This window comes from Erythrobacter sp. (assembly GCA_019739335.1).
Lineage (GTDB): Bacteria > Pseudomonadota > Alphaproteobacteria > Sphingomonadales > Sphingomonadaceae > Alteraurantiacibacter.
The window spans coordinates 1,850,001-2,311,373 of sequence record CP073261.1 but is presented as its reverse complement, the minus strand read 5'-3'; the positions used below and the strand labels follow the sequence as shown (position 1 = coordinate 2,311,373).

General features: G+C 62.9%; 390 protein-coding genes, 9 tRNA genes, 1 other RNA gene, 47 pseudogenes and 1 riboswitch (2 of these 448 running past the window's edge). Of the genes and pseudogenes, 199 read left to right on the top strand and 248 right to left on the bottom strand.

The annotated features are described in order from the left end of the window. Nucleotides 1–589: the 3' portion of a cytochrome b/b6 domain-containing protein gene (locus JY451_11360; protein ID QZH74282.1), read on the top strand. 62 nt of this gene lie to the left of the window's left edge; 589 of the gene's 651 nt are visible here — the last part of the coding sequence; its start codon lies beyond the left edge, outside the window; its stop codon occupies nucleotides 587–589. On the opposite strand, the gene JY451_11355 is transcribed toward JY451_11360, so the two are convergent. After that, nucleotides 483–1,124, bottom strand: a complete 642-nt coding sequence (locus tag JY451_11355) for a c-type cytochrome (protein ID QZH74281.1) — start codon at nucleotides 1,122–1,124, stop codon at nucleotides 483–485. The genes JY451_11360 and JY451_11355 overlap by 107 nt on opposite strands. A gap of 162 nt (nucleotides 1,125–1,286) precedes the next feature. Between JY451_11355 and JY451_11350 the strand changes: the two genes are divergently transcribed. The 4 genes from JY451_11350 to JY451_11335 are packed head-to-tail and all read left to right on the top strand — an operon-like array spanning nucleotide 1,287 to nucleotide 5,545. Continuing rightward, on the top strand, nucleotides 1,287–1,655 hold the full coding sequence (locus JY451_11350; protein ID QZH74280.1) for a c-type cytochrome: 369 nt from the start codon (nucleotides 1,287–1,289) through the stop codon (nucleotides 1,653–1,655). After that, the gene (locus tag JY451_11345; GenBank protein ID QZH74279.1) at nucleotides 1,648–2,673 is read left to right on the top strand and encodes a c-type cytochrome; all 1,026 of its coding nucleotides are present in this window, start codon (nucleotides 1,648–1,650) and stop codon (nucleotides 2,671–2,673) included. The genes JY451_11350 and JY451_11345 overlap by 8 nt, the downstream gene beginning before the upstream one ends. 32 nt (nucleotides 2,674–2,705) lie before the next feature. Continuing rightward, entirely contained in the window at nucleotides 2,706–5,264 is a 2,559-nt protein-coding gene (locus JY451_11340; GenBank protein QZH76696.1) for a cbb3-type cytochrome c oxidase subunit I, read from the top strand. Next, entirely contained in the window at nucleotides 5,261–5,545 is a 285-nt protein-coding gene (locus JY451_11335; protein QZH74278.1) for a hypothetical protein, read from the top strand. The genes JY451_11340 and JY451_11335 overlap by 4 nt, the downstream gene beginning before the upstream one ends. Here the strand turns inward: JY451_11335 and JY451_11330 are convergent. Next, on the bottom strand, nucleotides 5,542–6,165 hold the full coding sequence (locus tag JY451_11330; protein QZH74277.1) for an exopolysaccharide biosynthesis protein: 624 nt from the start codon (nucleotides 6,163–6,165) through the stop codon (nucleotides 5,542–5,544). The two genes, JY451_11335 and JY451_11330, sit on opposite strands and share 4 nt — an antisense overlap. 223 nt (nucleotides 6,166–6,388) lie before the next feature. On the opposite strand from JY451_11330, the gene JY451_11325 reads away from it, so the two are divergent. The 5 genes from JY451_11325 (at nucleotide 6,389) to JY451_11305 (ending at nucleotide 10,134) form a co-directional block, all read left to right on the top strand. Beyond that, the gene (locus tag JY451_11325; GenBank protein QZH76695.1) at nucleotides 6,389–6,784 is read left to right on the top strand and encodes a hypothetical protein; all 396 of its coding nucleotides are present in this window, start codon (nucleotides 6,389–6,391) and stop codon (nucleotides 6,782–6,784) included. Next, nucleotides 6,781–8,121, top strand: a complete 1,341-nt coding sequence (locus JY451_11320; GenBank protein ID QZH74276.1) for a sorbosone dehydrogenase family protein — start codon at nucleotides 6,781–6,783, stop codon at nucleotides 8,119–8,121. The genes JY451_11325 and JY451_11320 overlap by 4 nt, the downstream gene beginning before the upstream one ends. A gap of 4 nt (nucleotides 8,122–8,125) precedes the next feature. Continuing rightward, nucleotides 8,126–9,145 carry an SDR family NAD(P)-dependent oxidoreductase gene (locus tag JY451_11315; GenBank protein QZH74275.1) on the top strand — a complete coding sequence of 340 codons (1,020 nt, stop codon included), beginning with the start codon at nucleotides 8,126–8,128 and terminating at the stop codon, nucleotides 9,143–9,145. Nucleotides 9,146–9,166: 21 nt separating this feature from the next. Next, on the top strand, nucleotides 9,167–9,673 hold the full coding sequence (locus JY451_11310) for a copper chaperone PCu(A)C (protein QZH74274.1): 507 nt from the start codon (nucleotides 9,167–9,169) through the stop codon (nucleotides 9,671–9,673). A 206-nt stretch (nucleotides 9,674–9,879) separates the two neighbouring features. Continuing rightward, a complete protein-coding gene (locus JY451_11305; GenBank protein QZH74273.1) occupies nucleotides 9,880–10,134 on the top strand; it encodes a hypothetical protein in 255 nt (84 codons plus the stop codon). A gap of 129 nt (nucleotides 10,135–10,263) precedes the next feature. Here the strand turns inward: JY451_11305 and JY451_11300 are convergent, their stop codons facing one another. From JY451_11300 to JY451_11230, 15 genes are all read right to left on the bottom strand, one after another. Next, entirely contained in the window at nucleotides 10,264–10,437 is a 174-nt protein-coding gene (locus tag JY451_11300; GenBank protein ID QZH74272.1) for a hypothetical protein, read from the bottom strand. A gap of 16 nt (nucleotides 10,438–10,453) precedes the next feature. Further along, nucleotides 10,454–10,627 carry a hypothetical protein gene (locus tag JY451_11295; GenBank protein QZH74271.1) on the bottom strand — a complete coding sequence of 58 codons (174 nt, stop codon included), beginning with the start codon at nucleotides 10,625–10,627 and terminating at the stop codon, nucleotides 10,454–10,456. A 59-nt stretch (nucleotides 10,628–10,686) separates the two neighbouring features. Beyond that, nucleotides 10,687–11,856, bottom strand: a complete 1,170-nt coding sequence (gene pobA, locus JY451_11290; GenBank protein ID QZH74270.1) for a 4-hydroxybenzoate 3-monooxygenase — start codon at nucleotides 11,854–11,856, stop codon at nucleotides 10,687–10,689. Between the two features lie 21 nt (nucleotides 11,857–11,877). Further along, on the bottom strand, nucleotides 11,878–13,281 hold the full coding sequence (locus tag JY451_11285; protein ID QZH74269.1) for an aldehyde dehydrogenase: 1,404 nt from the start codon (nucleotides 13,279–13,281) through the stop codon (nucleotides 11,878–11,880). A 22-nt stretch (nucleotides 13,282–13,303) separates the two neighbouring features. Beyond that, nucleotides 13,304–14,176 carry a hypothetical protein gene (locus JY451_11280; protein QZH76694.1) on the bottom strand — a complete coding sequence of 291 codons (873 nt, stop codon included), beginning with the start codon at nucleotides 14,174–14,176 and terminating at the stop codon, nucleotides 13,304–13,306. 125 nt (nucleotides 14,177–14,301) lie between these two features. Then, nucleotides 14,302–15,981: a CocE/NonD family hydrolase gene (locus JY451_11275; protein QZH76693.1), complete on the bottom strand. Its 1,680-nt coding sequence runs from the start codon at nucleotides 15,979–15,981 to the stop codon at nucleotides 14,302–14,304. 32 nt (nucleotides 15,982–16,013) lie between these two features. After that, nucleotides 16,014–17,189 (bottom strand): CoA transferase, encoded by a 1,176-nt coding sequence (locus tag JY451_11270; protein ID QZH74268.1) that lies wholly within the window; start codon nucleotides 17,187–17,189, stop codon nucleotides 16,014–16,016. After that, nucleotides 17,186–18,217: a TRAP transporter substrate-binding protein DctP gene (gene dctP, locus JY451_11265; protein ID QZH74267.1), complete on the bottom strand. Its 1,032-nt coding sequence runs from the start codon at nucleotides 18,215–18,217 to the stop codon at nucleotides 17,186–17,188. Before dctP ends, JY451_11270 begins: the two co-directional genes overlap by 4 nt. Beyond that, a complete protein-coding gene (locus JY451_11260; GenBank protein QZH74266.1) occupies nucleotides 18,214–19,500 on the bottom strand; it encodes a 2-hydroxyacyl-CoA dehydratase in 1,287 nt (428 codons plus the stop codon). The genes dctP and JY451_11260 overlap by 4 nt, the downstream gene beginning before the upstream one ends. Next, entirely contained in the window at nucleotides 19,497–21,494 is a 1,998-nt protein-coding gene (locus JY451_11255; GenBank protein QZH76692.1) for a CoA transferase, read from the bottom strand. The genes JY451_11260 and JY451_11255 overlap by 4 nt, the downstream gene beginning before the upstream one ends. A gap of 86 nt (nucleotides 21,495–21,580) precedes the next feature. Next, nucleotides 21,581–22,459 (bottom strand): hypothetical protein, encoded by an 879-nt coding sequence (locus JY451_11250; protein ID QZH74265.1) that lies wholly within the window; start codon nucleotides 22,457–22,459, stop codon nucleotides 21,581–21,583. A 3-nt stretch (nucleotides 22,460–22,462) separates the two neighbouring features. Further along, on the bottom strand, nucleotides 22,463–23,815 hold the full coding sequence (locus tag JY451_11245; protein ID QZH74264.1) for a TRAP transporter large permease: 1,353 nt from the start codon (nucleotides 23,813–23,815) through the stop codon (nucleotides 22,463–22,465). Further along, nucleotides 23,770–24,213: a TRAP transporter small permease subunit gene (locus tag JY451_11240; GenBank protein QZH74263.1), complete on the bottom strand. Its 444-nt coding sequence runs from the start codon at nucleotides 24,211–24,213 to the stop codon at nucleotides 23,770–23,772. Before JY451_11240 ends, JY451_11245 begins: the two co-directional genes overlap by 46 nt. Nucleotide 24,214: 1 nt before the next feature. Then, nucleotides 24,215–25,324 carry a CapA family protein gene (locus tag JY451_11235; GenBank protein QZH76691.1) on the bottom strand — a complete coding sequence of 370 codons (1,110 nt, stop codon included), beginning with the start codon at nucleotides 25,322–25,324 and terminating at the stop codon, nucleotides 24,215–24,217. A 29-nt stretch (nucleotides 25,325–25,353) separates the two neighbouring features. Next, entirely contained in the window at nucleotides 25,354–28,059 is a 2,706-nt protein-coding gene (locus tag JY451_11230) for a TonB-dependent receptor (GenBank protein QZH74262.1), read from the bottom strand. Between the two features lie 136 nt (nucleotides 28,060–28,195). On the opposite strand from JY451_11230, the gene JY451_11225 reads away from it, so the two are divergent. After that, nucleotides 28,196–28,876: a GntR family transcriptional regulator gene (locus tag JY451_11225; protein QZH74261.1), complete on the top strand. Its 681-nt coding sequence runs from the start codon at nucleotides 28,196–28,198 to the stop codon at nucleotides 28,874–28,876. A gap of 267 nt (nucleotides 28,877–29,143) precedes the next feature. Here the strand turns inward: JY451_11225 and JY451_11220 are convergent, their stop codons facing one another. The 3 genes from JY451_11220 to JY451_11210 form a co-directional block, all read right to left on the bottom strand. Beyond that, the gene (locus JY451_11220) at nucleotides 29,144–29,557 is read right to left on the bottom strand and encodes a RidA family protein (protein ID QZH74260.1); all 414 of its coding nucleotides are present in this window, start codon (nucleotides 29,555–29,557) and stop codon (nucleotides 29,144–29,146) included. A 57-nt stretch (nucleotides 29,558–29,614) separates the two neighbouring features. After that, nucleotides 29,615–29,998 carry an N-acetyltransferase gene (locus JY451_11215; GenBank protein ID QZH76690.1) on the bottom strand — a complete coding sequence of 128 codons (384 nt, stop codon included), beginning with the start codon at nucleotides 29,996–29,998 and terminating at the stop codon, nucleotides 29,615–29,617. Between the two features lie 896 nt (nucleotides 29,999–30,894). Then, on the bottom strand, nucleotides 30,895–31,812 hold the full coding sequence (locus tag JY451_11210) for a zinc-binding dehydrogenase (protein ID QZH74259.1): 918 nt from the start codon (nucleotides 31,810–31,812) through the stop codon (nucleotides 30,895–30,897). Nucleotides 31,813–32,389: 577 nt separating this feature from the next. On the opposite strand from JY451_11210, the gene JY451_11205 reads away from it, so the two are divergent. Continuing rightward, nucleotides 32,390–33,220 carry an alpha/beta hydrolase gene (locus JY451_11205; GenBank protein ID QZH74258.1) on the top strand — a complete coding sequence of 277 codons (831 nt, stop codon included), beginning with the start codon at nucleotides 32,390–32,392 and terminating at the stop codon, nucleotides 33,218–33,220. Nucleotides 33,221–33,398: 178 nt separating this feature from the next. Here the strand turns inward: JY451_11205 and JY451_11200 are convergent, their stop codons facing one another. Continuing rightward, nucleotides 33,399–33,737, bottom strand: coding sequence for a DUF4260 family protein (locus JY451_11200; protein ID QZH74257.1), 339 nt, complete (start codon nucleotides 33,735–33,737; stop codon nucleotides 33,399–33,401). Nucleotides 33,738–34,020: 283 nt separating this feature from the next. Here JY451_11200 and JY451_11195 point away from each other — a divergent pair, with 283 nt between their 5' ends. Beyond that, nucleotides 34,021–34,674, top strand: a complete 654-nt coding sequence (locus tag JY451_11195; GenBank protein QZH74256.1) for a hydrolase — start codon at nucleotides 34,021–34,023, stop codon at nucleotides 34,672–34,674. A gap of 147 nt (nucleotides 34,675–34,821) precedes the next feature. Here the strand turns inward: JY451_11195 and JY451_11190 are convergent, their stop codons facing one another. From JY451_11190 to JY451_11175, 4 genes are all read right to left on the bottom strand, one after another. Further along, nucleotides 34,822–35,733, bottom strand: coding sequence for a helix-turn-helix transcriptional regulator (locus JY451_11190; protein QZH74255.1), 912 nt, complete (start codon nucleotides 35,731–35,733; stop codon nucleotides 34,822–34,824). Beyond that, nucleotides 35,730–36,668 (bottom strand): helix-turn-helix transcriptional regulator, encoded by a 939-nt coding sequence (locus tag JY451_11185; GenBank protein ID QZH74254.1) that lies wholly within the window; start codon nucleotides 36,666–36,668, stop codon nucleotides 35,730–35,732. Before JY451_11185 ends, JY451_11190 begins: the two co-directional genes overlap by 4 nt. Nucleotides 36,669–37,210: 542 nt before the next feature. Further along, nucleotides 37,211–38,095 (bottom strand): pirin family protein, encoded by an 885-nt coding sequence (locus JY451_11180; GenBank protein ID QZH74253.1) that lies wholly within the window; start codon nucleotides 38,093–38,095, stop codon nucleotides 37,211–37,213. Nucleotides 38,096–38,199: 104 nt separating this feature from the next. Then, complete coding sequence (locus JY451_11175; GenBank protein QZH74252.1) at nucleotides 38,200–39,063, bottom strand: pirin family protein; 864 nt, start codon at nucleotides 39,061–39,063, stop codon at nucleotides 38,200–38,202. Nucleotides 39,064–39,145: 82 nt separating this feature from the next. Here JY451_11175 and JY451_11170 point away from each other — a divergent pair, with 82 nt between their 5' ends. Together JY451_11170 and JY451_11165 are read left to right on the top strand one after the other, a co-directional pair. Beyond that, on the top strand, nucleotides 39,146–39,526 hold the full coding sequence (locus tag JY451_11170) for a helix-turn-helix transcriptional regulator (protein ID QZH74251.1): 381 nt from the start codon (nucleotides 39,146–39,148) through the stop codon (nucleotides 39,524–39,526). Between the two features lie 36 nt (nucleotides 39,527–39,562). Beyond that, nucleotides 39,563–39,901 (top strand): hypothetical protein, encoded by a 339-nt coding sequence (locus tag JY451_11165; protein QZH74250.1) that lies wholly within the window; start codon nucleotides 39,563–39,565, stop codon nucleotides 39,899–39,901. Here JY451_11165 and JY451_11160 read toward each other — a convergent pair. Genes JY451_11160 through JY451_11125 form a run of 8 tightly spaced genes read right to left on the bottom strand, consistent with a single transcriptional unit; the run spans nucleotide 39,871 to nucleotide 48,021 of the window. After that, entirely contained in the window at nucleotides 39,871–40,338 is a 468-nt protein-coding gene (locus JY451_11160; protein ID QZH74249.1) for a DUF2243 domain-containing protein, read from the bottom strand. The genes JY451_11165 and JY451_11160 overlap by 31 nt on opposite strands. Nucleotides 40,339–40,384: 46 nt before the next feature. Beyond that, nucleotides 40,385–41,470, bottom strand: coding sequence for an SDR family oxidoreductase (locus JY451_11155; GenBank protein QZH74248.1), 1,086 nt, complete (start codon nucleotides 41,468–41,470; stop codon nucleotides 40,385–40,387). After that, entirely contained in the window at nucleotides 41,445–42,542 is a 1,098-nt protein-coding gene (locus JY451_11150; GenBank protein QZH74247.1) for a glycosyltransferase, read from the bottom strand. Before JY451_11150 ends, JY451_11155 begins: the two co-directional genes overlap by 26 nt. Beyond that, nucleotides 42,539–43,630, bottom strand: a complete 1,092-nt coding sequence (locus JY451_11145; GenBank protein ID QZH74246.1) for a glycosyltransferase — start codon at nucleotides 43,628–43,630, stop codon at nucleotides 42,539–42,541. Before JY451_11145 ends, JY451_11150 begins: the two co-directional genes overlap by 4 nt. Next, nucleotides 43,627–44,739: a glycosyltransferase gene (locus JY451_11140; protein ID QZH74245.1), complete on the bottom strand. Its 1,113-nt coding sequence runs from the start codon at nucleotides 44,737–44,739 to the stop codon at nucleotides 43,627–43,629. Before JY451_11140 ends, JY451_11145 begins: the two co-directional genes overlap by 4 nt. Continuing rightward, nucleotides 44,736–45,839: a glycosyltransferase family 4 protein gene (locus JY451_11135; GenBank protein QZH74244.1), complete on the bottom strand. Its 1,104-nt coding sequence runs from the start codon at nucleotides 45,837–45,839 to the stop codon at nucleotides 44,736–44,738. The genes JY451_11140 and JY451_11135 overlap by 4 nt, the downstream gene beginning before the upstream one ends. Further along, nucleotides 45,836–46,912, bottom strand: a complete 1,077-nt coding sequence (locus tag JY451_11130) for an NAD-dependent epimerase/dehydratase family protein (protein QZH74243.1) — start codon at nucleotides 46,910–46,912, stop codon at nucleotides 45,836–45,838. Before JY451_11130 ends, JY451_11135 begins: the two co-directional genes overlap by 4 nt. Continuing rightward, complete coding sequence (locus tag JY451_11125; GenBank protein QZH74242.1) at nucleotides 46,909–48,021, bottom strand: NAD-dependent epimerase/dehydratase family protein; 1,113 nt, start codon at nucleotides 48,019–48,021, stop codon at nucleotides 46,909–46,911. The genes JY451_11130 and JY451_11125 overlap by 4 nt, the downstream gene beginning before the upstream one ends. 256 nt (nucleotides 48,022–48,277) lie before the next feature. On the opposite strand from JY451_11125, the gene JY451_11120 reads away from it, so the two are divergent. The 7 genes from JY451_11120 (at nucleotide 48,278) to JY451_11090 (ending at nucleotide 53,997) form a co-directional block, all read left to right on the top strand. Further along, nucleotides 48,278–48,874 (top strand): histidine phosphatase family protein, encoded by a 597-nt coding sequence (locus JY451_11120; protein QZH74241.1) that lies wholly within the window; start codon nucleotides 48,278–48,280, stop codon nucleotides 48,872–48,874. Next, nucleotides 48,871–49,710 (top strand): TIGR04290 family methyltransferase, encoded by an 840-nt coding sequence (locus JY451_11115; GenBank protein ID QZH74240.1) that lies wholly within the window; start codon nucleotides 48,871–48,873, stop codon nucleotides 49,708–49,710. The genes JY451_11120 and JY451_11115 overlap by 4 nt, the downstream gene beginning before the upstream one ends. Then, entirely contained in the window at nucleotides 49,707–50,642 is a 936-nt protein-coding gene (locus JY451_11110) for a beta-xylosidase (protein QZH74239.1), read from the top strand. Before JY451_11115 ends, JY451_11110 begins: the two co-directional genes overlap by 4 nt. Before the next feature lies 1 nt (nucleotide 50,643). Beyond that, on the top strand, nucleotides 50,644–51,750 hold the full coding sequence (locus tag JY451_11105) for an inositol-3-phosphate synthase (protein QZH74238.1): 1,107 nt from the start codon (nucleotides 50,644–50,646) through the stop codon (nucleotides 51,748–51,750). Between the two features lie 12 nt (nucleotides 51,751–51,762). Beyond that, nucleotides 51,763–52,719 carry a zinc-binding dehydrogenase gene (locus tag JY451_11100; protein ID QZH76689.1) on the top strand — a complete coding sequence of 319 codons (957 nt, stop codon included), beginning with the start codon at nucleotides 51,763–51,765 and terminating at the stop codon, nucleotides 52,717–52,719. Then, nucleotides 52,716–53,705 (top strand): Gfo/Idh/MocA family oxidoreductase, encoded by a 990-nt coding sequence (locus JY451_11095; GenBank protein QZH74237.1) that lies wholly within the window; start codon nucleotides 52,716–52,718, stop codon nucleotides 53,703–53,705. The genes JY451_11100 and JY451_11095 overlap by 4 nt, the downstream gene beginning before the upstream one ends. Before the next feature lie 79 nt (nucleotides 53,706–53,784). Further along, the gene (locus JY451_11090; GenBank protein QZH74236.1) at nucleotides 53,785–53,997 is read left to right on the top strand and encodes a hypothetical protein; all 213 of its coding nucleotides are present in this window, start codon (nucleotides 53,785–53,787) and stop codon (nucleotides 53,995–53,997) included. 306 nt (nucleotides 53,998–54,303) lie between these two features. On the opposite strand, the gene JY451_11085 is transcribed toward JY451_11090, so the two are convergent. Together JY451_11085 and JY451_11080 are read right to left on the bottom strand one after the other, a co-directional pair. Further along, nucleotides 54,304–54,390 (bottom strand) — tRNA-Leu (locus JY451_11085). Between the two features lie 98 nt (nucleotides 54,391–54,488). Next, nucleotides 54,489–55,391, bottom strand: coding sequence for a zinc-ribbon domain-containing protein (locus JY451_11080; protein ID QZH74235.1), 903 nt, complete (start codon nucleotides 55,389–55,391; stop codon nucleotides 54,489–54,491). Between the two features lie 430 nt (nucleotides 55,392–55,821). On the opposite strand from JY451_11080, the gene ftsE reads away from it, so the two are divergent. The 5 genes from ftsE (at nucleotide 55,822) to JY451_11055 (ending at nucleotide 59,842) form a co-directional block, all read left to right on the top strand. Further along, nucleotides 55,822–56,547 (top strand): cell division ATP-binding protein FtsE, encoded by a 726-nt coding sequence (ftsE, locus tag JY451_11075; GenBank protein QZH74234.1) that lies wholly within the window; start codon nucleotides 55,822–55,824, stop codon nucleotides 56,545–56,547. A gap of 7 nt (nucleotides 56,548–56,554) precedes the next feature. After that, nucleotides 56,555–57,475 (top strand): cell division protein, encoded by a 921-nt coding sequence (locus JY451_11070; GenBank protein QZH74233.1) that lies wholly within the window; start codon nucleotides 56,555–56,557, stop codon nucleotides 57,473–57,475. Nucleotides 57,476–57,485: 10 nt separating this feature from the next. Next, a complete protein-coding gene (locus JY451_11065; GenBank protein ID QZH74232.1) occupies nucleotides 57,486–58,013 on the top strand; it encodes a YdcF family protein in 528 nt (175 codons plus the stop codon). Further along, nucleotides 58,010–58,768, top strand: coding sequence for a 1-acyl-sn-glycerol-3-phosphate acyltransferase (locus JY451_11060; protein QZH74231.1), 759 nt, complete (start codon nucleotides 58,010–58,012; stop codon nucleotides 58,766–58,768). Before JY451_11065 ends, JY451_11060 begins: the two co-directional genes overlap by 4 nt. 90 nt (nucleotides 58,769–58,858) lie before the next feature. After that, nucleotides 58,859–59,842, top strand: a complete 984-nt coding sequence (locus JY451_11055) for an asparaginase (protein QZH74230.1) — start codon at nucleotides 58,859–58,861, stop codon at nucleotides 59,840–59,842. Nucleotides 59,843–59,852: 10 nt separating this feature from the next. Here JY451_11055 and JY451_11050 read toward each other — a convergent pair whose 3' ends face one another. The 6 genes from JY451_11050 to JY451_11025 form a co-directional block, all read right to left on the bottom strand. After that, nucleotides 59,853–60,842, bottom strand: a complete 990-nt coding sequence (locus JY451_11050; protein QZH74229.1) for a MarR family transcriptional regulator — start codon at nucleotides 60,840–60,842, stop codon at nucleotides 59,853–59,855. A gap of 78 nt (nucleotides 60,843–60,920) precedes the next feature. Next, nucleotides 60,921–62,210, bottom strand: a complete 1,290-nt coding sequence (locus tag JY451_11045; protein ID QZH74228.1) for an adenylosuccinate synthase — start codon at nucleotides 62,208–62,210, stop codon at nucleotides 60,921–60,923. Between the two features lie 153 nt (nucleotides 62,211–62,363). Beyond that, the gene (locus JY451_11040; GenBank protein ID QZH74227.1) at nucleotides 62,364–62,870 is read right to left on the bottom strand and encodes a hypothetical protein; all 507 of its coding nucleotides are present in this window, start codon (nucleotides 62,868–62,870) and stop codon (nucleotides 62,364–62,366) included. 72 nt (nucleotides 62,871–62,942) lie between these two features. Further along, a complete protein-coding gene (locus JY451_11035) occupies nucleotides 62,943–63,446 on the bottom strand; it encodes a cytochrome c (GenBank protein QZH74226.1) in 504 nt (167 codons plus the stop codon). Next, nucleotides 63,443–63,940, bottom strand: coding sequence for a hypothetical protein (locus tag JY451_11030; GenBank protein QZH74225.1), 498 nt, complete (start codon nucleotides 63,938–63,940; stop codon nucleotides 63,443–63,445). The genes JY451_11035 and JY451_11030 overlap by 4 nt, the downstream gene beginning before the upstream one ends. Continuing rightward, on the bottom strand, nucleotides 63,937–64,401 hold the full coding sequence (locus JY451_11025) for a DUF305 domain-containing protein (protein ID QZH76688.1): 465 nt from the start codon (nucleotides 64,399–64,401) through the stop codon (nucleotides 63,937–63,939). Before JY451_11025 ends, JY451_11030 begins: the two co-directional genes overlap by 4 nt. Before the next feature lie 238 nt (nucleotides 64,402–64,639). On the opposite strand from JY451_11025, the gene JY451_11020 reads away from it, so the two are divergent. Further along, nucleotides 64,640–65,809, top strand: coding sequence for a glycosyltransferase family 1 protein (locus tag JY451_11020; protein QZH74224.1), 1,170 nt, complete (start codon nucleotides 64,640–64,642; stop codon nucleotides 65,807–65,809). Here JY451_11020 and JY451_11015 read toward each other — a convergent pair. Then, a complete protein-coding gene (locus JY451_11015; protein QZH74223.1) occupies nucleotides 65,801–66,259 on the bottom strand; it encodes a hypothetical protein in 459 nt (152 codons plus the stop codon). The two genes, JY451_11020 and JY451_11015, sit on opposite strands and share 9 nt — an antisense overlap. Nucleotides 66,260–66,334: 75 nt before the next feature. Continuing rightward, on the bottom strand, nucleotides 66,335–67,108 hold the full coding sequence (locus tag JY451_11010) for a PadR family transcriptional regulator (GenBank protein ID QZH76687.1): 774 nt from the start codon (nucleotides 67,106–67,108) through the stop codon (nucleotides 66,335–66,337). A 204-nt stretch (nucleotides 67,109–67,312) separates the two neighbouring features. On the opposite strand from JY451_11010, the gene JY451_11005 reads away from it, so the two are divergent. The 4 genes from JY451_11005 to JY451_10990 all read left to right on the top strand — a co-directional run bounded on the left by JY451_11005 (nucleotide 67,313) and on the right by JY451_10990 (nucleotide 70,243). Then, on the top strand, nucleotides 67,313–68,632 hold the full coding sequence (locus JY451_11005) for a replication-associated recombination protein A (GenBank protein QZH74222.1): 1,320 nt from the start codon (nucleotides 67,313–67,315) through the stop codon (nucleotides 68,630–68,632). Then, complete coding sequence (locus JY451_11000) at nucleotides 68,625–69,515, top strand: hypothetical protein (GenBank protein ID QZH74221.1); 891 nt, start codon at nucleotides 68,625–68,627, stop codon at nucleotides 69,513–69,515. Before JY451_11005 ends, JY451_11000 begins: the two co-directional genes overlap by 8 nt. A gap of 34 nt (nucleotides 69,516–69,549) precedes the next feature. Then, nucleotides 69,550–69,625, top strand: a tRNA-Thr gene (locus JY451_10995). A gap of 234 nt (nucleotides 69,626–69,859) precedes the next feature. Then, complete coding sequence (locus tag JY451_10990; protein ID QZH74220.1) at nucleotides 69,860–70,243, top strand: hypothetical protein; 384 nt, start codon at nucleotides 69,860–69,862, stop codon at nucleotides 70,241–70,243. A 94-nt stretch (nucleotides 70,244–70,337) separates the two neighbouring features. Here the strand turns inward: JY451_10990 and JY451_10985 are convergent, their stop codons facing one another. Further along, the gene (locus tag JY451_10985) at nucleotides 70,338–71,648 is read right to left on the bottom strand and encodes an MgtC/SapB family protein (GenBank protein QZH74219.1); all 1,311 of its coding nucleotides are present in this window, start codon (nucleotides 71,646–71,648) and stop codon (nucleotides 70,338–70,340) included. 157 nt (nucleotides 71,649–71,805) lie between these two features. Here JY451_10985 and JY451_10980 point away from each other — a divergent pair, with 157 nt between their 5' ends. Continuing rightward, nucleotides 71,806–73,260: an inorganic triphosphatase gene (locus JY451_10980; GenBank protein ID QZH74218.1), complete on the top strand. Its 1,455-nt coding sequence runs from the start codon at nucleotides 71,806–71,808 to the stop codon at nucleotides 73,258–73,260. 358 nt (nucleotides 73,261–73,618) lie between these two features. Here the strand turns inward: JY451_10980 and JY451_10975 are convergent, their stop codons facing one another. After that, nucleotides 73,619–75,004, bottom strand: coding sequence for a class II fumarate hydratase (locus JY451_10975; GenBank protein QZH74217.1), 1,386 nt, complete (start codon nucleotides 75,002–75,004; stop codon nucleotides 73,619–73,621). A 210-nt stretch (nucleotides 75,005–75,214) separates the two neighbouring features. Here JY451_10975 and JY451_10970 point away from each other — a divergent pair, with 210 nt between their 5' ends. Further along, nucleotides 75,215–76,546, top strand: coding sequence for an NAD(P)/FAD-dependent oxidoreductase (locus tag JY451_10970; protein ID QZH74216.1), 1,332 nt, complete (start codon nucleotides 75,215–75,217; stop codon nucleotides 76,544–76,546). A gap of 55 nt (nucleotides 76,547–76,601) precedes the next feature. Here the strand turns inward: JY451_10970 and JY451_10965 are convergent, their stop codons facing one another. Beyond that, a complete protein-coding gene (locus JY451_10965; protein ID QZH74215.1) occupies nucleotides 76,602–77,351 on the bottom strand; it encodes a Crp/Fnr family transcriptional regulator in 750 nt (249 codons plus the stop codon). A 249-nt stretch (nucleotides 77,352–77,600) separates the two neighbouring features. Here JY451_10965 and JY451_10960 point away from each other — a divergent pair, with 249 nt between their 5' ends. Next, nucleotides 77,601–77,858: a hypothetical protein gene (locus tag JY451_10960; protein ID QZH74214.1), complete on the top strand. Its 258-nt coding sequence runs from the start codon at nucleotides 77,601–77,603 to the stop codon at nucleotides 77,856–77,858. Nucleotides 77,859–77,919: 61 nt separating this feature from the next. Here JY451_10960 and JY451_10955 read toward each other — a convergent pair whose 3' ends face one another. From JY451_10955 to JY451_10760, 40 genes and pseudogenes are all read right to left on the bottom strand, one after another. Further along, nucleotides 77,920–78,474 carry a hemerythrin domain-containing protein gene (locus JY451_10955; GenBank protein ID QZH74213.1) on the bottom strand — a complete coding sequence of 185 codons (555 nt, stop codon included), beginning with the start codon at nucleotides 78,472–78,474 and terminating at the stop codon, nucleotides 77,920–77,922. Between the two features lie 57 nt (nucleotides 78,475–78,531). Then, the gene (locus JY451_10950; GenBank protein ID QZH74212.1) at nucleotides 78,532–79,053 is read right to left on the bottom strand and encodes a DUF4142 domain-containing protein; all 522 of its coding nucleotides are present in this window, start codon (nucleotides 79,051–79,053) and stop codon (nucleotides 78,532–78,534) included. A gap of 3 nt (nucleotides 79,054–79,056) precedes the next feature. Beyond that, a complete protein-coding gene (locus tag JY451_10945) occupies nucleotides 79,057–80,334 on the bottom strand; it encodes a hypothetical protein (protein QZH74211.1) in 1,278 nt (425 codons plus the stop codon). Nucleotides 80,335–80,732: 398 nt separating this feature from the next. Further along, the gene (locus tag JY451_10940) at nucleotides 80,733–82,034 is read right to left on the bottom strand and encodes a hypothetical protein (protein QZH76686.1); all 1,302 of its coding nucleotides are present in this window, start codon (nucleotides 82,032–82,034) and stop codon (nucleotides 80,733–80,735) included. A gap of 858 nt (nucleotides 82,035–82,892) precedes the next feature. Next, a pseudogene (locus JY451_10935) lies at nucleotides 82,893–83,555 on the bottom strand (cadherin-like domain-containing protein). A 180-nt stretch (nucleotides 83,556–83,735) separates the two neighbouring features. Next, nucleotides 83,736–84,245, bottom strand: a pseudogene (locus tag JY451_10930) (tandem-95 repeat protein). A gap of 54 nt (nucleotides 84,246–84,299) precedes the next feature. Then, nucleotides 84,300–85,601 (bottom strand): annotated as a pseudogene (locus JY451_10925) (tandem-95 repeat protein). Between the two features lie 1,401 nt (nucleotides 85,602–87,002). Then, nucleotides 87,003–87,644, bottom strand: a pseudogene (locus tag JY451_10920) (tandem-95 repeat protein). Between the two features lie 93 nt (nucleotides 87,645–87,737). Further along, nucleotides 87,738–88,475 (bottom strand): annotated as a pseudogene (locus tag JY451_10915) (cadherin-like domain-containing protein). Nucleotides 88,476–88,859: 384 nt separating this feature from the next. Further along, a pseudogene (locus JY451_10910) lies at nucleotides 88,860–89,030 on the bottom strand (hypothetical protein). Between the two features lie 303 nt (nucleotides 89,031–89,333). Then, nucleotides 89,334–89,732, bottom strand: a pseudogene (locus tag JY451_10905) (calcium-binding protein). Between the two features lie 558 nt (nucleotides 89,733–90,290). Then, nucleotides 90,291–92,468: pseudogene (locus JY451_10900) on the bottom strand (tandem-95 repeat protein). Then, a pseudogene (locus tag JY451_10895) lies at nucleotides 92,469–92,813 on the bottom strand (hypothetical protein). 297 nt (nucleotides 92,814–93,110) lie between these two features. Further along, nucleotides 93,111–93,227 (bottom strand): annotated as a pseudogene (locus JY451_10890) (calcium-binding protein). Beyond that, nucleotides 93,228–93,653, bottom strand: a pseudogene (locus tag JY451_10885) (hypothetical protein). Between the two features lie 234 nt (nucleotides 93,654–93,887). Continuing rightward, nucleotides 93,888–94,151, bottom strand: a pseudogene (locus JY451_10880) (hypothetical protein). 429 nt (nucleotides 94,152–94,580) lie between these two features. Further along, nucleotides 94,581–94,880: pseudogene (locus JY451_10875) on the bottom strand (hypothetical protein). Between the two features lie 39 nt (nucleotides 94,881–94,919). Beyond that, nucleotides 94,920–95,111 (bottom strand): annotated as a pseudogene (locus tag JY451_10870) (peptidase M10, serralysin-like protein). Nucleotides 95,112–95,519: 408 nt separating this feature from the next. Next, nucleotides 95,520–95,789, bottom strand: a pseudogene (locus JY451_10865) (hypothetical protein). Nucleotides 95,790–95,936: 147 nt separating this feature from the next. Continuing rightward, nucleotides 95,937–96,113, bottom strand: a pseudogene (locus JY451_10860) (hypothetical protein). Between the two features lie 3 nt (nucleotides 96,114–96,116). After that, nucleotides 96,117–96,413, bottom strand: a pseudogene (locus JY451_10855) (hypothetical protein). Between the two features lie 24 nt (nucleotides 96,414–96,437). After that, a pseudogene (locus JY451_10850) lies at nucleotides 96,438–96,590 on the bottom strand (calcium-binding protein). A 12-nt stretch (nucleotides 96,591–96,602) separates the two neighbouring features. After that, a pseudogene (locus tag JY451_10845) lies at nucleotides 96,603–96,926 on the bottom strand (hypothetical protein). A 57-nt stretch (nucleotides 96,927–96,983) separates the two neighbouring features. Then, nucleotides 96,984–97,478, bottom strand: a pseudogene (locus tag JY451_10840) (hypothetical protein). A 24-nt stretch (nucleotides 97,479–97,502) separates the two neighbouring features. Then, nucleotides 97,503–97,619: pseudogene (locus JY451_10835) on the bottom strand (calcium-binding protein). Nucleotides 97,620–97,901: 282 nt separating this feature from the next. Beyond that, nucleotides 97,902–98,375: pseudogene (locus tag JY451_10830) on the bottom strand (hypothetical protein). Then, nucleotides 98,355–98,645, bottom strand: a pseudogene (locus JY451_10825) (hypothetical protein). Before JY451_10825 ends, JY451_10830 begins: the two co-directional pseudogenes overlap by 21 nt. Nucleotides 98,646–99,341: 696 nt before the next feature. Next, nucleotides 99,342–99,596: pseudogene (locus tag JY451_10820) on the bottom strand (hypothetical protein). Continuing rightward, nucleotides 99,597–99,944: pseudogene (locus JY451_10815) on the bottom strand (hypothetical protein). Between the two features lie 582 nt (nucleotides 99,945–100,526). Further along, nucleotides 100,527–100,874, bottom strand: a pseudogene (locus JY451_10810) (hypothetical protein). A gap of 348 nt (nucleotides 100,875–101,222) precedes the next feature. Next, nucleotides 101,223–101,501 (bottom strand): annotated as a pseudogene (locus tag JY451_10805) (hypothetical protein). A 135-nt stretch (nucleotides 101,502–101,636) separates the two neighbouring features. Beyond that, nucleotides 101,637–101,906, bottom strand: a pseudogene (locus JY451_10800) (hypothetical protein). Between the two features lie 141 nt (nucleotides 101,907–102,047). Beyond that, nucleotides 102,048–103,187 (bottom strand): annotated as a pseudogene (locus tag JY451_10795) (hypothetical protein). 141 nt (nucleotides 103,188–103,328) lie between these two features. Next, nucleotides 103,329–103,865 (bottom strand): annotated as a pseudogene (locus tag JY451_10790) (hypothetical protein). A gap of 777 nt (nucleotides 103,866–104,642) precedes the next feature. Further along, a pseudogene (locus JY451_10785) lies at nucleotides 104,643–104,987 on the bottom strand (hypothetical protein). Nucleotides 104,988–105,398: 411 nt separating this feature from the next. Next, nucleotides 105,399–106,088 (bottom strand): annotated as a pseudogene (locus JY451_10780) (hypothetical protein). A gap of 87 nt (nucleotides 106,089–106,175) precedes the next feature. Beyond that, a pseudogene (locus tag JY451_10775) lies at nucleotides 106,176–110,900 on the bottom strand (hypothetical protein). 234 nt (nucleotides 110,901–111,134) lie between these two features. Further along, nucleotides 111,135–112,988, bottom strand: a pseudogene (locus JY451_10770) (hypothetical protein). Between the two features lie 174 nt (nucleotides 112,989–113,162). After that, a pseudogene (locus tag JY451_10765) lies at nucleotides 113,163–113,591 on the bottom strand (DUF11 domain-containing protein). Between the two features lie 312 nt (nucleotides 113,592–113,903). Continuing rightward, nucleotides 113,904–114,425: pseudogene (locus JY451_10760) on the bottom strand (DUF11 domain-containing protein). 516 nt (nucleotides 114,426–114,941) lie between these two features. On the opposite strand from JY451_10760, the gene JY451_10755 reads away from it, so the two are divergent. Next, nucleotides 114,942–115,574, top strand: a complete 633-nt coding sequence (locus JY451_10755) for a toxin-activating lysine-acyltransferase (GenBank protein ID QZH74210.1) — start codon at nucleotides 114,942–114,944, stop codon at nucleotides 115,572–115,574. 8 nt (nucleotides 115,575–115,582) lie between these two features. On the opposite strand, the gene JY451_10750 is transcribed toward JY451_10755, so the two are convergent. Continuing rightward, nucleotides 115,583–117,085, bottom strand: coding sequence for a tryptophan 7-halogenase (locus JY451_10750; GenBank protein ID QZH74209.1), 1,503 nt, complete (start codon nucleotides 117,083–117,085; stop codon nucleotides 115,583–115,585). 83 nt (nucleotides 117,086–117,168) lie between these two features. Between JY451_10750 and JY451_10745 the strand changes: the two genes are divergently transcribed. Further along, nucleotides 117,169–117,891, top strand: coding sequence for a hypothetical protein (locus JY451_10745; GenBank protein QZH74208.1), 723 nt, complete (start codon nucleotides 117,169–117,171; stop codon nucleotides 117,889–117,891). 110 nt (nucleotides 117,892–118,001) lie between these two features. Here JY451_10745 and JY451_10740 read toward each other — a convergent pair. After that, nucleotides 118,002–119,267: pseudogene (locus tag JY451_10740) on the bottom strand (cytochrome b/b6 domain-containing protein). A gap of 136 nt (nucleotides 119,268–119,403) precedes the next feature. Between JY451_10740 and JY451_10735 the strand changes: the two are divergent. The 5 genes from JY451_10735 (at nucleotide 119,404) to JY451_10715 (ending at nucleotide 123,246) form a co-directional block, all read left to right on the top strand. Then, on the top strand, nucleotides 119,404–119,817 hold the full coding sequence (locus JY451_10735) for a holin family protein (protein QZH74207.1): 414 nt from the start codon (nucleotides 119,404–119,406) through the stop codon (nucleotides 119,815–119,817). A gap of 107 nt (nucleotides 119,818–119,924) precedes the next feature. Then, the gene (gene aroQ / locus JY451_10730) at nucleotides 119,925–120,359 is read left to right on the top strand and encodes a type II 3-dehydroquinate dehydratase (GenBank protein QZH74206.1); all 435 of its coding nucleotides are present in this window, start codon (nucleotides 119,925–119,927) and stop codon (nucleotides 120,357–120,359) included. Nucleotides 120,360–120,486: 127 nt separating this feature from the next. After that, a complete protein-coding gene (accB, locus tag JY451_10725) occupies nucleotides 120,487–120,939 on the top strand; it encodes an acetyl-CoA carboxylase biotin carboxyl carrier protein (protein ID QZH76685.1) in 453 nt (150 codons plus the stop codon). An 8-nt stretch (nucleotides 120,940–120,947) separates the two neighbouring features. After that, on the top strand, nucleotides 120,948–122,312 hold the full coding sequence (gene accC / locus JY451_10720) for an acetyl-CoA carboxylase biotin carboxylase subunit (GenBank protein QZH74205.1): 1,365 nt from the start codon (nucleotides 120,948–120,950) through the stop codon (nucleotides 122,310–122,312). After that, the gene (locus JY451_10715; GenBank protein QZH76684.1) at nucleotides 122,305–123,246 is read left to right on the top strand and encodes an NAD(P)H-binding protein; all 942 of its coding nucleotides are present in this window, start codon (nucleotides 122,305–122,307) and stop codon (nucleotides 123,244–123,246) included. Before accC ends, JY451_10715 begins: the two co-directional genes overlap by 8 nt. Here the strand turns inward: JY451_10715 and JY451_10710 are convergent. After that, a complete protein-coding gene (locus JY451_10710) occupies nucleotides 123,243–123,707 on the bottom strand; it encodes an Lrp/AsnC family transcriptional regulator (GenBank protein ID QZH74204.1) in 465 nt (154 codons plus the stop codon). The two genes, JY451_10715 and JY451_10710, sit on opposite strands and share 4 nt — an antisense overlap. 203 nt (nucleotides 123,708–123,910) lie before the next feature. Here JY451_10710 and JY451_10705 point away from each other — a divergent pair, with 203 nt between their 5' ends. Next, complete coding sequence (locus JY451_10705) at nucleotides 123,911–125,563, top strand: HAMP domain-containing histidine kinase (GenBank protein QZH74203.1); 1,653 nt, start codon at nucleotides 123,911–123,913, stop codon at nucleotides 125,561–125,563. A gap of 35 nt (nucleotides 125,564–125,598) precedes the next feature. Then, the gene (locus tag JY451_10700; protein ID QZH74202.1) at nucleotides 125,599–126,591 is read left to right on the top strand and encodes a polysaccharide deacetylase family protein; all 993 of its coding nucleotides are present in this window, start codon (nucleotides 125,599–125,601) and stop codon (nucleotides 126,589–126,591) included. A 6-nt stretch (nucleotides 126,592–126,597) separates the two neighbouring features. On the opposite strand, the gene JY451_10695 is transcribed toward JY451_10700, so the two are convergent. Beyond that, the gene (locus JY451_10695) at nucleotides 126,598–127,806 is read right to left on the bottom strand and encodes an aminotransferase class I/II-fold pyridoxal phosphate-dependent enzyme (protein QZH74201.1); all 1,209 of its coding nucleotides are present in this window, start codon (nucleotides 127,804–127,806) and stop codon (nucleotides 126,598–126,600) included. An 89-nt stretch (nucleotides 127,807–127,895) separates the two neighbouring features. Here JY451_10695 and JY451_10690 point away from each other — a divergent pair, with 89 nt between their 5' ends. Beyond that, nucleotides 127,896–129,170, top strand: coding sequence for a glycosyltransferase family 39 protein (locus JY451_10690; GenBank protein QZH74200.1), 1,275 nt, complete (start codon nucleotides 127,896–127,898; stop codon nucleotides 129,168–129,170). Nucleotides 129,171–129,536: 366 nt separating this feature from the next. On the opposite strand, the gene JY451_10685 is transcribed toward JY451_10690, so the two are convergent. The 6 genes from JY451_10685 to JY451_10660 form a co-directional block, all read right to left on the bottom strand. Continuing rightward, on the bottom strand, nucleotides 129,537–130,631 hold the full coding sequence (locus JY451_10685; GenBank protein ID QZH76683.1) for a glycosyltransferase family 2 protein: 1,095 nt from the start codon (nucleotides 130,629–130,631) through the stop codon (nucleotides 129,537–129,539). 98 nt (nucleotides 130,632–130,729) lie between these two features. After that, nucleotides 130,730–131,788: a 3-isopropylmalate dehydrogenase gene (gene leuB / locus JY451_10680; protein QZH74199.1), complete on the bottom strand. Its 1,059-nt coding sequence runs from the start codon at nucleotides 131,786–131,788 to the stop codon at nucleotides 130,730–130,732. Between the two features lies 1 nt (nucleotide 131,789). Then, nucleotides 131,790–132,389 (bottom strand): DNA repair protein RecO, encoded by a 600-nt coding sequence (gene recO, locus JY451_10675; protein ID QZH74198.1) that lies wholly within the window; start codon nucleotides 132,387–132,389, stop codon nucleotides 131,790–131,792. A gap of 25 nt (nucleotides 132,390–132,414) precedes the next feature. Further along, entirely contained in the window at nucleotides 132,415–132,666 is a 252-nt protein-coding gene (locus JY451_10670; GenBank protein QZH74197.1) for an accessory factor UbiK family protein, read from the bottom strand. 35 nt (nucleotides 132,667–132,701) lie between these two features. Next, nucleotides 132,702–133,253: a tryptophan-rich sensory protein gene (locus tag JY451_10665; protein ID QZH74196.1), complete on the bottom strand. Its 552-nt coding sequence runs from the start codon at nucleotides 133,251–133,253 to the stop codon at nucleotides 132,702–132,704. A 106-nt stretch (nucleotides 133,254–133,359) separates the two neighbouring features. Beyond that, complete coding sequence (locus JY451_10660) at nucleotides 133,360–134,121, bottom strand: TlyA family RNA methyltransferase (protein ID QZH74195.1); 762 nt, start codon at nucleotides 134,119–134,121, stop codon at nucleotides 133,360–133,362. A 196-nt stretch (nucleotides 134,122–134,317) separates the two neighbouring features. On the opposite strand from JY451_10660, the gene JY451_10655 reads away from it, so the two are divergent. The 5 genes from JY451_10655 to JY451_10635 all read left to right on the top strand — a co-directional run bounded on the left by JY451_10655 (nucleotide 134,318) and on the right by JY451_10635 (nucleotide 137,765). Beyond that, nucleotides 134,318–134,743, top strand: a complete 426-nt coding sequence (locus JY451_10655) for a hypothetical protein (GenBank protein ID QZH74194.1) — start codon at nucleotides 134,318–134,320, stop codon at nucleotides 134,741–134,743. Further along, complete coding sequence (locus JY451_10650; protein QZH74193.1) at nucleotides 134,734–135,297, top strand: hypothetical protein; 564 nt, start codon at nucleotides 134,734–134,736, stop codon at nucleotides 135,295–135,297. Before JY451_10655 ends, JY451_10650 begins: the two co-directional genes overlap by 10 nt. A 393-nt stretch (nucleotides 135,298–135,690) precedes the next feature. Further along, complete coding sequence (locus JY451_10645) at nucleotides 135,691–136,767, top strand: branched-chain amino acid aminotransferase (protein ID QZH74192.1); 1,077 nt, start codon at nucleotides 135,691–135,693, stop codon at nucleotides 136,765–136,767. 12 nt (nucleotides 136,768–136,779) lie between these two features. Then, entirely contained in the window at nucleotides 136,780–137,205 is a 426-nt protein-coding gene (locus tag JY451_10640; GenBank protein QZH74191.1) for a response regulator transcription factor, read from the top strand. A 92-nt stretch (nucleotides 137,206–137,297) separates the two neighbouring features. After that, nucleotides 137,298–137,765: a DUF4199 domain-containing protein gene (locus tag JY451_10635; protein ID QZH74190.1), complete on the top strand. Its 468-nt coding sequence runs from the start codon at nucleotides 137,298–137,300 to the stop codon at nucleotides 137,763–137,765. 2 nt (nucleotides 137,766–137,767) lie between these two features. Here JY451_10635 and JY451_10630 read toward each other — a convergent pair whose 3' ends face one another. From JY451_10630 to JY451_10610, 5 genes are all read right to left on the bottom strand, one after another. Beyond that, on the bottom strand, nucleotides 137,768–138,394 hold the full coding sequence (locus JY451_10630) for a glutathione S-transferase (GenBank protein ID QZH74189.1): 627 nt from the start codon (nucleotides 138,392–138,394) through the stop codon (nucleotides 137,768–137,770). Beyond that, a complete protein-coding gene (locus JY451_10625) occupies nucleotides 138,387–139,373 on the bottom strand; it encodes a rhodanese-related sulfurtransferase (protein QZH74188.1) in 987 nt (328 codons plus the stop codon). The genes JY451_10630 and JY451_10625 overlap by 8 nt, the downstream gene beginning before the upstream one ends. A 284-nt stretch (nucleotides 139,374–139,657) precedes the next feature. Beyond that, on the bottom strand, nucleotides 139,658–140,290 hold the full coding sequence (locus tag JY451_10620; GenBank protein QZH74187.1) for a hypothetical protein: 633 nt from the start codon (nucleotides 140,288–140,290) through the stop codon (nucleotides 139,658–139,660). 324 nt (nucleotides 140,291–140,614) lie between these two features. Beyond that, on the bottom strand, nucleotides 140,615–142,288 hold the full coding sequence (locus tag JY451_10615) for a hypothetical protein (protein ID QZH74186.1): 1,674 nt from the start codon (nucleotides 142,286–142,288) through the stop codon (nucleotides 140,615–140,617). A gap of 58 nt (nucleotides 142,289–142,346) precedes the next feature. Further along, a complete protein-coding gene (locus JY451_10610; GenBank protein QZH74185.1) occupies nucleotides 142,347–143,363 on the bottom strand; it encodes a DNA topoisomerase IB in 1,017 nt (338 codons plus the stop codon). Nucleotides 143,364–143,515: 152 nt separating this feature from the next. Between JY451_10610 and yghU the strand changes: the two genes are divergently transcribed. The 5 genes from yghU (at nucleotide 143,516) to JY451_10585 (ending at nucleotide 147,927) form a co-directional block, all read left to right on the top strand. Continuing rightward, nucleotides 143,516–144,385, top strand: a complete 870-nt coding sequence (gene yghU / locus JY451_10605; GenBank protein ID QZH74184.1) for a glutathione-dependent disulfide-bond oxidoreductase — start codon at nucleotides 143,516–143,518, stop codon at nucleotides 144,383–144,385. Nucleotides 144,386–144,455: 70 nt separating this feature from the next. Then, nucleotides 144,456–144,530: transfer RNA gene (locus tag JY451_10600), tRNA-Gln, on the top strand. A 410-nt stretch (nucleotides 144,531–144,940) separates the two neighbouring features. Further along, nucleotides 144,941–145,459 (top strand): hypothetical protein, encoded by a 519-nt coding sequence (locus tag JY451_10595; GenBank protein QZH74183.1) that lies wholly within the window; start codon nucleotides 144,941–144,943, stop codon nucleotides 145,457–145,459. Between the two features lie 156 nt (nucleotides 145,460–145,615). Continuing rightward, entirely contained in the window at nucleotides 145,616–145,924 is a 309-nt protein-coding gene (locus tag JY451_10590) for a BLUF domain-containing protein (protein QZH74182.1), read from the top strand. 452 nt (nucleotides 145,925–146,376) lie between these two features. After that, on the top strand, nucleotides 146,377–147,927 hold the full coding sequence (locus JY451_10585) for an MBL fold metallo-hydrolase (protein QZH76682.1): 1,551 nt from the start codon (nucleotides 146,377–146,379) through the stop codon (nucleotides 147,925–147,927). A gap of 87 nt (nucleotides 147,928–148,014) precedes the next feature. Here the strand turns inward: JY451_10585 and JY451_10580 are convergent, their stop codons facing one another. The 8 genes from JY451_10580 to JY451_10545 form a co-directional block, all read right to left on the bottom strand. Next, nucleotides 148,015–148,917: a hypothetical protein gene (locus tag JY451_10580; protein QZH74181.1), complete on the bottom strand. Its 903-nt coding sequence runs from the start codon at nucleotides 148,915–148,917 to the stop codon at nucleotides 148,015–148,017. A gap of 211 nt (nucleotides 148,918–149,128) precedes the next feature. Next, nucleotides 149,129–149,680 (bottom strand): fasciclin domain-containing protein, encoded by a 552-nt coding sequence (locus JY451_10575; protein ID QZH74180.1) that lies wholly within the window; start codon nucleotides 149,678–149,680, stop codon nucleotides 149,129–149,131. A gap of 95 nt (nucleotides 149,681–149,775) precedes the next feature. After that, complete coding sequence (locus JY451_10570; protein QZH74179.1) at nucleotides 149,776–150,516, bottom strand: anti-sigma factor; 741 nt, start codon at nucleotides 150,514–150,516, stop codon at nucleotides 149,776–149,778. Next, on the bottom strand, nucleotides 150,513–151,124 hold the full coding sequence (locus JY451_10565; protein QZH74178.1) for a sigma-70 family RNA polymerase sigma factor: 612 nt from the start codon (nucleotides 151,122–151,124) through the stop codon (nucleotides 150,513–150,515). The genes JY451_10570 and JY451_10565 overlap by 4 nt, the downstream gene beginning before the upstream one ends. Further along, entirely contained in the window at nucleotides 151,102–152,043 is a 942-nt protein-coding gene (locus JY451_10560; protein ID QZH74177.1) for a cation transporter, read from the bottom strand. Before JY451_10560 ends, JY451_10565 begins: the two co-directional genes overlap by 23 nt. 4 nt (nucleotides 152,044–152,047) lie before the next feature. Then, on the bottom strand, nucleotides 152,048–152,719 hold the full coding sequence (gene mtgA / locus JY451_10555; GenBank protein QZH74176.1) for a monofunctional biosynthetic peptidoglycan transglycosylase: 672 nt from the start codon (nucleotides 152,717–152,719) through the stop codon (nucleotides 152,048–152,050). An 82-nt stretch (nucleotides 152,720–152,801) separates the two neighbouring features. Then, nucleotides 152,802–153,683 carry an RNA polymerase sigma factor RpoH gene (gene rpoH, locus JY451_10550; protein QZH76681.1) on the bottom strand — a complete coding sequence of 294 codons (882 nt, stop codon included), beginning with the start codon at nucleotides 153,681–153,683 and terminating at the stop codon, nucleotides 152,802–152,804. 147 nt (nucleotides 153,684–153,830) lie between these two features. After that, on the bottom strand, nucleotides 153,831–154,796 hold the full coding sequence (locus tag JY451_10545) for an RluA family pseudouridine synthase (protein ID QZH74175.1): 966 nt from the start codon (nucleotides 154,794–154,796) through the stop codon (nucleotides 153,831–153,833). 131 nt (nucleotides 154,797–154,927) lie between these two features. Here JY451_10545 and JY451_10540 point away from each other — a divergent pair, with 131 nt between their 5' ends. From JY451_10540 to rnpB, 5 genes are all read left to right on the top strand, one after another. Then, a complete protein-coding gene (locus tag JY451_10540; protein ID QZH74174.1) occupies nucleotides 154,928–155,581 on the top strand; it encodes a histidine phosphotransferase in 654 nt (217 codons plus the stop codon). 30 nt (nucleotides 155,582–155,611) lie between these two features. Continuing rightward, nucleotides 155,612–156,316: an N-acetylmuramoyl-L-alanine amidase gene (locus JY451_10535; GenBank protein QZH74173.1), complete on the top strand. Its 705-nt coding sequence runs from the start codon at nucleotides 155,612–155,614 to the stop codon at nucleotides 156,314–156,316. A 96-nt stretch (nucleotides 156,317–156,412) separates the two neighbouring features. Further along, nucleotides 156,413–156,778, top strand: coding sequence for a carboxymuconolactone decarboxylase family protein (locus tag JY451_10530; protein QZH74172.1), 366 nt, complete (start codon nucleotides 156,413–156,415; stop codon nucleotides 156,776–156,778). Nucleotides 156,779–156,874: 96 nt separating this feature from the next. Beyond that, a complete protein-coding gene (aqpZ, locus tag JY451_10525) occupies nucleotides 156,875–157,594 on the top strand; it encodes an aquaporin Z (GenBank protein QZH74171.1) in 720 nt (239 codons plus the stop codon). A gap of 44 nt (nucleotides 157,595–157,638) precedes the next feature. Next, nucleotides 157,639–158,053: RNase P RNA component class A (gene rnpB, locus JY451_10520), an RNA gene on the top strand. Nucleotides 158,054–158,083: 30 nt separating this feature from the next. Here rnpB and JY451_10515 read toward each other — a convergent pair. After that, the gene (locus JY451_10515) at nucleotides 158,084–158,899 is read right to left on the bottom strand and encodes a serine/threonine protein phosphatase (protein QZH74170.1); all 816 of its coding nucleotides are present in this window, start codon (nucleotides 158,897–158,899) and stop codon (nucleotides 158,084–158,086) included. Between the two features lie 296 nt (nucleotides 158,900–159,195). Here JY451_10515 and JY451_10510 point away from each other — a divergent pair, with 296 nt between their 5' ends. After that, nucleotides 159,196–159,942, top strand: a complete 747-nt coding sequence (locus tag JY451_10510; GenBank protein ID QZH74169.1) for a hypothetical protein — start codon at nucleotides 159,196–159,198, stop codon at nucleotides 159,940–159,942. Nucleotides 159,943–160,030: 88 nt separating this feature from the next. Here the strand turns inward: JY451_10510 and JY451_10505 are convergent, their stop codons facing one another. Beyond that, nucleotides 160,031–160,783 (bottom strand): SIMPL domain-containing protein, encoded by a 753-nt coding sequence (locus tag JY451_10505; GenBank protein ID QZH74168.1) that lies wholly within the window; start codon nucleotides 160,781–160,783, stop codon nucleotides 160,031–160,033. A gap of 91 nt (nucleotides 160,784–160,874) precedes the next feature. On the opposite strand from JY451_10505, the gene JY451_10500 reads away from it, so the two are divergent. From JY451_10500 to JY451_10485, 4 genes are all read left to right on the top strand, one after another. Then, nucleotides 160,875–161,312 carry a VOC family protein gene (locus JY451_10500; GenBank protein QZH74167.1) on the top strand — a complete coding sequence of 146 codons (438 nt, stop codon included), beginning with the start codon at nucleotides 160,875–160,877 and terminating at the stop codon, nucleotides 161,310–161,312. Between the two features lie 94 nt (nucleotides 161,313–161,406). Further along, a complete protein-coding gene (gene der, locus JY451_10495; GenBank protein ID QZH74166.1) occupies nucleotides 161,407–162,906 on the top strand; it encodes a ribosome biogenesis GTPase Der in 1,500 nt (499 codons plus the stop codon). Continuing rightward, nucleotides 162,906–163,409: a DUF2721 domain-containing protein gene (locus JY451_10490; GenBank protein ID QZH74165.1), complete on the top strand. Its 504-nt coding sequence runs from the start codon at nucleotides 162,906–162,908 to the stop codon at nucleotides 163,407–163,409. The genes der and JY451_10490 overlap by 1 nt, the downstream gene beginning before the upstream one ends. Nucleotides 163,410–163,542: 133 nt before the next feature. Beyond that, the gene (locus JY451_10485; GenBank protein ID QZH74164.1) at nucleotides 163,543–163,743 is read left to right on the top strand and encodes a hypothetical protein; all 201 of its coding nucleotides are present in this window, start codon (nucleotides 163,543–163,545) and stop codon (nucleotides 163,741–163,743) included. Here JY451_10485 and bfr read toward each other — a convergent pair. The 4 genes from bfr to JY451_10465 form a co-directional block, all read right to left on the bottom strand. Next, nucleotides 163,740–164,231 (bottom strand): bacterioferritin, encoded by a 492-nt coding sequence (gene bfr / locus JY451_10480; protein QZH74163.1) that lies wholly within the window; start codon nucleotides 164,229–164,231, stop codon nucleotides 163,740–163,742. The two genes, JY451_10485 and bfr, sit on opposite strands and share 4 nt — an antisense overlap. Nucleotides 164,232–164,373: 142 nt before the next feature. After that, nucleotides 164,374–164,568, bottom strand: a complete 195-nt coding sequence (locus JY451_10475) for a (2Fe-2S)-binding protein (protein ID QZH76680.1) — start codon at nucleotides 164,566–164,568, stop codon at nucleotides 164,374–164,376. Between the two features lie 81 nt (nucleotides 164,569–164,649). Further along, nucleotides 164,650–165,933 carry a DUF418 domain-containing protein gene (locus JY451_10470; GenBank protein ID QZH74162.1) on the bottom strand — a complete coding sequence of 428 codons (1,284 nt, stop codon included), beginning with the start codon at nucleotides 165,931–165,933 and terminating at the stop codon, nucleotides 164,650–164,652. Nucleotides 165,934–166,003: 70 nt separating this feature from the next. Continuing rightward, nucleotides 166,004–167,110, bottom strand: coding sequence for an SPOR domain-containing protein (locus JY451_10465; protein ID QZH74161.1), 1,107 nt, complete (start codon nucleotides 167,108–167,110; stop codon nucleotides 166,004–166,006). 288 nt (nucleotides 167,111–167,398) lie between these two features. Between JY451_10465 and JY451_10460 the strand changes: the two genes are divergently transcribed. From JY451_10460 to JY451_10445, 4 genes are all read left to right on the top strand, one after another. After that, the gene (locus JY451_10460; protein ID QZH74160.1) at nucleotides 167,399–168,121 is read left to right on the top strand and encodes a ParA family protein; all 723 of its coding nucleotides are present in this window, start codon (nucleotides 167,399–167,401) and stop codon (nucleotides 168,119–168,121) included. Beyond that, nucleotides 168,121–168,585, top strand: coding sequence for a hypothetical protein (locus tag JY451_10455; GenBank protein ID QZH74159.1), 465 nt, complete (start codon nucleotides 168,121–168,123; stop codon nucleotides 168,583–168,585). Before JY451_10460 ends, JY451_10455 begins: the two co-directional genes overlap by 1 nt. A gap of 14 nt (nucleotides 168,586–168,599) precedes the next feature. Continuing rightward, a complete protein-coding gene (locus JY451_10450; protein QZH74158.1) occupies nucleotides 168,600–170,057 on the top strand; it encodes an SPOR domain-containing protein in 1,458 nt (485 codons plus the stop codon). Between the two features lie 179 nt (nucleotides 170,058–170,236). Beyond that, entirely contained in the window at nucleotides 170,237–171,043 is an 807-nt protein-coding gene (locus tag JY451_10445; GenBank protein ID QZH74157.1) for a CPBP family intramembrane metalloprotease, read from the top strand. On the opposite strand, the gene JY451_10440 is transcribed toward JY451_10445, so the two are convergent. Genes JY451_10440 through JY451_10430 form a run of 3 tightly spaced genes read right to left on the bottom strand, consistent with a single transcriptional unit; the run spans nucleotide 171,033 to nucleotide 174,044 of the window. Further along, on the bottom strand, nucleotides 171,033–171,797 hold the full coding sequence (locus JY451_10440; GenBank protein QZH74156.1) for an SDR family oxidoreductase: 765 nt from the start codon (nucleotides 171,795–171,797) through the stop codon (nucleotides 171,033–171,035). The two genes, JY451_10445 and JY451_10440, sit on opposite strands and share 11 nt — an antisense overlap. Further along, nucleotides 171,784–173,016: an amidohydrolase family protein gene (locus tag JY451_10435; protein QZH74155.1), complete on the bottom strand. Its 1,233-nt coding sequence runs from the start codon at nucleotides 173,014–173,016 to the stop codon at nucleotides 171,784–171,786. Before JY451_10435 ends, JY451_10440 begins: the two co-directional genes overlap by 14 nt. Then, on the bottom strand, nucleotides 173,013–174,044 hold the full coding sequence (locus tag JY451_10430) for an aspartate carbamoyltransferase catalytic subunit (GenBank protein ID QZH74154.1): 1,032 nt from the start codon (nucleotides 174,042–174,044) through the stop codon (nucleotides 173,013–173,015). Before JY451_10430 ends, JY451_10435 begins: the two co-directional genes overlap by 4 nt. A 112-nt stretch (nucleotides 174,045–174,156) precedes the next feature. Between JY451_10430 and sppA the strand changes: the two genes are divergently transcribed. Continuing rightward, nucleotides 174,157–176,058 carry a signal peptide peptidase SppA gene (gene sppA, locus JY451_10425; protein ID QZH74153.1) on the top strand — a complete coding sequence of 634 codons (1,902 nt, stop codon included), beginning with the start codon at nucleotides 174,157–174,159 and terminating at the stop codon, nucleotides 176,056–176,058. Nucleotides 176,059–176,167: 109 nt separating this feature from the next. Continuing rightward, a tRNA-Val gene (locus tag JY451_10420) sits at nucleotides 176,168–176,242 on the top strand. A gap of 99 nt (nucleotides 176,243–176,341) precedes the next feature. Here the strand turns inward: JY451_10420 and JY451_10415 are convergent. The 8 genes from JY451_10415 to JY451_10380 all read right to left on the bottom strand — a co-directional run bounded on the left by JY451_10415 (nucleotide 176,342) and on the right by JY451_10380 (nucleotide 185,917). Next, complete coding sequence (locus tag JY451_10415) at nucleotides 176,342–179,587, bottom strand: type I restriction endonuclease subunit R (GenBank protein QZH74152.1); 3,246 nt, start codon at nucleotides 179,585–179,587, stop codon at nucleotides 176,342–176,344. Continuing rightward, nucleotides 179,584–180,360: a DUF4935 domain-containing protein gene (locus JY451_10410; GenBank protein ID QZH74151.1), complete on the bottom strand. Its 777-nt coding sequence runs from the start codon at nucleotides 180,358–180,360 to the stop codon at nucleotides 179,584–179,586. The genes JY451_10415 and JY451_10410 overlap by 4 nt, the downstream gene beginning before the upstream one ends. Then, the gene (locus JY451_10405; protein QZH74150.1) at nucleotides 180,353–181,477 is read right to left on the bottom strand and encodes a restriction endonuclease subunit S; all 1,125 of its coding nucleotides are present in this window, start codon (nucleotides 181,475–181,477) and stop codon (nucleotides 180,353–180,355) included. Before JY451_10405 ends, JY451_10410 begins: the two co-directional genes overlap by 8 nt. Then, nucleotides 181,474–183,000: an SAM-dependent DNA methyltransferase gene (locus tag JY451_10400; GenBank protein QZH74149.1), complete on the bottom strand. Its 1,527-nt coding sequence runs from the start codon at nucleotides 182,998–183,000 to the stop codon at nucleotides 181,474–181,476. Before JY451_10400 ends, JY451_10405 begins: the two co-directional genes overlap by 4 nt. An 83-nt stretch (nucleotides 183,001–183,083) precedes the next feature. Then, entirely contained in the window at nucleotides 183,084–184,181 is a 1,098-nt protein-coding gene (locus JY451_10395; GenBank protein ID QZH74148.1) for a tyrosine-type recombinase/integrase, read from the bottom strand. A 3-nt stretch (nucleotides 184,182–184,184) separates the two neighbouring features. Next, the gene (locus JY451_10390) at nucleotides 184,185–184,658 is read right to left on the bottom strand and encodes a helix-turn-helix domain-containing protein (GenBank protein ID QZH74147.1); all 474 of its coding nucleotides are present in this window, start codon (nucleotides 184,656–184,658) and stop codon (nucleotides 184,185–184,187) included. A gap of 10 nt (nucleotides 184,659–184,668) precedes the next feature. Further along, entirely contained in the window at nucleotides 184,669–184,836 is a 168-nt protein-coding gene (locus JY451_10385) for a helix-turn-helix domain-containing protein (GenBank protein QZH74146.1), read from the bottom strand. A 121-nt stretch (nucleotides 184,837–184,957) separates the two neighbouring features. Beyond that, entirely contained in the window at nucleotides 184,958–185,917 is a 960-nt protein-coding gene (locus JY451_10380) for a hypothetical protein (GenBank protein QZH74145.1), read from the bottom strand. A gap of 476 nt (nucleotides 185,918–186,393) precedes the next feature. On the opposite strand from JY451_10380, the gene JY451_10375 reads away from it, so the two are divergent. Both JY451_10375 and JY451_10370 read left to right on the top strand, forming a co-directional pair. Continuing rightward, nucleotides 186,394–187,482 carry a helix-turn-helix transcriptional regulator gene (locus JY451_10375; GenBank protein QZH74144.1) on the top strand — a complete coding sequence of 363 codons (1,089 nt, stop codon included), beginning with the start codon at nucleotides 186,394–186,396 and terminating at the stop codon, nucleotides 187,480–187,482. Nucleotides 187,483–187,642: 160 nt separating this feature from the next. Continuing rightward, nucleotides 187,643–194,632, top strand: coding sequence for a hypothetical protein (locus JY451_10370; GenBank protein QZH74143.1), 6,990 nt, complete (start codon nucleotides 187,643–187,645; stop codon nucleotides 194,630–194,632). Between the two features lie 45 nt (nucleotides 194,633–194,677). Here JY451_10370 and JY451_10365 read toward each other — a convergent pair whose 3' ends face one another. After that, nucleotides 194,678–195,847 carry a tyrosine-type recombinase/integrase gene (locus tag JY451_10365; protein QZH74142.1) on the bottom strand — a complete coding sequence of 390 codons (1,170 nt, stop codon included), beginning with the start codon at nucleotides 195,845–195,847 and terminating at the stop codon, nucleotides 194,678–194,680. Between the two features lie 47 nt (nucleotides 195,848–195,894). Between JY451_10365 and JY451_10360 the strand changes: the two genes are divergently transcribed. The 9 genes from JY451_10360 (at nucleotide 195,895) to JY451_10320 (ending at nucleotide 206,808) form a co-directional block, all read left to right on the top strand. Next, nucleotides 195,895–196,017: transfer RNA gene (locus tag JY451_10360), tRNA-Val, on the top strand. A gap of 246 nt (nucleotides 196,018–196,263) precedes the next feature. Continuing rightward, nucleotides 196,264–198,804, top strand: coding sequence for a hypothetical protein (locus tag JY451_10355; GenBank protein QZH74141.1), 2,541 nt, complete (start codon nucleotides 196,264–196,266; stop codon nucleotides 198,802–198,804). A gap of 291 nt (nucleotides 198,805–199,095) precedes the next feature. Further along, nucleotides 199,096–200,025: a ThuA domain-containing protein gene (locus JY451_10350; GenBank protein QZH74140.1), complete on the top strand. Its 930-nt coding sequence runs from the start codon at nucleotides 199,096–199,098 to the stop codon at nucleotides 200,023–200,025. Nucleotides 200,026–200,030: 5 nt separating this feature from the next. Continuing rightward, nucleotides 200,031–201,161 carry a Gfo/Idh/MocA family oxidoreductase gene (locus JY451_10345; GenBank protein QZH76679.1) on the top strand — a complete coding sequence of 377 codons (1,131 nt, stop codon included), beginning with the start codon at nucleotides 200,031–200,033 and terminating at the stop codon, nucleotides 201,159–201,161. A 9-nt stretch (nucleotides 201,162–201,170) separates the two neighbouring features. After that, complete coding sequence (locus tag JY451_10340) at nucleotides 201,171–202,217, top strand: sugar phosphate isomerase/epimerase (GenBank protein QZH74139.1); 1,047 nt, start codon at nucleotides 201,171–201,173, stop codon at nucleotides 202,215–202,217. A gap of 38 nt (nucleotides 202,218–202,255) precedes the next feature. Beyond that, nucleotides 202,256–203,584 carry an MFS transporter gene (locus tag JY451_10335; GenBank protein QZH74138.1) on the top strand — a complete coding sequence of 443 codons (1,329 nt, stop codon included), beginning with the start codon at nucleotides 202,256–202,258 and terminating at the stop codon, nucleotides 203,582–203,584. After that, on the top strand, nucleotides 203,581–204,438 hold the full coding sequence (locus tag JY451_10330) for a sugar phosphate isomerase/epimerase (GenBank protein ID QZH74137.1): 858 nt from the start codon (nucleotides 203,581–203,583) through the stop codon (nucleotides 204,436–204,438). The genes JY451_10335 and JY451_10330 overlap by 4 nt, the downstream gene beginning before the upstream one ends. Before the next feature lie 37 nt (nucleotides 204,439–204,475). Beyond that, nucleotides 204,476–205,096 carry a gluconate 2-dehydrogenase subunit 3 family protein gene (locus JY451_10325; protein ID QZH74136.1) on the top strand — a complete coding sequence of 207 codons (621 nt, stop codon included), beginning with the start codon at nucleotides 204,476–204,478 and terminating at the stop codon, nucleotides 205,094–205,096. Between the two features lie 20 nt (nucleotides 205,097–205,116). Next, nucleotides 205,117–206,808: a GMC family oxidoreductase gene (locus JY451_10320; GenBank protein ID QZH74135.1), complete on the top strand. Its 1,692-nt coding sequence runs from the start codon at nucleotides 205,117–205,119 to the stop codon at nucleotides 206,806–206,808. Between the two features lie 7 nt (nucleotides 206,809–206,815). Here JY451_10320 and JY451_10315 read toward each other — a convergent pair whose 3' ends face one another. Next, nucleotides 206,816–208,315: a CoA-acylating methylmalonate-semialdehyde dehydrogenase gene (locus JY451_10315; GenBank protein QZH74134.1), complete on the bottom strand. Its 1,500-nt coding sequence runs from the start codon at nucleotides 208,313–208,315 to the stop codon at nucleotides 206,816–206,818. Between JY451_10315 and JY451_10310 the strand changes: the two genes are divergently transcribed. After that, on the top strand, nucleotides 208,298–209,602 hold the full coding sequence (locus JY451_10310) for a CoA transferase (GenBank protein QZH74133.1): 1,305 nt from the start codon (nucleotides 208,298–208,300) through the stop codon (nucleotides 209,600–209,602). The two genes, JY451_10315 and JY451_10310, sit on opposite strands and share 18 nt — an antisense overlap. Nucleotides 209,603–209,609: 7 nt before the next feature. Here the strand turns inward: JY451_10310 and JY451_10305 are convergent, their stop codons facing one another. Further along, nucleotides 209,610–210,734 (bottom strand): ThuA domain-containing protein, encoded by a 1,125-nt coding sequence (locus JY451_10305; GenBank protein QZH74132.1) that lies wholly within the window; start codon nucleotides 210,732–210,734, stop codon nucleotides 209,610–209,612. A gap of 132 nt (nucleotides 210,735–210,866) precedes the next feature. Beyond that, entirely contained in the window at nucleotides 210,867–214,505 is a 3,639-nt protein-coding gene (gene putA, locus JY451_10300) for a trifunctional transcriptional regulator/proline dehydrogenase/L-glutamate gamma-semialdehyde dehydrogenase (protein ID QZH74131.1), read from the bottom strand. A 116-nt stretch (nucleotides 214,506–214,621) separates the two neighbouring features. Between putA and JY451_10295 the strand changes: the two genes are divergently transcribed. Beyond that, the gene (locus JY451_10295) at nucleotides 214,622–215,074 is read left to right on the top strand and encodes an Lrp/AsnC ligand binding domain-containing protein (protein QZH74130.1); all 453 of its coding nucleotides are present in this window, start codon (nucleotides 214,622–214,624) and stop codon (nucleotides 215,072–215,074) included. Between the two features lie 8 nt (nucleotides 215,075–215,082). Here JY451_10295 and JY451_10290 read toward each other — a convergent pair whose 3' ends face one another. After that, nucleotides 215,083–217,071, bottom strand: a complete 1,989-nt coding sequence (locus JY451_10290; protein QZH74129.1) for a hypothetical protein — start codon at nucleotides 217,069–217,071, stop codon at nucleotides 215,083–215,085. A 448-nt stretch (nucleotides 217,072–217,519) separates the two neighbouring features. Here JY451_10290 and JY451_10285 point away from each other — a divergent pair, with 448 nt between their 5' ends. Further along, nucleotides 217,520–221,017 (top strand): M10 family metallopeptidase C-terminal domain-containing protein, encoded by a 3,498-nt coding sequence (locus tag JY451_10285; GenBank protein ID QZH74128.1) that lies wholly within the window; start codon nucleotides 217,520–217,522, stop codon nucleotides 221,015–221,017. Nucleotides 221,018–221,159: 142 nt separating this feature from the next. Next, entirely contained in the window at nucleotides 221,160–222,308 is a 1,149-nt protein-coding gene (locus JY451_10280) for a cupin domain-containing protein (protein QZH74127.1), read from the top strand. 106 nt (nucleotides 222,309–222,414) lie between these two features. On the opposite strand, the pseudogene JY451_10275 reads toward JY451_10280, so the two are convergent. After that, a pseudogene (locus tag JY451_10275) lies at nucleotides 222,415–223,132 on the bottom strand (IS6 family transposase). 149 nt (nucleotides 223,133–223,281) lie between these two features. Here JY451_10275 and JY451_10270 point away from each other — a divergent pair. From JY451_10270 to JY451_10260, 3 genes are all read left to right on the top strand, one after another. After that, nucleotides 223,282–224,211, top strand: a complete 930-nt coding sequence (locus JY451_10270; GenBank protein ID QZH74126.1) for an alpha/beta hydrolase — start codon at nucleotides 223,282–223,284, stop codon at nucleotides 224,209–224,211. Between the two features lie 87 nt (nucleotides 224,212–224,298). Then, on the top strand, nucleotides 224,299–224,949 hold the full coding sequence (locus tag JY451_10265) for a methyltransferase domain-containing protein (GenBank protein QZH76678.1): 651 nt from the start codon (nucleotides 224,299–224,301) through the stop codon (nucleotides 224,947–224,949). A 5-nt stretch (nucleotides 224,950–224,954) separates the two neighbouring features. Further along, nucleotides 224,955–225,584, top strand: a complete 630-nt coding sequence (locus tag JY451_10260; protein QZH74125.1) for a hypothetical protein — start codon at nucleotides 224,955–224,957, stop codon at nucleotides 225,582–225,584. A 14-nt stretch (nucleotides 225,585–225,598) separates the two neighbouring features. Here the strand turns inward: JY451_10260 and JY451_10255 are convergent, their stop codons facing one another. After that, entirely contained in the window at nucleotides 225,599–227,191 is a 1,593-nt protein-coding gene (locus JY451_10255) for an aminotransferase class III-fold pyridoxal phosphate-dependent enzyme (protein ID QZH76677.1), read from the bottom strand. A 98-nt stretch (nucleotides 227,192–227,289) separates the two neighbouring features. On the opposite strand from JY451_10255, the gene psd reads away from it, so the two are divergent. Continuing rightward, nucleotides 227,290–228,156, top strand: a complete 867-nt coding sequence (psd, locus tag JY451_10250) for a phosphatidylserine decarboxylase (protein QZH74124.1) — start codon at nucleotides 227,290–227,292, stop codon at nucleotides 228,154–228,156. A 217-nt stretch (nucleotides 228,157–228,373) separates the two neighbouring features. Here the strand turns inward: psd and JY451_10245 are convergent, their stop codons facing one another. The 3 genes from JY451_10245 to JY451_10235 form a co-directional block, all read right to left on the bottom strand. After that, nucleotides 228,374–230,026, bottom strand: coding sequence for an alkaline phosphatase D family protein (locus JY451_10245; protein QZH74123.1), 1,653 nt, complete (start codon nucleotides 230,024–230,026; stop codon nucleotides 228,374–228,376). Nucleotides 230,027–230,190: 164 nt separating this feature from the next. Next, complete coding sequence (locus tag JY451_10240) at nucleotides 230,191–231,891, bottom strand: alkaline phosphatase D family protein (protein QZH74122.1); 1,701 nt, start codon at nucleotides 231,889–231,891, stop codon at nucleotides 230,191–230,193. 65 nt (nucleotides 231,892–231,956) lie between these two features. Continuing rightward, a complete protein-coding gene (locus JY451_10235; GenBank protein ID QZH74121.1) occupies nucleotides 231,957–234,227 on the bottom strand; it encodes a TonB-dependent receptor in 2,271 nt (756 codons plus the stop codon). 680 nt (nucleotides 234,228–234,907) lie between these two features. Between JY451_10235 and JY451_10230 the strand changes: the two genes are divergently transcribed. Continuing rightward, complete coding sequence (locus tag JY451_10230) at nucleotides 234,908–235,279, top strand: DUF3489 domain-containing protein (GenBank protein QZH74120.1); 372 nt, start codon at nucleotides 234,908–234,910, stop codon at nucleotides 235,277–235,279. A gap of 114 nt (nucleotides 235,280–235,393) precedes the next feature. Here the strand turns inward: JY451_10230 and JY451_10225 are convergent. After that, nucleotides 235,394–236,109 (bottom strand): annotated as a pseudogene (locus tag JY451_10225) (IS6 family transposase). A 236-nt stretch (nucleotides 236,110–236,345) separates the two neighbouring features. Next, nucleotides 236,346–237,941: an alpha/beta fold hydrolase gene (locus JY451_10220; protein ID QZH74119.1), complete on the bottom strand. Its 1,596-nt coding sequence runs from the start codon at nucleotides 237,939–237,941 to the stop codon at nucleotides 236,346–236,348. Nucleotides 237,942–238,271: 330 nt separating this feature from the next. Between JY451_10220 and JY451_10215 the strand changes: the two genes are divergently transcribed. The 13 genes and pseudogenes from JY451_10215 (at nucleotide 238,272) to JY451_10155 (ending at nucleotide 247,458) form a co-directional block, all read left to right on the top strand. Next, nucleotides 238,272–239,183, top strand: coding sequence for a diiron oxygenase (locus JY451_10215; GenBank protein ID QZH74118.1), 912 nt, complete (start codon nucleotides 238,272–238,274; stop codon nucleotides 239,181–239,183). Between the two features lie 27 nt (nucleotides 239,184–239,210). Next, nucleotides 239,211–239,777, top strand: a complete 567-nt coding sequence (locus JY451_10210) for an OsmC family protein (GenBank protein ID QZH74117.1) — start codon at nucleotides 239,211–239,213, stop codon at nucleotides 239,775–239,777. 116 nt (nucleotides 239,778–239,893) lie between these two features. Further along, nucleotides 239,894–240,052, top strand: coding sequence for a hypothetical protein (locus JY451_10205; protein ID QZH74116.1), 159 nt, complete (start codon nucleotides 239,894–239,896; stop codon nucleotides 240,050–240,052). Between the two features lie 545 nt (nucleotides 240,053–240,597). Beyond that, the gene (locus JY451_10200) at nucleotides 240,598–242,454 is read left to right on the top strand and encodes a sodium:proton antiporter (GenBank protein ID QZH74115.1); all 1,857 of its coding nucleotides are present in this window, start codon (nucleotides 240,598–240,600) and stop codon (nucleotides 242,452–242,454) included. Beyond that, nucleotides 242,451–243,077 (top strand): OmpA family protein, encoded by a 627-nt coding sequence (locus JY451_10195; GenBank protein ID QZH74114.1) that lies wholly within the window; start codon nucleotides 242,451–242,453, stop codon nucleotides 243,075–243,077. The genes JY451_10200 and JY451_10195 overlap by 4 nt, the downstream gene beginning before the upstream one ends. A 643-nt stretch (nucleotides 243,078–243,720) precedes the next feature. Continuing rightward, nucleotides 243,721–243,951: pseudogene (locus JY451_10190) on the top strand (hypothetical protein). Continuing rightward, nucleotides 243,946–244,404: pseudogene (locus JY451_10185) on the top strand (hypothetical protein). The pseudogenes JY451_10190 and JY451_10185 overlap by 6 nt, the downstream one beginning before the upstream one ends. 54 nt (nucleotides 244,405–244,458) lie before the next feature. Next, nucleotides 244,459–244,833: pseudogene (locus JY451_10180) on the top strand (hypothetical protein). A gap of 255 nt (nucleotides 244,834–245,088) precedes the next feature. Then, nucleotides 245,089–245,577, top strand: a pseudogene (locus JY451_10175) (hypothetical protein). 90 nt (nucleotides 245,578–245,667) lie between these two features. Beyond that, a pseudogene (locus tag JY451_10170) lies at nucleotides 245,668–245,997 on the top strand (hypothetical protein). 12 nt (nucleotides 245,998–246,009) lie between these two features. After that, nucleotides 246,010–246,276 (top strand): annotated as a pseudogene (locus JY451_10165) (hypothetical protein). Beyond that, a pseudogene (locus tag JY451_10160) lies at nucleotides 246,250–246,585 on the top strand (hypothetical protein). Before JY451_10165 ends, JY451_10160 begins: the two co-directional pseudogenes overlap by 27 nt. Next, nucleotides 246,559–247,458, top strand: coding sequence for a type I secretion C-terminal target domain-containing protein (locus tag JY451_10155; GenBank protein ID QZH76676.1), 900 nt, complete (start codon nucleotides 246,559–246,561; stop codon nucleotides 247,456–247,458). The pseudogene JY451_10160 and the gene JY451_10155 overlap by 27 nt, the downstream one beginning before the upstream one ends. A 773-nt stretch (nucleotides 247,459–248,231) precedes the next feature. Here the strand turns inward: JY451_10155 and JY451_10150 are convergent. The 3 genes from JY451_10150 to JY451_10140 form a co-directional block, all read right to left on the bottom strand. Then, a complete protein-coding gene (locus JY451_10150; protein QZH74113.1) occupies nucleotides 248,232–250,796 on the bottom strand; it encodes a glycoside hydrolase family 9 protein in 2,565 nt (854 codons plus the stop codon). A gap of 271 nt (nucleotides 250,797–251,067) precedes the next feature. Further along, nucleotides 251,068–251,904, bottom strand: coding sequence for a hypothetical protein (locus tag JY451_10145; protein QZH74112.1), 837 nt, complete (start codon nucleotides 251,902–251,904; stop codon nucleotides 251,068–251,070). A gap of 103 nt (nucleotides 251,905–252,007) precedes the next feature. After that, nucleotides 252,008–253,264, bottom strand: coding sequence for a S8 family serine peptidase (locus JY451_10140; protein ID QZH74111.1), 1,257 nt, complete (start codon nucleotides 253,262–253,264; stop codon nucleotides 252,008–252,010). 31 nt (nucleotides 253,265–253,295) lie between these two features. Between JY451_10140 and JY451_10135 the strand changes: the two genes are divergently transcribed. Continuing rightward, the gene (locus JY451_10135; GenBank protein ID QZH74110.1) at nucleotides 253,296–253,835 is read left to right on the top strand and encodes an RNA polymerase sigma factor; all 540 of its coding nucleotides are present in this window, start codon (nucleotides 253,296–253,298) and stop codon (nucleotides 253,833–253,835) included. Continuing rightward, a complete protein-coding gene (locus tag JY451_10130) occupies nucleotides 253,832–254,545 on the top strand; it encodes a hypothetical protein (GenBank protein QZH74109.1) in 714 nt (237 codons plus the stop codon). The genes JY451_10135 and JY451_10130 overlap by 4 nt, the downstream gene beginning before the upstream one ends. 85 nt (nucleotides 254,546–254,630) lie before the next feature. Here JY451_10130 and JY451_10125 read toward each other — a convergent pair whose 3' ends face one another. From JY451_10125 to JY451_10090, 8 genes and pseudogenes are all read right to left on the bottom strand, one after another. After that, complete coding sequence (locus JY451_10125) at nucleotides 254,631–254,972, bottom strand: hypothetical protein (GenBank protein ID QZH74108.1); 342 nt, start codon at nucleotides 254,970–254,972, stop codon at nucleotides 254,631–254,633. A gap of 828 nt (nucleotides 254,973–255,800) precedes the next feature. Then, a complete protein-coding gene (locus JY451_10120) occupies nucleotides 255,801–257,477 on the bottom strand; it encodes a GMC family oxidoreductase (GenBank protein QZH74107.1) in 1,677 nt (558 codons plus the stop codon). Further along, entirely contained in the window at nucleotides 257,477–258,340 is an 864-nt protein-coding gene (locus JY451_10115) for a sugar phosphate isomerase/epimerase (GenBank protein QZH74106.1), read from the bottom strand. Before JY451_10115 ends, JY451_10120 begins: the two co-directional genes overlap by 1 nt. After that, entirely contained in the window at nucleotides 258,337–258,894 is a 558-nt protein-coding gene (locus JY451_10110; protein ID QZH74105.1) for a gluconate 2-dehydrogenase subunit 3 family protein, read from the bottom strand. The genes JY451_10115 and JY451_10110 overlap by 4 nt, the downstream gene beginning before the upstream one ends. After that, on the bottom strand, nucleotides 258,891–259,724 hold the full coding sequence (locus JY451_10105) for a DUF1080 domain-containing protein (protein QZH74104.1): 834 nt from the start codon (nucleotides 259,722–259,724) through the stop codon (nucleotides 258,891–258,893). Before JY451_10105 ends, JY451_10110 begins: the two co-directional genes overlap by 4 nt. After that, nucleotides 259,721–260,638 carry a TIM barrel protein gene (locus JY451_10100; protein QZH74103.1) on the bottom strand — a complete coding sequence of 306 codons (918 nt, stop codon included), beginning with the start codon at nucleotides 260,636–260,638 and terminating at the stop codon, nucleotides 259,721–259,723. The genes JY451_10105 and JY451_10100 overlap by 4 nt, the downstream gene beginning before the upstream one ends. Nucleotides 260,639–260,848: 210 nt before the next feature. After that, nucleotides 260,849–261,570, bottom strand: a pseudogene (locus JY451_10095) (IS6 family transposase). A gap of 159 nt (nucleotides 261,571–261,729) precedes the next feature. Continuing rightward, nucleotides 261,730–261,819 (bottom strand) — tRNA-Ser (locus JY451_10090). 166 nt (nucleotides 261,820–261,985) lie between these two features. Here JY451_10090 and hspQ point away from each other — a divergent pair. Next, nucleotides 261,986–262,366, top strand: a complete 381-nt coding sequence (gene hspQ / locus JY451_10085; protein QZH74102.1) for a heat shock protein HspQ — start codon at nucleotides 261,986–261,988, stop codon at nucleotides 262,364–262,366. 6 nt (nucleotides 262,367–262,372) lie between these two features. Here the strand turns inward: hspQ and JY451_10080 are convergent, their stop codons facing one another. Further along, a complete protein-coding gene (locus tag JY451_10080; GenBank protein ID QZH74101.1) occupies nucleotides 262,373–263,275 on the bottom strand; it encodes an ABC transporter permease in 903 nt (300 codons plus the stop codon). Nucleotides 263,276–263,368: 93 nt separating this feature from the next. On the opposite strand from JY451_10080, the gene JY451_10075 reads away from it, so the two are divergent. Then, the gene (locus JY451_10075; protein ID QZH74100.1) at nucleotides 263,369–264,070 is read left to right on the top strand and encodes a GcrA cell cycle regulator; all 702 of its coding nucleotides are present in this window, start codon (nucleotides 263,369–263,371) and stop codon (nucleotides 264,068–264,070) included. Between the two features lie 350 nt (nucleotides 264,071–264,420). Here the strand turns inward: JY451_10075 and JY451_10070 are convergent, their stop codons facing one another. Then, a complete protein-coding gene (locus JY451_10070; protein QZH74099.1) occupies nucleotides 264,421–265,188 on the bottom strand; it encodes an autoinducer binding domain-containing protein in 768 nt (255 codons plus the stop codon). 170 nt (nucleotides 265,189–265,358) lie between these two features. After that, nucleotides 265,359–266,723 carry an MFS transporter gene (locus JY451_10065; protein ID QZH74098.1) on the bottom strand — a complete coding sequence of 455 codons (1,365 nt, stop codon included), beginning with the start codon at nucleotides 266,721–266,723 and terminating at the stop codon, nucleotides 265,359–265,361. A 135-nt stretch (nucleotides 266,724–266,858) separates the two neighbouring features. Here JY451_10065 and JY451_10060 point away from each other — a divergent pair, with 135 nt between their 5' ends. Then, complete coding sequence (locus tag JY451_10060) at nucleotides 266,859–267,377, top strand: DUF1993 domain-containing protein (protein QZH76675.1); 519 nt, start codon at nucleotides 266,859–266,861, stop codon at nucleotides 267,375–267,377. Here the strand turns inward: JY451_10060 and JY451_10055 are convergent. The 6 genes from JY451_10055 to JY451_10030 all read right to left on the bottom strand — a co-directional run bounded on the left by JY451_10055 (nucleotide 267,374) and on the right by JY451_10030 (nucleotide 273,768). After that, on the bottom strand, nucleotides 267,374–268,438 hold the full coding sequence (locus JY451_10055) for a methyltransferase domain-containing protein (GenBank protein QZH74097.1): 1,065 nt from the start codon (nucleotides 268,436–268,438) through the stop codon (nucleotides 267,374–267,376). The two genes, JY451_10060 and JY451_10055, sit on opposite strands and share 4 nt — an antisense overlap. A 68-nt stretch (nucleotides 268,439–268,506) precedes the next feature. Next, nucleotides 268,507–269,190, bottom strand: coding sequence for a spermidine synthase (locus JY451_10050; GenBank protein QZH74096.1), 684 nt, complete (start codon nucleotides 269,188–269,190; stop codon nucleotides 268,507–268,509). 68 nt (nucleotides 269,191–269,258) lie between these two features. Continuing rightward, nucleotides 269,259–271,589 (bottom strand): polyribonucleotide nucleotidyltransferase, encoded by a 2,331-nt coding sequence (gene pnp, locus JY451_10045; GenBank protein ID QZH74095.1) that lies wholly within the window; start codon nucleotides 271,587–271,589, stop codon nucleotides 269,259–269,261. A 197-nt stretch (nucleotides 271,590–271,786) separates the two neighbouring features. Further along, complete coding sequence (rpsO, locus tag JY451_10040) at nucleotides 271,787–272,056, bottom strand: 30S ribosomal protein S15 (GenBank protein ID QZH74094.1); 270 nt, start codon at nucleotides 272,054–272,056, stop codon at nucleotides 271,787–271,789. A 25-nt stretch (nucleotides 272,057–272,081) separates the two neighbouring features. After that, nucleotides 272,082–273,089 (bottom strand): tRNA pseudouridine(55) synthase TruB, encoded by a 1,008-nt coding sequence (truB, locus tag JY451_10035; GenBank protein ID QZH74093.1) that lies wholly within the window; start codon nucleotides 273,087–273,089, stop codon nucleotides 272,082–272,084. Next, nucleotides 273,082–273,768, bottom strand: coding sequence for a site-2 protease family protein (locus JY451_10030; GenBank protein QZH74092.1), 687 nt, complete (start codon nucleotides 273,766–273,768; stop codon nucleotides 273,082–273,084). The genes truB and JY451_10030 overlap by 8 nt, the downstream gene beginning before the upstream one ends. A gap of 97 nt (nucleotides 273,769–273,865) precedes the next feature. Here JY451_10030 and JY451_10025 point away from each other — a divergent pair, with 97 nt between their 5' ends. Next, on the top strand, nucleotides 273,866–275,482 hold the full coding sequence (locus JY451_10025) for an AbgT family transporter (GenBank protein ID QZH74091.1): 1,617 nt from the start codon (nucleotides 273,866–273,868) through the stop codon (nucleotides 275,480–275,482). Nucleotides 275,483–275,548: 66 nt separating this feature from the next. Continuing rightward, on the top strand, nucleotides 275,549–277,132 hold the full coding sequence (locus JY451_10020) for an AbgT family transporter (GenBank protein ID QZH74090.1): 1,584 nt from the start codon (nucleotides 275,549–275,551) through the stop codon (nucleotides 277,130–277,132). 7 nt (nucleotides 277,133–277,139) lie between these two features. Here the strand turns inward: JY451_10020 and JY451_10015 are convergent, their stop codons facing one another. Next, nucleotides 277,140–277,721, bottom strand: a complete 582-nt coding sequence (locus JY451_10015; protein QZH74089.1) for a thymidine kinase — start codon at nucleotides 277,719–277,721, stop codon at nucleotides 277,140–277,142. 114 nt (nucleotides 277,722–277,835) lie between these two features. Between JY451_10015 and JY451_10010 the strand changes: the two genes are divergently transcribed. Next, nucleotides 277,836–278,285: a DUF4126 domain-containing protein gene (locus JY451_10010; GenBank protein ID QZH74088.1), complete on the top strand. Its 450-nt coding sequence runs from the start codon at nucleotides 277,836–277,838 to the stop codon at nucleotides 278,283–278,285. A 16-nt stretch (nucleotides 278,286–278,301) separates the two neighbouring features. On the opposite strand, the gene rbfA is transcribed toward JY451_10010, so the two are convergent. The 8 genes from rbfA to pspF form a co-directional block, all read right to left on the bottom strand. Further along, nucleotides 278,302–278,697, bottom strand: a complete 396-nt coding sequence (gene rbfA / locus JY451_10005) for a 30S ribosome-binding factor RbfA (protein ID QZH74087.1) — start codon at nucleotides 278,695–278,697, stop codon at nucleotides 278,302–278,304. Further along, on the bottom strand, nucleotides 278,697–279,074 hold the full coding sequence (locus JY451_10000; GenBank protein QZH74086.1) for a PaaI family thioesterase: 378 nt from the start codon (nucleotides 279,072–279,074) through the stop codon (nucleotides 278,697–278,699). The genes rbfA and JY451_10000 overlap by 1 nt, the downstream gene beginning before the upstream one ends. Nucleotides 279,075–279,117: 43 nt before the next feature. Next, nucleotides 279,118–279,282 (bottom strand): hypothetical protein, encoded by a 165-nt coding sequence (locus tag JY451_09995; protein QZH74085.1) that lies wholly within the window; start codon nucleotides 279,280–279,282, stop codon nucleotides 279,118–279,120. Beyond that, a complete protein-coding gene (infB, locus tag JY451_09990) occupies nucleotides 279,279–281,816 on the bottom strand; it encodes a translation initiation factor IF-2 (GenBank protein ID QZH74084.1) in 2,538 nt (845 codons plus the stop codon). Before infB ends, JY451_09995 begins: the two co-directional genes overlap by 4 nt. 31 nt (nucleotides 281,817–281,847) lie before the next feature. Beyond that, nucleotides 281,848–282,591, bottom strand: coding sequence for a DUF448 domain-containing protein (locus tag JY451_09985; protein ID QZH74083.1), 744 nt, complete (start codon nucleotides 282,589–282,591; stop codon nucleotides 281,848–281,850). Then, entirely contained in the window at nucleotides 282,572–284,230 is a 1,659-nt protein-coding gene (gene nusA / locus JY451_09980) for a transcription termination/antitermination protein NusA (protein QZH74082.1), read from the bottom strand. Before nusA ends, JY451_09985 begins: the two co-directional genes overlap by 20 nt. Then, on the bottom strand, nucleotides 284,230–284,790 hold the full coding sequence (gene rimP, locus JY451_09975; protein ID QZH74081.1) for a ribosome maturation protein RimP: 561 nt from the start codon (nucleotides 284,788–284,790) through the stop codon (nucleotides 284,230–284,232). The genes nusA and rimP overlap by 1 nt, the downstream gene beginning before the upstream one ends. Before the next feature lie 160 nt (nucleotides 284,791–284,950). Beyond that, nucleotides 284,951–285,976, bottom strand: a complete 1,026-nt coding sequence (gene pspF / locus JY451_09970; GenBank protein QZH74080.1) for a phage shock protein operon transcriptional activator — start codon at nucleotides 285,974–285,976, stop codon at nucleotides 284,951–284,953. Nucleotides 285,977–286,124: 148 nt separating this feature from the next. Between pspF and JY451_09965 the strand changes: the two genes are divergently transcribed. From JY451_09965 to JY451_09910, 12 genes are all read left to right on the top strand, one after another. Further along, the gene (locus tag JY451_09965) at nucleotides 286,125–286,286 is read left to right on the top strand and encodes a hypothetical protein (protein ID QZH74079.1); all 162 of its coding nucleotides are present in this window, start codon (nucleotides 286,125–286,127) and stop codon (nucleotides 286,284–286,286) included. Further along, nucleotides 286,283–287,122, top strand: a complete 840-nt coding sequence (gene pspA, locus JY451_09960) for a phage shock protein PspA (protein QZH74078.1) — start codon at nucleotides 286,283–286,285, stop codon at nucleotides 287,120–287,122. Before JY451_09965 ends, pspA begins: the two co-directional genes overlap by 4 nt. A gap of 3 nt (nucleotides 287,123–287,125) precedes the next feature. After that, nucleotides 287,126–287,422 carry an envelope stress response membrane protein PspB gene (pspB, locus tag JY451_09955; GenBank protein QZH74077.1) on the top strand — a complete coding sequence of 99 codons (297 nt, stop codon included), beginning with the start codon at nucleotides 287,126–287,128 and terminating at the stop codon, nucleotides 287,420–287,422. After that, a complete protein-coding gene (pspC, locus tag JY451_09950; protein QZH74076.1) occupies nucleotides 287,419–287,799 on the top strand; it encodes an envelope stress response membrane protein PspC in 381 nt (126 codons plus the stop codon). The genes pspB and pspC overlap by 4 nt, the downstream gene beginning before the upstream one ends. 30 nt (nucleotides 287,800–287,829) lie before the next feature. Beyond that, on the top strand, nucleotides 287,830–288,141 hold the full coding sequence (locus JY451_09945; GenBank protein ID QZH74075.1) for a hypothetical protein: 312 nt from the start codon (nucleotides 287,830–287,832) through the stop codon (nucleotides 288,139–288,141). After that, nucleotides 288,141–288,470 carry a hypothetical protein gene (locus JY451_09940; protein QZH74074.1) on the top strand — a complete coding sequence of 110 codons (330 nt, stop codon included), beginning with the start codon at nucleotides 288,141–288,143 and terminating at the stop codon, nucleotides 288,468–288,470. The genes JY451_09945 and JY451_09940 overlap by 1 nt, the downstream gene beginning before the upstream one ends. Beyond that, nucleotides 288,467–288,808 carry a hypothetical protein gene (locus JY451_09935; protein ID QZH74073.1) on the top strand — a complete coding sequence of 114 codons (342 nt, stop codon included), beginning with the start codon at nucleotides 288,467–288,469 and terminating at the stop codon, nucleotides 288,806–288,808. The genes JY451_09940 and JY451_09935 overlap by 4 nt, the downstream gene beginning before the upstream one ends. Beyond that, nucleotides 288,808–289,104, top strand: coding sequence for a hypothetical protein (locus tag JY451_09930; GenBank protein ID QZH74072.1), 297 nt, complete (start codon nucleotides 288,808–288,810; stop codon nucleotides 289,102–289,104). The genes JY451_09935 and JY451_09930 overlap by 1 nt, the downstream gene beginning before the upstream one ends. Beyond that, on the top strand, nucleotides 289,101–289,346 hold the full coding sequence (locus tag JY451_09925; protein ID QZH74071.1) for a hypothetical protein: 246 nt from the start codon (nucleotides 289,101–289,103) through the stop codon (nucleotides 289,344–289,346). The genes JY451_09930 and JY451_09925 overlap by 4 nt, the downstream gene beginning before the upstream one ends. Before the next feature lie 20 nt (nucleotides 289,347–289,366). Beyond that, entirely contained in the window at nucleotides 289,367–289,612 is a 246-nt protein-coding gene (locus JY451_09920; GenBank protein QZH74070.1) for a hypothetical protein, read from the top strand. Between the two features lie 24 nt (nucleotides 289,613–289,636). After that, nucleotides 289,637–290,044, top strand: a complete 408-nt coding sequence (locus JY451_09915; protein QZH74069.1) for a SufE family protein — start codon at nucleotides 289,637–289,639, stop codon at nucleotides 290,042–290,044. A 75-nt stretch (nucleotides 290,045–290,119) separates the two neighbouring features. Beyond that, nucleotides 290,120–291,358, top strand: coding sequence for a DUF3422 domain-containing protein (locus JY451_09910; GenBank protein ID QZH74068.1), 1,239 nt, complete (start codon nucleotides 290,120–290,122; stop codon nucleotides 291,356–291,358). Here JY451_09910 and JY451_09905 read toward each other — a convergent pair. From JY451_09905 to JY451_09895, 3 genes are read right to left on the bottom strand one after another with little or no spacing between them, the layout of a single operon-like run. Next, nucleotides 291,355–291,744 carry a hypothetical protein gene (locus JY451_09905; protein ID QZH74067.1) on the bottom strand — a complete coding sequence of 130 codons (390 nt, stop codon included), beginning with the start codon at nucleotides 291,742–291,744 and terminating at the stop codon, nucleotides 291,355–291,357. The two genes, JY451_09910 and JY451_09905, sit on opposite strands and share 4 nt — an antisense overlap. After that, nucleotides 291,737–292,255, bottom strand: a complete 519-nt coding sequence (locus tag JY451_09900) for a beta-carotene hydroxylase (protein ID QZH74066.1) — start codon at nucleotides 292,253–292,255, stop codon at nucleotides 291,737–291,739. The genes JY451_09905 and JY451_09900 overlap by 8 nt, the downstream gene beginning before the upstream one ends. 43 nt (nucleotides 292,256–292,298) lie before the next feature. Then, nucleotides 292,299–292,724: an acyl-CoA thioesterase gene (locus tag JY451_09895; protein QZH74065.1), complete on the bottom strand. Its 426-nt coding sequence runs from the start codon at nucleotides 292,722–292,724 to the stop codon at nucleotides 292,299–292,301. A 101-nt stretch (nucleotides 292,725–292,825) separates the two neighbouring features. Here JY451_09895 and leuC point away from each other — a divergent pair, with 101 nt between their 5' ends. The 10 genes from leuC to JY451_09845 all read left to right on the top strand — a co-directional run bounded on the left by leuC (nucleotide 292,826) and on the right by JY451_09845 (nucleotide 299,433). Further along, nucleotides 292,826–294,268 (top strand): 3-isopropylmalate dehydratase large subunit, encoded by a 1,443-nt coding sequence (leuC, locus tag JY451_09890; protein ID QZH76674.1) that lies wholly within the window; start codon nucleotides 292,826–292,828, stop codon nucleotides 294,266–294,268. After that, nucleotides 294,255–294,788, top strand: a complete 534-nt coding sequence (locus tag JY451_09885; protein QZH74064.1) for a DNA-deoxyinosine glycosylase — start codon at nucleotides 294,255–294,257, stop codon at nucleotides 294,786–294,788. The genes leuC and JY451_09885 overlap by 14 nt, the downstream gene beginning before the upstream one ends. Continuing rightward, nucleotides 294,785–294,943 carry an isopropylmalate isomerase gene (locus tag JY451_09880; GenBank protein QZH74063.1) on the top strand — a complete coding sequence of 53 codons (159 nt, stop codon included), beginning with the start codon at nucleotides 294,785–294,787 and terminating at the stop codon, nucleotides 294,941–294,943. The genes JY451_09885 and JY451_09880 overlap by 4 nt, the downstream gene beginning before the upstream one ends. Beyond that, nucleotides 294,943–295,548 (top strand): 3-isopropylmalate dehydratase small subunit, encoded by a 606-nt coding sequence (gene leuD, locus JY451_09875; GenBank protein QZH74062.1) that lies wholly within the window; start codon nucleotides 294,943–294,945, stop codon nucleotides 295,546–295,548. The genes JY451_09880 and leuD overlap by 1 nt, the downstream gene beginning before the upstream one ends. Before the next feature lie 47 nt (nucleotides 295,549–295,595). Further along, nucleotides 295,596–295,919 (top strand): DUF1476 domain-containing protein, encoded by a 324-nt coding sequence (locus JY451_09870; GenBank protein ID QZH74061.1) that lies wholly within the window; start codon nucleotides 295,596–295,598, stop codon nucleotides 295,917–295,919. Next, the gene (locus JY451_09865) at nucleotides 295,919–296,152 is read left to right on the top strand and encodes a BolA family transcriptional regulator (GenBank protein QZH74060.1); all 234 of its coding nucleotides are present in this window, start codon (nucleotides 295,919–295,921) and stop codon (nucleotides 296,150–296,152) included. Before JY451_09870 ends, JY451_09865 begins: the two co-directional genes overlap by 1 nt. A gap of 35 nt (nucleotides 296,153–296,187) precedes the next feature. Continuing rightward, the gene (gene grxD, locus JY451_09860; protein QZH74059.1) at nucleotides 296,188–296,532 is read left to right on the top strand and encodes a Grx4 family monothiol glutaredoxin; all 345 of its coding nucleotides are present in this window, start codon (nucleotides 296,188–296,190) and stop codon (nucleotides 296,530–296,532) included. Nucleotides 296,533–296,580: 48 nt separating this feature from the next. Next, nucleotides 296,581–297,435: a hypothetical protein gene (locus tag JY451_09855; GenBank protein QZH74058.1), complete on the top strand. Its 855-nt coding sequence runs from the start codon at nucleotides 296,581–296,583 to the stop codon at nucleotides 297,433–297,435. 10 nt (nucleotides 297,436–297,445) lie between these two features. Further along, nucleotides 297,446–298,063, top strand: coding sequence for an SOS response-associated peptidase family protein (locus JY451_09850; GenBank protein ID QZH74057.1), 618 nt, complete (start codon nucleotides 297,446–297,448; stop codon nucleotides 298,061–298,063). 281 nt (nucleotides 298,064–298,344) lie between these two features. After that, nucleotides 298,345–299,433 (top strand): glycoside hydrolase family 43 protein, encoded by a 1,089-nt coding sequence (locus tag JY451_09845; protein QZH74056.1) that lies wholly within the window; start codon nucleotides 298,345–298,347, stop codon nucleotides 299,431–299,433. 165 nt (nucleotides 299,434–299,598) lie between these two features. Here the strand turns inward: JY451_09845 and JY451_09840 are convergent. Further along, nucleotides 299,599–299,675, bottom strand: a tRNA-Arg gene (locus tag JY451_09840). 57 nt (nucleotides 299,676–299,732) lie between these two features. On the opposite strand from JY451_09840, the gene JY451_09835 reads away from it, so the two are divergent. After that, nucleotides 299,733–300,485, top strand: a complete 753-nt coding sequence (locus JY451_09835) for a queuosine precursor transporter (protein QZH74055.1) — start codon at nucleotides 299,733–299,735, stop codon at nucleotides 300,483–300,485. Between the two features lie 13 nt (nucleotides 300,486–300,498). On the opposite strand, the gene JY451_09830 is transcribed toward JY451_09835, so the two are convergent. Then, nucleotides 300,499–300,708: a PspC domain-containing protein gene (locus JY451_09830; GenBank protein ID QZH74054.1), complete on the bottom strand. Its 210-nt coding sequence runs from the start codon at nucleotides 300,706–300,708 to the stop codon at nucleotides 300,499–300,501. A 507-nt stretch (nucleotides 300,709–301,215) separates the two neighbouring features. Between JY451_09830 and recF the strand changes: the two genes are divergently transcribed. Next, a complete protein-coding gene (gene recF, locus JY451_09825; GenBank protein QZH74053.1) occupies nucleotides 301,216–302,301 on the top strand; it encodes a DNA replication/repair protein RecF in 1,086 nt (361 codons plus the stop codon). On the opposite strand, the gene JY451_09820 is transcribed toward recF, so the two are convergent. Beyond that, the gene (locus JY451_09820; GenBank protein QZH74052.1) at nucleotides 302,298–303,029 is read right to left on the bottom strand and encodes an arylesterase; all 732 of its coding nucleotides are present in this window, start codon (nucleotides 303,027–303,029) and stop codon (nucleotides 302,298–302,300) included. The two genes, recF and JY451_09820, sit on opposite strands and share 4 nt — an antisense overlap. A gap of 27 nt (nucleotides 303,030–303,056) precedes the next feature. Here JY451_09820 and JY451_09815 point away from each other — a divergent pair, with 27 nt between their 5' ends. After that, a complete protein-coding gene (locus JY451_09815) occupies nucleotides 303,057–303,755 on the top strand; it encodes an ABC transporter ATP-binding protein (GenBank protein QZH74051.1) in 699 nt (232 codons plus the stop codon). A gap of 109 nt (nucleotides 303,756–303,864) precedes the next feature. Next, nucleotides 303,865–306,375 carry an ABC transporter permease gene (locus tag JY451_09810; protein ID QZH74050.1) on the top strand — a complete coding sequence of 837 codons (2,511 nt, stop codon included), beginning with the start codon at nucleotides 303,865–303,867 and terminating at the stop codon, nucleotides 306,373–306,375. Nucleotides 306,376–306,378: 3 nt separating this feature from the next. Here JY451_09810 and JY451_09805 read toward each other — a convergent pair whose 3' ends face one another. The 3 genes from JY451_09805 to JY451_09795 form a co-directional block, all read right to left on the bottom strand. Continuing rightward, nucleotides 306,379–306,840, bottom strand: a complete 462-nt coding sequence (locus tag JY451_09805) for a DUF805 domain-containing protein (protein QZH74049.1) — start codon at nucleotides 306,838–306,840, stop codon at nucleotides 306,379–306,381. Between the two features lie 80 nt (nucleotides 306,841–306,920). After that, nucleotides 306,921–307,382, bottom strand: a complete 462-nt coding sequence (locus JY451_09800) for an RDD family protein (GenBank protein QZH74048.1) — start codon at nucleotides 307,380–307,382, stop codon at nucleotides 306,921–306,923. A gap of 129 nt (nucleotides 307,383–307,511) precedes the next feature. Further along, nucleotides 307,512–310,199: a TonB-dependent receptor gene (locus tag JY451_09795; GenBank protein QZH76673.1), complete on the bottom strand. Its 2,688-nt coding sequence runs from the start codon at nucleotides 310,197–310,199 to the stop codon at nucleotides 307,512–307,514. Nucleotides 310,200–310,568: 369 nt separating this feature from the next. Here JY451_09795 and typA point away from each other — a divergent pair, with 369 nt between their 5' ends. Then, nucleotides 310,569–312,386, top strand: a complete 1,818-nt coding sequence (typA, locus tag JY451_09790; protein ID QZH74047.1) for a translational GTPase TypA — start codon at nucleotides 310,569–310,571, stop codon at nucleotides 312,384–312,386. A gap of 134 nt (nucleotides 312,387–312,520) precedes the next feature. Here the strand turns inward: typA and JY451_09785 are convergent, their stop codons facing one another. From JY451_09785 to JY451_09745, 9 genes are all read right to left on the bottom strand, one after another. Beyond that, nucleotides 312,521–314,701: a TonB-dependent receptor gene (locus JY451_09785; protein ID QZH74046.1), complete on the bottom strand. Its 2,181-nt coding sequence runs from the start codon at nucleotides 314,699–314,701 to the stop codon at nucleotides 312,521–312,523. 408 nt (nucleotides 314,702–315,109) lie between these two features. Next, entirely contained in the window at nucleotides 315,110–316,465 is a 1,356-nt protein-coding gene (locus tag JY451_09780; GenBank protein ID QZH74045.1) for a glutamate--tRNA ligase, read from the bottom strand. Nucleotides 316,466–316,526: 61 nt separating this feature from the next. After that, nucleotides 316,527–316,907: a DNA-directed RNA polymerase subunit beta' gene (locus JY451_09775; protein QZH74044.1), complete on the bottom strand. Its 381-nt coding sequence runs from the start codon at nucleotides 316,905–316,907 to the stop codon at nucleotides 316,527–316,529. A gap of 164 nt (nucleotides 316,908–317,071) precedes the next feature. Then, nucleotides 317,072–317,548: a hypothetical protein gene (locus tag JY451_09770; GenBank protein ID QZH74043.1), complete on the bottom strand. Its 477-nt coding sequence runs from the start codon at nucleotides 317,546–317,548 to the stop codon at nucleotides 317,072–317,074. A gap of 111 nt (nucleotides 317,549–317,659) precedes the next feature. Beyond that, complete coding sequence (gene rpoC / locus JY451_09765; protein QZH74042.1) at nucleotides 317,660–322,045, bottom strand: DNA-directed RNA polymerase subunit beta'; 4,386 nt, start codon at nucleotides 322,043–322,045, stop codon at nucleotides 317,660–317,662. Between the two features lie 84 nt (nucleotides 322,046–322,129). After that, nucleotides 322,130–326,320 (bottom strand): DNA-directed RNA polymerase subunit beta, encoded by a 4,191-nt coding sequence (gene rpoB, locus JY451_09760; protein QZH74041.1) that lies wholly within the window; start codon nucleotides 326,318–326,320, stop codon nucleotides 322,130–322,132. A gap of 322 nt (nucleotides 326,321–326,642) precedes the next feature. Further along, entirely contained in the window at nucleotides 326,643–327,038 is a 396-nt protein-coding gene (locus tag JY451_09755; protein QZH74040.1) for a BLUF domain-containing protein, read from the bottom strand. A 78-nt stretch (nucleotides 327,039–327,116) separates the two neighbouring features. After that, on the bottom strand, nucleotides 327,117–327,674 hold the full coding sequence (locus JY451_09750; GenBank protein ID QZH74039.1) for an acyloxyacyl hydrolase: 558 nt from the start codon (nucleotides 327,672–327,674) through the stop codon (nucleotides 327,117–327,119). Nucleotides 327,675–327,737: 63 nt separating this feature from the next. After that, entirely contained in the window at nucleotides 327,738–328,322 is a 585-nt protein-coding gene (locus JY451_09745) for a c-type cytochrome (protein QZH74038.1), read from the bottom strand. A gap of 206 nt (nucleotides 328,323–328,528) precedes the next feature. Between JY451_09745 and JY451_09740 the strand changes: the two genes are divergently transcribed. The 3 genes from JY451_09740 (at nucleotide 328,529) to groL (ending at nucleotide 332,072) form a co-directional block, all read left to right on the top strand. Beyond that, nucleotides 328,529–329,920, top strand: coding sequence for an MATE family efflux transporter (locus JY451_09740; protein ID QZH74037.1), 1,392 nt, complete (start codon nucleotides 328,529–328,531; stop codon nucleotides 329,918–329,920). A gap of 158 nt (nucleotides 329,921–330,078) precedes the next feature. Beyond that, the gene (gene groES / locus JY451_09735) at nucleotides 330,079–330,366 is read left to right on the top strand and encodes a co-chaperone GroES (protein QZH74036.1); all 288 of its coding nucleotides are present in this window, start codon (nucleotides 330,079–330,081) and stop codon (nucleotides 330,364–330,366) included. A gap of 56 nt (nucleotides 330,367–330,422) precedes the next feature. Then, complete coding sequence (groL, locus tag JY451_09730) at nucleotides 330,423–332,072, top strand: chaperonin GroEL (GenBank protein QZH74035.1); 1,650 nt, start codon at nucleotides 330,423–330,425, stop codon at nucleotides 332,070–332,072. An 88-nt stretch (nucleotides 332,073–332,160) separates the two neighbouring features. Here the strand turns inward: groL and JY451_09725 are convergent, their stop codons facing one another. Both JY451_09725 and JY451_09720 read right to left on the bottom strand, forming a co-directional pair. Then, nucleotides 332,161–332,907 (bottom strand): glutaredoxin, encoded by a 747-nt coding sequence (locus tag JY451_09725; GenBank protein ID QZH74034.1) that lies wholly within the window; start codon nucleotides 332,905–332,907, stop codon nucleotides 332,161–332,163. Beyond that, nucleotides 332,904–333,179: a metal-sensitive transcriptional regulator gene (locus JY451_09720; GenBank protein QZH74033.1), complete on the bottom strand. Its 276-nt coding sequence runs from the start codon at nucleotides 333,177–333,179 to the stop codon at nucleotides 332,904–332,906. Before JY451_09720 ends, JY451_09725 begins: the two co-directional genes overlap by 4 nt. A 53-nt stretch (nucleotides 333,180–333,232) precedes the next feature. Between JY451_09720 and JY451_09715 the strand changes: the two genes are divergently transcribed. Further along, entirely contained in the window at nucleotides 333,233–335,038 is a 1,806-nt protein-coding gene (locus JY451_09715) for a copper resistance system multicopper oxidase (GenBank protein QZH74032.1), read from the top strand. Then, on the top strand, nucleotides 335,035–336,033 hold the full coding sequence (locus JY451_09710; GenBank protein ID QZH74031.1) for a copper resistance protein B: 999 nt from the start codon (nucleotides 335,035–335,037) through the stop codon (nucleotides 336,031–336,033). Before JY451_09715 ends, JY451_09710 begins: the two co-directional genes overlap by 4 nt. Nucleotides 336,034–336,120: 87 nt before the next feature. On the opposite strand, the gene JY451_09705 is transcribed toward JY451_09710, so the two are convergent. Further along, nucleotides 336,121–338,397 carry a DUF305 domain-containing protein gene (locus JY451_09705; protein QZH74030.1) on the bottom strand — a complete coding sequence of 759 codons (2,277 nt, stop codon included), beginning with the start codon at nucleotides 338,395–338,397 and terminating at the stop codon, nucleotides 336,121–336,123. Nucleotides 338,398–338,528: 131 nt separating this feature from the next. Between JY451_09705 and JY451_09700 the strand changes: the two genes are divergently transcribed. The 3 genes from JY451_09700 to JY451_09690 all read left to right on the top strand — a co-directional run bounded on the left by JY451_09700 (nucleotide 338,529) and on the right by JY451_09690 (nucleotide 340,986). Continuing rightward, complete coding sequence (locus JY451_09700) at nucleotides 338,529–339,326, top strand: class I SAM-dependent methyltransferase (GenBank protein QZH74029.1); 798 nt, start codon at nucleotides 338,529–338,531, stop codon at nucleotides 339,324–339,326. Nucleotides 339,327–339,405: 79 nt separating this feature from the next. Beyond that, nucleotides 339,406–339,813 (top strand): host attachment protein, encoded by a 408-nt coding sequence (locus JY451_09695; GenBank protein QZH74028.1) that lies wholly within the window; start codon nucleotides 339,406–339,408, stop codon nucleotides 339,811–339,813. A gap of 135 nt (nucleotides 339,814–339,948) precedes the next feature. Continuing rightward, complete coding sequence (locus JY451_09690) at nucleotides 339,949–340,986, top strand: serine hydrolase (GenBank protein QZH74027.1); 1,038 nt, start codon at nucleotides 339,949–339,951, stop codon at nucleotides 340,984–340,986. A 115-nt stretch (nucleotides 340,987–341,101) separates the two neighbouring features. Here the strand turns inward: JY451_09690 and JY451_09685 are convergent, their stop codons facing one another. Next, entirely contained in the window at nucleotides 341,102–341,368 is a 267-nt protein-coding gene (locus tag JY451_09685) for a hypothetical protein (GenBank protein ID QZH74026.1), read from the bottom strand. Nucleotides 341,369–341,593: 225 nt separating this feature from the next. Here JY451_09685 and polA point away from each other — a divergent pair, with 225 nt between their 5' ends. Continuing rightward, complete coding sequence (polA, locus tag JY451_09680) at nucleotides 341,594–344,458, top strand: DNA polymerase I (GenBank protein ID QZH74025.1); 2,865 nt, start codon at nucleotides 341,594–341,596, stop codon at nucleotides 344,456–344,458. Next, entirely contained in the window at nucleotides 344,455–345,558 is a 1,104-nt protein-coding gene (locus JY451_09675) for a mechanosensitive ion channel family protein (GenBank protein ID QZH74024.1), read from the top strand. Before polA ends, JY451_09675 begins: the two co-directional genes overlap by 4 nt. A 21-nt stretch (nucleotides 345,559–345,579) precedes the next feature. Here JY451_09675 and JY451_09670 read toward each other — a convergent pair whose 3' ends face one another. After that, a complete protein-coding gene (locus JY451_09670; protein ID QZH74023.1) occupies nucleotides 345,580–347,886 on the bottom strand; it encodes a CDC48 family AAA ATPase in 2,307 nt (768 codons plus the stop codon). Continuing rightward, nucleotides 347,879–348,295 carry a hypothetical protein gene (locus JY451_09665; protein QZH74022.1) on the bottom strand — a complete coding sequence of 139 codons (417 nt, stop codon included), beginning with the start codon at nucleotides 348,293–348,295 and terminating at the stop codon, nucleotides 347,879–347,881. The genes JY451_09670 and JY451_09665 overlap by 8 nt, the downstream gene beginning before the upstream one ends. Nucleotides 348,296–348,324: 29 nt before the next feature. Between JY451_09665 and JY451_09660 the strand changes: the two genes are divergently transcribed. The 8 genes from JY451_09660 to JY451_09625 all read left to right on the top strand — a co-directional run bounded on the left by JY451_09660 (nucleotide 348,325) and on the right by JY451_09625 (nucleotide 354,540). Continuing rightward, nucleotides 348,325–349,047 (top strand): CoA transferase subunit A, encoded by a 723-nt coding sequence (locus JY451_09660; GenBank protein ID QZH74021.1) that lies wholly within the window; start codon nucleotides 348,325–348,327, stop codon nucleotides 349,045–349,047. 105 nt (nucleotides 349,048–349,152) lie between these two features. Then, on the top strand, nucleotides 349,153–349,875 hold the full coding sequence (locus tag JY451_09655) for a hypothetical protein (protein QZH74020.1): 723 nt from the start codon (nucleotides 349,153–349,155) through the stop codon (nucleotides 349,873–349,875). 13 nt (nucleotides 349,876–349,888) lie between these two features. Continuing rightward, complete coding sequence (locus tag JY451_09650; GenBank protein QZH74019.1) at nucleotides 349,889–350,524, top strand: CoA transferase subunit B; 636 nt, start codon at nucleotides 349,889–349,891, stop codon at nucleotides 350,522–350,524. 4 nt (nucleotides 350,525–350,528) lie between these two features. After that, nucleotides 350,529–351,227, top strand: a complete 699-nt coding sequence (locus JY451_09645) for a glutathione S-transferase family protein (GenBank protein ID QZH74018.1) — start codon at nucleotides 350,529–350,531, stop codon at nucleotides 351,225–351,227. Then, complete coding sequence (locus tag JY451_09640) at nucleotides 351,224–351,838, top strand: class I SAM-dependent methyltransferase (GenBank protein QZH74017.1); 615 nt, start codon at nucleotides 351,224–351,226, stop codon at nucleotides 351,836–351,838. Before JY451_09645 ends, JY451_09640 begins: the two co-directional genes overlap by 4 nt. A 71-nt stretch (nucleotides 351,839–351,909) precedes the next feature. Then, nucleotides 351,910–352,476: a MarR family transcriptional regulator gene (locus JY451_09635; protein ID QZH74016.1), complete on the top strand. Its 567-nt coding sequence runs from the start codon at nucleotides 351,910–351,912 to the stop codon at nucleotides 352,474–352,476. A 236-nt stretch (nucleotides 352,477–352,712) separates the two neighbouring features. Next, nucleotides 352,713–353,096 (top strand): hypothetical protein, encoded by a 384-nt coding sequence (locus JY451_09630; protein ID QZH74015.1) that lies wholly within the window; start codon nucleotides 352,713–352,715, stop codon nucleotides 353,094–353,096. 175 nt (nucleotides 353,097–353,271) lie between these two features. Next, nucleotides 353,272–354,540 carry an MFS transporter gene (locus JY451_09625; protein ID QZH74014.1) on the top strand — a complete coding sequence of 423 codons (1,269 nt, stop codon included), beginning with the start codon at nucleotides 353,272–353,274 and terminating at the stop codon, nucleotides 354,538–354,540. Here the strand turns inward: JY451_09625 and JY451_09620 are convergent. From JY451_09620 to JY451_09590, 7 genes are all read right to left on the bottom strand, one after another. Beyond that, nucleotides 354,527–355,675, bottom strand: coding sequence for a DUF418 domain-containing protein (locus JY451_09620; GenBank protein QZH76672.1), 1,149 nt, complete (start codon nucleotides 355,673–355,675; stop codon nucleotides 354,527–354,529). The two genes, JY451_09625 and JY451_09620, sit on opposite strands and share 14 nt — an antisense overlap. 132 nt (nucleotides 355,676–355,807) lie before the next feature. After that, the gene (locus JY451_09615; protein ID QZH74013.1) at nucleotides 355,808–357,013 is read right to left on the bottom strand and encodes a methionine adenosyltransferase; all 1,206 of its coding nucleotides are present in this window, start codon (nucleotides 357,011–357,013) and stop codon (nucleotides 355,808–355,810) included. Between the two features lie 48 nt (nucleotides 357,014–357,061). Further along, on the bottom strand, nucleotides 357,062–358,666 hold the full coding sequence (lnt, locus tag JY451_09610; protein ID QZH74012.1) for an apolipoprotein N-acyltransferase: 1,605 nt from the start codon (nucleotides 358,664–358,666) through the stop codon (nucleotides 357,062–357,064). A 35-nt stretch (nucleotides 358,667–358,701) separates the two neighbouring features. Then, entirely contained in the window at nucleotides 358,702–359,745 is a 1,044-nt protein-coding gene (locus JY451_09605) for a DUF4167 domain-containing protein (protein QZH74011.1), read from the bottom strand. Nucleotides 359,746–359,773: 28 nt separating this feature from the next. Then, nucleotides 359,774–360,625, bottom strand: a complete 852-nt coding sequence (prmC, locus tag JY451_09600) for a peptide chain release factor N(5)-glutamine methyltransferase (GenBank protein QZH74010.1) — start codon at nucleotides 360,623–360,625, stop codon at nucleotides 359,774–359,776. Beyond that, nucleotides 360,622–361,689 carry a peptide chain release factor 1 gene (gene prfA / locus JY451_09595; protein ID QZH74009.1) on the bottom strand — a complete coding sequence of 356 codons (1,068 nt, stop codon included), beginning with the start codon at nucleotides 361,687–361,689 and terminating at the stop codon, nucleotides 360,622–360,624. The genes prmC and prfA overlap by 4 nt, the downstream gene beginning before the upstream one ends. Then, complete coding sequence (locus JY451_09590; GenBank protein QZH74008.1) at nucleotides 361,686–362,972, bottom strand: histidine--tRNA ligase; 1,287 nt, start codon at nucleotides 362,970–362,972, stop codon at nucleotides 361,686–361,688. The genes prfA and JY451_09590 overlap by 4 nt, the downstream gene beginning before the upstream one ends. A 128-nt stretch (nucleotides 362,973–363,100) precedes the next feature. Here JY451_09590 and ppa point away from each other — a divergent pair, with 128 nt between their 5' ends. Further along, on the top strand, nucleotides 363,101–363,631 hold the full coding sequence (gene ppa, locus JY451_09585) for an inorganic diphosphatase (protein ID QZH74007.1): 531 nt from the start codon (nucleotides 363,101–363,103) through the stop codon (nucleotides 363,629–363,631). Here the strand turns inward: ppa and JY451_09580 are convergent, their stop codons facing one another. Both JY451_09580 and JY451_09575 read right to left on the bottom strand, forming a co-directional pair. Next, the gene (locus JY451_09580; GenBank protein ID QZH76671.1) at nucleotides 363,632–365,002 is read right to left on the bottom strand and encodes a mechanosensitive ion channel; all 1,371 of its coding nucleotides are present in this window, start codon (nucleotides 365,000–365,002) and stop codon (nucleotides 363,632–363,634) included. It abuts the gene before it with no gap. A gap of 17 nt (nucleotides 365,003–365,019) precedes the next feature. After that, the gene (locus JY451_09575) at nucleotides 365,020–365,343 is read right to left on the bottom strand and encodes a hypothetical protein (GenBank protein ID QZH76670.1); all 324 of its coding nucleotides are present in this window, start codon (nucleotides 365,341–365,343) and stop codon (nucleotides 365,020–365,022) included. Between the two features lie 254 nt (nucleotides 365,344–365,597). Here JY451_09575 and lptB point away from each other — a divergent pair, with 254 nt between their 5' ends. Both lptB and rpoN read left to right on the top strand, forming a co-directional pair. Beyond that, complete coding sequence (gene lptB / locus JY451_09570) at nucleotides 365,598–366,413, top strand: LPS export ABC transporter ATP-binding protein (protein QZH74006.1); 816 nt, start codon at nucleotides 365,598–365,600, stop codon at nucleotides 366,411–366,413. A gap of 23 nt (nucleotides 366,414–366,436) precedes the next feature. Beyond that, nucleotides 366,437–367,879, top strand: a complete 1,443-nt coding sequence (gene rpoN, locus JY451_09565; protein QZH74005.1) for an RNA polymerase factor sigma-54 — start codon at nucleotides 366,437–366,439, stop codon at nucleotides 367,877–367,879. Between the two features lie 168 nt (nucleotides 367,880–368,047). Here rpoN and JY451_09560 read toward each other — a convergent pair whose 3' ends face one another. From JY451_09560 to JY451_09550, 3 genes are all read right to left on the bottom strand, one after another. Further along, nucleotides 368,048–368,455, bottom strand: coding sequence for a thermonuclease family protein (locus JY451_09560; protein QZH74004.1), 408 nt, complete (start codon nucleotides 368,453–368,455; stop codon nucleotides 368,048–368,050). Nucleotides 368,456–368,557: 102 nt separating this feature from the next. Next, nucleotides 368,558–369,331, bottom strand: coding sequence for a polyphosphate kinase 2 (gene ppk2 / locus JY451_09555; GenBank protein QZH74003.1), 774 nt, complete (start codon nucleotides 369,329–369,331; stop codon nucleotides 368,558–368,560). A gap of 49 nt (nucleotides 369,332–369,380) precedes the next feature. Continuing rightward, nucleotides 369,381–369,539: a hypothetical protein gene (locus JY451_09550; GenBank protein ID QZH74002.1), complete on the bottom strand. Its 159-nt coding sequence runs from the start codon at nucleotides 369,537–369,539 to the stop codon at nucleotides 369,381–369,383. Between the two features lie 209 nt (nucleotides 369,540–369,748). Here JY451_09550 and argB point away from each other — a divergent pair, with 209 nt between their 5' ends. From argB to JY451_09530, 4 genes are all read left to right on the top strand, one after another. Then, nucleotides 369,749–370,636, top strand: a complete 888-nt coding sequence (argB, locus tag JY451_09545) for an acetylglutamate kinase (protein QZH76669.1) — start codon at nucleotides 369,749–369,751, stop codon at nucleotides 370,634–370,636. 121 nt (nucleotides 370,637–370,757) lie between these two features. Next, nucleotides 370,758–371,009: a YggT family protein gene (locus JY451_09540; protein ID QZH76668.1), complete on the top strand. Its 252-nt coding sequence runs from the start codon at nucleotides 370,758–370,760 to the stop codon at nucleotides 371,007–371,009. 43 nt (nucleotides 371,010–371,052) lie between these two features. Beyond that, the gene (locus tag JY451_09535; protein QZH74001.1) at nucleotides 371,053–371,793 is read left to right on the top strand and encodes a hypothetical protein; all 741 of its coding nucleotides are present in this window, start codon (nucleotides 371,053–371,055) and stop codon (nucleotides 371,791–371,793) included. Nucleotides 371,794–371,796: 3 nt separating this feature from the next. Further along, a complete protein-coding gene (locus JY451_09530; protein QZH74000.1) occupies nucleotides 371,797–372,432 on the top strand; it encodes a MarC family protein in 636 nt (211 codons plus the stop codon). A 2-nt stretch (nucleotides 372,433–372,434) separates the two neighbouring features. Here the strand turns inward: JY451_09530 and JY451_09525 are convergent, their stop codons facing one another. Next, a complete protein-coding gene (locus JY451_09525; GenBank protein QZH73999.1) occupies nucleotides 372,435–373,049 on the bottom strand; it encodes an LON peptidase substrate-binding domain-containing protein in 615 nt (204 codons plus the stop codon). Next, complete coding sequence (locus JY451_09520) at nucleotides 373,046–373,999, bottom strand: tetratricopeptide repeat protein (protein ID QZH76667.1); 954 nt, start codon at nucleotides 373,997–373,999, stop codon at nucleotides 373,046–373,048. Before JY451_09520 ends, JY451_09525 begins: the two co-directional genes overlap by 4 nt. 208 nt (nucleotides 374,000–374,207) lie before the next feature. Here JY451_09520 and JY451_09515 point away from each other — a divergent pair. Next, a tRNA-Gly gene (locus JY451_09515) sits at nucleotides 374,208–374,282 on the top strand. Nucleotides 374,283–374,435: 153 nt separating this feature from the next. Here the strand turns inward: JY451_09515 and JY451_09510 are convergent. From JY451_09510 to JY451_09490, 5 genes are all read right to left on the bottom strand, one after another. Next, a complete protein-coding gene (locus JY451_09510; protein QZH73998.1) occupies nucleotides 374,436–375,377 on the bottom strand; it encodes a hypothetical protein in 942 nt (313 codons plus the stop codon). A gap of 75 nt (nucleotides 375,378–375,452) precedes the next feature. After that, entirely contained in the window at nucleotides 375,453–375,839 is a 387-nt protein-coding gene (locus JY451_09505; GenBank protein ID QZH76666.1) for a type II toxin-antitoxin system death-on-curing family toxin, read from the bottom strand. 133 nt (nucleotides 375,840–375,972) lie between these two features. Further along, nucleotides 375,973–376,200 carry an AbrB/MazE/SpoVT family DNA-binding domain-containing protein gene (locus JY451_09500; protein QZH73997.1) on the bottom strand — a complete coding sequence of 76 codons (228 nt, stop codon included), beginning with the start codon at nucleotides 376,198–376,200 and terminating at the stop codon, nucleotides 375,973–375,975. Nucleotides 376,201–376,279: 79 nt separating this feature from the next. Next, nucleotides 376,280–377,515 (bottom strand): AAA family ATPase, encoded by a 1,236-nt coding sequence (locus JY451_09495; protein QZH73996.1) that lies wholly within the window; start codon nucleotides 377,513–377,515, stop codon nucleotides 376,280–376,282. Next, nucleotides 377,401–378,096, bottom strand: coding sequence for an AAA family ATPase (locus tag JY451_09490; protein QZH73995.1), 696 nt, complete (start codon nucleotides 378,094–378,096; stop codon nucleotides 377,401–377,403). The genes JY451_09495 and JY451_09490 overlap by 115 nt, the downstream gene beginning before the upstream one ends. 199 nt (nucleotides 378,097–378,295) lie before the next feature. Here JY451_09490 and JY451_09485 point away from each other — a divergent pair, with 199 nt between their 5' ends. Then, entirely contained in the window at nucleotides 378,296–378,781 is a 486-nt protein-coding gene (locus tag JY451_09485) for a DUF892 family protein (GenBank protein QZH73994.1), read from the top strand. A 22-nt stretch (nucleotides 378,782–378,803) separates the two neighbouring features. On the opposite strand, the gene thiC is transcribed toward JY451_09485, so the two are convergent. Then, nucleotides 378,804–380,711 (bottom strand): phosphomethylpyrimidine synthase ThiC, encoded by a 1,908-nt coding sequence (thiC, locus tag JY451_09480; protein QZH73993.1) that lies wholly within the window; start codon nucleotides 380,709–380,711, stop codon nucleotides 378,804–378,806. Between the two features lie 31 nt (nucleotides 380,712–380,742). Beyond that, on the bottom strand, nucleotides 380,743–381,141 hold the full coding sequence (locus JY451_09475; protein ID QZH73992.1) for a hypothetical protein: 399 nt from the start codon (nucleotides 381,139–381,141) through the stop codon (nucleotides 380,743–380,745). A 41-nt stretch (nucleotides 381,142–381,182) separates the two neighbouring features. Next, nucleotides 381,183–381,293, bottom strand: a riboswitch (TPP riboswitch). Between the two features lie 107 nt (nucleotides 381,294–381,400). Between JY451_09475 and JY451_09470 the strand changes: the two genes are divergently transcribed. From JY451_09470 to JY451_09455, 4 genes are all read left to right on the top strand, one after another. Then, nucleotides 381,401–381,811, top strand: coding sequence for a hypothetical protein (locus JY451_09470; GenBank protein ID QZH73991.1), 411 nt, complete (start codon nucleotides 381,401–381,403; stop codon nucleotides 381,809–381,811). A 233-nt stretch (nucleotides 381,812–382,044) separates the two neighbouring features. Continuing rightward, nucleotides 382,045–384,843 (top strand): YadA-like family protein, encoded by a 2,799-nt coding sequence (locus JY451_09465; GenBank protein QZH73990.1) that lies wholly within the window; start codon nucleotides 382,045–382,047, stop codon nucleotides 384,841–384,843. A 211-nt stretch (nucleotides 384,844–385,054) separates the two neighbouring features. Continuing rightward, the gene (locus JY451_09460) at nucleotides 385,055–387,196 is read left to right on the top strand and encodes a hypothetical protein (protein QZH73989.1); all 2,142 of its coding nucleotides are present in this window, start codon (nucleotides 385,055–385,057) and stop codon (nucleotides 387,194–387,196) included. Nucleotides 387,197–387,244: 48 nt separating this feature from the next. Then, entirely contained in the window at nucleotides 387,245–387,862 is a 618-nt protein-coding gene (locus JY451_09455; protein QZH73988.1) for an SOS response-associated peptidase family protein, read from the top strand. On the opposite strand, the gene JY451_09450 is transcribed toward JY451_09455, so the two are convergent. Beyond that, nucleotides 387,859–388,437, bottom strand: coding sequence for a hypothetical protein (locus JY451_09450; protein QZH73987.1), 579 nt, complete (start codon nucleotides 388,435–388,437; stop codon nucleotides 387,859–387,861). The genes JY451_09455 and JY451_09450 overlap by 4 nt on opposite strands. A 141-nt stretch (nucleotides 388,438–388,578) precedes the next feature. Between JY451_09450 and JY451_09445 the strand changes: the two genes are divergently transcribed. From JY451_09445 to JY451_09435, 3 genes are all read left to right on the top strand, one after another. Continuing rightward, on the top strand, nucleotides 388,579–390,615 hold the full coding sequence (locus JY451_09445) for a S9 family peptidase (protein QZH73986.1): 2,037 nt from the start codon (nucleotides 388,579–388,581) through the stop codon (nucleotides 390,613–390,615). A 138-nt stretch (nucleotides 390,616–390,753) separates the two neighbouring features. Then, on the top strand, nucleotides 390,754–391,224 hold the full coding sequence (locus JY451_09440) for a hypothetical protein (GenBank protein ID QZH73985.1): 471 nt from the start codon (nucleotides 390,754–390,756) through the stop codon (nucleotides 391,222–391,224). Beyond that, nucleotides 391,221–391,535 carry a transcriptional regulator gene (locus JY451_09435; GenBank protein QZH73984.1) on the top strand — a complete coding sequence of 105 codons (315 nt, stop codon included), beginning with the start codon at nucleotides 391,221–391,223 and terminating at the stop codon, nucleotides 391,533–391,535. The genes JY451_09440 and JY451_09435 overlap by 4 nt, the downstream gene beginning before the upstream one ends. Here JY451_09435 and JY451_09430 read toward each other — a convergent pair. After that, nucleotides 391,523–392,398 (bottom strand): MipA/OmpV family protein, encoded by an 876-nt coding sequence (locus JY451_09430; protein QZH73983.1) that lies wholly within the window; start codon nucleotides 392,396–392,398, stop codon nucleotides 391,523–391,525. The two genes, JY451_09435 and JY451_09430, sit on opposite strands and share 13 nt — an antisense overlap. 74 nt (nucleotides 392,399–392,472) lie before the next feature. Then, the gene (locus JY451_09425; GenBank protein QZH73982.1) at nucleotides 392,473–393,075 is read right to left on the bottom strand and encodes a DUF2585 domain-containing protein; all 603 of its coding nucleotides are present in this window, start codon (nucleotides 393,073–393,075) and stop codon (nucleotides 392,473–392,475) included. A 110-nt stretch (nucleotides 393,076–393,185) separates the two neighbouring features. Here JY451_09425 and crtY point away from each other — a divergent pair, with 110 nt between their 5' ends. The 7 genes from crtY to JY451_09390 all read left to right on the top strand — a co-directional run bounded on the left by crtY (nucleotide 393,186) and on the right by JY451_09390 (nucleotide 400,994). Further along, a complete protein-coding gene (crtY, locus tag JY451_09420; GenBank protein ID QZH73981.1) occupies nucleotides 393,186–394,391 on the top strand; it encodes a lycopene beta-cyclase CrtY in 1,206 nt (401 codons plus the stop codon). Next, on the top strand, nucleotides 394,388–395,899 hold the full coding sequence (locus JY451_09415) for a phytoene desaturase (GenBank protein QZH73980.1): 1,512 nt from the start codon (nucleotides 394,388–394,390) through the stop codon (nucleotides 395,897–395,899). The genes crtY and JY451_09415 overlap by 4 nt, the downstream gene beginning before the upstream one ends. After that, on the top strand, nucleotides 395,896–396,477 hold the full coding sequence (locus JY451_09410; GenBank protein ID QZH73979.1) for a TIGR00730 family Rossman fold protein: 582 nt from the start codon (nucleotides 395,896–395,898) through the stop codon (nucleotides 396,475–396,477). The genes JY451_09415 and JY451_09410 overlap by 4 nt, the downstream gene beginning before the upstream one ends. Before the next feature lie 74 nt (nucleotides 396,478–396,551). Beyond that, nucleotides 396,552–397,574 carry a phytoene/squalene synthase family protein gene (locus JY451_09405; GenBank protein ID QZH76665.1) on the top strand — a complete coding sequence of 341 codons (1,023 nt, stop codon included), beginning with the start codon at nucleotides 396,552–396,554 and terminating at the stop codon, nucleotides 397,572–397,574. A gap of 26 nt (nucleotides 397,575–397,600) precedes the next feature. After that, the gene (locus JY451_09400) at nucleotides 397,601–398,074 is read left to right on the top strand and encodes a nuclear transport factor 2 family protein (protein QZH73978.1); all 474 of its coding nucleotides are present in this window, start codon (nucleotides 397,601–397,603) and stop codon (nucleotides 398,072–398,074) included. Next, nucleotides 398,071–399,984, top strand: coding sequence for an acetyl/propionyl/methylcrotonyl-CoA carboxylase subunit alpha (locus JY451_09395; GenBank protein QZH73977.1), 1,914 nt, complete (start codon nucleotides 398,071–398,073; stop codon nucleotides 399,982–399,984). The genes JY451_09400 and JY451_09395 overlap by 4 nt, the downstream gene beginning before the upstream one ends. Nucleotides 399,985–400,166: 182 nt before the next feature. Next, entirely contained in the window at nucleotides 400,167–400,994 is an 828-nt protein-coding gene (locus JY451_09390; GenBank protein QZH76664.1) for an aldo/keto reductase, read from the top strand. Nucleotides 400,995–401,147: 153 nt separating this feature from the next. On the opposite strand, the gene JY451_09385 is transcribed toward JY451_09390, so the two are convergent. After that, nucleotides 401,148–402,620 carry a glycerol-3-phosphate dehydrogenase gene (locus JY451_09385; GenBank protein ID QZH73976.1) on the bottom strand — a complete coding sequence of 491 codons (1,473 nt, stop codon included), beginning with the start codon at nucleotides 402,618–402,620 and terminating at the stop codon, nucleotides 401,148–401,150. Next, complete coding sequence (locus JY451_09380) at nucleotides 402,617–403,873, bottom strand: multidrug effflux MFS transporter (GenBank protein QZH73975.1); 1,257 nt, start codon at nucleotides 403,871–403,873, stop codon at nucleotides 402,617–402,619. Before JY451_09380 ends, JY451_09385 begins: the two co-directional genes overlap by 4 nt. Nucleotides 403,874–403,963: 90 nt before the next feature. On the opposite strand from JY451_09380, the gene dinB reads away from it, so the two are divergent. Further along, nucleotides 403,964–405,082 (top strand): DNA polymerase IV, encoded by a 1,119-nt coding sequence (gene dinB / locus JY451_09375; GenBank protein QZH73974.1) that lies wholly within the window; start codon nucleotides 403,964–403,966, stop codon nucleotides 405,080–405,082. On the opposite strand, the gene JY451_09370 is transcribed toward dinB, so the two are convergent. The 14 genes from JY451_09370 to JY451_09305 all read right to left on the bottom strand — a co-directional run bounded on the left by JY451_09370 (nucleotide 405,077) and on the right by JY451_09305 (nucleotide 424,211). Then, nucleotides 405,077–405,544, bottom strand: coding sequence for an NUDIX domain-containing protein (locus tag JY451_09370; protein ID QZH73973.1), 468 nt, complete (start codon nucleotides 405,542–405,544; stop codon nucleotides 405,077–405,079). The genes dinB and JY451_09370 overlap by 6 nt on opposite strands. After that, a complete protein-coding gene (locus tag JY451_09365; protein QZH73972.1) occupies nucleotides 405,532–406,152 on the bottom strand; it encodes a 6-phosphogluconolactonase in 621 nt (206 codons plus the stop codon). The genes JY451_09370 and JY451_09365 overlap by 13 nt, the downstream gene beginning before the upstream one ends. A 74-nt stretch (nucleotides 406,153–406,226) precedes the next feature. Then, nucleotides 406,227–406,688, bottom strand: coding sequence for a DNA starvation/stationary phase protection protein (locus JY451_09360; protein QZH73971.1), 462 nt, complete (start codon nucleotides 406,686–406,688; stop codon nucleotides 406,227–406,229). Between the two features lie 91 nt (nucleotides 406,689–406,779). Continuing rightward, nucleotides 406,780–407,340 (bottom strand): hypothetical protein, encoded by a 561-nt coding sequence (locus JY451_09355; GenBank protein QZH73970.1) that lies wholly within the window; start codon nucleotides 407,338–407,340, stop codon nucleotides 406,780–406,782. A gap of 54 nt (nucleotides 407,341–407,394) precedes the next feature. Then, nucleotides 407,395–408,711, bottom strand: coding sequence for a PepSY domain-containing protein (locus JY451_09350; GenBank protein ID QZH73969.1), 1,317 nt, complete (start codon nucleotides 408,709–408,711; stop codon nucleotides 407,395–407,397). Between the two features lie 4 nt (nucleotides 408,712–408,715). After that, nucleotides 408,716–409,285 (bottom strand): hypothetical protein, encoded by a 570-nt coding sequence (locus tag JY451_09345; GenBank protein QZH73968.1) that lies wholly within the window; start codon nucleotides 409,283–409,285, stop codon nucleotides 408,716–408,718. Then, nucleotides 409,285–411,393, bottom strand: a complete 2,109-nt coding sequence (locus JY451_09340; protein ID QZH73967.1) for a TonB-dependent receptor — start codon at nucleotides 411,391–411,393, stop codon at nucleotides 409,285–409,287. The genes JY451_09345 and JY451_09340 overlap by 1 nt, the downstream gene beginning before the upstream one ends. A gap of 570 nt (nucleotides 411,394–411,963) precedes the next feature. Continuing rightward, nucleotides 411,964–412,800 (bottom strand): CPBP family intramembrane metalloprotease, encoded by an 837-nt coding sequence (locus JY451_09335; protein QZH73966.1) that lies wholly within the window; start codon nucleotides 412,798–412,800, stop codon nucleotides 411,964–411,966. A gap of 192 nt (nucleotides 412,801–412,992) precedes the next feature. Then, nucleotides 412,993–415,689, bottom strand: a complete 2,697-nt coding sequence (locus JY451_09330; GenBank protein ID QZH73965.1) for a hypothetical protein — start codon at nucleotides 415,687–415,689, stop codon at nucleotides 412,993–412,995. A 197-nt stretch (nucleotides 415,690–415,886) separates the two neighbouring features. Next, a complete protein-coding gene (locus JY451_09325) occupies nucleotides 415,887–418,211 on the bottom strand; it encodes a YadA-like family protein (GenBank protein ID QZH73964.1) in 2,325 nt (774 codons plus the stop codon). A 213-nt stretch (nucleotides 418,212–418,424) separates the two neighbouring features. Then, on the bottom strand, nucleotides 418,425–421,583 hold the full coding sequence (locus JY451_09320; protein ID QZH73963.1) for a YadA-like family protein: 3,159 nt from the start codon (nucleotides 421,581–421,583) through the stop codon (nucleotides 418,425–418,427). A gap of 549 nt (nucleotides 421,584–422,132) precedes the next feature. Further along, nucleotides 422,133–422,492 (bottom strand): hypothetical protein, encoded by a 360-nt coding sequence (locus JY451_09315; GenBank protein QZH73962.1) that lies wholly within the window; start codon nucleotides 422,490–422,492, stop codon nucleotides 422,133–422,135. A 200-nt stretch (nucleotides 422,493–422,692) separates the two neighbouring features. Beyond that, nucleotides 422,693–423,925 (bottom strand): integrase arm-type DNA-binding domain-containing protein, encoded by a 1,233-nt coding sequence (locus JY451_09310; GenBank protein QZH73961.1) that lies wholly within the window; start codon nucleotides 423,923–423,925, stop codon nucleotides 422,693–422,695. 212 nt (nucleotides 423,926–424,137) lie between these two features. Beyond that, a tRNA-Gly gene (locus JY451_09305) sits at nucleotides 424,138–424,211 on the bottom strand. Nucleotides 424,212–424,647: 436 nt separating this feature from the next. On the opposite strand from JY451_09305, the gene JY451_09300 reads away from it, so the two are divergent. Next, nucleotides 424,648–425,193 carry a hypothetical protein gene (locus tag JY451_09300; GenBank protein QZH73960.1) on the top strand — a complete coding sequence of 182 codons (546 nt, stop codon included), beginning with the start codon at nucleotides 424,648–424,650 and terminating at the stop codon, nucleotides 425,191–425,193. Nucleotides 425,194–425,335: 142 nt separating this feature from the next. Here the strand turns inward: JY451_09300 and JY451_09295 are convergent, their stop codons facing one another. Together JY451_09295 and JY451_09290 are read right to left on the bottom strand one after the other, a co-directional pair. Then, nucleotides 425,336–425,983, bottom strand: coding sequence for a hypothetical protein (locus JY451_09295; protein ID QZH73959.1), 648 nt, complete (start codon nucleotides 425,981–425,983; stop codon nucleotides 425,336–425,338). A 36-nt stretch (nucleotides 425,984–426,019) separates the two neighbouring features. After that, nucleotides 426,020–426,184 carry a hypothetical protein gene (locus tag JY451_09290; GenBank protein QZH73958.1) on the bottom strand — a complete coding sequence of 55 codons (165 nt, stop codon included), beginning with the start codon at nucleotides 426,182–426,184 and terminating at the stop codon, nucleotides 426,020–426,022. 263 nt (nucleotides 426,185–426,447) lie between these two features. Here JY451_09290 and JY451_09285 point away from each other — a divergent pair, with 263 nt between their 5' ends. Beyond that, nucleotides 426,448–427,818, top strand: coding sequence for a hypothetical protein (locus tag JY451_09285; GenBank protein QZH73957.1), 1,371 nt, complete (start codon nucleotides 426,448–426,450; stop codon nucleotides 427,816–427,818). A gap of 17 nt (nucleotides 427,819–427,835) precedes the next feature. Here JY451_09285 and JY451_09280 read toward each other — a convergent pair whose 3' ends face one another. Together JY451_09280 and JY451_09275 are read right to left on the bottom strand one after the other, a co-directional pair. Further along, nucleotides 427,836–428,528, bottom strand: coding sequence for a hypothetical protein (locus JY451_09280; protein QZH73956.1), 693 nt, complete (start codon nucleotides 428,526–428,528; stop codon nucleotides 427,836–427,838). Next, the gene (locus JY451_09275; GenBank protein QZH73955.1) at nucleotides 428,525–430,123 is read right to left on the bottom strand and encodes an adenylosuccinate synthetase; all 1,599 of its coding nucleotides are present in this window, start codon (nucleotides 430,121–430,123) and stop codon (nucleotides 428,525–428,527) included. The genes JY451_09280 and JY451_09275 overlap by 4 nt, the downstream gene beginning before the upstream one ends. An 82-nt stretch (nucleotides 430,124–430,205) precedes the next feature. Between JY451_09275 and JY451_09270 the strand changes: the two genes are divergently transcribed. Next, nucleotides 430,206–430,802 carry a hypothetical protein gene (locus JY451_09270; GenBank protein ID QZH73954.1) on the top strand — a complete coding sequence of 199 codons (597 nt, stop codon included), beginning with the start codon at nucleotides 430,206–430,208 and terminating at the stop codon, nucleotides 430,800–430,802. Nucleotides 430,803–430,959: 157 nt separating this feature from the next. Here JY451_09270 and JY451_09265 read toward each other — a convergent pair whose 3' ends face one another. From JY451_09265 to JY451_09245, 5 genes are all read right to left on the bottom strand, one after another. Continuing rightward, entirely contained in the window at nucleotides 430,960–432,069 is a 1,110-nt protein-coding gene (locus tag JY451_09265) for a tyrosine-type recombinase/integrase (protein ID QZH73953.1), read from the bottom strand. Between the two features lie 202 nt (nucleotides 432,070–432,271). After that, complete coding sequence (locus tag JY451_09260) at nucleotides 432,272–432,871, bottom strand: hypothetical protein (GenBank protein QZH73952.1); 600 nt, start codon at nucleotides 432,869–432,871, stop codon at nucleotides 432,272–432,274. Next, on the bottom strand, nucleotides 432,868–433,410 hold the full coding sequence (locus tag JY451_09255; GenBank protein QZH73951.1) for a hypothetical protein: 543 nt from the start codon (nucleotides 433,408–433,410) through the stop codon (nucleotides 432,868–432,870). Before JY451_09255 ends, JY451_09260 begins: the two co-directional genes overlap by 4 nt. After that, entirely contained in the window at nucleotides 433,407–435,968 is a 2,562-nt protein-coding gene (locus JY451_09250) for a DEAD/DEAH box helicase (protein ID QZH73950.1), read from the bottom strand. Before JY451_09250 ends, JY451_09255 begins: the two co-directional genes overlap by 4 nt. After that, nucleotides 435,965–436,627, bottom strand: coding sequence for a site-specific integrase (locus tag JY451_09245; GenBank protein QZH73949.1), 663 nt, complete (start codon nucleotides 436,625–436,627; stop codon nucleotides 435,965–435,967). Before JY451_09245 ends, JY451_09250 begins: the two co-directional genes overlap by 4 nt. Before the next feature lie 1,146 nt (nucleotides 436,628–437,773). Here JY451_09245 and JY451_09240 point away from each other — a divergent pair. Continuing rightward, nucleotides 437,774–438,259, top strand: a complete 486-nt coding sequence (locus JY451_09240) for a hypothetical protein (GenBank protein QZH73948.1) — start codon at nucleotides 437,774–437,776, stop codon at nucleotides 438,257–438,259. Nucleotides 438,260–438,665: 406 nt separating this feature from the next. Here the strand turns inward: JY451_09240 and JY451_09235 are convergent, their stop codons facing one another. Genes JY451_09235 through JY451_09225 form a run of 3 tightly spaced genes read right to left on the bottom strand, consistent with a single transcriptional unit; the run spans nucleotide 438,666 to nucleotide 443,235 of the window. Next, nucleotides 438,666–439,187 carry a hypothetical protein gene (locus tag JY451_09235; GenBank protein QZH73947.1) on the bottom strand — a complete coding sequence of 174 codons (522 nt, stop codon included), beginning with the start codon at nucleotides 439,185–439,187 and terminating at the stop codon, nucleotides 438,666–438,668. Further along, nucleotides 439,184–440,866, bottom strand: a complete 1,683-nt coding sequence (locus JY451_09230) for a DEAD/DEAH box helicase family protein (protein ID QZH73946.1) — start codon at nucleotides 440,864–440,866, stop codon at nucleotides 439,184–439,186. The genes JY451_09235 and JY451_09230 overlap by 4 nt, the downstream gene beginning before the upstream one ends. Next, a complete protein-coding gene (locus JY451_09225) occupies nucleotides 440,863–443,235 on the bottom strand; it encodes an ATP-binding protein (GenBank protein ID QZH73945.1) in 2,373 nt (790 codons plus the stop codon). The genes JY451_09230 and JY451_09225 overlap by 4 nt, the downstream gene beginning before the upstream one ends. 50 nt (nucleotides 443,236–443,285) lie before the next feature. Here JY451_09225 and JY451_09220 point away from each other — a divergent pair, with 50 nt between their 5' ends. From JY451_09220 to dhaK, 7 genes are all read left to right on the top strand, one after another. Further along, nucleotides 443,286–444,002, top strand: coding sequence for a hypothetical protein (locus JY451_09220; GenBank protein ID QZH73944.1), 717 nt, complete (start codon nucleotides 443,286–443,288; stop codon nucleotides 444,000–444,002). A gap of 995 nt (nucleotides 444,003–444,997) precedes the next feature. Further along, nucleotides 444,998–446,194: a DNA cytosine methyltransferase gene (locus tag JY451_09215; GenBank protein QZH73943.1), complete on the top strand. Its 1,197-nt coding sequence runs from the start codon at nucleotides 444,998–445,000 to the stop codon at nucleotides 446,192–446,194. 532 nt (nucleotides 446,195–446,726) lie between these two features. Next, nucleotides 446,727–448,037, top strand: coding sequence for a chromate efflux transporter (chrA, locus tag JY451_09210; GenBank protein ID QZH73942.1), 1,311 nt, complete (start codon nucleotides 446,727–446,729; stop codon nucleotides 448,035–448,037). A gap of 161 nt (nucleotides 448,038–448,198) precedes the next feature. Beyond that, nucleotides 448,199–449,086: a class II fructose-bisphosphate aldolase gene (locus JY451_09205; GenBank protein QZH73941.1), complete on the top strand. Its 888-nt coding sequence runs from the start codon at nucleotides 448,199–448,201 to the stop codon at nucleotides 449,084–449,086. Then, nucleotides 449,086–449,808, top strand: a complete 723-nt coding sequence (locus JY451_09200) for an HAD-IA family hydrolase (GenBank protein QZH73940.1) — start codon at nucleotides 449,086–449,088, stop codon at nucleotides 449,806–449,808. The genes JY451_09205 and JY451_09200 overlap by 1 nt, the downstream gene beginning before the upstream one ends. A 25-nt stretch (nucleotides 449,809–449,833) precedes the next feature. Beyond that, nucleotides 449,834–450,505 (top strand): dihydroxyacetone kinase subunit L, encoded by a 672-nt coding sequence (gene dhaL, locus JY451_09195; protein QZH73939.1) that lies wholly within the window; start codon nucleotides 449,834–449,836, stop codon nucleotides 450,503–450,505. Between the two features lie 30 nt (nucleotides 450,506–450,535). Continuing rightward, nucleotides 450,536–451,531 (top strand): dihydroxyacetone kinase subunit DhaK, encoded by a 996-nt coding sequence (gene dhaK / locus JY451_09190; GenBank protein ID QZH73938.1) that lies wholly within the window; start codon nucleotides 450,536–450,538, stop codon nucleotides 451,529–451,531. A 402-nt stretch (nucleotides 451,532–451,933) separates the two neighbouring features. Here the strand turns inward: dhaK and JY451_09185 are convergent, their stop codons facing one another. Then, the gene (locus JY451_09185) at nucleotides 451,934–452,893 is read right to left on the bottom strand and encodes a TauD/TfdA family dioxygenase (protein QZH73937.1); all 960 of its coding nucleotides are present in this window, start codon (nucleotides 452,891–452,893) and stop codon (nucleotides 451,934–451,936) included. 126 nt (nucleotides 452,894–453,019) lie between these two features. Between JY451_09185 and JY451_09180 the strand changes: the two genes are divergently transcribed. Genes JY451_09180 through JY451_09150 form a run of 7 tightly spaced genes read left to right on the top strand, consistent with a single transcriptional unit; the run spans nucleotide 453,020 to nucleotide 457,660 of the window. Then, nucleotides 453,020–453,490 carry a hypothetical protein gene (locus JY451_09180; protein ID QZH73936.1) on the top strand — a complete coding sequence of 157 codons (471 nt, stop codon included), beginning with the start codon at nucleotides 453,020–453,022 and terminating at the stop codon, nucleotides 453,488–453,490. 11 nt (nucleotides 453,491–453,501) lie between these two features. Then, entirely contained in the window at nucleotides 453,502–453,801 is a 300-nt protein-coding gene (locus JY451_09175; GenBank protein QZH73935.1) for a hypothetical protein, read from the top strand. Between the two features lie 25 nt (nucleotides 453,802–453,826). Beyond that, a complete protein-coding gene (locus JY451_09170; GenBank protein ID QZH76663.1) occupies nucleotides 453,827–454,201 on the top strand; it encodes a RidA family protein in 375 nt (124 codons plus the stop codon). A 53-nt stretch (nucleotides 454,202–454,254) separates the two neighbouring features. Further along, on the top strand, nucleotides 454,255–454,578 hold the full coding sequence (locus JY451_09165) for a hypothetical protein (protein ID QZH73934.1): 324 nt from the start codon (nucleotides 454,255–454,257) through the stop codon (nucleotides 454,576–454,578). Between the two features lie 54 nt (nucleotides 454,579–454,632). After that, nucleotides 454,633–455,778 carry an acyl-CoA dehydrogenase family protein gene (locus JY451_09160; protein ID QZH73933.1) on the top strand — a complete coding sequence of 382 codons (1,146 nt, stop codon included), beginning with the start codon at nucleotides 454,633–454,635 and terminating at the stop codon, nucleotides 455,776–455,778. Next, nucleotides 455,775–456,815, top strand: coding sequence for an enoyl-CoA hydratase/isomerase family protein (locus tag JY451_09155; protein ID QZH73932.1), 1,041 nt, complete (start codon nucleotides 455,775–455,777; stop codon nucleotides 456,813–456,815). Before JY451_09160 ends, JY451_09155 begins: the two co-directional genes overlap by 4 nt. A gap of 53 nt (nucleotides 456,816–456,868) precedes the next feature. Then, nucleotides 456,869–457,660, top strand: a complete 792-nt coding sequence (locus JY451_09150) for a sulfite exporter TauE/SafE family protein (GenBank protein ID QZH73931.1) — start codon at nucleotides 456,869–456,871, stop codon at nucleotides 457,658–457,660. On the opposite strand, the gene JY451_09145 is transcribed toward JY451_09150, so the two are convergent. The 4 genes from JY451_09145 to JY451_09130 form a co-directional block, all read right to left on the bottom strand. Continuing rightward, nucleotides 457,641–458,117 (bottom strand): low molecular weight phosphotyrosine protein phosphatase, encoded by a 477-nt coding sequence (locus tag JY451_09145; protein QZH73930.1) that lies wholly within the window; start codon nucleotides 458,115–458,117, stop codon nucleotides 457,641–457,643. The two genes, JY451_09150 and JY451_09145, sit on opposite strands and share 20 nt — an antisense overlap. A 10-nt stretch (nucleotides 458,118–458,127) precedes the next feature. After that, nucleotides 458,128–459,438, bottom strand: a complete 1,311-nt coding sequence (locus JY451_09140; protein ID QZH73929.1) for a DUF839 domain-containing protein — start codon at nucleotides 459,436–459,438, stop codon at nucleotides 458,128–458,130. A 71-nt stretch (nucleotides 459,439–459,509) separates the two neighbouring features. Beyond that, nucleotides 459,510–460,523, bottom strand: a complete 1,014-nt coding sequence (locus tag JY451_09135) for a phytase (protein ID QZH73928.1) — start codon at nucleotides 460,521–460,523, stop codon at nucleotides 459,510–459,512. Then, on the bottom strand, nucleotides 460,523–461,373 hold the end of the coding sequence (locus JY451_09130; GenBank protein ID QZH76662.1) for a TonB-dependent receptor. It continues 1,990 nt past the right edge of the window; only the last 851 of its 2,841 coding nucleotides appear in the window; the start codon falls outside the window, past its right edge; its stop codon occupies nucleotides 460,523–460,525. Before JY451_09130 ends, JY451_09135 begins: the two co-directional genes overlap by 1 nt.

The following is a 461,373-nucleotide window of genomic DNA, read 5'->3' as shown; positions in this document are numbered from 1 at the left end:
TACGCCGGTCGGGGTTGCTTTCCACTGGATTATGGCTGCTGTCGTCATATTCCAGCTTGGATCGGGCTGGATGATCCAGCGCTATCTGGTCGGCGCGGACAAGCTGGATGCCTACCAGCTCCATTCCGAGATCGGGCTGACGCTGCTGCTGCTGGGCGCCCTGCGGCTGCTGTGGCGGCTGATCGTTCCCGGCCCGGTCAACGATGCCGACAACCAGGGCTGGCGATCCACAGTCGCACACGCGATCCACGCCGTTTTCTACGCGCTGTTCGTGATCCTCCCGCTGTCGGGATGGATGATGTGGTCCGCCATCCAGCCAGCGCGCGATCTTCACCTCGCGGGGCTTGTGCCCGTCCCCGCCATGCCGCTCCACACGCTTTCGAGCGAATGGCAGTTCCGGGTGCTGGAACTGGCCATCGATGTGCATGTCGCCGCTGTCATCGTTCTCGCCCTGCTCATTCCCGCCCACGCTCTCGCTGCCATCAAGCACCATTTCTGGGATCAGGACGACGTTCTGGAAGGCATGCTTCCGGAGATTCCGAATGCCCGCTCCCACCCCGAAGGTCCGAACTATAGTCAGCCAGGCTAGCCATCTCGCGCGCTGTCAGGAGCTGGCTGATCCGGGTCATCACGCGATCGGGATCACCATAGCGTTCACCCGCCGACCATGCCTGCAACTGCCTCGCCAGATAGTGGGCAGGTTGACCCGCCAGCGGCGGGTTGCCCGGCCCGGTTCCGGTGCCGTCCTCACCGTGGCAGCTCGCGCAGGAGGGCAGGCCGCGATCAGGATCGCCGCGATGGTACAGTTCGGCAGCCGCGCAGGTCGGCAGGGCGGTGTCCTGCGCGGCGTCATCAGGAAAAGGCATTCCGCTGTAATGGACCGCGACTTTCTGCCGGGCAGACCAATCCAGCCTGCCCGCGATCCACGCCATCTGCGGATGTCGCCGCTGCCCTTCGGCAAAGTATTCCATCTGCCGCGCAAAATATCCCGGATCGAGCCCGGCGAGCCGTGGAACGAGATTGCCGTCCCCTTCGCCTTGCAGGCCATGGCAGGTGGCGCAGGCTCCGCGAGCCCCTGCGTCTCCCCCGCCAAGCGCGATAATCTCTCCCGTGGACTCCCACACTTCCGGCCTGGAATGCGCGTCTCCGCATGCCGACAGGAGCAAGCATCCGGCAAGACACCAGGGGAGCGATGGAGAAATGCGCATCCATTTGGGAACCTGCCCGGCTTGCCGGAGGTTCCCGACAAGATGAGGGGAACTCTCGCCAATGGGCCTCGGCGCGTCATGACAGTGGGAACAGTGATCGCGATTTGCGCCGGGCTGAACGCCTGCAAGCCACCGCCGGAATCGCGGTACATTCCCGATCCTGCAAACGCTGAGCGTGGCCGGTTGGCAATCGAGCGAGTTGGCTGCGCGGCCTGTCATGAAATTCCCGGTATCGATTGGCCGCAGGGAAGCACCGGGCCTTCCTTGCAGGGTTTCGACGATTACGGCCCGATTGCCGGCCAGTTGCCGAACACACCCGCAAACCTTGCGGCATTCGTGCGCAATGCGCCGCTCGCCAAGCCTGGCTCGTCGATGCCCGCAATGCCGTTGACAGAAGCGGAAGCGCGCGATGTCGCCGCCTATCTCCACGGGCTTGACGATGACTGAGCCACAAAGCGTCTTCGACGCCTGGTGGGGATGGCCGCCGCCGGTGCTCGATCCGGCGGGGCCTTATGCAGACAGTGTCACGACGCTCGCATGGGTGCTCTTCGGACTAGGTTTTTTCGTCACGGCAATCGTGGTGGCGGCCGTATACCTCGCCATCAGGGGCTCCGCGCGGACGAAGGCCCGACTGGGGGGCGAGCGGGCAGTCTGGATCGGCGGAATTGCCTTTCCGGGGGTGGTGCTGACCGCGCTGCTGGTCTGGGGCCTCTCGCTGACCGCATCGCTGACCAAGGCTCCATCGGGCGAGGAAATGCGGGTCCGGGTAACCGGGCATATGTGGTGGTTCGAGGTCGAATATCTCGACAGCGCAGGCAATGTCGTGCTGCGCGACGCCAATGAACTGCACCTGCCGGTGGGCGAGCGGGTGGTCATCGAGCTTGCCAGTGAAGACGTGATCCACAGCTTCTGGGTGCCTCACCTGTCCGGCAAGGAAGACATGATTCCGGGTCGGGTCAACGAACTGCTGGTGCAGGCTGACCGGGCTGGCCGGTTCGGCGGGATATGCGCCGAATACTGCGGCGGCCCCCACGCGCTGATGGGATTCGTCACCGTCGCTCACGAGCCTGAGGCCTGGCAGGCGTGGCGCGAAGAGCGGACGGCCAGCCTGCCCGCGATCGTGGAGCAGAACGTCCCGGGCGATACGCCGGTACTGGCCGCCAATGCTCCGCGACCGCTCGATAGCAATGCACGGGACGGGCGCGCACTGTTCATGGAAAGTGGGTGTGCCGCTTGCCACCGCGTGGGGGGAACCGAGGCGAACGGCCTTGCCGGGCCGGACCTGACCCATGTCGGCAGCCGTCTTTCGCTCGGAGCGGGAATCCTGCCCAACAATCGCGGCACGATGATGGGCTGGATCGGCAACAGCCAGTCGATCAAGCGGGGCAACCGGATGCCCGATTACGACATGCTGTCTGCCGACGAACTCGAAGCCATCGCCATCTGGCTCGAGCAGCAAAAATGAGCGAGGGCCCGCTGCACGAGACACGCGAGGCGATGGCGGGGCGAAAGTCCGAAACCGGTTTCGATCACGATCTTTACCGGCTGTTCCCGACGCACCACCCGCGCCCTGAAGGCGAAGTGGAAGAGCTCGAACGGATCTGGAAAGCGCCAACGGGATGGGGCGTGTTCAAGGTCGTCAACAACAATTACATCGGATTCTTCCACCTTTCGACGAGCTTCCTGTTCTTCCTCCTCGCCGGGGTGCTGGCCCTGGGAATGCGGGTGCAACTCGCCGCACCGCTGCAGGATTTCCTGCCGGTGGAAACCTACAACCAGTTCTTCACCATGCACGGCACGATGATGATGTTCCTCTTTGCCGTGCCCGCAGTGGAGGCAGCGGGAATGCTGTTGTTGCCGCAGATGCTTGGCGCGCGGGAACTTCCATTTCCGCGTGCAGCCGCGTTCGGCTTCTGGATGTTCCTGGTCGGCGGGCTGTCCTTCTTCGCTTCGATATTCGTGGGCCTTGCACCCGATGGCGGGTGGTTCATGTATCCGCCGCTGACATCCATCGCCTTCAGCCCCGGCATCAACACCGATTTCTACCTCCTCGGGATCGGGTTTATCGAGATCAGCGCGATTATCGGGGCGATCGAGATTATCGTCGGCGTCCTGCGCGCGCGCGCGCCGGGAATGACTCTCGACCGGATGCCGATCTTTGCCTGGGCGATGCTGGTGTTCGCCGTGATGATCATCGTGGCGTTTCCGGCGATCATACTGGCGACAACACTGCTGGAACTGGAACGCGCCTTCAACTGGCCCTTCTTCGATCCCACGCGCGGCGGCGATCCGCTGTTGTGGCAGCACCTGTTCTGGTTCTTCGGCCATCCCGAAGTCTACATCATCTTCATCCCGGCGGCGGGCATGATGAGCATGATGGTGGCCACCATCGCCCGGACCCCGCTGGTTGGATATCGCCTCAACGTGCTGGCGCTTGTCGCCACCGGGTTCATCAGCTTCGGCGTATGGGCGCACCACATGTTCGCTACCGGAATGCCGCGCGTTTCCACCGGCTATTTCAGCGCCGCGAGCATGGCGGTGAGCTTGCCGGCAGGCATCCAGGTGTTCTGCTGGATTGCCACTCTGGCGAGCGGCAAGATCCGCTGGTCTGCGCCCGCCCTGTTCGTCATCGGCAGCCTTGTCACCTTCACGATGGGCGGGCTGACCGGAGTGATGCTGGGCATGGTGCCGTTCGACTGGCAGGTGCACGATACCCATTTCGTGGTGGCGCACCTGCACTATGTCCTGATCGGCGGCATGGTGATGCCGCTGTTCGGCGCATTCTACTACTGGGCCGGGATGACGAGCAAGAACGCGCTGTCCGACCGCATCGGGCGATGGGTGTTCGCGCTGTTTTTCAGCGGGGTCCACATTACTTTCCTGCCGATGCACCTGACGGGTTTCCTCGGCATGCCGCGGCGGGTCTATACATACCTTCCTGGGCGTGACCTCGATCTGGTCAATCTGATTTCCACGATCGGAGCCTTCGTCATCGCGGCCGGGATCGCGCTGTTCCTGTTCGATCTGGCGAAAAACTTCCGCTTCACTGCCGAGAAATCGGCAGGCAACGTCTATGGCGCGGGCACGCTCGAATGGCTGCCTGCGGGGCTTTATTCGAGCCGCTCCCAACCGCTTGTCACCAGCCGTGAGCCACTGTGGGACGATCCGGAACTGGGCGAGGACGTGCAGGCGGGGCGGTATTTCCTGCCCAACAGCGCCACCGGTTGGCGGGAGACGATCATCACCAGCCCCATCAATGCAGAACCCCAGTACCTGCAGCTGATCCCCGGACCTTCACCCTGGCCGGTCGGTGCGTCGTTTGCGACTGCAGCGTTCTTCCTGTCGCTCACCGTTCAGGCCTATTCCTTCGCGATGCTCGGGGGAGTGGTAGCGATCCTGTGCATCCTGCGCTGGGTTTGGGACAATGACCGACCAGTCCCACAACAGACGGTGGATATCGGTGCCGGTATAACGGTGCCGGTCGCTATCGCCGGATCTTCCAGCCACAGCTGGTGGGCATTGAACGCGCTGATGGTGGTTATGGGCATGATCGCCTTCATGGGCCTGTTCAGCTATCTCTATCTGTACGGCATCCATCCCGAGGTGTGGATCGACGCGCCGCCACTTTTGCAAACCGCAGGGATCGCCGCCCTGCTGCTCGGCGCTCTGGCGGCAGCCTGGTTTTCGCGCCGGTCGCTGGCATCCAGGCCGGAGGGCGAGTTTCCTGGCCAGCTTCCTTGGCTGTCCTCCGCTTTTGCCGCAGCACTTTTGGGAACAGCGATCTGGTGGGACTGGAACGGGTGGAGCGGCGCTGGGCTGGTGCCTACCGCCAGTGGGCAAGGTGCAACCGTCTTCGCTCTGCTGTCGATCCAGGCTGTCACCGTCGCCATTGCCACGATCATGGCTCTGTATCTCGGCTTTCGCAGTGGCAGAGGATTGCTGCTTGCACCGCACAGCGTCACGCTGGATGTTGTCGTCCGGTTTATATCCTACGTCGCGGTGCAGGGACTTGCCATTGTCACGGTAGTGCGCCTGTTCCCGGGAGAGGTGGCGTGAGCGGGAACGAATTTCGCAACAGCATCGATCTGCTTACGCCTACGCTCGCGCTTGCTGTCTGGGCTGCGCATTTCTCGCTCCTCTGGGCAGCAAGCAGCATTTTCCCGGGCTTGCCGCTCGCAAGATGGATCGCCGTCTTTGGGACCATTCTCGCAGCGACAGGGCTGGTCTGGCTCTGGAAGCGCGGCGAGGTACATTCGGTCAAGTCGGTTCCCGGCCTCGGGATCGCGATTGCAGCGGCGGGTATCGCATTCGACCTGCTCCCCGCACTCTTTGGCTAGCTTCCGTCGAACAGGCTGCTCGAACTGGCGAAAGAAATTCCGGCAACAAAGGAAGCGAGGCCCAGGCCCACGGCAAGCAGCAACAGCAGGCCATCGCGCACCAGCAGCGCCAGCCCGATCGCCAGAATGGCCGCCATCGGCGCGCTGCTGGCGAAAGGCACGAATTCGAGCGGAGGCACGGTTAGGCACAGCAGCAGGACAATCCCCGCGGCAATGCGCGGCCACGGCTGCTTGACGAAGCGCGGCATTCGCCCGTGAAACCACTTGTCGAGATGCCGCGCGAGCCCGTCGAGCTTATCGGCCGCCTTGTGCAGCTTGCGGCCCGAAACCGAGCGGCGCTGAACAAATTGCGGCAACCACAGGTGATCCTTGCCCCACAGCAGCTGGGCAGCAGTAATCGCAACGATGAGCGCAAGGAAGGTCGGCAGGCCCGGAATCCCGCCGAGCGGACTGATCTCCACCAGCGCGGGCAGCATCAGCGCAGGCCCGTATGACCTGTGGCCGATGGCATCGAGTACATTCCCGATCGAGACCCGGTCCTGCCGGTCTGCAAGGCTGCGCAACGTATTCAGGATGTCGCAAACCGAGTGCGGCGGGTGGTCGGTCGATCTGTCGTTCATTGATATTCTCCCGGCTGAGCCGACAAACGCACAAACCATTCGCTCCCATCCCCATCAAATTCAAGAATGCACCCCCGGCACCGGAGTTTCCCGAATCTCCGATGGAATCCGGAACCTTTGCCGTCTCAGCCGTTGATTACAGCGAAAGGGGGGATTGGACGCGACAGGCAGGAGAGCGGTCATTCAGCACGAAGTTATCACTCCAGCGCCATTCCTTGGCCCGATCCACGGTGTTCTGCTGGCCTTCCCCGTCGCGCTGTTCCCGGCGGCACTGGTCTCAGACATCGCCTATCTGAACACCGCAGAAATCCAGTGGAGCAACTTTTCCTCCTGGCTGATTGCGGGGGCCGATGTTTTCACCGGACTGCTGCTTGCCTGGGCAATTATCAGCCTGTTTTTCGGTCGCCTGCGAAACCGGCGCGGCCGCGGTCTTGTTTACACAGGTCTTGTCGCAGTCTTGTTTGTCGCCGGCGTACTCAACGCCTTTCAGCACGCAAAGGACGGCTGGCATTCGGTGGGCACATTAGGCCTGGCCCTCTCGATCCTTTGCGCGGTGATCGCGTTGCTCATCGGGCTTCTGGGACATTGGCCCGCGCCTCATCGGGAGCATCGCCCATGACGGATTTTCGCGCCACTAGCCTCGTACTTTGCCTGGCCCTCGCAGCCTGCGCCCCTGAAAGCGAGAATCTGGACCAGACCGGTGCCAGCCCCACGCTTCCCGACCAGGCGGATTCGTTTTTGCCGGCGATGAACATCGCGACTCCGGAAGGCTGGGATGGCGATCTGCCTACAGTGCCTGAAGGCTTCACCATCACGGCAATCGCCGAGGATCTCAAGATTCCGCGCCAGACCATCGTCCTGCCCAATGGCGATATCCTGGTTGCCGAAGGTACGGGCGGCAATGCGCCGCAGCTGCGTCCGAAGGACATCATCGCCGGGCTCATCAAGAGTGAAGGGAAAAGTTCAGTCGAAGGCGGAGACCGGATAACCCTGTTGCGCGATGAGGATGGCGACGGGCAGACCGACCTGCAAACCGTGCTCATCGACGGGCTCGACGCGCCCTATGGCCTCGCGCTGATCGGCAGCGATCTTTACGTCGCCAATCAGGGCAACCTGATGCGCTTCCCCTACACCGAGGGCGCGACAAGGATCGATAGTCCCGGCGAGGAAGTCACCGCCCTGCCCGCACGTATCAATCACCACTGGACCAAGGCGATGACCGCGAGTCCGGATGGTTCGCGCCTCTATGTCGGGATCGGCTCGAACAGCAATGTCGGCGAGCGGGGCATGGATGTCGAAGAAGATCGGGCCGTGATCTGGGAAATCGATCCTGAAACCGGAGCGAGCCGCATCTTCGCTTCGGGCCTGCGCAATCCTACCGACCTGGCGTTCAACCCCTGGACCAACGGGCTGTGGGCAGTCGTCAACGAGCGTGACGAACTGGGGCCGGAACTGGTGCCCGATTATCTGACATCGGTGCGGGAGGGCGGTTTCTATGGCTGGCCCTACAGTTACTGGGGCCAGAACATTGATCCGCGCATCCGTCCGCAGCGGCCCGATCTGGTGCGCAGCGCCATTGCCCCCGATTACGCGCTCGGCTCGCATGTCGCCGCGCTTGGCCTGTCGTTTGCAACCGATGGCGGGTTTGGCGGACGCTTTGCCGAAGGCGCATTCGTCGGCCAGCATGGCAGCTGGAACCGTTCCGATCTTGCCGGGTACAATGTCGTCTTCGTGCCGTTCCGCAATGGGCGACCGGCAGGCGATCCGATCGAATTCGTTTCGGGATTCCTGGAGGACGGCCACGCGCGCGGCAGACCTGTCGGAGTAACATTCGACGCAGAGCGCGGCGCGCTGCTGGTTGCCGATGACGTTTCCAACACCGTCTGGCGCATCGCTCCCACCACGCCCCGGCCGACGCCCGCCGGACGCGAAACTGAACCAGAAACCAGTGAGTAGGAATATGAAGAACACCATCCACCTCAAGCCCATCAATGAACAGGTCATTGTCATTACCGGGGCCACCTCGGGCCACGGTCTGTGTACTGCGCAAATGGCCGCTGCCCAAGGGGCCAAAGTCATGCTTGCCGCGCGTGACGAGGCAGCGTTGAAGCAGGTATGCGCGGAAATTCGCACCAAAGGCGGCATTGCGGACTACGTCGTTACCGACGTTGCGCGCGAAGAAGATATGCAGCGGCTGGCCGACGAGACGATATCCCGTTTCGGCGGATTCGACAGTTGGGTCAACAACGCCGGAATCGGCGTTTACGCGCAGGCTCTCGATCTTGACCTGGAAGATCATCGACTTGTGTTTGAAACCAACTACTGGGGCGTTGTCCACGGTTCGACGATCGCCGCGCGCCATCTCAAGGACAGGCAGGGCGGGGGAGCGCTGATCAATGTAGGCTCGATCAATTCGGACCTGCCTGGACCGATCCTTGCCTCATACAACGCATCGAAACACGCGGTGAAAGGATTCACCGATTCCCTGCGCATCGAATTGCAGATGAACCGGGAACCCGTCTCGGTCACGCTGATCCAGCCCAGCGCCATCGGCACCCCGTTCCCGCAGCATGCCCGCAATACAACCGGTTACCAAGCGCGCCTGCCCAAGCCCATCTACGCCCCCGAAGTGGTGGCCCGCGCAATCCTGGATGCCGCGCAGCACCAGCGCCGGAACGTCGTCGTCGGCGGGGCGGGCAAACTCCAGATCTTCGGCCTTCACGCCTTTCCGCGCCTGTTCGACAAGATCGCCGCCAGCATGGCGGACAAGCTGGTGGACAGGGACCGGCGGGTACCCGAGCAAGAAGGCAATCTCGAGGCCCCGCAGGGCAATGACGGATCAGTGGAAGGACGCCAGAAAGGCAGGAATTTCAGCGTCAGCACCATGGCAGGCCGACACACGTGGGCAACATTGGGAGCAGTAGCGACACTGGGAGCAGCCGGGGCATGGGCTTTGGCAGGCACGCGGTCGCGGAGCTAAAGCCTTGGCGGAGTTACTCCCATGAGCAAAAAGGTCATCCTTTCGTTTGCCGCGATAGTCGTAGCGGCCGGGGCGATCATCTTCCTCATTGCGATGGGCACCGAGGGTTTCGATGCCGATGAAGACCTTCGCCCTGTTGCCGAAACAGGCGCCGAGGTGACAGTTTCGAACGCCCGCATCGTCCTGCCACCAGAGGCGGGGCAACCGGCGGCGATCTATTTCGACATCGAAAATCTCGGCCCCAACAGCGTACAGGTCGTCGGGGTGGATGTGGGCAATTCCGTGCGCGCGCGGATGGCCGATATAGATGGCCCTGCAGCGCGGGAGGCCCGGAATGTTGCGGTCGGACCGGGTGAAACCCTAACGTTGGGGCCTGACGCGGAGTTGCTCGTGCTCAGCGAATATGGATCGGAAGTGATTCCTGGTGCAACGATCCCCGTTGTCCTGACATTCGGCAACAGCGATACCATTGCTTTCTCCGCGCCGGTCATGGTGGACGAGGAACTCGCCGCTATGGACGACCGGTAGAAGGGTCGGACAGTCGGAAGCGGGAAGATGCTGGCCGTTGGCGGCAGGATAGCGGAAACTCCTTATCGCTCAGCCACTTCTCGGAAATCCGACTGATCGAGATCAAGTCGATGCGGATAATGGCGTGCGCTTAACCTTTTTTATGGGGCTGGCGACTGCTCGCTGCGATGCTTCTTCCGCACCTCAACGCGAAAGGCGGAAGAAAGATGTTCGAGAAAAGCGGGTCCCGTCAGAAGGTATTGCAACCTGAGCCGTCGCTCCTCCACACTTACCGCCTGAAGTTTTCCGATGACGGCCTGGGTCTCCCAAAGGAAATCGAGTTCGAGGCAGAGGATGCCGCCGGAGCCCTGATCATCGCTCATGGCGAGGCGCGGAACCGCTCCGCAGAGCTTTGGCGCAATGGCGAGAAGGTCTGCACCATTATGCGCACCCGGGACGACATCTGGAAAATCAGCCGCTAAATTCCCGTTTCCGCTCCAAGCGAGCCGCTTGCACGCCTGCGAAACCCGGTTACTCGAAGGTCACAGCTTCGCGATAGCTGACGCGGCCAATTTCGGCCTCTCCTTCATCCTGGACCGAGATATAGTTTGTCAGTTTGGCAGGCCACCGTTCATGATGTCCGCCGCAATCAGCGCACGCACTTCCGGCAGCGATACCGGCCGGCGCGAGATCGCGAGGGCGCGCGCCCCGGCCTGGCTGGCGAGCCGGGTGAGCAGTGCCTTGGCATCGGCGATAGCGAACTCTGCATATGAGCGATTGCTCAAGGAAGCTACCGGTCATTCATGAAAGGGCTTCGCCCCCGGCTGGCTGAAGCAGGCCGCGATCCGGCTTTTCCTGTGGCCGGTGGTGGCGCAGGATCGTGACGCTCTGGCCAAGCAGCACGGAGTGATGCAGCAGTTCGGGCACCCGCAATTCGTGTCCGGACCGGGCGACCTGCTCGGCCAGCGGTTGCATCAATTGTGGAAGGGCGAAAGGCTCCCGGAAGGGCAGGATGAGCCGGTACGGGCCTCGCTTTAGACCGGCAGCCCGACGTAGTTCTCGGCGATGCTGGTCTGGGCGGCGCGGCTGTTGGCGATGTAGTCGAGTTCGGCCACCTGCATCGCGCGCTCGAACGGGCCGTCTTCGGGGAAGCGGTGCATCAGCCGGGTGAGCGACCAGCTGAACCGCTCGGATTTCCACACCCGTGCCAGGGCCCGATCCGAATAGCCTGATATCGCATCGTTATCGTGTGCGCGGAAGAACCGTGTGAGCGCATCGGCGGCGTAGTGCACGTCGCTCGCGGCAAGGTTCAGCCCCTTGGCGCCGGTAGGGGGCACAATGTGCGCAGCATCGCCGCACAAGAGCAGCGAGCCGTGCCGCATCGGCGCAAACACATAGCTGCGCAGCGGCGCGATGCTCTTCTCGATGCTGGGGCCGCGAGTAATCCCTGCCGCCGCTTCGGGACCGAGCCGTGTCGCCAGTTCGTCCCACACCCGTTCGTCGCTCCACTGGTCCACGGTATCGGTCAGCGGAACGTCGACGTAATAACGGCTGCGACTTTCGCTGCGCATCGAGGCGAGCGCGAAACCGCGTTCGTGGTTGGCGTAGATCAGTTCATGGTTGCACGGCGGCACATCGGCGAGGATGCCGAGCCAGCCGAACGGATATTCGCGCAGGTATTCCTTGCCCACGCTGGTGGGAATCGCCTTGCGGCTGGGGCCGTGGAAGCCATCGCACCCGGCGATCAGGCGGCAGTCGATGCGGTGCTCGCTACCGTCCCTGGTGAAGGTGACAAAGGGTGCATCGCTCTCCACATCGTGCAGCGCCGCGCCTTCCGCCCCGTAGATCACTTCCAGCCCGCGATCTTCCGCTGCTTCCATCAGGTCGCGGGTCACTTCAGTCTGGCCGTAGACCACAACCTGCTGCCCGGTCAGTTCCTCGATATCGATGCGGATCAGCCGCTCGCCATCGGCGAGGTTGAACCCGCAGTGCGGCAGCCCCTCCGCTTTCAGCCGCGCATCCAAGCCCAGCCGCTCCATCAGCGAGACGGTCACGTTCTCCAGCACGCCCGCGCGAATGCGCCCGAGCACGTAATCGGGCGCCTGCCGCTCGATCACCACGCAGGCGATCCCCTCGGCGCGCAGCAGATGGCCGAGCAGCAGCCCCGCCGGGCCAGCGCCGATAATGCAGACCTGGGTTTTCATCGGGGTTTTCACTGGCTGTCCTTAGATGGGGTAGTGGCCGGGTTCGGTTTCGAACGTAATCCAGCGGGTTTCGGTGAAGGCATCGATGCCTTGCCGCCCGCCAAACCGGCCATAGCCGCTGGCCTTCATCCCGCCGAAGGGCATCTGCGGTTCGTCCGACACGGTGCTGGCGTTGACATGGCAGATGCCCGCCTGGATCTGCCGCGCCACTTTGAGACCGCGCGCGGTGTCGCGCGTGAACACGGCCGAGGACAGGCCATATTCGGTGTCGTTCGCCAGTTCGATAGCGTGCGCTTCATCCCGCGCGCGGGCAATGCCCACCACCGGGCCGAAGCTCTCGTCGCGGAACAGCTTCATGTCCGGTGTCACCTTGTCGACCAGATGCGCGGGCATGACGACGTTCTGGCTCGTTTCGCCGCCAACGAGGAGTTCGGCACCCTTCGCAGTCGCATCGGCAATCAGGGCGTAGCAATGGTCGACCGTCTTGCGATCCACCACGGCACCCAGCGGGGTGTTGCCCGCAGCCGGATCTCCAGCGGGCATCGCGCGGACCTTCTCGGCGAACTTCGCCGCGAAGGCCTCCGCCACGCTGTCTACCACGATGATCCGCTCGGTCGACATGCAGATCTGGCCCTGGTTCATATAGGCGCCGAAGGCGGCGGCCTTTACCGCCTCGTCAAGATCGGCATCCTCGAGCACGATCATCGGGGCCTTGCCCCCCAGTTCGAGCAGGCAGGGCTTCAGGTGTCCTGCCGCGCGCATCGCAATGATCCGGCCAACAGCCGTCGATCCGGTGAAATTGATCCGCTTCACCTGAGGCGCGTCGATCAGCGCGCCGACCACTTCGGCGGCATCTTCGGGCGCATTGGTCACAACATTGACGACGCCTTCCGGGAAGCCCGCCTCGGCAAAGGCTTCGATAATCAGCGCGTGGGTGCGCGGGCAGGTCTCGCTGGCCTTGAGTATCACCGCGTTGCCGCAGGCGAGCGGCACGGCAATGGCGCGCACACCAAGGATGATCGGGGCATTCCACGGGGCAATGCCCAACAGCACGCCGACCGGCTCCCGCACCGCCATCGCGATCGTGCCTTCGTGATCGCTGGGAATGACTTCGCCGGTGATCTGGGTGGTGATCGCGGCGGCCTCACGCACCATACCCGCTGCCAGCATCATGTTGAACATCGCCCAACCGGCGGTGGCGCCGATTTCTCCCATCATCGCCGCGACGAAGTCATCCTTCCTGGCGACCAGTGCGTCAGCCGCCTTCATCAACACCGCGCGCCGCGCGTTCGGCCCCAGCTTGGACCAAATAGCAAAGCCTTGCTGCGCCCTGGCAGCGATAGCCGGAATGTCCGCCGCCTTCATCGCCGTGGCAGTGGAGGCGACTTCGCCGGTCATCGGATTCAGCCGTTCAAATGCAGTCATTCGCTTGTCCTCTAATGCTATGTCACCAGCCCTTGCGCTGCAGCGTCCATTCGGTTCCGCTGCACAGGCGGCAGTTTTCACCCGTGAAGGTTCTTGCCGCGACTTCGTCTCCGCGCAACTGCCATTCGAGCCAGTCGACCGCGACATGCGCCACCGCACCGCCCATCGGATCGCCGAAGGTGCCGCCGTGGCCCACCGGAAGGTCCGCCAGCATGATCGGCACGTGATCGACCCGCGCGTAGTCATCGGTGCCATTGGGCCAAGCGATGTCCTCCGGCCCGCCCATGATGTAGAGCACCGGCTGGTGGAAATTGCGCAACATATCCTTCGATACGCTCATCGAACGGATCGGGCTGGCTTCGGAATTGTAGATGCCGCTGTTGTGGATCAGCACGGTGTCGATGCGCGGATCGGCGGCCAGCTCTATCGCCTGCAACCCGCCGCAGCTGTGCCCGGCCACCGCCAGGGCATCGGTGTCGATGCGGCCATAGAAGGGACTGGCCGGATCGGCGTCCTGCGCCAGTGCCCAGTCGATCCCGGCGATCACGTCGGCAGATGTGGTGGCGGGAGCGGGCAGGCCGCCGCCCTCCGGCATTTCGCGCACTTCCGTGCCGTGGGTGGCGGATGGTCCGCTGCGCCAATGGCCTGCCGCCACCACGAGATAGCCATAGGAGGCGATCTGGGCGAGGTGGAAACGGTGCGCAGTGCCATCGTCCGCGCAGCCGCCGTTGCCCCAGGCCAGCACCGGCATCGTGCCACCGAAGAAGCCGGAAATGTCCGCCGGCCGATAGATCACGTGGCCGGGCAGGCTGGCGTGTTCCTCGATCACTGCGGGATAGGGACCGTCGCCCGCCGTGTCGGGCAGGCGATTGCGCTCCTCCATCATGCGCCGCATTTCTTCGGGATCGGGCGGAGCCTGCTGCGCCAGCGATGAAGGTGACGCCCCCAGCAGCGCGAGCGCGCCAAGCGTGGCGGCGGCGAAAGTGCGCAGCGTCATGGCTTGCTTCCTTCCCTCAAGTGTCATTGCTCCCCGGCTCCCAGAACCAGCGGCAGTTCGATCCGAGATCCGGCTTCCCAGCCGGTGGCGACGGTGATGACCGGCGGCGGGTCCTGCCGCAATTCGGCCAGATTACGCTGGCGCGGATCGGCTCCCGTCACCACGAAACGCAGCCGCGATCCCGCAGGCACATGGCGCGATGTCGCCAGCATCGGCACGGCAAGCCGCGCCAATTCGCCTTCCACCAGCGGAGCGGCATCGGCGGAAAGGCCGGAGTGCCATGGCAGGCCGAGGTTGTCCCACGGCGCTTCGCTCACCGCGCGCTGCGACGCCTTCAACCGTCCGAAGGACAGCACCTCGACAGTGCCATCGGCCAGCACTTCCTCCAGATAGACGAACAGGTCCACATCCGGCCGATCGGTCGAAAGGGTGACATGGGCAACCGGGGAACCGAGCAGGTCCAGCGGCTCCTCCAGCGGGGCACTGGCGAAGGCCAGGCCGTGATCGGCCAGTGAGCTGGGCCAGAAAGCGAAATACTCATTGTTGGCAACATCGTAATCGACCGCAAAGCTGCTGGCACCCGCCGTGCTCGGCATCCCGGTCAATCCGCTGCGTTCGTCCACCGCATCGAGGTAAAGAGCGAGCCTGCCGCTGTCGGCACCGGGATAGCGGTCGGAGCGGACATAGCGCCCGCCCTCGCCCTCACCATCGGCCCAATAGGTCACGCGCGGTTGCTCTGCGAAACGGTTGTCGACGCCCTTCAGATGGAAGTCGAAATAGCGCACGATTTCCCCGGTGAAGTCGAAATCGCGCGGGGTCTGGCAATGACTGCCCGGCCCGACGAGCAGGCGGCTGCCAAGGTTCTCCGCCGCCACGATCACGTCACTGGTCGGCTCGTCGTTCCAGTTGCTCCACATGTAGGTGGCAATCCCTGCATCGCGGATCGCGGGCGCATATTGCCAGATCGCCACTTCGTCCCAGAAGGCATTGCCGGTGAGCGGGGAAATGCTGTCGCGGTACGACATCGAATACCACAGCCCCGCCATCGGCGTGTTTCCAGCGTGCTGTGCCACCGCTTCGCGCAACAGCGCGCCGTCGGGATCGGCATCCACCGGAACGCTGGCGAGATCGACGGAGAGGGGCTCGTCCGGGCGGGTGTTGAACTGCGCGGCGATGCCGCCCCGGCGCACAAAGGCGTACTTGTCCCAGTCGGTCGCTCCGGCAAAGACTGCGCGCAACGATGGCGGCGCGGTGCTGGCGGTGTGCATCACTGTGCCGCCAAGGTAGCTGCACCCGACCATACCGACATTGCCGCTGGAATAGGGCTGCCGCGCCAGCCATTCGACCAGATCATGCCCGTCGAGCGCTTCGGTCCGGTCCTGAAATCCGCGCCGGGTGCCGAACGAGGCGCCCTTCCCGCGAATGTCCGCTACCGCGACAACATAGCCTGCACGCAGCAGCGAGCGCAACGCCAGCCCGTCCTGCAGCGCCGTTTCCTGCACCTGCCCCTCCTCGTCCACGAAGCGGGCGCGGTAGGGGGTAAAGACGAAAATAACCGGCAGCGGGTCGGTTTCGACGCCGTGCTCGTCTGCCGGGCGATAGACGTTGACCGCCAGCCGGGTGCCATCGCGGACGGGGACGTAGAGCGAGCTGCGTTCGTAATCGGGATAGGGCTGCGCTGCCGCCGTGGTTGCGGTCACCATCGTCAGGATCGCGAATATCCAGCGAAGCAATGTCATCGGCCTTCTCCACTTCCCTCGTCGCTGTCGAGCCATTGCAGGATCGCTTCCCGATCCTGATCGAGGCGCGGAGGCGGCGCATCGGTGCCCGGCCCGCCCGGAGTCATCTGGAACCCGGCATTGGGCACCGCGACCTTGCCGTTCACCGGCGGCCCTTCGATTGCGATATCGAGCAGGCTGCCGGGGCGGCACAGTTGCGCGGCTTCATCCACCCGGCGGATCATGCCGCAGGGGATGCCCGCCTCGCTGAGCAGGGTCTCCCAATCGGCGGCATCGCGGGCGAGGAAGATCGCTTCCAGTTGCGCGTGCATGGCATCGAAATTGGCCCGCCGTGCATCGGCGGTGGCAAAGCGCGGGTCGCTCAGCCAGTCGGCGCGCCCGGCCAGCTCGGCAAAGGCAGCGAACTGGTTGTCCTGCACCACGCCGAGCGACAGGTGCCTGCCATCACGGGCGACGAACACCCCGGCGGTCGGCAATTCGCTATAGCCGGTATTGCCCAGCCGCTTGAGTGTGTTGCCGGTGGTGAGGAAGGGCGTGAGCGCGGACGTCATGAAGGCCATGCTCGCGTCGAGCATCGAGACATCGATGAAAGCGCCCTTGCCGGTGTGCTCGCGTTGCAGCAGGGCGCCGAGGATCGCCACCGCAGCGGTCTGCCCGGTGAGCGTGTCGACAATCGGGAAGCCGATCCGCACCGGTGGATCGCCTTCCGCGCCGCTCAACATCATCATGCCGCTGGTGGCCTGGACGATATTGTCGATCGCCGGCCAGTTGCGCTGCGGCCCGTCCTGACCGTAGCCCGATACCGAGCAGTAGACGATAGCCGGATTGCTCCTGCACACCTCTTCGTAGCTGAAACCCAGCCGTCCGATCACGCCGGGGCGGAAATTTTCCAGCAGCACGTCGCTGCGCGCGACGATCCGGCTGGCTATTTCGCGCTCAGCAGGGTCTTTCAGATCAAGGGCGATGCTCTTCTTGCCGACATTGGCAGCAATGAAGGCGGGGCTCATTCCGTCCAGTTCGCGATTGCTGCCGTAATTGCGGAACTGGTCCCCGCCCTTGCTTTCGATCTTGATGACTTCCGCGCCCATCAGCCCCAGCAGGTGGCTGGCGAACGGCCCGGCCATGACGTGGCTGAAATCGGCCACACGAATTCCGGAAAGCGGCTGCGTCAATTGTTCTCTCCACAATTCACCCGGTCACGCGCGACAAGGCTGTCCCGCGCCACGCGGTAGGCGCGCATTCCGTCGATGCCGAAGCGCGAGAGGCCGCGCGCGTTGGCTTCCCCTTCGCGCAAATACAGTTCGTCGAAGGCTTGCTGTTCGGCTTCGGTAGGAAAGGCATAGTCGATCCGGCCTTCGCCGGTATCGCGCCCGACCTGTTCCGAAGCCCTGATCTCGTCCGCCAGTGCAGCTTCCCATTCATTCGTGCTGCGATCGAGCAGGGCGCGTTGCCACGGGGCCAGCGCGTTCCAGCGCTCCGCCCCCATCGCCCGCGCAGGATAGGCCCCGCGCGGGATCTTGATCTCGTAGAAATGCCCGGCGACTTCGGCGAGGTGCAGCGAGCGGAAGGTATCGGCAGGGGCTACCACGCCGTCGATCACGCCCTTGGCCAGCGCCGAATAGACTTCACCCATCGGCAGGTTTATCGGGTCTGCGCCCAGATCGCGCAGCACCGGGAGCAGCTCGGTCGGGGCACGGATGCGCAGGCCGCGAAGGTCCGCAAGCTCGCGGACCGGGCGGCTCGTCGTCAGGATACCGGGGAGCAGTCCGCCCTGCACCGCCAGCACTTTCAGCCCCTCCAATTCGCGCTCCACCTGCGGCACCTCTGCCTCGAGGCAGCGATAGAGCGCGACCTGCGTTTCAACCGAATCAGCGCCGCTGTAAAAGCCCGTCTGCGTGCGCAGCAGGTGGGTGCCGCCGCGCACGTAGATCGGCGTAATCAGGCCAATGTCGGCAACCCCGTGGCGCAGTTCCTCCATCGACATATCCGCCGACAGCAGCGCACCCGACCAGATCGGCCGGATCACCAGCCGCCCCTGTGATTCCTCCTCGACAAAATCCATCCAGCGCTGGTCCGCGCGGCTGAACGGGTGCGAGGGCGGATAAGGCGTGGCGTAGGTCAGCTCGGTCACACCGGGCGGAATTTCGCGCGCACAGGCGGACAGCAAGAGCATCGCCAGAAGCGAGACGAGCAGCCTCATTCCAGCCCCTCCCGCCGCAGGAAGTCGGCCACCAGTTCCACCATTTCATCGTGGTTCCAGTTCTTTGCATCGACCATGTCCGCATCGATCATCAGCACCGGCACGCCCGCTTCTCGCAGCGCTTCGGCGGTCAGCCGCGTGCCCGATTGCGACAGGCGATTGTCCGGCGGCATCAGCACGACCGCCGCGTCGATCCCGCAGCGCCTGGCTTCGTTCGTCATCCACGAACTCATCCACGGCGGCAGGTGCAGCACTTCGTTCATGCTGGCGATCCGGCTGGCGAGCGCTTCCATCGGGCGGCCCTTCAAATCGCGGATATAGGCGGGTCCGGCGAAGGGCATGTACATCGACCAGACGAACACCGCGCCAAGGCTTTCCTCCAGCGACTGATAGAACCCCGGATCGTGCCACACGCCCGCGCCGATCCACATCAGCCGCAAGCGCTCGTTGCTCGAAGCGCCTTGACCCGAAGCGATCAGCTCGAGCACTTCGTCCCGGAACGACCTGGCATGGGCCACTGCCCAGTCCGAACCGCGGTGCCATTGCGGGATCATGGTGTTGGGCATTTGTTCGGCGATGGAGACCGGGCAGGGCCGCGCCGTGCCGATGGCCTGCGCGGCTTCCCAGATATAGCCTTCCTGCACGTTGATCTGTTCCATCAGGTGCTGGAACTTCGCTTCATCGAACCGGCGACCGGTGCGCGCTTCGAGCAGGGCGATCAGATCGGCCATTTCGCGCACCATGTGGCGGATGCGATCGGGCTGGTAGACCCGTTCCCAATCGCTGCGCGCATGGGTGAACCAGTCGGGATCCTTGTCGGTCCAGGCAGGAGCTTCCATCGGGAAGAACTCGCTGCCCAGCGCCTTCGACCATTGGCCGAACACCTGCTGGATGCAATCGCAGGTCAGCCGCGCCACCAGCACTGTCGGCTTCGGCAAACCGCCCCAAGGAGCGGTCGAAGGATCGTCTGCCAGCGTGCAGGCAAGGCCCAGCGAGCAATACTTGCAACTGTTCGCCGGATAGCCCTTCTCCACCATCGCGTCGAAATAGCGGGTCGAGAGCTGCTTGGCGGAAATGTAGGCGGACCACCACTGGTTGGTGATGATGGGGATATCCATCGCATGGAAAATCTCGTGCGGGGTATCGGCCTGCACGATCGCGTAAGGCTCGCGGTCCTCCACCACGCGGCGGCGCAATTCCTGCCCGAAAGCCTTCTGGTAGGAAGTGGCGGCAGAAGTGCAGGCGAGCGTCTTGCGGCTGCGCTGGCTGGCGGGCGTGTTCATCGGAAAATCCCCAGTTCATCCAACTCGGCAATCCGCTGCGGCGAAATTCCCGCGATGGCTTGCGCCACTTCATGCGCGTGTTCGCCCATTCCCGGCGCGCGATAGGGCTGCAATGTATCGCGCGAGAAGGCGATCGGCGTCGCCGTATGGCCGAACGGGCCGAGCAGCGGATGGTCGAGCATGGCGAGCGCGTGGCGCGCGGCGATCTGTGGGTCCTTTTCCATCAGGTCCTCGCAATCCTGCAAGGCACCGGCGGGAAGGCCTGCTTCCTGCAATTGCGCGGCAATGGCGTGATCCTCGCGGGTGGAAGTCCAGGCGGCGATATCCGCGCCCGTGATCGCCAGCAATCGCTGGTGTTCGTCCGCCGTGAAGGCGCTGATCGCCACCCAGCGGTCCTCACCGGCGGTCGGGAACACGCCCTGGAAATGCACCGCAGGATCGGCATTGCCCAGCCGCTGCGGTCGCTCGCCGCGCCGGGCAAGAGCAAGGAAATCGCGCATTTGCTGCACGCAGATCTCGTACATGCTGGCATCGATGTGGCAGCCCTGCCCTGTCTCGCGCCGGACCTGCAGCGCTGCCGCGACATGGCCCGCCATCACATAGGGGACGATCACATCGCCATAGGGAACCGCGCCGGGAATCACCGGGTCACCATCGGGAAAGCCCGTCAGGAAAGTGCGGCCCGAAAGCGCACCGCCAGTGCCGTCCACCCCCCATTCGCGCGCCAGCGGCCCGGTCTGGCCGTAGACGCTGCCCGATACCATCACGATGCCCGGCTTGCGCGCTTGCAGGCTGTCGAAATCGAGCCCGAGCTTGGCCATCGTGCCGGGGGAGAAATTCTCCACCACCACGTCCGCCCAGTCGATCAGCGGATCGAGCACTTCGCGCGCTTCGGGAGCCTTGAGATTCAAGGTCAACGATTTCTTCGAAGTGTTGAGATGCGCAAACCACGGCTTGTCGTCGAGACTGGTGGTGCTGGAAGCGGTCACCTGCACGTCCAACCGCGCCAGATCGGGGCGGCTGCGGCTTTCGATCTTGACCACTTCGGCGCCCATGTCGCCCAGCGTCTTGGTGGTGATCGATCCGACCAATGCCCAGGCGAAATCGAGCACCTTCACACCCGACAGCGGGCCCGGTCGTTCGCCAGTCTGGACTGCGGGAGCTTGCCTGGCCTGCGTGCCTTCGCGGATGACAGCGAAGCGTTCGGGCAAGCCTGAAGGCGTATCGAGAAAGTGGCGAGCGGCGAGATGCTGGTCCGCCAGCACATCGCCGGGCTCGTTGACAACGCAGGCATTGATCCCGCGCCGCTTGCCTTCGGTGGCAATATCGTGCCGGGTGCGGGTGGCAAAGAAGGCCGCCATTGCGCGTTCCCATTCCAGCCGGATCGCGGGATCGAGCGTCGAGCGGTTGTAGGCCTTCCAGTCCACTCCCGCCAGGGGATTGGGCAGTCCGGCCTCGTCGATCCAGTCGGACAGTGCCTCGTTGGCGGGCGCGCCCAGCATCCCGGTCATCAGCGCGTGGAAACACCAGCCGTCCGCCAGTTTCCAGATCACCTGCACTTTCGCCCGGCCGTAGGCGATGCAGCCGCCGGCGCGATCGAGCTTGCGGCGGTCGAATTGCCAGACCAGCACCCCGTTGACATTGCGGCTCATGGCGACCTGCTGCACCGAGACATCGACGTGCTGGCCCTGCCCGTGGGTGCCGCGCGCATAATGCGCCGCCATCGCTCCTGCGCCTGCAACCATGTCCGCATGGAAAATACAGGCATCGCCCGCTTCCTTGACCGGCATTTCGCCCGGCTCGCCGGTCAGCCGCAGCGCGCCGCCCATGGCCGAGGCGACGAGTTCGCCGCCCTTCCAGTGCGAACGCGGCCCGCCCGAACCGAACGTTGTGACCGATACGTGCACCGCGCTTTCCGGTATGGGCAGCGCCTGCGTCGCTTCCAGCCCGAGATCGTCGATCACGAAGCTGGCCTCGGCGAGCTCGCAGCCCATTTCCGCGCCAAGCGAAGCGAGGTAGCGCGCAAGCGGGCGCTCTGCCATCCCGCCCAGCACCGCGACTTTATGACCTGCCAGCGGCATCATGAGCCGACCTCCCGCAAGAAAGCTGTAATCTCGTCCGCCGCACCGTCCCGCGCCAGCCAGTCGCGGCGGGTGAGGATGAGGTGGGGGATACCGCTTTCGGCCAGCACCACGCGCTCTGCAGGAAGATGCCAGCACTGCGCCTCGTCTTCCTCGATCCGCCACACGACCACGGCGGATGGACGATGACGCTCGATCTTCGCGCGCAGCCGGTCGGCGGGATCGGTAAAGCTGCGCGATCCGGCATCCTGCGTGCTCAGGCGCTGCGCCAGAGCGGCGAAGGGATCGGCCAGATCACCAGCGAAGACTTCATTGCCTGCCATCCAGCTGTCTTCGAGCGTTTCTGCCACCGCCGCAAAGCCAGTCGCGCGTACCGCATCCGCCAGCCGCTGGTCGGGCGCCGGGGAACCGGTGACGAGGCACAGGGGGCCCGAAGGATGCGCGTCCGCACTGCTCTGCTTGCCATTCCCGCGCGCCATCTCCACTGCGAGTGCCGCTTCGTCCACCCCCAGCCGCACCGCCAGTTCGCGCAGCTTTTCGCCGGTGCGCAGCACGCTGCTGGCGCGCGTAATCTTGGCGACATCCAGCATCAGCGGCTCCGGCCCTTTCGCCAGCCCCCGGCGCTGCAATTCGCACAGATAGTAATATAGTCGCTGCGAGGTATCGTCGGCGCGGCTGAACAGCACGGCATCGAAGCGGTCGTAATCGCCGTCCAGCCAGTGCTCCACCACCGGGAAGGCCCAGGGGAAGAACTTGTCCTCCACCCAGCGCCCCGCCCGCTCGCAATGGCGGTCGGCGTCTAATGGCAGCGACCCGCCGTGGCATCCGGCAGCGCGGAGCAGAGCGTGGGGCAGATCGGGTCCGGCTATCGCAATCATCGGTCAGACTCCCAGGACGCCAGGCAGCCACATCACCATGGCCGGGAACAGGATAATCAGCAGCAGGTGGAACACGTCGCTGGCGAGGAACGGCGTCACACCGCGGAAGATCTGCGTGATCGAAACATCCTTTGCCACCCCTTGCATCACGAACAGGTTGATCCCCAGCGGCGGAGTCAGGAACCCCACCTCCATCGCGCGGACCAGGAAAATACCAAACCAGATTGCGCTCATCCCGACACCATCGACAATCGGCAGCAGGATGGGGGTCATCAGCAGCATCATCGCGAGCCCGTCGAGCACGGTGCCCAGCAGCAGGAGCAGGAGGGCGATCAGCACCAGCGTCCAGAATGTCCCCAGGCCCATGCCGGTGATCAGGCTTCCCAGCGTGTCCGGCAAGCCGGTGACCGCGATGAAGGTGCTGAACAGCAGCGCACCGAAGATGATCAGGTAGATCAGGCCGGTGGTTCGCAATGTCTCGCCGAACGCCTGGAAAAGCGCCTCACGATCGAGTTTGCGGCGCATGGCCGCAATCAGCAGCGCGCCCGCAGCGCCGATGGCGGCAGCTTCGGACGGGCTCATCCATCCCATCGCGATCCCGCCGATCACCAGCAGCACCAGCACCGCGATTTCCCAGATGCGTGACAGGGCGCGCAGCCGGTCAGCCCAGGGGGCCCGCTCACCGGCCGGTGCGAGCGCGGGGTTGAGGCGGACGAGGATGAAAATGACGATAGCGTAGAGCAGAGCCTGCGTAATTCCGGGGATGATCGCGGCAGTGAACAGCATCCCGATCGATTGTTCGGCGATGATCCCGAACACGATCAGCGCTCCCGAAGGCGGGATCATCTGCCCCAGCGTCCCGCCTGCGGCTATCGTCGCCGTCGCCAGCCCCTTGTCATAGCCGCGCCGGTGCATTTCCGGGTAGGCGACCAGCCCGACCGTGGCGGTTGTAGCCAGGCTCGATCCGTTGATTGCGCCGAACCCTGCGCAGCCGGCAATCCCGGCGTAGGCGAGCCCGCCGCGCCGATGGCCGAGAAACTTCGCCGCCGCATCAAACAGGTCGCGGCTGGCGTCGATGGAAAAGAAGATGTGCGCCATGAACAGGAACAGCGGCAGCGTTCCCAGTTCGTAACGGGTCATGGTGTCGATCACCACCACGCCGCCCTTGATCAGCGCTGCTTCGGGGCCGAGGATCAGCGCAAGACCGCCCACGCCGACCAGTCCGAGAACTGCGCCGATCCGGCCGCCCGCCAGCAGCAGGGCGAGCAGGATCAGGATGCCGAGGAGGCCGGTGGCAGGGGTCGCCAGGCTCACGTGCGCCTCCGCAGCATGTGCCACACCAGCAGCGCCGCGCATCCGGCAAGGCAGACATTGGCGATGATCCGCAGCACGGCCCAGGGGATGCCGACAATCTCACTTTGCTCGTGCCCGTACCACAAGTCGATCGCCAGCCACACCGAACCGGCCAGCAGGGCGATGACAAAAAGCAGGGAAAGCAGGTCCGATGCGAGATCGGCAAGCCTGCGCCCGCCGGCTCCCAGCCGCTCGACCACCAGCCGCACCCGCGCATGGGAGTCCTCCCAGGTCGCAATCACGATCCCGATGGCTGCGGAAACCAGCACGATGGCCTGCATCAGTTCGATCGATCCGGGCACCGGCAAGCCGACATTCCTGCCGATTACCGCCAGCGTATCGACCAGCGTTGCCGCCAGCAGCGCCAATCCGCCGATCCAGATGACAGTGTTTTTCAGCATGTCATGCCGCCTCGCACAGGCTGAAGTCTGCGCCAATGCGGATTGGGGGCAGGCCAGCGTCCAGCGTGATTTTCTCAATGTAATCGGCAATAGCGCGCGCCTGCGCCCCGGTCGCCAGCACCGGGCGGCCCGGAGCCTCGACATGGACCGGCACAATGCCCGCTTCCAGCCTGCCGTCGGGATGCCGCCGCAAGGTGCCGATGAAGGCATTGACCGCTTCGGGATGGAAGGGCGCGAGATGGTAGGCGGGGTCGGGCTCGAACCCGAACAGTTCACGCCGCCGCTGCGCCCATTCACGACGGGCGGGGTGAGCCTGATCGGGCGACAGCGCCGAGGTGACCACGCAGCCGTTGCCCAGCCCGTGAAACACCGGCCGACCGTGAACCACTTCGATCCCCCGCACGATATGGGCATGATGCGCCATCACTGCATCGGCCCCGCTCTCGATGGCGGCGCGGGCAATGGCACGTTCGTAAGGGGCTAGGCGCGCGGGTGTATGGACAAGGCCCTTGTGCAGCGACACGATCACCATATCGGTTTTGGCGCGCGCCGCAGCGATGTCATCGGCAAGAATTTCCACCGCCAAGGAAAGCACCGTTTCCAGCGGAGCCGTTGGCGAGACTGGCGAGCCGTCGCTGGTGCCGATAGGCAGATAGGCGCATCCCGCCCGCCCCTCAGTCGCCCATGCCGCTTCCGGCCCGACGCAATTGTAGCTCAGCAAGGCAATGCGCACACCCTTGCGCTCGACAATCGCCGGGGCACGCGCTGCCTGCAGGTCGGCTCCGGCCCCGGCGTGGAGCACGCCGGACCGGTCGAGACCGGCAATCGTGTCGGCAATTCCCTCCGCTCCGCAATCGGCAATGTGATTGCCCGCGAGGCTGACCATGCCGATCCCGGCGCGGGCCAGCGCGACGAGGTTTTCGGGCGGGGCACCGGGCGCAGGCACATCCCCCGCCAGTTCCTTGCCCCGCACCGTATGCGGCACTTCGAGATGACCGATAGCCAGATCACTGACCCGCAAATGCGGCGCGATACCGGACAGCCAGTGATCGGCGTCAGGTTCATCCAGAACCAGGTCGCCGACAAGGGCAATATCGATCAGCTTAACCATCATGCGACCCGAATGCGAGGACTGGAGGATTAGAAGCGAACCCTCGCGCCGATGGCAAACATGCGCCCGACAGGATTGGCCGCCGTAGCATCGTATCCCCCGCTGCCGTTGCCGCTTGGTGCCAGATTGACGTACGGCGGATCGACATCGAACATATTGCGCACTTCGGCGGTCAGTTCGAGGCTTTCCATCAGCGGCATATCGAGGCTGTCGGCCACCCGCCAGGTGATCGACAGGTCCACCGGAGTGTAACTGTCGACTTCCTGTTCAGGCGTGACGAGGTTGTTGGTGTAGCCGCCGACATGGGTGGCCATCAGCCGTGCGGTCAGCGGACCATGATCCCAGTTCGCCACGAACCGCGACTTGAAGCGCAATGGCTGGAAGATGATGTTCAGCTGATCACGCAAATCCGCCGCCGGGGCCACTGCCACTTCGTAATCGGTAAGATAGGTTCCGGAAGCGCTCAGTCGCAGCAGGTCGTCAGGACCGAGATCCATTGTGTATGCGATGCTGAAATCGATACCACGGGTGACCGATTTGCCCAAGTTGCGCGAACGACCATCGACGAACACGTCGATATTGCTGAGGCTGCCGCCCGGAAACGCGCCGAGAACTCCGACGCCCTGCCCGATCAGTTCGGTAATGCGATCCCGCGCCGCCTGCCCGCGCAGGATTACACTGGTGCCATCGAACTGGTCCTCCTGTCCGAGGATGGTGAGGTTGGAGAGATTGGCGCTTACCTGATTGTCATAGGCCACGTCGAAATAGGTCAACGACAGCAGCAGATCGTCGATCGGCTCGAAATCCGCGCCGAAGGACCAGGTGGTCGCAGTCTCGGGGCCAAGTTCAAGGTTCGGCCCGGACAGCGCCACGCCCACCAGCGGTGCGCCGCCGGCCGGATTCTGGTAATTCTGCACGAACAGGTTGTTGCTGTTGCCGTAGATTTCCGGAAGCGTTGGCGCGCGGAACGATGTGCCGTAGCTGCCGCGCAGGGTCAGCCGGTCGAACGGCATCCAGTTGATGCCGAACTGGGGATTGGTGGTATCGCCCGCATCGCTGTAGCTGTCGTGGCGGATGGCCGCGACCAGCTCAAGCTCTTCAAACCCCGGCCGGGCATTGCCGCCGCCGAAGATCGGGACCAGCATTTCCGCGTAGAACGAATCCACCTGACGCCCGAACACGCGGGTGACAATCGGATTGGTTGGCGCACCGCGCGCAGAGCCGAGCGCGACTTCGAAGTCCTGCCGCTCATAGCCCACTGCAAGGCGAACCTCGCCACCCGGCAGATCGAACAGCGGCCCACTCGCGCCCACTTCGTAGAAGGTCAGTTCGCCATCGGTGGGTGCGAGGAAAATCTGGTTGAAAATGCCGTCCAGCACCGATTGCTGGGTGCGCCCGCCGCCATAAGGATCAAAGGCGGTGGCGGGATTGCTGCTGGCCAGTGCGGCATTGAGCGCGGCATTGTTGGTGCCATCATAGCTGCCCGAAAAATCGCTGGTTTCTCCGTAAGCGAACAGTCCCTCGATCTCCCAGTCGAACGGCAGTTGCACCCGCAGCCCCGGCGAAATCTGCCAGCTTTCCGCAGAGCCGCCGGACTGGGTGAATGGAACATCGCCCGCGAAGCTGTAGTCGATCTGGTAGCTCGTACCGGTGAAACCCGGCGGACGGACGAAGAAGGCATTGGTTTCGGGGACGGTCAGCCGCGCCGAAGGCTGTGAATTGATGCGGCGGAAATTCCGCTTGGAATAGAAGCCGTCGTAGAACACCTCGAGCCAGTCGGTGATCTCGAAGGTGCCGGTGCTGTTGACCGAATCGTAGCTTTGCTCCGGAATCAGGTCCTGGCCGATCAGCGCGTCACAACGGTTGGCCGTACCCGCCTGAATCGCTCCGGCATTCGCCTGCGTATACTGCGCGGGCAAGGCGTAGGTGACCGTGCCAAGCAGCAGCGTGCCGGGCGAGCAACGGTTCACCCGATAATCGTTGCCGCCGAACGGCGTCTGGTCGGAAACGAAGAAATCGCGATCGTCGCCGCTCAGGTTGGAGCGTTCGACATGCTCGTAGGCGATCATGAACTGGCCACGATCGAACTGGATTCCGGCGGCTGCCCCGGCGGACCACTCGTCAAAGGCCCCGTCCTCGGCACTGCCGTAGCGGGCGAAGGCTTCTACGCCATCGAGATTGCGGCGCGGGATGATGTTCACCACCCCCGCCACTGCGTCCGAACCGTAAATGGCGGAGGCTCCGTTGGCGACGACTTCGACGCGCTCGACACCGAGGGTGGGCAGGACCGAAGGATCGGTCGAGCGGCTGTTGTTGACCACCCGGTGGCCATCGATCAGCACCAGCGTGGAGTAAGGCCCGATGCCGCGCAGGTTCACGCTGTTGCCGTAAGTGATGTTGCCCGAACCGCCCGCCTGGCCGCGGGAATTTTCGGAGACACCCAGATCGAAGACCTGGGGCAGTTCGCGGATGATCCGGTCAATCGTAACATTGCCCGAGGCGGTGATCTCGTCGCGGCCCAGCACTGTTGCTGTCGCGCCGACCGGTGCGCCACCTGTACTGACACGACTGCCTGTCACGACGATGCGCTCGGCCGTCTCATCGTCAGCAGGAGCCGGCACCGCGTCCTGCGCCAGCACAGCCGTGCTGCCCAGGAGGCTGGCTGCGGCAATTGCGAAAACCGATGTCGCCCGCTGCAAAGCGGCACCGCGCTTCAGTTCCGAATTCACCAACATCACTCTCTCCCATTACAAACCCCTCTGCGGGGGCGTTGCCCAACGCCTGCCGTTTTCGCCAGAAGCGCGCGCCATGCAATCGAAACTTCGACAACGAGATTGTTGACAATATTGTTGCGTGTTTTAGGTTGGGGTTATGGAAGACGCTGTTGCAGAACTTGCGCGTAAAGGGCCCACAGGCGCCGAGATCGCTGACTGGATTCGTTCGCAGATCCGCGCGAACCGGCTGGTACCTGGGCAGCGGCTCGTCGAAGTCGATATCATCCGCCAGACCGGGGGCAGCCGGTTCAAGGTCCGCGAAGCCTATCAGCGCCTCGCTGCGGAAGGGCTGCTCGAAATCGAGGAGTACCGAGGTGCCCGCGTTCGGGGTGCCTCGATGAACGAAGTGCGCCAGCTATACCGCGCCCGTGCCGCGCTGGAAGGCCTGTGCGCCGCCGATTTCGCTGAATGCGCTACAGAAGAGGAGCGCGCGCGACTCGAGGAAATCGCGCGCGGCATGGAAGAATGCGTGGAAAGCGAACGGCCGGAAGAGTTCGGTCGGCTGAATTCCGAATGGCACCAGCTCATCATGCGGGGTGCGGGCAATGATGTGATCGAGGAACTGGTCAAGCGGCTGAATACCCCCGTCCACCACCTGCTATTCGGCACTTTTTATCGCGGCGAGCGCCTACGGGAAGCGGCACGCGACCACCGCAGAATCCTCGCCGCGATCCGCTTACACGACGGCGCCGCAGCCGAGCGCGAAATGCGGGCGCATGTCGAAAATGGTCTGTCATTCCTCAGCGAACTCGATCGCGCAATGCACTACAGTGATTGAAAGCGGCGCTGGCCCAGGGCTTAGGCAGTACAGGAATCGTACCGTGTGCATCGAGGCTGTTGAACTCTTGCTCGAGCCCGTCCTCGGCCGGCTTGCGGGTATAGACCGCGCGGCACAAAACCTGTGTGAGCAGCTTTAACGCCGCGCCGTTTCGGAGTCAGCTCTTCATTTATGTTCAAGAAGATCGTAACGCCTTTCATCACCCTCACCTTGCGAATAACGAAGGCGCAGCATGCATTGGAGCTCCGGCAACTTGCGAAGCACCTTTCAAAAATCGAGATGATCAGGGGCTTGCGGAATCCGGGCGATGACCTTGATCTCGAAGTCGAAACCAGCCAGCCAGTTCACGCCGACAGCTGTCCAGTTCGGATAGGGCGGATTGCGGAAATAGCGGCGCTTTACATCCATGATCGTATCAAACTGATGTTCAGGATCGGTGTGAAAAGTGGTTACATCGACAATATCGGTGAGTTCGCACCCTGCAGCGGCAAGGACCGATATCAGGTTGGTGAACGCTCGCTCGACCTGCACTTCAAACTCAGGCTCCGGCGTGCCATCATCGCAGCTGCCGACCTGTCCGGAAACGAAAAGAAGACTGCCGGAGCGGATGGCGGCGGAATAGCCGTGCTTTTCGTACAGTGCGTGCCGATTGGCGGGGAAAATGGCCTGGCTGGTGCGCATGGGAAGTCCCTTTTTGCTTAGTAGAGTTGTGCAGTACGGCCTCGCTGAGTTCCTCAATCAAGGAGTCGACGCAGCTTTCCCCGTCATACCGGCTCGGTGGAGAACATCCTGTAGCTCAGGGTTCCGATCGATCTGCGCCTTTGCAAAGGGGCAGAGCGGAATGATCGCGAACCCTTCGCTGCGTGCATCATTGACGGCCTGTCGGACCATTCTTTCGCCGACCCTGCGCCCGCGCAACGCATCGGGTACATCGGTATGATCGATGATAACGAGCGTTTTGCTGGCACGGCTGTAGGTCATCTCGGCTTCGACGCCGTCGACAATCATATGGTAGCGCCCTTTCGAGGCTCCATCCTCTCGTTGAACAGGCTCGTCGGGTAGTGGTGCCTTGTGCTTTGCCGATAAGGAATCCGCTGGTCGCACGATAGCTGGCCGCCCCATTACACATTCCAGCGTGTCGCGGTCCCAGCGGCCGAGATCTGCTGCGGCTTCATAGGTCGAATTGAGAAAGGCCAGCAGTGTAGCATCGCCATCCTGCGCCGTCTGGACGGCATCGTAGGGCAGAATGAATTCAGACAGTTGCGCATGCCAGAACGCGGCATCGGGCTGCACAGACGCAGCTCCGTAGCCGTTCGGCGCCGGATAGGCATAGGCGTAGAAGGCGGGATAATCGATGCCGCCGCCGCCCGGCCAAAAGCCTGCCGATGAGACCTCGCGGTCATAGGCTTCCTGGGCCACGTCGTCCGGCAAAGCAGGAATGCCGCCGGGGTGGAGCGGCGCGCGCCGCCCCGAAAAGCGGGTGACGGCTAGGTCCAAGGCGCCCCAGAAGAGATGAACGGGACTGGACTTGCCGAGGAACGAAGTCCGGAACCGATTAAAGACCTTGTCGACCGACACGAGTGCCTGATGGTAGCGTCGAACCGCGTCGCGATCGTACGGCCGGTCGCGATGATCTTCCTTGAAGGGCACCGGGTCGGGCACTTCGTTCGGCTGTCCGTTGAAGATGGGCGTGCCGCCGAGCTCCGTAACCAGCTCGATGAAACGGGCGTGGAATGTTGCAACCGTCATTGGCTCGAGCGGGAAAGACGCCTTTCCGCCCTCGCCGCAGGTTCCCGTGACCTCGTGTTCGAGAAGATCGAACACGATTTCGATGCCCGGGCCGTCTGGAATTGGCGAAGACGCCAGGCCGGTGGGCGTGACGTAGAACGTCGCGTTCCATGAATGATTGAGCCACGGGCTGTGCGCCAGCCGGTATTTGCCTGCTATCTGCAGGTAAAGATGAAGCGCAGAACAGGTTTCACGCCAACTGAGGTAGTCCAGACGGGGCCAGTTGTTCGTCATATCGCGTTCTCCATTTGAAATTGGTCACGAGGCGCCGTCGCGGAATCATGCATCAGGCCGCGGCGTTCGACGAGGTTCGTCAGCTCGTCCAGTTTGCCGCGGTTCTGGTGTGTGAAGACGAAGTGACAAGAGGCGTTCCGTCCCCAGGCCTCAACAAGATTTTGCAGCGCCGCAATATCGACGATTGAGACGATGCGCCCGAATGGCGCGAGCACAAGCGGGCTCGTCGTCAGAGTGTCACCGCCGATAGTATCGAACACGACATCGACTCCGCGCCCGCCGGTGAGCGCGCCCACAGCGTCGACATAGTCGGTATGGGAGTAGTCGACCACATCGTCAGCGCCGAGCGAACGGACGAAATCATGATTGTCCGTGCGCGCAGTTGTGATGAACCGTGCTCCGATGGCCTTTGCGATCTGGATCGCGATCATTCCTACGCCGCCCGCTCCGCCATGGATCAGGATCGTTTCGCCGACGCGCAAACCGGCGCGGCTTACGAGGGCCTCCCAGACTGTCCCGCCCACGAGTGTCAGGCTCGCTGCTTCGACGTGCGACAGGTTGCGGGGTTTGCGGCTGACAAGATCGACGTCTGCCGCATGGATCTCGGCGTACGACCCGTCACCACCAAATATCTTCGGCGTGTAGTAAACCTCGTCGCCGGGGACGAACTCCGCGACATCCGTACCGACGGCCTCGGCGACGTCGGAGACATCGTAGCCGATCACTGCCGGCAGCGGCACGTAATCGGCGTAGTCACCCCGGCGAATCTGATGGTCGAGCGGGTTGATCGCAGTAGTGTGGACGCGAACGCGAACCTGCCGGGGACCAACCGAAGGGATGGAAAGGTTCTGCATCTCGAATTCGTCGGGACCGCCGAAGCGGGTCAGGACGACGGCCTTCATTGTGTCGGACATGCTGTCTTCCCTTTCATCGTATCTGAAGAGGCCAGGACATCAAACCCGAAATGGGCGAGTATTCCGTCTGCACTCCCTCTGATCCTGCGAGGGGCGCTGCCGAAAGTTACAAAGCGGTAGCGACCTCGCCAATGGCCACAATTTACCGAATCGCCAAAGAAATGCGGTGCGGCGGCTGCTGTGTAATTGCCGAAATTGCGCCCTTCTCCCGGTATGGCGACCGACCTGGCGGCAGATCGCGAAGATCCGACCAGGAGTTCCATGTTTCATGAACCTCGAAGCAGCCCGCTTCTGTTGGAGCGCTCTGGATGCCTTGGTGCGGACCAGGCAAGTCATGCAGATTTGGTGAAAAGATTGTGCCGCGCCACCCAGTCCCGCAAAATCGGCAACGGAGCCGCAGTTTTAGCGCCGCACGGTGATCCATTGCTTGCTAGCAGCAAAGCGTGGAGACCACCGAGGGCTCGCTGGGAATGGAACCCAAGGAAAGGAATTGCACGACCCGATCCTCGGCATGTCCCGTGAGGGTAGTCTCCGCGCCATACTTGCCTGGACAAGCTCGAACTGAAGGAAATCTATCATGGCCATACTCATCACATCCGATGGTACCGAACTCTTCTACAAGGACTGGGGCCCGAAGGACGCGCAGCCAGTGATGTTTCACCATGGCTGGCCGCTGAGCGCCGACGACTGGGACAGCCAGATGCTGTTCTTCCTGTCCCACGGGTATCGCGTGATCGCCCATGACAGGCGCGGCCATGGCCGCTCTGATCAGACCGACACGGGCAACGAAATGGACACCTACGCCGCGGATGTTGCGGCAATTGTGAAGGCGCTGGATCTGCATGATGTCGTTCATATCGGCCATTCAACCGGCGGTGGCGAGGTTGCACGCTATTCCGCCCGGGCCGAGTCCGGTCGAATCGCCAAGGCTGTGCTGATCGGCGCGGTCCCCCCGGTGATGGTCAAGTCGGACAAGAATCCGGACGGTATTCCGATGGAGGTGTTCGACGAATTTCGCGAGGCGCTCTCGCGGAACCGCGCAGAGTTTTACAAGGGTATTCCGAGCGGCCCGTTCTATGGCTTCAACCGCGAGGGCGCCGAAGTCAGCCAGGGGCTGATCGACAATTGGTGGCGCCAGGGAATGGCCGGCGGCGCAAAGGCCCATTACGACTGCATCAAGGCATTTTCCGAGACCGACTTCACCGAGGATCTGGAGGCGATCTCCGTTCCAGTACTGTTCCTGCACGGCGAGGACGACCAGATCGTTCCGATCGAAAACTCGGCTCACAAGGCAGTCAGGCTGGTGCGGGACGGCACGCTGAAAACCTATCCGGGTCTTTCGCACGGCCTGTTCGCCACGCATCCCAAAGTGGTGAATCCAGACCTGCTGGCTTTCGTTCGCGATTGACGTAGAGGCCCAATTGTGTCTGATCCGCATCAGCAGCCTCGGGGTTTTCCACTTCCCCCGAGGCTGTCCACCAGTGCCGACGCTGAAAAATGGTTTCGCGAATAACACATCGAAGCCGCGGGATCTGGCTGGCGCGCAGCGGGCGCCGCCCCCCGCCCTTCCAAACGCGAGAGCGCGTTCACTTCCCAAGCAGCGGACGGACTATCCCAAGATGCGTGAACCGGAAGCCACTTCTTGATTTGAGGCCATAGCCGAAAAGGCGGTCAAAACCCGAATGGTCCAGCCAGAGTGCACCCAGCATGGCTAATGTTACGGAATCGACCGCCATTCCAAGTGCGAGGACGACTGCGCCAAATCCGTAGATGTGCAAGAGATTGTAGCCAATAGCGCCAATCCTCGATCCGAAGGCATAGGCCGCAATGCTGCCACCGGGAGCAAAGAACGCAGCGAGAGTCACCCACCACGCAAAACCGCCATCCTGCAGTAAGAACATTTTTGCCGGCGGCAGCAAAGACATGCGCGCCCTCGAAGCGCTGCCAGATCACTGTTTCATCGACCAGATTCATCGTGTCGCGTGATTTCATTCAGTCGGCATACCGGAAGCCTCACGAGAAGCTGCAAGTGCCAGTTTACGCTGCGCAAGGGGGCTCCCGGACTTGGGCGAGGTCTACATCACCGCAAGATCGGCACTTTTTTGGCAGCTTCCGCGCCGCGCTCCTCGGCTATGCACTCTAGGTCCAGCTCCCAGAGCTCCGCTCCCCCTAAGAAACAAAGCCCCCTAAGATGCAAAGGATGAAACAATGACCTACCGCAACGGCCTCGATTCGCTTCTTCGTCCCGAAGATTCGGTTCTCGTTCTGATCGACCACCAACCCTATCAGCTCGCGAACCTGAACAGCCATGACCCCCACATGGTGGTGAACAATACGACCGCGCTCGCCAAGTGCGCCAAGGTGTTCGACGTGCCCACCATTCTGACCAGCGTGGTCGCCGCTCGCGGCGGGGTCATCTTCCCGCACGTAACCGAGGTGTTTCCCGAACAGGAGGTAATCGACCGGACGACAATCAACACTTGGGAGGATCCCAGGGTCGTGGACGCGGTCAAGGCGACAGGCCGCAAGCAGTTGGTAATCGCCGGCCTGTGGACCGAAATCTGCGTAGCCATGCCCGCAATCCAGGCGGCGGGCGAAGGTTGGGACGTGACCGTGATCACCGATGCATCGGGCGGCACGTCGGTAGAAGCCCACGAGGTAGCGATACAGCGCATGGTTGCAGCCGGCATCAACATGATGACCTGGCTGGCGCTGGCTTCTGAATGGCAACGCGACTGGGCCCGGGCCGAGACCGCAATGCTGCTCAACGACGCCCTCAGGAACCATCTCGGCGGCAGCGCAATCGCCTATCTCTGGGAGCAGCAATTGCTCAACACGCCGGTGCCGAGCAATTCGGGCTGATCAGTGCGCGGATGACGGGGCGAGCCCGAGGCACGAACGGAAAGGTGCCCGCCCCGTCATCCGCAGATCTTTGGCAAGCGGCAATAGGGAGAACGCGTGGACCGCGCGAAACGGGGCCTTCGGAGCCGGTAGAATCGCTGGCGAAGGTCAATGCAACGCAATGTAGCGCAGCGGATCGCGAACGGCCCGGCGATATTGGGACGGGCTCAAGCGCATGTATTTGAGGAAAACCCGGGCGAGGACCTGGTTCGACGAATACCCGACATCCAGCGCGATCTCCGTGATCGAAAGGTCCGTCCGTTCGAGGAGGTCGCAAGCTTTTTCCATCCTCAGTCGCGTGAGGTAGACCCGCGGCGGCACGCCCAGGCTCTGCTTGAACATGCGGGCGAAATGGAACGGAGAGAGTTGCGCCTCTGCGGCCAGATCGTCGAGGCTGATGTCTTCCGACAGCTTCTCCCGCATCAATTCAAGGCAACGTCGCTTGGTCCAAGGTGCGAGGCCGCCCTTCGCTGGGGCAAACGGCGCGCCCCCCAGGCGGCATAATTCCGCGAGAATCTCACATCCCGCCGCTCTTGCCAACAGACGTGAAGGCGCGCCCTCGTCCGCACTAAGAGACCACAGGTTCCCCAGCGCTGTTCGGATGGCCGGCGTCGCTTGGGTTCCCCGGAAAATACTCAGGTCATCGAACGAAAAACTGCCATCGTTTGCTGCGTCCAGCACCCATTGCCACTGCGCCACTGGAAACGCGAAGGAGCGAAGGTGATGAGGCGTAGCAACCTTGGACCTGAGTGCGAAATCTGGTGCAGCAGGATACACATCGCCTTTTTCGGTCACGCCGCCAAAATCCCCTCCTCCATGGTTTGCATTGAAGCGGGTGCCTCCCAGCAGATCCTCATAGAGGACGAGATCAGGCACGGCTGGGACGGACATGTCCCCGGGCGGTTGGGATGTTTCCAGCATGTTGAGAATCCCGCCGGTGGACTTTAGCGAGCGCAAATAGCGCGCGCGCGGGCCTTTACTATACCATTGAGCGAACGACGGAAATGCAGGCGCGGTCATTGATGCTCTCCCAAGGCGGCTCGCATGGAACCTTGGGTATTACTTGAAGTGCCCCGCACAGCTCTGCGATAATCGGACGGGCTCAAGCGCATGTGCTTGAGGAAAACGCGGGCGAGGACCTGGTTCGAAGAGTATCCGACCTCCAGCGCGATCTCCGTGATCGAAAGCTCGGTTCGTTCGAGGAGGTCGCAAGCTTTCTCCATCCTCAGTCGCGTGAGGTAGACGCGTGGCGGCACGCCAAGGCTCTGCTTGAACATACGGGCGAAGTGGAACGGAGAGAGCTGCGCCTCGGCCGCCAGTTCGTCGAGACTGATATCGTCCGACAGCCGCGCCCGCATCAGTTCCAGGCAGCGCCGCTCCGTCCACGGCGCAAGGCCGCCCTTTGCCGTGGGGAACGGCGCGCCGCCCAATCGGCTCAGTTCGGCAAGGATCTCGCAGCCGGCTGCCCGCGCCAGCAGGCGCGATGGCGCTCCCTCGTCCTCACAAAGAGTCCAAAGGTTCCGGAATGCAGATCGGATCGCCGATGAGTCGAACATCCGGCCATAGATACAGGAACTGTCGAACGAAAACCGACCGTCAGCGGCTTCGTCGAGCACGCCTTCCCACTGCGCCATCGGGAACACCAGGCTGCGAAGCTGATGGCTCTCTTCCATAACTGCTGTTGTGGCAAAGTTCGGCGCGGCGAGGCAAAAGTCGCCCCGCGTACCCTTTATATCGAAGTGTCCCCCTCCCAGGTCGCCGCTGACGCGGCTTCCGCCGAGCAAGTCCTGATAGAGGACGATATCCGGGAGGCCCGGGCGGGACATATCCCCGGCCGGTCGCGCAACCTCGAGCATGTCGAGGACGCCACCAGGGGATTTTTGCGCCCGGAGATAGGACGCCTGCCGACCCCTGCAGTACCAGTCAGAGGATGACAAATAGACCGGTACCGTCATTGTTGTGTCTCCAATGTTTCGGCCGTTAACTTGGTCTGCGCAATCTTGGTCTGCGCCCACATTCCCAAAAGGCGCCCGCCTGAGCTCGTCCGCTCGTCTAACTTGGCGTCAGCCCCACAATCTCTGCAGGTCGAGCAAATGGGAGTATGGCTTTGCGAACTGTTGGCACGAGCAGCGGCATTTGCTTCGTGAGTCCGGCATAATATAGCAATTGGTCAGCGTTCGTAAAAGTCGCCACAGTGTTTATCGCCGCAAGATCGGCACCAATGTGGCAACTTCGGGGCCACGGGCACAAGAACCCTTGTTGAAGTTCAGTCATCGTCACAGATCGCCCAATCATCTTGCGGTCGGTACCGGACGAAAAGCGCTTCACCTTCCACTTGGAAATGAATTCGTGAAGAAGTCTCATGCGGCTTGATGATATCGTCCCAGCACCAGGGCGGTCGGCCACATAGTGAAAGCGCCCGACGAAATTGGCACACCTCCCGGCAAGGCTGGCCAACGATAATTGCTATTGGCGGGACGGCTATTTCGTTGCTCCTTCAGCCGTAATCGCGCCCTTCGGGAAATGGCGTGAATTCTTTGTCGTCGGTATCGGGCAGCTTCATGCGCCCCTGCGTCCAGTCTTGCCTGGCCTGTTCAATTCGGTCTTTCGACGAGCTGACGAAGTTCCAAAGCATGAAGCGCTCGCCAATAGGATCGCCACCCAAGACCATGATGGTAGCCGCTTCCCCGGTCGATACGGAAACGTCCTTGCCAGGCTCAAGCACAGCCATCTGACCAGTTCGCAAGACCTGCCCCGCAACTTCCGCGGTTCCGGCCGCAACGTAGACCGCCCGTTCCCTATACTCCGCTGGAAGCGTGCGGCTTGCGCCTGCATCCATATCCAAGTGCATGTAGAATTGCGGGCTGTGGACCTGGACCGCCGATCGCATTCCCTCGGCACTGCCCGCGATCAGGCGGCCGCGCAGGCCCTTCTCTTCCCAGGTCGGCAATTCGACGGACCCGGCGTGGTGGTAGAATGCAGGATTGGCCTCCTCGTGCTCGACCGGCAGGGCAACCCAGGCCTGGATACCGTGCATGTGCGCCCCGTGCTTGCGAGCGTGATCGAAGCGTTCGGAATGGGTGATGCCGCTGCCGGTCACCATCCAGTTGACTTCGCCCGGCCGGATATCTTGCGTCACACCCAGGCTGTCGCGGTGGGTCAGGGCTCCATCGTAGAGATAAGTGACCGTAGAGATGCCGATATGCGGATGCGGGCGCACGTCCATTTCGCGCGGGAATCCCGGAGCGAGATCTGCCGGTCCCATGTGATCGAAGAAAATATAGGGTCCGACCGTGCGACGGGCGCGGAAGGGAAGCACGCGGCCGACCTCGAACCCGCCACCAAGGTCATGTGTGCGTTTGTCGATTATGCGTTCGATCATTCATGATTTCCTTTCGCAGGCTTTTTGACAGGATGTGAGGACGACAGCGTGACAGTCGCGAGCAAAAGTGCCCGGAGAGATCGCTCCCTCCGGGCACGAACGGCTCAGGCCGGCGCGAGGGCGCCGAACTTGCCTGCGTTGAATTCCGCGATCGCTTCGCGAATTTCGGCTTCTGTGTTCATCACGAAGGGACCGTAACCGAATACCGGTTCGTTGATCGGTTCGCCCGTCATCACCAGTAGCATAGCATCGCCATCAGCCGTGATCGCCGCGCCCTCGCCGTCGGTGGAGAGCCGGGCAATCTCGGCTTCCCGAACGCCCTGGCCATCGATCGTGACGTGACCCGAGAGCACCGCGATCATGGTCGTGTGCCCCTCCGGCAGGGGGAGGGTGATCTGCGCATCGGCCTCGAGCCGAACATCCCACAAATTGATCGGTGTGAAGGTGCTCGCCGGCCCCTCCATCCCTTCGAACTCGCCAGCGATGACCCGTGCGCGACCACTTTCGAAAGTGGCCTCGGGGATCATGTCGCGCGTGATTGCCTGGTACCGCGCCGGGGTCAGCTTGTCCCTTGCGGGCAGATTGACCCACAGTTGTACCATGCGGAAGGGGCCGCCGGTCTTCGAATAGCCGGGCGAATGGAACTCCTCGTGCAGCACGCCGGACCCGGCAGTCATCCACTGGACTTCGCCCGCTCCGATGGTGCCGCCCCCGCCGGTGGAGTCGCGGTGACTGACTTCGCCGTCATAGACGATGGTAACGGTCTCGAAGCCCTTGTGAGGATGCTCGCCCACGCCGCGCGGAGAACCCTTCACGGGATCGAAATTCCACGGCCCGGCATAGTCGAACAACAGGAACGGGCTGATCGCTGCCGTATCGCCGTGGTAGCTGAAGAGCGAGCGAACGGGAAAGCCGTCACCGACCCAATGGGGGGTATCGTTGCGGAGGATGGTGTCGATCGTTTTCATCGCATGACCTTTCGTGGGGCGTATTTCCGCCCCGCCCCGGGGCATTGCTTTCGTGTTGGAGGGAACATATGTTCATGCTGACATGTCAGCAAGTACGCTCCCGAAGGATACCGTGATCGCCGCACCTAACGCGGCTGGGGACGGCTGGCATTGCCCGGCGGAAGCAACGCTGGAGTTTCTCTCGGGCAAGTGGCGGCCCATGATAATCTACTGGCTGATGGATGCGCCGCTCCGCTTCAACGAGTTGCAACGGCGGCTCGGCGCGATCACGCACAGGACGCTCTCGAAGACACTGAAGGAGATGGAGGCAGATGGCCTTGTTCAGCGCAAGGACTATGGTGAGATGCCGCCCCGCGTCGACTATGCGCTAACCGATCGGGGGCGCAGTCTCAGGCCAGTATTGGAGGCGATGGAAGAGTGGGCGCGGATTGAAGCCAGCACAGATCAAGAGGATTTGCAATGAGTGGCAATGCCGACTGACTGTCATTTCCCTTGGGGAGTGAGCTCGATGCAGCGGTCTTCGAGCGGATGGCGCGGCCCCATATCCAAGCGCCTTGACCTGGTGCAGCGCCGTCTCCTGCATTCGGAAACGGATATTGAGCAGCGTGTCGAATGTTCGGCTCAAGCGAGGGTGCGGCTTCCGGACATCCTGCACTCCGTATCCGGTATCGATCAGGACGAGGCCGCGATCGGTCTCGATCAACTGGTCAGCGCAGGAAAGTTTGGCGAAGGGCCCTTTGCTTTTGCCATCGAAGAGGCGACCACCCAGAGGACAATCGGTCCCGCAGTTGAGATAATGGATGCGCATCAGGTTGCGCCCCTGCGACCCATGACGTGACCGAGGACGATAAGGACGACACCTGAAGCCAGATACAGCCAATCGAACATGGAGAGGCCGAGACGTTCAACCACGTGATGCAGGCCAAGCAGGTGGTGGTCGATCAATCCCTCTACGAGGTTGAACCAGCCCCATCCGGCAAGAAGGTAGCCGATGAAGGCCGCGCCGGAGGGGAGCATGGTCTGCCTTCGGTTGAGCGCGCGCCAAAGCAAGGCGACGCCTATCACGGTGGCGAGCCAGGTTCCGATGTGGAACCACCCATCTGCCACCATTCCCTGTGACATGTTCTGCATCGTGTCAGGGGGAACCTTGGCCGAGATCATGTTGTGCAATTGCAGTATCTGGTGGAAGACGATGCCATCGATAAACCCGCCCAGTCCGATGCCCAGCACAATCCCCGCTGGCGCGATCGAGGGTCGATCGGATGCACTTTCCATAACGGTAACTCTCCTTTTCGCAGATTGGTTCCCTTGTAGGCGGGGTTTACATCCTTTGCGGAACTGCGGTTCCGGCAGGCTCCTTTTCGCCCATGGCGGATCGCAAGACGCGCTCGTGGCCATGCCGCTCGACAAGCTGTTGCGGGTGATTGCTCTTCAGTTCCCGCGCAAACCATCCCAGCGTAAGCTCAAGCCCGTCTTCAAGGGAGGTTTGCGGAGTCCAGCCAAGCAGGTCGCGGGCACGATCGATGACCGGGCGGCGTCGTTGCGGGTCATCAGTGGGGAGCGCGCGGAAATTGAGATCGAGCGGATGACCGATAATCCTCGCCAGCGCGCTGACCAGCTGCCTGATGGTGATTTCGTCGGGATTGCCGATGTTGACGGGTTCCATTTCCGCCAAAGGGCATTCCATCAACCTGCGGAGCCCGTCGACCGTATCCGCAACATAGCAGAAGCTGCGCGTCTGGCTGCCATCGCCGTAGACGGTCAGAGGCTCGCCCGAGAGTGCCTGGCAGGCGAGGTTCGATATCACGCGCCCATCGTCGATACGCATGTTGGGGCCGTAGGTATTGAAGATGCGGGCCACGCGGACCTCGGCCCGCCCGGAGCGGGCGTAGTCGAAAGCGAGCGTCTCTGCCGCGCGTTTCCCTTCGTCATAACAAGCGCGAGGCCCGGTGCAATTGACGTGGCCGCGGTAATCTTCGGGCTGGGGATGCACTTCAGGATCGCCGTAGACCTCGCTGGTCGAAGCTAGCAGGAAGCGTGCCCCTGACACTTCCGCCAGACGCAGGAGGCGATTGGTGCCGAGCACACTGGTGAGCATCGTGTGTTCCGGATTCTCCTGATAAAGTACCGGAGAAGCGGCGCAGGCCAGATTGTAGATCCGGGTGATCTGTCCCTCAAGACGAGTGACTTCATCGGGGAGCGGTTCGGTGATGTCGGCCTTGATGAATGTGAAATGCGCATGGTTCTGCAAACCAAGCAGGTTCGACGCGCGCGATGTTTGCAGGTTGTCGATACAGACGACACGATGACCCTCTTCGAGCAAGGCGCGACAGAGGTGCGAGCCGACGAACCCCGCGCCACCGGCAACCAGGGTGAGCCCGTTACGAATATACATGATGCGGCACATTCCTTCTATTTCCCGTAATCGAGACGGCGCTCCTCGCCTGCTCGAGTTCCTTTTCGAGTTGCTCGGCACGTCGCTCGGAACTGTGATTGGCGAGCACTTCCTCACGCGCCGAAGATCCCATTTGCCTGGCGTCGCCGTCGAGCGCTGTGAGGACATCTTCGGGGTGTTCGGCCAACACGATCTGCTTGCCCGGTGCGAACAAGGTATCGATGCCCCTCCACCGGTCGGAAATGATCGGTGTCGCGCAAGCTCCCGCTTCGAACAGCCGTACCGATGGGGACCACCCTGCGGCGATCATGTCCGCCCGCGTGACGTTTAGTGTGAAGCGCGAAGCAGCATAGAACGCGGGATGGTCCGCAGGGGGAATATGCTCGATCCGCTCCACATTTTCCGGCCAGTCGATTTCCTCCGGGTACTTCGGCCCGGCGACGACAAAGCGCAGATCGGGTCGGCGGCGAGCCGGCTCCAGCAACAGCCGTTCGAGCGTCGGCTGCCGGTCCGGACTGTAGGTGCCGAGATACGACAGGTCCCAGCGGAGCGGCACGTCAAGCGGACGGTATCGCGCGGTGTCGACCGAGCAGTAGAGCGGGCGTGCCCGCGGCGCGCCGAACTCCTCTTCCAGCCGGCCAAGCGTGGGGCCGCCGGTGAACGAGAAGTAGATGTCATAGCCGGGGATCAGATCGGGCGACAGATATTCGTGATCGCGGCGCGCGAGCTTGGCCAAGGTCACCGGGGTATCGATGTCATAGAAGCAGGTGGTCCCCTGCGCGGTCTGCTGGACCCATCGTCCGACCGCGACACCGTCGGGCACGTAGGAGCCGACCATCACCGCGTCCGCTGCCTCGACCTGAGCACGCCATTGCTCGAGCCCGCCGAGATCGGCGTAATATTCCAGCCGACAATATTCTGGATCGGTAAGGTCGCGGTTCGCGGCGTACCAGGGTTGCGTCCGTTCGAGGAACAACACCTCGTGACCGCGCGCGGCGAATGCTTCGAGCAGGGCGCGAAAGGTCGTCGCGTGGCCGTTACCCCATGAGGAGGACAGGCTGAGACCCAAAACAACGAGCTTCATGCCACTTCCTCGTGCTTGTGCTCCAGAATTTTGTTGAACGCAGCATCGACTTCGACAGCGCGGAGCGAATAGGTATGCTTCGCCAGAACCCGATCGAGCGCAGCGGCACCGATCCTTTCCGCGCGTTCGCGGCTGAGACCGGCAAGGATTTCGGCAACGTCCTTCCCGTCGCGGGCGATAAGGACTTCCTCACCCGGTTTGAGGAACTGCTCGATCCCTTCCCATGCATCGGTAATCAGGCAGGCTCCGGCGCCGGCCGCTTCGAACACCCGGGTTGCGGGAGAAAAGCCCACACTCGCCATCGAATCACGCGCCACGTTCAGCACTGCGCGCGGCGTGCAATTGAAGGCGTTGTGATCAACGGTACCGACGTGGCCGATGGCGCGGACGTTCGGTGGCAGCGCCTTGTCTTGCCAGCCGTTTCCGCCAAGCATGAACCTGCTCGACGGGCGCAGTTGCGCCGCGCGCAGGAAGAACTCCTCCACCCGCGCTTCGCGATCGGGCAGGCTATTCGCGAGGAAACCCAAATCGCAGGCGAAGCGCGGATCGGGATCGACCGGATGGTGGGTCGATGGATCGAGCGCATTGTAGATCGGCACGCGGCGGCGCGCACCGAATGCGCGATAGGCTTCGATGACCGGAGGTCCGCCGCCGTAAGTGAACACGGCATCGAGATGCGGTAGAGCCGCGCGCACAGGATGTTCAGGATCGCTGCGCATTTCGTCCAGCGTCGCGGCAGCATCGACATCCCAGAAGACGGTCATCCCATCGGGGTTTGCCTCGCGGAGAATGCCTTCGAGCAATTCTCGGTCGAATACTCCGACACCGCTGGCCTTTACGACGATGTCTGCCGCACCGGCTTCCGCCAGCACGGAATGGAGGCCCTCAGTCGTGGCAGGGTAGACAACCGAGCGGACCCAGTCCGGCGGATCGATATCGCGATGCTTCTGCCGGTCGAACGCGTCAGGCTCGTAAAAAGAGATGTCGTGCCCGCGATCGGCGAGCGCGCGCAGGATTCCTCGGTAATAGGTCGCCGCGCCGTTCCAGTAGGCCGACAGCAGGCTGGAGCCGTAGAAGGCGATCTTCATGCGGATTTCCTCAGGCTGGTTTCAGTTTCGAGCGAGGCGGCGATCGCCAGCAACTCGTCCACGCGTTGCGCGCAGGTGTGCCGTTGCAGGATGGTCTCCCGACCGCTGGCAGCGAGCGAGGCCCGCAATCCGGCATCTTCTGCCAGCGCGCGTAGGATTTCCGTCATCTCTTTGCCGCTGCGGGCAACAAGATAATCCTCGCCTGTTCGGAACAGGCTTTCGGCATCGTCCCACGGCGCGCTCACGAGGGGTAAGCCGCAGGCAAGCGCTTCGAAGACCCGGATGGTCGGAATGCCGGGAAGCACCTGCGTATAGTAGCGGCGCGGTACGTGAACCGTGGCCAAGTGCCTCGCGAAAATGTCTGGCGCGAGGGCGTTGGGTGCCCAGCCGCGATACTCGGCGCCGTATCGCGCCAAGGTCTCCTTCGCCTCCGCGGGATAGCGCACGCCATAGATATCGAGATCAAGACCACCCTGCCGGGCGGGGTCTAGCAGGAAAGTGACGAGTTCCTCGCTGCGCTCGCCATCCCCCCAGTTGCCGATCCAGACCAGCCCTTCGCGCTCGCTTTCCTGTGCGGGCGGATGGAACCGGCGGACATCGGCGGCTTCGTGCCAGGTCCACACGCGATTGCCCCAGCCCCAGCCGCGATAGACCTCCGACAGTGCTTCGCCGAAAGCCAGCACTCCGTCGAACCCGGATAGGTCGAAAGCCTGCATGTCCTCGGGTGCGCTCACCGCGCGGTGATGGGTATCATGGAACAGCAGGCGGAAGTTCCCTCTGCGTTTCCGCAATTGTCCGAGTCGAGCAATCAGCTTCGGCTCGTTCCACTCATGCACGATGATCAGGTCACTATCGCCAATCAGTTCCTCCAGATCGGCGTCTGACGGGTATTCGGTCGAACTGAGCCTCGGATAGCGATCGTGCCAGACTGCAAGGCCTTGTAATCCATGATCGCGCAGCAGATTGGCCAGGCTCCAGGCGCCTTGCGGTTCGAAGACCGCAACTTCATGTCCCCGCACAATGAGTTCATCGAGCACGCCGCGCAGGAAGTGGGCATTGCCGTGGTTCCAGCAGGAGGCCAGCGAATGCGTGAAATAGGCCAGCTTCATGCTGCCACCTCCCGCGCAGCCAGCAGCGACTGGTAAATGCCGCACATCGCTTCGACCGTTGCCGCCGGGGAGTAATTCGCGCTGCGCTTCCGGGCGGCTTCACCCAAGTCCTTGCGCCGCGAGGGATCCGCGATGAGGGCGTTGATTTGGCGGGCAAACCCTTCGGCATCGCCACTATCCACGAACAGTGCAGCGCCTTCCCACAGCTCGCGGAAGGTATCGATGTTGGAAAGCACCAGCGCACATCCTGCCGATGCTGCTTCCAGAACTGCCAGCCCGAACGGCTCGAATGTTGCGGCAGAAACGAAGACCGGTTGCAGTCTGAGCAGCCGGTCGATTGCTGCCTCGCTCTGATAGCCAAGGCACTGCAGGTTTTCGGGAGCACAGGTTTCCCCGTGCGGACCGACCAGAGCGCCCGCGGCAAGGAAGCCGATGTCCAGCTGCGCCGCCGCCTGATCGAGGACCGCGACATTCTTCACCGGGTCCCACAATCTCCCGACAGTCAGGGCGACGTTCAGCTGGCCGGCAGAAGCATCGGAGCCGAGCGGGTTGCGGCCGTTGTGAACAACCATGGGTGAGCGCGGCAGACCGTATGTCTGAGCGACTTGGCGAGCGAAGCTGGCGCTAGGTGCCACGATCATGTCGGCAGCCTTCAAGCCTTCCTGCATCAGCGCAGCGTGCCATTGCAGTTCGGGTGCGAGCGGTTCGCGACGCGCAGCCTTCCACCAGGTGGCGATGCATCCGTGAGCGACTGCGATGACCGGCACCGGAAACCTTGCGCCAGCGCAAAGGGCCGGACTGTTGCAATGGATCAGGTCGGCACCGATCCTCCGGGCGAGGTCCGCCAGTTCCCCGGTTGAGTGCTTCACCTGCGCCGGACCATCGGCCAGCCAATCCAGCGGAAGCCCTGTCTCCCGAAGCGAAAGGCCGGGAACGGCCTCCGCTTGCGCGCGCTGCGCAAGATCGGGTGGCGGGCCCAAAACGGCCAGTGTGATACGATGGCCCCGGTTCGCTAATTCGCGCGAAAGAGTGACTGAATACTGCCATACTCCGCCGACCGCGTCTGTCGTCATAAGGACATGCAGGGGATACAGGGTCATGCGTTCGCCCTCGCACTTGGTGCGAGCGCCGGTGCGGCTGCACGGCGCGACTGATGCAGCCAGTCCGCAAGGTTACGAACCCCATCTCGCCACGGAGTCCTCGGCTTCAGCCCAAGCGCCTGATCGATCTTGCGCGTGTCCGCGACAAACCAGCGCTGGTCCCCCGGACGGGTATCGGCAAACTCTATGGCAGGGCGGCGCCCGGTAATCCGGGCGATTTCCTCGATCAGGCCGAGCAGGCTGATCGCATTTTCCGCGCCGCCCCCCCAGTTGAACGCGCGCCCCTGAACCGCATCGATGCGGTCGAGCATGGCAAGGTAGGCATCGCAGGTATCGCGGACGTCGCAAACATCGCGAACCTGCTCTCCGTCTCCGAACAGCGTGATTGTCTCCCCGGCCAGCGCGCGGATCAGGAAATGCGCAACCCAGCCCTGATCTTCGGTGCCCAATTGCCGCTCGCCATAAATGCAGCTCATCCGCAACACGGCCGTGCGCATTCCGAAGCTGCGCCCGTAGTCGAGAACATATTGGTCGGCGGCACCTTTCGAGCAGCCATACGGGGTGTGGAAGCACAGCGGCTGGTCCTCTGGCACCCCGTGTTCGGCAATCTTCGGGTCGGATGCCCGATACCCGCGATCCGTCAGGTAGAGCGGAACTCCCGCAAGGTTGCCGTAAACCTTGTTCGTTGATGCGAATATCAGAGCAGCATGACTGTTCTGCTGGCGAAGCGAATCCAGCAGGTTGAAGGTTCCCACCACGTTCACCGCAAAATCCTCGCGCGGGTCTTCCATACTGGTCGTCACCGCCACTTGCGCCGCGAAGTGGAAAGCTGCTCCAATTCCCCGGGCTGCCTTGGTGACCGTGGCGCGATCCCGGATATCGCCGATGACCGGCTCGATCAGACTGCCATGCGAATGGCACAGCCATTCCAGATTGCTTTCAACCCCCGGTCGGCCCAGGTGATCGAGTACTCGCACCCGATGACCCCGCGCGGCCAGGCGGTCGGCAAGGTTGGAGCCAACGAATCCAGCTCCACCGGTAACCAGTATGGTGCTTTCCGCGCCGACACTCATGCCACAAGTCCGCGGCGTTCAAGTTCGCTCCGCGCCTCGCTGACGCGGTCCTCCGCCTTTTGCTTGGCGACCCATTGCGCGAGATCGGCAAGGCCCGCCTCGAAATCCTCACTTGCCTCGAAGCCGAGCACTTCGCGCGCCAGGGTAGTGTCGCAAAAACAGTGCCTTATGTCTCCGGTGCGCGCCTTACCCACGGTCTCGGCTCCGATGCCTTCGCGTCCCATCGCTATTGCGAGGTCGTTTGCTACGCTCGCGATGGAGCGATCATGCCCTGATCCGATATTGAAGGTGCCGCCGGCAGCATCGGGGTGGAAAAGGGCTTCGGCAAACGCGCGGGCCACGTCGCGCACGTGCACGAAGTCACGGCGTTGTTGACCATCCTCGAAGATCATCGGAGACTGGCCGTTGAGCAGTCGTGATGCGAAGATCGCCAGCACGCCGGTGTAGGGATTGGAGAGAGCCTGTCCCGGCCCGTAGACATTGAACAGTCGCAGGCAGACGCTTTCGACACCATAGGGAGCGCCCATGATGTGGGTGATCTGCTCCTGCACATACTTGTTAAGCGCGTAGATCGAAGCGAGGTTTGGTCTTTTCCATTCGGGTGTGGCGACCGGCGCCAGAGGGCGGCCCTGCTGGTCGACCGGCTCCCAGTTCGCCTGTCCGTCGCGCAGGCTGCTGCGAGATGCATCTTCCACCAGCGCACCGTCGGCGTTCCGATAAAGTCCCTCACCGTAGATGCTCATCGAAGATGCAGTGACTACCCGGCGCACCGGGTGATCGATCAGCCGTTCGAACAGGACGGCTGTGCCGACATCGTTGGTGGAAGTGTATCGCTCCACCTCATACATCGACTGCCCCACGCCGACTTCGGCGGCGAGGTGGATGACACTGTCGATCCCGCGCAGCGCAGCAGCGACGGCATTTCCATCGCGCACATCGGCACGGATAAATTCCACGTCTGACGCGAAGCTCGGTTGGCCGTTCCGACCGTGGACCTGTTCGATCAAACTATCGAGGACGCGAACCTGGTGGCCGCGCTGCAGCAGCTCGCGACTGACAGCTTTACCGATAAAGCCGCCGCCGCCGGTTATCAAAATGCGTTCGGACAAAAGATTTCCTTTCCGGAAGTGGCAAATGATCCGGTTGACGGGAGAATGAAAACTGGTTTTCTATATGCGAGATTCGACAATATAACTTATGTTAAGTACTGCATCCCCTTGACTATCTAAAGACCATTCTCGAAATGTAACTTCTTCTTGTTTGTTCCAGATCATCGAATAAACCTAAGTTAAATCGGGAACCTGATCTGTTGGTTGAGCATTCCGGAGAGAGCTTCTACTTACCTTCCCGGGACCGCTGCTTCGCATGACCGTTACCATCCTCCTGATCAGGCATGCCGCCCATGCAGAGCTTGGCCGGGTCCTGTCCGGTCGAGCCCCCGGAGGCCGATTGAGTTCTTCCGGGCTGCTGCAGGCAGAACGCCTCGCGCGCTGGTCGTCAGCCGAGGGCGTAGCTGCAATCCATACCAGTCCCGTGCTCCGCGCACGTGAGACAGCACAGGCAATCGGCGCATCGCTCGGGATGGCGCCCAGGGTTTCGGACGCCCTCGACGAGATCGATTTCGGTGACTGGACGGGGAAGCACTTCGACCAACTTGCCAGCGATCCGGACTGGCAGCGTTGGAACAACAACCGCGCGCAAGCGCGCGCCCCGCGAGGAGAAACAATGACAGAGGTTCAACAGCGCATGACTGACTTTATGCGGGCAATCGCCGAAACCGCTGCTGGCGCGACAGTCGCTTTCGTCAGCCACTGTGACACCATCCGGGCTGCCATTGCCGGCATTCTGGGATTGTCGCTCGACTATGTGCTTCGCTTCGAGATCGCACCTGCGTCAGTGAGCCGCGTGCAACTCGGCGACTGGGGCGGCCGCGTGCTTTCGCTCAACGAGTACACGGCATGAGCAGGTCAGGATCAGCAGCGCGGATCGTGAAAGACGCCGGCGCATCTCAGCTGCGAAAGCAGGTGGAGGAGCTGCAACCCTGGTTTCAGAATATCGATCTCGGACATGGCATTCGCACAGCGCCGGATCATTTCCTCGGCGACTATCCCTCCTTCAAGTTCGACCGCTTCGCTGACGCAATTCCTGCCGACCTGACCGGAAAGTCAGTGCTCGACATCGGCTGCAATGCGGGCTTCTACGCGATCGAAATGAAGCGGCGCGGCGCCAGCCGGGTGCTCGGCATCGATAGTGACGATCGCTATCTCGAACAGGCGCAGCTGGCTTCCGACACGTTGGGATTTTCCGAGATCGAGTACCGCAACTTGTCGGTTTACGACGTCGGTAGTCTGGGGGAGAAGTTCGATCTCGTCGTGTTTATGGGGGTGCTCTACCATCTGCGGCACCCGCTGCTGGCGCTCGACCTGATCCGCGAACATGTCGCCGGCGACCTGATGCTGTTCCAGACGATGCAGCAGGGCACCGAAGCAGTGTTGCAGGTTCCCGAGGATCACCCGTTCCACAAGCCCGGGACAACCCAGCCGCCCGACTACTTCGACAATCCGGCCTATCCGAAGCTCCACTTCATCGAGCGCGAATTCGCGCAGGACTGGACAAATTGGTGGGCACCGAATGCGGCCTGCAGCCAGGCCATGCTCCGCGCGGCTGGCTTCACCATCGAACAGCAGCCTGAGCCGGAGGTCTACCTCTGCCGGGTAACCGAGGTCCCCTACGCGCAATACGGGCCGGCTGCCGTCTATCCCGCGCGCGCGCAAGTCAAGGCGGGAGACGCGCAATGATCAATTCCGTGATGATCTGGAATGAACCGAACAACAAGAGCCACTGGAACCCCGAACTCGATCCCGACTGGGCCATTTATGCGGACACCGTGCATCGCGCGGGCAGCGCGATCTCGCAGATCAACCCGCAGTTGACGCGAGTGCTCGGCGGAATGTCGCCGATCGATCCGCATTGGGTATCGCGGATGCGTAAACAGGGCGCGCTCGATCATGTTGACGTGGTGGCGGTGCATGGCTTCCCGCTCGACTGGAACCTGTGGCCGATCCACGCCTGGCCGGAAAAGATTGCCGAGATTGAAGCCGTTGTTCCGGACAAGCCGATCTGGGCGACCGAAGTGGGGGTGGGCAGTTTCGGCGCAGAGGAAGTGCAGGTATTCGGCATCGACAAGACTGCCGAACTGCTGCTCGACCGGGTGCCGGAGGTCTATTGGTACTCGCTGTTCGATCTGCCGCGGGAATGGGGTGCGGAAACGCGCCACCGCGAGGCGGAGGGTTCGAGCTATTACCGCCACTTCTACATGGGCCTGATCCGGGAGGACGGCACCCCCAAGCCGGCGCTGGAACACTATCGGCGCTACGCCGACCGCATGGGTCTGATGCAGTGGTTCCATTTCCACGATCCCCGGCTCGGCGATGCGGTCCGGTGGATGAAGGAGCTCGGCGTGACCAAGCTGCGCACAGGACTTTCATGGGCGGACAGTTTCCGGCCGGGAGCACTCGACTGGTTCGACCGGCAGATGGAAGCACTGGCGGACTTCGATGTGCTGGTCACCTTCTGCTTCACTCCGGAGCATCTCGGCGTGGAGGCCCACCACACCTCTTGCGCCAAAGACCCGCAGCAGTTTGCCGACTTCTGCGCCTGGATGGTTGAACGGTACGCCCCTGCAGAAAACATCAAGCGTGCGAGTGATCTGCGCGCGGGGAGGTCCTGAAATGTTGTCCCCTGATTCCCGCGGCATCCGGCTGGCGCTGGTCGGCGTCGGCAATTGCGCCAGTTCGCTGGTGCAAGGTCTCGCGCATTATCGCGGCGGCGCCAACGACCTGACCGGCCTGATGCACGCCGAAGTGGCTGGCTACCGTCCGGAAGATATTCACGTGGTGGCAGCCTGGGATGTCGACGAGCGCAAGGTCGGCCGCGACGTGGCAGAAGCGATCTTCGCGCCGCCCAATTGCACGCAGGTCTTTTGTGAAAGGGTCGAGCCGACGGGAACCACGGTCCGCATGGGACGCGCGCTCGACGGGATCGCCGGGCACATGGCCGGATACCCGGAAGCCCGAACCTTCAAACCCGCCGGGGAGACAGAACCGAACAAGCAGGAAGTGATCGAGGTGCTGCTGGAAAGCGAAGCCGACGTGCTGGTGAATTACCTTCCCGTCGGATCACAACAGGCCACCGAATTCTATGCCGAATGCGCGCTCGAAGCCGGGGTCGCCTTCGTCAACAACATCCCGGTGTTCATTGCCAGCGATGCCGACTGGGCCGAGCGCTTCCGCAAGGCCGGGGTGCCGATCATCGGAGACGATATCAAATCGCAGCTCGGTGCCACGATCGTGCACCGCGTGCTGACCGACCTGTTCAGGAAGCGCGGTGTGAAGCTGGAACGAACCTATCAACTCAACACCGGCGGCAATACCGATTTCCTCAACATGCTTGAACGGAGCCGCCTCGCGTCCAAAAAGCTGTCCAAGACCGAGGCTGTGCAATCGGTGGCGGCATCAAGGCTGGTCGACGAGCATATCCATGTGGGCCCGTCCGATTATGTCGCTTGGCAGAACGACAACAAGGTCGCGTTCATCCGCATGGAAGGGCAATTGTTCGGCGGCGTGCCGATGAACCTCGAACTGCGGCTCTCGGTGGAGGACAGCCCGAATTCCGCTGGGGTCGCGATCGACATGATCCGCTGCGCGAAGCTGGCGCGCGATCGCGGGCTGGCAGGGCCGGTCCATCCCGCCGCCTCCTATTTCTGCAAGCACCCCCCGAAACAGGTCACCGATGACGAAGCCTGGGCTGCGCTCGAACAGTTCATCGGGCAGGATTGAACGATGGGTCGGATGAAATCGGCGGAAGTCATCGCCCCGGGGAGCGTACGAATGGCTGATATCCACGTGCCCGAACCCGGCGAGGGGCAGGTCCGGATTAGGCTGGAGGGCTGCGGCGTCTGCGCTTCAAACCTTGGCCCATGGGCTGGGCCCGATTGGCTCGAATTTCCCCTGCCGCCGGGCGATCTGGGGCACGAAGGGTGGGGCGTGGTGGAGGCCGTGGGGAAGGGGGTTTCCGAGGTCAGGGTGGGTGATCGGGTGGCAGCGCTGAGCTACCGCGCCTACGCCGAGTTCGATCTTGCCGATGCCAAGGCGCTGCTCAAGCTGCCCCCAGAACTGGAGGGCAAGCCCTTCCCCGGCGAACCGCTTGGCTGCGCGTTCAACATTTTCCGCCGCAGCAATATCGCGCCGGGGCAAAACGTCGCCATCATCGGCATCGGTTTTCTGGGGGCTGTGCTTACCCAGCTCGCCAGCGATGCCGGGGCGCGCGTCATCGCGATCTCGCGCCGCCCGGAGTCGCTTGAGCTGGCGAAGCACTATGGCGCGGCAGAAGTGATCCCGATGGACGATCACCAGGCCATCATCGATGCCACGAAGCAACTCACAGACGGCACGATGTGCGAACGGGTAATCGAATGCGTTGGCAAGCAATGGCCGCTCGATCTGGCGGGTGAACTGGTGGCGTTCGGCGGCAGGCTCGTCGTCGCCGGCTATCACCAGGACGGCCCGCGACAGGTCGACATGCAGGGCTGGAACTGGAAGGGGGTCGACGTGATCAACGCCCACGAGCGCGATCTCGCCGTGCAGATGCGCGGGATGCGCGAGGCAGCAGAGGCAGTGGTCAGCGGCAGGCTCGATCCCGCGCCGCTCTACACCCACATCTATCGGCTCGAAGAACTCGGCGAGGCGCTCGATGCCACCCGCGACAAGCCGCCCGGCTTCGTCAAGGCCCTGGTACTCTATCCATGAAGCTGCCGCGCGTGGGCTTTCTCGGCACCGGCTGGATCGGGCGCCACCGGTTGCAGGCGATGGTCGCCAGCGGGGCGGTCAGTGCGACCGCGCTCTGCGATCCTTCCCCGGAATGTCTGGCCGCGGCGCTGGAGATAGCCCCTGATGCGAAGCCGGTCCCCTCGCTGGAAGCCATGCTCGATCTGGACCTCGACGGGCTGGTCATCGCCACGCCCAGCGCGCTGCATGCGCAGCAGGCGATCGCCGCGCTGGAGCGGGGAATCGCGGTGTTCTGCCAGAAGCCGCTTGGCCGCAATGAAGCCGAGGCGCGCAGAGTCATTGCGGCGGCGCAGGCGGCTGACCGCTTGCTCGGGGTGGACCTGTCGTATCGCTACACTGCCGCTACTCAGGCTGTGGCGAAGGAAATTCAGGAGGGCCGAACCGGGCCTGTATTCGCCGCCGACCTGACGTTCCACAATGCCTACGGGCCGGACAAGCCGTGGTTCTACGACCGCTTCCAGTCCGGCGGCGGTTGCGTCATCGACCTCGGCGTTCACCTTGTCGACCTGGCCATGTGGCTGCTCGGCTACCCGGCTGTCGAGCGTGTCACTTCACGGCTCTATGCCAATGGCCGCCCGCTTGAACCCGGTGCAGGCGCTGTCGAAGACTATGCAGTGGCCCACCTCGATCTTGATACCGGTGCCAGCTTCCGGCTTGCCTGTTCGTGGAACCTCCATGCGGGACAGGAAGCCGTGATCGAAGCCGTGTTCCATGGCCCGCAAGCAGCCGCCGGGTTTCGCAACATCGGCGGCAGCTTCTACGATTTCGAAGCCTTCGCGAATAATGGCACCGCACGGACCTGCCTCTCCTCTCCGCCCGATAAATGGGGCGGGCGGGCCGCCGCCCATTGGGCCACATCGCTCGCGAGAAGCACACGCTTCGATCCCGACGTTCACCAGGTCGGAAACGTATCGGCAATTCTCGACCGGATCTACGCGCCCGACTAGCGTCACCACGGGACAGCCGCGAGGACGCTGGTCGCAGCTATGGCTCCACTCAGCGCAAGAGCGGGCCCACTATAAAGATTTGAAGAATAATCTGCAAACAGCGCAGGCCTACTTCGAGGTGGAGGCCGATAAGGATTTCGCTCAGCTTTACGCCCAGGTCGACGCTCATATCGAGGCGCTGGAGGCCACCAGCCCGAGCCAGACGCTACCGGGCGGGACCCGTCGGCGAACAGCAAATCGAAGATCCCCCCAGGTTCGGGCTGATTCGATTTTCGATGACGTCGATGATTGACTGGAGGCGAACATTTGCTGTGCCGTGATTGCGTACGGTTCTTGGCACTCAGTCGCGCATCTGCAGGAAGGCATTCATCTTCGCTCTATGGCTGCGTGGACACTCCCTTCATCCTCATGCACGCTCGGAAAGGGGGTACGCTACTTCCAGGCAGAGACTTAAGCGAATGTTGGCCCCCTTCTTGCCGCGACAGCGGTCTCTCTCGCCCGCGACGCCGCATTTCCGAGCGCCAAAGCCCGCAGAACTGCGCCATTCTGAAGGCGCTCATCGCCCGGAGGCAAAATTAGGTTAGCTTTTTGGACTGTTTGGTGCGGTCGAGAAGACTCGAACTTCCACGGGCTTTCGCCCACAACGACCTCAACGTTGCGCGTCTACCAGTTCCGCCACGACCGCACATCGATGGGACCGGCCAGTGGCCCGCCTCGGTAGGAGCGCGCCACTAGCAAAAGGGTTTGGTGCCTGCAAGCTGCGAATGCAGGACAAGTTTCGATCTATTCGGGCTTCCATCCGAATTGCACTTCGCGGGCCGAGCGGGGAATATCGGTCACCGCTTCGCTCACTGGGACGGTTTCGCCCGGAGCGAGGGTGGCTTGCTGCGGGCGAACCACCCATTCGTACACCTTGCGATCTCGCGAATCGCGGAGCACGATCAGGATCGCGGGCAGGCTGTGCGTTTGCGTACCGATGTTGGTGATCGTGCCGCGCGCGCTGAAATATTCGGTGCCATTGGGCAGCGACTGGCGTTCCTGCTGTTCGCGCGGAAAATCGAGCTGGAGATCCGGATTACCCGGCGCAAAGGTGGGGCGGTCCACCGGAACCCAGTCTGGCAGGCCCCAGTAGGATACCGCAAAGATCAGGCCGGCAGCGACCACCGCGAAAATTCCCGCCGCCCAGCTCCACATCTTGAGCGGATTGCGGCGCGGGCGGAAGGGAGGTTCGTGATCGAACGGCGACTGCGGCGGATCGCCAAAATCGCTCGGCACTTCCCTTTCCCGCGCGCGCGGCGGGCGCACTTCGTCGCGCAGGGACTCGGGCGAAGGCCCGGTCGGTGGCTCCGGCAGGGGCTCGTCCGCGACGGGTGCTTCGAAGGCCGATTGCGCCTCTGCCGCTTCCGGGCGTGGCGCAGGTGCGCTGGCCGAAACCGAGGGTGGAGGTGGAGGTGGAGGTGGAGGTGGAGGTGGAGGTGTAGGTGGAGTTACAGGAGACGGTGGCGGTGGAGTTGCAAGTGAGGGTGGCGTAGGCGCCATATCGCCCGTTTCACTGCCATCCACGCCTGGCCCCTCCTGGAACCAGCTATGGCGGCATTTCGCACAGCGCACGGTTCGCCCATCCCCACCTATCGCGGTATCGGGCACGACATATCGAGTCGTACAGGCGGGGCACTGGATGATCATAGCCTAAAGTCCTGCCTACGCCCGCATATCCCGCGCAACAAGATTACCCTGCCCCGAGAAGGCCCGGTTGCGGCTTTTTTCCACAAGCACCAGCGACTAAAGCTCGTGTGCGGGGTGTTCCCGCCCTTCCCGTCACCTCTACGAGGCCTACGACCCTGCTTCAGGTAGGTGAAACCATCGGCACGGAGCCGAATTTTGTTCAGCGCTAGGAGCGAGGAGGGAGCCATACCGAAGCATAGAGACCCACGAGAGAAGCGGCGCTGAGCAAAATTCGGCCCGCCGAAACGGGGTCGCGTCAGGATGTCCGCTGGCCACGTTGCGCCGCTTGCAGGGGACAGCCAGCCCCTGCTACACGCCGCTCCTGTCCAGCGGACATCCTGACGCGATGACGATGCTTCCACCTACCTGAAACAGGGTCCAGCTACTCCGCATGACTTCGCCGCCAAGCTCCATCGTCCAGTTCGCCAACGTGGGCCTGCGCTACGGGACCGATCGCGAAGTGCTCAGCGACATCTCCTTCACGCTTTACCCCGGCAGTTTCTATTTCCTCACCGGGGCGAGCGGCGCGGGGAAGACCTCGATGCTCAAGCTGCTCTATCTGGCGCAGCGTCCCAGCCGGGGGATGATCTCGATGTTCGGCGAGGACGTGATTACCACGGCGCGCAAGGCACTGCCCGATTTCCGGCGGCGGATCGGAGTAGTGTTCCAGGACTTCCGCCTCGTCCCGCACCTGTCGACATTCGATAACGTCGCCTTGCCGCTGCGGATTTCCGGGATGTCGGAAGAACGCCTCCGCAAACCGGTCGACGATATGCTCGCCTGGGTCGGGCTCGATCACCGCAGCGAGGCTCGACCGGAGACGCTTTCCGGCGGGGAACAGCAGCGCGTCGCCATCGCTCGCGCGGTGATCGCCCGGCCGGAAATCCTCGTAGCCGACGAGCCCACCGGCAACGTCGACCCGGAAATGGCGCTCAAGCTGCTACGGCTGTTCGAGGCTTTGAACCGGCTGGGCACAACGGTGGTGGTAGCCACCCACGATGTCCACCTGCTGCGCAAGGTTCCCGATTCGTTGATCATGCGGCTGGACAAGGGGCAACTCTCGGATCCCACCGGCGCGCTGCGCTATCCGCCCCGGCGCGAGGCCAAGCCCCAATGATGCCCAAATGAAGCCGCCCTACCCAATTCGTCGCCGTTCCCCGCGTTTCGGCGACAGCGCGCGCATCTTGCAGCAAGCGCGGATTGCCGGACCGATGCCGTGGGTGATCGCGATCATGATCGCGCTGACAGTGATGGCGGCCGCCGCTGGCCTCGCACTCAGCAATCTGGCGAGCAATGCGCGTGACGAGATTGCCGGCGGCATCACCATACAGATTGTCGAAGGGGCACCTGCCGAGCGCAACCGACAGGCCGAGCGGGCGGTATCCTATTTCTCCAACCGGGACGATGTCGCCTCGGTCCGCCGCGTCCCCGATGCCGAGCTGGCGGCGCTGCTCGAACCGTGGCTTGGCGAAGTCGTCATGGCGGAAGAAGACGGTGTACCGATCCCGGCACTGGTTGACGTGCGACTGTCCGGCCCGGTCACTTCGGTGCGGCTGCAACAGATGCGTGAGGAATTGCTGGAGCAGGCCCCGGCCGCGCAGATCGATGCGCAGGCGAGCTGGCTTGGCCCTGTGTTCGACGCCATCCGGGCGCTGCAATTTCTCGCCGTGGGCCTGATCGTATTGCTGGCGCTGACCAGCGCCGCAGCGGTATGGCTGGCAGCGCGTAGCGCTTTGGGCTCCAACCGTGACACGATCGAGGTGATCCACCATCTGGGCGGAACCGACGGGCAGATTGCCGGGATTTTCCAGCGCTCGATCGGCCTGGATGCGGCACTGGGCGGCGCGGCGGGGCTGCTGCTGGGGCTGGCGGCAGTATTCGTGCTCGGCCAGCAATTTGCCCAGCTTGGCTCGGGCCTGATTGCGGGTGGCGGTCTGGGTCCGCTCGACTGGATGATGATCGGCGCGATTCCGGTGGCGGGGATCGTGATTGCCATGATAACGGCACGGCTGACTGTGATCGGCGCGTTAAGGCGGATGCTCTAAAGGACTATCGATGATCCGCCGCTTTCTCGCCATCCTGCTCGTCATCTGGGTGCTCGGCTTCGTGCTGTTTGCAGCCACGCTGCCGCAGCCCGCAGGCCAGTTCGAAACCGATGCCATCGTCGTCCCCACCGGGAGTGGCGGGCGCATCCCGCGCGGCCTGGACATGCTGCAAGCCGGCGCGGCGGAGCAGATGCTGGTGACGGGTGTCGATCCAGCTGTCCTGCCGGCGGAGTTCCAGGCCGAATACAATGTGCCGGACAGGGTGATGGACTGTTGCGTGACTCTGGGGTTCTCCGCGCTCGACACCCGCGGTAATGCGCGCGAGACCGCGCAATGGATGACTCAGCGAGGATATACCTCGCTTAGGCTGGTCACGGCGGACTGGCATATGCGCCGCGCAGAGGCCGAACTGGCCAGCCAGTTGCCCGACACGATCCGCATCGAGGGTGATGCCGTGCGATCGCAGGCAAACCTCTCCACCCTGTTTGTCGAATATCACAAATTCGTCGCTGTCTGGCTGCTGAAGGCGCTGGGATGATCTATCTGCGCAATATGGCCTTCTATCTGGCGTTTTATCTAGGTTCGATCTTCTTCGTGCTCGGAGCAATGATCTCCGGCTACGTCTCACCGCCGCGGGTCCGTTGGTTTTGCGAAACATGGTCCCGCTGGCATACGTTCTGCTGCGAGAAGCTGCTCGGGATAAGAATCCGCATCACCGGCACGCGCCCGCATGAGCAGGCATTCTACGCCATCCGGCACGAGAGTTTCTTCGAGGCAATTTCGCTGCCGTGGCTGTTCGAATTTCCTGCCGTGTTCGCCAAGGCCGAACTTTCGGAAATCCCCGGCTGGGGTCATGCCAGCCGCGCCTGGGGGAATATCGAAGTGGCGCGCGATCAGGGTGCGAAGGCGCTGCGCCGGATGCTGCGCGAAATTCGTCCGGCGGTGGAGAGCGGCCGTCCGGTGGTGATTTTTCCTGAAGGCGGGCGGGTGCCGCATGGCAGCGCGCCCCCGCTCCAGGCGGGCTTTGCGGCGCTGTACAAGCTGATGGCACTACCGGTGGTGCCGGTAGCGGTGGATAGCGGGCCACTATATCACCGCAAGTGGAAGCGGCCGGGCATCGTCACCTTGCATTTTGGCGAGGTGATCGAACCGGGCCTGCCACGCGCGGAAATCGAGGCGCGGGTGCACGCGGCTATCAATGCGCTGAACAGCGACCCGGGCCAGCCGGGTGATCACGGGCGAGCCTCATCGCACCCGGCCGGAAGCGCAGTTCAAAGCGCGGCGGAAGAATGACCCCTTCGTACCCCCGAGCATTCGCAGCAATCGTGTGGTCAGGTACTGCCTTGGTGGTCATGCACCGTCAGGCACGCTAACGCTGCGCTGATGAGCGACCAGCGCCGTATCCTTGTCCTCGCCACCGGAGGCACGATTGCCGGACAGGCGGGCTCTGCTACCCGCCGCGACTATCGCCCCGGCCAGATCGATATCGCCGACTTTCTCGCCGAGTTCCGCGCGCTGGGCGTGGCAGCGCAGCTCGACGGGCAGCAGATCGCCGCCATCGATTCGGCCAATATCGGGCCCGCTATCTGGCGCGAACTACACGCGGCCTGCGCCGATGCGCTGGCCGATCCCAATTGTGCCGGTGTGATCGTCACCCACGGCACCGATACCGCCGAGGAGACCGCATTCCTCCTCGACCAGACGCTGCCCACCGGCAAACCGGTGGTGCTGGTGGGGGCAATGCGGCCCGCCGATGCGGTGGGCAGCGACGGGCTTCGCAATTTCGCCAATGCGGTGCAGGTCACCGCGCATCCCGATTCGGGCGGGCGCGGGGTGCTGCTGGTGATGGGCGAGAGCGTGTTTTCGGCGCGAGACGCGCGCAAGGCGAAGACCGGAGGCACCAATGCCTTCGCAGGATTTCCGCGCGGAGCGGTCGCGCTGGCCACTCCGGCTTCGCTCGACTGGCTTTCGCCACCATGGCGCATGGACGAGGCAGCGCGCTTCGCCTTCCCCGACAGTTTCCCGCGAGTGCCGATCCTGCACGCCTTTGCCGGGATGGACGAAAGTTGCGTCAAGCAAGCGATGGAGGGAGGAGCGCGGGGAATCGTGATTGCCGGCTTCGGCGATGGCAATATGCCCGATTCCGTCCGCACCGCGCTTGCCGATGCGGTTCAGCAGGGCGTGGCCGTGGTCCGCGCCACCCGCGTGGACGAAGGACTGGTCGATCGCGAACCGGGCGACGACACACACGGCTTCATCGCCGCCCGCGCGCTCGGCCCGGCCAAGGCGCGGATCCTGCTGCAATTGCTGCTGGCGAACGGGGTAACCGACTGGCGCGAGGCGCAGTCGGCGTTCGATTTGCGCTAGGCTTTTGGCGTCACGCCAGAACGAGCGCATCCTGCCCCACCTGGGCAAAATAGCGCGCCATCGCCTCGGCGGCCTTGTCCGACAGTTCGATAAAGGCGCGGCGGCGGTCGGCATCGTCCTCAACCCGCGCGAACAGTCCCGATTCCACCATCTGCCCGATCCACCGCAGCGCCGTCGTCGGCGGCACGCCTGCGGCAATGCACAAAGAGGTGACCGAGACGCGCGCATGCTCCACCCGCGCGGCGGTGAGATCGAGCAGCATGTCCCACGCCGGATCGGCAAACAGGTCCGCGTCGAGGAACTTGGACCGGGCGCGGCGCTGGCGGATGATCTGCCGCACCAGCCGCGCGTCGGGCAGCGGCGGGCGCGGCTTGCGGATCAATTGCTGTTCGGCCCGGTAGCCCTCGCCCGGACTTTCGAAGCGGAAGGCGCCGCCGCCTGCCCGCTGGCCCCAACCGGTAGCACCCCAGCCCCCGGCAGACCGGTCAAGCTTCTCCAGCCGTTCGGCGATATGGCCAACCTGTTCGGTCAGCCGCAGCAGGGTGAGCCTGTCATCCTCCGACAATTCGCGCAGCCGCAGGCTGGGAACTTCGGCGAGGACCCGGCCCAGCGCGATCACCCGTTCTGCCCGCTGCGGATTGACGAGAATCTGCGGATTGCTTTGCGCGCAACAACCGAACACTGCGTCGAGTGCGCCAAGCGATGTCGAAATTACCAGCCGCGCCCCCGATTTCGCAGCCCGGCTATCCAACCGCGCCAATGTTGCCAGCGCCTGCGCATCGGGGCGCGGGCAATCGACCAGCACCAGTTCCCCCAGTGCCCGCGCATCGCCGGCAAACAACTGGTCAAGGTCACCGCTTTCGCGCAGCTGCAATCCGGCCGCTGCGACATCGCCCACCAGTTCCTCGCGCAAATCGGCGCAATCGGTGAAGATCGAGACGGCAATCGGCAGTCCGACCCCGTCCACCGCCAGTCCATAAGCAAAATCGACCTGCGCCATTCCCGTTGTTCCCCTGAGTCGCGATAGGTGAACAGGAGTAGAACAAAACAGGTTCGTGTCAAGAACTGGCGTTAAGCATCAATCCGCGAACGGATCGCGCACCAGAATCGTGTCCTCGCGCTCCGGGCTGGTCGAGACGCTGGCGACGGGGCAGTCGATCAGTTCCTCGATCCGGCGGATGTACTTGATCGCCTGGGCGGGAAGGTCGGCCCAGCTGCGCGCGCCCACGGTGGTCCCTTCCCAGCCGTCGATCTCCTCGTAGATCGGTTCGACCGCGGCCTGCTCGGCAGCGTGGGCGGGGAGGTAATCGAGCACCCGCTCACCGATCCGGTAGCCGGTGCAGATGCGGATCTTCTCGAATCCGTCGAGCACGTCGATCTTGGTCAGCGCGATGCCGGTGACGCCCGAGAGCGCACAGGTCTGCCGCACCAGCACCGCGTCGAACCAGCCGCAGCGGCGCTTGCGTGCGGTGACGGTGCCGAATTCGTGGCCGCGCTCGCCCAGCGTCTGGCCGACTTCGTCCTCCAGCTCGGTGGGGAACGGGCCGGAGCCGACGCGGGTGGTATAGGCCTTGACGATGCCGAGCACGAAGCCTGCTGCATTGGGGCCAAGCCCGGTGCCGCTCGCCACGGTGCCGCTGACGGTGTTGGAGCTGGTGACGAAGGGATAGGTGCCGTGATCGACATCGAGCAGCACGCCCTGTGCGCCTTCGAACAGGATCTTCCTGCCCGCCTTCTTCAATTCGTTGAGCCGCTTCCACACCGGTTGCGCGAACTGGGCGACGAAAGGCGCGATCTCCGCCAGTTCGGCAAGCAGCGCCTCGCGGTCCACCGGCGGCTGGCCGAAGCCCGCGCGCAGCGCATCGTGATGCGCGCAGAGGCGATCGAGCATCGGCCCGATCTGGTCGAGATGCGCCAGGTCGCAAACGCGGATCGCCCGGCGGCCGACCTTGTCTTCATAGGCGGGCCCAATGCCGCGCCCGGTCGTACCGATCTTGCCCTTGCCTGCCGCGGTTTCGCGCAGGCCATCGAGGTCGCGGTGCAGCGGCAGGATCAGCGGGCAGTTGTCGGCAATGCCGAAATTCTCCGGCGTGATTGCAACGCCCTGCGCCTCTAGCTTGGCAATCTCGCCCTGCAAGGCCCATGGATCGAGCACCACGCCGTTGCCGATCAGGCTGAGCGTGCCGGTGACGATGCCGCTGGGCAGCAGGCTGAGCTTGTAGGTCTTGTCCCCCACCACCAGCGTGTGCCCGGCGTTGTGCCCGCCCTGGAACCGCACGACGACATCGGCGCGGGCGGCGAGCCAGTCGACGATCTTGCCCTTGCCCTCATCGCCCCATTGGGCGCCGATCACCGTGACATTGGCCAAGCTGCACATCCTTTACCGTAGGGGATAACCGCGACGCCCTAGGGAAAGGCAATGCCAAGGGCAACACGCGCGGGGCCACAATCCGGGCAATTTTGCGACTGGACAGCCCGCCTGCTCCCCGACGATGCCATACCCCCCCTGGAGCCTGCTTTTTCAGACACGCGGGCAACGGACCAGGCCGATACGCGGTTCGTTGTCATACCGCACCCGCATCGCGTCCGCCCCATCCAGCGCCATGTAGAAGACATAGACCGCGGGCGAATCGTCGGCATACTGTTCGGACAGGGTGGCGGCGGCATAGTCGCCCTGCGCGCGCACCTGCTGCACTTCGCCCACGCTTTCGAAGAACCCGACCTGCGCCGCCTCGATATGATACTGCTGGTGATTGCGACCGCCGCAGGCCGCCGCACTTTCGGCCCAGCGCCCGTGGAACCGCGCCGGAATGCTATCCTGCACCGCGCCTGCCTGTGCGAGAGCCTCCTCCTGCCCGATGCCGGCCTCGCCTTCCGGATCGGCGGTACCGACCGGCGGCTGAGCGACGACCCCGCCACCTGCCTGTGTCGGGACATCGGGCGGCTCGGCAGGACTGTCCGGCACCGGATCGTAGCAGGCGGCCAACGCAAGGGTGAGCACGGCCAGGGCGGAGGCGGGATGTTTCATCCTGGGCCTACGCTTGGCGACTGGGCGCGGTTCCTGCCGACCAGATGGGGGATACCCTTGCGAACGGCGGTCCTAGTAAGCGGCGTACTGAGCTTCGGTCATATTCGGCATCGCCTTTACGAAGGCGACAATGTTCCAGATCGCCTCCTCTTCGTGGGTCGGGCCGAAGGCGGGCATTCCAGTCATCTTGGCTCCGTGCGTTACCAGCCAGTAAATTTCGGCAGGACTCCATTCCTGCGCTGCATGAGCGAGGGCGGGTGGCATGGGGCGCATTCCCTGGGCCCAGTCGGCGCGACCCTCGCCCACCCCTCCGTGGCAATGGGCACACATGGACTTGTAGTCGGAAGCGCCTGCCGCAACCATGGCGCGAGTCATTTCCGGCGCTTCGATATCTCCGGCCTGGCGCTGCACCGAGTTGCTGAAATTGGTATCGAGCGCCCAGGCCCCTACGGTGGTATGCCTTTGCGTTGCGGCGACATTGTAACCGCCAGTGAGGACCACCAGCAGGCCAAACAGCAACAGCAAGGCAAGGGTGCCGAGAGCGCCGAGAATCGCGCCTTTGAATTTCGAGGTCATTGTCCTTCTCCGAGGCTGCAGTCGACGAAACCCGCATATCCCAGTTCATCTTCGCTACCCGGCAACACGAGGACCATGTCCATTCCTGACAGCCCAGCATCGCCAACATCGCTCGTCGGGCTGAGCGTCACGGTGAGATTGTCCTCCCCGAACTGATTGCTGCCGATTGCAGGAAGAGGGATGATCTTCCCGTTGAGCTTGATCGCACCGCTGGCGCCGGCCTCGAAGACAAACGAGGGATGGGCCACTTCGGTAAGCCTTATCGCGCACTTGCCCTCCAGCCCGCCGAGCGCTGCGATATCGGCCGTGGACATTGTTTCCGGCTTGATTACCGGGTTGGCGACATTTTCGAGCGCGGCAGCAGCACCGACCACCGGAGCAGGCGTGGGGGCCGGATCGAGCTGAGCCTCGCGGTCGTTTCCGAGAGCACTGTTCTGGTTGCAGGCCGCCAAGGGCAGGCACAGCGCGGAAATCAAGGCAGCCAGCCACTTCATGGCTGCGCTCCTTCAGGAACGCGCTCGGTCATCCGGACCCCGTTTTCCTCGATGTCCGCAATGAGATAGCGCATTTCCGCGATCTCGCGCCGCTGGGCAAGAATGATGTCATGCGCCAGCCTGCGCACCCGTGGATCGCGGATATGGGCCCGCTCGCTCGTCATTATGGCGATGGAGTGATGAGGGATCATCGCCGACATATATTCGGTGTCGGATATGGTAGTCTGGCTTCGCACCAGCCACAGGGCCACGGCAAAAACTGCTACTGCAATCCCCAGTATCGTGAAGTTCTTGGCGCGGCTCTCGTACATCCCCCACATAAACAGCAGCATGATCACCATCATTGCCGCCCCCATCACGAAAGCCATCCAGAACCGCGTCTCGCTCCAGAAAACATGATCTATGTTATATGTATTCACGTACATCAGCAGAAACATGACGATAGTGCTAGTGGCGATCATCGCCATGAATCGGACATACATGTTCATGCCGCACCTGCTTTCATGATCCGCCTTTTCTCTCGCATGCATTCAAACCATCTTCATGAACTACAGTTAGCAATGACCGAGGGTGAGAAATGTTTCCCGGACGCGCGCGCTGCCCACTCAAGGTTGCCAGGCCTCGCCTGCCGAACATCGTGGCCTGGCCAACGTTCGCACCCTCTCGCAATCGTCCGCTCGCTCGCCTAAGGCTCGCGGCATGAATATGTCGGACCTTCGCGTTGCGCTGTTCAGCGGGAACTACAACTACGTCCGCGACGGGGCGAACCAGGCGTTGAACCGGCTGGTGGAGTACCTGTTGCGGCAGGGTGCGCAGGTGCGCGTCTATTCGCCTACGGTGGCAAAGCCCGCATTCGCACCGCAGGGCGATCTGGTCGGAGTGCCCAGTCTGGCGATCCCGGGGCGCGGCGAATACCGGGTGCCAATGGGCTTTAATGCGGCTGTGAAGGCGGATCTTGCAGCCTTCGCGCCCAATGTAATCCACGTCGCCTCGCCCGACCCCACCGGACACGCGGCGGTGCGCTGGGCGCGGGCGCGGGGGCTGCCGATATTGGCTTCGGTGCACACGCGGTTCGAGACCTATCCGCGCTATTACGGGCTGGCCTTCCTTGAGCCGGCACTGGTGGCGATCCTGCGGCGGTTCTACAATCGCTGCGATGCGCTGGTCGCTCCGTCGGAGAGCATGGCGGCGGTACTGCGCGAACAGGGAATGGGGCAGGACGTCTCAATCTGGGCGCGCGGGGTGGACCGCGGGATCTTCGCGCCCGAACGCCGGGACTCGGCGTGGCGGCGCGCACACGGCATCGGCGATGACGAGGTGGCGGTCGGCTTCCTCGGGCGGCTGGTGCTGGAAAAGGGACTGGACGTGTTCACCGAAACGGTGGCGCTGCTGCGGGAACGCGGCGTGGCGCACCGGGTGCTGGTGGTGGGGGAAGGCCCGGCGCGAGACTTCTTCGCGCGCGAGTGTCCGGAGGCGGTGTTCGTCGGCTTCCAGGGCGGCGCAGACCTTGGCCGGGCCGTGGCGAGCATGGACCTGCTGCTCAACCCCTCGATCACCGAGACTTTCGGCAATGTCACGCTGGAAGCGATGGCGAGTGGCATTCCGGTGGTGGCGGCGCGGGCAACCGGCTCGACCAGCCTGGTGCAGGACGGGGTGACTGGAAGGTTGGTCCAACCGGGCGACGCGGCAGGCTTTGCCGACGCGGTGGAAGCCTATGTCCGCGATGTCGCCCTGCGCGAGGCGCACGGCCGTGCGGGGTATGCGCGCAGCCGCGACTACAGCTGGGATGCGATCAACGCAGCGGTCGCCTCCGCCTACCTCCGTCTGTTGTCCGAACGCGGCGGAGCGGAAGCGCTGGCCTCAGCCTAACACCCCGCGCGCCGCCATCGCCCGCGCATAGAGCGTAAGGCCGAGCATGACGGAAAAGACCACAGCGGTAGCGATGTAGGTCGGCGTCGGATCGTTGATCCCCGGGATCGGATTCGCGAAGCCATAGACATTGGTGGCGATAAAGGCGGCGAGGGACAGGACAAATATCGGATAGGCCATTCGCTTGCGCAAGAGCAGCAGCACCGCCCCTAGCACCGCGCCCCAGACGCCGACCGCCCAGAGGAAATCCAGCCACAGCGGGAAGCTGGAGAAATAGTCCACCGCCGCGTCGACAGGGATGCCCATGCCGCCCACCGCCGCCTCGATATAGGCGCGGTCTCCCAGCTGCGACATTGTGTAATCGTAACCGCCAAACGCGGTGAACAGCAGCGCGATTACGCCGACCACCCACAGGTGCCAAGGCGCTGCGCCAGATGCAGTCGAATCCATAAAAAAACTCCTCCCCCGAGAAATCCCGGAGGAGGAGTATCATGGTTTCGGCAGACCGCCAAACTCAGGCCGAAGTCACATCCGCTCGATCTTGCGGGCCAGTTCGTCGATCAGGTCGATCACCTGGTCCTTGTCCATCGTCACCCCGCCGCTGGCAGCCTTGTTGGTGATGACCGAGGCGAGGTTGCCCAGCGCGCGGAACATCGCCGATTGCCCGCCAGAGCGCTCCCGCTCGGCACGCTTCTCGAACCGGCGACCGAGTCGGTGCCACAGCTCTTCCAGCTCGTCCTTGCGATCGAGCAGTTCGGCAGTGCCGGCATCGGTGGCGCGGTAGAGCTTGCGCGCGTCCTCGCTCTCCTGTTCGGCAATCACGCCTTCGTCGGCGAGCATCTGCAAAGTCGGGTAGATGGTGCCCGGACTGGGCGAATAGGCCCCGTCGGTCAGCTCCTCCAGCGCCTTGATCAGCTCGTATCCGTGGCGCGGTTCCTCGGCCAGCATGGCGAGCAACACCAGTCGCAATTCGCCGGAGCCGAACATCCGCTGCCGACGCTGGCGGGGGCCACCGTGCATCTCGCCGCGATGCCGGCCACCACGTCCGCCGCCGCCCATCATGCCGCCCTTGCCGAACAGTCCGCCCGGTCCGAACACGCCCTGAAGCGCGAAGGGTCCGGCTGCTCCGAAGGGGCCGCCGGGGCCGAACAGATTGTCGCTATTGAACTCGCGGCGGAACTGACTCTTGAACTCGCTGCGACGGCGGCGGCGGCGCTCGTCGCGGTCCTCGCCCTCATCGTCGCCATCGGCGCCGATCTCGATGGAGAACTCGTCTTCCTCGTCCTCCACCGGTTCCATATCCTCCGGCTCGAACACATCCTCGGGCGGACGCGGTGCCTTTGGCGGCTTGGGGGGCTTCGGCGGCTTGGGCCTTCCCGGCCCCTTGTCGTTCTTGTTGCTCATGGCGCAAACTCCTGTCTCGTCCCGATCTTAAGATATATCTTAGACCTATCGTAACAAGAGGCGGTGCAAAATTTTTGCGGCCCCGCTAGAAGCTCGGCAATGGCCGACCTTTTCGCCGATGACCTCCCGCAATTCAGCGGCCCCGATGCGCCCGCCGCCGACGCGCCGCTGGCCGACCGCCTGCGCCCGCGCGATCTTTCCGAGATCATCGGGCAGGAACACCTCACCGGCCCCGAAGGCGCGATCGGACGCATGGTGGCAGCCGGGCGGCTCTCCAGCTCGATCCTTTGGGGCCCGCCCGGCACCGGCAAGACCAGCATCGCCCGCCTGCTCGCCGACGCGGTGGGGATGCGCTACGAAGCGGTGAGCGCGGTGTTCAGCGGAGTGGCAGACCTCAAAAAGGCCTTTGCCGCTGCCGAGACAGCGCAGAAGATGGGCCAGCGCACGCTGCTGTTCGTGGACGAGATCCACCGCTTCAACCGCGCGCAACAGGATGGCTTCCTGCCTTTCGTCGAGCGGGGCGTAGTGACGCTGGTGGGCGCGACTACCGAGAACCCCAGTTTCGAACTCAACGCGGCGCTGCTCAGCCGCGCACAGGTGCTGATCCTGCACCGGCTCGACGCGGCGGCGCTGGAGCGATTGCTCGCCCGCGCCGAGGAGCTCGAAGGCCCCCTTCCCCTAACGCCCGCAGCGCGCGATGCACTGGTGGCCTCCGCCGATGGTGACGGGAGGTTCCTGCTCAACCAGGCCGAAACGCTCTACAGCGCAAAGATCGCGGAACCGCTCGATCCCGCCGCCCTGGGCGCGTTCCTGCAACGCCGGGTGGCGGTCTACGACAAGGACCGCGAGGGGCATTACAATCTCATTTCCGCGTTGCACAAGGCGGTGCGCGGGTCCGATCCGCAGGCGGCGCTCTATTATCTAGCGCGGATGCTGACGGCGGGAGAGGAACCGCTGTTCCTCGCCCGGCGGCTGGTGCGGATGGCGGTGGAGGACATCGGCATGGCCGATCCCGCCGCGCTCACCCAGTGCATGGCGGCGAAGGACGCCTACCAGTTCCTCGGCAGCCCGGAAGGCGAACTGGCGCTGGCACAGGCCTGCGTCTACCTCGCCACCGCGCCCAAATCGAACGCCGTTTACAAGGCGCAGAAGGCCGCGTGGAAGAGTGCGCGCGAGACCGGCAGCCTGATGCCGCCAATGAACATCGTCAACGCGCCGACCAAACTGATGAAGGACGTCGGCTACGGCAAGGGCTACACCTACGATCACGACGCGGATGAGGGCTTTTCGGGCGACAATTACTGGCCCGAGGAAATGGCCCCGCAGGAATTCTACCAGCCGGTCGAACGCGGGTTCGAACGAAAGGTGCGCGAACGGCTCGACTATTGGGAGAAGCTGCGCGGGGAGCGGCGTGGCTAGGGTTCGCGAGTTCGAACATTTCGTCGCCATCGACTGGTCCGGCGCGCAGGGTGCGCGGCACAAGTCGATTGCGGTGGCGGTTGCCCGCGCGGATGGCGGGCCGCCGGTGCTGGCGACGATGAAAGGCGGCTGGGCGCGGGGGGAGATCGTCGAGGTTCTGCGCCATGCCCTGCCCGCCAATTCACTGGTCGGGCTCGATCTCGGCATTTCGCTGCCCTTCGCGGACAAGGGCGCGTTCTTTCCCGGTTGGGCGGAGAGCCCGGCGGATGCCAAGGCACTGTGGGCGCTGATCGAGCGCACTTGCGAGGCCGATAAGCATTTCGCCGCCGCCAGCTTCGTCGATCATCCGCAGGCGAGCGCCTATTTCCGCCGGCATGGCGGGCGCGAGGGAGAGTACTTTAGCGCCAATGGAAAGCCGGGGGGCCAAGGCCGTTTCCGCGTCACCGAACGGGCGCAATCTCTGGCGGGGTGCAAGCCCTACTCCAACTTCAACCTTGTCGGCGCGGCGCAGGTGGGCAAGTCCAGTCTCACCGGTATGCGCGTGCTCCACGCCCTGCGCGGGGCGCTCCCCGTCTGGCCGGTGGACCCGCTGCCGCACGAGGGATCTGTGCTGGTGGAAATCTACACCGCGCTGGCGGCGATGGCGGCGGGCCGTACCGCGTCGCGCAGCAAGATCCGCAGCCGCGAGGAACTCGACAAGGCGCTGGCCGCGCTCGGCAGCCCCACGCTGGGAGGCAGTGGCGTTATGGACGATCACTCCGCCGACGCATTGGTCACAGCCGCATGGCTGCGCACAGTAGCGGGCAATGCAGCGCTGTGGTCCCCAACCGGGATGACCCGCGAAATCGCGCAAACCGAGGGCTGGACCTTCGGCGTGCGCTGAGGCATGGGGCGAGCCCAGCCCACCCGTGTGGCACGCCGGCTTAGCTCAGTTGGTAGAGCAGTTGATTTGTAATCATCAGGCCAGGGGTTCGAATCCTCTAGCCGGCACCACACAGTCCCAAAATCTCCGGTTCTCCGGAGAGCCTGCCCGGAAGGCCTTTTGATCCCCGCATTTCCGCGTAAAAGCGAAGGGGTCATCGCCGAAGGCACCCAGCTCATGTCCATCGGCAATCCGCAATCAATCGAGGTCGTCGTCGATCTCCTCTCCCGCGAGCCGTTCGTGCCGGACCAGGGAGCCCGGTGGAGATTACCTAGTGGAGCGGCCCCGATCCGCTGGCTGGAACGGTGCTGCGGAACGAGCCGTTCGGGCGGCTGGAGGTTTCCGCGCTGGGCATCGAGGAGCAGCGCGTCAACGTGATCATTGGCTTTACCGGAGCGGCAGCGACGGCTGCCGCACGCCTTGGACACGGCTACCAGCTCGCTGCCACGATTTTCCTGTGGCAGTCGGACGACATGCTGCGCGTGCCGATCGGCGCACTGTTCCGTGGCGGCGATGGAGGCTGGCGCGTGTTTGTCGAGAAAGGCGGCCGTGCGCGGGAAATCGCCGGGAACATCGGCCATCTGAATGACGAGTTCGCTAAGGTGACAGACGGGCTGGAGGCGGGCGACCAAGTCGTCCTCAATCCGGCCAATTCCTTGCACGCTGGAGACAGGATTCGCGCGCGGTAGGGGAGAATTGGGCCCAGCTGTGTCCGGCAAGTCGCTCAAGGCCGACCTCGATGGCCGTGCTTGATCAACTGGATTGCCTTCAGTCGGGCGACATTCAGCCGAACAGGTTGAAAGCGCGCAGCGCTATTGTCACCACCAGCACGCCGCAGCTGGCAAGCAGCGAATAGCCGGCTGCAGCGCCCAGCCTGGCACCTGCATTCGTGAAGACAATCGCCGTCTTGAAAGCCATGTTGATCACCACCGTTCCGGCGAGTGCGAGTGCGGCAACAGCTACGGGGAGCACATCGCGTGGCAAGGTTGAATAGGCGACCAGTGCTGCATCAACATCGAAACTTCCTGCGATAAACAGGGAAATCGCCGCGCCTGCTTCGCCAAATTCGACTTGCGCCCATTGAACCAGAAGCGATGCGGCCGCTACTGCTGCCAGAAAGCCAAAGGCCGGAAGCAGTTCAAATGGCTTGGCTGAAAGGGCGGCTTTCGCACCGGTTCCGGCCTTTTCGCGCTTCCACACCAGGCGCGCCAGCACGAAAGCCGCGAAGGCTGCCGGGCCAAGCAGCCACAGGAGCGAAATTGCCACCGCCGGTGCCAGGACAGCCGCCAGCAACAACACCCGCAGATACATGACCGCGCTGGCCAGGGCGATTCCGGTGGCGAACGGACCCGCTTCCTCGGCTTTCAGCTTGCTGGAAAATGCCGCCGTGACCGCGGTCGAGGAGTAGGCTCCGCCGATGAGCGCCGTGGCGATGGTGCCCCGGTTCTGTCCGACTATGCGGTTGAACACATAGGCCAGTATCGAGAAGCCGGTGACGAGCAGGACAACAAGCCACAGCCGGAACGGATTCCAGGCGTCGTAAGGCCCGTAGTTCGCGTCGGGGAGAAAGGGGAGCACTGCCACCGCAATCACCGCATACCTGGCGATGGCCCGTATTTCCTGCTCCGAAAGTGATTTGAGCAAACCGTGCATCTGCTTGCGGAGGGCGAGGACCAGCGTGGTCACAGCCGCACCGGCCAGGGCGATGGCTGCAAGGCCCCCGCCAGCCAGGAGCCCCAGGCCGAGGGTTGCCATCGCGGATACCATGGTGGTGGCATCGCGGCCGGTGTCTGCGGATCGTGGCTTCAGGAATGCGCCGACGAGCAGAGTGACCAGGCCTGCCAGGAGGATTGCCGCCAGCAGAGGGGAGAATTGCACCGCAAGGGTGGAAATCAGGCCACCGCAACCGCCGATAAGTGTGAAGGTTCGCACCCCGGCCACACGGGAGCCCTCCGCTTCGTCCCGCTGGTGCCACCCGCGCTCGATCCCCACCAGCAGTCCAGCGGCAAGCGCGGCCAGCAGATGAAACGCGAGATCGACCTGCGCTGCCCAATCGGTGCCTGCAAACATGGGAACTACATAGGGCGGTGCCACGATCTGCGATACATGTTCTTACCACGGACCGTGGCAAAGCGGGACGCGACCAGCAAGCCATGCAAGGAAACTCGCCCGATCTGGCATTGCACAAGCGAGGGCGGCGTTCGTTGAATGCTGCCGTATATCGGAACGGCATCTGACGAGGACTGCAGAAATGACTTCTGGCGCACTCGAAGAAGTTGAATTCAAGCTTGAACTGAGCAGCGAAGCGGCAGAGGCTCTTGACGCAGCCAGGCTCTTCGGTGCCGCCCAGGGTACCGTTCGCCAGCACACGATCTACTTTGACACGCCGGAACACGAACTTGCCGAGGAGGGGCTTTCCTTACGCATACGGCGCGTTGGCAGGAAGCGCGTGCAAACGGTCAAATTCGATGTCGGCACCGCAGCGGGTCTCTTCAGGCGTCAGGAGTGGGAGTGTGGTGTCAAGGACGATCACCCCTTCCTCGACGGCTCGAACCCGATCGTGGCCTTACTCAAAAATCGCGTCACCGATCTCGTCCCGGTTTTTACCGTAGAGAACGAGCGGCGGATCTGGCGATTGGACGGGATCGAGATCACTGTCGATCGCGGGCGCATCATTGCAGGCGGCCGCGAGTCATTCTTTTGCGAGGCGGAGCTCGAACAGAAGTCGGGGGACTTTGGCACTCTGATCGCTCTTTCGCGGCGGATTGCGAAGGTCGCGCCGGTGCGGCTTGGTGTGCTGAGCAAGGCGGAGCGTGGCTACCGCCTGCTTGGCCCTCTGCCCGGGGCTGCCAAGGCCGAGCCGATTGTGCTGGTTCCGGACATGGCTGCTGCCGATGCATTCCAGGTGGTCGTCCGTTCCTGCATCAGGCAGTTTCGGCTCAATGAACCGTTGATCCTTGAGAACCAGACTCCCGAGGCCGTGCATCAGGCCCGCGTGGCCCTGCGCCGTCTGCGCTCGGCCTTCTCGATCCACCGTGACATGCTGACAGATGAAAGGTCTGCTGCTCTGGTTGACGAGGTGCGCTGGCTGGCGAGCGTCCTGGGGGAGGCGCGCGATCTTGATGTGCTGGTCGAGCGTTCCTGCAAAGGATCGCTGCGCGAGCGGCTGATTGAAGAGAGGGCAAATGCCTATACCAGGGCAGTCCACTCGCTATCGACTGCCCGGTCGAGGAAGCTCATGCTCGATCTTGCCGATTGGCTTGCCATCGGGGAATGGCGCGTGCGACCTGAACCGCGCAGCCGTGCTCTGCCCGCCCGCGAGGTCGCGTCAGGAGCGCTCGAGCGTTACCGACGCAAGGTCAGGAAGAGGGGGCGCACCCTTGAACAAATGGACGACCCGACACGGCACGAGGTTCGCAAGGCGGCCAAGAAGCTGCACTATGCAGCGGATTTCTTCGCTTCACTTTTCGTCCAAAAGCACGAGCTGCACCGCCACCGGAGGTTCATGCAGGCGCTGAAGGATTTTGAGGATCAGCTCGGTGCCCTAAATGATCTTGCCACCGGCTCGGCGTTGTTGGCGCGGCTCGACCTGGCAGATCACCCGCAAGTTCCTGCCCTTTTCCGGAAAAAGGACAAGCAGCGCCTTCTTGCTGCAGCCGCCAAATCCCATGACGTGTTGATCGATGTGAAACGATTTTGGCGGTGAGTAAAGTGACTGCGATCGGTGACAATCTAGCTTCGCTCATGCGAACACCAATGCTCACTTCTTGGCGCAAGTCGAATGGAATGTCGGCTTTTGGGTCCAATCTATTCGAAAAAATCCTTTCTCTGCGGGAAGGTAGAGATTCAATGTCTCTGCAGGCAAGCGGATTCAGGCTGGTGATGGGCTAGGAGAAGGTATTGGAGGAGGCACTGGTCTACAGCTTCCGCATTGAAGATCATTTGCCAGAGGATCACCTGCTGCGCTCGATCGAGCGGATCGCCGATCCAATAGGTTGCTAAACGAGTATCAAGCTGCGCCACTCGGATCGCCTCAATCGAAGCAATGCTGACACAAGTGATTGCTAGACCATGTTTTGGGGCTGCACGAGGCGGTCGAAGGTCTCGGCATCGACCAGGCCGAGTTCCAGTCCAGCTTCCTTCAGGGTCAGATTGTTCTCCAGCGCGTGCTTCGCGATTCCCGCGGCATTGTCGTAGCCGATTTCGGGCATCAGTGCGGTCACCAGCATCAGTGATCGTTCAACCAGCTCGGCGATCCTTTCCTCATTTGCCTCGAGCCCCTCGATGCAGCGGCTTGCGAAGCTGACCATGCCAATGGCCAGCAGTTCGATCGAATGAAGCACATCGGACCCGATCAACGGCATGAATGTGTTCAATTCAAACTGGCCTTGCATGCCCCCGATCGTGCACGCGTGATGATTGCCGATCACCTGCGCCGCGACCATCGTCAGCATTTCGACCTGGGTGGGATTGACCTTGCCCGGCATGATCGAACTCCCCGGCTCGTTTGCCGGAAGCGACAATTCGCCGAGACCTGATCGTGGTCCCGAGGCCAGCAGGCGGATATCGTTAGCGATTTTGTTCAGCGCCACAGCCAGCGTGTTGAGCGCTCCCGAAAGGGAAACGAGTCCGTCCCGGGCGGCGAGCTGCTCGAACGCGTTGCCTGCCGGTCGAAATGTCACGCCTGTGATATCGGACAGCGCTGCGATCATATCATTTCGCCAGCCTTCGGGCGCATTCAGACCCGTTCCTACCGCCGTCCCGCCTATGGCGAGCACCCCCAAGTCACGATCGAGCGAGTCCTCGATCCGCTGAACGCAGCTGGCGATCTGCGCAGCGTATCCTGAAAACTCCTGTCCCAGCGTGAGCGGCGTCGCATCCTGGGTGTGGGTGCGCCCGATCTTGACGATGTCGGCGAACGACTTCGCCTTGTTGTCGAGAGCCGAGTGGAGCTTCTCCGCTGCGGGGAGCAGCCTTTGCCGTGAAATGAGGACGGCCGCGATATGCAGCGCAGTCGGGAAACTGTCGTTCGAGCTCTGCGATCTGTTCACATGGTCATTGGGGTGCACCGGATCCTTGCCGCCGCGAAAGCCAGTAAGAGTTTCGTTAGCGATTCCGGCGATCACCTCATTCACGTTCATGTTCGTCTGCGTGCCGCTGCCCGTCTGGAAAATGGTGAGGGGAAACTGGTCGTCGTGATAGCCGGCGCCCACCGCCTTGGCTGCTGCTTCGATGGCATCGGCCAGCGTCGCATCCAGACCATGCCGCCGGTTTACCCGTGCTGCGGCCTGCTTCACTGCGGCTAGCGCGTGAACTATCGGAAGCGGCATCCGCTGATGTGCGGGAAAGGGAAAATTCAGCAGACTCCGCTGGGTCTGTGCTCCCCAATATGCTGCTGCTGGAACCTCGATCGGGCCAAGGGAATCGGTTTCGGTACGCATGTCTTCCATGGGTTCTCCATAATCAACTTGGGTGGAGGATACGATTGCCGTTCGCCCGAATGTCGTCGGGTGGCCCTGCGACTTGAGCTAAAGGCTGGGTCCGAACTTTGGCGGACACACGGTGGAACCTCGGCCGCGCTCAATCGCTAAAGATCGGCTGGTGACCGCCTCTCGAGATCACTCTTTCGACGTCTGAAATGCCAACTATCGAGACAGCAAATGGGTTCAACCAATCAGAAAGATCACGATCTTGGCCCCGCAGCGGCGGACACCCGCCCGCACGTTGTCATCGTTGGTGCGGGGTTCGGCGGCTTGGCCTGCGCCAAGGCAATGGGAGGACGTAACGTACGGGTCACGATCATCGATCGGCACAATTATCACCTCTTCGTTCCGCTGCTCTACCAGGTCGCGACCGCGGCCCTGTCACCGGCCGATATCGCCGAACCTATCCGCAGGATCCTGCGCAAGCACACCAATATCGATGTGATCATGGCGGAGGTTATCGGTGTTGACCTTGCCAATCGCCGCGTCCAGCTGGAGCAGGGACGTCTTGTTCCCTACGACCGGCTGGTTCTCGCCACCGGATCGAGCTACAACTACTTCGGCAATGACCACTGGGCTGCCTACGCGCCTGGTCTTAAAACTGTGTCCGATGCCAGACAAATCCGCGCCAAGGTATTGCTCGGCTTCGAGCGGGCAGAGACAAGCAGGGACCCGGCAGAACAGGCGGCGTTGATGACGTCGGTTATTGTGGGTGGCGGACCGACCGGTGTGGAAATGGCTGGCGCGATCGCGGAGCTCGCGCGTTGGAGTCTGCGGCGCGACTTTCGCAATATCGATCCAGGATCGGCGCGGGTAATCCTCGTAGAAGCGGGTTCAAGGATACTCGCCCCGTTTCCTGAAAAGCTCGCCGGCTACGCTCATAGGGCGCTCGAGCGCATGGGGGTGGAGATACGCATCGGTCAGGCTGTTGGCGACGTTCGAGCCGATGGCGTGCTGATCGGCGAAGAGTTCATAAAGGCAAGCACGGTCGTCTGGGGCGCCGGAATCGCGGCTTCACCCGCGGCACGATGGCTGCGCATCGAGACCGACCGCAGCGGCCGCATTCCGGTTCGGGACGATCTGTCTGTGAAAGGCGTGGATGATGTCTTCGCTATCGGCGACACAGCACTAATGCTCGACCTGGAGGACAGGCCGCTTCCCGGACTTGCCCAAGTCGCGAAGCAGCAAGGTCAACATCTTGGCAACTCGCTTGCCGCTCATCTCGAAAGGGGCACCCCGCTCGCTCCATTCCGCTTCCGCAATCGCGGGAACACCGCCGTGGTCGGTCGAAGCGCGGCAATTTTCGATTTTGGCAAGCGGCAACTGAAGGGTTGGTTCGCGTGGGTGATGTGGGCGGTGATCCACGTGTACCTGCTGGTCGCTTTCGAGCAACGCCTGCTGGTAAGCGTGCAATGGTTCTGGCGGTGGATCACATATCAAAACGGGGCGAGACTAATATCCTACGATCGGCTGGAGCAGGGAGACTCCGCTCAGCGGGAAAACGAATAGCGGATCTACTGGCAAGCCGGTTAGCCCGATTGGCTGTCGCGAGCTGCGCGCTGCCTCAGCCCGCTGCTTGCTTGTATTGCTGAACTCCCAGATGGAGATAGCGTTCATTGAAATCGGCGGCGTCACGCACTTTTCGCCAGTCGGGGAAGCTGATGCTGCGCCGGTCGCGTACGATCAGCCCGGCAGCGGCAAGGATCTTGAGCGTGCGGTTGACGTGCACCGGGGTAAGCCCTGCCGCATCGCCCAGTTCCTCCTGCGTCATCGGCAGGGTATACCCGTATCCCTCGGCCAGCCCCATCGCATCGAGGCGGCAGCCGAGTTCGCACAGGATATGGGCGATCCGTTCGGGCGCTTGCCGCCGCCCGACATTGACCACCCATTCGCGAAAAATCGCGGCTTCCACCAGCGTCTTCACGAAAATGGCTTCGCCGATCTGCGGGCTGGAGCGCGTCAGGTCCCGCAGCGCGTCGCGCGGGACGAGCGCGACTTCGCCACGGGTGAGCATCTGTACGCTGTGATCGGCGGTATCGAGCAGGAGGTTCTGGAAATCGACCGCGTCGCCGGGGATATGGATGGCGATGATCTGCCGGGTTCCGGCGCGGGTGATCTTCTGGCGATAGGCGTAGCCGGAAACGAGGACCCCGCAATGGGTGGGCGGCTCGCCTTCACGGACGAGGTAGCTTGAAGATTCCAGCGTGCGCAGATTATGGGGAAGAGCCAGCAACGCCTGGCGGTCATCCTCCGAGAAAGGTGATCTCAGCTCAAGGCTGCGAACGAGCAATTCGAGTGGGTGGCGCGTAGCCATAGTTTTCTCCCGACGCGTGGGCGGGAGCACAAATCAACTCTCAGTCGCCGGAGACCCTGATAGACGTTCTGGCGATAGAGCTTCTATAACATAGGAAATCACGAAACGGACTAACATTTGTTATGTTATTCGATGCAATGATAGCTATTTGCCTGAGATCGTGCAAGATGGGCAAATCGTCGGATTGGCAAGGGCTCTGGCGGCTGGGAGATGATCGCGCTCCCGCCCTCCAAAGCTTGGAAATCCGCAATGGCCAGATATTTTTTCCACTTACGTGACGGGCAGGATCTGCTCCTCGATCCGGATGGCCGGGAGCTTCCGGACATGGAGGCAGTCGCCGCAGCCACCTTGCGGGAAGCGCGGGAGATCATCAGCCACGACGCGCGCGAAGGGCGGATCAAGCTGGATTATCATCTCGACGTGCAGGATACTGGCGGCCAACTCGTCCATCGCCTCGACTTCGAGGACGCGGTTGTGGTCACGCGCTGTGCCACCAAGGCTGCATGAGTTTTGAGGCGGCGTTCGCCGGGTCACTGCGAGGAGGCAGCAATCCGGCGTGAACGACCCATCATGCGACCGTGGGAACCGATCCGGTCCCGCAGTAGCGTTCATATTCTTCTGCATAGCGGCGGTTGAGCAGCGCCCGTTTTTCGGGTGACGAATTCTGCACCACATCCGGCAGCCAGCTATCCTCCTCCTGGTAGATGTGCTGCTGAACGGCACCGCGGATGTGCTCCAGCTTCTCTTCCCATTCGGCGCTCATGGGATCGATCTGCTCCAGCTTGGCGAGCTGGATTTTCGTCATCGCGTGCTCTTCGTAGGCCATACCCGCATGGGTCTTGCCGCTGTCTTCGGAAACAATCGGATAGACCACTGCCTCTTCAGCCGTTGCGTGGCCGGTCAGTTCGGTAGCCAGTTGCTTGACGGTGCGTTCGCGGCTGGCGACGTCGGTGGCCGATCTCGCCTGTTCGAACAGCGACTCGATCTTGCGGTGCTGCTCCACGATCATGCCCAGCCAGGGTTCACCCACGGCAAGTTCGTCGACCCGGCGCCGGGCCTCGGCGCGCTGTTCATCGGACGCCGCAGGGGTGACGGCGGCGGCGACTCTATCCAGAAATGACATTCACATTCTCCTCGAAATGGCGGTGCTGCAAAAGCCTCCGCCGGTTGGACGGGTGATTCAGAACTGCTTTCGAACGATCTGCACATGGTTGAGATGGCGTTCGACAACCGGGAGCGCCCCAAGCGCAACCGAGCGCAATTGCGCATTGTCCCCGCCCTCGGCGTAGCTGCGGAACAGCGAGACTGTTTCCTCGTGAGCGAGGAGCTGCTGGTCTATGTAGGTCTTGTCGAAGGCGTCATCCGGCGCCTCCGCCAAGTGATCGAGCATCGTCTGGCGACGAGAATCCAGACTGTGCGGTGGAGAGGCCACGCCTTCGGCTTCGTTCATCTCCAGCGCGGCTTGCAGGTGGTGGGTGCTGGTGGTGTGATCGGCAATCATCTTTCGGGCGACACTCCGGACCGTCTCGTTGCCCGAGCGCGCAAGTGCGATCCGGGCGGCCTCGATCTCGTACCGGTCACCGATGGCCGCGTTCTCGACGAAGCTATCGGCTCCGGTGGTGCTTGCGGCGCTCAACTTGCCCGCAGTGCCGCCAAGACTATCCGTCAGCTTGTTCACGGTGTTCCTGATTTCTCCGGCCATTGTTCATGCCTCCTGGAGTTCGGCGGCGCGCGCGTCCGCACGGTGATAGTCGAGTTCGTCGTGCTGACCGTCCTCGCGCAGCGAAGCAACCGGGTGCGGGCCTTCGCTGGCGGAACGGTATTCATGCCCGTTTTCCGCACGCATCCGCTCGATGACCTGCTCGGTGGGAACGCCGCCCGCATTCACCTTTTGCTGGTAATCGAAATAGCGGTGACCGGGAGGCAGCTCGCCCACGGGGACGAACTGCGCATCGTAGGATGTCCAGGCGATCGTATCTTCGAGAACCTTCCGGACATACTCCTTGTTCGGTTCGAACTTCAGCGGATCGGGCATTCCGCTTTCCGGCAGGAAGCTTTCGGGATCGATCCCGTCGATTTCCTTCAGCATTTCGCAGGCCAGGCGCAGGTGTTCGATCTCCATGTTGAGATGCAGTTCCCACAGTGCCCGGATACGGTTGTCATCCTCGGTCACCATGCAGGACCAGTAGAGCCAGCATTCGTTGTATTCGTGGAGCACCAGATTGGTGAGCCAGCCAAGCGTGGGATCGAGGATGGATTCGTAATGCGTTACGTGCTCCTCCTCGATCTGCGCGATCTCGAGATAGAGCGCGCGGGCCAGCGGATTTTCGGGAATGTTGCCCGAATTCATGTAGAAATTCATGGTCTGCTGTTCGGCAGAAACGATGGTGATCGCATTCATCACCGACTGGGTATCGGCCGCCTTCAGGGTCATCGGCCGGCGCAATTCGTCATGCGGGTGGCGGTGCTGGAAAATGGTCGGTCGGCCCGGAAGGATCTCGGTCAATTCACCGGTGATATCCTCGGCTTTCCGTCGCTCGCCCAGCAGATCCATCAGGTTGGCGTAGCGATAGAGGTGGTCGAAATCCTCGAGCAGGGCGAAGTCATAGACCTTCTTCAGATACGGATCGGGTTCGTGCCGGGCGAGCCACGAAGTCAGATCGACGGCCACCTGCTCATAGCCGATCGTACGTTCAAGCGTGGTTTCGTCGCTCGGTAACAGCCAGTTGATTGCCTTCTGCTGCTGCTGTTCGATCCGGCGGACCATGGCAAGGTTCTGCTTGATGCCGGTGTCCGCAGTGTGCCGGGCGAACTGATGCGAGTTGATGATGGCTTCAACCTCGATGCCGTTCATCGCAATTACGCGGCAGCGGGTGTAGGGATCTACCGCCCTGGTATCGTAAGGAGCAGTGTTCAGCTCAGACCAGTTTCGTAGCTGCCGGTCGATCGGAATTCCACTCTCTTTCAAGGGGTTGAAGCTCATTTTACTCTCCTGCGGGGATACCCTTCTGTAATGTCCCATTAAGGAGTTCGTTCCGTTAACCTTGGTTAGTCGGCAATCCAACCTGACCAACTGTCTTACCTGTTTGTCCTTCTTTTCCAGAGAGTTGAATGCGAAAGCTGAAGTGCAACTCAGCGCCCAGAATAAGGAGACCGACGCGCTGAACGGAGGCTAGCGTGAGACGAAGCAAAGGGAGGCTCGCATTTGACGAAAGCACCTATCCCGAAGCTGGATCGGAGCGCGGGTCGGCCCACTTTGGTTTGGTGGAGGAAAGCCCGGATTTCGCCAAAATGTGCGGGGCGAAATTGCCTCCAAGACGGCTCACGGCGACCGCGCGCAAAGTGCCGGGCATCCGGTCCAGCCGCAGCACGATCAGTCGATCAGCCGAAGCTATCGTCCCGCCACAGTTGCAACACTTCGTGTGCGAACGGATCGGAGAGCGGGTTGTGTCGCCCGAGTGCATCGAGCCAGTCGCGTCCCCCCACGCTAATACCATAGTCGAGCCATTCCCCGCGCGAATCTCCTTCGAGAACACTCCGGCCTAACTGTTGCTCCTGATTGCCCTGAATGCCGAGCCATTCCGATGTCTGACCAGCGCCCAGTGCAACCGCGTTACCTCCACCCACGCGCTGGCTGGAGGCGAAGGTTGGCACATACGCCAGAGCAGCGTCATAGAAGGTGGCGCTGGTGCCATCGGTAAAGGTGAAACTGCCCTGCTGAACTATGGTCACTCCATCGATACCATTGTTGGCATCCGGTAAAGTGGCGGAAAGTCCGATCGCAGCAATTCCGGCAGCGACCAGTGACGAGACTTCGTCTTCGTCCACGACCCCATCGCTATCGGCATCCTGCCAGACACCGAATGCACCGAATCCATGGTCTGCAGTGTCGAGCACGCCATCACCGCTGCTGTCAAAACTCCGCAAACCGGCAAGATCGGTCAGCGCGCCCGGACTATCGGCGAGGAAGCTCAGCTCGCCCGCGTCGCTCACGGTCCCGTCCCCGTCGCGATCGATGAACAGGAAGGCATCGCCAGCGCCAATCCAGGCAGTCCGATCGGCTCTTCCATCGCCGTCGAAATCGAACGCAGCCGTGGTCGTCGAGGTTGTCGAGGTCACGATGCCGTTGCGATCAAGATCGAGCACTATCGGTGCAGCGAGGGAAATGGTCACGTTATCCGCTGCGAAATAAAGACGCTCAATGCCGATCAGCCAATCCTGACCGTCGTTGCCATAACTATCCGGCCGATTGTCCCTGATGATCGGCTGATTGCGGGTCAGATCAAGTACGTAATCCGTCGAGAACCCGGAATAGTGCGCGGTATCGATACCGAGCCCGCCGTAGAGGAAGTCATTTCCTTCGTTGCCCCAGAGTTCATCGTCGCCCCCGCGGCCTTGAAGCGCGTCGTCGCCACGCCCCCCGACAAGCCTGTCGACCTCACCACCGCCAACGACCAGGTCGTCCCCGCCCAATGCGTTTATCAGGTTGGCAGAGTACAGGTCGCCCCTCAGCTCGTCGTCGGACTCGGTGCCTTCCACGAACCCCGAATAGGGTGAATCTATGAAGGCGAGGGAGATAGTGGCGGTATCGGTGAAGGTGCCGTCGGATAGCGTATAGGTGATGGTGTCGCTGCCAAGGAAACCTGGAGCCGACGTGACCTCGATGAGATCGCCATTGATCACTGCAGTTACGTTCGCACCGCCCGAGACGGCCGATACGAACAGCACATCGCGGTTTTCATCAATGTCGTTGGCAAGCACATCGGCAATCGGGATCAGCAATCGTCCGTCATATCCGATGAACGGCCCGTCATCGGTTGCGACTGGGGCCACCGGGACTGGATAGATAGTCAGCCGGAACAGATCCTGGGCCCGATAGGCACTGGTGCCGTCACTGGCATAAATGCGGATATCGTAAAATCCATCAAGGCCGGTGGGGGGCATGCCGCTGAAGGTGGTTCCGTCAAACGTCAGCCAACTCGGCCAGCGTTGGCCCACGGCGATCGCTGTCAATGTGAGGGTGTCGCCGTTCAGATCGGTGAACATTCCGGTCGGGATGGTGAAGGAAACCGGCTGGTTCTCTGGTACCTGGATGTCCGCCATAGGCACAGCCAGCACAGGTCTTGCCGGGAACAGCGAAAGAGCTTCGATCACCGTGCCATCACCGAAGACAAGGAATTCGACGCCCAGCAGCGTGTCCGTTCCTTCATCTCCCGCGTCGGTAGCGTCGAGATCAGTCACCACCACAAAACCGGGCTGTGTTATTGTGATGTCAAAATCGGCGAAATTGCCATCGAAATAGGCGGTATCGGTGCCGTCATCGCCGAAAATGCGATCATCGCCCTGGAGGCCCCAGAACGAATCATTGCCGCCGCGCCCTCGCAGGACATCATTGCCTTCGGCCCCGGCCAACCGATCATCAAGCGCTCCACCGCGCACTCCATCGTCGCCACCACGGCCGTAATAGCTGAAGCTCTGCGTATCGTTTCCGCTTACCGCGTCACTGCCGTCGGTGCCCTCGGCAAACCCGCCGAAACGGTTGGTGATGTTTGCACTGACCGTTGCGGTATCGGTCAGGAAGCCATCGCTTATGGTGTAAGTGAATGTCGCGTTCCCAGCGAATGTAATGATCCGATCCAGCACGACGAAGCCATCGGTATCGATGAATACCGTTCCCGCGTTGCTCCCCTGCACCGAGATGATCGCAAAGTTGTCGTTGTCCGGATCGCTGTCATTGGCCAACAGCCATACGGGATCAATTCGCAGCCGGTCACCCGTGCCGGTCAGCGGGCCATCATCAATGGCTACCGGATTCAAGTTGAGATCGATGGCTGTGATTACGAAAACCTCGGTTTGCGTCAGCACCCCATCGTCGGCGGTCAGCTCGATTTCGTAAGTAGCGGAAAGATTGTTTGGCAGCGTGCCTGTAAACGCATTGCCGTCAAAGCTTAACCAGCCGGGTAGCGGATCCCCACCCACGAGCCTTGCCGTAATGGTAAGCAGATCGCCTTCGGCATCGGTAAATGTGAGCGGCTGCACGACCAGGCTTACGCTTTCACCCGTGGCTACCTCGAAATCAGCGATCGGAGCAGTTACGCTCGGTGCATCGTTCACCGGAGCAAAACTCAGAACCACCTGCTTCAAAGTTTCGACTTCGCCGTCGAAAGCCGCGAATTCGAGCGTCACATCACCGTTGAAGTTCAGCGGCGGCGTGCCGGTGATCGCTCCGGTCAGCGAATTGTAGGCGATCCACGCAGGCAGCGCGCCGCCGCCGGGGCTGCGCAGTTCGAGCACCAGCGCATCGCCATCGGCATCGGTGACAAGCGAGCGCGGCAAGGTGAAGGCGAACGGAGTGTCCTCGGTCCCCTCGAACGCCGGGATCGCCCCGATTTGCGGCGCATCGTTGCGCGCGGCGATGGTGAGGTTCACCCGCGCCACGTCGGTCGCGCCGCTGCTGTCGCGGATCTCGTATTCGAACCAGGCCGGGCCGATCGCGTTGGCTCCCGGCGTGATGACCAACTGGCCAATGCCGTTGTCCACTACGCTCACGCCGCTGCTGCCGAGCAGGCGGCTGATGGTGAAGGCCTGCCGGTCGACATCGAAATCGTTTTCGAGCAGCGCCGTGGTAAAAATCGTCAACGGGGTGTCTTCAACCAGGCTGAAGGTATCGTCGGTCGCCACCGGATTGTCCGGCGCGCCCAGCACTTCGATGGTCACCGTGGTCGGGATGGCGAAGCCGCTCTCGTTGGTAATCGCATAGGTCAGCGTCAGCGTGCCGAAGAAATCCGCCAGCGGGGTGACGCGATAGAGCCCGTTGTCGAGCAGCGTGACCCCCGGTCCGGCGAGGCCGAGGAAAGTCGGGATCGTGTCTTCGGGAACGTAATCGTTGGCCATCAGGAAGGCGGGATCGATATCGATGAAGGTATCTTCCAGCACTTCGAACCCGGCATCGGAGACCGCAATTGGCAGCTCGAATTCGGGCAGAACGATGATCTCGACAAAGCCGATGGAGGTCGCGCCGAATTCGTCGGTGACACGGTAATGGAAGCCGCCATCGCCGAAATAGCCCTCGCGGCCGAGGAACACGGCGGTATCGCCGACCTGCTGGACCGTGCCGTTGTCACCGTCGAACACTTCGACGAGGGTGAAGGCATCGCCTTCCACATCGCGATCATTGGCGATCAGTTCGGCCAGATCGATCACCAGCGGCGTGTCCTGATCGGCGAAATAGATGCCGTCCTGATTGGCGATCGGCGCGTCGTTGACGGCGGCAATATCGAATTCGATCAAGCCGTTGACCGTCCGCCGACCGTCGCTGATCGTGTAGCGGAAGGTCTGCAAGCCGGTGACGTTTTCCTCCGGCACGAATTGCCAGCGCCCGTCGGGCAGTTCCTGCAATCGGCTTTCCGCGCCAACCTTGTTCAGCGATACGAAGCTGAAGGTGTCGCCATCGGGATCGAAATCGTTGCCGAGCAGGTCGGCAATGGTGAATTCGAACGGCGTGTCCTCCACCGTGTCGAAGTGATCGAGCACCGCCACCGGCGCGCGGCTGGTGCTGACCACGTTGACTTCCACCAGCCCGACGCTGGTGCCGTGGACACTGTCCGTAACCAGATACTCGAAAGTCGCTGTCCCTTGCGTGTTCGGCGTCGGGTTGAACAAGATGTTCGTGCCATCGAAGAACACCGTCCCGCCCACGGGATTGCGCACGTCGATGAAGGTGATGGTATCGCCATCGTAATCGATATCGTTCGCCAGCAGCGTGGCGGGATCGATCACCAGAGCCGTGTCTTCCAGCCCGTTGACCCGGTCGAGATTGGCGACCGGCGGATCGAACAGCGGCTGGACGTTGAAGGCGATCTGCCCGGTCGAACTGCCCTGGCGGTCATCGGTGACGGTGTAGGTGACGCTGTCGACGCCCGAATAGGCGCTGTCGGGCGTGTAGGTGACGGTTGCCCCGTCGTTGCCGTCGAGTGCCCAGTTCGTGGTGGCCGTATTGCTCAGCGTGCCGTCCGAATGGGTGATCTCGATGGCGAAGCTCGCCAGCGTAGCCAGCGGGACCGTGGCGGTAATCAGGCCGGTGGCGGGATCGATCGCCATCCAGTCCGGCAGCGCTGCGCCGCCGACCAGCCGCGCCGAATAGCTGCCACCAGCAACTTCTGTCACCAGAGCAGCGCCGTCCAGCGTTACCACCGCTTCGTTGATGACCAATGCGCCGTTGGCGGCATCGGCAATCGCGATCACCCGCATCGCGTCACCGTCGTCGTCGCGGTCGTTGGCGAGCAGTTCCACCACGTCGAAAGTGATCGTGCCCTCTTCGAACAGGTCGAAGGCGTCGTTGCGCGGATCGGGCCGTTCGGCGGCCGGGCGGGTGTTGAAGACGATGAAGGCATCGTCCTCCGAAATCCCGCCCTTTTCGTCTTCCGCGCCGTAGCGGATCACGATGGCACCGTTGTAATCCTCCGGCGTGCTCAGTTCGATGCGTTCGCCATCGTCGCTGCCGCCGAGCAGGTTGTTCTCCACCACGGTGAAGGTCGGGTCGACCACCACTTCGGTGATGATCGACATGGTCGGCAGGCTGGAGCCGTTGCCGCCGACATCGATCCGCACCGGCACCGCGCCGACATATTCGCTGGCAGGAGTGCCGGAATAGCCGAAAGTCTCGCCGTCGAAATCGAGCCACGAATTGAGCGGCGCACCGCTTTCGCGGGTGGAATCGAGGCTGGTCGCCCCGCCCAGGTCGAGCGCGAACAGCCCCTGTTCGGCAAAGAACGGCAGGTTCTGCAACAGCGCATTGATTGCCGGATCGATGGGGTCGTCCGGATTGAGCACGAATTCCAGCGTGAAGCCGCGCGTGGTGGAAAGCCAGGTGTCCTCGTCAACCTGCTGCTCCCTGTCGGGAACCCAGGTGATCTGCACGCGGGCAACCGGCGCATCCTCATCGGGTTCGAAGCCTGATTTCGCCAGCGTCATCGTGGCATAGTCGAATTCCAGCCAGTCGGGCAGGTCGCGGCTGCTTGCGAGCGAGACCTTCCACTCGCCCGCACCCAGATCGAACAGGGCAATGTCGCTGTTGTAGGCGACCCCTGCGGCGACAGTGGCTGGATCGATGGAGAGAGTTTCCTCGAACGTCACCGGGCCACCCGCGCCGGGGGTGGTGAAGGTCAGTTCGACATCGAACGGATCGGTCACGTCCAACGGCGGTGTGCCGCTGAAGCTGAGCGTGGCGGCATCGAACACCAGCCAGGTTGGCAGTGGCGAGCCATCGGCCAGCGTGGCCTCCACGGTGACATCGTCGCCCAGCGTATCCGCGCCGAATTCGAAGCTCGTGGCGAAGGGTTCGCGGACGCTGAATCCGCCGAGCACGTCTTCTTCGACCGAGAACCCGGTGGCCAACTCGTCCACCACATCCTGATCGGTCGGGTCGAAGGCGAAGCGGAACGGATGCGTTGCCCCGTTGGACGGATCGCGGAGGAACACCACCACTTCGACCGGCGCGGTCAGGCCGTCCGGCACTACGCCGACGAAAGTGAGCGTGGCTTCGTCGAAGGCCAGCCAGCCCGGCAGTTCGCCGTTATTGTCGCTTCGAGCTTCCACGCTGTAATCGGGCGAGAGGAAGCGGAATTCCAGTTCGCCCAGCACTTCGGTGAAATTGTAGAAGATCACGTCGCCATCGCGGTCGAGATCGTTGCCGAAGGCTTCGGCGGGGATGATGTAGGTGGAGAAATCCTCGATCCCCGCCGCCACGTCATCGCGCACCACGGGCGCATCGTTGCGCGGCAGGATGGTGATGTGGACGGTGGCGCTGTCGGTCGCCCCGAAAGCATCGGTGATGGTATATTCGAAGCTGGCCGGACCGTTGAAGCTGTCGCGCGGGCTGAATTCGATCATCCCGTCCTCGTTCAACCGCACCTTCCCGTTCACCGCGAAGCGCGAAATGCTCTCGAAGGAGAGCACGTCGCCATTTTCGTCGGTATCGTTGAGCAGCAGCGTGGCCGGATCGATCAGCAACACGGTGTCTTCGAGCGTGCGCAGGCCGTAATCGTCCATCGCCTTTGGCGGATCGTTGAGCGGGCGCACCCTGATATTGTATTGCAGAACGGCGGAAAGGCCGCGCGCATCGATCACTTCGAATTCGATCACCGAGGCGCCGAGACGGGCCGGCGTGTAGTCGATCACGCCGGTCGCTTCGTCGAAGGTCAGCGAGCCGTTGGAGGTGGGATTTTCGTCCGCCCCGCCGACAAGGCCCACGAACTCGAAATCATCGCCTTCGATATCATACACATGGCGCATGATGTCATCGATGGTGATCGTGGTAGTCTGCTCCAGCCGGACGCTCTTCTCGTGCCGGCCGATGCGCGGAGCATCGTTGACCGGGGAGAAGTAGATTTCGACATCGGCGGTCGATTGCGCGCCCGAATTGTCTTCCAGCACATAGCGGAATCCGGCGAAGCCGAAGTAATCGGGGCGCGGGATGAACTCGATGTAATCGCCGTCCAGCTTGGCCGAGACGTGCGTGGCGGTGAAGCTGTAATCGTTGTTCTTGTACGGATCGATCGGATCACCGGCCAGATTGGTCAGCGGCAGGATCTCGACGATGCGCAGGCCTTCCTGCTCGGCATCGCCATCGACATCGTAATCGTTCGCCAGCAGGTTCTCGACCCGGATACGCAGCGGAATGTCTTCCACGCCATATTGCAGCGGATCGTCCACCGCCACCGGGGCATCGTTGACCGGGGCAAGGTTGACCTCGACCCGCGCGGTGGAGCGGCGGCCGAATTCGTCTTCCACAGTGTAGTTGAAGAAGGCGTCGCCGTTGTGATCCTGCACGCCCTGAAACACGATCATGCCATCGGCATTCACCGACACCGTGCCGAATTTGGGCGCAGAGACTCCGACGAAGGTGATGTTGGTAATATCAGCGGCGTCGTTTTCGATCAGGTCTGCCGGATCGATCAGGACCGGCTGGTCCTCGGTCGCAATGCGGACGATATCGTCCTGTGCGTTGAAGCGGCCGGGGCGCAGGTTGGCGGCGATGAAGGCCGCATCCCACACGGTGCCGTCGGCGAACACGATCTCCTCGATCCCGTTCGCCGCGCCGAGGAAGTGATCGGTGACGGTGATCGTATCGATCAGGAATCCGTCATCGCGCTCCAGTTCGATGAACAGGTCGTCGCCGAAGCGGATCAGCGAGACCCCGCTGGTGAGCACTTCGGCATCGAAGACCACCCGGTCGATATCGGCGGCATTGCCGAGCTCGGTGATGGTATCCTCGGCGCTGTCGAGCCCGAACAGGTAAATGTCCGAACCCAGCCCGCCCATCAGCAGGTCGTTGCCGAACATCCCGTCAAAAGTGTCGCCCAGATCGCTGCCGACGAAGGTATCGATCCAGCTGGAGCCGACCAGCTTCTCGATCCCGAACAGCGTATCGCCCAGCGCTTCGCCCGCCGAACCAGTGCCGGTGGAGAGATCGACCACCACGCCATTGTCCGCGCCCGAATAGTCGGCGGTATCGAACCCGCCACGGCCATCGATAATGTCCGCACCCAGGTTGCCGCGGATGATGTTGTCCTGGTCGTCGCCGCGAATCGTGTCGTTCTGGTTGGAACCGATGACGATCTCGATCGAGGAGAAGGTGTCGCCCTCGGCGTCGCCCGAACTGGCGCTGCCGTCGACCATGTCGATCACGATTCCGAGGTTCGAGAGCGAGTAGTCGGCGGTGTCCACGCCTTCGCCGCCGAGCAGCTGGTCCGCTCCGCGACCGCCGATCAGCACGTCATCGCCGTCAAGGCCGATCAGAATGTCGTCGCCCCGCCCGCCGTCGAGCAGGTTGTCGCCGTCATCGCCGGTGAGGCTGTCGGCGTGTTCGGTACCGATCAGGTTTTCGATGCTGTCGAGTTCGTCACCCTCGGCCCAGCCGCCGCTCGCCGTATCGTCGATCAGCGACACGGTGACGCCGGCATCGGAGAAGAAATAGCTCGCCGTGTCGGAGCCGAGGCCGCCGTCGAGCACGTCTCCGCCGGTGCCGCCGTCGAGCGTGTCGTCACCCTCGCCGCCGAGCAGCAGGTCGATTCCGCCGCGCCCTTCGAGCAGGTCATTGCCTTCGAGACTTGAGAGCGTATTCGCTTCCCCGTCGCCGCCCAAGATATCAGCGAAGCGGGTGCCCGAAAGCGCCTCGATCCCGATATAGGTATCGCCCTGCGCAAAGCCGCCCTGGCCCACGCGCGATTCAAGGTCGGCACGCACGCCGATGTTCGACCCGGCAAAGCTGACCGTATCGAAGCCCGCGCCGCCGGTGATGTGATCGCCGCCGTCGCCGCCGTCGATCCAGTCGTCACCATTGCCGGCATCGACAACGTCGTTGCCGTCGGCAGCGTAGATAACGTCGTTGCCGTCCTTGCCGAGGATCAGGTCGTCACGGCGATAGCCCCAGATCGTTTCATCCAGCGCATTGCCTTCGAGGTAATCGATGAACGGCGTGCCCGCCAGCTCGCCCGAGTAGACCGGTGCCACGTGCGCGGAAGCGAAGCCGACATCGAGCAGGCCTTCCTCGTCGCGGATCAGGTATTCGATCACGATCTCGCCGCTGAATCCCGGATCGAACCGGGCGACGAGGAACTGCTCGCCACGGAACGGCACGATCTCGAAAGTGCCGACCTGCACCCGGTTGCCCTGCGCCAGTTCGACCGGATCGAGCACCGCCAGCACGGCGACGAATTCGGGCCGCGCGCGATCGGGATCGTCCAGATCATCGTCGATGATCCCGTCACCGTCGTGGTCGGCCTGCTCGATATCGAAATCGTTGAACAGCAGATCGGCAACATTGATCGCCAGCGGAATGTCGAACGGGGTGACGAAGCCGCTGTCGTAAACCACCGTCGGATCGTCGTTCGACGGGATGATGACGATATCGACAAAGCCCTCTGATGAGCCTTCGATATTGTCGGTTACGCCGTAAACGAAGCCCGAAGAGAAGGTGGCATCGCGGTTCGGCGTGAACAGCAGGTTGCCGTCCACATCGTATTCAAGCGTGCCATTGAGCGGGCCTGCCGCTTCGCCGCCGAATGTGAACACGTCGCCGAGCCCGTTGAGTGGACGCCAGCCGAGGAAGGTCAGCGGATCGCGATCGACATCGACATCGTTCGCGAGCAGCACGTGGATCGGAATGGTGGTGGGAATGTCTTCGAAAACCCAGACCTCGTCCGCCACCGCTTCCGGCGGGGCATCGCTGACATTGTCGAAATAAAGCGTGACCCGGCCACCCGCCACCAGCCCTTCGGGATCGATGATGGTATAGGCAAAGCTCGCTTCGCCCCAGAAATCGGGATCGGGCGTGAAGGTAAGGGTGTCGCCGTCCAACGTCACATCACCGTTCACCGCCGAACCGAAATTCTCGAAGAAGACCGCAAAGCCCTCGACGTCGAAATCATTATTCAGCAATTCGATGATCGGGATATCGATGGCGAGATCTTCCGGCCCGCGCAGGAAAGTGAGCTGATCGCTGGTGTAGCTGTCGTCGCGCGCCACCGGATTGTCGTTCACCGCAGTATAGGCCAGCGTCGCCTTGGCCCAGGCGAAACCGCCCTGCCCGTCGCTGGCGAGATATTCGAAGCTCGCCTCGCCGTTGAAATTGGCGTTCGGGGTGAACAGCACCGTCTGGTTGTCGAGCAGTTGCGCGCGCCCGCCAACGGCATTGCGCACGCCCGCCAGCGTCAGGTCATCGCCATCCTGGTCGGGATCGTTGGCGAACAGCTGGGTGGCGTTGATGACGATCGGATTGTCTTCGAGGATCGGTCCACCTGCCTGAGTCTGGTCGATGTAGTCGTCGGTCGCCTCGGGCACCTGGTTGACCGGCTCGACATAGACATTGACCGTGGCGGTGCTCTGCGCGCCGCTCGGATCGGCAATCGTATAGGTGAAGCTTGCATTGCCCCAGAAATAGGGATCGATTGGCTCGACCTGCACCGTGCCGCCCGGCAGCAGTGAAACTTGCAGGGTGGCTGATGACTGCACCGAAACGATGGTCAGCGCGTCGCCATCGATATCGCTGTCGTTCCCCAGCAGCGAGCCCGGCAAGATCTGGAAGCCCTGCCCTTCCAGCGTGGTGAATCCGGAATTGTTGCGCGCAATCGGCGCATCGTTGACCGGGGTGACGGTCATGAACACTGTCGCCTCGGCGCGCCCGCCTTCGGGCGTGTTGGCGGCATAGGTGAACTGCGCCGGGCCATTGTAATTGGCGGTGGGAGTAAAGCTGACCGTGCCGTCGCTGGCGATGGAAACAGAGCCGTTCACCGCGTTCAGCACCTGGCCGATGATCATCCGGTCCCCATCGATATCGTTCGACAGTAGGCGGCTGGCGTCGATGGTGAGGAAGGCATCTTCCGCCACGGTGAAGCCGGTATCGTCCAGCGCGCGTGCAATCGGGCGGACGTTGATGTTGACCTCCGCCTCAGCGAAGGCGTTGTTGCCGTCGCCAATGCGGTAGGTGATCGTGGTCGGCCCGGTGAACCCTGCCGTCGGCGTGAACAGCACGTTGCCCAGCCCGTCGAGCACCGCCGTGCCCGCCGCGCCGCCATCGACCGAAACCACGGTGAGCGGATCTTCGTCGGCATCGAAGTCGTTGGCCAGCAGCGCGCTGAGCGAAATGGTCAGCGTATTGCCGGTGATGACCGAGTAATAGCCATCCTCCGTGGCTACGGGGGCATTGTTTGCCAGTAGCGTGCGGATGATCTCGCGATCCCACACCGTGCCATCGCCGAACACGTAGCTCTCGATCCCGCGTCCGTCGGGTGCCAATGCATCGATCAGCGTCAGGCTGTCGCCATCGTTGCCCACGAAGGTCAGCTCGATACTGTCGCTGCCCCGGAACAACCGCGAAACCGCAACGTCAGCGGCATCGAAATCAAGCAGGTAGAGCGTATCGATATCGGTGGTGGAGGTGCTGGCATCGTCGATGGTGTCGTGGCCGTCACCCAGCCCGAAGGTATAGCTGTCCGATCCGCCCTTGCCGGTCAGGACATCGTCGCCCGCCTTGTGGATGAAAACATCGGCGGTGTCGAAACCTTCGACGTTGTCGTCCCCGGCGGTGTCGATGTCCTGGAGCGCACGGGCGCGCATCTCGGCGCGGGTCCAGATCGTGTTGTCGGCAAAGCGGATCGTCAGGCTATTGCCGCCCGTGCCGTTCGCGCTGCCGAGCACCTTGGTCAGCACCAGCCGGTCGGTGCTGTCCTTGAAGGTAATGACCAGATCGTCGCTGTTCGGCCCGCCGCGCACCGCGCTTTCGATATCCGCGACATTGTAGTCGGGCAGTTCGAGCACATCGACACCGGTACCGAAGGCGTTGATGCGATCGTCGCCATCGCCTTCGCGGAAGAGGTAACGATCGTTGCCGCCCAGCCCTTCGATCAGGTCGTCGCCCTTGCTGGCTTCGATCACGTCGTTGCCATTGGTGCCGACGATCACTTCACCCCGGTCGCTGCTCTGGATATCGAGGATGATCTCGGCGATATCCGCGATCGTATAGGTCGTGCCATCGTCGAGCACGATTGTTTCGATCCCGCGATTGGCCGGATCGAGCAGGTCGACAACGATTATCTCGTCATCGCTGCTGGTGAAGCGGATCGCCACGTCCTCGCTGGTGCTGCCCAGCCGCACGAAACGCAGTTCGCCCGGCAGATAGCCGTGCAGTTCCAGCCGGTCGGCAGTCGATTGCGCTTCATCGTTGATGAGATCGCGCCCGTCGCCGCGCGTGAAGACATATGTATCGTTGCCAAGCCGCCCGTACAGACGATCACTGCCGACGCCGCCTTCGAGGGTGTTGGCGAATTCATCGCCGAACAGCCGGTCATCCAGCCCGGTGGGCAACATGGCGAGCATCTGTGCGACGTCCCATTGCGTGCCGTCGTCGAACCGCACCGTCTCGATCCGCCCGGTGGTGAGCGCATTCTCGATCCGCACTCGATCACTGGTCCCGGCGATCTTGAGGATCAGCGCCGAACCGTCGCTCGATTGCTGAACGGTGACATCGTCAGGGTCGATCCCCGCGCCCAGTTGCAGCACGTCCGCCGCGCCGCCGCTGTCGAGAATGCGATCCTGCCCGTCACCCAGATTGAAGCGATAGGTATCGTCACCCAGCCCGCCTTCGAGCAGGTCCACCCCGCCCCCGCCCGCCAGATCGTCGTTCCCGCCACGAGTGATGATCCGGTCGTCGCCGCCCAGCCCGGCCACCACTTCGGCCAGATCGTCGGTTCCGTAAACAAGATCGTCACCCGCCGTGGTCGCCCGCGCGAGCGCATCGAGCATGGCAGCATCCCAGACGGTGCCGTCATCGAACTGCACGCGGAAATGGCTCGCCGAAGCGGTGCCGACTGCGAGGTCCACCCGGCTACCGAAGGTGTCGAACAGCAACGAAAGGCTGTCCGCGTCGCGGATAACGCGGACATTGGCGGGGTCCTGCCCCGCCCCGAGTAGCACGGTATTGATCCCGTCGCTGTCCTCGATCCGGTCCTGCCCGCTGCCGGGTCCGTCGATCACATAGGTATCGTCACCCAGCCCGCCGCGCAGCAGATCGTCCCCCGCGCCCCCGGTCAGTGTATCGTCGGTAAAGGCTCCGGTCAGGGTGTCATTGCCCGCCCCGCCGCTGACGGCATAGGTGGAGGCAGAAAGCGGATCGGCAATGGACCTGAGCGAGACATCGTCGAGCCCGAAGCCGTCGCCATCGCCCGTCACTGCGCCGAGCGAAACGAAGCGCAGCACATTGTCGCCGTCCTGCGCCGCCACCACCAGGTCGGCGTAGCGCATATCGAGATGCCGCTCGCTCGACGCGAAGACCAGCGCGCCGTTCCAGTACACCTCGAACGCCCCGTTGGCGCCGGGATTGGAACGGTTGGCATAGGCGAACGAAAGCGTGAACTCGTCCCCGGCGGTGAGGCCGGACACGACCTGCGAAATGTCGTTGTTGCCTTCGTAGCCTTCGCCGTCGAACCACAAGGCCCCATCAGCGGGCGAAACGCCTTCGACCGCGGCCGGGTTGAGCTGGAATTCCCGACCGTTGGCATCGGTCCAGCCGGGAATCGTATCCGAACGAACGATGCCGTCGGCGATCGGTGCCAGGGGATCGTATTGTTCGAAGCTGCCGTTCAGCAGCAGGTTCGGCCCCAGCAATTGCTGCGCGGTGACAACCCGCAGGTCGTCGTCCCTGGCTCCGCCCGCCTGCGAGGCGAGCAGCAGGTCGGCGAAAGTCCAGACGGTACCATCGTCGAAGGTGACGAATTCCACCTCTGACAGCCCGTCACGCCCGAGCGCACCCGCCAGCGTGATCCGGGTAGTTCCGCCATCGACGCGCAGTTCGAGATCGTCGCCGTTCTGCACCACGCGCACATCGCCCGGTGCCACGCTGGCATCGAAGACGATGGAATCGTCGCCACCCAGATCGGTCAACACATCGCGATCATCGTTCGCGCCGAAGTGATAGGTATCGTTGTTGATACCGCCGTTCAGGCTGTCATCTCCCGCGCCGCCCTTGAACACGTCGTTGCCCGACGCAGTGATGCCCGCGCCGCCGCCGATCAGCACGTCATCGCCGGTGCCCCCGGCCAGGATATCGTCACCCAGCCCGCCGAGCAGCGTATCGCTGCCCTGGTCGCCTGCGATCAGATCGTTGCCGATGCCGCCGTCGATGATGTCGCCGCCGCTGCCACCTGCCAGCGCATCGTTCCCGGCGAGACCGGAAATCGTATCCGCGCCGCCGTTGCCGAAGATCGTGTCGTCAAGCGTAGAGCCCGCCAGCACATTGCCGAGATCGCTGTCGGAAATGTTGATCGCGTTGTCGAGATCGAAGGGCTGACCGCCGAAGTTGAACGCCGTCAACTGTGTCGCATCGACATTCTGCAACCGCAGGATCGCGCGATCGAAGCCGCCCGGATCGGCGAGCAGCACCAGCACGTCCGCGCCCGATTGTACCACCTTGAGCACAGCGGCATCGAACGGATTGGGATTGTTGCTCGCCAGCCGGATCACGTCTCCCGCGTCGCCAGCCGTAAAATCGGTGATCACGTCGGTAGCAATCGCCGCCGCGCTGACAGCGGAGGGGAGGAAGCGGAAGGTGTCGCGCCCGCTGCCGCCGGTGTAGGTATCGACCGCATCGTCGCTGGCCACATCGCCAAAGATGTCGTCGCCCAGCCCGCCGTCGAGCACATCCGCACCCGCGCCACCTTCGATATAGTCGTCGCCGTCGCCGCCGGTCAGCGTATTGTCCGCGCCGTCGCCGATCAGGTAAGCGCCGGTGACATCGGCATCGCGGGTCAAGGCGGCCAGCACGTCGGCATGAGTCAGCGTGACGCCATCGGCGAGCACCTCGATCGCCTCGATCGCCCCGGTTCCGGCGGCATCGAAACCGTTACGGATAACAATCACATCGGTGCTGTCATTGAAGCGGATTGTCAGGTCGCGCCCGCCCTCGCCGGTGCGGCTGAAGCGCATGTCGGCGAGCGCGTGGCCTTCGATCCGCAGTGTGTCGACCACGCCCGATCCGGCATCGCCGAGATCGTCGATCACATCCGCGCCGTCGCCTGCGCTGAAGAGGTAGGTATCGCCGCCCACCCCGCCGCTGAGGTAATCCGCGCCCGTACCGCCGTCGAGCGTATCCGCGCCGCCGAGGCCGGTGAGCCGATCATCACCGGCCTTGCCGCCCAGCCGGTCATCCGCCGTGGTGCCGGTGGTGACATCGTTCTCCGGCGTGCCTGCACGGGCGAGATCGAACATCCCCGCCCAGTCCAGCACGGTGCCGTCATAGAATTCGAAACTCTCGATCCGGTTCGAGACCGAATTGACCGAGCTGACGATCTTGATTGCATCGCCGGTGCTGCCGATCTCGATCAGCAGCGCGCCGCCGCTGTCGACGGTCCGCACCAGCAGATCATCCACCGAAATACCGGGGCCGAAGACGAAACGATCCAGCCCGCCGAAATCGTAAACCTCGTCGCGCCCGTCACCCAGTTCGAAACGATAGGTATCGTCGCCCGACTGGCCCTCCAGCCGGTCGTTACCGGTGCCGCCAGTGATGTCGTCATTGCCGTTGTCGGCGAAGATCCTGTCGTCGCCAGCGTCGCCGCGCAGCACATCGTCGCCATTTTCGGCATTGATGGTATCATCGCCATCGCCGCCGGAGATAGTGTCAGGCTCGGTTGTCGAATTGAGACCGAACAGGAAATCGCCGCCCGCCGTCCCGGTCAACGCCATCGTGTTGATGGAGGCATTGGTCCAGACAGTGCCGTCATCGAATTCGATCTGCGCGATCGGTCCAGGCGTGCCCAGGAACCAACCGGTGTAGGTGATCCGTTCCTCACCCTCACCCAGTATGCGGATGACGAGATCATTCGACTGGTTGAGCGAAATCGTAACATCTGTCGGATCGATCCCGGCGGCGAAGCGGATGATATTCGCGCCCGAAGTGTCGCTGACCGTGTCCTGACCATCTCCGCGCGCGAACAGGTAGGTGTCATTGCCCAAACTGCCGTTCAGCAGATCATCTCCGGCGCCGCCTTCGATCAGATCGTCGCCCGAACCGCCCTGCACTTCGTCATCCCCGGCATCGCCGAAGAAGCGGTTGGCAGTAGAGCTGCCGATCGCAGTGAGATAGTCGTCCCCGTCGCCGCCGTTGACTGTGTTGCTTCCTGCCCTGGCATCGATCCGGTCGTCACCCGCCAAGCCATCGATCACATCGTCGCCTGAGGTGCCACGCAAGACATCGTCCCCGGCGGTCGCTGTGTTGGGTAGCAGAGCCAGCAATTGTGCAGTGGTCCACACCGTCCCGTCGGCAAAGCGCACTTCATCGGGAGCATCATCGGCTCGCGGTTCGATATCGCTGAACAGGCCATTGGTGAAAGTGATCCGGTCTCCCACGACACCGGTGGTGAGGATCAGATCGTTGCCATCTCGGGTAACGCCGATATCGCCGGGGGCGATACCTGCGCCGAATTCCAGCACTTCGAAATCGATCCGCTCGGCCAAGATCGTGTCCTGCCCATCACCCGGATTGAACACATAGGTGTCGTTCCCGGCCCCACCTTGGAGATCATCAAGCCCGGTGCCGCCCCGCAGCACATCGTCGCCAGCACCTCCGCGCAGTACGTCATTGTCCGCGCCGCCCGCAATGTCGTCGTCGCCCGCTCCGCCGTCGACGGTATCGTCCCCGGCTGCGGCATCGATAACATCATCGCCTGCCGTGCCGACAAGATTTTGGCTGGCGGCTGTACCGCCAAGCGCCATCGTTACAAGCTGCGCCCCCGTCCAGCTGCTGCCATCATCGAACTGCACCGCCTCGATGCTGTAATTGCTGTCCGCGAAGCCGCGCTTGATGGTGATGCGATCGCCCGAAGTGCCGACCAGCAGGACGATGTCCGCCGGATCGAGCCCCTGACGTACCGTGACGTCAGCAGGCAGAATTCCCGCTGCGAGACTGATCGTATCGCTGCCGTCGCTGTCGGTGATCGTCAGGCTGCCGTCACCCGGCGCGAACAGATAGGTATCGTTCCCGCGCGCGTCGAAAGCCTGGTCGATCCCCGGTCCGGCATTAAAAGTATCGTTACCACTGCCGCCGGTCAGGACATCGTTCCCGGCCAGCCCGATCAGCGTATCGTTGCCCTGTTCGCCGTTGAGCGTATCGGCCAGCGCAGTCCCGGTCAGCACATCATCGCTGGCGGGTGAGGAAACGATTTCGGAATAGGGCAGAACCGAGCGGGCAAGAATTTCCGCCTGGTTCCATTCGGTCCCGTCAGCAAAGCGGATGAAGCTCAGCGCTTCAAACCCGGCGCCGTTAAGGTAGGTGATCCGATCTTCTGTCCCGATGACGCGGATGACGATATCGGATGAAGCAGCCGCATCATATTCGATACGGATATCGGCAGGCGCAATTGTGGCGTCGAATTCGATCACGTTGCCGGAAACAGCCCAGCCGGAATCGTCGATGATATCCTGCCCGAAGCCGAGGCCGAAGACGTAGCTATCATCCCGGTCATCGCCCATCAGCAGATCATCGCCAGTGCCGCCGATGATGCGATCGTCCGAATAGCTGCCGGTAATGATGTCGTTGCCAGCGAAACCCTGCATCAGCGATGCGCCGGTGAACGATGTCAGCACATCGTCTCCCGCCCCGCCGGTGAAGTCGTAAGACGCTTCGAAGTATCCGTATTCGGAATAGACGGTCGCCATCGCCAGCACGATGCTGTGCGTCCATATTGTGCCGTCGGCGAAGCGAACCTCATCGACGCCCCAGTCAGAACCGAGGCTGGCCATGCTGTAGATGTAGATGGTGTCGCCAGTGGCAGTCAGCGTCAGAATGATGTTTTCACCATCGTCCTGCACCACCGAAATATCGGCAGGGGCAATTGTCGCTTCGAAGATGATCGAGGTGGCAAGCGGACCATTGCGCTCGGCATCAATCCAGTCGTGACCGAACCCGATGGAGAAGTGGAACTCGGCCCCACCGCCGTAGTCGGCCAGATAGTCGGTGCCGCTGCCGCCGGTGATGATATCAAAGCCATCGCCGCCTTCGAGGTAGTCGATCCCGCCGCCGCCGGAGATGATGTTATTGCCGGTAATGGCGAAGAACTGGTCGTCCCCGTCGGTGCCGGTGAACACTTCGCCCGGTCCGGTATCGGCGCCGTCGACGTCATTGGAATAGGTCGGGACAATCAGCGGTAGCACATCGGCAAAGGTCAGCCCGGGCTGACCGTCGGCGAACGTAATGGCGGAAAATGGCGGAACATCGTTCAGCGTGATCTCGCCGGTGCCAGCGTCCAGCGTAGCGGAGAGCCGAGTGTACAGCCCGTCATTCGGCCCGGCGAGGACTAGCAGGTAATTCCGGTATTGGCCGTCCTGCTTCCATTCGAAACGCAAGTCTTCCGGCGCGATGCCGGGGCCGAAATGGAGAATGTTGTCCGAACCACCGGACTCCCCACCCGAATAGGCCTGGTAGAAGTAATCGAGTCCATCGCCCAGTTCGAGGACGATGGTGTTGGTCCCTTCATCACCATAAAGGTAATCGAAGCCGCGCCCGCCGTGGAGCAGATCATCGCCATCTCCGCCGACCAGATAGTCATCGCCACCCAGGCCATAGAGCTCGTCGTTACCTTCATTGCCGTAGAGGTCTTCACGGCCCTCGGTGCCGGTCAGGACATCGTCGATAATCGTCGGCTCGGTTACCGTGACCCCGTCCTGATTGAACGGTACGGCATCGGCAATCATCTGCGCCTTGGTGATGATCGTGCCATCGGCAAAATAGAGTTCGTTGATCGCCGCACTTGCGCTTTCGCCTTCCTGTGCGCCGCCCACGATGGTCAGCCGGTCATTAGCACCGGCGAAGGACAGGATCAGGTTGTCGCCGTCCAGCTCGATGACCAGGTCGGTCGCCAGCAGGCCCGCAGTGAATACCACCACGTTAAAGCCGACATCGTCGCTGATGACGTCCTGCCCGAAACCGGGAGCAAAGCGGTAGGCATCATTGCCGGCACCGCCTTGCAGGTCATCGTTGCCAGTGCCGCCATCCAGAATGTCGTGGCCGTCCTGTCCCAGCAGGAGATCGTTGCCTGCCAGACCTTGCAACTCGCCGTCGACAACTGGGCCTGTGATCGTGTCATCGCCGTCAGAACCGAAATGGAGATTGCCGGTCCCGCCGCCGCCGTTCAAACTGGCGCCCAGCGTTTCGGGCACGGCCAGCGCGATGATCTGCGCCGCCGTATAGATCAGCCCGCTTTCGGCAAAGACGACCTGCTCGATGTAATTGTTCGTGCTGAGCAGCATGTCGCGGATGGTGATCCGCTCGTCGCTGCCGGTGAAGGTGAGGATGATATCGGCACCGTTGGCCGCGCGCAGCACCACCAGATCGCTGGAGCGGTAGCTGGCGTCGAACTCGATGCGGTCGGCATTGCTCGAATGCGACCAGCCGGAATCGGTGATGATGTCCTGCCCGAAGCCGGGCGCATATCGATAGGTATCGCGGTCTGAACTACCGGTGATCAGATCGTTGCCCGCCCCGCCCTCGATCACATTGAGCGAGTTCGACCAGCCACTGGCATCGATGATATCGTCACCGGCGCCACCGAACACAAAATGGCCGATGCTGTCACCGACATTTATGTAATCGTCGCTGTCGTTTTCGATCAGGCGGGCAATGGCTTCCGCGTTGAGCACCGTGCCATCAGCGAACAGCAGCCGCTCGATGCTGCCGCTGGAATCCGAATAGTTGCGGATCAGGATGCGGTCGCTCGTCCCTGCGATCCGGATCGACAAGTCGGCGGTGCCAACCCGTTCGACGATCAGGTCGGTCGATGCGATCCCCGCACCGAACGAAATCGCATCGCCCAGCGTATTGGTGCTCGATCCATCGTAGATCGTGTCCTGCCCGTCACCCAGGTTGAAGACATAGGTATCGTCACCTGCGTCACCCTGGAGGTAATCGGCACCCAGTCCGCCAGTAATGGAATCATCGCTGGAGTTGCCATAGATTGTGTCGTTGCCCGCCAGCCCATCCAAGGTATCGACGTTGAGCGAGCCGTAGATGATGTCATCGCCCGCAGTTCCGCCTGCCGCGATCAGGCCGCTGACAATCGCTGTCAGGTCAAGCGTCGAACCGTCTGAAAAGCGGATCGTTTCGATCTGGTAGCTGGTGCTGTTGCGCTGGTTGACGATGGTGATGGCATCGTCAGTACCAGCCACGCGGATAACCAGATCCCAGCTGCCGGACAGTTCGAATTCGAGATCGCCTGCCGCAATTCCTGCGCCGAACTCGATGACATCGCCCAGCGAATTGCCGAAGTCGGTGATCCGGTCCCTGCCGAAGCCGGGAGCAAAGAAATAGGTGTCGCCGTCCGATCCGCCCTGCAGTTCGTCGTTGCCGCTGCCGCCGGTCAGCAGGTCGGAACCGGCATTGCCGACCAGTCGGTCGTTGCCTGCACCGCCGCTCAACACATCGGCTTCAAAGCTGCCGCTGAAATCGTCGTCGCCATCGGTGGCTACCAAGGCCAGCGCGATCAGCTGCTGCTGGGTGAACACCGTGCCATCGGCAAAGGTGACGAATTCGATGCGATAGCTTGTGGATGAGAGCGTGTTTTCGAGGATCAGCCGGTCGCTGCTGCCGACGAAAGAAAGCACCAGGCTGGAACCCTCCTGCTCCACAATCAGATCAGCGGGATCGATTGTCGCATCAAAGACCACCGTGTCACCGAGGGTATTGGTGCTGCTGGCGTCGGAAATCCTGTCGAGCCCAAACCCCGCGCTGAAGCGATAGGTATCGTCTCCGGTCGATCCGCTCAGATAGTCGTCCCCGGTCCCGCCGGTTATATCGTCATTGCCACTGCTGGCGAAAATTGTATCGTTGCCAGCGCGGCCGTCGAACACTTCGCCATTGGCGGTGCCGTTGAAAGTCTCGTCCGCGCCGGTGCCGATGAACTGGGTGACCAGCGCCATGTCGCGCATCTGCAACCGGGTCCACGCCGTGCCGTCGGCAAAGCGCACTTCCTCGATCTGGTCGGAAACAGCGTTCAGCGTGTTGACCATCGTCAGCCGGTCGCCGGTATCGACGATGGTCAGGATCAGGCTGTTGCCGCTGATGGTAACGCGCACATCGCCGGGCAGCACCCCTGCGCCCATTTCCACGAAATCGAAGCCGCCGCCGTTGTCTTCCAGGCTGTCCACCCCGGACCCACGCCCGAAATGATAGATATCGTCGTTGTTGCCGCCGAACATCGTATCATTTCCGGGGCCGCCGTCGAGCACATCGTTGCCGTTGGCGCCGCTCAGGGTGTCGTTGCCCCAGCCGCCCGTCAACGTGTTGGCATTGGCATCGCCGGTCAGTGTCCGGTTGGTGGCGATTTCGAGCGCCGAGCCATTGAGGTTGACCAGCGTGAGCTGCGTCGGCGCGACACCGATCAGCTTGGCCAGCGGGCGCAGGCCCGGCAGGCCGGGAGCATCGGCGGGAGAGAAATAGACGATGGTATCGCTGCCGCTGGACAGCGCCACAAGCGTTCCGGTCAGTCCTTCGCCCAGCCGCACATCGATAATGTCGCCGCTGTCGCCGGGCGTGAAATCGGTAATGACCGGATAGCCCGCCGCATCGTCCAGCACCGACACGAATAGCCGCCAGGTGTCGGTGGCGCCAATGGTGCCGGTAACGACTTCCGCGCCCAGATCGGCGGGGCCGCTTGAGGTGGGCGTGGGGGTGGGCGTAGGCGTGCCGCCGCCGCTGAAAACGGGATCGGCAAAGGGATTGGCAGAACTGCCCGAAGGATCGAGCAGCGCCTGCGCTTCATCCTCGGAAATAATCTGCGCTGCTAGCGTGCCTGCGTTCCACAGGGTGGTATCAGCGAACAGCACCGAATCGATGCGCGCGTGCCCGCTGGCGAGCTGGCCGACGATCCGCAACTGGGCATCGTCTCCGATGATGCGGATGATCAGATCGCTGCCATCGGCGGTGATGACGAGATCGGTCGAAAGCACTCCCGCGGCCAGTTCCAGCCGGTCTATCGAAACACTGAACGAACCTTCGACAATCGTGTCGCGCCCTGAACCGCGTCCGAAGCGATAGGTCGTATCGCCCAGCCCGCCCGCCAGCCTGTCATCGCCCGCCGTGGCGGCGAAATTGACCGGAGTATCGAGCGTGGTGCCAAAATCGATCGCATCGTCACCCGCACTGCCAGCCGCAATTTCAGCGAGAATGGCCGCGTAATTCCACTCCGTCGCATCGGCGAACAGGAACTGTTCGATCCCGCGATCAGGGGAGGTGGCGACAAAGAAATCGACAATCCGAACGCGGTCCTCGGTCCCGGCAATTCCGATCACCAGATCAGCAGGACCGGTTTCGAGGAACAGGATATCCGCAGGCACGATCCCGGCGGCAAAGCGCAGCGTGTCCACATCCGCGCCGGTATCGGTGTCGCGGTCGATGATGGTGTCCTGCCCATCGCCACGCGCGAAGACATAGGTATCGGCCCCGTCATGCCCGGTCAGCAGATCATTGCCCGAGCCACCGTCGAACACGTCATCACCGCGCCCACCTTCGAGCAGGTCGTCGCCCGCTTCGCCGAACAGGTTCTGGCCAGACCCACCTCCGGCGTTGAGCTCGGGCGTCGGCACCTTGATGATGTCGTCGCCGGTGCTCGGCAGCAGCGCAGCCGCCAGCGCGGCGATGGACTGCGTGGTGCCGTCAGCAAAGCGCAGCGTGCCCAGCGGCGCATCGGGATCGATCGCGGAATCGAACAGCAGCGTAATGCGATCACCACCACTGCCCACCAGCAGCACCAGGTTGCCATCGACATCAAACCTGGCGGTAAGGTCGGCGGGCGCAATGGCGGCGTCAAACACGATCTCGCCGAACCCGTCTGCCGCAGAGCGCGCGCCGATCCGGTCCTGCCCGTCGCCCAGCGCGAAGCGGTAGGTGTCTGCCCCTTCGCCATCAAGGATCAGATCGTTGCCCGGTCCGCCATCGATCACCTGCGCGCCGGTGCTGCCGGTCAGCAGGTCATCGCCGTCACCGGCATTAAGGTCCGCCAGTGCCAGCAGCGCGGTAGCGGTGATCGAACTGCCGTCGGCGAATTCGATGGTCTCGATCACGTTGGCACGGATGATGATCGAATCGTCGCCGGTGGCAAAGGTGATGCGCAGATCGGTGCTGCCGCTGGTCAGCCGTTCGACCCGCAGGTCCTCGGCACGATAGCCAGTCAGCACCAGCCGGTCCGCGCCGCCGCTGTCCTCGATCACGTCGTTGCCATCACCAAGGGTGAAGAAATAACCGTCGTTGCCCAGTCCGCCGAGCAGCAGGTCATCTCCACGCCCACCAGCCATCTCGTCCGCCAGGTCGCTGCCGCGCACACGGTCATCCTGCGCACTCTGCTGGCTCAAGATCGAGGCCTGGATCAGCTCGGTCTTGCCCCACACCTGGCCGTCAGCGAAATAGAACGTCGGCATTACGCCGGTCCCGGCAGCGCCGCGCACTAGCAACTGATCTCCGGTATTAAAGGTGAAGATTAGGTCGTTGCTGTCCGTCGCCGACTGACGCACGCGCACGAAATTGGAAACCAGGCCTTCGAAAATGACCGTGGCAGCAGTGACCCCCGCGCCCATTTCGAGCGTGTCGAGTCCGTCCCCCGGGCGCAGCAACACCACCCGGTCCTGCCCCATGATGACCCGATCGAACCCGGTCCCCGGTTCGAGCTGCACGCCTGCTTCGAAATTGCGGGTGTCGAGCAGGTCCTGCCCGGTGTTGGAAAGATTGGCCCGGATGATCGTGCGCACCTGCTCGATTGTCAACACGCTGCCATCGGCGAACTGGAAGCTCTCTACCGGGCTTGTGAGATAGCCGCCCAGCACCACCAGCCTGTCAGCCTGCCCGTCGATCTTGATCAGCAGATCGCCATCGACATTGAGGAAGGTGACATTTTCCGGTGCCAGCGCTGTGCCGAAAACGATGGAATCTATCCCGCCACTGTCACTGATCAGATCGTCGCCATCGCCGACGCCAAAATGGTAGGTATCATTGCCCAAGCCGCCGGCCATCGCGTCCGAACCAGAGCTGGAGAGGAAGGTATCGTTGCGGTTGTCGAGGCCGAGCAGATTGTCGTCCCCGGCGGTGCCCGCCAGCATGATGTCGATCAACTGGTCGAAGGTCAGCACAGAGCCGTCGGCGAAGTGGAATTCCTCCACGCTGGTGCCGGTGAACGCGCCGACCACCGTAATCACGTCATTGCCACTGCCCAGATCGATCAGCAGATCGTTGCCGTTGCGGGTAATCACCAGATCGTCGCGCCGCACCGAGGCGCCGAACACGATCCGGTCGATTACCGCAGGATTGTCGGGGCGCTCGACAATGCTGTCGAAATCATACTCCGCGCTGAAAGCATAGGTATCGGCCAGATTGCCGCCTGTCAGCGTATCGTTGCCCTGCCGTCCGTCGAGCGTGTTTTCAGCATCAATGATGCCGGTGATGATGTTGTCACCGCGATTGCCGCCGACGATGGCGAGCAGCTCCTCGACATCGGAAATCGTCAGGAAATCACCGCTGGCGGTGAATTCGAAGCGCTCCACTCCGTTGTCCGAATTGAGGAACTGGTTGCGCACCCGCAGCGTGTCGCTTGCGCCGATGACCGAGATCACCAGATCGTCGCCGTCCTTGGTGAAGACGACGTTGTCGAGCCTGATATCGTCACCGAACTTTATGATATCGCGCACAGGCACGTTGAAGCCGCGGCGGTCGTTCCAGTGCGCCCGTACACGGGTATCGGTGATGGTATCGTTGCCGTAACCGACATCGAACAGATAGGTATCGCCGCCATCGCCGCCGATCAGCATATCGTTGCCGCCGCGGCTGTCGATGGTCTCGGCAAAGTTGGACCCGATGATCGTTTCATCGGCATTGGTGCCGACCAGATCGATATCTTCGGGATTGAAATTGGTGAAATCCAGCGTCTGATCGGTGAAGACGAAGGATTCAATGGCAAAGGCCTGCTGGCCGTCGCGAACATACTGGTTTTCCAGAATGATCCGTTCGCCAGTCGCCACCACCGTGATGATGAGATCGAGCGCGGTGCGCGTGAATTCGACCTCGTCCGAAGCAAAACCGACGAATTCGATCTGATCGTTGCCGCCTTCGTCGAACGCAGTATCGGTACCGTAGCTCGCGCCCAGGACGTAGATATCGTTGCCCGACAGGCCTTCCAGCCGGTCATTGCCGAAGCCGCCGTCCATCCGGTCCGAAACCAGTTCGAAACCGTAGATGTGATCGTCGCCATCTGTCTTGGCGATTTCGACATAATGCTGGAGCAGCTTGATCCACGACCACTCGGTGCCGTCACCGAATTCGATGAATTCGACCAGGTTGGTATAGCCGATCAGGAACACATATTCGAGGTAGTCGGTCAGGATCAGCTGGTCGGTCGTGCCCTTGACCTGCAAGCGCAGCGTATCCTCGCGCCCGCTGCGCAGGAAATCGAAGTCGGTCCAGCGCAGATCGTCCTTGAATGTGAGGTAGTCGTCCTTTGGCGGGGCAAATAGTGCGGCGGAGAAATCCGCGTCGAGCACAACATCCTGCCCGTAATTCCGCCCGTAGATATAGGTATCGACGCCTGCGCGACCGGATAGGAAATCGTCCCCTGCCCCGCCATTGAGCGAATTGTCGTTGAGCATACCGTAGATGGCATCGTCGTTCTCGGTCTTGGCGCTGTCGATAACGCGCTGGACCACGGTTTCGAAATCGAGCGTCGCACCCTTCTCGAACACGATCCTTTCGATCAGGTTCGGGGCGATGTAATCCAGCCCCTCGTCGCTGCCGAGCAGCTCGCCGAACAGGCCAAGCCCCAGTCGCACGCCGCCGAACTGGCCGACAATTGTAATGCTGTCCCCGGTGACATCGCCATTGGCATCGAGGACGGTGATGAGCAGATCATCGCTCTCGCCATCGCGGCTCAATCGCAGGCGGTCCTCGGTAATGTCCCCGCGGAACATCAGGAAATCCGGAGCTGCCGTAATCGGACCAAAGGAGAAATTGCCATCATCGTCGATCACGTCGTGACCGTCACCCTCGCGGTAGATGTAGGTGTCGCCGCCCGCGCCGCCGCTGAGGAAATCGTTGCCCTTGCCGCCGAACAGAATATCGCCTGAGCCGGAACCGATATAGGGATCGGATTCATCCAGTTCCGCCCGCTCGAAATCGACCACGGCAAAGGACATCCGATAGCGGTCCCACACCGTGCCGTCGGCGAAAATGATGGCGTCTACCCCCGTCTGCAATTGCTGGCCGTTGCCAAGGAACTGGTTCAATTCGCCGAGGAACTGATCCTCAAGCCGGATGAAATTGGCACCGTCGTTGTAGAAGAGGATCATGTCCTCCCCATCCCGCACGGCCTTCACATCTGCAGGCGTCAGGTGGGCAAAACGCAGATGGTCATCAGCACCGAGATCGGCATCATAAATGACGTCATTGCCCGGAGTGCGCCCGACGAAATAGAAATCGCTGCCTTGCAGGCCCGGATCGAATTCCATCGCATTGCGTTCATAGCCACCGACGACATCCTGGTCGCCTTCGCCGAGGACAAAGAAATCCACCCCGGTGGAGCCGCGCGTAGACGTGCTGAGCGGGTCCTGCTCAACGATCCGCGTTTCATCCACCGCCAACGCATTGGCTATGGCGTAGATATCCAGATCGATCGGGACATTCTCGTATGCGGCCAGAATCATCTGGAACACAAAAGCCTGATCCAGCTCCAATCCCGGATCGAAGAAATACTGCTTTTCGCCAGTTTTGTAATCGGGATAGAATTGAGAAAGAACATCCTGCCAATTGATCAGGTAATCATAGACTGCGTCATCGAAGTTTGACGCAGGCGCACCAGCAAAAATTGCTTCGAATAGGGGCACCAGTTCGCGTTCGGTAGTCGGACGGAATTTGTCGTCTTCAAGATTGTATTCGACTCCGTCGAAAAAGTCCGAAAGCCCGCCTTGCATCGCTATGCGCACACTCATCCGCATTGCGGTAAGCACGTATTGCGCCACCGAAGTGCTGACCAGTTCGATCATGGGCTTCACAACGGATTGATATTCGCTTTGCGACAGCGAATAGGAGCCGCCTTCGGCAACCTTGTAGTCGATAAGCCCGGTCGAATTGTCGAGCGTTGCGGTCAGCATTTCCTGCTGGAAATCGTAGCCCGAAAGCGCAGTAGCGAACTGGAACTGTCCGGGCGTCAGCAATTCGACGCGATAGGTGCTGTCTTCGCGCGAATTAACCTCGTCCAGATTTGCGAAATCGACTTCGAAATTGCGCAGGTTGAATTCGCGCGAATCGCCGGTCTTGAACTGCAATTCCAGCGCCCGATCGAGATTCCTGGCCCAGACATAGAACTCACCGTCCTGGTCGGTCACCCGCACGGTGTAATCCGTCACGATCCCGTCCGTGAAACGCACCCCGATATGCTCGACATCAATATTGGCGTTCGGATTGAAACCGATGGTCTCCGTGCGCCATTCCTGCGCAGGTTCCTTCGACTGCGCCAAGATATCCGCGCGCGTCGGGGCCGCAATCAGATCACCCGCGCTGTCCAGAACCGGACGGCCCGAAGCGAGCCGCCAGCTTCCGTCGGGGTTCTGGATGCCGTAATCGACGACCACGAAGCGGCCGTCGATCAGTTCTCCGAGATAGGGAGCTTCGTCGCGGAAATTCGGCGTTTCACCGCGATCCGCAGGAGACCACGCCTGTTCAACCTGCCACGTCTGACCGGCGGCAGTGCCCATATCCATGACGTCTTCCAGCGTCGGGCGTGCGATAATGTTGCCGACCGGGTCGAGCACCGGATCGCCGCTCGCCAGCGTCCAGTATCCGCCTGTGGTATCCTCGACATAGATGCCGCGATCAATCAGGCTGATATTGCCCGCACCGTCATCCTGCAACAGGACCGGCATCAGTTCCTTCGTCAGGACCTGCGTCTGGCCCCAATAGCTCAGAATGGCACCAACCTGTTGCCGCAAGACCAGCAAGTCCGGCGTGGTCATCGCAGCGGCTGTATCGTTGACAATCTCGAGCAGATTGACGTCGTTCGACGCTGCAACCCCGAGATTGGTCAGCGACCCGTAGCCCCTGCTCTCGATTTCGGTCCCGTTCTGCCACGGCGCCAGGCCGGCCTCACCGCCGTAGATCGTCCGCGAATCGAAGTATTCGAACACCGCTTCGAACATCCGACGGATCGTCCCGTCGGCCAGTTCGACGTCTCCGAACGCAAGCAGGTCGGTGCCTTGCGGCGTGGTAATATCGAGCGGAGAAGATGCAAGGCTGAGCGAAACGATCCCCAATTCGTCCAGCGTCAGCAATTCGCCAGCGTCGGTAAACGTATCGCTGTCCCGGTCGCGCCAGACCTGCAAGCTGCCCCAGGTCGCATCGTCGGCGGTGATCCGGCCGTCACCATTACCGCCATTCTCGACAAGGTCGTATACGGCCAGGTCCGCATAACCGCTGGTCTCGGTGCTGCCGAACATTTCGGAAATGTTCTCGATCCGGCCATTGTCATTGCGATCGAACACCAGAAATCCGTCATCCCGGCCAAGCCAGCCGGTCGCTTCCTTGAACTGGTCGTTGTCCCAATCGAAGAACCGGCTATCGTTGAAGGCACTGATCGATTCCAGACCGTCCCCATCAAGGTCGATAACAAGAGGATCGCCCCCTGCTGCCCAGGTCAGGTTTTTGGCTTGGCGGATGCTCGCACTCGCCAGCCAGAGGGCCTGATCAGCCAAGCCATAGGCCTTGAGCGCTTCAAGCCAGATACCGGCGGAAGGCGTCGCCTTGATGATCTGGGTGGCAAACGCACCGATCCCGCCGAGAATAAGCGAAAGCGCATTCGGAAAGCTGAACAAGGTGCCGAAATCGCCAGTCTCGTTGATGACGGATTGATTGAAAGATTGTTGCCCGCTCGCAAAGCCAAACAGGTTGCCAAAAATGTTGTCGCCGAAAATGCTATCGGCAAAGCGGATTTCCATTCCGACAATGCCTTGATAGCCGGTGAAATCGGCTTCACCGTCGCCAATCTGCAGAACATCGTTCACGATCACGCCGGCAGCGATCTGGAATAAGACGTCCGTCATATTGACGAGGACGACATTTGCCTTCTCATCTGCGTCCGAACTAAAGACGGTCGATTTGGACGGCGCAGTCCAGGCCATGAATGGCAGGTAGGTGTCGTAGAATACCCTTCCGAGCCCGATCGCGTTTGTGGTGAAGGCAGCAAAGGCGGTCGCATCAGCTACTGCACCAAGGACATCGATGCTCTTGGTCATCGCACCGATAGACCAGGCGACCGATGTGGCACCCGCATCGCCTCCGCTCAGCGGAATGCCATAGAAGCTCAGGATATCATCGCGCTGCGGATCGTGGATGGTGGTATTCGGTGCGAACCAGAAATGGTCGGCGTTGGAACTGTCTTCGACTACCGAGATCGGATTGCCGTCCGCATCTACAGCCTGGCCGGTAATGACATCGCCGAACAGGTCGCCGCCGACCGAGAAATTGATGACCAGGTCGCGACCCAGGCCGCCTGCGCTCGTTATCGGGTTCAGCCCGCCGACAATGATGATATCGTCACCTTCGCCCGCATCGATGGTGAAATCGCCCGCCGGAAGGCCGGACAGGGGTGAGACGTAAAAGACATCGTCCCCGCCCAAGCCCAGAATCTCGCCGCTCCCGGAAAAACTCCCCTCATCGAAACCGTCGATGACGAAGCGGTCATCGTCTTGCGTCAACGTGACATTGTCGATGCCGGTAAAGCGGATGTTGTCGCTCAGCCACAGCAGGTCTTCGGCCAGCAGCAGCGTGTAAACCGCTGCGGGCTGGGTAAGTCCAAGGCCTATTACATTGAGAAGGTTCGTTGCCGAATAAACACCCGAATTAAACACCGCTTCCTGCGCGTAGCCATTGCGGAAATAGACGCCCGAAGGGCCGAAGATCGTGTCGCGGGTGTCGAATATGAGCTGGTCACCATCACTGCCTGTTCCGGACGGATCGCCCATGTCGATTACCATCTGGTCGCGCAGGAAATCGAACACCTGGTCTGCGCCGACGGTTACGACATCGCGGAACTGGGTCAGGGTGACTTCTTCGATGCCGAACAGCACGTCGTCGACGACATCGCCTTCGCCGTTGGTGCCTTCGACGTGCAACTGCACCAGATAATCGAAAACACCTTCGATCCCGGGCACATCGTCGGGGGCGACAGTCAGGGTAAAAACAACCCCTGTGGTGCCCCTCTTGTACTCGACCGTATCCTCGCCGTCGCCGCCCAGAAAGCGGTTTGCCCCTTCGCCGCCGTCAAGGATATCGTCGCCCGGTCCACCGGCAAGAAGGTCATCGCCCAGTCCGCCGCGCAGGATATCGTTGCCGTCACCGCCAAGGATCGCATCCTCGTCATCGGTTCCGGTTACCTCTTCGTCTTCGCTGCTGCCGACGAACACATCGACCTCAACGTTCCCAAGGCTGCCAAATTCGCGCGTGTCGAGAACATAGGCGCCACCCTCGTCAGTGGTCGCCATGTGGAAGCGGTTGAAAATTTCCTGGTCAGCAACGTTCCAGCCGATCAACGCCATATCTTCGGCATCGCCGAAGCCAAGCCAGCGGGCGACCGTCTGAAAGATGTTCGAATCCGATTGAGCGAACACGGCGTCGCGGAATTCGGCAATGTTGATCGGATCGATATCGGCGCCGATGCCATCCACCCAGTAGAAATCCGACGCATCGAATATCAGTGTGCGCTCGTCCTCGCTGACGGCAAGAATGCCTTCCTTCGCAACTGGGTCGGTGACAGCATAGATTGCCAGTGCGCCTGCATATTGCGTGGCAAATCGCGCCAGCGCAGACCTCACGTCCAGAGTAAATGGCAGGCCAGTGAAGTTCTGGCCGCTGAAGTTCATCTGGACGAAGGAATCGAAGAAGGCGCTGTAATTGGGATTGTCGAGCACGCCGCCCAGATCGCCCCAGTCGCCAAACATGGCGCGCACGCCGGTGTCGCCGAACGGACGCTCGCCGCTATCGAAAATTGAATAGGCAATGGCATTGGCCATCGCATCGGCAAAGCTGCCCTTGTCGACTTTTACGCCTGAAAGCGCCGTATCCGCATCCGCCTCTGCCGCCAGCGAATTGTCGAACAGGGCCCACAAGGCGGGGTTGGGTACATCGCCCAGTTTCCACTTGCCGAAATCGGCGTCCGCCGCCTCCTGCTGTTCGGCCCAGATCAACATTGCCAGCAAGGCCATGCTGTGCCGATCGATCGGGTTGATGTTGGTCCACCCGGGGGTATCGAAAATCTTCTGCTCGATATTGGATTCGGCTTCAATCTGCCCGTCGGCAATTGCATCGCCCAGGAGGCCGATAATGGTGCCGAGAGTGGGAGAAACGACCGAAAGCAGGGCGTCACCCACGGCTCCAAGGGTCGCAGCGATCACGCCGTTGCGAAGCCCCGCATTCACTTCAATTTCGAGCGAAACACCGCGGAAATCGTCATAGCTCGGCTGGTGCATCCCCAGCCGCAGCAGCAAGTCTTCCGTAATCTCGTAATCGGCAGGAATCTGGTTGTCTTCGTTGTCCGGGTCGGCATTGAATTCATTGACCCGCTTGGTCACCTCGCCATGAAACGCAACCAGCGCAGCAGCCCCGAACGGCATGTGATCATAGCCGATGCTGGCCGATCCCGAGAGAAAGGCGGCATAGCCTGCGAGGCCACCGCCAAGGCTGTGTCCGGTCGTTATCGGCTTCGCGCCGCCAAGATCGTAGATGGACTGTCCGGCAACCGCTTCCCAGAATTCCACGGTTTTCGCTGCCTGGCTGGCCGCATTGCCCGCGAATGGAATCTCCGCAAGCGCAAGGCCGTATTCCCCGGCGCCGATAGTCCAACCGGTGTAGACGTCGCTGGCCGAACTGAAATCAAGAACATCTGTTCCACGATAAGAAATTATCGTCTCGCCATCGTAAGCATAGGAAATGGCGTAAAATCCCTGCGACTGACCGCCGCCAGTGAGCAATTGTTCGCTGTCTGCGCCAATCACGATATCGCCGATTGCGATACCTACCCCCGGAACATCGAGGCCAGGATCGTAGCCACGGTTGTAGGCATCCATCGCCAGCAGCGCGAGGATCAACTCCCAGTTATCATCGAGGTCGGAAGCGGGAGGATCGGGTTGCGGCAGAGGCTGGACGTTGACCGTTTCTTCAAGATCGTCCCCCGCCTGCTCGGGATCGGCCTGATCGGTAGTCGGCGTCGCCGTGAGGGTGATCGGCTGACCGTCATAACCTTCCTCTACAGCGACGGTTATTTCGAGCGTGACGCTGGCACCCTTGTCCAACGTGTCGATCCTCCATTCACCGGTGCCAAAATTGTAGAAGCCCTGGCTGGCGGTATCGAGAATATAGGTCAGACCCGGAGGCAGTTCGGCGGTAACGCTGAGGTTGCGCGCCTGTGCCGCGCCATTGTTGGTTACCTCGATCTGGAACACCAGCGTGTCGAGGATTTCGGGGTTGGGATCGCCCTCGAGGAGGATGAGCGTAGTGACAAGATCGGCATTGTTGTCGATCTCGATCTCCTCGCCGCCATCATCCCCGTCGGTGCCAGGATCTTCCTGATCGGCGGTCGGCGGATCAATATCGATATTGATCGTCTCGCCTGCCTGCCCCGGTTCGACCTCGGCGGTAACGTCGAGCGTGATCACCGCCCCGCTTTCGATCTCGTTGACCGACCAGCTTCCCGTCGCCTCGTCATAGGTTCCGGCTGACGCAGTGGCGGAAACGAATATCAGCCCTTCAGGCAGTACCTGCGAAAGCGCAACATTGGTCGCCAGGGCGGGGCCGGCATTGGTAATCTCGATGCGGAGAGTGATCTCATCGCCTTCCTTGGGCGGTTCCGCGTCGTTGAGACGGGTAACCCTCGTTACGAGGTCCGTCTCGTTCAGTACCGTCACGGAATCGCTCAGGGTGTCGTTGGCGAAGGCATCGGCTTGGCTGCCGCTGGCCGCCGTGGTGGAGAAAGTGAGCGTATCCGCCGAAGTGCCCGGCCTGACCCGCGCAATGATGTCGAGTACGGCCCCGGCACCGACTCCGAGGGAACCAATCGACCAGAAACCGCTACCGCTGAAATAGACGCCGCCCGATGCGCTGAAGGAGAGGAGTTCCAGTCCGGCGGGCAACTCCGTATCGAGGCTGACCCCGGTGCCATCGACGTTGCCGGTGTTGAGGACGGTAACACGGAAAGTGACCTCGTCCCCTTCGGCTGGACGGCTATTGCCGCTGATCAGCGAAACATTGGTGCTGAGATCGAAGACCGACGGAGGTGGTTCGTCACCGCCGCCGCCGCCACCGCCGTCGCCACCGGTTGTAATCTGCACTTCGACTGACTCGCTTGTATCATTCCCGCTGGCAGCGGGATCGATCACGTCCGATGTTGCGACGCTGGTATTGAAGGTCAGCGTCTGCCCGGCAAAGCCGGATTCGACGAATGCGCTGATGACCAGAGTAGTACTGCCCCCGCTCGACAGAGATCCGACAGACCAGCGCCCGGTCATGGCGTTGTAGGTCCCGGTGGCGGCATCGAAGGAGATCAGCGACAGGCCGTCCGGCAACAGGCCGGTCAGGACCACATTGGTGGCGGTATCCGGGCCATCGTTGGTGATGGTGACGGTGAATTCCACCACCTCCCCGACCACGGGCATATTGTTGCCGCTGGAGAGCGAAACCTCGGTGACGAGATCGGCTTCTTCATCCATGACTGTAGTCCCCTGTCAGCGGGAAAGCAGCGCGAATTGCAATTGTCGTAACGGTCACGATTGCCAGCCCCCTCTGTCGATTGCCCGCTAGCCCCACTTGGCGCGGCATAATCCGACAGGAGGAAAGCAAAGAACCATGACAGTATCAAGGGCGTGGCAGCGGCAAATGACAGTATGGCACGCATTACGGACGAATAAATTGTCTTTTCGGCCAAAATTATTGATGAACCCACGCAGGCGCTATAGTAGTCGATTGTTATCTGAATGTAATTTTGTCGCATTTCTACAAGTATTTTACAAACCGAGGGGATTTCGATGGCCGACAGCAAACCGAGTCGCAAAGCCGCCAAGAGCGCGCAGAGCGAGGCTACCACGGCCCGCAACGACACAGCGGATATGCCCGATCAGAAGGTGCCGAAAGAGTTCGTCGCCCAGATCGAGGCGCTGCGGGCGAGCGTGCGGGAGAACTTCGGCAAGGCGGCAATGGCGATGATGATGTTGCCGCGCTATCGCAATCAGACCATCGGCGATTTGCAGCACCTCGTACTCGAACCGCTGATGCGCGACCGGCTGGCGATGGCCTATCCCAAGCCCGCCGAAGGGGACGCGCCCAAGGCCCCGCGCGAGATGATCGGCTTTGCCATCTGGGCCACGGTTTCGGACGAAGTAGACCAGCGCATTGCCGAACAGATCCGGACCGGCACTTTCCCCGTCCGCCTAAAGCCTGAAGAATGGAACAGCGGGGACAACAAGTGGCTGCTCGACGTGGTTGCACCGACTCAGGAGGCGACCATCAGCGTGCTCACCAATTTCCGCCAAGTGGCAAAGGAAGGTATGTTGAAGCTGCACCCGCTGATCGCCCGCCTGCTGCCGCCCGAAACGCTCGAAAAGCTGGGCGCGGCCAAGTTGACCGATCAGGCGCCGGCAGCGGACGACACGATCAATTAGGCCTGAACTCAGTTAGGAACGGTGCAGGTGGCGGCGATATGATCGCTATGTGCGGGCAGGCCCGCCACCTCCGCTTCGACGTTTCGCGCGGTATCGGCAATAAACCGCGCGAGCTCGGCATCTGAAACCGCGTCGGCCATCGGGTGCCACGCGGCGGGCTCCAGCCCTTGCCCCAGCATCACCTGCACCCAGCTCGGCACGTCGAACAGTTCGGTGTTGAAGCGGTGGGCCATGCCGTTCTCGGCGAACAGCGCCAGCTTCTGCGTAAGGCTGTCGGGCAGCGGCATTTCCCTCAGATAGCGCCAGAACGCGCCCTCGCGGCGGTTGAGCCGGTAATGCAGCACGAGGAAATCGCGCAGCGCGGCATATTCGAAATCGGTCTGGGCGTTGTATTCGGCGATCGCGGCAGGGGCGAAATCGCGGCGCGGGAAGTTGTCGACCAGCCGCGCAATCGCCGACTGGATCATGTGGATCGAAGTCGATTCGAGCGGTTCGAGAAAGCCCCCCGCCAGTCCCAGCGAGACACAGTTTCCGACCCAGCCCTGCGCGCGCTTGCCGGTGGTGAAGCGGATCATCCGTGGCTCGGCCAGCGGCTTCCCGGAAAGGTTCGCCAGCAGCGTTTCGCGCGCTGAATCCTCGCTCCAGTAGTCTGCGCTGAACACCAGCCCGTTACCGGTGCGATGCTGCAAGGGGATGTGCCACTGCCATCCTGCCTCGCGCGCAGTGGAGCGGGTGAAGGGATCGGGCGGCCCCGCGCTTGCAGTGGGCACGGCAAAGGCACGATTGCACGGCAGCCAGTGCGACCAGTCCTCGTAGGCACTTCCCATCGTCTCGCCGATCAGCAGGGCGCGAAAGCCGGTGCAGTCGAGGAACAGCTCGCCTCCGATTTCCCGCCCGCCATCGAGGCACAGCGCGCGGATATGGCCGCTTTCCGAATGCTGGCGAACCGCGCGGATTTTCCCCTCCACACGCCGCACTCCGCGCGTTTCGGCATGGCGGCGGAGGAAAGCGGCATAAAGCCCGGCGTCGAAGTGATAGGCGTGCGCGAGCGTGCTGCGACTGGCGGTGCCCCTCGCAGGGCGTCCAAACTTCCCCGCCTGCGCAGCCATCAGGTTGGCGCTGAAGGCATCGAGCGCGAGCGGCCCGCCTTCAGCCCGGTAGCGCAGCCAGTACTGGTGGAACGGCAGCTTGCCGATCTGCCGCCCGATCCCGCCGAAGCCGTGGATGTAGGCGTGCCCCGGCTCCAGCCAGTCCTCGAACCGGATACCCAGCTTGAAGGTGGCGGCGGTGGCGCGGACGAAGGCATCCTCGTCGAACCCGAGCAGGCGGTTGAACAGGTGGATCTGCGGGATCGTCGCCTCGCCCACGCCGACGGTGCCGATCTCCTCACTTTCGACGAGCGTGATCTGCAATTGCTCGCCGAACCAGGCGGAAAGCGCGGCGGCGGCCATCCAGCCTGCGGTGCCGCCGCCTGCGATCACCACTTCGCGTATCGGTTCCACCCCCTTCATGCGCGGGAGCCTAGCGCACAAGCGCGGGCCACTTCACGTTTTTTCTTTGCGCCCGCGCTGTGCCTTGCGCGATAGTGATCGGCATGGGGGATTTCACGCTCGCCGACAGTTTCGAGGTGCAGGAGGTGCCAATCGGCAGCGCGTTCGAAAAGGTCGCGGTGATCGACGGGGTGCTGCGCGACTGGCAGGCCCTGCGCGCTGTGGCGGCGGGCGCGAAATTCAGCGATGTTGGCCAGAACGGCGGCTTCCCCGGCCTCCGCGCACCGCTACCCGCTACTTATGTGAAGGCGCTGCTGCAACGGCTGGACCCGCTTATCGGAGAACTGTTCTTCCCCGGCAGGGCGATGAAGCTCACCCGCTTCGACTGCAATTTCTCGCTGGTTACTTACCCGCCCGCACGGCTGCACCCACGCCAGAAATTGCCGCATGTCGATGTGGCGGACGGCGACCGGATCGCGCTCCTGCATTACCTGTGCCCGGCGCATTTCGGCGGCACTGCCTTCTATCGCCATCTGGCCAGCGGGATGGAGTGCGTGGACTTGGCGGATCGCGAGGCCTGGCTTGCCGTGATACGCGAAACCATAGCGGGCGATTTGCACGGCTATCCGGACGATGCGACGCCGGGTTTTACCCGCATCGCCAGCTTCTCAGCGCGGCCGAACCGGCTGCTCGCCTATCGCAGCCACAACCTGCATAGCGGGGTTATCGATCGACCTGACCTGCTGAGCGAGGAGCCAATGGTTGGCAGGCTGACGGCGAATTTCTTTCTCGAATACGCCCCACTCGACCCACCCCGCTCATCCTGAGCCTGTCGAAGGATAGCCACCATGCTCCCCGGCTGGGCCGATACTGTGGCTGTGCTTCGACAAGCTCAGCATGAGCGGGCAAGGAATGGATGGCGTCACCCAAATGCGCGTCACCGACTCGCCGAAAAGGCGAAGTTCACGCTGACATTCGCGCCCAGCCCCGCCGCATTCTCGCCCGTACCGACGCCAAAGGCATTGCGATCGATCGTCGCGCTCCCCGTCACCTGCCGCTGCGCGCCTTCGCCCTCCAGCGTGAAGCGGATCGCCTGTGGACGGCTTGCGCCCTTGAGCGACAGCGTTCCCTGCGCCTCGTACCGCCCGCCGCCGAGCGAACGGACCGAAGTGCTGCGCCATGTCGCCGTGGGATTGCTCCCCGCAGCGAGGAACTCCGCGCCGCGCAGCATGGTGTCCTGCGTGGCGTCGCCCATGCTGGCGCTGGCAAGGTCGATATCGATGGCGATGCGCGCGGTCTGCGGATTGTCGGGATCCATCACGATGTTGCCACTCCAGCGCGCGAAACTGCCGTTCATCGCGCTGCCGGCGTTGTCGACCGAGAAGCGCAGGGTACCGCCGGGGCGGATGGTCCATGCAGGCGGGGGACCGGCGGCGGCAGCGCTCGCTTCGGCTTCAGTTTCGGCTTCGGCTTCAGGCGCGTCCTCCACAACCTCCGCCTCAGCGGTCGCTCCGCTTTCAGGTTCTGCGCCTTCGGCTTCACCATCAGCTATCCGCGCCAGGTCGCTGGACGGCGTAGCGGCCACCGGCGCGGCTGGCTGCTCCGCCCGTTCGCTGCCGACATTCATCAGCACCACCAGACCGAGCACCACCACCACCCCGCCCATCAGCAGGGCAAACCCGCCGCCGCCACTCGGCGACATCCGCGCCAGCAGCCGGTCCTTCATCAGGAACTGGTGCCGCAACGCCCCAACCACGTGGAGCACGAACAAGGCGATCCCGCCCCATGCCAGCAGCTCGTGGCTCTCCTCGAACAGCTCGCCCAGACCGTCGGGCAGCGGCAGGTGCGGCAGCGGCACCACGCCGAACAGAACGGTTGGCACCTTGATTTCGGCAGTCGAAACCAACGCCCAGCCGGTCAGCGGCAGAGCGATCATCACCACGTAGAATCCCGCGTGGACCGCGCTCGCCAGCCAGCCGGTGAAGCCGCGTTCGGCAGGCGGCGGGCGCGTGCCGCCCATACGCCAGCGCCACCCCAGCCGCAGCACGCTCAGCGCGAGAATGGTGACGCCGATTGACTTGTGCAGCTGGTACAGCTCGAACCCGCTGGCATCCTTCGGCATGGCAAAGCCCAGTGCCATCTGCCCGGCCAGCGCGAGCGCAATCAGCCAGTGCAGCAGGATCGCTCCACCCGAATAGCGTTGCTGCGCCTCGTCCACCGCTTGCTCCCTGTCCAGCAGCGCCACGATATCCGGCAAAGGCGCAGGAGCAAGCCCCTTTCCTACACTAACCGTTTTGGTTCACATATATAAGGTTTACAACCGCAAAGGAACCCTGCCCATGCCCCTCATCGAATCGCTCATCGGCCCTATCGCCTCCATCATCGACAAGATCATTCCCGACAAGGAAGCACGCGACCGGGCCAAGCTCGAACTCATCCGGCTCGAAGGCACGCAGGAAATGGAGCAGGTCGAACAGCGCCTCTCCGCGATCATCGCCGAAGCGCAAAGCACCGATCCGTGGACCAGCCGCGCGCGCCCCAGCTTCCTCTATGTCATGTACGCGATGATCCTGTTCGCCATGCCGATGGGCGTGCTCGCCGGGTTCAATCCGCAGATGGCTGGGGATATCGGCGCGGGCATGAACGCCTATCTCGCGGGCCTGCCCGAACCGCTCTACGCGTTGTTCGGCACCGGCTATCTCGGCTACACCGCCGCGCGCCAGTGGGGGAAGGTGAAGGGGGTGGACAAATAGCTTCCTGAACCCTGTAACATCCGGTCCAAGTCTCACGTGCGCACGCCTGTGGACGCCGACATGCTTTGTCCTTGGCCCCTCCGGCAAGGAGGGGCTAAGGGCATGGCATGACCCAGACCGTTCTCGTCCTCAACGGACCCAACCTGAACCTGCTCGGCACGCGCGAACCGGAAATCTACGGCGCGGAGACGCTGGACGATGTCGCCGCGCGGCTGGAGGACAAGGCGCTGGCGCTCGGCCTCACCGTCGATGTGCGCCAGTCGAACCACGAGGGCCACCTGATCGACTGGCTGCACGAAGCGCAGGCCGACGGGGCCAAGGCGGTGATCCTCAACGCGGGCGCGCTCACCCACACCAGCCTGGCGCTCTACGATGCGATCAGGGCGATCCGCACGCCGGTGATCGAAGTGCATATCTCCAACCCCGCCGCGCGCGAGGCCTATCGCCATCACAGCTATGTCGGCATGGCGGCCTTGGGTTCGATCTGCGGGTTCGGGGTCTACGGCTACGAACTGGCGCTGGAAGCCGCAGCCCGCCTGTAGCGCGCCGCACTTGCCCCACACACTTGCCTTACGGCGCGAGTGGTTCTAGCCCCGCCCGCAATCTGATTACCTACGCATTGGGGATTGCATGTCCGACAAAACTGGACCCACCACCCGCCGTGGCGGCATGAACGTCGATCCGGCACTGGTTCGCGAACTGGCCGATATGCTGGCCGAAACCGGGCTGACCGAAATCGAGGTTGAGGAAGGCGACCGGCGCATTCGCGTCTCACGCGCCGCTCCCGCCGCAGTGGCTGCGCCGCTGGTGGCAAGCGTGGCCGCCGCTCCGGCATCCGCAGCTGCGCCTGCGCCCGCTGCGCCTGCCGCGGAAGCCAAGCCGGACAACGCCAACGCGGTGAAATCGCCGATGGTTGGTACGGCTTACCTCACGCCCGAACCCGGTGCTGCGAACTTCGTCGCCGTGGGGGATCAGGTGAAGAAGGGCGATACGCTGCTGATCGTCGAAGCGATGAAAGTGATGAACCCGATCACCGCCCCGGCGGACGGATCGGTGCAGGCGATCCTGATCGACAACGGCGCGCCGGTCGAATTCGGCCAGCCGCTGGTCGTGGTCGCCTGAGGCGCGGCATGGGCATTTCGCGTATCCTGATCGCCAATCGCGGCGAAATCGCGCTGCGCATCCACCGCGCCGCGCATGAAATGGGGATCGAGACGGTAGCGGTCCATTCCACCGCCGACGCCGATGCCATGCATGTCCGGCTGGCGGACCGTGCGGTGTGCATCGGGCCGCCTGCGGCGAAGGACAGCTATCTCAACACTGCGGCGATCATCTCGGCGGCAGAAATCACCGATGCCGACGCGATCCATCCCGGCTACGGCTTCCTTTCCGAAAACGCCCAGTTCGCCGACATTGTCGAAGCGCACGGCATCAAGTGGATCGGCCCCAAGCCCGAACACATCCGCACCATGGGCGACAAGGTGGCGGCCAAGAAGACCGCCGGCGCGCTCGGCCTGCCGCTGGTACCCGGCAGCAATGGCGCGGTGTCGGACTTCGACGAAATGCGCCGGGTCGCCAAGGAGATCGGCTATCCGGTGCTGGCCAAGGCCGCAGCCGGCGGCGGCGGGCGCGGGATGAAAGTCATTCCTGACGAAGCCCAGCTCGAAGCGCTGGTGAAGCAGGCGATGAGCGAGGCCAAGGCTGCCTTCGGCGACGACACCATGTACCTCGAAAAGTACCTCGGCAATCCGCGCCACATCGAATTCCAGGTGTTCGGCGATGGCGAGGGCAATGCAATCCATCTGGGGGAACGCGACTGCTCACTGCAACGCCGCCACCAGAAGGTCTTCGAGGAAGCCCCCTCCCCCGTCATCACCCCCGAAGAGCGGGACCGGATGGGCGGCATCGTGGCCAAGGCGATGGCCGACATGGGCTATCGCGGTGCGGGGACGATCGAATTCCTGTGGGAAAATGGGGAGTTCTTCTTCATCGAGATGAACACCCGGCTGCAGGTGGAACACCCTGTCACCGAAGCGATCACCGGGATGGACCTGGTGCGCGAACAGATCCGCATCGCCGATGGCAAGCCCCTGTCGGTTACGCAGGAAGACCTGCGCTTCACCGGCCACGCCATCGAATGCCGGATCAACGCGGAAGACCCGTTCACTTTCGCCCCCAGCCCCGGCAAGGTCAGCTATTACCACGCGGCGGGCGGGATGCACGTGCGCGTCGATAGCGGACTCTACGCGGGCTACACGATCCCGCCCTACTACGATTCGATGATCGCCAAGCTGATCGTCTACGGCCGCACTCGCGAAGGCTGCCTGATGCGCCTGCGCCGGGCGCTGGAGGAAATGGTGGTGGAAGGCGTGAAAACCTCGATCCCGCTGCACCAGGAACTGATCCGCCAGCCCGACGTGATCAGCGGCGACTACACGATCAAGTGGCTGGAAGAATGGCTGGAAAAGCGCGCGGCGGAGGCTGGCGATAGCTGAACCGGCAGAGGTGGGCCGCAAGCGCGTCCTGCTGTTCGGCGCCAGCGGGACGATCGGGCTTGCAACGGCGAAGGCGCTGCTGGCGGATGGTCATGCGGCTACGTGTGTGTTGCGCGGTTCGGCTTCGGGCTTGGCGGTGCGGGAGGAGCTTGAAGCAGCCGGGGCGCAATGTCGCATCGGTGAACCCGACAGCGATCTGGCCGGAGAGCTTTTCGACTGCGTAATCTCCTGCCTCGCCTCGCGTAGCGGGGAACCAGCCGATGCTTGGGCGGTGGACTACCAAGCCAATGCCGACACCCTCGCGGCGGCCAAAGCGGCGAGTGTGCCGCACATGATCCTGCTCTCGGCGATCTGCGTCCAAAAGCCATTGCTGGCGTTCCAACACGCCAAGCTCGCCTTCGAGCGCGAGCTGGTGGAGTCAGGCCTGACGTGGAGCATCGTCCGCCCCACCGCCTTCTTCAAATCGCTGTCCGGACAGGTCGAACGAGCGCGGCGCGGCAAGCCTTTCCTGCTGTTCGGCAACGGCGAACTCACAAGTTGCAAGCCGATCAGCGATGGCGACCTCGGCCGTTACCTCAGCCGCGCAGTGACGGACGCGGCGATGCACAACAAGGTGCTCCCCATCGGCGGCCCCGGCCCGGCGATCACGCCAAAGCAGCAGGGCGAGAAGCTATTCGAACTGCTGGGCCGAGAACCGCGCTTCCGCCACGTTCCGGTTGCCATGATGGACGCGATTATCGCGTTACTCAGCGTGGCAGGCCAAATCTCCCGCCGCGCCAAGGCCAAGGCCGAATATGCTCGCATCGGGCGCTATTACGCCACCGAGTCGATGCTGGTGTTCGATCCGCTGACTGGCGAATATCGCGCCGATCTAACGCCCGAAACCGGTAGCGAAACTCTGTTTAGTCACTACGCGGAACTGCTGCACCCCTAATCCAGCGGCACGCCCGGCTGGTGTTTGGCAGTACGGATCGTCAGCGAAGTCTTGACGCTCGCAACATTGGGCGCGGGTGTCAGGCGGCTGGTGAGGAATTCCTGGAAGCTTTGCAGGTCGCGGCTGACGATCTTGAGGATGAAGTCGATCTCGCCGTTGAGCATGTGGCATTCGCGCACTTCGGGAAGGGTCTTCACGTGCTCTTCGAACGCGCGCAGGTCTTCCTCGGCCTGGCTGCGCAGCGAAACCATGGCGAACACGGTGATTGCAAAGCCCAGCTTCGAGGCATCGAGATCGGCGTGATAGCCCTTGATCACCCCCGCCTCTTCCAGCGAACGGACCCGGCGCAGACACGGCGGCGCGGTGAGGCCGACACGGCGCGCGAGATCGACATTGGTCACCCGCCCTTCGGCCTGCAATTCCGCCAGCAGCCTGCGATCAATCGTATCGAGCGTAGCCATCGCCCTCGTCCCCTGTGGTTCGCGCAAGCCTGTGTGCGCTTCGTGTAACATCCCGCACGAAATGGAGCGCCGGACAATATGATTATTCTGTATGCCCGCAATTGTCCCTTTTTGCAACGCACCCCGCAGCGTGCATGTGCGCGGGCGCAGCACGGTCTATTGGCGAAGCAGGAAAGTGTTAACCTTTGCCAGACCGGAGCCCAATGCAGTTCGACGATCGCCTCGCCACGGTGCTGCGCACGCGCGCCCAGAGCGATGCGGTGCTGCGCACGCAATACCGGCAGTTGCTCGACCTGCTGGGTACGGCGACCGAGGCTAGCGAACCGCAACTGCGCGGAGAAGCCTTCGCCAAGCTGGATGAACTGGCAAAGTCCCTGCCGCAGGAAGACCAGTCGCGAATCCTGCGCGAACCCGGCCTACGGCTTCGCAATCCCGAACTGGTGCGTTTTCTCGCTGTCGGAGAAGCGAAGCCTGCTGCGTCGGCAATGGCCACCGCGCGGCTGACTGAAAAAGAGTGGCTGGAAACAATCCCGCAGCTGCCCGTAACCGCGCGCGGCTTCCTGCGCCATCGACGCGATCTTTCGCCACGGGTGAAAGATTTGCTGGTGCAGTTGGGCGTCGGCGATCTGGTCCTGCCGGAACCAGACCACGCCCGCATCGCACGGATCGCGACGGTCGAGGCAGGGCCGGCCCCCGCCCGTTCGCTTGCGCCTGCGGCCAGCGAGGGCATCGGAACACTGCTGCGACGGATCGAGGCGTTTCGCGAGCAACGGCGAAACCAGCCAAACGCCCCGCGCCTGCCGCTTGACCAGCAGGCAGAAGCTCGCGAGCTCACCACGGTCGAATTCGCCAGCGATGCTGAAGGTATCGTGATCTGGGCCAGCGAGGAAGTAGCGCCGCTGATGGTCGGGATGCAGCTGACTTCGCCGCATTCCGGGCAGCTCGCCATTCTTGATAACCGTATTTCTACCGCCTTGGCCGCGCATCAGCCCCTCCACGCGGTACCGCTCACTATCGATGCAGCGCCGGAGATTTCCGGCGAATGGCGGCTGGATGCCGCGCCGCTGTTCGAGTCGCTGCGCGGCAGCTTTATGGGCTATCGCGGCTGCCTGCGCCGCCCCGTCATCAGCGACGCAGCCCCACAGGATAGCGAAGCCGACCGGATGCGGCAGGTATTGCACGAATTGCGCACCCCTGTGAACGCCATCCAGGGATTTGCCGAGATCATCCAGCAGCAGATTTTCGGCCCCGCCCCACATCAGTATCGCGCCCATGCCGCTGCGATTGCCGTAGATGCGGCAAAGCTTCTCGCCGGGTTTGATGAGGTTGACAGGCTGGTCAAGCTGGAAGGCCGCGCGATGGCACTGGAGCCGGGCACCAGCGATCTGCGCGCCTCCATCGAAGAAACCTTGGAGCGGCTGCAACCAGCCTTGCGCTCACGCAATGCCGAATTCTCGTTGAAGGTCAAAGGCCACGGCCCTTTCACGATTGCGCTGGACCGGAGCGAAGCACTGGTGTTGTGCTGGCGCTTGCTGGCCACGGCAGCCGGAGCGCTGGCTCCCGGCGATCACGCGCGACTGGTCCTCAGTTCCGACGGTTCGCTGATCCGGCTGCGCCTGAAGGCACCCCGACCGCTGTTTGCGGACACGAGCGCCCAGATCGGCGAAGTCCGGCGGCAGCGTGCTGTGAACGCGGGCATGTTCGGCCCCGCCTTCGCGTTCCGCCTCGCCCAGGCCGAAGCGACGGCGGCGGGCGGTCAACTAATTTGTAAAACAAATCGCGTAACGCTCGTCGTTCCCGCCTTGACCGCCTCCAGCGGCGAACCTAGCGCGGACACGGGACGCATCGGCGGGTAATTGTCCGCCATCGATTTTGGAGAAGTGTTTTGGCGATGCGGAGTCTGCTCGATCCGCCGCTGGCGATCAGTCGCGCCCGATTCCGGGACCGGATTCCGCGTTTTCTCCTGACCGTCGATACCGAAGAGGAGTTCGACTGGGACAAGCCGCTCACCCGCGATACCCACGGCATCGAGCATGTCGGGAGGCTCTCCAAGTTCCAGGAATTCTGCGAGCACGAGAAAGTCGTGCCGATCTATCTGGTCGACTGGCCCATCGCGAATGCGCCGATGGCGGCGGAAATCCTGGGCGATCCGCTGGCCGATGGTCGCGCCGAAATCGGTGTGCAGTTGCACCCGTGGGTAAACCCTCCGTTCGATGAAGAAGTGACGCAGGCCAATTCCTTCGCCGGAAATCTGCCGCACACCCTCGAGAGAGCCAAGCTTTCGCGGCTGCGCAACGCTATCGAGGCAAACTTCGGCATCGCCCCGCTAATCTATCGCGCCGGTCGCTACGGGGTCGGGTCGAATACCGCCGAACTGCTGGTGGAAAACGGCATTGCCGTAGACACCTCGGTGCGGGCCAAATTCGATTACTCGGCAGCGGGCGGCCCGGATTTTCGTCGGCACCCCGTCCATCCGTACTGGGTTGACGACGAACGGACGCTATTGGAACTGCCGCTGACCACTGCGTTCTGGGGAATGCTGCGGAAGCAGGGCGATTACATTTACCCACGGCTTTGGCGCGCTCCCTCACTGCGCGGGATTTTGGCGCGGCTCGGCATCCTCGAACGCGTGCCGCTGACGCCCGAGGGCGTGAGTGTCGAGGAAGCCATTCGCGGGATCGACATGGCGCTCGACGATGGGGTGCCACTGCTGGTGTTCTCGTTCCACAGCCCTTCGCTACGCCCCGGCGACACGCCCTATGTCCGTAGCGAACAGGATCTCGACAGCCTGTATGACTGGTGGCGGCGCGTGTTCCGTTACCTCGAACAGCGCGGGGTCAAGCCGTCAAGCGTCAAGGACGTCATGAACGCGGTGGAGCGGTAAGGGACTCTACAATCCCACGCGTCCCAGTGCCTGATCCAGATCCTCGATCAGGTCGGCCACATCCTCCAGTCCCACGTTCAGTCGCAGCATCCCGTCTTCGATCCCTGCCAAGGCGCGGCCTTCGGCGCCCATGTTGTAATGCGTCGTGCTCGCGGGATGGCACATCAGCGATTTGGCGTCGCCGATGTTATTGGAGATGTCGATCAGCTCCAGCGCATTGCACAGCGCCATCGCCTGTTCCTGCCCTTGCGGCGCGAACAGCGCGAAGATCGGTCCGGCGGCGACCATCTGCCGCTGGCACAGGTCATGCTGCGGATGGCTCGGCAAGCCGGGGTGAAGCACCCGCAGCCCGCGATCCTCAAGGAACTGCGCCACCTGTAGCGCACTGGCACTCTGCGCCTGCGCCCGCAGCGGCAGCGTTTCCAATCCTTTCAGCACCACCCAGGCGTTGAACGGCGCGCAGATCGGGCCGGTGTTGCGCTGGAACGGGCTGAGCTTCTCGTCGATCCACTCGCGGCTGGCGCAGACCGCGCCTGCCATCACCCGCCCCTGCCCGTCCATCAGCTTGGTGGCCGAATAGGCGACAACGTCCGCGCCGTAATCGAGCGGGCGCTGGAGCACCGGGGTGGCGAAGGCATTGTCCACCACGCTGGTGATGCCCCTTGACCGGGCGAGGCTGCAGACAAATTCCAGATCGACCAGGTCCATCGTGGGATTGGCAGGGGTTTCGAAAAAGAACGCCCTGGTGTTCGGCTGCACCGCAGCTTCCCACGCGGCATTGTCGGTCCCGTCGATGGCGGTGTGGGTGATGCCAAAGCGATTGAGCACGTTGTCGAGAATCCAGCGGCATGATCCAAAGGCCGCGCGGCCCGCCACCACGTGATCGCCCGCGCTGAGCATGCACAGCAAGGAGGAGGTCATCGCCGCCATCCCGCTTGCCTGCACCAGGCACGCCTCGGCCCCTTCCATCGCGGCGATGCGCTGCTGGAGCATTTCGACCGTCGGGTTCTTGAATCGGGAGTACTGCATCCCGCTCGCCTCGCCCGCGAACCGCGCGGCGACTTCCTCCGCCGAATCGTAGGAGAAGCCGCTGGTGAGATAGAGCGCCTCGCTCGTCTCGCCGTGTTCGCTGCGCATGGTACCCGCGCGCACGGCCTGCGTTGCGGGGCGCCATTTGGCGGTAATCGCGGGATCGGTTCCGGTGGTCTTTTTCATATCGGCTGGCGGTTTAGGGGGGCGAGGGGCGTTTGCCAATTGCCCTTGCCATTGCGCTCGTCATTGCGCTTGCCTATCGCTGACCCGGCATGAGCGATGCGCCGACCCATCCCCGCGATCCGCTTGTCTGGAACGGCCTGATCGCGCTGGCGTTTGGCGCATTGGCGCTGGTGCGGATCGGCATTCCGACCGCGCCCTATTTCGACGAAGTGCATTACCTGCCCGCCGCCAATGCGGTGCTCGATCTGACCTTTGCCACCAATGTGGAACACCCGCCACTGGCCAAGCAGCTGATCGCGCTGGGCATAGTGTTGTTCGGCGACAATGCCACCGGCTGGCGGCTACCGAGCGTGCTGTTCGGCACGCTGGCGCTGTTCGCGGCGATGCGCGCGGCGTGGTTTTCCAGCCAGACCCGCGCGGCCAGCCTGCTGACCGGGCTGTTCGTCGCGACCAATTTCCTGCTGTTCGTCCACGCCCGCATCGCCATGCTCGATGTGTTCATGGTCGCCTTCCTGATGGTGGCGCTGTGGATGTTTGCCGGCGCGGTGCGCGAGAACGAGACCGGGCGCTGGCGGCTGATCGTCTGCGGGGTGGCGCTCGGCTGCGCTATGGCGAGCAAGTGGAACGCCATTCCCGTCGCGGTGCTGCCGGGGCTGGCGTTCTTCTTTGGCAGGCTGGCGGCGGGGCGACGGCGGTTCCTGATGTCGGCGCGCGGCTGGCCTGTGGCGGGGATTCCGCTGTGGGAAGCAGGGCTGTGGCTGGGGCTGCTGCCCTTGGCGGTCTATGCGCTGACCTTCTGGCCATTCCTGTTCTGGACGGTGCCATCGGGCGATCCCACCGGGCTGATCGACCTGCACCGCCAGATGCTGGCGCTGCAAACGCAGGTGCCCGAACCGCATCCGTACCAGAGTGTGTGGTGGCAGTGGATCGGCAACAGCCGGGTGATCTGGTATCTCTACGAACCCATCGACGGGGCGCAGCGCGGGGTGATGCTGATCGGCAATCCGGTGACCATGTGGTTCGGCCTGATCGCGCTCGGCTGGTGCGGCTGGGCGGGCTGGCGCGAGAAGCGGCGCGACCTGCTGGCGCTGGTGCTGCTCTATGCGGTCAGCATGGCGCTATGGGTGATCGCCCCCAAGCCGGTGCAATTCTACTTCCACTATTTCCTCCCCGCGATGTTCCTTTCGGGCGCGCTGGCGCTGGCGGTGGAACGGCTGTGGCAGCGCGGCGAGCGCTTGGTGCCCTGGGCGATGGTGCTGGGAGCGCTGGGGTTCTTCGTGTTCTGGTTCCCGATCCTGACCGCCGCGCCGCTGGATGGGGAGCAGGGGTTTCTGACCTGGGCTTGGACGGCGGGGTGGCGGTGATGTTGAGGCAGGCATTCTTTTTATTGCTTGCTGTGGCATTGCCCGCATCAGCTATTTCGCAGACCGCCGAGAGTCTCTTTGATTTAGGTGAATGTCCGCAGATCACTCCCGCTGAACTTCCGGGGACAGAAGATTGGCATCCGGCTCATCATTTTGAAATGGATATACCCGATCCTTTCGTGGTCGCGGTTCGGTGTTCAGTAGGTGAAGGAGGTCGCTTACAGAATTGTGAGGCACGCACCGAGATGCGGCATTCGCTACGTGACCTGCAATTCATCGAACGGTTTGTGATGCGAACAAGAGTGTCCGATGCGCCACGACCCTGCGGAAGGACAGCGCTAACGCTGAACACACCAGCGTCTGACCCTACCTGAACCGCCCCCACACGAACTTGCTCGACAGCGCGTAATTCCACACGCTCGCGATCACCACGCCCACCAGCGCGGCCACCCACCAGAGCACGCCCTGATCGTTGAGCACCGTCGCCACTGCCACGTTCGCGAAGGCGCCAACCGAGCAGGCGCCGCAGAATTTCAGCCAGCCCCAGAACAGCCCGTCGGCCCCACCCAGCTTCTTGTCGCGATAGGTGAGCAGGTTGTTGAGCCAGAAGTTGAAGGTCATCGCCACCATCGTCGCGATGGCCTGCGCCCAGCCGAAGCCGATGGAATCGGGCCAGTAGATCGCCGCCAGCACCGCCATGTGGACGAACACGCCTAGCCCGCCGACCATCCCGAACAGCACGAACCGCGTCGGCACCCAGCGGCCGAAATAGCGTTCGGCGAGGCCCGCAACGAAATCGAGCACCACTCCGTGATCGAGCTTGCTTTCTCCGGCCATGCGTTCGGCGAATTTCAACGGGAATTCCTTCACTCTCAGGCGCGGCTCGGCGGTCGCGAGGATGTCGAGCATGATCTTGAACCCTATGCCCGAAAGGTTGCCAGCTTGCTTACGCAGCTGCTCGGTGCGGAGCAGGAAGAAGCCACTCATGGCGTCGGTCAATTCGGTGCCGGTGAGCTTGCGGGCGAGAGCATTGGCAACGCGGCTGCCCTTCTCGCGGCCCTTGGAGGAGAGGCCATCGGCATTGCCGCCTTCGGCAAAGCGGCTGGCATAGGCGAGGTCCGCCTCGCCCGATTTCACCGCCTTGAGCATATCGACCAGCAGCGCCGGATCGTGCTGGTGATCGGCATCCATCACCGCCACGAAAGGCGCGGCGGTAGCGCACATGCCCTCGATCGCGGCGCTGGCGAGCCCGCGGCGGCCGATGCGCTGGATTACCCGGATGCGGCTGTCGGTGCGGCCAATGCGGCGCGCTTCCTCGGCAGTGCCATCGTGCGAATTGTCATCGACGAACACCGCTTCCCAACCGGTCGGGCCAAGTGCTGCTTCCAGCCGCGCGACCATCGGCGCGATGTTGGCGCGCTCGTTCAACGTGGGCAGCACGACCGCGAGTTCGAGCGGCATGGCGGCGGCTTCGGCCTGGGCGTGGAGGTGGTTAAGGCTCATGTCCATGCAGCCGCGTTACGGGGAAATGTTAACCATAAGGTTACTGGGTGCGGCACCTAGAGCCTTTCGAGCACCGCATCGCCGATCTCGGCCGTCCCCGCATCCCCCCCAAGATCGGCGCCCAGGACCTTGTCCGCCAGCGCCGCCGAAACCGCCGTCTCGATCCGCACTGCCTCGGCCTCGCGCCCCAGCGAGTATCGCAGCAGCATCGCCAGCGAGAGAATCATCGCCATCGGATTGGCAATACCCTTCCCGGCTATGTCCGGCGCGGACCCGTGGATCGGTTCGTAGAGACCGAAAGTGCCGTATGCGGTCTGCCGCTCTCCAAGCGCGGCACTGGCGAGCAGTCCGATCGAGCCGACGCACATGCTTGCCTGATCGGAGAGGATATCGCCGAACAGGTTGCCCGTCACCACCACGTCGAACTGGCCCGGATCGCGCACCAGCTGCATCGCCGCATTGTCCACATACATATGGGTGAGCGTCACATCGGGGTATTCCGCATGCGTCTCGATCACAACATCGCGCCACAACTGGCTGGTTTCGAGGACATTTGCCTTGTCCACGCTGCATAACAACCGCTTGCGGCCCTGCGCCGCACGGAAAGCGACATGGGCGATGCGGCGCACTTCGTCCTCGGCATAGGACATGAAATCGTAGCCCTGCCGCCGCCCGTCATCGAGCACGCGGCAGGCTTTCTCGCCGAAATAGACATCACCGTTCAGTTCGCGCACAATCAGCAGGTCGATCATGCCGGCAATTTCGGGCTTCAGCGCCGACATGCTCTCCAGCCCGGAGAACATCTTCGCCGGGCGCAGGTTGGCGAACAGGTTCAATGCGCTGCGCAGGCCGAGGATCGCCTGCTCCGGCCGCAGGTGTCGTTCGAGCCCGTCACAGCCCGGATCGCCCACCGCGCCGAACAATACGGCATCGGCGGCCCGCGCCATCTCCAGCGTTTCCGGCGGCAACGGGTGCCCGTGGCGGCGATAGGCAATGCCGCCGACATCGCCTTCGAACAGTACCAGTCCCGGCAGTTCAAGCGCCGCCAGCACGCGTCGCGCCTCCGCCATGATTTCGGGGCCGATCCCGTCTCCGGGCAGTAATGCGATTTTCATGTCAGGCGATCCGTCCCAGCAATTCCCTCAGGCGTTGGCGCGCGGCCATAACGTCTCCGCGCCGGTCGGCAAGCAGGTAGTGATCGAGCGGACCCGCCAGCGCGTCCATCGCTTCGAGCACCTGCACCAGTCCGCCTTCGGGCCGCGAGTCCGCGCCGCCATAACCCAGTTCGCGCAGCAACAGCACTTCATAGCCCACCAGCGCTTCCGCCCAGCCGCGCGCGGAAGGGGCCTGGCAGATCGCATCGAGCGCGCCGCCCAATGCCTGGTAAAGCGAGGGATAGGGCTGGCGTTCAGGCAGCGCGGTGGCGGTAAGCGCGGTCACCCAACCGATGGCGGCAGCGGCCAGCGGCTCGCCCAGCCACGGCCCGCGACTAGCAACCAGTTCGACCTTGGCGAAGGGCAGCTGGCTTTCGGAGCGGGCGGACAATTGCAGGTCCACCGCATTGCCGGGAATCACCACCGGTCGCAAATTCCGCCCGCGCCCGCCCGCGACATAGCCCGCAACCAGCCCATAGTCCTCGGTCAGGAGCCGCGCGATGACGGCGGTTTCGCCGTGCTGGCGGGCAGCAACAAGAATTGCAGGAGCGCGGACGTGCATCTCGCCGTCCTAGCGCAAGCGAAGCCTACTTGTCGGCCAGTTTCGCCTCCAGCACGGCAAGCTTCGATTCGAGAATGTCCACCTTCTCGCGCGCCATGCTGGCCATGTCCTTCACCGCGTCAAACTCCTCGCGGCTGACGAAATCGAGCCCGCCCATCGCTTCGCGCATCCGGCTGCGGGCATTGTCCCGCGCTTCGCGCCCCATCCCCGCCAGCGTACCGGCAGCGGAATTGGCGATCTTGACGAAATCGGCGATGATCGGGTTTTCGCTTTGCATGGTCTCTATCTGGGAACGTGCGCCCCCTCCGTCAATCAAAACTCGTACGATTGCACTGCACCTTCGCCCTCAATCTCCACCGGATCGGGATTGAGCTGGAGGAACTGCCAGTTGAGCAGCGTCGCGAACAGGATCCAGGCGATGTAGGGCAACATCAGGATTCCGGCCCATTTGCGTACCTGGAAGAAAAGCACGGTGGTGATGATGGCTGCAGCGTCCAGCGCAATGATCACATAGAGGGCCAGCGTAATGTCCTGCTGCCCGAAGAAGCTGGGTGACCAGCACAGGTTGATCGCGAAGTGGACCAGAAAGGCAATGATCGCCCAGCGCCGCAGCTTCGATCCCCAAGCCGCACAGACCAGCGCAAAGGCAAAGCCCATCATCGCGTAAAGGATCGTCCAGACGATGCCGAACGTCGCAGGCGGCGGGAAAGTGGCGGGCTTGTCGAGCGACTGGAACCACACGCTGTCCGCCGTGCCGCCCAGTTGCCCGGCGAGGAAGCCGAGCAGCATCACGGCGGGAACGATGAACAAGGCCCAGCGGATCAGGCTGGCGCGCAATTGTCCGGGCGAGGCGAGGCGATTCATGCAATCTCCGATTCGGGTCCGGCACAGTCTTGGCCATCACGCAGGGTAAGGGCAAGCATGGCCGCGCAGCCTGTCCGGTTGCGGGGCGGTGCTGCTTCGCCCGTCATTAGCCGCGCACCGCATGGACCAGGAATTCGACATTGCCCTCGGTCCCGGTGATCGGGCTTTCGATCAGTCCTTCGATGCGCCAGCCGCTCGCGACCAGCCAGTCGGTCACTTCATTGCACACGCGCTGGTGCAGCGCCGGATCGCGGACGATCCCGCCCTTGCCGACTTCTCCCTTGGCGACTTCGAATTGCGGCTTGATCAGCGCCACTACCCGCGCCGTGGGAGCGGCAAGTTGCAGCGGCACTTCAAGCACCTTGGCCAGCCCGATAAAGCTGGCATCGCAGACCACCCAGTCGCACGGCTGGGTGATAATTTGCGGCGTCAGTGCGCGGGCATTGGTCTGTTCGAGCACCGTCACGCGCGGGTCTTGCCGCAATTGCCAGGCGAGCTGGTTGGTGCCGACATCCACCGCGAAAACGTGCGCCGCGCCGTGATGCAGCAGGACTTGCGTGAAGCCACCGGTCGAACTGCCGATATCCATCGCCACCGCGCCGGTGGAATCAAGCCCAAACTCGCGGATCGCATGATCGAGCTTCATTCCGCCGCGCCCGACCCATGGATGATCGCGCCCGCGCACTTCGATTGCCCAGTCTTCAGCCACTTGCTGCCCGGACTTGCCCATCTTTTCGAGCTTTCCGGGAGGCCCGGCGTAGACCAGTCCCGCCATCACCAGCGCCTGCGCACGGGTGCGGCTTTCCGCCTCACCGCGCTCGACGAGCAACTGGTCGATCCGGGTGCGTGAACTCTTGCGCTCGGCCATGCGCGCAGCGATAGGGGGGCACAATCGGCAGGGCCAGTGGTTCTTGCCATGATTGCGGGTTTTTCCGGTGATTTCGAAGGGTTCGATTGCCATGCAAAAAGGTCTACTCTTGTTTGTCGCTCTCCCGGCTTTGCTCCTTGCGGCCTGCAATTCCAGCGAAGAGGCTGCGCCAACGACTGAAGAAGTCGCCCAACCGGTGCCCGTTCTGACCCCTGCTGCGGTCGCCACCGCTGCGCCCGACGGCTCTGCACTTGAATCGGGCGAATGGATCGTAACCGAAGACGCCAACGGTGCCCGCGCAATGTTTGGCGAACCGGGCACCGAGCCGTTGCTCTCGCTTGCCTGTTCGCCTTCCACCCGCTCTCTGCAACTTTTCCTCGCTTCCGGGGCGACCACTGGAGAAGCCTGGCGGCTCGATGCGGGTGGTGAAGCGGCGCGGATCGACATGCAGCCCACCGATGGGCAGATCCCGGAACTGGTCGCCACGGTGGAGCAGGGTCTGCCGATCATCCAGGCAATGGGGGTGCAGGGACAGGTGTTCACGCTCACCTCGCCGCAGGGTCAGCCGCGCCAGTTCCCTGCCCATCCGGGCCTGCGAAGGGTAATCGATTCATGCAGTTGAACCTTATCCGCGTTGCGACAGGAGCGCTCGTAATCGGCAGCGCCCTGGCCCTCACCGCTTGCATTCCCCCCGCGCCGGAACCTACCCCGGCGCCCTCCCCCGCCCCTGCGCCAACTCAGGCGGCGGAGCCGAGCCAGGCTCCCCCGCAAGTCATCACACCCACCTATGACAACTGGATGGACGCGCCGCAGACCCCGGGCGACTGGCGCTATGCTGCGCAAACCGGCGCGCCTGCCGCGACGTTTGGGCCGACTGGAACCGGTTCCCTGTTTGCGCTGCATTGCGACCGCGCGAACCGCAGCGTCGCTCTGCAACGGCAGAGCAGCGTGCAGGCAGCGCGAACGATGCGCATCCGCACCGAGACATTGGACCGCGAATTGCGCGCCGAACCGGGCGCAGGCGGTCTCATCGCGTCGGTGCCAGCTACTGACAGTTTCCTCGACGCGATGGCCTTTTCCAAGGGCCGCTTTGCAGTGGAAATCGCTGGCGAACCAACGCTCTACGTCCCCGCATGGCCCGAAGTCACGCGGGTGATCGAGGAATGCCGCAGGTAGGTTGGGAAGTCCGCAGCCGGCGCGCTTGCGGAACGCACAATACTGACTGTGAAAAAGATAATTACAAGGCTTGTTTTCGCGCGCGCGCCGATTCACATTGCACAGCAAGACCGGCGGCCCACGCAGGTCTTGGGCCCCGGTGAAATGGCGGTCCTGGCTCTTACAGCGCGAAAGGAGGTGATCCGATGTCTCATGGTTCAGCAGGGAGGTCGGTGACGATCCACGCGGAGCATATTCGGTAATTCTCAATTCGCCGAGTGAGGCTTCGTGGGCGGTCGCATTGACCGCTGACCATGCGGAGGGCGGTTCCTGTTTCGGCAGGGCCGCCCTTCTCATTTGTGCCGCGCAACCTGCCCTCTTGCCTCTCTCCATCGCCCCGCCTAATCGGCGCGGATGCAGTTCGAACGCCTTCCCCACCCGTCCCCGGTTCCCTCCGCCGCACGCGATCAGGCCATTGCCGATCCCGGGTTCGGCAAGGTGTTCACCGATCACATGGTCTCGATCGACTATGACGCAGCAGAAGGCTGGCACACCGCCACGCTCGGACCGCTCCAGCCCATCCCTCTGCATCCGGCATCCAGCGTGCTGCACTATGCGCAGGAAATCTTCGAGGGGATGAAGGCCTACCGGCTGGCCGACGGCACGATGGCGCTGTTCCGCCCCGATGCCAATGCCCGCCGCTTCAACGCCAGCGCCCAGCGCCTCGCCATGCCCGAACTGCCCGAGGACGTGTTCGTTGAAGCGGTGCGGCAGGCGGTGTTGGCCGACGCCGACTGGTTTCCCAAGGTCGATGGCGGCTCGCTCTACATCCGCCCGTTCATGTTCGCCAACGAGCATTTCCTCGGCGTGCGTCCGGCGACGAAGTACAAGTTCCTCGTCATCCTCTCCCCCGCGGGCAACTACTTCAAGTCCGGCGCCCCGGCGGTTTCCGTCTGGGTGAGCGACTACACCCGCGCCGCGCCCGGCGGCACGGGTGAGGCCAAGTGCGGCGGCAATTACGCCGCCAGTCTGGTGCCGACCAAGGAAGCCTTCGCCAAGGACCACGATCAGGTCGTCTTCCTCGACGCGGCGGAGCATTGCTGGATCGAGGAACTGGGCGGCATGAACCTGTTCTTCGTGTTCGACGACGGCAGCATGATCACTCCTCCCTTGGGCGGCACGATCTTGCCCGGCATCACCCGCGACAGCCTGTTGACGCTTGCCCGCGAACAGGGGCTGGACGTGCGCGAGGAACGCTATTCGCTCGACCAATGGCGCAATGACGCCGCTTCAGGCCGCCTTGTCGAAACCTTCGCCTGCGGCACTGCGGCGGTGGTGACGGCGGTGGGCAAGGTGGCGGGGCGCGATGGCGAATTCAGCATCGGCGGCGGCGGGCCGGGACAGATGACCACTCGCCTGCGCGACGAACTGGTGGGCATCCAGCGCGGCCTGGTGGAAGACCGCCACGGCTGGGTGATGCGGCTCGACTGAGGCGCGCGGGCCATGAACCGGGCCATGCTGCGGATCGCCTTTGCCTATGGCGCGATGATCGCAGTATTCGCCCTGTTGCTGGCCTGGCTGGACTGGCGGCACCTCTCGCGCCAGTGGTCGACCGAGCTCTACGTTCTGGCCATCGCCCTCCTTTTCGCCGGGTTCGGAGTGTGGCTGGGCAATCGCCTGACCCCGCGCGTACGGCCTGCCGGTTTCACCCGCAACGAAGCGGCGCTCGCCAGCCTCGGCATCTCCCAGCGCGAATGCGAAGTGCTGGAGCATCTGGCCAAGGGATCGGCGAACAAGGTGATCGCCCGGCAGCTCGGCATCTCTCCCAACACCGTCAAAACGCACCTCGCCCGCCTGTTCGAGAAGCTCGAAGCGAGCAACCGCACCGAAGCCATTGCCCGCGCACGCGAACTGCGGCTGTTGCCGTAAATCCGGGCGATTTTGCCTAAATCACCCGTTTGGGCGATGGTGTCCGACACAAGGCTGGTGCCATGAACATGACACCAACAGGGAGACCTTGCATGACCCAGACCCGCACCATTCTCACCTACGGCACGCTTTCCGGAGCGCTGCTCTCCGTGCTGTTCCTCACCACCCTCCACTTCGGCGACATGGACAATGCGATGGGGATGGCCGTCGGCTTCCTCACCATGTTCATTGCCCTGAGCCTGATCTTCGTCGGGGTGAAGCGCTACCGCGACCATGAACTGGGCGGCGTGATCGGGTTCCTGACCGCGCTCAAGCTGGGGATCGGCATGGCGCTGATCGCCGCCGCCTTCTACGTTGTGGGCTGGGAAGCCTATCTCTTCTTCACCGACTATGCCTACGTCGATGCCATCATCGGCATGGGCTATCCCGGCTACGGCGACCCGCTCTACCGGATGCCGATCACCTTTACCGAGATCTTGCCAGTGGCGCTTATCGTGCCACTGGTGAGCGCGGCACTGCTGCGCAATCCGCGCTTCATGCCGCTGGAGGCGAAGGACTGAAGTCACAGCGCCATAGCCACTGGGGCGGCACCGGGAGACCACGGCTGCTCGCGCTGCATAATCGTCTGGAACAGTGGCGACTCGACATGCCCGGCCAGCCACGGTTTGAGATTCGGCAGGTCCACCCCGGCAAACCACTCCCGGTCCACCGCCGCGAACTGGCGTACGAAGGGGAACACGGCCGCATCGGCGAGGCCCCGCGCCGATCCGCACAACTGTCCCTGCCCCGCCAGACGACCATCGAGTTCGCGCAGGAAGGCCAGCCCGCATTTCCGGTGAACCAGCGGATCGCTGTCGTGCCGCTCGGGGTACTTGTAGCGGTCGAGGTCGTGCTTGAAGCGCCCGTCATTGGCGGCAATCAGCGCCGCGTCATCGCGCGCCAGCCAGCCCTCGGGATCGTTCCGATCCAACGCCCAGCGCATGATCGCCAGGCTCTCGTCGATCACCGTGCCGTCCGCCAGTACCAGCACCGGAACCGTGCCCTTGGGCGACAGGTTGAGCATCGCCTGCGGCTTGGCCGAGAGCTTCACCTCGCGCAGTTCGCAGGCGGTCCCGCTCACCACCAGCGCCAGCCGCGCGCGCATCGCGTAGGGGCAGCGGCGAAAGCTGTAGAGGACCGGCTCAGCCATCGCCCGCATCGGGGCCGTCGCTGTCCCGCACCGCGCCGACATGGGCATAACCGCGCTGTGCCGCGAGCAGTTCCTGCCGCTGGCGTTCGCGATAGCTGGCGCGCTGTTCCTCGGTCCGCTCTGCATGGCAGGCGGGGCAGCTTACGCCTTCCTCGTAGAGCGGGGAGGCGGCATCGGCCTCGTTCACCGGGCGGCGGCAGGCGTGGCAGAGCAGGTGGGTGCCCGGCACCAGCCCGTGGCCGACGCTCACCCGCTGGTCGAACACGAAGCATTCGCCGCGCCACTGGCTGAGTTCTGCGGGCACTTCCTCAAGGTACTTCAGGATGCCGCCCTTGAGGTGATAGACCTCCGCCACCCCCTCGGCAGCGAGGAAGGCGGTCGATTTCTCGCAGCGGATGCCGCCGGTGCAGTACATCGCCACCCTGGGCGGCTGGCCGTTGTTCGCCGCCAGCAGCCGCTCGCGGTGCTGGCGGAACCATGCGGGAAAATCGGCAAAGCTGGGGGTTTGCGGGTCTATCGCGCCTTCGAACTGGCCCACTGCCACTTCGTAGTCGTTGCGGGTGTCGATCACGATCGTGCCCGGATCGGCGATCAGCGCGTTCCAGTCCTGCGGCTCGACATAGACCCCCGCCCGTTCGCGCGGATCGAGCCCCGGCTGCCCCATCGTCACGATCTCGCGCTTCACCCGCACTTTCATGCGGTGGAACGGCATCGTGGCTGCGCCGGAGAACTTGACCTCGATCGCGGCGCAATCGGGCAGGCTGCGGATGTGATCGAGCACGGCCGTAATGCCCTCGGGCGATCCGGCAATCGTGCCGTTGATCCCCTCCTGCGCCAGCAGCAGCGTGCCCTTGACGCCGTGCGCCTTGCACAGCTCCGCCAGCGGGCCGCGCAAGGCCTGCGGATCGTCGAACCGCGCAAACCGATAGAGCGCGGCGACCTGGATCGGTCCTTCGATGGCAGGGGTGCTCAGGGACATGACGGGGGCTTTAGCTTCTGTCGGGCGGCGGGGCCAGTGGGGCGGTTTTCAGATGGGCGGGGGAATTATGGAGCAGATGGAACACTGTTCAGAGGCAAAAAGCGCGGATGTGTGGCTTTGCGGGGGGATTGTGTGACCCTGTCGCGGGGAAGCGTCAGCTTCGTGCGGCGAGGTGTCACCTTGGCACGCGAGCGGCAGGCGGACTGGAGCGGGCGAAGCAAATGGTTGGGTCATGCCCGCCAGCAGAGCCTGTTTTTGGCCGAGTAGGAAAGCGATCTAATCGTTTAACTCGACCAAGGCGGCGACCCAACTTTCTCGCTCCATAAATGATCTGACCAACCAGAATAACGGCCTATCTGATCCTTAGCTCGAATTGGCTCGTCCCAACCAAAAAACACATAGCATGAACTTCCGCTATTCGCTTTAAACTCGATCAACTTAGCATGCAAACCATTAAATGCTGATACATTTCCACGAAATAGACGGATTAGACAATAAAGATTTCTGAATCCAAAATGTGCGCCTATTACCTTACTTTTATCCCGTAAGGTGTTGAAATATGAAAACGCGCCGTCCTTATATTGCGCCTGCGCCATACCAAACGACAAGCCACACTCTTTCGCCGGCTCTTCCCAGCCTAAGAGCCAATCAGAAAGTCTTTTTCTACCAACAGTATTTATGTCTATGTCTTCTTTGAGAATTTTGGAAAACATAAATGACATGGATGATTTCAAAATAGCGCTTTCAAAAAGAAAGCCATCTATAAAATAAATTCTATCTTCTGTTAGATTTCCATTTAATAAACAATTGCCGATTTCGACTAAAACTGAATCGATTTTTTCGAAGTAAGCGTCAAGAGGACTTAATCCGTTATTGTGCCTTTCGCACAGTATCTTCGCCGTAAATCCGTCACTCATCGTCTTATTGGAAAGATGCAGTAGCTTATCCGAGGCAAGCCCGATGCCGCTGGCAAATTTTTTTACTATGGATCTTGGAAGTATATGCTCTCTAGAAATCTTCTCTGAACAATCTATTGAGGAGTTTAAATAACACTTAGGGTGCGAATATCCAGTCCTATCCCATGGGTTCCCAAATGAAAATCTGCGGCCAATTGGAAATTGAGAATCTAAGCTTTTGTGGCAATCTGCATAACGGACATTACCCCCGCAAGGGCACAAATCATCGTTGCCGTACGGCCATTGCAGATTCATGGATAGTTTTCGCTCCTCCTATTTGGAGTCTCAAATACTGTCCGGATAGACTGGCCGGATATCCACCGGGATGCCGTCCATTCCCGCGATCACCGCTTCGGCGTGTTCGTCAAGCACCGCGTAGCGCTCGAAGAACGCCTGCGTCCCCGCGTAATCGCCGCGCGCCTGGAGCATCAGTTCGGTGCGCAGCAATTCGGTCAGCCCGGCTTCAAGCTTGGCCTCGTCGATCACGAACACCTCGGCTTCCTCGTCCCAGGCGAAAGCGCCGTATTCGAGGAGAAATCCATATTGCGCCGCCGCGCCTTTGCCGTGGGCTTCCTCGATCCCGAACCGCATCGAACGGAACAGGCCGGCGAAATAGGTGGCCAGCAATTCGCTCTTTTCTGCCGTCGGCAGTTCACCGCGTTCCATCATGTAGAGCAGGTTGTACACGCCCATCACGTCGGCCTTGCTTTCCTCCAGCGCCGAATACTGCTCGCGCAGCGCCTCGTTCACGGTCGTCTGGCGGCCATCGACGGTGATCGTGCCCGGCCCGAGCGAGTGGCTGAGTTCGTGGAACAGGGTGAACAACTGCATGTAGCGGCGGCTGACGAGCGCGGCCTGATCGGGGGCCAGCACCACGTCGGCGATCGGATCGAGGATCATGTCGAACTTCGCGCCGAGCACGTTGGAGAGGATCACCTTCTTCGCGCCCTTGGCTTCGCGCACCCGTTCGTCATTGGGCAGGTTGAAGGCGATGGTCTGCACGCCGGGCACATTGTCGCCGCCGCCGTGGACCTGCTCGGCCACGGCCAGCGGGCTTTCGAAGCCGCGGGCGAAATTGTGGTATTGCGCGTCGATCGGCAGGTTGCCTTCCATGTCGCGCAGGTAGCCGACATAGCGATCGAGCGCGGCGCTTTCCTCCGGATTGCGCAGGGTGACGAAGCTCTCGAACGCGGTCTTGGTGCCGTAGAGCCGGTCGGTATAGACTTCGTAAGGGCCGATGGCGACTTCGATGGGGGTTCCGCTCAGGTCCATCCACGCCATCTCGCTTTCGAAATAGTCGTCGGTAAGGAAGCTGTCGGCGCGCAGGGTGAGGAACCGCTTGAGGCTAGCGTTGGTGGTGATTTCCGCCGCTTCGCGCAGCAGTTCGGCGGCGGGCTGGAGGAATTCGGCATATTCCTCGGAATAGGGCACGGCGACGAAGCCATCGGACCCGTCTTCGTTTTGGGCGCGCTTCACCACCGTGTAGGGGCTCATAAGTTCGTCGCGCTGGTCGGGGTTGGCTTCGAGATAGGCGTCGAATTCCTCGCGGGTCAGGTCCGCCGGGTAGAAGCCCGCGCCTTCGGGCCATTCAGTTTCGCCGAAGAAGGGCCGGTTCTCGTCCACCGCGTCCCACGGGCCGAAGTTGCGGTCGAACATCGCCAGCATCTCGGCATCGCCGCTGGCTTCGATCTCGGCGCGCATGGCGGGCAGTTCCGCGCCGCGCTGGCGGAGGTAGATCTGGTCCATGTAGCCGCTCGCCTCGATCAGCAGGTTGACCACCCGCCGCTCCTCCTCGGTGAGGTAGGAGGTGTCGGGCATCATTGCGACATCGGGCACGCTGGCGCGGCTGGCGGCCATGTCATAACCGCCCTCGCCCGCCTGCTCGGTGGCGGCGGTGCAGGCAGCGAGCAGCGCCAGCGGCGCTGTGGCGAGCGAGAGGGCGATAAGGGCGCGGCGCATGGGCGAATTCCTCGGGCTGATTACAGGTGCAACGATCTAGCCGGTCGCCGTGCCCATGTCACGCGGCGGCCAGAAGTTCCTCTGCGCCGGGCGATTCCTCCAGCAGTTCGAGCAGACCCCGTTCCCAGCGGTTGGCATAGGCGGTGCTGCGCGGGAGGCGGAGGCGCGCGCGCCATTCCTCCTGCCCCTCGACCAGCGCAAGCACGGCGGGATGGATGTAGCTCTTGCGGGTGACGGCGGGGGTGTTGCCGAGATGCTCGGCCACCTTTTCGAGCACCGTCTTGAGCGAGAGCTTCTCGGTCGCCTCCCCCAGCAGGCGGAAGGCCATCACGCTGGCATGCCAGGTGCGGAAGTTCTTGGCGGTAAAGGGTTCCCCCATCGTGTCCGCCAGCCAGGCATTGACGTCGCCCGAAGTGACCTGATGCGGTTCGCCCTCGCCGTCGATCCATTGGAAAAGGTGTTGGCCGGGCAGGTCCTGCATCCGCCGCACGCAGCGGGCCAGCGCGGCGTCGGACAGCACCATCTCGCGCTGCTTGCCGCCCTTCGCGGTGAACCTGAGCCTGAGCGTGCGGCCGGTCACCTGTGCATGGCGGCAGCGCAAGGTGGTCGCGCCGAAGCTGCGGTTGGCCTTGGCATATTGCGTATTGCCGACGCGGATCGCACCGAGATCGAGCAGCCGCACGACGCTCGCCACCGCGCGATCCTTGTGCCGCCGGGGGCTGCGCATGTCCGCCTCCACCCGCTTGCGCACCAGCGGCAGCAGCTTGCCGAAAGTGAGACAGCCATCAAACTTCTCGCTTTCGCGCGCGGTGCGGAATTCAGGGTGATAACGATACTGCTTACGCCCCTTGGCATCGACCCCGGTGGCAAGGATGTGGCCGTTGGGCGCGGGGCAGAACCATGCCGCGCCATAGGCAGGCGGCAGGGCGATCGCGTTTAGGCGCTTCTTCTCCGCCGGATCGCGGATCAGCGCGCCCTTGGCATCATAATAGGCCCACCCCTTGCCCACGCGCTTGCGGGTGATGCCGGGGAGGCTGTCATCGACGTAGATCAGCTTGGTGGGGGAAGTGGCCATGATGGCTGCAAACTCGCGGCAAGCCACTGAAGTTCCGTTGAAAGAACGCGGACGATAGACGATCTAGGCTAGGGCCAAGTTTTCCCGCCCTTGCCCTTCACCCGGCCGCTGGCCATCTGGGCGCGACACGATCCATTTGCAGGAGCCGCCCGATGTCCGACCCGACCTACACCCCGCCCGCCGTCTGGGAGCCCACGGAAAGCGGCGGTGCCTTCGCTTCGATCAACCGGCCCACGGCCGGACCGCGGTTCGACAGGGACTTGCCGCTGGGCGAGCATCCGTTCCAGCTCCATTCGCTCGGCACCCCCAACGGGGTGAAGGTGACGATCATGTTCGAGGAACTGCTCGAAGCCGGGTTCGCCGAAGCCGAATACGATGCCTGGAAGATCGACATTTCGGCAGGCGACCAGTTCGGCTCGGGCTTCACCGCGCTCAATCCCAATTCCAAGATCCCCGCGCTGCTCGACCGCTCAGGGCCGGAGCACTTCCGGGTGTTCGAAAGCGGGGCCATCCTGCTGCATCTGGCAGAGAAGTTCGATTTCCTGTTGCCCCGCGCCAATCCCGCGCGCGCCGAAGTCTTGAGCTGGCTCAACTGGCAAATGGGAACCGCGCCGTTCATCGGCGGCGGGTTCGGGCATTTCTACGAATATGCCCCTGAGAAATACCGCTACCCGATCGATCGCTATGCGATGGAAACCAAGCGCATTTTCTCGGTGGCGGACCGGCGGCTGGCGGAAAGCGAATTCCTGGGCGGCGACTATTCGATCGCCGATCTGGCCGCCTATCCGTGGCTCGGCGCGCTCTGGCACGGGGCCTACAGCAATGCCTACAGGTTCCTCCGCCTGCACGAGGAATACGAACATGTGGGGCGATGGGTGCGAGCCATCGATGCGCGGCCCGGAGCCATTCGCGGGCGGCTGGTGAACACCAAGGCCTTGCCGGAACGCCATTCGGCAGCGGACTTCGATGCCGTGGAGGATCGCACTCTGTTCGATCCGGTGCGCACACGCGCGGATGATTGATTAGACCTTCGCACCGGGTTGCGTCCCGGGTTGCGTCTCAAGTGGGGACCGCTATATGAGCGCCACTTGCTGGGGCGTCGCCAAGCGGTAAGGCACCGGCTTTTGATGCCGGCATTCGCAGGTTCGATCCCTGCCGCCCCAGCCAGCATTTCCGGTCAGCCTGAGATCATGTGAACAAGCCCTGCGTAAAGAAACGCCGTGCCTTCCGGCTTGGAACCCTGCCTTGGCCACTATTGGTCACCACCAGACGGTATGGTTCGGACGGATTCCAAGTGCAGGAACTGCGCGGGCGGAATCCACGGTGGCTGTCTGTTGCGGACCTGACGATCGCAACCATTCGCTTGGGCTGAACGGCCCCTGTTCGGCATCGTTCATGGAATGAGGGGCATGTTCAACCTCGGATAATTACGGATGCCGCACCCTCCTATGCGTCGATTATAAGCAATGGCCGTGCTGGGAAAGAGTTCTGCTGCTCCCGCGGGGCTCCGCACCGGGCGATCAGCCTTATCCTGTGAGGGGACCTCTATGATGAGAATTCGCGTCGTCATTGGCATCGTGGCGATCGTGATCGCCTTGAATGGCTGCCAGCAAGCAGCCGATACACCCTCGAGGGAAACGGCGGCAGCGAATGCCGACGATCTGACGCTGCCAGTGAGCCTCAATGCAGCGATGGTGGGCATGATAGACCATTCGGCAGATTACATCTTCGCAATTGGGAATGGCGACCTCCCGCGCAACGACAACGATTGGCACCTCGTCAGCAATTCAGCCTATGAAATAGCGCTCGGAGGGACGGTGATCCAAATTCCCGGCACCGGAAGCTTCGACCAGCAATGGGTGGAAGAACCGGAGTGGATCAGACTTTCGCAGGAGCTGACGGGCATTGGCGAGGATGCCGTAGAGCTGGCGGAGATCCAGTCAACGGAAGTGGAAGCCTGGCGGGCGGTCGGCGACCGATTGATCGAGAACTGCCTCGCCTGCCACCAGCGGTTCAAGCCCGAAATTCCGAGCGATGGCATCCTGCGGGGCTCGACAGAACGCCAGTCGCGCGGAATCAGTATCTTCGGCTCCTGAGGCTTGTTCGGTCGATTGGCTGGCGAACGGACGTTGGACAGGCTCGTCGGCGTCGAGCCGAACCGATCCACACAGATTGTTCAGGTGCTCCTTGGTTACGGGCATCACAGGGCACCATTGCGCAAGTGAGCAACACACGCGAATTGCGTTACTGAAATGCTGACTGGTTCCTACGTGAGTCGTCCGACGATACCATTCTTGCTCCGACCTGGAGTGCTCGATGACATTCGCGCAGTGTCGATAGCACGCAATTCTCAACTCGACGTAACCGGCTTGCTCATTGTCACGGTGTTGTATTTTGCCCAGGTGCTGGAAGGCCCTGAAGATGCCGTCGACGAGGTAATGAGAAGTATTGCGGCTGACCCCAGACACCATGAGATCGTTGTGGTGCGTCGCAACGTTTTGAAGAGGCTGCAATTTCCCTTGTGGCGAATGGCGCGGTTCGAGCACGAGACATTCGAATGATCGATGGCTGACTCCGCCTCACTCTACCACGAGCAGGAGCCCGGCGTGCGATTCCATGCTATTGCAACCGAAATGGGCCGGGATCGACCTGTTGCAAAAGGTTGGCGCGCGAGATCGCAGCGGCGAGGCGCTCTACCGAATCCGTGCCGATCCGCAGCCGGGGCTGGATTTCACCCCGCCCGCCAATTGCATACGGCCGGAGCCGTACGGGCGGATGCCATCGCCACGCATTGCCTGGCTTTGTCGGATGACCTCGCGCGTTTGTACGCGGCAAGTATCGCGTCGGTCAGGGCCACCGATACCGGTGCCGGTCCTTGTGCCGACATCGCCATCGCCGGGCTTCTGGTAGAAACAATCACTGCAAGCGGCTGGACCGGAAACGAGGAACGATGACCCATACAAAGCTGACGCTCAAATTCCACGGCGCGGCGCAGACCGTGACCGGATCCTGCATGGAATTCCGGCTGGGAGACCGTGCCGTGCTGGTGGACTGCGGCATGTTCCAAGGCTCACGTACGCTCGAACACTTGAACGTCGAGCCCTTCGCTTTCAACCCGGAAGCCATCGACGCGGTAATTCTGACCCATGCCCACATCGACCATAGCGGCATGGTGCCCAAGCTGGTGAGCCAGGGCTTCAAGGGCGAAATCTGGTGCACCGGAGAAACGGTGGACCTGCTGAAACATATGCTGGCCGATTCCGGTCGCATCCAGGAGTTCGAGGCCGAACGACGCAACCGCAGGCGGGACCGGGCGGGCGATGCGCCATTCTCCCCCGTCTATACCGCAGACGACGCCTTGCGGGCGTGGCAGCAATGCCGCGCGGTGCCGCTGGAAGACTGGTTCGAACCGGTGCCGGGTTTCCGCGCCCGGTTGTGGAACGCCGGGCATATCCTCGGCGCCGCTTCCGTCGAGCTGGAAGCAGGTGGCGCGCGAGTAATGTGTTCGGGCGATCTCGGGCCGGACAACAAGGCCTTCTATCACGATCCTGATGGACCGGTCGGGTTCGATCACGTGATTTGCGAGGCAACCTATGGCAATCGCGAACGCGAACGCGTGACCATCGCCGAGCGGCGACAGGTGCTGGAGGCCGAAGTGCTGGCGGCGAAGGCTCGCGGCGGCAATCTCATCATCCCGATCTTCGCCCTGGAACGGACTCAGGAACTGCTTCTGGACCTTGGCGCACTGATCGACAGTGGACGGATTCCGCACACCCAAATCTTCGTGGACTCGCCCTTGGCTAACCGCATTACCGATGTATTCGAACGCTATGCCCACGGGTTGGAAGACACGGGTGGCCACAATGTGTTCGACCATCCGGCGTTCAGCTTCGTCGATGACGTGGCCGAATCGATCCGCCTCAATTCGATCAGCGGCGCTGTGATCATGGCGGCGTCTGGCATGTGCGAAGCCGGGCGCATCCGCCATCACCTGATCCATAATCTCTACCGCAGGGATGCCACCGTGCTGTTCGTCGGCTTCCAGGCCCAGGGATCGCTGGGACGGGTCATTCTGGAAGGCGCAAAGGCGGTGCGGATCTCCGGACAGGAGGTTCGGGTGCGGGCACAGATTCGCCAGATCGACAGCTATTCCGCCCACGCCGACCAGTCCGAACTGGTCGCATGGATCAGCGGACGCATGCCGATTGTCGGCAGCCTGTTCCTCGACCATGGCGAACCCGAGGCGGTCGAGACATTGCGCCGCGTCCTCCAGCGCGAAATACCCGGTCTCGGGGTTCGCCTGCCCCAAATCGGGGAGCGCTTCGAACTTCCCGCAGGCAGGCATGCGAAGCGGATCGAGACCGGCCGCGCCGACCTTGCCCATGTGACCGGACGGGACTGGCAGAACGCCTATGCCGACCTGTCCACCACGCTCAAGGCCCGTCTCGCCCGGATGAAGGACGACAGGGAGCGCGAGAAGGCCATGGCCAAGATGCGCGCCGTGCTCGATTCCTACGATGAAGCCATGTCCAGGCGTCATTCGGCCAGCCATCCGAAACGCTGAGGGGCGGAAGCGTCAGGAGCCAACACGCATGGAGGTCCTTCAGCACCTGCCGAACGCCGCCAGCAGCCGATGAGGCTCGACTGGCGCTCAGCCCCAAGCCACCTTTACTGCCAGCCCGCAGTGATCGGTAACAGTAAGCCCTGTGCCCGAAGGCGAGAGGTAGATCGGCCCCTTCTCCACCCGCACGAACTGTTCGTTATAAACCGCTACATCGAACATCTGGCTTTGCGTGGAATTGGTGCCGCCAAAGGTCGCTCCCGCCCCGTCGAAAGGTACGAACGACGATCCATTCATGGCATTGGCAAAGAAGCTGCACGTTTTGGCCCCGAGCGCGGAACTTGTCCGGCCCAGGGTGCTCTGGTTGGTGTCTCCGATCACCATGTCGATGCGCAATTGCTGTTCGCGCAGGATTCGCTGGTTGATATCCGAATACCAGTCGGCAAGATCACTGGCGTCGTTGCAGAAACTGTTGGGTACGTGGACGAATAGCGTGACGACGCGGCCCACGGCATAGGCGACCCAGCCCGTCCCCTGGCCGAGAAACTTGAGCATCCCCGAATTGGCTGACGGCACAATGGCCGTGAACGATTGGCAATGCATGACATCGGAGAACGGCACGAGGCTGAAATCGCTGCCCGAAACAAAGCTCGACAGCTCCGGGTGCGAGGCGTCGATTTCTCCGCAGACCATGATGTCGGGCATGGCGCCCATGGCGCGGTAAACGTTCTGCCACAGCGTTGCGACATGCCCGCCAAGCGGCTGCGCGGTCCTGAAATTGTTGTCATCGTGCACACCGACCGGCCTTCGGTGCACCGGCCCCTGGACGGGTTCGCCAAGAGTATCGGTCGCATAGGGGGCCACATCCACCATCTGCCCCAGCCCGGTTGCGTGAGTATTGGCCAGCTTGGTGAAGTGCTGCGCTGTAGCAGAGCCCAGCGAATGGGTCGTGCTCGCGTTCGAATTGAACGACTGATAGGCAATAATCGGCACGGTCCCGCCCTCCTGAGGCTGTTCAGCCAGGTTTCTGCGACCGCGAATCTGTGTTCTGCTCGGTAGAGTTTCGGCGGAACTGCGTCCCGCGTCAATCGCCTTGCGCATCCGCCCCGAAAGCAGAAACCCCGCCCGGTGTTCTACCGGACGGGGTCTTGCCGCGCTGCCAGAGGAGGGGGATGGCAACGCGAGGAGAAAATTGTCGCGGCGATCAGGCGGGGAGCAGTACCCGGTCAAGCACGTGGATTACGCCGTTCGAGGTGGCGATATCGGCGGCAGTCACCAGCACCTGGCGATCGGCACCGTCGGTCAGCACGATCTGGCCGTTGCTGATCCGTGCCACCAGTGTTTCGCCCGCCAGCGTTTCGATCCTTGCATGGCCGTTGCCGTCGCGGATCAGGCGGGTGAGATCGGCGGCAGTCACGCGCCCGGCGACAACGTGGTAGGTGAGGACATTGGTCAGCGTGGCCCTGTTCTCCGGGCGCAGCAGGGTCTGCACCGTCCCGGCGGGGAGCGCATCGAAAGCGGTGTCGGTCGGCGCGAAGACGGTGAACGGGCCATCGCCCGAAAGCGCGCCTGCCAGATCGGCAGCCTGAACGGCGGCAACCAGTGTTTCGAAATCGGCGTTGCCGGCAGCGGTCTCGACGATGTTGGACATCGCGCCATGATCGTGGTTGTGGTTGTGCGCCAGCGCCGGGGGGGCGAGCGCCAGCCCGGAAGCGGCGGCAAGCAGGGTGGCGAGGCGAGCGGTGGTCTTGAACATCGGCAAATCTCCTGTTGGGCAAGTCCCGTCCGGCCTTGCTCTGAGGAGTTACGGAGGGACCTGAGCAAAGGTCGCAGGTTTTTTTCGGGAGCCTGCTAGATTGCCGTGAATTGCCCCTCGGCCACCACCGGACCGGCTGCCGCATCGGCAGGCTTGCCGCCCAGCGGCTCGCGGGTGAGGACCAGCCGCGTGCCGTCCCCGAATTCGTCCGCCAGGTCGGGAGCAACCGCGAAGCGCGCCTCGGCCCCTGGTACGATCACCCCGAGTGAGTGGAGGCCGCCCTGCCGGTCCACCAGCCACAGCTCGTGATCGTGCACCCCGTCAGGCTCCAGTCCGGCGGAGGAGACGCTGAGTTCGTCGCGCCCGGGCACGTAGGTGAGCGCCAGCCGCAGCGGGGTTTCGCCTATGGGAATGTTGGCCGCCAGCAGCGGAGCATCGACAGCGGAAGGCGCCGGAACGACTTCCTGCATCGCCGGGCCGGTCAGCACGACCAGCGCGAGAACGGCCGCTGCAGCGATCCCCAGCCCGCCCGCCAGGCGCCAGCGGTCGCGGCTCTTGCGCAGGGCGGCGATGTCGGTGGGCTGCGTGAGCGGCGCTCCCTCGGCAATGCGCGTTGCCGCGTCGATCCGCTCCCACAGCGCAGGCGGCGGCACGTGCTCTTCCCACTGGTCGAGCAGCGGCGCGAAATGCTCCTCCCACCGCGCCACTTCTCCGGCGAAGTCCGGATCGCGCGCCAGCATCCCGCGTGCCCGCAGCAGGTCCTCGCCCGTCAGCAGGCCAAGCACGAATTCGGCAGCGAGCGTTTCACGCGGGGTCAGGGCGGCTTCGTCGGTCATGGTCTTTCGAGACACTTCTTCAGCAGGGCGAGCCCGCGATGGACCCGCGATTTCACCGTACTCAGCGACACGTCATCCTCCCCGGCAAGCTGGAGATAGGTTGCCCCGCCCAGAAACGCGCGGCGGATGGCGCTCTGCTGCCGCGCTTCCAGCTTGCCGAGGCAATGGTGGATGCGCGCATCGCGTTCGTCCAGTTCCATCAGGGCGTCGGCAGGCATGGCATCATCGGCCACGTCCATCGCGGCCTCCTCGGGCACGGCGGAACTACGCACCTTGCCGCCTGCGCGCAGCCGGTCGATCGCCCGATTGCGCGCCATGCAGGCGAGCCAACTGATCGGGCTGGCCCGCGCAGGATCATAGCGGTCCGCGCGTTTCCACAGCTCGATATAGACTTCCTGCACCGCATCTTGCGCTTCGCTTTCATCCCCCAAGATACGCAAGGCGATGCCGAAAAGTTTTGCCGAAGTGGCGCGATAGATCGATTCGAGCGCCGCACGGTCCCCCGCCGCCAGCCGGGCGATATCGGCGCGCAGGGCTTCACGCGCGGCATCGGCGGCAGCGTCACTCAAGCTTGCAGCCCCACGATCAGCGGCAACACTTCGCCACATCCTTCCCGTCAGTCTCGATCTGGATGGTAACATGACCGATGGCATGATGATGCTCAAGCTCCTCGGCGGCTTCGCGCAGGAATGCATCGCCGGGATGGCCCGCGGGCATTACCAGATGCGCGGTCAGCGCCGTTTCGGTGGTGCTCATCGGCCAGATATGGAGATCGTGTACCGAGGCAACGCCGGGGAGACTGGCGAGGAAACCGCGCACCGCGCCCTCGTCGATCCGTTCGGGAACGGCCAGCAGGCCCATCGTCACACTGTCGCGTAGCAGACCCCAGGTGCCCCAGCCGATAACTGCAACGATCACCAGGCTGACCACCGGATCGATCAGCACCCAGCCGGTCAGCAGGATCACCACGCCCGCCAGCACCACGCCCACGCTCACCAGCGCATCAGCGGCCATGTGCAGGAAGGCACCGCGAATGTTGAGATCGTGCTTGCGCCCGCGCATGAACATCAGTGCAGTGGCGGTGTTGATGGCGATGCCCACGCCCGCCACCCAGATCATCGTCCAGCCCTGCGGTTCGACCGGATCGATGAAGCGGTTCACTGTCTCGAACAGGATCGCCCCGATCGCCAGCAGCAGCAGCATGGCGTTGGCAAAGGCGGCAAGGATGGTGGAACTCTTGAGGCCATAGGTGAACCGCGCCGAGGCAGGCTTTTTCGCTGCCACGCTGGCCCCCCAGGCGATGATCAGGCCGAGCACGTCCGAGAGATTGTGGCCCGCGTCGGCAACCAGCGCCATCGAGCCGGAGATAAAGCCGAAGGTCGCCTCGACCACGACGAAAGCGGCGTTGAGCGCGATGCCGATGGCAAAGGCGCGACCGAAGTCGACGGGCGCATGGGCGTGAGTATGCCCATGTCCGTGAGCGTGGTCCTGCCCGTCGCCATGCGTGTGAGAGTGTCCCGAACCCATTCGGCTATTCGTAGACGCAGGCATCCAGCCCGTCACGCTGGACCACGCTGATCCGCGCTTCGATGGTGTTTCCATAGCGGCGAGTGAAGCCGCCCGGACTGACCGCCTCGCGCGTTTTCGGGCTGGGAAGCACGGCGGCGATCCGGCTGGCTTCGTCCGCAGTCAATCGCGCGGCAGAATGGCCGAAATAGCGCTGTGATCCGGCTTCTACGCCATATGTGCCCAGGCCGGCTTCGGCGACATTGAGATAGACTTCCATGATCCGCCGCTTGGTCCACAGGTTTTCGATCAGGAAGGTGAAATAGGCTTCCAGCCCCTTGCGGAACCAGCCGCCGCCTTGCCAGAGGAACACGTTCTTGGCGGTCTGCTGGCTGATCGTGCTCGCCCCCCGCTCCCGCTCCCCGCGGGCGCGTTCCTCAAGGGCCTGCTCGATGGCCTCGACATCGAAGCCGTCATGCGAACAGAACTTGCCATCCTCCGCCGCGATCACTGCGCTCACCATGTTTCGGTCAATTCGGCTGAGCGGCTCCCAGTCGCGAGTTACGCTGCGCTCGTCCATCAGCATGGTGGCGGTGTATGTGACCGGCACGAACCGCAGCACCAGCACCAAGGCGACGCTGACGAGCAGGAACCCCAGGATGAATTTGGCGAGGAAGCGAAAAATGCGGAGAACCATGTTGCGCTTCTAGGGTGACCTTCGCTCAAACGAAAGGGCCGGACGTTGCCGCCCGGCCCTCTCCTGTGCGTTTATCGCCAGCTTACGCGGCAGTCGGCATCAGCCGGTCACCCGCGATCCGCTGCATTGCCTTTTGCAGCTTCTCGAACGCGCGCACCTCGATCTGGCGGATGCGCTCGCGGCTGACGTCGTATACCTGCGACAGTTCTTCCAGCGTCTGCGGATCGTCGGTCAGGCGGCGTTCGGTGAGGATGTGCTTCTCGCGCTCGTTGAGCGAGCCCATTGCCTCTAGCAGCATGTCGTGGCGGACATCGGCTTCCTCGGCCTCGGCCACGGTCTCGTCCTGCAAGGGGCGATCGTCGGTCAGCCAGTCCTGCCATTCGCCAGAACCTTCTTCGCCATTGCGCATCGGCGTGTTGAGCGAGCCGTCGCCGCCCATCATCATCCGGCGGTTCATGTTGACGACTTCCTGCTCGGGCACGCCGAGATCGGTGGCGATCTTGGTCACGTCCACAGGATGCAGGTCCGAATCCTCGTAGGCTTCAAGCTGCTTCTTCATCCGGCGCAGGTTGAAGAACAGCTTCTTCTGCGCCGCTGTGGTGCCCATTTTCACCAGGCTCCACGAACGCAGGATATATTCCTGGATGCTCGCCTTGATCCACCACATGGCATAGGTGGCGAGGCGGAACCCGCGCTCCGGCTCGAACTTCTTGACGCCCTGCATCAGCCCGACATTGCCTTCGGAAATGAGATCAGACACCGGCAGGCCGTAGCCGCGATAGCCCATGGCGATCTTGGCCACGAGGCGCAGGTGGCTCGTCACCAGCTGCGCGGCGGCTTCGCTGTCCTCATGTTCCGCATAGCGCTTGGCGAGCATGTATTCCTGCTCTGCCGTCAGCACGGGGAACTTCTTGATTTCCGAAAGATAGCGGTTGAGGCTCTGCTCTCCGCTGAGTGCCGGCATACCGGCCCTTTTAGTGCTCACTTTGTCCCAAACCTTTCTAGCGTCAACCGCGAGTTCCGGGCCCCTGCTGGGCGCCCGATTTTGCGGCCACCTTTGGTGCGTTTGTTTCGCTGTTATACACGCACACCGCGATAAATAGTGTGCAATTCATCGATTGGAATGACCCATTTGGTCGATAAGTTCCCGCATATCCGCCGGGATTTCGCTGGAAAACGACAGGCGGTTACCGGTGACCGGATGAACGAAGCCGAGAGTGGCCGCATGCAGCGCTTGCCGACGGAAATCGAGTTCCTTGAGCAAGTGCCGAAGTTTTGCCGGGTCACGTCCATATACAGGATCTCCCAATAGCGGATGACCGATTGATGCAAGGTGAACCCGGACCTGGTGGGTTCTCCCGGTTTCCAGTCGACATTCGATCAGCGCACCGTGATCGAGGGTCTGGATCACCTTATAATGCGTAACCGCGCGTTTGCCGCGCGAGGAATCCTTGGGCAGCACCGCCATTTTCTTTCGATCATGGTCGGAACGCCCCAGCTTCGCGTCGATTGTCCCCGCCGCCGGGCGCGGATGACCGCTGCACACGGCGAAATAGGCGCGTTCGAGCGAGTGATCGGCGAACTGGCGGGCCAGCCCTTCGTGCGCCGCGTCAGACTTGGCGACCACCAGCAGGCCCGAGGTATCCTTGTCGATTCTGTGAACGATCCCTGGCCGCGCGACACCGCCGATGCCGCTGAGAGAACCCTTACCGTCTTTGGCGCAATGGTGGAGCAGCGCATTCACCAGCGTGCCATCGGCATTGCCCGCCGCGGGGTGCACCACCATCCCGGCAGGCTTGTCCACCACGATCAGGTGCGCGTCCTCGTAGACGACCACGACGGGGATATCCTGTGGAAGAGCCTGTGGATTATCGGGGGGTGGGATGTGGATAGAAAAGCTCAACCCCGCTTGAACTTTGACCGAGGGGCTGGTGGCGGGCGTTCCGCCAATAAGGACCCTTCCTTCTGCAATCAGTGCCTTCACCCGCTCGCGCGAAAGCGACGTCGCCTCGGCCAGCGCCTTGTCTAGCCTGCCGCCTCCGCCGAGTGTTCCGCACAGTATTTGCTTGTCGCTCATCGGCAATGCTCTTGCCCCAGCAGTCCGCCGCTCACAAGCGCGCGATCGCGCAGACCAAGGGTTCGCGCCTTGCGACGAAAGGCATCGCGGCACCGCTTCCCCTTGCCCGAATCGATGGCTAAGGAGGCGGCATGACTTCCCAGACCGATCTTGCCGCACTGCTCTGTTCGCGCCTTTGCCATGACATGCTCAGCCCGGTGGGCGCGCTCAACAACGGGCTGGAACTGCTCGCGGACGAGAAGGACCCGGAGATGCGCCAGCGCTGCTTCGAACTGCTCGAACAAAGCGCGCGCACCTCGGCAAGCAAGCTCAAGTTCTTCCGCCTCGCCTATGGCGCTGCCGGAGGCTTTGGCGAGATGGTCCCCGCCGAGGAGCCGCGTGAACTGCTCACCGCGCTGACCGCGAATGACGAGCGGGTGACACTGGCCTGGAGCGTCACCGAATCAACGCTGGCCAAACCGGCGGTGAAGGTGCTGCTCAACCTGGCAGCAATGGGCCTCGATTCGCTGGTGCGCGGCGGGACGCTGGAAGTCGGCGCGGAACGCACCGGCGGGGCGACCGAAATCGCGATCCGTGCTTCCGGGCCGCGCGTTGCCTTCGATCCGGTGATCGGCAAGGCGCTGTCAGGAGAGCTGGCAGACAGCGAACTTTCCGGCCGCACCGCGCCCGCGCACATGATTCAATTGCTGGCCAGCGAGCAGGGCGGCGGCGTCCAGTTTGCCCATTCCGCGGAAGCGCTGGTTCTGGGTGCGGTACTGCCCGATCCGGACGGCATGATCGGCTGATGCCCCTTCGGCAGGCTCGGGGCGGTTGGCATGGATGAGCTGGTCCATCGCGAGCAGCTCTCGCCCAATTGCAACGATCGGGCGCTGCCGATCACGATGGTGGTGCTGCATTACACCGAGATGAAGCCGGTCGACACCGCGCTGGCGCGGATGTGCGACCCGGAAGCGCAGGTCAGTGCGCATTACTGCATCACTGAAGAAGGCGAAGTGATCAGGCTGGTGCCGGAGGAAAAGCGCGCCTGGCACGCCGGGCAATCGTACTGGCGGGGTTTGCGCGACGTGAACTCGGCCAGCATCGGGATCGAGCTCGATCATCCCGGCCACGCGCTCGGCTATCGCCCCTTTGCCGAAGCGCAGATCGACGCGCTGGTGCCGCTGCTGCACCGGATCGTGCAGACCTACGACATTCCGCGCGCCAATGTGGTCGGCCATTCGGATGTGGCTCCGGCGCGCAAGATCGATCCGGGCGAGCTGTTCCCCTGGGCGCGGCTGGCGGAATACCGGCTCTGCCTGCCCCGCCCCACGAAACTCGAACGCGGCGACGTGTTCGACAACGACGCCGCATTCTACCTCGCTCTCGAACGCTTCGGCTATGACATTACCGACGGTTTCAAGGCGGTCGGGGCATTCCAGCGGCGCTGGCGGCCCGAACTGATCGACGGGCTGATCTGCGGCGAACTGCGGGCGATCCTGTTCCAGCTGCTGCTCGATCGGGATCGCGGCCTGACGCGCTAAGCCCATCATTTTCCCGCGATTTGATGCAGCGCAAGGCCAGTGCCGGCATTCCTCGCGAGAGCGGCTGCAACATCAGCAAACGGAAAGCACTCCATCATGACAGCGACGCAATTCAAGGACTGGCCCGGCATGGCCAGCGCGCTCCTTCCCGCCATCAGGAACCTGCACAAGGCGCAGCCCGAGGTGATGAAGGCGTTTCGCGAAATGGGCGCCGCCGCGCACGGCGATGGCGTGCTGGATGCCAAGACCAAGGAATTGCTGGCAGTGGCCATCTCGGTCGCGATCCGCTGCGATCCGTGCGTCACCTATCATGTCGAGGGCGCCCGCAAGCATGGCGCGACCCGCGATGAAATTGCCGAGACAATGGGGCTGGCGGTCTACATGGGGGCCGGGCCAAGCGCGATGTATGCGGCGCAGGCGCTTGAAGCCTATGACCAGCACAGCGAAGCGGCGGCGGGCTGAGCACAAAGGCTTCACAACCCGGCGGAGATTTTACATCGTCTGCGGTGAAATTGGGTTATTCTCCCCTCGTCTTTTGGACAGGGGAGATTTCGCATCATGGCACGCAAATTGTTCGCCGAGCTTTTCGGCACGTTCTGGCTGGTGTTCGGGGGCTGCGGATCGGCCGTTCTGGCCGCAGGCTTTCCCGAACTCGGGATCGGCTTTGCCGGGGTCTCGCTGGCTTTCGGGCTGACCGTGCTGACGATGGCCTATGCCGTGGGCGGAATATCCGGCGGGCATTTCAATCCCGCCGTCTCGCTGGGCCTCGCAATTGGCGGGCGCTTTTCATGGAGTGAGCTGCCCGGATACTGGGCAGCGCAGCTCGGCGGTGCGTTCTGCGCGGCGGGCACGCTGTTCCTGATTGCTTCGGGGCAGGCCGGCTGGAGCGCCGGTGGTTTTGCCTCCAACGGCTTTGGCGAGCTGTCGCCCGGCGGCTATTCGATGCACGCCGCACTGCTGATCGAGATCGTGCTGACGGCAGGCTTCCTCCTCGTGATTCTCGGCTCGACTTCGAAGAAAGTGCCCGGCGGGTTCGCCCCCATTTCGATTGGCCTGGCGCTGACGCTGATCCACCTGATCTCGATCCCGGTGACCAACACCTCGGTCAATCCGGCGCGTTCGACGGCAGTCGCCTTCTATGCCGAGAACGGCGCGGTATCGCAGCTGTGGCTGTTCTGGCTGGCCCCGCTGGTTGGTGCTGCGATCGGGGCGGCGATCTGGCGCTACCTGCTGGCACCAGACGAATCGCTCGAAAACATCGGCGGCGACGGCGAATAGGCTCCGGCTTCCCAACCTCTCGCGCCTGGCCTATATGGCGGGTGCCGGGGGGCCGGGCAGCCGCGTGATCGCAAGATCACGAGGAAAGTCCGGGCTCCACGAAACAAGGGTGGCGGGTAACGCCCGCCGCGGGCAACCGTAGGGAAAGTGCCACAGAGAGCAGACCGCCGATGGCCCCGGACTCGTTCCGGGGCACAGGCAAGGGTGAAAGGGTGCGGCAAGAGCGCACCGGGGGCCTGGTAACAGGCTCTGCATGGCAAACCCCACCCGGAGCAAGACCAAATAGGGGTCTCGCGCTGACCTTCGGGAAGGCAGGAGCGTTTCGCTCCAAGAGATCCGGGTTGGTCGCTGGAGCGTTGGGAGCAATCCCGCGCGTAAGACGAATGGCTGCCCCCGCGGCGCTGATGTGCAAGCATATCGGCTGCGGGACAGAACCCGGCTTACAGGCCCCCCGGCATCATTCGGGCCTATCCAGTACGAATTGGTAACTCAGGCCGGGATTTTCGCCCCTTCGATCCGTATGCCGCCATGCTTGTCATCGACGGCGGTAAGGTACCGCCTGCTGCTGCCTTCGAGCACCAGAGCCGTCAGTCGACCGCTATTGTAGGCGCCCGTATCGATGCCGATCCGGTTGCCAGCATCCACCACATCTTCGGTAATCGTGTGGCCGTGAACCACCACCAGCCCGTGCGATTTGGGATAGCTGAGGAAAGGCTCACGGATCCAGCGCATGGTGCGGGTCTTCTGCTCTTCCATCGGCACACCGGGTTCGATCCCCGCATGGACAAACAGATAGTCGCCCAGCTGCACAAGATCCTCGAACTCCCCGATGAACTTCCGGTGCTTCGGGGGCACGTGCGCTTCCATCAGTTCCTGCACTTCGGCAAGGCTGGCCTTGGTCAGCATCTTGCGATCGATGCCGTAACTTTGCAGGGTCTCGCGTCCGCCGTGGCGCAGGAAATGGCGCAGCGTATCCTTGTGGGAAAAGCTTTCGAGGAACATCTCCTCATGATTGCCGCACAAGATATGGATGGGGCGCAGGCTCTTCCACTTTCGCGCCAATTCGACCACCCCGGCACTATCCGGCCCACGATCGACGAGATCGCCGAGCAGGATAACCTGCGACTGCAGCCCCGCCTGCTCGCCATCGAGGATGTCCTGCTCGATCGCCTCGATCAGTGACATGAACAAGTGACTGCACCCGTGGATATCGCCCACCGCATAGGCGCGCTGACCTGACGGCAGGCAGGGGGCCTCCGGCTTGGGCTTCGCACCAGCAAACATGGTTTTGAAATATTCGAGCATGGTTTCTTGTCTAGGCGGTCACATAGGTGAAACGCATGAGTTAGCAAAGCGGGCGCGGGCTGATGACAGGCATCTGGCCCTGTGGCAAATTTCCTGTCCCTACGCTGAATGTGATGCATAATTCCCACAGTCCCAACTCCGTTAATTCAATCCGCGCAATAAATCTTGTGCGGTGCAGCACGATTGTGCATCTTCATTGCGCAATCGCGTCAATCGACACATCCAACAGATGTCGAACCCGCGACGGCGCAGGTGGGACGAGGCATAGTTCACCACAGCAATTGAGGAAATTGCCCATGCTTACGTCCGTCCGCAGCCTTCTGGCTGCTTCTGTTATTGCCACTGCCGCCCTTTCGGCTCCCGCCTTTGCGCAGGACGAAGAAGGCGGCGTTGGTATCGAGCTTTCCGCAAACGTCGCTCTTGTCAGCGAATACAAGTTCCGGGGCGTCAACCTCTCCGATGGCGATATCGCCATTCAGGGGGGGGTCGATGTCGGCCTGCCCGCAGGTTTCTACGTGGGCACCTGGGCCTCGTCGATCGACGAGGATACGGTCGGCTTCGGCCACACCGAACTTGATATCTACGCTGGTTGGGCCGGGGAATTCGGCAACATTTCCACCGATATCGGCGTTATCAACTACATCTATCCCAATGCCGGCGCCGGTGATTTCGACTATGTCGAATTCTACGGTTCGGTCGGTGCGGGCATTGGCCCGGCATCGCTGACCGTCGGCGTTGCCTATGCGCCGGAGCAGAACTCGCTCGGCGGGACCGACAACTTCTACCTCTATTCCGATGTCGGTGTCGGCATTCCGGGAACTCCTGTCAGCGTTGCCGCCCACCTGGGCTACACAGACGGGTTCCTGACCTTCACCAACGACAGCAAGGCGTTCGATTATTCGATCGGCCTGACCGCCGAAATCCCCGGTTCGCCGGTTTCTGTCGGCGTTGCCTATGTCGGTGTTGAAGGCGATGGGCTCGTCGATCCGACCGGTACTTTCACCGATGACTCGGTGGTGTTTACCATTTCAGCAAGCATCTGAGGCAATAGCCACACCAGCTTCGCAATAAGCGAGGAACGGGAGGGCTCGTACCGGCGACGGTGCGAGCCCTTTCCCATTGTTGGGAAGCTCATTCGAGCATGAAATCCACCGTGGTGACTACCCGCACCTTCTTGAACGGGGTTTCCGCAACGCCCCAGCCGCCGCCGTCGCCGTCGCGCGAGGTGATTTCGAAATAGCCCTGCGTCGCCTGGCGGATGCTGCCCACCTCGGCGCCCGAATCCTCGGCAAACTGCTCGGCTGATGCTCGCGCGTCACGGGTGGCTTCGGCGACCATTTCGGGCTTGATCGCATTCAGTCCGGTAAAGGTGAAGCTCATCCCCGATCCTTCCTCAAGCAGCACGCCCCGGCGGACGAGCTCGAACTGCCGCCGCACCGCTGATTGTGCGCGCTCGATATCTTCGCTGCGCAGACTCATGCGCTGGCGCACGGTAAACTGCGGCACGCCATCCTGGGTATAACTGGAGACATTGACGCCGACGGTTTGCAGTGCCTCTGCCGGAAAGCCGAGTTCGGCGAACCATTCGGTAAGCTGCTCGGTATCGCGATCGACACTGTCTTGCGCTGAAGCCAGATTGGTTTCTGTGGCCGAGTAGGAAATGGTCCAGGTGGCCAGATCGGCAGTAACGTCGCGCTCCGCGAGGCCGCGCACAGTAACCGAGCGGTCCGCCATCTTGGCGCGCAGGAGCCCGTCACCAAGCAGGTATCCCCCCGCGATCATGCCGGTAGCGAGAATGCCCGCAGACAGGAGGAATGTGGCCGAACGGGGGTTCTTCCAGAAAGCGGTGGCGGGGGGCGTGCTGTCGTCGCTATGATCGTTCATCGAGGCTCTCCGGGAGTGGCGTGATGCCGTATGACGAATTGCGCTTCCTGCGATGAACTGTTCTTGAATAGCGACGAATGGAGTTATTGTTGTGACCAAATACCTGCACACCATGATCCGCGTGGCCGATCCCGATGCCACGGTGGCCTTCTTCAAGCTGATCGGGCTGGAGGAAACGCGCCGGATGGAAAGCGAGAAGGGTCGCTTCACGCTGATCTTCATGGCCGCGCCGGGTCAGGAAGGCGTGGCCGAAGTGGAATTGACCTACAACTGGCCGCCCGCCGACGGCAGTCCGGCCGAGGAATATACCGGCGGCCGTAATTTCGGCCACCTCGCCTACCGGGTGGAGAATATCTACGAGACCTGCCAGCGGCTGATGGACGCAGGGGTGACAATCAACCGCCCTCCCCGCGATGGCCACATGGCTTTCGTCCGTTCGCCCGATGGCATTTCGATCGAGCTGTTGCAGGAAGGCTACCTTGAACAAACCGAACCCTGGGCGAGCATGGAGAACACGGGAAGCTGGTGAGCCGCAGGACTGGACCGCCCCCGGCCCCTCCCGATTCGCGGGAGGGGAGTTTCCCTTGCCATTCTGACAACAAGTCGCCACCTGCGCCCTCATCATGGCTGCACGCAGAATCCCCCAGGTCGTCATCATCGGCCGCCCCAATGTGGGCAAGTCCACGCTGTTCAACCGGCTGGTGGGCAAGCGGGTGGCGCTGGTCGATGACCAGCCGGGCGTAACCCGCGACCGCCGGATGGGCGTGGCCGGGCTGGCCGGGTTCGAATTCGAAGCCGTCGACACCGCCGGATGGGAAGACGAGGACGAGGCCACCTTGCCCGGCCGGATGCGCGCACAGACGCAGGTTTCGCTGAAAGGCGCCGATGCTGCGCTGTTCGTGTTCGACAGCCGCGCCGGGATTACGCCGCTGGACGAGGAAATCGCCCGCTGGCTCCGCGGGCAGGGACTGCCGGTCGTGCTGATCGCCAACAAGGCGGAAGGCAATTCGGGCCAGTCGGGCATTCTGGAAGCCTATTCGCTGGGCATGGGCGAGCCGATCCCGGTGAGCGCCGAACACGGCGAGGGCGTGGCCGATCTCTATTCCGCGCTGTTCCCGCTCATCAGCGAACGCGCCACGCGGCTGGAAATTGATGCCGAGCACGATGCCGCGATTGCCGCCGACCGCGCCCGCGCTGCCTTGGAAGCGGGCGAGGATCCGGAGGAAAATGATCCCTCTGCGCCGCTCAGTCTCGCCATCGTCGGGCGGCCCAATGCGGGCAAATCCACGCTCATCAACAGGCTGCTGGGCGAAGACCGCCTGCTGACCGGTCCCGAAGCGGGCATCACCCGCGATTCGATTGCGGTGGACTGGGACTGGACTGACCCGAAGTCGGGCGAAACCCGCGTCATCAAGCTGATCGACACCGCCGGAATGCGCAAGCGCGCAAAGGTGGTCGACAAGCTGGAGAAGCTCTCAGTGTTCGACGGCCTGCGCGCGGTCGATTACGCCGAGGTCGTGGTCCTGCTGCTCGATGCAACGCGCGGGCTGGAAGTGCAGGATCTCAAGATCGCCAGCAAAGTGATCGAGGAAGGCCGCGCGCTGATGGTGGCGGTGAACAAGTGGGACATCGCCGGTCAGGGCGGGGCCGAGGGGCCAAGTGCACTGTTCAACGGCATCCGTGCCGCACTGGAAGAAGGCCTGTCGCAATTGCGCGGTGTGCCGCTGTTCGCGGTTTCGGCGATGACCGGCAAGGGGCTCGACACCATGCTCGGCGCCGCGTTCGAACTGCGCGAACAGTGGAGCCGCCGCGTGCCTACTGCAGGGCTGAACCGCTGGTTCGACGATGCGCTTTCCGCCAATCCGCCGCCCGCTCCCGGTGGCCGCCGGATCAAGCTGCGCTACATCACCCAGGTCGGCACCCGTCCGCCGCGCTTCGTGATCTTCGGTTCACGGCTGGAAAACCTGCCCACCAGCTATGAACGCTACCTGCTCAACGGCATCCGTAAGGAGCTTGGATTCGGCGCGGTGCCGGTACGGCTGACGCTGAAGAGTTCGAAAAACCCCTACGATTCGAACCGCGGCGGCGGTGGCAAGTTCAGCGGCGGCCAAGGGCGGGATTGATGGACACACTCTCCCTTACCGGAGAGCTGATTGCGCGCACTTCCAGCACGGTGCGGGTGCAAGAGATTGTGCAGCTGAGCCTGGCGCCGGTGTTCCTGCTGGCCGCCATCGGGGCGATGCTGAATGTCATGAACATGCGGCTGACCTGGCTGATCGATCGCATCGACTTTGTTGAACGGCGCGTGGCCAAAGGCATCGGCAACCGGGAGGGCGAGGAACTGCCCGCACTGCGCCAACGGCAGTCTTACACCCAGATGGCGGTCAACCTTTCCACCTCGGCGGCGCTCACAATCTGCCTCGTCATCGCAATCCTGTTTGTCAGTGCCTTTATCGAGCCGCGCATCGGCACGCTGGTGGCCGTGTTTTGGATTGCGACCATGCTCCAGCTTTCGATCGCGCTGCTATTGTTCCTGCGAGAAACCCGGCTCGCGACGGCCAGCGCCCGCGAACGGCGCAAGCGCAGCCGCGAGATCATTGCCCGAAAAGGCGATCAGGACACCTGATTGCCCGCTGCCCGCATAAATGCACGCATAACCCGCCGAATTGAAACGCTTTTGTGACGAAAAGCGCGGATACATCGCATTGCTGACGCATTCTTGTGCGACAAAGACGATGTTCTCGTGGGAGAGAGTTTCGATGCAGCGCTATACCCTGACATTCGGACCAGCCGGGGAAGCTGCAAGGCACAGCCTGGACGTTCCCGATCTGCCCACCGCGCTGGTTGTGGCGGATATCAACCTCGATCAGGGCAGGGCCGAAATTCGCGAGGGCGAACGCCTGCTTGCCACGCTGGAAAAGCAGGGACGCAATGCCGCACCTTACTGGCGCGTGAGTTAGCCGTCCCCGCCCTCTCCCGCGGCCTTGCTATTGAGCTGGACATAGTTTTGCAGGCCCATCCGCTCGATCATCGCAAACTGGGTTTCGAGGAAATCGACATGCTCTTCCTCTGAGGCGAGAATCTTCTCGAACAGCTGGCCGGATGTGAAATCCTTGACCTGCTGGCAATAGTCCGCCGCTTCTTTCAGCAGCGGGATCGCCTCATGCTCCAGCGCCAGATCGGCCTTGAGCACTTCCTCAACCGTTTCACCGACTTTCAGTTTGTGGATAGCCTGGAAGTTGGGCAACCCGTCGAGGAACAGGATGCGGTCTGCCAGCCAGTCGGCGTGTTTCATCTCGTCGATTGATTCGTGCCGTTCGTATTCGGCCAGTTTGTGGACACCCCAGTTCGCTAGTACCCGGTAGTGCAGCCAGTACTGGTTGATCGCGGTCAGCTCATTCGTGAGCGCCTGATTGAGATAGTCTATGACCTTCGGGTCGCCCTGCATTGCACTGCCTTTCACTGGAACTCTTGCGGCCATTTTGCGCATTGGCAGGTGCGCTTGGCAAGCGAAACTGCCCAATCAAGAGGTCAAGAACCGCAGAAATCCGTGCTAATGCGAATAGGAGTCAGGAGAGGCGGCGTATGCCTCAGGCAGCGGTAGCGGGTTCCATCAGCGCTTCCCGCTCCTCCCGGATCACCTCCTCCGCTTCATCGAGGCACTGGCCGCAATTGGGGCGCTTTCCCAGTTTGGCATAGACGCTCTCCGCGCCGCCGGTGCGGTACTGCCGCGCAGCCTTGCGCAGATCGCATTCGCGGATGGCATTGCAGACGCAGGTGTACATGGGCGGCGAATCTCCGTGTCTCACCACCTTGTTAATGCGAGTCGCTTGCAAGAGCAAGGCAATTGCGAGTTGTTCGCAGTTTCAGCGCCGGAGCGGGAACATCCGCCAGTATGTCAGGCAACGCCACAGCCATTCGAGCGGGCCATAACGGAAGTGCTCCAGCCACGGCTTGGACCACGCAAGCATCACTGCCCAGCCCAACAGCACCACCAGATAAAGTTCGGGACGCGAAAGTTCCCCCCACAGCCCGCCGGCCCAAGGATGGAAGATCAGCATCATCAATACCGAGGTGCCGAGGTAATTGGTGAAGGCCGCGCGCCCGGCAGCGGACAGCCGTTCCGCCAGCCAGCCGCTCGCGTGACTGCCCCACAGCGCCAGCAGCGCCGCAAGCCCCATCACGGCCGGCAGACGCGGCAGGTGCGAGAAGCCGGTAAAGCTGGCGAGTGTGCCCCAGTAAGTCAGCCCTTCTCCAACGATCCACAGCGCCAGCAGCAGCGTGACCGCCGATCCGCTCAGCAAACCTATCCAGCCCCACAGTCGCTGCTTGCGCTCCGAAAGCCCGCCATTGAACATGCCCGCGCGATAAAGCCCCATGCCGATCAGCATCAGCGGCAGCGTTTCGAACAGGAAGATCACCAGATTGCTCAGCGGATCGCTCGAGTGTTCGGACAGGTTGTGGCGCACGAAATCGAGATAAGTGCCGTCCTGCATGAAGGCGGTTTCGGCGACATCGTCCGCCATAGCGGCCTGTTGCGCCACCACCAGCCCTTCGCGCGCTTCGGCCATTTCGGGAATGTCCCCCATCGCTGTATCGGCGATGAAATAGGGTATGCCCATGGTCGCGGTGTAGATTAGACCGCCCATCACGTATCCGAGCAAGCCGATCACCAGCAGGTTCCGCGCCGACCAGCGCAGGAATGCCACCGCGATGAAGCCGGACACCGAGTAAAGGATCAGGATGTCGCCGCGCCAGATCAGGAAGAAATGAATCAGGCCGAACACCAGCAACCAGAACAGTCGCCGCAATTGCAGCGCCCGGCTCGCGCCGCGTTCCCATGCCTTGTCCATGAACAGCGCCAGCCCCGCGCCGAACAGCAGCGTGAACAGCCCGCGCATCTTGCCGTCAATCAGAACGAACTGCGCAATCCACATCCAGTTGTCCGGATCGCCGGTGGGGACGAGGAAAGCCTCGGGCCACATATAGGCTCCGAACGGCTGGCCGAAGGCGACGATGTTTGCAGCCAGAATGCCAAGCACGGCGAAACCGCGGATCAGATCGAGGCTGGCGATCCGTTCGCCTGCCTTGGCGGGAACGGGCGCTGCGCCTTGATCCGCGCCGTCCGGCGTTGTCAGTGTGTCAGTCATCGAAATTCCCTGTCCGTCCCGGCTAAAACTTTAGCCGAGCGGAAGGATTTGGGAAGCAGTGATCTCCGCGTCAGTCACGGGAAACGATACAATCGTGCCCGGCGCGGCGCAGCGAATTGCACGCGCTCTGCGCTTCGTTCCGCGAGGCATAGCCGCCCGCCAGCAGCCTGGTGACGCGGCCAGAGGGAACCAGTAGCCGCTCGCGTCCCGCCACTTCGGGGCGTGACGAAAGCTGGGTCCACAGCCGCTCGGCATTGCCTGCCACGCCAAAGGCACCAAGCTGCAAACGCCACGGTCCGTTTATGCGGGCGGCGGCGGGTGCTGCCGTAGCGGCGACCTGTCGCAGTGGCGCCGGAGTTGGCGTGGGGACTGCGCTGGGAGCCTCGGCGCGGGCGAAGGTCGCACCTGCATCGGCGGGGCTGGCCGTGCCGGTCGCTTCGGTCGCCTGCCGCACCGCGTCACGCGCGGCAGCAACCGAAGGTGACACGGCGACGCTGGGATTCGGGCGCGGCGCGCCGGACGCTTGCGCAGCGGCGCGTACCGGCGGGCCATCCTGCGCAGAAAGGTCCGCAGCCGCGAGTTCGACGGCACGAGCCTGCACGGCCTCCGCCTCCAGCTGACGCGCCAGCCCGGCGGCGTTCTGCCGCTGTTCGATCGGGATATGTTCGTCCATTTGCGCCAGCGCCGGTCCGGCTTGCGGCAACCCGGCACCATTGGCGAGCGTCAGCAAGGCATAGGCGCGCTCCCAATCCTGCGCGACCAGATCGCCGTTGAAATGGGCGATGCCGAGCAGGTATTGCGCACGCGGATCGCCGCGCCGCGCGGCATCTTGGACATAGGGCAGCGCCGCTTCGCGCCGCCCGTCCTGGAACAGCATCAAGCCGAAGGTGTCGGCTGCCTGTACATGTCCTGCCTGCGCCGCGCGGGCATAGAGTTCTTCCGCCCGCGCCACATCCTGCGGCACCCCGCGCCCAAGCCGGTAGGCCTGGCCAAGATTGAACATCGCGTCGGGATCGCCCGCCTCGGCCGGTCCGCGCCATTCGGCAACGGCGGTGGTATAGTCCCCCCGGCTCCACGCCTCCACTCCATCCCGCACGGTGGCGGATAACGGCGCGGCGAAGGTGACGGTGGCGAAAAGGGCAGCTCCGACAAGCCAGCCGGATTTCATTTGCGACATTGCTGATGCTTCCTGTTCGGATCGAGCGCGTGGTTTAGCCTGCCATAGTAAATGCCCCATTAGCAAAGCGTTTATGTGCGCCAGCTAATCGTATTGCAGTGCAAGTAGGAGGAACCCAGCGCATCTGTCACGAGCCCGGTTCGGCCAGAATTCGGCCAATGACGCTGTCGATTTTCCTGACATTCTCAATGCCCTGATTAACCCAAAATAAACGGTATCCTGCGAAGTCGGTGGCGGAAGGCCCGTGGACCATACCGGTCAGGGCCAGTGACTGTAGGGGGAATCGCCTTGCGCGTTCTAGCATTGGCATCGCAGAAGGGTGGATCGGGCAAGACCACCCTCGCAGGGCACCTGGCGGTGCAGGCACAGCGTGCCGGCGCCGGGCCGGTCGTGCTCATCGATATCGACCCGCAGGGTTCGCTCGCCGACTGGTGGAACGAGCGTGAGGCGGAGTTCCCTGCCTTCGCACAGACCACCGTCGCCCGGCTGGCGAACGATCTGGCGATCCTGCGCCAGCAGGGCTTCAAGCTGGCGGTTATCGACACCCCGCCCGCGATAACCATGGCGATCCAGTCGGTAATTTCGGTTGCCGAACTGATGGTCGTCCCGACCCGCCCCAGCCCGCACGATCTGCGCGCCGTGGGTGCCACAGTCGATCTGTGCGAACGGGCGGGCAAGCCGCTGATCTTCGTGGTCAACGCCGCCACTCCCAAGGCGCGGATCACCTCGGAAGCCGCTGTCGCGCTGTCGCAGCACGGCACCGTTGCCCCGATCACCGTCCACCACCGCACCGATTTCGCCGCTTCTATGATCGACGGTCGTACGGTAATGGAAGTCGATCCCGAAGGCCGCTCCGCGCAGGAAGTCACCGCGCTGTGGCTTTACGTCGCAGATCGCCTCGAAAAGAACTTCCGCCGCACCGTGTTTGCCGCTCCGGGCAGCAAGATGGCGCAGGCCAATGGCGCGTCGCGCGCCGCACAGGGCGGTTTCGGCCGCCGGGTGGCGCAGTGATGGCGAGCTCCGCAGCCAGCGAAAGCAAGAGCTTCGCCTCGCTCGGGCCGATGCTGCTCGCCCGCAAGGGCACGGCCAAGCCCGCCATGCGCGTGCAGCTCGAACAGTCCGACCGGGTGGCAACGCTCGGCGACGATTTCGATATGCTCGCCAGCAGCCAGGATGCGCTGGGCTGGAACGATATGGGTGACCATGACAGCGACGATCACGTTGTCGCCCTGCCGGTGGCAAACAAGCGCCAGCAGCTCGCCCAGAAGGCGCAGACTGTTGCGGGCGATACCCGCCGCGCTGCCTTCACCCTGCGGCTGGATGCTGAACGCCACCTCAAGCTGCGGCTCGCCAGCACCCTGCAGGATCGCAGCGCGCAGAAGCTCGTCACAGAAGCGCTCGACAGCTTCCTTTCCGCCATTCCCGAACTCGATGCCATTGCCGCGCGTGTGCGGCGGACGACCAAGAACTCCTGAGGGGGACAAGAGCGATGAACGCGATGCAGAAGCGAAATCCGATGCTGGGCCTGGGTGTCACCACCGCGATGGCAGCGATAATGCTGAGCGGTTGCGCGACCGGTTCGGCGCCAACAGCTGCAGTTTCAGCGGCACAGGCGCAGCAGGCTCTGGCAACGGGCCAACATGGTGCGGCGGTGCAGGCGGCGGAAGCTGCCGTTCAGGCCGATCCGCGCAATGCTGCCCACCGCATGATGCTGGGCAATGCCTATCTTGAAGCCGGACGCTTCGCTTCCGCCTCGACCAGTTTCGAGGACGCGATGGCGCTCGGTGACAATAGCCCCCGTGCCGCGCTCAGCCTCGCGCTGGCGCTCACCGGGCAGGCGCGTTACGCCGAAGCCTCCTCGTTGCTGTCCGACTGGGAAGGCGAAATCGCTGCTTCCGATCTCGGCCTCGCGCTCGCGCTGGCCGGACAGCCGGAGCGCGGCATCCACATTCTCACCAATGCGATCCGTGGCGGTGACAACACCGTCAAATCGCGCCAGAACCTTGCCTATGCCTATGCCGTCGCAGGCCGCTGGCGCGAGGCACGGATGATGGTAGCGCAGGACGTGCCCGCGCACGAAGTGGGCGACCGGATGGAAGAGTGGGCGCAGATGACCCATTCCGAAGCCTACCAGCTCCGCGTGGCCAGCCTGCTCGGCGCGCCGGCCAACGTGCGCGATGCCGGTCAGCCTGTGCATCTGGCCTTGGTCAATTATCCCGACGCCCCGCAACTGGCAGCCGAAGCGACGCAGCCGTCGCTCGTCCCGCCACCTCCCCCGCTTGCCGCGCTCGACGCCGAGCGGATGAGCATTCCAGCCAGCGGTGGCGAACTGCCGTCGGTCGGCGCCGCTGCTCCGCGTCAGGCGGAAGTGGGTCTGGACACCTATGCCCCGCCCCGCGCAGCAGCACCCGCTAATTTCGCCGAGGCCTTCGTGGCAGAACCACCGGTCGCAAGCGGATCGCTCGCTGCTGCGGCGACCGAAACGCTGCGGATGGTCAGTGTTCCGGCAGCCCAGCCCGCATCGGCGCTGCAGCCTGCCGCTGCGGCTCCTGCAGCACCTCGCGCTTCTGCTGCTTCCGCCCCGCGCGGCACTGTCACTGCGGCCACCCCGGCGATTGCTCGCCCGGTCCTCGCGGCAGCCCCGGCGAGCGGCTCCTCTCATCTGGTGCAACTGGGCAGCTTCTCCAGCGAGGCCAGCGCCCGCCGCGCCTGGGGCATTTACCAGTCGCGCCATGCCGAACTGGCAGACCGTGAACTGGTCATCACCCAGGCCGTGGTGAACGGTCGCAATTACTGGCGCGTTTCGGCAGGTGGTTTCGACCGCAACGGCAGCCGCGACATGTGCAGCCGGGTGCAGTCCTCCAGCGCGGACGGCTGCATCAGCTGGGCCGCCAACAGCCCGCTGCCTGGTGCCATCGACACCGGCGTGCGGATGGCCCGCCGCTAGTCACCTTCTCCTGAAGTATACCACCCCGGAACCCCTCCCCTCACCGGGAGGGGTTTTTCGTTCTGGTGGCTGCCCTTTGCGCAGATCGCCAGCGCTACCCATGGGCCATACCCTGCCTACCCGCGATTGGACCACCTTGCCCAAGCCAGGTCCACTGCTATAGTGCAGCAACACACCTAGTGGAGGATCAGGATTTGCGCGCCCATTGGCGGATCGTACTGGCCACTTTCGCTGGTCTGGCAGTTACGCAATTTACTGCGGACCTCGCGAAGCTTGTTCCGCTACCCCAGTCACTGGACTCGATCGCTTACTTGCGAAGCGGGATTTCCTACCTCTTCGACATCGCTTTGATGGTCCTGCTGCTGCGAATGCTGGGCGGAGTCTCGTTTGCGCGGCAATGGACGGCGACCGGCCTTGGTCAGCCGGCTCGTCCGGCACTGCTGATGGGACTCTGCCTGTTTGTTCCACTGGTCCTCTCAGGATTGGTGTTGGGTCGGCTATCAGACGAAGAAAGTCCCTCCTCGCTACTGTTTCTGGGCCTGATTGCCCCCTTTGCCGAGGAAGTCACCTATCGCGGACTCGCAGCCGGAGGACTGATGCTGTTGGCAGGTTGGCGGTTCTGGCCAGCGGCCCTCTCCCCGGCAATCCTGTTCGGGTTGATCCACCTGTCGCAGGGTGAGGGCCTGGTCGAGATAGCCAGCGTGGTCGCCATTACCGCCGTCGGTGGGCTATTCTTTGCCTGGCTGTACGTCCGCTTCGGCAATAATCTCTGGCCCGCGGTTGTCATGCATGTCGGAATAAACAGCCTGTGGAATCTGTTCGACCTGGGTGACAATGCGATAGGAAGCGCAATCGGCAATGTTCTGCGCGTAGCAACGGTGCTGGGTGCGCTTGCCTTTGCAATCTGGGGACAACCCTGGCTGGAGCGGGTCAGCGCAACTCGCAAAACCAGTCATGAATTTGTGCCCCTAGAGCCTAAAGGCTGAACCCGCCGTCGCTCACCAGTGTCGTTCCGGTGATCGTGGCAGCGGCATCGGAGAGCAGGAACAGCACCTGCGCGGCGACCTCATCAGCCGAGGCAAAGCGGCCCAGCGGGGTCGCCTGCGCCGCCATTGCCGCAATCGCGGCCGCACGATCGCCCTGATGCTGCGCTACCAGATCGTCGAAGAACGGCACCCCGTCCCAGATCGCGGTGTCCACCCCGCCCGGAGCGATGGCGTTGACGCGGATACCGCGCGAAACCCCTTCCTTCGCCGCCACCTTGGTCAATTGCATCACTGCGGCCTTGGACGCGGCATAGGCGGCGATACCCTTCTCCGCCTTTAGCGCGGTGACCGAGGCGGTGAGCACAATCGCGCTGCCTTCCCCCGCCAGCCGCATAGCTGTGCGCAGCGAGAGGAAAGCGCCGTCGAGATTGACGCTCATAACCTTGCGCCAGTCGGCAAATGCCATTTTCACAACCGGAGCTGCCTCGCCCGATATACCGGCGTTGAGCACAGCGGCGTGGAGCACGCTTTCGCTTGCCTCGATCCGGTCCCACAGCGCCTCGTCTGCCACATCGCCCGCTTGCATTGCTACTTCGCAGGGCAGATCGAGCGCAGCCAAGGCGTCGACATTCAGATCGACGAGGACCAGCTTCGCCGCCCCCGCAGCGGCCAGCGCCCGCGCGCAGGCCGCACCGATCCCGGATGCCGCGCCCGTCACCAGCACGGTCTTGCCCGCAAAACTATTTGCCAACACGAACGCCTCCCTTGAACAGTCCCCTGACCCGGCCCTGCGTCGGTTGCCCGTCAAACGGTGTATTCCCCGCTTGCGCTTCCATCCGCCGCGAATCCACCACCCAAGGTGCTTCAGGATCGATGATCGCGATGTCTGCTTCCATGCCCTCCGCCAGCGCGCCCGCGTTCACGCCCAGCAGGCGCGCCGGGTTGTGCGCGAGCAAGTCGAACATGCGCGGCAGTTCGATCACTTCGTCGCGCACCAGCGTCAGCGTCATTGCCAGCAGGGTTTCGGCCCCGGCCATTCCCGGCGCGGCATCGGCGAAGGGGAGGTTCTTGTCCTCCGGCCCGCGCGGATCGTGGCCGCTGGCGATCACGTCTATCGTCCCGTCAGCAATGGCTTCGATCACCGCCTGCCTGTCATCCTCGCAACGCAGCGGCGGCGAAAGGCGGGCAAAAGTGCGGAAGTCCGCCAGCGCCAGATCGGAGAGCATGAAATGCGCCGGAGTAACACCCGCCGTCACCGCCACGCCGCGCGCCTTTGCGCTGCGCACCAGCGCCAGCCCGCCGCGCGTTGTCACCTGCCGCAGATGCAGCCGCGCGCCGCTCGCTTCGGCCAGGGCAATATCGCGCGCCACGGCCAACGTCTCGGCCTCGATCGGGGCGCTCGGCAGGCCCAGCCGGGTTGCCATCTCGCCTGCCGTAGCAACGGCGTGCCCCGCCAGCCCGGCGTCCTCGGAGTGAGTGACCACCACCATGTCCAGCATCGCCGCATATTGCAGCAGCCGCAGCATCACGCCGCTGTCCCCGATCCAGCACCGCCCGGTTGCCACCGCCCTGGCACCGGCATCGCGCATCAGCGCGATTTCGGCGAGGTGCGCCCCCGCCAGCCCCGGCGTCGCGGCGGCGAGCGGGTGGACCCAGAAATCGGGCTTGCCGCTCTGCGCCGCAAAACGCACCCGCGCCGGATGATCGAGCGGCGGCGACTGGTCGGGCATCAAGGCGGCGCGGGTGATCCCGCCGAAATGGAACGCGGGCTTGTCGATGGCGAACACACCAAGATCGACGAGACCGGGGGCGACGATCTTGCCCTTTGCATCAATCACTTCGTCGCCATCGTACCAGCCGCCATCGCCAAGCGAAACGATCAGCCCGCCTTCGCAGCGCACCGCCCCTTCGACGACGCCCGAAGGCGTGACGACCCGGCCATTGGTGATCGTGAGCGGGCGCAGCTGCTTCATGCCCATTCTCCCTCTCCCCAACCCGGCACACCGCGCGCCTTGCGCGTCAGCACGTCGAGGCAGGCCATCCGGATCGCAACACCCATTTCCACCTGCGCGGTGATGATCGAGCGGCCCGGAAGATCAGCCACGTCGCTGTCGATTTCCACCCCTCGGTTCATCGGGCCGGGGTGCATTACAAAAGCATCGGGCGCGGCCAGTGCCAGCCGTTCCCTGGTCAGCCCGTAAAGGTGGCGATATTCGCGCGGGGAGGGAATGAACTGCCCGTCCATCCGCTCGTTCTGCAACCGCAACATCATCACCACATCCGCGCCCGCCAGCGCATCGTCGAACCGGTGATGCGCTTCCACCCCCATTCGCTCGACCCCCTGCGGCATCAGCGAGGGCGGGGCGCAGACCCGCACTGTCGCGCCAAGGGCTTGCAAGCACAGTATGTTCGATCGCGCGACCCGGCTGTGCAGCACGTCGCCGCAGATCGTCACTACCAGCCCGGTGAAATCCTCGGCATCGTGTCCGCGTTCGCGCAGCTTCATCCGCAGGGTCAGCGCATCGAGCAGTGCCTGCGTCGGGTGTTCGTGCTGGCCGTCCCCGGCATTGAGCACCGGGCAATCGACCTTGCCCGCGATCAGCCCCACCGCCCCGCTCGATCCATGCCGGATCACGATGGCATCGGCGCGCATCGCGTTCAGCGTCATCGCTGTGTCGATCAGCGTTTCGCCTTTCTTCACAGACGATTGCGCCGCGTGCATGTTGACCACGTCGGCACCCAGCCGCTTACCCGCAATCTCGAAACTCAGCAGCGTGCGGGTGGAGTTCTCGAAGAAGGCATTGATGATCGTGAGGCCCGCCAGCTTCTCCGAATGCTTGCTCGTCTGGCGGTTGAACGCGACATATTGTTCGGCCTCCGCCAGCAGGTAGAGGATCTCGTGCCGCTCCAGCGGGCCGATGGCGATCAGGTTGCGATGCGGGAAAGCACGGCCACCCGCAGGAAAGCGGGAGCTTGGCGGATTGGGGAGCGGCGATGTCATTAAAGCAAAGTCCCTAGTCGAGAGGTATCGGCGGCTCAAGCGGTTAGTGCTGGCACTGGCGCGGCCCCGTGCCTACATCGGACCGCACAACTGGTTCAATCGGGGCAAAAGTATGAGTTTCGCACGCAAGGTCTGGCGGCTGCTGGTCGGGATCAAGGATGGATTGGCGCTGCTGTTCCTGCTGCTGTTCTTTGGCCTACTGTTCGCGGCCTTGAGCGCGCGGCCCAATCCGGGCGTGGTGCGCGATGGCGCGCTGCTGCTCGATCTGGATGGCGTGCTGGTGGAAGAGGTTGCTCCGGTCGATCCATTCCAGGCGCTGCTGTCCCAGTCGCTGCCGGTGCGCGAATACGCGGCGCGCGATCTGGCCCGTGCTATTGACGCGGCGGCGGGTGACGAGCGGATCGAAGCGTTGGCGCTCGACCTGACCGGTTTCCTCGGCGGCGGAGCGGTGCATTTGCAGGAAGTCGCGGGCGCGCTGGAACGGTTCCGGGCGGCGGAAAAGCCGATCTACACCTATGGCGTGGCCTACAGCGATGACTCCATGCTGCTCGCCTCGCACGCCAGCGAGATATGGGTCGATCCGCTGGGCGGGATCGCCATCACCGGGCCGGGCGGAGAGAACCTCTACTACGCCGCCGCACTCGATCGCTTCAATGTCACTGCCAATGTCTACCGCGTCGGTACCTACAAGAGCGCGGTGGAGCCCTATACCCAAAGCGGCATGTCCCCCGAAGCGCGCGAGAACCTTACCCAACTGGTCTCGACCCTGTGGCAGGAATGGCAGGCGCATGTGCGCGCGGCGCGGCCAGATGCCGACATTGCGCGGGTGACGGGCGATGTCGCGGGCTGGCTCGCGGCATCGAACAACGATCTGGCCGAAGCAGCCGTCGCCGCCGGCCTCGCAGACCGCGTCGGCACCCGCGTCGAATGGGGCGAGATGATCGCGCAGCAGGTCGGTTCGGACAGCTGGGACAAGACGCCCGGCGCCTTCGCCATGACCGAATACGATCCGTGGCTCGCCGATGTCGATGCCGGGCTGGACCTTGGCGGGGGCAGCAAGATCGGCGTCATCACCATCGCTGGCGAAATTTCCGACGGCGATGCCGGACCGGGTTCGGCAGGGGCGGAACGGATCAGCCGCCTGCTCGACGATGCGCTGGACGACGATCTGAAAGCCCTTGTCGTCCGCGTGGACTCGCCCGGCGGCACGGTCACGGGCTCCGAAACGATCCGCCGCGCGATCATGCGCCACCGCGATGCGGGGATTCCGATCGCGGTGTCGATGGGCAATTACGCGGCGAGCGGCGGCTACTGGGTCGCCACACCGGGCCAGCGCATCTTTGCCGAGCCTGAAACGCTCACCGGTTCGATCGGCGTCTTCGCGGTGTTCCCCAGTTTCGAGGAGCTGCTCACCGAATACGGGGTGAATTCGGACGGCGTGCGCACGACCGGCCTATCGGGCCAGCCGGACCTGCTCGCAGGGCTGACGCCCGAAGTCGATGCGGTGCTGCAAGGCTCGGTCGAGAACACCTACGCCCGCTTCCTTTCGCTGGTGGCCGAGGCGCGCGGGATCAGCGTCGCGCGGGCAGACGAGCTGGGCCAGGGCCGGGTGTGGGACGGCGGCGCGGCGCGGCAGCTCGGCTTGATCGACCAGTTCGGCGGCCTCGACGATGCCGTGGCATGGGCCGCAGAGCGCGCGGAACTGGCGGAAGGCGACTACGAAGTGCGCTATCTGGGTGACGGCGCCGACCAGTACGGTTCGCTGATTGCGCAAATGATGGCTCCGGATTCAGCCCGCAAAGCGCGCGGCCACGATCTCGCCGCCACATTCGCGCGGCGCGAAATGGGGCGGCTGGCGCGGGTGCTCGGCGACCTCGACGGACTGATGGCAAGCGAGGGTGTGCAGGTGCGCTGCATGGAATGCACTATCCTGCCCTCTGCAAGCGCGCAGGCCACGGTAGCACTGCCGCGCAACGGCTGGCTCGCCACGCTGGCACGGCTGGTGGAAAGCTGAACCAAAAGCTCCCCCGCACCCACCAGCCTGCGCCCTCTTGCCTTGGGGGCGTCCCCGTGGCAAAGGCCCGCCCCTGCCGTGAATCGCTGCTTGCAGCGAGCAGTCCGGCGGGCGCGTAGCTCAGTGGTAGAGCACACCCTTCACACGGGTGGGGTCGCAGGTTCAATCCCTGCCGCGCCCACCATCTTTTCAATGACTTAGGAGAGATGGCTGGCGTTTCCATGAAAAAACCATGGAAAAGGGGGTGTGCGCGAGCTTCAGTCCACTCGGTCGCTGCGCAGTCCTACTGTCCTGAAATTTCTTTCGCGATTAGCTTTGCTTGCTCAAGAACCGTCTCGGTTGCCAATAGCTGCATATCAGGGGGATACCCGAACTGGCGCAGGGTGCGCTTGATTATGACCTTAAGCTTGGCGCGCACGCTTTCCTTGATCGTCCAGTCGATGGAAGCATTTTCTCTCACTTTCTCGAATAGCACGATCGCCAGCTCGCGAAGCTTGTCTTTCTCCATCAGTTCGCGTGCGCTATCGTTATTGGCAACAGCAGTGTAGAATGCATATTCCTCGCGGCTCAATCCCAGTTCCTGCGGCTCCTTGTCAAGATTGCGGATATGCTTGGCGTGGCCAATAAGCTCTTCCATGAACTCGGCAGCAGTAATTATCTTCGCATGGTAACGCTTGATGGAGTACTGGAGCATTTCCATAAAGGACCGGCTTTGCACCAGATTACTCCTGGTGCGCGCCTTGATCTCTCCGTCCAAGAGCCGTTTGAGTAATTCCAGCCCAAGGTTCTTGCGCTTGTAATTTCTCACATCAGCCAAAAACTCATCGGACAAAATTGAGATGTCAGGCTTCTTGATCCCGGCCGCGTCGAAAATGTCGATGACCTGTTCGCTGACAAGCGCTTGGTCGATTGTCTGACGAATGGCCGTTTCCAGTTCCTCATCAGTGCGATCGCCGCCACTAGAATCAAACTTCGCTAGCCGCGCCTTCACCGCCTGGAAGAATGCCACTTCATCTTTCGCATCCATTGCCTGCTCGTGCGGGATCGCGATTGAGAATGCGCCAGACAGGGCCGCGACTTCATTCACGAATCTGGTCTTACCGTTTTCCAAGCCAAGAATGTGGTCCTCTGCTTCGAGGATCAGCGAAAGCTTGCGACCGGTATCAGCCGTGAAATACTCTTCGTACGCGAAGCCATGAAACATCTGCGAGACGACTTCGAGCTTCTCCAGCATTGCGGCAACTGCCTGTCCCTGTACGACCGCCGGATCACCCTTGCCTCCACCCTCAGTATAGAAGCTCAGTGCTTTTTTCAGGTCTTGCGCAATGCCGAGGTAATCGACAACCAGCCCGCCTTCCTTGTCGCCATAGACCCGGTTCACGCGGGCAATGGCTTGCATCAGATTATGCCCCTTCATCGGCTTATCGATGTAGAGGGTGTGCATTGAAGGCGCATCAAAGCCCGTCAGCCACATGTCACGTACGATCACCAGTTCGAGTGGATCGTTCGGATTGCGCATCCTTTCGGCGAGATCGCGGCGCTGGCCCTTGGTCGTGTGGTGCTTAGCAATCTCCGGCCCGTCCGACGAGGCGGCTGTCATCACGATCTTGATCTTGCCCCTGGCCGGATCGTCATGGTGCCAGTCCGGACGCAGAGCGACGATGGCTGCGAACAGATCGGCGGCAATGCGGCGCGACATCGCGACCACCATCCCCTTGCCGCCGTTGTTGACCTCCTGACGCAAGGTAAAATGCTCGACGATGTCAGCCGCTACCCGCTTGATCCGGTCTTCTGCCCCAATCAGCGCCTCTAGCTGCGTCCATTTGGCCAAAGTCTTCTGATTGTCGGTCAGGTCTTCCTGTGCAAGCTCGTCGTCCAGCGCCTTGACCAGTTCCTGCCCCTCTTCGCTCAAGCGAATTTTGGCCAGGCGGCTCTCATAATAGATTTTGACCGTCGCCCCGTCCTCGACAGCCTGCGCAATGTCGTAGACATCGACGTAATCCCCAAAGACCTGCGCGGTATTGGCATCGGTGCTTTCGACCGGTGTTCCGGTGAAGCCCAGATAGGTCGCGTGCGGCAGAGCGTCGCGCATATATTTGGCGAAGCCATAGACCGTCCTTTTCCCGATGACGTTCCCGGCATCGTCCTTCTCGTCGACGGTCCTCGCGCGGAAGCCATATTGCGTCCGGTGTGCCTCGTCTGCCAGCACGATGATGTTTTCGCGCGTCGAGAGCGTCTCGTAGACGTTGCCATCTTCCGGTTGAAATTTCTGGATGGTGGTGAAGACGATCCCACCAGAACTGACCGACAGCAATTCCTTCAGCTGCGCCTGACTTTCGGCCTGCACCGGATCTTGCCGCAAAAGTTGGCGCGAGCTGGCAAACGTATCAAACAGCTGATCGTCGAGATCATTGCGGTCGGTGAGGACTACAATTGTCGGGTTGTCCATCGCCAGCACTATCTTGCCCGCATAGAACACCATCGACAGCGATTTGCCCGATCCTTGCGTGTGCCACACCACCCCGCCCTTGCGGTCGCTGGCGGGCTTTCCGCTGGTTGTCGGGAGACCATACTTCAGCGGGTCCTCATGAAAACGCCCAGCTTTCGGCTGGCCATGCACGTCGAGGAACCCGGCCGCGCGCAAGGTAGACTTCACCGCTTTATTGACTGCGTAGTATTGGTGATAGGAAGCCAGTTTCTTGACCGTCTGAATGTTCACCAGCCCGGTCTTGGGGTCTTTCTTCTCGGCAGTTTCGAAGACGTTGAAATGCCGGATCAGGTCAAGGAACGTCGCCTTGTTCAGCATCCCGGCGATCATGGTTTCCAACTGGCCGACCAGCGGGTTGGCCTCGGTCAGTCCGTCAGCTGTCTTCCAACGCATGTAGCGCGTAAAGCCAGCAGAGATTGACCCGACCTTGGCGTCCAGCCCGTCAGAGATCATGCACAAGCCGTTGTAGGCAAACAGCGAGGGGATGACCGCCTTGTAGGTTTCGATCTGCCGGTACGCTGATTTGACTGTCGCCTGCGCGTCGCCTGCATTTTTCAGCTCAATCATGCCCAGCGGCAAGCCGTTAACAAACAGGATGATGTCGGGCCGCTTCTGGACCCGCTCCTCGATCACGGTGAACTGATTGGCGGCGAGGAACTCGTTGTTCTCAGGCGTGTCGAAATCGACCAGCCACACCAGATCGCCACGCTCGTTCCCGCTTTCGTTGCGGGTGACCTTGACCCCTTCGGTCAGCAGGCGGTGGAAAGCCTGGTTGTTGGCGATCAGGTCTGTGGCACCGGTCAGTTGCGCGCAGCGCAGGGCTTGCCGGACCGCGTCTTCGCGCTGGTCATGAGCAATACCGGGATTGATCCGCGCCACCGCCGCTCGCAGCCGCGCTTCCAGCACCACATCCGAGAAGCTGGTGCGCTCTGGATGGTCAGCATCGGGCGCGATGTCGGGCGCATAGAGGTACGAATAGCCCTGCCGTTCCAGCAACGAGAGCGCAAAGGTCTCGATTTCGGATTCGGTGAGCTTCGTCATACGTTCCGAAACTCGATCACCTCACGGGAGTAGAAATCAACGACTGCAACGAAGTTCACCGCTTCGCTCTGCACCGCGATTATCCATTCATCGTCCTCATTCATATCGACGGATTTTATGTCTTGTGCGATCAGCGCGATGTTGACCGCATCTTCCTGATATTCTTCGTTGAACGCACCTGACAATCGCTGAAGGAAATAATCCTCTCTGAAATAGCTACTGCGAATGTCGAAAAACGCTTCTGCGTTTTTGAGGACATGAACACGTGCATTTTCAGAGAAAGCCTCGCCTAATCTGCCATCGTTAGACAGGAGGAAAACTTCATCGTCAGTTGTCTCAAGAAACTTACAGATAGTGAGATAGATGCAGGCATCCTTAAATCCTTTGTCACCGCTCAGATCGAAAGGAGCAAGCTTCTGCAGAGAGAGGTCTTGCAAGTGAGGTAGGTGAAGGATGTCCTCAACCAAAGGACACTCAATGAACTCGATCTCAGCCGCCGCTGCTTGATAAAGTTCTTCGATACGCTCTTCGATATGTGCTTCCATCGCATCTGCATCAGCTTGTACATGCTGGAAAAAATAGTTGGATTTGAACTTGGCCAAATCTGTCTTCATCTTGCGGCGCTTTTGCCACTTGATCTCTTCGATCACGATTGCAGGGATATGCAGATCGGCCACGCGCGCTAGCTGCTCCAGTGCAGCAACATTGCCAAAGAAACCTTCGGCTCCTTCGCGTCGTAACTGATTGGTATCGACGAACACTGCGTCAGGCATCGGTAAGCTCCAAAGACACGCGCAACTCACCGCTCATCAGCTTTGGCAGCAGTGCATCTAGCTTCTCTTTGAGGGTCGCAATCTGCCTGTTGTTGGTGATTATCTTGGTATGCAGCGGCGCGAAGACCGGCTCCATTTTCACAAGCGTTGCCCTGTCAGGTATTTTGACCATCGCTTCGGCCAGGTCAGTTCGCTTGATATGCCCCATTGTCGTCGCCTTCGTCTCTGCGATGGCGATGAACCGTTCCATATGATGCTTCGTCCATTGGTATACGAACCAATTAGGAAAGAGAGCGGAAGTGACCTTGAACAGGTGCTGGTTCAACACACAGGTTGGACCATCCCAGAGCTTGACCAAAAGGCTTGCCGACCATGAGAAAATGATGTCCCCATTCTCGACAATATATTCGGCTGGTACCTTCGATGTCGCCCAATCGGAAGACTCGGACAGGCCGCCCTTCAGGTCTTTGATCTTGAGCACCGGAAGACGCTCGACCGGGTTCTTCGCGGGGTACTTCTGACAGGCCAAACCATTTAAGTACTCTGCTACCTTGTCGAGTGGGGCTTCACCCCAATCATCCTCCGCCTCTTCGATGAAATACTGGCGGAAGAGGGTTTCGGCGAGCGCCTCCAGCGTGGCGTTTTGGCGCTGGAGCAGATCGATCTTGTCATCCAGCGATGACAGCACCTCGGCAATGGCCTTTTGTTCGTCCTTGCTATCAGGAAATGCGATTTCCTTCTTTGACAAGTCTTTTGCCGTGATCTGAGGTTGGGCTGACCCAGAAATCACATCTTCGAAAGAGGAGGATAGAGCCCAATAGTAGATAAAATCGTTGAGGATTTCGTTCTCGGCTTCGATAGCCATACAGATGTTGGAAACGCTCGCTTTCTCTTCGGTCAAGAAAGCCAAGCCACAGTTCGATCCCCGACAGGTGATGAACGGTTGCCGGTGCTCGTAGTCGTAGAAATCGACGTATCCGCGAATGCTGCTGCCGCCGTAGAAAGAAAACACCTTCACGCCTGATGGTTCATCAGCAAATAGCTCTGCCTTGACAAACTTGCCCTGTCGCAGCTTAGCCACGTCGCCCAGCGGTTTCTCTTCCCACCCCTCAGTCACGGCAGTTGCACCTTCGCCAAGTTCTCTGCGATCCGCGTATTCAACTGGGCCTCTTCCTCCAGCTGCGCCTCGAACTCCGCTTTCAGGCTGGCGAAGCGTTCGGCGAAATCGAAATCAACCTCTTCGTCGGCCAGCCCGACATAGCGCCCCGGTGTCAGCACATGGTCCAATTCGCGCACCCGATCGAGCGTGGCGGAATTGCAGAAGCCCTTTACGTCCTCATACTGCCCCGCATCGCCCTTCTGCCATTCGCGATAGGTGCCGGTGATCTGTTCGATGTCCCCGTCCGAGAACTCCAGCGTGCGGCGATTGACCAGATGGCCCAGATTGCGCGCATCGATGAAAAGGATTTCGCCCTGCCGGTAGGTCTTGCCCCGGCTGAGGAACCACAGGCTCGCCGGAATCTGGGTGTTGAGGAACAGCTTGGCCGGCAGGTTGACGATGCAATCGACCAGCCCCGCCTCCACCAGGGCTTTGCGAATTTCCCCTTCGCCCGATGACTTGGTGGTGAGCGCCCCCTTGGACAGGACAAACCCTGCCTTCCCGCCCGGTGCCAGGTGATAGAGGAAGTGCTGTATCCAGCCGTAATTGGCATTGCCCGCTGGCGGCGTTCCCAATTTCCAGCGCGCATCATCGCGCAGCAGATCACCGCCCCAGTCGCTATCGTTGAACGGCGGATTGGCGATGACGAAATCGGCCTTCAGATCGGGATGAGCGTTGTTGAGGAACGAGCCTTCGTTGTTCCATTTGACCTGACTGCTATCGATCCCGCGAATGGCGAGATTCATCTTGGCCAGCCGCCAGGTGGTCTGGTTGCTTTCCTGCCCATAGATCGAGATGTCGTTGACCTTGCCCTGGTGCGCCTTGACGAATTTCTCCGACTGCACGAACAGCCCGCCCGATCCGCAACACGGATCGAACACGCGCCCCTTGTAAGGCTCCAGCATCTCGACCAGCACGCGCACCACGCTTTCGGGCGTGTAGAACTGGCCGCCCTTCTTGCCCTCCGCCAGCGCGAAGTGGCCGAGGAAATATTCGAAGGTCTGGCCAAGGAAATCGGCGCTGCCTTCCTTGCCGTGCTGGCTTTCGGCATTGCTGATGAGATCGATCAGCCCGCCCAGATTGGTCGGGTCCAGATTGCCGCGCGCAAAGACCTTGGGCAGCACCCCGCGCAGGCTGGGGTTCTCGCGCTCGATCGCATCCATCGCGTCGTCAACGGTCTTGCCGATCGTCGGCTGCTTGGCGTGACTACGAAGGAACTTCCAGCGCGCGGATGGGGGGACGAAGAAGACATTCTCAGCCTTGTATTCGTCCACGTCCTCGGGATCCGCCCCCGCGTAGTCGCCCTCACCCGCAACCAGCTTGGCATAGAGCTCGTCGAAGGCATCGGAGATGTATTTCAGGAAGATCAGGCCGAGAACGACGTGCTTGTATTCCGCCGCATCGATGTTCTTGCGCAGCTTGTCTGCCGCCGCCCACATGGCAGTTTCGATGGTTTCTTGATTCTTGCCGGATTTTGCCATGATTTCCCTCGGTTGCGGAAACGCTAATCTGGCAAAGCCTCTTTCGGGTCAACAATTCTCGGAAACCCTGATCGAATGGGCGATCAAATCGGGCACTGCATCTGACGCATGGTCGCGGCGACAATTGCGGCAATGCGGTCTTCTTCACTGGAACGATGGTCCTCCCCCATGCCCCTCATCAGTTCCGCCTGCCGCGCTGCTGGCACGTGGCCATATCCAGTCAGCGTGGTGAGCACCTTGTCATGGCCGATATTTTGCGAGAACGCCTTGAATTGCTCAGGCGTGGTGCAAATCCGCTCGGCTACCTGCGTCAGCGTGTTGCGGAAACAGTGCGGGTTGAAATAGGGCAGACCAGCCGCCGTGAAGGCTTCCTTGTAAATGTTGCGGATTGGCCCCGTGCCCGTCCAATGCTCGCGGGCAAGTCCGATGGCCTGAAAGCCGCCTTGCGCACTCAGTCCAATCTGCGTCTTGGGGAAAAGCGGATCATCATCGCCCCATTGCAACTGTGCGCGCAGGTGATCGCACCAGTCCGTTGCAATTTGAAGCGCGCTGCCTCCCACCGGGCAAAACCAGGTGGTGAACGTTTTCCGGCGCTTGGTCTTCACTTCCCGCGCATCCTGAAACACGCTGCCTTGCGCCAGATCGATATGCTTCAGCTTCAGGCTGGACAGCGCCGCGCCGCGTGCCCCTGTTAGCAGTGCAACGGCAATCAGCGCCCGGTTGCGTTTCTCGATATCCGTACCGGTTGGCAGGGTGGCGAGCACGTGGTGTACCTGCTCCAGCGTCGGCACCGGCTTTTCGCGCTGCGCCTTGGCAATCCGCACGTCGTTTTCGGAGAGGTTGAAATAGTCGGCATCGGCATAGGCAATCCGGCTCTTGTAGCCCGGCTGGCCTGCCAGCCAGACGAAGAATGCCCGCAAAGCGGACAGGGTGGAATGCACCGTTGCCCGCGCCAGCGGTTTGCCGGTGCGCGCGTTCTTTTCGCTGTCCATGCGCCGCTTGAACGCGACCGCCTGCTGCCGGTGAAATCGCTTGAAATCCTTGTGCCCGCTCGCCTCTTCGAAGCGCGCAATCGCCTTCGCCGCCTGATCGATCGATGCTTCGTCCCGGCGCATCGCCTCCTTCAAATATTCGAAATATTCGCGCTTGATCCGGGTGTTGTTTGCGTTGTGCTTTGCCATGGTTCAGGCTCCAGTCGAATTGTCACAGTTTGGGGAGGGACTCGCAGACGCAACTATGCGTGAAGGTGCAGGCGTGCGCTGCACGTCCATTCCGGGCATTCTGGTGGCAATATCGACCAGTCGGGTGCGCCGGTGCATCATCGTTCCACACGTCTCGCACATGGCTTTCAGGTTGCCCGTGGCGGCATTAGTGGGGGCATATTCGACCATATCCAGCGCGGGCGCTTTGGGCTGGCGGCACTTAAAGCAATAGAGCTGTCCCGGCTGGCACGGGCGCTTCGATGCTTTGCGCCGCTTGCCCCACCACACCTGAAATTCGCTGCCAAGGAACAAGAGCGGCTTCGCCCCGTCAATCGGCGGCAGGCCATCCCTAAGCCAGCCGCGCACCGTGTGCTTGTGCACGCCCAACACATCGGCCAGTTCGACAACGCTATAGGAGCGATGCAGCTTGGCGAGACGCGGGTTGATCCGCTTCATCGCTATGCCCTCAGCCCTGCTCTTCGACCAGCCGCCGGATCGACGCGGCAGTGATCAGCCGCCGCCGCCCCATCTTGCGGGTTTCCAGCTTCCCTTCGCTGATCAGGCCATAGATTGACGTGCGGCCAAGGTTCAGCACCCTGCCGGTTTCATTGATAGAGACGAGTAGTGCTTCCATGGTTCAGGCTCCTTAGGTGCACTGGCGTATGCCAGCGGACTGGAGCGTTGAATCGCAGGTTGCCGCAGGATTGTCGGACGATAAGGCCAAAAATAGGCCTGCAATTCATTCGCAGGGAATTTCAGGCCTTCGAATATTCTTCCCAAATCCGGCTGGCATAGGGGCGCACCGTGCTTTCGGACGGCTCCTTTTCGCCTTTCCGCAAGAGAGCCTGAAATGCGACTTCGATTTGCGCCTGATTTTGAGGGATCAGTTCGCCGCGATTTATCTTTCCCCAGATGGCGTTGTTTGCGGCTGGCCAATCATATTCGGGCTTGCGGCCCCGCTTGGAAGCGGGTGACGCATCATCGGGTAGCGTATCGGCCAATCCCAGATTTATCAGGCCGGATTTGTGGAAATGCACGCCTTGAAGCTGGATGAAATCGCGCCCGTTCGGCCCGTTCCCGCGCCCTTTAACCGTGCCCAATTGCCAATCGCAGTTGGAGGATGCGCTATCGGTGAAGGAACGCCAAAACCAGAGCGGAATATCCCATTCCATGGCCGTCCAGCCATTGCTCTTGTTACCGTAGTGATCAGGCTTACCCTCTCCCACTGCACGCATTGCCCGGCCCGCAACCGATCCAAGACGACAGGCTTCAAGCAACTCCGCTGATTGCCTGACGCTTCTTTGGCTCGCATACATCAGCTGCAAAAGTTCGCGGGAGCTGATCCAGTTTTCTTCGCCCAGCACACTAATTGCCCGCAACGCAATCGCCTGCCGGTCTGCCGGGATAAGTTCGCTCAAAGCCAAGAAATCAAAGCTAACGCCAAAGGCCTTCACTTCTATCTTTTCATCGATCCAGGTCGAGAAATCCCCGGCATCCCAATCCTGCTCCAGCGCCTCATGCCCTTCGGCCCACCAGAAATTCTTGGGGAGCAATCGGTCGCGTTCTACTTGGCCCTGCCAGATCACAACTTCGGCTTTGGCTGCAATCAGTCCAGCGTGTGCCCGCTCACAAATCCGCTTCCGGGAATCGTAATCGAAAGGTCCGTCGGCAACGTAATGCGAGGCCAGCGGTGCTTTGATCCATTCGTGAGCCATGCCCGAATGCTAGGGCGCAACTAGCGCATAGCGCAAGCGCGGGCGCAGGCCTTCAACTGCTAAATTATTATGCTCGCCACAGCGTCTTCAGCATCATCGTGCACCAAGTGGCCACTTTGCCATTCGATCATGGCAACGCTGGTGCAAGGTAACTGCGCACGATTAGGATTGCGCTGTCAAACTAACCCCGCTTTGATTCGTGGTCGGCAAAATCTTCGACGACCATCAACTCTAGCCTCGTGCCAATAGGAATAGCTACGGTTCATGAGCGAACGGAGTACAATTGCTGTAGCCAAAGCGGGACTTAACCGAATTGGAAATGCGGTGCATTTTCTCTGACAAAGCCCTTCGTATACTTTGATAGGGCCAAAAAAAATGTATTGCGCCTGACAAGGTTTGGATTGAGTGTTGCAGCTCCAAAATTTGCCCCTAAACCGTGCCCGGGGGGATTTTGCTTGAAATCTCAAGGGGGTTCGATGGGTGCCAAGGCTTCTTCAAATTACGATTTATGCACAACGGCTGCCTTGGACCCGTCGTCATGGAACGCCGTTCTGACTTCTCTCTGCGATGATACGGGCAGCGATTTTGCCCAACTCATCGGCTTTGGACCCACCCTGGAAATCGATTTTAACTGGATGGTCGGCAATCGCCCCGGTGAAGCGATGGAGGCCGAAGTCCTGGCTTTGCCGAGCGATATTAATTATCGCGTTGTTGCGCATTCTTCCTTTCCGGGCGAGGCAATTTTGTACGAGCGGCACTATTCGCACGTGATCCCGTCCTTGCCCTCCGCGACCTATATCGAAGCTTGCCGAAAATACGGGATTCAACACGGCTGCCAAACCGATCTCTACGAGGGGCCCGAAGGCTTCATTGGGATGGCAGTGCTGCGCTCTGCCAAAAACGGTCCTACGACACTGGATAATAGGCGTGTCTTTGATGCCTGGCGGCGGCATGCCGGAGCTGCCGTATCATTCCAGATCGCGCTTGAGCGAGAAGGTTTCCGGGTGATCGCGGGTGCGTTCGAAGCGATGAAGGCGGCAGCTTTTGTGCTTGATCGCCAGTTGCGCGTGCGCGCGATGACTCCTCGGGCCGATGAGGCGCTGTCTGCGGGAGCGATAAAGCTATCCGACCATCGTCTTGCAGCTTGCGATCCACGCGAACAGTTGCCGCTTGACGGGCTTTTGTCTTCGCTGGGAACCGGGCAACTGGACGCAGGCCGACTGCCGATGCGCCTGCCCGATGGGCAAATATTCTCGCTACTGGTGAACCGTCTTCCGCAGCGCGAGTGGGAATTCGGTTTCGCGCCTTTTGCCATCGCAGTCGCGACAATGCCGCAGATGGAATGTGAGGATGCGACCGAAAGAGTGCGCACCACCTTTGACCTCACCCGGACCGAAGCAGAGATTGCATTGCTCGCCTCGAAAGGGGCGGACCGGCCCACCATGTGCCAACAGCGAGGCATTTCAAAGGAGACGCTTCGCAGTCATATGCGCGCGATCTATGCCAAGGTGGGCGTGAGGCGGGAAGCGGAACTGGTGCGCCTGATCGGCGAGCTACTGCGATGAAAAATCATTATTTCTAACCCTTTTGGGGGATGCACCACAACTCGCAGTATCTCATAGAGTGCGAGTGGTGGCACGGGGGGCGTGCCGCCTCTTGCCCGTCAATACGACACGCAATGCGGGGCATTTGTCGCACGATTTGTACCGGGCCAGTTCGAGCCCGATGATTGATAATAGGGGGTCGCACATGGCAGACATTCAGGGCACCATAAACAGTGACACGCTCGACGGCACGGAGAATGCGGACGTCATCCGGGGCGATCTCGGCGATGATACGCTCAACGGCCTCGGCGGAAACGACACCCTCTACGGTGATGGGGGCAACGACACCCTGAACGGCGGGGACGGCAACGATTCGCTAGATGGCGGCGCCGGGGCCGATGTCATGAACGGCGGAGCGGGCGACGATACGTTCTACGTATCGGCTGGCGATACTGCTGACGGTGGCACGCACACAATTGGCGGATACGACTTTGTCTATCTCGATCTTACCGCGCTGGCTGTAGCTTCAACGGTCACCTTGTCGTCGGGCGGGTCGGCGAACTTTGCCGGGTCGACATCCATCACGAACATCGAACGGGGCACGATCCGGCTGGGAAGCGGCAACGATTCGGTCACGGTCGGAGGCGGAGTGTGGACACTCTATCTCGGCTTCGGCAACGATTTTGCGCAAGGTAGCGCACTAACCGACTTTATCTACGGCGAAGCCGGAGACGATACGCTGTACGGGGGCGAAGGCAACGACCAGCTCGATGGCGGCGACGGCAACAACTTCCTGTACGGAGAGAACGGCGACGACACGCTGACCACCGGCGTCGGCAACGATTACATATCGGGAGGCTCAGGCAACGACACCATTTCCGCAGGTGAAGGTTCCGACACGATTGTTGGCGGTGACGGCAATGACGTGATTGCCGGCGGCCTCGGAGCCGACACGATGACCGGCGGCGCCGGGAACGATACCTACACCTTCGGCTTTGGCATCCCCCGCTCCGAGAGTTCGCCGTCTACAGTCGATGTGATCACCGACTTCGAGGGTGCCGGGGTAGCCGGTGGGGATCTGATCAATCTGCCCAGTCTCAATGGTAACCTTCCGCTCGTATTCAATCTTGCTGCCCAGAGCTTCACCGTCGGCGCCACGGGCGTGCAGATGCCGTCGGAATTCGTGGGCGATGGGCTCGTTGACGTCGTCTGGCAGTACAATGCTGCTCAATCCCGGGTCGAGGTCTGGGTCGATGCCAACGACGATGGCCAGTTGTCCGAAGTCGACATGGTGATTTACCTCAACGGGATCAGCAGTCTCACGCAGGATGATTTCGTCAACAACTTCCTCGTCTGGCGCGGCACTGCAGGAAATGATGTCTACGTCGGCAATGCTGGCAACAACATCGCTTATGGCATTTCGGGAGATGACCAGCTGAGCGGCGGGGATGGTAATGACACTCTCTACGGCGGTGCTGGTGTCGATGGCCTGACCGGTGGGACGGGCAACGACGTGCTCCATGGCGAGGCGGGCGGGGACACGCTGATCGGCGGGGTCGGGACCGACACGCTGTATGGCGGGGCGGACAACGACACGCTCGATGGCGGCGACGATGCCGACTCTGTCTTCGGCCAGGAGGGCAACGATACGGTATCGGGCGGGTTCGGCAACGACCGTGTCGAGGGCGGCGCGGGCGACGACGTGCTCTACGGCGGTGCCGACGACGACACGCTGATCGAGGGTTACTTTGCCTTCACCGGCGGTGGCGGCAACAACACCTTCTACGGCGAGGACGGCAACGACTCGCTGAGCATCCTCTATGCCGAGGCGACCGCAACCAACACCTTCTATGGCGGTGCCGGCAACGACACCATGTACATCCACGGCGGCGGCGGCACGCTCGAGGGCGGGATCGGCAACGACTCCATCAGCGGCGGCGGCACCGCAGGGCGCACCTTCACCCTGTTGGGCGGTGACGGCGACGATCTGGTCGAACTGCACTCGACCTACTTCAAGGACACCACCGGCACCCAGGTGGCCACCGGCGGCGCGGGCGCCGACCGCTTCCAGATCAACCTTGCCAGCACCTCTGCCCAGAACGACCGGATCACCGACTTCAACGAAGCCGACGGCGACCGGATCGAGATCTACAATGTCCCCGGCGGGCGCCTGCCCGAGTTCCCGCTCTACCCCTCGCTGATCTTCCGCGGGGCGATGGACCCCTCGCTGTTCGTGATCGGCGCTACCCTGCCCGGGGCCGACCTCGGCAGCGAAGTGGCCCAGTTCTGGACCGTCCAGTCGGGCGGCAACACCTACCTCATCGGCGATACCGACCGCGACAACGTCTACGACGAGACCGACATGGTCATCCGCTTCGATGGCCTCCTTACCCTCTCCACCTCCAGCTTCGCGCCAGGCATATTCGTCGCCATCGCCGGCACCAGCGGCAACGATACCCTCAATGGGACCAGCGGCGACGATCAGATTTATGCCGTAGCCGGCGATGACACGATCAACGGCCTCGAAGGCAACGATGCTATCTACGCCGGCGATGGCGACGATACTGTCGATGCCGGCGCGGGCAACGATACCGTCTACGGCGGTGCTGGTGTCGATGGCCTGACCGGTGGGACGGGCAACGACGTGCTCCATGGCGAGGCGGGCGGGGACACGCTGATCGGCGGGGTCGGGACCGACACGCTGTATGGCGGGGCGGACAACGACACGCTCGATGGCGGCGACGATGCCGACTCTGTCTTCGGCCAGGAGGGCAACGATACGGTATCGGGCGGGTTCGGCAACGACCGTGTCGAGGGCGGCGCGGGCGACGACGTGCTCTACGGCGGTGCCGACGACGACACGCTGATCGAGGGTTACTTTGCCTTCACCGGCGGTGGCGGCAACAACACCTTCTACGGCGAGGACGGCAACGACTCGCTGAGCATCCTCTATGCCGAGGCGACCGCAACCAACACCTTCTATGGCGGTGCCGGCAACGACACCATGTACATCCACGGCGGCGGCGGCACGCTCGAGGGCGGGATCGGCAACGACTCCATCAGCGGCGGCGGCACCGCAGGGCGCACCTTCACCCTGTTGGGCGGTGACGGCGACGATCTGGTCGAACTGCACTCGACCTACTTCAAGGACACCACCGGCACCCAGGTGGCCACCGGCGGCGCGGGCGCCGACCGCTTCCAGATCAACCTTGCCAGCACCTCTGCCCAGAACGACCGGATCACCGACTTCAACGAAGCCGACGGCGACCGGATCGAGATCTACAATGTCCCCGGCGGGCGCCTGCCCGAGTTCCCGCTCTACCCCTCGCTGATCTTCCGCGGGGCGATGGACCCCTCGCTGTTCGTGATCGGCGCTACCCTGCCCGGGGCCGACCTCGGCAGCGAAGTGGCCCAGTTCTGGACCGTCCAGTCGGGCGGCAACACCTACCTCATCGGCGATACCGACCGCGACAACGTCTACGACGAGACCGACATGGTCATCCGCTTCGATGGCCTCCTTACCCTCTCCACCTCCAGCTTCGCGCCAGGCATATTCGTCGCCATCGCCGGCACCAGCGGTAACGATACCCTCAATGGGACCAGCGGCGACGATCAGATTTATGCCGTAGCCGGCGATGACACGATCAACGGCCTCGAAGGCAACGATGCTATCTACGCCGGCGATGGCGACGATACTGTCGATGCCGGCGCGGGCAACGATACCGTCTACGGCGGTGCTGGTGTCGATGGCCTGACCGGTGGGACGGGCAACGACGTGCTCCATGGCGAGGCGGGCGGGGACACGCTGATCGGCGGGGTCGGGACCGACACGCTGTATGGCGGGGCGGACAACGACACGCTCGATGGCGGCGACGATGCCGACTCTGTCTTCGGCCAGGAGGGCAACGATACGGTATCGGGCGGGTTCGGCAACGACCGTGTCGAGGGCGGCGCGGGCGACGACGTGCTCTACGGCGGTGCCGACGACGACACGCTGATCGAGGGTTACTTTGCCTTCACCGGCGGTGGCGGCAACAACACCTTCTACGGCGAGGACGGCAACGACTCGCTGAGCATCCTCTATGCCGAGGCGACCGCAACCAACACCTTCTATGGCGGTGCCGGCAACGACACCATGTACATCCACGGCGGCGGCGGCACGCTCGAGGGCGGGATCGGCAACGACTCCATCAGCGGCGGCGGCACCGCAGGGCGCACCTTCACCCTGTTGGGCGGTGACGGCGACGATCTGGTCGAACTGCACTCGACCTACTTCAAGGACACCACCGGCACCCAGGTGGCCACCGGCGGCGCGGGCGCCGACCGCTTCCAGATCAACCTTGCCAGCACCTCTGCCCAGAACGACCGGATCACCGACTTCAACGAAGCCGACGGCGACCGGATCGAGATCTACAATGTCCCCGGCGGGCGCCTGCCCGAGTTCCCGCTCTACCCCTCGCTGATCTTCCGCGGGGCGATGGACCCCTCGCTGTTCGTGATCGGCGCTACCCTGCCCGGGGCCGACCTCGGCAGCGAAGTGGCCCAGTTCTGGACCGTCCAGTCGGGCGGCAACACCTACCTCATCGGCGATACCGACCGCGACAACGTCTACGACGAGACCGACATGGTCATCCGCTTCGATGGCCTCCTTACCCTCTCCACCTCCAGCTTCGCGCCAGGCATATTCGTCGCCATCGCCGGCACCAGCGGCAACGATACCCTCAATGGGACCAGCGGCAACGATCAGATTTATGCCGTAGCCGGCGATGACACGATCAACGGCCTCGAAGGCAACGATGCTATCTACGCCGGCGATGGCGACGATACTGTCGATGCCGGCGCGGGCAACGATACCGTCTACGGCGGTGCTGGTGTCGATGGCCTGACCGGTGGGACGGGCAACGACGTGCTCCATGGCGAGGCGGGCGGGGACACGCTGATCGGCGGGGTCGGGACCGACACGCTGTATGGCGGGGCGGACAACGACACGCTCGATGGCGGCGACGATGCCGACTCTGTCTTCGGCCAGGAGGGCAACGATACGGTATCGGGCGGGTTCGGCAACGACCGTGTCGAGGGCGGCGCGGGCGACGACGTGCTCTACGGCGGTGCCGACGACGACACGCTGATCGAGGGTTACTTTGCCTTCACCGGCGGTGGCGGCAACAACACCTTCTACGGCGAGGACGGCAACGACTCGCTGAGCATCCTCTATGCCGAGGCGACCGCAACCAACACCTTCTATGGCGGTGCCGGCAACGACACCATGTACATCCACGGCGGCGGCGGCACGCTCGAGGGCGGGATCGGCAACGACTCCATCAGCGGCGGCGGCACCGCAGGGCGCACCTTCACCCTGTTGGGCGGTGACGGCGACGATCTGGTCGAACTGCACTCGACCTACTTCAAGGACACCACCGGCACCCAGGTGGCCACCGGCGGCGCGGGCGCCGACCGCTTCCAGATCAACCTTGCCAGCACCTCTGCCCAGAACGACCGGATCACCGACTTCAACGAAGCCGACGGCGACCGGATCGAGATCTACAATGTCCCCGGCGGGCGCCTGCCCGAGTTCCCGCTCTACCCCTCGCTGATCTTCCGCGGGGCGATGGACCCCTCGCTGTTCGTGATCGGCGCTACCCTGCCCGGGGCCGACCTCGGCAGCGAAGTGGCCCAGTTCTGGACCGTCCAGTCGGGCGGCAACACCTACCTCATCGGCGATACCGACCGCGACAACGTCTACGACGAGACCGACATGGTCATCCGCTTCGATGGCCTCCTTACCCTCTCCACCTCCAGCTTCGCGCCAGGCATATTCGTCGCCATCGCCGGCACCAGCGGTAACGATACCCTCAATGGGACCGATGTAGTCGACGACCTCATCTTCGGCTTGATTGGCGATGATCAACTGACCGGTGGCCAAGGCAACGACACACTCGACGGCGGCACCGGCAGTGACACGATGGTGGGTGGCCTGGGCAACGACACCTTCTCCATCGACAGCATCGGTGACGTCGTAACCGAGCTGGAGAACGAGGGGTTCGACCGGATCATCAGCTCGATCGATTTCTCCGCGAACCCTTCTCGATATGGCAACATCGAAGCGTTCGGCCTCGCCGGTTCGGCCTCCCAGTTGCGCGGCAACCAACTGGCCAACGAACTTGTCGCCAATGCCACGCTCGGCAGCCTGCTCAACGCTCTTGGCGGCGATGACCTGCTTTTGGGCGGGGCCGGAAACGATCTCCTGAACGGCGGATCGGGTAATGACGAGATGCGCGGCGGCGGCGGGGACGACAGCTATTTCGTCTACGAAGCAGGTGACGTGATTGCCGAACTGGCGGGCGAAGGGATCGATTACGTCCGCTCGGGCGTCAACTACACCCTTGGCGCCAACCTGGAGGACCTGCGGCTGGCCGGAGCCCTGGCCACGGTGGGCACCGGCAATGCGCTGGCCAACCGGATCTACGGCGGGAGTGCCGGCGCGACGCTCTCGGGGCTCGATGGCGATGATACGATCTATGGCAGCAACACGGCCGACACCATCCTTGGCGGCAACGGCGTCGACCGGCTGCTTGGCAATGGCGGCGAGGACAGCATCCACGGTGGCGACGGTAACGACATCATCAATGGCGGCACCAATATCGATACCCTCTACGGCGATGGCGGTGATGACCTGATCCTGGGCGGGATCGGCAATGACATTCTCTACGGCGGCACCGGCAACGATACGCTGCGCGGCGAGGCCAACAGCGATGTGCTGCACGGCGAGGACGGGGCCGACATCCTTGATGGCGGCGACGGGGTGGACCGGTTGATCGGCGGGGCGGACCGCGATGTGATGACCGGCGGCCTCCGCGCAGACGTGTTTGCGTTCGATGACGGCGACTTTGCCGGGTTGGCGGCCAACACCGCCGACCGGATCATCGACTTCACCGTGGCGCAGGGCGACAGGATCGATCTGTCCGCCGTCGATGCGATCCTGGGCGGCACAGACGATGCCTTCGATTACATCGGCAGCGATGCCTTCTCGGGCACGGCGGGCGAACTGCGCTGGGCGCACGTCGGCAGCAACACGATGATCTACATGGACGTCGACGGCGATGCGCTCGCCGACTACGCCATTCGGCTGGACGGCACGATCAACCTCGCGGAGGCTAGTTTTATCCTGTGAAGGCAGTCTAGGCCAAACAGAAAGCCTGCGTTGAGTGAGAGCGCTCTATATCGCGATGCTTGCCAGCGCATCTTCGGCATCATCGCGCACCAGATGGCCATAGTGTCGTTCAATCATGGCAACGCTGGTGCCCGATAGCTGCGCCACTGTAAGGATTGGCAGGCGGGCGCGGATCAGGTCGGTGATGACGCTATGGCGCAGGGTGTAGGCTGAAACAGCTCCTGGAAGGCCAGCCGCTGTCACCGCATCCTTGACCGGGTATTTCCAAGCATCCTTGTTCCACGCATCGCCGCTGGCCCGTGCAAAAATCGGCGCGGCTGGCAGCTTGCCCTTGACCTGCGCAGTGAAAAAATCGGCGATGGCTTGCGGCATGGTCATCTGGCGTGGGTTGCCGCTCTTGTCCTTGCCGATGGTGAGCGTGCGGGTGCGCTTGTCGAAGTCGCGCACTGTCAGCCCTGCCAGCGCGCCGGGGCGCAGCGGCAACAGGCAAAGGCTTCTGATGAACGGCTGTGCATCATCGCCGCTGGCATCAATCAGGCGAGTGCGTTCAGCCCGGTCGAGATACAGTTCCCGGCGCTTGTCAGCACCTTTAAACGGGCGCAGCGCCTCTTGCCATGCTGCATCGGTATTCGGCGCACCGGGTTTGAGCACCTGCCCAAGAGCAGCGCGCAGCGGCACCATATCGCGATTGACGGTGGATTTTGACCGTTCCTTGGTGCGTTTGTCGCCATCCTTGTTGCGGGTGATCAGCGCCGGGGCTTGCTCCAGCCGCTTGCGCCAACTGCGCAGATGGTGCCGCCGCAACTTGTCCAGTTTTAACTTGGCGATAGGATCGGCATACACGTGCCGCCGGAACACGCCCTCGGCAATCGATCCGGGCTTTTCTTTCAGATAGGCTTCGCAGGCATCGGCAACGGTCACCAGTTCACGGGCACGCACGCCGCCGCTTTCGACCGTCTCGGCCCACGCTTCGGCATCGATCTTGGCCTGTGTAAAAACCTCATGACCGGACAGCGAACCATAGTCGCCAAGCGGCTTGCGCGAATAGCGGTTGGTATCCGGATCATAGGCGCGGGCAAACCACTTGCCGGTGCTGCCTTTCTTGGACGGGCGGAAGCCGACGTAGCAACCCTGCCGCAACCGCTGCCAGTGCGGCTCGTCCCCAGCCCTTGGCTTCAGCTTTTCGCGTTCTCCAATCCGACTCAAATTCGGCATTCCACCCCCGCTACAAAATCCATGAAAAAAACATGAAAAACATATGCGGGCATTGGCGGACACTGGCAACTGTTTAATAAGGGTTTTCAATACGTCTATGTCCGCCAAAGGCCGTTTTCCCACCCTTCACACGGGTGGGGTCGCAGGTTCAATCCCTGCCGCGCCCACCATCTTTTCAATGACTTGGAAGAGATGGCCCGCGCTTCCATGGAAGGGACATGGAGATGAGCCGTAAGTGCGTGGATCTTCTCGCATCCGGCCAGCTTAGCTCGATCTCCATTGGCCAATAACCCCCTCTCATTTACCCAGCCTCTTTAGAATAACCTGCCCATGGGCGAGCAGGTTGTGCTTTCGCCGTTCGTTCCGCTATAATGCGCATCGGCAAACCACTGGCACCGTTCGAGGGGGAACAAGCAATGATTACGCCGACAACCTGGTTGCAGGAATCCATCACCAATCCCGTCACCACCAATGCGCAGGCCGATCCGCGCGTGGTCGCGCTGGCGAACGGCAATTTTCTGGTGGTCTGGGAAGATGACAACGATGTGGTAGCCAACGGGACTGGCACCGATATTGTCGGGGTGATTTTCAATGCGCTGGGGCAGCCGATCACCGGATCGCTGTTCCTGAACAATTTTTTCGGGTTTTCGCGGCAGGAAGTCCTCAACTCCGTCGCCGCGACACCCGATGGCGGGTTCGTGATGGTCTACACTTTCGCGAATGCTGATGACACCGATCTGATCTTCGGCATTTACGATGCAGCCGGTACGCGAACCGGTCAGGACTTTGCCGTCTCCGATTCCGCGGGCAATGGCTTCACCTACTCCAATCCCAGCGTCGCGGTGCAATCGGACGGCAGCTTCTTCGTCACTTACGAGCGGGACGACGGCACCAATCAGGATCTTGCCGGTCGGAAATTCACTGCGACCGGCACACAAGTAGGTGGCGAAGTGGTGCTGCGGGAAGACGGGTTTGCAGTCATTAACGATAACGAAAACATTGCGGAGCCGCGCACCGTCGCGCTCAACAACGGCGGCTTTGCGACGGTCTATGTCGAGAGCGATACCTTTGGCGGTGTGGCCGAACGCACTATCGAATTGCGGCTGAGCAACGCCAATGGCAGCAACGGCGTGCTGATCAACGGCATCTCCGTGCCCGATGGCGCTGACGACAGCGGTCCGCGCATCGTGCAACTGGCGGATAACCGCCTGCTGATCGCCTGGGTGGAAAGCGGCGACATTCGCGGACGCATCCTGAACGAGGATGGCACCAGTTCGGTGCCTGAGTTCATTATCACCAATAATGCCTCGCTCAATTTCAGCACGATGGAACTGGTCGCGCTGGAGGATGGTGGCTATTACACCGTGTTCCGCGACGATACCGTGGGCCGCCTGCTCGGCGTGCGCGGCAATAACGGTGGCCAGGTCGGCGTCACTATTATCATCAGCAACGATGCAGACGGCGCTGGCGGCAATATCGGCGATTTCTCCGCCAGCCTGACCACGGACGGGCGCATTCTGGTGAGCTGGGAAAACGGCGAGATTTACACCGAAATCCTCGACCCGCGCGAATTGAACACCCCGATCAATGCGGACCCGGGCGATGGCCAGATCACCGATCGTCTGGCGACCAGCAACACCATCAACGGCGCAGCAACCGATGATATCATTTACGGGCTGGACGGCAACGATACGCTGTTCGGCAATGACGGCGACGACACGCTCGACGGTGGAACTGGCGACGATACTTTGGTGGGCGGCCTGGGCGACGATACCTATCTGATCGACAGTGCCGGTGACGTTGCAGCCGAGTTTGCAGGTGAGGGCTTCGACCGGATCATCAGTTCGCTGAATTTCTTCGCCAGTGCCGCGCTATATTCCCATTTCGAGGCCTTCGAACTGGCCGGGACCGCCACTGAACTGCGCGGCAACCAGCAGGCCAACGAACTGGTCGCCAACGCCGCGCTCGGCAGCGTGCTGACCGGACTGGGCGGGGGTGACCTGCTGGTCGGCGGGGCGGGCGACGACTTCCTCAATGGCGGGCTCGGCAATGATGTCATGCGCGGCGGCGCGGGTGACGATACCTATTTCGTGTTCGAGGCCGGCGATTTGGTTGCCGAACTGGAAGGCGAAGGCATCGACATCGTCCGCTCGGCAGTGAACTACGCGCTAGGCCTCCATGTCGAGGATCTAAGGCTGGCCGGAGCTGCCGCCACCGTCGGCACCGGCAATTCACTCGCCAACCGGATATTCGGCGGAAGTGCTGGCGCAACGCTTTCCGGGCTCGGTGGAGACGATACCATCTCGGGCAGTAACACGGCCGACATTATCGATGGCGGCAACGGCGCGGACCGGCTGCTCGGCAACGGGGGCGAAGACACCATCCACGGCGGCGAAGGCGACGACATCATCAATGGCGGCACCAACATTGATACTCTCCACGGCGATGGCGGCAATGACCTGATCCTCGGTGGTATCGGCAATGACATCCTGTTTGGGGGTGCCGGCAGCGATACACTGCGCGGGGAGGCCAACAGTGATACGCTGCACGGCGAGGACGGGGCCGACATCCTTGATGGCGGCGACGGGGTGGACCTGCTGATCGGCGGTGCCAATCGCGATGTAATGACCGGCGGCCTGCGGGCAGACGTGTTCGCTTTCGATGACGGCGACTTTGCCGGACTGGCTGCCAACACTGCGGACCGGATCACCGACTTCAGCAGGGCGGAAGGGGACAAGATCGATCTCTCTGCCGTCGATGCGATCCTCGGCGGCGCGGACGATGCCTTCGATTACATCGGCAGCGATGCCTTTTCGGGCACCGCAGGGGAGCTGCGCTGGGAGCATGTCGGGAGCAACACGATGATCTTTATGGACGTCGATGGCGATGCTTTGGCCGACTACGCCATCCGCCTTGACGGCACGATCAACCTGGCGGAGACGAGTTTCATCCTGTGAAGGCCAGCACTCCCGATCGGGTAGGCGCAGGGGCACGCTTTAGCCGATTGCGCCCGGCGACGCATTGATGCCGCTCTCGGTTCGTTCAGGTTCCGCCCGCCGCAAACGCCGCTGTTTTGTCCAACTGTAAATCTATTCTTGCATCGCGGTAGCGCTATCATCGATAGAGAGCATCCGGATTCGTCGAGGTCCTTGCCGCTGTTGCGGTAAGTTGGCACTAGAACCGGGCAGGATGACCGGCGTTTCGCATGGGGTGGAGCAGACCGGGCACAGGCGGGAGGATTTCAGCAGGTGACACGCAGATTCGGCTGGAAGCGGGTGCTCCTGATATTCGTGTTGCTGGCGCTGGCAGTCTTCGCCGTCGGCCTGCCGCGTACTGCTGACGCATCATCGCGACCATTGCTTCAGGAAGCGCAGGACCACGATACCGAGGCTCCTGTTCTGCCAGATGAGCTCCCTCGCCCCGCAATCCTCGTATTCTCCAAGACCAATGCCTATCGCCATGTTGATGCGATCCCGGCTGCCAATGCGCTTTTCGAGCGGCTGGCGGCGGACAACGGCTGGGGCTATTTCCACACCGAGAACGGCGCAGCCTTCTCGCCCGAAATTCTCAGCCAGTTCGACGCGGTGGTGTTCAACAATGTCAGCGGCGATGTGTTCACGCCCGACCAGCGCGCGGCGTTCCAGAGCTTTCTCGAAAGCGGCGGCGGCTATGTCGGCGTCCATGCGGCGGGCGACAATTCGCACGAGGCGTGGAGCTGGTACATGACCGACATCATCGGCACCACTTTCACCGGCCATCCGATGGACCCCCAATTCCAGCAGGCCACCGTGCGGATCGAGGACCGGATGCATCCGGCCACCGATCATCTCGAAGCCGAGTGGGTGCGGACCGACGAATGGTATTCATTCGACCGCTCGCCGCGCGACGTGCCGGGGGTCTCCGCGCTGGCGACGCTGGACGAGAGCACTTATGATCCGGGCAGTTTCTTCGGCACCGAGCTGGCGATGGGTGCGGATCATCCGATTATCTGGTGGCGCTGTGCGGGCTCAGGGCGGGTGCTCTATTCGGCACTGGGGCACACGCCGCAAAGCTTTGCCGAGCCGGAGTATGTCACGCTGTTGCAGGACGCGCTGCGCTGGTCGATGAAGCTGGAAGGCGAGGCCTGTGGCACCGCGCCGGTCGTTGCCGAGGCAGCGGCAGAGGAAGCGGCGCAATGAACAAGATTCGTTATGGCATGATCGGCGGCGGTCAGGGCGCTTTTATCGGCGGGGTGCACCGCATCGCCGCGCGGATCGCGGGCAACTGGGATCTGGTCGCGGGTGCGTTGTCCTCCACGCCGGAGAAAGCGCGGGCTTCGGGCGCGGAACTGGGGCTGGCGGCAGACCGGACCTATGGATCGTGGCAGGAAATGCTCGAGCGCGAAGCCGCCCTGCCCGCCGATGTGCGGATCGAGGCGGTCTCCATTGTCACCCCCAACCACATGCACGCAGCGCCCGCGATCAGCGCGCTGGAGGCAGGATTCGATGTCATCATCGACAAGCCCTTGGCGGATAGTCTGGAAAACGCGCGGGCTATCGCCGATGCCGCAGCGCGCACGGGGCGCAGGGTGGCAGTGACGCATACCTATACCGGCTATCCGCTGGTCAAGCAGGCGCGGCGGATGGTGGCATCGGGCCAGTTCGGCAAGGTCCGGCGGGTCTCGGTCAAGTACACGCAGGACTGGCTCAGCCGCGCGTCGGATCTCGAAGGCAACAAGCAGGCCGCGTGGCGCGTCGATCCGGCGCAGTCGGGCGCAGCGGGCGCGTTCGGCGACATCGGCACCCATGCGGCAAATCTTGCCGAATTCATCACTGGCGAGCGGATCACCCGGATCGCTGCCGAGCTGACCATGCTCGACGGGCGGCAGATCGACGATGACGGCGCGGCGCTGTTCCACCTTTCGGGCGGCGGCAAGGGCACGCTGGTGGCGAGCCAGGTGCTGGTCGGCGACATCAACGATCTCGCCATCTCTGTGTACTGCGAAGAAGCCGGGCTGCATTGGCGGCAGGAAGAGCCGAACACGATGCGCGTCGGCTATCGCGACCGGCCCACCGAGATCTGGAATGCAGGCGGCAACCGCGCCTATCTGGCGGAGGATGTGCTGGCGATCCAGCGCACCCCGGCGGGGCATCCGGAGGGCTATCTGGAAGCCTTCGCCAATATCTACGCCGCTTTCGGCAAGGCCCTGCGCGGCGAAGTGCCTGCGGGCGATGAACCGGGCTATGCCACAGTGGAAGACACGCTGGCGGGGATGCGCTTCATTTCTGCCGCCATCGAATCGAGCCGCAACAACGCGGCATGGACGAACATCTGAGAGGACCCGATGATCAAAGGCCCCGCCATCTTTCTCGCCCAGTTCGCCGGTGACACCGCGCCGTTCAACTCGCTCGACGCGATCACCAGGTATATGGGCGATCTCGGCTACAAGGGGGTGCAGATCCCGACATGGGACGGGCGGCTGTTCGATCTGGAAAAGGCTGCCGAAAGCCAGGACTATGTCGATGAGGTGAAGGGCATTTGCGCGCAGAACGGCGTCGAAGTGACCGAGCTTTCGACCCATTTGCAAGGCCAGCTGGTCGCCAGCCACCCGGCCTACGACCGATTATTCGATGGGTTCGCTCCGACGCAGGTGCACGGCAATGTCGAAGCGCGCACCGCCTGGGCGGTGGAGCAGATGGGCTTGGCGGCACGGGCCAGCCGCCGGTTCGGCTGCACCAGCCACGCGACCTTCTCCGGCGCGCTGATGTGGCACCTGGTCTATCCGTGGCCGCAGCGCCCCGCCGGGCTGGTGGATGAAGCCTTTGCCGAACTGGGGCGGCGGTGGAAGCCGGTCCTCGACCAGTTCGAGGAGAACGGCGTCAACGCCTGTTACGAGTTGCATCCGGGCGAAGACCTCCACGACGGGGTGACATTCGAGCGGTTCCTCGCTGCAGTGGACGATCACCCGCGCGCCAATATCCTCTACGATCCCAGCCACTTCGTGCTGCAGCAGCTCGATTACCTGGCTTTCATCGACATCTATCACGAACGCATCAAGGCCTTCCACGTCAAGGATGCCGAGTTCAATCCGACCGGGCGTTCGGGCGTTTACGGCGGTTACCAGTCGTGGGAAGACCGCCCCGGCCGGTTCCGCTCGCTGGGCGACGGGCAGGTGGATTTCACCGGCATTTTCAGCAAGCTGACGCAGTACGGATACGCTGGCTGGGCAGTGCTCGAATGGGAATGCGCACTCAAGCATCCCGAACAGGGCGCTGCCGAGGGCGCGCCGTTCATTGCCAAGCACCTGATCCGCAAGGCCGAAAGCGCCTTCGACGATTTCGCCGGGGGCGGTTCGGACCCGGATCTGATCCGGCAAGTGCTGGCAATCTAGAACTATAACAATCCGGGCACCGGAGGGGAGTACAAGCGATGGCAACAAAGGCGGGGGCGGTTTTCAACCGCTCGGCAATCTACTGGATCTGCGTACTGGCGCTGTTCACCGCCGCGCTTTCCAACTCGGTGCGCGTGGGCGTATCCGGGGCGATGAAAGCGGCGCTGCTCGATCCGCTCGATCCGGGTCGATCTGGCGAAATGCTCGGCACGGTGCTGGGCAGTTCGTTCCTCGGCTTTGCTCTCAGCCTGCTGGTGATCAGTCCGCTGCTCGACAAGATCGGTGCGCGCAAGATCGTGCTGTTCGCCGCCACCTGCTTCGTGATCGGGCCGGTGCTGGTATTGCTGGCGGGCAATGCCGGCAGTTCGGTTTACCTGCTGCTCAACGTGGCGATGGTGATCTGGGGCTTCGGCTGGGGTGCGACCGAAGCGTCCATCAACCCTGTCACTGCCACGCTCTATCCCGATGACAAGACCGGGCGGTTGAACAGCCTGCATGCCTGGTGGCCTGCCGGGCTGATCGTTGGCGGATTGCTCAGCGTGTTCCTGTTCAACCAGTCGGGCGTGGCCTGGGAAGTGCTGATTGCCCTGCCCATCGTGCCGGGCGTCCTGTGCGGCCTCTGGGCGCTGCGGCATCCGTTCCCGCAAACCGAAAGCACCGCGCGCGGTGTCAGCTTCGGCAACATGATCAAGGAGCCGTTCAAGCGCCCGACGTTCTGGGTGTTCTTCCTGCTGATGTTCCTTACCGCTTCTGCCGAACTGGCTCCGGGTGCCTGGGTCGATGTCACCTTGTCCAACACGGCGGGAATGCCCGGCGTGCTGGTGCTGGTCTATGTCTCTGCGATCATGTTCGTGATGCGACATTTTGCTGGCGCGCTCGACCGGAAGTTCTCAGACATGGGGCTGCTGTGGATGTGCACGGTACCCGCGGGGATCGGACTCTACCTGCTCAGCACGGCCAATTCGCCCTTCACCGCACTCGTCGCAGCAACGCTATGGGCATTCGGGGTGTGCTTCATGTGGCCGACGATGATGGCGGCGGTTTCGCGTCGTTACCCGGACAGCGGACCATGGGGCATCGGCCTGATCGGCTTTGCCGGGGCGCTGGCGATCTATTTCGTGCTGCCGCAACTGGGCGCGATCTACGACAAGGCCAAGCTGGAGCGTGCGGGAGGTGAAACGGCCTTCAATGCGATGGCTGCCGGCACTCCGGAAATGCAGGACGTGCTCGGTTACGCTTCCGAGGTCTCGTTCCAGACCATCGCGATTATCCCGGCGATCCTGTTCGTGATTTTCGGGGCAGTGTGGTACCTCGAACGCCGCCGCGGTGCACTGGGTAGTCCTTCGACAGCAGTCCCTGCGGAGTGAAAATCGGCATCAACATGCTGCTGTGGACTGGGCACGTCGGCGAAGAGCTGGTGCCCGTTTTGCAGGCACTGAAAGCGACCGGATTCGACGGGGTGGAAGTGCCGATGTTCGACGCCGAAGTGCCCGGTCATTACCGCTGGCTGGGGGGCGTGCTCGACGATCTGGGGCTGGAGCGCACGGCTTCTGTCGTTATTCCCGATGGTGCGCATAATCCGGCCTCGCCCGATGCGGCGCACCGGCAGGGCGCGGTCGACCACCTCAGCCGCGCCATCGACTGCTGCCACGCCTTGGGCGCGCAAGCGATGGTCGGCCCCTATTTCCAGCCGCTGGGAGAATTCACCGGAGACCGCCCGCAGCCCGAAGAGCTGGAGCGCTGCGCCGAAGTCCACCGCATTGTCGCCCCGCTGGCGCGCGCGGCGGGCGTGACCTGTGCGCTGGAAAATCTCAACCGCTTCGAAGCCTACCTGCTCAACACTTCCGAGCAGACCGTGGCCCATTGCCGCAATGTGGACGCGCCCGGCTTCGGCATTCTCTACGATACCTTCCACGCGCATATCGAGGAGAAGGACCCGCTGGCAGCGCTGCGCCAGGTCCACGCGGCGGGCTATCTGGCGCATGTGCACATCTCGGAGAACGACCGGGGCACTCCCGGCAGCGGCCACGCCAAAATCCGCGAGGCCATCGCGGTGCTCAGGGAACTGCAATACGACGGCTGGCTGACCATCGAAGCCTTCGGGCGCGGCGTCCCCGCACTCGCCGCCGCCACCAAGGTCTGGCGCGATTTCTTCGCCAGTCCGGAAGAAGTGTACACGCAAGGCTACCGCTACATTCGCGAATGCTGGGACAACAGTTGAACGCCCGCCAAGGGGCGAAGGGAAGAGGACAAGAGCGATGTCGATAGAAAGCATGGCGAACATGAACCGCCGCAGCCTGATGGGCCGCGCGTTGCTGCTGCTCGGCGCCAGCGCCGCCGCCAGCGCCTGCCAAAGCATGGATGCCTTCGCGCTCCAGCCCGAACCTGTCGGCACCGGCCCGCTCACCGCGCAGCAGATGGCGGTGCTGACCGCGATGGCCGGGCAGATCATCCCGCAAACCGATACGCCCGGAGCCGTCGAAGCCGGAGTTCCGGAGCGACTGGAAGGGATGCTCTCGACCTGGGCCTCGCCCGAGACGCGCGCCGGTTTCGAGCGGGTGCTGGCCGATGTCGATGCGCTGCCGGAGGACGGGCGCTCCTTCGCCGCGGTCTCGCCGCAGGAGCAGGAACGCCTGCTGCGCGCGCACGATGCGCAGGCGATGCAGCCGAGCGGGCCGGTACGCTACAACTACACCACCCCCGTCTCCACCCCGACCGATCCGGTCTACGGCCGGCTCAAGGATCTGATCGTCACGCTCTACTACCTGTCGGAAGCGGCGATGACGCAGGAGATCATCTACACCCACGTGCCCGGCGCATGGCAACCGTCCACCCCCGTCACTCCTGACACCCGGCCGCTGGCCGGCGCCTCGCTCTGAAGCCGAAGGAACAATCGACCATGTTTGATGCAATCGTCATCGGTTCGGGCATGAGCGGCGGGATCGCCGCCAAGGAATTGTGCGAACGCGGGCTGAAAGTGCTGGTGCTGGAACGCGGCAACGAGGTGCGCCACCGCGCCGACTACAAGGACAGCGTCATGCCGTGGGCCGCCGAGAACGCCATGCGGGTGCCCGAAGTGGAGCTCGCCACCGACTACGCGGTGCAACGCGAATGCTATGCGGTGAACAACCTGACCAAACAGTTCTTCGTCAAGGATTCGGATCACCCCTACACCACCCCCGCCGACAAGCCGTTCAGCTGGATTCGCGGCTATCACACCGGCGGCCGCTCGCTGATGTGGGGCCGCCAGACCTACCGCCTTTCGGCGATGGATTTCGAAGCCAATGCGCGCGACGGGCACGGCTCCGACTGGCCGATCCGCTACGAAGACCTCGCGCCGTGGTACAGCCATGTCGAAAGTTTCATCGGCGTTTCGGGTTCGCAGGAAGGGCTGGCCCAATTGCCCGATGGCGAATTCCTGCCGCCGTTCGCCTTGAACGATGCCGAAGTGCAGGTGAAGGAACGGATCGAAGCCAGTTTCGACGGGCGCCGCAAGGTCATCCCCGCGCGAGTCGCCAACCTGAGCGACCCCACCCCCGAACAGCGGGCGCAGGGACGCGCACCGTGCCAGAACCGCTCGATCTGCGAGCGCGGGTGCAGCTTCGGTGCCTATCACTCCAGCCTCTCGACTTCGCTGCCCGCCGCGCAGGCGACCGGCAATCTCACCATCGTCCACGATGCGATTGTCGATTCGATCGTCCACGATCCGGTCACCAACCGCGTCACCGGGGTCCGGGTGATCGATCGCAACACCAAGGTAGGGACGACCTACGAAGCGAAGATCGTGTTCAGCTGCGCCTCCACCATCGGCACGGCGTCGATCCTGCTCAATTCGACATCGGAGATGTTCCCGCGCGGGCTGGCCAACTCGTCAGACCAGGTCGGGCGCAATCTCATGGATCATCTCTACGCGCTCGGTACGGTGGGCATCCTGCCCAACGGGCCGAACAGCTATTACTTCGGGCGACGACCGGGCGGCATCTATATCCCGCGGTTCCGCAATGTCGGTGCGCAGGAAGAGGAATTCGTCCGCGGTTACGGCTACCAGGGTGGTGCCCAGCGTACCGGCGGGCCGGGCGCTGCCATCGGCCAGATCGGCATCGGTGCCGAACTGAAACAGCGCGCACGCGAACTGGGGCCGTGGATCGTGGTCTTTGCGGGGTTCGGCGAAGTGCTGCCTTACGAGACCAATCGCGTCACCCTCTCGGCGACCGAGAAGGACCAGTGGGGGATGCCGATCCCGCATATCGACGCCGAATTCGGGGCCAACGAATACAAGATGGCGGACAAGATCCTCGAAGACGGGCGGGCGATGATGGAAGCGGCGGGCGGCACGGTGCTCAGCCAGTCGCAGGGACCGGGCAAGTTCGGGCTCGGCATCCACGAAATGGGTACCGCGCGGATGGGCACCGATCCGTCGAACTCGGTGCTCGGCAAGTGGAACCAGGCGCACGATGTGCCCAACCTGTTCGTCACCGACGGCGCGGCCATGGCCAGCAGCGGCTGCCAGAACCCCTCGCTCACCTACATGGCGCTGAGCGCGCGCGCTGCCGATGCGGCGGCCAGCATGCTGGCCGAAGGCGCGCTTTAAAGGCCGCCTACCCCATCGTCGGAATGAGGAACGCGTTCGATCCGTCGCCGCCGCCATCGGGCCAGCGCTGGGTGACCTTCTTGGCCTTGGTCCAGAACCGCAGGCCTTCCATGCCGTACTGGTCGGCATCGCCGAAGCCCGAGCGCTTCCAGCCGCCGAAGCTGTGGTAGCTCACCGGCACCGGGATCGGCACGTTGATGCCGACCATTCCGACGTTCACCCGGTGCGCGAACTCGCGCGCGGCGTGGCCGTTGCGGGTGAAGATCGCGACGCCGTTGCCGTACTGGTGCTCGCTGGGGAGCCGCAGCGCGTGCTCGAAGTCCCTCGCGCGGACGATCTGGAGGACGGGGCCGAAGATCTCTTCCCTGTAGCTTTCCATGTCGGTGGTGACGTGATCGATCAGCGTCGGCCCGACGAAGAAGCCCTTCTCGAAACCTTGCAGGCTGAACCCGCGCCCGTCGACGACGATCTCGCCGCCTTCGGCCTCGGCAGTGTCGATCCACTTCTCCACCCGCGCCTTGTGTTCGGGGGTGACGACCGGGCCGTAATGCGCCTGCGGATCGCTCGACACGCCCACCCGCAGCGCGTGGATCGCCGGGACCAGCTTGGCGCGCAGCCGCTCCGCCGTCTCCTCGCCCACCGGCACCACCACCGGCAGCGCCATGCAGCGCTCGCCTGCTGAGCCAAAGGCCGCGCCCATCAGGTCGTTCACTGCCTGGTCGAGATCGGCATCGGGCATGATGACGCCGTGGTTCTTCGCCCCGCCCATCGCCTGCACCCGCTTGCCCGCCGCCACGCCGCGACTGTAAACGTACTGGGCGATGTCGGACGAGCCGACGAAGCTGACCGCGGCAATATCGCGATGATCGAGGATCGCATCGACCATTTCCTTGTCGCCGTGCACAACCTGCAACAGGCCTTCGGGCGCTCCGGCTTCGAGGAACAGCTGCGCCAATCGCACCGGCACGCTCGGATCGCGTTCGCTCGGCTTCAATATGAAGGCATTGCCCGCCGCAATCGCCATGCCGAACATCCACATCGGGATCATCGCCGGGAAGTTGAACGGAGTAATCCCCGCGCCGATGCCCAGCGGCTGGCGCATCGAATAGACATCGATCCCCGGCCCGGCGCTGTTGGAATACTCGCCCTTCAGCGCCTGCGGGATGCCGCAGGCGAACTCGATCACTTCCAGTCCGCGCTGGATGTCGCCCTTGGCATCGTCGACCACCTTGCCGTGTTCGCTGGCGAGCAGTTCGGCGAGGTCCTGCATGTTCTCCTCGAGCAGGCGCTTGAAATTGAACATCACCCGCGCGCGGCGCTGCGGATTGGTCGCCGCCCAGGCGGGCTGCACTTCCTTCGCCTTCGCCACCGCCAGATCGAGCAGCGCCGCATCGCCCAGCACCACCTCCGCCTGCACTTCACCCGTCGAGGGGTTCCACACCTTGTGCGTCCGGCCCGTTCCGCCTGAACCTGCCCCACCGGCGATGAAATGATCGATCTGGCGCATGACAAAAAATCCGTTGCAACTGAAACTTGTTGCCAGGCTATAGACATTCCAGCCCGATCAACACAAGCGAAGAGCACGCCATCCTATCATGCCCGAGCGACAAGCTACCCTGCCAATGCTTACCTACGTGTCCGCCCCGTGAGACTCACTGCCTTCGGCCCGCTTGCCGGCATCAAGGTCGTCGATCTCACGTCGATGGTGTTCGGCCCCTATGCCACTCAAGTCATGGCCGATCTGGGTGCGGAGGTCATCAAGATCGAAGCGCCCGGCGGCGATGCCACGCGCTATATCAACGTCGGACCGAGCGAGGACCTCGGCGGGGTGTTCACCAATATCAATCGCGGCAAGAAGAGCGTCGAACTGGACCTGCGTAACGAGGCGCACAAGCACGCCCTGCGCGGCCTGATCGCCGAGGCCGACGTGTTCATCCACTCGATGCGCGGCAAGGCGATTGCCAAGCTGGGCTTCGATTACGCCAAGGTCAGCGCGATCAAGCCCGATATCGTCTATACCAATTGCTACGGCTATTCGCGGCGCGGCCCCGATGGCGACAAGCCTGCCTATGACGATACCATCCAGGCCGAATGCGGCATCCCGCACGTGCAGGGGCTGATGAACGGCGAACCCGGCTTCGCCGCGACGATCATGGCGGACAAGATCGCCGGTCTGCACGGGCTCTACGCCACGCTGGCGGCGTTGTTCCACCGCGCCCGCACCGGCGAAGGGCAGGAAGTCGAAATCGGCATGTTCGAAGCGATGTCGAGCTTCATGCTGGTGGAACACGCCAGCGGGATGCTGTTCGATCCACCACTCGGCCCGGCGCATTATCACCGCGCGGTTTCCCCCATGCGCCGCCCGTACAAGACGCGGGACGGATATCTCGCCGCACTGGTCTATAACGACAAGCACTGGGACGCCTTCATGGCGGCGATCCAGCCCGAGTGGCAGAGCGACGAATTCGACACGCTGAAGAAGCGCGCGAAGCATATCGACCGGATCTACGCGCTGCTGGCGGAAACCTTCGCCACGCGGACCACGCAGGAATGGCTCGATCTGCTCACCCCGCTGCAAATCCCCTGCGCGCGGGTGAAATCGACCGACGAGCTGTTCGACGATCCGCATCTCAACGCCATCGGCTTTTTCGAGGAGGTGGAGAGCGATGTCGGCACGATCCGCTATCCGGGCGTGCCGACATGGTTCTCGAAAACGCCGGGCAAGGTGGCCGGGCCGACGCCGCATCTGGGGGCGGACAATGCGGCCCTGCTGGGCAACGAGAGGTCGGACTGAGGCGACCTCAGTTGCTGTCGCAGGCACAATCTCCCTCGCCCACGGCCCAGGCGATGACATCTTCCAGCATCGCCACATAGGTCGGGTGCGAATAGGTTTCGGGCATATGGCCGATGGCGGAATAGAACATCCGCCCTTGCCCGATGATCCGCGACCAGGCGATCGGGTGATCGTCACCCATGCGCAGGTTCGGCATGCCGCCCGCAGTAGGCTCGTAGGTGCTCTCGTCCAGGGTGGCGATGATCCGCGAGCCGGAGTCGCGCGGATTGCTGCGGAACGAATACCATTCGTCACGCATAACCCATTCGGCGGGCAGGCTTGCCGCTGCCGGATGGCCCGGGTCATCGACCACCACGCGGGCATCCTGGAACTGCGGATCGCGCGGGTGCCCGGCAAAGCGCGCGCCAATCAGCGTGTCCGCATACCAGTCCCAGAAATAGACCGGATCGCCCGCCGTGCCGTGAACGCCGACAAATGCCCCGCCCTCCTCGATATAGTCGCGGAAGGCCTGCCGCTGCGACAGGGTGAGCACGTCACCGCTGATGTTGTTCCAGATCACCGCATCAAACTGCGCCAGCGTCTCGGCATTGAACGCGCCGCCGCTCTGGGTCACGACCATTTGCCAGCCCTCGCGCTCGGCCATCGCCAGCAGCGCGGCGTGAGCGGCATCGACCGAGGGGCCGTCGCGGAAGCCGTTGATCTTCTCGAACATCAGGATGCGCGGGCCGTTACCGGTGAAGGTAAAGGTGGGCACATCGTCGTCATAACGGGCGCAGCGCGCCGCGCGGTCGGCATCGGTCACTTCGACGGCGGAGATACCGGCAACGATCCGGTCCACCACATCCTGCCCCACCCCGCCCCAACCGGCGAACTCACGCACCGTAAGGATTGCGCCGAAACTGGGCGGATCGGTGCGGCGGACGATTTCGGGCATCTGGTCGAAGCCTTCGCCGAACTCAGCCCGCAGCACGCCGCGCGCCTGTTCGTTGAGCATAATGTCGATCACCGGGGTGCTGGCCGAGAACGGCGCATCGCGCAGTGGACAGTCTATGACCGGCGCAGACTGCGCAGCCGCCGGGAGTGCGAGGCAGGCAGCGAGCAACGCCCCGGTGACAGTTGGCACGAATTTCATGGCGATCCCCTCTCGATCCTCAAAGAAGGGTGTTAGCAAGCGGGCTCCCACAAGGCCAAGCCCGTTGTTCCGATGGAAGGGTATTCACCCCGGCGATGCAGGGGCGCTAGCCGGGTGGGACCGGCATTTGCATCAAGCCAGCGCCATCAGGCTGGCGTTGCCGCCCGCAGCCGTCGTGTTGGTGGAGATGGAGACTTCCTCGACCAGCAGTTCGGGCTGGTAGGCCAGCGGGTCCAGCATGGCACCTGTCGGCGCCGCCTGCGCGGGTATGACCTTCCCACTGGCGCTGGCGAGACCGGAGAGGGTTGCCAGCAGTCCCTCGCCCTCGCCTTCCAGCAGCGCGGAGGCGATTGCGGCTGTCTCCGGCACCATCCTCTGCAGCACTTCGGCAGGCATCTCAGCAATCTGCGCAGCAAAGGCCGAGTGGGCTGCGTCTGTCAGCGCGAAATGATTGCCTGCCGCGAGGGCAGCGGAGATCTGGTGGAACAGGCCAGCTTGGCTGAACGGTGCCAGCAGGATCGTGCCGCGCGGGTGGAGTGCATACTGGTTGCGCTCGCCAACAGGTCCGGCGAATTCGCAGATCTGCCCCAGCGGGGAGGCCGCCTGCAATTGCCGGGCAAGGCGCGAGAGATCGTGCTCGCCCTGGCTGTCGAGCCACTGTGCAAAGACCGTAAGCGCGGCATCGGCCTGATGCCCCGCCATTGCCGGGCGCGGTGCCGGATCGGTCACCAGCCGCCGCAGATAGAGCGGCCCGCCCGCCTTGGGCCCGGTGCCCGACAGGCCCCGCCCGCCGAACGGCTGCACCCCGACCACCGCGCCGATGGTGTTGCGGTTGATGTAGATATTGCCGACCGCGATCCTGCTGCTGACGTGGGCAATCGTCTCCTCCAGCCGCGTATGCAGCCCGAAGGTGAGGCCGTAGCCGGTAGCGTTGATCTCGTCGATCAGGTGCTCCAGCCCCTCGCGGGCAAAGCGCACCACGTGCAGCACCGGGCCGAACACTTCGCGCGAGAGGTCGGCGATGCTGGCGATCTCGATGATGGTCGGGGGGATGAAAGTCCCATGCGCAGTTTCCGGTGCCAGCGCGAGCTGATGCACGGCAAAACCTTTGGCGCGCATGGCTTCGATATGCGCGGCGATTCCCTGCTGCGCGTCGGCGGTGATGACCGGGCCGATGTCGACCGCCAGCCGATCCGTGTTACCGACCCGCAGTTCTGCCATTGCTCCCTTGAGCATCGTCAGCGTGCGGTCGGCGATGTCTTCCTGCAGGCACAGTACCCGCAACGCCGAGCAGCGTTGGCCGGCGCTGTCGAAGGCGGAGGCGATGACGTCTGCCACCACCTGTTCGGTGAGCGCCGAACTGTCGACGATCATCGCGTTCTGCCCGCCGGTTTCGGCGATCAGCGGGATCGGGCCGCCGTGCGCGCCCAGTCGGGTGGACAATTGCCGCTGGATGGCCTTGGCGACTTCGGTCGATCCGGTGAACATCACCCCCGCCACCTGCGGTGCCGCTACCAGCGCCGCGCCGATAGCGCCATCGCCAGGGACGAACTGGAGCACATCTGCCGGCACCCCGGCTTCGTGGAGGATTCGCACCGCTTCCGCCGCGATCAACGGGGTTTCCTCGGCAGGCTTGGCAAGCACGGTGTTCCCCGCCGCCAGCGCGGCAGCGATCTGGCCGGTGAATATCGCCAGCGGGAAGTTCCACGGCGAGATGCACACAATGGGGCCGAGCGGTGCGGTGCGCTCATCGAACAGCTTTTGCGCTTCGGCGGCATAATAGCGCAGGAAATCCACCGCCTCGCGCACTTCGGCAATGGCATTGGGTAGCGATTTGCCTGCCTCGCGCATGATCAACCCGAGCAAGTGGGGCATCCGCGCTTCCAGTGCATCGGCCGCCTTTTCGAGCATGACGGCGCGCATGGCGGGTGTGGTTGCGGCCCATTCCTCGGCAGCTTCGGCAGCGATCACTGCGGCCTGATGCACTTCCACAGTGCTAGCGAAGGCGACTTTGCCCACCACTTCGCGGTGGTCGGCGGGATTGGTGACAGCCTGCCAGTCGTGGCCCTGGGCAGCAGCAAACGAAGCGGTCCAGTCCATCGTCGCGCTCGCTTCCAACGCTTGCGACAGGCTCGCCAGCGTGGTCTCGTTGGACAGGTCCAGCCCGGCTGAATTGCGCCGTTCACCGTAAATATTAGCTGGCAGCGCGATATCCGCGTGCATCTTGCCGAGCTCGTCACCCGCCTGCGCCAGCGGATCGCCCACCAGGTCGTCTACCGAGACCGCCGGATCACTGATGCGGTTGACGAAGGAAGAATTCGCGCCGTTTTCCAGCAAGCGCCGCACCAGGTAGGCAAGCAGCGTTTCGTGCGAGCCGACCGGCGCATAGATCCGGCACGGGCGATTGAGCCGATCCGGCCCGACGACCTGCTCGTACAGCGGTTCGCCCATGCCGTGCAGGCACTGGAATTCCCAGTCACCAAGGGCGAATTCCGGCCCCGCCAGATGATAGATCGTCGCCAGCGTTTGCGCATTGTGAGTAGCGAATTGCGGGAACACGTGCTCGCGCGCTGCCAGCAACTTGCGGGCGCAGGCGACATAGGAAATGTCGGTGTGGACCTTGCGGGTATAGACCGGAAAGTCCGCCAGCCCGTCAACCTGTGCACGCTTGATCTCGGCATCCCAGTAGGCGCCCTTGGCCAGCCGCACCATGATCCGCCGATCGGCACGCTGGGCCAGATCGATAATCCAGTCGATGACGAAGGGGCAGCGCTTGCCATAGGCCTGCAAGACTACGCCCAGCCCGTTCCATCCTGCCAGATCGGAATCGAGCGCGAGGCTCTCGATCAGGTCGAGCGACAGTTCGAGCCGGTCGGCTTCCTCGGCATCGATGTTCAGGCCGATGTCGTAGCCCTTCGCCAGCAGGGCCAGCGATTTCACCCGCGGCAACAGCTCTCCCATCGCCCGGTTAGCCTGGCTGCGCGCATAGCGCGGGTGCAGCGCGGAAAGCTTGATCGAGATTCCCGGCCCCGCATATATCCCGCGACCGGCTGAGGCCGCGCCGATGGCATGGATCGCCTGCTCATAATCGTCATAATAGCGCGCGGCATCCGCCGCCGTCACCGCCGCTTCGCCAAGCATGTCATAACTGTAGGTGAAGCCTTTGGCCTCAGCCCGCCCCGCGCGGCGCAGGGCTTCGGCAATTGTCTCGGCAGCGACGAATTGCTCGCCCATCATCCGCATCGCCATGTCGACGCCGCGACGGATCACCGGTTCGCCCACCCGCGCCACCAGCCGCGTCAGCGCCGCCGACAGCCCGGTGTCGTCGACGTTCTCCACCAGCTTGCCGGTGACCACCAGCCCCCAGGTCGCGGCGTTGAGGAACAGCGAGCGGCCCTGCCCCAGGTGCGCCGCCCAGTCGCCGGGGCCGATCTTGTCGCGGATCAACGCATCTCGGGTGGCCACATCGGGGATCCGCAGCAGCGCTTCAGCAAGGCACATCAGCGCCACGCCTTCCTGGCTGGACAGCGAATATTCCTGCACCAGCGCATTCACTCCGCCGCTGTCCGCGTTGGCGCGCAGGCCCGTGATAAGCTGGCGCGCGGTAGCACGTACCTCCGCTTGCATCGTTTCGGTCAATCTCGCCGCCGGGATCAAGGGCGCGACGGCTTCCTGCTCGCTGCGACGATAGGCTGCGGTGATCGCCTGCCGCAATGGCGATTGCGGACGGATCGGTGGGGCAAAAGCGGCGAAGGGTACGGGCGTGCTCATCGCCGGATATTACGCCTTTGCGATCCGCCAGTCCGGCCAATTTTGCCCCGATTTCATTATCTTTTGACTGTTCTTTGCCACTGAATTAGGGGAATCGCTTGCCATTCGAGGTGCCTATGGTCGAACTGGATTCCTTCGATCGGAAGATTCTCGCCGCCCTGCGTGAAGACGGGCGGATGACGATGACCAATCTGGCCAGCCGCGTCGGCCTTTCCAAGACTCCGTGCCAGTTACGGGTGAAGCGGATGCTGGTGGCAGGCGTCATCACCGGCTTTCGGGCAATGGTCGATCCGCAGAAGCTCGGGCTGAACCATGTCGCCTTCACCGAGGTAAAGCTGTCCGACACCCGCGAGGCGGCGCTGGCCCAGTTCAACGCCGCCGTGCGCCGCATTCCCGAAGTCGAGGAATGCCACATGATCGCCAGCAGCTTCGATTACCTGCTGAAAGTCCGCACGGCAGACATCCGCAAGTATCGCGAAGTGCTGGGGGAGCGGATTTCAGAACTTCCCTTCGTCGCCAGTACCTCCACCTTTGTAGCGATGGAAACGGTGCGGGAGGCCAGCGGTTAGGCAGAGGCTCAGAACCCGAAGCTTGCCGCCACTCGCGCGCCCATTTCTCCGTCACCGGTGTTCCCGGCGACACCAGCCGAAACATAGACGCTGTCGCTTACGCGCCCGGTTAACTGGGCAGAGTAACCCTGCTCGCCGCCATAGGTCGCGCCCGCCACCGTCACCGAAACCGCGCGCCCGGGAACAATCGTCGTGGCACCCAGGGCCATTGCCGCCGCAATCCCGCCGCTCAATTGCTCATTCATCTCGTCCAGCCGGAAATTGGTGGCAACAAGCCCGCTTTCCAGTCCGCCGACACGGCCCGATAGGGCACTGAACTGTGCATCTGTCACTGCAGCGAGGTAATCGACGCTGACCCGGACATTGGCGACGCTGGCGGCACTGGCCACGTTCGAGACACCCAGCGTACCGGCGCTGTCGATAGTGACGACCTGTTCCTCGCCCACCTGCACAGCGTCCGAGGCCATGATGTCGCCGATGGCAACGCTCGATCCGGTTCCGCCGATCATCACCTGGTTGGCGGCCGTGGTATTGGCGAGATAGCCCACTGCGGTCGATTGCACCTGGTCCGCCACCGCGCTGTCGCCTACCGCGGTGCCGCGGGTGGCGGAGGCACTGGCTCCGGCACCCACCGCCGTGCCGCGGGTTCCGGAAACGGTGGAAGAAAAGCCCACCGCCGTCCCGCTGATCCCGGTGACATCGGTCGACCGGCCCACGGCCGTCGCATTCTGGGCATCGGCCCGCGCCAGCGCGCCAAAGGCCGAGCCGGACAGGCCGGTGGCCCCGGCAGAGGCGCCGACGGCAGTGGCATTGTTGTTGGTCACTTCCACCGCATTGCCCAGCGCCACGCTGCGCAGGCCGGTAACGAGCGCATCGCGCCCGATCGCGGTGGCGTCCTCCGCCAGCGCCTCGGCATCGACGCCAAGGGCGATGGATTGCGCCCCGGTGGCCTGCGCGCCCAGCGCCAGATCATCAGCCCCGTCACCGCCAACGGCGATGGCACCGATGGCGGTCGCTCGCGATGAGCCGCCGATAGCGACGGCATTGCCGCTGTTAGCAATCGACTGCGTGCCTAAGGCAAGACTGCGAAGTCCGCTGGCACTGGCGTTCCAGCCCTGCCCAATGGCTTCCTCACCCGATGCGGCAGAAGTGAACCCAACTGCCAGCGAGCGAGCGCCGCTTGCAGCGGCCCCACCACCAAGAGCTGTTGCGCGTTCACCTGCGCTCGACGATTTGCCGAGTGCAACCGAGATCTCACCCGTCGCTTGGGCGCCGTGGCCGATCGCGGTCGCCTCCAAGGCAGCGGCATTGGCCTCAACTCCCAGCCCCACCGAGTTGGTAGAAGCGAAACTATCATCGCCGATCGCAACCGACTGGCCGCTGTTAGCTGAAGAATTCTCACCAATCGCCAGCGAGCCATTCCCCGTAGCAAAAGCAGAGTAGCCAATCGCTATGGAGCTGATACCAGCCGCCTCCGCCAGTACCCCAATTGCGATGGCAAGATCGCCGGTGTAGGTCGATCCTCCCAAGGAGATACTGCCTTCACCCGCAGCTGTTGCTTGGTCTCCTGCTGCGAAGCTGGATGGCCCCATGGCTGCGGCTCCAGAACCGATTGCGATCGAGTTGCTGCCACTGGCAAGGGTCGGGTTGATGAAGAATGGGTCTCCATCACCACCAATGGCAATCGACTGAAATCCAGTTGCAGTTGCGATATAACCTATAGCAATCGCCCCATCATCCTCAGTAAAGGCGTTGGTGCCCACCGCCACTGTATAAGAACCAACCGCGCTGGCATTCACCCCACAGGCCAGGCGACTGTCACCATTGCCGCTGTTGGCACCGCCGTCATTGTCCGTACCGGCATCGACCACCCCATCATTGTCGCGGTCGAGCAGGCAGTCTTCGGCCAAGGCTTCTTGTGGTGCGAGCAGCAGCGCGGCTGCCGCGGTTCCGGTGAGCAGGGTGGCGGCGAACAGGGTATCGTTACGAACAGACATGGATCAATCTCCCGGGGTTTGGTCCCCGCCGGAAGAACGCAAGCTACGCCTGTCCGGCCAGGGACTCGGAATTGCGGTGCGACCCGAATGTCATTAGCCAGAAACAACAAATGCGGCAGGGTTGTTTCTCTGCCTGCATTGGCGATAAATCATGAAACGATGCCCGGTCAATCGACGCGTGGTTGAGGGGTTCCACTGCTGGACAAGACCTGCGCAGAAGTTCCTGTTCCGACCCAGCCGGCTATTTCAATCGCGGCAGGAATTAAGGGAACGAGCCGGAGCGTGCTCCACCTTGTTGGCCCTTTTTTCACGCCCGAATTCTGATCGTTGGCGAGGAAGATCGGGAAGTCGCGTGAGCCTCCAAAACCGGAAATATTTGCGCTGGAGGCGCGCCCTGAAATAGGATAGGCCATCCCAATCAAGATATTACGCGACGGGGCGAAGAAAAATGAACGTGGAAGTCGCGCCGTTATCTTCTAATCCCTACACGCGAAGCCTGCTTGCCCCGGACGTCTGGTCCGGCCTGACAATCACTTTCAGTTTTCCCGACAACCCTCTCGATTATGCCGATTATGGACCGGGCGATGAAATAGTCGCCGGTTTTGTGTCCTTCAGCGAAATGCAGAAGAACGCCGTCCGGCATATTCTCGCGACGATTTCCAGCTTCACGAATCTGGTTTTCACCGAGGTCACCGGCAGCCTCGATGCCACAGCGACACTGCGCTTCGGCAATACCAATGTGACAGATGCGGCGTTCGCATTCCTGCCGAGTACGGACAGCGTAGGCGGAGACTCGTGGTATTCGAGCGAAGCCTACATGCAGTCTCCCGCTATCGGCAACTTTGCCTATTTCGCCCTGCTGCACGAAATCGGCCACGCCCTCGGCCTGCTCCACCCGCACGAAGGTGAATTCGGCGATCCGATGCCGCTCGACCGTGACTGGATGCCCTACACGGTGATGAGCTACCGCTCGACGCAAGGCGGTGAACTGGGATATTATAACAACGGCTCCGATTTCGCGCAAAGTTACATGATGGAGGACATCGTTGCCCTCCAGCAGGCCTATGGACCGAATTACTCGACCAACTCCGGGGCTACCGTCTATTCATTCAGTCCGACAAGCGGCGAACTCTTTATCAACGGGGCGGGGCAAGGCGCGCCTGAAAAGAATATCGTTTTCCAGACCATCTGGGACGGCGGCGGTATCGATACCTATGATTTTTCGACCTATACACAACCGGGCGATATCGACTTGCGGCCCGGCAACTGGATAAGGTTCTACCCGATCCAGAGCGCGCAATTGGGGGGCGGCAGCACGCCACCCGGCCTCGTTGCCAATGCCCACATGTTCGCAGGCGATCCACGCTCGCTGATCGAGAATGCGATCGGCGGATCGGGTGACGACGATATCTATGGCAACCACATCGCCAATCGGCTCGAAGGGGGTATCGGGCGCGATAATCTGTTCGGATATGAAGGTGAGGACCATCTGCTTGGCGGGGCGGACGGGGACATGCTGTATGGCGGCATCGGGAACGACTTGCTCGAAGGGGGCGACGGCGGGGATAACCTCCATGGTGAGGAGGGCGACGACACCCTCTACGGGGGCAGGGAAGACGATACACTCCATGGGGGATCGGGCAACGATATACTCCATGGGGAAGGCGGGGGAGATGTCCTCTTCGGAGGAAGCGGCGACGACTCGCTGTTCGGTGGCAACGGCCAGGGGATGCTTCACGGCGAAGATGGCCATGACCTGATCGACGGCGGAATCGATGATGACACCCTCTATGGCGGGGCGGGCAATGACCGGCTGATAGGTCGTGGCGGAAACGATCTTCTTGATGGGGGCGCGGGTGCCGACACCATGATCGGCGGTACCGGCAACGATACCTATGTCTGGGACGATATCGGGGACGTCATCATTGAACTCGCCGATGGGGGGATCGATACCCTGGCGAGCGCGGTCTATAATCTGACTGCCGGTGACAATATCGAAAACGTCCGTGTGTCAGGTCTATTGCACCTCAACGTGACGGGGGACGATGGCGACAACGGCCTTGGCGGAAACGGCGGAAACAACATTCTCGACGGACGCGGCGGTGCAGATAGCATGTCCGGCGATTACGGAGCCGATATCTATTACGTCGACCATATAGGCGACAAAGTATATGAAGGTGTCGGAATGGGCACCGACCGGGTCTACGCTTCCGTCAGCTTTACAATGAGCCAGGGTTACTGGACCGGAGGAGGAAATCCCTATCTGGGGGCGAGTCTTCCGCGCTTTATCCCCGGCGCGGAGATCGAGTTTCTCTACCTTCAGGGTACCGGCGATCTCGACGGGACTGGCAACGAACACAATAACCGTATTTTCGGCACTTCCGGCGCAAATGTGCTAACGGGAATGGGTGGCAACGATATTCTCAATGGCCGTACAGGGTGGGACACTGCGGTTTTTTCCGGAGTGCTGGCGGACTATACGATCACAGAGCAGGTCGACGGTAGTTTCCTGGTCGTTGGGCCCGACGGCACCGACCAGCTTATCGGCATCGAGCAGGCACTTTTTTCGGATCAGCAAGTCTATCTGGTCCCTTCCACAAGGCAGGACGGCACACCGGGAATAGACAACCTCACCGGAACTAGCGGAGTGGATTTGCTTTACGGTCTCGCGGGCGATGATGTGCTTCAGGGTCTGAGCGGCAACGACACACTCGACGGCGGCACCGGCAGTGACACGATGGTGGGTGGCATGGGCAACGACACCTTCTCCATCGACAGCATCGGTGACGTTGTAACGGAGCTGGAGAACGAGGGGTTCGACCGGATCATCAGCTCGATCGATTTCTCCGCGAACCCTTCTCGATATGGCAACATCGAAGCGTTCGGCCTCGCCGGTTTGGCCACCCAGTTGCGCGGCAACCAGCTGGCCAACGAACTCGTCGCCAATGCCACGCTCGGTAGCCTGCTCAACGCTCTTGGCGGCAACGACCTGCTTTTGGGCGGGGCCGGAAACGATCTCCTGAACGGCGGATCGGGCGATGACGAGATGCGCGGCGGCGGCGGGGACGACAGCTATTTCGTCTACGAAGCAGGTGACGTGATTGTCGAACTGGCGGGCGAAGGGATCGACTATGTCCGCTCGGGCGTGAACTACACCCTTGGCGCCAACCTGGAGGACCTGCGGCTGGCCGGAACCCTGGCCACGGTGGGCACCGGCAATGCGCTGGCCAACCGGATCTACGGCGGGAGTGCCGGCGCGACGCTTTCCGGGCTCGATGGCGATGATACGATCTATGGCAGCAACACGGCCGACACAATCTACGGTGGGTCCGGGGCTGATCGGCTGGTTGGCAACTTCGGCGAGGACGCCATCCATGGCGGCGAAGGTAATGACATCATCAACGGCGGCACCAATATCGACACTCTCCACGGCGATGGCGGTGATGACCTGATCCTGGGCGGCATCGGCAACGATGTCATCTATGGGGGCACCGGCAATGATACGCTGCTCGGCGAAGCGAACATGGATACGCTGCACGGCGAGGACGGGGCCGACATTCTCGACGGCGGTGACGGGGTGGACCGGCTGATCGGCGGGGCGGACCGCGATGTGATGACCGGCGGCCTCCGCGCAGACGTGTTCGCTTTCGCTGACGGCGACTTTGCCGGACTGGCGGCCAACACCGCCGACCGGATCACCGACTTCACCGTGGCGCAGGGTGACAGGATCGATCTGTCCGCAGTCGATGCGATCCTGGGCGGCACAGACGATGCCTTCGATTACATCGGCAGCGATGCCTTCTCCGGAACGGCGGGCGAACTGCGCTGGGCGCACGTTGGCGCCAACACGATGGTCTACATGGACGTCGATGGCGACGCGCTCGCCGACTACGCCATCCGGCTGGACGGCACGGTCAACTTGGCGGAGGCTAGTTTCCTTCTGTGAAGGCAAACAAGCATTCGTGGCCTTGCTGGTCTCCATCTTAAAAGCCGTGCCTGCTTTCGTTGCTTGTGGATTATGCCTCCCATGAAACTCGCCCGGTTGCGGCGCGCATAAAACCTCTCAAATAGCGAAATGTGATACAATCATGCGTTTTAAAAACTTCGACATTCCGGCTTTCCTCCAGGAATATTGGCAGAAAAAGCCGCTACTGATCAGATCGCCATGGGACGCATGGTCCAATCCGCTAGAACCGAATGAACTGGCGGGACTTGCGGATGAGGATCACGTCGAATCCCGCCTCGTGACCCAGCGCAATCAGCGATGGGAGCTCGAACAAGGCCCCTTTCCCGAAGGCCGCTTCGGAAAGCTGGAACGCATTCCGTGGACGCTGCTGGTGCAGGGTGTTGATCACCATGTCCCGTCCGTGGCGGCACTTCTGGAGCCCTTTCGTTTCGTGCCAAACTGGCGGGTTGACGACGTCATGGTGAGCTATGCAGTCGATGGCGGGGGGGTGGGCCCGCATTTCGATCACTACGATGTGTTCCTGCTTCAAGGCTTGGGCAGGCGTCGGTGGGAGCTGGGCGAGCTTTGTGACGAGACCACCGAGTTGCTGCCGCACGACGACTTGCGCCTCCTTGCGGACTTCCGCGCTGTCGAGGAATGGATCCTCGAGCCAGGCGATATGCTCTATGTCCCGCCTCGCGTCGCTCATCGCGGCGTGGCGATCGGCGACGATTGCATGACGTACTCGATAGGCTTTCGGGCGCCTTCGCGCGCGGAATTGCTCACGAACTGGGCCGAAAGTGTATCAACCGATCTGAGTGACGGCGACCGCTACGCAGACCCGGACCTTGCCGAGCAGCGCAACCCCGGTGAAATCTCTTCGTCTGCCATCAGGTCACTACAAGCCATGATCTCTGAAACGATGCTTGATCGGTCTGCGTTTGAACGGTGGTTCGGTCAATACAGCACCATGCCGAAGGATCCGGACATCGATTGGCGACCCGAGGAGACCATCAGCAGCGAAGTCGTATTGCAGTGCCTCGCCGAAAGTATTCCACTGGTGCGGAACCCCGCCAGCCGCTTTTCATTCATTCGGGAGCAGACAACTTCGCTTTTGTTGTTCATTGATGGGCGCTGCTATCCCTGTCGTGACGAGGTCACTGCTTTTGCTGAGCAGATTTGCGCAAGTGTGCAGTTTACGTTTGATGCACAGAGTTCGCTTTCGATCATTGAACTGATTGTCGAGTTGGTCAACCAGGGAAGTCTCGCCTTCCTTGATCAAGAGGAGTAAGTCCACGGACCTTCGGGCACTTGGGATACGAGACCTCCCGATGGTGCTGTCAGTCTAACCGCAACTCGTCTCCGATTGGCGAAGCCCTCCTCTACCCCGGCGCGGTTTATGCGGCGAGGGTCTGCCACTCGGCCAGGGCGGCCGAGCGGCGGGCTTGTAGCTCTCTCTGTCGATCAGGTGGCGTTCGAGGTTGAAGTGATTATGGACGTTGGCGCGGACCAAGGCGAACTTCTGCGACGACTTCATCTGCCGAAATCGCAGCATCGCCCGCTCTCGTCGTCGGAACGGCAGGTGGCTATTCTCCACCCGGTTGTTGGCCCAGCGTCCCACCTCCTGTTTTGCCGTGTTTCCGAGCTCTGACATCGCCGCCTTGTAGGAGCGAAGGCCATCAGTGGTGATCTCGACCGGCGAGCCGTGGCGCTTCAGTGCTTTCTTCATGAACCGTAGCGATGCCTTCCTGTCACCCGTTTTTGTAACGTAGCTTTCGAGGACCTCGCCTTCCTGGTCGACCGCGCGCCACAGGTAATGCATCTCGCCATTGATCTTCACGTACACCTCGCCGAGGTGCCACTTCCACTGCCGGAAGCCCTTCATCCGGCTGACACGCTGGCGCCGAACATCAGCCGCAGCGAACAGCAGTCCGAACCTGTTCCGCCACAAGCGCACGGGCTCATGGCAGATGTCGACGCCTCGCTCTGCAAGCAGCTCCTCGACGTTCCGCAGGCTCAAGGGAAGCGCACGCACATCAGCACCACCATGCGGATTACTTCGGGTGACGAGTTGAAATAGCTGAACGGGCTGGCAGCTTTTCTGGGTCGGGACATGGCACCCCCTACCGCGCCAAGCTCGCTTTGCCGGCGTTGCACTTGCTTTGACAGGACCCGTCAGATTGATGACGGGAATGCGCTGCGAGTAGCGGTTCGGTAAGCGAAGCACCGATTGAAGTCGCTTCCGTCACCGAACGCAAGACGCTATGCGCAACGGTATGGTTCCAGCCCATGCGCGTCGCAATTATCCCGATGGATTGAAGGTCGGCGAATGGCGTGCGATAGATGGTTTCAAGCATCGATGTTTCCGCCTTGCTGCCGCATCCCTACCCAGAGGACGCCTGCTTTTCCTCGGCGGGCGAGGCGATTTTTTCGAGAAATATCTTGAAGCCTTTGGCTACTGGGCGGCTTCGGGCTGGGACGTTTCAGGCTTTGACTGGCGCGGACAGGGTGGATCGGGGCTGACGCACCCGGATGGATACTGCCACGTGGCCGACTTCGCGACGATGGTGGACGATCTGGCGGGATTTGCGGATAAGTGGCGCATTGATGATGGCTTGTCGCATATTGCATTGGGGCATTCGCTGGGCGGGCACTTGCTCCTGCGCGCTCTCGCGGAGCGGCGGATTGCTTGCGATGCGGCGGTGCTGTTGGCTCCAATGCTGGGTATCAGGGCGGGGGTGTTGGGGGCAAAAGCGGTCAATTTCTTCGGCCTTGTCGGCAGGGTGCCGTGCTTGGCTCACCGGCCGTTGTGGAAAGGCCAGCCGCGCAGCAATCCCGGCCACCTGACGTCCTGTCCGGATCGTCACGCTGACAAACTGTGGTGGAAGGCCAAGCACCCGGAAATCGCGCGTGGCGGGCCGACCTGGCTGTGGTTGGCAGCGGCTGCGCGTTCGATGACCCTGTTGGAGCGGCAACTGCGCCAGAACGCGCCCGGACTTCCCGTCCTCCTGCTGACAGGCGCGCGCGACCGTGTGGTGGACGCCGCCTCGATTGCCCGGATCGGGGCACTACTGCCGGGACTTCGGCCGCAAACAATCGCCAGTGGCGGCCACGAATTGCTCCGCGAAAGCAACGGACCTCGGCTCGCGACCCTGTCTGCCATAGAAAGCTTCCTTGCCGGATACTGCCGATAGCCCCTGCAAAGCTCCAGTTCTCCACAGCCACGCGCGCGATTGTCGCAGCGTTGCAACATTAAGGCAGCATTCGGGCCTTTCACGAGGCTGCGAACGGAACACACAATGCAGACTGCCGGAGTTGCCGCCGCCTACGATCGCTGGGCACCGATCTACGACCTGGTGTTCGGCCAGGTCTTCGCCATCGGCCGCCGCCGGGCGGTGATCGCTGCCGAGCAGGCAGGTCGCCGGGTGTTGGAGGTGGGCGTGGGTACGGGCATTTCGCTGCCCCAGTACAAGCCCGAAACCCGCATCGTCGGCACAGACATTTCCGGCTCGATGCTCGATGTCGCGAAGAAGCGCGTGCGCGAGCACGGCCTCGCCAATGTCGAGGACCTGCTGGTGATGGATGCCGAGGCGATGAGCTTCGAAGACGGCGAATTCGATGTTGTCGTCGCGCAATATGTCGTCAGCGCGGTGCCCAATCCGGCGCGGGCGATGGACGAATTCCTGCGCGTGGTGAAGCCGGGCGGGGAAATCATCGTTGCCACCCGGGTCGGCGCGGAATCGGGTCTTCGCTCGAGCATCGAAAAGTTCCTCATGCCGGTGACCAGCAGGCTGGGCTGGCGCACCGAATTCCCGTTCGCCTTCTACGAAGACTGGGCGAACACCCATGCCAGTGTCACGCTGGTCGAGCGCCGCAGCCTGCCCCCGCTCGGTCATTTCTCGCTCGTCCGTATCAAGAAGCAGGAAGGCTGAATCCGATGCCCCAGGTACTTGCCGCCAAGACCGCCCATTTCCGCGAGCAGCTGCGCGAACAACGGTGGGACGATCACCGCTACTACCATCACAATCTGGTCAACCAGAGCCTGCACTTCGTCAGCGCGACGACCTTCATCGTCGCCTATCTGATCGCCTGGTACCAGCCCTGGCTGGCGGCCCTGCTGGGCTGGGGCATTGCCATGACCAGCCGTCAGGCCGGGCACTTCTTCTTCGAGCCGCACGATTACGACCAGGTCAACGATTGCAGTCACGAGTACAAGGAAGAGATCAAGGTCGGCTACAACCTGATGCGCAAGGTGGTGCTGATGGGACTGTGGGCAGCCAGCCCGCTGTTGCTGGTGATCGAACCGACCTTGTTCGGCCTTGTCACTCCACACACCGGAGTGGTCAGCTTCCTCGAAAACCTCGGCATGATGTGGCTGGCGCTGGGCGTGGGCGGGCTGCTGTTCCGCACCGTGCACCTGTTCTTCCTGCGCGATATCGAAACCGGGATCGTCTGGGCGACCAAGATCATCACCGATCCTTTCAACGACTTCCGCCTCTACTGCCGCGCCCCGGGCCAGCTCGCGAGGCAGGCGGTGGCGGTGCGGCGCAACAATCGCGCGGGCTGACCCGCGCGAGTCAATCAGCCGAACTTGTGGCGCAGCATCTCGCGGGTGAGGCGCTGGCGAATGGTCTTGCCGTGCTCCTCGCCCGCAGACCACCACCAGCCGCCCGCCGCCATCTCGTCGCAGGCGGCAAGGAAGCGGTTCTCCACTTCGGCAAAGTCGGCATCCGAATAGGCGAGGCTGAAGATGAACCGCCCCGTGCCCACCCAGCTGAGCGCCAGCCCGTGCTTCTTCAGATAGAACTGCAACATCCAGTGATAGCGCGCGGGCACGGCGTAGCGGACGGTGAAGATCGTCGACAGATTGCCGATTGCGACCGGATGGCCCGCCGCTGCCAGTCGCGCGTTGAGACTGGCGGCGCGCGTGTTCCAGCGCTCGTCCAGCCCATCATAGAGCGCCCTGCCCTCGGCAGTCTCCATATGCCGCAGGAAAGCGTTCATCGCCCCCATCACGTAAGGGTGCGAATTGAAGGTGCCGCGCGCAAAGCAGATATCGGCGGGCTTGTCCGGATTGTAGCGGCGCATCAGCTCCGCCCGGCCGCACAGCACCCCCACCGGATAGCCGCCGCCCAAGGTCTTGCCGTAGGTGACCAGATCGGGCTGGATGCCGAAGTACTCGCAGGCGCCGCCCGGCGCGAGGCGGAAGCCGGTGAACACCTCGTCCATGATCAGCACCACGCCCGCCGCGCGGCAGACTTCCTGCAAGCGTGCCAGCCAGGCCGAATAGGCAGCCCGATCGACGCCCGAATGCCCGCGCTTCGCCATCAAGGTGGAATCGCCGGGGGCGTTCTTGTTCGGGTGCATCGCCTGCAAGGGGTTGACCAGCACGCAGGCGATATCCTTGCGGGTGCGCAGCACCTTGAGGCTTTTCTCGCTCATATCGGCGAGCGTATAGGTGCGGTCCGCTGGCACCGGATTGCCCACGCCGGGCTGCACATCGCCCCACCAGCCGTGGTAAGCCCCCGCAAAGCGGACGATCTTGCTCCGCCCGGTGTGATAGCGCGCCAACCGCACCGCCTGCATCACCGCTTCGGTGCCGCTCATGTGGAAGCTCACCGCATCGAGCCCCGAATGGATCGCCAGCCGCTGCGCATTGTCGAGCGTGAGCGGGTGCAGCCCGGCCAGCGTCGGCCCGAACGCGGCGACGCTTTCCCCGCCTTCGGCCATCAGCGCGCGGTAGGCATCGACGCCGAGCAGGTTGACCCCGTAGCTGCCAGTGAGGTCGTAGTAGCGATTGCCGTCGAGATCGGTCAGCTGCACGCCCTCTGCGGCGTGGTAGAAGGTGCTGCTGGGCAGGAAGTCCTTCACCAGCGGGCTGAACTGGAACGGCACCCGGTAGGTGGTGGTGAAATCGACATCGGCAATGCACTGCGCGGCATCCTGTGTCGCGGCGGTGCTGGCGGGGTAGGTCGCTGCAAAGTGCGCCGAAAGTGCTGCCATCGCCTGCTGCCGCTGCGCGGCAATTTCGGGCGGGGCACCGTCTGTGGCGAAAAACTCCTCCGCCCCGAAGGCATAGGCGGGCACGAGCCCCGCCGCGCGCTTGGCCATCCGCACGTGCCCGGAGAGCGAGCGGTGCTTGGCCTGCGAAAGCCGCAGCCGTTCGCGCACCATGGATGCGGTGACAAGGCCCGCCGTTCCAGCGGCCAGTTTCCACGCGATCGAAGCCAATTTCACAACCCTGCCCTCACCAATAGACCGGGAGCCCGACCATGAGCCTGCGAAGCGTCGCGCATCGCCTGCTGGCGCAGGAGGAACTCAATTTCCTCCTTACCAACCGCATTCCGCGCCATGCGCTCACCCGATTCATGGGCTGGTTCGCCAGGCGCGAGAACCCGCTGCTGCGCGTCCCGTCGATCGCGCTTTGGCGGTTCTTTTGTGACGTGGATTTGACAGACGCCCAAACGCGTGAATTTCGCAGCCTCCACCACGCCTTTACCCGCGCGCTGGTGCCCGGCGCACGGGTGTTCGATGCCGATCCGGCGGTGTTTGCTGCGCCCTGCGATGCCATCGTCGGGGCGTTCGGCACGGTGCACGGCGGCCAGGCATTTCAGGTCAAGGGCATGGACTATGCACTGGCCGACTTGCTCGGCGATGTGGAGGAGGCAAGCGCCTTCGAAGGCGGGCAGTTCATCACCCTGCGGCTGACCGCCGGCATGTACCATCGCTTCCACGCGCCGCAGGACATGGTGGTGGAGCAGGTGCGCTACATCTCCGGCGATACCTGGAACGTCAATCCGGTCGCGCTCAAGCGCGTGGAGCGGCTCTACTGCCGCAACGAACGCGCGCCGATCCTGGCGCGGCTGGCCGATGGCGAGGCGCGGGTCGCGCTGGTGCCGGTGGCGGCGATCCTTGTGGCGAGCATCCGCCTGCCGTTCGTCGATGCGGCAGAGCCAGTCCGCAGCCTGCACCAGCGCATCTGGCGTGAGCAGGTGCGCTTCGCCAAAGGTGAGGAGATGGGCTGGTTCGAGCACGGCTCCACCATCGTCGCGCTGCTGCCGCCAGGGTTGCGCCCGGTGGAGGGACTTGCGAGCGGTGCGCGGATCAAAGCGGGGGAGGCAATGTTGGTGGCTGGGTGAGGAAGGCTGGCGGCACACGCCGTCAACGCCCTTTCGCTGCCCTCTTTCCTACACGAGAGCGACTGGTCTAGCCCCTGTCAGGCCCCGCGCCATTGCGGGACTTCGGCTCTTTCCAATCGTTGTCCGTCCGCTGGTTGCAGAGATGATTTTGGTGTCGCCTTAGTGTCAACTTTCACGGCATAATTCCCTGATCCGGCCAGCCGGGCGCGGGTCCGCGTCAGGCCCAGGTGCCGCCGTCGATGCCCGGCCTTGCGCTATAGCTGGCGGCGACGCCGCGTTCGAAGGCAGGCTCCAGCACGGTCGAAACAGTGACATGCTCCACCCGCGCCACTTCCGGCGTGAGCGTGAGCAGCGCGTAGCCCTTGTGGTCCTGATCGCAGAACACGACTTCCTCCGCCCCCGCCTCCAGAAAGCGCCCTACCCTCGGCAGCACCGAGCCGTTCGACGGGCTGGTGATGGCCGTGCAGCCCAGTTCTACCGCAGCAAGCCGCCCTGCCGCATCGTGCAGGTTGTTGACCCACGCTGCATGGCTGTCCCCCGCCAGCACCACCGGGCGCGATCCGGCGCGGGCGAAGCGGGCATAGAGCCGCTCGCGCGCGTGCGGGTAGCCGTCCCACGAATCGAGATTGAACGGCACGCCTTCGCGATAGCCATTCACCGACATGTCCACCCGGTTGCGGAACTGCGCGGGCAGCCGTTCGCGCAGGGCGAGATAGGCCTCAGTGCCCAGTTGCGCTTCCAGATCGGGGCCGGGGACCCGCGCCATCAGCACCTGGTTGCCGAGCACCTGCCATGGCTTGCCCGCCGCGACCGAAGCGGCGAGCACGCCTTCGAGCCACTCGACCTGCTCGGGACCCAGCAATTCGCGTTCGGGCCGGTCACGCTCGGCAAGGATGGCGGCGATGGCCTGCGCAGGCGGCAGGTCCGGTTGGCGGGTCACCTGCCGGTCGCGCGCAAGCAGCCGCGTCTCGACCATCGCCAGCGTCGCCAGATCGCCGAATTCGAAGCTGCGGAAAATCGCCTCGTGCGCGCGCAGCGGATCGGGATCGCGGATCGGCATCCATTCGAAATAGGCCTGCATCGCCACCGCCTTGCGCGCCGCCCAATCGCCTTCCTCGGCGGGCTGGTGGTTCTGCGCGCCTTCCAGCCAGGCATCGTTGGTGATCTCGTGATCGTCCCACACGCAGATGAAGGCGGCGCGCGCGTGCGCGGCCTGGATCTGCGGATCGGCCTTCACCTGTGCATGGCGGCGGCGATAGTCCGCCAAGGATACGATTTCGTGCGGCGGATCGGGCAGGCGGCCCAGCCGACGCCCGATATCGGTGCCGTAGCCGCTCTCGCCATATTCGTAGATGTAATCGCCCAGATGCACCACGGCATCCAGCCGCTCCAGCGCGGCCATATCGGCATAGGCGTTGAAGTAGCCGCCGGGGTAGAGCTGGCACGAAGCGACGGCCAGCACGAGTTCGTCGACAGCCGCCACCGGCAGCGTCCGGAACCGCCCGCGTGGGGAGGCCGTGCCATCGGCGGCTTCGAACCAGTAATGGTATTCGCGGCCCGGCTCCAGCCCGGTGAGATCGACCTTCGCGGTATGATCCGCCGCGCCCCGCGCCGTCACCGCTCCCGATATCAGGGGTGCTGCACCAGCATCGGTGGCGACGTGCCAGCGCAGCGGAATGTCCCCGGCAAACCCTTCCTCGGCGGTCGCCCGCGTCCAGATGATCGCTCCGCCCGGTGTCGGATCGCCGCTGGCCACACCATGGGCAAAGCGCACCGTCTCCGGTGCCTGCCGGGCGCTGGCGATGCCGGGAAGTGCCAACGCAGTTCCCGATCCGAACAAGGCAAGCGCCGCGCGGCGATCGATTTTCATGGCAAGTTCCTAGCTGCAATTCTCAGCGGCTAGTAAGCCGCCTACACCGTCAGTTTCATGACATAGCAGCCCATGTGGGCTGGGGCGACAATGCGCAGTCGCCTGCGTTCATCTGACGCCGCACGGGAGGCGTGGCCAATTTTGTTCGCCTGACCTGAATCCGCTCAGGCGAAGGCCAGCCCGTCACCGCGCCGCTCGATCCGCAGGCGGTTGAGGATAAAAGCGCGGAAATCGCGATCAGTGACGGTATCCACCGCCACGAATGTCGCCAGCGCCGCGTCGCGCGCCAGTTCGAGGCGGACGTAGCCCTGGTGCATGTTGTCGGTCCAGTCGATCTCCGGGCAATGCTCGGCGAAGGCTAGATCGAGCTGGCGCGACAATTCGTCTCCGAAGCCGCTTTCGACGAAATCGCCCGGTGACGTGATCCCCGCCGTGCCCAGTTCCAGTCCGGCGGGCCGCCCCTCGGCATCTTTCAGGCTGTTGGCCCAGAAGCTGTGGCTGTCTCCGGTCAACACGATCAGATCGCCCGCGCCTGCCGCGCGCGACTGTTCGTAAAGCCGCTCGCGTGCCCAAGGGTAGCCGTCCCATGTATCGGGATAGAAAGGCAGGTTGGCGCGGCCCTTGAACGCCAGCACGCGCGCATTTTCCAGCGCCGCCTCGCTGGTATAGGGCGCATCTGCGGCAAAGGGATCGGGCAGCACGCCGAGTGCGACCAGATCGGGCACATCCGTGCGCGCCATTGGGATCGCGTTACCGAGCACCCGCCACGGCTGCCCTGCCGCCACCGAGGCCCGCAGTGCGCGGTCGAGCGCCTGCTCGCCCTCGAGGCTCAACATCGCCCGGCCCGCTTCGCCAAGCACGTCGCGGCGGAACATGGCCGCCTGTTCAGGGGTGGTCAGCTGATCGCTCCATGCCGCGTAGTCGATTTGCTCGGCGCGCGCGGTGTGGCGGCTTTCCAGCGTCACCAGCGTGGCGAGATCGCCAAAGCTGTAGCTGCGCCAGAACTGCGCCCGGCTTTGCCTTGGGCCGTCGAGCATTTCCGGCTCGCGGATCGGCATCCATTCGTAATAGGCGCGGATCGAAGCCTCGCGCCGCGCCGCCCAGTCGCCCTCGCTATCAGGTTGATGGTTCTGCGCTCCGCCGGTCCACGGATTGTTGGCGCTTTCGTGATCGTCCCAGCAGGCCATGAAGCTATGCGCGGCGTGCATTGCCTGCGCGCCGGGATCGGACTTGTACTGCGCGTGGCGGCGGCGATAATCGGCAAGGGTGACGATCTCGTGCGCCGGATCATGCCGACGGCCGAGCGCCTGCGCGGTGGCATCGCCCCAGCCGTCCTGCCCGTACTCGTAAAGGTAATCGCCCGTGTGCAGCACGAAATCGACCTGCGCATCACGCGCCATCGCTTCGTAGGCGTTGAAATGGCCAAAGGCGTAGTTCGAACAGCTCGCCAGTGCGATCCCCAGTCGCTCAGGGGAACCTGTCGGCAAGGTCCGCGCGCGCCCGGTGGGGGAAGCAAAGCTGTCCAGCCAGAAGCGATAGTAGAAGGTGCCGCCCGGTTCGAGTCCGGTGGCGAAGAACTTGGCGGTGTGGTCGGCATAGGGGCCGGTCGCCACTTCGCCTTGGAGGACCGGTTCGGCAAACTCCGGATCGCGCGCGACTTCGCAGCGCAGGGTGACATCCCCGCTGGTGGTCACCCGCGTCCACAGCACCACGCTGCTGGCCGCCGGGTCGCCGCTCGCCACGCCGTGGCGGAACGGGCCGTCGATATGGGCCGCAGCAGGCAATGGCAGCAAGGCTGCGGCGGGAGCCAGCGCCATGGTGCCGAGCGCCGAGCGGCGGGTGAGCGAGAGCGGCTTTTCATTCATGGCGCAGGTCCCTGTCATCGATTCGAGAGGTACCCCCTCCCCCCGAAAGGGGAGGGGGATTGGCCTCAGTAGCTCAGCCGTACCGTAGCGAAGAACTGCTGCGGCGCACCCACCAGCAGCGTCTGCCGGTCGCCCGAATTGCCGAACCCGCCCGAACCCACGGTCGCAACATACTGCTCATCGAACAGGTTGGTGGCGTTCAGCTGCACTTCGATCCCGTCGGTCAGGCGATAGCCGAGCGAGGCATCGACAATCGCCCGTCCGTCCACCGAGCGGTCATTGGTGAAAGTGAAGAACCGCTCCGACATGTAATTCACCGCGGCACGGGCGAACAGCGAACCGTCGTCGTAGCTGATTTCACCGCGCGCCAGGTGCTCGGGAGTATCGACCACGGCCTTGTCCGCCGTGGCCGCGAGCAGCACGCCCGACACGTTGAACACATCGTCCTGATAGGTCGCATCGGTGTAGCTGTACGAAGCGAACAGCGACAGTTCGTCGGTCAGTCGCAGATCGCCCACCGCTTCGAAGCCCAGCGCCTGCACGTCACCCACGTTCTGGAGGATCGAGGGGCTGCCGACGATGCTCGGCCCCGATGCCGCCGCCAGCAGGCGGTTGCGGAAGTTGACCAGGTAGACCCCGACCACGCCGTTGAAGACGGGGGAATTGTACCGCAGGCCGAGTTCGAAAGTGTCCGATTCTTCGGGCTGGAGCGTATCGCGGATGGCATCGAAGCCGACCTGATTGGTGCTGAACGGCCCGGTGGTGGTTGCCGAAGCGAAAGCACGGGTGGCCTGGGTGAAGCCGCCGAACATTTCCACCATGTCTCCCAGCTCAAGGTTGAAGCCGACATGCGGCTGGAACCAGTCTTCTGCCGTGATTTCGCCCTGCGGGAAGGACGCGGCAACGACCGCCGTAGCCTGGTTGGTGACGCGGAAGCCTTTCCAGCCCAGGTTGATCGTCAGCATCCCGATCTCGATCCGGTCGGACACCGAATATTGCAGGGTCTCGGTGTTGAAATCGAATTCCCACTGGGTGAAGAACGGATCTTCCGGATGATCGCGGAACGAACGGCCCGGTTCGGTGCGGCTTTCAAAGGCGTAGAAACGGCGTGCCTGGTTGAAATCGTTGCTTTCGTACCAGCCGGTCAGGTCGATCTGGTTGAACGCCAATTCGAAGCCGACCCTGGCGAACACGCCGATGCGCTGCATTTCGTATTCGGTCGTGCGGATCGACAGGGGCGCTCCGGTGGGGCTGGGCACGTAAGGAGTTCCCCAAAGACCAAAGCCGGTCTGATCGTGGAAGTAGCCGGTAAGAGCGAATTCGCCGCTTTCGCCAATGGGCGTCGCATAGCCAATATAGCTGAGCCAGTCCTGCCGCAGGCCGGATGCGTCATAATAGGCATCGTCCGCCGAAGTCACATTTCCCGGATAGACCGTTCCTGCTGCCGGATTGGTCGCAACCGCGCCGGTATCGCCGCGATTGGCCCCGATCTCGGCCAGCAGGATCGCCAGATCGTAATCGGGGAAAGTGTTGTCCCAATCGTAGCCCAGCCGGTCGAGCATATCGAGCGACATGTCCTGATAGTCCTGCTCGCGCCGGTCCGAATAGCCGAGCCAGCCAGTAATTTCGCCCATGCCAACCGGCACTACCAGCTTGGCATTGACCATGTGCTGGTCCTGCGTGCCTTCGCCCTTGTACTTGTCGGTTGCTCCATAGGCGTAGGAAACAAAGCCGCGCGGGCCGCTGGCGCTGCCGAAGTTCGCGCGGGCGAAGCCTCGCAGGGTATCGCTGCTGCCATAGGTGGCCGATGCTTCGATGCCGAAATCGGTATCCGGGTCCATCGAGAAGGTTTCCACCGTGCCGCCGAGGTTGCCGGTGGAGTTAGTGCCGATCGAACCCGCGCCCTGGCTGACGATCACCGAGCCGACGTTCTCCGAACTGACCGCACGGCTGATGTGCAGGCCGTTGTGGTTGCCGTAACTCATGTCGCCCAGCGGCACGCCGTCGAAAGTGAAGCCGAGCTGGTTCTGGTTGAAGCTGCGGATGGTCACGCGAGTGGACCATTCGTAATTGCCGAACGGATCGGCGGCCTGGATGTTGACGCTGGGCAGCCGTTCGATCGCGCGGATCACGCTGGTGCCGGGCAGCTGGATGCGGATGTCCTCGCTTTCGACTTCCTGCACTTGGCGGGTCTGGCCCTGCCCGAAAACGATGATGGCTTCGCCCGATACTTCCTCTTCGGGCGCTTCTTCGACATTTTCCTGCGCGACGGCGACCTGCGCCATCAGAGCAATGGTTGCGGCACTGGCAAGCGATGCGGCCTTGATAGTGTGCATGATGTGTACCCCTGCTTGTTGGCGCTACGGTCGCCTCTCGGGCGATCGGTTGCAGGGGCTCCGCTAGGCGAGGTTTCTTACGCTGCGATGCAACATCAGGGACAGTTGCGGGACGATCTTATGACCTTTTGCGGGCAGGATGATGACGGTTTGCGAAAAGTTTGCACTGCGGCGGACTGGCGCAATCGTAGCGCTGCTATCGCTGCAAATAGGCAGCGGGATGCTGTAGGGCGCGCGCCTACTGGTTTGGTGCGATTTTCTCTCCTGATTTGGTTTCGAAATAGATTTCATCCGGGATCGATACCAGCGGCAGCCAGTCTATCCTGACAATATGCGTGTGCAGCCATGCGGATGCTTCCTGCGTGAAGCGATCCAAGGGGCGTTTGGTTCAGGTTGATATCGCCCTTCGTTTATGGGTCATATTCTTGATGGGCGCCCCCGGCCCTCAAGGTGTGGCCGCTTGCAGGGTTGCCGTTTTATCGACTGTTCGTCTGAAACTGGGGCGCAAACCCGCCATTCCCTCGCCCCCAAGAGGCCAAGTTGGGACCATCCGCTGTCACTCCACCCACTGGGACTGGATCGGGGCGCATATTCGAGCATTGTTGGTCCTGCGCCCGGCCGAGTCGGGCTTGTCCCGGTAGCGGCGGCCACTCCGGCCCCGCGCTACCAAAGACACCGACATGACCACCAACACCACGGCCACGGCCACTACCACGACTACCACGCGGAAGCCGCGCCGCATGGCCCGCACCCCGCAGTCAGCTGCTTCTTCCCAGGCGGAGACTACGGCACATGACAGCAGCGCCGCAGATGCAAGTCCTGCTGCTGCAACAGCCTCTCAAGTACCGAAGGCCCCTTCGCGGCTCGAGCAGTTGCAGGCGCTGCTGGCGCGTGAGGACGGTGCCAACATCGCCGAGATGGTCGCTGCCACCAGCTGGCAGCAGCACTCGGTGCGCGGGGCACCGGCTGGCGCACTCAAGAAGCGCGGACTTACCATCACCTCGGAAAAGCTCGACGGCACCCGCCGCTACCGCACGGAGAAGGCGGCTTGAACGGCGTGGCCCTAGATGCGATTGTTGCCGATGCGCCCAAGGCGCCCGATGGTGCTGTCAGTCTAACCGCAACTCGTCTCCGATTGGCGAAGCCCTCCTCTACCTCGGCGCGGTTTATGCGGCGAGGGTCTGCCACTCGGCCATTGCGACCGAGCGGCGGGCTTGTAGCTCTCTCTGTCGATCAGGTGGCGTTCGAGGTTGAAGTGTTTATGGACGTTGGCGCGGACCAAGGCGAACTTCTGCGACGACTTCATCTGCCTAAATCGCAGCATCGCCCGCTCTCGTCGTCGGAACGGCAGGTGGCTGTTCTCCACCCGGCTGTTGGCTCAGCGTCCCACCTCCTGTTTTGCCGTGTTTCCGAGCTCTGACATCGCCGCCTTGTAGGAGCGAAGGCCATCGGTGGTGATCTCGACCGGCGAGCCGTGGCGCTTCAGCGCCTTCTTCATAAACCGGAGTGCTGCTTTCTTGTCCCTCGCCTTCGTGACGTAGCTCTCGAGGACCTCGCCCTCCTGGTCCACTGCTCGCCACAGGTAATGCATCTCGCCATTGATCTTGACGTACACCTCGTCGAGGCGCCACTTCCACTGCCGGAAGCCCTTCATCCGGCTGACACGCTGGCGCCGGACATCAGCCGCAAACAGCGGGCCGAAGCGGTTCCACCATAGCCGGACTGTCTCATGGCAAATGTCGATCCCGCGTTCGAACAGCAGGGCCTTCACATTACGCGGGGAAAGCGGGAAGCGCACGTACATCAGCACCACGAGACGGATTACCTCGGGGGAGGAAATGAAACAGCGGAACAGGCTGGCAGGCTTGCGGGGCTTGGGCATCTCATTGCTCTGCCCTCAAGCCCTTACCATCCGGTGCATTTGCTCTGACAAGGCCAAGCGGTGGGCGACTGACCGACAGAGAAAGGTAGTTTTCCTGTAAAATTGATCTGAAACCTGCCTGTCCGAAAGCGGCCCTTTAGGGCTTTTTCAGTGAATTGGTCTTTGCTCGGCCAACAGCCTTTTGAGCGCTGGACCCTCAAAAGCTAGCAGTCCGCAATACGCCCGGTGTCTCATGGTCAGGAATTCGGATTCGCGAGAAACCCCCTGACGTGCGCCACCAACTCCGACCAAGCAGGTTCCTGCTTGAGCACCAAGTGGTTTCGGCTATCGAGCGTGACAAAACGAGCGTGCTCTATAAAACGGGCGAGAATGCGCCCTGCCTCAAACGGCACGACCGCGTCATCGCGGCTGTGCAGGACCAGCGTAGGGGCCTTCACCTTTCCCAAAAGATGCCGCACATCGATTACGCTGAGCGCACGCTGGAGCCGCTGGGCGCCCTCCGGCGAAGCGGAGATCCGCTGCAGTTCATTGAACCAGTGCGCCTGCTCTTCGGTGGCATCAGGGAAGTAGAGTGTGGTGAACATCTGTCGAAACGCCGGATTACCCTGGCCCCAACCTGAGCCTGTCAGTTCCACCATCGCTTCGCGGCGGCTGCGTTCTTCCGGGTCATTGCGGGTGGCCCAACCTTGAGCATAACCTCCGTAGAGGATCATCGAACGGACACGCTCGGGGTGACGCACGGCATAGGCGATAGAGACCGCGCAACCTTGCGAAATGCCGAGCAGGTCGAAGTGCTCGACGCCAGCCGCGTCGACAACGGTTTCCAGATCCTCGACAAAGCACTCGAAGTCGAGATTCTTAACTTTCCAGTCCGATAGTCCGTTGCCGCGCTCGTCGTAACGAACCAGCCTGTGCTCGCGCGACAATTCCTCGATCCAGTGGCGCCAGATCGGACTTTCCCACTCGAATTCCAGGTGATTGAGCCAGTTCGCCGCCTTTACCAGCGGCGGCCCCTCACCAACGCAGGAATAGGCGATTCCAGTTCCGTCCGGCGCCGTGCAAAATTCGATGCGCTGGCGGATGAACGGTCTTCCCGGCTCCACGTGCAGCGGACGCGGGTGCCGCGGACCGTCAGCGGCGCGGGTGGTGCCATGACGCGCGAGTTCGACTGGCACCGCGATTCCGGCGGCTTCGAGCGTGCGCGTCGCCACGGAGCGCTGAGCTGCCGCTTCCTCGGTTCGCCCGGCCGCAAGTAGGAGCTCAACCAGTTTCATCCAGCCCGCTTCACTGAGGGGATCGACCTCGACGACGCAACGGGCGTAAGGCAATGCTCGATCCGGCTGGTCAGCGAAAAATTCAGTCAGCTTGCGCCAGATCCGCAATTGCCGCTGGCGGACATCCTCGCGCGCGGCAAGCAACCAGCTTTCGAATTCGTCGCAGCCGCGTAACGAGATGCCGGGGGCAAACTCGCCGCGGATTACGGCGGCGCTCTCAAGAGCAGCGGTATCGTCATTCCCCTCCGCAGCCTGCAGACGAAGGAAATCGCAGTGGGTGCCGGTGAGTTCAAGCCGCACCGTTTCGCGGTCGGCGACAAGGCGCGGAAAGTCCGGCTCGTCAACGGCGTGGCGTAGCTTGCTCAGGCTCCAGCGCAGGGCGCCCTTGGGGTCGTCAGGAACATTCCAGAATAACGAGCAAAGCGTCTCGCGCCGGTGTTCGCGACCGGTGGCCACGAGATATGCGAGCAACGCACGAGTCTTGGCAGAGCCTGGCAAAGGCACATCCTGCGCATCGCGGCGCACGGCGATTTCGCCGATAAGCGACAGCTCCAGCATTGCGACCTCCATCACGGACGCGGCCTACCGTTGAAACTACGTCCCCAGAGAAAGCGCGTCAAATTCCACGCTCTTTCCCACGCTCGTTCCCACGACGGACCGCCACTGCACTTTCAGCGCCCGATTGCCGGGCTCCACTGAAAGGGAAGACATCGATGAATACCAAGGACACCCGAAGGATGGCGTCCGCCCGTGCTGGCCTGGCTGCAGCGATCTTTTGCAGCGTTTTCTGGCTCACCAGCGGCATTGTCATCGTGACCCACGCGGGAGTGGCCTGACGGCCACTCCCCACTCCCTCATCACCCGCAATTCGAAACAGGAAAATGACCCATGAAACATGAGTACAATTTCGCCACGGTCCTCTCCGCTTCAGCCCGTGCCGCTTGGCAGATCGAGGACGTCCTGCCCGAAGGTTCGGCGCTCGACTTCAGCCGTCCGTTCCTGCCCGAGAGCCTGGCTCGTACCGTTTCCGCCGAAGGGCTGGATGCCGATGAGCGGCGCGTGCTCAACCAGATCCGCGGTCACGAATACCTGACGATCTTCGGGCTGGTCGAAGAATTCATCCTGCCATTCGTGCTCGACCATGTGCGCCCGCAGCTAAATGGCGATGACGAACGGGTTCGCGCACTGCTCAATTTTGCGAGCGAGGAAGCCAAGCACATCGAGCTGTTCAAGCGGTTCCATGCCTGTTTCACCCGCGATTTCGGCAGCAAGTGCGAGGTCATCGGCCCGCCCGAAGCGGTGGCCGCAGAAGTGCTGCGCCACGATCCGCTCGCGGTCGCCCTGATCATCCTCCACATCGAATGGATGACGCAAAGCCACTATGTCGGCAGCGTGCGCAACGACGGCGGGATCGATCCGCTGTTCAAGAGCCTGCTCAAGCATCACTGGATGGAAGAGGCACAGCACGCCAAGCTCGACACGCTGATGGTCGAGGCGCTGGCTGAAGGCCGTGACGAGGCGAGCATTACGCAGGCGCTCGACGAGTATCTCGAGATCGGGATGTTTCTGGACGAAAGTCTCAAGACCCAGTCCGAGCTCAACCTCGACGCCTGGGAGCTCGCTACCGGGCGCAGGCTCGGCAGCGCAGAGCGCGCCGCGCTCGGCGAAGCCCAGCACCAGGCCCTGCGCTGGACCTATCTCGGATCCGGCATGACCCACCCCAAGTTCGTGGCCAGCGTGGCTGCGATATCCCCCGCCGCGCGCGACCGCATTGCCGAAGTCGCGCCGGCATTCTGCTGACCCCCGGCAATACAAGGAAAAGAAGAAATGCTAGACACTATTACTCAGAAGAAGACCGTCAACGGCATCGATCTCGATGCGCTGGCAGACGCCGTTTCTGCGATCGAGAAGGACCCCGCCAACGGCAAGGTGGCCTTTCGCGTGCGTACCGAATGGACCGGCCAAACCCGCTCGGAAACCACAATCGACAGCTGCACGCTGGGAGGCGTGAAGATCGACCGCCGGTTCAAGATCGTCGCCGACGAGCCGCATGAACTGTTCGGCACCGACAGCGCGCCCAATCCGCAGGAGCTGCTTATGAGCGCGGTGAATGCGTGCATGATGGTCGGCTACGTCGAACATGCGGCAATGTGCGGCGTGACGCTGACAACCTGCCGTATCGAAATGGAGGGCGAGATCGACCTGCGCGGCGCGCTTGAACTCGATCCGGATGTGCCCAACGGCTACCGCCAGCTAGACTACGTCGTCACACTCGAAGGCGACGGGACGCGCGAGCAGTACGAGGAAATCCACGAGGCGGTGAAGGCTACCTCGCCGAACTTCTTCAACATCAACACCGCGATCACGATGAACGGCCGCCTGCAGGCGGACTGAGTAATCTCGTACTTCGCCCCGGCGGTTGTCCCCCAAACCCCCGCCGCCGGGGCGGAGATGCCGAACGATATTTCTCGGAACAACTCGGGTGAATTGCGGCGAGCGAAGCAGACATGGTGACGGCGTTGACTTTCAACCAGGCGAGTGAAGCCGCGGGTTTCGTGAGAGCGGCGAGCGCTGTCGGACCCTCGGTGGTCTCATTCACAGTGGAAACCGACGGGCGGCTGGCTGACGGACAGCCGCTTGGTGAAGCCATTGAGCAGGTGGACTCCTAGACGGGCAGCCCGGCGGCCTACTTTATGATAAACTGCGCTCACCCGGACCACTTCGCAGGGGCTCCCGATGGTCAGTGGTTGTGGCGAGTTCGAGGAATAAGAGCCAAGAAGCAATCGCTTGGAGCCAGTCTCGTTGGGAAGTGCTGCCAGTCTCGCCGGAGCTCACCTCTGATACCATATCCCCTGCGAACGGCGGTTCGAACCTGTTCCACCAGAGCTGCACGGTCTCCGTGGAAGATGTCGATCCCCCCGTTCAAGATGCAGGTCCTCAACGTTGCGCAGGGTAAGCGGGAAGCGGGCGTACATCAGTAAAGGCAGATGGATTAGCTCGGGAGAGGAGTTGAAGCAGCGGATCGGCTGGCAAGCGTCTTTGGTCCGGGCATTGGCCCCCCTGCCGGATCTCTGTTCCCGCGGTGCATTTGCTTTGGCAGAACTCTTCCTTGTAGGGTGGGAAACACCGTGCCTGGTGGATCCGTCCTTTGGCGCGCACGTTAGATCACAACATCAGGCTTTCATGCGGCCTCCAAGGGGGCATCGGACGAACCATGCAGGATCAAACACTCATCATCGCCGTGGTCGGCGTTCTGGGCATCGGCGCCCAGTGGCTTGCCTGGCGTAGCGGATGGCCGGCAATCGTCCTGATGTTGCTCGCCGGCTTCTTGGCCGGTCCGGTGCTCAACCTGATAGATCCCGAAGCGGTGTTCGGAGACTTGCTGGAACCCATGGTTGCCATCGGGGTAGCCCTGATCCTGTTTGAAGGAGGGTTGAGCCTCAACTTTCGCGAACTGCGCCACTCGGGGCAAGCGGTTTGGCGGCTGGCGACGGTCGGTGTTTTGGTGGGCTGGTTCCTCGGTGCGTTGGCAGCGCATGAAATCGCAGGACTGGTGCTGCCTGTCGCCGTGCTGTTCGGCGGCATATTGGTGGTTACCGGGCCGACGGTGGTTATCCCGCTTTTGCGACAAAGCTCGATCCAGGCCCGGCCAGCCTCGATCCTGAAATGGGAAGCGATCGTCAACGACCCGACAGGCGCGCTGTGCGCGGTCATCGCGTATGAATATTTCCGCCTGTCTGCCGATGGAGCCTCCGTCATCGAAGTGGTGCCCCCGCTGATTATTTCAGCGGCGCTCGCTGGCCTGCTCGGCTACGTTGCGGCGGTCATCATTGCTTGGGCTTTCCCCCGGGGCACCGTACCCGAGTACCTGAAGGTGCCAGTCCTTCTGACTGCGGTCATCGGCGTTTTCGTCCTTTCCAACCTGATCGAGCACGAAGCGGGCTTGGTGGCGGTCACGGTGATGGGAGTTGCGCTGGCAAATATGAATGTCCAAAGCCTCCGCAGCATTCATCCTTTCAAGGAGAATGTCGCGGTCTTGCTCGTTTCGGGCATCTTCATTCTTCTTTCTGCGTCGCTCGAGTGGGCCGATCTTCAATATCTCAACTGGCGCTTCGCGGCCTTTCTGCTCGCCTTGCTGTTCGTGGTTCGGCCGTTGACTATCCTGATCACCCTGGCCGGCACCACGATACCCTGGAACGAACGTTTCTTCCTGGCCTGGATCGCGCCGCGCGGGATCGTGCTGGTTGCGATCTCGGGCCTGTTCGCGCTGCGCCTGGCAGAGCTCGGCTACGAGGATGGCAATGTCCTGATCGGTCTGAGTTTCGCGGTTGTCGTCGCGACGATCGTGGCGCATGGGTTCACGGTCGACCTGGCCGCGCGGCTGCTCAAGGTCAAAGGCGCTACAAGACCCGGCCTGTTGATCGTCGGCAGCACTCCCTGGACGATCGCGCTCGCCAAACAGATGCTGGATCTCAAGACCCCGGTTACGGTTGTCGATTCCAGCTGGCAACGCCTGGCTCTCGCCCGCCAGAGCGGGGTGCCCGTTTATCATGGCGAAATCCTCAATGAAGCGACGGAACACAATCTCGATCTCGGACCGTTCCAGGTGCTCGTCGCTGCGACTGACAACGAAGCGTACAATACGCTGGTTTGTAGTGAATTTGCGTATGAAATCGGGCGCGATTCAGTCTATCAGCTGGGCGAAGCCGGTGACGATAGCGACCGCCATTCATTGCCGGAGGCCCTGCGCGGGCGTGCTCTGTTTCAATCGGGTTGGGGCGTTACCGAAACCAATGAGCGCCAGAAGGAGGGCTGGGTTTTCCGCAAGACAAGGCTTTCCGAGGAATTCGATTACGAGGACGCGCAGGAAGCACTTCCCGAGCATGCACATATGCTCCTGCTGCTGCGCGAAGGCGGGCAGATGCGCTTCTTCACTCACGCAGCTCGTCCTGTTCCGAAGGCAGGCGATACCATTATCACCTTTACCCCGCCCCAGCGACGCACCTCTGAAAAAGCCGAAGCGAAGCGCGCCGCCAAGGAGAGCGGACCCAAGCCGGAGTCAGCTTCATGAGAATCGCGATGTCAAGAATCCCCAACACCGTTGCCTGCGGACTGATCGGTGCTGCTTTCCTGCTTGCACTCGGCGGCTGCGAGCGGGAGGAAAGTCTGCCGCAACCCGCAACGACCGAACCAGCGCCCGAGCCAACGTCCATTATTCGCGACGATCTGGATGGACCGGTGCTTTCGCCGGAGCCGCAATTAGCGCCGCTTGACGTGCAAATTCCATTCGCCGACGGGGGCACTGAGCTATCGGAAACAGCCACAGCCAAGCTGGCAGACATTCTGAGCTCGCCACAGATCGCCGAGGGCGGCCCGATCCTGCTGCGCGCGCACAGCGATTCTGCGGGTGACGATGAGGTCAATCTGCGCTTCTCACGCCAACGCGGCGAGGCAGTCCGCGACTATCTGGTTGATCACGGTATCGAGGAGGAGAGGATCACTATCATCGCTTTTGGCGAGCAAAATCCGATGCAGCCCAATGCGCTTCCTGATGGAACACCCAACGAACCCGGGCGCGCAGCCAACCGGCGCGTCGATCTTCTCGTAACGCTACCGGGCGGCGATGAAACGACTGCCGAGGAAGTGACTGCGAGCGACGGGGAGTCGGGTATGCTGGTCGGATATGCTGAGTGACCGCTTTTGCACGCGTGAGGCGAAAAGGAACTGTTCACCCAGTGTCACAAGTGCCTGGTTGTGACATCCGGCATCAGACGATGATTACGATTTGATCGTGGTGCCATTCACCATGGCAAGGTTAACTGTCTGGATTGGCAGTCCATGATTAGGAGCCATTGTCTTTTATCCCCCTGCCAGCTCTCAAATAATGATCATATCGATCGAGGGTGTCTTTGATCACGCGCAATCCAGTCCTGCTCTTAACCATATCCGGTTTCTGCTGACCAATTCGGCTGATGACACCAGCCCTCCGGGACCTGAGCAAAGCGTAAAACTCCGAGCACGAATGGACCGGGGGCGGACTATCGAGCACGGCTTGGTTCAAGCCCCAGTTGGAGGAAAGTAGGCGGTTACGTGATCCCTCGTACCGGTCTGCCCCCAATTGCCAGTGGCGCATCTGCATTGACATTACTCCAAGCCACCAACCGTCCAGTGGGGCAGCACCCGAGCCAGCTAAAAAGCCCGTCGATCCCGGACGGCGGCGCATGCGCAGGACTCGCCCTGATTTTTCTGGCACGGCGAAGAATGCAGGAGCATAGCAGCGGCAGCGTATACTTGCTTTCCCGGATAGTTTCTTCCGGGACATGGGGGGAGTGAGCTGATGGCGGATATCACGGGGACTCCGGATAATGATGTCCTCTCCGGAACCGGAACCGGGGACACGATCGAGGGGCTGGACGGGGACGATGTACTTATCGGCCTTGACGGCAACGACACTTTGTTGGGCGGCGCAGGCAACGACGAACTCGACGGTGGCGAGGGTGACGATATCCTTGATGGCGGCGACGGCACCGACCAGCTCTCGGGCGGGAACGGCAGCGACACCATGGTCGTCCAAGGCGGAGACAGCGCATTTGGTGACGACGGCGATGATACGCTTATCGTACGGGATGGGCTCGGCACGATATATGATGGCGGCAGCGGCACCGACACGCTGACGCTGGATTTCACGCTCGCTTCCAGCGGCGTAACGGCCGATCTTACGTTCCTGTGGGCAGGACTAAGCGCCTCGATCGGCAGCGCCACCGTGAGCGATTTCGAAATACTTGGCGGGCCGATTATCGGTAGCGTGCTTAACGACACAGTCGTGATTGGCAGATTCTACGACTCCGCCGTGACGGTGGAACTTGGCGACGGCAATGATAGCGGCATTGGCGGAAATGGTGACGACACACTGAGCGGTGGTGCGGGCAACGATGACCTGCAAGGCCAGGAAGGCAACGATACGCTTGTCGGCGGCTTGGGCAGCGACTGGCTGAGCGGCGGCAATGGAAACGATACGCTGGTCGATGTCGACGGGATCGGCAATCTGTATGGCGATGACGGCGATGACATCGTGATGCTTGGCGCGATGACGGGCGGTTCGGCCGATGGAGGCATCGGTACAGACCATCTGCGCTTCGATCTTGTTGCCGCCGCGGCTGGCGTTTCCATATCGCTGAACTTCATCGGCACCAGCATGAGCGGGAACGTGGGCGGCGTGAGTATCTCCGGCTTCGAAACGCTGCACACCTTCTTCAACCAGACCACCGAGCACAATGACACGGTGGTGTTCGGAGCGGCCTTCGATCGGGCGGTGACGATGCGGCTGCTCGGCGGCGATGACAGCTACACTGGCGGCCTCGGCAACGATTACGTCGAAGGCGGCGTGGGCAACGATACACTGGCCGGTGGTGGGGGCACCAATGTCCTGATCGGCGGCATCGGCAATGATAACTATGCGGTGGAGAACCTCGCCACCACGCTTACCGAATTGGCTGGTGAAGGCACCGATACCGTGCTGGCTTCGCTCAACTGGTACCTCGCGGACAATTTTGAGAACCTGACCCTCACCGGCTTCGCCAACATCGATGGCTACGGCAATTCCGTGGGTAATGTGTTGAGCGGCAACAATGGCAACAATCGGCTCGATGGCGGTGATGGGAATGATACCATCAACGGCGGCAACGGCAATGATACGCTGTACGGAATGGTCGGCAACGACACTCTCAACGGTGATGGCGGCAATGACTATTTCGAGGATAGCGACGGAACTAACATCATAAATGGTGGCAGCGGGGACGACTATGTTGTTTTTAGCGGCAATGCCGTGAATCTTGCCGATGGCGGCATTGGCACGGATTCGCTGGATATCCGTCCCTTTGCCCGAACGACCGCCTTTACCATCGATCTCACCGGGATGTGGAACGGCGGCTTCGGCAGCGTCAACGGCGGGACAGTCACCGGATTCGAATCCGTCATCGGCATCTATGGAACGCAGTGGGACGATGTCATCAATCTGGGCGCGGGCACGTCAGGCAGTGCCGGTGTCAACGACGCGGGCCTTGGCAACGATATGCTGATCGGTGCGGACGGCTCTGCCTATCTCAACGGCGGCGAAGGCAACGATGCGATTTTCGCAGGTGCAGGGATCAACGAATTGCTCGGCGGCTACGGCAACGATTCCATCACGCTCGGACCCCTTGGCACCGGCACGGCGGATGGCGGCACCGGCACTGATACCCTGAGCATCGCGCTGGGCGAAGCAGCCTTCGGCGTTGCGCTAAACATGGATCTTACGCTGCTGTGGGACGGCGGCACCGGCACAGTCAATGGAATGAGTGTGACCGGGTTCGAGCTCCTACAAACAGAGACGATTGTCGGCTCCTTCTTCGGTAGTGTGGCCGACAATGTGGTGATCGGGGCTGGATACTTTGGCAACGTCTCCCTTGCGCTTGGCCACGGGAACGATTTTGCTAGCGGGGGCTCAGGAAACGACGTCATCGACGGCGGGCAGGACAATGATGTATTGCATGGCGGCGCGGGCGACGACCGGCTCGGCGGTGCCTATGGATCGGACATCGTTTACGGCGGTGCGGGAGACGACATAATCGGCGGCGACACGCTCGACATGGAGTGGGCTGCGGGCAATGACTTCCTTTACGGTGGGGACGGCAACGACACTATCGAAGGCGGTGCATTCGACGACGAACTTTACGGCGAAGCAGGGGATGACTTTCTACGTGGCGATTCCCTGCCGTTGTCAATCGATCAACATGGCAACGATTTGATCGATGGCGGTGCCGGCAACGATCAGCTTTACGGCCTCGGCGGCAACGACACACTCGACGGCGGCACCGGCAGTGACACGATGGTGGGTGGCCTGGGCAACGACACCTTCTCCATCGACAGCATCGGTGACGTTGTAACGGAGCTGGAGAACGAGGGGTTCGACCGGATCATCAGCTCGATCGATTTCTCCGCGAACCCTTCTCGATATGGCAACATCGAAGCGTTCGGCCTCGCCGGTTTGGCCACCCAGTTGCGCGGCAACCAGCTGGCCAACGAACTCGTCGCCAATGCCACGCTCGGTAGCCTGCTCAACGCTCTTGGCGGCAACGACCTGCTTTTGGGCGGGGCCGGAAACGATCTCCTGAACGGCGGATCGGGCGATGACGAGATGCGCGGCGGCGGCGGGGACGACAGCTATTTCGTCTACGAAGCAGGTGACGTGATTGTCGAACTGGCGGGCGAAGGGATCGACTATGTCCGCTCGGGCGTGAACTACACCCTTGGCGCCAACCTGGAGGACCTGCGGCTGGCCGGAACCCTGGCCACGGTGGGCACCGGCAATGCGCTGGCCAACCGGATCTACGGCGGGAGTGCCGGCGCGACGCTTTCCGGGCTCGATGGCGATGATACGATCTATGGCAGCAACACGGCCGACACAATCTACGGTGGGTCCGGGGCTGATCGGCTGGTTGGCAACTTCGGCGAGGACGCCATCCATGGCGGCGAAGGTAATGACATCATCAACGGCGGCACCAATATCGACACTCTCCACGGCGATGGCGGTGATGACCTGATCCTGGGCGGCATCGGCAACGATGTCATCTATGGGGGCACCGGCAATGATACGCTGCTCGGCGAAGCGAACATGGATACGCTGCACGGCGAGGACGGGGCCGACATTCTCGACGGCGGTGACGGGGTGGACCGGCTGATCGGCGGGGCGGACCGCGATGTGATGACCGGCGGCCTCCGCGCAGACGTGTTCGCTTTCGCTGACGGCGACTTTGCCGGACTGGCGGCCAACACCGCCGACCGGATCACCGACTTCACCGTGGCGCAGGGTGACAGGATCGATCTGTCCGCAGTCGATGCGATCCTGGGCGGCACAGACGATGCCTTCGATTACATCGGCAGCGATGCCTTCTCCGGAACGGCGGGCGAACTGCGCTGGGCGCACGTTGGCGCCAACACGATGGTCTACATGGACGTCGATGGCGACGCGCTCGCCGACTACGCCATCCGGCTGGACGGCACGGTCAACTTGGCGGAGGCTAGTTTCCTTCTGTGAAACAAGAGGGTGCTCCAGCATTCGCCAAGCCGGCAGTCTATCGCCATTCCTGACAAAGTACCGCCGCCAAACATTTCCCGATGTCGGCAATGTCAGCTATCAGCCGGAGCAAGACCAGAAGCGGACTTTCTGCAAGCGACTCTTTGCTGCCGCTTTTCGAAAGTGGTATCGCTAGTCCTGTGCGGACTTTCACAACCCTCTGGGCAGCTGCTCTTTTTTTGCTTTTGGCTAGCTGTCAAACTCGTGATCCGTCGCCGTCAACTTTGCAGGTTCCTCGAGCCGAACAATGCGAAGCTTCGGGAGGTTCAATGCAGCCAGTGGGATTGATTGGCTCGCCTGCTTGCGTTGTCCCTACAAGCGATGGTGGGAAGAGGTGTGAAGACAGCTCTGAATGTGACGGGCGTTGCATTGTCGGCGACTGGGACGGCGAACGACCGCCTTCTGTCGGAACCGAAGTCAGCGGGACTTGTGAGGCCTCAAACCTCACCTTTGGGTGCTTTGCTGAAGTCCGACGCGGCAGGATCGGCAGCCGCTTTCTTTGCGTTGATTGAGCGGCAGGAATCCACCCCCATTTCGGTCGATCGTCAAACCACAGGGCTAGCCTGAAAGCGGTCGACCAGTGTCGCCGGCCGACCGCAGGATAGTTCAGATTTCTGTGCGCTCTGCAAGCAGCAGGGCATCCTCCACATCGACGCCAAGATAGCGGACAGTATTCTCGATCTTCGTGTGTCCGAGAAGTACCTGGATCGCGCGGGGCAATGCTTTGGCTCCCGTCAATCAATGCTGCCTTCCCCGGCGCGGTAAAGCGCATCGGCCGCCAGAGCGAGGAACATGTAGTTGGTCGCTCCCCCACCCATGACGTACTCTCCCTGTTGCCAGAAGAATGGCCACTCCTTCAACTCGGGCAGGTCCGGCCGAACCAGGTTGGTCCCGGAGATCACGCCGCCTGGTATATACGACCAGTCGGCACGGTTTACGCCATAAGCGACAGTGGGGGAGTCGGCACCCACGCCCGACACAAAGCTCTCGTGGTTCTCGCCTGGATGCACGCCGAGGACAAAGTTGAGCGCGTTGAGAAAACTTTCGCGCGAAGTCGCCTGCGGCCACCCCTTGTGAAAAAACCACTGACGCACTCCAAGCGATTGGACGGTCCACCCTGCGCCCCAGATTTCGGGTTCGTACGGCACTCCGTAAGGGCTATCCGTTCGCGCACTTGCTTCAACCACCAGCTGATGTGTCGCGACCGCGGCGGCAAGGCGCTGGCGGAACCCTTCCGGTAAACGCTCCTCGATCGAGGCGAGCCTCCAGGCACTGTTCGCCACGTCTGCAAGGATCGCTGGCTCCATGGCTGTGAGCTGAGCAATATAAAGGGGATCGCCGGTCGCCTGGGCCAACTCGGCCAATGCGAATGTCTGGTTGGAAACATTGTCGGAGCGCTCGAAGGCAAGTGACGTGATCGCTTCCGCCGCATCGATCGCCTCTTGTCCCAGCGGCGATCCATGCGCGCGCATCACCCGCCCCGCAGCAGCAAGCCCGCCGGCCACAAAAAGTTCGCGATCGGGGTTGTCCTCCGTGAAGACCCAGCGGTCGTCCCAGAGGATCGGATCGCCGTTGCCGTCAAGACCCAGGCCATCGACCGGCTGCCGGAATTCGTTGTCGGTGTGGTTGGCCGCGTCCCCCAGCATGACATAGGCACGCAGGCTCGGGGTGATGATCCCCCGGTACAGGCGGCCCAGCGCGCGGTACCCGCCAAGAACATTCAGCAAACCGTGTTCGATCTGCTGGATCGCGTCATTCGTCCCGTCGGGATCGTGCATCTCGACCACCCGGCGCTCCTGATCGATCGTGGTTGCATCGTAGTCGAGGCCAAATTCCTCCACCATCTTGGCCACCATGTAGGTGGTGCCGATCTGTGATTCGACGCGCAGGTCATAGTCGCCAGCGTCGTGCCAGCCGCCGCGGTCGAGGCCTGGAACGACATCACCCGGCTGGAAGCTGGTCAGCGTCGAACCACCTTGCACATAACCATCAAAATGGTTGAGCGAGACCGGGGCCATGAGGGCATCGTCGAGGTGGTCCAGGCCATGCCAGATCCGGTAGCGTTGGTTCACCAGCATGTGACACATCTGGACCGGCAGGAAATATTCCAGCGTCGGTTGCCAGGCGTGGCGCGAATAAACCGCATCATCGATGCGGAACGGATGCGATGTCGTCCCACCGTATTCCAGCTCGTAGAGCCCCGGCCGGGTAACATCGCTGAAATCGAAATGCGCATAGTCATAGCGCAGGAAATCGCCCCAGACCGCTGGTGGTGCTGCCTTGACCATCTCCCGGCCATCGGCGCCGAGGCGGTAAAGCACCGCGTCGCCCGACAGTGCGCTGCCACGGGCAAGCTCGATCACCGCGCGCTTTGTCTGGGCCGGGGCATATCCGATCTGCGACACCTGAATGACAGGGCCGTAGCTCCATTCTGGCACTGTCGTTGGCGTAACGATCCACTCAACCGCACCTGCCGTCGCCCCCGCTGGGATCGGCGTTCGCACGATGAACCAGCCGTTGGGGTGGGCCGAGCGGCCATCGATCAGCTGCAGTTCGCCCGGCCCCACGTTACGGAACTCGATCCGCTGCATCGCCGCTTCGGGAGCGACCGTCAAGCGCTGCCCTGTGGCCAGTGGCGCTGCGAGCACCTGACCGTTGGGATCCTGCACGGGGCCGTTGATCTGCACATTTCGCGGCACCGCGACACGCGGGCCGTCTAGCGTGATCAACGGACCTTCAGGCTGGCGATTGAACAGACCTGTGGCATCGTCCATCAGCCACGCGCGGCCAAACAGTTCGCCCGGAAAGAGCTCCATGTTGAAGCCGGCCCGCCCCACCCATTCAGCAGGGAGAGGCTCGGCCAGGTCGATCGTGATACGAAATGAATTGCCACCGGCCGGCGTAACCGAGACGCTGTAGTCAAGTTCCAGCTCGGGATAGAAGATCGGATTGAAGCCGTGTCCATCCTTGGCGGGATCCGGATAGCGCAACGACTGGGTGATCGTCCCCGTGGCGGGATCGACCGTGCGCGCACCGGCAGAAACCGGCATGGGTGACCACTGCCCCGGTTCCGGCTCAAGCCGCAGATCGCCGTTGGCCGCCACGCGGCGACCATGTTGGATGATCGTCACTCCCGTCTGGTGCCCGTCAGGGTAGATGTCGTCAAAGACGATTACATCCAGTCCGGCTGCGGAGAAATACTCACGCTCGGTGTCCAGCGCCAGATCGATCTGATCTTCCGTTGACGCGATTACTATCGGTATCAGTCCAGCCAGGACCAAGGCTTTCCCTCGCTTCATCCAATCCACTCCCGCGCGCCATTTTCTGTTAGCGCTACCATTACAGCCTCTGATCGGCTTCGCAAGATGTGCGGGATGGGCTTGGCCAGGTGGGAGGAAGGGCCGCATGCAGGACTTTACGGAGGTCAACTTGGGAGCCGAGAGATGACCGGCGTCGAGGCGTCTTTCATGCGCGCGGCATTGAGGGAGCGGGCTGTTTGAAGAACGGCCCCACCAGCAAGCAGGTGGAGCCGTTCTCAAGTACAGGAAGACTGGCGTTTTTGGCTAGAGCTTACTGATTGCTCTCTTCTTCCGGTTCGGCAGTGGAACCGGTAGTTCCGCCAGCTTCGCCGCTGCCCATTATCAAACCATTGCCAGCAGCGGTGAAGTTCCCGGCCGGCACCATACGGCGGCCGTCGCCAGCGCTGACAAGCAAGGACTCTACCCGGCCGCGACGATCTGCCACGATTTGGCGAACCTCGCCAATTTGGCGACCGTCGGGTGACAACACCGGCATGCCGGGCGAAACCCCGAACACGCCATTTCCGCTTGCTGCTCCGCTGCCTGCAACTGCAAGGGCCTGACCCGCCAGATCCGCCGAGCCGTTACCCGATCCTTCGCTCTCGCCGCTGGCGCCGCCGGAGACCGATGGAATGCCACCTGCACTGCGAGCTACGCGACTCGCCGTGCCCCTGGCACTGGCGACGGTGCCCGTGGCAGTGCTGCGGATGCCTGCGGTGGTTTCACGAACAGCGTCCGTGCCAATCAGTTGGGCAGAAGCGCTGCCCTGGCCAGAGGCGCTGCCGGAACCGCTGCCCTGCGCACTTGTATCGCCCAGGGGTGAGGACAGGAGCTGTTCGGCTTCCCCGGTTACCGAGGCATCCGCTCTGCGCTCTGCTTCGACCCGTCCTTCGCGACGATCAACGCGCGTTCTCCCGCGCGTGGAGCCGCGCGTCTCGAACGCGCCGCCGGTGGTCGAACGAACGGTGCGGTCCACGCCGCCGATCGTGGTATCGAGCGCGCCGCCGAGCCCGCCGCCTCCGCCGATGCCGCCGAGGACCTGGGCGCAGGCCGGGGTTGCGGACATGGCAATTGCCAGGGCTGCGGTGGCGGAAAGAATGATCTTCATGGCTGATTTCCTTTCGTAGGTTTGCCGGAAGCGCGATTGCGTCCAGTTGACGAAAGGGAAACGGATGGCTGTCTCGGTTTAATTCACCGGCAAAAAGATTTTTTCAGCGCGCCGCGCCGCAGTCCCGGCAAACGAGACCCCGGCCATAGGTCTCATCAGGTCCGCGAGGACCAAGATCGTGCGCCTCGCTATCCAGAACGGAGCGCCAGTTGCTGCCATCATCCAGCGCCACCGCGATACGGCCAGCGACAAGCGGTGTTGCGTAAGACGTGCCGCGCACGCGCTGTTGTCTTCCGCGCCGGTTCCATGCGAAGATGTCAGCGCCTGGAGCGGCGTAATCAAGGTGGAGGGCCCTGCCAGCTTCAATCAGTGCACGTTCCCGCCGGTCTACCGCGGTCACCGCCACGACACCGTCATAAGACGCCGGATATGCGGGGGGAGCTGCCGGGCCATCGTTTCCCACCGCCGCCACCACAACCATGCCGCTTGCGTGCGCCCCGCGAATGGCGCGGGAAAGGATCGCGTTATGCGGGCCAACAAGGCTGACAGAAACCACTCTCACCCCCTGTTCATGCAGCCAGGCGAGTGCGCGAACGATTGCCAGCGCGTTTCCCCCTGCGGGATCACTGCCATAAACATCGGCCGCATAGATCCGCGACGCGCCAGCCGAGCGGAGCAAGGAGGCAATCGCACTACCGTGATCACTCGCCTCGCCTCCTCCCTCGGCAAAGCTGCGCACCGTCACAACTCCCGTTCCGGATGCAGGTGCTCCGTCGATCATACCCACTCGCACCGAAGTGGCTTGCAGCCTCCGCTCTGGAACCGGATAGAAACTGTGACCCGCAGAAGGGGAAGTGCCTGACTGCTCATAGAGGTTGTCGGGGTCGATAGTCGCATCGGGAAGTAATCGGGAGAGGCGTTCCTCACCTTCGGCAAGTTCCACTCCGGGAGGTAACGCCAAGCGCCATATTGCCAACCCCAACCCGTCAAGCTGCTCCCGGCCCAACACCCGATAGCCTTCCGTTTCGGCGCGAGAGATGGCTTGCGCATCGACATCCATCACCATCAATTCTCCGCGCCGCGCGGGCTCGCCGCGTGCATCGCGCTCGATCAGCGATTGATTGCGCCGGACCAGACGATTGATTCTCCGCACCCGATCTCGCGCAAGGTCCAGCGCCTGCCGTGCCAGTTCGCGCTCCAGATTGTCGGCCTCCTGCAAAAGCGGGTCGAGAACTCTGCCAGGCAGTTGTTGCGTTCCCGGAAGGCCGACTTGCACATCGCCGACTGCGACCTGTGCATTGGCTGACGCAGAAGAATAGAGCAGAAAGCTCGCTGCAGTGAGGAGGAACCAGATACGCATTGTCAGTCCCTTGAAATAAAGTCCATTAAGCATGGATGAAACGGCGCGTGTCAGCCGTTTAATCCACGTAGAGGCAAAACGAGTGAACCCATCATTTGAAGAGCAGGTGACTGACCTCCTGCCCCGGCTGCGTCGTTTCGCTGCCGGGCTGGCGGGCAGTCCTGCGGATGGGGACGACCTTTGCCAGACAACCATAGAGCGTGCGTTCGTTAACCGCGACAAGTGGCAGGACGGCACGCGGCTCGACAGCTGGATGTATCGGATCATGCGCAATTGCTGGATAGACGAATGCCGCACGCGAACCCGGCGCAATGTCACTTTCGTAGCCGAAGATGCCGGTGCCGATACTGGAGGCTGTGGTCCGCAGGAAGCCGTGATGGAACTTTCCTATGTCGATCGCGCCCTGCAACAACTGCCGGAGGAACAGCGCGAGGCGGTCTTGCTGGTGATGGTCGAAGGCTATGCCTACAAGGAAGCGGCCGTCATTGTCGGCTGTCCGGTCGGAACGCTTAATTCGCGGCTGGTCAGGGGCCGCGACGCGCTTCTGGCGCTGCTGAAGGATGCAGCATGACGATTTCCCGCGAAGAACTCGCTGCATGGACCGATGGCGAAATTCACGGTGAGCGCGCCGCGGAGATAGCTGCAGCTGTGGAGGCCGACGGGAACCTGCGCGAACAGGTGGAAGCCCATAGGACACTCAAGCAAAAGCTCACATCCCACTTTGCACCTCTTGCAGCGAGTCCTGTGCCCGACCGGCTGATGTCGCTCTTGAAAGAGGGGGGACAGATCGAAGGCCATGGCTCCGCGTCTGTGATAGACATCTCAGCCGCGAAAGACCGGTTGCTGGAACGGCGCCGCTTTCCACGATGGGGCTGGGTTGCAGGCCCCGCGCTTGCCGCCAGCCTTGCCCTGGCAGTATTTCTCCCGCGTGAAGACGGCGGCGCTCCGCCCGGTTATGCTGATAGCCAGCTTGCCAGCGTATTGGATACCCGATTGGTTGCCGACCAGGAGAGCGATGCGCCAACGCGGATCCTGCTGTCTTTCCGAACCGAGGCTGGTGAATTCTGCCGGGCTTTCACATCCAACGAAGCCAGCGGCCTTGCCTGTCGTGACGCGTCTGGCTGGCGACTGGAGGCAACCGGAGAAGGCGATGCCAGCGACGGCACGGATTACCGTATGGCTGGATCTGCGGAGATCCTCGCATTGGCCCAGGAACGCGCCGCTGGTCCCGCGCTCGATAGCGAAGAGGAGCGTGCCGCGCGAGAGGCGGGCTGGCGGTGACGGCCACTTGGGTTCGATTTGAATGTCGTCACAAAAGAGGGGCCGGATTGCTCCGGCCCCTCTCAGTTGCGCAAGTGGCGCAGCATCATTCCATCGTGATCGTGAAATCGCGATAGCCGCGCTCGGCCATTTCCTCTATGTAATCGCGTCGCTCGTGGGATAACTCGTTTGCGTATTCTTCCCAGACGTCGCGCTGGTCCTCCAGATCGCTTGCCCTCCGCAGGTCGCTCACCAACTCCTCTTGGGCTTCGAGTATATCGATTCGGTAATCGAACCACAGGCTGTTCTCGATGCCGGCGATCGGACTGTCGATAATGCGCTGCTCTTCCTGTCTCGCGATGCTCTCTTCGTAAAGGATGTCGGCTGCCGATACCGCCGTCGCCAAAGGAAGGATGCCGAGTGCAAGAACAAGCTTCGTGATAGGCATTGCATTTCTCCTCTTGTGGTGACGCTGCCTGCCAGCAGCTGTGCGAGGGAAACGTTTGCGGTTTCGCGTTTAATCCATGTCGAGAAAAAATTTCAACCTTCGCAAGTCCGGTTGGCAATGAAATTCCGACATAAAAGCGAATAGAGAGATGGGTGTGCACTGCCGAGCAGGCTGGTCCAACACCGCCTCCATCCCAATCAATCAGATTGAATGCCCAACTTCAGGCACTTGAAGGCAACCCTTGAACGGCCGATTTCGCGGAGCAAATGGGTCCGGCTCTGCCCAAGAACGGGCCCCCATTGCAGAATTGGTCGTCATGCCGAATGCGCCATGGTGCGCTAAAATGCGCCGCGAGCCAACCAAGAAGTGGGCATCGCAGCGGGCATAAGTGCATCAAATTACCATAAATGATTGAAACCTATGGAGATCTGGTGGTGCTGTCAGTCTAACCGCAACTCGTCTCCGATTGGGGAACCCATCCTCTTCCCCAGTGTGGCTTATGCCACGAGGTTCTGCCACTCGGCCAAGGCGACCGAGGGGCAGGTCTTGTAGTTTTCTCTGTCGATCAGGTGGCGCTCATCTCTAGAAGCGACGCTCTTCATAGCGCAGCCTTTTGGCCACGAGCGAAGGCGCTTTGCTGCCGATCGGCTTCTCGTCTAGGCGTCTGTTTTCTCGCTTTGGTGTCCTAAAAGCGGAGCCGAGGCTTCCCACCCTTATTCAAGACATAGCGCCACCTCGCGGTGGTTCCTAAGAGCGGACATTGCCGTGGCAACGCGGGTGCTCTCTACAGCGACGCAACCTGCGCAACGCCAGCAATCGGCACTAACTTCATATCGCCCCCAAGCGCAGCTGATTGACCGCGTGATCTGCCGCACGCGCGGTCAGTGCCATGAACGTCAGCGAGGGGTTGACGCAGGAGACCGACGCCATCTGCGCGCCATCGGTGACATAGAGGTTCGCAGCATCGTGCGCCTGGCTCCATTTGTTGAGCACGGACTCGCGCGGATCGTCACCCATGCGCGCCCCGCCCATCTCGTGGATCGCATCACCCGGGACATGCTCGCCGCGCCAGCTTTCCACGTTGAGCAGGCCGGCGGCACGAAGCATCTGCTCTCCCTCTATCCTCGCATCGTCCATCATGCGGATCTCGTTCTCGCGGAAAGTGACATCGAAACGCATCAGCGGCATTCCGAAGCGGTCGACCTGGTCGGGATGCAGACTGACGCGGTTATCGGCGTAGGGAAGGCATTCGCCGAACGCGCCCATCGAAAAGCGCCACGGGCTATAGCTGCGCATACCGTGCTTCATCGATGCGCCGAAACCATGTGGACCAGCGGGCCCCCGGCTGGCCGAACCCTGATAGCCATAGCCGCGACGGAAGCCGACATCCTCTTCGCCGCCAAGGTTGCGGAACCGCGGAATGTAGACCCCGCCCGGTCGCCGCCCATACTCAATGAACTCCGAAAAGCCCGGAATTTCGCCCCCGATCCCGACGCGGAAGATGTGATCCATGACATAGCGGCCCAGGGTGCCGCTGCTGTTGAAGTGGCTCTGCTCACTACCCCGGACGCGTGAATTCATCAGGATCTGCGTTGACGCCATCGCCGAGGCGCACAGGAACACCAAAGGCGCGGGAATGACGGATGCCTCGCGCGTGTTGGCATCCACCACGCGTACGCCCGTCACCAGCTTGCGTGTCGCATCGTATTCCAGACCGGTAACGACCGTATCGGAACGCACTGTGAGCCTGCCCGTCGCGCGCGCCGCAGGCAGGGTCACCGATTGCGTCGAGGTATAGGCGCCGAACGAGCAGCCGCGCCCGCACTGGTTGCGGAACTGGCACTTCACCCGGCCCTGCTCGGGCTTGTCCTCGGTGAGATTGGACATCCGTGCGTGGATCAGCTTGCGCCCCGGTGAGCTCGCTTCGAGCCGCTCCTTCAGCCATTCCTCGGCGATGTTCATCGGCATCGGCGGCTGGAAACGGCTGTCGGGCAGATAGGGGAGGTTCTCGTGGGAACCGGAGACCCCGGCATAATCCTCGACGTAATCGTACCAAGGCGCGAGATCGTCATACCGGATCGGCCAATCGATGCCGACCTGCTCGCGTCTGTTCGCCTCGAAATCATCGGGGCTGAAGCGGAAGGTCCAGCGCCCCCATATCAGCGATTTGCCTCCGACCGCGCCCGGACGTATCCAGTAGAACTTGTCTCCCTCGTCATAAGCGTAAGGATTGAGCCGGTCGTTGTTGTAGTATTTCTGCGTAGCGGGCGAGACATAGCCGTGCCGGGCGATGAAATAATCGCTTTCCTGCAACGGGCGGGGCATCATGTCGCGCGCAGGGATATTGGCGGCCATTTCCCCTTCGTATTCGTAATCCCGGCGATGTTCGACCATGACCCCGCGATCGAGCATGAGGACGCGCAGGCCCTTTTCGGTTAGCTCCTTGGCCGCCCAGCCGCCGCTTACTCCTGAACCGACGACAACGGCATCATACATGGTGGACATTACATGATTCCTGGCAATGCGCCGCGCAGCGCGCTGAGCGCCATGAAGCTGGCGTGGATATCGGGGAGATAGGGCGACGGGCACTGATCGTTCTCGACATAGAAATGCCGCACGCCCGCAAGGCTGTTGAGCGTGAAGATGTCGGCAAAATCGATCACGCCATTGCCGACGCTGGTCATTACGCCATCCGCCGTGCGGTCCTTGACGTGGTAGCCATAGACCCGGCCCGGCAGGCGGGAGATGACCGCGTTGGCGTCCTCGCCCGCAGCCACCGTCCAGTACAGGTCGAGCTCGATCTTGACCGTTTCCGGATCGGTATCCTCGACCAGCCGATCGAACAGGCTGCGGCCACCGAACTTTTCGGTGAATTCGAAGTCGTGATTGTGATAGGCAAATTCCAGGCCGGCCTGCTGCAATTGCGGGCCCCAGCGGTTGAAGTTCGCCAGGGCTGCCGTCCAGCCTTCCGAGTTGCGATGTTCCTCCGCCATCCAGGGAAGGACGATCGCTCCGGCACCCAAGGTCCGGGCTGTCTCGACTGCACGGTCGAAACCGGTCGCCAGCGTTTCATAGCCGATGTGGATCGAGGGCGAGACGAGCCCCAGCCGGTCCATCGTGTCACGCAGCGCGACAAGGTCCATCGCCTCGTAGCCGCCGCCCCCGAATTCGACCTCGCGATAGCCGATCGCGGCGACTTCCTCGAGCGTGCGGATCGGCTCGCGCGCGAACAGTTCGCGCACCGTGTAGAGTTGCAGTCCGATCGGGTTCGCGCTCGCTGCCCATGCGCGCGCCATGAGCGGAGGAGCCATCAGGCCAGTGGCGAGTGCAGCGCTACCCGCCAGCCATTGCCGCCGTGTGGTCATCATGAGGAAAGCACCTTGTTGACCTGTGAGTACGGGTAAGCGCCGTCATACCGACCGGGGACAGGCAGGTATTCCCTCTCTTGCGTGATGCCGATCTCGGAAGTGAAATAGCCCGTGATCACCAGCTGCCGGAACTTCTGGAAGAAATCCGCACCTTCCGACAGCTCGCCATCCATCGCCAGTTGCAGCAGCGCATCCTGTTGTTCGGGCAGCGTACTGGTCGCGGCCATCTGGTAGTCCGTCTGGCTGCGCGCCTCGATGGCATCGAGCCCGGCGATGATCGGCTCACGCTCTTCAGGCAGCGCCCAATCGGCCAGCAGCTTCTCGATGAACTCGGGGACACCCGCGGCGATTGCACCCGGAGTATCGGTGGTTGGCATGATGCGTTCGGTAAGAGCAGTCATCAGCGCGCGCTGCTCCGCGGTGAACACCGGCGCGCTTGGCGGGCCGGAGCTGATCGGTGCGGCCTGGGATGCTGCCCGAGCTATCGGGGCAAACAGGCTGGCGCCGAACATCGCCACCATGCCCGCCAGCGCGTCTCTGCGGTCTATGTTCATTGCCCTGCCTCCGGAAAATCATGGTTCACCGCCGCTTCGGGGAGGCGACGGACCCAGATGTTGCGAAACGAAACGGGAGAACTATGATCCTGAAGCTGGATCGGCGCTACATCCTCGTGGGGGGTGTAACGGCCAAGATCGCGCCACACCGTCTCGCCCAACCAGGGCTGCCGGTTTTGCACCAGCACGCCGTTCAGGAAGGCGGTGATATAGGCCGGACGCAGCAACTCGCCATCTTCCCCAAAGCGCGGGCGTTCGAAGACAATGTCGTAGCTCTGCCATTCGCCGGGTGGGCGCGACGGGTTCACCAATGGAGGCTTCCAACCGTAGATCGCGCCAGCAGACCCGTCGGCGTAGGTGGGATTGTCGTAGCTGTCGAGAATCTGGATTTCGTAGCGTTGCATGAACCAGATACCGCTGTTGCCGCGGTCCTGCGAGGTGTGCTCTGGCGGGTTCGGCGAGCGGAATTCGAGGTGGAGCTGCACATCGCCGAAGCTCTCCCTGCTGACGAGCGCGCTCTCGCCGCTTCCCGGAGCGCGCGGCGGCACGGTCATCACACCGTCGCTCACCGTCCAGGCGGCGCCCTGCGCCTGCCAGGCCTCAAGCGAACTGCCGTCGAACAGCACGATTGCGTCCGACGGCGGCGCGCCCGGAGCATCGCCCGGCGTCACCACTTCGGGATAGGGCCGCGCAGGATCGTGCACGCGCCATTCGCTGCCCGGCAAGTATGGCGTGTCATCGAAGCCCGGTCGTTCCTGCGCCATGGCGACACTCCCTGATAACAAGCACGCCGCTCCGGCTATGACCCATCTGCCTAGCATCAACTTCATCCTTGTTCTGCGTCGATTGCGCGATAGGCGGCGAGCAGTCGCTCCTCGCCTTCGCGGCCACCGATCGAGTTCCCGTGTTCCATGCCGATCACGCCGCTGAACGAGCGGGAGCGCAGCCAGCGGACGATATTGCGGTAGTTGATCTCGCCGGTGCCGGGCTCGGCGCGGCCCGGATTGTCGCCGAACTGAAGATAGGCGATTTCATCCCAGCAGGTCTCGAGCGTGGTAAGCAGGTTTCCGGCCTGGATCTGCTCGTGATAGACGTCGGCAAGGATCTTGATTGCAGGGCTGTCGACCGCCCTTGCCACAGCATAGGCCTGCGCAATCGTCTGGAGGAACACGCCGGGGTGGTCGGTCAAAGTGTTGAGCGGCTCCATCACCATCACCAGACCGTGCGGCTCCACGATCTCGGCAGCGCGGCGCATCGTGTCGATGACGCGGCCGGTCTGGATATGGATCGGCAGTCTGGCATCGAGGAAGCCCGGAACGACCGTCATCCACCTCGCGTCCAGCCGCCGGGCGACATCGATCGAAGCGCGAATGTCCGCCAGAAAAGCCTCGCGATCCGCATCGTCGTCACCGCCAAGCAGAGGCCGCGATTGCGCCCACCTGGGCATACTGGCGACAAACACGCCCATGGTCATGCCACGCTGCCGGAGCGCGCGGGCCATGGCGGTCTGCTCCGCCACCGTGCGGCCTGCCGCCTCATTGTCTTCCCACGCGGAAAACCCCTCGCCTGCAGCAAAGGCAATCTGCTCGAGCCGGTCACCACGGCTCGCAAAGCTGCCCTCGTGCGGCGCATAGCCCAGCGAAAAGTGCGGGGCAGTCTGCGCAAACCCAGCAGTGCTGCCCACGGACGCAGCAACTGCGGCAGCGCTTCCTCCTGCAAGCACCGCACGACGCGAGATTTCCATCCCCATACTCCCGCAGGAACCAGCCGACGCGCGGATGGCTTCATTATCTATGATGATGGTATCCGGCACAGCCTTTGGTCACAAGGGTGCTGTCACTCTAACTGCAGCTCGCTTGACTGACGAAGTCATCCACAAACCATCCCCGCGGTGCTACCAGTCTAACCGCAACTCGTCTCCGATTGGCGAAGCCCTCCTCTACCCCGGCGCGGTTTATGCGGCGAGGGTCTGCCACTCGGCCAGGGCGGCCGAGCGGCGGGCTTGTAGCTCTCTCTGTCGATCAGGTGGCGTTCGAGGTTGAAGTGATTATGGACGTTGGCGCGGACCAAGGCGAACTTCTGCGACGACTTCATCTGCCGAAATCGCAGCATCGCCCGCTCTCGTCGTCGGAACGGCAGGTGGCTATTCTCCACCCGGTTGTTGGCCCAGCGTCCCACCTCCTGTTTTGCCGTGTTTCCGAGCTCTGACATCGCCGCCTTGTAGGAGCGAAGGCCATCAGTGGTGATCTCGACCGGCGAGCCGTGGCGCTTCAGTGCTTTCTGCATGAACCGTAGCGATGCCTTCCTGTCACCCGTTTTTGTAACGTAGCTTTCGAGGACCCCGCCTTCCTGGTCGACCGCGCGCCACAGGTAATGCATCTCGCCATTGATCTTCACGTACACCTCGTCGAGGTGCCACTTCCACTGTCGGGAGCCCTTCATCCGGCTGACACGCTGGCGCCGAACATCAGCCGCAAACAGCGGGCCGAAGCGGTTCCACCATAGCCGGACTGTCTCATGGCAAATGTCGATCCCGCGTTCGAAGAGCAGGTCTTCCACATTTCGCAGGCTCAGTGGAAATCGGACATACATCAGCACCACGAGACGGATTACCTCGGGGGAGGAAATGAAACAGCGAAATGGGCTTGGCGGTAGGGCTCGAGATTTGCGCTGCATCAGTGCTGGCTAGCAGGGCGCGGCGCGAGGAGCCACGTTACTCTGACAAAGCCCTTTGCCATCCTGAGGGCCATTTGTACCTGCCTTTTGTACCTTAGGCAGCATAAAAAGCATCAGAAAATCATCATCCTACCGGATTTATTGGCTTTTCTGGAAGACTGGCGGAGAGGGTGGGATTCGAACCCACGTTACGGTTGCCCGTAAACCGCATTTCGAGTGCGGCGCGTTCGACCACTCTGCCACCTCTCCGCAATAAGGGTGGCGGGCTGCTGGCCCGCAGGTCGTCTTGAAGCGGTGGCGGTTAGCCGATGGGTCTCGGCTTGCCAAGTCCCTGTTTGCCCCGCTCGCCTCGAAATCGGGTGATTGGGGCATAACCAGACTTGCTGCACCTGCGAGCGCACCTATATTGAGAGTGATGAGCCGCCCGGAACCCTCTCCTTCACAAGCCGGACGCCTGCATGAGGCTCCGCTTCGATCCCGCGCCCGTTTCGCCATCGGTGATGTGGTGAAGCACCGTACGCACGATTTTCGCGGCGTTATCTTCGATATCGATCCGGTCTATGCCAATTCCGAAGAATGGTATGAGGCGATCCCCGAAGACAAGCGTCCGCGGCGGGACCAGCCGTTCTATCACCTGCTGGCCGAGAACGAGGAAAGCTCCTACGTCGCCTATGTCAGCCAGCAAAATCTGCTGCGTGATACGGCCGAGGAACCTATCGACCATCCGCAGGTGCGCCAGCTGTTCGACGATTTTCGCGGCGGCAAATATCGTCTGCGCCGCTCACTAACCCATTAATAAAAACTAGCTTTTTATCTTCCAGCCGCTTTTCAGCACTCGATAGGTCAGCCAGCCCAGAAGCAGGTTGAGCACGCCTACACCTAGTGCCGCACCCATCACCGCTTCATTGGTGTTGCCGATATCGCTTTCTCCCAGAAAGCCGAAGCGGAAGCCGGAAATCATGTAGAAGAATGGGTTTGCGCGGCTGATCGCCTGGAAAAACGGCGACAGGTTGGAAATTACATAGAAAGTGCCCGACAGCAGGCTGAGCGGGGCCACGATGAAATTGGTGATCGCGGCGTTATGGTCGAACTTTTCCGCCCAGATACTGGCAAGGAAACCGATGATCGCCAGCATGGCTGCTCCCATCAATCCGAACCAGACAATCGCCCACGGATGCGCGGCCTTCAATTCGACACCGGGATATAGCGCCATCGCAATCGCCACCGCTCCGCCCACCAGCACGGCGCGGGTAATCGCTGCGGCGACAATCGCCAGCATCAGCTCGGCTTCGGACAGCGGCGGCATCAGCAGGTCGATGATCGTCCCCTGCATCTTGCCCGCCAGCAGGCTGAAACTGGAATTGGCAAAGGCGTTCTGCATCATCGCCATCATGATGAGGCCCGGCGCGACGAAGGTGCCGAAGGGCACGCCAAGCACTTCCCGCCCTTCCCGGCCTAGGGCGACCGTAAATATCACCAGAAACAGCAGCGTGGTGATCGCCGGTGCCCAGACGGTTTGCGTCTGCACCTTGAGAAACCGGCGGATCTCCTTAATATAGAGGCTCCACAGCCCGATCCGGTTGATCCCGGTGATCTGCGGCACTCCCTTTGGCGGGAACTTGCGCCCGGCATTACTGCCGGTGACGGGGAATTCAGCGGAGCTGGCCACGGCTGCTCCGGCGGGTTCTGCTGCTTGTTCCGACATGGGAGGTCGCCTATCTTGAGCGGAACGGACTGGCAAGAAATACGGCAGGCCCTGTTGCACTAGGGTTTGCGATACAGGACTGGAATTGACTGCATGAGTTGGACCGAAGAACGCATCGCCACGCTGACCAAGATGTGGGAAGGCGGGGCGACCGCCAGCCAGATTGCCGACGAGCTGGGCGGGGTGTCCCGAAATGCGGTGATCGGCAAGGCACATCGGCTGGGGCTGAAGGCCCGGCCGAGCCCGGTGAAGGCGAAGGAAGCAAAAAAGCCCGTGCTGAAGAAGAAGGTGGAGGCGGCTCCCGTAGCGCCGAGGCCTATTGCGCGGAAGTCCGCCCCGATAGCGGACACGCCGCGGGCAGAGCCGGAAGTCGAGCGCGAAGCATCGATTGAAGCCCCCACCCCTGCAACGGCTTCCGATTCCAACAGCCAGCCGATCCCCGGTCGGCAGGAGAACTTCCCCAAGATCGTTTCCTACGGGCCCGGTGGCTTCCTGCGTCAGGGCCCCGGCGACCAGCAGCCGCCGATCCCGCCCGCGCCACCGCGGCGCCTGGTGCCTGCCAAACCGAGTCCGGAGATTGCCGACAAGACCAGCTTGCTGGATCTTTCGGATCGGGTGTGCCGCTGGCCGATGGGGCATCCGGGCGAAGCCGATTTCCACTTCTGCGGTGACAAGGTGAACCCCGGCTTCCCCTACTGCGTGGCGCATTGCGGCCGGGCCTATCAGGCGCAGCTGCCGCGCGGTGCACGCCGGCCCCCGCCGCCGCTGCCGTTCGGCGGCCCGCGAGTCCGCTGATCGCATCTCGAAACGCGAAAGGCCCGCTTCACCAGAGGGAGGCGGGCCTTATTCGTGTGTGCGCCCGGAAAGCAAAACGCCCACCCGAGAGATCAAAACCGGAATGGCGTTCGACACCCTACCGCACACCATCAACGGCTATCGAATTTGCGGGTCCGGTAAGGAGTTTGGCGCCCCGGATGTGGGTTCCGGGGCGCCAGGACGCGAGCGATCCACACGGTGCGACCCGAAGGCTCGCCTGCGCCACCGGCCGGGCCTATAAGGAGCGATGTTACATATGTCGTGTCACGTAATCGCTTTATCTTCCGGTGGTTTACGGCATTTTACATTTGTCGGAACGAATCGTCGCATCACGGCCCCGGCTCATCGCGTTCTCGAGCGCGTTCGGTCAAATTCTCCACTTCTTCGCTGACAATATATCCCAGTGAATAGGCGCGCACACAGGCCGCCGTGCGGTCTGTGACGTCGAGTTTGGAGAAGATACGGCGGATATAGGCGTCGATTGTCGAGCGCGAGACGCCCAGTGTTACCGCCATTTCAGGATTGGTTTTCCCCCGGCACATCCAGCCGAGCACTTCCAGTTCACGGTTGGACAGCACCGGCATGGTGAGATCGTCGCGCATGATCTGGCAATAATTCTGGAACGACACCTGCCCGATCTGGTGCACCGCCAACAGCACGGCATCGCTGGGGGCCTCAGCCGGCGGCCATCCGGCGCCAAGAAACCCCGCGCGCCCGTGCGGGCCGTAGCAGGCCACCCCGATCCCGCGTGCCAAGCCATAATCTGCGGCGAAATCGAGATAGCGCAATTGCGGCTTCGTCAGGTTGCCCAGTTCGATATCGGCAGGCCAGCAAAAGGCATTGCCGTGGTCGAAAGATAGCGAGGGCAGCGGGTCATCGAGAAAATACTTCTCCCGATAGAGTCTTTCCCAGCCGTCCGGCAGGCCGATATTCGTCAGCAAGCGCTTCACCCGCACATCGCGGGTGAGCGGGGCGATGAAATAGGCACCCTCAATCCCGATCAGTGAAAGGGCATCCGTTACCGCGCTGCGCAATTGCACAACGTCTTCCGCATCCCGGATCGTGCCGAGCGCTGCTGTCATGGCGTTGTCGTCCATCGGCATCGGCAATCCACCCACATTGGTGTCGATGCGACCCTTGTTGAACGGCTATCCCCGGTGTTGCGACGGGCTGCGAAGCTGCATAATGCCACAGCTCACAACATCCGGCAAACGCGACACCCAAGTCTTGAAATAATCTTACTAAATTGCGGTGGCTGGAAAGCGAATCATCCCTTCAAAGGCGGCACGTGCCTATCAACCACAAAGGCAGCCGCCGAAACCAGCAGCGACACTCCAACCAGCACGCCGAAGAAGGGCCAAGTACTGTCACCACCGAAATCGAGCAATGCTCCGCCAAAACCGGTGGCCGAGATCGCCCCGAAGCGGCTCATCAGGATGCCCAGCCCCATCCCCGCCGCGCGGCAGGCCTGCGGATAACCGAAAGCCATCATCACATACATGGCGGCGATGGAGGCGCTGAACGCGGCCCCCGACAGCCCTACCAGCCAGATCACGAAAGTCTTCTGTCCTGCGTCGAGCACCGGCGGCAGGCCTTCGATGGTCCAGCCGATGGAAAACATCCACAGCGCCATCACCACGCTCAACGTTGCCATGACCACCTTGGAACCAAACTGGCGCACCACCAGGCCCACTATTACGGAGCCCACCATCGAACTGATTCCCGCTAGCCAGATCGCAAAGCTGGCTTCCTCGAAGGTGAAATTGGCGGAGGTAAGGAAAGTGGTCCCCCAGCTGAGAATACCATAGGCAACCATGGTGGCAGCGGCAAAGGCCAGCGAGATGCCGATGTTGAGCCGCCAGATGCTGCGGTGCGTGAGACCGATCACCGGTCCGCCCGCGGTCTCCTGCGCGTCGCGTTCGACTTCAAGGTCGACCTCGTAGTCGAGCACCAGCCGAGCATTCTTCTGTGCCTGCTCCTGTTTCCCGCGCGCCATCAGAAAGGACGGGCTGTCCCGCAGTACGAGCAGCACTGCAATCACCACAGTAATCGTAGCCGCACCGACGATCAGGAAGGTTCCGTCCCAGCCGTACCGGGCTTCGAGATCGGGCGCGAACCAGGCGACGATCGATCCTCCGAGCGGAGTCCCGACAGCCAGTGTACTCACCGCCACCGGGCGCCAGCGCACCGGCAACCATTCGTTCGCCATCGACAGCGCATTTGAATAGGCCGCGCCGAAGCCCAGCCCGCTGACCAGTCGCCAGAATCCGAGCTGCCACACGTCGGTGGCGAACGATGCGCCCACGGTGGCGAGCGAAAACAGGATCGACGAAATCACCAGCGTCCAGCGCCGACCGATCCGGTCCCCCATCAACCCGCCCAGGAACGCGCCGAGGCCGAACCCGATCAGCGCCGCGCTGTTGGCGATCCCGAAGGTCGAACGGGTGATCCCGAAGGCGTCTATCACCTTGGGCGCGAGCACCCCCAGCAATTGCAGGTCCATCCCTTCCGCCACCAGGACCAGCATGCAGGTGAAGACGATCATCCATTGCAGTGGTTTGGTCTTCTGCGCATCGAGCGCAGCGGTAAATGTCATCCGCGCGCCAGATCCGGCGCTGAAATTGGTGGCCATGCGAACCCGCTCCCTTTGCGGCGTACCATGCCAGCGGGCGCACGAATGTCCACGAACAAAGCAGAAGCCTGGCGCTTGATCCCAGCTCGATGCACTGCCAGCCTGTGCGCGCGTCACCTGTTGGAGAAAATCGCCATGTCCTTTTCGCTATACGAAGCAGTCGTTCCTTCGATGATCCAGATTCTGGTCGCCGGACAAGGCTGGATCGAGAAGTGCAAGGGTTGTGGCACCGCAGAAGAGGAACTGGCGGATGCCAAATTGATCGAAGACATGTTCCCCTTCGCCTATCAGGTCAAAAGCATGGTGGTGCATTCCGTCGGCGCGATCGAGGGCGTGCGCAAAGGCCAGTTTACGCCAGACATGAGCGACCCTGCGCGCTCGCTCGAAGCGATGCGGCTGAATCTCGGCGCGGCGGAAAATACACTGCGGGGGCTGTCGAAAGGCGAGGTGGACAGCTTCATCGGCGGCGAAACACATTTCGTCTTCCCGCCCCGTGACATCGACCTGCCGTTCGCCAGCGAGGATTTCCTGCTCAGCTTCAGCCAGCCCAACTTCTATTTTCACGCCAGCACGGCCTACGGCATCCTGCGCTCGCGCGGGCTGAAGGTTGGCAAACTGGACTTCATGGGACCACTAAGGCTGAAGCAAGGCTAGGCCCGGACCTCCAGCACCATGTTGGAGGGTGTCTCGGTGGCACGGCGCACTTGGGTGAACCCGGCCTCGTTCAGTACCTGCGTCAGCCGCGCCTGCCCCGCCTGCGCGCCTAGCCCCAGTCCGACTTCCTGCGCCAGCGACGCAGGGACGCAGGCCATGCAGGAGAAGCCGTAGAAAATCTGCCCCATCGGGTGCATGTTCTCGGCCATCGAGTCCCCCGCGTTCGGCTCGACCACCATGAACACCCCGTCTGGTTTCAGCGATTCCCGGATATGCCGCGCCGCGCCCACCGGATCGCCCATGTCGTGCAAGGCATCGAAAATGCAGGCGAAATCGAAATCGCCGCCCGGATAGTCCTGCGCCCGCGCCACTTCGAAGCTGACATTGCCCAGCCCCTCCTCCGCCGCCCGCTCGCGGGCCTTGGCGATCGAGGGTTCGTGGAAATCGTAGCCGACGAAGGTGGAGGCCGGATATTCCTTCGCCATCAGGATGGTGGAAGTGCCATAACCGCAGCCGATGTCCGCCACCTTCGCGCCTGCTGCCAGCCGGTCGGTCACGCCGTCCAGCGCGGGCAGCCAGGACGGGATCAGGTTGGCCGCATAGCCGGGGCGGAAGAAGCGATCGACGCCGCAGAACATGCATTGCGAATGCTCGGACCACGGGCGCCCTTCGCCCGATTTGAACACCTGCACGGCCTTTTCGTGCATCTCATACTGCGCCACAATTGATTGAATGAAGCCCTGCATGCAGGCGGGCTGGCCTTCGCGCGAAAACACCAGCGCCTGTTCGGCGGTGAGTTCGAAGGTTTCCGCCGCCGGATTGAATGTGACGTAACCTGCCGCCGACACCGAACCGAGCCATTCGCGCAGGTACTTCGGCTCCAGCCCGGTCTTGGCAGCAAGCTGCTCCAGCGCCATCGGCCCTTCGCCGTCCATCGCCGCAAACACGCCAGCCTGGTCGCCGAGATAGGCCATCATCAGGCTGACCGCGCCGGCGACATGGCCGACCACCGTGCCTGCCATGGCTTCGACCTTGGCGAAATCGATCGCTTCGTTGTTCATTGTCCCTCTCCCGTGTTGCGTTTGTCCGAACTCCTATCATCCGGCGCGCAAGAGGGAAGAGGGCAAAGTCAACGAACGCGGCGGGCGAACCAGATCGTGTGCTGCGGGCCCTTGTTGTTGGGCCGGGCGCGGACGCGCTGCACGTCCACTTCGAGCCCGGCATCCTTCAGCCTGCCGGTGAACTTGTGATCGGGCGCAGCGGACCAGATCGCCAGCACCCCGCCGACGGTCAGCGCCTCGCGCATCCGGGCAATGCCGGTGCGGGTGTAGAGCCGTTCGTTGCCCTCGCGCACGATCCCGTCGGGGCCGTTGTCAACATCCATCAGGATCGCGTCGAAGAACGGGGTGGTGCCGTCAACCGCATCGTCCACCAGCGCAGCCACATCGGCGATCACGACTTCGCCGCGTGGATCATTCAGGCTGTCGCCGGTCAGCTCCGCCAGCGGCCCTTTTGCCCAGTCGAGGATTTCCGGCACCACTTCGGCCACCACCACCCGGCCCTCCGGCGGCAGGGCAGCGAGCGCGGCGCGGAAGGTGAAGCCCATGCCATAGCCGCCGATCAGCACGCGCGGCGCGGGCACCTGCAGCCGTTCGAGCGTCAGCTGCGCCAACTGCTCCTCGCTGAACTGCATCCGCGTGCCCATCAGCTCGTCGCGGCCAAGCATGATGATGAAGTCGCGCCCGTGGCTGACGAGCGTCAGGGTATCTCCGCCGGGGATTTGGGCAGTGGCGATTTCGTGGCGGGGCAGCATCTTAAGGTCCTTCAAATGGAAAGGGCCGCGATTGCTCGCGGCCCTTCCTGATTACATTGCCGAAGGGCTCAGTCGTCCTTCAGGAACGCGGGCATGTGGTCGGCACTGCCGCCCTGGTCGCCGCCGCCTTCACGCTCACGACGCGGGCCGCGATCACGATCACCGCCGCCACGCGGGCCACGGTCACGGCCACCACCACCGCCGCCACCGCTGCGCGGGCCGCGACGGTCACCGCGGTCACCGCCGCCGCTACGCGGGCCACGATCACCACCTTCGCGCGGTTCACGCGCTGGGCGGGTGTCTTCCAGCTCGGCACCGGTTTCCTGATCGACGACGCGCATCGACAGGCGGACCTTGCCGCGCTGGTCGATCTCGAGCACCTTGACCTTCACTTCCATGCCTTCGGAGACGACATCGGTCGGCTTCTCGACCCGCTCGTTCTTCATTTCGGACACGTGGACGAGACCGTCCTTGCCGCCCATGAAGTTCACGAAAGCGCCGAAATCGACGATGTTGACGACCTTGCCGTCGTAGATCTTGCCGACTTCGGCTTCTTCCACGATCCCACTGATCCACTTGCGGGCAGCTTCGATCTGGCTGATGTCGGAAGAGCTGATCTTGATCAGTCCTTCGTCATCGATGTCCACCTTCGCGCCGGTTTCGGCCACGATTTCGCGGATCACCTTGCCGCCGGTGCCGATCACGTCGCGGATCTTTGCCTTGTCGATCTGCATGGTCTCGATGCGCGGGGCATGGGCGGAAAGCTCGGTGCGGGCAGAGCCCAGCGCCTTGGTCATTTCGCCCAGGATGTGCGCGCGACCGGCCTTGGCCTGATTGAGCGCCGCTTCGAAGATTTCGCGGGTAATCCCGGCCACCTTGATGTCCATCTGCATCGTGGTGATGCCTTCGGACGTCCCGGCTACCTTGAAGTCCATGTCACCAAGGTGATCTTCGTCACCCAGGATGTCGGACAGCACGGTGAAATCGTCACCTTCGAGGATCAGCCCCATGGCAATGCCCGAAACCGGACGGGTCACCGGCACGCCGGCGTCCATCATCGACAGGCAGCCACCGCAGACCGTCGCCATCGAGCTCGAGCCGTTCGACTCGGTGATGTCGGACAGGACACGGATGGTATAGGGGAAATCTTCCTTGGTCGGCAGCACCGCACGCAGCGCGCGCCATGCCAGCTTGCCGTGACCGATATCGCGGCGCGAGGGAGCGCCGAAACGGCCCACTTCACCCACCGAATATGGGGGGAAGTTGTAGTGCAGCATGAAGTTCGAATAGGTCAGGCCTTCCAGCCCGTCGATCATCTGCTCGGCATCCTTGGTGCCCAGCGTAGTGGTGCAGATAGCCTGCGTTTCACCACGCGTGAACAGCGAGGAACCGTGCGCACGCGGCAGGAAGCCGACGATTGCCTCGATCGGGCGAACCTGATCGGTCTTGCGTCCGTCGATGCGGGTGCCGTCCTTGAGGATGGCGCCACGCACAACGTCGGCTTCGACTTTCTTGGTCAGCTTGATCGCGGTCATGACGGTCTGGCCGTCCTGATCGGAATAGTGCGCCTTCACCTTGTCACGGGCTACATCCAGAGCTTCGCGGCGAGCCGACTTGTCGGTGGTGGCGTAGGCCTTGGCCACGTCTTCGCCGATCAGTCCCTTGATCTCGGCCTTCATGGCGGAGTTATCGCTGGTAGCGATCGTCCACGGAGCCTTGGCAGCCTGTTCGGCCAGTTCCACGATCGCGCCGACGACCTTCTTGATCTCGTCATGGGCGAACAGCACCGCGCCGAGCATGACTTCTTCCGAAAGCTCCTTGGCTTCGGATTCGACCATCATTACGGCATTGCCGGTGGCGGCAACAATCAGGTCGAGCGCGCCATTGGCGGCAGTAGCCTGTGCCGGATTGAGCGTGTATTCGCCGTCTTCATAACCCACGCGGCAGGCACCGATCGGGCCCATGAAGGGCACGCCCGAAATCGTCAGCGCGGCCGAAGCAGCGATCATCGCCACCACATCCGGCTCGGTCTCACCGTCGTAGCTGAGAACCTGGCAGATCACGTTGATTTCGTTATAGAAACCTTCGGGAAACAGCGGACGGACCGGGCGATCGATCAGGCGGCTGGTGAGCGTTTCCTTTTCGGTCGCGCCGCGTTCACGCTTGAAGAAACCGCCGGGGATACGGCCGGCGGAGGAGAACTTTTCCTGATAGTGAACGGTGAGCGGGAAGAAATCCTGCCCTTCCTTCACAGACTTGGCGGCGGTCACGGCGCAGAGCACCACGGTTTCGCCATAGGTGGCCAGAACGGCGCCGTCAGCCTGACGGGCAATACGGCCGGTTTCCAGAGTGAGGGTCTTGCCGCCCCACTCCAGCGATACAGTTTTCGTGTCGAACATTGATTTTCCTTCTGACCCGCGAGCCATATTGCTGCGCGGGGCCTGCTTTTCCGGGGAGTCCGTCCCGGTCCGGTGCAGGGCCTTGCTGGCCCCAGGGCCCCTTCACCGAAATGCGAAGGATGCCGGGTGTTGGCACGCCATTGCGACATGCCGATGTACGAAGGGGCGACCGAGTGGGCCGCCCCTTCGAGAAACTCTTACTTGCGCAGACCCAGCTTCTGGATCAGCGCGTTATACCGCGCCAGGTCTTCCTTCTTCAGGTAGGCCAGCAGGCTGCGGCGCTTGTTGACCATCTTCAGCAGGCCACGGCGGGAATGGTTATCCTTGTGGTTTTCCTTGAAGTGATCGGTAAGATTGCGGATCCGTTCGGTCAGGATCGCGACCTGCACTTCGGGGGAACCGGTGTCGCCCTTGGTCTGGGCGTTGTCGGCAATAACTTCCTGCTTGCGTTCTGCGGTAATCGTCATTGTAATCAAACCTTTCGCAGTATCCTCAGCAATTGAAACCCCGCACGATTGTCATCGTGCCCGCGGCCACTTCCACCAGCGCCACCGGAACATCGTCCAGCTTGGCAAGGTAAAGCCCGTCGGAATGGGGCAGATCAGAAACGACCCGGCCCTGTCGGGCCGCCTGCGCGCTTGTCTGATCGAGTGCGAGAGCCGGGATACCGTCCAGCCCCGCCTCCAGCGGCAGGAGGTGGTCTTGAAGTGGCGCGCCCTTACCGATTTCGTTCAGCATGTCCAGCGAAATCGCCTGTGCTTCAGTGAACGGACCAGCCTTGGTGCGCCGTAGATAAGTAACATGGCCCACGGTTCCAAGGGCATAGGCAATGTCGCGGGCAAGGCTGCGGATATAGGTGCCTTTGGAGACGTGGGCGACCAGGGTGACGCTGTCCGCCAGTTCGAGCGGCGCCTGCGGATCGTAGGGATCGGGGCGCCCGAGCACCGTATCGAAAGCGGAAACGCCCAGCGCCGACAGGTCGGGGCCGAGGAATTCGAGTGAGTGGATGGTGACCCGCCGGGTCTCCAGCTCGACCTCCTGCCCCGCCCGCGCCAGATCGTAGGCGCGCTTGCCGTCCACTTTAAGCGCCGAATACTTGGGTGGAATCTGTTCGATCTCGCCGGAAAAATGTGCACAGATCGCCGCAATGGCAGCCAGTGGCGGGCGGCGGTCCGACCGGGCGACGACCTCACCTTCGGTATCGAGCGTGGCGGTCTCTTCGCCGAACTGGATCGTGAATTCGTAGACCTTGTCGGAATCGAGCATCCGCCCGGCCAGCTTGGTCGCCTCCCCCAGCGCAATCGGCAGGACGCCTTCGGCCAGCGGATCGAGCGTGCCGCCGTGGCCGACCTTGACCTTGCCGAACCCAGCCTCACGCAACACCCGCTTGACCGCACCCACTCCCTGGGTCGAGCCAAGCCCGCGCGGTTTGTCGAGGATCAGCCAGCCGTGGGGTCCTGGGCGTGGAGGTGGATATTGGGGCGGGAAAGGCTCAGGCACCGGCGATCCACCCGGCCAGCGCCAGATACTGCTCCATCGCCCACTGCACCGGCGGCAGGACCACCTTCTCGACAATGCCGAGTCCGGGGAACAGATAGGGCAGGATCACCAGCAGCACGAACAGCAGCGGAAAGCCCAGCGGCCGCAGCTTGTCATAGGCGCGCGCGGCACTTCGCGGCAGCAGGCCTTCGATTACGTGGCTGCCATCGAACGGCGGGATCGGGAGCAGGTTGAACAGCGCGAGGAACAGGTTGATCGAGATGAAATAGGCAAAGGCGGTGGGGATCACGCCGGGATCGCTTGGCGAAAAGGGATCGACCGATGCGGCGAACAGGCCCAGCCCTACCGCGCCCATCAGCGCCAGGACAAAATTGGTCCCTGGCCCCGCCGCCGCAACTGCCATCATCCCGAAGCGCGGATTTTTGAGTCGCCACTTGTTTACCGGCACTGGCTTGGCCCAGCCGAACACCGGCAATCCCGCCAGTGCCAGCCCACCCGGCACCAACAGTGTGCCGATAGGGTCCACATGCCGCAGGGGGTTGAGGCTCAATCGCCGCTGCTCCTGCGCGGTGGGATCGCCCAGCATCAGCGCGGTCCAGCCATGGGCGACCTCATGAAAAACAATGGCGACGATTAAGCAAGGGATCAGGATGCTTGCGAGAAGAAGCGTATCGGTCATTATCGTCCTAGATGGGGAATGCGTCTGCGGCGGTAAAGACCTACGCCGCTGCGCGTGTTACGCCAGATCGATCTCAATTGCCGACAGGAATTCGCACATGAACGAAACTGCCGCCACCCCGCCCCAGCCGCAGAAGGGCTTTCTGGGCTATATCGAACGCACGGGCAACAAGCTGCCCGATCCGGTTTTCCTGTTCTTCTGGCTGATCGCTATCCTGGTGGTGATCTCGATCGTGGCCAGCCTTGCCGGTCTGTCCGCCGCCCATCCGGTGGAAATCGACGAGGCGACCGGCACCAACCGGGTGATCGATGCCGTCAGCTTGCTGAGCGCGGAGAACATCGCCCGGCTGTGGGTGGAAATGCCCGCCACATTCACTCACTTCCATCCGCTCGGCTATGTGCTGGTGGTGATGCTGGGAGCGGGCGTGGCGGAACGGTCCGGCCTGTTCGGCACCGCGATGCGCGCGGGCGTTCGCAATGCCCCCAAGACGCTACTGACCCCGATCGTGGTGCTGGTCGGAATGATCGGCAACCTTGCTGCCGATGCGGCATATGTCGTGCTGATTCCGCTGGCGGGCATCATCTTCCACGCCGCCGGGCGCCATCCGATTGCAGGGATCGCAGCAGCCTTCGCCGGGGTTTCGGGCGGCTTTTCCGCCAATCTCGTTCCCGGTCAGCTCGATGCATTGCTGTTCGGCATTACCGAGGCGGCCGTGGAGACCGTGTTCGGAGATTTTACCGCCAATATCGCGGGCAACTGGTATTTCATCGCCGGGATGACCTTCATTTTCCTGCCGGTCATCTGGTTCGTGACCGACCGGATGATCGAACCGCGCCTCGGCACCTGGAACCCCGCGATGGCCGGTCGCCCGGCTGATGACGAACAGCAGGACCGCGCGCTTACCTTCGGCGAAAAGAAGGGCCTCAAATGGGCCGGGCTTGCCGTGCTTGCCGTCTGCGCGCTGTGGGGGCTGTTCACCTTCGGCCCCGGCACTCCGCTGATTGACGAGACCGCCAGTGCCGAAGCGCAGCTGACACCGTTCTACCAGAGCCTGGTCGGCGGCTTTTTCCTGCTCTTCCTGCTGGCGGGCTGGGCCTACGGCAAGGGCGCTGGAGTGATCGGCGATCATCGCGATCTGGTGAAGATGATGTCCGGTTCGATGGGCGACATGGCCTATTACCTCGTCCTCGCCTTCGCCGCCGCGCATTTCGTGGCGATGTTCGCCTGGTCCAACCTTGGCCTGATCCTCGCCGTGAACGGCGCGGATTTCCTCGGCGGCCTGGGCCTCCCGGCCTGGGCACTGCTCGGCGCAATCGTGATTGTGGCAGCCCTGCTCAACCTGTTCGTGGGTTCGGCCAGCGCCAAGTGGGCGCTGCTCGCTCCGGTGCTGGTGCCGATGCTGATGCTGCTGGGCATTTCGCCGGAAATGGCAACGGCGGCGTATCGCGTGGGCGACAGTGCGACCAACATCATCACCCCGCTGATGGTTTACTTCCCGCTGATCCTGATCTTCTGCCAGCGCTGGCAGAGCGATTTCGGCCTCGGATCGCTGGCCGCAACGATGCTGCCCTATTCCATCGGCCTGATGATCGTGGGCGTGCTGATGACCGTGGGCTGGGTTGCGCTGGACCTGCCGCTCGGGCCGGGAGCGAGCGTGTTCATGGAGGTACCTACGGCAGTCGCGCCAACAGCCCCGGCCACCGCCACGCCGTAAGGCCGGGCATAGGGCTGGACCGCGCCCGCCTGTCGTGACAGTCTCTCCGCCAGACGGGGGACAAAAATGACGGCAGCGGGCGCGGCAGCACAGGGCGAGACACAGGCAGGCTTTCTCGGCTGGATCGAGCGGACGGGCAACCGCCTGCCCGATCCGGTGCTGCTGTTCGTTTATTTTATCGGCGTGCTGGTGGCGATTTCGGTCGCCGCCAGCATGGCCGGATGGTCTGCCCCACACCCCGCGGAAATCGATCCCGCAACCGGCACTTTCCGCATTGTCACGGTCGACAGCCTGCTCTCGACCGAAAACCTGCGCCGCCTGCTGACCGAAATGCCCGAAACCTTCACCCGCTTTCCGCCGCTGGGCTTCGTGCTGGTAGTGATGCTGGGCGCGGGAGTCGCGGAGCGATCGGGCCTGTTCACGACAGCAATGCGCGCCACTGTCGCCAGGGCGCCGCGTTTCTGGCTGACTCCGGCAGTCGCCTTCGCCTGCATGATGGCCAACCACGCCGCCGATGCCGCTTTTGTGGTGATGATCCCGCTGGCGGCAATCATTTATCACGCAGCGGGCCGACATCCGCTGGTGGGGATCGGGGTCAGCTTTGCCGCCGTGTCCGGAGCATTCAGCGCCAACCTGCTTCCCGGCCAGCTCGATGCGCTGCTGCTGGGCATCACCGAGGCGGCAGTGAAGACGGTATTCGGCACCTACACCGCCAATATCGCGGGCAACTGGTACTTCATCGCCGCGATGCTGGTGGCCTACCTGCCGGTAATCTGGTTCATAACCGACCGCGTGCTCGAACCGCGGCTGGGCCTCTACGATCCGGCGCTGGCGGGCGATGCACCGCTTGGCGAAACCGCCGGGCAGGTCTCCCCTGAACAGAAGCGCGGCCTGCGCAATGCCGGGCTGGTGGTAGTGGCGCTCGTGCTCCTGTGGACCTGGCTGACCATAGGCCCGAACGCGCCACTGATCGACGCCGCCGCGCCGCCCGAAGGCCGGATGACACCGTTCTACAAGAGCCTGCTGCCGTTCTTCCTGCTGGTCTTCCTGTTGCCCGGATATGTCTATGGCCGTGCGGCGGGCACCATCGGCAATCATCGCGATCTGATCGGGATGATGGCAGAGGCGATGAAGGACATGGCCTATTACCTCGTCCTCAGCTTCGTCGCCGCGCATTTCGTGGCGATGTTCGCCTGGTCCAACATGGGGCTGGTGCTGGCGGTAACGGGCGCGGACGCGCTGAAGGCCAGCGGACTGCCGATCTGGGCCATGCTGGTGGCGATCCTGTTCTTCGGCGCGGCGCTCAACCTGCTGATTGGCTCGGCCAGCGCCAAGTGGTCGATCCTCGCCCCTGTGCTGGTGCCGATGCTGATGCTGGTGGGCATCTCGCCGGAAATGACCACGGCGGCCTATCGCGTGGGTGACAGTGCCACCAACATCGTCACCCCGCTGATGGTCTATTTTCCGCTGATCCTGATCTTCTGTCAGCGCTGGAACCGCACTTTCGGCCTCGGCAGCCTGACCGCGATGATGATGCCCTATTGCTTGGGCATTTTGGCAGCGGGGACGCTGCTGATGGTCGCCTGGGTGGTGCTCGATCTGCCGCTGGGGCCGGGCGCGGGGGTGTTTATGGAGGCGTTGCCGGGTTAGGCGCAATCTACCGGTACATCCCCAGTTCCTCCGCAAAGTGCCGCCGACACAGCGCGACGTAGCGCTCATTACCGCCGATTTCGGTCTGCGCGCCCTCGTCCACCGCTTCGCCGGAGCGCGAAACGCGCAGGTTCATCGTCGCCTTGCGGCCGCAGTGGCACACCGCTTTCAGCTCGACGAGCGAGTCGGCGATCCCCAGCAGCACTGCCGAGCCGGGGAACAGGTCGCCGCGAAAATCGGTGCGCAGGCCGTAACATAGCACCGGAATGTTTCCTTCGTCTGCCAGCCGCGCGCATTGCCACGCCTGCAGCGCGGTAAGGAACTGCGCTTCATCGATCAGCACGCAGGCGAGCGGCGCGGCCTCGTGCTGCGCCATCACTTCGCGCCACAGATTGGTGCCGGGAGTGAACCGCCGCGCGTCCGCGCTCAGCCCGATGCGGCTGGCGATGGGATGTTCGGACCGCACGTCGATCGCGGCGGTCCACAGCATGGTGCCCATGCCGCGCTCGCGATAGTTGAAATCGGCCTGCAACAGCGTGGTCGATTTGCCCGCGTTCATGCTGGCGTAGTAAAAATAGAGCTTGGCCATGCGGCTATGTGACGCATTTCCGTGTTCGCCGCCATCCACCTGCCTTACGGTTTTCGGGAAAAACCGCGTCCGCCGCGCATTGTCGAAAAGACACCCACTTGCAGGAGCACGAGAATGATCCGATCGATCCTCATGGGCCTGGTTGCCGGCCAACGTAGCATGATCCCGCTTGCCGCGACTGCCGCCGCGGCGCGCAATGGCACCCTGCCAAAGGGCGCGCCGCTGGAGCGGCTCATCGGCCATCCCCTCATAGCTGGCGGGACTGTCGCATTAGCAGCGGCCGAAATGGCCGGGGACAAGATGAAAACCGCCCCGGACCGAATCGTGCCGCTCGGCCTGATCGCCCGCACGCTCACTTCCGCCTACGCTGGCGCAGCCCTCGCCCCGCGCGGCAGTCGCGTTGCAGGCGGAGCTGTTGCCGTGGTCACAGCAATCGGCGCATCCTATGTCGGCTGGCGGCTGCGGTGTGCGGCCATGAAGCGATACGGACAGACCGCGACGGGCGCAGTGGAGGACGCGCTGGTGCTTGGCAGTGGACTGGGCGTAGCGCTGGCTCCGCGCTGAGACACGCCAAGCGCGACTATTCCTCGCCCGCAATGTCCCGCCGCACCTTCGGATCGTCGAGCAATTGCTCGATCCGGCTTGCTTCGTCGAAGCTCTCATCCGCCCGGAATTGCAGCTTCGGGGCGAATTTCAGCCCTAGACGCTGCGCCACTTCGCGCTGGAAGAATGCGGTGTTGGTGCGCAGGGCTTTCAGCACCTTGCCTTCGTCCTCGCCCAGCAGCGGTTTCACATAGACCTTGGCATTGCGCAGGTCGGGAGACATCCGCACTTCGGTGACGCTGACGGTGACGGCGCTGAGCACATCGTCATGCACTTCGCCGCGCGCGAGAAGTTCGGAGAGGATATGCCGCACGCGTTCGCCCACCTTGAGCAGGCGGACGGACTGGTCTTCGGGGGCGGTGTGTTTGGGCATCAGGCGTCGGGTCCTGCTTTGGCTCCCGGCCAGTCGGTCGGCAGGGTGGTGGCGGTCGCGCGGGCGCAGAGCGTACCGTCGGGAGCGAACAGTTCGCTTTCGACGAAGGCCACCCGAGCCCCGGCCCGCACCACCCGCGCCTTGGCGGTGAGTTCACCCAGCGGGATCGGGCGCAGCAGCGAGAGATTGATGTCGAGCGTCAGCTGCAGGCGGCCCTTGCACGCGGCATAGACCGCCGCGCCCATCACCTCGTCAAGGAAACCCGCCGCCAGCCCGCCCTGAACGGTGCCGCGCATGTTGGCGAACTCCGGCGGCGCGGTGAAGGCCATCTCGACCGTTCCCGCCTCGGCATCCATGCCGACGAAGCGCCCGCCCATCAGCCGGACGGAGGGCCATTGGAGAATGTTACTCTGTTCCAACCTAGATGCTCACAATCACGAGGGTAACGATGCCTGTCGCAGCGATAAAATAGAACAAAAACTCGATCAGCGAGAGCGCATCAAACGGTGCCATGATCCGGTCCATCAACCGCATACGGCGCCGATAGCTCTCGCTGACGATCTCGTTGTCGTCCTTCTCGCTCAAAGCGTGCGCACTTCCTCGTTCACCTCGAACACTTCAAGCTGGTCGCCCGGCTTGATGTCGTTGGTATCGGACAGCACCACGCCGCATTCCAGACCGGCGCGGACTTCGTCCACGTCGTCCTTGAAGCGCCGCAGCGAAGCGATGGTCGTGGCCGAAACGATGACATCGGCGCGGGTGAGGCGGGCGTGGAGACCCTTGCGGATAACCCCTTCCACCACCAGCAGACCGGCGGCCTTGTCGCGCTTGCCCGATTTGAACACGTCCTTGACCTCGGCGCGGCCAAGCACGTTTTCCACCCGCAGCGGGCCGAGTTCACCAAGCAGTTCCTTCGTCACTTCGTCGGTCAGGTGATAGATCACATCGTGATACATCATCCGCACGCCATCGCGCTTCACCAGTTCTCGCGCCTTGGCATTGGGGCGCACGTTGAAACCGATGATCGGTGCCTTGGAGGCATTCGCCAGCACCACGTCGCTTTCGGTGATCGCACCCACCCCCGCATTGAGCACGCGCACCTTGATGTCGTCGTTCGAAAGGTTGTGCAGCGCCGAAACGATTGCCTGCACAGAACCCTGCACATCGGCCTTCACCACTACCGGCCATTCGATCACGTTCGACTTGTTGAACATGGTATCGAAATTGGTCGGTGCGAGCGCGGTGCGCTGTTCGGTGGCCAGTTCCTGGCGATAGGCGGCCACTTCCCGGGCGCGCTGTTCATTCTCCACCACGGTCAGGCGGTCACCCGCCGAAGGCACCCCGCCCAGCCCAAGCACTTCGACCGGCATCGACGGGCCGGCTTCGGCGATCTGCTTGCCCTGATCGTCCACCAGCGCACGCACCTTGCCGCTCTGCGTGCCGACCACGAAGTTGTCGCCGCGCTTCAGCGTACCGCGATTGATCAGCACGGTAGCGACCGGGCCGCGGCCCTTGTCCAGCTGCGCTTCGATCACGGTTGCCTCGGCATCGCGATCGGGGCGGGCCTTCAGTTCGAGCAGTTCGGCCTGGAGGGCGATCTTCTCGATCAGATCGTCGAGACCCGCGCCGGTCTTGGCGGAGACTTCCACGTCCTGCACGTCGCCGGACATGGCTTCCACCACCACCTCGTGCTCCAGCAGGCGCTCGCGCACCTTCTGGGCATTGGCTTCGGGCTTGTCGATCTTGTTGATAGCCACGATCAGCGGCACTCCCGCCGCCTTGGCATGTTTGATCGCCTCGATCGTCTGCGGCATGATCCCGTCATCGGCAGCCACCACCAGCACCACGATATCGGTGACATTGGCCCCGCGCTGGCGCATTTCGGTGAAAGCGGCGTGACCCGGCGTATCAAGGAAGGTCACCTTGGACTTGTCCTTGGTGGTCACCTGATAGGCACCGATATGCTGGGTGATGCCTCCCGCTTCGCCGCGCGTGACATTGGTCTTGCGCAGCGCATCGAGCAGGCTGGTCTTGCCGTGATCGACATGGCCCATGACGGCCACGACGGGCGGACGTGGACGCAGCGTGTCTTCCGGATCCTGATCGACATCGTGCGCGATATCGACATCGCTGGCGGAAACGCGTTGGATATTGTGGCCGAACGATTCGACCAGCAGCTCGGCGGTGTCCTGGTCGATCGTCTGGTTGACGGTGACCATCATGTCGAAGTTGGCGAACAGTTCCTTCACCAGATGCGCGCCCTTTTCGCCCATCCGCTTGGCCAGTTCGCCCACGGTGATGGCTTCGGGCACGATCACATCGCGCACCTGCTTTTCGCGGACCTGCTGCGAACCGCCGCCGTGCAGGCGACGTTCCTTCTCTCGCGCGCGCTTCAACGCCGCGAGGCTGCGGGCACGTCGGCCCTCGTCCTCGTTCAGCGCGCGGTTGACCGTGAGCTTGCCGGAATACTTCTTGTCGGCAGGATCGGCCGGAGCAGTGCCGCGTTTGGGCTTTTCCTCGCGCTTCTTTTCCGGCTTCTTGGGTTCGGGCCGGGCAACGGGCGTAAAGCGGCGTGCGGCGGGCACCGCCGGAGCAGCGCTTTCGGCTGTCGGAGTCGCTTCGGTCTCCGGTGCGGGATCGCCCGCCGGTTCGCCCGCATCGGCTGCCTCCGGCGCCACTTCAGGAGCGTTCGCTGCTTCTTCCTGCGCGCGGCGATTGTCCTCGGCGCGCTTTTTCTCGCTCTCGGCGGCGAGACGCGCAGCTTCATCCTCGCGCTTGCGCGCTTCTTCGGCCTGACGCAGGCGATCTTCCTCGGCCTCGCGCTGGAGGCGCGCTACGCGTTCCTGCGGGGTCTCCCCGGCGGGCGCGGAGACGCGCTTGGGCGCAGGCTGGGCCACGACCGGAGCCGGTGCGGGCGGCGGAGGAGGCGGAGCAGCCACTGGCGGCGGCGGCGGGGGAGCCGCTTCGCCCGGCTTCACGAGCGTACGGCGGCGCTTCACCTCGACCGTCACCTTGTTGGTGCGGCCGTGGCTGAAGGTCTGCTTGACCTCTCCTGATTCGACCGAGCGCTTCAGCCCCAATGGCTTGCGTTCGCGCGGTGTCTCGTTGTTATCGCTCATGTGCTCGTACTTTTCCTTCAGAATCAATCAATCACGCAGAAGTGCGGGCAGCGGCATCCGCTACCCCTTCCGCGCTCACTTCGGCCACGTTTGCGGCCCCCAGAAAGGCTTGCAAGCGCCCCAGCGGGCTTGCAACCCGCTCCGCCGATCTGGCATCGGCAAGCGCCAGGTGGACGACATTGTCGCGGCCCAATGCCACAGACAGGGCCTCCCGGTCCAGTGGCAGGACTTCACCCCGCATTCCGGACCCTTCGGCATCGGTACCGACTCGCCAAGCCTGGTCCAGCTTGCGCTTGCCATCCTCGCTGGCATCGGCGGCATGATAGAGCGCGGCAACGGCCCCGGCGCGGGCTTCCTGGGCAATCCGGTCGGAACCCAAGATAAGCTTGCCGCTGCGCATTTCCAAGCCGAGCCGTTGCAGCAAAGCCTTCCGCAGACCTTGCTCCACCCGTTGCGGCAGGTCGTCGGGGATCGCCAGCTTTCCGGTCTTGAACGCACGGGAAAGCGCGCCGCGCAACTTGCCCGATGCGACCGCCGCCGTCAGTTCCTCGCGCTGCACACCAATCCACGCGCCGCGACCGGGGGCCTTGGCCAGCGGATCAGGCAGGACGTGGCAGGCGCCGTCGTCGTCGGCAGGCGAAAGCGCCAGCCGCACGAGCGTATCGCGCGAGCCGGTGGTGCCGGTCAGCACACAGCGCCGCTCGCTCCCGCTTTCACAGGAGTGATCGGCCTCGGTTTTAGGCGAACCTAATGGGTCATTGCGAGGATTCCGCATCAGCGGCCTCCTCTGCTTGGGACGCGGGCGCAGCAACTGCTGCGTCTTCGTCCTCGAACCAGTGCGCGCGGGCGGCCATGATGATCTCGTTGCCCTGCTCTTCGGTCAGGCCGAACATGCCGAGCACCCCACCCTTGTCTTCCGCGCGCTGCGGGCGGCGCGGCTGCGGGCCTTCCTCGGTCTTGCGACGGCGCGGCGCTTCGCGGCGCTTGGCAATCAGTTCGTCGGTGGCGAGATCGGCCAGATCGTCCAGCGTCTTGATTCCGGCCTTGCCCAGCACCACCAGCATGACTTCGGTCAGGTGCGGGATTTCGGCCAGCGCATCTTCGACGCCCAGTTCGCGGCGGGTGGCGCGGTGCGCGGCTTCCTGCCGCTCGAGCGCTTCGATGGCCCGGCTCTGCAATTCCTCGGCCAGTTCGTCATCGAAGCCTTCGATGCTCGCCAGTTCGTCGAGCGCGACATAGGCGACTTCTTCCAGCTCGACGAAGCCTTCGGCCACGAGCAGCTGCGACAGCGTTTCGTCGACGTCCAGCTCTTCCTCGAACATCTTGGAACGCTCGGCAAATTCGCGGCTGCGCTTTTCCGAGGCTTCTTCCTCGGTCATGATGTCGATCTGGCTCTCGGTCAGCTGGCTGGCAAGGCGCACGTTCTGGCCGCGACGACCGATGGCGAGCGAAAGCTGGTCATCGGGAACGACCACTTCGATGCGGCCCTCTTCCTCGTCCAGCACCACGCGCGCCACGGTGGCGGGCTGCAATGCGTTGACGACGAAAGTGGCGGTATCCTGCGACCAGGGGATGATGTCGATCTTCTCGCCCTGCAGTTCCTGCACCACCGCCTGCACGCGGCTGCCCTTCATGCCGACGCAGGCGCCGACCGGATCGATCGAAGAATCGTGGCTGATCACGCCAATCTTGGCGCGACTGCCCGGATCGCGGGCGGCGGCCTTGATCTCGATGATGCCATCGTAGATTTCGGGCACTTCCTGCGCGAACAGCTTCTTCATGAATTCGGGGTGCGCGCGGCTGAGGAAGATCTGCGGCCCGCGGTTGTTGCGTTCCACCTTGCTGATCAGCGCCCGCACCCGCTCGCCTACGCGGGCGGCCTCGCGCGGGATCTGCTGGTCGCGGCGGATCACGCCCTCGGCGCGGCCGAGGTTGACGATCACATGGCCGAATTCAACCGACTTGATCACGCCGGTGATGACTTCGCCCGCGCGGTCCTTGAATTCCTCGTACTGGCGTTCACGCTCGGCATCGCGGACCTTCTGGAAGATCACCTGCTTGGCGCTCTGCGCATCGATGCGGCCCAGATCGTCCATCGCCGGGAGCGGATCGACGATGAAATCGCCCACCTTACTGCCCGGCTCCAGCTTTTCCGCCTGCGCCAGATCGACCTGCTTGAAGTAGTCCTCGACTTCCTCGACCACTTCAACAACGCGCCACAGGCGCAGGTCGCCGGTGAGCGGATCGAGCTTGGCGCGGATATCGTTTTCCTGACCGAAGCGGGCGCGCGCGGCCTTCTGGATCGCTTCTTCCATCGCTTCGATCACGATGCTCTTGTCGATCATCTTTTCCGATGCGACGGCATTCGCGATTGCAAGCAATTCGGCCTTGTTGGCGGAAATGGGGCTGGCCATCAGTCCTGGACCTCTTCTTCGTCTGTTGTTTCTTCGATGTCTTCGACGCCCGAAAGATCGAGCGGGCGGGTGGCGGCGATCAGCCTGTCCGTCAGGACGAGCTGGGCCGAGTGTATCTGTTCGAGCGGGATCGCAACCTTGCCCGACTTGTTATCCGCGATCGTCACGGTCTCGCCATCGATGCCAAGCAGTTCGCCGCGCAGCTTGCGGCGGCCATCGACTTCCTCGGTCAGCGCGATCTTCGCTTCGTGCCCCGCCCAGTGCGCGTAATCTTTCGCGCGGGTCAGCGGGCGATCGATGCCGGGGCTGCTGACTTCGAGGTGGTAGGCACCTTCGATCAGTTCCTCGCCGCCTTCTTCCACGGCGTCGATCCGGTCCGAAATCCGGCGCGACAGTTCCATGCACTGCTGCACCACCAGCTGGCCGGTGGAAGGATCTTCCGCCATCACCTGAAGCGTACGCTCCTCGCCGCTGCCCGTCAGCTTGACGCGCACGAGATCGAATCCGAGCGCTGCGGCTTCGGGTTCGATAATCTGGGCAAGGCGGGCGATATCGGCCATTCGGTCTCCAGCGGGTCGGCAGCGGCGTGACAAAAGCGGTTTGGTGCCGGCCCCGTCTGGCGCCAGCCCTTCAGTGTCACGACAATGCCGGGATGGCGGCTATGTAGTCCTGCCCTTGGTGGAAAGCAACAGTCGAATTCTTCAATCGACAGGCACTTGACTAAGCCGCCGTCAAATCGTGTTTCTTGATACAGTGGCGTAGCTGGTCATAGGTCAGGCCTAGCGCCTTGGCGGTCTGGCGCTGGTTCCAGCGGTTGGCACCCAGCGCATATTCGAGAATCGCCTTTTCGTGCGCGTCTACCGCGCTGCGCAGATCATCTACACGGTCGAAGCGGGGCGTTGAAGCGGGTGCGGTAGTCGGCTTGCTTGTGGGAGCAGTCCCCGTGGCATGGACCGGCGGGGCGATCGGCTTCCATGGACTCTCGAACGGATCGAAGGCCACTTCGCCGATCGGCTGTTCCCAGTTGTCCCAGCGATAGACTGCACGCTCCACCACGTTGCGCAGTTCGCGCACGTTGCCCGGCCACGGATAGTCTTCCATCGCGAAGGCAATGTGATCGGTAAATCCCGGCCACTGCTCCCACCCCAGTTCCGCCGCCATCCGCCGCCCGAAATATTCGGCCAGCACCTGGATATCGCCTTCGCGCACCCGCAGCGGCGGCAGGGTGATCACCTCGAAACTCAGCCGGTCGAGCAGGTCGGGGCGGAAGCGGCCTTCCTCAGCCATGCGCGGCAGGTCTTCGTTGGTGGCGGCGACGATCCGCACGTCCACCCGGATCGGGCGGCTGGACCCGATTCGCGTCACTTCGCCATATTCCACCGCTCGCAGCAGCCGTTCCTGCGCGCCCATGCTCAAGGTGCCCAGTTCGTCGAGAAATAGCGTGCCTCCGTCGGCTTCCTCGAACCTTCCCTCGCGCGCCTTGGTAGCACCGGTAAATGCGCCTTGCTCGTGCCCGAAAAGTTCCGCCTCGATCAGCGTCTCCGGCAAGGCGGCGCAGTTCATCGTGACCAGCGGCCCTTCCCAGCGGTTGGACAGGCGATGCAGGCGTTCGGCGATCAGTTCCTTGCCGGTCCCGCGCTCGCCGATCACCAGCACCGGGCGGGCCATCGGCGCGGCGCGGCTGGCGCGTTCCACCGCATCGAGAAAGGCCCCCGATTGGCCGATAAATTGGGACTTGTGATCCATCCCCCAAGACATAGGAAATTTTCCCATATTCTGGCAAGAAAAACCATATCAAGCGAATGCGGCGACGCGAAAAACCACGGAAATCCGCCATTCCTGCGAATTGGCACGCGGGTTGCAATTCACCCCGCATACAGGTTTTCAGGAGTTTTTGAGCATGTTCAAGTCCGGCTTCTTTCGCACCCAGCTCGGCCATGCGGCGCTGGTGAGCATTGCCGCGATGATCGCCTTCACCGTGTTCGCACAGATGCAGCACGACATTGCCGGCAACGAGATGCTGCTCTCCGCCACGCCGATGGTTGAACTGGCATGACCGACCACAGCAAGAACCCGCTGGTGCCGATCGGTGACGGGCTCAAGCGCGTTGGCACGCGGCTCGATCAGGAGATCGAGCGGCTCCGCACCAGCCCCACGCCTACCGCACGCGCACTTTATTCCGGAGGAAACTGGATGGGTATTTTTTCCCGCACCCGTGACATTATCGCTGCCAATTTCAACGAGCTGCTCGACCAGGCAGACGATCCGGCGAAGATGATCCGCATGATCATCCTCGAAATGGAGGAAACGCTGGTGGAAGTGCGCGCCAGCGCCGCGCGGACGATCGCCGACCAGAAGGAAATGCACCGCCACACCGTGCGGCTGGACCGGTTGCAGGCCGACTGGGGCGAAAAGGCCCAGCTCGCGCTGAGCAAGGATCGCGAGGACCTGGCCCGTGCCGCGCTGATGGAAAAGCGCAAGGCGACCGACATGATCGATCAGCTGAAGCAGGAAATCACCGTCCTCGACGATGCCCTGCGCGCCTACGAGGCGGACATCGCCAAGTTGCAGCACCGGCTGCGCGAAGCCCGCAGCCGCCAGACCCAGATCGCTGCACGGCTGGAAAGCGCGGAAAACCGCGTCAAGCTGCGCAGCCTGATGACCAACGAACGGGTGGACGAAGCGCTGACCCGCTTCGACCAGCTCGAACGCCGGGTGGACTATGCCGAAGGTCGGGCGGATTCGCTCAGCATCGCGCAGGGCAATACCGGCAGCCTCGCAGACCAGTTCGCCGCTCTTGAAGGCGGTGACCGGGTCGATGAGGAACTGGAGGAAATGAAGCGCCTGCTCGGGAAGGGCAGTAGCGCCGACAAGACAAGTGAAGGGGAATAGACCGTGGAAGAGTTTTTTATCGTCGCGGCGATCTTCATCGCCCTGCCTTGGATCATCCTCCACTACGTGACCAAGTGGAAGACCGCCGCCACCATCACTACGGATGACGAGGCGCTGCTGGAAGATCTCTACAGTCTTGCCAAGCGGCTGGACGAGCGGATGGACACCGTTGAGCGGCTCGTTGCCGCCGACAATGTCGATTTTAAACCCGCCCGCATCCAGCACGATCGCGAAGTGGACAATGTTCCCTTGCGCGAACTGGAAGAACTGCTTGCTGAAAAGAAGGGAAATCGGAAATGAACAGCCCCCGCACAACGCTTTATCGCGACAAGCAGAATGGCAAGATCCTGGGTGTATGCTCCGGCGTTGCCGACTATACCGGGGTGAATGCCTTGTGGGTCCGGCTGGGTGCCATCATGATGGTGTTCATCACCAGCGGCGTCATCATTCCGATCTATATCATCATGGGAATCTTGCTGAACAAGAAGCCCGCGCACCTCTACTCTGCCGATCCGGGTGAAACGCAATATTGGCAGCGCGTTCGCCAGAACCCCAAGCGCACCGCCCGCGAAATCCGCGCGCAGATGAAGGATGTCGATCGTCGCCTGGCCGAAGTGGAAAGCTTCTACGTCAATTCCAATCCGCGCCTGACCGCCGAAATCGAACGGCTGCGCTGAGCCCACCGAACCGCATTGAGGGGAACTACAATGGGTGAGTTGATACCGATCGTTGCCATTATCTTCGGCTGCATGATCCCGATCGTCGCGATTTGGTCTAAGCACCAGCAGAAGATCGCCGAAATGCAAGTCGGTGCCACCGCCGAGCACACCGCCGAGAAAGCCGCGCAATATGCGACGCACATCCAGCGGCTCGAAGACCGGGTACAGGTGCTCGAACGGATCGTCACCGATCGCGGTTACGACATTGCCACCCAGATCGAGGCACTGCGCGATACCCGCTCTGTTGAAGCGGCGGACAACGGCGTGCCCGTGTCCTTTGCCAAGCGGGAGAACGTGTGATGGAATTCGTCATCTGGATCGTCGCCATCAGCACCATCGGCTGGCTGGTGAACAACTGGATTCGCGCCAAGCACGGCTATTCGCTGGAAGACGAATGGGGCGGCAAGACCGACCGTTCGGATACCCGCCAGAACGCTGCGCTCGCCGACCAGAATCGCAAGCTGATGGAAACGGTGGAGAAAATGCAGGATCGCATGATCGTGCTCGAACGCATCGTCACCGACAAGGGCTACACAGTCGCCGCCGAAATCGAGGCGCTGCGCGATAGTCCGCGCTCGCCCGGTAACGGCCTGCAGGTGGACTTCACCAACAAGGAACGCGTATCATGAGCCCCGATCTTGCCGCCATTCTCAACTATGTCCCGCTGATCGTGGCCGGAGCTGTGGTGATCTCGGTCGCCGGGATATGGGCCTCGGTCCACAGCACCAAACTCAAGATCAAGAACGGCTATCCGCTCGAAGGCATGTGGGGCCAGTCACTAAAGCCGCAGGGCACCAGCGAAGCGCTCGAACGGGTGACGCTGCTGACACAGGAAAACGCCCAGCTGCGCGCCGAAGTCGGCTCGATGAAGGATCGCCTCGCCAATGTGGAGCGGATCGTCACCGACAGTGGCTACCACCTGACGCACGAGATCGAGAACCTGCGCAGCAAGCAGGAGACGAATTGATGGACAGCGACCTCATGCTGATCTTCGCCTTTATCGTGGCGTTGCTGATGATCATCTTTCCCTTCGCCTACGTCCTCACCAGGCGCGAACACCAGCACAAGGAACGCAAACTGGAACTGCAAGCGCGGATCGAGGAAGCGAAGGCGGGCCAAATTGCGCGCGGGAACGAAGCCAGTCAGCAATTCGAAGACCGGCTGCGCGTGCTCGAACGGATCGTCACCGATCCATCGAACGATCTTTCGCGCCGGATCGAAGACCTGCGCGAACTCCAGACGCAAGGAGAAAGGGTTCTGTGAGCATGTGGAGCGCCATTGTCCTGATCGTGTTGATTATCGCGGTGGCCGGTTTGATGCGCGCCCGCTCCGGCAGCGGTGCTCCACCGCCAAATGATCGCCAGGACGTGCTGCCCAGCGAGCGGGAAGAGGAACTGGAGCACGAGGTGGAATCCTTGCGCGAGCGGGTGAAAGTGCTCGAACGCATTGCCACCGATCCGGCGCGGCGCACCGCCGAGGAAATCGAGAAACTGCGCGACGATTAGGAACGAGAGGCAGGGAGTACATGATGATGATGGAAGTCGACATGCTTGTTGCCGCCACCGCGCTGCTGGCGCTGGTAATCATGGCTGGCACCCTGCTGGCGGGCTGGCAGAGTTGGCTGGCGCTCAAGAACCGCGAACTGGACATGCGCCAGTTTCCGCCGGAGCGTGAGCGCGGATCGCCCGAAGGCATGGCCCGGATCGAGATTGCCGACCTCAAGGAACGCATCCGCAAGCTGGAAGCGATTGCCAGCGGGGTGGATTTGTAGACGCGATCCACTAGATGCGCAGCCATGCGCACCCTTACCGACATCCACGAAGAATTCGATTTTCTCGACAGTGACGAACGTTATCGCCTGCTGATCGAGCTGGGCCGCGAGCTGGAGGAGATGCCTGCCGCGCTCAAGACCGATGCCACTCTGGTGCGCGGCTGTTCGGCCCAGGTGTGGGTCTATCCTACCGGCGATGCAGAAAAGCTGCATTTCCTGGCAGACAGCAATGCCGCCATCACCAAGGGCATCGTTGCGCTGGTGATCGCCGCGGTACAGGACCGTCCTGCGGCCGAAGTAGCGGCGATGGACGTGGCCGAAGCGTTGGCCCCGTTCGATCTGAAGAACCAGCTCAGCTCCAACCGCACCCAGGGCGTACCCAACATGATTGCGCTGGTGCGCGAACACGCAGGCCGGATCGCCAGCAGCTAAGCCGTCGCGGGCCAAGGCCGGTATTGCCGGACTGCTCTGCATTTGCCATCCTCGCGCCAGCGGGGGTCAAGAGCAATGCGCGAACATGAATTGCGACGGCAGGTGGTATCGGAAATGCACCTGCGCCGCTGGCCATCGCTCACAGTGCCGGGCAAGGTCGTGCAATGGGTGCTGGTGACCGATCCAGACGAGCGCGCTGCGGAGGCCGCCCATCTCGATGCGGTCCTGCCCGCTCCGCCGGAAAATCCCAATGCAGCGCACCGCGCGGGCCATTTTGCCCCGGGCATTTCGGTCGCCTGGGAACGGCACAGCGAAGGCAGCAGTCTGACCCTGTTTGCCAACGGCGCCGATCCCGATCTTTCGGAAGCCCTGGCCTGGGCGCAGGACCTGCCCGGTCGTATTGTCCGCGCCTCGCGGCTCACCCTGCTGAAAGATGATCGGGCAGCGCAACGGCTGCTGCCGCAGATGCATTTTGCCACCGACGAAGTCGTCTCCTGCGTGATCGGGGGAAAGGCGCGGCTGTGGGCCGATTTCCGCCTGCAAGGCGATGGCTTCGGGCATTTTCTGGTGGCCGCCAACGGCATGGATGATCTTGATTTTACCCGCACTGTGCAGCGGCTGCAGGAACTGGGCAATTACCGCAACAAGGCGCTGCTCGGCCTGCCGATGGCGCAGGAACATTGGCCGCGCCTCGATGCCATTGAAAGCGAGCTGGCGAAGCTGGCTGATCGCCTGTGCGGCAGCGGCCAGCGCGATGACGAGCTGATGGCGGAACTTTCCTCGCTTTCGCTGGAGCTGACCACCGTGGCGACCATCATCGGCTATCGCATGAGCGCCACACAGGCCTATGCGCAACTGGTGCAGGAACGGCTGGAGGAACTGCAGGTCATCCCGATCGACGGTTTCGCCTCGCTCAACACCTTTACCAAGCGCCGCTTCCAGCCCGCCGTCCGGTTCTGCGAAGCGCTGACGGTGCGGGTCGAGCAATTGTCCGAACGCGCCGGCCGGCTCGGCAATTTGCTGCGGGCGCGGATCGATACGCGGATCGAGAACCAGAACGCCGAACTGATGCGCAGCATGGATCGCTCTTCGCGCCTGCAACTGCGGCTGCAACAACTGGTCGAAGGGCTCTCGGTCGTGGCGCTCAGCTATTACCTGCTTGGCCTTGTCGAAATGGCTTTGCACGGCCTTCCGGGCGTGGACGGAGCAACGGTGGTCGCGGTGCTGGTCGTGCCCACGATCTTCCTGGTCTGGCTGGGCATCCACCTCGCCAAGAAGCGGTTGCTGGGTGTCTGCGAAAGCGGGGTAGCCTAGCGATCGACCTCCTCGGTCGCCCGCGCCTCTTCCTCCACTTTCACGCTCTCGGAGCGGGTCATCTCGAAGGTACCGTTCCATTCGAGCAAGCTCCACACGCCCCAGATGCGATTGCCATCCTCGCTCAGCTGGCCGACGTAATCGACGGGGTTTTCATAGCCCATGCTCGCCTTGCGATAGGTCTTGGTGAAATCCACCGCCGCGCCCGCCACCACACCCGCGATCACCGCTTCGGTGGTGGCGGAAGGCCGGTAGAGGTCCGGCTCGATGATGCTGCCTGAAAAGTTGCCGCCGCTCTGGGTGATCGTGGCGAGGAAGGGCGTGACCGGACCTGTCCCGGCGGGATAGGCGAATTGCCCGTCCCATGTCCCCGTCAGGTCAGGCACCCGCGCTGTCGCGCACCACGGCAATGCCCGCCTCGCGCTGGCGCTTGAGATCGGCCTTCAGCGCCGCCGGATCGCGGGCGAACAGGAAGCCGAAGCTCACCCCGCCCTCCTTGCCGATCGTCGCATGATGCAGCTTGTGCGCCTGCACCAGCCGCTTGGCATAGCCGCGCTTGGGCACCCAGCGGAAATAGCGCTGATGCACCAGCCCGTCATGCACCAGCGTATAGATGATGCCGTAGCCGAGGATGCCGATCCCGATCCACGTCGCCGGGATCCACGCCGCATCGCCGAGAACCAGCGGACTGCCGAGCGCGAACATTGAAATGCTCATCGCTGCCCCGACGACGCCGTAGAGATCGTTCTTCTCGAACGTGTTGTCATGCGGCTCATGATGATCGCGGTGCCAGCCCCAGCCCCAGCCGTGCATGATGTATTTGTGGCTCGACCAAGCGACCATTTCCATCGCGAGGATGGTGGCGATCACGATCAGGATGGGTATGAGAACGTCCATAACGGCCATATAGGCTGCTGCGCGCGCCGACGCAAAGCCGCCTTTAGTCGCCGGTTACAGCGGCCTGCTTGCGTGGAATGCCGAAGTGCGTTTCCGCCACGTCGCGGTCGATCCGCGCCGGTCGCAACGTCGTCGCGTCGATGCAGCACCACATGCTCTGCACTTCGGCCAGCACGTCCTCGCCCCGGCGGATCACCGTGTTGTAGAAACTGCGCGCGCCGGCGATCTTTTCCAGCACCGTCTCGGCAATCACCTCGTCGTTGAGGAACGCGGGGCGGCGATAAGTGATCTCGTGCTTCAATGCGACCCAGGCCTTGCTCGCCACTTCTTCTGCCGGGGCCAGCTTGTTCCAGTGCGCCAGCACGACATCCTGCACCCAGTTCAGATAGCGGGCGTTGTTCACATGGCCCATGAAATCGATATCGGCGGGCAGGATGCGGATCGGCATGGAATAGGATTTGGCTGACATAGCTGTAAGTTAGGCATGAATAGTTAAACTTCCAAGTCGGAATGCAAATCATTTTTGGCATTTCCTTGGCGCGCCTGCCGCGCCGCGCTATCTGGCCCGCCATGGCCAGCAAACCGCGCACGCTTTACGAGAAAATCTGGGACGCTCATGTGGTGGAGCGGCGCGAGGATGGCACTTGCCTGATCTTCATCGACCGGCACCTGGTCCACGAAGTCACCAGCCCACAGGCGTTCGAGGCGCTGCGGCTGAACGGGCGCAAGGTCCGGAGGCCCGAACTGACGCTGGCGGTGCCCGATCACAACCTGCCCACCACCGCGCGCACCGATGCCAGCGGCGCGCGAATTCCGATTGCCGATGGCGAAAGCGCGCAGCAGCTCGCCGCGCTGGAACGCAACGTCGCCGAATTCGGAGTGCGCTATTTCGGTGCTACCGCGCGCGAGCAGGGGATCGTCCATGTGGTCGGCCCGGAACAGGCCTTTTCGCTGCCCGGCACTACCATCGTCTGCGGCGATTCGCACACCGCCTGCCACGGCGGGATCGGCGCGCTGGCCTTCGGGATCGGCACCAGCGAAGTCGAGCATGTGCTCGCCACGCAGACGCTGCTGCTCACTCCGTCCAAAACGATGGAAGTGCGGGTGGAAGGCACGCTCGGCCCCGGCGTCACGCCCAAGGACCTGATCCTGCACATCATCGGTGTGATCGGCACCGCGGGCGGTACCGGCCACGTGATCGAATATCGCGGCGAAGTATTCGAGAAGATGAGCGTCGAAGGCCGCCTCACCGTGTCCAACATGAGCATCGAGGGCGGTGCACGCGCGGGGCTGATCGCGCCCGACGAAACAACTTTCGCCTATCTCAAGGGCCGCCCCTTCGCGCCGCAGGGCGAGGAGTGGGGCGCGGCGGTGCAATACTGGCGCACGCTCCATTCGGACCCCGACGCGCGGTTCGACAAGTCGATCACTATTCTTGCCCGCGATATCGAGCCGACCGTCACCTGGGGCACCAGCCCCGAAGACGTGGTGGCGATCGGCGGCGTGGTCCCCGCGCCCGAGAGCTTCGCCGATCCTTCGAAGCAGGATGCCGCGCGCAAGAGCCTTGAATACATGGGCCTCGCTCCCGGCACGCCGATACGCGAAGTCGAGGTGCAGAACATCTTCATCGGCAGCTGCACCAACAGCCGCATCGAAGACCTGCGCGCCGCTGCTGCCGTGCTGCGCGGGCGGCGGATTGCGGGGAACATCAAATGGGCCATCGTCGTCCCCGGATCGGGGCTGGTGAAGGCAATGGCGGAGGCCGAAGGGCTCGACCAGGTGTTCACCGATGCCGGAATGGAATGGCGCGAACCGGGCTGCTCGGCGTGCCTCGGCATGAACCCGGACAAGGTCCCGCCGGGAGAACGCTGCGCCTCCACCAGCAACCGCAATTTCGTCGGCAGGCAAGGTCCGGGCGCGCGCACCCACCTCGTCTCGCCAGCAATGGCGGCAGCAGCGGCGGTGACCGGGCGATTGACCGACGTCCGCGAACTGGCGCGTGAACCTGCGTAAGAGCTCGTTCCCTCCGGTCGTGGGGGACAATTGCCGCGTGCTGATCCTCGGCAGCCTGCCCGGCGAAAAGTCGCTGGCGCAGCAGCAGTACTACGCTCATCCGCGCAACCTTTTCTGGCACCTGATCGGGCAGGTCATCGATGTCGAACTGGTAGGGCTGCCCTACCCCGCACGGCTCAACACACTGCGCGAAAACGGCGTCGGCCTGTGGGACGTGGTCGCCAGCGCCCAACGCGAGGGTAGCCTCGATGCGCAGCTTCGCAACCCCACCGCCAACCCGATCGCCGCGCTATGCCAAACCCTCCCGCACCTGCGCGCGGTCGCTTTCAACGGCGCCACTGCGTTCAAGCTCGGCAGCGCACTGGTCCCGGCTGAAGTTCCGACAGTAAAACTGCTGTCCTCCAGCCCTGCCAACGCCGGATATTCGGCGGACCAGAAGTCAAAACAATGGACAATCCTGCGCGAATTCCTGCACCCCATCTTGTCACCGCAAGGTGAAGGCCCCATTGCAGAATCATGACAAAGAAAATCTCCGGAAAGGCCGCGATGGCGGCGGGTGCGGTCGGTTCGGCGGCGGTTGCGGCGGCGCTGCTTTACGTCAACCGGCGCAAGAAGAAGAACGAGCCGACCCAGCCCGGCCCGATTCCCAGCGGCGAAAAGCCGGAGACCGATTGATGGAACCGCTGCGCAGCGTCGAGGGCCGCGCGATTCCGTTCGGCCGCAAGAATGTCGATACCGACCTGATCATTCCGGCGCGCTGGCTCAAGACGGTCAGCCGCGAGGGCATGGGCCAGGGCGCGTTCGAATCGGTGCGGGCGGACGATCCCCACAACGTGTTCGACCAGCCCGAATTCGTCCGTGCGCCGATCCTGATCGCAGGGGACAACTTCGGCTGCGGCTCCAGCCGGGAGCACGCCGCATGGGCGCTGCTCGATCTGGGCATCACCGCAGTTATCGCGCCGAGCTTTTCGGATATTTTCGCCGGCAACGCATTCAAGAACGGCATCCTCACCGTGGCCCTGCCGCAGGCGGCGGTGGACCGGCTGCTTGAAGTCGCGCAGACCGATCCGGTCTCCATCGACCTTGAAGCACAGACCGTCACCACGCCGTTCCAGGATCGCTTCACCTTCAAGATCGATGCCTTCCGCAAGCACTGCCTGCTCGAAGGGCTGGACGAAGTCGGGCTGACCCTGTCGCGCGATGAGGCCATTTCGGACTATGAAGCGCGGCTCGTCAGGTCGCGCCCGTGGCTGGCGCGCGGAACGGGTGTTGCGGCCTGAACCTTGCCGCCCTATTCCCCGCGCAAGATCTTATCAGGAGCACCAGCATGACCGATTTCAAAGACCGCGAACGCGCCGAGGAAGCCCGGTTCGCGATGGACGAGGAAACCGCCTTCCGCGTCGCCGCCCGCCGTAACCGGTTGCTGGGCGAGTGGGCGGCGGGGCTGATGGGTCTCACTCCGGAAGAAACCGATGCCTACAAGAAAGCCGTGGTGCAGGCGGATTTCGAGGAAGCCGGTGACGAAGATGTCGTCCGCAAGCTCGTCGGCGATCTCACCAGCGCGGGCTGCAACGTGGACGAAGCCACGGTGCGCGCCATGCTGGAGGAAAAGACGGTCGAATCGCGCCGCCAGCTGATGAGCGATTCCTGATGCCGATGCCCGCCGCGCAGATCGAGGAACTGATCAAGGCCGCGCTGCCCGATGCCGAAGTGACGATTACCGCGCTGGCGGACGATAACGATCACTGGCAGGCGCGGGTCATCTCGGCGCAATTCGTCGGCAAGAGCCGGGTGCAGCAGCACAAGCTGGTGTTCGCCGCGCTCGGCGGACGGATGGGCGGCGAACTTCACGCCTTGCAACTGCACACCGGCGTTCCCAACTGAATCGCCAGAGACATACTCCTTCGGGTGGGAAATTTATGACTGATACTAACGCCGATACCAATCAGCGCCTCTCGCAAATCGTAAACGGCTCCGACGTCGTGCTGTTCATGAAGGGCACCCCGCTGTTCCCGCAGTGCGGTTTCTCCAACAAGGCGGTGGCCATCCTCGACCATTGCAAGGTCGCCTTCGACAGCGTCGACGTGTTGCAGGACATGGAAGTGCGGCAGGGCATCAAGGCCTTTTCCGACTGGCCGACCATCCCGCAGCTCTACGTGAAGGGCGAATTCATCGGCGGCAGCGACATCATGATGGAAATGTTCGAAGCGGGTGAATTGCAGGCGCTGCTGGACGAAAAGCAGGTTGCCCGCGCGGAGGATTGATCCTCCCGCTTCAGCCGCGGTAAAGGCGCACCAGCTACCGGAGCTGCCATGATCCGCATCTTCGCCGCCTCCCTGCTCGCCATCACCCTGCCCGCCGCGGCGCTGGCGCAGGAAATCCCCGATCTTGCCGCCCGCTCGCAGGCGGCGCGCGAAGCCGAGGAAATTGCCCGGCTGATGAGCGATGTGCAGGACGCGGTGGCGCTGGCGCAGGTGCAATATGCGGGCATGGTGGGCGGCTCTCCCGGTCCCGGCTATCAGGGCGCGATTGCCTATCCCAGCGAGGACCTTGGCGTGTGGCGCGCGGTAATCGTCGGGCGGCAGGGCGACGGGCCGGATGCGACCTGGCTGGCGCTCGCCGAATACGATATCGCGCAGGGCGAGATTCTCTCCGAAACGCTCCATCCCGGCAATGCCGTGCCGCCGCTCGAAGGCGTGGCCTCGGCGATGGCGCAGGCGCGCTATTTCGCCCCGCGCGCGGTGCTGGCGTCGAATTCGGCCGCCTTCTGCCTCGACGAAGGCGTGAGCGCGAGGGCAGTGACCTTCGCCACGCTTGTCCTGCCCCCGCGCGACGATGGCACTTTCGATGCCTATGTCCTCAACGGCCCGATCGAAGAAGGCGCGATCCCGCTGGGCCGCCATTACCGAGTTGGGTTCGACCAGTTCGGGATTGACGGCGCACCCGAACTGGTGATCGACACCTGCGAAGTGGTGACCTGGGATCCTGCCAGTACCGACTTGGCAAGTGCTATCTACCAGACCGAACAGGACGAGGGCATCGCGCCGACGCCGGTCCACGCCTTTCTCTCCGGCCTGCTGCCGATGCGACTGGGCGTGGTGACTGGGGACATCGTCTGGCAGATTACCGACGGCATGATCGCCCCGCCCGTCCCCACCACCCCGTAGGCCACACGCTATGTGCAACCTCTACAAGATGGCGAAATCGCAGGACGAGGTGGCGCATTTCTTCGATGCCATTGCGCAGGATATGGCCGTCAGCCCCGGCGGCAATGCGCCGGAAATGATCTACCCCGGCTATCCCGGCACAGTGCTGGCTGAGGGCAGGTTGCAGCAGATGGTCTGGGGCTTCCCGCTCGCGCGCACCGGAGCCAAGGGCCAGCCGCTCAAGCCCAAGCCGGTCAACAATGCCCGCGCCGACAAGCTGCAATCGCCGTTCTGGTCCGCCAGTTTCCGCGCTCGCCGCTGCCTGATCCCCGTGTCCGCCTTTGCCGAGGCCGAGGGCGAGCGCGGGCGGATGACGCGGACCTGGTTTGCGATGCCGGAGGACGAGCTGTTCGCGGTCGCGGGGCTGTGGCGCGACAGTGCGGAGTGGGGCCGGGTCTATACGATGGTGATGACCGAGGCCTGCCAATATGTGCAGGGTGTGCATGACCGGATGCCGGTGATCCTGCGGCAGCATGACTGGCGCGACTGGCTGGACGGCGCACCCGATGCCGCGCACCTGCTATGCCGCCCTTTCCCCGACGCCATACGGGTTGATCGTACGGACGAGCCCTGGGCCGGTCGGCGCTAGTTTTTCGCGGATTTTCGGCAGGGAAGACTTCGGGGAGGCGGGACCGGGAGACTGGTTGGGGACCATTTGGACGGCCCCGCCTCTATCGAAGACCTTGGGTACGCAAGTAACATTGCACGGCGCGTGCCAGTTTGCGCGAATGGCGGATTTGTGCGGCAGACGATGGTTGGCAAAAGATTAATGGCCGCCTTCGCTGTAAAGATCGCCGACAAATCGCAACTTGCCTTTTCCCCTCTTCGCAATTGTGGTAGCGCTACCACCATAAAGGAACAGGAGAGAACATGTCGGCAAGAATCGGTTCGCGCGCGGTAGTGCTCGGCGCAGCTTTGGCGCTTGCAGGGTGCGCCACCACGGAAAGTACGAGCGAAGCGAGCCCGCCTTCGCACTATCTCGCGCCGCCGCTGGTCAGCGAATATTTCACTGCGGACCCTTCCGCCCATGTCTGGGAAGATGGCCGAATCTACGTCTACACTAGCCACGATGTCGACAATCCGCTGATCGCGGCAGGAGGCGCGGACGCTTTCGACATGCGCGACTACCTGATCCTGTCGATGGACGAACCCGGCGGCGCGGTGACGGTGCATCCGCCGGTGCTGAACGTGGACAGCGTGCCTTGGGCCAGCCGCCAAATGTGGGCACCCGACGCCGCCTACCGCGACGGCACCTATTACCTCTACTTCCCCGCCAAGGATGAGAATGACGTGTTCCGCATCGGCGTGGCCACCTCCTCCAGCCCGACCGGACCCTTCACCGCCCAGCCCCAGCCCATGCGCGGCTCCTACTCGATAGACCCTGCGGTGATGCGCGATGCCGATGGCGAGCACTACATGTATATCGGCGGCATCTGGGGCGGCCAGTTGCAGCGCTGGCAATCGGGCGCATATGATCCCACGGGGCCCGACCAGGACGATACGCCCCCTGACGACCCGGCCATCGCGCCGGTGGTGGCGCGGCTCGCCCCCTCGATGCTCGAGTTCGCGGAGGAACCGCGGCGGGTGCAGATCCTCGATCCCGACGGCTCGCCGATCACCGCGGGCGACCATGACCGGCGCTTCTTCGAAGGCGCCTGGGTATTCCGCCGGGGCGACACCTACTACTTCACCTATTCGACCGGGGACACGCACTACCTCGTCTACGCCACCGGCACTTCGCCCTACGGACCGTTCACCTATCGCGGGCGAATCCTCGAACCGGTGGAAGGCTGGACCACCCACCATTCGATCGTCGAAGTCGATGGCGCGTGGTACCTGTTCTACCACGACACCCAGTTGAGTGGCGGCGTGACCCACCTGCGCAACGTGAAAATGACCCCGCTCGAATTCCGCGCCGACGGCAGCATCGTCACCATCGATCCGATGCCGGGGGACTGATCGCGCGCCAAGGAAAGCTCGGCGCACCGCGCCGCAAGGGCGACCGCCCGCCCGCAGCGGCCCCGCAGCCGGAGCGAAGCCCCGGCGAGGGGAACAGCCGCGAGGACGAAGGCGCGGAGGCGCCTTCGAAAAACTGGAAAGGCCATTTCCTGCGCCGGCAGGAAATGGCGCGCCCGGCAGGATTCGAACCTGCGGCCTCAGGATTAGAAGTCCCGTGCTCTATCCAGCTGAGCTACGGGCGCGTGGCATGGGCCATTAGCGATGTTTGCAGCTTCCGCAAATGCGGTTAGTCATCGGAAATGGATCAGGGGACCAGCACCAGCACCACGAAAATCGCCGGAAGCAGCGCGGTGCCTGCGCAGTTCCGCTATTTTCCCTATGTCATGGCGGCCTTCGTCGCCATCCTGCTGCTGAGCAACATCATCGGCGCGTCCAAGCCCAGCTACGTGGTGCTGCCGGGCGGCGCGCAGTGGGCGTTCGGCGCGGGAGTGCTGTTCTTCCCGATCAGCTACATCATCGGCGACGTGCTGACCGAGGTCTACGGCTATGCCAACGCTCGCCGGGTGATCTGGACCGGGTTTGCCGCGCTGCTGTTCATGGCCTTCATGGCCTGGGTGGTGGTGGCGCTGCCAGCGGCGGAAGGGTGGCCGGGGCAGCCTGCCTACGAATTCGTGTTCGGCAATTCGTGGCGGATCGTGCTCGCCAGCATGGTCGCCTTCTGGGCGGGAGAATTCGCCAATTCGTTCGTGATGGCGAAGATGAAGGTCTGGACCGGGGGACGGATGCTGTGGAGCCGTACCATCGGTTCGACCGTGGTCGGCCAGGGGCTCGACAGCCTGGTCTTCTACCCGCTTGCTTTCTACGGGCTGGCCGGTTGGCCGATCGAGACGCTGTGGCAGGTGGTCCTTTCCCAGTGGCTCATCAAGGTAGCATGGGAAGCGCTGCTGACGCCGTTCACTTATCTGGTGATCAATTTCCTCAAGCGCCGCGAAGGGGTGGAAGTGTTCGATACCGATACCGACTTTTCTCCCTTCGGCGCGAGTAGCCGGTAGGTGGGTTGCCGGCCTATTTGGCCAGCAACCACACCGCGAGGTAGATGACGATGAAGCTGCCGAACCCGGCAATCGCTCCGATCGCGAAGATCAGCCGGACAATCAGCGGATCCATGTTGAAGTAGTTGGCAATCCCGGCGCACACGCCGGCGATCTTGCCGTTGGTCTTGTCGAGGCGGAAGCCGACGGGGCTTCCGCCGCCCGAAGTGCGAAGATCGTTCATGCGAGAATTCCTGCAACGGTGGTGGCGGCGGGGTTCGCGAAGCTCGTGACGAGCAACGTCGTGGTGATGGCAAGCGCGCCGAAGGCTGCGAGGATCTTGCTGGCGACGGACTCGGTATTCATTTTCATTACTCCCTGTGTTGAAGTGGTTGGCGATCAGGCCAGCACGGTGATGAGGCTGGTGGCATTGGGGTTGGCGAAGCTCGACACCAGCAGCGTGACAGTGATGGTCAGCGCGCCGAAAGCGGCGAAAATGCGGGTGGCGATTTCATTGGTCTGGGTCATTTTGGGTCTCCTAAGTTTGGGTTCGAAGCGGGCTTGCTTCATGCAACCAACACTGCAGGAGCCGTGCCAAACCGTGAAAGTGGCGGAATTCTGCCATTTCCGTTCACGGACCAGACAGGTTGCAGGAATTTACATCCCAAGCATTGGGAATTTTTCCCATCTTGCGGGATGTAGTTTTCCGGTGGCTTGCGCAACGGCGGTGGAATAGGACGCGCAGGCTCCTATGCCGCTCGATCGCATCACCCTATCCAGCTTTCGCAACCACGCCGGAACATGGCTCGAGGGCACGCGCCAACTGAACCTGCTGGTGGGGGAAAACGGCGCGGGGAAGACCAACGTGCTCGAAGCGCTCTCCCTCTTCGCGCCCGGTCGCGGGCTCCGGCGCGCGGCACTGGGCGATATGGCCGGGTTGGCGGGCACGGGCGGATTTGCGGTCAGCGCAAGGCTCGACCCGGGCGATGGCGGCGAGCCGGTGCAACTGGGCACCGGCGTGCAGGCCGAGCGCCCGGGGCGGCGGATCGTGCAGGTCAACGGTGCCGAAACGAGCGCGGCAAGCCTGGGCGAATGGCTTGCGCTGGGCTGGCTGACCCCGGCGATGGACCGGCTGTTCGCCGACAGCGCGGGCGCACGGCGGCGCTATATGGACCGGCTGGCGGTGGCGCTCGACCCCGCCCACGCCCGCCACGCCGCGCGCTACGAAGCAAGCCTGCGCGAACGGAACCGGCTGCTGGCGGATGATCGCGCGCCAGATCCTGCCTGGGTCGATTCGATCGAGACACAGATGGCTGCTGCCGGAGCGTCACTGGCGCAGGGTCGCGCGCTGCTGGTGGAGCGGTTGTCCGCCGAACTGGCAGCCGTGCCTGCCGAACCCTTCGCCCGCCCGGCGCTTACCCTCGTCCCCGGCGGCGCGCAGGAGGAAGCGGCACTGCGCACGGCCCTCGCCGCCAGTCGTCCGCGAGACCGGGCAGCGCAGCGCACGCTGATCGGCCCGCACCGCGACGAATTGCAGGTAACGATGGCCAGCAAGGGCATGCCCGCCGCCGAATGTTCGACCGGCGAGCAGAAGGCGATGCTGATCGCCATCACCCTCGCCCATGCCGCGCTGGCCGCTCGCGGTCGGCCCAGCCTGCTGCTGCTCGACGAAGTGGCCGCGCATCTCGATCCGCTACGGCGCGAGGCGCTGTTCGAACGGCTGCGCGGCGGTGCTACGCAGGTATGGCTGACCGGGACCGAGGCGGGGCCGTTCGCGGGTATCATCGACGATGCCTCGACGTGGCAAGTGGCAGACGGGACAGCTGAACGAATCTAGCGGGATGCATCCTCTTCCGGTAGCGCGCCAATCACCGTATCCACAGTTGCGGCGACCATTTCCTCTACCCCCTGCGGCGTGGGATGCACGCGATCGGGCAGGAGCAGGTCCGGGTTTTCGAACAGCGGCTGCATGAAGAACGGCACCAGCACGGCGTCGTACTCCTCTGACAGTGCGGGATAGATCCCGTCGAATTCGGCCTGGAACTGCGCCCCATAATTGGGCGGCGCGCGCATCCCCATCAGCACCACCGGAATCTCGCGCGCGGCCAGCGCGTCGAGAATGCCGGTCAGGTTGGCGCGCGATTGTTCGGGCGAAATGCCGCGCAGCAGGTCGTTGCCGCCCAGCTCGACAATGGCCAGATCGGGAACCTCGCCGAGATTGTCGAGCACGAAGCCGATCCGTTGCAACCCCGCCGCAGTGGTGTCGCCGGACACGCCCGCGTCGATCACCCGCGCATTGATCCCGCGTGCGCGCATCACGGCTTCGAGCTTCTCGGGATAGCCCTGATCTTCCTCCAGTTGGTACCCCGCCATCAGGCTGTCGCCGAAGCCGAGGATCACCCGCTCCGGCCCCATCACCGGCAGTACCTCCTCGATGGGCGCATCGGCAGCGGTGGGAGCCTCTGCCGGGGGAGCCGTCGCACCACAGGCGGCCAAAGCAGCGGCGGGGATGATCGACAAAGCGCGCCTGACGCTCCGCCACGGTCTTTCGGATGGCTTGTTCATAACGCATAGCTATGCCATCGCACCAACGTGACAAGTCCCCCTGATGCAACTCCCGTCATTTCCGCCCGCAACCTTCGCCTGACGCTTGGCGAGGGGGACGCTGCGGTGGAAATCCTGCGCGGTATCGATCTCGATGTCGCGCCCGGTGAAACCCTCGCGCTGCTCGGCCCATCGGGCAGCGGCAAGAGCTCGCTGATGGCGGTGCTGACGGGGCTGGAACGCGCCACGTCGGGCCAGTTGATGGTGGCGGGTGCCGATTTCACCGCCTTGAATGAGGACGCCCTCGCCCGCGCGCGGCGCGGCCGTATCGGTATTGTCCTGCAAGCGTTTCACCTGCTGCCGACAATGACGGCGGTCGAAAATGTCGCTACCCCGCTCGAACTCGCGGGCACCGAGGGCGCGTGGGAACGGGCCAAGGCGGAACTCGAAGCGGTCGGCCTCGGCCATCGCCTCACTCACTATCCGGCGCAGCTTTCGGGCGGCGAGCAGCAGCGCGTCGCCATCGCCCGCGCCATCGCCTCGCGCCCGCCGCTGATCTTCGCCGACGAGCCGACCGGCAATCTCGACACCGCCACCGGTGGCAGCGTGGAAGACGTGCTGTTCCGCCGCCGCGAGGAAACCGGCGCGACGCTGATCGTCATCACCCACGATCCGCACTTGGCCCAACGCTGCCACCGCGTTGTGACGCTGGCTGACGGGCTGATCGCGAGTGATGTCAGTGGGTGATGCTGGTAACCCTCCCCTCCGCCTTGCGGGAGGGGCCGGGGGTGGGCCTGAAGCCGCACGGGTGGTCGTTCCCACCCCTAACCCCTCCCGCCAGCAGGAGGGGGACAGAATGAGTTGGACACGGGCCTGGACCATTGCCCGGCGCGATCTGGCGAGCGGGTTTCGCGGCCTGCGGCTGCTACTGGTGTGCCTGTTCCTCGGCGTCGGCGCGCTCGCGGCGATAGGCTCGCTAACTTCGGCGATTCAGGGCGAGCTGGACTCGCAGGGGCAGACGATCCTCGGCGGCGATTTTGAAGTTGAACTGTGGCAGCGGCAATTGACCGGCGAGGAAAGCGAATTTCTCGCGCAATATGGCACGCTGTCGCCGGGATACCGCTTGCAGGCCATGGCCAGCACCGAAGAAGTCGCCGTGCCGATCGAACTGAAGGCGGTGGCGGACAATTACCCGATGTTCGGCACGCTGCTGCTCGAAGGATCGGGCGCGGCCTCGGCTCCGGCGGCGGGTGAGGCGTACCTTTCCTCCGGCGCGGCGGAGCGGCTGGACGTGGCTTTGGGCGATTCAATCACCATCGGCACGCAACAGATGACCGTGGCAGGGATCATCGCCGAGGAACCGGATCGCTTGTCCGAAGGCTTCGCGCTCGGCCAGACCGTGATCGTTCCGCTGGAAATGCCCGAAACGGCGGGGCTGACCGCGCCCGGCGCGATGTTCGAAAGCAAGACCCGCCTCGCCTTCGACAGCCCGACCGATGCCGAAGCGCTGGAAGAAGCGCTGGCGGAAGAATTCCCCGGCGTTCCCTTCGATACCCGCACCGCAGATCGCGCCAGCCCCGGCGCGGAGCGGTTCGTCAGCCAGATGGGCGAATTCCTTGCGCTGGTCGGCCTCGCGGCGCTGGTGATCGCCGGGATCGGCATAGGTGGCGGAGTGAATTCCTATCTGGAGGCGCGGCGCAATTCTATCGCCACGCTCAAGATCCTCGGCGCGACATCGGGCGATATTGCCCGCATCTATGCGCTGGAAGTGGGCGCCGCGGCTTTGGCGGGTTCGCTCGCCGGATTGGTGGCGGGCGTGCTGGTGACGCCGCTGCTGGCCTCTGCGCTCGGTTCGCTGCTGCCGGTGACAAGCGACTTCGTGGTCGATCCATGGGCGCTGCTGCGCGCTTTGCTGTTCGGACTGCTGGTGGCGCTGGTCTTCGCCGCGCCGCCGCTTGCCCGCGCCAAGAGCTTCCCGGCGATGGCGCTGATGCGCGCGCGGGTCTCACCGCTGGCCCGCCAGTGGCGCGATGCGGCGCTGCCGGTGGGGCTTGGTCTCGCCGGGATCGCGGTGCTGGCGATTGCCTTCTCGCCGCAGCCGTTGCTCTCGGCAGGGTTCCTCGCCGGGACTGCCGCCGTGCTCGGCCTGCTGGCGCTGTTGGGGCGCGGCATCCGGTCCGCCGCCGCGCGCGCACCGCGCCCGGCCGATCCGATTGCCCGCGCCGCGCTCGCCAATCTCCACCGCCCCGGTGCCGCTACCGGCGCGCTGGTGACCGCGCTCGGCTTCGGCCTCAGCGCCTTCGTGCTGCTGGCCTCGCTGCAATCGAGCCTCGACGGTAATATCCAGCGCTCGGTGCCCGAACGCGCGCCCGACTATTTCGTGCTCGACATCCCCAAGGACGGGCTGGAGCAGTTCTACACCATCGTGGACGATATTTCGTCCGATGCGGTGGTGGACGCCGTACCGACCATGCGCGGCTCAATCGTTTCCTACGGGCCGGAGGACGCGCAGATCGTCGTCGCCGAGCTGGAGGAATTGCCCGAAGGCGCCTGGGGCCTTTCGGGCGAGCGCGGGCTGACCTACGCCGCTGACCTGCCCGAAGGCAATGTGGTGACCGACGGTGAATGGTGGCCCGACGACTACGACGGCGAGAACCTCGTCTCGGTGGACGAGGAACTCGCCCTCGCTGCGGGGATCGAAGTCGGCCACTCCATCACCGTGTCGATCCTCGGCGTCGAGCGCACTGCGCGGGTGGCCAACCTGCGGCGGATCGACTGGGAAAGCCTCGGCTTCAACAACGTCTATATCTTCTCCCCCAACACGCTGGAGGACACCCCGCACAATCTCGCCGCCACTATCGACCTGCCTGAGGGGACCGAAGCGGGCGGCCTGCTGCGCAGCCTCGTCACCGCCTTCCCCTCGTCCAGCGTGATAGAAGTCGGTCCGCTGCTGACCGAAGCGCGGGCCATCCTCGACCAGGTCTCGCTCGCTATCCTTGCCGCCGCCTCGGTGGCGGTGCTGGCGGGGATCGCGGTGCTGCTCGGCGCGATTGCGGCCGCGCGGGCGGCGCGCACCTATGATACCGTGATCCTGCGCGTGCTCGGCGCGAGCCGGGGGCAATTGCTGGCGCTGCAATTCGCCGAATTCGGCCTGCTCGCGGGCGTGCTGGCGGGCGTAGCGCTGCTGCTGGGGACCGGGGTGGCGTGGCTGATCGTCACCCAGATGTTCGAATTCGACTGGCTGCCCGACTGGACCGAAATCCTCGCCGTGCTCGGCGGCGGGCTGGTGCTTGTGCTGGCCTTCGCCTTCGCCGCCTCGCTCCCGTTGCTGCGGGCGCGCCCGGCGCAGACGTTGAGGTCGTTGTAAGGCCTACCTGAAAACGCTCGCCATGCCCGGATCGAACGGGCTTGGCCCCCACTTGTTGGTTCCTTCCTGGCTTGGCAGGCACAGGAATACCAGCAGGACCAGATAGCCGGGAAAAGTGATCATGTTCACCAGCGGGACGAAGCCCGCAATGATCAGCCCGCCGTACCACCAGCCCGACAACCCACGATCGTGCAGGCGGCGCACGGTGACGGCGGTGACAGGCACCAGCGTTCCCAGCCACCATATCACCAGCAGAACCGCTCCGATCATGAACATGATCGTGCCGCCCCATTCCTGTTCCGGGTTCCAGGATTCTAGTCCGGTCCATGGTATGCCGGACATGGCAATCAGCCCCAGCACTATGGTGACGATCCAGAAGAACAGCGTGAACATCCAGAATTCCATCCGCCGCGAACGACCGCTGAAATCGGCGTATCGCTTCAACGGCAGGATCATCCATCCCATAGGTAGAGTCCTCTCGTTCCCACTGACAAAAAGAGGGGCGCGATGGCCCCTCTTTTCTTTCGGTTAGCGCAAACTGGCAATCAGTCGAAAACGCCCGCCGTACCGTGGCTTCCTGGCTGGCCCTTGAGCACCAGCGTCCCTGCCAGCATATCGTGCAGGCCCTGCTTCTTGTCGGTGAAAGCGACCATGATGAAACCGATCAGCAGGATGAGGGCCGAGAGGATCTTGGCGAAATAGCGGCCGATGGCCTTCCCCAGGCTGATGCGGTTGCCGTTGGTATCGGTAACGATCAGGCCGCAGGCCTTCTTGCCCAGTGTTGCCTGCCAGGATGAACTTTCCATTCCGCCGAAATATGCCACGCCGATGGCAATGCTTACCAGATTGAGCAACGGGCTGGTTGCGCCCATCACATCGTTGGGATCGGTAGCCGTCATGCCACCCGTGGCGCCGAAAATCCCCCCGATCACTGCGCCGACAATTCCGAGCAGAATCGCATCAATCAGATAGGCACCCACGCGAATCCAGAAACCGGCATAAGGCATTTTGAAGTCCCCCTTCGTTGCAAACCAATGGGCGCGAAACCATCACACATTGCAGCTTCTGGCAAGGCGTATTCAAATAAAAAGGGGGCCAAATCGGCCCCCTTTCCAGAATTCAGCAATTTCAGCAGCTTACCAGCGGAAGCGGCCGGTGACGCCGTAGGTAGCCGGATCGTTCGGATAGCCCGATACGCTGCGCGGCTGCGCCGGGCTGTCGAATACCGTGCCCAGATAGCGGTCGTCGAGGATATTGCGTCCCCAGACCGAGACCTGGAACCCGCAATCGCACTCGTAGGTCAGCGAAGCAGTGAGATTGTTCTGGCGTCCGGTGAACGGCAGACCGGCGGCAATTGCCGGGGCACCATCGGTGATCGTGCCATCGGGACCGCGTACCGCAAAGGCGGGCAGGCCTTCGACAAGCTGGTACTCGCTGGACCAAAGATAGTTGATGCGCGGCACAAGCTGGCCATTGCCGACATCGGCTTCATACTGCGCACCTACGATCACGGTGAATTCGGGAATGCCCGAAGGCGTAGTGCCCGAAATGTCGCCCTGCGCCGATTGCACGAAGCTGTCGAAAGTCGGGTCAAGGTAGGTCACTGCCGCGTTTATGGTGAGATCGTCTACCGGATACCACTGGCTTTCGAATTCCACGCCTCTGGTGGACAGGCTACCCGCGTTCGCGAGCACGAAGCCCGATCCGGTGAAGATGTTGGACTGGAAGCCGTCGATCTCCTGATCGAACACCGTAAGGTTGATCGAGGCCCAGTCGAAATTGGCCTTGATCCCCGCTTCCATCACAGCGGATTCTTCCGGCCCGGCAAAGCGCGAACCATAGGTCTGGTTCGGCTGTTCCAGACCGGCCGCAATGATTGCTGCGCGGTCGATCAGTGAAGGCCGGGCATCGCGCGACAGGTTTATCGAACTGGCCTTGAAGCCGGTGGCGTAGCTGGCGTAAATGTTCACGTCCGGCGTCACATCGTAGGCGAGGCGAGCGGTGTAGCTGAAATTATCGTCTCTCACCCGGCCGTCCTCGACCGAGTTGGGTAGCCCGAGGAACGGCGGCAGGAATTGCAGCGCGCGCAGCGGGTTCAGCGGATTGGCCAGCGGGTTGTTGACATTGGCTGCGGCGAACGCCTGTGCCCCGGCAAGGATCGTCGGGAAGGCAGCTGCCCCCGCCGCACCGGCAGGGCTGGTGCCGGTAGCGAAGGCGGTGACTTCGGCAGCGGTTGCCGAACGACCTAGGCCGAGCTGCGTACCCACGGTGGCTGCCACGGCACCCTGCGTCAGCACCTGCCCGCGGAACGGAGCAAGCTGCGGCGCATCGAAATCGATCGACGAGAACACGTCGGTCGAAACTGCTTGTTGGGTGAAGTCCTTGCTATCATCGGTGTAGTTGCCGCCCAGCGTCAGCACCAAGCCATCGACAATTTCGAAATCAACCTGCCCGAACAGCGAATAGGCTTCCGAATTCAGCGTGTAGGCTTCGGTGAAGCCCTGCCCCTGGTTGAAGAAAGTACCAACGTAGTTCTGGCCGAAGGCAGCGCTGAACACCTGCTCCAGCGGAACCGCGCCGGGCGCGGCAGGCGTCGGGAAGAGCGAAAACGCGCCACCGGACTGGCTGGCAACTACCAGGTTGGCATAGTTGCGGAAATCCGCACCATAGAGCAACTGGTTCGACTGATCGACGTCCTCGTTGATGTAGAAAATACCCAGCAACAGGTCGATCCGGTCACCGATCGATCCGGCAATACGGAATTCCTGGGTGAAGGTATCGATCGTGAGATCCTGCGAGTTGGGGTAGATCAGGTCGGCGCTGGAGAAGTCCGAATCCTGCACGGTCACGGCGTCGGTCGTGCGGCTGGAGGTGATCGAGGTGAAAGTGAAATTGCCGACATCGTAATCCAGCTGGGCGGAAATGCCCTGGTTGACGATGTCGTTGGTAGAATCGAAGTTGTTGTAGGTGACATCGGCAAACGGGTTGTTCGGATCGGCCACCTGGCCGCCCACAGCCAGAATGGCGCCGGTCGCAGGGCCGCTTTGCACATTGATCGCGTTGCAGCACACTTCATCGATGCTGTCGTAATCGGCAATGATCCGCAGCGACAGATTCTCGCCGTTGTCGATCAGCGCCTGCCCGCGAACAAACCAGCGATCGCGGTTGTTGACGCTGCTGCCGGTGTTCAGGTCTTCGAAGAACCCGTCTCGGCTATTCATGCCGCCAGCGATGCTGACCGCCACTTCATCGGAAAGTGGGCCGGTGACGTAACCGCGTGCGACAAGTGCGTCGTAGTTCCCGTAAGTGAGTTCGGCCGATCCGCCGAAGTCGAACTGCGGTTCCTCGGTGACGACCGAGATCACGCCCGCCGAAGCGTTCTTGCCGAACAGCGTGGACTGCGGGCCGCGCAGCACTTCGACACGTTGCACGTTGGGAAGGTCAGAGATCGAGGATGCCGTGCGGCTGCGATAGACGCCGTCGATGAACACGCCGACCGAAGGCTCGATCCCGGCGTTGTTCGCGCCGTTGCCGAAGCCGCGGATGAAGAAGCCGGTGTTGGCGCTCGACTGGCGCTGCCCGACGGTGAGCGAGGGGACGACGGTCTGCAGATCGCGGATGTCGCGGATCTGGTCCCGCTCCAGCGTTTCTGCGCCGGTCACGGACACGGCGACGGGAATTTCCTGCAAGGTGGTTTCGCGCTTGGTCGCGGTCACCACGATCTGGTTGCCCTGCGCGGCTTCCTCATCGGCATCTGCCGGATCGGCATCCTGCGCCAAAGTCACACCGGGAACGAGAAGCGCGGCCGCAGCTACGCCGCACATGAACTTGCGCGAATAACCGGCAGAGCCGGCACGAACCTTTGTCATTGATTTCTCCATCTCTCCCGCCGGATCGGGGACGCCACCTTCATGGTGGTCATCCCGCCCCCTCTGCGACCTGCGTTAAGGCAGTCAATCAATACGCGCGGGCAGGCCCGCACACAATCGGCGAATTCCAGCCCTTTCCCCAATGCGGTTACCCCTGTAACATTATCGCAACAGGGAGGTATCTGACGTATAGGTAAAGCACGTGCCCACGCCGCCCTGCCGCATCCGGCTTGCAGCAAGCGCCCCTCTCCGCTAGGGGCGCGCGTATTCGCAGGTGCAGCATGAATGCGCCCGCCCCATGCTTAATCCTACAGGAAGTCCGAAATGTCCGCGTCCCTACGCAATGTGGCGATTATCGCCCACGTCGACCATGGCAAGACCACACTCGTCGATCAGTTGTTCCGCCAGTCCGGTACCTACCGTGACAACCAGCGCATCGAAGAACGGGCGATGGATTCGAACGACCTGGAAAAGGAACGCGGGATCACCATTCTCGCCAAGTGCACCAGCGTGGAATGGCACGGCACCCGCATCAACATCGTCGATACCCCCGGGCACGCCGATTTCGGCGGTGAGGTGGAGCGCATCCTCAGCATGGTCGATGGCGTGATCCTGCTGGTGGACAGTTCCGAAGGGGCCATGCCGCAGACCAAGTTCGTAACCGGCAAGGCGCTCTCGCTCGGCTTGCGCCCGATCGTGGTGGTCAACAAGATCGACCGTCCCGATGGCCGCCATTCCGAAGTGCTCGACGAAGTGTTCGATCTGTTCGTCAATCTCGAAGCTGATGACGACCAGCTCGATTTTCCCGTCCTCTACGCCAGCGGCCGCGATGGCTACGCCAGCGAGGACCCTGATGCGCGCGAGGGCACACTCGATCCGCTCTTCCGCAAGATCCTCGAACACGTCCCTGCCCCCGATCTCGATCCCGATGCCGAATTCGCCATGCTGGCGACGCTGCTCGATCGTGACAGCTTCCTCGGCCGTATCCTCACCGGGCGGATCGAGAGCGGGCGGCTCGAAGTCGGGATGCCGATCAAGGCGCTCGACGTAGCGGGCAACCTCGTTGAAGCCGGCCGCGCCACCAAGGTTTTCGCTTTCGACGGGCTGGAGCGCGTTCCCGTGCTCCACGCGCAGGCAGGCGACATCGTCGCCATCGCCGGGCTGACCACCGCCACCGTCTCGAACACCATCTGCGCCCCCACCGTCACCGTGCCCGTCCCGGCGTCGGAAATCGATCCGCCGACCCTCTCGATGACCTTCTCGGTCAACGACAGCCCCTATGCTGGGCGCGAGGGCGACAAGGTGCAGAGCCGCGTGATCCGCGACCGGCTCGAGCGCGAGGCCGAAACCAATGTCGCCATCCGCGTCACCGAAAGTTCGGGCAAGGATGCTTTCGACGTCGCGGGCCGCGGCGAATTGCAGCTTGGCGTGCTGATCGAGAACATGCGCCGCGAAGGCTTCGAACTCTCCATCAGCCGACCGCGCGTGCTCTACAAGGATGGCCCCGACGGCCGCGAGGAGCCCTACGAAACCGTCGTGATCGACGTGGACGACGAATATTCGGGCACGGTCGTCGAGAAGATGGCGCAGCGCAAGGCCGAGATGACCGACATGCGCCCCAGCGGCGCGGGCAAGACCCGGATCACCTTCCTCGCCCCCAGCCGCGGCCTGATCGGCTATCACGGCGAGTTTCTGTCCGACACGCGCGGCACGGGCATCATGAACCGGCTGTTCGAGAAGTACGGCCCCTACAAGGGCAAGATCGAAGGCCGCCAGAACGGCGTGCTCATCAGCATGGAACAGGGCGAGGCGCAGGCCTATGCGCTCAACATGCTGGAAGAACGCGGCACGCTGTTCGTGAAGCCGAACGAGAAGCTCTACGAAGGCATGATCATCGGCGAGAACGCCAAGCCCGACGATCTGGAAGTGAACCCGCTCAAGTCCAAGCAGCTCACCAACTTCCGCGCCAGCGGCAAGGACGAAGGCATCCGCCTGACCCCGCCGCGCCGGATGACGCTGGAACAGGCGATTGCTTACATCGGCGACGACGAGATCGTGGAAGTCACCCCGCAGTCGATCCGGCTGCGCAAGCTCCACCTCGATCCGCACGAGCGCAAAAAGGCGCGGCGTTCGGGCAACTGACCGCTTCCGACTGTCGGGTCGATCGACCTGTCGAATCGACCCGCTTTCTACGACCAGGTATGGCGACCAACAGGATGCGTCCCGGGCCGGGGCCGGAGCATTGGCTTGCTCCGGCCCCGGCCCGTTTCTGGCGCTTAGAAACTCGCCCGCGCGCTCAGGCGGAAGTTGCGGCCATGCAACGGCACGAAATCCTTGGTGAAGCTGGTCGCGCGGCGGCCTTCGGTGTCGAACACATTGTCCACCTGCGCCAGCAGAGTGAAATTCTCCGAGCCTTCGAACGGGTGCCACGCCACCGATAGATTCACGAAAGCAAAGCTGTCGGTTGGCGTTTCCAGCTCGGCCAGCCGGGTCTGGTCATCGTGCCATTCCACTTCGCCGCGCAGGTCAAAATGCTCCCAGCGAGCTTCCAGTGCGCCATACAGGCTGAGCGGCGGGATGCGCGGCACGGCATTGCCGTCCGCCAGAGTGGCGCGCGTATAATCGCCGCGCAGATCGCCGAGCAGGGTAAAATCGCGCCCTTCGATCAGCGGGAAAGTCACCTGCGTTTCAAAGCCCCATTGATCCGCATCCTGCTGGTCGAAAGCGAACACCTGCAGACCGTCTTCCTCTTCCCCGGTTGCAGCGAGATAGATGAAATCGTCGAACCAGTTGCGGTAGAAGTTGGCATTGATCTTCACTTCGCCGATCTCGCCGCGCAGGTATCCTTCCAGCCCCCAGCTGCCCTCAGTCCCGAGCGTGGCATCGCCCAGTTCGAACTGTTGCGTCGCCAGATGCGGTCCGTCGGCGAACAGTTCCTGTGCCGAGGGAGCGCGCTCGGTGCGCGAAAGGTTCACGCCCATCCGGAAATCCGGAAACAGCATGTAGCCGCCACCCACTGCCGCCGAGAAGGTATCGAAGCTGCGCTCGATCCCCAGCGTTTCCGCGTCAATGGAAGTGCTTTCGAACCGCGCTCCTGCTTCGAGTTCGAAATTATCGAAATCGAGCTCCTGCAGGGTGAACAGCGCAAAGTTCTCGGTCACGTTAGGTGGGATATAAGCTTCATCACCGATCGCCTCAAAATCGACGTTGGAGAATTGCGCGCCGATCGATCCGCTATGTCCGCCACGCCGCGATTGCACCAGTTCCACCCGGCCCTCTATGCCCTGAACGTCGAACACCGTGCCAATCTCGTCGCCTTCGAATTCGGTGTGGGTGTAATCGGACCAGCCCCAACGGGTCTGCACTTCGTCGAAGAAGCCGGTGCCGAGATCGAGCGTGCCGCGCAGGTCGACGCGGTAGCGCTGGAGGCCGATGGAGACGGGGACTTCCTCCTCCTCTTCGCCCTCATGCTCGTCATGATCCTCTTCGCCCTCGTGCTCCTCTTCCTCTTCACCGTGGACATGGCCGATGCCGGGAAGGCCGGGGATGCCGTAAGCTGTGTCGTAATAGTCGAACGAGACCCCGAAGCTGCTTTGGCCGGAGAAGAAGGCGAGCCCGGTGCCAACCGACCAGGTCTCGCTCCAGCTGTTGGGTAGCACATCGCGGATATTGGCGGCTTCGCGCAATTCGTCGGCTTCTTCCTGATGGCCTTCCTCTTCTTCCTCGGCGGCGTCTGCCAGCAGGTCGGCGCGCAGGATCGGCGAGGCGGCGAAGCCGGGAACCTCGATATCGTCGGTATTGCGATACGAGCCATCGACGTGGAAGGCGAGGTTGCGGCCCAGCGGCAAATCGAACGAGAGACCCCCTTCACGCAGATCGCTGGCGGTATCGAAGCCAGCCAGCGCGTCGATGTGGATCGCTTCGTCGGGCATCCGTGGGGGGATGCGTTTGGTGATGACATTCACGGCACCGCCGATGGCCTGGCTGCCATAAAGCAGGACGGCAGGACCACGCAGCACTTCGATGCGCTCGGCGATCAACGGATCGACCGCAACCGCGTGATCGTCCGAAGCGCCGGATGCATCGAGCGAGCCAATTCCGTCGGTCAGCACGCGCACCCGGTCACCGCCAAAGCCGCGCAGGATCGGGCGCGAGGCACCCGGCGCAAAGCCGCTGGAATCGACACCCGGCAGGCTGGCAAGCACCTCGCCCACCTGGCCATTGGATTCGCGCTGCAAGGCGATCCCGGTGATGACCGAAGTTCCCGCGATCACATCGAGACGGTCGATACCGGCGGCGGTGACGTAGATCGTGGAGGAATGCAGGTCGTCCGAGGCGGGTTCGCCGCGGGATTGCGCTTCGGCGGTTTCGGATCCGGGGTCGGTTCCAGTGTCTTGGGCATAGGCGCCCATTGGCATGGCAGCGGTGGCGAGAAGGGTCAGGGCAAGGCTTTTCATGGCGGTGTGAGGGCATTCCCGATTGGTGTGACGTTGTATCATCGCGCAGATAGAGCAAGGCGGCCGGACGTCAAGTGAACCCCATCCTCCTGCGGTGAACTGAGGGCCTGCTGCGATGGTTTGCCGGAGGTGAGCGCGCGCAATTGCGAATTATGGAGCACCTGGAGCACTGTTCAGGAGCAAAAAGCGGCCTTGCGTCACCCTCCGGAGCAAACGTGTCACCTTGCCTGGCAAATGTGTCACCTTGCGCCGGAAAGCGTCACCTTCGGGAGGCAATTTGTCACCGCGAGGTGGCGGAGCGTCACCTCTGTGGTTGCGGAATCGGGGACGGCGGCGAGGCGAGCGATAGACCGGATCATGCCTGCCGGCAGAGCACAGGCGCGGGCATGTAGGAAAGTTGTTCGCCCTTCAGCCCGACGCAGCAGCCCGCAACCGTTCGCGCGCCCGCTCCTCGCCGATCAGCGGCAGCAGCTCGCTCATGTCGGGGCCGTGATCGCGCCCAGTCAGTGCCTGCCGCAATGGGAGGAACAGGTCCTTGCCCTTGCGCCCGGTTTCTCGTTTGAGGATTTGGGTTAGGGTCTTCCATAGTTCTTGGCGGATGTCGGCGTATCGCCATTCGAGTTGGCCGAATGCTTTCACAGCTTCGGCAATATAGGTCCGGTCATCTTCGGAAAGCGCTGGGGGCACAATGGAGCCCGTCACCACCTGCCACCAGTCGCCAGCATCATCCAGCTTGGCCAGATTGGGCCGGATCGCGTGCCACGCCGCTTCGTCCATGCCCTCTGGCAAGCGGGCCGCGACCTCTGCAAAGGGCAGTTGGTGGACGATAGCAACATTGACCCGCTCAAGCTCGGCATCGTCGAAGCGGGCAGGCGCACGGCCGAAAGTGGAGAGGTCGAAACTCTCCAGCAAGGCAGCACGATCGGCAATCGGTTCCACCGGCAGCGATGTTCCCAGCCGCGACAGCATTGCCACAAGCGCCTGCGGTTCGATGCCTTGTTCGCGGAAAGCATCGCAGCCCAGCGAACCGAGCCGCTTGGAGAGCTTGCCTTCGCTTCCCACCAGCAGGGCTTCATGGGCGAAACGTGGCGGGGCGGCTCCCAGTGCGGTGAACATCTGGATCTGCGTGGCGGTGTTGGACACGTGATCCTCCCCGCGCAGCACGTCGGTGATCCCCATTTCGATATCGTCCACCGCGCTCGGCAGCATGTACAGCCAAGAGCCATCGGCACGGCGCACCACCGGATCGGATAGCTGTGCCGGATCGAACTTCTGCGGCCCGCGCACGCCGTCGTCCCAGGCGATCGGTTCGGCATGATCGAGCAGGAAGCGCCAGTGTGGGACGATCCCCTCGGCTTCCTTTGCTGCACGCTCGTAGTCAGTCAGCTTCAGTGCCCCGCGATCATAGATCGGCGGCAAGCCGCGTCCGAGCCGGACCTTGCGCTTGAGATCGAGTTCCTGCGCGGTTTCGTAAGCGGGATAGACCCGCCCCGCCGCGCGCAGCTTTTCAAACGCCGCCTCGTAGATGTGCAGCCGCGCCGACTGCCGCTCCTCGCCGTCGGGCGTCAGGCCCAGCCAAGCGAGGTCATCCCGGATCGAAGCGACGTGTTCCTCGCGGCTGCGCTCGGCATCGGTATCGTCGATCCGCAACAGGAAGCGCCCGCCTGCCTTGCGCGCCAGCATCCAGTTGTGCAGCGCAGTTCGGAGATTGCCGACATGCAGGTGGCCGGTGGGGGACGGGGCAAAACGGGTGGTGACAGTCATAAGGCGCCCCGGTTAGCCGGGTGCGCGCTGGGCGACAAGCGCGTTGGCGCGCTGTCGGTGCTCAGCCGATATGCGCTACGGCCTCCACCGCATGGGCATAAAGCCGCTCGTGCCGGTCTGTCCTGATGAAACCGGAGAGCACTTCCCCAAAGCCCTCGCGATCACCGCGCCGGGCAGCTTCGGCCATGCCTGCAAACACGCTTTCGTCCGGGCTGAGCGCGCAACAACAGGGTTTGCACACCTGCACCGTCTCCGGCCAGCTATGCGCGGCGCAGTCGGCGAGGTCGAGCAGCGCCTTGGCGGCCGTGACAGATCCGAGCCGACTGGTGAGATGCGCGACCGGGTCCTGCCGCGAGCGGGCGCAGAGGGCAAGGAAGCGGATCGCCATGACCAGCTTGGTCGCGACGGGAGAAAGCGATGTGAGCCGCGGCGGCACGGCCAATCGTGCAACAATGGCCGCTCGCCGGGTTCGGTGCAGCGCTCGGGCGGGGTCTGTTTGGCGGGGGCCGGACATGGATTGCGTTTCCTGCGATTGATTCGCAACAAGGCTACAGATTCTGCATAGGATTGCAATGCGAATGCCTCGCAATAGCGCGATTGATCGGATTATTGGGAGAAAAGAAGCAAATCGTGTCTACCGCCCGAGATCAGGATGCCGTTGGAAGGCGTTCGCGCGATCTGCTCTGCCTGATCGAGCGCGCGGGCGACATCGGCTAGGCGCGGCGGCACGGCGATGGCGCAGACCGGCGGGGGTGGTGAGTCAGGGGCTGGTGCCTCAGCGGCCAGCGGGCTTGCGGAAAATTCGAGGCCGTCGATCGCATAGCTTCGCACCATCCCGGCGCAACGCGGCTCCCACCAGATTTCATCTTCGCTGGCGGAGAGGGCAAGGCCGTAAGCTTCGTTGAACTCGGCCCCGTCGATGCCCGCCACGCGCCATTCGCCTGCCAGTGTGTCAACCGGAACGGCGGGGGATTCTTCTGCCTCTACTGGGCTGGCAACAGCTGTGGGGGCGGGAGCCGGGGTGGGCTCTGCACCACACCCGCCCAGCAAGGCGAAGATCAGTGGAAGGAAAACGATTCTCATCGCCGGAACATAAACTGACTTCCGCTTGCGCGGCGCTGAACGCCGGACAAGGAAAAACCCCGGCGGATCGCTCCGCCGGGGTTTCCTGAAATCGCGCGGTAGACCGCAGCGCTATTCGGCCTTGTCGTCCTCGACCAGCGTCTCACCGTCATGATCCGCTGCTTCGGGGTTCAGGTAGTCACCCGCATCGGCATCGGTACCGTGGGTTTCACCCTCGACCGCCGCCAGCGGATCGTCGCCAATCGCCGCTTCCGGGCCCTGCGCCAGTTCCGCCGCGTGTTCGGCGGCGGCGCTTTCTGCCGCGATCAGGTCCGATGCCTTGACTGCAGCCGCTGCCTCGTCGGCGGCGACCAGTGCGTCCTGCATCTTCTTGTACTGGGCACGGATCGCCGCATCGCGCGAATTGGCGGTAACGCGCAGCCGGTTCATGCCCGCACCCGTACCCGCCGGAATCAGGCGACCGACGATCACGTTTTCCTTCAGGCCGATCAGCGTGTCCTTCTTCCCTTCGACCGCCGCCTGCGTCAGCACGCGGGTGGTTTCCTGGAACGAAGCGGCGGAGATGAACGAACGCGTTTGCAACGACGCCTTGGTGATGCCCAACAGGATCGGCGTGCCGGTGGCAGGCTTCTTGTTGCGGCCCAGCTTGGCGTTGATCTCGTTCATTTCCTCTTCGTCGACCTGCTCGCCCGGCAGCAGCGTGGTATCGCCGCCGTCGGTGATCTCGACCTTCTGCAGCATCTGGCGGACGATCACCTCGATGTGCTTGTCGTTGATCTTCACGCCCTGGAGCCGGTAGACTTCCTGGATTTCGGTGCACAGGTATTCCGCCAGCGCTTCTACGCCCAGCACTTCGAGAATGTCGTGCGGGTTGGGCGAGCCGGAAATCAGCGTATCGCCCTTCTTGACGAAATCGCCTTCCTGAACGTCGATCACCTTGGTCTTCGGCACCAGGTACTCGACCGCTTCGCCCTCTTCCGGAACGATCGCGATCTTGCGCTTGGCCTTGTAGTCGCGGATGAATTCCATCCGCCCGCTGACCTTGGCGATCACCGCCGCATCCTTGGGAATGCGCGCTTCGAACAGCTCCGCCACCCGCGGCAGACCGCCGGTGATGTCGCGGGTCTTGGCGGCTTCGCGCGAAGCACGGGCAAGGATGTCGCCCGCCTGCACTTCCTGACCATCCTCGACCGAAAGCGTGGTGCCCGGAGCCAGCATGTAACGCGCGGCCTCGGTACCATCGTCCTTCTTGCCCGATGCTTCCTCGCCCAAAAGAGTGAGGCGCGGACGCAGGTCTTCCTTCTTGGCGCGGCCGGTGCTGCGCAGTTCGGTGACCACGCGCTGGGCGATACCGGTGGCATCGTCCACCCGCTCTTCCAGCGTCTTGCCTTCGACCAGATCGATATAGCGCACGATACCGGCGGTTTCGGTGATGATCGGCAGGGTGAACGGATCCCACTCGGCCAGACGATCGCCTTCGCTCACCTTCGCCCCGTCGGCGAACATGAGGACGGTACCGTAAGGCACCCGGTGGATGGCGCGCTCACGCCCTTCGGCATCGACCACGATCATTTCACCCGAACGGGCCAGCGACAGGCGGCGACCCTTCTTGTCGGTGATGGTCGGCATGTCACGATAGATCACCTTGCCGTCCGAAATCGATTCCAGATGGCTGGTTTCGTTGATCTGCGCCGCGCCGCCGATGTGGAAGGTCCGCATCGTCAGCTGGGTGCCGGGTTCACCGATCGACTGCGCGGCAATAACGCCGACAGCTTCACCGATGTTCACCGGGGTACCGCGGGCAAGGTCGCGCCCGTAGCAGGTCGCGCAAACGCCCTGATCCGCTTCGCAAACCAGCGGCGAACGGATCTTGGCGACCTGCGTTTCGGCCTCCTCGATCGACTTCACCATCGCTTCGTCCACCAGCGTGCCGGCCTTGACGATCACTTCGCCGGTCGCCGCGTTGACGATATCCTCGGCCAGCGTCCGGCCCAGGATACGTTCGCCGATCGAAGCGATCACGCTACCGCCCTGCACGATGGCGCGCATTTCCAGCGCGTTCTGCGTCTTGCAGTCTTCCTGCACGATGACGCAATCCTGCGACACATCCACCAGACGGCGGGTCAGATAGCCCGAGTTCGCCGTCTTCAACGCCGTATCCGCCAGGCCCTTGCGGGCGCCATGGGTGGAGTTGAAGTATTCAAGAACGGTCAGGCCTTCCTTGAAGTTGGAGATGATCGGGGTTTCGATGATCTCGCCCGAAGGCTTGGCCATCAGCCCGCGCATACCCGCCAGCTGCTTCATCTGCGCCGGGCTACCACGCGCGCCGGAGTGGCTCATCATGTAGATCGAGTTGACCGGAGCTTCGCGCCCGTGCTCGTCCTTGGGTGTGGCCTTGATCTCTTCCATCATGGCCGCCGCCACCTGGTCGCCGCAACGGCTCCAGGCGTCGATCACCTTGTTGTACTTTTCCTGCTGGGTGATGAAACCGTCCTGGTACTGCTGCTCGTAATCGGCAACCAGCGCCTTGGTTTCCTCGATCATGCCGACCTTGCTGTCCGGAATGATCATGTCGTCCTTGCCGAAGGAAATGCCCGCACGGCAGGCGTGGCGGAAGCCCAGCCCCATGATGGCGTCGGCAAACAGCACCGTGTCCTTCTGGCCGGTGTGGCGATAGACCTGATCGATCACGTCGCCGATTTCCTTCTTGGTGAGAAGGCGGTTGACGACTTCGAACGGCACCGTGTGGCTCTTGGGCAGGCATTCGCCGATCAGCATCCGGCCCGGCGTGGTATCCACGCGGCGCATGAACTCCTTGCCGGATTCATCCGTCTGCGGAACGCGGGTGGTGATCTTGGAGTGCAGGGTCACCGCTCCGACGTGCAGCGCCTGGTGCACTTCATTGATGTCACCAAGGATCTTGCCTTCGCCCGGCTCGCCTTCGCGGTCCATCGAGAGGTAGTACAGCCCCAGCACCATGTCCTGCGAAGGCACGATGATCGGCTTGCCGTTGGCGGGCGAGAGGATGTTGTTGGTGGACATCATCAGCACGCGCGCTTCCAGCTGGGCTTCCAGCGAGAGCGGCACGTGGACGGCCATCTGGTCCCCGTCGAAGTCGGCATTGAAGGCCGAGCAGACGAGCGGGTGCAGCTGGATCGCCTTGCCTTCGATCAGCACGGGTTCGAACGCCTGGATGCCCAAACGGTGAAGCGTCGGCGCGCGGTTCAGCAGCACCGGGTGTTCGCGGATCACCTCGTCGAGGATGTCCCAGACTTCCTTGCGCTCCTTCTCGACCCACTTTTTCGCCTGCTTCAGGGTCATGGAGAGACCCTTGGCGTCAAGACGCGCGTAGATGAACGGCTTGAACAGTTCGAGCGCCATCTTCTTCGGCAGGCCGCATTGGTGCAGCTTGAGTTCCGGACCGGTGACGATGACCGAACGGCCCGAATAGTCGACGCGCTTGCCAAGCAGGTTCTGGCGGAAGCGGCCCTGCTTGCCCTTGAGCATGTCGGACAGCGACTTCAGCGGACGCTTGTTGGCACCCGTAATCACGCGGCCGCGGCGGCCGTTGTCGAACAGCGCGTCAACGGCTTCCTGCAACATGCGCTTTTCGTTGCGGACGATGATGTCCGGCGCGCGCAATTCCATCAGCCGCTTCAGGCGGTTGTTGCGGTTGATGACGCGGCGATAGAGATCGTTAAGATCGGACGTGGCGAAGCGTCCGCCATCGAGCGGCACCAGCGGGCGCAGTTCGGGCGGGATCACCGGCACGACTTCGAGGATCATCCATTCCGGCTTGTTGCCCGAATCGATGAAGCTTTCGACGACCTTCAGCCGCTTGATGATCTTGGCGGGCTTGAGCTTGGACTTGGTGGTCTCCAGCTCTTCGAGCAGGTCGGCCTTTTCCTGCACCAGGTCGAGGTCCATCAGCATGTGCTTGACGGCTTCGGCACCGATGCTGGCCGTGAAGGCATCTTCGCCATACTCGTCCTGCGCATCGAGCATTTCGTCTTCTGTCAGCAGCTGGTACTTTTCCAGCGGCGTCAGGCCGGGTTCGGTGACGATGTAGCTTTCGAAATACAGCACGCGCTCAAGCTGCTTCAACTGCATGTCGAGCAGCAGGCCGATGCGCGACGGCAGCGACTTGAGGAACCAGATGTGCGCAACCGGCGCGGCCAGTTCGATGTGCCCCATCCGCTCACGGCGGACCTTGGTCACGGTCACTTCGACGCCGCACTTTTCGCAGACGACGCCCTTGTACTTCATCCGCTTGTACTTGCCGCACAGGCATTCGTAATCCTTCACCGGACCGAAGATGCGCGCGCAGAACAGGCCGTCACGCTCGGGCTTGAACGTGCGGTAGTTGATGGTTTCCGGCTTTTTGATTTCGCCGAAAGACCAGGAGCGGATGCGTTCCGGGCTCGCCAGACCGATCTGGATCTGGTCGAAGGTTTCCGGCTTGGCGATCTGGTTGGTGAATTTGCTCAGTTCGTTCATTTTTCGAATTCCCTTGGGGGGATTAACAGGGGTTGGCGGGGAGGCGGCCCGGTCCGGTTAGTTCCGGTGGGCCGCCGAGCCCTGTCATTCAGCAGCGAGCTGGCCGTAGCCGTCGACTTCTTCCTCGACACCGTCGGTGAGGCTGGTGAGTTCGACGTTGAGGCCGAGCGAGCGCATTTCCTTGACGAGCACGTTGAAGCTCTCCGGAATGCCGGCTTCGAAGGTGTCGTCACCCTTGACGATCGCTTCGTAAACCTTGGTGCGGCCGATCACGTCATCGGACTTCACCGTCAGCATTTCCTGCAAGGTATAGGCAGCGCCGTAGGCCTGGAGCGCCCAGACTTCCATTTCCCCGAACCGCTGGCCACCGAACTGCGCCTTGCCGCCCAGCGGCTGCTGGGTAACGAGCGAGTAGGGGCCGATCGAGCGGGCGTGGATCTTGTCGTCCACAAGGTGGTGCAGCTTGAGCATGTAGATCACGCCCACGGTCACCTTGCGGTCGAACGCTTCGCCGGTCCGGCCATCGTACAGCGTCGACTGGCCGGAGGAGGCATAGCCCGCCTTCAGCAGCATGTCGGTCACGTCGCTTTCGCGCGCCCCGTCGAACACCGGAGTGCCCATCGGCACCCCGCGACGCAGGTTGTGCGCCAGCTCGACGACTTCCTCGGTGGTGCGGCTGTCGAGATCGGCGTGGTACTGCTCGCCGTAGACATCCTTCAGCTTCTCCACGAGCGCAGACGGCGGCGCGGCCGCTTCCGGATCGGGATTGGCAAGGCGCCATTCGTCGAGCTGGGCAGAGATCTGCTGGCCCAGCCGCCGTGCCGCGAAGCCGAGGTGGGTTTCGAAGATCTGCCCCACGTTCATGCGCGAAGGCACGCCGAGCGGGTTGAGCACGATATCGACCGGGGTCCCGTCTTCGAGGAACGGCATGTCCTCTTCGGGCAGGATGCGGCTGATGACACCCTTGTTGCCGTGGCGGCCGGCCATCTTGTCACCCGGCTGCAGCTTGCGCTTCACCGCGACGAACACCTTGACCATCTTGAGCACGCCGGGAGCCAACTCGTCGCCGCGCTCCAGCTTCTCCTTGCGATCCTGGTACTTGTCCTTGATCGACTTTACCGCCTCGTCATACTGGCCCTTCACTGCTTCGAGCTGGGCCTGCATGTTGTCGTCGGCCACCGCAAACTTGAACCATTCGTGGCGATCGACTCCATCCAGCAGTTCGCCGGTGATTTCGGTGCCCTTCTTGATCCCCTTCGGCGCAGCGCTGGCGGTCTGGCCGGTCAGCATGTCGCGTAGACGGTTGTAGGTGGCGCGGTTGAGGATGTTGCGCTCGTCCTCGCTGTCCTTCTTGAGGCGTTCGATTTCCTCGTTCTGGATGGCGCGGGTACGGTCATCGATCTCGATGCCGTGGCGGTTGAACACCCGCACTTCCACCACCGTTCCGGCAACGCCGGGCGGCAGGCGAAGCGAAGTGTCGCGCACGTCGCTTGCCTTTTCGCCGAAGATGGCGCGCAGCAGTTTTTCTTCCGGCGTCATCGGGCTTTCGCCCTTGGGGGTGATCTTGCCCGCCAAGATATCGCCCGGATGCACTTCGGCACCGATGTAGACGATGCCCGCCTCGTCGAGGTTGCGCAGCGCTTCCTCGCCGACGTTGGGAATGTCGCGGGTGATGTCTTCCGGGCCCAGCTTGGTATCGCGGGCCATGACTTCGAATTCCTCGATGTGGATCGAGGTGAAGACGTCATCCTTCACGATGCGTTCGGAAATGAGGATGGAATCCTCATAGTTGTAGCCGTTCCAGGGCATGAAGGCGACGAGCGTGTTCTTGCCCAGCGCCAGCTCGCCCAGATCGGTGGAGGGGCCATCGGCGATGATGTCGCCCTGCTCCACCACGTCGCCCACGTTCACCAGCGGACGCTGGTTGATGCAGGTGTTCTGGTTCGAACGCTGGAACTTTTGCAGCGAATAGATGTCCACGCCCGGGTTGGTCGTGTCGACCTCGCCCGATGCACGGATGACGATACGGCCGGCATCGACCTGATCGACCACGCCAGAACGCAGCGCGGAAATCGCCGCGCCCGAATCGCGGGCGACGGTTTCTTCCATGCCGGTGCCGACCCACGGCGCTTCGGCCTTCACCAGCGGCACGGCCTGCCGCTGCATGTTGGAACCCATCAGCGCGCGGTTGGCGTCATCGTTTTCCAGGAACGGAATCAGCGATGCAGCGACCGAGACGAGCTGCTTGGGCGACACGTCCATCAGGGTGACCTGCTGGTTGGGCGCCATCACGAATTCGCCGTTCTGGCGGGCCGAGACGAGCTCTTCCACGAACTGGCCGCTTTCGTCGATTTCCGCGCTGGCCTGCGCTACCGTGTGCTTCTGCTCTTCCATCGCCGAGAGGTAATTCACCTCCTTGGAGACCTTGCCGTCCTTCACCGTCCGGTACGGCGTTTCGATGAAGCCGTACTTGTTGACGCGGGCAAAGGTGGAGAGCGAGTTGATCAGGCCGATGTTCGGGCCTTCAGGCGTTTCAATCGGGCAAATGCGGCCATAGTGCGTGGGGTGAACGTCGCGCACTTCAAAGCCTGCACGTTCACGCGTCAAGCCGCCCGGCCCGAGCGCCGAAACCCGGCGCTTGTGCGTCACTTCGGAGAGCGGGTTGGTCTGGTCCATGAACTGCGAAAGCTGGCTGGAGCCGAAGAATTCGCGCACCGCAGCCACGGCGGGCTTGGCGTTGATCAGATCGTTCGGCATCACCGTGGACACGTCGACCGAGCTCATCCGCTCCTTCACCGCCCGCTCCATGCGCAGCAGGCCGACGCGGTACTGGTTTTCCAGCAGCTCGCCCACCGAACGCACGCGGCGGTTTCCTAGGTTGTCGATATCGTCGACATCACCCTTTCCGTCCTTCAGGTCGACCAGTTCCTTCACCACCGCGAGGATGTCTTCCTTGCGCAGCGTGGTGACGGTGTCTTCGGCATCGAGGCCGAGACGCATGTTCAGCTTCACGCGGCCAACGGCGGACAGGTCATACCGGTCGGCATCGAAGAACAGGCCTTCGAACAGCGCTTCGGCGGTTTCCTTGGTCGGCGGTTCACCCGGACGCATGACCTTGTAGATCGCTTCCAGGCCTTCTTCGCGGTTCTCGGCCTTGTCGGCTTCGAGCGTGTTGCGCATCCACGGGCCGGTGTTGACGAAATCGATGTCGAGCAGGTCGAGCTGGTCAATCCCGGCAGCGTCGATCTTGTCGAGGTTTTCGGGCGCAACTTCGTCGCCCGCTTCGATGTAGATACGGCCAGTCTTCTCGTCGATCATGTCCTTGGCGGCATAGCGGCCGAAGATTTCCTCGGTCGGGATCAGCAAGGTCTTGAGGCCATCCTTCTCGGCCTTGTTGGCGGCGCGCGGCGAAACCTTCTGCCCGGCGGGGAACACTTCCTCACCGGTAGCGGCATCGACCAGCGCGAAGCTCGGCTTGGACCCGCGCCATTGTTCGGCGACGAAGGGGATTTCCCAGCCTTCCGAGCCCGACTTCTTGCCGCCCGAACGCTTCCAGGTGACCTTGTTGTAGAAATGATCGAGCACGTCTTCGGCATCGAGGCCAAGGCCGAACAGCAGCGAGGTGACCGGCAGCTTGCGCTTGCGGTCGATCCGGACGTTGACGATATCCTTGGCGTCGAATTCGAAATCGAGCCATGAGCCGCGATAAGGAATGACGCGGGCAGCGAACAGGAACTTGCCGCTGGAGTGGGTCTTGCCGCGATCGTGATCGAACAGCACGCCCGGCGAACGGTGCATCTGCGAAACGATCACCCGTTCGGTACCGTTGACGATGAAGGTGCCGTTCTCGGTCATGAGCGGCATGTCGCCCATGTACACGTCCTGCTCCTTGATATCGAGCACGGAACGGGTTTCGGTTTCGTTGTCGACTTCGAACACGATCAGCCGCAGCGTCACCTTCATCGGCGCGGCATAGGTGATCCCGCGCTGGCGGCATTCGGTGGTGTCGTACTTCGGCGGCTCCAGTTCGTAATGTACGAAATCGAGCTCGGCTGTGCCGGCGAAATCGCGGATCGGGAACACAGAACGCAGCGTCTTTTCGAGGCCCGATACATAGCCGATCGAGGGATCGGAACGCAGGAACTGCTCGTAGCTCTCGCGCTGCACCTCGATCAGGTTCGGCATTTCCACGACTTCGTGGATGTCGCCGAAAATCTTGCGGATGCGCTTGGACTTGCTGCCGATTGTTTCGGAAGCCTTTGCTTTGGTCGCCATGATTGGAGCCGTTGCCTTTTTCTTCGCGTGTCACCCCGGCGCGTGCCGGGGCCTGGAAATGTGCCTGGGCGGAAAGAGCAGCGTGAGACGCGCGAAAGGCCGCATTCGGACGCACCCCCTAGGGCACGGCCTGTGCAGCCTTGATCAAAACAGTCTCACGCAGATACCGGAACTTCCGTCCTGGGTAATGCCCCCGCGTAAAGGCACACCTTGCTCGAAGCTTTCCGGTTGGGATGTGCATATAGGCAGGCGGGCGCGGCGGGTCAATGGGCTTGCCGAGCGCTCGGCCAGATTCAGCACGATGGAGATGGTGCAACTGCGTTCACCTGCGAACCTTGGCTACTATACGCTCGAACACGGCGCGCAAAGCATCGGTCGTCGCCTGCTCGATCGCGCCGTTCTCGACGCCCTCCTCCGAAAAGGCCATCGTTGGCGCAGTGTCGTCGAGCATTTCCCAATCGGGGAACATCCGCTGATCGACTTCGGAAGACAGCGCCAGCCGCACCTCGCCGTGGCGGTCGTCCTCGGTGATCTTCGCATAGAGCGCGTCGATCGCGGCGTCCGGGCCTTCGATCAGTTGCAGGTACATGTCGTGGCGGCAGATCAGCGCGCCGGTGATGCCGTCGCGCTTGTTGTTGCGCCGCGCCTGCATCAGGATGCCGGTGAGCATGGCCTCGTCGAAGCCGAACGGGCGCGAATAGTAGATCAGCTGCTTCACGTCCCGCAATCCCCTTGAGGCCATCCACCTGTTCTACGCAAGGCGGGAGACGATGAATAGCAGGCCGTTGGCCCCTGGCTACATCCGGTAATTCACCCGCAGCCCGATCATGTCGATCCCCGGGTTCTGGTCACCATCGAAGATCTGTCCCTGGCTGATGTGCATCCAGTGTGCTTCCACCGAAGCGCGCTCGCCGATGCGATAGCCGACACCGATTTCGGGTTCGAACAGCACGCGGCTGCCGAGATCGGTGCGGAAGCCGCTTTCGGGGTTCACGCGGAATTCCGGCCCGTCATGCACCACCAGCCCGATGCCGGGGCGGACATAGACCGGGCCTTTGCCGATGGTCCAGCTGACCCCGGCCCCGGCAAACGACGTATCGCCCGAAAGGTTGAGCGAGGCGATCAGATAGGGTTCGGGCGAGCCGACGAAATCGAGCGCATCGATCCCGCCGAAGCGCACCCCGCCTGCAATATCGACCGATCCGGTCTCGGTGGTTTCCAGCGTGAACGGTGTATCAACGGCATGGGCATAGACCCCGCCGAACAGTTCCTGCGCCTGGGCCACGGCAGGGATGCAGGCAGGCAGGGCGATGGCGGCGACAATGGCCGCAGGGCGCATGAATTTGCTGGGCATGGCAGCGCCCTGCCAGCCGCTCGCTTTCACAAAGCTGACTGGCGGCCGACTAACCGCCAAAAACTACAGCGTTTTCAGATAGTCGATGATCGCCTGCCGCGCTGCGGGATTTGCGCCGGGATTGGGCATGGTGGTGCCAGGGACCACTGCCCCGGGATCGGCGAGGTAACGCTCGAGGTTGGCTTCGGTCCAGGTGAGGTTCGCGGCCTGCATCGCTGGCGAGTAGTTCGCGCCCGCGACGCTGCCTGCGCGGCGGCCGACCACGCCTGCCAGCGAAGGGCCGATGCCGTTCTGCCCCGGCGCGACCGAATGGCACACGCCGCAGGTGGCGAAGGCAGCGGGGGGCGTTGCAGCGACAGCCACGCGCGTCGGGGTCGGCGTTGGCCGGGGTGTCGGCGCGGCAGAAGCTGAAGCGGAGACCGAAGGAGTCGGGGTGGGTTCGCCCGCTTCGCCCGTGGCTTCGGCCTCGGTCCCGGTTGCAGCAGCACTGTCAGCACCCACAGGTGCAACAGCGCCTTCGGCTAGCGGAGTCTCGGCAGTCTCGCCCGCTGCATCGGCGGGTGCGTCTGCCTCTTCGGCATCGCCACCGCAGGCGGCGAGCACGAGTGCGAGAGCCGGAGCTGCCGAAAACCGGAGAATATTGCGCATTTGAACCTCTTCCCGAAACTTTGATCCAACCTTGACTATGTCCGTTAGAAGCGAAGCCGCCCGCTTGGCAAGAGCCTAAACCGGCGCGATTGTTGCCGCTTCGCCGCAGCCGCGCGGCAATCGCACCCGACAGCCGCACAAGTCATTCCCCCGACGCGGCACTGCGCCTATCCGGACCGGCTGCGCAGGTCGCAGCAGAACAGATCATGCGCCCTGTCGCCCACCCTCCCACGCCCGGCTGGAAAGTCGAGACGCGCGAAACCTTCCGCATCGCCGGGCCGCTGGCGCTCGCCAACCTGTTGCAAATGCTCACCTATGCGATCGACGTGATCTTCATCGCGCGGCTGGGAGCGGACGAGCTGGCGGCATCGGCCTTGGCGGTGGCGCTGTTCGGGCTGGTGCTGTGGTCGTTGCAAAGCCTGACCGGGGCGGTCGCGCCAATCATGGCGGCGGAACTGGGCGCACGCGGACCGGCGCTGCGCCCGGTGCGTCGCACGGTACGGATGGGAATCTGGCTGGCGCTGATCGTCGGCCTCTTCGGCATGGGTATCTGCGCCATGCTCGGCCCGCTGATGCGCTGGACCGGGCAGGACCCGGCAATTGCCGCGCTCGCCGCCAGCTACATGCAGGTGCTGCTGTGGAGCGCGCCGCTGATGATCGTCGCCGCCGTGCAGCGCAATTTCGTCGCCACTCTGGGCCGTCCGCTGTTCGCCACGGCAATCACCGCACTCGGCATCGGGGTGAATGCGCTGGGCAACTGGATGTTCATTTTCGGCAACTTGGGTGCGCCGGAGCTGGGCCTGCCGGGTGCAGCGGTGGCGACTTTCATCACCTCCGCGGCCATTGTCGGCATGTATGCGCTGGCGATCCGTTTCGATGCCCGGCTGCATCGCTATCACATCATGGGCTACTTCTGGCGGCCCGACTGGGCGCGCCTGCGCGAGATCGTCCGCATCGGCACGCCGATCGCGATCACCGTGCTGGCGGAAGCGGGGGTGTTCGGCGCGGCGGCATTCCTGATGGGGCGGATCGGCGGGCTGGAACTGGCGGCGCATACGCTGGCGCTCAATCTCGCCGCCTTCGCCTTCCAGGTGCCCTTCGGCGTCGGGCAGGCGGCGACCATTCGCGTGGGCTATTTCTTCGGCGCGCGCGATCCTTTGGGCGTGGCGCGCGCGGGCTGGACGGGGATCGTGCTCGGCACCGGGTTCATGGCGGTGACGGCCGTGGCGATGATCCTGGTGCCGCACCCGCTGCTGGCGCTCTACATCGACCCGTGGGCGCCGGAGAACGCGCAACTGGTCTCGGTGGCGACCGGCTTCCTCGTCATCGCTGCCGCGTTCCAGCTTTCGGACGGGGTGCAGGCGGTGGCGGCGGGCGCGCTGCGCGGGCTGAAAGATACGCAGATGCCGATGTGGATCGCAATCTTTTCCTACTGGGTGCCCGGCTTCGGCCTCGCTGCCGGGCTGGGGTTGGCCACTCCCTTGGGCGGCACAGGTGTGTGGATCGGATTGGCAACGGGCTTAACCTTCGCCGCAGGGCTGCTGTTGTGGCGCTGGCACTTACGCGAAAAGCTGGAGCTGACGGCGCATCCGGTATGACTTGAGGCGGGCATGCTGCTTCATTCATCGGCCAGCCATTTTTCTGGCTCGCCCCCATTGACTCCCCTGCCCCACATCCCCATTTCCGCGCCGCTGGCACTCTCATGAGGGGAGTGCCAAACATCATAACCACTCAAACCAAGGAAGAGGTCATCCCTATGGCATTCCGTCCGCTGCACGACCGTGTACTGGTCCGTCGCATTGAAGCCGAAGAAAAAACCGCCGGCGGCATTATCATCCCCGATAACGCCAAGGAAAAGCCCAGCGAAGGCGAAGTCGTCGCGGTTGGCGATGGCACCCGTGACGAAGACGGCGATCGTATCGCGCTCGACGTCAAGGTCGGCGATCGCGTGCTGTTTGGCAAGTGGTCCGGCACCGAGGTCAAGCTCGATGGCGAAGACCTGCTGATCATGAAGGAAAGCGACATCATGGGCGTGATCGGCTGAGCCGAACCACGCACTGAACGCATTTCAAACCCAACCTATTCTCAGGAGAAACACCAATGGCTGCCAAGGACGTAAAGTTCGGCCGTGACGCCCGCGAACGCATTCTGCGCGGCGTCGACATCCTCGCCAACGCGGTGAAGGTCACGCTCGGCCCCAAGGGCCGCAATGTCGTGCTCGACAAGAGCTTCGGCGCACCCCGCATCACCAAGGACGGCGTCACCGTCGCCAAGGATATCGAACTGAAGGACAAGTTCGAGAACATGGGCGCGCAGATGCTGCGCGAAGTCGCCAGCAAGGCGAATGATGCAGCAGGGGACGGCACCACCACTGCCACCGTGCTGGCCCAGGCCATCGTGCGCGAAGGCATGACTGCCGTTGCCGCGGGCATGAACCCGATGGATCTGAAGCGCGGCATCGATCTCGCCGTGACCAAGGTGGTTGCGGATCTCGTCGCGCGTTCGAAGGAAGTCTCCGGCTCGTCCGAAATCGCCCAGGTCGGGATCATCTCGGCCAATGGCGACCGCGAAGTCGGCGAAAAGATTGCCGAAGCGATGGAAAAGGTCGGCAAAGAAGGCGTGATCACCGTGGAAGAGGCCAAGGGCCTCGAATTCGAACTCGATGTCGTCGAAGGCATGCAGTTCGATCGCGGCTATCTCTCGCCCTACTTCGTCACCAATCCGGAGAAGATGACGGTCGAGCTGGAAAACCCTTACATCCTGATCCACGAAAAGAAGCTCTCGAACCTGCAGGCCATGCTGCCAGTGCTCGAAGCCGTGGTGCAGGCCGGACGTCCGCTGCTGATCATCGCCGAAGACATTGAAGGCGAGGCGCTGGCCACCCTGGTGGTAAACAAGCTGCGCGGCGGCCTCAAGGTTGCAGCGGTCAAGGCTCCCGGTTTCGGCGATCGTCGCAAGGCGATGCTGCAGGACATCGCGATCCTCACCAACGGCGAGATGATTTCCGAAGACCTCGGCATCAAGCTGGAGAACGTCGGCCTGACCATGCTGGGTGAAGCCAAGCGCGTTACCATCGACAAGGACAACACCACCATCGTCGACGGTGCTGGCGATGCCGAAGGCATCAAGGCCCGCGTCGAGCAGATCCGTGCGCAGATCGACACCACCAGCTCGGACTACGACAAGGAAAAACTGCAGGAACGCCTGGCGAAGCTGGCCGGCGGTGTTGCGGTGATCAAGGTCGGCGGGGCTTCGGAAGTCGAAGTGAAGGAACGCAAGGACCGCGTCGACGATGCGCTCCACGCTACCCGCGCGGCAGTGGAAGAAGGGATCGTCCCCGGTGGCGGTACTGCGCTGCTCTACGCCACCAAGGCTCTCGAAGGCCTGACCGGTGCGAACAACGACCAGACCCGCGGTATCGAGATCGTCCGTCAGGCGATCCTCGCCCCGGTGCGCCAGATTGCCACCAACGCCGGCCATGACGGCGCGGTGGTTTCGGGCAACCTGCTGCGCGAAGGCGACGAGACGATGGGCTTCAACGCCGCGACCGACGTGTACGAAAACCTCGTCGCGGCGGGCGTGATCGATCCGACCAAGGTGGTGCGCATTGCGCTGCAGGATGCGGCCTCGGTCGCCGGCCTGCTGATCACCACCGAAGCGGCGATCAGCGACGTTCCGGAAGACAAGCCCGCCGGTGGCGGCATGCCCGACATGGGCGGAATGGGCGGCATGGGCGGCATGGGCTTCTAAGCCTGCGCCTAACAGCCACACAGAAAGAGGCCCGGCAGGAGCGATCCTGCCGGGCCTTTTTGTTTGTCCCGAGTGTTAGCCGCGCGGATTACATCGCTGAATGCCCCACCAGCATCCACAGCGCCATGCCGACCATGAACAGGTTTTCCGATAGCGAGACGAAGCCCAGCGGAACGTTGCTGTCGCCGCCGACACAGGCGCATTTCAGCTCGCGTTTGTCGATATAGACGGCCTTGAACACGCTCACCGTGCCGATCCCGCCGATGAGCAGCGCCACCGGAATCGAGAGCCACGGCAGCAGCTTGGCGGTCATCAGCACCCCTGCCAGCCCCTCGGCGAAGGGATAGATATAGCCGTAGGGCACCCAGCGCCGGGCGAGCAAGTCGTAATTGAGGAACATGGTCGAAAAGGCTTCGACATCGCGCAGCTTGAGGAAAGCGAGAGCACACATCGAAAAGCTGACGAACCATTCGGCACTGAGGACCGACACGGCTTGCCCGGTCGTGACCCATGCCGCACCCAGCGCCATCAGCGCGGTCATCGCGAACAGCGCGATCACCGGGGTGTAGCTCGTCTCGCCCTTCTGCGCGACGTGCCTGCCGAAATGTGCGCGCAGGTCGGTGTAGCCGCCGATGCGCTTGTCGCCGATCCACGCCTGCGGCGTGGTGTCGACCTTGTGTTCGGCCTTGAAGGCGTCCACTTCGGCCCGGTTGGTCAGCGGGTGATCTTCGATGGTGTAGCCTTCGCTTTCGAGCAGCCACTTGGCCTTCAGCCCGGACGGGCACAGGTGATCGGGCATGACCATCCGATAGAGAGTTGCTGTCTTGTCGGTCATTTCCTTGCCTTTTCGAACAGTTCGACCAATTCGGTGAATTTCACCCGCTGCTCGGCCTCGTCACCCGATGCGATGGCCTGGGCGACGCAGGAGGCGGCGTGCTGTTTCAGCACTGCGGTTTCAACCTTGGCGAGCGCCGACTTGATCGCCTGCAACTGGGTCAGCACGTCGATGCAGTAACGCTCGCCCTCGATCATCCGGGCGACCCCCTGCACCTGCCCGGCAATGCGGTTGAGCCGGTTGACGGTCTGCTTGCTATCGGTTGACGGCATGGTCCAAAATACCCCTTCCATATACCCCATGGGGGTATATATAGGCGACTGCCATGACACATTTCAACCCTCTTCGCGCGCCGCTTTCCCGCCGCTCGCTGATCGCCGGTGGTTCGCTGCTCGCTGCTGCCGGTCTGTCCGTGCCTGGCTGGGCCAAGGGCCAGTCCCTCACCCACGCACGCAACGGCTTCGGCGAACTGTCGGGCAATACGATCGACCTGATGATTGCCGATCACCACTTCACCACCGGCGGCCGCAGCGGCCATGCCTATGCGGTGAACGGCTCGGTGCCCGGACCGCTGATCCGCCTGCGCGAGGGGCAGGACGTGGTGCTCAACGTCACCAACCTGCTGACGGAGGATAGCTCGATCCACTGGCACGGGCTGCTGCTGCCGTTCCAGTTCGACGGCGTGCCTGGCGTCAGCTTCCCCGGCATCAGGCCCGGCGAGACCTTCCAGTACCGCTTCCCCGTCCGCCAGAGCGGCACCTACTGGTGGCACAGCCATTCAGGCCTGCAGGAACAGGCAGGGCACTACGGCCCGATCGTGATCGATTCCGAGCACGCCCACCACATGCCCGACCCGCGCTACGACCGCGACCTGGTGGTGCTGCTGAGCGAATTCACCCCGCGCCACCCGCACGAGATTGCGCGGATGCTGGCGGTGGGCGAGCATTACTTCAACCGCCAGATGCAGACGGTGACCGATGGTTCGATGAGCCTTGAGGACCGGCTGATGTGGGGCGCGATGCGGATGAACCCGCGCGACATTTCGGATGTGACCGGGGCGACCTATACCTACCTGGTCAACGGCCACGGCCCGGCGGACGATCTCGAATTCGCCTTCCGCGCGGGCGAGCGCATTCGCCTGCGGATCATCAACGGTTCGGCGATGACTTTCTTCAACGTCCGCATTCCCGGCGTGCCGATGACGGTGATCGCAGCGGACGGGCAGGATGTCGATCCGGTCGAGGTCGATGAATTCCAGATCGGCACCGCCGAGACCTACGATGTCATCGTCACCCCGCCCGATGGCAGCCATGCCTTCGTGGCCGAAGCGATGGATCGTTCGGGAATGGGTATCGCCAGCCTCACCTCGCATCCAGGCCGCCGCGCCACTCCGCCGCCACTGCGCGAGCCGGTCACGCTGACCATGATGGACATGGGAATGGGCGGAATGGACCACGGCGCCGGGCATGGGGGCGGGCACGGGAGCGGGCACGGGGCTTCTAATGACGGCGTGGATCACGCCGCGATGGGCCATGCCATGCCCGACGGCGAAGCTGCGCCGATGGACCATTCGATGCGCGATACCTCGCTGCTTCCCGACAGCGTCGAAGTCGGACCGGGCGTAGACATGGTCGCGCCGATGCCGGTGGACCGGATGGACTTTCCCGGCCTCGGCCTCGACACCGTCACTCACCGGGTGCTGCGCTACACCGACCTGAAGGCCGCCCGCACCAATCCGCACCGGATGCCCGAGCGGCAACTCGAAATCCATCTGACCGGCAATATGGAACGCTACATGTGGTCGTTCGACGGCCAGCAGTTCAGCGCCGTCACCGACGATCCGATCCGCTTCGGCTTCGACGAGCGGGTGCGGGTGAAGCTCGTCAACGATACGATGATGGCGCACCCGATCCACCTGCACGGGCATTTCTTCGAGCTGGTCAACGGCGCGGGGATGATGAACCAGCCGTTGAAGCACACGCTGGTGGTGCAGCCCGGCGGCACGGCGACATTCGATCTCACCGCCAACGAACCGGGCGACTGGGCCTTCCACTGCCACCTGCTCTATCACATGCACGCCGGGATGATGCAGGTGGTGACGGTGCGACCCTTCCCCGGAGGTGACGCATGATGCGCAGTGTTCTGATGGCGGGCGCGGCGCTGCTGTTCGCGATTCCGGCGGCCGCGCAGGATCATTCGGGCCATGCCGGGCATACGACGCCTGCGCCCACCCCTATGCCCCAACCTGCGCCGGAAGACCACTCCGCGCATCAAGGCATGGACCATTCGCACCAAGGCCAACCGGCGACGCCCCCGGTTGACCATTCGCAGATGGATCATGGCGCGATGGACCATTCACAGATGGATCACGGCGCAGCAATCCCCTCCGGCCCGCCGCCTGCGCGGGCCTTCGAAGGCCCGGCCCATGCCGCTGCCGCGATCTGGGGCGATGCCGCCATGGCTCGCGCCCGCGCGGCGAATCATGAAATGCACGGACAGATGCGCTTTGCCACGCTGATGGCTGAGCGGCTCGAAGCGCGGGTCGCGTCGGGCGAGGACGTCTATCTGTGGGACGTGCAGGGCTGGTATGGCACCACCACCGATCGGATCGTGTTCAAGACCGAAGGCGAAGGCGAGTTTAGCGGCGCGGTGGACGGTGCCGAACTGCAATTGCTGTGGGGCCATGCCATCGGCCCGTGGTTCGATCTCCAGACCGGGGTGCGGCTGGATGTCGAACCGGAAACCACCGCGCATCTGGCGCTGGGTGTGCAGGGCCTTGCCCCGTACATGATCCATGTCGATGCCGCCGCTTTCCTTTCCGACGAGGGTGACCTGACCGCGCGGATCGAAGCCGAGCACGACATGCGGCTGACCCAGAAGCTGATCCTGCAACCGCGGATCGAATTCGAGCTGTCGGCGCAGGACATCCCGCAGCGCGGGATCGGCGCAGGGCCGGTGAAGATCGAGACCGGCCTGCGGCTGCGCTACGAAATCGCCCCCGAATTCGCACCTTACGTGGGTGTCGAATACGAAGCGGCGCTCGGCCAGACCGCAGACATCATCCGTGCCGAGGGAGACGATCCCGATGGGCTGGTGTTCCTCATCGGGCTGCGGACCTGGTTTTGATTACAGCCGGTGTGAACTCCCGCGAAGGCGGGAGTCTCAGCGCCTAACTGCACGAGGTCCCCGCCTGCGCGGGGACTCACACTTTGGTCACCCCCCCATCCGGCTGCGGCGGGCGGCTTCGATCACATCCTCTCTCCAGGTGACCGGCAGCTGGGTCTGCGGATTGAAGGTTTCGCCCATGTCGGCGGCCTGTGCAGCGGCGATTTCCTCGGCGGTCAGGTGCTCGCTGGGCACCAGTTCGAATACGTCGATACCGCGCGCGATCTCGGTCGCGTAGATGCGGCCGTTGTACCAGTAGGCGGACCAGTAACCGCCGGTCACCAGCTGGTCTGCATCAACCGGGCCGCGATCGAAGTAGGCGATTTCGAACGGATTGGCCGGATCGGTGAAATCGATCACCGACAGCCCGCCCTGATACCACGCCTGGACGAACACATCGCGCCCCGGAACAGGAATGATCGAACCGTTGTGGGCGACGCAATTCTCCATCTCGCCCTGCGCGGCGGGTAACTTGTAGGTCCCGCGCCGTTCAAGCTGGCCGTCGACGATTTCGTAGAAGGCGTTGGCTCCCCAGTTGCGCGGATCGGTGGCCTGGCAGCGCGGCCGCCCGCCACCGCCCCATTCGTCGGTGAACAGCACTACCGTGCCGTCATTGTTGAACGTGGCTGAGTGCCAGTAGGCGAAACCTTCGTCTGTCACGGCATCCAGCCGCACCGGATTGTAGGGATCGGAAATGTCGAAGATGATCCCGTTGCCCGAACAAGCGCCGGCCGCCAGATTGAGCGCGGGGAACACGGTGATGTCGTGGCACTGGTTGGTCTGGTTCGTCTCCTGCGTGCCCTCGCCGTGATCGCCTCCCATCCACAGGCCGGCGATCCGTCCATCTTCGGCGAACACCCGCGGGCTTGACGTTATGCGCGCCTGCGAGGGGTCGGCGAGCGGGATCTCGATCACGTCGATGCTGAACAGCGCGGTGCGGTCATCGCCAGGGACGTAGCCGATGCAACCCGGCAGCTCTTCCTCCTCACGCACGCCGGACGTGCCCGAATTGTAAACCACGATGCGCGTGTCATCCGCACTGACGACAGAATGGGTGTGGCTGCCACGGCAGGTCTGCACTTGCCCGACCTGCACCGGAGCGCGGATGTCGGAAATGTCGAAAATGCGCAGACCGCGGAACCGCTCCGGGCTGACATCCTCTGTATTGCCTTCAAACCCGCAATCCACGCGCCCGCGTCGCTCCTCGACGCTCATGATGAGCAGATTGCCGACGATCGAAACGTCCCCCTGCCCGCCGGGGCAGACCACCGAGCTGACGAGCTGCGGCACACCTTCATCATCGAGCCGGTAGGCGTTGAAGCCGTGATAATTGCCCGCCACCATCAGGTCGCCCGAAAAGGCCATGTCGGTATTGGCGAAGCTCAGCAGCCCCCCGCGTTGGGCATAACGCACTTCGGGTTCGGCGGGGGTTTCAGCCTCGGCATCGGCAGGCGGAACATCTTCGGCAGGATCGGCGGCGGCCATCGCGTGGCCCGCGTGCGGATCGGCGGCGGGTGCCTCTTCGCCCTCTTCCACCGGCTCCGGCGGCAGCACCATCCGCCCGTCGGAGGGGTTCGCCGGATCGAAGAAGCCAGCAGGCTTGCGCAGGAAGGTGACATGGCGAAGGTTGCTGATCGCTTCCTCCGCATCGAACAGCCCTGCTGCCAGCAAGGTGCGCGGATCGTCCGAAAGGGCGGCCAGCGCGGTCTTCATCCGGTCGATTTCGGCCTGCTGGTCGGTGCGGATCTCGCTGGTGAAATCGTAAAGCACCGGATCGCTGGCGGTGCCTGCCAGGCCGAGCAGCTCGTCCACCATCGTCAGCGCGCCTTCGTGGTGGCGAATCATCATCGCCAGGAACAGCCGGTCGAACTGCACCCCGCGAGCGGCGGCCAGCTCGGCCATCTGTTCGGGCGTGGCCATGCCCGCCATCCCGGCGTGGTGCATGTGCCCCATTCCGGCCATTTCGGCAGGCTGTCCGTATCCCGCCAGCCATTCGCGCATGAAGGTCATCTCGTCCTTCTGCGAGGCGTCGATCCGGCCCGCCGCAGCGGTCACCGTCTCGTCACTGGTGCGATCGGCTACCAGTGCCGCCATTTCCACCGCCTGCTGGTGATGCACGATCATGCCCTGCATGAAGGCAATGTCGGCGGGCAGGTAATTGACGCGGGCCAGCCGCGTGGCCTCTTCCTCACTCAGGATCGTCGGCTGCTGGCCCGGCGCACCGGGGCGGACGATCTGCACATCCTGCGCCAGCGCGGGAGCTGCGGAGGCGAGAAGCATCGCGGCAAGGGAGAAAGTAAACGCGGCAGGACGGCGTGCAATCATCGAAGGTTCCACTTTTGTGTGAGGTTTCATCTGCAACAAGCCCCAGCTTTGGCGCGGCGTCAATACGGTAAAGGGTTTGCGCTTGTCCTGTGCCCCGCTAAACTCCCTTCCGGGAAGAGGGAGCAATCACCATGCGCAAATATCTGTTCGCCGCCGCACTTGTCGCCAGCACTGTCCTGACCGCCTGTTCGGGCGGCGAAAGTGCCGATGCCCAAGCACCGGCGGAATACACCGCTCGGCAATATATGCAGGCCGTCACCGACATCGGCCGCACCGACGATCAGCAATTCGATGAAGCGCGCAAGCCCGGTGAATTGCTCGCCTTCGCACAAATCGATCGCGGCGAGGCGGTGGGCGATTACGTGATGGGCGGCGGCTATGTCACCCGGCTGCTCGCACTGGCGGTGGGCAGTGATGGCCGGGTCTATGCCTTCCAGCCGGAGGAATTCATCGCTTTCCGCGCAGAATATGCAGACGAGCAGGATGCCGCAGTGGCGCCCTATGCCAACGATCAGGGCGAACCCGTACGGGTTTTCCCCTTGCGCGCTCCGCTGACCCAGCCCGGCTGGCCCGAGCCGCTCGATACGATCATTACGGTGATGAATTTCCATGATCTGTATCTGGCCGACTTCCCGGATGGCACGGCGGAAGAGGCAGTCGCCATGCTCTACGATTCGCTCAAGCCCGGCGGCACGCTGGTGGTGGTCGATCATCTGGCGCAAGATGGCGCTGGGGCGGAAGCAGCCACCAGCGTCCACCGGATGGACCGGCAGATCGCGCTCGACGCGCTGACCGGTGCGGGCTTCGTCCTCGAAGAAGAGAGCGATCTCTACGCCCACCCGGACGATCCGCGCACCGCGAACGTTTTCGACGAAGCCATTCGCGGGCAGACCGACCAATTTGCCTGGCGCTTGCGCAAACCTGGTTGAGTTACGCATTATCGCGGCACCTTTCCCCGCCTCCCCCGTTGATCGGATATCCCAATCAATCCCCTAGGAGAATGCCCCTATGAAATGCCCGCACAAGGCCCATGTCGCGCTGGTGGACGGCGAGCGGTTCGTGCTGCTGCGCAACGATGGCCAGATGTTCGAACCGAGCCTGACGCTGATTGCCGAACCTTCGCTGGAGCCGACCAATTTCAGCGCCGGGGTGCGGCACCAGGATGGAGGCGGGCAGATCAAGGGAAATACCGATCTCAACGAACTGGCCCATGGCGCGGCGGCGGCAGAGTGGCTGAATTCGAGCGCGCTTGCCGGTGAGTACGACGATCTGATCATTATTGCCGACCCCAAGACGCTGGGAGAAATGCGCCGCCACTATCACAAGGAATTGCAGAAACGGCTGGTCGGTGAACTCGACAAGGCAGTGACCGGCGAGCCTTTGGCAAAGATTGAGAAGATGCTCGTGGCTGCCTAAGTTACCGGGCCAAATTCGCGATAGTTCCGTAGGATTACTCAGCCCGTCGATATTTCGGCGCGGTTCGCCGCGCGCCTGTCGTCAGCGTGTTACATGTTAAGCATTTACAAAGCATGATTTGCGTATGGCGGTGATATGAAGCTTTCAAAACTCGGAATTTTCGCTTCGTTGGCTGCGTTGGCAATTGCGCCGCTGACTCCTGTTCCGGGCCTGGCTCAGGCCCAGCCCGACAATCTCGAAGCCGCGTTCGACAGCGCCTTTGGCACCGAGATCCGCGCGCCGCGGGATTACGCACCCAGCTTCGACAGTCAGCTTGAGCAACGCATTGCCCAGCTTGCGGAAGGCAGCAACGGGCGGATTGGTGTTTATGCCGTCGATCTGGCGACCGGGCAGACAATCTCTGTTCTGGGTGACCAGCGCTTCCCGATGGCCAGCACCAGCAAGATCGCCGTGGCCGCGACATTCCTTGAAGGGGTGGATCAGGGTCGCTGGAGCCTTACGAGCGAGTTCCCACTGATGGTACCGGTCCGCTCGCAGCGGTTTTCTACCGCTGTGGCCCCGGTGCAGGCGGGTCAATACATGACCGCGCTGGAACTCATCAACCTGATGATCTCGCGCAGCTCCAATCCAGCCACCGATGCACTGATCGCCGCTGTCGGCGGAACTTCGGCAGTGAACGATTGGGCCCGGCGGGCCGGGATCAACGATTTCAGCCTTGACCGCGATATCGCCACGCTGGTGCGCGACGATGGCGAATTCGATCCGGCCAGGCATATAGACATGCGCGACAGCGCGACTCCCGAAGCGATGGTGCAATTGCTCGCTGGAATTTACCAGGGTCGCTGGCTGAGCCGGGAGAGCCGCAATGTCATCATGGGCGCCATGGAACGGACGCGGACTGGTGCACGGCGTATCCGCGCCCTGATGCCCGGCGATGTTACCGTGGCGCACAAGACCGGCTCGCTGAACAATACCTCCAGCGATATCGGCATCCTCACCGCGCCAGACGGCCGCACGATTGCGCTCGCCATCTATGTCACCGGGCAGGGTTCGCGCGGCAATCGTGAGGCGCGAATCGCTTCGATCGCGCGCGGCATCTACGACGGCTATTCGGAAGAGGCTGCCCGCAATTATGCGCGGGCGGATTACGGCGCGTCAGTAGCCGCTCGCTGACACTGCGTCTTTCCGGGGTAATCCAGGGCCGCTAACTCCTGTGAACGGCGCATAAGAAAAGGGCGCGGCCATCGCTGGCCACGCCCCTTCTTTTTTCGCAAAAGCGCGGCGAGGATTACTCGGCAGCAGCTTCAACTTCGGCTTCAGCTTCTTCGGTCGCGGCGTCGACTTCAGCAGCAACTTCGTCGCCAGCAGCTTCCATTTCGGCACCAGCTTCGTCAACCATGGCTTCGCCTTCGGCGGCCATCGCTTCGGCATTGGCTTCGGTGTCAGCAGCAGCGCCTTCGACGGCGTCGGTGGTGGCTTCTTCGGTGCCTTCCGAGCAAGCCGAGAGCGAGAGAGCAGCGCCAGCAACGGCAGCGGCGAGAATGATCTTACGCATAGGAAAAAACCTTTCAAAACACTGAGGCGGAAAATCCGGCCCCAGAGCCGACCGTGTGACCGGCTCGACTGCCCAAATAAGGCCACAATCGGGGCGGCGCAAGAGAAATGTGGCGACAATGGGGCGAAAGATTGTCGATAAGTCCGGAAATGTGGCGAGAGGCGGGCCGAAATGGGGCAGCACTTACCGGCTGACCCGCCCCTTTTGCCGTGCTAGCAGGCGGCCATGTCCGAGAAACAGCATCTCTACCTGGTCGATGGTTCGGCCTATATCTTCCGCGCCTACCACCGCCTGCCGCCGCTCACCAATCCGCAGGGGACGCCGGTGGGTGCAGTGTACGGCTATACCACCATGCTGTGGAAGCTGGCCCAGGATCTCGACGATGCCGACGGCCCGACGCATCTGGCGGTGATTCTCGACAAGTCGAGCCATTCTTTCCGCAACGATCTATACGACCAGTACAAGGCCCACCGCCCCGATCCGCCCGAAGACCTGGTACCGCAATTCCCGCTGATCCGCGATGCCACCCGCGCGTTCAGCCTGCCCTGCATCGAGGAGCAGGGGTTCGAGGCGGACGACCTGATCGCCACCTATGCCCTCGCCGCCACCCGCAAGGGCTGGGACGTGACGATCGTTTCCTCCGACAAGGACCTGATGCAGCTGATCGGCGTTTGCGCGCAGGAGGATCTCGAACCCGGTGTCACCGAAGGCGGCTGCATCGACATGCTCGACACGGTGAAGGACGCCCGGATCGGGCGCGACGAAGTGATCGAGAAGTTCGGCGTTCCGCCCGAATTGCTGGGCGACGTGCTGGCGCTGATGGGGGACAGTGTAGACAACATCCCCGGCATCTACGGTATCGGGCCGAAGACGGCATCGAAACTGATCGCAGAGAACGGCTCGCTCACCGCCGCGCTCGATGCTGCGCCGTCGATGAAGCCCAGCAAGCTCAAGGATCGCCTTATCGAAGGGCGGGAAATGGCCGAGCTCAGCCGGGTGCTGGTGCAGCTCAAGGGCGATTGCGAAATGCCCTTCGCGCTGGAAGACATGAAGCTGTCAGGCATTCCGCCGGAGCCGCTCGCCGAATTCCTGTCGACCCACGGCTTTACCTCGTTGCTGAAGCGACTCGATGCAGGCCGGGGCAGCCCTGACCGCAAGACCAATCTCAATCCGGCGAAAGCCGATATGGCGGGCGCTCCCGCCTCGGTGCGGGGCAACATTCAGCCCCTGCCCGAAATGCCCGCAGTGGATCGTTCCGCGTACGAGTGCGTGCAGTCGATGGAGCGGCTGGAGGCATGGATCGCCCGCGCACAGGCGGCGCATCTGGTGGCGGTGGATACCGAGACCTCGGCGCTCGATGCCATGGCAGCCGATCTGGTCGGCATCAGCATGGCACTCGGCCCCAACGATGCCTGCTACATTCCCTTCAGGCACGGCGGCAGCGACATGTTCTCCGAGAAACCGAAGCAGGTCGCCCGCGAAACCGCCCTCGCCCTGCTCAAGCCGCTGCTCGAGAGCGAGGCGGTGCTCAAGGTCGGGCAGAACATCAAGTACGACATCAACGTGCTCGCCCGCCACGGCATCACTGTCGGTCCGGTCGACGACACGATGATCATGAGCTTCGATCTCGACGCCGGGCGCAGCGAGGACGGCATCGGCGGAGGACACGGAATGGACGAGCTTTCCGAGCGCCATCTCGGCCATACCACGCTGACTTTCAAGGACATCTGCGGCAGCGGCAAGAAGCAGATCCCGTTCGGCGAAGTGCCGCTCGACAAGGCAACGCAATATGCCGCCGAGGATGCCGACGTTACCTGGCGGCTGCACGCGCACCTCTCGCGCCGCCTGCCCGAGGAAGGCGCGACGCGCATCTACCAGCGCGTCGATCGTCCGCTGATCGCGGTGGTGGCGGCAATGGAGCGCGAGGGTATCAAGGTCGACCGGAACGAGCTGGCGCGATTGTCCGAAGTCTTTTCCATCGAAATCGGGCGGCTGGAGAAGGAAGTCCACGCGCTGGCGGGGCAGGAATTCACCATCGGCAGCCCCAAGCAGCTGGGCGAAGTGCTGTTCGAAAAGCTCGGCTACAAGGGCGGCAAGAAAGGCAAGACCGGGCAATATTCGACCGACCAGAGCGTGCTCGAAAGGCTCGCGGCCGAAGGCGCGCCGATGCCCGGCAAGGTGCTCGAATACCGGCAGCTTTCCAAGCTCAAGAGCACCTATACCGACGCATTGCAGGCGGCGATCAATCCGCGTACCGGGCGCGTCCACACCAGCTACAGCCTGTGCGGCGCGCAGACCGGGCGGCTCTCCTCCACCGATCCCAACCTGCAGAACATCCCCATCCGCACCGAAATCGGGCGGCAGATCCGCAAGGCCTTCGTGCCGGAGGAAGGCAACGTGCTGCTCGCCGCCGACTACAGCCAGATCGAACTGCGGCTGGCGGCGCACATGGCCGATGTCGATACGCTCAAGCAGGCCTTCGCCGATGGCGAAGACATCCACGCCCGCACCGCTCGCGAAATGTACGGCGAAGTCACCCGCGATACGCGCGCTGCTGCCAAGACGATCAACTTCGCCATCCTCTACGGCATTTCGCGCTGGGGGCTGGCGGGCCGTCTTGGGGTGAGCGCAGAAGAAGCGCAGGCGATGATCGACACCTATTTCCAGCGCTTCCCCGGCATCCAGAAATACATCGTCAGCACGCTGGAAGGGGTGCGCGAACGCGGCTATTCCGAAACGCTGTTCGGTCGCAAGACGTGGTTCCCGCGTATCGCCTCGAAAAACCAGGCCGAACGGCAGGGCAGTGAGCGCGCGGCGATTAACGCCCCGATCCAGGGCACCAGCGCGGATATCATCAAGCGCGCGATGGTGCGGATGCTCCCGGCTTTGGCGGACGCGGGCCTTCCACAAGTGCGGATGCTGTTGCAGGTACACGACGAACTGGTGTTCGAATGCCCCGAAGGGGATGTGGCCGCGGCAAGTCCGGTGATCGAGCGGGTGATGGCCGAGGCGGCGCTGCCTTCGGTGAAACTCGACGTGCCGCTTGGGATCGAGATCGGCACCGGCTCCAGCTGGGATGCGGCACATTGAGGGATCAGTTGGATAACCTGTTCGAAGGCACGCCCGCATGGGTGCCCGATGTCGCTTTTGCCCTCGGGTTGGCGGCGTTGGGCGTGGCCGTCGCGCTGCTCGCACACCGCATCGCGTTCAAGATTCTCGAACGGATAACCCGGTCCAGCGAGAGCGAATCGGACAATATCGTTGTCGCCCATGTGAAGCGGCCCGCGCGCTGGGCGATGGTTGCGCTGGGCATTGTGCTTGCCGCACGCGAAACCGCAATGGTGGACGAGATCTGGCAGAAGGTGGCGGGCTTCGTGATGCCCGCGCTGGTCGGCTGGATGGCGCTTGCCATCATGAAGGCGCTGGTCGAATCTGCGGTGCTGAAGGCCGACATTACCGTGGCCGACAACCTTCAGGCCCGACGCAGGCGCACGCGACTGGCGATCTTCAGCCGTATCGCCGCTTTCCTGATCATTTTCCTCACCGTGGGCCTGATGCTGCTCTCCATTCCGGGAGTGCGCGATGTCGGCGTGACGCTGATGGCTTCGGCGGGGCTGGCCGGGCTGGCAGTGGGTGCCGCGGCGCAACCGGCCTTGAAATCGCTGATTTCAGGCCTGCAAATGGCACTGACCGAGCCGATCCGGATCGACGACGTCGTCATCGTCAACGGCGAATGGGGCCGGATCGAGGATATCCGCACTACCTATGTGGTAATGAGGCTGTGGGACGAGCGGCGGCTGATCGTTCCATCGAACTTTTTTCTGGAGGAAATATTCCAGAACTGGACGCGCCACGGATCGCAACTCATCGGCACGGTGTTCCTTCACCTCGATCCGCTGGCCGAAATCGAGCCGATCCGCGCGGCCTTCTTCGAGATCGTCGAAGGCCATCCGCTGTGGGACGGGCGGAGCAAGGCCCTGCAGGTGACCGAAACCTCGCAAAGCTCGATCGAAGTGCGACTGCTGATGAGCGCGGCAAATTCGGGCAATGCCTTCGATCTGCGCTGTGACATGCGCGAAGCCATGCTGGCCTGGATCCGCACCAACCAGCCGACTGCAATTGCCCGCCAGCGGGTCGATGCGCCCGATGCCGGCGGGGTGGAAATGGTGCCGGTCGAACCGTCCGCCTGACCGGGGGCCTCGAAGCTACCGCTAATGCTTCTGCTCGCGCGTGCTGGAGACCATGCCTTCGGTAATGAACCCGATCGGGCGTACTTCCATCGCGCGACGCTTCAGCTCCCCCTTCATCTTCTTGTACTCTTCTTCCATCTGCGGCGTGACAGTGGCGCGGCTGTCTTCCAGCGCGGCTTCGAAATCCGCCTTGCTCACAGTTTTGGGCGCGCCCTTCGCATTACGAATGGCGTTGAGACCCGCACGCCGCACGACATCCTCCAGGTCCGCGCCGGTGAAGCGTTCGGCCTTGGCGGCAATCGCGGGCAGGTCGACATCCTTGGCCATCGGCATGTTGGCGGTGTGGATCTTCAGGATATGCTCGCGACCCTTTGCGTCCGGCGGGCCGACATAGACCAGTTCATCGAACCGACCGGGCCGCAGCAGCGCGGGATCGACCAGCGTGGGCCGGTTGGTCGCGCCGATCACCACGATGGAGGACATTTCCTCCATGCCGTCCATTTCGGCTAGGATGGTGTTGACCACGCGCGCCGTGACCTGCGGCTCCCCTGCCCCTGACCCACGCGCAGGTACCAGCGAATCGATTTCGTCGATAAAGATCACACAAGGGGCCACCGCGCGGGCACGGGCAAACATCCGGGCGATCTGCTGCTCGCTCTCACCATACCATTTGCTCAGCAGGTCGGAACTTTTCATCGAGATGAAATTGGCTTCCGCCTCTTTGGCTACCGCCTTGGCCAGCAGCGTCTTGCCGGTGCCGGGCGGGCCATATAGCAAAAAGCCCTTGGCCGGGCGGATACCCAGCCGCTCGAACGCCTGCGGGTTTTTGAGAGGCAACTCGACCCCTTCCTTGAGCTTGGCGATTGCCTCGTCCAGTCCGCCAAGGTCTTCCCAGCCGACCTTGGGTGCCTGCACCATCACTTCGCGCATGGCGCTCGGCTGCACACGCTTGAGGGCCGCGCGGAAGTCTTCCTTTTCGACGCGCAGATCTTCAAGCACCTCGGCAGGCACTTCGCGGGCGTCGAGGTCAAGCTGCGGCATAATCCGCCGTACCGCCTCTATGGCTGCCTCACGGGTAAGCGCGGCAAGGTCCGCACCAACGAACCCGTGCGTGGAGCGCGCCATCTCCGCGAGGTCCACCCCCTCGCCGAGCGGCATCCCGCGGGTATGGATCGCCAGGATTTCCCGACGCCCGCTTTCATCGGGCACCCCGATCACGATTTCGCGATCAAAGCGACCGGGACGGCGCAGCGCCTCGTCGATGGCATCGGGGCGGTTGGTGGCGGCAATCACCACCAGGTTCGCGCGCGACTGCAGCCCGTCCATCAATGTCAGGAGCTGAGCAACAAGCCGCTTTTCCGCTTCGCCCTGCACGTTTTGGCGCTTGGGAGCGATCGAATCGATCTCGTCGATGAAAACGATCGCAGGCTGGCTGCGCTCGGCTTCCTCGAACACTTCGCGCAGGCGCTTTTCGCTCTCGCCATAGGCAGAGCCCATGATTTCCGGGCCGTTGATGGTGAAGAATTCGGCATCCGATTCGTTCGCCACGGCCTGCGCCAGCCGGGTCTTGCCGGTGCCCGGCGGGCCGTGCAGCAGCACGCCCTTGGGCGGATCGACGCCGAGCCGGGTGAACAGTTCGGGGTAGCGCAGCGGCAGTTCCACCATCTCGCGCAGTTGCTTGATGGTATCCTGCATCCCGCCGACATCGTCGTAATTGATCATCCCGCGCGCATCGCGCGGCTCCTCGAACTCGGCGCGCAGCTCGACTTCGGTATTCTCATCGATATGGACGATGCCCTTGGGACTGGTTGAGACCACCTGCAGGCGGATCTGCGTCAGCGCATAGGCAGGGGCGTTGAACATCCGACGCACTTCGGGCGGCACGTTCTGAACCGGCTGCTGGCCGTGGGTAGCAACCAGGTCGCCAGCGGTGAGCGGCTTCTTGAAGAACACCCGCTTGAGCGCCTCGGTCGGCCCCTGTAGCCGCATGTCTCGCCCGGCGGGGGCGAAGACGACGCGGGTGGCGGGCTTGGTCTCGGCGCGGCGGACCAGCACGTGTTCGCCGGAGGAAGTCTGCGCATTGCCTCGCTGCAAGCCGTCCAGCCGGATCACCGCGAGCGCCTCGTCCTCGTCATAGGCGGGCAGCGCCAGCGCCACAGTGGCGCGCTTGCCTTCGATTTCGACCGCATCACCTTCGGTTATGCCCAGCGCCTGGAACGCGCTGCGCGGCATCCGCACCACCCCGCGCCCGGATTCCTCCTGCCGCGCTGCCGCGACCTGCAACCGTGTGGTACCCGCTTCCAGCTTGCCTGCGTTATCTTCAGCCATGGGCTGCGCCGTCCTCTCGTAGCTTCGTGAGCGAGGAACTAGGTACGCGCCCCGCACAATGCAAACCGACCTGCGCAGCGATGGTGCCGAAGTGTCGTGAACACGGCAAAGAAAAAAGGGCCCGGTCGTTGCCGACCGGGCCCTGGAAGTTTTGGGAGAGGATGCCTGAAAGGCAGGGAGAGATATGCTGGAGACTCGGATATTCCGCAAGTGCGAAAAGGTCACGCTTTGTTGCGTTTGCTGCAACTAACGCTTTTCGTATTGTAATTACATAATTATCTCGAGACTTGAAAGTTGATTCACCTTCGCATTCAAGCGAGCTATAAGGCTCTTTGCAGCGAATCATGACGCAGTGCAGCATTTCGCCATGCGGGGTGACAATCCCCGGCACTGCTTCTAGTTGCAGCAAGACATCCAGAACCTGTCAGAGGACCGCCGATGAAAAAGCTCTACCCTTCCGCCGAAGCCGCGCTCGAAGGCGTGCTGCACAGCGGCATGACGATCGCGGCCGGCGGGTTCGGCCTGTGCGGCATTCCCGAACGGCTGCTCGATGCGATCCAGGCGAGCGGAGTGAGCAACCTTACCTTTGCCAGCAACAATGCCGGGATCGACAACGAAGGCATCGGCAAGCTGCTGCGCACCAAGCAGGTAAGCAAGATGATCTCCAGTTACGTCGGTGAGAACAAGGAGTTCGAACGGCAATTTCTGGCGGGCGAACTGGAAGTGGAATTCTGCCCGCAGGGCACGCTGGCCGAACGGATGCGCGCGGGTGGCGCGGGGATTCCCGGCTTCTACACCAAGACCGGCGTCGGCACGCAAGTGGGTGGAGGGAAGGAGCACAAGGACTTCCCCAATCGCGACGGCGTGATGGAAACCTACATCCTCGAACGCGGCATTTTTGCCGACCTGTCGATCGTCAAGGCATGGAAGGCGGACGAGACCGGCAACCTGGTGTTCCGCAAGACGGCGCGCAATTTCAACCAGCCCGCCGCCACCTGCGGCAAGGTTTGCGTGGTCGAGGTGGAGGAAGTGGTCCCCGCAGGTGCGCTCGATCCGGACTCGATCCACTTGCCCGGCGTCTATGTGCAGCGGATGATCGTCGGCGCGCCCTATGACAAGAAAATCGAATTCGTGACCACGCGCGAGCGTGCGGTGGCGTAAGCCTTGAGGCGCGGTTCGCTCCTACTCCTGTTCGCAGGCAGTCTGGCGCTGCAGGGTTGCGTCGCGCTTGCGGTCGTGCCGATCCTTGCGGGTGGGGGAGCGATCGTGCGCAACGCGGTAAGCGGCGAACGCACCCGACAAGCAATTGCGGAAGGAACCGCAATCGCGCCCGAAACCATCGACGTGACGGAGTTCGCTGAGTATACGCTGCTCGACATAAGCGAGCTTCCTGCGCCGCCCTCCCGCATTCCCACCGCAGGGCCGCACGCGCAGTTGCATCGCGAGGCTTCTGCACTGTTACAGGCAGGCTGGCTGGACGGCGCTCCGCTGCCGGATACCGCTCTCCCCGAATCCGCCCTGCTCCTGAACCCGTCCTCACTCACCCCGTCACGTGTTGCTTGCGAGGAAGCGATCCCCGCGCTGCTGGTCGATCTCGATCCCGGTGCGGAGTCGATGCCGCTCGATGGCAATTTGTCGCCCGATCCCGAACTCGTCACGGTGCTGGATGACCTGCGGCGGCAGGGCCTCACCATCGCCTGGATCACTGACCGCGAGCCGCAGGATGCGGGCACGATACGCGCGCGGCTGCTCGAAGCCGGTCTCGATCCGACGGGGCGCGATCCGCTGTTCGTGCAGCGTTACCCCGGCGAACTGAAGCAGGCCCGCCGGCGGGCGCTGCTGGAAACCCATTGCCTGCTCGCCATTGCCGGGGACGACCGCCGCGATTTCGATGATCTCTATCTCTACCTGCGCGATCCCGCCGCCGCCCTGCCATTGGAAGCAATGCTGGACGACCGCTGGTTTCTCATCCCCAATCCGCTCGACTGAAGGAATTGCTCACATGCCCTGGACCCGTGACGAAATGGCCGCCCGCGCGGCGCAGGAGCTGGAAGACGGCTTTTACGTCAATCTCGGCATCGGCATTCCCACGCTGGTGGCGAACCACATTCCCGCCGGGATGCAGGTGACGCTGCAAAGCGAGAACGGGATGCTCGGCATCGGCCCCTTCCCCTATCCGGACGAGGTGGACGCGGACCTTATCAATGCCGGCAAGCAGACCATCAGCGAACTGGCGCACAGCGCCTATTTCGACAGCGCCGCCAGCTTCGCCATGATCCGTGGCGGGCATATCGACCTGACCGTGCTCGGCGCGATGGAAGTTGCCGAGAACGGCGATATCGCCAACTGGATGATCCCCGGCAAGATGGTCAAGGGCATGGGCGGGGCGATGGATCTGGTTGCCGGGGTGAAGAAGATCATCGTGGTGATGGAACACAATGCAAAGGATGGCAGCCCCAAGTTCATTCCCGCCTGCACCCTGCCGCTGACCGGCACCAATGTGGTGGACATGGTGATTACCGATCTGGCGGTGTTCCAGCGCCCCGACCATGCCAGCCCGTTCCGGCTTGTCGAGCTGGCGCCGGGCGTCACCGCAGAAGAAGTGGCGGCGAAGACCACCGCGCATTATACGCACTGACGGCATGACCCCCGCCTACACCCTCATCACCGCCAACCGGAACTATTCGAGCTGGTCCCTGCGGCCGTGGGTGCTGATGAAGGCGCTGGGCATCGCTTTCACCGACCGGGTGGAGCCATTTACCCAGCCCGTGAATTACGAGGCCTTCCGCGCTTTCTCCCCCACCGGGCAGGTGCCGGTGCTGCTTCACCATGATCGCACCTTGTGGGATTCGCTCGGGATCGTGCTCTATCTGGCGGAGCGGCACGGCGGCGTGTGGCCGGAAGAAAGCGAACCGCGCGGCTTCGCCATGTGCGCGGCTGCGGAAATGCACGGCGGGTTTGCGGCGCTGAGGAACCAGTGCACGATGAATGTCGGCGTGCGGGTGGCAAAAGGCCCGCACGATGCCGCGCTGGCGAGGGATGTGGCGCGCCTGCGCGAACTGTTCCAGCAAGGGCTGGACCGCTTTGGCGGCCCGTGGCTTGCCGGCCCTGCCTTCACCGCGATGGACGCCTTCTTCGCCCCGGTGGCCTTCCGGGTGCGGACCTATGGGCTGGATGTCGGCGCGGGGCAGGCGTGGGTCGAGCACATTCTTGCCCATCCGGCGATGCTGCAGTGGGAAGCCGAAGCGCTTGCCGAGGAGTGGCGCGAGGCGAGCCACGAAAAAGAACTCGCCGCGGCGGGCACGGTGACGGCGGATTATCGCGTTAGTCGCCGGCCATGACGAACGATCGCAAGACCCATTGGGACGAGGTTTACACCGCCAAGGCAGATGACAGCGTCAGCTGGTTCGAGGAGAGCCCTGCCGTTTCCATGAAGTTGATTGCGCAGGCTGCGCCTCAGCGTGGGGCGGCGATCGATATCGGCGGCGGGGCCTCGCGTATGCCCGAAGCCTTGCTGGAGCTCGGCTTTGCCGATGTCGCCTGCCTCGATCTGTCGGCTGCGGCACTCGATGTTGCGAAGCGGCGGATGGGAGACGCAGCAAGCCGGGTGCGCTGGATCGTGGCGGATATAACGGAGTGGGATCCGGATCGCAGCTACGATCTGTGGCATGATCGCGCCGTCTTCCATTTCCTCACCGAGCCGCAGGATCAGGCGCATTATGCCGCGTCCATCGCCAGCGGTCTCGTTTCTGGCGGGGTCGCCATCATCGGCACCTTCGCACCGGACGGGCCAGAACGGTGTTCAGGCCTTCCGGTCGCGCGGCACGATGCAGAAAGCCTGGCCGCCATCCTCGGCCCCGCCTTCACCTTGCTGTCCGAATTGCGGCACGATCACCTGACGCCGGGCGGGTCAATCCAGAAATTCCAGTTCAGCACTTTTCGCAAGCTCTGACTGATCGACGCATCGCTTGACAACAGTCCGCTTTCCTCTATTTCTGAAAATACAGAAATGAAAGCCGAGTCGTGCGGATTACCGATATTCCCGAAGCCGAGGCCTTTATCCTCCACTGGGGGGAAATGGGTTCGCATTGGGGGGTGAACCGCTCGGTGAGCCAGGTCCACGCGCTGCTCTACCTGTCGGACAGGCCGCTGCACGCGGAGGAGATTTGCGAGACGCTGGGGCTGGCGCGGAGCAATGTTTCCAACGCGCTCAAGGAATTGCAGGGCTACGGCATCGTCCGCCGCCAGCATGTTAGCGGGGACCGGCGCGATCACTTCGTCGCCGAGACCGATCTCTGGGACATGCTGATGAAGATCGCCGTCGAGCGCAAGAAGCGCGAGATCGACCCCACCATCGCCACCCTTGCCGCACTGTCCGAACAGCTCAAGGGCCGCACCGATGTGCCCGCGCATGTGCAGGAGCGGATCGGGCGGATGCACGAATTTCTCGGCACGCTGGGCCACTGGTACGACGACGTCCGCCGCCTGCCCAAAGGCACGCTGGTAACGCTGATGAAGCTGGGCGGCCGGGTGGCGCGGTTCATTCCTTCGCGCGGTGCTGGCACCGGGGAGGGGTCTTCCAAGCATTGAGTTGATCGGGGCGGAAGCGGCTCCTCTACTCGCATGTCCAATGATTTCATTTATTTCAGAAAGGACGGGAATAATCGATGTTCACATTTCCACAATTGCTCGTGGCCCTGCTCCTCGGAATCCCTGCGCGTTGCTCTGCACGCAAAAGGCGACGCGATCTTGCCTCTCAGCAGCGACATGTGCCGGTCAGACCGCAAAACCCGATCCACGACCTCTTGTTCTGAAGGAGAAGACCCATGATCGAAGCCAGCTATTTCGCCTATCTCATCATCGCCATCGCCATGACCGGCTGGGTCGCGCGGACGCTAAGCACCAATGGCGAAGTGTTCCTTGTCGATTGTTTCGGCCACGACAAAGTGCTCGCGCGCAGCACCAATCACCTGCTGGTGGTGGGGTTCTACCTCGTCAACATCGGCTTCATCCTGCTGACCATCAGCCTCGGCAGCGAACCGCAGACCTTTGCCGAAGCGATCCGCTTCGTCGCCACCAAGGTCGGGCTGGCGGTGCTGGTGCTGGGGTTCTGGCACTTCTTCAACATGCACGCCATCGCCCAGTTCGGGCGCAAGGTGGGCCGCTGGGTGCGCGAGAACCACGGCGCGAAGGCGGTGGTGAAGCCGTAGGGCGAAACAGAAGCCCTCTCCACTTCAGGGGAGAGGGTTGGGAGAGGGGAATGGCGCAACCCCAAGCTTCTTTACATCCCCCTCCCCCAGCCCCTCCCCTGAAGGGGAGGGGAGTTTTTTGCCGCTTGTCTTTCCTCCCGCCCTTGCGCACCATCTCCACGGGAGAACGCTGCGCATGAAAACCCGTCGCAATTCGCCGTGGCTCGCGCTGCTGGTGCTCGCATCGATCGCCACGGTCGGGTTCATCGACCGGATCGTGGTCAACGTTCTGGTCGAGCCGGTGAAGGCCGAATTCCAGCTCACCGACCTGCAAGTCTCGCTGATGGCCTGGGCCTTCGCGCTGCTCAATATCGGTGCGGGACTGGTGGTGGCGCGGATTGCCGAGCGGGTACGGCGGCTGACGCTGATCTCGGTCGGCACCGTGCTGTGGTCGATCGCCACCGCGCTCTGCGGGCTGGCCGGAAGCTGGGTGCAACTGCTCGTCGCGCGGATGGGCGTGGGGCTGGGCGAGGCGATCGGCCTGCCCGGGAACCAGTCGGTGATTGCCGACTACTTCCCCGCCAACAGGCGCGGACTGGCCATATCCTGCCTGCTGCTCTCGCCGCCGCTCGGAGCCTTCATCGGCTTTGTCGGCGGCGGCTGGATCGCGCAGGAATTCGGCTGGCGCGAGACCTTCCTGATCGCCGCGATACCGGGACTGGTGGTGGGCTTCGTCGCCTACTTCTTCGTCGCCGAGCCAACCCGCGGCCAACACGATCCCGGTGCGAGTGACGAAGTGCCGCCGATTTCCGCGGTGCTTGGCCGCCTGTTCCGCCTGCCGAGCGCGCGCAACCTGGTGATCGGATCGGCACTCGCGGCGATGCTGGGGTTCGGGGTGAACTTCTTCTTCGCCAGCCTGATGGTGCGCCAGTTCGGGGTCGGGCTGGCCGAGGCGGGGCTCTACGCGGGACTGATCGCCAGCCTGCCCGCCGCGCTCTCGGTGGTGGGCAGCGGCTGGCTGGGGGACCGGCTGGGTGAACGCAATCCCGCCGCCTACGCGCTGATCCCGGCGGTGGCGCTGCTGGTGGGCGGGCCGCTCTATGCGCTGGCGATCGTGCAGACCGATCTGGCGTTGCTGCTCGGCCTGGTCTCGGTGGCGACCTTTCTCAATTTCGGCTATCTCGGGATCACCTACGCCACCCTGCAAAACCTGATGCATCCACGGATGCGCGCGACCGCCGCGGCGATACTCAATGGTGTCTACGGCGTGGCGGGCGGGCTTGGCCCGTCGCTGCTCGGCCTGCTGAGCGACAACATGGCCAAGGCCTATGGCGAAGCGCGCGGGCTGGCACTGGCGATGGCGATTTGCGGGCTGGCCTACCTCTGGGCCTCGGCACATTACTTCCTCGCCGCGCGGCACCTGCGCGCCGATGCCGCCAGTGTGAAGGCCGCTATTGCCGTATAGCCAGCGCCCGGCCCTGCGCCATGCTCCGCCACAGCCATTCCGCCGGACCCTGCCGGAACCGCGCCAGCCACCTTGGCGACCAGAGCAGCATAAGCGCCACGGGAATGCAGGCGAGCAGCAGTGCCTGGGTGCGGTTGACTTCGCCGAACAGCCCCAACCCCCAGCCGGAGAACAGCAGCGCAAAGACGAGACTGGTGGCGAGGTAGTTGGTCAGCGCCATCCGCCCGGCGGCGGCAAGGCGCAGGGTTAGTGCCCATTCGCTCCACGCTCCGCCGAACAGCGCCATCGCCAAGGCGGCAATCCCAACGCCCAGCAGCAGATCGAACGGCGCACTCCAGACGATGGCATTGGCAGTGGTGACGATGGGATCGAAACCAGTCGCCATGCTCCACGCCGCCAGCGCGGCCAGCACCGGTAGCGCGATCAGCGCGCAAGTCCGCGCCAGCCGCAGCGCGCGCGCCCGCTCCCATTGCCCCGCCAGCAGGCCGTTGCGCCACAGCGCCACGCCGAGCAGCATGGCGGCCATGGTCGAGGGCAGCGAGGCGAGCACGAAACGCACCTGCTGGGGGCCCTCGCCCAGCCGTCGCAGCACCCGCTCGCCAAGCCCCGCCGCATTGCGCTCCACCGCCGCCGCGATTGCCGCCGGATCGTAGCCATAGGCAGCCTCCGCCGCGACCTGTGCCGCCGGATCGACCACGGCCCCGCTCGCCCGCTCGTACCAGTATGCAAGCCAGTCCCAGGCGAACCAGCCGGAAACCAAGAGCTGCCCCAGCACCAGCGCTCCCGCCGCCGCCAGCAGGCTCCGAACCTGCCAGCCGATCACCAGCGGCAGCAGCAGCCCCGCGACGGCGTAGCTGCGCAGAACGTCGTTGTTCGCCAACAAGGTGGCATGGGCCAGCGCAATCGCCAGCAGCACCGCCATCCGTGCATAGTGCCCGCGCAGAGGATGGGTGTCCGGCTTGGCGAGCAGGATCGCCACCCCGGCGCCGAACATCATCGCGAACAGCGCGCGGAACTTGTCTTCGATGAACAGGAAACTCAGCGCCCAGAGCGCTCCTTCGAGCACGCCATCCCCGCCATAGGCGCGCGGGTTGATATATGCGGCGGGCGGCATGGCAAAGGCGATGACGTTCATCGGCACGATGCCGATCACCGCCAGCCCGCGCAGGGCATCGAGCGCGAAGACGCGCTCGCCGGCAGGATTGGCGCCAGCAGGATTGGCGATGGTGAGTGCGGTTTCGCCCACGCTCACCCCCGCCCAATCAGATCAGGCCAAAGCGGCCTTCAGGTCCGCTACCAGATCGGTGCGTTCCCACGGGAAGCTATCGCCTTCGGGCTTGCGACCGAAGTGGCCGTAGGCCGCCGTCTTGCGGTAGATCGGCTTGTTGAGGCCGAGATGGGTGCGGATGCCGCGCGGGGTGAGGCCGCCCAGCTTCTCGATGCCCATGATCGCTTCCTCGATCTTGTCGTCACCCACGGTGCCGGTCTCGTGCGTATCGACATAGAGCGACAGCGGCTTCGAAACACCGATGGCATAGGCGAGCTGGATCGTGCAGCGCGTGGCGAGGCCCGCGGCGACGATGTTCTTTGCCAGATAGCGGCTGATATAGGCCGCCGAACGGTCCACCTTGGTCGGATCCTTGCCGCTGAACGCGCCGCCACCATGCGGGGCTGCGCCGCCGTAGGTATCGACGATGATCTTGCGCCCGGTAAGGCCGGCGTCGCCATCGGGGCCGCCGATTTCGAAGCTGCCGGTGGGGTTAATGTGATATTCGGTTCCCCGCAGCAGCACCGGCGGCAGAATGTCCGCCACCACCCGCTTCACGTAATCGTGTAGCTCGGCTTCTTTCTCGCCGCTGTCATAGCCCGGCGCGTGCTGAGTCGAGACGACCACGGCGGTCGCGGCGACGGGCAGGCTGCCTTCGTAGCGGAGCGTGACCTGGCTTTTGGCGTCCGGCTCGAGGAACGGGGCCACGCCCGAATGCCGGTCAGCCGCCATCCGTTCGAGGATCTTGTGGCTGTAATAGAGCGTCGCGGGCATAAGGTCGGGGGTTTCGTCGGTGGCGTAACCGAACATTATCCCCTGATCGCCCGCGCCTTCATCCTTGTTGCCGCTGCCATCCACGCCCTGGGCGATATGTGCTGATTGACCGTGCAGGTGATTTTCGAATGTCAGCGTTTCATGGTGGAAGCCAGCCTGCTCGTAACCGATTTCCTTGACCGTGCGGCGGACCGTGGCTTCGATCTCTGCCTGCGCGCCCTCGGCCCATTCGCCGTTCTCGTACACGCCCTTGCAGCGGATTTCGCCCGCCAGCACCACCAGCTGGGTGGTGGTCAGCGTTTCGCAGGCGATGCGCGCTTCGGGATCTTTGGAAAGGAACAGATCGACGATGGCGTCGGAAATCTGGTCGGACACCTTGTCGGGGTGGCCTTCTGAAACGCTTTCGGACGTGAACAGGTAGGATTGGCGCATGTTGGAGATTGCCTTCTCGTAGGGGTAGGTTGTCTGCGAAGCGCGGCTCTAGCGAGGGGAACGGCGCATGGCAACGATGCCGGAGAGCAGAAAAACTGCGGCCCACATCAGCGAGAGCAAATTCCCCAGCCGCGCGAACGGCGTCGGCGGCGCGGAGGGGGGAACAAGCGCATCAATCCGGCCTTCTTCCGCTCGGGCGAAATGCTGGCGCACCACTCCACGCGGGTCGATCACTGCGCTGATGCCGTTGTTGGTGGCGCGCAGCACCGGCAAGCCTTCCTCGATGGCGCGCATCCGCGCCTGCGCCATGAATTGCGGCGGGCCGGATGGGCCGAACCAGCCCTCGCTCGACGGATTGAAGATGTAATCGGGGCGGTTGGCGCGGTCGACGACCTCGCCGGGAAAGACGATCTCGTAGCAGACCTGCGGACTGACCCGGCCATAGAGGCCAAGATCGACAGTCCGGGGGCCGGGGCCTGGCCAGAAGTCGATGCTGCCAGCGACCAGCCGCGACAGACCGAGCGGTTCGAGCAGGCCGCGCATCGGCAGGTATTCGCCATAGGGCACCAGATGCGCCTTGGCATAGCCACCGAGGATCTCGCCCTCTGCCGAGACCACCGTGACGGCATTGCGCGCGCCGAGGGCCCGGATCGCGCCAGTCTCATCCGCACCAATCTCCAGATCGACCGCTCCTGTCAGCAGCACCGAGCCTTCGCCCACCACCTCGCCGAGGCGGCGGCGTGCATAGGCAGGGCTGGCGAGCGCGGTGGTGGCATCGTAATAGCGTTGCGGATAGCCTTCGCGCAGGTAGTCCGCCATGCCGCTTTCGGGCCAGAGGACCACGCGCGGCGTATCGGGATCATCCGGCAGGGAGCGCGAAAGCTGTGCCAGGCGCTGGAAGTTCGTTTCGTACTGGCGGGGATCGTTGAGTGCCGCCTGTTCGATCACCGGCTTGGCGATAGTGACCCGGAGGGTGCCCTCGCGCGGTGTCGGGGCGGGCCAATACATGCCTGCCATCACGAGCAGCGAAACCAGCACCAGCACCCGCCAACGCCGCTCGCCTGCCAGCAGGGTCAGTGCCGTACCGAGCAGCAAGGCCACCCCGGACAGCGCATAGGTACCCATGATCGGGGAAAGCGCGGCCAACCCCGTCCGGTCGAACGGTCCGAGCAGGACCATGCCGAACGGGTTCCACGCATAGCCGGTGAAGACCCAGCCGCGGAGCCATTCGGTGACGATCCACGCTCCGGCAAATACCAGCGCGAAAGTCCAGCCAGGGCCACTCCGCACCAGCAGTCGCGCAGCCAAAGCCGCCAGCGCCGGATAGACCGCGAGATAGACCGCCAGCAGCGGCACCGCGAGCCACCCGAGCAGCGCGGGCATCTGCGCCTGATGGGTGAACGAATCGGCGATCCATACATTGCCGAAGGTGAAATGCGCCCAGCCGAACAGCCAGCCGCGCCACGCGGCCTGCTTGACGGTCTCGGACCGGGCAAGCAGCAGTGCGAACAGTCCCACCGCGATCAGCGCCAGTGGCCACAGGCCGTACGGCTGGAATCCCAGCACCGAAACGAAGCCGAGGCCAAGCGACCAGAGCCACGCCTTGGCAGGCGCATGGTGCAGGATCGGCAGCGAGCGCGGGGACGCCGTCATGGTCTTGCCGACGTGCCTTTCTCTAACTCCGACGATCAACCGACCGCTTCGAGTGCCCCGTCACCGCTGCCGTCCTCGTTGCCTTGATCGCGGTTGCGCCGAGGTGGCAACCGCCGACGCGGCTTGGGCGCTTCGTCCGCCACATCGTCGCTGTCGTCCGCCGCAAGGGTTCGGGCGATCGACGGCGGCAGCATGTCGGGATCGAGACCGCCATCATTCTCGACCATATCCTCGGTTTCGGCGGACTTGCGCGCCCTGCGTGCAGGCTTGTCCGCAACGGACCGGTCCTCACGTGGCCTGTCATCACGGGGCTTGTCATCCCGAGGCTTGCGCTGTCTCGGTTTGGGTGCATCGCGGGTGAAGGGATTGTCGTCGTCGGTCTGGTCACCGCTTTCGCCCTCGCTGCCCGGCACGGGGCGCGGTTCTTGCGTACGACGACCGTCATCGCGCCGGTTGTCGTCATTGCGCTTGTCATCATTGCGCTTGTCATCATTGCGCTTGTCATCATTGCGCTTTTCGTCATTGCGGGGGCGCGCATTGCGGCGGTATTCGTCGCGATCCTGGTTGCGCTCTTCCTGGCGGCTGTAGCCGTCATCGCTGTCCGAATCGTAATCGTCGTCCGAACCCTCGGAATCGCGCTCGCCGTCACGGCGGGGGCGCTGATCGTCCTTGACCGCCTTCATATCCGCCATCACGCGGAAATAGTGGTCCGCGAACTGGAGATAATATTCGGTCTGCACCCGGTCGTCGTTGAGCTGCGCTTCCTGCGCCAGCTTCTTGTACTTGTCGAGCATCTGGGGCGCATTGCCGCGCGCCCGGCTGTCGATCCGGTTGGACTGGTTGGGATTGCCACCGCCACGGTTGTTGCCACGCCCGCGACGGCGATTGTTGTTGTTGTTTCGATTGTTGTTCAAAGGAATTTCGTTTCCTTGCTTCGATCTGCGGCACCGTGCCGCTGGCGATCTTGCTGACCCCTCTTCGACCGCAACCCCCGGATAGCGGTCCGTCCAGCATCTGCGCGAAGGAGGGCGCTTAGCCGCCCCCTGTCTGGCAAATGGTGGAGTGTCGGCCCTGTGCATTCCATGCAACCGGGGCCTGCGGCTAGAGTTAGCTACTCGATTCGCCTTTGCCAAGTGCTAATCGCAGCACCAGCGCGCGATCACGCCCTGCGAGATCGGGGCGGACGGTGCTGGCGAAGCCGCTGGCCCTGGCGATAGCGCTGACAGCTTCGGACTGCGTGGCGCCGATTTCGAGCACTGCCACGCCGTCGGGCGCGAGCAGCCCCGGCAGTTGCGGGATCAGCGCCCGATAGTCGTCCAGCCCCTCCGGCCCGGCGAACAACGCCTGCGCCGGTTCATATTGGCGGACATCGGGGGCGAGGTCGGCAGCTTCCTCGACATAGGGCGGATTGGCGATGACGAGATCGAACCGCTCCAGACCTGTGTGCCAACCAGTCTTGGTCCAGTCGGCAGGCCGGAACTGCGCGCGGTCCGCCAGACCCAGCGCCTCCGCATTGGCGCGGGCGACTTCCAGCGCATCGGGCGAGGCGTCGATGCCGGTGCCTTCAGCGAGAGGCAATTCGGCCAGCAAGGTCAGCAGCAGCGCGCCCGATCCGGTGCCGCAATCGAGAATTCGCCTGGCCTGCGGAGCCCCCGCCAGTGCCGCCTCGACCACGCTCTCGCTGTCGGCGCGCGGGATCAGGACGGCGGGGGAGACGCGGAAAGGTCGCCCGTAGAATTCCTGCTGGCCGATGATATGCGCCACGGGTTCGTGCGCGGCGCGGCGTTCGACAAGCGCTTCGAAATGGGGCGGACTGGGTCTGGTCATGTGGCGCAGCAGCATTTCTGAGCGGGAAGCGCCGAGGGCGTTGGCCATCAGCAGTTCGGCATCGAGCCTTGCCGTATCGGAAGTTTCGGCAAGCCGCGCAGCCGCCTCGCGGATCGCCTCTGCAACCGTCACTCGCTCATCGCCGCCAGCCGCTTCGCCTCGTCCTCGGCGATCAGCGCGTCGGTGACTTCGGCCAGCCCCGGCCCGGCGAGCACTTCGTCCAGCTTGTGCAGCGTCAGGCCGATGCGGTGATCGGTCACGCGGCCTTGCGGGAAATTGTAGGTGCGGATGCGTTCGGAGCGGTCGCCGCTGCCCACCATCGCCTTGCGCAGGTCGGCCTCGGCGCCGTGCGCTTCCTCGCGGCGGCGTTCGTAGAGGCGTGCGCGGAGCACCTTCATCGCCTTGTCGCGGTTCTTGTGCTGGCTGCGCTCGTCCTGCATCGCGACTACGATTCCGGTGGGAATGTGGGTGATGCGCACGGCACTATCGGTGGTGTTGACGTGCTGCCCGCCCGCGCCGCTGCTCCGGTAGATGTCGATCCGCAGGTCGTTCTCGTCCACGCTCACATCGACTTCGGTGGGTTCGGGCAGCACCGCCACGGTCGCCGCGCTGGTGTGGATGCGCCCGCCGCTTTCGGTGACCGGCACGCGCTGCACGCGGTGGACGCCGCTCTCGAACTTCAGCTTGGCGAACACCCCGGTGCCGGTGACGTTGGCGACGATTTCCTTGAAGCCGCCCACTTCGGCCGCGTTCATGCTGACCGGCTCGACCTTCCAGCCCTGATCGGCGGCGAAGCGTTCGTACATGCGGTAGAGATCGCCCGCGAACAGCGCCGCCTCGTCGCCGCCGGTGCCGGCGCGGATTTCGAGCATGGCGGGGCGCTGGTCGGCGCTGTCACGCGGCAGCATCGCGATGGCGAGCGCACGCTCGGCAAGCGGCAGCGCCTTCTTGAGCTGGCCCAGCTCCTCTTCCGCCATGCCGCGCATTTCGGGATCGGCGAGCATTTCGGTGAGCCCTCCGATCTCCTCGCGCATGGCCGCGACTTCGGCGGCAGCCTTGGCGACCGGCTCCAGCTCGGCATAGTCGCGGCTGGCCTGGACAAAGGCCTCGCCTTCCAGCTGCCCGCTGGCCATGCGCGCTTCGAGCTCGGCGAACCGGTTGCCGATCTGGCGGAGACGTTCTGCGGGGATGGTCATGAATTGTTTTCGTGATCAGGAATATCCCAGCGTCGGATAAACGCCTGAAATGCTTCCTCCTGGCGATCGATTTCTGGGAATGTCACCAGCCAGTTTTGAACGGCATTCTCATCCCGAATGTCCATAGAGACAAGCACTCCGGGAGCTGCCTTGCGGGCCTTGTCGTAGCGCTTCCTCGGACTTCCATGCGCGAATAGCTCCGCCCGAATGCCCATCTGCCGGAACATCGAAACCGCTGCCACCGCATCAGCCTCGCGCTCGCGGTTCTCCGCTACAACGGCGATCTCGAGACGCTCTTGCCCCTTCTCCCCCACCAACATCGCCAGTCGCTCGATCCCCGCAGCCCACCCCACCGCAGGTGTGGCAGGACCGCCGAGCGATTCCATCAGCCCGTCGTAGCGACCGCCGCCCAGAATGGTGCTCTGCGAACCCAAAGCCGCCGCCGCTGCCGAGCCCTCATCGGGCACGAACTCGAACGCGGTGTGCCGATAATAGTCAAGTCCTCGAACAAGGCTCTCTGCGCGCGTCCATTTCACGCCCGCAGAGTCCAGCCCTCTTGTCACCGCGTCAAAAAATGCGCGCGCATCATCGGAAAGGAACTGATCGATTTTCGGGGCCTCAGCGGCAAGCAAGCGGTCTGTGGGGTCTTTAGAGTCGAGAATGCGGAGCGGGTTCGTCTTGAGGCGAAGCGCAGACTCTTCAGACAGACTGAGGACATGCCCCATAAAGTATTCCACCAAGGCCGCGCGCCAGGCTTCGCGGCTGTCGCCGTCGCCCAGCGTGTTGAGGTGCAGCGTCACGCCCTCGATCCCCAGCTCGCGCAATAGCTGGTCGGCCATCGCCAGCAGTTCGACATCGGCCTGCGGCTCGCCCGCGCCGATGATCTCGGCGTCGATCTGGTGGAACTGGCGGTAGCGGCCCTTCTGCGGGCGTTCGTAGCGGAACAGCGGCCCGTGGGTCGCCACCTTGAGCGGCGCGTGCTGCTGCCAGCCGTTGGTGATATAGGCCCGCGCGATCCCGGCGGTGAATTCGGGGCGCAGGGTCAGGCTTTCGTCGCCGCGATCGCGGAACGAATACATTTCCTTGGAGACGATATCCGTGGTCTCGCCGATCGAACGAGCGAACACCTCGGTCTTTTCGAACACCGGCATTTCCACCCGGCGGAACCGGTAGAGCTTGCGCACCCGCTCGAAGGTCTCGACCACGAAAGCAAAGGCTTCCGCGTCGGCACCGAAAATGTCCTGCGTGCCCCTGATGGCCTGCGGTGTCTGGGTCTTGCTCATGGTGGCTGCCCTTACCCACCTTCACTGCAATCGCAAATCCCCTCTCGCCATCGCCGAAGCTATCCGCTAGGCGCGCGCTCAGTTTTGGGAGGGGATGCCGCTTAAACCCGCAAGAGGATAAAGCATCCATGCGTATCGAACACATCCCGACGGGTGACAACCCGCCGGAAAGCCTGAACGTCATCATCGAAGTCCCCACGGGCGGCGAGCCGGTGAAGTATGAGTTCGACAAATTGTCGGGCGCGCTGTTTGTCGATCGCATCCTGCACACGCCGATGCGCTATCCGGCCAATTACGGCTTCGTCCCGCACACGCTCAGCCCCGATGGCGATCCGCTCGATGCGCTGGTCATTTCCCGCTCGCCCTTCATCCCTGGCTGCGTGGTGCGCGCGCGTCCCATCGGCGTGCTCAACCTGGAAGACGAGCACGGCGGCGATGAAAAGCTGATCTGCGTGCCGGTAGACACGACGTTCCCCTATTATTCGGACGTCGCCGAAACCAAGGACCTGCCGAGCATCATCTTCCAGCAGATCGAGCACTTTTTCACCCACTACAAGGATCTCGAAGCCGAAAAGTGGGTGCGCATCGGCAAATGGGGCGACGCAGCTGAAGCCAAGCAGATCGTGGTGGAAGCGATAGAGCGGTACAAGAACGCCTGATCATTCCACCGGGCGGGCCTGGTCGAGCAGGTCCTTTTCCTGACCCGGTGCGCCCTTGCGCTCCTCCTCCACCATCCGCGCGATCTCGTCTTCGGGAGCGACATCGTTCGCTTCAGTTGCAAGAGGTTGGGCTGAAGGGGGCGCGGCAGTGGCGGGAGTCTCATCGCGGCGCTCCCGGTCGGCAATGTTCTCCAGCGGCAAGGGCACGGTGCGCGAATCGAAGCGCAGCCGGTAGATCGGTTCGGGTAGAGCGAAGCCGCCATGTTCCAGCGCGGCCTTTGCAGCAACTATCGCGCGGCTGCGCGCCTTGGCCCAGTCGGCTTCGCGCTGGTCTATCCAGCCGAGGAAGCGCAGCACCACGCTCGAATCCCCGACATCGTCGATCAGCACTTCGGGTGCCGGGTCGGCAAGCACGAAGTCCAGCGCGGCCAGGGTCTCCCGCCCCAGCACCCGCGCTGCCTGCACATCGTCATCGGCATCGACGCCCAGCTTGAATTCGAACCGTCGCTGCGGATTGCGCGTGTAATTGAGAATGATCGCCTTGAAGACGGTGGAATTGGGAATCCGCAACTGGTTGCCATCCAGCGTCATCAGCACGGTCGCGCGGCTGGTCAGGCGGATCACGCGGCCTTCGTGGGCGTCGATCACCACGTGATCGTTCGCGCGGAACGGCTGGCGCAGGCTGAGCATCAGGCTCGCCACGTAATTTTCCACCGTATCGCGCATGGCAAAGCCCAACGCGATGCCGATCACCCCCGCCCCGCCGAGCACCGCGCCCATCAGCGTCCCCGCCCCGATCATGTCGAGCGCCACGACAAGACCGATGACGACGAAAGCAAAACGGATCACGCTCTGGATCAGTTCGGCGAGGAATGAATTGGGCGCCAGCCGCCGCCAGACGCGCGTCAGCGACGAAAGCAGGTAGCCGAACCCTGCGATCAGCAGCCCCACCAGCAAGGCCAGCCCCACCAGCGGCACCGCGCGCCACAGCGACTGGAGCCGTTCGCCGAGGCTGCCGATATTGCTTTCAAGATCGACCGAAACGTCGCGGGTGATGGCGTTTTCCACCGTCACCACGCCCGCCACCCCCGCGGCGATGGCTTCCGCCCGGGCGACTGCGGCGGCATCGGGCGCGGTGCCTTCCAGCGTCACGACGCCTTCGGAAACGCTTGCACTGACGGCGTTCAGGCTGGGAACGTTGGCGAAGATATCGGCGAGCCGCGCCGCGATCCGCTCATCGGCGCCTGCCGTCTGTTCAACCTCGATAGACCCGGCTTCGGGAGATGGCGGGGAGGCATCGGCCGCGGGAGCCTCCGGAACCTGCGCCTGCGCAGGCTGCCCCGCCAGAACCAGTAGCAGGGGAAGGGCAATGCGGGCGAAAAGCCCCGTCAGAACGCTGCGGCAATCGCCTTGAAGGCGAAAGTCAGTGCCAGCGGCAGGCCGATTGCGGCGAGCCACAGCAGCGCCATTTCGCGCTTGAACGCGGGGGCGAGCGCGGGATCAGCCGCTTGTTCGTCCGATAGGCCTTCCCAGCGCTTCTCCATCCACCGGCAGGCCGGGATGATCGCCGCGACAAGCACGACCAGCGCGAAATAGGGGAGCAACGAGCCGCCGCCCGATTTCAGCTGCGTCATCGTCACGAAAATGTGCAGGCCGGTATAGACCAGCAGCCCGAAAGCGACATGATCGCTCGCGCTTTTGCGCCAGTCGATTGCCTTGTTCGCGTGCTGGCCTGTATGCTGGCCTGTGTGCTGTTGCACATCCGGTTTCCGCGTGATCGCCTTATCCATCAGCGTTCTCTCTCCAATCCCTGCTCCGGGCTTATTTCAAATGGTGGCATGGTTTTCAAGCGCGTCAACCATATGTTCAGGCGAGTGGGCAATGAATGGGTGAATTCGGGACAGGTCATGCACGAATCTTGCCAAACACCCTTCAAAGCCGCGCCGCACATGCTAGAGGACGGCGGATGAGCGCGTTTGACGACGATTTCCTGGACGAAGCGGCCCTGGCCGAAGCAACGGCGAAGGCGCCGGTGAAGGCCGCGCCCGACCTGCCGCCGCAGGGCGGGCTGGAAGTGATTTCCATCGCCAAGAGCTACGACAAGCGCTCGGTGCTGTCAGACATCTCGCTCACCGTCGCCAAAGGCGAGGTGCTGGGCCTGCTCGGCCCCAACGGCGCGGGCAAAACCACCTGTTTTTACTCGATAATGGGGCTGGTGAAGCCAGACAGCGGGCGCATCCTGATGGACGGCGTCGATGTCACCAAGCTGCCGATGTACCGCCGCGCGATCCTCGGCCTCGGCTACCTGCCGCAGGAAACCAGCATCTTCCGCGGGATGACGGTGGAACAGAACATCGCTTGCGTGCTCGAAATGGTCGAGCCGGACAAGGCAGTGCGCGCCGCCGAACTCGAACGGCTGCTCGATGAATTCGGCCTCGCCCGGCTGCGCGCCAGCCCGGCGATGGCGCTTTCGGGCGGTGAGCGGCGGCGGTGCGAAATCGCCCGGGCGTTGGCGGCCAATCCTTCGATCATGCTGCTAGACGAACCCTTCGCGGGAATCGATCCGCTGTCGATCAGCGATATCCGCGATCTGGTGAAGGACCTGAAGGCGCGCGGCATCGGGGTGCTGATCACCGATCACAACGTCCGCGAAACGCTCGACATCGTCGACCGCGCCTGCATCATTTACGGCGGGCAGGTGCTGTTCGCCGGCAGCCCGCAGGAACTGGTGGCGGACGAGAACGTGCGCCGGCTGTACCTGGGCGAGAGCTTCACGCTGTGATGCGCAAACGGGGGAAATAGGACATGGCGCTCGGTCCGCGCCTCGATCTCCGCCAATCGCAATCGCTGGTGATGACGCCGCAGTTGCAGCAGGCGATCAAGCTGCTGGCGCTGTCGAACCTCGAAATCGAGACCTTCATCGGCGAGGCGCTGGAAAGCAACCCGCTGCTCGAAGCGGGCGAACTGAGCGCCGACGATGCCCCGCCCGACAGCGCCGAACCCGTCATCGCCGACTCCACCTCCGGCGACGGCGACGGCGCGCTCGATATCGATGTCACCGCATTGGACCGGGATCGCGATACGGGCGACTGGTCCGCCCCGGCATCGGGCGGCATGGGCGAAGAAGGGCCGGACCTCGAAAACCGCGCCGGTGAGGACCTCAGCCTTGCCGATCATCTCGATGCGCAAATCGGCCCTGCTGCCCCTGATCCCCAGACCGCCTTCATCGCCCGCCACCTTGTCGGCCTGCTCGACGAAGCGGGCTATCTCGCCACCCCGCTGCCCGAAGTGGCGCTACAGCTCGGCGTGCCGCTGTCCGCAGTCGAGCGCGCGCTCGCGCTGGTGCAGTCGCTCGATCCCACCGGGGTCGGCGCGCGCAGCCTTTCCGAATGCCTCGCGCTTCAAGCCAAGGAAGCGGACCGCTACGATCCGTGCATGAAGGTGATGATCGACAATCTCGATCTCGTCGCCAAGGGCGCGGTCGCGCAGATCAAGCGCATCTGCGGGGTGGATGACGAGGATTTCGCCGACATGCTCGCCGAACTGCGCAGCTACAATCCCAAGCCCGGCCTCATGTTTGGCGGCAGCGCCAGCGCGGCGGTGGTGCCCGATATCCTGCTCAGCGAAGGCAAATCGGGCGGCTGGGATATCCAGCTCAACGAAGCGAGCCTGCCCCGGCTGGTGGTCAATCGCGGCTACTATGTGGAACTGCGCAACGGCTGCACCGGGAAGGACGCCAAGGCCTGGCTGTCCGAACGGCTGGCCGATGCCAACTGGCTGATCAAGGCGCTCGACCAGCGGCAGAAGACGATCCTCAAGACCGCTGCCGAGATCGTCAAGCAGCAGGAAGGCTTCTTCCGCAAGGGCGTCGCCCACCTGCGCCCGCTGACCTTGAAGACCGTGGCCGAAGCCATCGAAATGCACGAAAGCACCGTCAGCCGCGTCACCAGCAACAAGTTCCTCCACTGCGCGCGCGGCACCTTCGAACTGAAGTACTTCTTCACCAGCGGCGTCGGCGGCGGCGAGGATGGCGAAGGCGCGAGTGCGGAGACGGTGAAGGCGCGCATCAAGGCTTTGTGCGACGCCGAGGAAGCGGGCAATATCCTCTCCGACGACGCGCTGGTGGACCTGCTGAAAGCCGAGGGCTTCGACCTGGCACGGCGCACCGTGGCGAAATACCGCGAGGCGATCGGGATCGGGTCGAGCGTGCAGCGGCGACGGGCCAAGAAGCTGGCGGGGGTGGGGTGACTGCGCGGATGCCAGCTTGGTGCGATACGGTTGGCACTTCTGTCGGCCGTCCGATTGGTAGCTTGGCACCACTTCCAGCAGGGCATGAGGGACGGAGCCTGGCAGAAGTCCCCGCTGCATCGGGAAGATTCCTGACCGGAGAGCGACCGTCCTGAGTGGACGGCGTGGCTAATCTGCTCCGCACCACCCGCGATCAAGCCGACTGCGCCGGGCGAGTTCGCGCTCGACCATGGTATCGGCCAGTTCCTCGCCCCCGCGCCGGGCTGCGCGCAACTCGCGGCCGTAATCGTCGCGCGGCGGTTCGGCCCCGCCGTACAGCTCGAATGTACCGAGGTTGAGCCAGGCGGCCAGTTCCTCGCGCGCCACCTGCGCGAGCCGCCGCTCGGCGTCGCAAGCCCCCTCGATCTCGGGCGCGTCGTAGCCGGTCAGGCGGATGCGGCGCGAGCCGATGGCAAGGGTATCGCCGTCGATCACGCAGGCCGTCCCGCCAGACCCGCTGCCGCACAAGGCGAACTGGCGCTCGACCGGAGACCACTCGCTCCGGTCTGGAAGGCGGAAGAGGACAACCGTCAGCACGATCACCGCCGCGCCCAGCCACCAGCGCGCGCCGCTCCACCAGCGGGCAAGCCGCCGCCGCCGCTGCCATGCGGCATCGAAACGCGGAGCCTTGACCAGCGCTCAGTCCTTGACCGGGAACGGCGGCAGCGGCTGGAGCATGCCGAACTCCTCGCCCAGCGGCGGATGGGCGAGCGCGGGCCAGGTCAGCAGTTCCTCCGGCACGTGGGTTTCGGGTAGGCGATCTAGCAGGTCGCGGATCAGCGTCAGCCGCCCGTGCTTCTGGTCGTTGAAATCGACCACCGTCCACGGCGCGTGTTCGGTATGGGTAGCGGCAAACATCGCCTCGCGCGCGGCGGTGTAATCGGCATAGCGGCTACGCGCCTCGACATCGATCGGCGAGAGCTTCCAGCGCTTGAGCGGATCTTCCAGCCGCTCGGCAAAGCGCTCTTCCTGATGCGCCTGATCGGCAGACAGCCAGTACTTGAACAGCCGCACGCCATCGTCCACCAGCAGTTTTTCGAAAATCGGCGCTTCGTGGAGGAACTTGTCCACCTGTTCGGTGCTGGTGAATCCCATCACCTTTTCCACGCCTGCGCGGTTATACCAGCTGCGATCGAACAGCACGATTTCGCCCGCTGCGGGCAGGTGCGGGACATAGCGTTGGAAATACCACTGCGTCCGCTCGACATCGCTTGGCTTGGCGAGCGCTACGATGCGGCACTGGCGCGGGTTCAGCCGCTCGCTGATCGCCTTGATCGACCCGCCCTTGCCCGCCGTATCGCGCCCTTCGAACAGCACGCAGATGCGCGCACCCGTCGCGCGCGCCCAGCGTGCCATGGCGACCAGCTCGAGCTCCATCGGCTCGAGCAGCTCTTCGTAATGTTTGGTTTTCATCGCCCGCGATCATGGCGCAAGCGTGCGGGCTTGACCAGATGGCGGATCGTTACTCGGCGGAAATGCGCGGGCTTGCGCGGCGATCGTTGCCGCTGCGACGTTCACGTTTGCGCTTGTCTACGCCATCGAAGGGCACTTGCGCCACGCGCCGGTCCACGCTGCGGCGGCCGCTCTCTTCACTCGCGTTCGGTCCGGTGGTTGCCTGCATCACTAACCCCCCTATGGCCTGTCGCCCCGGGCGACAGCGAAGGCGCGTGGTAAACGCCCATTCACCCTATCCTGCCGCAGCGGGGTTACTTTCGGGTTAACGCGCTTGCGGGAAAGTTGGCGGGCGGAAATGCTGGCTCTTCCCCCGATTGCGCTTTAATGCGCGCGGCCATGCTGAAGGATGCTCTGCCATTGCCCAATGACGATAAAATGCTGGCCAAGGCCGAGACCCTGATCGAGGCGCTGCCCTATTTCCAGCGCTATGCGGGGCGCAGCTTCGTGGTGAAATACGGCGGCCATGCGATGGGCGATCCGGCAGCGGCGGAGGATTTCGCGCAGGACGTGGTGCTGCTCAAAGCAGTCGGCATCAATCCGGTGGTGGTCCACGGCGGCGGGCCGCAGATCGGCGCGATGCTCAAGAAACTCGGCGTCGAAAGCACCTTCGTCGATGGCCTGCGGGTGACCGACAAGGCGACCGCCGAGATCGCCGAAATGGTCCTCTCGGGTGCGATCAACAAGGAACTGGTCGGCTGGGTCAACCAGGCGGGCGGCAAGGCCATCGGCCTGTCGGGCAAGGACGGCAAGATGGTCCGCGCCGAGAAGGTCAGCCGTACGGTGAAAGACCCCGACAGCCAGATCGAGCAGGCGGTGGATCTGGGCTTCGTGGGTGAGCCGGTGGACGTCGATATCGCCGTGCTCAAGACAGTGAGCGATGCGGGGATGATCCCCATCGTCGCCCCCATAGCCAGTGACGGGGCGGGCCACACCTACAATATCAACGCCGATACGATGGCCGGTGCGCTGGCGGCGGCACTGGGCGCGGCGCGGCTGTTCCTGCTGACCGATGTGACGGGCGTGCTGGACAAGGCGGGCAAATTGCTCACCGATCTCACCCCGGCGGACATCGCCGCGCTGCGCGAGGACGGGACGATCAGCGGCGGAATGATCCCCAAGCTGGAAACCTGCGTGCAGGCGGTAGAATCGGGCTGCGAAGCGGCGGTGGTGCTCGACGGACGGGTGCCACACGCAATGCTGCTGGAATTCTTTACCAGTCGCGGGGCGGGTACGCTGGTGAGTGCTTCATCCGGTGCGGGTTGAGACTGTACCCCGCCGCGCCTAGATAGGCATCGGGACGTAGCAAGGGGCGCGCGCAGGCGTTGCCCCGGTATAGACAGAGAAACGGGAGTCAGGCGTGCTCGCCATCATCCAGATTATCGAAATGATTGCCAGTGCGATCATTTTCCTGGTCATCATCCAGTTCGTGATCGGCCTGCTGTTCGCGTTCAACGTGGTCAGCCCCAGCAACGAATTCCTGACCCAGATCTATCGTTCGATCAACGCCCTGCTCGATCCGCTGCTTCGGCCGATCCGCAAGCTCTTGCCCGATACCGGGGCAATCGACTTTTCCCCGCTGGTGCTGATCCTCGGGCTGAACATCCTGACCATCGTGCTTGCCGATGTCTTGCTCTAGGCGGGCTGGGCACGCGAAGGTTCTCGCAAGCGGAGTGCTGTGCGTGGCGCTCGCCGCCTGCGCTTCCCCGCAGGCGCAGCAGCGCGCAGCGATGGCCAATATGGCGGAACGGGTGCTGGAGCGGGCAGGCTCCATCGGCGATCCGGGGCGCGTCGCCGCTGCCGATTTCGCCTTCGCGCGGATGGCGCGCGACGAGGGCCAGTGGACCGCCTTTGCCGCGACTGCTGCCGACGGCGCGCTGATACATGGCTCCGGCGGCACCTTTCCCGCTGCGCCGTGGCTGGCGCAGCAGAGCAATCCGGCGCAAGCGGTAGTCTGGGGGCCGAACACCGTGTGGTCGAGTTGTGACGGGACGCTGGCGGTGAGCTTCGGGCGCTTCGAGCAGCCCGATGGGCTGGTCGGCAACTATGTCACCGTGTGGGAATTGCAGCCCGACCGCAGCTACAAGTGGATCTACGACATGGGCGGGCCGGACAATCCGCAGCCCCCGCCGCGTACCGGCCCGGTGATTCCCGAAGGCGAGGAAGCGATCATCGTGCCGGGGCTGACGTCCATCGAAGGGCGGATCGCCGATTGCGCGGTGCCCGGTGAAGTGCTGCCGGAAATCTCCGTGGCCCCGCTTGCTGACGGACAGAGCGGCGGCACTGTCTCGGCGGACGGAACCCTGCGCTGGACATGGACACACAGCGCTTCGGGCAATCGGTCCGTTCGCGTGAACTGGGTGCGCGATGGCATGGTGCAGGAAGCGCTCGCCTTCACAGCGCCGCTACCCCTGGCCCAATAGCCGATGCTCGAACTGTTCCTCTCCGCCTTCATCACCCTGTTCGTGGTGATCGATCCACCCGGCTGCGCGCCGATCTATGCCGGCCTGACCAAGGGCGCGAGCGCGGCGCAGGCGCGCAACATGGCGATCCGTGCCTGCGTGATCGCAAGCGTGATCCTGCTGGTGTTTGCGCTGTTCGGGCAGCAATTGCTCGGCGCCCTGCACATCGAACTCGACAGCTTTCGCATCGCAGGCGGCATCATGCTGTTCATGATCGCCATCGACATGGTGTTCGAAAAGCGCACCCAGCGGCGCGAGGAACGCGCGGTCAAGGTTGCCGCCCAAAGTACAGGGGGGCCCGAAGTGGAGGACGTTTCGGTGTTCCCGATGGCGATGCCGATGCTCGCCGGGCCGGGGGCGATTGCGGCGGTGATGCTGTTGCAGAATGAGGCCGATGGACCGGAAGAATCGCTGGTGGTGCTCGGCGCGCTGGCGCTGGTGATGGTGCTCACCATGATCGCCCTGATCGCCGCCGGTCCGCTGATCCGACTGCTGGGCGACCGGGTGGAAGCGGTAATCACCCGACTGCTCGGCGTGCTGCTGGCAGCGCTGGCAGCGCAATATGTGATTGACGGACTACGGGGGAGCTTCGGGCTCTGAAACTATTGAAGAGTTACATGCCCCTCGTCCGGGTCGCCCTTGGCGAAGAACTCCAATAACGAAACCAGCAGGTCGCACCTTTCCCTAAGGTTCCGCGCTTCCAGCAAGCCCTGCTTCGCCGCAGAATCGAACGGCGCGATCTGCGAGACGCCGTTGATCAGCGTCACATCGTCCAGCTGCGCCACCGAATCCCAGTCGATCGCATAGCCCTGCGCATCGGCGAACTTGCGCGCTTCGTGCTCGAAGCTGGCGCGTTCGCCGAGCGAGAGGAATTCCTCCTTCGGCTCCTCGATCAGCTCGGCCTCGACCTGCCGGAACGGGGTGGCGACATCGAGTTCGCGTGTCACGCGGAAGCGCGATTCGCCCAGCAGCACGATATTGTAGCGCCCGTCCTCGCTGGTCTCGACATCTTCGATCTTGCCCACGCAGCCGACACTGAACAGCGGCGCGCCCTTGCCCGGCTCGGTCGGCTGGATCATCCCGATCCGCCGGTCCCGTGCCAAGGCATCGCCCACCATCGCCCGATAGCGCGGCTCGAAGATGTGCAGCGGCAGGTGCAGCCCCGGAAACAGGATCGCGCCCGTGAGCGGAAAGATCGAGAGGCGCTTGATCGTCATCCGAACAGGATCAGGCTGAGCTTGCGGCGCTGGGCGGAAACCCACGGGTCCGCCATGCCCACTGCTTCGAACAGCTGCAGCAGCTTGGCCTTGGCGGGGCTTTCCTCCTCACCGCTTTCCTCGCTGGAGTGGCGCTGGATCGCGCCGAGCAGCACTTCGGCGGCCTCGTCCCTTTCACCTGCGGCGAAAGCAGCTTCGGCAAAGGCGATCTGCGCCTCGGCGTCGGCGGGGCGCTCGGCAGCTGCCGCCCGCAGCGACTGCAATTCGCCCGGATCGACCTTGGTCCCGGCCAGTTCGATCGCCACCTGCGCCTGAGCGACCAGCGGATCGCCCTGCACCTCGGGCGGCAGGGCAGCATAGGCTGCCTGCGCGTCCTCCACCCGCCCCGCAGCAGTCAGCGCGCGCAGCAGGCCTGCCTGCACATCGGGTCGCTGGGAAATCGGCGGCGGCGCATTGTCTGCAATCTGGCTGTACAGCTCCACCGCCTTGTCGCTCTCGCCCGCTGCCAGCAGTTCCTCGCCCATGGCCAGCATCTGCGCCAGTTGCGCTTCCATCTGCGCCTGCTCGTCGTTCGCGGCGGGATCGTAGGCGCCCGGCTGCACCGGCAGTTGCTTGAGGATCTCGTCGAGCGCGGCCTTCAGCTGCGATTCGCTGCGCGCCGGGGTCAGGTCGGCCACCGGCTGGCCCTGGAACATCGCATAGACGGTGGGGATCGACTGGACCTGGAACTGCCCGGCGATGAAGCGTTCGGCATCGACATCGATCTTGGCCAGCACCACGCCCTTGTCGGCATACTCGGCGGCAACTTTCTCCAGCACCGGGGTCAGCGCCTTGCACGGCCCGCACCATTCGGCCCAGAAATCGACGATCACCAGCTTGGTCTGGCTGGGATCGACCACCGCCTTGCGGAACCGGTCCACCGCCTTCTGTTCGTCGAGTGAGAGGCCCATGCTTGCCAAGGTAATGCTCCTGTATTTCGCCCACTGGCGTTAGCGGCCAATGTGGCATCTGGGAGCCATTTGTGAAGGGCAAATGCGGAATTCCCGCGAGGAGCCGCCCCGGCACCGAAATCGGCGAGATTCCCCCTTGCAGGCCCGCAAGCCCGGTGCTAACCGCCCCGCTCCCTATCCGGCACCATGTGCGGATAAGCGCCAGTGAGCGGGCGTAGCTCAGGGGTAGAGCACAACCTTGCCAAGGTTGGGGTCGAGGGTTCGAATCCCTTCGCCCGCTCCATTTTCCTTCCGGAAATCACCGTTCGGGAACCGCTTGCCGGGGGTGATCTCCGCGCATGCGCGTCTGGGGCGCGGCTGACGCGGGGCTGGGGCGCGGCATAGACCGCGCAGTCATCCCGCAACCGCAAAAGTTGACACGAAGTTTACACCAAAACTACCCAGCGTCGCGCGAGCGGGCAGGCCGGGTCTTTCGCGCCTTTGCGGCTTCCACGGGGTCCAGCCAGGCGCACCAGTCGGCGAATTCGGCATCGCTCAGCCCCTCGCGGCGGCCGACCTTCTTGTCGGCGAGCCGCCCGCGTTCGGCCTGCGCGGAAAGTTCCGCAGCGCGCAAGGCTTCGGGCGATCTCGCCTCGCGCTGTTCGGAGAGGAAGCGCGGCAGCGCCCCGTCGGCCACATCGGCGGTGAGCAGATCGCTGGCGAGCTGTTCGGGATCGACCAGTTCCTCCACCGGCGCGGGCAGCCTTGGCTCCATCGCCCGCAGCGCGGCGTCGAGCGAGGCATGGTCCGGGTTCCGGCTTTCGGCCCCCTTCCCCGCCCGCTCCCCGGACACCGAACCAGACCCCAAACCAGACCAGGCCCCGCCGCGCCGTTCGCGTGCGGCGGCCGAGTAGATCTCGGGCCGCAGGTGGCGCAGCAGAAAAGTCAGCAGCCGGTCGTTGTAGACGGTGCGCGTGCCCGCCAGTTGGCCCTGCCCGTCATAGCTCTCGACCTCGGCCCCCTCGATCGCGCGCTCGAAGGCAATGTCCTCGATCAGCGCCCCGGCCAGCTCGCGCGCCCGGTCCCACGCGCGGGCGAAAGCCCCGGCATGGGCCGCGCGCCGCAACGCATAGGCGCTTTGCCGCGTCATCCCGACTTCCTTCGCCGCGAGGCCGACCAGCCCGGTATCGGCCAGCACCTCGATAAACCGCCGCTGCTTCTCCTCGGTCCACCCGTCATACCGCGGGCGACGGCGGACCGGCACCCAGCGGTATTCGGCGGGATCGTAGCCGGGGGCGGTGAGGGCGAAGTCGGCTTCGGTCTCGGGGGCGGTTGCGGGAGCGGGAGCGGCGGAGGACGCGGCGGGCGCGGGCAGGCGCTGGGGGGCGGGCTTGGTCATCCGGCAGGATGAGGCACGGATGGGGGTATGTAGGAAAGTGTTTTTGCCCTGTTGGGCGCTACCGGCAGCGGAGTTTTACTCCGGCGTTGTGAGGCGGGTGCGGAACCAGTCCGCGAGTTCATCCTCCGCCAGTTCGCCTGCCTCGAGGGCGAGGATCGCCACCACCAGTTCGGCATCGCTGGCATTGATGCCGTAGCCGTTCAGCGAGAGGAAGGTTTCCGCCACCACCGCTGCGGTGCGCTTGTTGCCATCGGTGAAGGGATGGTTGCGGGCAATGCCGTAGGCGTAAGACGCGGCGAGCGCGGCAATTTCCGGCTCGCCGCATTCCGCCAGATTGCGCGGGTGCATCATCGCGCTTTCGAGCGCGCCGGCATCGCGCACGCCCTTGTTTTCCCATTTGGCTGCGCCGCCGTGCTCGGTAAGCTGCTCGGCATGGGCGGCCAGCACCACTTCGGTGGCGATCCAGAAGTGCTTCAAATCCCCCTCCCGCTTGCGGGAGGGGTTAGGGGTGGGAACGACCACCACCCGCTTTCAGGCGCACCCACAGCCGCTGGGGCTTCGCCCCCTCTGCGAGTCCCCGCCAGCGGGAGGGGAGTCACTTCGCGAGTTCGCTAAGCGCCCGCTTGCGCCGCGCCATAACCTCGCGCGCGGCAGCCATCTGCGCTTCGAAATCCGGCTCCGCCGCCGAAAGCTCGATCCCGCGCGGCGTGGTGACGACCGACAACGTCCCGCCAACCTCGACATCGAGATGCGCCAGCACCTCCTTGGGCAGGATGATCCCGGCGGAATTACCGATGCGGGTGATCTTGAGCAGCTTGTTCATACGGGTGTTATAACGGGGAGTTCGGGTGGGGGCAACGCCAGATGAAGCCGGTCTGAGGTCATTTTCGGCAAATTTCCCGTCAACGCATTACCAGTGAAAGAAGCTCTCTAAATCGTTCCTTCGTCTGCTCACTAAGAGAGTCCCTTACCCTTCTAAGCTTATCCTCTCCGACATTGTCGAGGCTACGCATCATGGCAAGATACTCCTTCTTCGAAATGTCTGCACTGTCAATATCAAGTGCAATCTTCGCGATGGCAGATTTTTCCTCCTTAGAGAACAAATCTTCCATCTCGCCCCCCTCAAGTGGAATATATGCAATCTCTTGGGCAGACAGACCAAAGTCCTTCACGTATTTCTTCCCGTTCTTCAATCCCTCCTCGTCAGAGTCAAGCAAGACACAAAAAACTGCGCGCCAACCTATGTTCAACGAAATTAAACCTGACAAAGCAGAAGCAGACGTGCCCGGGTATATTGCGTGTGATCTTTTGAGCTCAAGAACTTGGATCATGACTTCCAGCGTGATAGCATCTGACGGACCCTCGGTTATGACCGCTCGTTCCCACGGAATATCGAGATTATTCGGTACTATATCAAGACAATCTAGTAATGGCTGGTAGTAAGAAGCCTTAGCACTTTTACCCTTGATATAGTCACCCCACCTAGTGCATGTGACAGTTCCTTTATCACGAGACACAACATATGTATTTTTGACGTTAGCAGGCGAAACGAGGTATCTACTGTGTGTGGTGTAAACGAGCGTTGTATCTTCTACCAGCGCGAAGAAGTCCTGCACCATTTTTTGCTGAGCCGTGGAATGAAGATTTGATGCTGGTTCATCGATGAGGTACACCGGCTTTCCAGACCCTTCTCTAAGTTTCTTGCGCCTAAATTCGGTCTTCATCAAAAAAGCTAAATACCAAACCGCTCCTTTACTTCTTTCATGTACAGAGAAGGTTGTGCCATCATTGTCGGATATCTTGATCTCAAAATATTTCTTAACAGGATCATAGGCTATCTCAGCATCATCGATGTCCTTCACACCTGAAAGATCTTCCCATTTCTCAGTGAATGTCTTTTGAAGGGTCTTGTTTACTCGCTTCAGTACCGTTCTAGCATCGTTTTCTCGTGGATTTGATTTGTTAAAATACTCTTCGTAAGCTTTTATCGATAATGTTGCGTCAGTATTATAAAATAGCCCATCTACAATCTCATACCATGAATAATTGTAAGCGGAATTTTGCTTTTTTGTGTATATTCTACTCGGTATTGCATCTTGAAAATCTTCAAAGTACAGTATGAATGGGCATTGAGACACGATACTTTGTGCAATAATGCGCTCAATCTTTGGATCGGAGAAAGGTTTTCATCCTCAAATTGGTAGAAACTTTTTCCGGGATTGCCACCGCTGAACGGAATGACGCGACTAATTCTAACTTTCTTTCGCAGACTCAAATCTCGAAGAAACTCGTCGACCTCTGACTTTACGGTAGCGTCGAAGCCTGCGGCTTTCAGCGCTTGCTTAAATGCCTGATAATTTAGCGGTTCAGCAAACTCGATCTCCGCAGAAATTTGGCACGGGGCGCTTGAGCTAACTTCTTGCTTATTTCGCATAGATGTGAAGAACGGTTTAAGTTTCTCCGGGGGTGGGTCGTTATTGAAGTCAAATGCCTCAATTGCTTTCAAAATACTTGTCTTTCCAGACTCGTTTAATCCAAGCAAAAGGACCAAATCATTCTTTGTGAAATCGAGTGAGACGCCCGAAAGTCCACGAAAATTCGAGACCTTGAATCCTTTATAGGAAAAATAATTTACCGGCTGCTTTTCTCTCTCAAGAAACAAGATGAGCGGATCAAGATAATACTCAGCCCAGATCTCGTAAATTGACCGTTGCACCATCGCCCACCCCCATTTTTCTGCGTACTAGTAAGGCTAACAAGATGCCCGACGCTTGCAAATAAATATCATCTAATCCGCCTCATCCCCTCACGTTCGATAGTTTCTAACGGCTGGTGCGTTGAGCTCGAAGATTGCTGTACTAAGCCCCGAAACCCCCTCCCCCCTCACGCGTTCCTCTCCCACGAAAGGAACCAGAGAAATGGCCGAAGTCGAAACCCCCAGGGCGCTGCTGGTGATGGCGGTGCAGGACCTGCACGATGGCGAGTGCGCGATGGTCGCGCGGCTGGGCAGGGTGCGCGACTGCCTGGACGACGAGGTGATGCGCGAACTTGTCCGCGACGATGCCGCGCTGGCGCAGGCGCAGCGGGACGAGCTGGCGGCGATCGCAAGCAGTCTCGATGCCGAACCGCAGGACGAGCCGAACGTGTGGCTGCGCGCGATCCTCGACGATGCGGACAACGACTGCCAGACCATCGCCCACGGCCCCTTGCGCGACATTGCGCTGGCGGGCGCGCTGCGCAAGGGCAAGCAATCGCAGCGGGTGAGCTATGAAACCGCCCTCGCCCTCTCCCGCAAGCTGGACCTGGGCGAGGCGGCGGACAGGCTCTCGCGCATGGTGGAGCGCGCGGAAGCGACCGACGGCGCGCTCGCCACGGCGCTCGACCGGCTGAGCGCGGGGTTGTAGCGGCCCCGCGCCCGCAGCTCGATCAATCGTGCTCGCGGTCGCCCTGGCCGATGTAGAGTTCGCGCCCGGTCTCGTTGTAGACGCGGCTCATTTCCGCCATTCCCTTTTCGGCGGCGGCTTCATCGACAGGCCCTCCCCCGGCCCCTCCCGCAAGCGGGAGGGGAGTTTCAACCGCCACGAAGGTCTCCACGCCCGCATTCTGCTTCGCGGCAAAATCGCGCACTTCCTGCGTGATCTTCATCGAGCAGAACTTGGGCCCGCACATCGAGCAGAAATGCGCCGTCTTCGCGCCTTCCGCCGGGAGGGTCTGGTCGTGGTATTTCTCCGCCGTGTCCGGGTCGAGGCTGAGGTTGAACTGGTCGCGCCAGCGGAATTCGAAGCGGGCCTTGGACAGCGCATCGTCGCGCACCTGCGAGGCCGGGTGGCCCTTGGCGAGATCCGCCGCGTGGGCGGCCAGCTTGTAGGTCACCACGCCCACCTTCACATCGTCCCGGTCGGGCAGGCCGAGGTGTTCCTTCGGCGTGACGTAGCAAAGCATCGCCGTGCCGTACCAGCCGATCTGCGCCGCGCCGATGCCGCTGGTGATATGGTCATACCCCGGCGCGATATCGGTGACGAGCGGGCCGAGGGTGTAGAACGGGGCCTCGCCGCAGGCTTCGAGCTGCTTGGCCATGTTCTCCTTGATCTTGTGCATCGGCACGTGGCCGGGGCCTTCGATCATCACCTGCACGTCCTGCTCCCAGGCGCGCTTGGTCAGTTCGCCCAGCGTGTAGAGTTCGGCGAACTGCGCCTCGTCGTTGGCATCGGCGATCGAGCCGGGGCGCAGGCCGTCACCCAGCGAATAGGCGATATCGTAGGCCTTCATGATCTCGGTGATCTCGTCGAACCGTTCGTAGAGGAAGCTCTCCTTGTGATGGGCGAGGCACCACTTGGCCATGATCGAACCGCCGCGGCTGACGATGCCGGTGACGCGCTTGGCGGTCATCGGGATGTAGGGCAGCCGCACGCCCGCGTGGATGGTGAAGTAGTCCACCCCCTGCTCGGCCTGTTCGATCAGGGTATCGCGGAACACTTCCCAGGTCAGGTCCTCGGCAATCCCGCCGACCTTTTCGAGCGCCTGGTAGATCGGCACGGTGCCGATGGGCACGGGGCTGTTGCGGATGATCCATTCGCGGGTGTCGTGGATGTTGCGGCCGGTGCTGAGGTCCATCACCGTGTCCGCGCCCCAGCGGATCGACCAGACCATCTTGTCGACTTCGCTGGCGACATCGCTGGCGACGGCGGAATTGCCGATGTTGGCGTTGATCTTGACGAGGAAATTGCGCCCGATCGCCATCGGCTCGGCTTCGGGGTGGTTGACGTTGCTCGGGATGATCGCCCGCCCGCGCGCCACTTCGCTGCGGACGAATTCGGGAGTGACGTACTCGGGGATTTCCGCGCCCCACGAATTGCCGTCGATTTCCCGCCGCACGAATTCGCGGCCGAGGTTCTCGCGCTCGGCGACATATTCCATTTCGGGCGTGATGATGCCCCGGCGGGCGTAATGCATCTGGCTGAGGTTGGCACCCGGCTTGGCGCGCAGCACGGTCTTGTGGACATTGGGGAAGGCGGGGACGCCGCCGGAACGGTCCGGGCCGAGCTGGCCGTTATCCTCGGGCTTGGTCTCGCGCGCGGCATACTCCTCCACGTCGCCGCGTTCGAGCTGCCACTGGCGGCGCAGCTGCGGCAGGCCGGCGCGGATGTCGATTTGGGCGGCGGGATCGGTGTAGGGGCCGGAGGTATCGTAGACCCGCACCGGCGGATCGCCCGCGCTCGGCTCCAGATCGATCTCGCGCATGGCGACGCGGCGCGGCCCGACATGGATCTTGCGGCTCCCCCGGATCGGCCCGGTGGTGACGCCGATTTCGAACTGGCTGTTGATGTCGGCCATGGTCATTCTCTCTTGAAAAGGGGGTGGGAATTCAGAAGCGCAGCAGGGCCACGCAGACAAGGACGATGCCGAGCGCGAGCGAAAGCAGCGCCCATACGGTATCGACCTTGCCGAACAGGCGGCTGGCAAAATGCAGGAAAGGCTTGCCGAAGCCGAGGATCACCAGGCCCTCCACCGCCATCCCTGCGCCCATCACCGTGATGAGTACCGACAGCCAGTCCTGCGGCTGCCACGGATTGACGAGGTAGATCACCGCGCCGAGCGAAAGCACGACGATCCCGGTGAGGAAGCGCAGCGCCTCGTTGTTCTCGAACCCGTCGAGCATGGCTGCCCAGCTGCCGGGCGAACGCAATTCCCCGATTGCCGCCCCAAGCGCGTACAGCCCGGTAAACAGGGCAATCCAGCTCGTGATACTATCCGCTTGGGCCATATCTGCGCGTTCCTCTCCACGGTTTCGGGGGAACGGATGCCTGCGCACAAGCCGCCCTTCCCTCCGCCCGTGCTAACGGGTTCAGGTTCGACGGGTCGGGTGGAGCCTAGCCCACCCCTCTCAGCGATAGGCTCGCTCCCCGGGGATCGGCTAGGTCTAGCCGCTCCCCGCAGCCATGTCGAGCGGGACCATCTTGATAAGGACAGGGGCGCAGGACTTTGCTACAGAAGCGGTCACGGGACACGAACGGAGAGATGTCATGACCAAGAGCGCCCTGTCACTCACACTCGCCGCCGCTGCGGCCGCCATTGTGGTGCCTGCCACACTGGCGGCGCACCACGGCTGGGGCTGGACGCAGGACGAGGAGAGCCGCATTTCCGGCCAGATCGTTTCGATCAGTTTCGGCAATCCGCACATGCAGGTGCAGCTTCGTCGCGAACTGGGCGGCTTCGGCGGCAGCGAGATCTGGAACGTCGATCTTTCGCCGCCGATCGTCGCCGAACGATCAGGCTTTGGGCCGGATCATGCCGCTGCCGGAGACGAGGCGATCATCACCGGGCATCGCGCCCGCGACATGGACGTGCGCGCCTTCAAGGGCGAGACGATCACAGTGCGCGGGCAGACGTTCAATGTGTACCCGCAGCGCGAGATCACGCTCCAGCCGGAGTAGGAGTCGGGCGGACGGTGGCCCGTATCAGGACAATTACATAGCTTCGCATCACTACCCGCTTGCGCAAGCAGGGCTGTGCGATAGTCTTGGCCTTGCTCCGGCGCGGCATTCCGCCTGCCGGCGTCACGAAAGGACGTGGTCGGCGAGGGGGACGCTGGGGTCGCAAGCAGCCGTAAGGCGCAACAGCAAAACAAGTCACCCGTCGGCAACGCCTCATCACAGGAGTTGCTGCAATGTCCCGGATTATCTTCTCGACCTCCGCCGCCGCGCTGGCCATCGCCGTGGCTTTCCTCGCCATGCCTGCCAAGGCCGACGATTGCCTGCTCGACACCAACAACGACGGCAACGCCGACAGCAACGTCGATACCGACCTGGGGGCCAATTCCGGCGGCACCGACACTCTGCTGGCCTGCGGACAGAATGCAACTGCCACGGGTCTCAATACCACTGCGATTGGTGCAAGTGCGCAAGCGACCGCCGATTTCGCTACCGCACTGGGAAGTGCCTCGACTGCATCGGCGGACCGCTCGCTTGCCGTCGGCCGCATTTCGACCGCCAGCGGCATTAATTCGACCGCCGTTGGCCATTTCTCCACTGCAACTGGCCAGAACGCGATAGCCGTAGGCCAAAACTCGGCTTCCCTTGCACTTGGCTCAACTGTAATTGGGCAGTTTGCCAGCGCAAATGCATTGGCGACTGAAGGCGTGGCCGTCGGAACACGCGCCTCAATCACTGCTATCGATGCAATCGCCATCGGCCGCGACAGCGACGCGACAGGGCCAGGCGCCGTAGCTATCGGAGCGCTGGCCCAAGCAACGGTAAGCAACGCTACCGCGATCGGAAACTCAGCCAATGCATTCGGAGCCCGTTCGACGGCTATCGGGTCATTCTCGGAGGCGTTTGGTTCGGGCTCCACTTCGCTCGGCCATTCTAGCGAGGCAGGCCAGTTTTCAGATTCGTCCTTGGGCGCTTTCGCCGTTGCAGAAGGTTCACAATCCACCGCCGTCGGCGCCGAAGCACAGGCCTTGCAGTCCAATGCCAATGCAATCGGCTTCAGTTCCCGCGCTACCGGTGTAGGGAGCATTGCATTGGGTGGGGACGGCGGCGATGCGCTCACTCTGGGGGCAGTCGCCAGCGCCAATCTGGCCATTGCCATCGGGACTGACTCGCTCGCCAGCAATGTCCAGGCGACTGCGCTTGGTGCCAATAGCGAAGCCACCGGCCAAGACTCGACGTCGGTCGGTGCTTCCAGTTCTGCTACGGGTCAATCGTCCGTAGCATTCGGGCAGGGCGCGCAGGCAACGGGCGGCTTCACCACCGTGGTCGGTGCCTCAGCGATCGCGAGCTTGGGAAGCGGGGTTGCGGTTGGCTTTTCCGCCGAAGCTTCCGGATCCGCCGCAACTGCTCTCGGCTCGTCTTCAACGGCAAATGCGGCGCTGGCGATTGCTGTAGGCAGCGTGGCTCAGGCAACAGGTGTGGCCGCGACCGCGTTCGGAGCCAATTCGTTGGCGAGCGGTTCTGGCGCGATTGCATTGGGCAATGTAGCGCAGGCAACCGGGATCCACAGCATCGCCATCGGCACCGACGGCGACGATGCGGACAGCGTCGGCGCATCAGCGAGCGCGGACCGGTCGGTAGCCATCGGCATCGACAGCTCGGCCTCGGGGGTGCGCGCGGTAGCGCTGGGCAACGGCAGTTCGGCAATTGGTCCGATCGGACTCGCGCTGGGCAATGCTGCCGGAGCGGTAAGCTATTCGTCGACAGCCATCGGCGACAATGCGGCTGCCTTCGGCAACGGCTCGGTCGCCTTCGGCAGCTTCTCGACTACGGCAAGCCCAATCGCCGGGCCGCAGACGGGCGGCAACATTGCCATCGGCAGCAATTCGGACATCGTTGCCGGAGCCGCTTCTCCCCAGCTAGCCCTCTCGACCCTGGCCAACGGCGGCAATGCCATTGCCTTGGGAACAGCGACGCAGGCGACCGGTGCTTCGGCACTGGCCTTTGGCGCCTTCGCCGCCGCCAGCGGAGCGCGCGGCATCGCTATCGGCACTGACGGGGATGACGACCTTGCGCTGGGCGCACAGGCGACAGGTATTTCTGCAATCGCCCTTGGCGTCGATGCCGAAGCACTGGCGGAGGACGCCACCGCGATCGGGCGCGATGCGCTCGTTACTGGCCTACGCAGCGTGGCGCTGGGCAATGCGGTGGAAGTGACGAACAACAACGCCACTGCCGTCGGCGCCTCTGCCGGGGCCACCGGCCTGTCCGGCTCGGCCTTCGGAGCGCTGGCGCGGGCCGATGCCCAGAATGCGACGGCCGTTGGCCGGTCGACCGATGTCACCGGGATCAGCGGGACGGCGGTGGGCTTTTCTTCCACCGTTTCCGGCACCCGCGGCACGGCGGTGGGTGCCGGAGCCAGCGCCTCCGCCACCCGCGGTACGGCAGTGGGCGACAGCGCCGTGGCGGACCAGGTGCAATCGACCGCTCTGGGCTACCTCGCCAACACCACTGCCGCCAACCAGGTGATGATCGGCGGGGCAGGCTCCTCGGTCGCCATCGGCGACATCATGTCGAGCGATGCCGTGCAGGTGGGCGAGGAGCAGGTCGTTACCATCGATAGCGCCGGAACGCTGGGTGTCTCGAACGTGGCCAGTGCCGCCAGCGTCGCCAATGTCCGGGTCAGCGTCGATTACCTCGCCGCCGTCACTGATGCGCAATTCAGTGCCCTATCGGGCCGTGTCGGCGGACTGGAAAGCGGGCTTGTTGCCACCAATTTCCGGCTGGACGAATTGTCCGAGGAATCGCGCAGCGGCATCGCCGCTGCCATGGCTCAAGCGGAGCCGCCTTTCCCACCAGAGCCGGGCCAGACAGGGTATGCCTTGCGCAGCGCAACCTATCGCGGGGAGTACGGGTTCAGCCTCGGCATCAGCCACCGACTCGCCATCGACGTGCCGCTGACCATCAATGCCAGTGTCAGCCATTCGGGCGGCAGCAACACCGGCGGCTCGATTGGCGTGGCGGGCATATTCTGATCCGGCTTCCCGCTGCGGGACACCCTGCCTATGCGATTGACGGCGGCAGGCCGCCGTGATTTAGGGCTGTGTCACGGGCGGGAGATAATCCTCGCCCACGGCATATCGTGCAACAATACAGCAATCGGGTCGCACCGCGTTACCATGTCCCTTGTCGGACAGGCGCGACCTGCGTTCTTCCGGCGGGGACCAATCCTCGGGAGGACCCCCTATGCTTACCACCAATCGCATCCTTTTCGCCGCCACCCTGCTCGCCGGCACTGCCGGAGCCGCGTTGCTGCTGACCCCGCAACAGGCGCGGGCCGACGATTGCCTGCTCGACCGCGACAACGACGGCGTGGTTGATGCCGGGACCGACAACGACGGCGGGGCCAATTCGAACAATCAGGACAATGCCCTGGCCTGCGGCGTCGGTGCGCAGGCGACCGGCGCCTCTGGCGCGACGGCAATAGGGGCCTCGGCGATTGCCAGCGGCCAGGAAGCGACTGCGGTCGGCGAAAATGCCGACGCCACCGGGCAAGCTTCTACAGCTATCGGTGAGGACGCCCAGGCCACGGGCTTCATGGCCACTTCGCTGGGATCATCGGCCAATGCCGGCACCTTCCGGGGGGCAACGGCCATCGGGGCCTTCTCCTCGGCCTCCAACACCGGCGCGATCGCGCTGGGTGGCGACGGAGGCGCCGGCTTCACCGGCGCCTCCGCTTCCGGCGTCCAGTCGATTGCGATCGGGGACAGGGCAGTGTCCAGCAATGCCGGAAGCATCGGCATCGGCGGTCAGGCGAGTGCAACCGGAAATCGCTCGGTTGCCATCGGCGGGGATAACGACGGCAACGGATTTGGAGCGCAGGCAGCAGGCTTCAACGCAACTGCCGTGGGTACGGACAGCTCTGCTGCGGGTGCGAATACGGTAGCACTGGGAAACCGGGCATCCGCTGGAGACAATTCAGGCACCGCAGTCGGCAACAGCAGTTCGGCTACGAGCTTAGGCGGAACGGCGCTGGGTGCCTCGGCCATCACGAACGGCACCAACGGCACTGCCGTCGGTGTCGATACACAAGCAGGCACGAATTCGTTTGCCGGGGGGGCTGGAGCAAGGGCCAGCTTTACTGCCGACGTAGCGATTGGAGGATTTGCAACCACCGCGGGAGGAAGCGGGATCGGCGGCAATATCGCCATCGGCGGGGCCAGTGGCGGGGGTGGGTCATACGGTCCCGGCGGGGTCAGCCTGTCCGGGCCGGCAGCCCGCACCACTGCCAACGGCGGCAATTCGATTGCGCTGGGCACAGCTGCGCAGTCGACCGGGGCATCGGCGCTGGCGCTCGGCAACCTGTCGCTGGCCAGCGGGCTTGGCGCCATGGCTTTCGGAGGGGACGGGGCGGATGACGATACGGGGGGCCAGTTCGGCGCCCGCGCCACCGGAGCGCAATCCATCGCTTTGGGCGTCGATGCCGAGGCGCTGGCGGAGGACGCCACCGCGATCGGGCGCGATACGCTCGTTACCGGCCTGCGCAGCGTGGCGCTGGGCAATGCGGTGGAAGTGACCAACAACAATGCCACAGCCGTTGGCGCCTCTGCAGGGGCCACCGGCCTATCCGGCTCGGCCTTCGGCGCGCTGGCGCGGGCCGATGCGCAGAATGCGACGGCTGTTGGCCGGTCGACCGATGTCACCGGCATCAGCGGCACGGCGGTGGGCTTTTCTTCCACCGTTTCCGGAACCCGCGGCACGGCGGTGGGTGCCGGAGCCAGCGCCTCCGCCACCCGCAGTACGGCAGTGGGCGACAGCGCGGTGGCGGACCAGGTGCAATCGACCGCTCTGGGCTATCTCGCCAACACCACTGCCGCCAACCAGGTGATGATCGGCGGTGCGGGATCTTCGGTGGCCATCGGCGACATCATGGCTTCGGACGCTGTGCAAGTGGGCGAGGAGCAGGTCGTTACCATCGATAGCGCCGGAACGCTGGGTGTCTCGAACGTGGCCAGCGCCGCCAGCGTCGCCAATGTCCGGGTCAGCGTCGATTACCTCGCTGCGGTGACTGATGCGCAATTCTCGGCGCTGTCGGGCCGCGTGGGGTCGCTCGAATCCAGCCTTGCAGCGACCAACTTCCGCATCGAGGATGTCAACCAGCGCCTCTCCGGCGGGATTGCGGCTACGGCGGCGCTGGGCAGTGCCATTGCCCTGCCCGACCAGAGCTTCACCATCGGCGGCAATGTCGCCACCTACAACGGTGAACAAGGCTATGCCGCCACCATCACCGGGCGAGTGAGCGAGAACTTTGCCGTCGGCGCAGGGATCGCGGGCAATACCGGCGATGGCGAGATCGTGGCGCAGGCGGGCTTTGCCTTCGGGTTCTGATCGCCCGTTGACGCTTGGTAAGGGCACGGTCAGGGCGTTTGCGCACCCATGACCGTGCTCTACCGCCTGGATGCCGACGCCGCAGCGATCGGCCACGCTTTCGCAATCGACGGGGGCGATGATCCGTGGGCGGGCGGCTATGTCGCACCCGGCAGCTTCGCTCCGGTCATCACCGCCGGGCGGGAATTCATTGCCGGGCCGGGCCAGCCACGCCAGCCGTGGCGGATGGTTCCGCGCCTCTGGGGCGTGCCGCCGCCGCCCTCGGCTACCGACGCCGCGCGCCCGGTGCTTACCGTGCGCAATCCCGACAGTCCGTTCTGGACCGGCAACCTGCGCAATCCGGAATTCCGCTGCCTCGTCCCCGCCACCATGTTCATGGAATGGGGCGCAGGGGCTGATCGCGAGGGCAAGCGCCGCCAGCACTGGTTCGGCACCAGCGACCAGCCGCTGTTCGCGCTCGCCGGAGTGTGGAAAGACAGCGAAGTGCCCGCCTTCGCACTGCTCACCTGCGCGCCCAATGCCTCGCTGAAAGCGGCTGGGCGCGATGCCATGCCGGTTATCCTGCCGCCGCATCGCGGGGCCTGGGCGACCTGGCTGCACGGCGGGTGGGACAAGGCTAGCGCGCTGCTCCAGCCCTATTCGTCCTCGCTGATGGAGGAATTTTAGCCTTCGGCAGGGCGCGCCGCGCTGATGGCCAGCGCGAGGAACAGCGTTGCCGCCGTGCCGCAGGCTCCGGCCAAGAAAGTCGCCGAACCACCAGCCAGCGCAAACAGGTTGGTCGCCAGCGCCGCCAAGCCTGCCAACAGCGCGAGCATTCCCAGGATCTTCGCCAGTCCTGTCGCCCCGCTCCATGCAGCCAGACCGAGTGCCACGGCCGCCGCCGCAAAGCCAATCTTGCCGGCGTGATAGATGAAGAAAGCGAAGTCCAGCACCGCGCCCATCACCGGGGCGAGCGGATCACCGCCCTCGCCCAGCGGGCCGAACATCGTGATGCCGATCCCCACTTGCAGCACGTTGAACAGCCCGCCCAGCACCAGCCCGCCCGCCACCAGCGGCGTGTCGCGCACCAGCACAAAGCCCAGCAAGGCAACGGCGAGGAAGGCCACGGCCTCGCTCCGCCACAGCACCAGCGCTCCGGCAGTTCCGCTCACGCCGGTGGAAATGTAGAGCACCTGCGTCACCACGGTGGCGATCAGCGCGACGGCAATCAGCGGCGTGGCGCGTGCGGTGGTGAGATACATGGCCAATTCCCTCTGCTTGCCCTTCTCGCTGTTCGCCACCGCCCCAACCCCGGTTACATCGCGCCTAAAGCACACTTTGCCTGGAGCACCGCTTTCGCTATGCCCGTTGCAACAGAAACCAACCATTGAGGACCGCCCCACATGAAGCTGCTTCGCCCGGCCCTGCTCGCTTCCGCCCTCGCGCTGCCCTTCTCGCCCGCACTGGCGCAGGAAGTGCTCACCCCGGAAGATATCGCCCGTATCGAAAACACCGGCACCGTCGCCGTCTCTCGCGATGGCACCCGGATCGCCTATACCCGCGTGCATTACCCTGATGTGACGCAGGGCGAGGATGATGGCCGCGCGCGGCAGCAACTGTTCGTTGCGGACGGGCCGATGGCGGCGCGGGAATTCCTGCCCGAAGACATGTCGGTTTCCGGCATCGATTTCACCCCCGACGGTTCGATGATCACTTTCCTCTATGGCGCTGGCAGTGACCGCGCGCTGTGGGGCATTCCGGTCGACGGCGGCGCGCATCGCAAGCTGGCCGCGGTGGAAGATGCGGCGGTCAACTCCTACGCGATCTCCCCCGATGGCAGCAGTGCATACCTGCTTGTCGCCGCCGCGCCCGACGCCACCCGCACCGCCGAATCCGGCGCGGGTTTCGATGCGATCGTCTATGAAGAGGAAGCGCGGCTGAACCGCCTGTTCGTCGCTACGCTGGGCGGTGAGGATCTCGACGCCGAGCCGCGCGAAATCACCGTGCCGGGCTATGTCGACAGCTTCGAGATCGTTCCGGGCGGCAACTGGGCGCTGATCACCAGTGCGCCGACCCCGCTGGTGGACGATGCCTATACGTCGCGCCGTGCACATATCCTCGACCTGGCGAGCGGTGGGCTTGTCACCGTCGAGACCCCCGGAAAGCTCGGCGATGTCGAGATTTCGCCCGATGGCAGCCAGCTTTCGATGATCGCGGGAACCGACATCAACGATCCCGCCGATACCACGCTGCACCTGGTCGACACCGCCACCGGCACCTTCCGCGCGCTCAACGCGGGGGCGCCCGAAGCAGCGGTGGATGCCGAATGGATGGCCGACGGGCGGCTCGCCGCCATCATCCACGTCGGGGTGCAGAGCGTATTGCGCTTCTATTCCGACGAGGGCGAAGTGCTGCGCAATATCGATCCCGAAGGGCTGATCCTGTCCAGCATCGAGCAGGGCGGCAACCGCGTGGCAGTCGAAGCCCATTCGCCGAGCCACCCCAACGAGCTGTTCCTCTATTCGAGCAGCGGCTTCGAACGCTGGACCGATCACAACCCCTGGCTGGCCGAGCGCAGCCTCGGTGCCCAGCGCGCCTATACCTATACTGCGCGCGACGGGCAGGCGATCGAGGGCGTGCTGATCGAACCCGTTGGCGGCGTTCCCGCTGGCGGCGCACCGCTGATCCTCAACGTTCACGGCGGACCGGAAGCGCATGACAGCAATGGCTGGGTCACGGCCTATTCGATGCCCGGCCAGGTGGCCGCCGGGCGCGGCTATGCGGTGTTCCTGCCCAACTATCGCGGCTCCACCGGCTACGGCAGCGACTTCTCGCGCCAGCACCAGGGCGATGCGGCAGGCGTCGAGTTCGACGATCTGGTCGATGCCAAGGCGGCGCTGGTGGCAGACGGCGTGGCCGATGCGGCGCGCGTCGGCGTGACCGGCGGTTCCTATGGCGGCTATGCCACCGCCTGGAGCAGCACCCGCTATTCGGAGGAATTCGCCGCGGGCGTGATGTTCGTGGGAATTTCCAACGTGCTGTCCAAGTGGGGTACCACCGATATCCCGACCGAGGAGTACAACGTCCATGCGCTCGCCTATCCGTGGGAGGACTACGAGGACACGCTGCGCCGCAGCCCGGTGTTCTACGCCGACCAGGCGAACACCCCGCTGCTGATCATGCACGGCGACCGCGATCCGCGCGTCAGCCCGACGCAGAGCGCCGAACTCTACCGCCACATCCGCGTGCGTCGTCCCGATACGCCGGTGCGGCTGGTCTGGTATCCGGGCGAAGGCCACGGCAACGCCCGCGCCGCATCGCGCTTTGACTACAACCTGCGGATGCTGCAGTGGTTCGACACCTACCTGATGACGGGTGATCGGGACGCCCCGCTGCCGCCGGCGCGCCCGACGCTGGATCTGGGCGACGGCGAGGAATAGGCTGCATCTCTCGTTAAAAGATTGAGGGGGCGGTGAGCGCAGCTTGCCGCCCCTTTTTCGTGCCCGCGCAGCTTCACTTTCCGTATCGGAAAGTTTTCACTTGCTGAATCGGAAAGTCATCAGTATTCACTTTCCAGAGTGGAAAATGAGAGGTTGGTCATGGATCGCAATGAAGCCTATGCTGCGCTGGACAGCGTGAAATATACGCAGGGCAAACTCGCGGAACGAACACAGTGGCCGCTCTGGCGGCACGCGCTGTTCGCCCTTGCGGAAACCGTGCTCGTCTTTGGAATTTCGCTCCCCCTGCCAGGCACGCTGGCCGGCTTCGGGATCGCCATGTTGATAACGATCTTCACTGTCCGGGACGACAAGCAGCGGTACGGCCTGTTCGTATCCGGATGGCAAGGTGGGCGTACGCGTATCGTGCTGCTGATCCTGATTGCCTTTGTCTTGGCAATGGCATTCGTTTCCTTTTCGGCACGCGGCGAACCGATTCCTGCGCCCACCGCCGTGGTAGCGTCGCTCGCCACTTTCGCGGGCTGTTTGATCGGAAGCCTGATGTGGCAAAAGATCTACCGCGCAGAGCTACGCGAAGGTGATCCGCGATGAACGGGTCGCAGATCGATCCAGTGCTGCATCCCCCCGCACGCCTGCAGATTGCCGCCGTGCTGGCTTCTGCCGACGACGTCGAATTCGCCACCCTTCGCGAGCTGTTGGAAGTGAGTGACAGCGTGCTGTCGAAACACCTCTCCGCGCTGTCTGACGCTGGCTATGTTACCTTGTCGAAGGCGGCGCGGGATGGTCGGCAGCGGACCTGGGCCACCTTCACCCGCACGGGGCGGAAGGCGTTCGCATCGCACATGAAGGCGCTGACCGCGCTGGTGGAAAGTGCGCAGGGGGCCTTGGCTCAGAAAGTATAGCCCACGCCCACCGCGCCCAGGAACTGGTCACGCGAACCGCGCACCGTGGTGAAGGGATTGTTCGCCGCATCGCCCAGCAGTCGGGAATAGCCGGTGATCACCACCAGCCCCAGCCCGCCGTTGGTCACATCGCCATCGAGATCGACGCCAAGCAGCAGGTTCACGCCCATGCTGGTGAAGCCTCCACCGTCCGGCTCATAGGGTGCGAGCGGGGCGGGGCCGGCACCGATGTAGTCCGCGGGATCGCTGCGGAAGTAGTAATCCTGGAAATCCTCGTCCGCCCATTCCGCGCCCAGCGAAAGGCTGGCCACGATCGAGCGGCTGAGCGGGGTGAAATAGGAAACCGAGGGGCTGACCGTCATCCCTCCGTGCGCGCCTGCCACATCGAACATCACGTCGGTGCCGAAGGACAGGCTGTCATAGGGGTTGAGCACCTGCGGCACGCTGAACCCGACCGACGGGCCGACTTCGATGGCGGTATCGAGCTCGCCGTACTGGATGACTACATCGTCCTTGATCTGGTTGGCGCGGTTGCCGCGAACACGCGCAGCGATGCCAGCGTCGAAAGACACGCCCTCCGTCGCATCGGGAATGAAATCGAGCGTTACCCCGCCTGCCCGCGGGCTGATGCCCACTCCCCCAAGCGAACCTTGCAGGATCGGCAGCACGGTGACCACGTAATCGTCCGATCCCGTATAGGAGGGGTTCAGCGCCGCGCCGACGCCGACCGAGAGGTAATCGCCTGCGAAAACGGAGTCCTCCATATCGACCGGCGGGCCTTCCGGTGCCTGCTGCGCCAGCGCGGGCGCGGAGAGCGCGAATGACGAAACGGCGGCGTAAGCCGCAAGCTGGCGAATGCGCATTATCGAAGAATTCCTCATGGACTTTTCATGACAACGAATGCTGCCAGCGACAAGTTCCCTGGACCTGGTAGTGTCTACAGGGCCCCGCCCGCCGCCTGCCAGTCGCGGATCGCATCGATGGGGTAGAGCAGCATGACCACGTTGAGCGTCAGGTTGTCGCGGATGGCGTAGAGCGCCAGCAATTCCAGGAACAGCGCCAGCGCCACGCTGGCCCAGGCGGGCAAGCGCCCGGCGAGCAGGAAGCCGAGCACCATCCAGCCGATATCGGCAGCGGAATTGACGATGGAATCGCCACTATAACCGAAGGCCGCGGTCGCCTCGCGATAGCGGTTGATCACCGCGGGGGTGTTCTCGGAAATCTCCCACGCCGATTCCACCAGCACCGCAATAGGCAGCGCCCAGCGTTCGGGCCGCCCGCCGAACAGCTTCCACCGTTGCCACAGCAGGTAGGCCACGCCCGCCATGATCAGCCCGTGGGTGAAGTGGCTCGGCGCGTACCAGTCGGTGATGTGCTGGCTGTTGCCCGCCGATTGCACCTGCCCGTGCCACAGTTCGATCGTGCCGCAGGTGCAGATCGGCGGGCGGCCCATTGCGAACAGCACCGCCACGGCAGCAATCGCGAAAAGGGCCGAAGCGATCATCGCAGCGCGGTGCGGGAGGAGTTTGGTCATGGCCATAAATCGCCGCCGCTCTAGCACTTGGCAAGCTGCCAAATGATTACCGCCCCCCTGCACAGCCTTTCCGCCATGATTGCCTCTCCCGGCCTTTGCGCTAAAGCACCCGCACAATGACCATCCGTGATTGCGATATCGCCATTGTCGGCGGCGGCCTTTCGGGTGGGCTGATCGCGTTGGCGCTGGCCCGGCTCCGGCCCGAACTGTCGGTGCGGCTGATCGAGCACGGCGCGCAGCCGGGCGGCAATCACCGCTGGAGCTGGTTCGCCACCGATCTCTCCCCCGCAGGCAATGAACTGATGGCTGGCTTCCGCAAGACCGAGTGGAGCGAAGGCTACGAAATCCGCTTCCCCGGCCATTCACGCCACTTGGATGCCGGTTACCGTTCGCTCGCCAGCCCCGATTTCGCCGCCCGGCTGGAGCGCGAGCTGGCTCCCGGCACGCTGGTCATGGGCAAGGATGCGGCGGAAGTCTCGGCGCGCGAAGTGGTGCTGGGCGATGGCTCGCGCATCACCGCGCGCAGCGTGATCGACTGCCGGGGCTTTGCGCCCAGCAGCGATCTCGAAGGCGGCTGGCAGGTGTTCATGGGCCGCCACGTGCGCACCCACGAACCGCACGGCATTACCCGCCCCGTGGTGATGGACGCCAAGGTGGACCAGCTCGCCCCGGCGGGCAACGGCGGGGCCTACCGCTTCGTCTATGTCCTGCCGCTGGGCGCGCACGATGTCTTCGTCGAGGACACCTACTACGCCGACAATCCCGCGCTGGACCGCAGCGCGCTGTCGGGTCGGATCGACCAGTACTGCCATGCAGCCGGGATCAAGGGCGATCCGGTCGGGTTCGAGACCGGCGTCCTGCCGGTCATCACCGGCGGGAATTTCGCCGCGTTCCAGCGCGCGCACCGGATTCCCGGCGTGGCGGTGGCGGGCGCGCGCGGCGGGTTCGTCCACCCGCTTACCAGCTATACCCTGCCGATTGCGGTAGATGTGGCGCTGGCGATTGCCGCCGATGCCGACCTGCCGGGCGAACAGCTCGCGGCCAAGCTGGAAGCACGCGCGCGGCGGCACTGGCGGGCGATGGGCTTCTACCGCGCGCTCGGGCGGATGCTGTTCATCGGCGCGGCGCCGGACCATCGCTACCGCATTTTCGAACGGTTCTACCGGCTGCGCGAGCCGCTGATCGAGCGTTTCTACGCGGGGCATTCATCGCTGCTCGACCGCGCCCGCGTGCTGATCGGCAAGCCGCCCATCCCCATCCATCGCGGCATTTCCGCGCTGCTCTCGCATTCCCCTCCACTCTCCCCCAAGGACAAGACATGACCACTCCCCAAGGTCGTACCGCCAGTTCCAAGACGGCTTGCGTTATCGGCGCCGGTTTCGGCGGCATGGCGCTCGCCATCCGCCTGCAAAGCGCCGGCATCGCCACCACCGTGATCGAAAGCCGCGACAAGCCGGGCGGGCGTGCATACTTCTGGGAGCGGGACGGCTTCACCTTCGATGCCGGCCCCACCGTCGTCACCGATCCCGATTGCCTGCGCCAGCTCTGGGCGCTGACCGGGCACGACATGGACGAGGACCTGGAGCTGATGCCGGTGATGCCGTTCTACCGGCTCAACTGGCCAGACGGCACCAATTTCGACTATTCGAACGACGAGGAAGGGCTGCGCAAGGAAATCGCCAAGCTCGATCCGGCCGATGTCGCGGGCTACGAACGGTTCCTCGAATACTCGGCCGCCGTCCACGATGAAGGCTACGTCAAGCTGGGCACCGTGCCGTTCCTCGATTTCAAGTCGATGCTCAAGGCCGCGCCCGCGCTGATGAAGCACCAGGCCTGGCGCAGCGTCTATTCGATCGTTTCCAAGTACATCCGCAGCGAAAAGCTGCGCGAGGCATTGAGTTTCCACACCCTGCTGGTGGGCGGCGATCCGATGAAAACGTCGAGCATCTACGCGCTGATCCACAAGCTGGAGAAGGATGGCGGCGTGTGGTGGACGCGCGGCGGCACCAATCGCCTGATCGCCGGCATGGTCCGCCATTTCGAGCGGATCGGCGGCACGATGCGCATTGGTGATGCGGTGGAAAAGGTCGAAACGCTCGGCAATCGCGCCACCGGGGTGCTGACCAAGAGCGGCTGGCAGGCCAATTTCGATGCCGTCGCCAGCAATGCCGATATCGTCCATTCGTACAAGAAGCTGCTGGGGGACAGCCCGCGTGGGCGTGCGCAGGGCAAGGCGCTGACGAAGAAGAAATTCTCGCCCAGCCTGTTCGTCGTCCACTTCGGGGTCCAAGGCAGCTGGCCGGGAATTCCCCACCACATGATCCTGTTCGGCCCGCGCTACAAAGGGCTGCTGCAGGACATCTACGATCGCGGCGTGCTGCCGGCCGATTTCTCGATCTACCTGCACCACCCCACCGTGACCGATCCGAGCATGGCGCCCGAGGGCAAGAGCACCTTCTACGCGCTCGTCCCGGTGGCGCACATGGGCAAGCTGGCGGTGGACTGGGACAAGGTCGGCCCGGAACTGGAAAAGCGCGTGCTCGACGAAGTCGGACGGCGGCTGATCCCCGACATCCATGACCGGATCGTGACCAAGTTCCACTACGCGCCGAGCGACTTCGCGCATGACCTGAACGCCCACGTCGGCAGCGCCTTCAGCCTCGAACCGCTGCTGACCCAGAGCGCGTTCTTCCGCGGGCACAACCGCGACGATGTGATCGGGAACTTCTACCTGGTCGGCGCAGGCACCCATCCGGGCGCGGGGATTCCCGGGGTTGTGGGCAGCGCAAAGGCTACGGCGGGTCTGATGATTGCGGATTTGACCGCATGAACCGCCTCGCCGTCTATTGCGGGTCCGCCACGCCCGCCGATCCGCGCTATATTGAACTCGCCCGAGAAGTCGGCACCGTGCTCGCAGAGCGCGGGATCGGGGTTGTCTATGGCGGCGGCAAGGCCGGGCTGATGGGGGCGCTTGCCTCTGCCGCGCTGGCAGCGGGGGGCGAAGTGATCGGGGTGATCCCGCAGGCGCTGGTGGACATGGAAGTCGCCAATCGCGACTGCACCGAGTTGCACGTCGTCCAGACCATGCACCAGCGCAAGCAGCTGTTTACCGACCTGTCCGACGGCTTCGTCACCCTGCCCGGCGGGGTGGGGACGATGGACGAGTTGTGGGAAGCAGTCAGCTGGGCGCAGCTGGGATATCACACCAATCCCGTCGGACTCCTCAATGCAATGGGATACTATGACGGGCTTGTAGCGTTCAACCGGGAAATGGCTGACACCGGCTTCATCAGGGCCATGCACCGCGATATCATCATCGTGGGCGAAACCATCGGGGAACTGTTGCAGAAGATGGCCGATTTTACTCCCGCAACCACCATCGTGCAGATGCGCGCCGAGGACCTGTGAAACCTGCCAAGCCCACCCGGATCAAACCACGCCCGCTCGTTTCCAGCCATGTGGTGAAGCCCACGCCGCGCCAGATGGGCGGCGGACGGGAGCGCTCGGCGCTGGTCAGGCAGGCGAAGGCGAGCATCGCCAAGGGCTCCAAAAGCTTCGCCGTCGCCAGCTTGCTGTTCGACAAGGTCACCCGCGAACGCGCGCACCTGCTCTACGCCTGGTGCCGCCGGTGCGACGACATCGCCGACGGGCAGGATCACGGTGGCACGCTGAAGCTCGACGAGTCCAGCGCCGAGGACCGGGTCGGCGCGATCCGCATCCTCACCCACCGCGCGCTCGACGGCCAGCCGACCGCCGATGTTGCCTTCGATGCGCTGGGGCAGGTCGCCAGCGAAACCGGCCTCACCCGCGACATGGCCGACGACGTGGTCGACGGTTTCGCGCTCGACGCCGCGGGCTGGATGCCGCGCAGCGAGGGCGACCTGATGCGCTACTGCTACCACGTCGCGGGCGCGGTTGGTGTGATGATGGCGCGGGTGATGGGCGTTCCCGCCGATGCGGAAGACACGCTGGACCGCGCCTGCGACCTCGGCCTCGCTTTCCAGCTCAACAACATCGCCCGCGACATCAGCGAGGATGCCGCCGCCGAACGCTGCTACCTGCCGATGGATTGGCTCGCGGAAATGGACATTCCCCCCGGCGAACACATGAAGCCGCAGCATCGCCAGCAACTGGTCAAACTGGCCAAGCGGCTGGTCGATCTGGCGCGGGTACACGATGCCAATGCCCGGATAGGCGCCGGGCGGCTCGGCTTCCGCCAGCGCTGGGCGATCCTTGCGGCCGCCAACATCTACGGCGCGATCGGCGAGGAAGTGGTGCGGCAGGGCGAATTCGCCTGGGACCATCGCGTTCACACCAGCCTGCTGGACAAGCTGGGCCATGTCATCACCGCTTTCAAGGAAGCTCTGGCGGGATCGTACGAACCGCAGATCGCGCCCGAATGGACGCGCGGCAAGCTGCTGGTGCTGGCGCGGATGGCCGGACCGGTCGCCGACACGCCGATGACCCCCTTGCGCGACGAGGGAGTCCGCCGCAAGGAAGACTGAACGTCGGCAACTTGCGGGAGGACACGATGCGATTTCTTACCGGACTGGCTGCATTGGCAGCGCTGCTCCTGCCGGGCGCCGCGCTGGCGCAGGAGACCCCCGCCGAGGCGGAAGTGATCGCCACGATCAATACCTTCATGGCTGCCTTTGCCGACAAGGATGGTGAAGCGATGGCAGCGCTTCTCGCCGACAATGCCTTTCGCATCGCCGTACGAGAAGGCGAGGGCGGCGATCCTGTTCTGTCCATGCCAATGCACGATGTTGTCATGGGGATCGCCAATGTTTCCGCCGACATCGCCGAGCCGATTTCGATCACGCAGGTGCTGGTCGATGGCCCGGTAGCGATGGTCTGGGCGGACTATGCCTTCTATCTCAATGGCGAACGTAGCCACTGCGGGGTCGATGTGTTCACGCTGGTCCGCGTTGCGGGCGAGTGGAAGATCGCCACCGTGACCGACAGCTATATCGCCGACGATTGCGAGGACGCGCCCACTCCATGATCCAGAAATTGCTCATCGCCAATCGCGGCGAAATCGCCTGCCGCATCATCCGCACCGCGCGGGCGATGGGGGTGGCCACGGTGGCGGTCTATTCGGATGCCGATGCCAGGGCGCTGCACGTGCGGCAGGCGGACGAGGCAGTGCATATCGGCCCCTCTCCCGCTGCCGAAAGCTACCTGCGGGCTGAGAAGATTATTGCCGCGGCAAAAGCGACGGGCGCGGACGCGATCCATCCCGGCTACGGCTTCCTCAGCGAGAACGCGGAGTTTGCGCAAGGAGTGATCGACGCCGGGCTGGTCTGGGTCGGGCCGAAGCCTGCCAGCATCACCGCGATGGGGCTGAAGGATGCCGCCAAGCAGCTGATGCGCGCGGCGGGGGTGCCGGTGACGCCGGGGTACGACGGCAGGGACCAGTCGCCCGAGCGGCTGGCGCAGGAGGCCGCAGCGATCGGCTATCCGGTGCTCATCAAGGCGGTGGCAGGTGGTGGCGGCAAAGGGATGCGCAAGGTCGATGCGCCCGCCGATTTCGCCGCCGCGCTGGAATCCTGCAAACGTGAAGCGAAGTCGAGCTTCGGCAATGACGAGGTGCTGCTGGAAAAGTGGATCACTTCGCCCCGCCATATCGAAGTGCAGGTGTTCGGCGATGCCCACGGCAATGTCGTCCACCTGTTCGAACGCGATTGCTCACTGCAACGCCGTCACCAGAAGGTGATCGAGGAAGCCCCCGCGCCCGGCATGGACGAGGCGACCCGCGAAGCGATCTGCGGTGCCGCCGTGCGCGCAGCCAAAGCGGTGGATTACGAAGGCGCGGGGACCATCGAATTCATCGCCGACGCCAGCGAAGGCCTCCGCGCGGATCGCATTTTCTTCATGGAAATGAACACCCGCCTGCAAGTCGAACACCCGGTAACCGAGGAGATCACCGGGGTCGATCTGGTCGAATGGCAATTGCGCGTGGCGAGCGGTGAGCCGCTGCCGAAGCGGCAGGATGAGTTGTCGATCAACGGCTGGGCGATCGAGGCGCGGTTGTATGCGGAGGACCCGGCCAAGGGGTTTTTGCCCAGTGTGGGGAAGTTGGAGGTTTTCTCCGCTCATGCTCACGGGGTTCGCACCGACACCGGCATCGAGGGCGGTTCAGTGATTTCACCATACTACGATCCGATGATTGCCAAGATCATCGCACATGGTGAGAATCGCGACGATGCTATTCAAAAGCTTCGTCAGGCGCTTGGTTGCACGCAAATCTGGCCAGTGAAGCAGAACGCTTGGTTCTTATATCGGTTGCTCGGTCTGACCGATTTCACTTCTGGTGAGATGACCACGAGTACGATCGCAGACAATACTGATGATCTTATCGTGCCACCAGCACTGCCGAAGCTTTCCTTGGCACATTACGCTGAACGGCTACTCTATGCGGATGCATTCGGAGACGACTATGCCAGACTATCTGGCATCGGCGGATTCCGACTTAATGCTCCCTGCAAACGATCTATTCGATTGCTTGTCGATCAGGAAACCATTGAAGTCGATCCCGAATACGGCTCCGACGATTCCGTATACGATATCGGCTTCCAGGGCCAAACTGGGAGCCTCTTCTTCTGCAATGGTGCCGCCTTCATGGTGCAGCCGCATCGGCACGAAGGAACCGGCCACCACCACGCCCACGATGGCGACATCCTCGCACCGATGCCGGGGAAGGTTATCGCGGTGGACGTCAGCGAGGGGCAGGCGGTCACCGCCGGGCAGCGGCTGCTGGTGCTCGAAGCGATGAAGATGGAACACGCCCTCACGGCGCCGTTCGACGGGGTGGTGGCGGAGCTCAATACCAGCCTCGGCGCGCAGGTGCAGGTCGAAACGCTGCTGGTGCGGGTTGAACAATCGGGCGTTGAGGCGGTGGAAGTGGAGACCTGAAAACTCTCCTCCCGCTGGCGGGAGGGGTTGGGGGTGGGGATGACCACCCTCGCCATGACAGGCCCACCCCCGGCCCCTCCCGCCAGCGGGAGGGGAGATGAAAGGATCGCATGACTCTCCCCCTCCCCACCCGCCGCACACTCGGCGCATCCCTCATCGCCACCAGTCCGCTTGCCTGGGGCATGTGGCGCTCCGCAGGCGCTGCCGCCGAGGTCGCCCGCTTGCTCCACACCGCGCTCGATGCGGGGATCGACCTGATCGACACGGCCGACATCTACGGCTGGAACGGCAGCGACGGGTTCGGCGCGGTGGAGGCCAGGCTGGGCGCAGCCTTGCGGTCCGATCCCCGCCTGCGCCAGCGCATCACGCTCGTCACCAAGGGCGGAATCCGCCCGCCGGTGCCCTATGATCAGTCGCGCGGCTACATGGATGCAGCGCTCGAAGCCTCGCTGGCGCGGCTGGGCACGGACGTAATCGACCTCTACCTGATCCATCGCCCTGATCTGCTCACCCACCCGCAGGAGCTGGCGGGCTTCCTCGATCACGCCGTGACGAGTGGCAAGGTGCGCAGCCTGGGGGTGTCCAACTTCACCGTGGCGCAGATCGAGGTGCTGGCGGCACTGCTCGACACCCCGCTCGCCGCGACCCAGCCGGAAATCAGCCCCCTGCGGATTGATGCCATCGATAACGGCGAACTCGATCAGGCGATGCGGCTGGGCATGGCACCGATGGCGTGGAGCCCGCTGGCGGGAGGGCGGATCATGGCACCGGAAACCCCGCGCGAATTGGCGGTTGCCGCCGCGCTGGATGCTGTTGCCGAGGCGGCGGGCGTCTCCCGCGCCGTCGCCGCCTACGGCTGGCTGATGGCGCATCCGGCGGGGATCGTGCCGATCGTCGGAACGCAGAACCCGGCGCGGATTGCCGAGGCGGCGCAGGCGCTGGGGATCCGCTGGACGCGGACGGACTGGTACGCGGTGTTTGCTGCGGCAAGAGGGGAAAGGTTGCCTTGAAGATTTGCCCCCCGCAATACCCTTCGTCATTGCGAGGAGCCGCAGGCGACGCGGCAATCCATCTCCGGCCATCGCCCCATTCGCCAGGGTGGGAGATGGATTGCTTCGCTTCGCTCGCAATCGCAATGACGAAAGGGAAACGCTCGGGAGGAACTATCCGCCCATATACCCCACCAGCCCAGCCTGCTCGTCCGCACTCATGTGCAACCCCAGCTTGGTCCGCCGCCAGAGCACGTCCTCGGCAGTAACCGCCCATTCCACCCGCCGCAGGTACCCGACTTCCGCCTCGCTCAGCCCGGCCCCGAAGGAGCGCCCGAGATCCTGCCAAACCTTAGCCTCGCCCAACCAGTCCACCGCGCGGGTGCCGTAGGCGCGGCCGATGCGGGTGACATCGCGCGGGGCGAGGAAGGGGTACTCCTCCGCCAGCACCTGCAACAGATAGCCTTGCGCGGTGTGAGCAAAATCGCCGCCGGGAAGCGGCTGCTTGCCCGTCCAGCTCTCGCTTTTCAGCGCCGGAACCCGCGCGGCCAGACGGTCCACCGCGTCCTCAGCCACATGGCGATAGGAAGTGATCTTGCCGCCGTAGATGCCCAGCAGTGGGGCACCGCGCGCGGCATCGCTCAGCGCTAGCCGGTAGCCGCGCGTCGCCGCTTCGGGGCGGCCCGAGCCGTCGTCCACCAGCGCGCGCACGCCAGCGAAGCTGTGCACCACGTCGGCGGGCGTCACGTCGTGCTCGAAGTAGCGGTTCACCGCGTCGCAAAGGTAGCGCACTTCTTCCGCACTCGGCGCCAAATCGTCGAGCGAGCCGGTGTGATCGGCATCGGTGGTGCCGACCAGCGTAAAGTCCTCCTCCCACGGGATCGCAAAGCAGATCCGCGTGTCGGGCTGCTGGAGGAAATAGGCGTAATCGTGATCGAACAGCCTGGGCACGACGATATGCGATCCGCGCACGCGGCGGATGCCGTAGGCGGGGTGCTCGCCCGCCAGCCGCGCCAGTTCGTCAGCCCCCGGGCCAGCGGCATTGACCAGCGCAGAGCCGATGAAGCGCTCCCCGCCCGCTTCGACATGCCACAGGTCGCCCTCGCGCCGCGCGGAAGTGAGCGGGCAGCGGGTGCGGATCGTCGCGCCGCGTTCGGCGGCGTCGAGCGCGTTGAGCGCCACCAGCCGCGCGTCGTCCACCCAGCCGTCCGAATATTCGAAGGCTGTCTTGCAGGCGGCCTCCAAGGGAACGCCCGCCGGATGCTTCTTCAGGCTGATCGATTTCGCTTTTGTGAGCTTACCCCGACCGCCGATGTGGTCATACAGCAGCAGCCCCGCGCGCAGCATCCACTTGGGGCGCATCTGCGGGGTGACGGGCAGGACGAAGCGCATCGGGCGGATGATGTGCGGGGCGATCTGCCACAGCGTGTCGCGCTCGCCCAAGGCCTCGCGCACCAGTGCAAATTCGTAGTATTCGAGATAGCGCAGCCCACCGTGGACCAGCTTGGTGCTCTTGCTGGAAGTACCGCTGGCGAGATCGCCCTTCTCCAGCAGCAGCACCCTGGCCCCGCGTCCGGCAGCATCGCGCGCCACCCCCGCGCCGTTGACCCCGCCGCCGACGACGATCAGGTCGAACACCGCGCTCATGGCACCACCCGCTGGCGTGGCCCGGTGTGGAAGCGGCGGAACAGTCGCCCGCGCTCGCTGAAAAGCACCAGCAGCAGCGCGCAGGAGGAGCAGATCAGCAGCGACCAGGCAAACGGCACCGCGGATCCGTCATAGCTTTGCCCGATCACCGCCCCCACCATCGCCGCACCGAACATGCGCAGGAAGGTCTGCACGCTTGAGGCCGCGCCGGCGATCTGCGCGAAGGGCTGCATGGCGATCGAGCCGAAATTCGCGCCGAGAAAGCCGAGCAGTGCCAGGTTGATGCTCATCAACCCGATGAACCACGGCAGGCTCTGCGGGTGGGCGTAGGAAGACCAGACCTGCACCGCGCTCACCACCACGAACACGATCACCCCGAAATGCGAAACCCGCCGCGCGCCGAAGCGCATGACGATGCGCGAATTGGCAATGTTGCTCACCGCCATCATCGCCGCCGTGCCGCCGAATACTACCGGGAACAGTTCTCCCACGCCGAAATGCTGCTGGAACAGTTGCTGCGCCGAGTTGACGTAACCGAACACGCTGCCCATCAGCAGCATGGAACCGAGCACATAGCCGATGGCCGCGCGGTTCATCAGCGCCATCCGCATGTTGCGGGCGATGATCGGCACGTTGACGAGCTGCACGTTCTCCTTCGCCAAGGTTTCGGGCAGGCGGAACCAGACCCACACCGCTGCGAGCGCGCTGACGGCCGAAAGCGCGACGAAGATCCATCGCCAGCCTGCCACCAGCAGGATCGCCTGCCCCAGGCTCGGCGCGATCACCGGCACGGTAATGAACACCGCCGAGATCAGGCTCATCAGCCGGGCCATGCCGTCGCCTTCGTAGAGATCGCGCACCACCGCCACGGGGGCGACCATCAGCCCGGCGGCGAGCAGCCCGGTCACTCCGCGCACCGCGAGCATGGCGGTGAAATCGGTCAGCAGGGCCGTCACCAGCGACAGCCCGGCAAAGGCCGCCAGCGCCAGCAGGATGATCGGGCGGCGGCCGAAGCGGTCGGCAAAACTGCCCGGCACCAGGCAGCCGATGCCCATGGTGATGGTATAAACTGCAACGATCAGCTGCCGGTCGTTTCCGTCCGCCGCGCCCAGTTCGCGGGCCATGTCCGCCAGCGCGGGCAACATCGCATCGATCGATAGCGCGTTCAGGCTCATCAGCAGCGCCAGCAGCGCAATCAGCTCGCGCTTGCCCAGGGGCAACGAGTCGATTGGGGAGGAATTTACTGCGGACATTGCAGTTGGCCTAGCCGCGCGGCCCAGCCTAGAAAAGGATTAAGTCAATCTCTCCCCCAACAGCGGTAGGAGCGCTATAGAACGGAACAGATGGCGAATCCGGACGACGACAATGGTGACGAGGCGCAGCAGGGCCTGCGCAAGATCATCCATGTCGATATGGATGCCTTCTTCGCCAGCGTCGAGCAGCGCGACAATCCGGACCTGCGCGGCAAGCCGGTGGCGGTGGGCGGATCGAGCGGGCGCGGAGTGGTGGCGGCGGCGAGTTACGAAGCGCGGCAATTCGGGGTGCGGAGTGCCATGCCCTCGGTCACTGCGAAGCGGCTGTGCCCCGATCTGATCTTCTGCAAGGCGCGGTTCGATGTCTATCAGGAAGTCTCGCGGCAGATCCGGGCGATCTTCCACCATCACACCCCGCACGTCGAACCCTTGAGCCTCGACGAGGCCTATCTCGACGTGACCGAGGATATCCACGGCATCGGCAGCGCCACCGCCATCGCGCAGGCTATCCGCAGGGCGATCCGTGAGCAGACGCAATTGACCGCCAGCGCCGGGGTGAGCTACAACAAGTTCCTCGCCAAGCTGGCGAGCGACCAGAACAAGCCCGACGGCCTTTGCGTGATCCGCCCCGGCGAAGGCGCGGCATTCGTTCAGTCGCTCCCGGTCCGGCGCTTTCACGGGATCGGCCCGAAGGGTGCGGAGAAGATGGCGCGGCTGGGAATCGAAACGGGCGCCGATCTTGCAGCGAAAGATGCAGCATGGCTGCGCGCGCAGTTCGGCAGCTTCGGCGAATACCTGTTCCGCGCCGCGCGCGGGATAGACCTGCGTCCGGTCCGCGCCAACCGCCTGCGCAAGTCGATCGGCGGGGAGCGCACTTTCGGGGAGGATATTGCCAGCGGCAGCGCGCTGCGGGCGACTCTGGACGATATTGTCGAGATCGTGTGGGAGCGGATTGCCGAGAAGCAGGCGAAAGGGCGCACGGTGACGCTGAAGCTGAAGTTCACCGACTTCCAGCAGATGACCCGCGCCCGCTCGCTCGACCGCGCGGTGGAGGGCAAGGCACAATTCGCGGGAATCGCGCACGAGCTGCTGGCGGCGGAATTGCCCTTGCCGATGCCGATCCGGCTGATGGGGCTGACGCTGAGCAATCTGGAGCGTGACGGGGTCGAGGAACCGGCAAGGGAGGATGCGCAGCTTTCGCTGCTATAGCAGTCCAAGCTCCCCCAGCCGCCGCCGCGTGACCCGCGTCAGGTCCGCTTGCGCCAGCTCGTCACGGACAATCCAGCGCAAGGCATCGATCTCACGCTGGTCGGCGCGAGGTTCGCTGAGCGGGCGGGCGGTAAAGACATGAGCAGTATGCGGCGCTCCGGAGAGCACTTCCTGCGCCACCAGCACGCATTTCACCGCCTCCAGTTCGCACCCCAGTTCCTCGCGCATTTCGCGCCGTGCCGCTTCGACAGGGTTTTCACCCTTCCCCAGCCCGCCACCGGGAAGGGACCAGCCTCGTGGGCCGTAGCTATGCCGCACCAGCAACACCCGGCCATCGCCGTCTTCCAGCATTACCGCCACCCCGGCGATATCAGGGCGGGTCAGCCTCCGAAGCCGCTGGCGCAGCGCGTGGGCAATCCGTAATCCCAGCCGGTGCAGCGGGGCGGGGATCAGGTGAAGCATGTCACCTGCTGTGTTGCCGCACCCAACAGCCGGGCAATAGGCAGATCGTGCTCGCCGCGCACCGCCGCATCGAACACCGCCCGCTTGTCCTCGCCCCGGATCACGAACATCAGCGCATCACTGGCAAGCAGCGCCGGAAGAGTCAGGGTGATCCGGTCGAACGGCGCTTCGGGCGGCAGCGGATCGGGTGTGAGGCGGCGGATGGCCTGCGGATCGTCCACCTGCGGATCGGTGTTGGGGAACAGCGAGGCAATGTGCCCGTCCGCGCCCATCCCCAGCCACACAAGCGCGAAGCGTGGCACCTGCTCCATCGTGGTCAGCGTGACCACTTCGGCCCCGGCAGGCTCTAGCAGCGTGCGGATCTTGCCGGTGTTGCTGGCAGGGTGATCCTCCGGCACCACGCGGTCGTCCCCCGGCCAGACGGTGATGCGACGCCAGTCGAGGCCCGATTGGGTCAGCGCTTCGAGGATCGGGAAGGGGGTCGATCCGCCGGGGACGCTAATAGCGAGCGGGGCATCGCTTGCGGCCAGCTTGGCCACGAGATAGCGGTGCAGGAAGTCCGCAATCTCAACGTCGGTTGCATTTTCAATGATGTCGATATCGGCCATGCGGTACCCCATAACGCATAACCGCCACAGGGCGATAGCCGAGCGGCGGTTGCAACACCCATGCGGAAATCGGCCTACTTCAGCGTCGATTCAAGGAACCACACGCGCTCCTCGGCCATGTCGGTCCAGTCATCAATCATCCCATCGGTGGCATTGTCGCCTGCCGCCTCGGCATGCTTTTTCAGCTCTTTCAGCCGTTCGACCAGTTTGCGATTGTCGTCCCGCAGTTCCTTGACCATCTTTTCGGCGGAAAGCGAGGTGTCGTCCTGATCCTTGATCTGCGTAGCCGCCGCGACCGAACCGATCGAGGTCAGCGTCATCGCTCCGTTCTTGCGCACCCGTTCACCGATCAGGTCGATCTGGTCCCGGATGGCGATGGCCTGTTCGTCGAACATCAAGTGCAGATCGCGAAAGCGCGGTCCGGTCACATGCCAGTGAAAGTTCTTGGTCTTGAAAAACAGCGCCAGATGATCGGCCAGCAAGCCGTTCAGTCCCTCGATCAGTGCGGTTTTCGAATTGTCGCCAGTTTTTGCCATGAGTTTTTCCTCCTGCGTCTACAGTTATCCAACGGCTGAACGGATGCAAGGTTGCAGGATAGTTTGGCGTTAGAGTAATCGCCATATGCGATTACTGAAGCGTCCCTGGTGGGAAAAGCGCGACGATGAATGCTCCAGCCAAAAGCGACCCGCCAACCACCCAGCGCAGGGGCTGACGCGGCACTTTTTCCCAGTCACCACCCGCCAGTGCTGCCATCCCCAGCACCATCGCCGCGCCGAGCCCGCCGCCTGCTGCCGCCAGCATCGGCGCACCCGTGGCTACGCTGAGCGAGAGCACCAGCAGCCCGCTCGCATCGGCCAGCACCCCGGCGAACAGCACCAGCGCCAGCGCACCAAGCGATTGCGTCGGCTCGCGCGGAGCCTTGGGCGCGTCGAGGAAGATCACTTCCAGCCCTGCCATCACCAGTGCCGCAGCGACGAACCAGCTCTGCTGTTTCGGGCCGAGCAGTTCGGCGAAGTTCCCCGCCAGCCAGGCCGCCAGCGCGCATCCCGCCACCGCCGCCAATGCAACCAGCGCCAGCAAGGCGCCCACATTTGCGCCCGCAGCGGCGAAGCGGGACACGCGCACCGCTTCGCGTCCGGCAAGCATCGCCAGGGCCACTGCCAGAAAGCTGAGGAAGAACGGGGCCATTGTCGCGCCAGCCTTATCGCAAGGCTGGTGCCGATGCCATCGCTCTCACCCGCTTCAACCAGCAGCGGTGGCAGGCAGGTCCGCCCCGCGACTGATCCAATGCGGTCGCCAGCCTGCCACCAGCAGCATCACCGCAAGCGCGATCCAGAAGATGGCGGTAAACGGTGCGTCGTTCCCCGCCACCAGCCGCACCGCCAGGGTCAGGGCGAGAGCGAGCGGCGATCCCCAGACCACCGCGCCCCACAGTGCGGCAAGGCGCGGTTCCACGATGCCGCGGCGGCGGCGCTTGCCGAGCCAGATGTATACCCCCGTCGCGCTCACCACGGTCAGCGCAAGACCGAAGACGATATAGGCGATCTTCACCGGCAAGCCGCCGTAATCGCCGAAGTGCAGGCTGTAGATGCTCGCCGCGGCCTGCTGACCCAGCGCGCCATCGGCCATGCCTGCGGTGCCGTGGAAGCTGCCGTCTGGCGCAAACATATAATACTCGCCGAAGATCAGCCGCTGCTCGTGCCCGCCGACAATCTGCACGTGCTGGGCGGGCGTGCCGGGGTCATGGAGGATGGCATAGGACACGAAGATGCCGGGATGTTCTTCCGCCATGTAATCCAGTGCGGCTGCGACATCGGGCAATGTCTCGGGCGGGCTTTCCCCTTCCATTTCCTCCCCAAAAATCGGGGCGTAGACCGCTTCCACGTCGCCGCCATAATTCGTCCAGGCGAGCGCATAGGCGGTGACAGTCGCCAGCCCGATCACCGCCCCCGTCAGCGCTAGCGCCAACGAGAACGGCAGGGTCCAGACGCTCAGCCGGTTGTGCCAGTCCGCGAGCGCCACGCCCCCTGTGGATCGAGCACGCAGGCGGAAGGCATCGCGAAATATCCGCGGGTGCGCCATCACTCCGGTTATCGCCAGCGCCAGCATCAGCGCGCCCAGAATGCCGACGATGGTAATGCCCACCAGCGTGGGCAGATTGAACGTATAGTGCAGGCCGTAGAGGAATTCGGACCAGGCGTTCTCCTCCGGCACCGCGCGCGAGCCGTCCGGGTTGAGGTGGAAGGCCTGTGTATCCGTGGTAAGCGTGGCGCGCGGCAGTTCCCCGGTCGGCATGTGGACATAGAGGTGCGTGGTGAGCGACTCTCCGGCTGCCGCTTCCTGCGCCATCACTTCGGTGACGGCGCGCTGCACTGCGGCGGGCGCGATGGCGGACATTTCGGGTGCGGCAGGCTGCTCGAACCTCTGCCATTCCTCATACAGCACCAGCACGGTGCCCGACAGGCAGACGAGGTAGAGCAGCGCTCCGGCGAGCAGGCCGATGGCCGCGTGCGCGGAAAGGCCGCGCTTCACCGTGCCGGGTTCGATAGCGAGGTTCATGGCGTCAGCTCCCTGCAAGCATGGCGGGCACGATCAGCAGCCCGGCGATAGCGATGGTGGTGATCTGCGCGCGCCGCTTAGTCTGCATCAGCAGCACTGTGGCCAGCACGCCCCATGCGATCGGCACGACAAACAGCGCGGTGGCATTGGCGTCCGGCTCTCCCATGCCCAGCAGCATGGCCACCGCGCGCAGGCCGATGCCGAGCGCAAGCGAAGCAACGAAGCCGCCCAGCACCACGATCAGGAAAGTCGCCAGCCGCGCGCCCAGACGCTTGTCCTCGCCCGGTTCGGGCAGCATTCCCACCCGCTGGCTGGCGCGCTTCGCCACAACCCTTTGCGGTGAGAGGAGGGCAGAATGCACCAGCATCAGGCTCGCGGCGCCCATCGCGATCAGCGAGACCACCGAGATGCCCCACGCCCCCGCTTCCGCTCCGGCCAGCACAACAGCGACACCCAGCAGCATCCAGCCCGCCAGATTGGCAGCGGCCGAACGCTGCTTGCGCGCCCAAGACCATCGCAACACCGTAATCCCGGCTAAGGCGGCAAGCGCGGCGGGCCAGAGCAGGCCGCCCATCAGAACCGCCGCGTCAGTGTGGCGAAGACATTGCGCTCATTGCCCTGGAAGCAATCGCCGCGCGCGAGGCAGGCGGAGTAGTAGTCTTCCCCCAGCAGGTTGGTGGCATTGACGCCGAGGCTCCAGTCGTTCCAGCGCAGTTCCGCCACTGCATCCACCAGCGTGTGACCGGGCGTGACCAAGCCGTCAGGGAAGGCCGCGCCGTAGGAGACGTTGTCCCCGGCATAGCGCACCCCGCCGCCCAGCAGCAGGCTGATCTCTCTGGAGAGCGTGAACGGGCGGCTGAGCCAGATCGAGGCGTTTTCCTTTGGCACATTGTCGAGTTGCCGCCCGGTGCCGACGATTTCCGCTTCATTGTGGCTGTAGTTGACCAGCAGGTTGAAATTGCCCGGCAGCAGCACACTCCCCTCCGCCTCGAAGCCGCGCGAGAAGCTCCGTCCCGCCTGCACGCGGTCGGTCGGATCGGCTGTGGAATCGTCGCTGATAGGACGCCCGGTCTGGTCGATATCGTAATAGGTCAGCGTGAGCAGCGCGTTTTCGAACGGGTGGATCTTCACCCCCACTTCCCACTGGCTGCCCTGCAGCGGCGAGAACGCGGTGCCGTCGCTGGCGGTGCCGGCAATCGGTTCGAAACTCTCGGTATAGCTGACGAAGGGCGAGACCCCGCGCACCACTTCGCCGATAAGCCCGGCGCGGAAAGAAGTGGCGCTGGTGTCGATCGTCCGGGTGCCGAAGCTGTCCACGGTCACGTTGTCGTGCCGTGCGCCGAGCATCAGCGATACCCGGTCGAAAAAGCGAATCTGGTCCTGCACATAGAAGCCGAGTTGCTCGGTCGTCACGTCCTCGCGGGCGCTTTCGGGCTGCGGCAGGCCGCCACCGAAGTCGTTGAGCGCATCGTAGTCGATGTCGTAGATGTCGATGTATTCGAACCCGAAGCCGCCGCGCTTGCGCACGCGGCTCCACGAATAGTCGACCCCTGCGAGCAGCACATGCTCGATATTTGCGCCGGTGTTGAAGTCGATTTGCACATTGTTGTCGCTGGAAGCCACTTCGAGCCCCGCAATCGAGCCATCGGCGTAGAGGCCGATGGTCCGCTGGTCCGGATCGGGCGTGCTGGTGCCGGACAGCACGTAGGGATTGGCGGGGTTCGAATAGCTGTTGGGGTAATGGGTGAAGTAGGTCAGGTCACTGTCGATATAGCGGCCGCGCAGGTTCAGCCGGACATTCTCGCCGAACCGCTGTGTGAACAGCGCGGTGCCCTGCAAGAGGCGCCCGTCGTAGCGATCCCAGCCGGGCTTGCCGATGAACAGGTCGCCCGGCAGCTGGCCGTTGGGATTGGGCAGGATCGTGCCCACCAGCGGCAGGAACTGCGAGGTCGAACCGCCGTCGTCCTCCTGATACAGCCCGATCAGTGTAAGTTCGGTATCCATGCTCGGTGCCCAGGTGAGCGAGGGCGAGACCATGATCCGGTCATCGGGCACGAAATCGGTCTGCGTTCCGCTGTCGCGCACCCGCGCCACCACGCGCGCCGCGAGCGTATCGCTGACCGGTCCGGTGATATCGGCGAGCGCCTCCAGCCGGTCGAACGAACCGACCCTCAGCGATACCTCGCCTTCCGGCGTGAATTGCGGGGTCTTGGAGACAAGATTGATGATCCCGCCGAGCGAGCCCGCGCCGAACAGGCCTGACGAAGGCCCGCGCAGCACCTCGACCTGTTCGAAATTGTAAGGATCGGCACGGATGCTGGCGTAGAAGCTGAAAATGTCGCGCATCCCGTCGCGGAATTGCAGCGCGTTGACGCCGCGGACGAAGCCGCCGTCCACCCGGCTGTCGGGGCCATAGGGATTGGAGTGCACCCCGGCGACATAGTTGAGCGTGTCGGAAATCGAGACCGCGCCCTGCAATTCGTAGAGGTCGGACGGGATCACCGTCACCGGCTGCGGCACTTCGATTGCGGGAACCGTGGTCTTGGTTGCGCCTTCGCTTTGCAGGCGTTCGCCGGAAACGATGATCTGGCGGCGTTCGTCTTCCAGAGAGCCGTCCTGCGCGGAAACCTGGCCTGAGAAGAGTGCAGTGCCTGCAAGCAGGGTGATGGTGGAAACCTTCATATTCGATCCCTCAGTCTTTCGCTTTTCCAACTTGCTACTGCGAGTCGTTCGCACGCTCTCTAATGCGTCTCATTCGCAATAGCAATCCTGTAGCCGACGATTGGGTGCGATTGGCTCCTGCAAGATTGGCGAGGATCAGCCTGTGGCGACTCTTGGAAAAAGCGGTGCCGATCGAATTCGCTGCCACATGGCGTACGCGGCGAGCGTTTGTCTCGCCACGCTACGTTAGAGCGTTGACGAAGAGTCGGGATTGCCGTGCGGCTCTCTCTTGCCATGGGCAACTTGCATGAGAGGCAGCGGAAGAAATGAGTTGTTCATTGACGCTACATCCGCGCCGCGCTTCCAAGCGTTCCGATTGCCTGGAGTCCAGTCAAATGCGGACGGTAGCGAATGGGAAAATGGAGCGGTGAAGGGAACCGCGAAATCCCACCATCATGTTGAAATATGTTGAATGTTTTTCAAAGATTCTTGAACATACCCCCAAAGATACCCCCAAACTTTCGCGCTTGGTCCGCTTTTGGTGAATTCCGGCGAAGGATCGAATGGCGACAATGGGGTGGAAAGCGGACCTCAACCCGAGGCGGCAATTACTCGCGATGTCTTTGTGATCTTTTCCCCTGCCGGCCTTCTCAGCCACCACCGCCAGTTCGAAGCGATGATAGCCAATGCCACTAGCCCATAGCTCGAAACTACGATGCTGAACGCAAACACCGCGTCCGCCTCGGGGAACTGATCCGCCATGAAGTAGATGGGAGCATTGAAGCTGCCATGAGCGAGTGCAGCCAGAGCCGTCCGGCCTGAGAACCTGCTCCAGAGAGCCGTGAGTATTGTGGAGTTCACTATCGCTCCGAGCGCGAAGGCAGCGGCGAAACTGCCATCGGATAGCAGCTTCGGCAAATGCCAGGCGAACCAGACAGGAGCGATGATGAGCGTCGCGACCAGAGGGGTTCGAACCAGGAGCAGCCGCCGAAGGAGCCATCCGCGCCAGCCCAATTCTTCAAGCAGACCGACCACGAGAACGTGAAAGACAAAAAGGCTAAGCAGAGTGGGTAGTTGGCCCAGCAGCGCGGGAAAGGCAGACGCTCTCGCACCTGCAAGACTGAAGGCCAACAATGTGATCGTCATCGTGAAGATGGGAATGCCGAGCCACCACAAGGCAAATCGGGTTTCGGACAAATCTTCCTTTAGCCAGCGCCATACAGATTTGCGAGCGATCCAGGTGAGGGTCAGTCCCGCCAGCGCCGGGCCGGAAACCGCCAACCCCTTTGCCAAAAGGTCAGCAGCCGCGTCCGCGATCGGCAAGCGGTGAACTGCCACGACCCACTGGAAACCGAACGATAGGCCGTAGGAAAACAAGAAGGCGAGGAGTGCAAAGACGATGATGTTGCTGTGCTTGTGTTTCGTCATCGGCGGCGCTGTAATCACCAATGGTCAACGACCGCAAGGGGTCGTTTGCTGAAGGCCGCTTTTGTCTGAATCCGGGCGATATCTGCCATGTCCGGTTTCGGGTAATGCAGAGCGGTGGCGCTATGTCTTGAATGAGGGTGGGAAACGGACATGTAGCCTTCGCCCCGAAGTCCGTTTCCCAACAGTGCAATCTTAGAATCCGAAATCAACCCCAACCCGGGCCCCCCAGTCGTCGCCGCCGGTATTGCCGCTGACACCCGCCGAGACGTAGACCATCTCCCCCACGCGGCCCGCCAGCGATCCGGCAAAGCCCTGCTCACCGCCGTAGTTCGCCGCGTGGAGAGAAACCGAGATGTTGCTGCCGGGCACGATATTCGCCGCCCCCATCGCCATTGCCGCCGCAATCCCGCCGCTCAATTGCTCATTCATCTCGTCCAGCCGGAAATTGGTGGCAACAAGCCCGCTTTCCAGTCCGCCGACACGGCCCGATAGGGCACTGAATTGCGCATCAGTGACGGCGGCGAGGTAATCGACGCTGACCCGGACATTGGCGACGCTGGCGGCACTGGCCACGTTCGAGACACCCAGCGTTCCGGCGCTATCGATGGTAACGACCTGCTCCTCGCCCACCTGGACCGCATCGCTCGCCATGATGTCGCCGATGGCGACCGAGGAGCCTGCCCCGCCGATCATCACCTGGTTGGCGGCAGTGGTATTGGCGAGGTAGCCCAGAGCGGTCGACTGGACCTGGTCCGCCACCGCGCTGTCGCCCACTGCCGTACTGCGGGTGGCGGAGGCGCTGGCTCCGGCACCCACCGCCGTGCCGCGGGTGCCGGAAACGGTCGAGGAGAACCCCACCGCCGTGCCGCTGATGCCGGTGACATCGGTCGACCGGCCCACGGCCGTCGCATTCTGCGCATCGGCCCGCGCCAGCGCGCCGAAGGCCGAGCCGGACAGGCCGGTGGCCCCGGCAGAGGCGCCGACGGCAGTGGCATTGTTGTTGGTCACTTCCACCGCATTGCCCAGCGCAATACTGCGCGAGCCCGTCACCAGCGCATCACGACCAATCGCGGTGGCGTCCTCTGCCAATGCCTCGGCATCTACGCCCAAAGCGATGGATTGCGCCCCGGTGGCCTGTGCGCCGAACTGGCCCCCCGTATCGTCGTCCGACCCGTCCCCTCCGAAGGCCATGGCTCCAAGCCCGCTGGCCAGCGACAGGTTGCCCAGCGCCACTGCCGAAGCACCGGTCGCCTGTGTCGCGGTGCCCAGTGCAATCGAATTGCCGCCGTTGGCAGTAGTCGCAGTCCCGCCCCCGTAAACGCCAGCGACAAAGCCGCTCGAACTGCCGATTGCGATATTGCCGTGGGTTTGTGCCACACCGTTCGCGGTCGATGCAGATGCACCCAGCGCGACCGAGCCATTGCCGAGTGCATTGCTGATTGCGCCGAGCGACGTTGCGGCGAAAGCGGCCTCGGTACCGTTGCCGATAGCGATCCCCAGATCAGCATTGCCACGCGCGCCAATCCCAATGGCGGTGGCGGAAAAGGTGCTGGCGTTGGCGCGCGAACCGATCGCGATGCCGCCGTTCCCGCCGGACGAGGCATCGGCTCCCAAAGCTATCGAACGCTCTCCCGTCGCCTGTGCCCCGGCGGTATCGGCATCGGACCCGTCACCGCCGATGGCGATGGACCCCTGCGCGAGCACCAGGCTGCCTTGGCCGATGGCGATCCCTTCATTCGCAATAACGGTTGCGCCGTGTCCTACGGTCACCGCGTTTTCGGCAAAGGCCTGAGTGCCATAGCCTACAGCAGTCGCGCCGACCTGCGAGGCACCGGCGAAAGCGCCGAGCGCGAGCGTGCGGTCTGCGGCTGCACCCGCGCCTGTGCCCACTGCGGTTGCAAAGCGGACCGTTTCGCTGACGTAGACGTCGCCATCGCCGGGGTTGGTCAGCGTGGCCTGACCTGCGGCCCGCGCATTGGCGCCAAAGGCAGTTGTTCCCTGCCCGAGAGCCAAGGCGTCCTGGCCGGCGGCGGTCTGCGCCCAGCTATTGCTCAATGTGGCCACGGTATAGCTGGAAAGCCGCCCCGTCGCGCCATCGCCGATGGCGACGGCCCCGGCAGCGCTGGCACTGGAGTTCGCGCCGAGCGCCAGCGTATCTGCTGCGGTCGCCTGCGCGAGGAAACCCAGCGCCACGGAATTGTTCATCGTCGCAGCGGAAAATCCACCAAGACTGACCGCGCCGGCGCCGTTTGCCTGCGTCTGCGTGCCGATCGCGATGGCATGGAAAGTGGTTGCTGCAACGCCGCCTCCCACGGCAATCGATCCCCCCCCGGTCGCCAGCGCGGCATCACCTATGGCTACGGCATCATTCTGGCTGGCAAGGGAACTGGCGCCGATACTGGTCGCACCGAAGCCTGTTGCTTGAGCAAGGTGGCCCAGCGCAGTTGAGCGCTCCTGCGTCGCATCGGACAACGCCCCGATACTCGTTGAATTCAGGCCCGTTGCCAAAGCGTTGATTCCCAGCGCAGTGGAATTCAGCATGGTTGCTTCTGAAAAGGCCCCGACACTGGTCGAATCCGTACCCAATGCCTGAGCCTGGAATCCGAATGCGCTGGAATTTTGCTGGCTAGCATCGGAGGCTGCCCCGACGCTGGTCGATTGTACGCCCGTCGCCTGCGCACCTGCGCCACAGGCAAGTTGCGCGTCCACTCCGCCCGAATCCGCTCCCAGATCGGTATCGACGTCGGTGTCGGCATTGCCGTCATTGTTGCTGTCCAGCAGGCAGTCGTCGGCGCGGGCCTGTTGCGGGGTGATGGCGGTGGCGGCGAAGGCAAGGCCGCCTACTCCGGCCAGCAGCAGCGAACGGAGCGGAATGAATTTAGTGATCATCTTGAAATCCCCAAAAAATAAGTAATCGCGCCATGCAACCGATGAAATATTTCCATCAAGTGCATGGCGCATGTTCTGTTCGACTCGCTGAAGTAAAGGCGGCGAGCGCCGCAAACCGACAGACGATTTTGTGGTTCAAATATTGCTCAAGTCAATTACTTTATTATGTTACTGGAATGACGGCGAAGAAATTCGCACTATAGCCCGAAGGCAACCCCGACGCGCCCGCTTACCGAGCCTTCGCCTGTCGATCCCGCTGCTGTCGCCGAAACATAGACCCGCGGCAGCACCCGCGCGGTGATGCCCCCGGCAAAACCCTGCTGCCCACGATAGGTGGCGGCGTTCAGGCTGACGGAAATGGCGCTGTCGGGCACCACCATCATCCCGCCCATCGCCATCGAGGTGGCGATGCCGGAGCGGGTGGAGCTGTCGAGATCGTCGAGCCGGAAATTGATGTCGCTCACCCGTCCTTCCAGCGCCGAGAACTGTGCATCGGTCACCGCCGCGAGGTAATCGACGCTGACCCGGACATTGGCGACGCTGGCGGCACTGGCCACGTTCGAGACACCCAGCGTTCCGGCGCTGTCGATGGTGACGACCTGCTCCTCGCCCACTTGCACAGCGTCCGAAGCCATGATGTCGCCGATGGCGACCGAGGAGCCTGCCCCGCCGATCATCACCTGGTTGGCGGCCGTGGTATTGGCGAGGTAGCCCACTGCGGTCGACTGGACCTGGTCCGCCACCGCGCTGTCCCCCACCGCGGTGCCGCGGGTGGCAGCGGCGCTGGCTCCCGCACCCACGGCGGTGCCCCGGGTGCCGGAAACAGTCGAACTGAAGCCCACCGCCGTCCCGCTGATCCCGGTGACATCGGTCGACCGGCCCACGGCCGTCGCATTCTGCGCATCGGCCCGCGCCAGCGCGCCGAAGGCCGAGCCGGATAGGCCTGTCGCTCCGGCAGAGGCGCCAACGGCTGTGGCATTGTTGTTGGTCACTTCCACCGCATTGCCCAGCGCCACGCTGCGTAGGCCGGTAACGAGCGCATCGCGCCCGATCGCGGTGGCGTCCTCTGCCAGTGCCTCGGCGTCGACGCCAAGGGCGATTGCAGAAATACCAGTCGCCTGTGCGCCGAACTGGCCTCCCGTATCGTCGTCCGCCCCGTCCACCCCGATGGCGATGCTGCGAATGCCAGTCGCCTGCGCTAGATTGCCCAGCGCTGTCGCCCCATCGGCGTTCGCCAAGGACATGGAACCCAGCGAGGTTGCCCCGATGCCAGTTGCTTGCGCGGTGCCGCCCAGCGCGGTGGCATTGTGCATGGAAGCGTCGGAAAATGCGCCGATGCTTGTTGCGGTAAGGCCAGTCGCCCGGGCATCGTATCCGAGCGCGCTGGCGCCGGTTGACGAGGCCTGAGATACTGTTCCGATGCTGGTTGCCTGACCCGCGTTTGCTTGTGCAGCATATCCCAACGCGCTTGCACTTAGCGAATTTGCGCTGGCCCCGGTTCCGATGCTCGTTGAAAACTGGCCGGTCGCCTGCGCACTCACCCCGAATGCGGCAGCACTCCCGGCAGTCGCGCCGGAAAAAGCGCCGACACTGGTCGATTGCACCCCTGTGGATTGGGCAAAAGCGCCTATCGCAGTCGCCTCTGTACTGGTTGCATCGGAACTCGTCCCCACGCTGGTAGCCGAAAACCCGCTTGCCAAAGCGCTGACTCCGACAGCGACGGCTTCGATCGCACTTGCACTCGAATTTGCTCCCAATGCCATCGAACCATCGCCCGTGGCCATCGCGTTTGCACCTAGAGCGGTCGAACTAGTTCCGGTCGCCTGCGTACTTTCACCGATGGCGGTGGCTTCGCTGTTCTGTGCCCGCGCGAAGTTGCCGAAAGCGGAGGATTCGCTGCCGCTGGCAATCGCATCGGTGCCAACAGCCGTGCTTTCGCTTCCGGTCGCCTGAGCGCCCACGTTGTCCCCATCGGTTCCGTCGCCGCCGATCGCGACGCTGTTCGCTCCGAAAGCAAGAGATTGCGCTCCGACGGCGATATTGCCTGCGCCGACCGCATTGGCATCCGCGCCGACGGCAACCGCGCCGATCCCGCCGACATCCGCGCTCTGGCCAATGGCGGTGCTGTCTTCGAAATCGGCAAAGGCGCTGTCGCCCACCGCGACAGAATTCACGCCGACCGCACCGGAATTGTAACCAATCGCCACAGTCTGAGCCTGGTTGGCAGAAGCGAAACGACCCAATGCCGTTGCGCGGGTGGCCGTAGCCGATGCATTGGTCCCCACTGCGGTTGCCAGAGTCGCGCCGGCTGTTGTCGCGCCATTGCCGCAGGCGAGATTGGTGTCGGAATCGTCCGAGTTGGCCCCGCCGTCATTATCGGACCCGGCGTCGACTATGCCGTCGTTGTCGCGGTCGAGCAGGCAGTCATCGGCGCGGGCCTGCTGCGGGGCGAGCATGAGTGCGGCTCCGGCAGTGCCGGCGAGCAGGGTGGCGGCGAACAGGGTGCGATTGGTGGTAAGCATAGGTAGTCCTCCCGAGGATTGGTCCCCGCCGGAAGAACGCAGGTCGCGCCTGTCCGACAAGGGACATGAAAAGCGGTGCGACCCGATGAATTGTAAAATGACACAACAAGTTACGGGCAGGATCGCGTCCTGCCTGCACTCCTGAGGTAAATCACGGCCTCCGCTTTACGTCAACGCGGTTGCGCGGGCCGTGCAGGTGCTGCCTGCCAAGGGTCAGAACTCGCCCGCCACCCCGGCACGCACGCTGGTGGAATTGCCGCCAGCGTAGGTGACCCCGGCAGTAATCGCGAAATCGCCATCGAAGCGGTGCATCAGGCCGGCCGAGAAGCCCACCTCTCCGCGATAGGTGGCGACGTTGGACGCGTAGGAGGTGCGCCCCGGCGCGCTGGGGAAATGCGGGTTCGCCGCCGCCGCGATCGAGGCGATGCCGCGTTGCGCATCGCGGTCGATGTCGCTGGTGAGATCGAACAGCGTATCGATGCTGCCCTCGACCCCGGCCACCCGGCTTTGCAAGGCGCTGAACTGTGCGTCGGTCACCGCGGCGAGGTAATCGACGCTGACCCTGACGTTGGCGACGCTAGCGGCGCTGGCAACGTTCGAGACACCCAGCGTTCCGGCGCTGTCGATGGTGACGACCTGCTCCTCGCCCACCTGGACCGCATCGCTCGCCATGATGTCGCCGATGGCGACCGAGGAGCCTGCCCCGCCGATCATCACCTGGTTGGCGGCAGTGGTGTTGGCGAGGTAGCCCACTGCGGTCGACTGGACCTGGTCCGCCACCGCGCTGTCCCCCACCGCGGTGCCGCGGGTGGCGGAGGCACTGGCACCTGCACCCACCGCCGTGCCGCGGGTTCCGGCGACGCTGGCGGTAAAGCCCACAGCCGTGCCGCTGATGCCGGTGACATCCGTCGAGCGGCCCACGGCCGTAGCATTCTGCGCATCGGCCCGCGCCAGCGCGCCGAAGGCCGAGCCGGATAGGCCGGTGGCCCCTGCAGAGGCGCCAACGGCTGTGGCATTGTTGTTGGTCACTTCCACCGCATTGCCCAGCGCCACGCTGCGCAGGCCGGTAACGAGCGTATCGCGCCCGATCGCAGTTGCGTCCTCTGCCAGTGCCTCGGCGTCGACGCCAAGGGCGATTGCAGAAAGACCAGTCGCCTGTGCGCCCAGCGCAAGGTCGTCGGCCCCGTCGCCGCCGATGGCGATTGCGCCGATGCCGCTCGATTGGGCTTTCAATCCGAGCGCCACCGCTCCGGCGGCATTAGCTACCGATAGCGAACCGAGTGCGGTTGCGCCGATCCCGCTCGCCTGCGCTGTTCCGCCGAGCGCGGTGGCATCGGTTGCCGATGCTGTCGAACTTGTCCCGATGGCAGTGGCGGCCACTCCGGTGGCCTGCGCCGATTCGCCGAAAGCGCTGGCGAATTGCAGCGTCGCATCCGAATTGGCACCGATCGCAGTGGACTGCACACCGCTGGCCAGAGCCAGATTGCCGAGCGCGCTGGCGAACTCTGCCGATGCACCCGATCCCGTGCCAATCGTAGTGGTCGAAGCCCCGGTGGCCTGCGCATTGTTGCCTATGGCAATGGCAAAAAACTGGTTGGCAAGCGATTGCCCTCCGATTGCAAGCGAAGCCGCACCAAGTGCTTGCGCCGCGAAGCCGAGCGCGATTGCATTGTTCAGCGAAGCGACCGAATTGGCCCCGATGCCCACAGCCTGCAATCCGGTGGCCTGTGCCGCACTTCCCAGGGCAATGGAGTTTCCGCCATTGGCAGTGGTGAGCGTGCCGCCGTTCATTCCGGCAATCACGCCCGATGAACTGCCGATGGCGATGTTTCCGTGGGTCGCGCCAGAGCCATTGATCGTGGTCGCCAGCCCGCCCAGGGCAATCGCCCCATTGCCGCTGGCAGCAGTGCCGAACCCGCCGGCAAGGCTGGCAAAATCGCTGGCCTGAGCCGAAATACCCAATGCCGTGGACGAATTGCCAGATGCCCCGGCACCGTTCCCGATGCTGGTCGAACCCGCGCCGGTAGCCTGCGCACTGACGCCAAATGCAGAAGCACTCGATGCGGTCGCACCGGAGAAGGCACCGACACTGGTCGACTGCACGCCTGTTGATTGGGCAAAGGCGCCAACTGCCGTGGCCTCAGTTTGTGTAGCATCGGAACTTGTTCCAACGCTGGTAGCCGAAAACCCGCTTGCCAAAGCGCTGGCGCCGATAGCGACAGCTTCGATCGCTGTTGCGCCCGAGTTGGCTCCCAAAGCAAGCGATTCGGCGCCGGTCGCCTGGGCCTGGAAGCCCAATGCGCTGGCGTTCTGTTGGTTCGCGTCTGAGAGTGCGCCGAGGCTGGTCGAACCCGTGCCGCTTGCCACGGCGTTGAAGCCCAATGCGCTGGCGTTGTTGGTCACCGCGCCCGAAAACGCGCCCACGCTGGTTGATTGCAGCCCTGTCGCCTGAGCGAGATACCCCAGCGCGCTGGCGTTCTGTTGGGTCGCGTCGGAACTTGCGCCAACACTGGTCGATTGCAGGCCGGAGGCAACGGTAAATGCGCCGATACTGGTTGAATTGACCCCGGCTGCCTGTGCGCTTGCGCCCAGAGCACTGGCGCTGTTCATGCTTGCAAGCGAGGATGTGCCGACACTTGTTGTCGAGGTATTGCTGGCCTGGGCAAACGCGCCCAAAGCACTAGCGTTGATTGCAGATGCACTGGCACCTCTGCCAAGGCTGGTCGAACTTGTGCCGGTGGCCTGGGCACCAAAGCCCAGCGCACTGGAATCCTGTCCGGTTGCGTCCGATGATGCGCCGATGCTGGTCGATTGGAGGCCCGATGCACCGGCAAGATTGCCCAGTGCACTGCTATTGTTTGCGGACGCTATGGAGCTTGTCCCGATACTGGTCGAATTAATGCCGCTTGCCGTCGCACCGAAACCGAAAGCGCTGGCATTGTCGATGCTCGCTACCGAAAACGCGCCAACGCTGGACGATCGCAGTCCTGTCGCTTCGGCAGAGAAGCCAAGCGCGCTGGCGTTCTGCTGGGTTGCTTCAGACAAGGCTCCGATGCTGGTCGATTGCGAGCCGGTAGCTTGAGCAAATGAACCCAGAGCACTGGCACTGGACCCTGTTGCGTCTGATGAGGCCCCTATACTGGTCGAATTGGGCCCGGTCGCTCCGGCTGCGGAGCCGCAGGCGAGGCGGGTATCGAACCCATTCGACTCCGCACCAAGATCGGTATCGACATTGCTGTCGGCATTGCCGTCATTGTTGGTATCGAGCAGGCAATCGTCGGCCATGGCTTCTTGTGGTGCGAGCAACAGCGTGACTGCCGCGGTTCCGGCGAGCAGGGTTGCGGCGAACAGGGTGCGATTGGTAGTAAGCATCGGTAGTCCTCCAGTGGAATAAATCCCCGCCGGAAAGACGCACGCTACGCCTGCCCGCTAAGGGACATGGAAATACGGTGCGACCCGAATGCTATAGTGTTGGTATCAAATGCTAGGGACGGGAGAAACCCGGCCATCCAGTGTGGCTAGTTCACTGCGTCAAGCCCCGTCAATCGCTTATGATGAGGTGGTACAAAGCTGCTCGGGTAGTCAGGATATCCCCTGGCTGACAATAACATCTTTGGGGTCGTTTGCTGAAAGGCCGCTTTTGTCTCGATCGCCGCGATAGCTGCCGCTCCCTCATTTCCAACGGGAATGAGAAAACTGTGTTAGCGATAGAGGCGGGTTTCCCAATCGGTCCTAGCTGCCAAGCGGCTGGAGGTAGCAACACCCCCTCCCCCCGTCCCCCGCGCGCGGGCGCGCGTATCTGCCACATTCGCCAACCATCACCCGGCTTCGTCCAGCAAGCGCGCCAAGGCCTTCAGGTAGCGCGCCGCGCCTTCCGCCTCTCCGGATCGCCCGCCGTGCTTCCATGCGTTCCTGTTGCCCCTAGGCGCGCCGCTGCCCTTGCCCCCGTGCATCCTGCATCGCGCCTTCCCCTTCACCGCCGGGGATTGGCAGGCCGTTCCCTTCCGCGTCATGGCCAAGCATCGGCGGGCTCGTGCCAGCCGCTCCGGTTGCATGGGGTTGTCCGTTTGATTTTGCATTTTCCCTGCCCCCGGTATGATTGTGGACCTGATCGGCAATCACCGCCTGGATGCCCGCCAGATAGTCCAGCGCCTGCCCTTGCGCCCGGTCTAGGTCCAGGTTGCTGCTTTTCTGTTCGACAAGCAGGGTTCCCGGCCAGAACAGATCGATGAACCCGTGCTTTTGCTTCAGCAGCTTTACCCGCTGTTCGTAGATCGCCACCTGCTTGCGCTTGATGCCGAATATCTCGAAAAATTCGTTGTAGAAGGTTTGAGTTTCGCCCTTTTCGTAATCGGCGTTCTGCCATTCCTCGCTGAAGGCTTTGGCGCGCCGCTTGATTTCATCCCAGCCGAGCCATTCGATCCCCCTAGCGTTCGCAAGGGTTTAGGCATGGGCGGGGGCATGGGGCAAGCCCTAGCGGTTCACCCCGCCCCGCGCGCCGGGAAAGCCACCACGTCCGCCCCCTTGCGCAACTGGTCCAGATAATCGCTCCACCATTGCGCCATTGTCACCCGTTCATCCCAATGCGCCCCGCGATGATAGGCCGCGCGCACCTTGTCGCTGTCGCCATGGGCAAGGGCGCGTTCGATGGCATCGGGATTGAACTTGCCGCTTTCATTCAAGAGCGTGGATGCCATCGCGCTGAAGCCGTGCGCGGTCATTTCGTCGCTGGTGTATCCCAGCCGCCGCAAAGCCGCATTCAGGGTGTTTTCGCTCATCGGGCGGGCACGGGTGCGAATAGAGGGGAAGGCATATCCTGTCGGCCCTGTAGCGGCCTGTAGCTGCTTCAGGATCGCCACCGCCTGCTTGGACAGCGGCACACTATGCGCCTTGCCCATTTTCATTTTGCCCGCCGGGATATTCCACACCGCCCCGTCCAGATCGATTTCCTCCCATTCGGCATGGCGCAATTCGCCGGGGCGGACGAACACATGCGGGGCAAGCTGCAAGGCCAGCTTCGTTATCCCGCTGCCGTCATATTCATCGATAGCGCGCAACAGGCCGCCAACCTGCTTGGCATCGGTTATCGCGCCGTAATGCGTCACCGTGGGGGCAGTCAGTGCCCCTTTCAGGTCGCGCGTAGGGTCTGAGAGAAGGCGGGCTGTTGCCACGGCATAGCGGAAAACCATGCTGGCCAGTTGCAGGGTGCGCCGTGCGCTTTCCAGATTGCCCTTGGCCTCTATCTTGCGCACCGCCACCAGAACGTCGGCAGGCTCTATCTCGGCAATCGCCAGCCGCCCGATGCTGCTATTCAAGAGGGACAGCAGATATTCGCTGCGAACGGCTGTGTTGGGGGACCATCCCTTTTCCCCGTCGCGCCTGCGCTTGGCGCAATACTCATTGGCAATCGCCATGAACGTATCGGTTGCCTGTATACGGGCGCGCACCTTGCCGCGCTGCTTTTCGCGCGAAGGGTCTTTGCCCTGCGCTATCATCCCGCGCGCTTCCTCGCGCCGCTTGCGGGCATCGCTCAGGCTGGTTTCGGGATAGGCTCCCATGGCCAGCAATTTTTCGCTGCCATCGATCCGGTATTTCAGCCGCCACAGCTTGCCCCCGGCTGGAGTGACAAGCAGGAACATGCCGCCCCCGTCCGCCAGCTTGATCGCCTTTGCCCCCGGCTTCGCATTCCGGATTGCCACGTCTGTAAGTGCCATCGCCCCCCATCCCTTCCGAGGGCCGATACCCCCAATATACCCCCAGCGCTGAAGGCATCGATTGAGCCGATTAGCATATACCCCCCAATCATACCCCCAGCAGCACATGGCTGGAGCCGAACGCAGGTGAACGCTAGCGGCCTAGAAACCGAAAAATGCCGAGGATTTTAGGGGGTTGTCCAGTCAAATACGGACGGTAGCGAATGGGAAAATGGAGCGGGTGAAGGGAATCGAACCCTCGTATTCAGCTTGGGAAGCTGCTGCTCTACCATTGAGCTACACCCGCATTTCAACGACTTAGCTGATATTTTGAGACATTTTTTACAATGTCTTTTACAGTGCTTCCGTTGAGCACCGCGTTTGCAGTGTTGGCTCCGAAGCGTCAATGATCATTTTCACCGCCGTTGGGGCGGATACAATCTGCGAGTTTCCACGCGGCGTATGTAAGTGCGGACCGCCACCTAGTTGGCTGACTCCAGAGAACCTTCGTCCGTAGGTCGCAAAGGACGCCATCGTAGATCAATTGAGCCGTGAGGTTCCGATACTGAGCAATGCGGATGGCAGTGCGCACGTGTGTCCTATGTTTCACCACCGCCAGAGGAGGCCAACCATCGATTACATGTCCTTAGGCGGCTCGTTGATGGGTGAAGCTCTCCATGGTCGTGTCATCACGCATCTTTCTTTCATATTGCTTTTACTGAACTCTTCACTACACGCCTCGTATGGCGCGCGCGACAGCCTCTTCCGGGGAAATAAAGGTCGGTCTTAAGCAGGACATCCTTTGGCTATTGATCACGATATACTCATATAATAGTAGGATGCGCTTTGACCGGATCCGCGAAATGTCGCGCGAGGATTTGCAGGTGGAAGCGATTCTCCTTGAGAGCGCGAGCCGCGACATTGTATCCCGACTGGCGGCTCTGGACGATGATGGAAAGAACAATCGATCGTTTCAGACCCTCTTCAGTGCTCTGAAACGTGAAGGTCTCGATCCTTCGCGCACGAAAGATCTCGACCTCAAGGTGAAGGCCTTCCGTCAGGTCGTGAACGGCCTAAAAGTGTCGCATCGTAATTCTTACATCGCGCATGTAGCTACCGGCGCTGAGGTAAAACCGCGCGTTCTCGACGACCCCGTTGATTTCGCTCCGGCTGCTTCGCTGGCGGTTAATCTGCTCGACGACATCGACGGCCGATTACTGTCATACTTCTTCCGTCTTGGATCGGATGGATCAATCGATCTTCGGAAGGTGCTAGCTGAGAGTGCTTGAGAAAGGGCTCCGACTTGGCGAATCTTGTGGCTCTGCCCGAAGCGGGCTTAGGGCAATCTGCTTCTAATGCGGAAGTTGGTTCAATTCTCCGCCGCAGCAGAATTTGCGCCCCTCGAACGTTAGGAATCTTGTCGATAGTCGATCACTCGTCCCGAAACTCCTTGAACCACGCGTTTCGCTCCGACGGCCTAATTGCCCAGAGGCACTTACTCGTTCGTTTATCAAAGGGCCGCCCCCAGTCGCCGGAAAAACTGTGCTCGATGCGGCCTTCCCTGCCGTGGATCTTGTTGATCAGCGGCTTATCGCCAAACCTCTTTGAAAAGTTCTCCAACATGAAGTGCTCGAAGTCCATGAATGCGCTTTTTGATCGACCATCGCCTACCGTCTCCATGAAGAACTTGAAGGGCGCATCCCGCAGCGATAGCGACATATCGAATATCCAGTTGACCAGATGTGACCGCAGCCGGTTTGCGATCTTGCCGCGTCCGATGTACATCACCTCGCATGATCGGCTACCGTAGCTGACTGCAAATCCCCCACCGACAGAGATCACATACACCCCATTTACGATCCGGTTGAAGTCCTTTGCAGGCGCATAGGCGTGATCATAGGATTCCCGCCAAGCCTCGCGAATCAGACGGATGATTTGGTCGATCGTCAGTTTCTTAATCGCAGCCTGCACGTCAGCCGGCTGTGACTCGAAACGGCGCAGGTCGAAGCCAAGCTTTCGAGCTTCCTCAAATATGCTGATCGGGCCAGTCTCAGCCCAGTTGATCTCGATGCTCGCCAATGTATCCCCCGCTTTAAAACGTTCCGCACGGTGATGCTACTCGCGTGCTGTTGCAAGAGCATCGACGAGCTGCCCTCCACAAGCAAGCAAAGGCGAGATTTCGGGAGATGGAGATACCCGCAGCATCCCGCGCGTATCCTGCGGCAGGAGCGGCTCGATCCGCGCCCACTGTTTATCCGAAAACCAGAAGAAATCCGCCATCTTCCATGCCTCCTCACTGGAGGCTGGTGAATCACCTCCGGGCGCTGATGGGAGTCCCGTTTATGGGTCCGGACCCAAGAAATAGGGCTTTAAGGCGATCGGACGCGAAAGAGGACATTGGCGGAGCACCATTCACGACACGCGTAAACGGGGACTAGCAGTATGCGCGACGTTGTCGACAATCGTCCGGCCAGCGATCTGCCGCCTGATTTGGGAGAAAATGGTCATTGCCTCACCGACGGTGACGCGCGAAGGGGAAGCTGATGCTTTACAAGGACACGATTCTCGACCAGCTGGCCACGCGAGGCAACGTCGCGCAGTTTGTGGGGTTCCGCCCCGAAGGTGGCGACCCCAGGCAGAGCTATTCTCGCATTCGCGGGCACGAGCCGAACGAACGGTTCCTCAGCGTGCAGGAGGCGCTGGAGACCTTGCTAGCCTCAAGCGCCGAGAGGATGATAAACATCCGTAGCTACTTGCCGAGCGATCCCCGAAGCCGAGAGTTCGTCTACGGCCTGAAAGACGCCAACGAGGCGCTAGCGACGGTACTCCGGCTGACGGGCGAGGGACTGCACACAATCGCCAACGAGACCGTCGATATCTCCGACGGAGGCGTCTCCGGCGTCTTGCAGGGGAGGACGATTGAGTTCGCTCCCGACGATACGCCCCGCTGCGTCGAGAAGCCGGGAGTTGCGTCCATGGATTTCGAACTTGGAATGGGCCTGCTCGAAGCGGTCTACGGGTTCCGGCCGGACATCGAAGCCGTTGTCGGCGAGAGGACCGAATTTAGCATTCACCCACGTCCGCGCGGCTGGAAAGGAAGTCACACCCTGCTGTGGGAGCACGAGTACGCTCCCTATCAAGATGTGAGAGTCGAACCGCGCTGGCCCAACCGCTTCAGTCGGCATATCGGAGACAAAGCATTCGGACTTCTCGTCGCTTCGCTGACCGGGGCGCCAGTCCCCGAAACGCTCGTGATCCCGAGGAAGGTCGCACCATTCCGCTTTGGGAAGCCAACCGGCGACTGTGAGATATGGACTCGGACCTGCCCTGCCGAGCAGCAGCCTGGCCTCTACACGACCGTGAAGGGCTGGACGGATCCATACGCTCTCCTCGCCCTCGAGGATCCCGAGGGCGATCGTATCGCCTCAGTGATCGTCCAGCACGCCGTTCGCGCTGTCTACTCGGGCGCCGCGATCACATCGACCGGCGGCAGTCTTGTGATCGAAGGTGTGAGCGGAGAGGGCGACCGCTTTATGCTGGGCGAGAAAGTCGGCGGGTCGCTGCCCGATGCGGTGGTGCGGGACGTGAGGGCGCTGGATCGCCGGCTGAGGAGCGCGCTCGGCCCGGTGAGATTTGAATGGGTGCACGACGGCACCCGGGCGTGGTGCGTGCAACTCCACGTAGGCACAAGCGTCAGCGACGGCGACGTACTTGTTCCTGGTGACGTGGTCGACTGGACGGAGTTCGACGCCGGCGATGGACTCGCCGCCCTGCGGGAGCTGATCTCGCGCGTCGGCGATGGCCAAGGAATTTTGGTGAGAGGCGAAGTCGGTCTCACCAGCCACGTGGCGGACCTCCTGAGGAAGGCTGGGGTCGCCTCAAGAATGTCGAGAAGAACCGTCGCTGCAAGCTGACGGGCGGAGCGACTGTCCTAGGGGCGATCAGCGTCCGTGGCTTCAGGCGACCGCCAGATCTCCTCCAAGATCTCGCCCGCCTTCATGCGGTGCACCGCGAGGACGTAGTCGGCGATGTTCGGAACCGAATGGTCGACGAGCAGTTCGACGACGTTCTGCGGCGGCTTCCTGGTCTTTGCGCGATCTTCGAAAGGAAAGTCGGCGATACGCTTAAAGGTGTCGGGACCGCGGGCCTGCGGAACGTATAGCGTTGCGCCGCTATTTAGGGGGCTTAACCAAATGTCGCTCTCGTGCACCGCGACCAGCGACTTCGTGCAGAGCGTAATGACGGTCTGAGGCTCTTTCCTGTAAGCAACCGCTCTCGTCAGCCCGCGCACCCTTTCCGCCGCCAGCCAGAAGAAGGTGCGGCCATTCAGTAGACGGTACCAGTCCTCTGGCGACATACCGCCCTGAAGGCACTTGAGAAGAGCATTGTCAGTCATGGGCTTCTGGTCGCGGACGACCGCGCCGGGAAGACCGGGGGCGGCTAGCGCCTTATTCGAGGGCCGGCGGATACCAAGCAACCTGTCGCGCTCTGCGGCTCCAACACCATATGCGTCGACAAGCGCCTCGGCGCTCATAAGGCCGTGATCGCGGATGGCCGGCCAGGCTCCGTCGTGCGCCATGTGCCACAGGCGCGGGTAAGTCTCGATGAGCTGCTCGGCCTTCACGACCAGTCACCGCGCTCGAGGATTCCGTCTTTGGCGAATGCCTTCGATACGAGCGTGACCGGAACACCCGCAACGCGCTCGACTTTACGGATGAAGTCTTGCGTCTCCGCGCTGAGATCGCCGAAGCAGGAGGCATCGCGGTTGGCGCAGTCGATGTAATCGGCAAAGGTGAGCGCGATGCAGGTGGCGCCGTTGAGCTCTGCCTCGCGGCGGAGCCGTCCCCAGTCGAACTCGGCGATCCTGCGTTCGCGATTGGAGACCGTTCCACGCTCGGTGCGGGCGATCTCGTCGACGGGCAGGCCGCAGCGGCCTGAAACCGTTGCGAAGTCGATCTCCCGACCCATAGGCCCCGACGGGCCGCCAACGCGGATGGGATAGGTACGAAGCACCATAATCACATCGCGAACCGCACCCGGGGGGATTCCCGCGTCCGAGATGCAACCGGAACTGGTGGTCTCGCGGGAAGTCACGTGAGGGTAGCGCCCATGATGGATGGAAAGCTCGGTGCCCTGTGTGCCCTCGACAAGGATCGGCTTACCCTCGCGGAGCAGCCGATCGACTACGACTCGCGCAGGCCGCACGAACCTCTCGAGCTGTGGGACGTCGCGGGCGAGGATGACCGGCGAGCCGAAGAGTGGCTTCCCGCGGTTCAGCACCTTGCGAGCAACGGCCGCTCCGACCCCCTGCTTGGTGGTCGCAATCGCTGTTAAGGCGTCACCCTCGCCGCTACCACCCTCGATCCGGCGGTCATCGTCGTCGATCACCATCACCTGCGGGTCGATGGTCAACCGCTCTCCGGTGAGGCCGTGGTCCAAAATCTCGAGCATAAGCTGCGGCAACCAGACGGTCGAGCCAGCTGCGATTATGATCTGCGACCCCATGTTTGACATTGAACCTGATGGCAGCTGCACGTACTTGTAGCTGGGGTCCGCGACGCGGTGTCCAGCGTTTGGGCCGCCGATGCGCAGCAGGCCGTCGTATCGCGAGGCGATCGACGCGCATACGTTGCCCTTACCCTCGCTCCCGTACTGCCCACCAACGATGACGTCGACGAGCGGCCTGGTCGGTGGAAGCTTGCCGACGAAGGCCATCGTCGCGAGCGCGAGATCGTAGGGATCCGTGTCCTCTGTGTCGAACACCAGGTCCGCGATACCTGCGAGGGTGCCGACCTGCCGCTCGGTCCCGTGCGCCGAAGCCTCCTCGTAGCTCGCGTACTCGCGCGTTACGGTGGGACGGGAACGGTAGCGCGCCTCAAGCACCACCGGAGACGCCTCGAGATGGGCGTGAACAACCTTTCCGGGAAATCTCTCGCGTAGGCCCTCGACCTGGGAGACGATGCGAGCGGAGTCGAGGAGCAGGAAGTCGCCACCTCCCGCGTCGGCGGCGACCACGGCGTCCACCACCCAGAGGCCTCCGGTTTCCTCGTCCAGCGCGGCTCCAGCGGCCTGGAGTTCAATGCGACCCTCGCCGCAGCCGGTGCGCTCGCGAATGTATGACCGGGTGCTGACCGACCGCGCGCCGTAGGCGGCGAGCGCCTCGGCGAAACGGGTCTTGCCCGAGCCGATCGGCCCCGACATTACGACAAGAAGTTCCATTCAGTGTTGCTCCCCTTAACCCCGGTGGAGTAGACCCTACGCTACAAAGGCGACAAACGACGGATGCGCTCCTGCCCCGCATTTGGTAACCGAACTGCAAAAGGACAAGCAACTGACGATGAACATTTTCGCTCCGAACCTTGCGATCCACCATGCTAAAGGTCCGACGATCATGCTGGCCAGTGGACGGCGCTTCGACCTGCTCGACCCGTGGTTGAGCGAATTCGGCATCGAGGATATCGCTCAAGGGCTGGCAAACGTTTGCCGTTACGCCGGTCAGTGCCGCACGTTCTATTCCGTGGCCGAGCACTCCCTTCTGGTCAGCGAGACGGTGAGCCGGTACGCCTTCGAGGCGCTTCTGCACGATGCGGCCGAAGCATTCATCGGCGACATCACCAGGCCGCTAAAAAGGCTTCTTCCGGACTACCGTGAAATTGAGGCTCGCATTGAGGATGCGGTGATTGAACGATTCGGTCTCGACCGTGCGGCCAAGGCAACGATTAAGGAAGCGGACCTGCGGGTCCTCGCGGCAGAGCAGGAGCAAGTGATGGCGCCAGGCTGCGCAGACTGGGCGAGGGAAGCTGGAATTACCCCGGCACCGGTCACCGTACGCAGTCTCTCCCCGATCGTTGCAAGGGCCGCCTTCCTTCGGCGCTACGAGGAGCTGCGCCCCTCCTGAAGTCGCGCATAGGTGCGGCAACCGACTATCTCCCGGATTGGCACACACAAAGACGACGAAGAAGCTTCTCGACTTAAACCACGGCCGATTTCGAGGAATCGGATCTTCCGATGGGGTGACCGCCATGGAGCGCAAGCCTTAGGCCACGCCGAGGTGTTTATCGCGCCATCCTTGCACCGATCGAGGCGATCAACGCGCCTTGGTCTACGTAGACCCTGCGAATTGATGCCACCTTGTTAGTCGACCACCCCATCACACTCGCCGCCTCCTCGTCGTTCAGCCCAGCCTCGGTGAGAAGGCGCGTGCAGAAGGTCCCGCGCAGGTCGTGGAGATGCTTTGCCTTGCGCTCGCCCGTGTCGGTGTCGACGAACACGATCTGGGCCTCATCGCGCACCCGGTTGAATGATCCGCCGAAACCGTCGGAAGACCAAGGCTGACCGAGGCTATTCACAAGCACAGTATCGACACCGTCCTTGCGGGGGAGCGCGCGCAACTCGGACAGCAAGGAAGCCAGGGCGGGTATGATCGGTACGGTTACGTGCTGGCGCTTGCGACGGCTCGACTTGAGCGCCTTCTTACGGATGGCAGTTTCGCTGACATGACTCCACTCGAGCGTGACGAGATCTGCACGCCGAAGCCCTGTCAGTGCAGCAAGTCGCATACCGTCGCTCACGTGCTTCTTGTCGCATCTGGCCGCCACGAGTGCGAAACGCTGCATATCATCGTTCGTCCAAATGATCTCAGCACGCTGGCCATTGCGGTATAGCGCCGGGATCTTGGATGCTGCGTTGATGCTGACGCGGCCGCGAAGACGCCCGAATTCGAGAAGCGCCCGCAAGGTGGTTACGCCGATGTCGGCGCCGCGGGGCGTCGCCGAGCGGCTGTCGCGCCAGGCGACCACCTTGGCGACCATGCGCGGATCATCCCAGACCGATAGCGGCACGTCTCCCCATTTCGCCTCGATCATGTTCAATGCCGATCCCCAGGTTTTCTTGGTGCCCTTGGCGAGGCTTTCCCATTCCGGGCTGGATGGACGGTCCGCACTCTCCGAACGCCATTCGCGGATTAGCGAACGCAGCGTAGTTGGATCCGCCTGATGACGCCCATCAAGGGCTTCCTTCAACTTCGCAAGGTGCTCGTGATTCAGGCGGGGCTTGGTCCGGCACTCGACGCGGCAGATTCGGGGACCACCGCGCCAGGCATAAACATACCAGGTAGGGAGCTTGCCCTTGCCCCTGATCCTTACAAAATGCAGGCCGTCCGTCATAGGCGACCCTCTTCGTTCCAGATATCGAACTCGCTCCGGTCACCCTCAGCGCGACGTTCGGCATCTGCCGCATCAGAGAGGCGAATAGTACCATCAGCGCGGAGCTCGAGGCTGCGAACGGTGATGCCATTGTGGCGGGCAGCTTGTACCGCGCGCGCTACGTCAGCCTTGCGCGGATAACGCCGTGCGGGCGCTCGCACGCTCACCGCAAGACCTCCTTTTCACCAGAATAGATCTTGCCGTCCAGAAGCGCGTATGCACCAGCCTCAATTGTCCTTTGCTGTCCGACACGCCAAGTTGATGGGAGGCCCAGAGCCTCGGGTTCGGGGAGTTCGATTTCTTGCTTGCGCAGCCAATTGGCCACGGCCGCCGCATCGACACGATAGAGATTAGAACCCAAAGCCAAGCCGAGTACGGCCTCGGCCATGAACGCGAAGGGGTGGGGAATATAGGCTCCCCGCATGATACCCGTCCTCAAAACGACCACTTCGATCCGCGTCTTCTTGAGGAACCGGGTCACCTTCTCATAGAGCTCGAGCGACGCCGAAGGCGAGCGTTCGTCGAAGGTGAAGGAAGCACAGCGATTGCTCTTGATTTCGAACTGGTGACCTGCCTTCATCCTCACCGTTGCGAAGTGCAATGTGGGCTTGGCATAACAAGCCGCCGTAACGACGGGCCCGAACCAAACCGGCTCGTCGTCTTGCGGAAGGTCCTTCGCCTCAAGTTCCAAGATAGCGCGGTGCGCCGCATGATGGCGGGAATGACGAACAGCGCCTCGTCCACTGAACGACCCGTGTTTCATCGCTCGCCTCCCTTTGCATAGGACGCCGGACGAACGAGCTTCATGTGCCCTGCAAACAAGGCAATCTCGGCAGCAGCATAAAGCGGTTTTAGCGCCCATTCGTCGCGTGGAGGCACGCGGGGAATTGCGATGGAAAGCGGAGTTCGCGACACCCATTCTTCGACCTCGTCGCGTCCGACGGCTTCTGCACATGACGGGAAAGCTTTCTCGAAGGTTTCTCTCACGCAATGCCGATTGCCATCACGGTCGATTGCTCCTCCGACGAACACACGTGGTGCCTTGTCGGCGAAGATGAACGGCAGATGTTGGCTGATCTTCAGAGCGATCTGGTGCCAATCAGCTTCGATCGGGCCAAAGGCGATGTTGTTGTACGCCTTGAGCTTGGTGGATTTGGAGGCTTGGGGTGTCAGGGCAACGACCCCCACCCCGCGGCCGGACCAGGCCACCCCCACAACGCATTGGCACTCTTGCCGCAAGGGCTCGCCTGACCGGCCCGTGCTCAACAGCCGGCGGAAATCGAAAGCAGGATCGTGGGTCATTGCGACACCTGCCCGGTCCCCAGCCCATCCTCGGGGAGGTAGCTCCAGTTTTCGCCAATTGGACGAACACTTTCCTGGCTGACCCATGCACAGCCGCCGCCTTCGACTGCGTATTCGTACATAAGCTGATCGCGACCCCCGATACACATCACCTGGTGGCCGGTGATGGTATATGTGAAGACCTCCCCGTTCCTCAAACTGCAGAGTTCGCTACCGGGTGCGAAGACGCGGCGTGGTAGGTCCAGGGTCGGGGAATCAGGCGTGACCTGCAATGACGCATGCCAGTCTTCGAGACGGGCGACCGTGCCGAGATCGAGCAACGAATCCTCACCTGCCAGCTCGGCAGCTTTGCGCAACCGCGCCAACAGGCCGGTGAAATTCGAGAGGATGGGTGCAGTCAGGCGTAGTCCACCCTGCATGTCGTCAAAAATCACGATGGCATCGTCGACACCGTTTGAATTCATCAACGAGCAAAAGGAAATCCCGGCATGAGTTTGTCCGACTTCACTAGGCAGAATACCCTGCTCTGCGAGCAGCATAGCCCGCAGCGCTGAAGCTACTCTCTTGCGGGCCTCGAGCTTGCTAACACTCCTTCCTGCAAACCACGTTTCCGCGATTCGCAGAACCACACCGGTACTCTCGAACTGCCGGTACTTGGATTGAAGCCGCCGGTCCGATTGCGACAACGTAGCGTAAGGGAACTTCTTTGCGCCGATCGCGAAGCCATGCACGGTCTCGGTAATCCTGAGACAGCGCTCCGCAATCGATCCGCGCTCGCTCACCAAAACCCCGGCACTGAGTAGAGATTCTGGATCGAGCGAGATGTCGACGCGTGCTGACAGCATCGGACTGGATCGCAGTCCGCCCGCCACTGGCTCGACCAGGATCGAGCGTTCGAAAGACGACACACGCCAGTCGAGAACCCGGTAGGCCTTACGAAAGTGCAGATAGGTCGCACCGGGATAGGCCTCGCGCAGAGCTTTCTCGAGGGTGATCGTACCGATTTCCACCGAGCGGGCGTTCGCCAATCGAACCACCAATCGTGTGTCGGCAATCTGCCGCAACGGAAAGGCGTGGTGGGGTGAGTTAGTCACGGAGGCGGCCAACCGTTCGAGTTCGCGGGGCAGCCGTGCCCCGGGCATCAGTCTCCGGTTCATCTCGGCAAATCCTGCCGGCCAATGTTCTGCCTCGATCGTTACGCCACCCGTTTCCTGACGCAGACAGCAGGCTTGCTGAAACTGGACTGCGGAATTCTGGAGATAGAGGTGTCCGCTTTCGACCGGTCCGGTAGCGACCTCTTCAAGCGTGGTTCCGAGCCGGGCAAAAGCATTGCGCGGTGCGATTACAGCGAATACGCCGGGACGTGCTCGTCCAACCCGACCAGCCCTCTGGCGAAGCGCCTTTCGGGTGGCGGGAACGCCGAGGTTGAAGCCGATCCGGAACCCGGCGACGTCGATTCCCAGCTCGAGCGCCGAGGTCGCTACGCAGCCTCGCAGGCTACCCTCGGCCAAGGCATTCTCGATCTTGTGGCGATCGGCAAGCTCGTAGCCGCTGCGATAGGGCAGAACACGGTCGTCCCCGAGCTTCTTGGTGATGCGCTCTACCGCTTGTCGACCGTCGACGAAGGCGACCATCGCGTCCTCCTCGATCCGGTCGACAAGGGCGGTTAGCATCTCTGCCAGCTGCGCTTCGGCCGGAGCACCTCGTTCGGGTCCTTCGAGGTGTAGCAAGGTCATTCCGCGCCCGGGCGCGCCGTTCGACTCCTCGTCGACGAGCTGGAATACTTTCCCAGTCAGCTGCGCGAGGTGGTCCGCTGCATCCCCGATCGTGGCAGAGGCAGCGATGTATTGGAGTTGGGGAGAACCGTTCCCCCGAACACGCTCAATAGCAAGGGCCAGTCGCCGGAACAGGTATGCGCAATTGCTGCCGAATACCCCATCGAGTGCGTGGGCTTCGTCGAGCACAATGAAGCGTGTGCGGGCGAGGAAGTCTCGGACCGATGGGGCCGATTGGACGCGTGCGAGCCAGGCATGAGCGACGTCCGGTGTCGCGAGAACAATCCGCGATGAAGCGATAATCGTCTCGCGTTCTGCCATCGGGGTGTCGCCGCTGATCTCACCGACAAGGGCTTCCGGAAGGCCCGCCACCGCCAGCATGGAGCGCCAGCGGGAAAGCTGGTCGCTGCACAGCGCCTTCTGCGGGTAGAAGACAAGCGCAGTCCCCTCGCCTTCTGCCACTTCACGCAAAAGCGCGAGCTGGAAAACCAGCGACTTGCCCGAACCAGTACCCGTGGTCACCAGGACATCGCGTCCCGCAGCAACGTGTTCCAGCGCCTCGGCCTGGTGCAACCAGACCCTGCCGGATCCGAACGAGCGGACGAACGCGGAACAGGCGGGGCTGTCGTGGAATGCCTTGGGCAAGGCGGCCATGCGCTCCTTGCGAAGTGGCAATTCGACCCGTTCGACAACAGTGGGCTGCAGGGCGTCGAGAAGAAGAGCTTCCGGGCTGAGATCGGCCGGGAAACACGAGCGGCGTTGCGCCGCGCCGGTGCGGGTCATTTCAGGCTCCCGACGAAGTTGGCAAGGTTCTCACCCAGCCCGATATATTTCTCGGTCGTGTCGAGCCGCGCGTGACCAGCGAGACGCTGGACATCACGCAAGCTGAAGTCTGTGCCGTTTGCGTTGCGCGCCAGATTAGTGATGAACGTCCGGCGGCCCGTGTGGCTTGAGCAGCCGAACAGGCTGGCCTTCTGGTAGAGGTCCGAGAGATAGTTCGTCAGCGCAGTAAGGCTTTGTTGCTTCGGCTTCGCTCCACGATGGGAGAAGGCAATGTATGGCACATTGGGGTGATGCTTGATGAACTCCACGAGTGCTGCTCGGATCTTCGGATGCATCGGAATCACACGTTCCCGATTGCCCTTGGCGATCCTTGCACGGACCCGGACGAAGGGTGAAATGGACCCGTCCTTCTGGAGGAGGTCAGCCACCAGCATCTGGCACACCTCCCCCACGCGGAGGCCGGCGTAGATGGTGAGGTAGACCTTCAGCCTGTTGCTGTGGGGCGCGTTACTGGCGGTCGCGATATGTTGTTCGAGACGGACCAGATCGGTGTCGCTGAGAATTCGGGCTTGTCCACGGGGCTTACCCAGCGGCCCCCGGCCTTTGCGGCGAGGCCGACGTAGCCGGCTCAGATCGAGATCATGATATATATGTTCCATAAGTCGTTTTCTCCTTTGTTGACTGCCGCAGTTGTTGCGACGCCTATTATGAGAACGACTATTTCTCTATTCCGCAAGTACCTGATTTACTTTTGATCCCTCGAAAAATGATATTAACCTTAACGAGGCACTTTTACTTGCTTTTATACTTATAATCACAAGTATAAGGGAGGTTTATTTCAAGTAGAAATTACATTCCTTATTCAGGAGCGTGTTTTTTAGACCCTTTAAAGGGCCTGTGCCGCCAGAGCGCAGGCGCGTTGCATCCGAGTGTCAGTTGTGTGCCAAGGTGGGACGCATTTTGAGCCCTTGGAGAGCGTCTTTTAAGATGCCCCAACAAGCAATTCTGTCATCCGGGAGGCGAATCGCCCTGCCTTTGGCGCAGTGATTCGCGCCGTTGGCTCCTGCGTCGCTGAACTCGGCGATGCGGGTTCCGCTCCCACCGCGAAGCGGGGACCTGGATCTGCTTGTGGCAACCTTCCTGGTGGGAAGCACGATCAGGAGGCAATTGACGGAGCTTCGCGCTCTTTATGCTTCGCCCCTGCGGGGCTTTGGTGGCAGCCCTGCGGGCTGGGTCCTGCGGATGGAAGGGATTGATGGGTCTATCCGAGAAAAGCTCGCAATGGGGCCTTGAAAGTATTGGAGAAAGAGCTTTAACCGAGAGAACCAGGCTTTTCTCACTTTTGTCAATAGTTTATTTGTTTTCAGATATTTAAGCGACTTAACCGAGAAAACGAGCGCAGGAATTTGGAGTTCAACCGTCGGATCCGCCTTTTCTCAGACAAGTTTCCATGTTTCAATTGTTTATCAGATACTTAATCGAGCGCGAACTTCGAGACCTTGGGCCGATATCTCCTGCCGCCCAGTGGCATATGCAAAACAGGCTCTCTGGGCCTGCGCGAGCGCACACTTCCCATCCTGCGTATAGACCCCAAAGCCTTCAGCACCTTTGCTCTGCAATCATTTAAAAGGCCGACAAAGGTCACCACCTTTAAATAAATCTGCAGATCAAATCCATTTCAAAACTAGACTTAAAGCAATTTTCTTGATATAATGCGTTCTGTATTTAGCAGATAGCAAATACAATCCTCATGCTCTGCAATTATGGTCGATTTAGGAGCGCCCTATATTCCACAAGGATATTCCATGAATAACGCAAATTCCAAAATCCGGCGTGCCCGCAAGATCTGTCGGGTGGCTCTGAAGCTGGCCGCCAGCCACGGAACCAAGATGCCTGCCCACTACCCGGGCTGCCCGGACCACACCTGTATCGTCGAATTGCTTCCCCTTCGTATCGAAATCCTCCCCAATCGGTATCGCGCCTACATGCGCAAATCACCAACCATGATCGGTGAAAGTACTGTCGACAAGGCTGGCTGGACCGTCATTGAAATCCGCTGTCATAACGAGCGACGCGCCTGCTTTAACATGGGGCCTCGTGGCCTTGATGAAATCGGTATCTACCATTTCCAGCCTGGCTATTGGGAATTCGAATTTGGTTGCGATCCGGACGGCGACAGCGTGCCCATCCTCCCGACGCTATTCGCCGACGACAATGAGCCGGCTTGGCAGCTGTTCAAGAATAGTGGCTTGTATGAGTGGCCTCCGAACCTTGACGGTCTCGGCGCTTAAATCGTTGAAGGGCGGGCAGAGCCCGCCCTTTCATTGCACAACCTAGACGCCCTACGCCTGGGCCGTTCCGAGATGCGATAAAAGAACAAGATGCCCATTCGGCTCTTGCCCGCAAGTGCGCCGATTGGACCAAACGCATAGCGCAACTCACGTCCAATCCAAGCTCTCTAACCTCGTACTTTTTTGTAGGTTAAGCCATGACAGACAGGCCCTCTACAGAAGCTCATGGGAAATGAAGCCGTGGGGCCGCCTGCTCATCGCGCCAACGGCAGCGTCAAGATTTTAGGCAAGCTACTCGTTGCCAAAATTGCTCGAAAGTGCGCACGATCGCTGACTAGCTTTATTGGCGGACCCGACGAGCCAACTCATCCATCTTTCACCTTTGTGTGGAGACCGCTTCAACTGGCTAGTCGAACCAGACGCATTTTGTCACACCTAACCGACGTGCAGCTGCATCGACTATCTCGCGAGAAGACGGGGTCACATAACGGGGCGCAGCGAGAAACAAAAGGACGCTCTGATCCACATCCCGCAGGCCGTAGGACCGTTCAAACAACGCGCCCAACAAAGACTTCCAGTCGTCCGCTCGTCCCCACACTGTGAAAGCATTGTCGACGAAACGAAAACCATGAGGCTTAATGAAATTCTCTGCGATTTCGGACCTTTGCTTATTGAGCACCCGCAATACTAAGGCCTCGTGTGCATTTAGCTTCTCGCGGCCGTAACCCTTGAGTAACGTGTCCTTGATGTACACACGAACAGCTCGTGCATCCATGTGGGCAGCAAGAGTGCGACCGATGTCGCTATCGGTCCATTGCTTGTAGTGGCGTGCTTTATCAGCTGGCCCCAAAGATTCCCAATTGAGCTGATCGGCCTCTTCCCACAGGCGCTCTTTGATCGCTGACCTGATCTCGGACGGAATTCTCAATTGGCACTCCCATGCGGCAGCGTGTTAGGGAACTCATACTTAGGGATGTCCAACGTAGGGTCACCTTCCCGCAACATAAGGGAAGCTTGATCTTTCACCCATTCCATAAGGTACGATCCCGCAGATTCGTCGGTGAACTGGATGAGATGGCTACCGAGTGGCAGGGTCTCAGTGGGCGCGTTACGCCCCGCCATGCGTTCAAGTTCCGACACTTCGGCGACCCGCCTGAGATCAGTCACGAAGTCGAGTACCACCACCTTGTCCTTGCCAGGCTTAACCCGCAAACCTCTGCCGAGCTGCTGGACAAAAATGCGGCGACTATGGGTCGCTCGCATGAAAGCAATCAAATCAACATCAGGCACATCGACACCTTCATTGAAAAGGTCGACTGTACAGAGCACGTCGATTGCGCCTCGCTTAAACAGGGTCATGAGCTTGTCCCGTTCCCGAGCAGGGGATGCGCCGAACATCGCCTCAGCTCGAAAGCCAAAAAGTCGTAGCTGCGCGGTGAATCGCTCGGCGTGTTCGACACTTGGTGAAAAGACTAAGGCTGACTTTCGCCCTTCGGTCCTGAAAACCTCAGAGAAAATTCGGGCGGCCTCTTCGTCGCGCGTGGGGATAATTAGACGCCGATTCAGCTCGGACATCGTATACCCATAGGTTGACACGCCTTGGACCAGCTCCCAGTCGATGTTATCTGCGAGCAATCTGTAATCCACCTCGCTCAAATAATCGAGCCGTAGGCCATCGGCGATCCCCATGCGGACAAGCGGTTGACCAAGAGAGGTGTCGATATCGAACTCGTCACCCCTCCAAGGCGTCGCGGTGACCCCAGCAATCCGTTTCGGTGCGAGCGTTGCTATGACCTCCTGATAGGTGCGTGATCCTATGTGGTGGGCCTCATCGACGAAAACTGCATCAAATTCTGGAAGCTTACCCATTCTGCTATAGACGGTCTGCACGGTCGCAAATGTGATCCCCTCCCAGTGGATCGGCTCTTCATCCGGAGCCAGAAGGTGGGTGCTTACAGTTTTCGGAAGCTGCGCCCAAAAACCAATTTGAAGCTGCCGCACGAGTTCGCGCTTATCGGCGAGCACGAGAATGCGATTGTTTGGGAGCGTCCCGGCCTCAAAGAGCCTCGAAGCTACCTCCGCCATTACCACGGTCTTGCCCAAACCGGTCGCTAGCACGAGCTGACCGCGGCCGGTCTCTTCAAGAGCGTCGAACAGTCGCTCGCATGCGTCTCTCTGGTAGTCGCGAAGTGCCCGACGGGCCGGTGGGAAATCAGGAATTCCCACCATGAGTTGAAGCAACTGATTAGGACTTAGGAGATCGATGGTGAAACCGAGCTTCTTCACGCGAGCGATCTCGTCAGTTAGAGCCTTGCCGGGCGCGCGACTTGTGGCAAGCGCCATGCGATGTGCCTCATAAAAGCGACCCGCGTTGATCACTTCCTCGACGGCCGACTTCGGAGGGGCAGACGTGCTTGTGTATTTGCATTGCACCACCCAGACCTGACCTTTTTTCACTCCGACAACATCGGCACCCATGTCGCCTGACCCGCCGACGATGCGCACGTCATCAAAACCAGCGAACATGAAAGCGCGGGCCACGTCACGCTCGAAGGCCTGCCAAGGTCCATCAAGGAGCCGTCGTTCATCGAGGAACGGCCGCTTCACAGCATCTCACTGTCAGGGCGGAGCAGGCTGATCGACATCAGACCTCGCACAAGCTCTTCCTTGCGGATGTTGTACAAAATCGCGCTGTCGGCCTCCACTAACCATGAAGCGTCGGAAATCAATGAGCGTGCGCGATCGACGACGCGTTGCTTGGCGCGTTCGGTGAGTTGGGCGTCATTGTAGTCGAGCGATGCATATGGCGTGTCCCAGAACGCACCGTCGAAAACCAATTCAGGGAAGGCCTCAACAATTTGACCCAATACTGCAAGAGGCACCGACGTGAGAAACGTCCCGTCGGCGATTGGGGCGGCCGGCGCAACACCCTTGCGCGCCATGACTCGCATCACCTCGGCGCGCTGATCGGCCGTGAGAGCATCAAATAACTTGCCTGCTTCTCCGGATGGCGTGTTCTTGACGATTGCGTGAGCCAACGTAATCAGTGCGTCGGCTGCATCCAGACCGATGACTCGCGCATCTAGGCTGGCCGTGCGTGCATATTCTTCCCGAAAATTACCTAGAATTGTCGCAAGTGACGGAGCGATTTTTGTGGTGCGTAAGTACTCGCTCGTTAGCCCAGAAAGCTCAATAAGCAACGCGTCAAGAGGCTCAAGCGTGATTGACCGGAACACATCGGCGCGGGGCTTATATAAAAAGAAATAGGTGCGAGTCGGAAGGTCGCCCATTATCAGATTCCAAGCGGCTTCACTATCGATGTCGGGGTCACCAGCAACACATTCGAAGGCGCGCACTGCAAAAGTCTGACCTGCCGGTGCGTAGACATAATTTCTTGAAAGACTGGGTGCCTCGCGGCGCTGCGCGCGAAGATCCGGTGGCGGCGCCGTCGGAGCGCTGGGTATACCATCCGTCGGCGGTAGGGCAGTTGGCCCATCGAGCAACCCGTCCGGTAACCCCTCATCCTCGCCGCCGTGCTCGGGTGGAGTTTCAGGTGTAGTCAGGGACCTGCGTTCGGCCTCCTCTATAAGCCGCCACCACTGCGCGTCCTCTTGATAGTCGGGATGCCCGTCATAGAATTTTTGCGCAAATTCCTTCGCGATGCCATTGTCGGGAACCACTAGCAGTCGCCGCCATCCCCCCGCGACGCTGCTATGTGGCCGCATACGCCGAAAGGCCTTGTAAAGTTTGAAAAGCGGGCTGGCATTGCCGGTGTAACCAAGCTCGCGAGCCTTCTCCGGCCGTAGCGGTCCTTCGCCCCGGATAAGCTTGACCATCTCTTCCCACGCTGGATCGGAACGATCAAAGCGCTCTTTGGCGAAGTTCACCCGACAGTGATCGATGTGGATCTCACCAACGAATCGGCCACGTCGGCTTGGGTCGTCAATGGGATATTCCGGTTCGTCTCCGTTCTCACCGCGCCAAATATATAGGTCCTTACTGCTTATCTCGATTTTTCGCCCGTTCCGGATGAAATCGAGCCCAAAGTCCACCGTGTCGGCGTATCTCTGCAAGCCGATCCAGCCGTGCACACGACGAGTGCGACGCTGGAGCGTGCCCACGCCATCGCACACTGGGCAGGTCTCCGGCGCATTTGAAGGCAACGCGACCCAGTTCATGCAAGATAAGCAGTGGTGCCGATCTCCGAGGGGAAAGTTAAACGATTGTACTGCGAGTACTTCACCAAAATCCGGCAGCTCAACTGAGCGTGTTTCACCCCAAACGCAGAATGGACGTGAATGGATCACGCGATTATTTAGATAGAGTTTGAATTCAATCGGATGACCGTTGGATCGCAGCATGGCCGCATAAGCTTGCGACAGGCGTTTCCGAACTTGCCCTTGGTTTGCGGCCTTGGCGAGCCATTGCCGTTGAGCTGGCTTGAGCCGTCTTATGATTATCTTCGTTCCGTGTGATGCAACATCGGGCTTAGGTGCAGTCAGCACCGGAGTACGAAAATTCCCCTGTCTTTGGAGACGATCGAAATCAATTTCTAAGCCATGCCAGTCGGGGTCTCCAGCCTGTGTGGTCCAAACCTCAGTTGTGAGGCCCAATCGTGCGGTTGCAATGTTGAAGCCCATCCCGAAAAGGCCGAGATTGTCCGTTGGATTGTTCCCCGACCAACCTGCTTTGACGGCCCGCTCAAGGTTTTCTATGGTCATTCCCGGACCGTTGTCGACGATCTGGAGGACTGCGTCATCACGATCCGCTTCGGGCAGCGTGATCTGTACCACTGGGTCATCGACCGCCTGGCCGCACCGCTTGGCGTGCAAAAAGCCGTCGATGGAGTTATCGACTAATTCACCCACGCAGCGCCACTGGTCGAGATTGATCTCACCCAGCATGGGAAGAACGCGTGGAGATGGTGCCAGATCGAACTCCCGCAGCTCGCCCTGCGCCATTTCGTTGTGGGCCATTTTGTTTCCTTGTAAAATTTCTTTGATACGCTCTTGTACATCGATAGTTTATGGTAGCATTCTATGCGACGATGATGGATCGGCATCCAGCGGAAATTGAGACATTTTTGATGCGCATGGCGCCGATGCTGTCGGCAACCTTGGCGAAGCTCGCTGACACAAGTTTCCGGACAGATCCCATTGGTGGAGATAAATACTCTCGCGCTACAAGCATCATTAGCTCCGCCTATAAGCGACATGGCCAATTATTGGGTCGTGCATTGCTTGAACGTCTAAAGGACTGCGATCGATTCCAGGTGTGGACCGAAGATGCGTTCAAGCTCGCGATGGCCTCCCGCGAGGAATTGCTATTGGGTATGCCACCTACTGCGTATCGCGAAGTTCTGCTCCCTTATGGCGAGATGGAACAGGTGATTCCGGTCGATTTGATCGTTTATGACGCTGCCGCCCAAACCCTGCGATCTTACAATGTGAAGCGCGGCAACGGCGCTTATGACGCTGGAAAGAAGCGCATAATCTTAAACGAATTGCTGCGCGTTCAAATGCATCTGGCTGGGTACGGACGATCTATGGGGTTCGACGTCGATCGAGCAGAAGCGCAAATCATATTCTATTATGGTCTTCGGTCGATTCCGGAACCATTCTCGCTAATCGCCGAAGAATTGGATGATCATTTTCACTTCCCAGTCCGCAACGCTATTGAGTCATTAAACGACCAATTCCGCGAGGGTCTGTACGCCTTGATCGAAGGTGACGCACCTATTTGATCGCTGTTCTCGAAAACGCTACCATGTTCATATTGTTGGTCTGCAGCCTCAACGGCTCGATTTCACACGCTGGCGATTGCGGGTACATAGTCCGTGTCTAATTCGAGCAGCTTTCGACAGGGTGGAATCCAAATTAGGCGCGTTTCTCTACCAGGCGGCTTGTTCCATACCACCCAGGCGTATCCAGTGGCAGTCGATGCCTTGGGATCCAATCTGCCGCGTACCATTGGCACACGCTCGGAGAATTGTGCTACCAAGGATGGAGGGTTCTTGGAGAACACCCGCTCAAGGCGTCCAATACCCTCAAGAAACACGGTGCGCACAAGAAGGGCAACACCAACATTCGCGAAACCAATTGCTCGGTGGAAGAAGGCCTCGGCCAAGCGGAATGGGGGGTTGGTGATAACCCAATCCACACCGTTGGGTAACCTGGCACTGAGGAAATCCCCAACATCGCCATAATGATAGTCCACAATGTCGCTGGCGAGGACCCTCGCAAAATACGATCTGAGCGGTTCAGCCATATATCCCCGGCCGCACGCTGGCTCGAAGCAGGTTTGCCCGATGACATTTTCTCGACCGATCACATGCTCTAAAAGCGCGCGGGTTGCCCAAGGTGGCGTTGGAAAATCATCGACGCTGTCAGCGGCCTCATGTCGCTGAGCCATTACGGCGTGAGATCGATTTTGAAGGGCGGGCATAGTCTGAACTAGCCGCTTTGGCTTCTTATGGCGATAAGAGATTTGATGATGACAGGTCCGATTAACCTCCCCAGTGCTGAGAGGACACTGGACGCATCAAACCGCTTCAGTAGATTTTGGTTTGGTTTTGGACCAATTGGCTTGCGGCCGTAATCGCATGGGCTGAGCAAGTGAAACGGTCGTTCAGCCTGCTTTGTAGTTATGGGCTGGGGAGACCCGCTTGTATGGCAATTTGAGTTTCGAAAAAGGGTGACTGCAAAAGTGCGGGTTGCGGAGATTTCTCGAGGGACAGGAATGAAGGCGATCGAACTTTTTTCAGGCGCCGGTGGACTGGGTCTTGGCATCAGTCGGGCTGGATTTCTCCCAGTCGACATTGTCGAATGGGACCGTTGGTGTTGTGACACGATCCGGGAGAATCGAGCGCGGGGCGCCGAGTGGGTCAAAAACTGGCCGACCCCACGGGAAGGTGATGTGCGAGCGTTTTCATTCACCCATCTCGAGGAAAAAGTCGATCTTGTGGCCGGCGGCCCGCCGTGCCAACCGTTCTCAATGGGCGGACGTCATCGTGCCCAACACGATCATCGAGATATGTGGAGCGAAGCGGTGCGCGTAGTTCGCGAAACCAAGCCGCGCGCCTTCATTTTTGAAAACGTTAAGGGGCTAACCCGCGAGACTTTTTCGATCTACTTTTCATACATCTATCTTCAGCTTTCTTATCCTATGATCGCGCTACGCGACGGCGAGAAGTGGCTCGACCACCGCGCCCGCCTTGAGCAGCATCATACATCGAACGGTTCGGCCGATCTTGCCTATCGGGTACTCCCTCCGAAGGTTTTGAATGCGGCCAACTTCGGGGTCCCGCAGAAGCGAGAGCGTGTCTTCTTCGTCGGTTTCCGCTCAGACATCGGGGTCGAGTGGTCGTTCCCCCGCGAAACCTTTTCACGCGACGCACTCCTATGGTCGCAATATCGCTCGGGTGACTATTGGCACGCGCATCGAATTGCGAAGCGTCACCGCCCCGAAAATCCGAAGGCGAAAATTGCAGCGGAGCGGCTTAGCTCCAATCCCGACGCGCGTCCCTGGCGTACGGCGCGTGACGCATTCGTTGGGCTGGGCGAACCCGAGCTGGGTAATATCAATCTTGACCATGCAGATCATCGATTCCAGCCTGGTGCTCGGTCCTATCCCGGCCACACCGGTAGCACGCTTGACGAGCCGGCAAAGACATTGAAGGCCGGAGTGCACGGAGTTCCAGGTGGCGAGAATATGTTACGTCGTTCCGATGGAACGGTGCGTTATTTCACCATCCGCGAAAGTGCTAGACTGCAGACATTTCCCGATGATTTCGTGTTTCACGGTTCGTGGACTGAAACTATGAGGCAGCTAGGTAATGCCGTTCCAGTCGACCTCGCGACCGCCATAGCTAGGTCCGTTCATGAGCATTTAGGTCGCGCTCACCCGACCTTGCAGCCTGTAACTGGCCGATGCTAACTGCTCTAAGGGCACGAAGCTAGCCTCGATTTGTACAATTACAAATCAGTTCTCGGCTCATCATGCTGTAATTAGGCCGATCCCCTTGTCACCGGAATGGTAGATGGGGGTCGCTGAAAACCTAGGCGTTTAGGATCCGGAACGCGGCGACGAGGATCATCTTTGAGGTGAATCTCGGCCACCCTGTTAGACAATCATCGGCAGCCAAAATTTTTTACACTCCATTCCTATGTTATTGAAACTCTGTGATGCAATCCGGGCGGTTTTTACACGAGAAAGCCAGGAATTGTGCAGTTGTGCTGAGCTTGGGAAGCTGCTGCTCTACCATTGAGCTACACCCGCGTGCCCCTTGCGGTGCTGGGCCGCTTGCCACGAGAGGTCGTGTCTGGTCAACACATGATCAGTGTTGGCCAAGCGCGAAAGCCGCCGTCAATCGCGAGCCACCGGGGTTGAGCAGCCTCCCGGTCAGCCTATTCGGCTCAAGTGTTGCCTCGTTGTCGCTGCAAGGGGACCGGACTTTTGCGAGGTATGCATGGCGAATGATGTCACCACTCCCTCTTTTCCTCAACTCCTGCGCGCATTCTTGCGCATCGGATTGCTGAGCTTTGGCGGCCCCGCCGGGCAGATCGCGCTGATGCACCGCGAACTGGTGGAGGAACGGCGCTGGGTGCGGGAGGAGGACTATCTCCACGCGCTCAATTTCTGCCACCTGCTGCCCGGCCCCGAAGCGCAGCAACTGGCGACCTGGGCGGGCTGGCGGCTGCACGGGTGGAAAGGGGGCATCGCGGCGGGATTGCTGTTCGTCATTCCCGGTGCGCTCATCATCCTCATCCTGTCGCTACTCTACGCGGTGGCGGCCAATCTTGGCCGGTTCGCGGCGCTGTTTCTTGGGGTGAAGGCAGCGGTGCTGGCGATCGTGTTGCAGGCGCTGATCCGGATTGCGGGGCGGGCGCTGGATACGCGCTTCAAACAGGCGGTAGCGCTGGGTGCCTTCGTGGCGCTGTTCCTGTTCAACCTGCCGTTTCCGGCGATCATTCTGGGCGCGGGCGTGCTGGGAATGATTGCCGCGCGGGCCAAGCCGGAATGGCTGGCGCTGAAAGCTGCCGGGCCCGTCGAAGGAGACTCAACCCGACCGTGGCGATCCACTGCTATCGCCATCGCGGTGTGGGGGGTGATCTGGGCCATCCCGATGGTATTGGTCGCCGCCACCCTCGGGCGCGACCATGTGCTGTGGGACATCGGCAGCTTCTTCTCGCAAATGGCGGTGGTGACGTTCGGCGGCGCCTACGCCGTGCTCGCCTATATGGCGCAGGAAGCCGTGCAGGGGTTCGGATGGCTGGAAGCCGGGGAAATGGCCGATGGGCTGGGGCTGGCGGAAACCACGCCGGGGCCGCTGATCCTGGTGACGCAGTTCGTCGGCTATCTGGCGGCCTACCGCGCGCCTGATCCGTTCACGCCGTTAGTGGCCGGATTGCTGGGAGCGGGGCTGACCACCTGGGTCACCTTTGCGCCGTGCTTCCTGTGGATTTTCGCCATGGCCCCGTGGATCGACCGGCTGGGCAATGCGGTGCGGCTGAAAGGCGCGCTGGCGGCGATCACCGCATCGGTGGTGGGGGTCATTGCCAACCTCACGGCATGGTTCTTCCTGCATGTCATCTTCGCAGTGATGGGGGAGACCCGCGTCGGTCCATTCCGACTCTACACACCCGATTGGTCGACGTTTGATTGGCGCGCTGCGCTGCTCGCTATGATTGCCTGCGTACTGATTTTCCGTGCGAAATGGTCGATACTGGCAGTGCTCGCAGTCTCGGCTGCGGGCGGGCTGTTGTTGAGCAGCCTGTAGCCTATAGGAGCCATCCTGTTTTCGGACATTTTCAATCTCGATGCGAAAAATCGCGCCGATAGCGGGTGGTTTGCCGCCGTATCTCTCGCTATGGCTGCGATTCGAAAAGCCGGACACAATCATTGTGGGCGGCCTGTCACGGCTATCGTAGGGAGCACGAAATGCCACTCGTCAACATGAAGCCGCTGCTGCGGCACGCAATGGACAATGGTTACGCGGTCGCCGCGTTCAACCTGGTCGACTATTCCACCACCAAGGCGATGGTGAAGGCTGCGGAGGAACTGGGCGCGCCGGTGATCTGCCAAACCTCTTCGAAAACCATCCTGCACTACAGCCACCGCGAAATCGTCAGCTGGGTGCGCACCGTGGCGGAGGACTCGCCGGTGCCGGTCGTGCTGCATCTCGACCATTGCCACGACCTGCCGATGATCGAGCAATGCGCGCGAGAAGGCTGGACCTCGATCATGATCGACGCGAGCGAACTGCCGTTCGAGGAAAACCTCGCCCAGTCGCTGCGGGTGCGCGAGATTGCCGAGCGGTACAACGTCGGCATGGAAGCCGAACTGGGCCAGATCATGGGCGTGGAAGACGACATGGTGGTGGACGAGGCCGACAGCGTCCTGACTGATCCGGAAGATGCCAAACGGTTCTGCGATGCGCTGGACCTCAGCGCCTTTGCCTGCGCCGTGGGCACCGCGCACGGCTTCTATCGCGGCGAGCCGGTGGTCGACTTCGACCGGATCGAAGCGATCAACCGCCTCACCCGCACGCCGATGGCGCTGCACGGCGGCACCGGGCTTTCGGACGAGACCTTCGCCAAGGCGATTGCGCGGGGCGCGGCCAAGATCAACATTTCGACCAACCTCAAGCACGTCTACATCGAAAGCGTGGACGCCTATCGGGCGGCCAAGCCCAACGATTACGAGCCGCTGCGGGTGATCGACGCGCAGTACCAGGCGTGCAAGAGCCTGTTCCACGGCTTTATCGAGAAGTTCGGCGGCACCGGGCAGGGCGAGAAGTTCTTCGCCAGTCAGCAGGTGCCCGTCTGATGGTCAAAGCCATCGTCTTCGATTGTGACGGCGTGCTGGTCGATACCGAGCGCGATGCGCACCGGGTCGGCTTCAACCGCGCCTTTGCCGCGTTCGGAATCGATGCCGAATGGAGTGTCGAGCTTTATGGTCGGCTGCTCCTCACCGCTGGCGGCAAGGAACGGATGCGCGCCTATTTTGACGAGTTCGGCTGGCCGGAAGACGCGGTGGCGCAGCACGGCGGGCGGGATGAGCTCATCGCCGCGCTGCACAAGGAAAAGACCGCGATCACCTCGGCCCTCGTCGGCGAACTCCCCGTGCGCCCCGGCGTTCTGCGGATCGTTGACGAAGCGATGGCGGCAGGCGTGCGGCTGGGGGTTTGCACCACGTCGAACCCCAAGTTCATCGACGCGGTGCTCGATCTGTTCGGGCCGGAGCGCAAGGCGGCGTTCGAATTCGTCCACGCGGGCGACGTGGTGGCGAAGAAGAAGCCCGATCCGGCGATCTACCACCTTGCTACCCAATCGCTGGGGATCGATCCGCGCGAATGTGTGGTGATCGAGGACAGCCGCAACGGCTTGCTCGCGGCGCATGGTGCGGGCTATCCCGTGCTCATCACCGCCAGCACCTATACGGTGGAGGAAGACTTTACCGAGGCCGCGCGCGTAGTGCCCGAACTGGGCGATGCGCCGGAGCCCGAAGTGACACTTGCAGACCTTGCCGCGCTGACGACAGCGGGCTGAAACCGACCACGGAGAGAGACAACCAATGGCCATTTCGCAAGCCAATATCGAAAAAGCGATCGACACCACCGCCGACACGGTGCTGCGCAACGAACACTATTTTTCCGATCTCGACGGGCTGGCGGGAGACGGCGATTTCGGCACTTCGCTGGCGACCGGGTTCAGGATCATCAAGGCTGACCTGCCGGCGATCGAGAAGCCCGATATCGGTGCCATGCTGATCAAGCTGTCGATGCTGATGAGCAAGCACATCGGCGGTTCCTCCGGCCCGATCTGGTGCACCGGCTTCATGAAAGCAGGCGTGATCGCCAAGGGAAAGACCGAGGTGACGCTCGAAGAACTGGCGGCGATGATCGGCAATGCGGTCGATGGCATCATGGCGCGTGGCGGCGCGCAACTGGGCGACAAGACCCTGCTCGATGCACTGATCCCGGTCAGCGAGCGGTTGAAGGCAGCCGATGCAACGAGCGATCCGGCCGCGCTGCTGAAGGACTGCGCCGACATCGCCGATAACGCCGTCGATGCCACCCGCAGCCTCGTCGCCCGTCGGGGCCGCGCCAGCCAGGTGGGCGAGCGCAGCGGCGATACTCCCGATCCGGGCATCGTCGCCATTGCCACCATCCTGACCGACTGGTGCAAGGCATTCGGCGTGGACCGGACCGCCACTGCCCCCGAGGTGGCCAAGGCCGTCGCATAGATTCAACTGTTACTGGAGAGGACCATCACAATGAAAAAGTTCGTCAACGATCCCGCCCAATTCGTGCCCGAGTTCATGGCCGGCGTGCTCGCCGCCAACCCGGACCTGCTCGAAGGCAATCTCGAATTCCAGATGATCAAGCGCAAGGATGCCCCGCGCGCTGACAAGGTCTCGATCGTGCAGGGCTCCGGCTCCGGCCACGAACCCGCGCACGTGATGGCGGTCGGGCCCGGCATGCTCGATGGCGCATGCCAAGGCCCGGTCTTCGCTGCGCCGCCGGTCGATGCATGCTATGAAACGATTAAGGCGCTCGCCACTCCGGCGGGCGTGCTGGTGCTGGTGAACAATTACCAGGGCGACCGGATGGCTTGGGATACTGCTGTCGAACTGGCGCAGGCCGAGGATATCGTGGTCGACCAGTTCATCATCAACGACGACGTGGCGGTGAAGGATTCGCTCTACACCGTCGGCCGCCGCGGCGTGGCGGGCAATTTCTTCGTGATGAAGGCCTGCGGTGCCGCCGCCGAGGAAGGCCAGAGCCTGGCGCAGGTGAAGTCCGTGGCGGAGAAGGTGAACGCCAATGTCCGCACGATGGGCGTCGCGCTCACCAGCTGCATTCCGCCCGCCAAGGGCACGACGATCTTCGACATTGGCGACGATGAAATGGAAGTCGGCGTCGGCATCCATGGCGAGCCGGGGCGCGAGCGTACCAAGATCAAGAGCGCGGACGAGATCACCCAGATCCTGTTCGATGCGGTGGCGGACGACCTGCCCTTCGCTTCGGGTGACCGGGTGGCGCTGATGGTCAACGGCCTCGGCGGCACGCCCCCGGCTGAGCTCTACGTGCTCTACAACAAGGCCGCACAGCTGTGCGAAGCACGCGGGCTGACCGTGGCGCGCAATTACGTGGGCGAATATTGCACGGCCATCGAAATGGCGGGCTGCTCGATCACCCTGCTCAAGCTGGACGACGAAATCGAAAAGTACCTTGCCGCACCGGCGACGACGGCGTGCCGGATCTTCTGATCCAGCCATTTTGCTGAATGAAAGCGCCCGGTCCTCCCTGCGGAGGGCCGGGCGTTTTCGTTGTGCGGCCCCTGAGCAACAGCCCTGACAAAACGTGAATCTCGATGTTGCAAAACACGCAACACATGCCGCAAAACGGACATTTGTCTTTGATGCTGCATCGCACCATATGCACGCCACGCCCCGCCGCTGCGGGGTTTCTCAGGAGCTTTTCAAATGACCCTCATGGCAACCCGCCTGTTCTCGACGCTGGCCGCAATCACGATCAGCACCTCGCTGTTCAGCGTGATCCTCGTCTAGTGCGGCTTCGCGCCGGAGCCGCTGCCTCCGCGCGATAAGGATAAGCAAACGCCCGGTTCTCCAGAGGGAGGACCGGGCGTTTTTGAGTTTCAGGCTGACGCTTTAACGCCCCGCATCTCGCGCCGCGTTGATGTCTACCGCGCGCGGGCTCTGCGCGAACAGCGCGGTGTATGGATCGTCGCCCGAATCCATCGTGTGCGGCTCGGTGCCTTCGCGCACTGTGGTGCGGCGCATGTCGCGCTTGTGCATGGTGTAATCGTATTCGCCGCCCTTGTGCATCGAACACAGGTTGTCCCAGATCACCATGTCACCCGGCTTCCATTGCCAATGGAAGGTATACTTCGGCTGAGTGGTGTGGGCGATCAGGTCGGCGATCAGCTGGCGGCCCTCGGCCTTGTCCATCCCTTCGATGTCCATCGTGTGCGCGGCGATGAACAGGCTCTTGCGGCCCGATCCGGCATGGGTGTGGACGATGGGGTGACGCGCCACCGGGCGTTCGTAGATGTCGGCCTCGTCGATTGCGGCTCCCGCCTTCTTGCGGCTCCACCAGAGCGAATTGATGCCCACCTTGTCGGCGATCAGGTCCTTGGTTTCCTGCGGCAGGTCGTCATAGGCGGTGCGGGCATCGGCGAACCAGGTCTCGCCCCCGGCCTCGGCGGGCGGGACAATGTGCGCGAGCAGGAGCGAATAGCTGGTGCGCTTTTCGAGGAAGGCGCTGTCGGTGTGCCACAGCCGGTCCCCCTTGCGGTATTCCACCGCTGCGGGATCGGTGGTAATTTCGCCATCCAGATTGAGGTTCGAGGCATCGAACAGCTCGCGATAGGGCAGTCGCATCCGCGCCCCGTCGGGCCGCTTGGGCACCCGTTCAAGATAGCCGAAATTGCGGCTGAATTCGACATGGCCTTCGTCATCCAGCCCGGTATCGCGCCAGACGGTGACGCCGTAGCGGTCCATCGCGTCGGTCACCTGCTTCACTTCGGCGGGCGACAGGGGCTGCGTCAGGTCGAGACCGGAGCAGACAGCGCCGAATTGCGGCAGGATGGGTTCGCAGTGCAGGGGCATGATGTCCTCTCGGTATGTTTGGCCGGAGCCTAGCAGCCACGCCGCGGAAAATCCACTTCGTTGATTCTGTCCGGGCACCGGATTGCGGCTTGATCGTTGGCGAAACAGGCTATCCGGAGGTTCAGAATGAAAATTACCCAGTCCGCCCTTGCCTGCGCCGCGCTGTTGCTGGCTGCTTGCGATTCCTCGTCTGCCGAAAGGTCCGGGGAGACCGTTCCGCCGCCTCCGGCGCAATCGGAAGCCACCCCTGCTGACGTACCGATGACCAGCCCCGTCGCCCAGTCGGCGATCCCCGCTGCCATGGCCGGGCGATGGGGGATGACACCTGCCGACTGCGATCCGGAAGAAGCCGCCAACAAGGGGCTGCTAACCGTATCGGGCAATTCCATGCGGTTTTACGAGTCGGTTGGAGAGCTCGAAGAAGTGGCTGCCTCGACAACCGACAGCCTGCGCGGCAATTTCGCCTATGAAGGCGAGGGGATGGCCTGGTCGCGCGAAGTGACACTTGCGCTGGCAGACGATGGCAATACACTCATCCTCGAAGAATTCGGCGATGATGCCGTGCCCGGTGCGCGGCGCTATACGAAATGCGGTTAGGAGAACCAGCAATGCGTTCGATGATATTTGCTGCGCTGGCCGGTTCGGCACTGGCCGGTTGCGCCACGACAGAGGCGCCGGGCGAAGGCCCGATGCCCGCCTCGTCGGGCCAGTGCGATGCCAGCGGCGTGCAGGACCACGTGGGCCATCGCGCCACGGCAGAGGCTGGAGCCATGCTGTTGCGGATGACGGGCGCGCGGCAGTTGCGCTGGGTTCCGCCGCGGACTGCCGTTACTATGGACTATCGCGAGGATCGGCTGACCGTTTCCTACGACGATGCCATGATGATCGATCGCATCAGCTGTGGCTGACGATCCGAACGACGGCCGCCAGCGCATTCCGCCGCTCACGGCTTTCGAGGATGTGGCGGGCTTCACCCGCGCCCTGCGGGTCGGGGACCGGATCGTGGTTTCCGGCAGCGTCGGCGTCGAAGCGGACGGCAGCGTCAGCCCCGATGCCGGGCGGCAGGCGGATCGCTGTTTCGAACAGATCCTTGACTACATCGGCCAGCTTGGCGGCCATGCGGGCGATGTAGTTCGCGTCAGGATGTTCGTAACCGATATCGCCTATGCCGACGCGGTGACCGCTGCTTTCACCCGCGCCGTGAGCCATGCCCGTCCCACCGGCACGCTGGTGGCGGTATCGGCGCTCTATAACCCGGAATGGAAATGCGAGATCGAAGCCGAAGCTGTAATCGGGAGCCTGCAATGAATGTGACGCTGCGCGTGCCTGCCCCTCTGTTGCCCACCCTTGCCCTCCCAGCCTTGCTAGCGCTGTCAGCCTGCAACGATGATCTGGAAAGTCGCAACGCCGCGCTGGGACTGGATGAGGAAGCTGCGCCTGAAGTGACCATCGAACGGCCGGCCGGTGCCGATGCCGGGTTCGAGGACGAAGCAATTGACGAATTGCCCGCCGAGGACAGGGTAGCCTTCGCGCCACTGCCGCCCGGAAGCGAAGAAAGCGAGGAGACGGTGGTCGATGCGGCACCCGACGACCTGATCGACCGCACCGAAGGCTTCGCTCCCGAACCGATGGACGACGCCGCAGGCTTCAATCCCTCGCCCCACGTCCACAACTCCGGCGAATAGCCAGCCTTGCGCGCAAGAGTTGCGCGGCCTGCCGCTTTTTGACATGGCGCGGGAATGACCGGACAGTTCCAGCTCAACGAAGACCAGCTTGCGATCCAGGAAATGGCGCAACGCTTCACCGCCGACCATATCAGTCCGCACGCCGCCGGGTGGGACGAACACCACATCTTCCCCCGCGACACGATCAAGCGGACCGCCGAACTCGGCTTCGGGGCGATCTATGTCAGCGAGGAATCAGGTGGCATCGGCCTGGGCAGGCTGGAAGCGGCGCTGATCATGGAAGCGATGGCCTATGGTTGCCCAGCGACCAGCGCCTTTATTTCGATCCACAACATGGCCGCGTGGATGATCGACACTTATGGCGGTGAGGCATTGAAGGCCAAGTACCTGCCCGACCTGATCGGGATGGAAAAGCTCGCCAGCTATTGCCTCACCGAACCGGGCAGCGGCTCTGATGCGGCGGCGCTGAAAACCAGCGCGCGGCTGGACGGCGACCACTACGTGGTCAACGGCACCAAGCAGTTCATCAGCGGCGGCGGGGTGAACGACGTTTATGTGACGATGGTGCGCACCGACGAGCACAAGTCGCGCGGCATCACTTGCCTGGTGGTGGACAAGGACACTCCCGGCGTCAGCTTCGGAGCGCCGGAAAAGAAGCTTGGCTGGAACGCCAGCCCCACCGCGCAGGTGATTTTCGAAGATGCGCTGGTGCCGGTCGAAAACCGGGTCGGCGCCGAAGGCGAAGGTTTCCGTTTTGCGATGGCGGGGCTCGATGGCGGGCGGATCAATATCGGCGCCTGCTCGCTGGGCGGGGCGCAGCGGTGCCTCGATGAAGCGGTGGCCTATTGCAAGGACCGCCAGCAGTTCGACCAGCCGATTGCCGATTTCCAGAACACCCAGTTCATGCTCGCCGACATGGCAACCGAACTGGAAGCGGCGCGCGCGCTGCTCTATCTCGCCGCCGCCAAGGTGACCGACAACGCGCCAGACAAGACGCGCTTTTCCGCCATGGCCAAGCGGCTGGCGACCGACAGCGGATCGAATGTGGTCAACAATGCGCTGCAACTGTTCGGCGGCTACGGCTACTTGCGCGATTACCCGATCGAACGCTTCTGGCGCGATCTGCGAGTGCATTCGATCCTTGAGGGCACCAATCAGGTGATGCGGATGATCGTGGGGCGGGACCTGTTGCGGCAATGAGCGAACTACACACCCATACCCACGGTCGCATCGGCCACATCTCGCTCAACCGCCCCAAGGCGCTGCACGCGCTGACGCAGGGGATGTGCGAGGACATGGCGCAAGTGCTGCTGGCTTGGCGGAGCGACGATGCGATCGACGCTGTGATCCTCGATCACGCCGAGGGGCGGGGGTTTTGCGCCGGGGGCGATGTGCAACTCGTGCGCAACTCCGCGCTGGAGGATGGCGGAGCCGCGGGGCGTGCGTTCTTTCATGCGGAATACCGTCTCAACCACCTGATGTTCACCTATCCCAAACCGACCGTGGCCTTCATGGATGGCGTGACGATGGGCGGCGGAGTGGGCATCTCGCAACCGTGCCGCTTCCGCGTGGCGACCGAGAACACCCTGTTCGCAATGCCCGAAGGATCGATCGGGCTGTTCCCCGATGTCGGCGCGGGCTGGTATCTGCCGCGCCTGCCGGGGGCGGTCGGAAAGTTCCTCGCGCTGACAGGAGCCCGGCTGGACGGGGTCGAATGCCTGTGGGCCGGACTGGCGACGCATTACCTGCCGAGCGAAAACCTTGCCGCCGCCAAGGCGCGAATTGTTGCGGGGGAGCAACCCGCAGCTGTGCTTGATACATTGAGCGAACCTGACCTTTTGCCGCCGCGTCTGGCGGGCAATGCCGAACGGATCGACCGCCTGTTCGCGCCCGACGCGCTTGAAGAGATCATCGCCGCGCTTGCTGCCGATGGCAGCGAGTGGGCAGCCAAGGAGCTGAAGGCGGTTACGGCCAAATGCCCGATGACCAGCAAGGTCGCCTTGCGCCAGTTCGCCGCCGCGCAGCCCGATTTCGCCGCCAACATGGCGATGGAGTACCGGGTCGCCGCGCGGATGATGTTGCGCCCCGATTTCGTCGAAGGCGTGCGCGCGGTGCTGGTGGACAAGGACAATGCCCCGCGCTGGGATCCCGCCACACCCGAGGCTGTCACCGACGAGATGATCGACGCGGTATTCGCGCCGCTGCCTGCCGATGAGGAATGGACGCCTTTCGCGTAATGTGCTTGAGCCGAAGGGCTAACAGGGGAGCATAGGGCCATCGGGCCTGTCGCATGGGCAATATCGATCTCCAGTATACGCTGGCAGGGGCCTTCGTGAGCTTCCTCGTCGGGTTGACCGGCGTGGGCGGGGGATCGCTGATGGCACCGATCCTGATCCTGCTGTTCGGTATCAATCCCGCCGTGGCCGTGGGCACCGACCTGTGGTTCGCCGCGATCACCAAAGCGGTGGGAGGCGGCGTCCACCACCGGCTCGGTTCGGTGGACTGGAAGCTGGTTGGAAGACTGGCCGCAGGGAGCATCCCGGCGGCCCTGCTGACGCTGGTGTGGCTGTGGCTGTTCGAAGGCGGGCGAATGGAAAGCGCACTGCTGATGCGGCTGCTGGGAGCGGCCTTGCTGTTCACTGCAATCCTGATGCTGCTGAAGCCGCGCATTCGGCCCGCGCTGGCCTTGCTGCGCAGCCGGATGGGGCACAGCGTTCGCGGCAAACAGCTTATCTTCACATTGCTCGGCGCTGCCGTCATCGGAGCGCTGGTGACGCTGACATCGGTTGGCGCGGGAGCGCTGGTGGCGGTGATGTTGGCGATGCTTTACCCACTGCGGCTGGGCACCAAGACCATCGTCGGCACCGATATCATGCATGCCGTGCCGCTGACGCTCGTGGCGGCGGGCGGCCATGCTGCACTGGGCAATTTCGACGGCTGGCTGCTGGCCAGCCTGCTGCTCGGCTCGATTCCGGGCATCGTGGTGGGTTCGCTAGTGAGCGGCAAAGTCAACGAGGACTGGGTGCGTTATGCCTTGTCGGGAATGTTGGTCGTCTCGGCGATCAAGATGCTGACGAGTTGAGCCGGGCCACCAAGGCATCCGCCGCTTCGCTGACATGGCGCCAGGTCCAGGCGAACGCGTCCGTATCGCTATGATAGGGATCGGGCACGCCCTGACCGGTGCGGGCCGGAACGATATCGAGCAGCAGCGCCAGTTCCGCGCTGGCCATGCCGGGAGCGATCTGTTTGAGATCGGCCAAGTTCTTGCTATCGAGCGCGAAAATATGCGTGAAACGCGTGAAGTCCGCTGCCTCGATCTGCCGCGCGCGCTGGCCGGAAATGTCCACGCCATTGGCCAGCGCGGTCGCGATGGCGCGGCTGTCGGGCGGGCTTCCGACATGCCAGTCACTCGTTCCGGCGCTATCGATAAGCCAATCCAGTCCCGCCGCCTCGGTGGCCGCCCTTAGCGCCCCCTCCGCCAGCGGCGATCGACAGATGTTGCCGAGGCAGACGAACAGGATCGCCGGGCTGAGGGTCACGTCATGACCCCTAAGCAGGCCACGGTCCGGTGATCGCCAGCGTCATGGTCGGCGAATAGATATTGAGAAACATCACGCGTCCATCCGGCGAGAAGCACGCGCCCGCCGTTTCGGTCTGCAGGCGGACCCGGCCCAGCGGATAGGCTTCGCCCTCCGGAGTGATCCCCCGCAGATGGTTTACCGCCCCGTCGGTATATTGATCTTCGCAGACCACCAGATCGCCGTACGGCGCGACGCACAGGTTGTCGCCATAGCTGTATTCCGCGTTAGCCGGGCTTTCGTAAAACAGGTCCAGCATATCGCCGCCGTGGAGGTTCGGGCGGAGTCGGAAGATCTGCCCTTCCTGCGCCGCGCCGCCGCTGGTGGCGGTGAAGAACATCTCCCCGTCGCCCATCCAGATACCTTCGCCGCGCGAGAAGACTGCCGCGCCCAGCGCCGCACCGCGATGGCGCAGGTCGTCTTCAGGGGATTCGGGATCGTCGAGCGTCACCCAGGTCCCGCGCACGGGCTGTCCAACGCGCATCGCCACGCTGTCCTTGTTGCTGGTGTCGGTCACCCCTTCCAGCACCAGCGCCTGCAATGTGCCCCCGCGCGCGAGTTCACCGGAATGGGTGGGAATGAAGCGATAGAGCAGTGAATCGCCGCGATCCTCGGTCTGGTAGACGATGCCGGTTGCCGGATCGACACAAGCGGCTTCGCGCACGAAGCGCCCCATTGCGGTCAGCGGCACCGGATCAACCTGCCCCGGCGCGTCGGCGGGGACTTCGAAAGCATAGCCGTGATCCTTGTTGATGCGTCCGTCCGCGCGCGAAGTGTTTTCTTCGCAGGTGAGCCAGGTGTTCCACGGCGTGGTCCCGCCCGCGCAATTGCGTATCGTGCCCGCGAGGCTCCGATACTGGCGCTGCACATCGAGCGTATCGGAGTCGAGCACCAGCGTGGTCGTCCCGCCTGGCAAGGGGACCAGACTGCGCGCCACCGTGTCATAGGCTGGGCCGCTCGCCCCGCCGCCGTCATGGTTGGGGGCGAGTTCGTGATTGCGCACCAGCGCCAGCCGCCCGCCGCCGATATCGAAACATCCCATCCCGTCCGCCCGGTCCGGCACGGTGCCGCCATCGCTCATCACATCGCCGAGCCGCGACAGCACACGATACGAAAATCCCTGGGGCAGATCCAGGACGCCTGCCGGATCGGGCTGCAACGGCCCGAAGCGGCTCGCTCCCGATGCGGCCAGCGGCATACGTGCCGACATGCACCCGCCGAGCAGCAGCCCGCCAAATGCAGCTCCCGTGGCGGCGATGAACTTGCGGCGATCTGCGTACATGGCTGTCCGTCCCTTCTGCGATTCTCAGAAGCTCACTATAGCGCCAAAGCTGTCCTGCTTGTCACCCCGCGCTAAAGGCCAAGCGCCGCGCGGATTGCCGCCCAGCTTACCAACTTGAAGTTCTGCGTATCCGGCTGGTTCTGCCCATCTTGCGCCACGAACAGGCCTTCAGGATAGTCCGGCCCGAAATTTCCGAGCGCAAGCTCGATCCCGTCGGTTTCTTCCACCGAGCCAACCGCGCCAGCTCCGATGGCAAAGCGACCGCGCGGCTGCATGTCCGGTAGCGAGAATACGGCGAAGGCATTGTCGCCTTGGCTGGAGGCGACCAGATAACCGCCGTCAATACCGTCGGGAGCAAGTGCCAGCCCTTCGACATCGGCGACCAGCCACTGGTTGTCGATGGCCGCAACCATCTCCCCATCAGTGCTATCGGCTGGAAAACGCCAGATGCCGGCGTTCTCCTCCCCAATATAAAGAGCGTGATTGCGCGGATCGACCACGCAGCCTTCGGGCTGGGTGGGCACGCTCATCGTGCGCAGGGGTGAAACCGTCAGGCTCGCGCCCGAAACCTCGATCGCCTGTTCATAAATCTGCCCCTGCTTGGTGTTGAGGTAGGATCGCAGCTGCCCGTCCACCACGCCCATACACAGGCCATAGCCCTCGCCTGGTCCGCTGCTGAACAGGCCCAGCTCGGTCAATTCACCCGAAGTGGTGTCGAGTCGGTACACGCGAATATGCGCAACCACGAGATCGTTGCGATCGCTGGCAACGACGATAACCCCCTGGCCCGAAACCTCGGCCAGATCGACGTTGTTGACCTCACCCGCCGCGGCAAAATCGCGCACAGTTCCGTCCAGCCCGTAGACGTTGAGTCCGCTGTTCTTGTCGGTCGCCACGATCAGGCTCCGCGATGGGTCTGCGGCATTACGCCAGATCGCCGGATCGTCGGCTGCATCTTCGCCCAATACGCCGCCTACCGGAGTGGTCTGCGCTACTGCCGTCACCGCCACCGGGGGTACCCCCTGCGGCGTGGTGGCACAACCAGCCAGCAGCAGCGCCCCTGTCGCAATTGCCGCGCCGCGCATCAGAAGCTCACCCGCACGCCGCCCTTGAAGGTGCGACCGTAGATTTCGTATTGGTAGTTGTTCTGCTGCGCCCCAACGGTGTTGTAGGCAAAATATTCCGCATCGGTGAGGTTCACCGCTTCCACGAACACCTGAATGTTCGGCGTAATGCGGTAGCGGGCGCTGGCATCGAGCTGGAAGTGGCTGTCCACCATCCGGTCTTCCTCCGGCGAACCGCCCAGTTCATCGAGATAATCGTCGCGATAGGTCGCCGCCAGTCGCAGGCTGATCGGCCCCTTTTCGTAGCCGAGCACGCCGTTCAGCGTGTGCTCCGAGGTGGCAGGAAGCGCGATAGTGCGCGCATCGCCGATAATGCCAAGCTGGTCCACACCGCCATCCGGCACCACGCCGCTGGCATCGGTCCAGGTGTAGTTCGCCTGCGTAATCAGTCCGTCGAACGGCGCGGGGAGCATGTCCCACTGCATCGCGAAGCCGAATTCCACCCCGAAGATTTCCGCGCTGTCCCCGTTGACCGGGATTACGGCTTCGTTGAAAGCCACGCCGTTGAAGACGAGCCGCTCGTCAGGGTCGATCATGTCATTGCCGTTTGTGTCCTCGGCCTCATACTCGACATTGACGATGTAGTTGGACACATCCTTCCAGAACGCACCCAGGCTGATCGCACCGTTACCGGAGAAGTAGTATTCGATCCCGACATCGGCGTTCCACGCCTCATAAGGCCTCAACGCCGGATTGCCGAATTCGCCTTCGATCTCGTCATCGTCGTTCTGCTCGGTCGCAAAGCGCGGGGCGATCTGGCCGAAACCGGGGCGCACCAGGCTGCGATAGCCGGCGAGGCGGAGGACAAGAT

Coding starts and splice junctions, on each gene's coding strand:
- JY451_11350 (QZH74280.1), top strand. CDS start 1,287: ATGACAGTGGGAACAGTGATCGCGATTTGCGCCGGGCTGAACGCCTGC.
- JY451_11345 (QZH74279.1), top strand. CDS start 1,648: ATGACTGAGCCACAAAGCGTCTTCGACGCCTGGTGGGGATGGCCGCCG.
- JY451_11340 (QZH76696.1), top strand. CDS start 2,706: ATGGCGGGGCGAAAGTCCGAAACCGGTTTCGATCACGATCTTTACCGG.
- JY451_11330 (QZH74277.1), bottom strand. CDS start 6,165: ATGAACGACAGATCGACCGACCACCCGCCGCACTCGGTTTGCGACATC.
- JY451_11320 (QZH74276.1), top strand. CDS start 6,781: ATGACGGATTTTCGCGCCACTAGCCTCGTACTTTGCCTGGCCCTCGCA.
- JY451_11315 (QZH74275.1), top strand. CDS start 8,126: ATGAAGAACACCATCCACCTCAAGCCCATCAATGAACAGGTCATTGTC.
- JY451_11310 (QZH74274.1), top strand. CDS start 9,167: ATGAGCAAAAAGGTCATCCTTTCGTTTGCCGCGATAGTCGTAGCGGCC.
- JY451_11305 (QZH74273.1), top strand. CDS start 9,880: ATGTTCGAGAAAAGCGGGTCCCGTCAGAAGGTATTGCAACCTGAGCCG.
- JY451_11295 (QZH74271.1), bottom strand. CDS start 10,627: ATGCAACCGCTGGCCGAGCAGGTCGCCCGGTCCGGACACGAATTGCGG.
- pobA (QZH74270.1), bottom strand. CDS start 11,856: ATGAAAACCCAGGTCTGCATTATCGGCGCTGGCCCGGCGGGGCTGCTG.
- JY451_11285 (QZH74269.1), bottom strand. CDS start 13,281: ATGACTGCATTTGAACGGCTGAATCCGATGACCGGCGAAGTCGCCTCC.
- JY451_11280 (QZH76694.1), bottom strand. CDS start 14,176: ATGCGGCGCATGATGGAGGAGCGCAATCGCCTGCCCGACACGGCGGGC.
- JY451_11275 (QZH76693.1), bottom strand. CDS start 15,981: ATGGTGACCGCAACCACGGCGGCAGCGCAGCCCTATCCCGATTACGAA.
- dctP (QZH74267.1), bottom strand. CDS start 18,217: ATGAGGCTGCTCGTCTCGCTTCTGGCGATGCTCTTGCTGTCCGCCTGT.
- JY451_11260 (QZH74266.1), bottom strand. CDS start 19,500: ATGAACACGCCCGCCAGCCAGCGCAGCCGCAAGACGCTCGCCTGCACT.
- JY451_11255 (QZH76692.1), bottom strand. CDS start 21,494: ATGGGCTGCGAGCTCGCCGAGGCCAGCTTCGTGATCGACGATCTCGGG.
- JY451_11250 (QZH74265.1), bottom strand. CDS start 22,459: ATGATTGCGATAGCCGGACCCGATCTGCCCCACGCTCTGCTCCGCGCT.
- JY451_11245 (QZH74264.1), bottom strand. CDS start 23,815: ATGCGCGGCGCTGCTGGTGTGGCACATGCTGCGGAGGCGCACGTGAGC.
- JY451_11240 (QZH74263.1), bottom strand. CDS start 24,213: ATGCTGAAAAACACTGTCATCTGGATCGGCGGATTGGCGCTGCTGGCG.
- JY451_11235 (QZH76691.1), bottom strand. CDS start 25,324: ATGGTTAAGCTGATCGATATTGCCCTTGTCGGCGACCTGGTTCTGGAT.
- JY451_11230 (QZH74262.1), bottom strand. CDS start 28,059: ATGTTGGTGAATTCGGAACTGAAGCGCGGTGCCGCTTTGCAGCGGGCG.
- JY451_11225 (QZH74261.1), top strand. CDS start 28,196: ATGGAAGACGCTGTTGCAGAACTTGCGCGTAAAGGGCCCACAGGCGCC.
- JY451_11220 (QZH74260.1), bottom strand. CDS start 29,557: ATGCGCACCAGCCAGGCCATTTTCCCCGCCAATCGGCACGCACTGTAC.
- JY451_11215 (QZH76690.1), bottom strand. CDS start 29,998: ATGGGGCGGCCAGCTATCGTGCGACCAGCGGATTCCTTATCGGCAAAG.
- JY451_11210 (QZH74259.1), bottom strand. CDS start 31,812: ATGTCCGACACAATGAAGGCCGTCGTCCTGACCCGCTTCGGCGGTCCC.
- JY451_11205 (QZH74258.1), top strand. CDS start 32,390: ATGGCCATACTCATCACATCCGATGGTACCGAACTCTTCTACAAGGAC.
- JY451_11200 (QZH74257.1), bottom strand. CDS start 33,737: ATGTCTTTGCTGCCGCCGGCAAAAATGTTCTTACTGCAGGATGGCGGT.
- JY451_11195 (QZH74256.1), top strand. CDS start 34,021: ATGACCTACCGCAACGGCCTCGATTCGCTTCTTCGTCCCGAAGATTCG.
- JY451_11190 (QZH74255.1), bottom strand. CDS start 35,733: ATGACCGCGCCTGCATTTCCGTCGTTCGCTCAATGGTATAGTAAAGGC.
- JY451_11185 (QZH74254.1), bottom strand. CDS start 36,668: ATGACGGTACCGGTCTATTTGTCATCCTCTGACTGGTACTGCAGGGGT.
- JY451_11180 (QZH74253.1), bottom strand. CDS start 38,095: ATGATCGAACGCATAATCGACAAACGCACACATGACCTTGGTGGCGGG.
- JY451_11175 (QZH74252.1), bottom strand. CDS start 39,063: ATGAAAACGATCGACACCATCCTCCGCAACGATACCCCCCATTGGGTC.
- JY451_11170 (QZH74251.1), top strand. CDS start 39,146: ATGTCAGCAAGTACGCTCCCGAAGGATACCGTGATCGCCGCACCTAAC.
- JY451_11160 (QZH74249.1), bottom strand. CDS start 40,338: ATGGAAAGTGCATCCGATCGACCCTCGATCGCGCCAGCGGGGATTGTG.
- JY451_11155 (QZH74248.1), bottom strand. CDS start 41,470: ATGTGCCGCATCATGTATATTCGTAACGGGCTCACCCTGGTTGCCGGT.
- JY451_11150 (QZH74247.1), bottom strand. CDS start 42,542: ATGAAGCTCGTTGTTTTGGGTCTCAGCCTGTCCTCCTCATGGGGTAAC.
- JY451_11145 (QZH74246.1), bottom strand. CDS start 43,630: ATGAAGATCGCCTTCTACGGCTCCAGCCTGCTGTCGGCCTACTGGAAC.
- JY451_11140 (QZH74245.1), bottom strand. CDS start 44,739: ATGAAGCTGGCCTATTTCACGCATTCGCTGGCCTCCTGCTGGAACCAC.
- JY451_11135 (QZH74244.1), bottom strand. CDS start 45,839: ATGACCCTGTATCCCCTGCATGTCCTTATGACGACAGACGCGGTCGGC.
- JY451_11130 (QZH74243.1), bottom strand. CDS start 46,912: ATGAGTGTCGGCGCGGAAAGCACCATACTGGTTACCGGTGGAGCTGGA.
- JY451_11120 (QZH74241.1), top strand. CDS start 48,278: ATGACCGTTACCATCCTCCTGATCAGGCATGCCGCCCATGCAGAGCTT.
- JY451_11115 (QZH74240.1), top strand. CDS start 48,871: ATGAGCAGGTCAGGATCAGCAGCGCGGATCGTGAAAGACGCCGGCGCA.
- JY451_11110 (QZH74239.1), top strand. CDS start 49,707: ATGATCAATTCCGTGATGATCTGGAATGAACCGAACAACAAGAGCCAC.
- JY451_11105 (QZH74238.1), top strand. CDS start 50,644: ATGTTGTCCCCTGATTCCCGCGGCATCCGGCTGGCGCTGGTCGGCGTC.
- JY451_11100 (QZH76689.1), top strand. CDS start 51,763: ATGAAATCGGCGGAAGTCATCGCCCCGGGGAGCGTACGAATGGCTGAT.
- JY451_11095 (QZH74237.1), top strand. CDS start 52,716: ATGAAGCTGCCGCGCGTGGGCTTTCTCGGCACCGGCTGGATCGGGCGC.
- JY451_11080 (QZH74235.1), bottom strand. CDS start 55,391: ATGATCATCCAGTGCCCCGCCTGTACGACTCGATATGTCGTGCCCGAT.
- ftsE (QZH74234.1), top strand. CDS start 55,822: ATGACTTCGCCGCCAAGCTCCATCGTCCAGTTCGCCAACGTGGGCCTG.
- JY451_11070 (QZH74233.1), top strand. CDS start 56,555: ATGAAGCCGCCCTACCCAATTCGTCGCCGTTCCCCGCGTTTCGGCGAC.
- JY451_11065 (QZH74232.1), top strand. CDS start 57,486: ATGATCCGCCGCTTTCTCGCCATCCTGCTCGTCATCTGGGTGCTCGGC.
- JY451_11060 (QZH74231.1), top strand. CDS start 58,010: ATGATCTATCTGCGCAATATGGCCTTCTATCTGGCGTTTTATCTAGGT.
- JY451_11055 (QZH74230.1), top strand. CDS start 58,859: ATGAGCGACCAGCGCCGTATCCTTGTCCTCGCCACCGGAGGCACGATT.
- JY451_11050 (QZH74229.1), bottom strand. CDS start 60,842: ATGGCGCAGGTCGATTTTGCTTATGGACTGGCGGTGGACGGGGTCGGA.
- JY451_11040 (QZH74227.1), bottom strand. CDS start 62,870: ATGAAACATCCCGCCTCCGCCCTGGCCGTGCTCACCCTTGCGTTGGCC.
- JY451_11035 (QZH74226.1), bottom strand. CDS start 63,446: ATGACCTCGAAATTCAAAGGCGCGATTCTCGGCGCTCTCGGCACCCTT.
- JY451_11030 (QZH74225.1), bottom strand. CDS start 63,940: ATGAAGTGGCTGGCTGCCTTGATTTCCGCGCTGTGCCTGCCCTTGGCG.
- JY451_11025 (QZH76688.1), bottom strand. CDS start 64,401: ATGATCGCCACTAGCACTATCGTCATGTTTCTGCTGATGTACGTGAAT.
- JY451_11020 (QZH74224.1), top strand. CDS start 64,640: ATGAATATGTCGGACCTTCGCGTTGCGCTGTTCAGCGGGAACTACAAC.
- JY451_11015 (QZH74223.1), bottom strand. CDS start 66,259: ATGGATTCGACTGCATCTGGCGCAGCGCCTTGGCACCTGTGGGTGGTC.
- JY451_11010 (QZH76687.1), bottom strand. CDS start 67,108: ATGGAACCGGTGGAGGACGAGGAAGACGAGTTCTCCATCGAGATCGGC.
- JY451_11005 (QZH74222.1), top strand. CDS start 67,313: ATGGCCGACCTTTTCGCCGATGACCTCCCGCAATTCAGCGGCCCCGAT.
- JY451_10980 (QZH74218.1), top strand. CDS start 71,806: ATGACTTCTGGCGCACTCGAAGAAGTTGAATTCAAGCTTGAACTGAGC.
- JY451_10975 (QZH74217.1), bottom strand. CDS start 75,004: ATGGAAGACATGCGTACCGAAACCGATTCCCTTGGCCCGATCGAGGTT.
- JY451_10970 (QZH74216.1), top strand. CDS start 75,215: ATGGGTTCAACCAATCAGAAAGATCACGATCTTGGCCCCGCAGCGGCG.
- JY451_10965 (QZH74215.1), bottom strand. CDS start 77,351: ATGGCTACGCGCCACCCACTCGAATTGCTCGTTCGCAGCCTTGAGCTG.
- JY451_10960 (QZH74214.1), top strand. CDS start 77,601: ATGGCCAGATATTTTTTCCACTTACGTGACGGGCAGGATCTGCTCCTC.
- JY451_10955 (QZH74213.1), bottom strand. CDS start 78,474: ATGTCATTTCTGGATAGAGTCGCCGCCGCCGTCACCCCTGCGGCGTCC.
- JY451_10950 (QZH74212.1), bottom strand. CDS start 79,053: ATGGCCGGAGAAATCAGGAACACCGTGAACAAGCTGACGGATAGTCTT.
- JY451_10945 (QZH74211.1), bottom strand. CDS start 80,334: ATGAGCTTCAACCCCTTGAAAGAGAGTGGAATTCCGATCGACCGGCAG.
- JY451_10755 (QZH74210.1), top strand. CDS start 114,942: ATGGCCGACAGCAAACCGAGTCGCAAAGCCGCCAAGAGCGCGCAGAGC.
- JY451_10750 (QZH74209.1), bottom strand. CDS start 117,085: ATGAAGGGGGTGGAACCGATACGCGAAGTGGTGATCGCAGGCGGCGGC.
- JY451_10745 (QZH74208.1), top strand. CDS start 117,169: ATGGGGGATTTCACGCTCGCCGACAGTTTCGAGGTGCAGGAGGTGCCA.
- JY451_10735 (QZH74207.1), top strand. CDS start 119,404: ATGCCCCTCATCGAATCGCTCATCGGCCCTATCGCCTCCATCATCGAC.
- aroQ (QZH74206.1), top strand. CDS start 119,925: ATGACCCAGACCGTTCTCGTCCTCAACGGACCCAACCTGAACCTGCTC.
- accB (QZH76685.1), top strand. CDS start 120,487: ATGAACGTCGATCCGGCACTGGTTCGCGAACTGGCCGATATGCTGGCC.
- accC (QZH74205.1), top strand. CDS start 120,948: ATGGGCATTTCGCGTATCCTGATCGCCAATCGCGGCGAAATCGCGCTG.
- JY451_10710 (QZH74204.1), bottom strand. CDS start 123,707: ATGGCTACGCTCGATACGATTGATCGCAGGCTGCTGGCGGAATTGCAG.
- JY451_10705 (QZH74203.1), top strand. CDS start 123,911: ATGCAGTTCGACGATCGCCTCGCCACGGTGCTGCGCACGCGCGCCCAG.
- JY451_10700 (QZH74202.1), top strand. CDS start 125,599: ATGCGGAGTCTGCTCGATCCGCCGCTGGCGATCAGTCGCGCCCGATTC.
- JY451_10695 (QZH74201.1), bottom strand. CDS start 127,806: ATGAAAAAGACCACCGGAACCGATCCCGCGATTACCGCCAAATGGCGC.
- JY451_10690 (QZH74200.1), top strand. CDS start 127,896: ATGAGCGATGCGCCGACCCATCCCCGCGATCCGCTTGTCTGGAACGGC.
- JY451_10685 (QZH76683.1), bottom strand. CDS start 130,631: ATGCCGCTCGAACTCGCGGTCGTGCTGCCCACGTTGAACGAGCGCGCC.
- leuB (QZH74199.1), bottom strand. CDS start 131,788: ATGAAAATCGCATTACTGCCCGGAGACGGGATCGGCCCCGAAATCATG.
- recO (QZH74198.1), bottom strand. CDS start 132,389: ATGCACGTCCGCGCTCCTGCAATTCTTGTTGCTGCCCGCCAGCACGGC.
- JY451_10670 (QZH74197.1), bottom strand. CDS start 132,666: ATGCAAAGCGAAAACCCGATCATCGCCGATTTCGTCAAGATCGCCAAT.
- JY451_10665 (QZH74196.1), bottom strand. CDS start 133,253: ATGAATCGCCTCGCCTCGCCCGGACAATTGCGCGCCAGCCTGATCCGC.
- JY451_10660 (QZH74195.1), bottom strand. CDS start 134,121: ATGGCCGAGCGCAAGAGTTCACGCACCCGGATCGACCAGTTGCTCGTC.
- JY451_10650 (QZH74193.1), top strand. CDS start 134,734: ATGCAGTTGAACCTTATCCGCGTTGCGACAGGAGCGCTCGTAATCGGC.
- JY451_10645 (QZH74192.1), top strand. CDS start 135,691: ATGCAGTTCGAACGCCTTCCCCACCCGTCCCCGGTTCCCTCCGCCGCA.
- JY451_10640 (QZH74191.1), top strand. CDS start 136,780: ATGAACCGGGCCATGCTGCGGATCGCCTTTGCCTATGGCGCGATGATC.
- JY451_10635 (QZH74190.1), top strand. CDS start 137,298: ATGACCCAGACCCGCACCATTCTCACCTACGGCACGCTTTCCGGAGCG.
- JY451_10630 (QZH74189.1), bottom strand. CDS start 138,394: ATGGCTGAGCCGGTCCTCTACAGCTTTCGCCGCTGCCCCTACGCGATG.
- JY451_10625 (QZH74188.1), bottom strand. CDS start 139,373: ATGTCCCTGAGCACCCCTGCCATCGAAGGACCGATCCAGGTCGCCGCG.
- JY451_10620 (QZH74187.1), bottom strand. CDS start 140,290: ATGAGTGACGGATTTACGGCGAAGATACTGTGCGAAAGGCACAATAAC.
- JY451_10615 (QZH74186.1), bottom strand. CDS start 142,288: ATGCGCCGCGCCCTTATCGCCCTCTCGCTCGCCACAGCGCCGCTGGCG.
- JY451_10610 (QZH74185.1), bottom strand. CDS start 143,363: ATGGCCACTTCCCCCACCAAGCTGATCTACGTCGATGACAGCCTCCCC.
- yghU (QZH74184.1), top strand. CDS start 143,516: ATGTCCGACCCGACCTACACCCCGCCCGCCGTCTGGGAGCCCACGGAA.
- JY451_10590 (QZH74182.1), top strand. CDS start 145,616: ATGCTGACTGGTTCCTACGTGAGTCGTCCGACGATACCATTCTTGCTC.
- JY451_10585 (QZH76682.1), top strand. CDS start 146,377: ATGGAATTCCGGCTGGGAGACCGTGCCGTGCTGGTGGACTGCGGCATG.
- JY451_10575 (QZH74180.1), bottom strand. CDS start 149,680: ATGTTCAAGACCACCGCTCGCCTCGCCACCCTGCTTGCCGCCGCTTCC.
- JY451_10570 (QZH74179.1), bottom strand. CDS start 150,516: ATGACCGACGAAGCCGCCCTGACCCCGCGTGAAACGCTCGCTGCCGAA.
- JY451_10565 (QZH74178.1), bottom strand. CDS start 151,124: ATGTGGCGAAGTGTTGCCGCTGATCGTGGGGCTGCAAGCTTGAGTGAC.
- JY451_10560 (QZH74177.1), bottom strand. CDS start 152,043: ATGGGTTCGGGACACTCTCACACGCATGGCGACGGGCAGGACCACGCT.
- mtgA (QZH74176.1), bottom strand. CDS start 152,719: ATGGTTCTCCGCATTTTTCGCTTCCTCGCCAAATTCATCCTGGGGTTC.
- rpoH (QZH76681.1), bottom strand. CDS start 153,683: ATGCCGGCACTCAGCGGAGAGCAGAGCCTCAACCGCTATCTTTCGGAA.
- JY451_10545 (QZH74175.1), bottom strand. CDS start 154,796: ATGAGCGACAAGCAAATACTGTGCGGAACACTCGGCGGAGGCGGCAGG.
- JY451_10540 (QZH74174.1), top strand. CDS start 154,928: ATGACTTCCCAGACCGATCTTGCCGCACTGCTCTGTTCGCGCCTTTGC.
- JY451_10535 (QZH74173.1), top strand. CDS start 155,612: ATGGATGAGCTGGTCCATCGCGAGCAGCTCTCGCCCAATTGCAACGAT.
- JY451_10530 (QZH74172.1), top strand. CDS start 156,413: ATGACAGCGACGCAATTCAAGGACTGGCCCGGCATGGCCAGCGCGCTC.
- aqpZ (QZH74171.1), top strand. CDS start 156,875: ATGGCACGCAAATTGTTCGCCGAGCTTTTCGGCACGTTCTGGCTGGTG.
- JY451_10515 (QZH74170.1), bottom strand. CDS start 158,899: ATGCTCGAATATTTCAAAACCATGTTTGCTGGTGCGAAGCCCAAGCCG.
- JY451_10510 (QZH74169.1), top strand. CDS start 159,196: ATGCTTACGTCCGTCCGCAGCCTTCTGGCTGCTTCTGTTATTGCCACT.
- JY451_10505 (QZH74168.1), bottom strand. CDS start 160,783: ATGAACGATCATAGCGACGACAGCACGCCCCCCGCCACCGCTTTCTGG.
- der (QZH74166.1), top strand. CDS start 161,407: ATGGCTGCACGCAGAATCCCCCAGGTCGTCATCATCGGCCGCCCCAAT.
- JY451_10490 (QZH74165.1), top strand. CDS start 162,906: ATGGACACACTCTCCCTTACCGGAGAGCTGATTGCGCGCACTTCCAGC.
- JY451_10485 (QZH74164.1), top strand. CDS start 163,543: ATGCAGCGCTATACCCTGACATTCGGACCAGCCGGGGAAGCTGCAAGG.
- bfr (QZH74163.1), bottom strand. CDS start 164,231: ATGCAGGGCGACCCGAAGGTCATAGACTATCTCAATCAGGCGCTCACG.
- JY451_10475 (QZH76680.1), bottom strand. CDS start 164,568: ATGTACACCTGCGTCTGCAATGCCATCCGCGAATGCGATCTGCGCAAG.
- JY451_10470 (QZH74162.1), bottom strand. CDS start 165,933: ATGACTGACACACTGACAACGCCGGACGGCGCGGATCAAGGCGCAGCG.
- JY451_10465 (QZH74161.1), bottom strand. CDS start 167,110: ATGTCGCAAATGAAATCCGGCTGGCTTGTCGGAGCTGCCCTTTTCGCC.
- JY451_10455 (QZH74159.1), top strand. CDS start 168,121: ATGGCGAGCTCCGCAGCCAGCGAAAGCAAGAGCTTCGCCTCGCTCGGG.
- JY451_10450 (QZH74158.1), top strand. CDS start 168,600: ATGAACGCGATGCAGAAGCGAAATCCGATGCTGGGCCTGGGTGTCACC.
- JY451_10435 (QZH74155.1), bottom strand. CDS start 173,016: ATGAAGCAGCTGCGCCCGCTCACGATCACCAATGGCCGGGTCGTCACG.
- JY451_10430 (QZH74154.1), bottom strand. CDS start 174,044: ATGACATCGCCGCTCCCCAATCCGCCAAGCTCCCGCTTTCCTGCGGGT.
- sppA (QZH74153.1), top strand. CDS start 174,157: ATGAGTTTCGCACGCAAGGTCTGGCGGCTGCTGGTCGGGATCAAGGAT.
- JY451_10415 (QZH74152.1), bottom strand. CDS start 179,587: ATGACGAAGCTCACCGAATCCGAAATCGAGACCTTTGCGCTCTCGTTG.
- JY451_10410 (QZH74151.1), bottom strand. CDS start 180,360: ATGCCTGACGCAGTGTTCGTCGATACCAATCAGTTACGACGCGAAGGA.
- JY451_10400 (QZH74149.1), bottom strand. CDS start 183,000: ATGGCAAAATCCGGCAAGAATCAAGAAACCATCGAAACTGCCATGTGG.
- JY451_10395 (QZH74148.1), bottom strand. CDS start 184,181: ATGGCAAAGCACAACGCAAACAACACCCGGATCAAGCGCGAATATTTC.
- JY451_10390 (QZH74147.1), bottom strand. CDS start 184,658: ATGAAGCGGATCAACCCGCGTCTCGCCAAGCTGCATCGCTCCTATAGC.
- JY451_10385 (QZH74146.1), bottom strand. CDS start 184,836: ATGGAAGCACTACTCGTCTCTATCAATGAAACCGGCAGGGTGCTGAAC.
- JY451_10380 (QZH74145.1), bottom strand. CDS start 185,917: ATGGCTCACGAATGGATCAAAGCACCGCTGGCCTCGCATTACGTTGCC.
- JY451_10375 (QZH74144.1), top strand. CDS start 186,394: ATGGGTGCCAAGGCTTCTTCAAATTACGATTTATGCACAACGGCTGCC.
- JY451_10370 (QZH74143.1), top strand. CDS start 187,643: ATGATTGATAATAGGGGGTCGCACATGGCAGACATTCAGGGCACCATA.
- JY451_10365 (QZH74142.1), bottom strand. CDS start 195,847: ATGCCGAATTTGAGTCGGATTGGAGAACGCGAAAAGCTGAAGCCAAGG.
- JY451_10355 (QZH74141.1), top strand. CDS start 196,264: ATGATTACGCCGACAACCTGGTTGCAGGAATCCATCACCAATCCCGTC.
- JY451_10340 (QZH74139.1), top strand. CDS start 201,171: ATGATCAAAGGCCCCGCCATCTTTCTCGCCCAGTTCGCCGGTGACACC.
- JY451_10335 (QZH74138.1), top strand. CDS start 202,256: ATGGCAACAAAGGCGGGGGCGGTTTTCAACCGCTCGGCAATCTACTGG.
- JY451_10325 (QZH74136.1), top strand. CDS start 204,476: ATGTCGATAGAAAGCATGGCGAACATGAACCGCCGCAGCCTGATGGGC.
- JY451_10320 (QZH74135.1), top strand. CDS start 205,117: ATGTTTGATGCAATCGTCATCGGTTCGGGCATGAGCGGCGGGATCGCC.
- JY451_10310 (QZH74133.1), top strand. CDS start 208,298: ATGATCGATCTGGCGCATGACAAAAAATCCGTTGCAACTGAAACTTGT.
- JY451_10315 (QZH74134.1), bottom strand. CDS start 208,315: ATGCGCCAGATCGATCATTTCATCGCCGGTGGGGCAGGTTCAGGCGGA.
- JY451_10305 (QZH74132.1), bottom strand. CDS start 210,734: ATGAAATTCGTGCCAACTGTCACCGGGGCGTTGCTCGCTGCCTGCCTC.
- putA (QZH74131.1), bottom strand. CDS start 214,505: ATGAGCACGCCCGTACCCTTCGCCGCTTTTGCCCCACCGATCCGTCCG.
- JY451_10295 (QZH74130.1), top strand. CDS start 214,622: ATGGTCGAACTGGATTCCTTCGATCGGAAGATTCTCGCCGCCCTGCGT.
- JY451_10290 (QZH74129.1), bottom strand. CDS start 217,071: ATGTCTGTTCGTAACGATACCCTGTTCGCCGCCACCCTGCTCACCGGA.
- JY451_10285 (QZH74128.1), top strand. CDS start 217,520: ATGAACGTGGAAGTCGCGCCGTTATCTTCTAATCCCTACACGCGAAGC.
- JY451_10280 (QZH74127.1), top strand. CDS start 221,160: ATGCGTTTTAAAAACTTCGACATTCCGGCTTTCCTCCAGGAATATTGG.
- JY451_10270 (QZH74126.1), top strand. CDS start 223,282: ATGCGCAACGGTATGGTTCCAGCCCATGCGCGTCGCAATTATCCCGAT.
- JY451_10260 (QZH74125.1), top strand. CDS start 224,955: ATGCCCCAGGTACTTGCCGCCAAGACCGCCCATTTCCGCGAGCAGCTG.
- JY451_10255 (QZH76677.1), bottom strand. CDS start 227,191: ATGGTGCGCGAACGGCTGCGGCTTTCGCAGGCCAAGCACCGCTCGCTC.
- psd (QZH74124.1), top strand. CDS start 227,290: ATGAGCCTGCGAAGCGTCGCGCATCGCCTGCTGGCGCAGGAGGAACTC.
- JY451_10245 (QZH74123.1), bottom strand. CDS start 230,026: ATGAAAATCGATCGCCGCGCGGCGCTTGCCTTGTTCGGATCGGGAACT.
- JY451_10240 (QZH74122.1), bottom strand. CDS start 231,891: ATGAATGAAAAGCCGCTCTCGCTCACCCGCCGCTCGGCGCTCGGCACC.
- JY451_10235 (QZH74121.1), bottom strand. CDS start 234,227: ATGCACACTATCAAGGCCGCATCGCTTGCCAGTGCCGCAACCATTGCT.
- JY451_10230 (QZH74120.1), top strand. CDS start 234,908: ATGACCACCAACACCACGGCCACGGCCACTACCACGACTACCACGCGG.
- JY451_10220 (QZH74119.1), bottom strand. CDS start 237,941: ATGCTGGAGCTGTCGCTTATCGGCGAAATCGCCGTGCGCCGCGATGCG.
- JY451_10215 (QZH74118.1), top strand. CDS start 238,272: ATGAAACATGAGTACAATTTCGCCACGGTCCTCTCCGCTTCAGCCCGT.
- JY451_10210 (QZH74117.1), top strand. CDS start 239,211: ATGCTAGACACTATTACTCAGAAGAAGACCGTCAACGGCATCGATCTC.
- JY451_10200 (QZH74115.1), top strand. CDS start 240,598: ATGCAGGATCAAACACTCATCATCGCCGTGGTCGGCGTTCTGGGCATC.
- JY451_10195 (QZH74114.1), top strand. CDS start 242,451: ATGAGAATCGCGATGTCAAGAATCCCCAACACCGTTGCCTGCGGACTG.
- JY451_10155 (QZH76676.1), top strand. CDS start 246,559: ATGCGCGGCGGCGGCGGGGACGACAGCTATTTCGTCTACGAAGCAGGT.
- JY451_10150 (QZH74113.1), bottom strand. CDS start 250,796: ATGAAGCGAGGGAAAGCCTTGGTCCTGGCTGGACTGATACCGATAGTA.
- JY451_10145 (QZH74112.1), bottom strand. CDS start 251,904: ATGAAGATCATTCTTTCCGCCACCGCAGCCCTGGCAATTGCCATGTCC.
- JY451_10140 (QZH74111.1), bottom strand. CDS start 253,264: ATGCGTATCTGGTTCCTCCTCACTGCAGCGAGCTTTCTGCTCTATTCT.
- JY451_10135 (QZH74110.1), top strand. CDS start 253,296: ATGGATGAAACGGCGCGTGTCAGCCGTTTAATCCACGTAGAGGCAAAA.
- JY451_10130 (QZH74109.1), top strand. CDS start 253,832: ATGACGATTTCCCGCGAAGAACTCGCTGCATGGACCGATGGCGAAATT.
- JY451_10125 (QZH74108.1), bottom strand. CDS start 254,972: ATGCCTATCACGAAGCTTGTTCTTGCACTCGGCATCCTTCCTTTGGCG.
- JY451_10120 (QZH74107.1), bottom strand. CDS start 257,477: ATGTCCACCATGTATGATGCCGTTGTCGTCGGTTCAGGAGTAAGCGGC.
- JY451_10115 (QZH74106.1), bottom strand. CDS start 258,340: ATGATGACCACACGGCGGCAATGGCTGGCGGGTAGCGCTGCACTCGCC.
- JY451_10110 (QZH74105.1), bottom strand. CDS start 258,894: ATGAACATAGACCGCAGAGACGCGCTGGCGGGCATGGTGGCGATGTTC.
- JY451_10105 (QZH74104.1), bottom strand. CDS start 259,724: ATGAAGTTGATGCTAGGCAGATGGGTCATAGCCGGAGCGGCGTGCTTG.
- JY451_10100 (QZH74103.1), bottom strand. CDS start 260,638: ATGGAAATCTCGCGTCGTGCGGTGCTTGCAGGAGGAAGCGCTGCCGCA.
- hspQ (QZH74102.1), top strand. CDS start 261,986: ATGAGCCGCCCGGAACCCTCTCCTTCACAAGCCGGACGCCTGCATGAG.
- JY451_10080 (QZH74101.1), bottom strand. CDS start 263,275: ATGTCGGAACAAGCAGCAGAACCCGCCGGAGCAGCCGTGGCCAGCTCC.
- JY451_10075 (QZH74100.1), top strand. CDS start 263,369: ATGAGTTGGACCGAAGAACGCATCGCCACGCTGACCAAGATGTGGGAA.
- JY451_10070 (QZH74099.1), bottom strand. CDS start 265,188: ATGGACGACAACGCCATGACAGCAGCGCTCGGCACGATCCGGGATGCG.
- JY451_10065 (QZH74098.1), bottom strand. CDS start 266,723: ATGGCCACCAATTTCAGCGCCGGATCTGGCGCGCGGATGACATTTACC.
- JY451_10060 (QZH76675.1), top strand. CDS start 266,859: ATGTCCTTTTCGCTATACGAAGCAGTCGTTCCTTCGATGATCCAGATT.
- JY451_10055 (QZH74097.1), bottom strand. CDS start 268,438: ATGAACAACGAAGCGATCGATTTCGCCAAGGTCGAAGCCATGGCAGGC.
- JY451_10050 (QZH74096.1), bottom strand. CDS start 269,190: ATGCTGCCCCGCCACGAAATCGCCACTGCCCAAATCCCCGGCGGAGAT.
- pnp (QZH74095.1), bottom strand. CDS start 271,589: ATGTTCGACACGAAAACTGTATCGCTGGAGTGGGGCGGCAAGACCCTC.
- rpsO (QZH74094.1), bottom strand. CDS start 272,056: ATGACGATTACCGCAGAACGCAAGCAGGAAGTTATTGCCGACAACGCC.
- JY451_10030 (QZH74092.1), bottom strand. CDS start 273,768: ATGACCGATACGCTTCTTCTCGCAAGCATCCTGATCCCTTGCTTAATC.
- JY451_10025 (QZH74091.1), top strand. CDS start 273,866: ATGAACGAAACTGCCGCCACCCCGCCCCAGCCGCAGAAGGGCTTTCTG.
- JY451_10020 (QZH74090.1), top strand. CDS start 275,549: ATGACGGCAGCGGGCGCGGCAGCACAGGGCGAGACACAGGCAGGCTTT.
- JY451_10015 (QZH74089.1), bottom strand. CDS start 277,721: ATGGCCAAGCTCTATTTTTACTACGCCAGCATGAACGCGGGCAAATCG.
- JY451_10010 (QZH74088.1), top strand. CDS start 277,836: ATGATCCGATCGATCCTCATGGGCCTGGTTGCCGGCCAACGTAGCATG.
- rbfA (QZH74087.1), bottom strand. CDS start 278,697: ATGCCCAAACACACCGCCCCCGAAGACCAGTCCGTCCGCCTGCTCAAG.
- JY451_10000 (QZH74086.1), bottom strand. CDS start 279,074: ATGGGCGGGCGCTTCGTCGGCATGGATGCCGAGGCGGGAACGGTCGAG.
- infB (QZH74084.1), bottom strand. CDS start 281,816: ATGAGCGATAACAACGAGACACCGCGCGAACGCAAGCCATTGGGGCTG.
- JY451_09985 (QZH74083.1), bottom strand. CDS start 282,591: ATGCGGAATCCTCGCAATGACCCATTAGGTTCGCCTAAAACCGAGGCC.
- nusA (QZH74082.1), bottom strand. CDS start 284,230: ATGGCCAGCCCCATTTCCGCCAACAAGGCCGAATTGCTTGCAATCGCG.
- rimP (QZH74081.1), bottom strand. CDS start 284,790: ATGGCCGATATCGCCCGCCTTGCCCAGATTATCGAACCCGAAGCCGCA.
- pspF (QZH74080.1), bottom strand. CDS start 285,976: ATGGATCACAAGTCCCAATTTATCGGCCAATCGGGGGCCTTTCTCGAT.
- pspA (QZH74078.1), top strand. CDS start 286,283: ATGACCGACCACAGCAAGAACCCGCTGGTGCCGATCGGTGACGGGCTC.
- pspC (QZH74076.1), top strand. CDS start 287,419: ATGAACAGCCCCCGCACAACGCTTTATCGCGACAAGCAGAATGGCAAG.
- JY451_09945 (QZH74075.1), top strand. CDS start 287,830: ATGGGTGAGTTGATACCGATCGTTGCCATTATCTTCGGCTGCATGATC.
- JY451_09940 (QZH74074.1), top strand. CDS start 288,141: ATGGAATTCGTCATCTGGATCGTCGCCATCAGCACCATCGGCTGGCTG.
- JY451_09935 (QZH74073.1), top strand. CDS start 288,467: ATGAGCCCCGATCTTGCCGCCATTCTCAACTATGTCCCGCTGATCGTG.
- JY451_09930 (QZH74072.1), top strand. CDS start 288,808: ATGGACAGCGACCTCATGCTGATCTTCGCCTTTATCGTGGCGTTGCTG.
- JY451_09920 (QZH74070.1), top strand. CDS start 289,367: ATGATGATGATGGAAGTCGACATGCTTGTTGCCGCCACCGCGCTGCTG.
- JY451_09915 (QZH74069.1), top strand. CDS start 289,637: ATGCGCACCCTTACCGACATCCACGAAGAATTCGATTTTCTCGACAGT.
- JY451_09910 (QZH74068.1), top strand. CDS start 290,120: ATGCGCGAACATGAATTGCGACGGCAGGTGGTATCGGAAATGCACCTG.
- JY451_09900 (QZH74066.1), bottom strand. CDS start 292,255: ATGGACGTTCTCATACCCATCCTGATCGTGATCGCCACCATCCTCGCG.
- JY451_09895 (QZH74065.1), bottom strand. CDS start 292,724: ATGTCAGCCAAATCCTATTCCATGCCGATCCGCATCCTGCCCGCCGAT.
- leuC (QZH76674.1), top strand. CDS start 292,826: ATGGCCAGCAAACCGCGCACGCTTTACGAGAAAATCTGGGACGCTCAT.
- JY451_09880 (QZH74063.1), top strand. CDS start 294,785: ATGACAAAGAAAATCTCCGGAAAGGCCGCGATGGCGGCGGGTGCGGTC.
- leuD (QZH74062.1), top strand. CDS start 294,943: ATGGAACCGCTGCGCAGCGTCGAGGGCCGCGCGATTCCGTTCGGCCGC.
- JY451_09870 (QZH74061.1), top strand. CDS start 295,596: ATGACCGATTTCAAAGACCGCGAACGCGCCGAGGAAGCCCGGTTCGCG.
- JY451_09865 (QZH74060.1), top strand. CDS start 295,919: ATGCCGATGCCCGCCGCGCAGATCGAGGAACTGATCAAGGCCGCGCTG.
- grxD (QZH74059.1), top strand. CDS start 296,188: ATGACTGATACTAACGCCGATACCAATCAGCGCCTCTCGCAAATCGTA.
- JY451_09855 (QZH74058.1), top strand. CDS start 296,581: ATGATCCGCATCTTCGCCGCCTCCCTGCTCGCCATCACCCTGCCCGCC.
- JY451_09850 (QZH74057.1), top strand. CDS start 297,446: ATGTGCAACCTCTACAAGATGGCGAAATCGCAGGACGAGGTGGCGCAT.
- JY451_09845 (QZH74056.1), top strand. CDS start 298,345: ATGTCGGCAAGAATCGGTTCGCGCGCGGTAGTGCTCGGCGCAGCTTTG.
- JY451_09835 (QZH74055.1), top strand. CDS start 299,733: ATGGATCAGGGGACCAGCACCAGCACCACGAAAATCGCCGGAAGCAGC.
- JY451_09830 (QZH74054.1), bottom strand. CDS start 300,708: ATGAACGATCTTCGCACTTCGGGCGGCGGAAGCCCCGTCGGCTTCCGC.
- recF (QZH74053.1), top strand. CDS start 301,216: ATGCCGCTCGATCGCATCACCCTATCCAGCTTTCGCAACCACGCCGGA.
- JY451_09820 (QZH74052.1), bottom strand. CDS start 303,029: ATGAACAAGCCATCCGAAAGACCGTGGCGGAGCGTCAGGCGCGCTTTG.
- JY451_09810 (QZH74050.1), top strand. CDS start 303,865: ATGAGTTGGACACGGGCCTGGACCATTGCCCGGCGCGATCTGGCGAGC.
- JY451_09805 (QZH74049.1), bottom strand. CDS start 306,840: ATGGGATGGATGATCCTGCCGTTGAAGCGATACGCCGATTTCAGCGGT.
- JY451_09800 (QZH74048.1), bottom strand. CDS start 307,382: ATGCCTTATGCCGGTTTCTGGATTCGCGTGGGTGCCTATCTGATTGAT.
- JY451_09795 (QZH76673.1), bottom strand. CDS start 310,199: ATGTGCGGCGTAGCTGCGGCCGCGCTTCTCGTTCCCGGTGTGACTTTG.
- typA (QZH74047.1), top strand. CDS start 310,569: ATGTCCGCGTCCCTACGCAATGTGGCGATTATCGCCCACGTCGACCAT.
- JY451_09785 (QZH74046.1), bottom strand. CDS start 314,701: ATGAAAAGCCTTGCCCTGACCCTTCTCGCCACCGCTGCCATGCCAATG.
- JY451_09780 (QZH74045.1), bottom strand. CDS start 316,465: ATGACTGTCACCACCCGTTTTGCCCCGTCCCCCACCGGCCACCTGCAT.
- JY451_09770 (QZH74043.1), bottom strand. CDS start 317,548: ATGAGAATCGTTTTCCTTCCACTGATCTTCGCCTTGCTGGGCGGGTGT.
- rpoC (QZH74042.1), bottom strand. CDS start 322,045: ATGAACGAACTGAGCAAATTCACCAACCAGATCGCCAAGCCGGAAACC.
- rpoB (QZH74041.1), bottom strand. CDS start 326,320: ATGGCGACCAAAGCAAAGGCTTCCGAAACAATCGGCAGCAAGTCCAAG.
- JY451_09750 (QZH74039.1), bottom strand. CDS start 327,674: ATGCCCAGCAAATTCATGCGCCCTGCGGCCATTGTCGCCGCCATCGCC.
- JY451_09745 (QZH74038.1), bottom strand. CDS start 328,322: ATGCGCAATATTCTCCGGTTTTCGGCAGCTCCGGCTCTCGCACTCGTG.
- JY451_09740 (QZH74037.1), top strand. CDS start 328,529: ATGCGCCCTGTCGCCCACCCTCCCACGCCCGGCTGGAAAGTCGAGACG.
- groES (QZH74036.1), top strand. CDS start 330,079: ATGGCATTCCGTCCGCTGCACGACCGTGTACTGGTCCGTCGCATTGAA.
- groL (QZH74035.1), top strand. CDS start 330,423: ATGGCTGCCAAGGACGTAAAGTTCGGCCGTGACGCCCGCGAACGCATT.
- JY451_09725 (QZH74034.1), bottom strand. CDS start 332,907: ATGACCGACAAGACAGCAACTCTCTATCGGATGGTCATGCCCGATCAC.
- JY451_09720 (QZH74033.1), bottom strand. CDS start 333,179: ATGCCGTCAACCGATAGCAAGCAGACCGTCAACCGGCTCAACCGCATT.
- JY451_09715 (QZH74032.1), top strand. CDS start 333,233: ATGACACATTTCAACCCTCTTCGCGCGCCGCTTTCCCGCCGCTCGCTG.
- JY451_09710 (QZH74031.1), top strand. CDS start 335,035: ATGATGCGCAGTGTTCTGATGGCGGGCGCGGCGCTGCTGTTCGCGATT.
- JY451_09705 (QZH74030.1), bottom strand. CDS start 338,397: ATGATTGCACGCCGTCCTGCCGCGTTTACTTTCTCCCTTGCCGCGATG.
- JY451_09700 (QZH74029.1), top strand. CDS start 338,529: ATGCGCAAATATCTGTTCGCCGCCGCACTTGTCGCCAGCACTGTCCTG.
- JY451_09695 (QZH74028.1), top strand. CDS start 339,406: ATGAAATGCCCGCACAAGGCCCATGTCGCGCTGGTGGACGGCGAGCGG.
- JY451_09690 (QZH74027.1), top strand. CDS start 339,949: ATGAAGCTTTCAAAACTCGGAATTTTCGCTTCGTTGGCTGCGTTGGCA.
- JY451_09685 (QZH74026.1), bottom strand. CDS start 341,368: ATGCGTAAGATCATTCTCGCCGCTGCCGTTGCTGGCGCTGCTCTCTCG.
- polA (QZH74025.1), top strand. CDS start 341,594: ATGTCCGAGAAACAGCATCTCTACCTGGTCGATGGTTCGGCCTATATC.
- JY451_09670 (QZH74023.1), bottom strand. CDS start 347,886: ATGGCTGAAGATAACGCAGGCAAGCTGGAAGCGGGTACCACACGGTTG.
- JY451_09660 (QZH74021.1), top strand. CDS start 348,325: ATGAAAAAGCTCTACCCTTCCGCCGAAGCCGCGCTCGAAGGCGTGCTG.
- JY451_09650 (QZH74019.1), top strand. CDS start 349,889: ATGCCCTGGACCCGTGACGAAATGGCCGCCCGCGCGGCGCAGGAGCTG.
- JY451_09645 (QZH74018.1), top strand. CDS start 350,529: ATGACCCCCGCCTACACCCTCATCACCGCCAACCGGAACTATTCGAGC.
- JY451_09640 (QZH74017.1), top strand. CDS start 351,224: ATGACGAACGATCGCAAGACCCATTGGGACGAGGTTTACACCGCCAAG.
- JY451_09630 (QZH74015.1), top strand. CDS start 352,713: ATGATCGAAGCCAGCTATTTCGCCTATCTCATCATCGCCATCGCCATG.
- JY451_09625 (QZH74014.1), top strand. CDS start 353,272: ATGAAAACCCGTCGCAATTCGCCGTGGCTCGCGCTGCTGGTGCTCGCA.
- JY451_09620 (QZH76672.1), bottom strand. CDS start 355,675: ATGAACGTCATCGCCTTTGCCATGCCGCCCGCCGCATATATCAACCCG.
- JY451_09615 (QZH74013.1), bottom strand. CDS start 357,013: ATGCGCCAATCCTACCTGTTCACGTCCGAAAGCGTTTCAGAAGGCCAC.
- lnt (QZH74012.1), bottom strand. CDS start 358,666: ATGACGGCGTCCCCGCGCTCGCTGCCGATCCTGCACCATGCGCCTGCC.
- JY451_09605 (QZH74011.1), bottom strand. CDS start 359,745: ATGCACAGGGCCGACACTCCACCATTTGCCAGACAGGGGGCGGCTAAG.
- prfA (QZH74009.1), bottom strand. CDS start 361,689: ATGACCATCCCCGCAGAACGTCTCCGCCAGATCGGCAACCGGTTCGCC.
- JY451_09590 (QZH74008.1), bottom strand. CDS start 362,972: ATGAGCAAGACCCAGACACCGCAGGCCATCAGGGGCACGCAGGACATT.
- ppa (QZH74007.1), top strand. CDS start 363,101: ATGCGTATCGAACACATCCCGACGGGTGACAACCCGCCGGAAAGCCTG.
- lptB (QZH74006.1), top strand. CDS start 365,598: ATGAGCGCGTTTGACGACGATTTCCTGGACGAAGCGGCCCTGGCCGAA.
- rpoN (QZH74005.1), top strand. CDS start 366,437: ATGGCGCTCGGTCCGCGCCTCGATCTCCGCCAATCGCAATCGCTGGTG.
- ppk2 (QZH74003.1), bottom strand. CDS start 369,331: ATGAAAACCAAACATTACGAAGAGCTGCTCGAGCCGATGGAGCTCGAG.
- JY451_09550 (QZH74002.1), bottom strand. CDS start 369,539: ATGCAGGCAACCACCGGACCGAACGCGAGTGAAGAGAGCGGCCGCCGC.
- argB (QZH76669.1), top strand. CDS start 369,749: ATGCTGGCCAAGGCCGAGACCCTGATCGAGGCGCTGCCCTATTTCCAG.
- JY451_09540 (QZH76668.1), top strand. CDS start 370,758: ATGATTGCCAGTGCGATCATTTTCCTGGTCATCATCCAGTTCGTGATC.
- JY451_09530 (QZH74000.1), top strand. CDS start 371,797: ATGCTCGAACTGTTCCTCTCCGCCTTCATCACCCTGTTCGTGGTGATC.
- JY451_09525 (QZH73999.1), bottom strand. CDS start 373,049: ATGACGATCAAGCGCCTCTCGATCTTTCCGCTCACGGGCGCGATCCTG.
- JY451_09520 (QZH76667.1), bottom strand. CDS start 373,999: ATGGGCCTCTCACTCGACGAACAGAAGGCGGTGGACCGGTTCCGCAAG.
- JY451_09510 (QZH73998.1), bottom strand. CDS start 375,377: ATGACCAAGCCCGCCCCCCAGCGCCTGCCCGCGCCCGCCGCGTCCTCC.
- JY451_09500 (QZH73997.1), bottom strand. CDS start 376,200: ATGAACAAGCTGCTCAAGATCACCCGCATCGGTAATTCCGCCGGGATC.
- JY451_09490 (QZH73995.1), bottom strand. CDS start 378,096: ATGGTGCAACGGTCAATTTACGAGATCTGGGCTGAGTATTATCTTGAT.
- JY451_09485 (QZH73994.1), top strand. CDS start 378,296: ATGGCCGAAGTCGAAACCCCCAGGGCGCTGCTGGTGATGGCGGTGCAG.
- thiC (QZH73993.1), bottom strand. CDS start 380,711: ATGGCCGACATCAACAGCCAGTTCGAAATCGGCGTCACCACCGGGCCG.
- JY451_09475 (QZH73992.1), bottom strand. CDS start 381,141: ATGGCCCAAGCGGATAGTATCACGAGCTGGATTGCCCTGTTTACCGGG.
- JY451_09470 (QZH73991.1), top strand. CDS start 381,401: ATGACCAAGAGCGCCCTGTCACTCACACTCGCCGCCGCTGCGGCCGCC.
- JY451_09465 (QZH73990.1), top strand. CDS start 382,045: ATGTCCCGGATTATCTTCTCGACCTCCGCCGCCGCGCTGGCCATCGCC.
- JY451_09460 (QZH73989.1), top strand. CDS start 385,055: ATGCTTACCACCAATCGCATCCTTTTCGCCGCCACCCTGCTCGCCGGC.
- JY451_09455 (QZH73988.1), top strand. CDS start 387,245: ATGACCGTGCTCTACCGCCTGGATGCCGACGCCGCAGCGATCGGCCAC.
- JY451_09450 (QZH73987.1), bottom strand. CDS start 388,437: ATGTATCTCACCACCGCACGCGCCACGCCGCTGATTGCCGTCGCGCTG.
- JY451_09445 (QZH73986.1), top strand. CDS start 388,579: ATGAAGCTGCTTCGCCCGGCCCTGCTCGCTTCCGCCCTCGCGCTGCCC.
- JY451_09435 (QZH73984.1), top strand. CDS start 391,221: ATGAACGGGTCGCAGATCGATCCAGTGCTGCATCCCCCCGCACGCCTG.
- JY451_09430 (QZH73983.1), bottom strand. CDS start 392,398: ATGCGCATTCGCCAGCTTGCGGCTTACGCCGCCGTTTCGTCATTCGCG.
- JY451_09425 (QZH73982.1), bottom strand. CDS start 393,075: ATGGCCATGACCAAACTCCTCCCGCACCGCGCTGCGATGATCGCTTCG.
- crtY (QZH73981.1), top strand. CDS start 393,186: ATGACCATCCGTGATTGCGATATCGCCATTGTCGGCGGCGGCCTTTCG.
- JY451_09415 (QZH73980.1), top strand. CDS start 394,388: ATGACCACTCCCCAAGGTCGTACCGCCAGTTCCAAGACGGCTTGCGTT.
- JY451_09410 (QZH73979.1), top strand. CDS start 395,896: ATGAACCGCCTCGCCGTCTATTGCGGGTCCGCCACGCCCGCCGATCCG.
- JY451_09405 (QZH76665.1), top strand. CDS start 396,552: ATGGGCGGCGGACGGGAGCGCTCGGCGCTGGTCAGGCAGGCGAAGGCG.
- JY451_09400 (QZH73978.1), top strand. CDS start 397,601: ATGCGATTTCTTACCGGACTGGCTGCATTGGCAGCGCTGCTCCTGCCG.
- JY451_09395 (QZH73977.1), top strand. CDS start 398,071: ATGATCCAGAAATTGCTCATCGCCAATCGCGGCGAAATCGCCTGCCGC.
- JY451_09390 (QZH76664.1), top strand. CDS start 400,167: ATGTGGCGCTCCGCAGGCGCTGCCGCCGAGGTCGCCCGCTTGCTCCAC.
- JY451_09385 (QZH73976.1), bottom strand. CDS start 402,620: ATGAGCGCGGTGTTCGACCTGATCGTCGTCGGCGGCGGGGTCAACGGC.
- JY451_09380 (QZH73975.1), bottom strand. CDS start 403,873: ATGTCCGCAGTAAATTCCTCCCCAATCGACTCGTTGCCCCTGGGCAAG.
- dinB (QZH73974.1), top strand. CDS start 403,964: ATGGCGAATCCGGACGACGACAATGGTGACGAGGCGCAGCAGGGCCTG.
- JY451_09370 (QZH73973.1), bottom strand. CDS start 405,544: ATGCTTCACCTGATCCCCGCCCCGCTGCACCGGCTGGGATTACGGATT.
- JY451_09365 (QZH73972.1), bottom strand. CDS start 406,152: ATGGCCGATATCGACATCATTGAAAATGCAACCGACGTTGAGATTGCG.
- JY451_09360 (QZH73971.1), bottom strand. CDS start 406,688: ATGGCAAAAACTGGCGACAATTCGAAAACCGCACTGATCGAGGGACTG.
- JY451_09355 (QZH73970.1), bottom strand. CDS start 407,340: ATGGCCCCGTTCTTCCTCAGCTTTCTGGCAGTGGCCCTGGCGATGCTT.
- JY451_09350 (QZH73969.1), bottom strand. CDS start 408,711: ATGAACCTCGCTATCGAACCCGGCACGGTGAAGCGCGGCCTTTCCGCG.
- JY451_09345 (QZH73968.1), bottom strand. CDS start 409,285: ATGGGCGGCCTGCTCTGGCCCGCCGCGCTTGCCGCCTTAGCCGGGATT.
- JY451_09340 (QZH73967.1), bottom strand. CDS start 411,393: ATGAAGGTTTCCACCATCACCCTGCTTGCAGGCACTGCACTCTTCTCA.
- JY451_09335 (QZH73966.1), bottom strand. CDS start 412,800: ATGACGAAACACAAGCACAGCAACATCATCGTCTTTGCACTCCTCGCC.
- JY451_09330 (QZH73965.1), bottom strand. CDS start 415,689: ATGATCACTAAATTCATTCCGCTCCGTTCGCTGCTGCTGGCCGGAGTA.
- JY451_09325 (QZH73964.1), bottom strand. CDS start 418,211: ATGCTTACCACCAATCGCACCCTGTTCGCCGCCACCCTGCTCGCCGGC.
- JY451_09320 (QZH73963.1), bottom strand. CDS start 421,583: ATGCTTACTACCAATCGCACCCTGTTCGCCGCAACCCTGCTCGCCGGA.
- JY451_09310 (QZH73961.1), bottom strand. CDS start 423,925: ATGGCACTTACAGACGTGGCAATCCGGAATGCGAAGCCGGGGGCAAAG.
- JY451_09300 (QZH73960.1), top strand. CDS start 424,648: ATGGCGCGCGCGACAGCCTCTTCCGGGGAAATAAAGGTCGGTCTTAAG.
- JY451_09290 (QZH73958.1), bottom strand. CDS start 426,184: ATGGCGGATTTCTTCTGGTTTTCGGATAAACAGTGGGCGCGGATCGAG.
- JY451_09285 (QZH73957.1), top strand. CDS start 426,448: ATGCTTTACAAGGACACGATTCTCGACCAGCTGGCCACGCGAGGCAAC.
- JY451_09275 (QZH73955.1), bottom strand. CDS start 430,123: ATGGAACTTCTTGTCGTAATGTCGGGGCCGATCGGCTCGGGCAAGACC.
- JY451_09265 (QZH73953.1), bottom strand. CDS start 432,069: ATGACGGACGGCCTGCATTTTGTAAGGATCAGGGGCAAGGGCAAGCTC.
- JY451_09260 (QZH73952.1), bottom strand. CDS start 432,871: ATGAAACACGGGTCGTTCAGTGGACGAGGCGCTGTTCGTCATTCCCGC.
- JY451_09255 (QZH73951.1), bottom strand. CDS start 433,410: ATGACCCACGATCCTGCTTTCGATTTCCGCCGGCTGTTGAGCACGGGC.
- JY451_09250 (QZH73950.1), bottom strand. CDS start 435,968: ATGACCCGCACCGGCGCGGCGCAACGCCGCTCGTGTTTCCCGGCCGAT.
- JY451_09245 (QZH73949.1), bottom strand. CDS start 436,627: ATGGAACATATATATCATGATCTCGATCTGAGCCGGCTACGTCGGCCT.
- JY451_09240 (QZH73948.1), top strand. CDS start 437,774: ATGAATAACGCAAATTCCAAAATCCGGCGTGCCCGCAAGATCTGTCGG.
- JY451_09225 (QZH73945.1), bottom strand. CDS start 443,235: ATGGCCCACAACGAAATGGCGCAGGGCGAGCTGCGGGAGTTCGATCTG.
- JY451_09220 (QZH73944.1), top strand. CDS start 443,286: ATGGTAGCATTCTATGCGACGATGATGGATCGGCATCCAGCGGAAATT.
- JY451_09215 (QZH73943.1), top strand. CDS start 444,998: ATGAAGGCGATCGAACTTTTTTCAGGCGCCGGTGGACTGGGTCTTGGC.
- chrA (QZH73942.1), top strand. CDS start 446,727: ATGGCGAATGATGTCACCACTCCCTCTTTTCCTCAACTCCTGCGCGCA.
- JY451_09205 (QZH73941.1), top strand. CDS start 448,199: ATGCCACTCGTCAACATGAAGCCGCTGCTGCGGCACGCAATGGACAAT.
- JY451_09200 (QZH73940.1), top strand. CDS start 449,086: ATGGTCAAAGCCATCGTCTTCGATTGTGACGGCGTGCTGGTCGATACC.
- dhaL (QZH73939.1), top strand. CDS start 449,834: ATGGCCATTTCGCAAGCCAATATCGAAAAAGCGATCGACACCACCGCC.
- dhaK (QZH73938.1), top strand. CDS start 450,536: ATGAAAAAGTTCGTCAACGATCCCGCCCAATTCGTGCCCGAGTTCATG.
- JY451_09185 (QZH73937.1), bottom strand. CDS start 452,893: ATGCCCCTGCACTGCGAACCCATCCTGCCGCAATTCGGCGCTGTCTGC.
- JY451_09180 (QZH73936.1), top strand. CDS start 453,020: ATGAAAATTACCCAGTCCGCCCTTGCCTGCGCCGCGCTGTTGCTGGCT.
- JY451_09175 (QZH73935.1), top strand. CDS start 453,502: ATGCGTTCGATGATATTTGCTGCGCTGGCCGGTTCGGCACTGGCCGGT.
- JY451_09160 (QZH73933.1), top strand. CDS start 454,633: ATGACCGGACAGTTCCAGCTCAACGAAGACCAGCTTGCGATCCAGGAA.
- JY451_09155 (QZH73932.1), top strand. CDS start 455,775: ATGAGCGAACTACACACCCATACCCACGGTCGCATCGGCCACATCTCG.
- JY451_09150 (QZH73931.1), top strand. CDS start 456,869: ATGGGCAATATCGATCTCCAGTATACGCTGGCAGGGGCCTTCGTGAGC.
- JY451_09140 (QZH73929.1), bottom strand. CDS start 459,438: ATGTACGCAGATCGCCGCAAGTTCATCGCCGCCACGGGAGCTGCATTT.
- JY451_09135 (QZH73928.1), bottom strand. CDS start 460,523: ATGCGCGGCGCGGCAATTGCGACAGGGGCGCTGCTGCTGGCTGGTTGT.